This window comes from Citricoccus sp. K5 (assembly GCF_902506195.1).
Lineage (GTDB): Bacteria > Actinomycetota > Actinomycetes > Actinomycetales > Micrococcaceae > Citricoccus.
Window position 1 is genome coordinate 3060876 of sequence record NZ_LR732817.1, and the last position, 457505, is coordinate 3518380.

Annotated in this window: 405 protein-coding genes, 4 tRNA genes, 1 other RNA gene, 1 pseudogene and 6 riboswitches (1 of these 417 only partly in view); of the genes and pseudogenes, 220 read left to right on the forward strand and 191 right to left on the reverse strand. The window is 68.9% G+C overall.

Features of this window, described 5'->3' with window-relative positions; genetic code table 11:
- Positions 1 to 61 precede the first annotated feature (61 nt).
- Positions 62 to 1480, forward strand: coding sequence for an amidase (locus BOSE125_RS13775; RefSeq protein WP_159553405.1), 1419 nt, complete (start codon positions 62 to 64; stop codon positions 1478 to 1480).
- Between the two features lie 6 nt (positions 1481 to 1486).
- Here BOSE125_RS13775 and BOSE125_RS13780 read toward each other — a convergent pair whose 3' ends face one another.
- Entirely contained in the window at positions 1487 to 2122 is a 636-nt protein-coding gene (locus BOSE125_RS13780; RefSeq protein WP_159553407.1) for a DUF4190 domain-containing protein, read from the reverse strand.
- Between the two features lie 209 nt (positions 2123 to 2331).
- Between BOSE125_RS13780 and BOSE125_RS13785 the strand changes: the two genes are divergently transcribed.
- The 3 genes from BOSE125_RS13785 (at position 2332) to pgm (ending at position 5711) form a co-directional block, all read left to right on the forward strand.
- On the forward strand, positions 2332 to 3408 hold the full coding sequence (locus BOSE125_RS13785) for a M4 family metallopeptidase (protein ID WP_201301213.1): 1077 nt from the start codon (positions 2332 to 2334) through the stop codon (positions 3406 to 3408).
- Positions 3409 to 3452: 44 nt separating this feature from the next.
- Positions 3453 to 3848, forward strand: a complete 396-nt coding sequence (locus BOSE125_RS13790) for a hypothetical protein (protein WP_159553409.1) — start codon at positions 3453 to 3455, stop codon at positions 3846 to 3848.
- Positions 3849 to 3956: 108 nt separating this feature from the next.
- Positions 3957 to 5711 (forward strand): phosphoglucomutase (alpha-D-glucose-1,6-bisphosphate-dependent), encoded by a 1755-nt coding sequence (gene pgm / locus BOSE125_RS13795; protein ID WP_159553411.1) that lies wholly within the window; start codon positions 3957 to 3959, stop codon positions 5709 to 5711.
- A 15-nt stretch (positions 5712 to 5726) separates the two neighbouring features.
- Here the strand turns inward: pgm and BOSE125_RS13800 are convergent, their stop codons facing one another.
- The 4 genes from BOSE125_RS13800 to BOSE125_RS13815 all read right to left on the reverse strand — a co-directional run bounded on the left by BOSE125_RS13800 (position 5727) and on the right by BOSE125_RS13815 (position 10231).
- On the reverse strand, positions 5727 to 7319 hold the full coding sequence (locus BOSE125_RS13800) for an aldehyde dehydrogenase family protein (RefSeq protein ID WP_159553413.1): 1593 nt from the start codon (positions 7317 to 7319) through the stop codon (positions 5727 to 5729).
- A 59-nt stretch (positions 7320 to 7378) separates the two neighbouring features.
- Positions 7379 to 8290 carry a glycerophosphodiester phosphodiesterase gene (locus tag BOSE125_RS13805; RefSeq protein WP_159553415.1) on the reverse strand — a complete coding sequence of 304 codons (912 nt, stop codon included), beginning with the start codon at positions 8288 to 8290 and terminating at the stop codon, positions 7379 to 7381.
- A gap of 16 nt (positions 8291 to 8306) precedes the next feature.
- Complete coding sequence (locus BOSE125_RS13810) at positions 8307 to 9218, reverse strand: HAD family hydrolase (RefSeq protein ID WP_159553417.1); 912 nt, start codon at positions 9216 to 9218, stop codon at positions 8307 to 8309.
- Positions 9219 to 9280: 62 nt separating this feature from the next.
- A complete protein-coding gene (locus tag BOSE125_RS13815) occupies positions 9281 to 10231 on the reverse strand; it encodes a carbohydrate kinase (RefSeq protein ID WP_236558022.1) in 951 nt (316 codons plus the stop codon).
- Positions 10232 to 10438: 207 nt separating this feature from the next.
- Here BOSE125_RS13815 and BOSE125_RS13820 point away from each other — a divergent pair, with 207 nt between their 5' ends.
- Positions 10439 to 11749, forward strand: coding sequence for a uracil-xanthine permease family protein (locus BOSE125_RS13820; RefSeq protein WP_159555207.1), 1311 nt, complete (start codon positions 10439 to 10441; stop codon positions 11747 to 11749).
- A 71-nt stretch (positions 11750 to 11820) separates the two neighbouring features.
- On the opposite strand, the gene BOSE125_RS13825 is transcribed toward BOSE125_RS13820, so the two are convergent.
- Both BOSE125_RS13825 and BOSE125_RS13830 read right to left on the reverse strand, forming a co-directional pair.
- Complete coding sequence (locus BOSE125_RS13825) at positions 11821 to 12789, reverse strand: hypothetical protein (protein WP_201301214.1); 969 nt, start codon at positions 12787 to 12789, stop codon at positions 11821 to 11823.
- A gap of 6 nt (positions 12790 to 12795) precedes the next feature.
- On the reverse strand, positions 12796 to 13518 hold the full coding sequence (locus tag BOSE125_RS13830) for a dienelactone hydrolase family protein (protein ID WP_159553419.1): 723 nt from the start codon (positions 13516 to 13518) through the stop codon (positions 12796 to 12798).
- A gap of 165 nt (positions 13519 to 13683) precedes the next feature.
- On the opposite strand from BOSE125_RS13830, the gene aqpZ reads away from it, so the two are divergent.
- Positions 13684 to 14469 (forward strand): aquaporin Z, encoded by a 786-nt coding sequence (aqpZ, locus tag BOSE125_RS13835; protein ID WP_159553421.1) that lies wholly within the window; start codon positions 13684 to 13686, stop codon positions 14467 to 14469.
- Positions 14470 to 14586: 117 nt separating this feature from the next.
- Here the strand turns inward: aqpZ and BOSE125_RS13840 are convergent, their stop codons facing one another.
- Positions 14587 to 15156, reverse strand: a complete 570-nt coding sequence (locus tag BOSE125_RS13840) for a YceI family protein (protein WP_159553423.1) — start codon at positions 15154 to 15156, stop codon at positions 14587 to 14589.
- Between the two features lie 383 nt (positions 15157 to 15539).
- On the opposite strand from BOSE125_RS13840, the gene BOSE125_RS13845 reads away from it, so the two are divergent.
- Entirely contained in the window at positions 15540 to 16856 is a 1317-nt protein-coding gene (locus BOSE125_RS13845) for an NAD-dependent epimerase/dehydratase family protein (RefSeq protein ID WP_159553425.1), read from the forward strand.
- Positions 16857 to 16874: 18 nt separating this feature from the next.
- Positions 16875 to 18080, forward strand: a complete 1206-nt coding sequence (locus tag BOSE125_RS13850) for a glycosyltransferase family 1 protein (protein ID WP_159553427.1) — start codon at positions 16875 to 16877, stop codon at positions 18078 to 18080.
- Positions 18081 to 18145: 65 nt separating this feature from the next.
- Here the strand turns inward: BOSE125_RS13850 and BOSE125_RS13855 are convergent.
- Positions 18146 to 18229: transfer RNA gene (locus BOSE125_RS13855), tRNA-Leu, on the reverse strand.
- 268 nt (positions 18230 to 18497) lie between these two features.
- Here BOSE125_RS13855 and BOSE125_RS13860 point away from each other — a divergent pair.
- The 7 genes from BOSE125_RS13860 to pknB are packed head-to-tail and all read left to right on the forward strand — an operon-like array spanning position 18498 to position 28332.
- Positions 18498 to 19415: a DUF3662 and FHA domain-containing protein gene (locus BOSE125_RS13860; RefSeq protein WP_159553429.1), complete on the forward strand. Its 918-nt coding sequence runs from the start codon at positions 18498 to 18500 to the stop codon at positions 19413 to 19415.
- Positions 19412 to 19951 (forward strand): FHA domain-containing protein, encoded by a 540-nt coding sequence (locus BOSE125_RS13865; RefSeq protein WP_159553431.1) that lies wholly within the window; start codon positions 19412 to 19414, stop codon positions 19949 to 19951. The genes BOSE125_RS13860 and BOSE125_RS13865 overlap by 4 nt, the downstream gene beginning before the upstream one ends.
- A gap of 5 nt (positions 19952 to 19956) precedes the next feature.
- Positions 19957 to 21528, forward strand: coding sequence for a PP2C family serine/threonine-protein phosphatase (locus BOSE125_RS13870; RefSeq protein ID WP_159553433.1), 1572 nt, complete (start codon positions 19957 to 19959; stop codon positions 21526 to 21528).
- Complete coding sequence (locus BOSE125_RS13875) at positions 21528 to 22943, forward strand: FtsW/RodA/SpoVE family cell cycle protein (protein ID WP_159553435.1); 1416 nt, start codon at positions 21528 to 21530, stop codon at positions 22941 to 22943. The genes BOSE125_RS13870 and BOSE125_RS13875 overlap by 1 nt, the downstream gene beginning before the upstream one ends.
- The gene (locus BOSE125_RS13880; protein WP_159553437.1) at positions 22940 to 24388 is read left to right on the forward strand and encodes a penicillin-binding transpeptidase domain-containing protein; all 1449 of its coding nucleotides are present in this window, start codon (positions 22940 to 22942) and stop codon (positions 24386 to 24388) included. The genes BOSE125_RS13875 and BOSE125_RS13880 overlap by 4 nt, the downstream gene beginning before the upstream one ends.
- Positions 24385 to 26178: a protein kinase domain-containing protein gene (locus BOSE125_RS13885; RefSeq protein ID WP_159553439.1), complete on the forward strand. Its 1794-nt coding sequence runs from the start codon at positions 24385 to 24387 to the stop codon at positions 26176 to 26178. The genes BOSE125_RS13880 and BOSE125_RS13885 overlap by 4 nt, the downstream gene beginning before the upstream one ends.
- 54 nt (positions 26179 to 26232) lie before the next feature.
- Positions 26233 to 28332 (forward strand): Stk1 family PASTA domain-containing Ser/Thr kinase, encoded by a 2100-nt coding sequence (gene pknB, locus BOSE125_RS13890; protein WP_159553441.1) that lies wholly within the window; start codon positions 26233 to 26235, stop codon positions 28330 to 28332.
- A 36-nt stretch (positions 28333 to 28368) separates the two neighbouring features.
- Here pknB and BOSE125_RS13895 read toward each other — a convergent pair whose 3' ends face one another.
- Complete coding sequence (locus tag BOSE125_RS13895) at positions 28369 to 29061, reverse strand: aminodeoxychorismate/anthranilate synthase component II (RefSeq protein ID WP_159553443.1); 693 nt, start codon at positions 29059 to 29061, stop codon at positions 28369 to 28371.
- 217 nt (positions 29062 to 29278) lie between these two features.
- Here BOSE125_RS13895 and BOSE125_RS13900 point away from each other — a divergent pair, with 217 nt between their 5' ends.
- Positions 29279 to 29575, forward strand: a complete 297-nt coding sequence (locus tag BOSE125_RS13900; protein ID WP_159553445.1) for a cell division protein CrgA — start codon at positions 29279 to 29281, stop codon at positions 29573 to 29575.
- A gap of 29 nt (positions 29576 to 29604) precedes the next feature.
- On the opposite strand, the gene BOSE125_RS13905 is transcribed toward BOSE125_RS13900, so the two are convergent.
- The 3 genes from BOSE125_RS13905 to BOSE125_RS13915 form a co-directional block, all read right to left on the reverse strand.
- On the reverse strand, positions 29605 to 30144 hold the full coding sequence (locus tag BOSE125_RS13905) for a DinB family protein (protein WP_371300796.1): 540 nt from the start codon (positions 30142 to 30144) through the stop codon (positions 29605 to 29607).
- 477 nt (positions 30145 to 30621) lie between these two features.
- Entirely contained in the window at positions 30622 to 31311 is a 690-nt protein-coding gene (locus BOSE125_RS18265; protein WP_159553449.1) for a rhomboid family intramembrane serine protease, read from the reverse strand.
- Positions 31312 to 31689: 378 nt separating this feature from the next.
- Positions 31690 to 32235, reverse strand: a complete 546-nt coding sequence (locus BOSE125_RS13915) for a peptidylprolyl isomerase (RefSeq protein WP_159553451.1) — start codon at positions 32233 to 32235, stop codon at positions 31690 to 31692.
- A 199-nt stretch (positions 32236 to 32434) separates the two neighbouring features.
- On the opposite strand from BOSE125_RS13915, the gene BOSE125_RS13920 reads away from it, so the two are divergent.
- Positions 32435 to 33313, forward strand: a complete 879-nt coding sequence (locus tag BOSE125_RS13920) for a hypothetical protein (RefSeq protein WP_159553453.1) — start codon at positions 32435 to 32437, stop codon at positions 33311 to 33313.
- 76 nt (positions 33314 to 33389) lie between these two features.
- On the opposite strand, the gene BOSE125_RS13925 is transcribed toward BOSE125_RS13920, so the two are convergent.
- The 9 genes from BOSE125_RS13925 to dnaA form a co-directional block, all read right to left on the reverse strand.
- Positions 33390 to 33462 (reverse strand) — tRNA-Ala (locus BOSE125_RS13925).
- Positions 33463 to 33683: 221 nt separating this feature from the next.
- A tRNA-Ile gene (locus BOSE125_RS13930) sits at positions 33684 to 33757 on the reverse strand.
- 171 nt (positions 33758 to 33928) lie between these two features.
- Positions 33929 to 34522, reverse strand: a complete 594-nt coding sequence (locus BOSE125_RS13935) for a DUF3566 domain-containing protein (RefSeq protein ID WP_159553455.1) — start codon at positions 34520 to 34522, stop codon at positions 33929 to 33931.
- Positions 34522 to 37260, reverse strand: a complete 2739-nt coding sequence (gyrA, locus tag BOSE125_RS13940) for a DNA gyrase subunit A (RefSeq protein ID WP_159553457.1) — start codon at positions 37258 to 37260, stop codon at positions 34522 to 34524. The genes BOSE125_RS13935 and gyrA overlap by 1 nt, the downstream gene beginning before the upstream one ends.
- Before the next feature lie 130 nt (positions 37261 to 37390).
- On the reverse strand, positions 37391 to 39481 hold the full coding sequence (gene gyrB, locus BOSE125_RS13945) for a DNA topoisomerase (ATP-hydrolyzing) subunit B (RefSeq protein ID WP_236558191.1): 2091 nt from the start codon (positions 39479 to 39481) through the stop codon (positions 37391 to 37393).
- A 443-nt stretch (positions 39482 to 39924) separates the two neighbouring features.
- Positions 39925 to 40506: a DUF721 domain-containing protein gene (locus BOSE125_RS13950; protein WP_371300599.1), complete on the reverse strand. Its 582-nt coding sequence runs from the start codon at positions 40504 to 40506 to the stop codon at positions 39925 to 39927.
- Entirely contained in the window at positions 40503 to 41702 is a 1200-nt protein-coding gene (recF, locus tag BOSE125_RS13955; RefSeq protein ID WP_159553461.1) for a DNA replication/repair protein RecF, read from the reverse strand. The genes BOSE125_RS13950 and recF overlap by 4 nt, the downstream gene beginning before the upstream one ends.
- 38 nt (positions 41703 to 41740) lie before the next feature.
- A complete protein-coding gene (gene dnaN, locus BOSE125_RS13960; protein WP_159553463.1) occupies positions 41741 to 42871 on the reverse strand; it encodes a DNA polymerase III subunit beta in 1131 nt (376 codons plus the stop codon).
- A 690-nt stretch (positions 42872 to 43561) separates the two neighbouring features.
- Positions 43562 to 45010 (reverse strand): chromosomal replication initiator protein DnaA, encoded by a 1449-nt coding sequence (gene dnaA, locus BOSE125_RS13965; protein ID WP_159553484.1) that lies wholly within the window; start codon positions 45008 to 45010, stop codon positions 43562 to 43564.
- A gap of 365 nt (positions 45011 to 45375) precedes the next feature.
- Here dnaA and rpmH point away from each other — a divergent pair, with 365 nt between their 5' ends.
- The 8 genes from rpmH to BOSE125_RS14005 all read left to right on the forward strand — a co-directional run bounded on the left by rpmH (position 45376) and on the right by BOSE125_RS14005 (position 53106).
- Positions 45376 to 45513 (forward strand): 50S ribosomal protein L34, encoded by a 138-nt coding sequence (gene rpmH / locus BOSE125_RS13970; protein ID WP_159553486.1) that lies wholly within the window; start codon positions 45376 to 45378, stop codon positions 45511 to 45513.
- Between the two features lie 38 nt (positions 45514 to 45551).
- The gene (gene rnpA / locus BOSE125_RS13975; RefSeq protein ID WP_159553488.1) at positions 45552 to 46013 is read left to right on the forward strand and encodes a ribonuclease P protein component; all 462 of its coding nucleotides are present in this window, start codon (positions 45552 to 45554) and stop codon (positions 46011 to 46013) included.
- Complete coding sequence (yidD, locus tag BOSE125_RS13980; RefSeq protein ID WP_159553490.1) at positions 46010 to 46375, forward strand: membrane protein insertion efficiency factor YidD; 366 nt, start codon at positions 46010 to 46012, stop codon at positions 46373 to 46375. The genes rnpA and yidD overlap by 4 nt, the downstream gene beginning before the upstream one ends.
- A 6-nt stretch (positions 46376 to 46381) precedes the next feature.
- On the forward strand, positions 46382 to 47350 hold the full coding sequence (yidC, locus tag BOSE125_RS13985; protein ID WP_159553492.1) for a membrane protein insertase YidC: 969 nt from the start codon (positions 46382 to 46384) through the stop codon (positions 47348 to 47350).
- A 2-nt stretch (positions 47351 to 47352) separates the two neighbouring features.
- Positions 47353 to 48051, forward strand: coding sequence for a R3H domain-containing nucleic acid-binding protein (locus BOSE125_RS13990; RefSeq protein ID WP_159553494.1), 699 nt, complete (start codon positions 47353 to 47355; stop codon positions 48049 to 48051).
- 64 nt (positions 48052 to 48115) lie between these two features.
- Entirely contained in the window at positions 48116 to 48772 is a 657-nt protein-coding gene (gene rsmG / locus BOSE125_RS13995; protein ID WP_236558193.1) for a 16S rRNA (guanine(527)-N(7))-methyltransferase RsmG, read from the forward strand.
- A 118-nt stretch (positions 48773 to 48890) separates the two neighbouring features.
- Positions 48891 to 49802 carry a ParA family protein gene (locus BOSE125_RS14000; RefSeq protein WP_305764259.1) on the forward strand — a complete coding sequence of 304 codons (912 nt, stop codon included), beginning with the start codon at positions 48891 to 48893 and terminating at the stop codon, positions 49800 to 49802.
- 1777 nt (positions 49803 to 51579) lie between these two features.
- The gene (locus BOSE125_RS14005) at positions 51580 to 53106 is read left to right on the forward strand and encodes a ParB/RepB/Spo0J family partition protein (protein WP_236558024.1); all 1527 of its coding nucleotides are present in this window, start codon (positions 51580 to 51582) and stop codon (positions 53104 to 53106) included.
- Positions 53107 to 53214: 108 nt separating this feature from the next.
- Here BOSE125_RS14005 and trxA read toward each other — a convergent pair whose 3' ends face one another.
- The 5 genes from trxA to BOSE125_RS14030 all read right to left on the reverse strand — a co-directional run bounded on the left by trxA (position 53215) and on the right by BOSE125_RS14030 (position 59403).
- Positions 53215 to 53538: a thioredoxin gene (trxA, locus tag BOSE125_RS14010; protein ID WP_159553498.1), complete on the reverse strand. Its 324-nt coding sequence runs from the start codon at positions 53536 to 53538 to the stop codon at positions 53215 to 53217.
- A 70-nt stretch (positions 53539 to 53608) separates the two neighbouring features.
- Entirely contained in the window at positions 53609 to 54583 is a 975-nt protein-coding gene (gene trxB, locus BOSE125_RS14015; RefSeq protein WP_159553500.1) for a thioredoxin-disulfide reductase, read from the reverse strand.
- A 241-nt stretch (positions 54584 to 54824) separates the two neighbouring features.
- Positions 54825 to 56720, reverse strand: a complete 1896-nt coding sequence (locus BOSE125_RS14020) for a hypothetical protein (protein ID WP_159553502.1) — start codon at positions 56718 to 56720, stop codon at positions 54825 to 54827.
- Positions 56721 to 56902: 182 nt separating this feature from the next.
- Positions 56903 to 58813 carry a murein biosynthesis integral membrane protein MurJ gene (gene murJ, locus BOSE125_RS14025; RefSeq protein WP_236558025.1) on the reverse strand — a complete coding sequence of 637 codons (1911 nt, stop codon included), beginning with the start codon at positions 58811 to 58813 and terminating at the stop codon, positions 56903 to 56905.
- Entirely contained in the window at positions 58810 to 59403 is a 594-nt protein-coding gene (locus tag BOSE125_RS14030; RefSeq protein ID WP_159553504.1) for an NUDIX hydrolase, read from the reverse strand. Before BOSE125_RS14030 ends, murJ begins: the two co-directional genes overlap by 4 nt.
- 105 nt (positions 59404 to 59508) lie before the next feature.
- Here BOSE125_RS14030 and BOSE125_RS14035 point away from each other — a divergent pair, with 105 nt between their 5' ends.
- Positions 59509 to 61170, forward strand: a complete 1662-nt coding sequence (locus BOSE125_RS14035) for an HDIG domain-containing metalloprotein (protein WP_159553506.1) — start codon at positions 59509 to 59511, stop codon at positions 61168 to 61170.
- A gap of 74 nt (positions 61171 to 61244) precedes the next feature.
- Here the strand turns inward: BOSE125_RS14035 and BOSE125_RS14040 are convergent, their stop codons facing one another.
- From BOSE125_RS14040 to BOSE125_RS14050, 3 genes are all read right to left on the reverse strand, one after another.
- Positions 61245 to 63032 carry a formate--tetrahydrofolate ligase gene (locus BOSE125_RS14040; protein ID WP_159553508.1) on the reverse strand — a complete coding sequence of 596 codons (1788 nt, stop codon included), beginning with the start codon at positions 63030 to 63032 and terminating at the stop codon, positions 61245 to 61247.
- Between the two features lie 150 nt (positions 63033 to 63182).
- On the reverse strand, positions 63183 to 63344 hold the full coding sequence (locus BOSE125_RS14045; RefSeq protein ID WP_159553510.1) for a hypothetical protein: 162 nt from the start codon (positions 63342 to 63344) through the stop codon (positions 63183 to 63185).
- Positions 63345 to 63888: 544 nt separating this feature from the next.
- Entirely contained in the window at positions 63889 to 64974 is a 1086-nt protein-coding gene (locus BOSE125_RS14050) for an inositol-3-phosphate synthase (protein WP_159553512.1), read from the reverse strand.
- 235 nt (positions 64975 to 65209) lie between these two features.
- Here BOSE125_RS14050 and BOSE125_RS14055 point away from each other — a divergent pair, with 235 nt between their 5' ends.
- The 6 genes from BOSE125_RS14055 (at position 65210) to rplI (ending at position 70450) form a co-directional block, all read left to right on the forward strand.
- Positions 65210 to 66811, forward strand: a complete 1602-nt coding sequence (locus BOSE125_RS14055) for a glycosyltransferase family 87 protein (protein ID WP_236558026.1) — start codon at positions 65210 to 65212, stop codon at positions 66809 to 66811.
- A gap of 4 nt (positions 66812 to 66815) precedes the next feature.
- Positions 66816 to 68276, forward strand: coding sequence for a M18 family aminopeptidase (locus tag BOSE125_RS14060; RefSeq protein ID WP_159553514.1), 1461 nt, complete (start codon positions 66816 to 66818; stop codon positions 68274 to 68276).
- A gap of 255 nt (positions 68277 to 68531) precedes the next feature.
- A complete protein-coding gene (gene rpsF, locus BOSE125_RS14065; RefSeq protein WP_159553516.1) occupies positions 68532 to 68846 on the forward strand; it encodes a 30S ribosomal protein S6 in 315 nt (104 codons plus the stop codon).
- Between the two features lie 88 nt (positions 68847 to 68934).
- The gene (locus tag BOSE125_RS14070) at positions 68935 to 69513 is read left to right on the forward strand and encodes a single-stranded DNA-binding protein (protein ID WP_159553518.1); all 579 of its coding nucleotides are present in this window, start codon (positions 68935 to 68937) and stop codon (positions 69511 to 69513) included.
- Between the two features lie 201 nt (positions 69514 to 69714).
- Entirely contained in the window at positions 69715 to 69954 is a 240-nt protein-coding gene (rpsR, locus tag BOSE125_RS14075) for a 30S ribosomal protein S18 (RefSeq protein ID WP_010144869.1), read from the forward strand.
- A 31-nt stretch (positions 69955 to 69985) separates the two neighbouring features.
- Positions 69986 to 70450, forward strand: a complete 465-nt coding sequence (gene rplI, locus BOSE125_RS14080) for a 50S ribosomal protein L9 (protein WP_159553520.1) — start codon at positions 69986 to 69988, stop codon at positions 70448 to 70450.
- 172 nt (positions 70451 to 70622) lie between these two features.
- On the opposite strand, the gene BOSE125_RS14085 is transcribed toward rplI, so the two are convergent.
- Positions 70623 to 71063, reverse strand: a complete 441-nt coding sequence (locus BOSE125_RS14085; protein WP_159553522.1) for a DUF1801 domain-containing protein — start codon at positions 71061 to 71063, stop codon at positions 70623 to 70625.
- A 605-nt stretch (positions 71064 to 71668) separates the two neighbouring features.
- On the opposite strand from BOSE125_RS14085, the gene dnaB reads away from it, so the two are divergent.
- The 4 genes from dnaB (at position 71669) to BOSE125_RS14105 (ending at position 76742) form a co-directional block, all read left to right on the forward strand.
- Positions 71669 to 73066, forward strand: a complete 1398-nt coding sequence (gene dnaB / locus BOSE125_RS14090; protein ID WP_371300600.1) for a replicative DNA helicase — start codon at positions 71669 to 71671, stop codon at positions 73064 to 73066.
- Between the two features lie 49 nt (positions 73067 to 73115).
- On the forward strand, positions 73116 to 73862 hold the full coding sequence (locus tag BOSE125_RS14095; RefSeq protein ID WP_159553524.1) for a M50 family metallopeptidase: 747 nt from the start codon (positions 73116 to 73118) through the stop codon (positions 73860 to 73862).
- A gap of 66 nt (positions 73863 to 73928) precedes the next feature.
- Positions 73929 to 74630, forward strand: a complete 702-nt coding sequence (locus tag BOSE125_RS14100) for a hypothetical protein (RefSeq protein WP_159553526.1) — start codon at positions 73929 to 73931, stop codon at positions 74628 to 74630.
- An 87-nt stretch (positions 74631 to 74717) separates the two neighbouring features.
- Positions 74718 to 76742, forward strand: coding sequence for an FAD-dependent oxidoreductase (locus BOSE125_RS14105; protein ID WP_159553528.1), 2025 nt, complete (start codon positions 74718 to 74720; stop codon positions 76740 to 76742).
- Between the two features lie 70 nt (positions 76743 to 76812).
- Here the strand turns inward: BOSE125_RS14105 and BOSE125_RS14110 are convergent, their stop codons facing one another.
- Positions 76813 to 77964, reverse strand: a complete 1152-nt coding sequence (locus BOSE125_RS14110) for a ScyD/ScyE family protein (RefSeq protein ID WP_159553530.1) — start codon at positions 77962 to 77964, stop codon at positions 76813 to 76815.
- Positions 77965 to 78324: 360 nt separating this feature from the next.
- Here BOSE125_RS14110 and BOSE125_RS14115 point away from each other — a divergent pair, with 360 nt between their 5' ends.
- A complete protein-coding gene (locus tag BOSE125_RS14115; RefSeq protein ID WP_159553532.1) occupies positions 78325 to 79320 on the forward strand; it encodes an NADP-dependent oxidoreductase in 996 nt (331 codons plus the stop codon).
- 60 nt (positions 79321 to 79380) lie between these two features.
- On the opposite strand, the gene BOSE125_RS14120 is transcribed toward BOSE125_RS14115, so the two are convergent.
- Complete coding sequence (locus tag BOSE125_RS14120) at positions 79381 to 80214, reverse strand: hypothetical protein (protein ID WP_159553534.1); 834 nt, start codon at positions 80212 to 80214, stop codon at positions 79381 to 79383.
- Between the two features lie 213 nt (positions 80215 to 80427).
- Between BOSE125_RS14120 and BOSE125_RS14125 the strand changes: the two genes are divergently transcribed.
- Positions 80428 to 80862 (forward strand): OsmC family peroxiredoxin, encoded by a 435-nt coding sequence (locus BOSE125_RS14125; protein WP_159553536.1) that lies wholly within the window; start codon positions 80428 to 80430, stop codon positions 80860 to 80862.
- Positions 80863 to 80864: 2 nt separating this feature from the next.
- Here the strand turns inward: BOSE125_RS14125 and BOSE125_RS14130 are convergent, their stop codons facing one another.
- The gene (locus tag BOSE125_RS14130) at positions 80865 to 81926 is read right to left on the reverse strand and encodes an MsnO8 family LLM class oxidoreductase (protein WP_159553538.1); all 1062 of its coding nucleotides are present in this window, start codon (positions 81924 to 81926) and stop codon (positions 80865 to 80867) included.
- A gap of 106 nt (positions 81927 to 82032) precedes the next feature.
- On the opposite strand from BOSE125_RS14130, the gene BOSE125_RS14135 reads away from it, so the two are divergent.
- From BOSE125_RS14135 to BOSE125_RS14150, 4 genes are all read left to right on the forward strand, one after another.
- Positions 82033 to 82602 (forward strand): dihydrofolate reductase family protein, encoded by a 570-nt coding sequence (locus BOSE125_RS14135; protein ID WP_159553540.1) that lies wholly within the window; start codon positions 82033 to 82035, stop codon positions 82600 to 82602.
- A gap of 109 nt (positions 82603 to 82711) precedes the next feature.
- Complete coding sequence (locus BOSE125_RS14140; RefSeq protein ID WP_201301216.1) at positions 82712 to 83059, forward strand: PadR family transcriptional regulator; 348 nt, start codon at positions 82712 to 82714, stop codon at positions 83057 to 83059.
- Positions 83056 to 84048, forward strand: coding sequence for an HAAS signaling domain-containing protein (locus BOSE125_RS14145; RefSeq protein WP_159553542.1), 993 nt, complete (start codon positions 83056 to 83058; stop codon positions 84046 to 84048). Before BOSE125_RS14140 ends, BOSE125_RS14145 begins: the two co-directional genes overlap by 4 nt.
- 243 nt (positions 84049 to 84291) lie before the next feature.
- Positions 84292 to 84993: a C40 family peptidase gene (locus BOSE125_RS14150; RefSeq protein WP_159553544.1), complete on the forward strand. Its 702-nt coding sequence runs from the start codon at positions 84292 to 84294 to the stop codon at positions 84991 to 84993.
- Positions 84994 to 85102: 109 nt separating this feature from the next.
- On the opposite strand, the gene BOSE125_RS14155 is transcribed toward BOSE125_RS14150, so the two are convergent.
- On the reverse strand, positions 85103 to 87769 hold the full coding sequence (locus tag BOSE125_RS14155) for a hypothetical protein (RefSeq protein WP_159553546.1): 2667 nt from the start codon (positions 87767 to 87769) through the stop codon (positions 85103 to 85105).
- A 142-nt stretch (positions 87770 to 87911) separates the two neighbouring features.
- Between BOSE125_RS14155 and BOSE125_RS14160 the strand changes: the two genes are divergently transcribed.
- Positions 87912 to 88811, forward strand: coding sequence for an amidohydrolase family protein (locus BOSE125_RS14160; RefSeq protein ID WP_159553548.1), 900 nt, complete (start codon positions 87912 to 87914; stop codon positions 88809 to 88811).
- A gap of 165 nt (positions 88812 to 88976) precedes the next feature.
- Here the strand turns inward: BOSE125_RS14160 and BOSE125_RS14165 are convergent, their stop codons facing one another.
- A complete protein-coding gene (locus BOSE125_RS14165) occupies positions 88977 to 90482 on the reverse strand; it encodes an FAD-dependent oxidoreductase (protein WP_159553550.1) in 1506 nt (501 codons plus the stop codon).
- Between the two features lie 164 nt (positions 90483 to 90646).
- Here BOSE125_RS14165 and BOSE125_RS14170 point away from each other — a divergent pair, with 164 nt between their 5' ends.
- Entirely contained in the window at positions 90647 to 91291 is a 645-nt protein-coding gene (locus tag BOSE125_RS14170; protein ID WP_159553552.1) for a GyrI-like domain-containing protein, read from the forward strand.
- Here the strand turns inward: BOSE125_RS14170 and BOSE125_RS14175 are convergent.
- The 4 genes from BOSE125_RS14175 to BOSE125_RS14190 all read right to left on the reverse strand — a co-directional run bounded on the left by BOSE125_RS14175 (position 91280) and on the right by BOSE125_RS14190 (position 94016).
- Positions 91280 to 92428, reverse strand: a complete 1149-nt coding sequence (locus tag BOSE125_RS14175; RefSeq protein WP_159553554.1) for an LLM class flavin-dependent oxidoreductase — start codon at positions 92426 to 92428, stop codon at positions 91280 to 91282. The two genes, BOSE125_RS14170 and BOSE125_RS14175, sit on opposite strands and share 12 nt — an antisense overlap.
- 178 nt (positions 92429 to 92606) lie before the next feature.
- On the reverse strand, positions 92607 to 93041 hold the full coding sequence (locus tag BOSE125_RS14180; RefSeq protein WP_159555221.1) for an aminoacyl-tRNA deacylase: 435 nt from the start codon (positions 93039 to 93041) through the stop codon (positions 92607 to 92609).
- A gap of 74 nt (positions 93042 to 93115) precedes the next feature.
- A complete protein-coding gene (locus BOSE125_RS14185; RefSeq protein ID WP_159553556.1) occupies positions 93116 to 93574 on the reverse strand; it encodes a DoxX family protein in 459 nt (152 codons plus the stop codon).
- Positions 93575 to 93767: 193 nt separating this feature from the next.
- Positions 93768 to 94016, reverse strand: a complete 249-nt coding sequence (locus tag BOSE125_RS14190; protein WP_371300601.1) for a hypothetical protein — start codon at positions 94014 to 94016, stop codon at positions 93768 to 93770.
- A 251-nt stretch (positions 94017 to 94267) separates the two neighbouring features.
- Here BOSE125_RS14190 and BOSE125_RS14195 point away from each other — a divergent pair, with 251 nt between their 5' ends.
- Both BOSE125_RS14195 and BOSE125_RS14200 read left to right on the forward strand, forming a co-directional pair.
- Complete coding sequence (locus BOSE125_RS14195) at positions 94268 to 95644, forward strand: NAD-dependent succinate-semialdehyde dehydrogenase (protein WP_159553558.1); 1377 nt, start codon at positions 94268 to 94270, stop codon at positions 95642 to 95644.
- A gap of 556 nt (positions 95645 to 96200) precedes the next feature.
- Positions 96201 to 97655 (forward strand): benzaldehyde dehydrogenase, encoded by a 1455-nt coding sequence (locus BOSE125_RS14200; protein ID WP_159553560.1) that lies wholly within the window; start codon positions 96201 to 96203, stop codon positions 97653 to 97655.
- 22 nt (positions 97656 to 97677) lie between these two features.
- Here BOSE125_RS14200 and BOSE125_RS14205 read toward each other — a convergent pair whose 3' ends face one another.
- Positions 97678 to 98409, reverse strand: a complete 732-nt coding sequence (locus BOSE125_RS14205) for a GTP pyrophosphokinase family protein (protein WP_371300602.1) — start codon at positions 98407 to 98409, stop codon at positions 97678 to 97680.
- 196 nt (positions 98410 to 98605) lie between these two features.
- On the opposite strand from BOSE125_RS14205, the gene BOSE125_RS14210 reads away from it, so the two are divergent.
- On the forward strand, positions 98606 to 99325 hold the full coding sequence (locus BOSE125_RS14210) for a DUF899 family protein (RefSeq protein ID WP_159553562.1): 720 nt from the start codon (positions 98606 to 98608) through the stop codon (positions 99323 to 99325).
- Here BOSE125_RS14210 and BOSE125_RS14215 read toward each other — a convergent pair.
- Positions 99322 to 100032, reverse strand: a complete 711-nt coding sequence (locus tag BOSE125_RS14215; RefSeq protein ID WP_159553564.1) for a VOC family protein — start codon at positions 100030 to 100032, stop codon at positions 99322 to 99324. The genes BOSE125_RS14210 and BOSE125_RS14215 overlap by 4 nt on opposite strands.
- A 198-nt stretch (positions 100033 to 100230) precedes the next feature.
- On the opposite strand from BOSE125_RS14215, the gene BOSE125_RS14220 reads away from it, so the two are divergent.
- The gene (locus tag BOSE125_RS14220) at positions 100231 to 100674 is read left to right on the forward strand and encodes a YciI family protein (RefSeq protein WP_159553566.1); all 444 of its coding nucleotides are present in this window, start codon (positions 100231 to 100233) and stop codon (positions 100672 to 100674) included.
- 16 nt (positions 100675 to 100690) lie between these two features.
- Entirely contained in the window at positions 100691 to 101395 is a 705-nt protein-coding gene (locus BOSE125_RS14225; protein WP_159553568.1) for a phosphoribosyltransferase, read from the forward strand.
- Here BOSE125_RS14225 and BOSE125_RS14230 read toward each other — a convergent pair.
- Positions 101383 to 102501 (reverse strand): alpha/beta fold hydrolase, encoded by a 1119-nt coding sequence (locus BOSE125_RS14230; protein ID WP_159553570.1) that lies wholly within the window; start codon positions 102499 to 102501, stop codon positions 101383 to 101385. The genes BOSE125_RS14225 and BOSE125_RS14230 overlap by 13 nt on opposite strands.
- A 43-nt stretch (positions 102502 to 102544) precedes the next feature.
- On the opposite strand from BOSE125_RS14230, the gene BOSE125_RS14235 reads away from it, so the two are divergent.
- From BOSE125_RS14235 to BOSE125_RS14245, 3 genes are all read left to right on the forward strand, one after another.
- Complete coding sequence (locus BOSE125_RS14235) at positions 102545 to 103210, forward strand: TetR/AcrR family transcriptional regulator (protein WP_159553572.1); 666 nt, start codon at positions 102545 to 102547, stop codon at positions 103208 to 103210.
- Positions 103211 to 103300: 90 nt separating this feature from the next.
- Complete coding sequence (locus tag BOSE125_RS14240) at positions 103301 to 103873, forward strand: dihydrofolate reductase family protein (RefSeq protein ID WP_159553574.1); 573 nt, start codon at positions 103301 to 103303, stop codon at positions 103871 to 103873.
- A gap of 37 nt (positions 103874 to 103910) precedes the next feature.
- Positions 103911 to 104486: a dihydrofolate reductase family protein gene (locus tag BOSE125_RS14245; protein WP_159553576.1), complete on the forward strand. Its 576-nt coding sequence runs from the start codon at positions 103911 to 103913 to the stop codon at positions 104484 to 104486.
- Positions 104487 to 104548: 62 nt separating this feature from the next.
- Here the strand turns inward: BOSE125_RS14245 and BOSE125_RS14250 are convergent, their stop codons facing one another.
- Both BOSE125_RS14250 and BOSE125_RS14255 read right to left on the reverse strand, forming a co-directional pair.
- Entirely contained in the window at positions 104549 to 104887 is a 339-nt protein-coding gene (locus tag BOSE125_RS14250) for an AzlD domain-containing protein (RefSeq protein WP_159553578.1), read from the reverse strand.
- Entirely contained in the window at positions 104880 to 105611 is a 732-nt protein-coding gene (locus BOSE125_RS14255; RefSeq protein WP_159553580.1) for an AzlC family ABC transporter permease, read from the reverse strand. The genes BOSE125_RS14250 and BOSE125_RS14255 overlap by 8 nt, the downstream gene beginning before the upstream one ends.
- 211 nt (positions 105612 to 105822) lie before the next feature.
- On the opposite strand from BOSE125_RS14255, the gene BOSE125_RS14260 reads away from it, so the two are divergent.
- A complete protein-coding gene (locus BOSE125_RS14260; protein ID WP_159553582.1) occupies positions 105823 to 106578 on the forward strand; it encodes a ZIP family metal transporter in 756 nt (251 codons plus the stop codon).
- 95 nt (positions 106579 to 106673) lie between these two features.
- On the opposite strand, the gene BOSE125_RS14265 is transcribed toward BOSE125_RS14260, so the two are convergent.
- Positions 106674 to 107321, reverse strand: coding sequence for a flavodoxin family protein (locus BOSE125_RS14265; protein ID WP_159553584.1), 648 nt, complete (start codon positions 107319 to 107321; stop codon positions 106674 to 106676).
- Between the two features lie 159 nt (positions 107322 to 107480).
- Here BOSE125_RS14265 and BOSE125_RS14270 point away from each other — a divergent pair, with 159 nt between their 5' ends.
- Positions 107481 to 109430: an ABC-F family ATP-binding cassette domain-containing protein gene (locus BOSE125_RS14270; protein WP_236558027.1), complete on the forward strand. Its 1950-nt coding sequence runs from the start codon at positions 107481 to 107483 to the stop codon at positions 109428 to 109430.
- Positions 109431 to 109434: 4 nt separating this feature from the next.
- A complete protein-coding gene (locus BOSE125_RS14275; protein ID WP_159553586.1) occupies positions 109435 to 109968 on the forward strand; it encodes a maleylpyruvate isomerase N-terminal domain-containing protein in 534 nt (177 codons plus the stop codon).
- Between the two features lie 56 nt (positions 109969 to 110024).
- Here the strand turns inward: BOSE125_RS14275 and BOSE125_RS14280 are convergent, their stop codons facing one another.
- Positions 110025 to 110603 (reverse strand): NADPH-dependent FMN reductase, encoded by a 579-nt coding sequence (locus tag BOSE125_RS14280; protein WP_159553588.1) that lies wholly within the window; start codon positions 110601 to 110603, stop codon positions 110025 to 110027.
- A gap of 144 nt (positions 110604 to 110747) precedes the next feature.
- Between BOSE125_RS14280 and BOSE125_RS14285 the strand changes: the two genes are divergently transcribed.
- The 4 genes from BOSE125_RS14285 to BOSE125_RS14300 all read left to right on the forward strand — a co-directional run bounded on the left by BOSE125_RS14285 (position 110748) and on the right by BOSE125_RS14300 (position 114231).
- Positions 110748 to 111131 (forward strand): VOC family protein, encoded by a 384-nt coding sequence (locus tag BOSE125_RS14285; RefSeq protein WP_159553590.1) that lies wholly within the window; start codon positions 110748 to 110750, stop codon positions 111129 to 111131.
- Between the two features lie 5 nt (positions 111132 to 111136).
- Positions 111137 to 111874: a Pr6Pr family membrane protein gene (locus tag BOSE125_RS14290; RefSeq protein WP_236558028.1), complete on the forward strand. Its 738-nt coding sequence runs from the start codon at positions 111137 to 111139 to the stop codon at positions 111872 to 111874.
- A 78-nt stretch (positions 111875 to 111952) separates the two neighbouring features.
- Positions 111953 to 113149, forward strand: coding sequence for a glycosyltransferase (locus tag BOSE125_RS14295; protein WP_159553592.1), 1197 nt, complete (start codon positions 111953 to 111955; stop codon positions 113147 to 113149).
- On the forward strand, positions 113146 to 114231 hold the full coding sequence (locus BOSE125_RS14300) for a glycosyl transferase (RefSeq protein ID WP_159553594.1): 1086 nt from the start codon (positions 113146 to 113148) through the stop codon (positions 114229 to 114231). The genes BOSE125_RS14295 and BOSE125_RS14300 overlap by 4 nt, the downstream gene beginning before the upstream one ends.
- Here BOSE125_RS14300 and BOSE125_RS14305 read toward each other — a convergent pair.
- Positions 114225 to 115136, reverse strand: coding sequence for a glycosyltransferase family 2 protein (locus tag BOSE125_RS14305; RefSeq protein WP_236558029.1), 912 nt, complete (start codon positions 115134 to 115136; stop codon positions 114225 to 114227). The two genes, BOSE125_RS14300 and BOSE125_RS14305, sit on opposite strands and share 7 nt — an antisense overlap.
- Before the next feature lie 164 nt (positions 115137 to 115300).
- Positions 115301 to 115666, reverse strand: coding sequence for a YciI family protein (locus BOSE125_RS14310; protein WP_159553596.1), 366 nt, complete (start codon positions 115664 to 115666; stop codon positions 115301 to 115303).
- A 151-nt stretch (positions 115667 to 115817) separates the two neighbouring features.
- Here BOSE125_RS14310 and BOSE125_RS14315 point away from each other — a divergent pair, with 151 nt between their 5' ends.
- Positions 115818 to 117083 carry an aromatic amino acid transport family protein gene (locus tag BOSE125_RS14315; RefSeq protein ID WP_159553598.1) on the forward strand — a complete coding sequence of 422 codons (1266 nt, stop codon included), beginning with the start codon at positions 115818 to 115820 and terminating at the stop codon, positions 117081 to 117083.
- 131 nt (positions 117084 to 117214) lie between these two features.
- Here the strand turns inward: BOSE125_RS14315 and BOSE125_RS14320 are convergent, their stop codons facing one another.
- The 8 genes from BOSE125_RS14320 to BOSE125_RS14355 all read right to left on the reverse strand — a co-directional run bounded on the left by BOSE125_RS14320 (position 117215) and on the right by BOSE125_RS14355 (position 124734).
- A complete protein-coding gene (locus tag BOSE125_RS14320) occupies positions 117215 to 117874 on the reverse strand; it encodes an SDR family oxidoreductase (RefSeq protein WP_159553600.1) in 660 nt (219 codons plus the stop codon).
- Positions 117875 to 118051: 177 nt separating this feature from the next.
- Positions 118052 to 118423, reverse strand: a complete 372-nt coding sequence (locus BOSE125_RS14325) for a VOC family protein (protein WP_159553602.1) — start codon at positions 118421 to 118423, stop codon at positions 118052 to 118054.
- Positions 118424 to 118427: 4 nt separating this feature from the next.
- On the reverse strand, positions 118428 to 119102 hold the full coding sequence (locus tag BOSE125_RS14330) for a GNAT family N-acetyltransferase (RefSeq protein ID WP_159553604.1): 675 nt from the start codon (positions 119100 to 119102) through the stop codon (positions 118428 to 118430).
- Between the two features lie 78 nt (positions 119103 to 119180).
- The gene (locus tag BOSE125_RS14335; RefSeq protein ID WP_159553606.1) at positions 119181 to 120089 is read right to left on the reverse strand and encodes an ABC transporter ATP-binding protein; all 909 of its coding nucleotides are present in this window, start codon (positions 120087 to 120089) and stop codon (positions 119181 to 119183) included.
- 1 nt (position 120090) lies between these two features.
- Positions 120091 to 121215: an iron chelate uptake ABC transporter family permease subunit gene (locus tag BOSE125_RS14340; protein ID WP_236558030.1), complete on the reverse strand. Its 1125-nt coding sequence runs from the start codon at positions 121213 to 121215 to the stop codon at positions 120091 to 120093.
- Positions 121212 to 122360 (reverse strand): iron ABC transporter permease, encoded by a 1149-nt coding sequence (locus tag BOSE125_RS14345; protein ID WP_236558031.1) that lies wholly within the window; start codon positions 122358 to 122360, stop codon positions 121212 to 121214. The genes BOSE125_RS14340 and BOSE125_RS14345 overlap by 4 nt, the downstream gene beginning before the upstream one ends.
- Before the next feature lie 42 nt (positions 122361 to 122402).
- Positions 122403 to 123527, reverse strand: a complete 1125-nt coding sequence (locus BOSE125_RS14350; RefSeq protein ID WP_159553608.1) for an iron-siderophore ABC transporter substrate-binding protein — start codon at positions 123525 to 123527, stop codon at positions 122403 to 122405.
- Between the two features lie 214 nt (positions 123528 to 123741).
- Positions 123742 to 124734: a cation diffusion facilitator family transporter gene (locus BOSE125_RS14355; RefSeq protein WP_159553610.1), complete on the reverse strand. Its 993-nt coding sequence runs from the start codon at positions 124732 to 124734 to the stop codon at positions 123742 to 123744.
- 210 nt (positions 124735 to 124944) lie between these two features.
- Here BOSE125_RS14355 and BOSE125_RS14360 point away from each other — a divergent pair, with 210 nt between their 5' ends.
- From BOSE125_RS14360 to BOSE125_RS14370, 3 genes are all read left to right on the forward strand, one after another.
- On the forward strand, positions 124945 to 125640 hold the full coding sequence (locus tag BOSE125_RS14360) for a ubiquinone/menaquinone biosynthesis methyltransferase (RefSeq protein WP_256375994.1): 696 nt from the start codon (positions 124945 to 124947) through the stop codon (positions 125638 to 125640).
- A gap of 101 nt (positions 125641 to 125741) precedes the next feature.
- Entirely contained in the window at positions 125742 to 126143 is a 402-nt protein-coding gene (locus tag BOSE125_RS14365; protein WP_201301217.1) for a hypothetical protein, read from the forward strand.
- Between the two features lie 84 nt (positions 126144 to 126227).
- Positions 126228 to 126500, forward strand: a complete 273-nt coding sequence (locus tag BOSE125_RS14370; RefSeq protein ID WP_159553614.1) for a hypothetical protein — start codon at positions 126228 to 126230, stop codon at positions 126498 to 126500.
- 40 nt (positions 126501 to 126540) lie between these two features.
- Here the strand turns inward: BOSE125_RS14370 and BOSE125_RS14375 are convergent, their stop codons facing one another.
- Complete coding sequence (locus BOSE125_RS14375; protein ID WP_159553616.1) at positions 126541 to 126987, reverse strand: MarR family winged helix-turn-helix transcriptional regulator; 447 nt, start codon at positions 126985 to 126987, stop codon at positions 126541 to 126543.
- A gap of 84 nt (positions 126988 to 127071) precedes the next feature.
- On the opposite strand from BOSE125_RS14375, the gene BOSE125_RS14380 reads away from it, so the two are divergent.
- Positions 127072 to 128115, forward strand: coding sequence for an endonuclease/exonuclease/phosphatase family protein (locus BOSE125_RS14380; protein ID WP_159553618.1), 1044 nt, complete (start codon positions 127072 to 127074; stop codon positions 128113 to 128115).
- Here the strand turns inward: BOSE125_RS14380 and BOSE125_RS14385 are convergent.
- A complete protein-coding gene (locus BOSE125_RS14385; protein ID WP_201301218.1) occupies positions 128099 to 128614 on the reverse strand; it encodes a MarR family winged helix-turn-helix transcriptional regulator in 516 nt (171 codons plus the stop codon). The genes BOSE125_RS14380 and BOSE125_RS14385 overlap by 17 nt on opposite strands.
- 175 nt (positions 128615 to 128789) lie before the next feature.
- Between BOSE125_RS14385 and BOSE125_RS14390 the strand changes: the two genes are divergently transcribed.
- A complete protein-coding gene (locus tag BOSE125_RS14390) occupies positions 128790 to 130052 on the forward strand; it encodes an MFS transporter (RefSeq protein WP_236558196.1) in 1263 nt (420 codons plus the stop codon).
- Positions 130053 to 130130: 78 nt separating this feature from the next.
- Here BOSE125_RS14390 and BOSE125_RS14395 read toward each other — a convergent pair whose 3' ends face one another.
- Entirely contained in the window at positions 130131 to 130415 is a 285-nt protein-coding gene (locus BOSE125_RS14395; protein WP_159553624.1) for a hemerythrin domain-containing protein, read from the reverse strand.
- Positions 130416 to 130610: 195 nt separating this feature from the next.
- Between BOSE125_RS14395 and BOSE125_RS14400 the strand changes: the two genes are divergently transcribed.
- The 3 genes from BOSE125_RS14400 (at position 130611) to BOSE125_RS14410 (ending at position 133402) form a co-directional block, all read left to right on the forward strand.
- Positions 130611 to 131066: a hypothetical protein gene (locus BOSE125_RS14400; protein WP_159553626.1), complete on the forward strand. Its 456-nt coding sequence runs from the start codon at positions 130611 to 130613 to the stop codon at positions 131064 to 131066.
- Positions 131067 to 131168: 102 nt separating this feature from the next.
- Positions 131169 to 131939 carry an ABC transporter ATP-binding protein gene (locus tag BOSE125_RS14405; RefSeq protein WP_159553628.1) on the forward strand — a complete coding sequence of 257 codons (771 nt, stop codon included), beginning with the start codon at positions 131169 to 131171 and terminating at the stop codon, positions 131937 to 131939.
- The gene (locus tag BOSE125_RS14410) at positions 131936 to 133402 is read left to right on the forward strand and encodes a hypothetical protein (RefSeq protein WP_159553630.1); all 1467 of its coding nucleotides are present in this window, start codon (positions 131936 to 131938) and stop codon (positions 133400 to 133402) included. Before BOSE125_RS14405 ends, BOSE125_RS14410 begins: the two co-directional genes overlap by 4 nt.
- A gap of 87 nt (positions 133403 to 133489) precedes the next feature.
- On the opposite strand, the gene BOSE125_RS14415 is transcribed toward BOSE125_RS14410, so the two are convergent.
- The gene (locus BOSE125_RS14415; RefSeq protein WP_159553632.1) at positions 133490 to 135085 is read right to left on the reverse strand and encodes a S1C family serine protease; all 1596 of its coding nucleotides are present in this window, start codon (positions 135083 to 135085) and stop codon (positions 133490 to 133492) included.
- A gap of 266 nt (positions 135086 to 135351) precedes the next feature.
- Here BOSE125_RS14415 and BOSE125_RS14420 point away from each other — a divergent pair, with 266 nt between their 5' ends.
- From BOSE125_RS14420 to BOSE125_RS14445, 6 genes are all read left to right on the forward strand, one after another.
- The gene (locus tag BOSE125_RS14420; RefSeq protein WP_159555237.1) at positions 135352 to 136080 is read left to right on the forward strand and encodes a response regulator transcription factor; all 729 of its coding nucleotides are present in this window, start codon (positions 135352 to 135354) and stop codon (positions 136078 to 136080) included.
- Between the two features lie 6 nt (positions 136081 to 136086).
- Complete coding sequence (locus BOSE125_RS18205; protein ID WP_159553634.1) at positions 136087 to 137835, forward strand: cell wall metabolism sensor histidine kinase WalK; 1749 nt, start codon at positions 136087 to 136089, stop codon at positions 137833 to 137835.
- Between the two features lie 40 nt (positions 137836 to 137875).
- Positions 137876 to 138373, forward strand: a complete 498-nt coding sequence (locus BOSE125_RS14430) for a DUF2975 domain-containing protein (protein ID WP_201301219.1) — start codon at positions 137876 to 137878, stop codon at positions 138371 to 138373.
- Complete coding sequence (locus BOSE125_RS14435; RefSeq protein WP_159553636.1) at positions 138373 to 138666, forward strand: helix-turn-helix transcriptional regulator; 294 nt, start codon at positions 138373 to 138375, stop codon at positions 138664 to 138666. Before BOSE125_RS14430 ends, BOSE125_RS14435 begins: the two co-directional genes overlap by 1 nt.
- Positions 138653 to 139783: an NAD(P)/FAD-dependent oxidoreductase gene (locus BOSE125_RS14440; RefSeq protein ID WP_159553638.1), complete on the forward strand. Its 1131-nt coding sequence runs from the start codon at positions 138653 to 138655 to the stop codon at positions 139781 to 139783. Before BOSE125_RS14435 ends, BOSE125_RS14440 begins: the two co-directional genes overlap by 14 nt.
- A gap of 73 nt (positions 139784 to 139856) precedes the next feature.
- On the forward strand, positions 139857 to 140990 hold the full coding sequence (locus tag BOSE125_RS14445; RefSeq protein ID WP_371300603.1) for an LLM class flavin-dependent oxidoreductase: 1134 nt from the start codon (positions 139857 to 139859) through the stop codon (positions 140988 to 140990).
- Positions 140991 to 141079: 89 nt separating this feature from the next.
- Here the strand turns inward: BOSE125_RS14445 and BOSE125_RS14450 are convergent, their stop codons facing one another.
- The gene (locus tag BOSE125_RS14450; RefSeq protein ID WP_159553642.1) at positions 141080 to 144004 is read right to left on the reverse strand and encodes an FAD-binding and (Fe-S)-binding domain-containing protein; all 2925 of its coding nucleotides are present in this window, start codon (positions 144002 to 144004) and stop codon (positions 141080 to 141082) included.
- 124 nt (positions 144005 to 144128) lie between these two features.
- Between BOSE125_RS14450 and BOSE125_RS14455 the strand changes: the two genes are divergently transcribed.
- A complete protein-coding gene (locus tag BOSE125_RS14455) occupies positions 144129 to 144707 on the forward strand; it encodes a DUF2087 domain-containing protein (protein WP_159553644.1) in 579 nt (192 codons plus the stop codon).
- Between the two features lie 40 nt (positions 144708 to 144747).
- Here BOSE125_RS14455 and BOSE125_RS14460 read toward each other — a convergent pair whose 3' ends face one another.
- The 3 genes from BOSE125_RS14460 to BOSE125_RS14470 form a co-directional block, all read right to left on the reverse strand.
- A complete protein-coding gene (locus BOSE125_RS14460; protein ID WP_159553646.1) occupies positions 144748 to 145161 on the reverse strand; it encodes a phage holin family protein in 414 nt (137 codons plus the stop codon).
- A gap of 138 nt (positions 145162 to 145299) precedes the next feature.
- Entirely contained in the window at positions 145300 to 146193 is an 894-nt protein-coding gene (locus BOSE125_RS14465; RefSeq protein WP_159553648.1) for an aspartate dehydrogenase domain-containing protein, read from the reverse strand.
- 97 nt (positions 146194 to 146290) lie between these two features.
- A complete protein-coding gene (locus tag BOSE125_RS14470; protein ID WP_159553650.1) occupies positions 146291 to 147235 on the reverse strand; it encodes an ArgP/LysG family DNA-binding transcriptional regulator in 945 nt (314 codons plus the stop codon).
- A gap of 70 nt (positions 147236 to 147305) precedes the next feature.
- Between BOSE125_RS14470 and BOSE125_RS14475 the strand changes: the two genes are divergently transcribed.
- Together BOSE125_RS14475 and BOSE125_RS14480 are read left to right on the forward strand one after the other, a co-directional pair.
- Positions 147306 to 148136 carry a LysE/ArgO family amino acid transporter gene (locus BOSE125_RS14475; RefSeq protein ID WP_159553652.1) on the forward strand — a complete coding sequence of 277 codons (831 nt, stop codon included), beginning with the start codon at positions 147306 to 147308 and terminating at the stop codon, positions 148134 to 148136.
- An 89-nt stretch (positions 148137 to 148225) separates the two neighbouring features.
- On the forward strand, positions 148226 to 148876 hold the full coding sequence (locus BOSE125_RS14480) for an NAD(P)-dependent oxidoreductase (RefSeq protein WP_159553654.1): 651 nt from the start codon (positions 148226 to 148228) through the stop codon (positions 148874 to 148876).
- Between the two features lie 4 nt (positions 148877 to 148880).
- Here BOSE125_RS14480 and BOSE125_RS14485 read toward each other — a convergent pair whose 3' ends face one another.
- A complete protein-coding gene (locus BOSE125_RS14485; protein WP_159553656.1) occupies positions 148881 to 149522 on the reverse strand; it encodes a maleylpyruvate isomerase family mycothiol-dependent enzyme in 642 nt (213 codons plus the stop codon).
- A 57-nt stretch (positions 149523 to 149579) separates the two neighbouring features.
- Between BOSE125_RS14485 and BOSE125_RS14490 the strand changes: the two genes are divergently transcribed.
- From BOSE125_RS14490 to BOSE125_RS14500, 3 genes are all read left to right on the forward strand, one after another.
- On the forward strand, positions 149580 to 150476 hold the full coding sequence (locus BOSE125_RS14490; protein WP_159553658.1) for a PhzF family phenazine biosynthesis protein: 897 nt from the start codon (positions 149580 to 149582) through the stop codon (positions 150474 to 150476).
- Positions 150477 to 150562: 86 nt separating this feature from the next.
- A complete protein-coding gene (locus BOSE125_RS14495) occupies positions 150563 to 150895 on the forward strand; it encodes a carboxymuconolactone decarboxylase family protein (RefSeq protein ID WP_159553660.1) in 333 nt (110 codons plus the stop codon).
- A gap of 131 nt (positions 150896 to 151026) precedes the next feature.
- On the forward strand, positions 151027 to 151482 hold the full coding sequence (locus BOSE125_RS14500; RefSeq protein WP_159553662.1) for an NUDIX domain-containing protein: 456 nt from the start codon (positions 151027 to 151029) through the stop codon (positions 151480 to 151482).
- A 46-nt stretch (positions 151483 to 151528) separates the two neighbouring features.
- Here the strand turns inward: BOSE125_RS14500 and BOSE125_RS14505 are convergent, their stop codons facing one another.
- The 5 genes from BOSE125_RS14505 to BOSE125_RS14525 form a co-directional block, all read right to left on the reverse strand.
- Positions 151529 to 152644, reverse strand: coding sequence for a DUF368 domain-containing protein (locus BOSE125_RS14505; RefSeq protein ID WP_159553664.1), 1116 nt, complete (start codon positions 152642 to 152644; stop codon positions 151529 to 151531).
- An 84-nt stretch (positions 152645 to 152728) separates the two neighbouring features.
- The gene (locus tag BOSE125_RS14510; protein ID WP_159553666.1) at positions 152729 to 154330 is read right to left on the reverse strand and encodes an ABC transporter ATP-binding protein; all 1602 of its coding nucleotides are present in this window, start codon (positions 154328 to 154330) and stop codon (positions 152729 to 152731) included.
- Complete coding sequence (locus tag BOSE125_RS14515) at positions 154327 to 155223, reverse strand: ABC transporter permease (protein ID WP_371300605.1); 897 nt, start codon at positions 155221 to 155223, stop codon at positions 154327 to 154329. Before BOSE125_RS14515 ends, BOSE125_RS14510 begins: the two co-directional genes overlap by 4 nt.
- Positions 155220 to 156212, reverse strand: a complete 993-nt coding sequence (locus BOSE125_RS14520; protein ID WP_159553668.1) for an ABC transporter permease — start codon at positions 156210 to 156212, stop codon at positions 155220 to 155222. Before BOSE125_RS14520 ends, BOSE125_RS14515 begins: the two co-directional genes overlap by 4 nt.
- Positions 156213 to 156242: 30 nt before the next feature.
- Entirely contained in the window at positions 156243 to 157949 is a 1707-nt protein-coding gene (locus tag BOSE125_RS14525; RefSeq protein ID WP_159553670.1) for an ABC transporter substrate-binding protein, read from the reverse strand.
- A 150-nt stretch (positions 157950 to 158099) separates the two neighbouring features.
- Between BOSE125_RS14525 and BOSE125_RS14530 the strand changes: the two genes are divergently transcribed.
- On the forward strand, positions 158100 to 158786 hold the full coding sequence (locus BOSE125_RS14530) for a DinB family protein (RefSeq protein ID WP_159553672.1): 687 nt from the start codon (positions 158100 to 158102) through the stop codon (positions 158784 to 158786).
- Positions 158787 to 158791: 5 nt separating this feature from the next.
- On the opposite strand, the gene BOSE125_RS14535 is transcribed toward BOSE125_RS14530, so the two are convergent.
- The 6 genes from BOSE125_RS14535 to BOSE125_RS14560 all read right to left on the reverse strand — a co-directional run bounded on the left by BOSE125_RS14535 (position 158792) and on the right by BOSE125_RS14560 (position 164946).
- Positions 158792 to 159622 carry a VOC family protein gene (locus tag BOSE125_RS14535; RefSeq protein ID WP_159553674.1) on the reverse strand — a complete coding sequence of 277 codons (831 nt, stop codon included), beginning with the start codon at positions 159620 to 159622 and terminating at the stop codon, positions 158792 to 158794.
- Between the two features lie 62 nt (positions 159623 to 159684).
- Positions 159685 to 160500 (reverse strand): helix-turn-helix transcriptional regulator, encoded by an 816-nt coding sequence (locus tag BOSE125_RS14540; RefSeq protein ID WP_159553676.1) that lies wholly within the window; start codon positions 160498 to 160500, stop codon positions 159685 to 159687.
- 77 nt (positions 160501 to 160577) lie between these two features.
- Positions 160578 to 161030, reverse strand: a complete 453-nt coding sequence (locus tag BOSE125_RS14545) for a VOC family protein (RefSeq protein ID WP_159553678.1) — start codon at positions 161028 to 161030, stop codon at positions 160578 to 160580.
- A 180-nt stretch (positions 161031 to 161210) separates the two neighbouring features.
- A complete protein-coding gene (locus BOSE125_RS14550) occupies positions 161211 to 163964 on the reverse strand; it encodes an ABC transporter permease (protein ID WP_159553680.1) in 2754 nt (917 codons plus the stop codon).
- Positions 163965 to 163967: 3 nt separating this feature from the next.
- Positions 163968 to 164750, reverse strand: coding sequence for an ABC transporter ATP-binding protein (locus tag BOSE125_RS14555; RefSeq protein WP_159553682.1), 783 nt, complete (start codon positions 164748 to 164750; stop codon positions 163968 to 163970).
- Between the two features lie 19 nt (positions 164751 to 164769).
- Positions 164770 to 164946, reverse strand: a complete 177-nt coding sequence (locus tag BOSE125_RS14560) for a hypothetical protein (RefSeq protein WP_159553684.1) — start codon at positions 164944 to 164946, stop codon at positions 164770 to 164772.
- Here BOSE125_RS14560 and BOSE125_RS14565 point away from each other — a divergent pair.
- On the forward strand, positions 164945 to 166405 hold the full coding sequence (locus BOSE125_RS14565) for an L-lactate permease (protein WP_236558032.1): 1461 nt from the start codon (positions 164945 to 164947) through the stop codon (positions 166403 to 166405). The genes BOSE125_RS14560 and BOSE125_RS14565 overlap by 2 nt on opposite strands.
- A 6-nt stretch (positions 166406 to 166411) precedes the next feature.
- Here the strand turns inward: BOSE125_RS14565 and BOSE125_RS14570 are convergent, their stop codons facing one another.
- From BOSE125_RS14570 to BOSE125_RS14595, 6 genes are all read right to left on the reverse strand, one after another.
- A complete protein-coding gene (locus BOSE125_RS14570) occupies positions 166412 to 167212 on the reverse strand; it encodes a response regulator transcription factor (RefSeq protein ID WP_236558199.1) in 801 nt (266 codons plus the stop codon).
- A gap of 60 nt (positions 167213 to 167272) precedes the next feature.
- Positions 167273 to 168550 carry a sensor histidine kinase gene (locus BOSE125_RS14575; RefSeq protein ID WP_159553688.1) on the reverse strand — a complete coding sequence of 426 codons (1278 nt, stop codon included), beginning with the start codon at positions 168548 to 168550 and terminating at the stop codon, positions 167273 to 167275.
- On the reverse strand, positions 168547 to 169755 hold the full coding sequence (locus BOSE125_RS14580) for a nitronate monooxygenase (RefSeq protein ID WP_159553690.1): 1209 nt from the start codon (positions 169753 to 169755) through the stop codon (positions 168547 to 168549). Before BOSE125_RS14580 ends, BOSE125_RS14575 begins: the two co-directional genes overlap by 4 nt.
- Positions 169752 to 170147 (reverse strand): hypothetical protein, encoded by a 396-nt coding sequence (locus BOSE125_RS18135; protein WP_159553693.1) that lies wholly within the window; start codon positions 170145 to 170147, stop codon positions 169752 to 169754. The genes BOSE125_RS14580 and BOSE125_RS18135 overlap by 4 nt, the downstream gene beginning before the upstream one ends.
- 168 nt (positions 170148 to 170315) lie before the next feature.
- On the reverse strand, positions 170316 to 173801 hold the full coding sequence (locus tag BOSE125_RS14590; protein WP_159553695.1) for an HAD-IA family hydrolase: 3486 nt from the start codon (positions 173799 to 173801) through the stop codon (positions 170316 to 170318).
- A gap of 154 nt (positions 173802 to 173955) precedes the next feature.
- Entirely contained in the window at positions 173956 to 175242 is a 1287-nt protein-coding gene (locus BOSE125_RS14595) for a methyltransferase domain-containing protein (RefSeq protein WP_159553697.1), read from the reverse strand.
- Between the two features lie 160 nt (positions 175243 to 175402).
- Here BOSE125_RS14595 and BOSE125_RS14600 point away from each other — a divergent pair, with 160 nt between their 5' ends.
- Positions 175403 to 176107, forward strand: a complete 705-nt coding sequence (locus tag BOSE125_RS14600; RefSeq protein WP_159553699.1) for a fasciclin domain-containing protein — start codon at positions 175403 to 175405, stop codon at positions 176105 to 176107.
- 189 nt (positions 176108 to 176296) lie between these two features.
- Complete coding sequence (locus BOSE125_RS14605) at positions 176297 to 177889, forward strand: molybdopterin-dependent oxidoreductase (protein WP_159553701.1); 1593 nt, start codon at positions 176297 to 176299, stop codon at positions 177887 to 177889.
- A gap of 44 nt (positions 177890 to 177933) precedes the next feature.
- On the opposite strand, the gene BOSE125_RS14610 is transcribed toward BOSE125_RS14605, so the two are convergent.
- Both BOSE125_RS14610 and BOSE125_RS14615 read right to left on the reverse strand, forming a co-directional pair.
- Positions 177934 to 178533 carry a HEAT repeat domain-containing protein gene (locus tag BOSE125_RS14610; RefSeq protein WP_159553703.1) on the reverse strand — a complete coding sequence of 200 codons (600 nt, stop codon included), beginning with the start codon at positions 178531 to 178533 and terminating at the stop codon, positions 177934 to 177936.
- Positions 178533 to 179552 (reverse strand): acyl-CoA thioesterase, encoded by a 1020-nt coding sequence (locus BOSE125_RS14615; protein WP_159553705.1) that lies wholly within the window; start codon positions 179550 to 179552, stop codon positions 178533 to 178535. Before BOSE125_RS14615 ends, BOSE125_RS14610 begins: the two co-directional genes overlap by 1 nt.
- A gap of 115 nt (positions 179553 to 179667) precedes the next feature.
- On the opposite strand from BOSE125_RS14615, the gene BOSE125_RS14620 reads away from it, so the two are divergent.
- Positions 179668 to 180618: an acyl-CoA thioesterase gene (locus BOSE125_RS14620; protein WP_159553707.1), complete on the forward strand. Its 951-nt coding sequence runs from the start codon at positions 179668 to 179670 to the stop codon at positions 180616 to 180618.
- Between the two features lie 75 nt (positions 180619 to 180693).
- On the opposite strand, the gene BOSE125_RS14625 is transcribed toward BOSE125_RS14620, so the two are convergent.
- Entirely contained in the window at positions 180694 to 181185 is a 492-nt protein-coding gene (locus tag BOSE125_RS14625; RefSeq protein ID WP_159553709.1) for an SRPBCC domain-containing protein, read from the reverse strand.
- Between the two features lie 46 nt (positions 181186 to 181231).
- On the opposite strand from BOSE125_RS14625, the gene BOSE125_RS14630 reads away from it, so the two are divergent.
- The 9 genes from BOSE125_RS14630 to BOSE125_RS14670 all read left to right on the forward strand — a co-directional run bounded on the left by BOSE125_RS14630 (position 181232) and on the right by BOSE125_RS14670 (position 191881).
- The gene (locus BOSE125_RS14630) at positions 181232 to 182284 is read left to right on the forward strand and encodes a DNA-3-methyladenine glycosylase (RefSeq protein ID WP_159553711.1); all 1053 of its coding nucleotides are present in this window, start codon (positions 181232 to 181234) and stop codon (positions 182282 to 182284) included.
- A complete protein-coding gene (locus tag BOSE125_RS14635; protein WP_159553713.1) occupies positions 182281 to 183186 on the forward strand; it encodes a hydrolase in 906 nt (301 codons plus the stop codon). The genes BOSE125_RS14630 and BOSE125_RS14635 overlap by 4 nt, the downstream gene beginning before the upstream one ends.
- Positions 183187 to 183220: 34 nt before the next feature.
- The gene (locus BOSE125_RS14640; RefSeq protein WP_236558034.1) at positions 183221 to 184084 is read left to right on the forward strand and encodes a MerR family transcriptional regulator; all 864 of its coding nucleotides are present in this window, start codon (positions 183221 to 183223) and stop codon (positions 184082 to 184084) included.
- 249 nt (positions 184085 to 184333) lie between these two features.
- Positions 184334 to 186091 (forward strand): ABC transporter ATP-binding protein, encoded by a 1758-nt coding sequence (locus BOSE125_RS14645; protein WP_159553715.1) that lies wholly within the window; start codon positions 184334 to 184336, stop codon positions 186089 to 186091.
- Positions 186088 to 188304: an ABC transporter ATP-binding protein gene (locus BOSE125_RS14650; RefSeq protein WP_159553717.1), complete on the forward strand. Its 2217-nt coding sequence runs from the start codon at positions 186088 to 186090 to the stop codon at positions 188302 to 188304. The genes BOSE125_RS14645 and BOSE125_RS14650 overlap by 4 nt, the downstream gene beginning before the upstream one ends.
- Positions 188305 to 188364: 60 nt before the next feature.
- Positions 188365 to 189228 (forward strand): CPBP family intramembrane glutamic endopeptidase, encoded by an 864-nt coding sequence (locus tag BOSE125_RS14655; protein ID WP_159553719.1) that lies wholly within the window; start codon positions 188365 to 188367, stop codon positions 189226 to 189228.
- Entirely contained in the window at positions 189225 to 190583 is a 1359-nt protein-coding gene (locus BOSE125_RS14660; protein WP_159553721.1) for an MATE family efflux transporter, read from the forward strand. The genes BOSE125_RS14655 and BOSE125_RS14660 overlap by 4 nt, the downstream gene beginning before the upstream one ends.
- A 23-nt stretch (positions 190584 to 190606) precedes the next feature.
- Positions 190607 to 191206, forward strand: coding sequence for a hypothetical protein (locus BOSE125_RS14665; protein ID WP_236558036.1), 600 nt, complete (start codon positions 190607 to 190609; stop codon positions 191204 to 191206).
- A 168-nt stretch (positions 191207 to 191374) separates the two neighbouring features.
- Positions 191375 to 191881 carry a hypothetical protein gene (locus BOSE125_RS14670; protein ID WP_236558037.1) on the forward strand — a complete coding sequence of 169 codons (507 nt, stop codon included), beginning with the start codon at positions 191375 to 191377 and terminating at the stop codon, positions 191879 to 191881.
- Between the two features lie 4 nt (positions 191882 to 191885).
- Here BOSE125_RS14670 and BOSE125_RS14675 read toward each other — a convergent pair whose 3' ends face one another.
- The gene (locus tag BOSE125_RS14675; RefSeq protein WP_159553723.1) at positions 191886 to 192845 is read right to left on the reverse strand and encodes a CoA ester lyase; all 960 of its coding nucleotides are present in this window, start codon (positions 192843 to 192845) and stop codon (positions 191886 to 191888) included.
- A gap of 158 nt (positions 192846 to 193003) precedes the next feature.
- Entirely contained in the window at positions 193004 to 193732 is a 729-nt protein-coding gene (locus BOSE125_RS14680) for a CGNR zinc finger domain-containing protein (protein WP_159553725.1), read from the reverse strand.
- Positions 193733 to 194041: 309 nt separating this feature from the next.
- Between BOSE125_RS14680 and BOSE125_RS14685 the strand changes: the two genes are divergently transcribed.
- Positions 194042 to 195697, forward strand: coding sequence for a thiamine pyrophosphate-dependent enzyme (locus BOSE125_RS14685; protein ID WP_115932349.1), 1656 nt, complete (start codon positions 194042 to 194044; stop codon positions 195695 to 195697).
- A gap of 57 nt (positions 195698 to 195754) precedes the next feature.
- Here the strand turns inward: BOSE125_RS14685 and BOSE125_RS14690 are convergent, their stop codons facing one another.
- The 3 genes from BOSE125_RS14690 to BOSE125_RS14700 form a co-directional block, all read right to left on the reverse strand.
- Positions 195755 to 196354: a DUF664 domain-containing protein gene (locus BOSE125_RS14690; RefSeq protein WP_159553727.1), complete on the reverse strand. Its 600-nt coding sequence runs from the start codon at positions 196352 to 196354 to the stop codon at positions 195755 to 195757.
- Positions 196355 to 196421: 67 nt separating this feature from the next.
- Complete coding sequence (locus tag BOSE125_RS14695) at positions 196422 to 197945, reverse strand: amidohydrolase family protein (protein ID WP_159553729.1); 1524 nt, start codon at positions 197943 to 197945, stop codon at positions 196422 to 196424.
- Positions 197946 to 198021: 76 nt separating this feature from the next.
- The gene (locus BOSE125_RS14700) at positions 198022 to 199362 is read right to left on the reverse strand and encodes a cytosine permease (protein WP_159553731.1); all 1341 of its coding nucleotides are present in this window, start codon (positions 199360 to 199362) and stop codon (positions 198022 to 198024) included.
- Positions 199363 to 199542: 180 nt separating this feature from the next.
- Here BOSE125_RS14700 and BOSE125_RS14705 point away from each other — a divergent pair, with 180 nt between their 5' ends.
- The 5 genes from BOSE125_RS14705 (at position 199543) to adhP (ending at position 205339) form a co-directional block, all read left to right on the forward strand.
- Entirely contained in the window at positions 199543 to 200673 is a 1131-nt protein-coding gene (locus BOSE125_RS14705; protein ID WP_159553733.1) for a PucR family transcriptional regulator, read from the forward strand.
- Between the two features lie 172 nt (positions 200674 to 200845).
- The gene (locus BOSE125_RS14710) at positions 200846 to 201178 is read left to right on the forward strand and encodes a DUF779 domain-containing protein (protein ID WP_236558200.1); all 333 of its coding nucleotides are present in this window, start codon (positions 200846 to 200848) and stop codon (positions 201176 to 201178) included.
- On the forward strand, positions 201175 to 202452 hold the full coding sequence (locus tag BOSE125_RS14715; RefSeq protein ID WP_236558038.1) for a helix-turn-helix domain-containing protein: 1278 nt from the start codon (positions 201175 to 201177) through the stop codon (positions 202450 to 202452). The genes BOSE125_RS14710 and BOSE125_RS14715 overlap by 4 nt, the downstream gene beginning before the upstream one ends.
- Before the next feature lie 102 nt (positions 202453 to 202554).
- On the forward strand, positions 202555 to 204078 hold the full coding sequence (gene adh / locus BOSE125_RS14720) for an aldehyde dehydrogenase (RefSeq protein ID WP_159553735.1): 1524 nt from the start codon (positions 202555 to 202557) through the stop codon (positions 204076 to 204078).
- Positions 204079 to 204301: 223 nt separating this feature from the next.
- Complete coding sequence (gene adhP, locus BOSE125_RS14725; RefSeq protein ID WP_159553737.1) at positions 204302 to 205339, forward strand: alcohol dehydrogenase AdhP; 1038 nt, start codon at positions 204302 to 204304, stop codon at positions 205337 to 205339.
- A gap of 296 nt (positions 205340 to 205635) precedes the next feature.
- Here adhP and BOSE125_RS14730 read toward each other — a convergent pair whose 3' ends face one another.
- Complete coding sequence (locus BOSE125_RS14730; protein WP_159553739.1) at positions 205636 to 206202, reverse strand: SRPBCC family protein; 567 nt, start codon at positions 206200 to 206202, stop codon at positions 205636 to 205638.
- Between the two features lie 80 nt (positions 206203 to 206282).
- Here BOSE125_RS14730 and BOSE125_RS14735 point away from each other — a divergent pair, with 80 nt between their 5' ends.
- From BOSE125_RS14735 to BOSE125_RS14815, 17 genes are all read left to right on the forward strand, one after another.
- On the forward strand, positions 206283 to 207866 hold the full coding sequence (locus BOSE125_RS14735) for a SulP family inorganic anion transporter (protein ID WP_159553741.1): 1584 nt from the start codon (positions 206283 to 206285) through the stop codon (positions 207864 to 207866).
- Between the two features lie 34 nt (positions 207867 to 207900).
- Positions 207901 to 208380 (forward strand): Lrp/AsnC family transcriptional regulator, encoded by a 480-nt coding sequence (locus BOSE125_RS14740; RefSeq protein ID WP_159553743.1) that lies wholly within the window; start codon positions 207901 to 207903, stop codon positions 208378 to 208380.
- Positions 208381 to 208566: 186 nt separating this feature from the next.
- Positions 208567 to 210390: a thiamine pyrophosphate-binding protein gene (locus tag BOSE125_RS14745; protein WP_256375980.1), complete on the forward strand. Its 1824-nt coding sequence runs from the start codon at positions 208567 to 208569 to the stop codon at positions 210388 to 210390.
- A 75-nt stretch (positions 210391 to 210465) separates the two neighbouring features.
- A complete protein-coding gene (locus BOSE125_RS14750; protein ID WP_159553746.1) occupies positions 210466 to 211119 on the forward strand; it encodes an IclR family transcriptional regulator in 654 nt (217 codons plus the stop codon).
- A gap of 265 nt (positions 211120 to 211384) precedes the next feature.
- Positions 211385 to 212500, forward strand: coding sequence for an isocitrate/isopropylmalate dehydrogenase family protein (locus BOSE125_RS14755; RefSeq protein WP_159553748.1), 1116 nt, complete (start codon positions 211385 to 211387; stop codon positions 212498 to 212500).
- Between the two features lie 123 nt (positions 212501 to 212623).
- Positions 212624 to 213634: a D-isomer specific 2-hydroxyacid dehydrogenase family protein gene (locus BOSE125_RS14760; protein ID WP_159553750.1), complete on the forward strand. Its 1011-nt coding sequence runs from the start codon at positions 212624 to 212626 to the stop codon at positions 213632 to 213634.
- An 80-nt stretch (positions 213635 to 213714) separates the two neighbouring features.
- On the forward strand, positions 213715 to 214962 hold the full coding sequence (locus BOSE125_RS14765; protein WP_159553752.1) for a CaiB/BaiF CoA-transferase family protein: 1248 nt from the start codon (positions 213715 to 213717) through the stop codon (positions 214960 to 214962).
- Positions 214959 to 215852 carry a hydroxymethylglutaryl-CoA lyase gene (locus tag BOSE125_RS14770; RefSeq protein ID WP_159553754.1) on the forward strand — a complete coding sequence of 298 codons (894 nt, stop codon included), beginning with the start codon at positions 214959 to 214961 and terminating at the stop codon, positions 215850 to 215852. Before BOSE125_RS14765 ends, BOSE125_RS14770 begins: the two co-directional genes overlap by 4 nt.
- 81 nt (positions 215853 to 215933) lie before the next feature.
- On the forward strand, positions 215934 to 217406 hold the full coding sequence (locus BOSE125_RS14775; protein WP_236558040.1) for a 2-hydroxycarboxylate transporter family protein: 1473 nt from the start codon (positions 215934 to 215936) through the stop codon (positions 217404 to 217406).
- 289 nt (positions 217407 to 217695) lie between these two features.
- Positions 217696 to 219279, forward strand: a complete 1584-nt coding sequence (locus BOSE125_RS14780) for a fumarylacetoacetate hydrolase family protein (RefSeq protein WP_159553756.1) — start codon at positions 217696 to 217698, stop codon at positions 219277 to 219279.
- A gap of 41 nt (positions 219280 to 219320) precedes the next feature.
- The gene (locus tag BOSE125_RS14785; protein ID WP_236558042.1) at positions 219321 to 220028 is read left to right on the forward strand and encodes a GntR family transcriptional regulator; all 708 of its coding nucleotides are present in this window, start codon (positions 219321 to 219323) and stop codon (positions 220026 to 220028) included.
- Positions 220029 to 220045: 17 nt separating this feature from the next.
- The gene (hpaE, locus tag BOSE125_RS14790) at positions 220046 to 221584 is read left to right on the forward strand and encodes a 5-carboxymethyl-2-hydroxymuconate semialdehyde dehydrogenase (RefSeq protein WP_159553760.1); all 1539 of its coding nucleotides are present in this window, start codon (positions 220046 to 220048) and stop codon (positions 221582 to 221584) included.
- Positions 221585 to 221669: 85 nt separating this feature from the next.
- On the forward strand, positions 221670 to 222836 hold the full coding sequence (gene hpaD / locus BOSE125_RS14795; protein WP_159553762.1) for a 3,4-dihydroxyphenylacetate 2,3-dioxygenase: 1167 nt from the start codon (positions 221670 to 221672) through the stop codon (positions 222834 to 222836).
- 19 nt (positions 222837 to 222855) lie between these two features.
- Positions 222856 to 223641, forward strand: coding sequence for a 2-keto-4-pentenoate hydratase (locus tag BOSE125_RS14800; protein ID WP_159553764.1), 786 nt, complete (start codon positions 222856 to 222858; stop codon positions 223639 to 223641).
- Positions 223626 to 224438, forward strand: a complete 813-nt coding sequence (locus BOSE125_RS14805) for an HpcH/HpaI aldolase/citrate lyase family protein (protein WP_159553766.1) — start codon at positions 223626 to 223628, stop codon at positions 224436 to 224438. Before BOSE125_RS14800 ends, BOSE125_RS14805 begins: the two co-directional genes overlap by 16 nt.
- 29 nt (positions 224439 to 224467) lie before the next feature.
- Positions 224468 to 226363: an FAD-dependent monooxygenase gene (locus tag BOSE125_RS14810; protein ID WP_159553768.1), complete on the forward strand. Its 1896-nt coding sequence runs from the start codon at positions 224468 to 224470 to the stop codon at positions 226361 to 226363.
- 57 nt (positions 226364 to 226420) lie between these two features.
- Positions 226421 to 227803 carry an MFS transporter gene (locus BOSE125_RS14815; RefSeq protein WP_159553770.1) on the forward strand — a complete coding sequence of 461 codons (1383 nt, stop codon included), beginning with the start codon at positions 226421 to 226423 and terminating at the stop codon, positions 227801 to 227803.
- Between the two features lie 60 nt (positions 227804 to 227863).
- On the opposite strand, the gene BOSE125_RS14820 is transcribed toward BOSE125_RS14815, so the two are convergent.
- From BOSE125_RS14820 to BOSE125_RS14845, 6 genes are all read right to left on the reverse strand, one after another.
- Positions 227864 to 230239: a cation-translocating P-type ATPase gene (locus tag BOSE125_RS14820; protein WP_159553772.1), complete on the reverse strand. Its 2376-nt coding sequence runs from the start codon at positions 230237 to 230239 to the stop codon at positions 227864 to 227866.
- Positions 230240 to 230332: 93 nt separating this feature from the next.
- Positions 230333 to 230569: a heavy-metal-associated domain-containing protein gene (locus BOSE125_RS14825; RefSeq protein ID WP_159553774.1), complete on the reverse strand. Its 237-nt coding sequence runs from the start codon at positions 230567 to 230569 to the stop codon at positions 230333 to 230335.
- A 52-nt stretch (positions 230570 to 230621) separates the two neighbouring features.
- On the reverse strand, positions 230622 to 231005 hold the full coding sequence (locus tag BOSE125_RS14830; RefSeq protein WP_159553776.1) for a metal-sensitive transcriptional regulator: 384 nt from the start codon (positions 231003 to 231005) through the stop codon (positions 230622 to 230624).
- A gap of 135 nt (positions 231006 to 231140) precedes the next feature.
- A complete protein-coding gene (locus tag BOSE125_RS14835) occupies positions 231141 to 232067 on the reverse strand; it encodes a cation diffusion facilitator family transporter (protein WP_159553778.1) in 927 nt (308 codons plus the stop codon).
- Positions 232068 to 232171: 104 nt separating this feature from the next.
- A complete protein-coding gene (locus tag BOSE125_RS14840) occupies positions 232172 to 232945 on the reverse strand; it encodes a low molecular weight phosphatase family protein (RefSeq protein WP_159553780.1) in 774 nt (257 codons plus the stop codon).
- Between the two features lie 28 nt (positions 232946 to 232973).
- A complete protein-coding gene (locus tag BOSE125_RS14845; RefSeq protein ID WP_159553782.1) occupies positions 232974 to 233375 on the reverse strand; it encodes a three-helix bundle dimerization domain-containing protein in 402 nt (133 codons plus the stop codon).
- 193 nt (positions 233376 to 233568) lie between these two features.
- Here BOSE125_RS14845 and BOSE125_RS14850 point away from each other — a divergent pair, with 193 nt between their 5' ends.
- From BOSE125_RS14850 to rlmN, 6 genes are all read left to right on the forward strand, one after another.
- A complete protein-coding gene (locus tag BOSE125_RS14850; RefSeq protein ID WP_159553784.1) occupies positions 233569 to 234939 on the forward strand; it encodes a hypothetical protein in 1371 nt (456 codons plus the stop codon).
- Positions 234936 to 235742: an oxygenase MpaB family protein gene (locus BOSE125_RS14855; protein WP_236558044.1), complete on the forward strand. Its 807-nt coding sequence runs from the start codon at positions 234936 to 234938 to the stop codon at positions 235740 to 235742. The genes BOSE125_RS14850 and BOSE125_RS14855 overlap by 4 nt, the downstream gene beginning before the upstream one ends.
- Positions 235743 to 235802: 60 nt before the next feature.
- Positions 235803 to 237020 (forward strand): MFS transporter, encoded by a 1218-nt coding sequence (locus BOSE125_RS14860; RefSeq protein WP_236558046.1) that lies wholly within the window; start codon positions 235803 to 235805, stop codon positions 237018 to 237020.
- Between the two features lie 228 nt (positions 237021 to 237248).
- Positions 237249 to 237650, forward strand: coding sequence for a hypothetical protein (locus tag BOSE125_RS14865; protein ID WP_159553786.1), 402 nt, complete (start codon positions 237249 to 237251; stop codon positions 237648 to 237650).
- Positions 237651 to 237764: 114 nt separating this feature from the next.
- Positions 237765 to 239075 carry a hypothetical protein gene (locus BOSE125_RS14870; protein WP_159553788.1) on the forward strand — a complete coding sequence of 437 codons (1311 nt, stop codon included), beginning with the start codon at positions 237765 to 237767 and terminating at the stop codon, positions 239073 to 239075.
- Positions 239076 to 239121: 46 nt separating this feature from the next.
- Complete coding sequence (rlmN, locus tag BOSE125_RS14875) at positions 239122 to 240681, forward strand: 23S rRNA (adenine(2503)-C(2))-methyltransferase RlmN (RefSeq protein WP_159553790.1); 1560 nt, start codon at positions 239122 to 239124, stop codon at positions 240679 to 240681.
- A gap of 31 nt (positions 240682 to 240712) precedes the next feature.
- Here rlmN and BOSE125_RS14880 read toward each other — a convergent pair whose 3' ends face one another.
- The 3 genes from BOSE125_RS14880 to BOSE125_RS14890 form a co-directional block, all read right to left on the reverse strand.
- A complete protein-coding gene (locus tag BOSE125_RS14880) occupies positions 240713 to 241864 on the reverse strand; it encodes an MFS transporter (protein WP_159555261.1) in 1152 nt (383 codons plus the stop codon).
- A gap of 3 nt (positions 241865 to 241867) precedes the next feature.
- Positions 241868 to 242314 (reverse strand): type II 3-dehydroquinate dehydratase, encoded by a 447-nt coding sequence (gene aroQ, locus BOSE125_RS14885; RefSeq protein ID WP_159553792.1) that lies wholly within the window; start codon positions 242312 to 242314, stop codon positions 241868 to 241870.
- 121 nt (positions 242315 to 242435) lie between these two features.
- Positions 242436 to 243833: an MFS transporter gene (locus tag BOSE125_RS14890; RefSeq protein ID WP_159553794.1), complete on the reverse strand. Its 1398-nt coding sequence runs from the start codon at positions 243831 to 243833 to the stop codon at positions 242436 to 242438.
- Positions 243834 to 244105: 272 nt separating this feature from the next.
- On the opposite strand from BOSE125_RS14890, the gene BOSE125_RS14895 reads away from it, so the two are divergent.
- From BOSE125_RS14895 to BOSE125_RS14915, 5 genes are all read left to right on the forward strand, one after another.
- Complete coding sequence (locus BOSE125_RS14895; protein WP_159553796.1) at positions 244106 to 244873, forward strand: IclR family transcriptional regulator; 768 nt, start codon at positions 244106 to 244108, stop codon at positions 244871 to 244873.
- A gap of 230 nt (positions 244874 to 245103) precedes the next feature.
- Complete coding sequence (locus BOSE125_RS14900) at positions 245104 to 245952, forward strand: sugar phosphate isomerase/epimerase (protein ID WP_159553798.1); 849 nt, start codon at positions 245104 to 245106, stop codon at positions 245950 to 245952.
- Between the two features lie 69 nt (positions 245953 to 246021).
- Positions 246022 to 247821, forward strand: coding sequence for an FAD-dependent oxidoreductase (locus BOSE125_RS14905; protein WP_159553800.1), 1800 nt, complete (start codon positions 246022 to 246024; stop codon positions 247819 to 247821).
- Between the two features lie 53 nt (positions 247822 to 247874).
- Positions 247875 to 248762: a shikimate dehydrogenase gene (locus BOSE125_RS14910; protein WP_159553802.1), complete on the forward strand. Its 888-nt coding sequence runs from the start codon at positions 247875 to 247877 to the stop codon at positions 248760 to 248762.
- A 22-nt stretch (positions 248763 to 248784) separates the two neighbouring features.
- Entirely contained in the window at positions 248785 to 250758 is a 1974-nt protein-coding gene (locus BOSE125_RS14915) for a sugar phosphate isomerase/epimerase and 4-hydroxyphenylpyruvate domain-containing protein (RefSeq protein WP_371300623.1), read from the forward strand.
- Between the two features lie 13 nt (positions 250759 to 250771).
- Here the strand turns inward: BOSE125_RS14915 and BOSE125_RS14920 are convergent, their stop codons facing one another.
- Positions 250772 to 252250 (reverse strand): DHA2 family efflux MFS transporter permease subunit, encoded by a 1479-nt coding sequence (locus BOSE125_RS14920; protein WP_159553804.1) that lies wholly within the window; start codon positions 252248 to 252250, stop codon positions 250772 to 250774.
- A gap of 237 nt (positions 252251 to 252487) precedes the next feature.
- Here BOSE125_RS14920 and BOSE125_RS14925 point away from each other — a divergent pair, with 237 nt between their 5' ends.
- Positions 252488 to 252847: a hypothetical protein gene (locus tag BOSE125_RS14925; protein ID WP_159553806.1), complete on the forward strand. Its 360-nt coding sequence runs from the start codon at positions 252488 to 252490 to the stop codon at positions 252845 to 252847.
- 54 nt (positions 252848 to 252901) lie between these two features.
- On the opposite strand, the gene BOSE125_RS14930 is transcribed toward BOSE125_RS14925, so the two are convergent.
- Positions 252902 to 253693 (reverse strand): SDR family NAD(P)-dependent oxidoreductase, encoded by a 792-nt coding sequence (locus BOSE125_RS14930; RefSeq protein ID WP_159553808.1) that lies wholly within the window; start codon positions 253691 to 253693, stop codon positions 252902 to 252904.
- Between the two features lie 196 nt (positions 253694 to 253889).
- Here BOSE125_RS14930 and BOSE125_RS14935 point away from each other — a divergent pair, with 196 nt between their 5' ends.
- The 5 genes from BOSE125_RS14935 to BOSE125_RS14955 all read left to right on the forward strand — a co-directional run bounded on the left by BOSE125_RS14935 (position 253890) and on the right by BOSE125_RS14955 (position 261067).
- Positions 253890 to 255719: a BTAD domain-containing putative transcriptional regulator gene (locus BOSE125_RS14935; protein WP_256375997.1), complete on the forward strand. Its 1830-nt coding sequence runs from the start codon at positions 253890 to 253892 to the stop codon at positions 255717 to 255719.
- Between the two features lie 81 nt (positions 255720 to 255800).
- Positions 255801 to 255895: riboswitch (SAM riboswitch) on the forward strand.
- Positions 255896 to 255998: 103 nt separating this feature from the next.
- A complete protein-coding gene (locus BOSE125_RS14940; RefSeq protein WP_159553812.1) occupies positions 255999 to 257306 on the forward strand; it encodes an acyl-CoA dehydrogenase in 1308 nt (435 codons plus the stop codon).
- Positions 257306 to 258736 (forward strand): MFS transporter, encoded by a 1431-nt coding sequence (locus BOSE125_RS14945; RefSeq protein ID WP_236558049.1) that lies wholly within the window; start codon positions 257306 to 257308, stop codon positions 258734 to 258736. Before BOSE125_RS14940 ends, BOSE125_RS14945 begins: the two co-directional genes overlap by 1 nt.
- The gene (locus tag BOSE125_RS14950; RefSeq protein WP_159553814.1) at positions 258733 to 260106 is read left to right on the forward strand and encodes an LLM class flavin-dependent oxidoreductase; all 1374 of its coding nucleotides are present in this window, start codon (positions 258733 to 258735) and stop codon (positions 260104 to 260106) included. The genes BOSE125_RS14945 and BOSE125_RS14950 overlap by 4 nt, the downstream gene beginning before the upstream one ends.
- 100 nt (positions 260107 to 260206) lie before the next feature.
- Positions 260207 to 261067: a siderophore-interacting protein gene (locus BOSE125_RS14955; RefSeq protein ID WP_159553816.1), complete on the forward strand. Its 861-nt coding sequence runs from the start codon at positions 260207 to 260209 to the stop codon at positions 261065 to 261067.
- A 57-nt stretch (positions 261068 to 261124) separates the two neighbouring features.
- Here BOSE125_RS14955 and BOSE125_RS14960 read toward each other — a convergent pair whose 3' ends face one another.
- Positions 261125 to 261799: a heme oxygenase (biliverdin-producing) gene (locus tag BOSE125_RS14960; RefSeq protein WP_159553818.1), complete on the reverse strand. Its 675-nt coding sequence runs from the start codon at positions 261797 to 261799 to the stop codon at positions 261125 to 261127.
- Between the two features lie 212 nt (positions 261800 to 262011).
- Here BOSE125_RS14960 and BOSE125_RS14965 point away from each other — a divergent pair, with 212 nt between their 5' ends.
- From BOSE125_RS14965 to BOSE125_RS14985, 5 genes are all read left to right on the forward strand, one after another.
- Positions 262012 to 264276: an HtaA domain-containing protein gene (locus tag BOSE125_RS14965; RefSeq protein WP_159553820.1), complete on the forward strand. Its 2265-nt coding sequence runs from the start codon at positions 262012 to 262014 to the stop codon at positions 264274 to 264276.
- A 127-nt stretch (positions 264277 to 264403) separates the two neighbouring features.
- Positions 264404 to 265615 carry a hemin ABC transporter substrate-binding protein gene (locus tag BOSE125_RS14970; RefSeq protein WP_159553822.1) on the forward strand — a complete coding sequence of 404 codons (1212 nt, stop codon included), beginning with the start codon at positions 264404 to 264406 and terminating at the stop codon, positions 265613 to 265615.
- Positions 265612 to 266814, forward strand: coding sequence for an iron ABC transporter permease (locus tag BOSE125_RS14975; RefSeq protein ID WP_236558050.1), 1203 nt, complete (start codon positions 265612 to 265614; stop codon positions 266812 to 266814). The genes BOSE125_RS14970 and BOSE125_RS14975 overlap by 4 nt, the downstream gene beginning before the upstream one ends.
- Positions 266814 to 267626 (forward strand): heme ABC transporter ATP-binding protein, encoded by an 813-nt coding sequence (locus BOSE125_RS14980; RefSeq protein WP_159553824.1) that lies wholly within the window; start codon positions 266814 to 266816, stop codon positions 267624 to 267626. Before BOSE125_RS14975 ends, BOSE125_RS14980 begins: the two co-directional genes overlap by 1 nt.
- Positions 267627 to 267661: 35 nt before the next feature.
- Positions 267662 to 268915, forward strand: a complete 1254-nt coding sequence (locus tag BOSE125_RS14985; protein WP_159553826.1) for a siderophore-interacting protein — start codon at positions 267662 to 267664, stop codon at positions 268913 to 268915.
- A 137-nt stretch (positions 268916 to 269052) separates the two neighbouring features.
- Here BOSE125_RS14985 and BOSE125_RS14990 read toward each other — a convergent pair whose 3' ends face one another.
- Complete coding sequence (locus BOSE125_RS14990) at positions 269053 to 271236, reverse strand: AMP-binding protein (protein WP_159553828.1); 2184 nt, start codon at positions 271234 to 271236, stop codon at positions 269053 to 269055.
- 12 nt (positions 271237 to 271248) lie between these two features.
- Positions 271249 to 271368, reverse strand: a riboswitch (SAM riboswitch).
- Between the two features lie 115 nt (positions 271369 to 271483).
- On the opposite strand from BOSE125_RS14990, the gene BOSE125_RS14995 reads away from it, so the two are divergent.
- On the forward strand, positions 271484 to 273172 hold the full coding sequence (locus tag BOSE125_RS14995) for a sodium:proton antiporter (protein WP_159553830.1): 1689 nt from the start codon (positions 271484 to 271486) through the stop codon (positions 273170 to 273172).
- Positions 273173 to 273231: 59 nt separating this feature from the next.
- On the opposite strand, the gene BOSE125_RS15000 is transcribed toward BOSE125_RS14995, so the two are convergent.
- The 7 genes from BOSE125_RS15000 to map form a co-directional block, all read right to left on the reverse strand.
- The gene (locus tag BOSE125_RS15000) at positions 273232 to 273975 is read right to left on the reverse strand and encodes a GNAT family N-acetyltransferase (RefSeq protein ID WP_159553832.1); all 744 of its coding nucleotides are present in this window, start codon (positions 273973 to 273975) and stop codon (positions 273232 to 273234) included.
- 54 nt (positions 273976 to 274029) lie between these two features.
- Positions 274030 to 275685 (reverse strand): sodium:solute symporter, encoded by a 1656-nt coding sequence (locus tag BOSE125_RS15005; RefSeq protein WP_159553834.1) that lies wholly within the window; start codon positions 275683 to 275685, stop codon positions 274030 to 274032.
- A complete protein-coding gene (locus tag BOSE125_RS15010; RefSeq protein ID WP_159553836.1) occupies positions 275682 to 276398 on the reverse strand; it encodes an OsmC family protein in 717 nt (238 codons plus the stop codon). The genes BOSE125_RS15005 and BOSE125_RS15010 overlap by 4 nt, the downstream gene beginning before the upstream one ends.
- Before the next feature lie 96 nt (positions 276399 to 276494).
- Positions 276495 to 277412, reverse strand: a complete 918-nt coding sequence (locus tag BOSE125_RS15015; protein ID WP_236558052.1) for an ABC transporter permease — start codon at positions 277410 to 277412, stop codon at positions 276495 to 276497.
- Entirely contained in the window at positions 277409 to 278428 is a 1020-nt protein-coding gene (locus BOSE125_RS15020) for an aliphatic sulfonate ABC transporter substrate-binding protein (protein ID WP_159553838.1), read from the reverse strand. Before BOSE125_RS15020 ends, BOSE125_RS15015 begins: the two co-directional genes overlap by 4 nt.
- Positions 278429 to 278584: 156 nt before the next feature.
- Entirely contained in the window at positions 278585 to 279427 is an 843-nt protein-coding gene (locus BOSE125_RS15025; protein WP_201301220.1) for an ABC transporter ATP-binding protein, read from the reverse strand.
- Positions 279421 to 279532: riboswitch (SAM riboswitch) on the reverse strand. It overlaps the preceding gene by 7 nt.
- Before the next feature lie 233 nt (positions 279533 to 279765).
- Positions 279766 to 280548: a type I methionyl aminopeptidase gene (gene map / locus BOSE125_RS15030; RefSeq protein ID WP_159553840.1), complete on the reverse strand. Its 783-nt coding sequence runs from the start codon at positions 280546 to 280548 to the stop codon at positions 279766 to 279768.
- 103 nt (positions 280549 to 280651) lie between these two features.
- Between map and BOSE125_RS15035 the strand changes: the two genes are divergently transcribed.
- The 5 genes from BOSE125_RS15035 (at position 280652) to BOSE125_RS15055 (ending at position 285720) form a co-directional block, all read left to right on the forward strand.
- Positions 280652 to 280939, forward strand: a complete 288-nt coding sequence (locus BOSE125_RS15035) for a helix-turn-helix transcriptional regulator (protein ID WP_159553842.1) — start codon at positions 280652 to 280654, stop codon at positions 280937 to 280939.
- Between the two features lie 101 nt (positions 280940 to 281040).
- Positions 281041 to 281133, forward strand: a riboswitch (SAM riboswitch).
- Between the two features lie 7 nt (positions 281134 to 281140).
- Positions 281141 to 282472 (forward strand): acyl-CoA dehydrogenase family protein, encoded by a 1332-nt coding sequence (locus BOSE125_RS15040; protein WP_159553844.1) that lies wholly within the window; start codon positions 281141 to 281143, stop codon positions 282470 to 282472.
- Positions 282473 to 282670: 198 nt separating this feature from the next.
- Positions 282671 to 283267 (forward strand): ECF RNA polymerase sigma factor SigK, encoded by a 597-nt coding sequence (gene sigK, locus BOSE125_RS15045; RefSeq protein ID WP_159553846.1) that lies wholly within the window; start codon positions 282671 to 282673, stop codon positions 283265 to 283267.
- On the forward strand, positions 283264 to 284094 hold the full coding sequence (locus BOSE125_RS15050; RefSeq protein WP_159553848.1) for an anti-sigma factor domain-containing protein: 831 nt from the start codon (positions 283264 to 283266) through the stop codon (positions 284092 to 284094). Before sigK ends, BOSE125_RS15050 begins: the two co-directional genes overlap by 4 nt.
- A 66-nt stretch (positions 284095 to 284160) precedes the next feature.
- Positions 284161 to 284252, forward strand: a riboswitch (SAM riboswitch).
- A gap of 64 nt (positions 284253 to 284316) precedes the next feature.
- The gene (locus tag BOSE125_RS15055) at positions 284317 to 285720 is read left to right on the forward strand and encodes an LLM class flavin-dependent oxidoreductase (RefSeq protein WP_256375998.1); all 1404 of its coding nucleotides are present in this window, start codon (positions 284317 to 284319) and stop codon (positions 285718 to 285720) included.
- 89 nt (positions 285721 to 285809) lie between these two features.
- Here the strand turns inward: BOSE125_RS15055 and BOSE125_RS18035 are convergent, their stop codons facing one another.
- Complete coding sequence (locus BOSE125_RS18035) at positions 285810 to 286295, reverse strand: hypothetical protein (protein ID WP_236558053.1); 486 nt, start codon at positions 286293 to 286295, stop codon at positions 285810 to 285812.
- A 204-nt stretch (positions 286296 to 286499) separates the two neighbouring features.
- Between BOSE125_RS18035 and BOSE125_RS15065 the strand changes: the two genes are divergently transcribed.
- Positions 286500 to 287597, forward strand: coding sequence for a winged helix DNA-binding domain-containing protein (locus BOSE125_RS15065; protein WP_159553850.1), 1098 nt, complete (start codon positions 286500 to 286502; stop codon positions 287595 to 287597).
- A 101-nt stretch (positions 287598 to 287698) separates the two neighbouring features.
- On the opposite strand, the gene BOSE125_RS15070 is transcribed toward BOSE125_RS15065, so the two are convergent.
- Positions 287699 to 289087 (reverse strand): NADP-dependent malic enzyme, encoded by a 1389-nt coding sequence (locus tag BOSE125_RS15070; protein ID WP_159553852.1) that lies wholly within the window; start codon positions 289085 to 289087, stop codon positions 287699 to 287701.
- A gap of 159 nt (positions 289088 to 289246) precedes the next feature.
- Positions 289247 to 291907 (reverse strand): HAD-IC family P-type ATPase, encoded by a 2661-nt coding sequence (locus BOSE125_RS15075; protein ID WP_236558055.1) that lies wholly within the window; start codon positions 291905 to 291907, stop codon positions 289247 to 289249.
- Between the two features lie 340 nt (positions 291908 to 292247).
- On the opposite strand from BOSE125_RS15075, the gene BOSE125_RS15080 reads away from it, so the two are divergent.
- The 5 genes and pseudogenes from BOSE125_RS15080 to BOSE125_RS18045 all read left to right on the forward strand — a co-directional run bounded on the left by BOSE125_RS15080 (position 292248) and on the right by BOSE125_RS18045 (position 298552).
- Positions 292248 to 296555, forward strand: coding sequence for a LamG-like jellyroll fold domain-containing protein (locus BOSE125_RS15080; RefSeq protein ID WP_159553854.1), 4308 nt, complete (start codon positions 292248 to 292250; stop codon positions 296553 to 296555).
- 173 nt (positions 296556 to 296728) lie between these two features.
- Entirely contained in the window at positions 296729 to 297157 is a 429-nt protein-coding gene (locus BOSE125_RS15085; protein WP_159553856.1) for a CoA-binding protein, read from the forward strand.
- A gap of 38 nt (positions 297158 to 297195) precedes the next feature.
- Positions 297196 to 297516: a putative quinol monooxygenase gene (locus BOSE125_RS15090; RefSeq protein ID WP_115932295.1), complete on the forward strand. Its 321-nt coding sequence runs from the start codon at positions 297196 to 297198 to the stop codon at positions 297514 to 297516.
- A 100-nt stretch (positions 297517 to 297616) separates the two neighbouring features.
- Positions 297617 to 297925, forward strand: a pseudogene (locus BOSE125_RS18040) (DUF952 domain-containing protein); the annotation flags it as partial.
- A 141-nt stretch (positions 297926 to 298066) separates the two neighbouring features.
- Entirely contained in the window at positions 298067 to 298552 is a 486-nt protein-coding gene (locus tag BOSE125_RS18045; RefSeq protein ID WP_236558204.1) for a nucleoside deaminase, read from the forward strand.
- 114 nt (positions 298553 to 298666) lie between these two features.
- Here the strand turns inward: BOSE125_RS18045 and purL are convergent, their stop codons facing one another.
- From purL to purS, 3 genes are read right to left on the reverse strand one after another with little or no spacing between them, the layout of a single operon-like run.
- Positions 298667 to 301003: a phosphoribosylformylglycinamidine synthase subunit PurL gene (purL, locus tag BOSE125_RS15100; protein WP_159553860.1), complete on the reverse strand. Its 2337-nt coding sequence runs from the start codon at positions 301001 to 301003 to the stop codon at positions 298667 to 298669.
- A complete protein-coding gene (gene purQ, locus BOSE125_RS15105; protein ID WP_115932292.1) occupies positions 301000 to 301830 on the reverse strand; it encodes a phosphoribosylformylglycinamidine synthase subunit PurQ in 831 nt (276 codons plus the stop codon). The genes purL and purQ overlap by 4 nt, the downstream gene beginning before the upstream one ends.
- On the reverse strand, positions 301827 to 302108 hold the full coding sequence (gene purS / locus BOSE125_RS15110; RefSeq protein WP_159553862.1) for a phosphoribosylformylglycinamidine synthase subunit PurS: 282 nt from the start codon (positions 302106 to 302108) through the stop codon (positions 301827 to 301829). The genes purQ and purS overlap by 4 nt, the downstream gene beginning before the upstream one ends.
- Positions 302109 to 302188: 80 nt before the next feature.
- Here purS and BOSE125_RS15115 point away from each other — a divergent pair, with 80 nt between their 5' ends.
- Complete coding sequence (locus BOSE125_RS15115; RefSeq protein ID WP_159553864.1) at positions 302189 to 302689, forward strand: YchJ family protein; 501 nt, start codon at positions 302189 to 302191, stop codon at positions 302687 to 302689.
- A 91-nt stretch (positions 302690 to 302780) separates the two neighbouring features.
- Here the strand turns inward: BOSE125_RS15115 and BOSE125_RS15120 are convergent, their stop codons facing one another.
- The gene (locus BOSE125_RS15120; RefSeq protein ID WP_159553866.1) at positions 302781 to 304343 is read right to left on the reverse strand and encodes a CitMHS family transporter; all 1563 of its coding nucleotides are present in this window, start codon (positions 304341 to 304343) and stop codon (positions 302781 to 302783) included.
- A gap of 215 nt (positions 304344 to 304558) precedes the next feature.
- On the opposite strand from BOSE125_RS15120, the gene BOSE125_RS15125 reads away from it, so the two are divergent.
- Positions 304559 to 306310 carry an ATP-binding protein gene (locus BOSE125_RS15125; protein ID WP_159553868.1) on the forward strand — a complete coding sequence of 584 codons (1752 nt, stop codon included), beginning with the start codon at positions 304559 to 304561 and terminating at the stop codon, positions 306308 to 306310.
- Positions 306307 to 306978, forward strand: a complete 672-nt coding sequence (locus tag BOSE125_RS15130) for a response regulator (protein WP_159553870.1) — start codon at positions 306307 to 306309, stop codon at positions 306976 to 306978. Before BOSE125_RS15125 ends, BOSE125_RS15130 begins: the two co-directional genes overlap by 4 nt.
- Here BOSE125_RS15130 and BOSE125_RS15135 read toward each other — a convergent pair.
- Both BOSE125_RS15135 and BOSE125_RS15140 read right to left on the reverse strand, forming a co-directional pair.
- Entirely contained in the window at positions 306957 to 308051 is a 1095-nt protein-coding gene (locus BOSE125_RS15135) for a YdcF family protein (RefSeq protein WP_236558056.1), read from the reverse strand. The two genes, BOSE125_RS15130 and BOSE125_RS15135, sit on opposite strands and share 22 nt — an antisense overlap.
- Complete coding sequence (locus BOSE125_RS15140) at positions 308048 to 309046, reverse strand: 3-methyladenine DNA glycosylase (protein WP_159553872.1); 999 nt, start codon at positions 309044 to 309046, stop codon at positions 308048 to 308050. Before BOSE125_RS15140 ends, BOSE125_RS15135 begins: the two co-directional genes overlap by 4 nt.
- Positions 309047 to 309344: 298 nt before the next feature.
- Here BOSE125_RS15140 and BOSE125_RS15145 point away from each other — a divergent pair, with 298 nt between their 5' ends.
- Positions 309345 to 312902, forward strand: coding sequence for a S8 family serine peptidase (locus BOSE125_RS15145; protein ID WP_159553874.1), 3558 nt, complete (start codon positions 309345 to 309347; stop codon positions 312900 to 312902).
- Between the two features lie 191 nt (positions 312903 to 313093).
- On the opposite strand, the gene BOSE125_RS15150 is transcribed toward BOSE125_RS15145, so the two are convergent.
- A complete protein-coding gene (locus BOSE125_RS15150; RefSeq protein ID WP_159553876.1) occupies positions 313094 to 314380 on the reverse strand; it encodes an aspartate kinase in 1287 nt (428 codons plus the stop codon).
- Positions 314381 to 314599: 219 nt separating this feature from the next.
- Here BOSE125_RS15150 and BOSE125_RS15155 point away from each other — a divergent pair, with 219 nt between their 5' ends.
- Together BOSE125_RS15155 and BOSE125_RS15160 are read left to right on the forward strand one after the other, a co-directional pair.
- Positions 314600 to 315673, forward strand: a complete 1074-nt coding sequence (locus tag BOSE125_RS15155; protein WP_159553878.1) for an ABC transporter ATP-binding protein — start codon at positions 314600 to 314602, stop codon at positions 315671 to 315673.
- The gene (locus BOSE125_RS15160) at positions 315673 to 316821 is read left to right on the forward strand and encodes an ABC transporter permease (RefSeq protein ID WP_159553880.1); all 1149 of its coding nucleotides are present in this window, start codon (positions 315673 to 315675) and stop codon (positions 316819 to 316821) included. Before BOSE125_RS15155 ends, BOSE125_RS15160 begins: the two co-directional genes overlap by 1 nt.
- A gap of 13 nt (positions 316822 to 316834) precedes the next feature.
- Here the strand turns inward: BOSE125_RS15160 and BOSE125_RS15165 are convergent, their stop codons facing one another.
- Genes BOSE125_RS15165 through ehuB form a run of 4 tightly spaced genes read right to left on the reverse strand, consistent with a single transcriptional unit; the run spans position 316835 to position 320077 of the window.
- A complete protein-coding gene (locus BOSE125_RS15165) occupies positions 316835 to 317713 on the reverse strand; it encodes an amino acid ABC transporter ATP-binding protein (RefSeq protein ID WP_371300636.1) in 879 nt (292 codons plus the stop codon).
- Positions 317697 to 318359, reverse strand: a complete 663-nt coding sequence (gene ehuD, locus BOSE125_RS15170) for an ectoine/hydroxyectoine ABC transporter permease subunit EhuD (RefSeq protein ID WP_159553882.1) — start codon at positions 318357 to 318359, stop codon at positions 317697 to 317699. Before ehuD ends, BOSE125_RS15165 begins: the two co-directional genes overlap by 17 nt.
- A complete protein-coding gene (locus BOSE125_RS15175) occupies positions 318359 to 319096 on the reverse strand; it encodes an amino acid ABC transporter permease (protein ID WP_159553884.1) in 738 nt (245 codons plus the stop codon). The genes ehuD and BOSE125_RS15175 overlap by 1 nt, the downstream gene beginning before the upstream one ends.
- A 6-nt stretch (positions 319097 to 319102) precedes the next feature.
- Entirely contained in the window at positions 319103 to 320077 is a 975-nt protein-coding gene (gene ehuB / locus BOSE125_RS15180; protein WP_236558058.1) for an ectoine/hydroxyectoine ABC transporter substrate-binding protein EhuB, read from the reverse strand.
- A 315-nt stretch (positions 320078 to 320392) separates the two neighbouring features.
- On the opposite strand from ehuB, the gene BOSE125_RS15185 reads away from it, so the two are divergent.
- Complete coding sequence (locus tag BOSE125_RS15185; RefSeq protein WP_159553886.1) at positions 320393 to 321175, forward strand: GntR family transcriptional regulator; 783 nt, start codon at positions 320393 to 320395, stop codon at positions 321173 to 321175.
- Positions 321176 to 321201: 26 nt separating this feature from the next.
- Here BOSE125_RS15185 and recR read toward each other — a convergent pair whose 3' ends face one another.
- The 4 genes from recR to ffs all read right to left on the reverse strand — a co-directional run bounded on the left by recR (position 321202) and on the right by ffs (position 326354).
- Positions 321202 to 321801 (reverse strand): recombination mediator RecR, encoded by a 600-nt coding sequence (recR, locus tag BOSE125_RS15190; RefSeq protein ID WP_159553888.1) that lies wholly within the window; start codon positions 321799 to 321801, stop codon positions 321202 to 321204.
- An 87-nt stretch (positions 321802 to 321888) separates the two neighbouring features.
- Positions 321889 to 325032, reverse strand: coding sequence for a DNA polymerase III subunit gamma and tau (locus BOSE125_RS15195; RefSeq protein ID WP_159553890.1), 3144 nt, complete (start codon positions 325030 to 325032; stop codon positions 321889 to 321891).
- Complete coding sequence (locus BOSE125_RS15200) at positions 325029 to 326189, reverse strand: glutamate--tRNA ligase family protein (protein WP_159553892.1); 1161 nt, start codon at positions 326187 to 326189, stop codon at positions 325029 to 325031. Before BOSE125_RS15200 ends, BOSE125_RS15195 begins: the two co-directional genes overlap by 4 nt.
- A gap of 68 nt (positions 326190 to 326257) precedes the next feature.
- An RNA gene (gene ffs / locus BOSE125_RS15205) (signal recognition particle sRNA small type) lies at positions 326258 to 326354 on the reverse strand.
- A gap of 106 nt (positions 326355 to 326460) precedes the next feature.
- Here ffs and BOSE125_RS15210 point away from each other — a divergent pair.
- Complete coding sequence (locus tag BOSE125_RS15210) at positions 326461 to 327168, forward strand: O-methyltransferase (RefSeq protein WP_159553894.1); 708 nt, start codon at positions 326461 to 326463, stop codon at positions 327166 to 327168.
- An 88-nt stretch (positions 327169 to 327256) separates the two neighbouring features.
- Positions 327257 to 327341 (forward strand) — tRNA-Ser (locus BOSE125_RS15215).
- A gap of 190 nt (positions 327342 to 327531) precedes the next feature.
- On the opposite strand, the gene BOSE125_RS15220 is transcribed toward BOSE125_RS15215, so the two are convergent.
- On the reverse strand, positions 327532 to 327948 hold the full coding sequence (locus BOSE125_RS15220) for a VOC family protein (RefSeq protein WP_159553896.1): 417 nt from the start codon (positions 327946 to 327948) through the stop codon (positions 327532 to 327534).
- Positions 327949 to 328029: 81 nt separating this feature from the next.
- Complete coding sequence (locus BOSE125_RS15225) at positions 328030 to 329268, reverse strand: calcium:proton antiporter (protein ID WP_159553898.1); 1239 nt, start codon at positions 329266 to 329268, stop codon at positions 328030 to 328032.
- A 235-nt stretch (positions 329269 to 329503) separates the two neighbouring features.
- Here BOSE125_RS15225 and BOSE125_RS15230 point away from each other — a divergent pair, with 235 nt between their 5' ends.
- Entirely contained in the window at positions 329504 to 330661 is a 1158-nt protein-coding gene (locus tag BOSE125_RS15230) for an acetyl-CoA C-acetyltransferase (RefSeq protein WP_159553900.1), read from the forward strand.
- 2 nt (positions 330662 to 330663) lie between these two features.
- Positions 330664 to 332280 carry a fatty acyl-CoA synthetase gene (locus BOSE125_RS15235; RefSeq protein WP_159553902.1) on the forward strand — a complete coding sequence of 539 codons (1617 nt, stop codon included), beginning with the start codon at positions 330664 to 330666 and terminating at the stop codon, positions 332278 to 332280.
- A gap of 101 nt (positions 332281 to 332381) precedes the next feature.
- On the opposite strand, the gene catA is transcribed toward BOSE125_RS15235, so the two are convergent.
- The 6 genes from catA to BOSE125_RS18140 form a co-directional block, all read right to left on the reverse strand.
- Entirely contained in the window at positions 332382 to 333254 is an 873-nt protein-coding gene (gene catA, locus BOSE125_RS15240) for a catechol 1,2-dioxygenase (RefSeq protein ID WP_159553903.1), read from the reverse strand.
- Between the two features lie 53 nt (positions 333255 to 333307).
- A complete protein-coding gene (locus BOSE125_RS15245; RefSeq protein ID WP_159553905.1) occupies positions 333308 to 334885 on the reverse strand; it encodes an ATP-binding protein in 1578 nt (525 codons plus the stop codon).
- Positions 334886 to 335046: 161 nt separating this feature from the next.
- Positions 335047 to 335886, reverse strand: coding sequence for an alpha/beta fold hydrolase (locus tag BOSE125_RS15250; RefSeq protein ID WP_201301221.1), 840 nt, complete (start codon positions 335884 to 335886; stop codon positions 335047 to 335049).
- 82 nt (positions 335887 to 335968) lie between these two features.
- Positions 335969 to 336775: a TIGR03084 family metal-binding protein gene (locus tag BOSE125_RS15255; RefSeq protein WP_159553907.1), complete on the reverse strand. Its 807-nt coding sequence runs from the start codon at positions 336773 to 336775 to the stop codon at positions 335969 to 335971.
- Positions 336772 to 338427 carry an AMP-binding protein gene (locus BOSE125_RS15260; protein ID WP_159553909.1) on the reverse strand — a complete coding sequence of 552 codons (1656 nt, stop codon included), beginning with the start codon at positions 338425 to 338427 and terminating at the stop codon, positions 336772 to 336774. The genes BOSE125_RS15255 and BOSE125_RS15260 overlap by 4 nt, the downstream gene beginning before the upstream one ends.
- A gap of 163 nt (positions 338428 to 338590) precedes the next feature.
- Complete coding sequence (locus BOSE125_RS18140; protein WP_256376002.1) at positions 338591 to 338722, reverse strand: hypothetical protein; 132 nt, start codon at positions 338720 to 338722, stop codon at positions 338591 to 338593.
- Positions 338723 to 338752: 30 nt separating this feature from the next.
- Here BOSE125_RS18140 and BOSE125_RS15265 point away from each other — a divergent pair, with 30 nt between their 5' ends.
- The 3 genes from BOSE125_RS15265 (at position 338753) to BOSE125_RS15280 (ending at position 343936) form a co-directional block, all read left to right on the forward strand.
- On the forward strand, positions 338753 to 340762 hold the full coding sequence (locus tag BOSE125_RS15265) for a heavy metal translocating P-type ATPase (RefSeq protein ID WP_371300642.1): 2010 nt from the start codon (positions 338753 to 338755) through the stop codon (positions 340760 to 340762).
- A gap of 560 nt (positions 340763 to 341322) precedes the next feature.
- Positions 341323 to 342483 carry a CueP family metal-binding protein gene (locus tag BOSE125_RS18050; RefSeq protein ID WP_236558059.1) on the forward strand — a complete coding sequence of 387 codons (1161 nt, stop codon included), beginning with the start codon at positions 341323 to 341325 and terminating at the stop codon, positions 342481 to 342483.
- Positions 342484 to 342526: 43 nt separating this feature from the next.
- Positions 342527 to 343936, forward strand: a complete 1410-nt coding sequence (locus BOSE125_RS15280; protein ID WP_159553913.1) for a cytochrome P450 — start codon at positions 342527 to 342529, stop codon at positions 343934 to 343936.
- Between the two features lie 10 nt (positions 343937 to 343946).
- On the opposite strand, the gene BOSE125_RS15285 is transcribed toward BOSE125_RS15280, so the two are convergent.
- Positions 343947 to 344429, reverse strand: a complete 483-nt coding sequence (locus BOSE125_RS15285; protein WP_159553915.1) for a pyridoxamine 5'-phosphate oxidase family protein — start codon at positions 344427 to 344429, stop codon at positions 343947 to 343949.
- 174 nt (positions 344430 to 344603) lie between these two features.
- Here BOSE125_RS15285 and BOSE125_RS15290 point away from each other — a divergent pair, with 174 nt between their 5' ends.
- A complete protein-coding gene (locus BOSE125_RS15290) occupies positions 344604 to 346157 on the forward strand; it encodes an SDR family oxidoreductase (RefSeq protein ID WP_159553917.1) in 1554 nt (517 codons plus the stop codon).
- Positions 346158 to 346169: 12 nt separating this feature from the next.
- Here BOSE125_RS15290 and BOSE125_RS15295 read toward each other — a convergent pair whose 3' ends face one another.
- On the reverse strand, positions 346170 to 346685 hold the full coding sequence (locus BOSE125_RS15295) for a MarR family winged helix-turn-helix transcriptional regulator (protein WP_159553919.1): 516 nt from the start codon (positions 346683 to 346685) through the stop codon (positions 346170 to 346172).
- 80 nt (positions 346686 to 346765) lie between these two features.
- Here BOSE125_RS15295 and idi point away from each other — a divergent pair, with 80 nt between their 5' ends.
- Genes idi through BOSE125_RS15340 form a run of 9 tightly spaced genes read left to right on the forward strand, consistent with a single transcriptional unit; the run spans position 346766 to position 354229 of the window.
- A complete protein-coding gene (idi, locus tag BOSE125_RS15300) occupies positions 346766 to 347329 on the forward strand; it encodes an isopentenyl-diphosphate Delta-isomerase (RefSeq protein WP_159553921.1) in 564 nt (187 codons plus the stop codon).
- Positions 347326 to 348546 (forward strand): polyprenyl synthetase family protein, encoded by a 1221-nt coding sequence (locus BOSE125_RS15305; RefSeq protein WP_236558061.1) that lies wholly within the window; start codon positions 347326 to 347328, stop codon positions 348544 to 348546. The genes idi and BOSE125_RS15305 overlap by 4 nt, the downstream gene beginning before the upstream one ends.
- Entirely contained in the window at positions 348543 to 349397 is an 855-nt protein-coding gene (locus BOSE125_RS15310; RefSeq protein WP_159553923.1) for a phytoene/squalene synthase family protein, read from the forward strand. Before BOSE125_RS15305 ends, BOSE125_RS15310 begins: the two co-directional genes overlap by 4 nt.
- A complete protein-coding gene (gene crtI / locus BOSE125_RS15315; protein WP_159553925.1) occupies positions 349394 to 351217 on the forward strand; it encodes a phytoene desaturase family protein in 1824 nt (607 codons plus the stop codon). Before BOSE125_RS15310 ends, crtI begins: the two co-directional genes overlap by 4 nt.
- A complete protein-coding gene (locus BOSE125_RS15320) occupies positions 351214 to 351624 on the forward strand; it encodes a lycopene cyclase domain-containing protein (protein WP_159553927.1) in 411 nt (136 codons plus the stop codon). The genes crtI and BOSE125_RS15320 overlap by 4 nt, the downstream gene beginning before the upstream one ends.
- A complete protein-coding gene (locus tag BOSE125_RS15325; protein WP_159553929.1) occupies positions 351621 to 351938 on the forward strand; it encodes a lycopene cyclase domain-containing protein in 318 nt (105 codons plus the stop codon). The genes BOSE125_RS15320 and BOSE125_RS15325 overlap by 4 nt, the downstream gene beginning before the upstream one ends.
- Positions 351935 to 352819, forward strand: coding sequence for a prenyltransferase (locus BOSE125_RS15330; protein WP_159553931.1), 885 nt, complete (start codon positions 351935 to 351937; stop codon positions 352817 to 352819). Before BOSE125_RS15325 ends, BOSE125_RS15330 begins: the two co-directional genes overlap by 4 nt.
- Positions 352809 to 353429, forward strand: a complete 621-nt coding sequence (locus BOSE125_RS15335) for a hypothetical protein (RefSeq protein WP_159553933.1) — start codon at positions 352809 to 352811, stop codon at positions 353427 to 353429. The genes BOSE125_RS15330 and BOSE125_RS15335 overlap by 11 nt, the downstream gene beginning before the upstream one ends.
- Positions 353426 to 354229: a glycosyltransferase family 2 protein gene (locus BOSE125_RS15340; protein WP_236558064.1), complete on the forward strand. Its 804-nt coding sequence runs from the start codon at positions 353426 to 353428 to the stop codon at positions 354227 to 354229. Before BOSE125_RS15335 ends, BOSE125_RS15340 begins: the two co-directional genes overlap by 4 nt.
- Here the strand turns inward: BOSE125_RS15340 and BOSE125_RS15345 are convergent.
- Complete coding sequence (locus BOSE125_RS15345; protein ID WP_159553935.1) at positions 354226 to 354732, reverse strand: pyrimidine dimer DNA glycosylase/endonuclease V; 507 nt, start codon at positions 354730 to 354732, stop codon at positions 354226 to 354228. The two genes, BOSE125_RS15340 and BOSE125_RS15345, sit on opposite strands and share 4 nt — an antisense overlap.
- A 155-nt stretch (positions 354733 to 354887) precedes the next feature.
- On the opposite strand from BOSE125_RS15345, the gene BOSE125_RS15350 reads away from it, so the two are divergent.
- From BOSE125_RS15350 to BOSE125_RS15360, 3 genes are all read left to right on the forward strand, one after another.
- The gene (locus BOSE125_RS15350; RefSeq protein ID WP_201301222.1) at positions 354888 to 355703 is read left to right on the forward strand and encodes a tryptophan-rich sensory protein; all 816 of its coding nucleotides are present in this window, start codon (positions 354888 to 354890) and stop codon (positions 355701 to 355703) included.
- A gap of 185 nt (positions 355704 to 355888) precedes the next feature.
- Complete coding sequence (locus tag BOSE125_RS15355) at positions 355889 to 357289, forward strand: MFS transporter (protein ID WP_159553937.1); 1401 nt, start codon at positions 355889 to 355891, stop codon at positions 357287 to 357289.
- A 270-nt stretch (positions 357290 to 357559) separates the two neighbouring features.
- On the forward strand, positions 357560 to 358279 hold the full coding sequence (locus BOSE125_RS15360) for a hypothetical protein (RefSeq protein WP_159553939.1): 720 nt from the start codon (positions 357560 to 357562) through the stop codon (positions 358277 to 358279).
- A gap of 35 nt (positions 358280 to 358314) precedes the next feature.
- On the opposite strand, the gene BOSE125_RS15365 is transcribed toward BOSE125_RS15360, so the two are convergent.
- From BOSE125_RS15365 to BOSE125_RS15385, 5 genes are read right to left on the reverse strand one after another with little or no spacing between them, the layout of a single operon-like run.
- On the reverse strand, positions 358315 to 359208 hold the full coding sequence (locus BOSE125_RS15365) for a PaaX family transcriptional regulator C-terminal domain-containing protein (protein ID WP_159553941.1): 894 nt from the start codon (positions 359206 to 359208) through the stop codon (positions 358315 to 358317).
- Between the two features lie 47 nt (positions 359209 to 359255).
- Positions 359256 to 360536: a cytochrome P450 gene (locus BOSE125_RS15370; RefSeq protein ID WP_159553943.1), complete on the reverse strand. Its 1281-nt coding sequence runs from the start codon at positions 360534 to 360536 to the stop codon at positions 359256 to 359258.
- Position 360537: 1 nt separating this feature from the next.
- Positions 360538 to 362181, reverse strand: a complete 1644-nt coding sequence (gene phnE, locus BOSE125_RS15375; protein WP_159553945.1) for a phosphonate ABC transporter, permease protein PhnE — start codon at positions 362179 to 362181, stop codon at positions 360538 to 360540.
- Position 362182: 1 nt separating this feature from the next.
- Entirely contained in the window at positions 362183 to 362971 is a 789-nt protein-coding gene (gene phnC, locus BOSE125_RS15380; RefSeq protein WP_159553947.1) for a phosphonate ABC transporter ATP-binding protein, read from the reverse strand.
- The gene (locus BOSE125_RS15385) at positions 362961 to 363953 is read right to left on the reverse strand and encodes a phosphate/phosphite/phosphonate ABC transporter substrate-binding protein (RefSeq protein ID WP_159553949.1); all 993 of its coding nucleotides are present in this window, start codon (positions 363951 to 363953) and stop codon (positions 362961 to 362963) included. Before BOSE125_RS15385 ends, phnC begins: the two co-directional genes overlap by 11 nt.
- Positions 363954 to 364344: 391 nt before the next feature.
- On the opposite strand from BOSE125_RS15385, the gene BOSE125_RS15390 reads away from it, so the two are divergent.
- On the forward strand, positions 364345 to 367128 hold the full coding sequence (locus BOSE125_RS15390; protein ID WP_159553951.1) for a hypothetical protein: 2784 nt from the start codon (positions 364345 to 364347) through the stop codon (positions 367126 to 367128).
- Here BOSE125_RS15390 and BOSE125_RS15395 read toward each other — a convergent pair.
- Positions 367113 to 367883 carry an IclR family transcriptional regulator gene (locus BOSE125_RS15395; RefSeq protein WP_159553953.1) on the reverse strand — a complete coding sequence of 257 codons (771 nt, stop codon included), beginning with the start codon at positions 367881 to 367883 and terminating at the stop codon, positions 367113 to 367115. The two genes, BOSE125_RS15390 and BOSE125_RS15395, sit on opposite strands and share 16 nt — an antisense overlap.
- A gap of 194 nt (positions 367884 to 368077) precedes the next feature.
- Between BOSE125_RS15395 and BOSE125_RS15400 the strand changes: the two genes are divergently transcribed.
- Both BOSE125_RS15400 and BOSE125_RS15405 read left to right on the forward strand, forming a co-directional pair.
- Entirely contained in the window at positions 368078 to 369112 is a 1035-nt protein-coding gene (locus tag BOSE125_RS15400) for an ABC transporter substrate-binding protein (protein WP_159553955.1), read from the forward strand.
- 45 nt (positions 369113 to 369157) lie between these two features.
- Complete coding sequence (locus BOSE125_RS15405) at positions 369158 to 370333, forward strand: FAD-dependent monooxygenase (RefSeq protein ID WP_159553957.1); 1176 nt, start codon at positions 369158 to 369160, stop codon at positions 370331 to 370333.
- Here BOSE125_RS15405 and BOSE125_RS15410 read toward each other — a convergent pair.
- A complete protein-coding gene (locus tag BOSE125_RS15410; RefSeq protein ID WP_236558205.1) occupies positions 370325 to 371257 on the reverse strand; it encodes a PaaX family transcriptional regulator C-terminal domain-containing protein in 933 nt (310 codons plus the stop codon). The genes BOSE125_RS15405 and BOSE125_RS15410 overlap by 9 nt on opposite strands.
- 65 nt (positions 371258 to 371322) lie before the next feature.
- On the opposite strand from BOSE125_RS15410, the gene BOSE125_RS15415 reads away from it, so the two are divergent.
- The 6 genes from BOSE125_RS15415 to BOSE125_RS18270 all read left to right on the forward strand — a co-directional run bounded on the left by BOSE125_RS15415 (position 371323) and on the right by BOSE125_RS18270 (position 378442).
- Positions 371323 to 372498, forward strand: coding sequence for an ABC transporter ATP-binding protein (locus BOSE125_RS15415; RefSeq protein WP_159553961.1), 1176 nt, complete (start codon positions 371323 to 371325; stop codon positions 372496 to 372498).
- Entirely contained in the window at positions 372498 to 374297 is a 1800-nt protein-coding gene (locus BOSE125_RS15420; protein ID WP_159553963.1) for an iron ABC transporter permease, read from the forward strand. Before BOSE125_RS15415 ends, BOSE125_RS15420 begins: the two co-directional genes overlap by 1 nt.
- Positions 374298 to 374369: 72 nt before the next feature.
- The gene (locus BOSE125_RS15425; RefSeq protein WP_159553965.1) at positions 374370 to 375404 is read left to right on the forward strand and encodes an ABC transporter substrate-binding protein; all 1035 of its coding nucleotides are present in this window, start codon (positions 374370 to 374372) and stop codon (positions 375402 to 375404) included.
- Position 375405: 1 nt separating this feature from the next.
- The gene (locus tag BOSE125_RS15430; protein ID WP_159553967.1) at positions 375406 to 376614 is read left to right on the forward strand and encodes a cytochrome P450; all 1209 of its coding nucleotides are present in this window, start codon (positions 375406 to 375408) and stop codon (positions 376612 to 376614) included.
- Between the two features lie 83 nt (positions 376615 to 376697).
- Complete coding sequence (locus BOSE125_RS15435) at positions 376698 to 377858, forward strand: cytochrome P450 (RefSeq protein WP_159553969.1); 1161 nt, start codon at positions 376698 to 376700, stop codon at positions 377856 to 377858.
- Positions 377855 to 378442: an HtaA domain-containing protein gene (locus BOSE125_RS18270; protein WP_159553970.1), complete on the forward strand. Its 588-nt coding sequence runs from the start codon at positions 377855 to 377857 to the stop codon at positions 378440 to 378442. Before BOSE125_RS15435 ends, BOSE125_RS18270 begins: the two co-directional genes overlap by 4 nt.
- On the opposite strand, the gene BOSE125_RS18275 is transcribed toward BOSE125_RS18270, so the two are convergent.
- Positions 378443 to 379342, reverse strand: a complete 900-nt coding sequence (locus BOSE125_RS18275) for a PaaX family transcriptional regulator C-terminal domain-containing protein (protein WP_159553972.1) — start codon at positions 379340 to 379342, stop codon at positions 378443 to 378445. It lies immediately after the preceding gene.
- A 149-nt stretch (positions 379343 to 379491) separates the two neighbouring features.
- Between BOSE125_RS18275 and BOSE125_RS15450 the strand changes: the two genes are divergently transcribed.
- On the forward strand, positions 379492 to 379668 hold the full coding sequence (locus BOSE125_RS15450; protein WP_159553974.1) for a 2Fe-2S iron-sulfur cluster binding domain-containing protein: 177 nt from the start codon (positions 379492 to 379494) through the stop codon (positions 379666 to 379668).
- Between the two features lie 371 nt (positions 379669 to 380039).
- Here BOSE125_RS15450 and BOSE125_RS15455 read toward each other — a convergent pair whose 3' ends face one another.
- A complete protein-coding gene (locus tag BOSE125_RS15455) occupies positions 380040 to 380297 on the reverse strand; it encodes a DUF6480 family protein (protein ID WP_159553976.1) in 258 nt (85 codons plus the stop codon).
- 103 nt (positions 380298 to 380400) lie between these two features.
- On the reverse strand, positions 380401 to 381267 hold the full coding sequence (locus tag BOSE125_RS15460) for a metal-dependent hydrolase (protein WP_159553978.1): 867 nt from the start codon (positions 381265 to 381267) through the stop codon (positions 380401 to 380403).
- A gap of 318 nt (positions 381268 to 381585) precedes the next feature.
- Between BOSE125_RS15460 and BOSE125_RS15465 the strand changes: the two genes are divergently transcribed.
- Together BOSE125_RS15465 and BOSE125_RS15470 are read left to right on the forward strand one after the other, a co-directional pair.
- Complete coding sequence (locus BOSE125_RS15465) at positions 381586 to 382494, forward strand: excalibur calcium-binding domain-containing protein (RefSeq protein WP_201301223.1); 909 nt, start codon at positions 381586 to 381588, stop codon at positions 382492 to 382494.
- A gap of 269 nt (positions 382495 to 382763) precedes the next feature.
- Positions 382764 to 383336, forward strand: a complete 573-nt coding sequence (locus BOSE125_RS15470; RefSeq protein ID WP_371300653.1) for an HNH endonuclease family protein — start codon at positions 382764 to 382766, stop codon at positions 383334 to 383336.
- 12 nt (positions 383337 to 383348) lie between these two features.
- Here the strand turns inward: BOSE125_RS15470 and BOSE125_RS15475 are convergent, their stop codons facing one another.
- From BOSE125_RS15475 to BOSE125_RS15485, 3 genes are all read right to left on the reverse strand, one after another.
- Positions 383349 to 383606, reverse strand: coding sequence for a hypothetical protein (locus BOSE125_RS15475; RefSeq protein ID WP_159553982.1), 258 nt, complete (start codon positions 383604 to 383606; stop codon positions 383349 to 383351).
- Between the two features lie 88 nt (positions 383607 to 383694).
- Positions 383695 to 384480, reverse strand: a complete 786-nt coding sequence (locus BOSE125_RS15480) for an IclR family transcriptional regulator (RefSeq protein ID WP_159553984.1) — start codon at positions 384478 to 384480, stop codon at positions 383695 to 383697.
- Positions 384481 to 384555: 75 nt separating this feature from the next.
- Entirely contained in the window at positions 384556 to 385935 is a 1380-nt protein-coding gene (locus tag BOSE125_RS15485) for an FAD-binding protein (RefSeq protein ID WP_159553986.1), read from the reverse strand.
- Positions 385936 to 386180: 245 nt separating this feature from the next.
- On the opposite strand from BOSE125_RS15485, the gene BOSE125_RS15490 reads away from it, so the two are divergent.
- The 12 genes from BOSE125_RS15490 (at position 386181) to BOSE125_RS15545 (ending at position 399255) form a co-directional block, all read left to right on the forward strand.
- Positions 386181 to 387404 carry an ABC transporter substrate-binding protein gene (locus BOSE125_RS15490; protein ID WP_159553988.1) on the forward strand — a complete coding sequence of 408 codons (1224 nt, stop codon included), beginning with the start codon at positions 386181 to 386183 and terminating at the stop codon, positions 387402 to 387404.
- Between the two features lie 78 nt (positions 387405 to 387482).
- Positions 387483 to 388490: a branched-chain amino acid ABC transporter permease gene (locus tag BOSE125_RS15495; protein WP_201301224.1), complete on the forward strand. Its 1008-nt coding sequence runs from the start codon at positions 387483 to 387485 to the stop codon at positions 388488 to 388490.
- A complete protein-coding gene (locus BOSE125_RS15500) occupies positions 388487 to 389539 on the forward strand; it encodes a branched-chain amino acid ABC transporter permease (RefSeq protein ID WP_159553992.1) in 1053 nt (350 codons plus the stop codon). Before BOSE125_RS15495 ends, BOSE125_RS15500 begins: the two co-directional genes overlap by 4 nt.
- Complete coding sequence (locus BOSE125_RS15505; protein ID WP_159553994.1) at positions 389536 to 390252, forward strand: ABC transporter ATP-binding protein; 717 nt, start codon at positions 389536 to 389538, stop codon at positions 390250 to 390252. The genes BOSE125_RS15500 and BOSE125_RS15505 overlap by 4 nt, the downstream gene beginning before the upstream one ends.
- A complete protein-coding gene (locus BOSE125_RS15510) occupies positions 390252 to 390956 on the forward strand; it encodes an ABC transporter ATP-binding protein (RefSeq protein WP_159553996.1) in 705 nt (234 codons plus the stop codon). The genes BOSE125_RS15505 and BOSE125_RS15510 overlap by 1 nt, the downstream gene beginning before the upstream one ends.
- Before the next feature lie 149 nt (positions 390957 to 391105).
- Entirely contained in the window at positions 391106 to 391693 is a 588-nt protein-coding gene (locus tag BOSE125_RS15515; protein WP_201301225.1) for an aspartate/glutamate racemase family protein, read from the forward strand.
- 16 nt (positions 391694 to 391709) lie between these two features.
- Positions 391710 to 393089: an MmgE/PrpD family protein gene (locus BOSE125_RS15520; RefSeq protein WP_159554000.1), complete on the forward strand. Its 1380-nt coding sequence runs from the start codon at positions 391710 to 391712 to the stop codon at positions 393087 to 393089.
- 189 nt (positions 393090 to 393278) lie between these two features.
- On the forward strand, positions 393279 to 394253 hold the full coding sequence (locus tag BOSE125_RS15525) for a CoA ester lyase (RefSeq protein ID WP_159554002.1): 975 nt from the start codon (positions 393279 to 393281) through the stop codon (positions 394251 to 394253).
- On the forward strand, positions 394253 to 395440 hold the full coding sequence (locus BOSE125_RS15530) for a CaiB/BaiF CoA-transferase family protein (RefSeq protein WP_159554004.1): 1188 nt from the start codon (positions 394253 to 394255) through the stop codon (positions 395438 to 395440). Before BOSE125_RS15525 ends, BOSE125_RS15530 begins: the two co-directional genes overlap by 1 nt.
- Positions 395437 to 396249 (forward strand): cyclase family protein, encoded by an 813-nt coding sequence (locus tag BOSE125_RS15535; protein ID WP_159554006.1) that lies wholly within the window; start codon positions 395437 to 395439, stop codon positions 396247 to 396249. Before BOSE125_RS15530 ends, BOSE125_RS15535 begins: the two co-directional genes overlap by 4 nt.
- On the forward strand, positions 396246 to 397742 hold the full coding sequence (locus tag BOSE125_RS15540; protein WP_159554008.1) for an MmgE/PrpD family protein: 1497 nt from the start codon (positions 396246 to 396248) through the stop codon (positions 397740 to 397742). Before BOSE125_RS15535 ends, BOSE125_RS15540 begins: the two co-directional genes overlap by 4 nt.
- Positions 397743 to 397767: 25 nt before the next feature.
- The gene (locus BOSE125_RS15545) at positions 397768 to 399255 is read left to right on the forward strand and encodes a dihydroorotase family protein (RefSeq protein WP_159554010.1); all 1488 of its coding nucleotides are present in this window, start codon (positions 397768 to 397770) and stop codon (positions 399253 to 399255) included.
- A gap of 129 nt (positions 399256 to 399384) precedes the next feature.
- Here BOSE125_RS15545 and BOSE125_RS15550 read toward each other — a convergent pair whose 3' ends face one another.
- Positions 399385 to 400104: a GntR family transcriptional regulator gene (locus tag BOSE125_RS15550; protein WP_159554012.1), complete on the reverse strand. Its 720-nt coding sequence runs from the start codon at positions 400102 to 400104 to the stop codon at positions 399385 to 399387.
- 195 nt (positions 400105 to 400299) lie between these two features.
- On the opposite strand from BOSE125_RS15550, the gene BOSE125_RS15555 reads away from it, so the two are divergent.
- The 3 genes from BOSE125_RS15555 (at position 400300) to BOSE125_RS15565 (ending at position 403255) form a co-directional block, all read left to right on the forward strand.
- Positions 400300 to 401160: an oxaloacetate decarboxylase gene (locus BOSE125_RS15555; RefSeq protein ID WP_159554014.1), complete on the forward strand. Its 861-nt coding sequence runs from the start codon at positions 400300 to 400302 to the stop codon at positions 401158 to 401160.
- Positions 401161 to 401207: 47 nt separating this feature from the next.
- Positions 401208 to 402194: a C-terminal binding protein gene (locus tag BOSE125_RS15560; protein ID WP_159554016.1), complete on the forward strand. Its 987-nt coding sequence runs from the start codon at positions 401208 to 401210 to the stop codon at positions 402192 to 402194.
- 65 nt (positions 402195 to 402259) lie between these two features.
- Positions 402260 to 403255 (forward strand): tripartite tricarboxylate transporter substrate binding protein, encoded by a 996-nt coding sequence (locus BOSE125_RS15565; RefSeq protein ID WP_159554018.1) that lies wholly within the window; start codon positions 402260 to 402262, stop codon positions 403253 to 403255.
- A 71-nt stretch (positions 403256 to 403326) separates the two neighbouring features.
- Here the strand turns inward: BOSE125_RS15565 and BOSE125_RS15570 are convergent, their stop codons facing one another.
- The 3 genes from BOSE125_RS15570 to thiM all read right to left on the reverse strand — a co-directional run bounded on the left by BOSE125_RS15570 (position 403327) and on the right by thiM (position 405306).
- Entirely contained in the window at positions 403327 to 403617 is a 291-nt protein-coding gene (locus tag BOSE125_RS15570; RefSeq protein WP_159554020.1) for a DUF4287 domain-containing protein, read from the reverse strand.
- A gap of 46 nt (positions 403618 to 403663) precedes the next feature.
- Complete coding sequence (gene thiE / locus BOSE125_RS15575; RefSeq protein ID WP_201301226.1) at positions 403664 to 404371, reverse strand: thiamine phosphate synthase; 708 nt, start codon at positions 404369 to 404371, stop codon at positions 403664 to 403666.
- Positions 404368 to 405306 (reverse strand): hydroxyethylthiazole kinase, encoded by a 939-nt coding sequence (thiM, locus tag BOSE125_RS15580; protein WP_159554022.1) that lies wholly within the window; start codon positions 405304 to 405306, stop codon positions 404368 to 404370. Before thiM ends, thiE begins: the two co-directional genes overlap by 4 nt.
- A riboswitch (TPP riboswitch) is annotated at positions 405300 to 405393 on the reverse strand. (Overlaps the previous gene by 7 nt.)
- Positions 405394 to 405672: 279 nt before the next feature.
- Here thiM and BOSE125_RS15585 point away from each other — a divergent pair.
- A complete protein-coding gene (locus BOSE125_RS15585; RefSeq protein ID WP_159554024.1) occupies positions 405673 to 406812 on the forward strand; it encodes a Fic family protein in 1140 nt (379 codons plus the stop codon).
- Positions 406813 to 406939: 127 nt separating this feature from the next.
- Here the strand turns inward: BOSE125_RS15585 and BOSE125_RS15590 are convergent, their stop codons facing one another.
- The 9 genes from BOSE125_RS15590 to BOSE125_RS15630 form a co-directional block, all read right to left on the reverse strand.
- A complete protein-coding gene (locus BOSE125_RS15590; RefSeq protein ID WP_236558066.1) occupies positions 406940 to 408889 on the reverse strand; it encodes a DUF2075 domain-containing protein in 1950 nt (649 codons plus the stop codon).
- Positions 408876 to 409178: a nucleotide pyrophosphohydrolase gene (locus tag BOSE125_RS15595; protein WP_236558068.1), complete on the reverse strand. Its 303-nt coding sequence runs from the start codon at positions 409176 to 409178 to the stop codon at positions 408876 to 408878. The genes BOSE125_RS15590 and BOSE125_RS15595 overlap by 14 nt, the downstream gene beginning before the upstream one ends.
- A gap of 133 nt (positions 409179 to 409311) precedes the next feature.
- A complete protein-coding gene (locus BOSE125_RS15600; RefSeq protein WP_159554026.1) occupies positions 409312 to 412035 on the reverse strand; it encodes a DEAD/DEAH box helicase in 2724 nt (907 codons plus the stop codon).
- A gap of 77 nt (positions 412036 to 412112) precedes the next feature.
- Positions 412113 to 413120: a fumarylacetoacetate hydrolase family protein gene (locus BOSE125_RS15605; protein ID WP_159554028.1), complete on the reverse strand. Its 1008-nt coding sequence runs from the start codon at positions 413118 to 413120 to the stop codon at positions 412113 to 412115.
- Positions 413117 to 414142 carry an amidohydrolase family protein gene (locus tag BOSE125_RS15610; protein WP_159554030.1) on the reverse strand — a complete coding sequence of 342 codons (1026 nt, stop codon included), beginning with the start codon at positions 414140 to 414142 and terminating at the stop codon, positions 413117 to 413119. The genes BOSE125_RS15605 and BOSE125_RS15610 overlap by 4 nt, the downstream gene beginning before the upstream one ends.
- The gene (locus tag BOSE125_RS15615) at positions 414139 to 415278 is read right to left on the reverse strand and encodes an FAD-dependent monooxygenase (protein ID WP_159554032.1); all 1140 of its coding nucleotides are present in this window, start codon (positions 415276 to 415278) and stop codon (positions 414139 to 414141) included. The genes BOSE125_RS15610 and BOSE125_RS15615 overlap by 4 nt, the downstream gene beginning before the upstream one ends.
- A 50-nt stretch (positions 415279 to 415328) precedes the next feature.
- Positions 415329 to 416324, reverse strand: coding sequence for a cyclase family protein (locus tag BOSE125_RS15620; protein WP_159554034.1), 996 nt, complete (start codon positions 416322 to 416324; stop codon positions 415329 to 415331).
- Positions 416321 to 417328: a fumarylacetoacetate hydrolase family protein gene (locus tag BOSE125_RS15625; protein ID WP_159554036.1), complete on the reverse strand. Its 1008-nt coding sequence runs from the start codon at positions 417326 to 417328 to the stop codon at positions 416321 to 416323. The genes BOSE125_RS15620 and BOSE125_RS15625 overlap by 4 nt, the downstream gene beginning before the upstream one ends.
- A complete protein-coding gene (locus BOSE125_RS15630) occupies positions 417325 to 418341 on the reverse strand; it encodes a VOC family protein (protein WP_159554038.1) in 1017 nt (338 codons plus the stop codon). The genes BOSE125_RS15625 and BOSE125_RS15630 overlap by 4 nt, the downstream gene beginning before the upstream one ends.
- 170 nt (positions 418342 to 418511) lie before the next feature.
- On the opposite strand from BOSE125_RS15630, the gene BOSE125_RS15635 reads away from it, so the two are divergent.
- Positions 418512 to 419471: a LysR family transcriptional regulator gene (locus BOSE125_RS15635; protein ID WP_159554040.1), complete on the forward strand. Its 960-nt coding sequence runs from the start codon at positions 418512 to 418514 to the stop codon at positions 419469 to 419471.
- Here BOSE125_RS15635 and BOSE125_RS15640 read toward each other — a convergent pair.
- Genes BOSE125_RS15640 through BOSE125_RS15655 form a run of 4 tightly spaced genes read right to left on the reverse strand, consistent with a single transcriptional unit; the run spans position 419452 to position 422981 of the window.
- A complete protein-coding gene (locus BOSE125_RS15640; protein ID WP_159554042.1) occupies positions 419452 to 420261 on the reverse strand; it encodes an ABC transporter ATP-binding protein in 810 nt (269 codons plus the stop codon). The genes BOSE125_RS15635 and BOSE125_RS15640 overlap by 20 nt on opposite strands.
- A complete protein-coding gene (locus tag BOSE125_RS15645; RefSeq protein WP_159554044.1) occupies positions 420258 to 421067 on the reverse strand; it encodes an ABC transporter permease in 810 nt (269 codons plus the stop codon). Before BOSE125_RS15645 ends, BOSE125_RS15640 begins: the two co-directional genes overlap by 4 nt.
- A gap of 1 nt (position 421068) precedes the next feature.
- Complete coding sequence (locus tag BOSE125_RS15650; protein ID WP_159554046.1) at positions 421069 to 421911, reverse strand: ABC transporter permease; 843 nt, start codon at positions 421909 to 421911, stop codon at positions 421069 to 421071.
- A gap of 50 nt (positions 421912 to 421961) precedes the next feature.
- Positions 421962 to 422981 (reverse strand): ABC transporter substrate-binding protein, encoded by a 1020-nt coding sequence (locus tag BOSE125_RS15655; protein ID WP_159554048.1) that lies wholly within the window; start codon positions 422979 to 422981, stop codon positions 421962 to 421964.
- Positions 422982 to 423353: 372 nt separating this feature from the next.
- Between BOSE125_RS15655 and BOSE125_RS15660 the strand changes: the two genes are divergently transcribed.
- A complete protein-coding gene (locus BOSE125_RS15660; RefSeq protein ID WP_159554050.1) occupies positions 423354 to 424259 on the forward strand; it encodes an amidohydrolase family protein in 906 nt (301 codons plus the stop codon).
- A gap of 98 nt (positions 424260 to 424357) precedes the next feature.
- Here the strand turns inward: BOSE125_RS15660 and BOSE125_RS15665 are convergent, their stop codons facing one another.
- Together BOSE125_RS15665 and BOSE125_RS15670 are read right to left on the reverse strand one after the other, a co-directional pair.
- On the reverse strand, positions 424358 to 426943 hold the full coding sequence (locus BOSE125_RS15665; RefSeq protein ID WP_159554052.1) for an ATP-dependent Clp protease ATP-binding subunit: 2586 nt from the start codon (positions 426941 to 426943) through the stop codon (positions 424358 to 424360).
- A 139-nt stretch (positions 426944 to 427082) separates the two neighbouring features.
- The gene (locus BOSE125_RS15670) at positions 427083 to 427697 is read right to left on the reverse strand and encodes a DUF3592 domain-containing protein (RefSeq protein ID WP_159554054.1); all 615 of its coding nucleotides are present in this window, start codon (positions 427695 to 427697) and stop codon (positions 427083 to 427085) included.
- A 408-nt stretch (positions 427698 to 428105) separates the two neighbouring features.
- Here BOSE125_RS15670 and BOSE125_RS15675 point away from each other — a divergent pair, with 408 nt between their 5' ends.
- Together BOSE125_RS15675 and BOSE125_RS15680 are read left to right on the forward strand one after the other, a co-directional pair.
- Complete coding sequence (locus tag BOSE125_RS15675; RefSeq protein ID WP_115932196.1) at positions 428106 to 428309, forward strand: cold-shock protein; 204 nt, start codon at positions 428106 to 428108, stop codon at positions 428307 to 428309.
- Between the two features lie 139 nt (positions 428310 to 428448).
- Complete coding sequence (locus tag BOSE125_RS15680; protein ID WP_159554056.1) at positions 428449 to 429555, forward strand: endonuclease NucS domain-containing protein; 1107 nt, start codon at positions 428449 to 428451, stop codon at positions 429553 to 429555.
- A gap of 26 nt (positions 429556 to 429581) precedes the next feature.
- Here BOSE125_RS15680 and BOSE125_RS15685 read toward each other — a convergent pair whose 3' ends face one another.
- A complete protein-coding gene (locus tag BOSE125_RS15685; RefSeq protein ID WP_159554058.1) occupies positions 429582 to 430334 on the reverse strand; it encodes an OBAP family protein in 753 nt (250 codons plus the stop codon).
- A 242-nt stretch (positions 430335 to 430576) separates the two neighbouring features.
- Between BOSE125_RS15685 and BOSE125_RS15690 the strand changes: the two genes are divergently transcribed.
- Both BOSE125_RS15690 and BOSE125_RS15695 read left to right on the forward strand, forming a co-directional pair.
- Positions 430577 to 430894: a hypothetical protein gene (locus BOSE125_RS15690; RefSeq protein ID WP_115932194.1), complete on the forward strand. Its 318-nt coding sequence runs from the start codon at positions 430577 to 430579 to the stop codon at positions 430892 to 430894.
- A 75-nt stretch (positions 430895 to 430969) separates the two neighbouring features.
- Entirely contained in the window at positions 430970 to 432619 is a 1650-nt protein-coding gene (locus BOSE125_RS15695; protein ID WP_201301228.1) for a phosphodiester glycosidase family protein, read from the forward strand.
- 39 nt (positions 432620 to 432658) lie between these two features.
- On the opposite strand, the gene BOSE125_RS15700 is transcribed toward BOSE125_RS15695, so the two are convergent.
- The 3 genes from BOSE125_RS15700 to BOSE125_RS15710 all read right to left on the reverse strand — a co-directional run bounded on the left by BOSE125_RS15700 (position 432659) and on the right by BOSE125_RS15710 (position 435918).
- Complete coding sequence (locus BOSE125_RS15700; protein WP_159554062.1) at positions 432659 to 433537, reverse strand: NAD(P)-dependent oxidoreductase; 879 nt, start codon at positions 433535 to 433537, stop codon at positions 432659 to 432661.
- 44 nt (positions 433538 to 433581) lie between these two features.
- Positions 433582 to 434994, reverse strand: coding sequence for a GntP family permease (locus BOSE125_RS15705; RefSeq protein WP_159554064.1), 1413 nt, complete (start codon positions 434992 to 434994; stop codon positions 433582 to 433584).
- Between the two features lie 264 nt (positions 434995 to 435258).
- Positions 435259 to 435918: a GntR family transcriptional regulator gene (locus tag BOSE125_RS15710; RefSeq protein WP_159554066.1), complete on the reverse strand. Its 660-nt coding sequence runs from the start codon at positions 435916 to 435918 to the stop codon at positions 435259 to 435261.
- A 322-nt stretch (positions 435919 to 436240) separates the two neighbouring features.
- Between BOSE125_RS15710 and BOSE125_RS15715 the strand changes: the two genes are divergently transcribed.
- Positions 436241 to 437077 carry a transketolase gene (locus BOSE125_RS15715; protein WP_236558070.1) on the forward strand — a complete coding sequence of 279 codons (837 nt, stop codon included), beginning with the start codon at positions 436241 to 436243 and terminating at the stop codon, positions 437075 to 437077.
- Complete coding sequence (locus BOSE125_RS15720) at positions 437074 to 438111, forward strand: transketolase family protein (protein ID WP_159554070.1); 1038 nt, start codon at positions 437074 to 437076, stop codon at positions 438109 to 438111. The genes BOSE125_RS15715 and BOSE125_RS15720 overlap by 4 nt, the downstream gene beginning before the upstream one ends.
- A 159-nt stretch (positions 438112 to 438270) precedes the next feature.
- Here the strand turns inward: BOSE125_RS15720 and BOSE125_RS15725 are convergent, their stop codons facing one another.
- On the reverse strand, positions 438271 to 439044 hold the full coding sequence (locus BOSE125_RS15725; RefSeq protein WP_159554072.1) for an SDR family NAD(P)-dependent oxidoreductase: 774 nt from the start codon (positions 439042 to 439044) through the stop codon (positions 438271 to 438273).
- A gap of 264 nt (positions 439045 to 439308) precedes the next feature.
- Between BOSE125_RS15725 and BOSE125_RS15730 the strand changes: the two genes are divergently transcribed.
- Positions 439309 to 439956 (forward strand): alpha/beta hydrolase, encoded by a 648-nt coding sequence (locus BOSE125_RS15730; RefSeq protein ID WP_236558206.1) that lies wholly within the window; start codon positions 439309 to 439311, stop codon positions 439954 to 439956.
- A 23-nt stretch (positions 439957 to 439979) separates the two neighbouring features.
- Here the strand turns inward: BOSE125_RS15730 and BOSE125_RS15735 are convergent, their stop codons facing one another.
- Positions 439980 to 440519, reverse strand: coding sequence for a TetR/AcrR family transcriptional regulator (locus tag BOSE125_RS15735; protein ID WP_201301229.1), 540 nt, complete (start codon positions 440517 to 440519; stop codon positions 439980 to 439982).
- Between the two features lie 176 nt (positions 440520 to 440695).
- Between BOSE125_RS15735 and BOSE125_RS15740 the strand changes: the two genes are divergently transcribed.
- Positions 440696 to 441835, forward strand: coding sequence for an NADH:flavin oxidoreductase (locus BOSE125_RS15740; RefSeq protein WP_159554076.1), 1140 nt, complete (start codon positions 440696 to 440698; stop codon positions 441833 to 441835).
- 73 nt (positions 441836 to 441908) lie between these two features.
- On the opposite strand, the gene BOSE125_RS15745 is transcribed toward BOSE125_RS15740, so the two are convergent.
- The 6 genes from BOSE125_RS15745 to BOSE125_RS15770 all read right to left on the reverse strand — a co-directional run bounded on the left by BOSE125_RS15745 (position 441909) and on the right by BOSE125_RS15770 (position 447192).
- Positions 441909 to 442178 carry a hypothetical protein gene (locus BOSE125_RS15745; protein WP_236558072.1) on the reverse strand — a complete coding sequence of 90 codons (270 nt, stop codon included), beginning with the start codon at positions 442176 to 442178 and terminating at the stop codon, positions 441909 to 441911.
- A 39-nt stretch (positions 442179 to 442217) separates the two neighbouring features.
- Positions 442218 to 442967 carry an SDR family NAD(P)-dependent oxidoreductase gene (locus BOSE125_RS15750; RefSeq protein ID WP_159554080.1) on the reverse strand — a complete coding sequence of 250 codons (750 nt, stop codon included), beginning with the start codon at positions 442965 to 442967 and terminating at the stop codon, positions 442218 to 442220.
- Between the two features lie 50 nt (positions 442968 to 443017).
- On the reverse strand, positions 443018 to 443803 hold the full coding sequence (locus BOSE125_RS15755) for an SDR family NAD(P)-dependent oxidoreductase (RefSeq protein ID WP_159554082.1): 786 nt from the start codon (positions 443801 to 443803) through the stop codon (positions 443018 to 443020).
- Positions 443803 to 445191, reverse strand: coding sequence for an MFS transporter (locus tag BOSE125_RS15760; protein WP_159554084.1), 1389 nt, complete (start codon positions 445189 to 445191; stop codon positions 443803 to 443805). The genes BOSE125_RS15755 and BOSE125_RS15760 overlap by 1 nt, the downstream gene beginning before the upstream one ends.
- A gap of 81 nt (positions 445192 to 445272) precedes the next feature.
- On the reverse strand, positions 445273 to 446160 hold the full coding sequence (locus tag BOSE125_RS15765; protein ID WP_159554086.1) for a polysaccharide deacetylase: 888 nt from the start codon (positions 446158 to 446160) through the stop codon (positions 445273 to 445275).
- 18 nt (positions 446161 to 446178) lie between these two features.
- Complete coding sequence (locus tag BOSE125_RS15770) at positions 446179 to 447192, reverse strand: asparaginase (protein WP_159554088.1); 1014 nt, start codon at positions 447190 to 447192, stop codon at positions 446179 to 446181.
- A gap of 213 nt (positions 447193 to 447405) precedes the next feature.
- On the opposite strand from BOSE125_RS15770, the gene BOSE125_RS15775 reads away from it, so the two are divergent.
- Complete coding sequence (locus BOSE125_RS15775; RefSeq protein WP_159554090.1) at positions 447406 to 448407, forward strand: LacI family DNA-binding transcriptional regulator; 1002 nt, start codon at positions 447406 to 447408, stop codon at positions 448405 to 448407.
- A gap of 3 nt (positions 448408 to 448410) precedes the next feature.
- Here BOSE125_RS15775 and BOSE125_RS15780 read toward each other — a convergent pair whose 3' ends face one another.
- Complete coding sequence (locus BOSE125_RS15780; RefSeq protein ID WP_159554092.1) at positions 448411 to 450006, reverse strand: M20/M25/M40 family metallo-hydrolase; 1596 nt, start codon at positions 450004 to 450006, stop codon at positions 448411 to 448413.
- 204 nt (positions 450007 to 450210) lie between these two features.
- Here BOSE125_RS15780 and BOSE125_RS15785 point away from each other — a divergent pair, with 204 nt between their 5' ends.
- Positions 450211 to 450807: a YdeI family protein gene (locus BOSE125_RS15785; RefSeq protein WP_159554094.1), complete on the forward strand. Its 597-nt coding sequence runs from the start codon at positions 450211 to 450213 to the stop codon at positions 450805 to 450807.
- Positions 450808 to 450912: 105 nt separating this feature from the next.
- Here the strand turns inward: BOSE125_RS15785 and BOSE125_RS15790 are convergent, their stop codons facing one another.
- From BOSE125_RS15790 to BOSE125_RS15805, 4 genes are all read right to left on the reverse strand, one after another.
- On the reverse strand, positions 450913 to 451545 hold the full coding sequence (locus BOSE125_RS15790) for a hypothetical protein (RefSeq protein ID WP_159554096.1): 633 nt from the start codon (positions 451543 to 451545) through the stop codon (positions 450913 to 450915).
- Between the two features lie 68 nt (positions 451546 to 451613).
- Positions 451614 to 452099 (reverse strand): glutathione peroxidase, encoded by a 486-nt coding sequence (locus BOSE125_RS15795; protein ID WP_159554098.1) that lies wholly within the window; start codon positions 452097 to 452099, stop codon positions 451614 to 451616.
- Positions 452099 to 452521, reverse strand: a complete 423-nt coding sequence (locus BOSE125_RS15800; protein ID WP_159554100.1) for an organic hydroperoxide resistance protein — start codon at positions 452519 to 452521, stop codon at positions 452099 to 452101. Before BOSE125_RS15800 ends, BOSE125_RS15795 begins: the two co-directional genes overlap by 1 nt.
- Positions 452522 to 452558: 37 nt before the next feature.
- Positions 452559 to 452999, reverse strand: a complete 441-nt coding sequence (locus BOSE125_RS15805; protein ID WP_159554102.1) for a MarR family winged helix-turn-helix transcriptional regulator — start codon at positions 452997 to 452999, stop codon at positions 452559 to 452561.
- 179 nt (positions 453000 to 453178) lie between these two features.
- Between BOSE125_RS15805 and BOSE125_RS15810 the strand changes: the two genes are divergently transcribed.
- Complete coding sequence (locus BOSE125_RS15810) at positions 453179 to 454138, forward strand: zinc-binding dehydrogenase (RefSeq protein WP_159554104.1); 960 nt, start codon at positions 453179 to 453181, stop codon at positions 454136 to 454138.
- A 20-nt stretch (positions 454139 to 454158) separates the two neighbouring features.
- Here BOSE125_RS15810 and BOSE125_RS15815 read toward each other — a convergent pair whose 3' ends face one another.
- Positions 454159 to 457218 (reverse strand): LuxR family transcriptional regulator, encoded by a 3060-nt coding sequence (locus BOSE125_RS15815; RefSeq protein ID WP_159554106.1) that lies wholly within the window; start codon positions 457216 to 457218, stop codon positions 454159 to 454161.
- 196 nt (positions 457219 to 457414) lie between these two features.
- Here BOSE125_RS15815 and BOSE125_RS15820 point away from each other — a divergent pair, with 196 nt between their 5' ends.
- Positions 457415 to 457505 carry the 5' portion of a GNAT family N-acetyltransferase gene (locus BOSE125_RS15820; RefSeq protein WP_159554108.1) on the forward strand. The gene runs 368 nt beyond the window's last position, so only the first 91 of its 459 coding nucleotides appear in the window; the start codon lies at positions 457415 to 457417; the stop codon falls past the right edge of the window.

Consider the following 457505-nt stretch of genomic DNA (forward strand, 5'->3'; position numbering starts at 1 on the left):
AGGCGGACGGCTGGAACCATGCGTCCCGGCTTCCCCGGTGGACGCTCGTTACAGTGGGGGGATGAATCAACGGGATACCCCTGCCGGCGTGGCCGACCCGACCGGCCCCGGCCTGGATGGCCTCACCGCCCTGCAACTCCGCGACGCCCTCGCCGCGGGACAGGTCTCCGCCGTGGACGTCACGCGGCATTTCCTGGCCGTGGCCGAGCGGCGCAACCCCGAGCTGGGGGCATTCATCACCCTTGCCCCGGAAGCAGCCCTCCAGCGGGCCGAGGAGTTGGACCGGCGCTTCGCCGACGACGGTGCCACCGGTTCCCTGCACGGGATGCCGTTGGCGTTCAAGGACCTGGTGGACGTGGCCGGGATGCGCACCACGTTCGGCTCCCGCGTGATGGCGCAGGCCCCCGCGACCACGGAGGACGATCCGCTGGCGGCCGCCCTGCACGCCGCCGGCGCCCTCTCCACCGGGAAGACCACCGTTCCGGAGTTCGGCCTGCCCTGCCACTCGGAGAACCTCATCTCCGCCCCCGCCCGCAACCCGCTCGACCCCGAGCGCACCCCGGGCGGCTCCACGGGCGGCGGTGCCGCGGCGGTGGCGGCTGGCATGCTGCCTTTCGCCCCCGGCAACGACGGCGGCGGGTCCGTCCGCATCCCGGCGGCGGCCTGCGGGCTGGTGGGCCTGAAACCCGGACGGGGGACCGTTCCCACCGATCAGCAGGACGACTCGGTGCGCAATCTCTCTGTTTCGGGGCCCATCGCGCGCAACGCCGCGGACGCCGCCCTGTTGTACGACGCCATGCTGGGTGGCCCCGGCGGGGAGGGTCGGAGCCTGCCGCGGGCCCTCGAAGCCGCTCCGGGACAACTGCGCGTCGGGTACTCCACCGCCTCCCCGTTCTCCCCGGACCTGGACATCACGCTGGCCCGGCCGGCCGTGGACGCCCTCACCGCCGCCGCCGCGGCGCTGGGCCGGGACGGGCACGAGGTGGTGGAGGCCGATCTCTCCTACGCGCCCGGATACCACCGGGACTTCCGCACCGTCTGGACCTCGGCCCTGACCAGAGTGCCCCTGCCGGATGGCGCCGAGCCACTCCTCGGGCCCCTGTCCGCCTACTTCCTGGAGTTGGCCCGCGGCTACTCCGAGGACCACCTCGCCACCTCGGTGGGACGCCTGACCGAGTGGGCGGCCGATGCCCGCCGCCAGCTGTCTGCGCACGATGTGGTGCTGACGCCGGTCCTGGCCTTCGCCCCGCCGGCCGTCGGCACGTTCACCGCCCTGCCCCCGGCCGAGGACTACGAGCTGCAGTGCCGGTTCACTCCGTACACGTCCATGGTCAACGTCATGGGGCTGCCGGCCGTCTCCGTCCCCGTACTCCGGGACGCGGACGGGTTCAGTTGGTCCGTCCAGGCCATCGGCCGGCCCGGGACGGAGGGCACCCTGTTGGCCCTCGCCGCCCGGATAGAGCAGTTGCTGGCCGGTTAGTCCCGGTTAGACGAAGAGCAACGCCATGAATCCGAGGACGCCGAGGAGCGTGAGCCCGGTCATCAGGTAGCCCATGACGAGTCCGGCGATCGCGAAACCCCGGCCCTGACGGTCCCGGTTCAGGCTGATGTGACCGAGGATGACCGCCAGGATCTGGGGCACGAAGAGGAACCCGCCGGTCACCACGCCGACGATTCCCAGCACCATGGATGCCACAGCCAGGCCGCTGGGCTGAGCCGGATGGTCGGCCGTGGGGAACGGGCTGCCCGCCTGGCGACCGGACGCGTCCCACGGTCCGGTCTGGCCCGGGCGTGGGCCGTAGGGATTGCCGGCAGCGGCCTGGCCGTAGGACCCGTTCGGCCCAGGCGGAGTGCCCTGGCCTGGCTGATTGGCAATGACGGGATATTCACCGTGGATCGGGTACTGGCCCTGGCCGTTGCCGTAGGGACCGGCCAGGGGCTGATCGGCATAGGGATTGCGTGCGGCGGCCTGCTGTCCGGGCGACTGTTGCGGAGCGGCGGGCGCGGCCGGCGCGGAGGGGTCCGAGTACCAGGAGGGGTGATGCGGGTCGTTGAACGGCCGGTCGCCGCCCGACGACTCGGACGACTGGCCACCGTGCTGGCGTGGTTCCCGATCGGACATGGCTCCCCTTGACTCTTCGGCTGCTGCGGGCCGGACCGGAAACTGGACGAGCCAGTCGCCGGCAGGCGGAATGTTGAGCCCCAGTCTACGGAACAGATCCGGCACCGTCCCGGCCGAGGCCGATCCCTATCGTGTCCCCGGTCGCATGCAGGATGATCGAGACCGCAGGGGCCGGACCGTCCGACACTGGCGGCAACGGGAGGAATCTGATGACGATGTTCACGGCGACCACGCCTCGCGATATCGACGCTGCGCGAGGGTATCGACGCCACTGCGCCGTGCCCCCGTATCTGCTGGAGCACTTGTCCCGGCACCAGCCGCCGGCCGCCGTCGCGAGAACCCTGGAACTGGATGAACAGGTCCGCGAGCGGCGCCACCATGGGGCACTGCCGGAGCGCGCCCTGGTGGCCCCGGCGGGCACCCTGGATCGCACGATCTCCGATGCGGAGAACACCGAGGAGCTCCCCGGCAGGACCGTGCGGGAGGAGGGACAGCCACCGGTGGAGGACGTGTCCGTCAACGAGGCCTATGACGGGATCGGCTCCGTGCACGCGTTCCTCGAGGAGGTCTATCGGCGGTCCTCCCTGGACGGGACCGGACTGGGACTGCTCGCGACCGTCCACTACGGCCAGCGCTATGACAACGCGTTCTGGGACGGAACCCAGATGGTGTTCGGGGACGGCGACGGTGAAATCTTCACGGGGTTCACGCCCTCGGTGTCCGTGATCGCCCACGAGCTCGCGCACGGGCTGATGCAGTATTCCACGGACCTGCTCTACGAAGGCCAGTCCGGTGCCCTGAACGAGTCCTTCTCCGACGTGCTCGGCGCCCTGGTGGACCAGTACGCGCAGGGCCAGACGGCCGAGCAGGCCAGTTGGCTGATCGGTTCGGAGATCTTCGGCGAGGGCGTCCAGGCTGACGGGCTGCGGTCCATGGCCGCGCCGGGGACCGCCTATGACGACCCGCGGATGGGGCGGGATCCGCAGCCGGCACACATGGACGACTACGTGGAGACCCAGGCGGACTACGGCGGGGTGCACCTGAACTCCGGCATCCCCAACAAGGCCTTCCACCTCGCGGCGATGGCCCTCGGCGGGCACGCCTGGGAGCGGGCAGGGCAGGCCTGGTTCGACGTCATCACGGGCGAGTCACTGCCGCGTGATGCCGACTTCGCCGGTTTCGCGGAGGCCACCGAGCTGGCGGCCCAAGAACGATTCGACGAGGCCGTGGCCACGACGATCCGGGACGCCTGGGAGCAGGTCGGGGTTCTGGCCGCCCGATCCTGACTCGGAACAACCGGCACCGAACACCCCCTGCGTAGGCTTGCACCATGGATGGCACTGCTGATCGCCCCGCGGGGCCACTGGGCCCTCCCGGAGAACCTGGAGCACCTGGAGCACCTGGAGCACCTCAGCAAGGTTCGGACACCGCACTGTTCGAGGTCACGGTGGAGCGCTCCGGCGGGATCGCCGGGATGGTGCGCCGGTGGTCCGCCCCGGTTCCCGACGACGGCGGCCCGGCCGCGCGTGCGGCGCACCGGATCGCGGACCTGACCACAGCAGAGTGCAGCACACAGAGGCCGGGCACAGACGGTCCGGGCCGGGTGCGGGACGGCTTCGTCTGGGCCGTGACCTGTGGGGAAGGCTCTTTGCAGTGCGACGAGGAGGGCCGGCGTCGTGATCCCGAGGTGGATGCCCTCATCTCCGTGGTGACCGCGCCAGAGTAGTCCGGCGCCCCAGGAGTCCGGCTTGGACAGGAATGCTGAGAAGAACCGAGTGGTGTCACGGTAGGCACTTCTCTACCCGCCCCGGGCCGGGCGTGCCACAGTGGTGACATGAGCTCTGAGAACGCCTCACCCGATGCCGCCGCCACCCAGGTGAGGCCCGCCGCCGAACGAGCCGGGACACGCGCCCTCGCGCAGGACCTGGTGGACGTGCCGGCGTTGCTCGCCGCCTACTCCGAGCAGCATCCCGATCCCGCCAACCCGGCCCAGCAGGTCTCCTTCGGGACCTCAGGCCACCGTGGCTCCTCGCTCAAGGCCTCCTTCAACGAAGATCACATCGCCGCCATCACCCAGGCGATCATCGAGTACCGTGCCGCCCAGGGCGTGACTGGCCCCCTCCTGATGGGTCGGGACACCCACGCCCTCTCGGGCCCCGCACAGGACACCGCGCTCGAGGTGCTCATGGGCAACGGCGTGCACACCCTGATCGACTCCCGGGACGGGTTCACCCCCACCCCCGCCGTCTCCCACGCCATCCTGGCGCTGAACGCGGAGGTGCCAGCCGGCGACGGGCCCTCTGAGGCCGGACAGACGGGGCAGGCCGACGGCATCGTCATCACTCCGTCCCACAACCCGCCCACCGACGGCGGCATCAAGTACAACCCTCCGCACGGCGGCCCCGCGGACACGGACGCCACAAACTGGATCGCTGACCGCGCCAACGCCCTGCTCGCCGGCGGCCTCACGGACGTCCAGCGCATCCCGCTGGCCGAGGCCCGGCGGCACGAGGCCCTCGGGACCTACGACTTCCTGGATCGCTACGTCTCCGACCTGCCCAAGGTCATCGACCTGGATGCCATCCGCCAGGCCAGGGTACGCATCGGAGCGGACCCCATGGGCGGCGCTTCCGTGGGGTACTGGGGAGAGATCGGAGCCCGGCACGGCCTGGACCTGACCGTGGTGAACCCGGAGGTCGACCCGCAGTGGGGGTTCATGACCCTGGACTGGGACGGGAAGATCCGCATGGACTGCTCCTCCCCCAACGCGATGGCCTCGCTGATCGAGCGGATGCGGGCCGAGGGGACCGGTGAGAACGAGTCGGCCGGCGCTGCCCCGTTCGACATCGCCACGGGCAACGACGCCGACGCCGACCGCCATGGGATCGTCACTCCGGACGGCGGGCTGATGAATCCGAACCACTTCCTGTCCGTCGCCATTGACTACCTCTACCGGCACCGGCACGGCTGGCCGGCCGGCGCCGGCGTCGGGAAGACCTTGGTCTCCTCCTCGATGATCGACCGGGTGGCCGCGGGACTCGGACGACCGCTCGTGGAGGTGCCGGTCGGCTTCAAGTGGTTCGTGCCCGGACTGTTGGACGGCACCGGGGTGTTCGGCGGCGAGGAGTCCGCCGGCGCCTCCTTCGTGCGCTTCGACGGCGGCGCCTGGTCCACGGACAAGGACGGATTGCTGCTGTGCCTGCTCGCCGCTGAGATCCGTGCGGTGACGGGCAAGTCGCCCTCGGCGTACTACGCGGAGCTGGTGGAGCAGTACGGCGATCCCGTGTACGCCCGCATCGATGCGCCGGCCACCGCCGAGCAGAAGGCGAAGCTGAAGAAGATGTCCCCGTCCGACGTCACCGCGGACACCCTGGCCGGCGAACCGATCACCGCCAAGATGACTGAGGCCCCCGGCAACGGCGCGGCCATCGGCGGCCTCAAGGTCACCACCGAGAACGCCTGGTTCGCGGCCCGGCCCTCCGGCACCGAGGACGTGTACAAGATCTATGCCGAGTCGTTCGTCTCCGCCGAGCACCTGGCGCGGGTGCAGGCGGAGGCCAAGGCGATCGTGGACGCCGTCATCGCCTGACCGTAGGCACGCCGCCTACAGCAGGCGCTTGAGGGCCTGGCGCTTGGTCCAGGTGTAAGGCGGGTAGACCATCCTCAGGGTGTCCACCTGATCGGTCTTCGTCAGGGCCGGGCGCAGCTGGGAGAACGTCTCGAATCCGGCCCGTCCGTGATAGGCACCCAGGCCGGATGCACCCACCCCACCGAAGGGCAGCGTGGGCAGGCCCACCTGCAGCAGAGCCACGTCGAAGGCAATGCCGCCGGCCGTGACGCGCTCCTCGAAGGCCCGGTGGTAGCGGTGCTTGTCCGTGAACAGGTAGGCGGCCAGGGGGTGCGGCCGGGCTGTGATGAACTCCACGGCCTCCTCGAAGGTGTCGACGCGCACAATCGGCAACACGGGCCCGAAGATCTCCTCCGCCATCAGGGCGCTGTCCGGTGACACGTCCGCCACCACGGTCGGCTCCAGGAACCGGTCGGCGACGTCGGCCCGGCCGCCATGCACGAGCCGCGCGGGTGGGCGGCCCTCGCCTCCGGCCCGAGCGCCGGCACCGCCTTCAGCACCCGCACTGGCACTGGCACCCGACAGGGAGTCTTCCAGCAACGCCACCGTCCGTTCCAGGTGCTCGGCGCTGACCATACGGCCGTAATCCGGCGATTTCTGCGCGTCCTTGCCGTAGAACTCCTCGATGGCCTTCGGCAGGTGCTTCTCGAGCTGCCGCTGGGACTCCTCGCCCACGGCCAGCACGTAGTCCGGGGCCACGCAGGTCTGCCCCGCGTTGGTGAACTTGCCGAAGGCGATCCGGCGGGCGATCGCGGGCCAGTTGCGTCCGTCCGCCACCACGCACGGGGACTTGCCGCCCAGCTCGAGGGTCACCGGCGTGAGCTGCTTCGCGGCGGCCTCGTAGACGATCCGCCCCACGCGCTCCCCTCCGGTGTAGAAGATGTGGTCGAACTTCTCCGCCAGCAGGGCCTGCACGGCCTCGGCCCCGCCCTGCACCACGGCGACCGCACGCGGGTCCAGGTACTGCGGGATGAGCCGGCCGATGAGTTCGGACGTGGCGGGGGCCTTCTCGCTGGGCTTGAGCACCACGGCGTTGCCAGCCGCCACGGCCGCCACCAGCGGGCCGAGCAGGGTCTGGACCGGGTAGTTCCACGGGCCGATGATCAGCACGGTCCCCAGAGGCCGGGCCTCGACCTTGGCGCTGGCGGGGCGGAAGGCCAGCGGCACCTTCACCGATTCCGGTTCCATCCAGTCGGTCAGGTACAGCAGGGCGTGGTCCACCTCGGATCGGGTGGGCTGGACCTCGGTCAGCATCGCCTCGACGGTGGGTTTGCCGAGGTCGGCCGCCAAGGCCGCGCAGATCGCGTCAGCCTGTTCCTCCAGCATCCGCCGGATGCCCTTGAGCTGACCGGCACGGAAGCGCCGCGGGTGCGCCAACCTCAGCGCGGCGGCCTGGCGCATCCTCGCGACGGCGACCCCCGGCTCCTCGTTCCCGCTCGCCACGTCCGGTCCGGCCGGGACGTGCAGCATCGACGCCGGGTCGAGGGCGGTGTCATCCTGCCCCGGTCCCTCGCGGTGCTGGCCGGGGTTCAGGGTCTGGTCCGCGATGAAGTCCGGAATCTGAGGCATGACCCCACGGTAATGGCAAGGGCCCGATACCGCGCAGCCGCTCTGGTCACAGCGGGGGTTCAGCGCTGCGGCCAGTACCCGCGTGCCTCCATCACGGAGGCCAGGGCCTCGGCGTCGTCCGTCATCAGCCCGTCCACGCCGAGGGCCAGCAGGTGCTCCATCTCCGCGGGCTCGTCCACCACCCACACGTGGACCTGCAGGCCGGCGGCCTGGCACCGGGACACGAAGGTACGGGTCACCACGGGAACGGGGCCCTGCTTCACGGGGACCTGGACGCAGTCGACGTGGACCAGCCGGCGCGCCACGAATCGGGTCAGTCCCAAGGGAGCCGCCAGCACGAGGGCGGCGATGGCCCATCCGCCGCCGGACATCGCGATCCGGCGGCCGGCCGTCCGAGTGAAGCGCCGGCGTCGGGAATCATGGAAGGAGGCGATCAGCACCCGGTCCCAGGCATCATGGCGGGCCAGCAGGGGCACCATGGCCTCACCCGCGGCATCGTCCTTGAGGTCCACGTTGAGGTGCACGTCAGGCCACTCGGTCAGCAGGTCCTCAAAGCGCAGCAGGTGCTCACCCTCGAGCAGGTCGCTCCCGGCGAACCCCACCTCGGGGTCCAGCGCCTCACCGCCACCGGAGGCCACCCGCTCCCGCACCGGCCCGCGGTCGGACCCCTGCCCGGTGGCCGGATCCAGTACCCGGAGCGTGCTGAGCTCCTCCCAGGTGTGGTCGGAGATCCTCCCCGAGCCGGTGGTGACGCGGTCCAGGACCTCGTCGTGGAAGACCATGAGCACCCCGTCCTTCGAGGTGCGTACGTCCAACTCGAGGTAACCGTAGCCACGGTCCACGGCGCTGTGGAATGCGGTCAGCGTGTTCTCCCGGGTGGTGTCCGCCCCGCGGTGGGCGAAGGCCAGCGGCCAGCCTCGGCGGGCGGGGAGGGAGTCCGTCAGGTAGGGAGGCAGGAGGGGGCGTTTCACGCGTCCACCCTAACCGTCAGTCGAGGGTGAGCAGATGTTCGATGGCCTGGGCCACCCCATCGTCATCGCAGGCTCCGGTGGTCGCGTCCGCAGCGGCGAGCAGGGCAGGGTGCCCCGAGGCCACGGCGTACCCGGTGCCGGCCCAGTGGATCATCTCCAGGTCGTTAGGCATGTCCCCGAACGCCACCACCTCGCTGGCGGAGATGCCATGCTCGGCGGCGAAGCCGGCCAGGGTCGTGGCCTTGTTGACCTCCGGCCGGGACAACTCCAGCAGGGTCATCCCGGGTGCGGAATGCGTCACGGCAAGCAGGTCACCCAGCAGATCCCGGACCTCGGCCAGAAAGGCATCGGGCTCGTGGGAGCGGGTCTTGACCAGGAATTTCACCACGGCGGGATCCTCGGGCAGGACCTCATCCAGACGCGGTGCCACGTGGACGCCGGCGGCCAGTTCGCCAGAGACCAGGTCCCCGGTGGCCTCCGCGTCCCGGCGGTCGACGAAGGCGGCGTCGAGGTGGAAGCCCTCCAGGGTCTCCATCCCGAACGACGCCGACGGGTCCAGAGTGGCGATCATCTCTCGCGCCTGCAGGACGGTCTGGAAGTCCATGGGCTTGGAGTCGAGCACGGTCTCCCGCACGAGGTCATAGATGACGGCCCCGTTCGAGCAGATGATGGGCCCGGCATGACCCAGCGCCTCGGTCAGCGGCGTCAGCCAGCGGATGGGCCGGCCGGTCACGAACACCACCTGGATGCCGGCGTCATGCGCGGCCTGGAAGGCGTCCACAGTCCGCGGCGAGATCAGCCCGGTGCGGGTGTGGTCGTAACCGATGATGGTGCCGTCCAGGTCGCTGGCGATCATCCGGGGTCGGCGGAGGGCCGGACCGGCCGGAGCCGGCGGCGCCGGTTCGTAGGTCGGGTCTGGACGGGACATGGCCCCCATTCTAGGCCGCGGGCCCGCGGGGGTGACGGCGCGAGGCGAACCGGCGGGGCGCCTCAGCCGAGCTCGTCACGCCTGGGCGGATCGGCCCCCAGCCGGGACGAGGTGATGGCTGCGGCCCGCGCGGCGTAGGCGAGTACTGCCGCGGTGTCCTCCGGGCTGATGTTCCGCAGCTCCTTCCGGTTCTCGGCACCCAGGAGCCCGCGGTCCTTCAGGGCGACCAGCAGGGCGGCGGTGAAGGAGTCGCCCGCACCCACCGTGTCCGCAACCTCCACGGGCGTCACGGGGTGTTCGATCACACCGGCGGCGGTGGCGCACAGGATCGAGGTCTCCCCGCGGGTCACCACCACCATGGCCGGCTCGATCCGCTGCCACTCGACGATCACGTCCTCGAGCGCACGGTCCGGGTACAGCCAGGCCAGATCCTCGTCCGAGGCGTGCACGATGTCCGCGAACGCCACCGACTCCTCAGCTCGGCGGCGGGCGGTGGTCCGGTCGGGGACGATCGACGGCCGGCAGTTCGGGTCGTAGCTCAGGGTGACGTCCGGCTCGAGCGTGGTCAGCAACTCCATGACGGTGGAGGCGCCCGGCTCGAGCATCGTGGCGATGGATCCCGTGTGCAGGTGTTTGAGGGTCCGTGCCCGGCCGTCCCGGCCCAATACGGCGCGCACCAGCCGGGCGGTCTCCTGAGGATCGGGCAGCGACCAGTCCAGGTCGAACTCGTAGTGGGCCACGCCCGTGGGGTCCAGGCGGGCGGTGGCCACGGAGGTCGGCAGGCCGTCCGGGTCCAGCACCGTTGTCACGCCGTTGCGGTCGAGGTGCTCGCGGACCATGGTGCCGTAGTCGTCGTGGCCGTAGCGGCCGGCGAAGAACACGTTCTCCCCGAGCCTGGCCAGGCCAACGGCCACATTGAGGGGACTGCCGCCGACGTGGACCCGCGGCGTCGCGGTATCGGAAAGGACGACGTCGACGAGCGCCTCGCCGATCACACCCACGTAATCAGTCACAGATCAACGGTACCCTACCGCTCAGTTGCCTTCTCGGTTTTAGACCGGTCCTCCGGACATCCGCAGGGCAATCCCCGCACCCCCGAACCGACCGGAAAGATGCCCGTGACCTCGAAGGACCCCACAGAGCCCACCGACGGACCCGTCGCGGGAGCCACCACCGCGTCCGCCACCAGGGAGCAGCGGTCCCTGGCCCGCCGGCTCGGCATGGGCTGGCATCTGCATGGCGACGGCCGGCGCATCACCCCGGGCGAGGTCGTCGCCCCGGACGAGCGGCTCGCGTGGCCACAGACCATCGGCGTCGGCATCCAGCACGTGATGGCCATGTTCGGCGCCACCGTACTCGTGCCCACCATCACCGGCTTCCCCGTGACCGCATCCCTGTTCTTCTCAGGCGTGGGCACTCTGCTGTTCCTGATCATCACCGCCGGCAGGGTCCCCTCCTACCTCGGCAGTTCGTTCGCGTTCATCGCGCCCATCAGCGCGGCGATGAGCCAACACGGCATCGGCGGGGCCCTCGGCGGCGTCCTCGTCTCCGGAGTCGCCCTGTTCCTCGTCGGCCTAATCGTGCAGCGGGCCGGAACCGGGTGGATCCACGCGCTCATGCCCCCGGTCGTCATGGGAACGATCGTGGCCCTGATCGGCCTGAACCTCGCCGGTTCCACCACGGAGGCCATGGTCACGGTGCCCCTGACCACCTTCTCCACCGCCCTGGCCATCGTGGTGTGCGCCGTGCTGTTCAAGGGCCTGCTGGGCCGGCTGTCCATCCTGCTCGGCATCGTCGTCGGCTACCTCGTGGCCCTGGCCCAGGGCCAGATCGACTTCAGCCCCATCGGTGAGGCAGCCGTGGTCGGCCTGCCGCCCTTCCACGCACCGGAGTTCCACTGGGACGTGCTGTTCCTCTTCCTGCCCGTGGTGCTGGTGCTCGTGGCCGAGAACATCGGCCACGTGAAGACGGTCGGGCTCATGACGAACCGCAACCTGGACTCCTCCAACGGGCGGGCCCTGATGGCCGACGGCCTGGCGACCACCCTCTCCGGCCTCGGCGGCGGCGTGGGCACCACCACCTACGCGGAGAACATCGGCGTCATGGCCTCCTCCCGCGTCTACTCCACCGCCGCCTACTGGGTGGCCGGGATCGTGGCCCTCGCCCTCGCGTTCTTCCCCCAGTTCGGCGCCCTGATCAACACCATCCCCGCGGGCGTCGCCGGAGGGGCGGGCATCATCCTCTACGGCATGATCGGCGTGATGGGGGTGCGCATCTGGGTGCAGAACCGGGTGGACTTCTCGAACACGATCAACCTGATGTCCGCCGGCGCAGGCCTCATCGTCGCGATCGCCGATCCGACCCTGGACATCGCCGGCATGCAGTTCGGCGGCATCGCCCTCGGCACCGCGACCGTGCTCGTGGTCTTCCACCTCATGACCGCCCTCGCCCGCTGGCGCGGCACCGAACCCGTGTCCGCTGATCCGGACGAGAATCCCTACGAGTCCTCCGAGCCCGGCCGCCTGGGCTGACGCGAACGGCCACGGCCGCAACGGCGAACATGCACGACGCCGATCCTCCCCCTCCGCAGGTCAGGTCCTGTTCAGCGGCGCTTGCCGCCCCTGCCGCCCTTCGACCCCTGGGACCCCTTCGATCCGCTGGCCGCGCCCTTCGACCCGCGCTTGGAATTCTTGGAGCCAGCCCCGGAGGCACGCTTGGTGCCCTTCGTGGCCGTGCCGTCACGGCCCGCAGTAGTGGCCTTGCCGCTGCGGGACGCACCGGCGGACGAGGCGCCGCCTTGAGGCGCCGCGGTGGAGGCCTGGAGGTGGTCATTCCGGGACGAGCCGGGGCGGCGGCCCTTCGCCGCGCCGACGAAGTCCTGCACGAGTTGGGAGTCCACGGCCCTTAACCAGGCCAGGCCCACGCCCCATCCGGGGTGGCCGCCGGATGCCTCCGCGGCGTCACCGCGACGTTCCAGCGGCAGCACCACCACGTCCTTGCGGCCGAACATGCGGGCCACCGAGGCGGGCAGGACCACGTGGCCCGCGCCCGTGGCCACGATCTCCACGGCCATCCGCTCGCCCGCACCCGGGATCTCCGGGGCGTCCAGCCCGTCGATCGGCGGCTCGGGGGCGAACCTCGCCGGGTCCATCCGCTCGTCCGGATCCAGCTCGGAACACGGGACGGGGCCGTCTGCTGCGGCATCCCACGCCGCCAGCAGGTGATCCTGCCCCACGCAGACCACCGGGTCCTCCTCGTAGAACCGGACCACGTGCACGTCGGCGGGATCCACGCCGCCGGAGGCGAGGAGCGCCTCGGGGGTGGAATCGAGCCGCCAGCGCAGGTAGCCCAGCTGCGGGAGCCCGCGGGGGGCGGAGCCGTCCGGGCCGGGGGCCAGGAACGCGACCTGCCCGCCGACGTCGTGCTTCACCAACTGGACCCGGCGCTCACGGGAGGTGAAGCGGTCCACCCACTTGGACGGCGAGGCGCCGGGGATGGTGGAGAGGAACAGCGTCTCCGGGACGATCTCGTCTGCTGAAGACCGCCCGGACGGGGGCGAGGACGGAGGCACCGGCGGTTACTCGACCTTGTCCTTCAGGAACCGCACGGTGCGGGACCAAGCGAGCTCAGCCTCCTCCGGGCGGTAGTTGCCCTGGGGGTTCTCGTCATTGTGGAAGGCGTGCGGGGCGTCGTAGAAGAAGTACTCGACCTCGGCACCGGACTCGTCCCGGATCTGCTGCTCCTGGGCGCGTGCGTCCTCGGGCGGGAACATGGAGTCCTGTTCGGCGTAGTGGCCTTGAACAGCAGCCCTCACACCGGCGTAGGCCTGCGGGACGGCCTGGCCGACTCCATAGAAGGGCACCGCTGCAGAGACCTTGGCACCCTGGTCAGCGGCCAGTGCGAGTACGAACCCGCCACCCATGCAGAACCCGACAGTGCCGACGGTCTTCGAGGTGACCGAGTCCAGGGACAGCAGGTAGCCGACGGCCCCGGCCAGCTGGCGGGCCCCCTCCTCCGCGGGGAGGTTCTGCATCATCTCGCCGGCCTCCTCGCCATCATGGGCGACCCAACCGCCGAACAGGTCCGGGGCCAGGGCGGTGAAGCCCTCCGCAGCCAGCCGATCGCAGACGTCCCGCATGTGGTCCGTGAGGCCCCACCATTCCTGGATGACGATGACGCCGGGGCCGGACCCGGATTCGGGGGTGGCCAGGTAGCCGTGGCCTCGATGGTCGCCGCCCTCGGTACCCTCCTTCTCCGGCAGGGTGAAGGTGGTGTTCTGGTGCGGGGTCTTTCCGGCCATTGGTCCTCCTTGGATCCGCGGATGAAGCTGGTATCGGTCACGGTCAGTCTAGGCGTGCCTTCAGACCCGACAAGTAGAGATACTGGGGCTTCCAGCAGCCGCCCGTCTAGCCCTTACCCGGAGGGCCGGTGCCGGTCTGCCATGACAGCACTGGAGGATCGCACCATGCCTGCTTCATCTGCTCCCAGTACCCCAGCCCGCTTGGCGGCCGAGTTCCTCGGCACCTTCGTCCTCGTCTTCGGCGGTTGCGGTACCGCCGTCTTCGCCGCCCAGGTCATGGACGATGCCGCCGGCGTGAACATGGGCGTCGGCTTCCTCGGCGTCGCCCTCGCCTTCGGCCTGACCGTGGTGGTCATGGCCTACGCAGTGGGACACGTCTCCGGCGGCCACTTCAACCCCGCCGTCACGCTGGGCACCGCCCTGGCGGGCCGCACCAAGTGGTCCGACGTCGGCCCCTACATGCTGATCCAGGTCCTCGGCGCCACGGTGGCCGGCGGCGTCCTGCTGGCGATCGCCTCCGGGAAGGCCGGATTCGACGCCCAGGAGTCCGGATTCGCCACCAACGGCTACGGGGAGCGTTCACCGGACGGCTACACGATGCTGTCCGTGCTGCTGATCGAGGTCGTCCTGACCGCCGTGTTCCTCTACGTCATCCTCGGTGTCACGGACCGCCGTGCCCCGGCCGGCTTCGGTCCGCTGGCGATCGGCCTGTCCCTGACCCTGATCCACCTGATCTCCATCCCGGTGTCCAACACCTCCGTGAACCCGGCCCGCTCCCTCGGCGTGGCCTGGTTCGCCGGCGGTGAGGCACTGGGTCAGGTATGGCTGTTCATCCTGGCCCCGCTCGTGGGCGCTGCCATCGCCGGGCTGACCTACCACCTGCTGTTCCCCGACCGCGGAGACGTCAACGCTGACATCGCCGGGCGGGAAGCCAACGACGCCACCGCCTGAGCCGTTGCCTGCCGCGCCAGATCGCCTCCAGAGGTCAAAAGCGCCCCGTTGTCCCGGATGATCTCCGGGACGACGGGGCGCTCTGGCCTGCAGTCGCAGGCGGGGGTGTGCTCAGGCTCAGGCCTGGGCGCCCTCTTCGGCCGGCAGGACGAAGGAGGCGTCGATCTGGATCTTGACGGCGTCCGAGACGAGCACGCCACCGGCCGCGGCCTGCAGCGGGGCGTTCCAGGTGATGCCGAAGTCCTTGCGGGAGATCTCACCGGCGGCCTCGAAGCCGGCGCGGGTCATGCCGAAGGCGTCGACGGTCTGGCCGCCGAACTCCGCCTTGAGCTCGACCGGGTTGGTGACGCCCTTGATGGTCAGGTTGCCCACGAGGGTGAACTCCTGCGGATCATTGCCGGCGGCGCGGACCTCGGTGGAGACGAAGGTCATGTTCGGGTGGGCCTCGGTCTCGAAGAAGTCGGCGGCCTTGATGTGGGCATCGCGGTCCGGCTGGCCGGTGTCCACCGAGTTGGCGTCGATGGTGATGTTCACGTTCGAGGCGGTGGCGTCATCGGCCACGACCAGCGATCCCTCAACGGCGTTGAAGGTGCCGCGGACCTTGGAGATGCCGGCGTGGCGGACCGTGAAGTCCACATCGGTGTGGGTGGCGTCCAGGTTCCAGGTTCCGGGGGTCAATGCGGTCATGAGGGGTCTCCTTGCGTTGAAAGCGGTGGCGTCCGGACCGCAGCCCGTCCGTTCCACCAATATTGGTTGAACGTTCAATAGAACCACGGCCGGCCCGGAACTATTCCCCGCACCGGCATGAACTTCGGATGAACGGATCGAGGCGCCCCCGCGGACAGCGACCGACGGCGGCCATCCTGCCCCGCATGGCGCCGGGCCTCCCACCCCACCTGACGTCGAGTCTCCTGACATCCACGCGTCCAACTGGCCCCCGAGGGCCGGTCGTTTGGATAGGCTCAAGACGACCCTTCGACCAACACGGCAGCCAACCCCGGTGCCCGCCTGCGCATCCGGACCGCGGCTCGCCGTGTTCAATCCCTCGACAACCTGCATTGGGAGTACTTGTGAAGATTGCGATCCTCGGCGGCGACGGCTTCTGCGGCTGGCCCGCTTCCCTGCACCTCTCGGACCAGGGCCATGAGGTCACCATCGTGGACAACTTCTCCCGGCGCGTGATCGACGAGGAGCTAGAGGCCGAGTCCCTGACCCCGATCCGATCGCTCACTGAACGCCGAGCGGCCTGGAAGCAGGTCTCCGGCCGGGAGATCGGCTTCGCCTTCATCGACGTGGCGCAGGACTACGAGGGACTGCTGGAGTTCTTCCGCACCGAGCGCCCCGATGCCGTGGTTCACTTCGCCGAGCAGCGGGCAGCGCCCTATTCCATGAAGTCCTCGAAGAACAAGCGCTACACCGTGGACAACAATGTGAACGCCACGCACCATGTGCTGAGCGCGATCGTCGAGTCCGGAGTGGACATCCACCTGGTCCACCTCGGCACCATGGGCGTCTACGGCTACGGCACCGCCGGCATGAAGATCCCCGAGGGCTACCTGGACATCGAGGTCACCGCGGACGGCGAGGCGAACGGCCCGTCCGACCCGCCGGCCGAACCGCGGCGCATCGAACAGCAGATCCTGTATCCGAGCAATCCAGGCTCGATCTACCACCTGACCAAGGTCCTGGACCAGCACCTCTTCGCCTACTACGTGAAGAACGACTCGGTGCGGATCACCGACCTGCACCAGGGCATCATCTGGGGCACCCACACGGCCCAGACCCAGCTCGACGAGCGCCTGATCAACCGCTTCGACTATGACGGCGACTACGGCACCGTGCTGAACCGCTTCCTCATGCAGGCCGCCGTGGGCCATCCGCTCACAGTGCACGGCACGGGCGGCCAGACGCGCGCGTTCATCCACCTGCAGGACATGGTCCGCTGCGTGCAGATCGCCCTGGAGAACCCGCCGGCCGCGGGCGATCGCGTCAAGATCTTCAACCAGATGACCGAGACCCACCGCGTGCGGGACCTGGCCGAGATGATCGGCAAGATCACCGGCGCCGAGGTGGCTATGGTGCCGAACCCGCGCAAGGAGTCGGCCGAGAACGACCTGCACGTCGTCAACGACACCTTCCTGGACCTCGGACTCCACCCGACCACCCTGTCCGAGGGGCTGCTGCTCGAGGTCGAGCAGATCGCCGAGAAGTACCGGGACCGCGCGGACCTGTCCAAGATCCCCGCCACCTCGCTCTGGACCGCCGACCAGCAGGCCGGCGTCCCGGACGCGGCCCCGGCCGGGCCGGCGTCGCCCCCGGTTCCGGCTTCGGATCCCGTTCCCAGCGCTGTGCCGAACGCTGTTCCGGATCATGCCCCGGTGAAGTAGCGGGAGCGGACACTGCACATGCGCATCGCGATGTTCACCGAGGTCTTCCTGCCGAAGATCGATGGCGTGGTGACCCGCGTGGTGCGCACCCTGGAACAGCTGGAGGCGATGGGGCATGAGGTCCTGCTCTTCGCGCCCGGTGAGCCACCGGCCGAGTACGCCGGGCATGAGGTGGTCAAGGTGCGGAGCTTCTCGCTGCGCTACCTGTACCCGGAGTTGAAGGTGGGAGTCCCGACGCCGGCCATCGCCCGGCGGGTGGAGGCCTTCCGGCCGCACGTGGTCCACACCGTCAACCCGATCTGGCTGGCCGCCTACGGCGTACTCTCGGCCGGGCGGCGGGACCTGCCCCAGTTGGCGAGCTTCCACACTGACGTGCCCAAGTACACGGAATCACTGCGCGTGGGCTGGGCCCGGCACCCCCTCGAGTCCTGGATCCAACTCCTCCACAACAAGGCCGAGGTGAACCTGTGCACCTCCGGGCCCATGGTGGACCGGGCCCGTGAAGTCGGCATCCAGCGGGTGGACCTATGGCCGAAGGGCGTGGACACGGTCGGCTACCACCCCTCCAAGGCCACGGAACGGATGCGGGAGAAGCTGACCGCAGGCCACCCCGAGGCCCCCCTGGTGGTCTACGTGGGGCGCATGAGCCGGGAGAAGGACCTCGACCAGCTGGTGGAACCGATGCGCCGGGTCCGCGAGCAGGTCCCCGGTGCCCGGCTGGCCATGGTGGGCTCGGGGCCGCACGTGAACGAGCTGAAGAAGATGTTCGACCCGGCCTACACCGTGTTCACGGGCTACCTGTCCGGCGCGGACCTCGCCGCCGCGTATGCCAGCGCGGACATCTTCGCCTTCCCGTCCACCACGGAGACCCTGGGCCTGGTGGCCCTGGAGTCCATGGCCTCCGCGGTGCCCGTGGTCGGAGCCCGTGCCGGCGGCATCCCCTTCGTGATCGACGACGGCGGCACCGGCTTCCTGGTCGACCCCGGCGATGTGGACGGCTGGGTGGACCGCCTGGCGCGCCTGCTCGGGAACCGCGGGCTCCGGACCTCGATGGGTAAGGCGGCCCGCGCCGAAGCCGAGCGGCATTCCTGGCGTGCCGCCACCGAGGCCCTCGTGGGCTTCTACGAGCAGGCGATCGAAACGCACTGGAGCAGCACCCACCGGGAGCTCAACGGCCCCTTCCTGGACCGCTTCGCCAAGCCGATGCCGCGGGCGCTGGACTGAGAAACCCCGGGGAACAGTGAAGGCCCCGGATCCATGATCCGGGGCCTTCACTGTATTGACTCGCGTGCGCGAGGGGGGACTTGAACCCCCACGTCCTTTCGAACACTGGCACCTGAAGCCAGCGCGTCTGCCAATTCCGCCACTCGCGCGAGGTTTTGGTCTGTCTTCCCGGTCGAAAGGCCTGTATGGAATCCTTCGTACCGGTCAGAACAGCAGGATCTATCCTATCCCCACCGTGACGGATTCCCAAATCGAAGACCAAGCGAAGACCAATCGAGGGCACTTCGAGCGCCTGAGTCCGGCCTGGGAGACCGCATTGAAACCGCATTGAAACCCGCCCCCGGCCTGTTCCTCACGGTTTGCTCCTGCGTGCCGCGTACTATCGACACAGACATCTGCCGAAAGGAGTACCCCCGCGTGGGTCTTCTGGATAACCTCGAGCGCGGCCTGGAGAAGGCTGTGCAGTCAGCCTTCTCGGCCGGCGGCTCCCGAGCAGTCAAGCCGGTCGAGATCGCCAACGCCCTGAGACTGACCATGGACGACGAGGCCGTGGTCCTCTCCGAGGGCCGCACTTTCGTGCCCAACGTCTTCATCATCCGCTTCTCCACCCCGGACTTCGAGCTGGCCCGGAAATGGGGCTCCGCCCTCGCGGAGGAACTCTGCGACGAGGCCATCCGGCATGCCCGGGACCAGGGTTACACCCTGCATGGCCCGGTCCGCGTCACCTTCGTGGAGGAGGCGTCGCTGCGCGCCGGCAAACTGGACATCGAGTCCGCCTCGGACCGCTCCGGCGGTTCGGACCAGATGCACGACGCCGGCTCCTCGCCCACCGGGACCGGCTCGGCCGCCGTCGTGTCCCAGGCTCCGGTGGACCGGAACGCGCCCGTCCCGCCGGTGCCACCCGTGGCCTCACCCCCGGCACCCCGGCCCACGCCGGCCGCGTCGGCGGAGGCAGTCCGGCGGACACCGAGCCCGTCCCCCCAGCGCCCGGCCCAGCCGTCCCGACCGGCCACCCCACCACTGCAGCCCGTGCTCGAGATCGACGGCCGCAAGTACGGCATCAACGCCGATTCGATCGTGCTCGGCCGTTCCGCCGATGCGGACATCCTGGTGGAAGACACGGGCGTCTCCCGCCGCCACCTGGAGATCATCACCCGGGGCAGCACCGTCATGGCGGTGGACCTGGGATCCACGAACGGGATCTACGTCAACGACCGTAAAGTGGACGGCTCCACCGTGCTGCGGCACGGTGACCGAATCACGATGGGACGTGTTGCCATGGTCTTCAGGATGCTGCCCGCGCGGGACACGCCGGGCCAGGGAGGAGCCTCATGAGTGAACTTGCCGTGGCCGCCCTGCGGCTGGGCCTGCTGCTGGTCATGTGGATCCTTATCATCTCGATCGTCTCCTCCCAGGGACGGGATCTCATGGTCGGCGCCCGCAACAAGGTCCGTCCCCGCGGCAAGAACCCAGCGCCCGTCGCCGCCGGTGCGGCCGCCGGTACGGTCGGCAGCCCCAGTGGTGGTGCACCCGCCTCCGGGACCGGTGGTCAGAGCACCGGCCAGCAACAGGCCCGGCCGCTGCCGACGCGGCTCCAGGTCACCGAGGGCCCACTCCAGGGCTCCGTCGTCGAACTGCACGGATCACCGCTCCTGCTCGGGCGCGCCCAAGAGGCTGACCTGGTGCTGGACGACGACTACGTCTCGGGCCGTCATGCCCGCCTGTTCCCCCAGGGCTCGCGCTGGTTCCTTGAGGACCTCGGCTCCACCAACGGCACCTACGTGTCCGGCTCCCAGCTGACCCGCACCGTGGCCGTGGACCCGGGCACCCCGATCCGGATCGGCAAGACCGTCCTGGAACTGAGGTCCTGACGCCGATGCCTTTGGTCCTCCGCTTCGCTGCGCGATCCGATGTGGGCAGGGTCAGGTCGAAGAACGACGACTCTGCCTATGCCGGATTACACCTTGCCGTCGTGGCCGACGGCATGGGCGGGCACGTCGGGGGTGACGTGGCCAGCGCCTCCACGGTGCTGGACCTGGCCCCCCTGGACGCCACCGGCTATGCCAGTCCGGAGACCGTGCTGCCGGACGAGATCCAGAACGCGAACCTGATCCTCAACGACCTGGTCCATGCCAGTCCCAAACTCGCCGGCATGGGGACCACGTGCACGGCGATGTTACTCGCCGGGCGGACCATCCACGTGGCGCACATCGGAGACTCCCGGGCCTACCGGCTCAAGGACGACACCTTCGAGCAGATCAGCATCGACCACACCTTCGTGCAGCGACTCGTGGACGAGGGACGGCTGGACCCCGCCGAGGCCGAGTCGCATCCGCACAAGAACGTGCTCATGCGGGTGCTCGGCGACGTGGATGCCTCCCCGGAGCTCGATATCTCGGCTGTGGACGCCGCACCCGGCGAGCGCTGGCTGCTGTGCTCCGATGGGCTGACAGCCGTGGTGCCGTCCTCCGTGATCGAGCAGAAGCTGCGCCACCGGAGCGATCTTCAGGCCGTGGCCGATGAACTGGTCGAGCTGACCTTGGCCGGCGGTGCCCCGGACAACGTCACCGTCGTGGCCCTGGAGGTGGACGAGGCCACCGAGGCCGAGGCGGCCCTGCCCTCGCCCGCCCACCTCTCCGACCAGGCCCTCGCCGCCGCTACGCCCGGCGAGGCCGGCCCCGTCTCCGCCTCCCTGCTGCGGGAGGATCTGGAGTCACGGCCCCACGTCCTCGTCGGTGCCGCCGACCTGGCAACCCAGACCGGCAAGATCCCGATCGTCACCCGCCGCAGCACCCAGAAGCGAGCAGCCGCTCTGTTGACCGGCGCGGCCAGCCACGGTGCCCAGGCCGAGGGCGCCCTGCCCGACCCGCTGGCGGTCTCCGCCGCCTCGGAGCTCATCGAGGGCCACCGTGGCCCGGTCGATGGCTCGGATGACGGTCTCGGTGGCGACTCGGATTCCGGCGGGCACGAACCGGAGGAAACGCGGGACGGGACACGGGCAGAGGGGCGGCCGCGCCGGCGTCGTTCCGTCTTCATCCCGGTCTTCACCGCCCTCTTGGCGCTGATCTTCGCCGTGCTGTTGCTCTGGGGCTACCTGTGGACACAGACCCAGTACTACGTGGGTGCCCAGGACGGCCGGGTGGCCATCTACAACGGCGTCTCCCAGCGGCTGGGGCCGATCCAGCTGTCCCACCTCGACAGTGAGACGGACGTGGCGCTGGAGGATCTGCCGGCATATTCACGTCAACGCGTCGAATCGGGCCTGCCGGCCCGCGACCTCGAGCACGCCCAGCAGATCGTCGCCGATCTGGAGAACTCCGTGACTCCGGATCCACCGGCCACGCCGAGCCCGTCCCCGTCCGAGACGCCGAGCGATTCGCCGTCGGGGACTTCCTCGGGCAGTCCGACCTCCACGCCCCCGTCCACCCCTCCAGGAGGTGATCGCTGATGTCCCAGATCTCTTCCACCCCCCGTCCACGGCGCAACACCGAACTGGTGCTGTTGATCCTGGGCCTGTGCATCGGCACCGGAGCCAGCCTGCTCGCCGGCCTCGGCATGGACCGCGAGATCACCTCCGAATACTGGGTGCAGGCGGCCGTGCTGGCCATCATGGCCCTCGTCTTCCACCTGGTACTGCGGCTGCGCGCACGGTACGCGGATCCGTACATCCTGCCGATCGTGGTCACCCTCAACGGCCTCGGGATCGCCATGATCCACCGCATCGACGTGGCCGAGGGGGACGACGCCGCCTCCCGCCAGCTGATGTGGACCGTGGTGGCGATGGGCGTGGCGATAGCCCTGCTCTGGCTGCTCAAGGATCACCGGGTCCTGCGGCGCTGGCCCTACCTGTTCCTCGCCGCCTCCGGCATCTTGCTGCTGCTGCCGCTGATTCCGGGACTGGGCATGGAGATCAACGGCGCCCGGATCTGGATCAACCTCGGCGTGGGCTCCTTCCAGCCGGGAGAGATCGCCAAGATCACCCTGGCCATCTTCTTCGCGGGCTATCTCTCCGCCAACCGTGACCTCATCCTGCTGGCCGGCAAGAAGATCGGCCCCGTGACCTTCCCCCGCTTCCGGGACATGGGCCCGCTGGTGATCGCGTGGCTGATCTCCATGGGCGTGCTCGTGTTCCAGCGGGACCTCGGCTCCGCCATCCTGTTCTTCGGGCTGTTCATGGCCATGATCTACCTGGCCACCTCCCGGGTGTCCTGGATCATCCTCGGCCTGGTCCTGGTGGCCGTGGGCGGGCTGCTCGCCGTGAACACGATCTCCCACGTGGGGCTGCGCGTGGACGCCTGGCTCCATGCCTTCGACCCGGAGGTCTACAACCGCGGTGCCGGCAGTTACCAGATCGTGCAGGGCCTGTTCGGTCTCGCCTCCGGCGGACTCCTCGGCACCGGACTGGGCGGGGGCCGGCCAGACATCGTGGCCTACGCCAACTCGGACATGATCATCGCCTCGTTCGGCGAGGAGCTGGGCTTCATCGGCCTGTCCGCGATCCTCATGCTCTTCGTGCTGCTGGTGACCCGCATGCTCCGCGCCGCCTTGGGAACCCGTGACGCCTTCGGCAAACTCCTGGCCGCCGGGCTGGCCTTCACCATGGCCCTGCAGTGCTTCGTGGTCATCGGCGGAGTCACCATGGTGATCCCGCTGACCGGCCTCACCACTCCGTTCATGGCGGCCGGTGGCTCCTCACTGCTGGCCAACTGGATCGTGGTGGCGCTCGTGCTGATGGTGTCCCAGTCCGCGCGCAAGCCGGTAGCCGTCGGTCCCATGGTCAACGCGTCCGGCTCCGGATCAGGGCACCAGGACCGCACGTCCGGAGTTCCGGTCGAGACGCCGGCAGGAGGAGTCACCGCATGAACCAGGCCATCCGCAATTCCTGGGTCGTCATCGTCGCCATGTTCATGGTGCTCGTGGTGGCCATCTCGATCATCCAGGTCATCGCCGCCGATGCCCTGAAGAACAACGACTTCAACTCGCGGCAGCTCTACCAGGAGTTCGGCTCCGCCCGCGGACCGATCCTCGTGGACGGCAACCCGATCGCCGAATCCGTGGAGTCCAACGACGACTTCAACTACCAGCGCGTCTACCACGACACCGAGCTGTACTCGGGGCTGACCGGTTTCTATTCGCTGACCTACGGAGCCACCGGCCTCGAGGACAAGCTCAACCGCTACCTGGCCGGCTCAACTGACGGCCAGTTCGTGGATCGCATCGTCGAACTGTTCTCCGGCACCCAGATGGAGGGCGCCCAGGTGGAGCTGACGATCGACCCCGAGATGCAGGAACTGGCCTACTCGGTGATGCCGGACGGGGTGGAGGCCTCCGTGGTCATCACGGATCCGGAGAGCGGGGATATCTTGGCCATGGCCTCCAAGCCCAGCTATGACACGAACCTGCTCGCCACACACAACGGGGCCGAGGCCTCGGCGAACATGGAGGAGCTGCAGTCCGTGCCGGGCTTGAGCCCTTACCTCAACCGGCCCACCGCCTCCCTGCCGGCCCCGGGTTCCACGTTCAAGCTCATCGACACGGTGGCCATGCTCGAGTCCGGCGAGTACCAACCGGATCAGGTCCTCGACGTCCCGAATTCCATCACCCTGCCGAACACGAACACGCCCCTGGGCAACTTCGGCGGTGGCCTGTGCGGCAGGATGGACGAGGCCACCCTCGCCGAGATCTTCGCCCAGTCCTGCAACACGCCCTTCGCCCTCGCGGCCATGGAGCTGGGCCAGGACCGGATCCGCACTACGGCGGAGAACTTCGGGTTCAACGAGTCCTTCGACATCCCCCTGACGGTCGCCGCCTCGCAGTTCCCCGAGGACCTGGATGACGCAGCCCTGGCCCAGTCCTCGATCGGCCAGCGGGACGTCAAGGCCACCGCCCTCCAGATGAACATGGTGGCCGCCGCCATCGCCAACGACGGGACGATGATGAAACCGCAGCTGATCGACACGATCCGAGGGTCGGATCTGACGCTGCTGGAGGACGTGCAGCCGGAGGTCTTCAAGCGCTCCACCACCCCGGAGATCGCTGAACAGATGACGGAGCTGATGCGCGGTCCGCTCGACGGCGGTACGGCCTACCGGGCCCAGTCAGACCGCGTGGACATCGCCGCCAAGACCGGCACTGCCCAGTTGGGGGCGGACAATGACCTGGTCAATTCCTGGATCACCGGGTTTGCCCCGGCCGATGATCCACAGGTGGCCGTCACGATCGTGTACCAGAACATCGACTTCGACACCGGCAGTGAGCTGACGTCGACCAACCTGAAGGAAATCATGGAGGCGGTGGTCACACAGTGAGGCCGACATCGGGTATCACGCTGGGCGGCAGGTATCAGCTCACCGAGCGCATCGCCATCGGCGGCATGGGCGAGGTCTGGAAGGCCAAGGACAAGATCCTGGGCCGGCTGACGGCGGTGAAGATCCTCAAGGAGGAGTACACCGGTGACGCGAACTTCCTGCGCCGCTTCCGGGCGGAGGCCCAGCACACGGCGTTATTGAACCATCCCGGCGTCGCGAACGTCTTCGACTACGGCGAGGAGGACGGCTCCGGCTACCTTGTCATGGAGTTGGTCCCCGGACCGCCACTCTCGGCGATCCTGGACAAGGAGAAGGTCCTCTCCCCGGACCGGACCCTGAACATCATCGCGCAGACCGCCCGTGCCCTGTCCGCCGCCCACGCCCAGGGCCTGGTGCACCGCGACGTGAAGCCCGGGAACCTGCTGATCACTCCGCACGGCCGCGTCAAGGTCACCGACTTCGGGATCGCCCGGATCGCTGACCAGGTGCCATTGACCGCCACCGGCCAGGTCATGGGCACCGCCCAGTATCTGGCCCCGGAACAGGCCACGGGACAGCAGGCCACCGGCTCCTCGGACATCTACTCCCTCGGTGTCATCGGCTACGAGAGCCTCGTGGGACACCGTCCCTTCTCCGGCGAGTCCCAGATCGCGATCGCGCTGGCCCAGGTCAACGACCCGCCACCGCCCCTGCCGGACACCATCCCGGAACCGGTGCGGGCCCTGATCATGTCCATGCTGGCCAAGGAGGCCGACGAGCGTCCGGCCAACGCCACCGCCCTGGCCGAGGCTGCGGAGTCCCTGCGTCAACAGGACACGGCGTCCGCTGCCGCCGCCGTGCCCGGGATGATTCCGTTCCTGACGGGAGGAGCCGCAGCTGCGGCCGTTGCCGCCCAGGGCGCCCAGACCCAAGCGCTCACACAGGCCGTCGACTACTCGGGCATGTCAGACACCCATGCCACCGAGGTCATCAGTGGTGCTTCCGGTTCGGAGGGCACGGGCACCTCCGCACTGCCCGTGGCCGCCAGCGTCGGTGCCGGTAGCGGCGCTGGCGCAGCCGGTGCCATCTCCGCCACGGAGGACCCGGATGCCTACCGCGCCGGAGACTCCTCGGACCCGGACGCCGAGGGCTACAACGAGCAGCTCGACCGCACCGCCGGACGGAAGAAGCGCAGCCCGTGGACCTGGCCGATGATCGGGTTGATCGCGCTGATCGTCTTCGTCGTCCTCGGCATCTGGCTCGGACCCCAGTTGACCGGCGGCGGTGGCGAGGAATCCTCCTCGGCGCCGGTGACCTCCGCCAGCTCGTCGGTCGCCGACTCGGAGACGCAGTCGCCCTCACCGAGCACGTCCGAACCGACCACCGAGTCGCCGACGCCCACCGAGACCGGACCCGAGACCGTGTCGATCCAGGCCGCGTCGTATCAAGGCCGGGACTTCGAGACGGTCGCGAGTGAGCTACGCGCCCTGGGCATGGAGGTAGAGGGCGCCGAGATCCGTAACGACGCCCCCTCCGGTACGGTCATCAATCTCTCGCCGAGCAACACGGACGTCGAGGTCGGCTCGCTGATCATCGTCACCTACTCCGCCGGCCCGCAGCCGACGATGTCGGCCCCATCCACTCCCGAGGAACCCTCGACACCCCCGGAGTCGTCGCCGACCGAGGAATCGGAGACCTCGACGCCCCCGCCGACGACGGGAACGGCGACCACGGCCCCGCAGAGTGCGCCGAGCTCGACGCTCGATTCGACCGCTACCCCCACGGACACGGACGAGGACCCCGCCACCTAGACCGCCCGGACACCCCGCCGGCTAGCATCATCAGTGAGAACAGGACGAACGACAGTGCCACATCAACGCATCCTCAACGGCCGTTACGAGGTCGGTGACCTCATCGGCCGGGGTGGCATGGCCGATGTGTTCCAGGGTCGGGACCAGAAACTCGGTCGCAAGATCGCCATCAAGCTGATGCGCCCGGATTTGGCCCGCGATCCGCAGTTCCAGTCCCGGTTCCGCCGGGAGGCCCAGTCTTCCGCTGCGCTGAACCACCCGAACATCGTCTCGGTGTTCGACACGGGCGAGGAACGGTTCGAGGACGGCGCCTACCAGGGCGTCGCCTGTCCCTTCATGGTCATGGAGTTCGTGGATGGTCGCACGCTACGCGACCTGCTGCGCCATGACGAGATCACCGTGGACCAGGCCATCGAATGGACCTCCGGGGTGCTGGCCGCCCTGAACTACAGCCACGAGGAAGGCATCGTCCACCGGGACATCAAGCCGGCCAACATCATGGTCACCAAGTCCGGGGCCGTGAAGGTCATGGACTTCGGCATCGCCCGCGCACTGTCCGATTCGGCCGCCACGATGACGCAGACCCAGGCCGTGGTCGGAACCGCCCAGTACCTGTCACCGGAACAGGCCCGGGGTGAGTCCGTGGATTCGCGGTCGGACCTGTACTCGGCCGGCTGCCTGCTGTTCGAGCTGCTGACCGGGCGCCCGCCGTTCGTGGGGGATTCCGCCGTGGCCGTGGCCTACCAGCATGTCAGGGAGGAGCCTCCGGTTCCCTCCACGCTCAACCCGACCGTCTCGCCCGCCCTGGACGCCGTGGTCTCCCGCGCGCTCTCGAAGGACCGAGAGGACCGGTTCCAGTCTGGCCTGGAATTCCGTGCCAGCTTGTACCGGGCAGCTGAGCAGCCCGACGCCGGCCCTGCGCAGCACTCGTCCCCCTCGGCTGCCGCTGGGGACCGATCCGGTGGCATTGCCGGTGCCGCCGCCGTCGGGATGTATCCGGACGGCGCCACGGAGGCCATGACGGCCGTCTCTCCCCGGCCGGAGGGAGAGACCAGGGCGATGGCCGCCGTCGGGAATGATTCCGGTAGCGAGCCCAGGACCGAGAGGTACACGGGCCTCGCGGATGACCTGCATTCCGGCCGTCACGACGGGGAACTCTCTGCCCCCACCGCGGCCACGCCTCCCGCACCCCCGGAGGATACGGGCCACCCGCTGGACCTCGGCGAGGAGCCGCGCCCGGGTACACCGAAGAAGAAGCGCAAAGCGCACCGCGTCTGGGTGCCCATCCTCGTGGTCATCCTGGCCCTGGCCGCCGTGGCAGGTGGGTGGTTCCTGATGGAGGAACTGAACCGGCGCAATGTGGAGGCCAATCAGGTGACCGTTCCTGCCGTGGCCGAGATGACCCAGATCGAGGCCCAGAACACGCTGACCTCCGCGGAACTGCGGCCCATCCTGGAAGAGGTGCACGATGATGAGGTCCAGCGGGATCTGGCCGTCGGCACTGAACCCGACAGCGGAACCGTCGTCCAGAAGAACCAGGAGATCACCCTCTTCATCTCCATCGGCCCCGAACAGGTGGAGATCCCCGCGGACCTGGCCGGGCAGTCGGAGGCCACGGCGCGGGACACCCTGGAGGGTCTGGGCCTGTCCATCTCCTCGGTCCGCTATGTCCCCTCGGCCGACGTCCCGCGGGACCGGCTGGTCGGCACCTCCCCGGAGCTCGGAGCCACCGTGAAGTCAGGCTCTACTGTGGAGCTGCAGATGTCCTCCGGCAACGTCGTGGTCCCCAACCTCGTCGGCCTGACCCAGGAGGAGGCCCAAGCCGCCCTCCAGGAGTTGGGCCTGCAGATGACCGTCTCCGAGGTGGAACGCGAAGCGCCGGTGGAACCGGGCACTGTGGTCAGTCAGGAACAGCCCGAGGGAACCGAGGTGCCCCAGGACTCGTCCGTCACGGTCGAGGTGGCGAAGGTCCCCGAGGAGCCGACTGCCTCTCCGTCTCCGTCGAGTGAGTCGCCCAGCGGGTCCCCGAGTCCGAGCGACTCCGCATCCGGCTCACCCAGCGAGTCGCCCAGCCCGTCGGATTCATCTGCCGAGGCGTCCGGTCCCCAGCCCACTGGCCCGGGGAACAATCGGGGCAGCGGGCAGAGCGGCTGAGCCACAAGTTCGCCGGATGCAGCAGCGGTTGGAGTGTCAGTTCATCACCGGTGAGAGCGTATCGGCCCGGGCGGCCGCACCCGTCATGCCAAGGTACTCGAGCCAGTTGCCCAGCATCCGGTAGCCGCCCTCGGTCAACACGGACTCCGGGTGGAACTGCACGCCCCACAGCGGAGCACTGCGGTGGGCCACGCCCATGACGATCCCTCCGTCCGTCTCCGCGGTGATCTCCAGTTCCTCGGGGACGGTGGCGCGCACGGCCGCGAGGGAATGGTAGCGGGTGGCGACGAACGGGTCAGGGACTCCGGCGAACATCGGATGCCCCCCGTGGAGGACCCGCGAGGTCTTGCCGTGCATGAGTTCCTCGGCGTGCGTCACGGTGGCCCCGTGGGCTTCGGAGATCGCCTGATGTCCCAGACAGACCCCGTAGAGAGGCTTGCCGTGCTCGGCGGCCCACCGGACCATGTCCGTGCTGATCCCGGCGTCAGCGGGGGTCCCGGGGCCGGGAGACAACAGGATCCCGTCCCGCTCTGCCGCCAGTTCGGTCGCGTCCTCGAGGCTCACGGCATCATTGCGGACCACGAGGGTGTCTGCCCCGAGCTCCCGCAGATACCCCACCAGGGTGTAGACGAAGCTGTCATAGTTGTCGACCACGAGGATCCGGGCGGAGGATCCGGCCCCGGAGACGATGGCGTGGTCCGAGTCGGTGGATGCGGTCGGGGAGGTCATGAGCAGAGGTCCCATCGTATGTCGGGCGGGCAGGGCAGCGGAGGCGGGTCCGGAGGTACTCGACGCATCCTGGCGATCCCCGGATGGTCTCACGGGCGGGCCCATGTCCTCCACCAGTTCGCCGCTAGACTGGGCCGAGTACTTCATCTGAAGCAGACTACGCCGTGACCGGTTCCGGTGCGGCGACGTGACCGAACCATCGTGGACAGGAATCGAAGTGCCCGAGTCGAAGTCCCGCAAGACCGACCAGATCGGCCAGAAGAGCAAGAGTGCTGCGCAGGCCGAGCGAGGCCAGCGCCGGGCCGATCTCCGCGCGGAGAAGCCCGAGCCGGGCCCGCTGCCCACTTGGTACAAGGCCATCATGTTCGGTCTGATGATCATCGGCCTGCTGTGGATCGTCGTCTACTACCTCACCATGGGGGTGGCCCCCATTCCACAGGCCGGTGGCTGGAACATCGGCATCGGCTTCGGCATCGCCTGCGTGGGTTTCCTCATGACCACGCGTTGGCGCTAGACGTTCCTGACCCTACGATCGCGTCGGCGCTAGACGTTCCTGTCCGCGCGATAGAGGTCCCTCAGTAGACACATCTCTGCCCCGTGGTGGATGGCCTCGCGGTTGATGTGCAGGACCAGCTCAAGCATTGAGTGCTCCTTCCACGGTCCTTCGGCTTCTCCGGCGGCTGCGCCGAGCGCACCCGCATCGAGCCTGTCCACCGCATCACACCATGCCGTCACAGCGGCGTCGAGCCTCTCATAGGCCTCCCGTGCCGTCCCCGGGTAGTCATAGGTGAAGTAGTCCATCTCCGGGCCGTCGAAGTGCCCCGCCATCCGGGTACCGAATACGCCCACGAGCACGTGGGCCATCCTCCACGCGATCGTCGTCAGCGGTGCGGGTTCCGGCTCGGGAAAGGCGAAGTCGATCACCCAGTCGCCACCACCGGCCTGCACGGCGCCCGGATAGTCCGGTGGAGTGGCGCCCCGTGGACGCAGACCCCACGCCCCGCGAGCCGGTTCCCAGTGGTACTCCTCGTCACTCATCCCCGCCAGACGGGCGGACAGATGGTGGTCCCAATGCCAGCGCAATTGCTGTGACAGCTGTCCAAGCGGCAGGCCAACAGGCCTGTGGTTATCTTTTGACGGGCCTGTGGATTCAGCGGCGTCCTCTGTCATGATCCGATGTTCCCGCCTCCGTCGCAATTGTGGAAGACCTGCCGGATGAGCTCATCGAAACGCCCGAGTTTTCCACAGTTGCAACATTCTCCCTTAAAGCGGATCTGACATGGGGTCTTACTATCCACAGGGGTATCCACAGTGTGAACAACATGCCTGTGATTCATCCACACTGTGGATAACCCCTGTGGATAACTTGGGCCTTGAATCACAACCATGTCATTCCATCCACATCAGTGGATAACTCTGTGGATAAACAAAGGACCCGTGGAGCGCCGATCCTCAGGGATCGATGCTCCACGGGTCCGTGCTGCCTCACCGCCTCAGCGTGACTCGGACGGCGTCAACCGCTGCGGGTCAGAGGCCCGGCCACAGCGACCAGCGGTCTGTTCACGTATCCAGCCAGTATTCGACCAGGGTGGCGTCCGTGAGCCGCAGGATGCCCACGATCGTCAGGACCGCCAACACCACGAGGATCCCCGCCAAGAGGATCCACTGGACGGTGACCGACCGCTGGTCCAATCGCGCCGGAAATCCGGGTCCGCGCTGACCACGGGGCAGATAGGCCACCACCGCGGCGCAGGCGGCCCCCGTGACCAGGCCGCCTATGTGGCCCTGCCAGGAGATGTTGGCCCCCGGCAGGAAGGAGATCACCAGGTTCACACCGATCAGGGCGGCGATCCCGGTGACGTTCCCCCCGGTCCGGCGCATCACGATGAACAGGGCCGCGAAGAGCCCGTACACGGCGCCGGAGGCCCCCACCACCGGAACATACGGGTTGGAGAGCAACAACACCGCCACGGAGCCGCCAAAGGCGGACAGGAGGTAGAGCGCGAGGAACCGAGGCCATCCGAGAACAGGTTCCAGCATGCGTCCCATGAGCCACAGGGTGTACAGGTTAAGGACGATGTGCAGCGGGTTGCCCAGCGAGTGCAGGAAGGCCGAGGTCAGCATGCGCCACGGTTCCATGGCCTCTGAAGAGGTGTGCAGTCCGGCATAGAAGAACTGCTCAGTGATCCCGATGCGCTGGCCCGAGGTGACCCACTGCAGGGCATACATGGCCACACAGAGCCCGATCATGATCCAGGTGACCCAAGGTTGCCCGGGCCGGCGGCGCACGACTGTCCGCCCGGGACGGCCTGTGCCCGTCGGAAGGATCAGGCGGCCTTCGCCGTAGGGTGGCCTCGCCGCCTCGGCCGATCCGGAGGACGGAACCCCCCACGGATCGGTGGACTGCTGTCCGGGACCGGTAGTGCCTGTTCCGGCCGGGGTCCGGCCAGCGGCACAGTCAACACAGTGGATGCCGACGGCGGCCGGCCGCTGGCATTCCGGGCACGCCGGACGTCCGCAGCGTTGGCAGTGGATGAACGAAGGGCGGTCCGGGTGGCGGGGGCAGACCGGCAGTTGCCGGCCCGCCCCTCCGTCCGGACCGCCCGCGGTCTGGTGGGACAAGGAGACTCAGGCTTCCTTGATCTCGATGGACTCGATCGAGACGCCCTCGAGCGGCTTGTCACGACCATCGGTGGCCACGGCGTTCAGGGCATCGACGACCTTCTGGGAGGCCTCGTCCTTCACCTCACCGAAGATGGTGTGCTTGCCCTGCAACCAGGTGGTCGGCACGGTGGTGATGAAGAACTGGGAGCCGTTGGTCCCGCGTCCGTTCTGGATGCCCGCGTTGGCCATGGCCAGCTTGTAGGGGGCGTTGAAGTCCAGGTCCGGGCTGATCTCGTCGTCGAACTGGTAGCCGGGGCCGCCGAAACCCTGGCCGAGCGGGTCTCCGCCCTGGATCATGAAATCCTTGATGATGCGGTGGAAGACGGTCCCGTTGTACAGCGGGGTGCCGTTGTGGGTCTCCCCGGTCTGCGGGTGGGTCCATTCCCGCTCACCCGTGGACAGCCCGACGAAGTTCTGGACGGTCTTCGGGGCGTGGTTCCCGTAGAGCTCGACGAGGATGTCGCCGGCGGTGGTCTTGATGGTGGCGGTATGCGTTGCAATGGCAGTCATGGTCGCCATTGTTCCATCACCCCGCCAGTCAGAACCCGCCGCGGCTCAACGGTGGTGGCAACTTCGCCCACAGCCGAATCACCGCGCTCCGGGCTCGCCGTGCCGTCACGGCCCGGACCCCGTAGGCTATCTCCAGGACCGGCGGACCGGTGGGTTGCCGGCACACCACAGTGCACAACCGCACGTCATGGAGGTTCAGATGAGCAAGAAGACGACTGTCCCGAGCATCGAAGACCGGATCAACTCCGGCGTGGACCATGCGGCACATTGGGCTGCACCGAAGGTGGAGGCCGCATTGGCTTGGGCCGAACGAGGCCTCGGTGAGGGCAAGGTCCAGGGAAAGGCCGCAGGGGAGAAGACCTCCCAGCAGGTGTCCGAGGCCGTGGAGAAGCTCAGCCCGCAGGTCAGGGCCGGCCTGGCTCAGGCGAGTTCAGTCCTGTCTGGGGCCGTTGACAAGGTCTCACCGCAGGTCCAGGCCCAGCTCGACCGGCTGGCCCCGGCTTTCGAGGGCGCTCGGAGCAAGGTGGAGGGCGAGTACGTCCCCGCCGCGTCGGCACGCCTCGCCACGGTGGCCGGCCAGGCCTCGAAGGCGGCTCATGGCGTCAAGGTCTCCCCGGCTGTCGAGAGGGCCCTGGTGAACATCACCGGTGACAAGAAGACCGTGAAGAAGCTGAAGAAGGCCGCCGAGGAGTACGCCAAGACGGCGGAGAAGCAGCTGAGGAAGCAGGCCAAGAAGCAGCACAAGGGCGGCAAGGGCTGGCTCGTGGCCGGCATCGTGGTGGCCGCTGGCGTCGCGGCCGTCGCCGTCTGGCAGTTGACCAAGCCGGTCGAGGATCCGTGGAAGACCCCGGCACCCTCACCGCTGCCGAAGCAGGACGCACCGTCCGCACCGGCATCGGCCGGTGCCGATCCGGACCTGGCCACCAAGGCCCCGTCCGTTCCGGGTCCGACTCCGGCCGCCAGCTCCGCTGCAGCCACCCCGGCTCCCAGCGTCGCCGCGGGCACCGCCACCGTGGACTCCGTGGATGGCCCCGAGGAGAAGGTCGAGGGGATTCCCGCCCCAAAGTCCGCAGAGTGATGCGGACCCGGCTAACGGCTTCCGGTTGAAACAGAAGGGCCCGGGACACCACTGGTGTCCCGGGCCCTTCTCTCGGTGGAGGCAAGGGGACTCGAACCCCTAACCCCCTGCTTGCAAAGCAGGTGCGCTACCAATTGCGCCATGCCCCCGAGGGGTGTTCAGTTATGTGCATCCGGTTGATTCTCACGCGGATCTCCGGGGCTGTTCAGAGAATCCGTGGCCGAACTCCAGACCTGCTTGCCGCGTTCGTTCTCCCGCCAGAAGCGGATCCCGAGCACTGCGGCCACGCCAGCTGCCAGGGCAGCCAGTCGAACTACCGGCTTCATGGTGCCGCCTTCCCCGGCCTACGGCCGGATGGGGACTGCGTGGGTGGGCGTACCAAGACTTGAACTTGGGACCTCTTCGTTATCAGCGAAGCGCTCTAACCGCCTGAGCTATACGCCCTCACGTTTCGAAAGACCGAACCAAATCGTGTCTCCGGAACGAGAATCAACATTACCCCAGCGGGGCTGACCGTCAAAATCGATGAATGATCCCGTCGAGCCTCTCGCTGTGCGGGCGGAGATCAGAGGTGCTTACCCCTCATCTCGGCCCGCGCAGCGAACGCTGTGGTGTTCAGTCATCGGTCAGGGTGACCCCGATCCCGCCGACGAGGGTCGCGGAGATGTTGTACAGCACGGCCGCGAGCATGCTCAAGGCCGTCAGCAGCACCACATTGACCACCGCGATGATCGTCGCGAAGGAGGCGACCTGGCCCAGCGAGATCAGTTGCTGCACCGTGAACGATCCTCCCTCTGAGCCCAGGACCTGGGCCAGCAGGTCGTTGACCTGGTCGAAGATGCCGGTTAGGTCCATGACGGTCCACAGCACCACGGCTCCGACAACGGTGACGATGCCCAAGGCCACCGACAGGAGGAAGGCCATCTTCAGCACCGACCAGGGATCGACCTTGGAGACGAGCAGCCGGGCTTTGCGGACCTTGGCCTTGGGCGCCGGACGCACCAAGCCCTGGGCGGCGGGCCGCTGCGCGGGGCGCTTCTGTCCGGATCCCGCGGATCCTGTGGGACGGGCATTCTGCGGACGCTGGCCGGGCTGACGGGAACCTTGCGCCGAGGGTCGCTGCTGCGTCCCTCGAGGTGTGACTCCCCTGTCCGACGAACCGCCGGCCGGGCGTTGGCCTGCAGGCCGGGGCGTTCCGGATGTGCTCACTACTGTCCTCCGTCAATCTCCGCGTCCGGGTCAGGATCGACCGCTGCGGATTCGGTGGCTGTCACGGTCGTGTCGGTCCCCTCCGCACTGGCGGGGGCGGCCGTCTCAGAGTCCAAGGGTACTTCACCCTCGGTAACATCCCCTGCGACCTCTCCCTCGGGATTCTCGTCCGTCACACCGTTGAGCTGCTTCTCGTTGTTGAGCGTGACGGCGATGATCCGATCGTTCTTGTCCGGCTTGGCGAAGATGACGCCCATGGTGTTGCGGCCCTTGGCCGGGACACCGGTGACGGCGGATCGGACCACCTTGCCGGAGTTCATCACCACCAGCACTTCGTCGTGTTCCTCCACCACCAGGCCGCCGGTCAACTCTCCGCGATCCTCGACGATGTTGCCGACCTTGATGCCCAGTCCGCCGCGATTCTGCACGCGGTACTCATCCACCGTGGAACGCTTGGCGTAGCCACCGTCCGTGACGATGAACACGAAGGCGTCCTCGCGGACCACATCCGCGGTGAGGAGCTCGTCCCCCTGACGGAACTTCATGCCGGTGACGCCGGAGGTGGCACGTCCCATGGGGCGCAGTGCCTCGTTGGTGGCATTGAAGCGCAACGACTGGCCGTTCTTGGAGATCAGGATCAGGTCATCCTCCTCCGAGACCAGCTTGGCCGAGACGACCTCGTCGTCATCGCGCAGTTTGATGGCGATGACGCCGGCGGTGCGGTTGGTGTCGTAGTCCGCCAACAGGGTCTTCTTGACCAGGCCCTGCCGGGTGGCGAGCACCAGGTAGGGAGCCCTTCCGTAGTCGGCGAGCGGCAGTGCCTGGGCAATCCGCTCCTCGGGCTGGAAGGCCATCAGGTTGGCCACGTGCTGGCCCTTGGCATCCCGTCCCGCTTCCTGCAGCTCGTAGGTCTTGATGCGGTAGACCCGGCCCAGATTGGTGAAGAACAGGATCCAATGGTGCGTGGACGTGGTGAAGAAGTGCTCCACCACATCGTCGTTGCGCAGGGAGGCACCACGCACGCCCTTGCCGCCACGGTTCTGAGCCCGGTAGTTGTCGATCCGCGTGCGCTTGATGTAGCCACCGCGGGTGATGGTGACCACCATCTCCTCTTCGGGGATCAGGTCCTCCATCGACATGTCGCCGTCATAGCCGTACATGATCTCCGTGCGGCGGTCATCACCGTACTTCGCCACGATCTCCGCCAACTCGGTGGAGACCACCTCGCGCTGACGCTCCGGGGAGGCCAGGATCGCGTTGTACTCGGCGATCTTCGCCTGCAACTCGTCGTACTCGTCCTGGATCCCCTGGCGTTCCAGTGCGGCCAGCTGCCGCAACTGCATGTTGAGGATGGCCTTGGCCTGATCGTCGTCGATCTCCAACAGCGTCTTGAGGGACTCCCGTGCGGCATCGGCGCTGGCGGAGGCCCGGATGGTGGCAATGACCTCGTCCAGCATGTCCAGGGCCTTGAGCAGCCCCAGCAGGATGTGGGCACGTTCCTCGGCCTTGCGCTTGCGGAACTCCGTGCGCCGGACGATCACCTCGATCTGGTGCATCACCCAGTGGTGCACGAATCCGTCCAGGGAGAGGGTCCGCGGGACTCCGTCCACGAGGGCCAACATGTTGGCGGAGAAGTTCTCCTGCAGCTGGGTGTGCTTGTAGAGGTTGTTGAGCACCACCTTGGCCACAGCATCCCGCTTGAGGACGATCACCAGGCGCTGACCCGTGCGGCCGGAAGTCTCGTCGCGCATGTCCGCGATCCCCGAGAGCTTGCCGTCGCGGACCATCTCGGCGATCTTGGCGGCCAGATTGTCCGGGTTGGCCATGTACGGCAGCTCGGTGACCACCAGGCAGGTCCGGCCCTGGATCTCCTCGACATTGACCACGGCCCGCATGGCGATGGAGCCGCGGCCGGTGCGGTACGCGTCCTCGATGCCCTTGCGGCCGAGGATCTGCGCGCCGGAGGGGAAGTCCGGCCCCTTGATGCGCTGCATCAGTGCTGCCAGGAGCTCCTCGCGGGAGGCCTCCGGGTTCTCCAGGTACCACTGCACGCCGTCCACGACCTCGCGGAGGTTGTGCGGCGGGATGTTGGTGGCCATGCCCACGGCGATGCCGGAGGAACCGTTGACCAGCAGGTTCGGGAACCGGGCCGGCATGACGGTCGGCTCCTGCTGCTTGCCGTCGTAGTTGTCCTGGAAATCGACCGTGTCTTCCTGGATGTCCCGGACCATCTCCATGGCCAGCGGCGCCATCTTGGTCTCGGTGTAACGCTGGGCGGCGGCGCCGTCGTTGCCGGGGGATCCGAAGTTGCCCTGGCCCAGGGCCAGCGGGTAGCGCATGACCCAGTCCTGGATGAGCCGGACCAGGGCGTCGTAGATGGCCGAGTCACCGTGCGGGTGATAGTTGCCCATCACCTCACCGACCACGCGGGCCGACTTGTTGAACGAACGATCCGGACGGTAGCCGCCGTCGAACATGCCGTACAACACCCGGCGATGCACGGGCTTCAGCCCGTCCCGCACGTCCGGCAGTGCGCGGCCCACGATGACCGCCATGGCGTAGTCCAGGTAGGACCGCTTCATCTCGGTCTGCAGGTCGACCTGCTCGACCTTGTCATGCTCGGTCAGTGCCGGGGCGATGACCGGGACCTCTCCCTCGCCAGCCGGCAGGCCGGCGTCGGGATTACCGTTGTTGTCCGGGTTCACGTTCTCGTTCTCAGGGTTCTGCTCGTCAGTCACGCGCGGTGTCCTCGGGTCTCAAAGTGTGGGGGCCGGCACCACGGCCCGGGCGCCGATCACTCGGTGCCGCCGGGCCGTGGCCGTTTCCGGCCGGGGTGGATAGCGGAGGGGATCAGAAGCCTCAGAAGGCTCAGATATCCAAGAAGCGGACGTCCTTGGCGTTCTGCTGGATGAAGGAACGGCGTGATTCGACGTCCTCTCCCATCAGCATGGAGAAGATCTCGTCCGCCGCGGCCGCGTCGTCCATGGTGACCTGCAGCAGGGTGCGGTGCTCCGGGTCCATGGTGGTGTCCCACAGCTCCTTGAAGTCCATCTCACCCAGGCCCTTGTAGCGCTGGATGCCGTTGTCCTTCGGGTAGCGCCAGCCCCTGGCCAGACCCGCGGCCACCGCCTGGTCCCGCTCCTCGTCGGAGAAGACGTAGTCGTGCGGCGCGTTGGACCACTTCACCCGGTACAGCGGGGGTTGCGCCAGGAACACGAATCCGTGCTCGATCAGCGGCCGCATGTAGCGGAACAGCACCGTCAGCAGCAGCGTGGTGATGTGCTGGCCGTCCACATCGGCATCCGCCATCAGCACGATCTTGTGGTACCGCAGCTTCGTGATGTCGAATTCCTCACCGATACCGGTGCCGAAGGCGGTGATCATCGACTGGATCTCGGCATTGGACAGCGCCCGGTCCAGGCGGGCCCGCTCCACGTTCAGGATCTTGCCACGGAGCGGGAGGATGGCCTGGGTGCCGGGGTTGCGGCCCTGCTTGGCCGAGCCGCCGGCGGAGTCACCCTCCACGATGTAGACCTCGCACTCGACCGGGTTCTTCGAGGAGCAGTCGGCGAGTTTACCGGGCATGCCGAAGGACTCCAGCGGTGACTTGCGGCGAGCGTTGTCCCTGGCCTTGCGCGCGGCCATCCGCGCCTGAGAGGCCAGCTGGGCCTTGCGGATGATGTCCTTGGCCGGGCCGGGGTTGCGTTCCAGCCAGTCACCGAGCTGGTCGGAGACGATCTTCTGGATGAAGCCCTTGGCCTCGGAGTTGCCGAGCTTGGTCTTGGTCTGGCCCTCGAACTGCGGTTCGGAGAGCTTGATGGACAGCACGGCGGTCAGCCCCTCGCGGACGTCATCACCCGAGAGGTTCTCGTCCTTGGCCCTCAGGATCTCCTTCTCCCGCGCATAGCGGTTGACCAGGGAGGTCAGAGCCGCACGGAACCCTTCTTCGTGACTACCCCCCTCGTGCGTGTTGATGGTGTTGGCGTAGGTGTGCACGGACTCGGAGTAGGCCGTGGTCCACTGCATGGCCACCTCGGCGGCCATCTTGCGGTCGGTGTCCTCCGTCTCGAAGGCGATGACGTCCTCGTGGACCATCTCGACCTTCTTGTTCGAGTTCAGGTGCTGGACGTAGTCCAGCAGCCCGTTGTCGTACTTGTAGTCGACCATCCGCTTCTTCGCGCTGGCCAGATCCTCGCCGATGGTGTCCGGCTGGGCTTCGCTCTCGGTCTGGCGGTCCGCTTCGGTGCCCGGAATGCCGTCGCCGTCGGTGTCTCCGGCGATCTCGTCCTGCTGGATCTCGTTCGTCTCGATCAACCGCTCATCCGTGAGGGTGATGCGCAGACCCTTGTTGAGGAACGCCATCTGCTGGAACCGGGCGCGCAGGGTCTCGAAGTCGAAATCGACCGTGTCGAAGATCTCGGGGTCCGGGTAGAACGTCTGGGTGGTGCCCGTCTCGTCCGTCTCCCCGGCCTTGACGAGTTCGCCCTGCGGCACACCGCCATCGGCGAAGCTCATCTTCCAGAGGCTTCCCTGGCGGCGGATCTCAGTGTCCACGCGGGTGGACAACGCGTTCACCACGGAGATGCCCACACCGTGCAGACCACCGGAGACCGCGTAGCCGCCGCCGCCGAACTTGCCGCCGGCATGCAGGATCGTCATGACGACCTCCACGGTGGGCCTGCCCTCGGTGGGGTGCATGTCCACGGGGATGCCGCGGCCATTGTCCTCCACGCGCACGCCGCCGTCCGCCTGCAGGGTCACATGGATGGTGTCGCAGTACCCGGCCAGCGCCTCGTCCACGGAGTTGTCCACGACCTCGGACACCAAGTGGTGCAGACCGCGCGGACCCGTGGAACCGATGTACATGCCGGGGCGTTTGCGGACGGCCTCCAACCCCTCGAGGACCGTGATGTCCCCTGCGCCATACTCGTGCTCCACCTTGCGGGTCGCCTCGGTGATCTGCGTCGACTGGGTGGATGCCTCCGAGGCCGCCGCGTCGGTCTCCGCCGGGGCGGTGGTCTCGACGGTGGGATCCTGCGGGGCGCCGCTCTGATCTGTGCCGTTGTTCTCTTCGGCCACGGGCGTCTACGGCTCCTCTGTTGGGGTACTGGGCTTCATATCGCATGTACCAAGGGGTTCTGGCGCCGGGGCGCACGGAAGGTGTCCCTTTCGGCACGATTCCGTCTCATTCTACCCCCGACACGCCGATTCGTGCGTCTTCAGGGGGGTGTTCCAGGGATAAAACATGGCCTCTGCGGAACAGAATCGGCGATTCCGACCACCCGGGGTACCCCCTCCCGGTCCCGGTCCGCCCGACGGGGTTCCAGTTCGCCAAATCGCCGTTGGCGGGTTCCTCGGCGAATGCCGCGCGACCTCTGGAACCCGTGCCGGCACCGATCCGGTCAGCCGTAGGTGTCCCGGGGGCCGCGTCCTTTGACCACCCGTGGACCCTTGCGCCACGAGGGAGCGGCTGGGCCTGCCACCCGCAGGCTCGTCACGATCCCAGGACCCAGTTCGACCTCGAACCGCTGGAGCAGGGCCGGTGTCAGCAGCTTGAGCTGGGTGGCCCAAGCGGTGGAATCGCAGCGGACGGTCACCACGGCGTTCTCGAAGCTCTCAGGCCGGCAGTGCAGCCCGATGTCCGCGCCGACGAGTTCGTCCCACCGGGACAGGACGGATCCCACGGCCACGGGCGAGGACCAACCGCGTTCGGTGACCAACCGGCCGAAGACATCGCCCACCATCCTCGGGTCCCGGGCATCTGGACCCCGACGTCGGCCTGGAACCGTCCCGCTCGCGGCCCCCGATGCAGGGGTGGTCCCGCGGCCTTTGGCTGCCGGGCGCCGACGTCGGACCTCACCCCGGGATTCCGCGGCCTGACGCACTCGGTTGAGGGCCACGATCGCCGCATCAGGATCATCCTCGATCCCGTCCGGGGAGGTTTCCCGCTCCGGTGGGGGCACCGGTTCGTCAGGGCTGCTCACGGGGCTTCCTCCGGCTCGGGTGCGACCGATCCGGAGGATTCGGCCTGGTGGACCACGCTCCCATCGTCCCCCAGAGTGACGTTGATCCTCGGCCCGGCCAGCTCGTCCGGGATGTCTGCGGCGACGGCGGCCGTGACCAGCAGTTGTTCCGCGCCGGCGGCCAATTCGGCGAGCCGGCTGCGGCGGGCGGCATCGAGTTCGGCGAAGACATCGTCGAGGATGAGCACGGGCCGGGCTTGAGGATCCGGATCGTCCGCCACCAGGATGCGGTAACTGGCCAACTTCAGTGACAGTGCCATGGACCAGGTCTCGCCGTGGGAGGCGAAGCCCTTCACCGGTGCCGGGCCGAGGGTCAGGGCCAGGTCATCCCGGTGCGGACCGGCCAGGGTGACGCCGCGGTCTCGTTCCTGCCGGTGCCGGGACTCGAGTTCTGCGAGCAGTGCTTCGTGGAGGGCCTGTTCCTCCGGAATCTCCTGGTGTTGGCCTCCCGCCAGCGGGACCGTGGATTCATAGCTGAACCCGGCCGTCTTCACGCTCTCGGCAAGAGCGGTGTAGGACTCGGTGAGGGGATGGGCGAGCATCTGCAGCACATGGAGCCGGCCGTTGAGCACGCGGGCACCGGCACGGGCGAGGTGTTCGTCCCACACCCCGAGGGTATGCGCGTGTTCCTCAGTCCATCGTCCGGAGTGCTTGGCGTTCTTCAACAGCGCGTTGCGTTGCTTCAGCACCCGGTCGTAATCGCTGCGGGCATCCCCGAGGGCCGGGCGCAGCTGAACCACGAGATCGTCCAGGAACCGACGCCGAACGGACGGGTCGCCGTTGATCAGGGCCAGATCCTCCGGAGCGAACAGCACCGACCGCAGCAGTCCGAGGCCCTCCCGGGCCCGTTGTGGGGCACCCCGGTTGACGGCGGCCCGGTTGGATTTCCCGGGATTGATCTCCAGTTCGAGGGAGATGGCCCGGTCCCCTCGGTGGATGCGACCGCGGATGATCGCTTGCGAGGCGCCGAAGTGCACCAAGGGGGAATCAGTGGACACGCGGTGGGAGACCTGGGTGGCCAGGTAGCCCACGGCCTCGACGATATTCGTCTTTCCGGCCCCGTTGGATCCGACCAGCACATTGGGCCCTGGCACCAGGGAGACATCGGCCTGGTGGTAGGAGCGGTATTGAGTGAGGGAGAGGTGGGAGAGAAACACGTTTCGGTGTCGGTGACCTGACTGGGCCGGCAGTCGGGTCAGTTGGCCAGACGGACCGGCATGACCAGGTACCGGTAGTCGTCCTGTTCGGGTGAGTCCTGTTCCTGCTGGGCGGTCATCAGGGCAGGCTTCGGCGCCGTGGTGAAGGAGAAGCGAACGTACGGGGCGTTGATGACGTTGAGTCCCTCGCCCAGGTAGGACGGGTTGAACGCCACGGTGATCTCGTCGCCGTCGAGGACGGCGTCCAGGGATTCGTTCGCGGAGGCGTCGTCGCCGGCACCGGCGTCCAGGGTGACGTGGCCGTCATTGAACATCATGCGCACGGCGGTGTTGCGTTCGGCGACGAGGGCTACGCGCCGGACGGCCTCGACGAGCGGACCGGTCGGGACCACGGCGTGGATGGGGCTGGACTCTGGGAAGAGTGCCCGGATCTTCGGGTACTCCCCGTCCACCAGCAGGCTTGTGGTGCGTCGTCCTCCGGAGGCGAAGCCCACCAGGTCCGAGGTGGATGACTCCTTCGGCAACCGAAGCTGCAGATCCCCGCCGCCAGCCAACGATTTGGCGACTTCCGTGAGGGTCTTGGCCTTGACCAACAGTGACGTTGAGATCGAAGGATCGGCAGGGGACCAGTTGAGTTCCTTCATGGCCAGCCGGTACCGGTCCGTGGCGAGGAAGGTGATGCGGTCCCCCTCGATCTCCAACTTCACGGCGGTGAGGATGGGCAGGGTGTCGTCCTTGGAAGCCGCCACAGTCACCTGGGCGACCGCGTGGGCGAAGGCGTCCCCATCCACAGTGCCAGCCGACTCGGGCATCTCTGGAAGGGCCGGATAGTCCTCGACGGGCATGGTGGCCAAGGCGAAGCGGGAGTTCCGGCAGGTCAGGACCACTTTGGAGCCATCGGTCTCCAGAGTGACGGGCGCCGCCGGAAGGGAGCGGACGATGTCGTTGAGCAGCCGGCCGGAGACCAGGATCTTGCCGGGCGTCTCGATGTCTGCCTCGATCTCGAGTTGAGCTGAGGTCTCGTAGTCGAAGCTGGCGATGGAGACCAGGTTGTCTTCGGCGGTGATCAGCAGCCCGGACAGAACCGGTACCGGCGGGCGAGGGGACAGGGAACGTGCGGTCCAGGAGACGGCGTCCGTCAGGATGTCTCGCTCAACGGTGAACTTCACAGAAGTTTCCGCCTTTCTCGTAGACGGCAGGTGATGTTGGTCTTCCTCCGGATACCCCCGCCGGGCATCCTTTGAATCACACGTCTGAGCCGTGTGCTGTGTCAGCTTACCGTGACTCGCCGAGGGCGCGAATGTTGGCATTTGTGCCGCGGATGTGGTTGGGCGATGCGGCTCAGGGATGAGGGCCGTCCTCGAAGCGTCCGACGTTTCGACGGATTCGTCAGATCCGGTGAGCGGCGTTCGGCAGGGAGGAGTGGATGTTCTTGGGATTCATTCTTAACAGGGATTAGTAGTGTTAATAAGTCCTGTGGATACTGTGGATAACCCGATCCGTCGGTGTGGTTCCGGCGTTCCTCCTGTGGACCCCGCGGTGGACTTCTCTCGTCTGCCCTGTGCACCGTCGGTGCACAACTTTCGAGCGGGGATCTGCGAATTCACAGGGAAGCGTGTAGTTATCCAGAGACTCGCCCGAACACTCCACTTAAGCATCCACAGGTTTGTCCACAGCTGTGGGTTGTGCTCGGTGAGGGCCTCTATCAACCTGTGGATATCTGTGGACCACTGTGGATAAGACGAGGTCTCGAGCGCTCGATCCGGGGTTCTGCCTGTGGAACGACCTTGTCGTTAAGGATCAAGGTTGCCTGGATGAGGGAGGCCAAGGGCTGGGTCCGGCCGCGACGACCGTTGAGGTCAGCGGGCGCGCTGCTGCTGCTTGATCCGGTTCGTCAGCTCGGTGACCTGGTTGTAGATCGTCCGGCGTTCAGCCATCAGCTCTCGGATCTTGCGGTCAGCGTGGATCACCGTGGTGTGGTCCCGCCCGCCAAGCTCCTGACCGATCTTCGGCAGGGACATCTCTGTCAGCTCACGCAGCAGGTACATGGCGATCTGCCGGGCGGTGACGAGGGTCCTGGTCCGTGACTTGGAGGTCAACTCCTCCATGGTCAGGTTGAAGTACGCGGCCGTCTCGTTGAGGATCGTCGGCGCGGTGATCTCGTGTGCGTCCTCATGGGTGATGAGATCACGCAGTACCTGCTCTGCCAGCTGGATCCCGACCGGCTGCTTGTTCAGCGACGCGAAGGCCGTGACGCGAATGAGAGCGCCTTCCAGCTCCCGGATATTGGTGGAGATGTTGGAGCCGATGTACTCGAGGACCTCGGGCGGGGCCGTCAAACCCTCGGCTTCTGCCTTCTTGCGGAGGATGGCGATGCGCGTCTCCAGGTCCGGCGGCTGGATGTCCGTGATCAGCCCCCACTCGAAGCGAGAGCGCAGACGTTCTTCGAAGCCGGACAGTTGCTTGGGGGGCAGGTCGGAGGTGATCACGACCTGCTTGTTGTTGTTGTAGAGGGTGTTGAAGGTGTGGAAGAACTCCTCGATGGTCGCTTCCTTGTCCGCGAGGAACTGGATGTCGTCGATGAGCAGGATGTCCACATTGCGGTACACCTGTTTGAAGCTCGCACCCTCGTCGTGGCGGATCGAGTTGATGAAGTCGTTGGTGAACTCCTCGGAGTTCACGTACCGGACGCGCAGCCCCGGGTACAGGTGACGGGCATAGTGACCGATCGCGTGCAACAGGTGCGTCTTCCCCAGCCCGGACTCGCCGTAGATGAACAGCGGGTTGTAGGCCTTCGCGGGCGCTTCGGCCACGGCGTTCGCGGCGGCATGGGCGAAGCGGTTCGAGGAACCGATGACGAAGGTCTCGAAGTGATATCGCGGGTTCAGACGGCTGGTCTCATCCGAGGTCGACGGCGGCGCTGGCGCTGGCGCCGCTGACCGGACCGGGGCATGGGGGGAGGGGGCCGAGCGGGTGTGCTGGACGTCGCGGACCGGGGGGACCGCGGCTGTCGGGAGCTGGTAGTCCTCCCCTGTCTGGGCCATCAGGGTCGAGTCAATCGAATACGCGCACAGGATCTCGGTCCTGAACACGTTCCCGAGCGCTTCAGCAAGGGCGTCCTTGAGCTGGGACTGCAGGACCTCACGGGTCAGTTCATTCGGAACGGCGAGCAACAGGGTCGTACCGATCAGCCCCTGGGGCTGCGCGAGGCCGACATGGCCGAGTTGGCGAGGTGAGACGCGGTCGTCTTCCTCAAGGGTGCGTACCACCTTGCGCCACGAGCTGCTGACAGCCTCATCTGCAACCATGGGGGCTGGGGTCCTTCCGTCGGCGTCGAACCGAGTCTAACGGGAATCCACAGAGTTATTCACAGGCAGTGGATAACTTCGGCGAGGGTACAGGTCCGGTGCGCGGGTGACCACCGGAGAGTGCAATTTGACGCTGTAGCCGACCATCCCTAAACTTGATTGGTCCCCGCGGGGTTGTTTAGCCGTGCTCTGAACCGACTGGAATTGTCCGGATCGACCTCAGGGTGCAGCCGACCAGCGGACACCCGAAGGCCCAGGCCTGTTGGATTGGTGTCTTCAGCGGGGAAGTCCTAGTCAGAGCGTCTACCGGTTCTTCCCCCAGGTACAACGGGTCCGGGCGCATACACACGTTGTGGAGATATCAAGTGAGCAAGCGGACTTTTCAGCCGAATACCCGCCGCCGGGCCAAGAAGCACGGTTTCCGCGCCCGGATGCGTACCCGCGCCGGCCGCGCCATCCTGGCAACCCGCCGTACCAAGGGCCGCACGGAACTGTCCGCCTGATCTGGCCTGAGGCCGATCAGCAGAGCGGACGACACGGCGTGCTGCCCCGCGAGAAACGGGTACGCACCCCCGCGGATTTTTCCCAGACACTGCGTTCCGGCGCCCGAACAGGGCGCCGGAACGTTGTCGTGTCCGCACACCTTCTCGATCCCACGCTCCCCAGCGAGGCCGATAGCTCGGCCGGACCGGTGCGCGTGGGTTTCGTCGTCTCCAAGGCCGTCGGCAATGCGGTGGTGCGAAATCGCGTCAAGCGCAGGCTTCGGGCCGCCGTGGCTGATCAACTCAGCGGACCACTGGCGCGACATCCGGGTGCGACGGTCGTGGTCCGTGCCCTGCCGCCGTCGGGAACGGCCGATTGGGATGAGCTCAAGAAGGACCTGGATTCGGCCCTGGCGGGTGCTCTGCGGAAGGAAACCGGCCGGCGTCGTCCCGGCGGTCCCGTGTCTCACAGCCGGTCCGCATCACAGGTGCGGAGCCCGGGGACGGAGATGGACGCATGATCACGCAGTCCCCGTTCACCACCCGGCCCGGCGCCGCCGAATGGAACTGGCTTCGCGCCCTACCGTCCACCCTGCTGGCCTGGCTGCTGATGGCCTACCGCGCGGTGATCTCGCCCCTCTACGGCCAGGTATGCCGCTACTTTCCCTCGTGCTCGGCCTACGCGCTCGAGGCGGTCCACGTCCACGGGGCCGTGAAGGGCTCGTGGCTCTCGGCACGCCGTCTCGGCAGCTGCCACCCCTGGTCGAAAGGCGGTGTCGACGCGGTCCCACCCGGCAAGAGGATTTGGCCACCGGGCCGCCGACCCAAGATCATTGACCTAAACCATCCCGTCATCCCCCCGGATCCTCCGGCGGAACAGTAGGAGATCATGGACTTCTTCCAAATCATTCTCTGGCCCTTCAAGTGGGTGATGTCCTGGATCCTCGGTGCCTTCCACACGGTCCTGGAACTGGTCGGCATGGACCCGGACAGCGGGTTCACCTGGACCCTGTCGATCATCCTGCTCGTGGTGTTGGTGCGGACCCTGCTGATTCCGCTGTTCGTCAAGCAGATCAAGTCGCAGCGCGCCATGCAGGCGCTCCAGCCGGACATCAAGAAGCTGCAGGCCAAGTACAAGGGCAAGACGGACCAATTGTCCCGTCAGGCCATGGCCATGGAACAGCAGGCCCTGTTCAAGGAACACGGCACCAGCCCCTTCGCGGCCTGTCTGCCGATGCTCGTGCAGATGCCCTTCTTCTTCGCGCTGTTCCAGATCCTGACCGGAGCCGGGGCCGCCGCCGAGCGAGGTGAGGGGGAAGCCGCGCTGACTGCGGACCAGATCCGTTCCTTCGGAGACGCGATCTTCCTCGGCGCGCCCATGCAGGCCACGTTCCTGGGTTCCGTGGGCGAGAACCTCAACATCGCCGTCATCATGGTCTCCGTCGTCATGATCATCCTCATGTCGGGCTCGCAGTTCTTCATGCAGAAGATGCTGATGAGCAAGAACATGTCCGAGGCTGCCATGACCGGGCCCTTCGCCCAGTCGCAGAAGTTCATGCTGTACATCCTTCCGTTGGTGTTCGGCATCGGTGGCATCAACTTCCCGATCGGCGTGCTGATCTACTGGACCGCCACGAACTTCTGGGCCGTGGCACAGCAGATGTGGATCATCCGCAACAACCCGACCCCGGGTTCCCTGGCTGAGCAGGAACTGAACGAACGCCGCGCCGTCAAAGGCCTTCCCCCCGTCGGCAAAGCCGCCCAGGAGGCGGCTGCCAAGGCGGAGATCGAAGCTGCCAAGCCCCAGCAGACCGGTCAGCGCCAGCAGCCGAAGCGCAAGACCAAGAAGAGGAGATGACCATGAGTGACGCGTCCAACACGCCGTCCGGGGAGGCCGCGGAGTCGGCCGTGACCGCCGAGCAGGGCATCGAGCAAGCCACGGTGGCACCCTCTGTGACACCCACCGGCTCGACTCCACCCGCAGACTCCTCTGCAGCCGAGGACGTGTCGGGAGAGCAAGAGTCCACAGAGGCCGGCCAGGACGCCGCTGCGTCGGCGGATGCGTCTGAGGACTCCTCCGCCCCGTCCGCCAGCCGCCTCGAGGAAGAGGGGGACATCGCTGCCGACTACGTCGAGGAACTGCTGGACATCTCCGACCTCGACGGTGACATCGACATCGAGATCCGCAATGGCCGCACCTACGTCTCTGTGATCGCGGAGGAGGGAGACGACCGCCTGCGCGGCCTCGTGGGCAAGGACGGCAAGGGACTGGAAGCCCTGCAGGAGCTAGTGCGCCTGGCCGTGCTGTCAGCCACCGGCAGCCGCTCCCGGCTCGTCCTGGACGTCGCAGGGCACCGCACCGAACGGGCACAGGAGCTGGAGCAGCTCGCCCAAGAGGCCATCGTCAAGGTTCGGGAGACCGGCGAACCGCTGCACCTGAGGCCGATGGGCGCCTACGAACGCAAGATCGTTCACGATGTCATCGCCGAGGGTGGACTCGTGAGCGAATCCGAGGGCGAGGGCCCGCGTCGGCATGTGGTGGTCTCCGCCGGTGTCTGATCAGCCCCAACCAGAGAACGACCAGACCTCTCCGCAGCCCACTCGGGACGGTGAGAAGCCCCCCATCGAAGCGCAAGACCCACCGGAACTGACCGGTGACCTGTTGACCGCAGCCGAGGAACTCTTCGGCGACCGGATCGATCTCGCCGTTCGCTTCGTGGAACACCTGTCCTCCACCGGGATCGAGTGGGGGCTGCTGGGTCCGCGCGAGGTACCGCGGCTGTGGGAACGCCACGTCTTGAACTGCGCCGTGGTCGGGGATCTGCTGCCGGAAGGTGCCCTGGTGGCCGACGTCGGCTCGGGCGCCGGATTGCCGGGCCTCGCCCTCGCGTTGGCCCGGCCAGACTGCCAGTTCATCCTCATCGAACCGCTGGAACGGCGGGTGGCCTGGTTGGACATGGTGATCGATGATCTTGGGTTGGACAACGTCGACGTGGTCCGGGCCCGGTCGGAACAGGTGGTGGGCAACGTGGTCGTGGACATCGTGACCGCCCGCGCCGTGTCTGCCCTCAAGACCTTGATTCCGTTGACCCTTCCACTGCTCCAGGGGTCCGGACAACTGTTGGCCATCAAGGGCCGGAGCGCGGCCGAAGAGGTCAAGTCGGCCGCCAAGGTCCTGAAGAAGCACAAGGGGTCCACCCCGGTCATAGAGACCGTGGGCGAGGATCTGCTGGCCGAGCCCACCACGGTGGTACGGGTGCGTGTGGGCTCCTCACGCTGACCAGTAGGCTGGAGTGGCTGGATGCCACGGCCGAAGGTTCGTTTCGCCGTCTATCAACCTCGGGAGGTTGTTCTCATTGACCAATGAGTCGGAAGTTTCACGGGAAACCGTCAGCACCGTGGACTCGTCCGTGGCGGATGACATCGAGACGCCCTTGGCGCGTGAGCTGGCCCAGGAGAACCGTCGACGGGACAAGCTGAAGGGCCGGAGATTGCCCACCCCGACTGAGACGCGCATCGTCACCGTGTCGAACCAGAAGGGCGGGGTCGGCAAGACCACGACGACGGTCAACCTCTCGGCAGCCCTGGCGCGTGCTGGCATGCAGGTCCTGGTCGTGGACATCGATCCCCAGGGGAACGCCTCCACCGCGCTGGCCATCCCCCACAACTCGGACGTGGACAGTGTCTACGACGTCCTCATCGACGAACTGCCCATGGCCGATGTGGTCAAGCCCTGCCCTGACGTGGATGGGCTGGTGGTGGCTCCGGCAACGATCGACCTGGCCGGAGCGGAGATCGAACTGGTCTCCCTCGTCGCCCGTGAACAACGCCTGTCTCGTGCGCTGAACGAGTACTTCACCTACCGGGAGAAGCAGGGTCTCCCTCGGATCGACTATGTCTTCATCGATTGTCCTCCGAGCCTCGGCCTCCTCACCGTCAACGCCTTCGTGGCCGCGAGCGAAGTTCTCATCCCCATTCAGACCGAGTACTACGCACTCGAGGGGCTCTCCCAGCTGCTGAACAACATTCAGATGATCCAGAAGCACCTGAATTCGTCGCTCAAGGTGTCCACGATTATCTTGACCATGTACGACGGGCGCACCAACTTGGCGACCCAGGTGGCTGACGAGGTGCGTGAGCATTTTCCGGCCGAGGTGTTGAATACCGTGATCCCGCGCAATGTGCGGATCTCCGAGGCTCCGAGCTTCCAGCAGACAGTGCTCACCTATGATCCTCAGTCCACCGGTGCCCTGTCCTACCGGGAGGCGGCTGTGGAGATCGCTGATCGTGGTCACGCGGCCGGCATCTGATCCAGTCATCCAGGCGCGCTCTGTTAACTAAATCAACCGCTTCTGGTTGTAACCGACGCCTTGGGCGCAGGTGGGCGCTTTCGCGGGGAGTTCCTCCCGCTGACCATGTCTGGAGCGGACGTGTTCGGTCGTGTTTCACGTGAAACTGGGCAATCCCGACGTTGATTGAACACCACCATTGGACGGTGCAACTGGGGTTCTACCGCGGCTCCTCCTTCGTATTGCCCCTTAGAGACGCTGCGGCCCGGCATAGGCAAGGCCGCCGGTTGCCTTCGGTGGTTGCTCGAGTACTCCGCATGCCCCAATGAGGCCCATCTCGCGGGTGGTGGTGGCGTCGGCGGACAACTGTACGTTCAGTGGCTTCGCTGTTTTGGCCCCGGTGCAGCGTTTCACGTGAAACAGGATGGCTCTCCACGGACGAAATGGTGCTAATTCACCCCGCGAAGCCGCCCAGAAGGCTTCCGAGGCGTATTCGCGGAGGAGGCGACATGGATTTGACCTCTGAAAGTCGGTGGATTGTCCCTTCGCTCCATGGAGTCACAACGAGGTCGGGAGGCTGTCCTGAAGGCAGCTCGTTTTCACAGCCTGTGGTTCCGAGAGCATCAGATACAGGTTCTCGTTCCACGTGAAACATGCTCCTCTCTGACTGAGGTGCTACTCATGGTCGTTCGGCCGAGTGGTGAGGCCTGATTGACGGAGTCGTACCCGTTGTTTGAGGATAATTCCTACTTGGGAGAACTGCCCTCCCTTCACGCTTGAACGCTGTCTGACGGCGGTATTGATCGGCCCCAGGCCAAGCGTTGGGAGCGTGTGCGCATCAACCAGCCGGGAAGGCGCAGACGCTGGGACCGGACTGTGGGATCGAGGTTTCACGTGAAACGAATCAGGGGAACGGCGGTGTGTGAAGGTATCGACATGTTTCACGTGCACCCTGGACGCAGACAAGACTGGCCTGTCTTGTATCGTTTCACGTGGAACGTACTACCTCAGTCATTCGACAGACCCACAGGAGGCCTAAGACTGTGACGGATGGGGTAAGGCACCCATCACGAAGGTCTTCCCTTCAGTTCGAGCGACTACCCGCCGCCTGTGGGACCAAACTGAATTGTCGCCGGCGATGCATGAGCTGGACGTGTGTACCGCATGTCGTTGTTATGAGATGGTGCAGTGGTTGTCATCGATCGGCGCCTCGGCGTCTCGGTGGCGCGGTGTCTCTGTCTCTTCGCTTCTCTTCGCCTCCATGGTTCCTCCATGTGGCGTCTGCTCGCTGTCATAACGGCCGGCACACGCCTAGTTGACTGGGCTCGACCGCGCCTCGACATGGTCAGCGAGCTGCCACAGCGGAGTCGCAGGCTGATATACGCAACGGCGGGATCCATTGTTCCACGTAAAACCACATGGCCTAAGGTGTTCACAGACGCCGGGAGCCCTCGTGAGCCTCTGTTTCACGTGAAACGGGTACGCCTGATCGTTCTGGTTCAACACGAATCCCCTCGTCTTCCGAGTACCCCCTCGTTCTTTCTCTTGTCCTCATGTGCGTTGGCCTCCCCTGCGCCTCAGGGTGTAGGTACCAGGAAATGGTCATGTGAGTCCTGTAGTCAGCGATGATGTCAACTGGAAAACAATGACCTCAGTTGGTGAGTCCTCCTCGAGAACACGCAAGGACGTCCTAGGGGTCGGAAAGGTAGGACGCGGGATAGTCACCTCACGGAATCTGGTTTCACGTGAAACGGCAGTAGACTGGACTCCGACGCTGGGCACGATCTAAGGAGTATGCGTGAAGAAGAACCGACGCGGTCTTGGCAGAGGACTTGAGGCACTGATTCAGAACACGAGCTCCGAAGAAGAAGACGTCCTCGCCCCGGTCGTGACTTCAGAGCCTGCCCAAATTGACCCCGACACGCTCGAATCAAACGAGTCGGAATCAACTGCAGGCGGTAGTGCAACGGTGTTTGTGCCTCACAGCGGCGAACCACGGGGCTCACGGCTCGACTCGTTGGAACCGGAAGTCTCCTCTGAGGAAGCGGAAGCTGTGGACACGGCACGCGCCTCGACAAGTTCTGATCAACCTTCTTCTGACCGGGAGACCAATGGTGGTGCCGATCGCATGGACCTCACGAGCAGATACCTTGGGGGTCGTGGCCCTGACACGGCTCGCACAACTGTTCCACGTGAAACACGACGTCCCGTCGACGTCTTCTTCCCTGATCGGCGGAGCCCTGACGGCACTGATACGACTGATTCGGCTCAGGTGTCTGATGAGTCCGACGCGGCAGCAGCAAGTCGCAAGGCGAAGGCGCGCCCCACGATGCCGCCCGTCAAGCCCGTCAGCATAGGGGGCAAGTCAACTCATGCTGCTCCGAATGAACGCTATGCCTCAGACGGTCAACCGCAATCGGTTGAGATCAAGGGGACTGCAACGGCGCCCGCTTCAGTGGGGGGGGACCCGGCACCGGCCCAGGTCCGGCACCATGGGAGTGTCGGCGATGCGGAGCTGAGAACGATCCCGACCGGGGACATCCATCCCAATCCACGCCAGCCTCGCGAGGTGTTCGATGAGGACGACATGGACGAGCTGGTGGCATCCATCGCCGAGGTGGGGGTCCTCCAGCCCATCGTGGTGCGCCCTGTCGAGGGGCCCTCTCCCTTTGAACTCGTCATGGGTGAACGCCGGTGGCGCGCCTCGCAGCGTGCCGGGCTGACCGAGATTCCCGCCATCGTGCGGCATACTGCGGATACTGACCTCCTCAGAGACGCACTCCTGGAAAACCTGCACCGGAGTCAACTCAATCCCCTCGAAGAGGCTGCTGCCTATGAGCAGCTCCTTGAGGACTTCAACTGCACCCAGGAGGAACTGTCCTCCCGCATCGGCCGGTCGCGGCCGCAGATCACGAACACCCTGCGGCTGCTGAGGCTGCCGCCGCTGGTGCAGCGCAGGGTGGCGTCCGGTGTCCTCTCCGCAGGCCATGCTCGTGCACTTTTGGCCCTGGTGGATCCGGCCGAGATGGAACGCCTGGCGCAGAAGGTGGTCTCGGAAGGCCTGTCGGTCCGAGCGACGGAGGAGCTGGTCTCATTGCAGGACGGCGTCCGTCAGGTGAAGCCGAAGAGCCGTGCTCCGAGGAGTGATCGGCACGAACGGTTGGACTACCTGGCGAACTCCCTGACGGATCGTCTGGACACCACGGTGAAGATCACCCTGGGAGCCCGCAAAGGCAAGATCGCCATTGACTTCGCGTCGGTGGACGATCTCAATAGGATTATGGACCTGATCGGTCAGTCCGGGGAGAACGAAGTCAGTCATTAAATCTCGTTAGACACTGAGGAAGCTTCCTCAGCACAGGTCTTAATCGCAGAAGGGCCCCGCTCCAGCAGGAACGGGGCCCTTCTCGTACATCACGTCAGTGGCTAATGCTCACTTGAGGTACTCGGCGAACTCCGTCTCCAGGACCTGCTTGGGCTTGGCGCCGATGGACGTGGCGACCTTTTCGCCCCCCTGGAACACCATCACCGCGGGAATGCTGGTGATGCCGTAGTTGGATGCTGCCTGGGGGTTGTCGTCTACGTTGAGCTTGGCCACAGTGATCTTGTCAGCATGCTCGGTGGCCATCTCCTCGAGGATGGGGCTCAGCATGCGGCAGGGACCGCACCATTCTGCCCAGAAATCGACGATGACCGGCTTGTCCGAGTTCAGGACCTTCTCCTGGAAGTCCTGGTCGGTGACGTCAATGGTGCTCATGGTTCCTCCTGATGGGTTTGGTCTGGAATGCCGGCAGGGGGCCGGTATTCAGGTCTGTGGGGTGCGGTGCCTAGACGGCGGCCGCAACCAGTTCCTTGACGTCCGCAAGGTAATGCTCGACGTCCTGGGCGGCGATGCATCCGCTGCCGGCGGCGGTGATGGCCTGACGATAGGTCGGGTCGGTGACATCCCCGGCAGCGAAGACGCCGGGAAGCGAGGTGCGCGTGCTGGGGTGGTCGATCCGGACCGTGCCGTCGGCATTGAGCTCGACCTGGTCCTTGACGAGATCGGTCCGGGGATCCGATCCGATGGCCACGAACAGGCCGGTGACGTCCAGGGTGGACTCCTCGCCGGACTTCAGGTTGCGCAGGTGCAGGGTCTTGAGCTTCTCCTCGCCGTCGAGGCCAGAGACCTCGGTGTCCCAGATGAACTCGATCTTCTCGTGGGCCAAGGCCCGATCGGCCATGGTCTTCGAGGCACGCAGGTCATCACGGCGGTGGATCACCGTGACCTTGGACGCGAACTTGGTGAGGAACAGGGCCTCCTCCATGGCGGAGTCGCCCCCGCCCACCACGGCGATGTTCTGATCGCGGAAGAAGAAGCCGTCACACGTGGCGCACCAGCTCACGCCGTGGCCGGAGAACCGCTTCTCACCCTCCACGCCGAGCTCTCGGTAGGCCGACCCCGTGGACAGGACCACCGCATGGGCACGGTATTCGGAACCGTTGCCGAGGGTGACGACCTTCGGAGAGGCCTTCAGGTCCACCGCCACGACGTCCTCATACTGGACTTCAGCGCCGAATCGGGTGGCCTGCTGTTCCAGGTGGGCCATCAGTTCCGGACCGAGGATGCCCTCAGGGAAGCCGGGGAAGTTCTCCACGTCGGTGGTGTTCATCAACTCACCGCCGGCGGTCACGGACCCTGCGACCACGAGGGGATTCAGGTTCGCGCGTGCAGCGTAGATGGCGGCGGTGTAGCCCGCCGGGCCCGATCCGATGATGACGACGTCCCGGACGGCGTCGATGGACTCTGGAGCCTCGGTCACGGTGATTCCTTCAGGGGTAGGCAACTGGAACTGTTAACGGTGGAACATCCCCCGGCAGAAACCTATTCCAAGCCTGTTCCCGTCCAACAGATGTCCTGGCATGACCTCGACGGCCCCTCGTCACCTGGACGGCATGGGGACAGCCGGGCTATCACTCCCACCATCCTAGGCCGGGTCCGGTGGACGCAGAGGCGCGTCTTCCGCCCAGCGGAGGCTGCGGACCCCGCCCGCAGGGCGCCGGTCAGTTGACCTCGACCTCGGCAATTCTCAGTCCGTAGGGACGGTTGGAGGTGGCATTGGAGAGCTCGGGCAGTTCGGTGAAGTTGATGATCACGTATTGTGCCTCCGCCGGAGCGCCACCCTCGTCTGGGATCGGCACGCTGACCTCAGGCCCGGTCAGGGAGCCCTCGGCGATCTGCCGGGCGTCGTCGATCTCCGGGGTGTCGCTGAGCAACACCGAGAACGAGCCGCCGCTGCCGTTGTTCTGGATGATGTCCACCTGGGAGACGGCGCTGAGTTCCTCCAGCTCGATCACCAGGGCCATGCTGGAGGCATAGCCGCCGAAGGCCGGCTGGGCGAAGGTGTACGTCTGCCAGGCCGTGGCGGGATTGCCGTCGATGGCATTGGGAAGGGTGGAGTCCGTCTCCGCACTGAGGCCGTCGTCGTCCGGCACCACGCGGGTGGCCGAGACGATGGCCGGTTCCGGCAGTTGTGACTCCCGGGTCTGACCCTGCGAGGACTCGGTTGGCGACGACCCCGGTGTGGTGGATTCGCCCCCTCCCGCCTCCGGATTGCGATTGTTGTCCAGGATGTTGAACGCGAACACCGCTCCGAGGATGAGGAGCAGGACCAGGATTCCGCCGACCAGCCAGCGGGCGCCCCGCGGCTTGTCGTCCTCGTCGTGCTCCTCGTAGTCCTCGAACCCGGGATAGTCATCATCGCCGCCGTGGTCGGCGTCCGGATGACGGCTCGATCCTCCTGCCGACCCACCGCGGGGGCCCCCAGCCCCGGCAGAACCAGACCCAGCCCCGGCAGCCAAGCCGGCGCCAACGACGCCGGCCCCGAGGGCACCGGCACTGCGGCGGTCTTCGGTGTGGCTCTCACCGGCGGCACCGGCGTGATCATCGCGGGTGGACTCGTAGGGGGTGTCGTCCCAGAGCGTGACCTTGGGACGCTCAGCGGCGCGCTGGTCCGGTTCCCGTCCCGGCTTGGGGCTGTGCCGGCCGATGGCCGGGGAGGCGACGGCGGCCGTGGGGGTCTCGCCCGTCTCCTCACCGGTGTCCTCGGATCTGCCGTGATCGGAGGCATCCCGGGTTGATCCCTCTCGCCCATCATCGGACGGGATGCCCACCACGGGCGACGCGGAGGTCGCAGCAGCGTTCCGGTCGGCGGGAGAGGACGTCGCGGTGACCTCGTCCTGAGCACCGGTCCAGTCGGCGTCGCTGACCGTCTCCGGCAAGGGTGTGTCATCGGTGCGGAGCACCGCGGAACGGTACGGATCGTGCTCGTCCCGAGCGCCGTCGTCGTGCCGCCGGGGGTTCCTCGCCGCCGTGGCGCCAGCGGCACCGGCACCCGCTGCACCGGCAGCAGCCCTGCCGTCCACGGCGTCCTTGGCGGCGTCATCCGAGCCGAGCCGCTGGCTCAGGCGGTCGGAGATGCCGCGCAGGAACTTGGGACGGCGTGTCTCCGTCTCCGGCCCGGCATAGCCGTCGTCCAACTCCTCGTAGTACTCCTCGTCGTCCTCGTAGACCTGCGGCTCGTAGGTGCGGGCCTCACCGAAGATCTCCGAGCCGAGGGTGTCCGTATAGAAGGGCTCCACATAGACCTGCTGCTCGCGGGTCATGTCCAGCAGGTCCTCGGGCGCCGGGTTGCCGCCGGCGATCAGGTAGGTGCGGCCCTCGCTCAGGCCGAGATCGAGGACCTGGATGGTGCCCTGCCGCTCCCCGGTGGCGAGTTCGCGGGCCGAGGCGGCCACCTGGGAGGCATGATCGGAGGAGGCGACCAGGATGGAGACATCGCGGTTCAGGACTTGGTCGCGGCCGTCCAGCACCATGTCCTGGTCGGCTGACGTCAGCACATGTCCGGTGACGAGGTATCGGCCTCCGAGGACCATTCCCTCTTCAATGGGCTGCGGCACGGTGTTCCTCCAGGTCGGTGGCCCGGGCCAACGGTTGGGTATGGCCGTCCAGGTGGACGGGGGTGCCTCTGGCGCCACTGCGGGCAGTGGCCGGCCACGGGCGGTCCCGGGTGCGGTCGGGTCCATGCTACGGCCGACGGCGGGTTGGTGCGCGGTGAACCGCCGGACGGCAGGTCAGGAAATTACCGGGCCAACCCGGGGATTCTCCGGGCCAGCGGCCCCAGGAACTCGGTCAGCTCGGGCAGCCGCATGGCTCGGAGCATCACGAAGTACACCACTATCATGACCAGCCCGACGACGGCGCAGCTCACCAGGGCGGTGATGATCGTGGACCAGGGGAACCCGCCGGAGTAGCCGCCGATCAGCCACAGCACCAGGGCGCCGGCCACACCGGAGACGACGGCGGCCACACCGGTGCGCAGGTAAGCGTCCAGGACCTGGCCGGCGCCGTAGTCCCCGTAGTGGCGGCGTACCAGCACATGGGCGGCGACGAACTGGGCCACGTGCAGGAGGGTGAACACGGAGACCATGAGGTAGGCCATGGCCCAGCTGGGCATGAAGATCGAGGCGACGTAGGCGATGACCAGCGTGAACGCTGCGGTCCCGACCTGCACCAGCATGGGGATCCGCGCGTTCTCAGCCGCATAGAACAGGCGCATGAGGTAGATGTGCGCCGAGCGGAACGGCATCCCCAGCGCCAGCAGGATGAGCAGCTGTCCGATGGCCACAGCGGACGCAGCAGCGGTTTCCGAGGAACCGGCGAAGACGCGTCCCAGCGGCCCGGCGAGGACGAGCACCACGACCGTGGAGAACATCATCGGTACCGCGAAGTTCCGCAGGCCCCTGCTGATGGTGGCCAGGGCCCCCGGCACATCGTCCTGATGCAGCGACCGCGCGAGCTGGTTGAACAGCACGGTGGCCAGGGACAGGACGAACACCGAATGCGGAAGCACCGTGATCAGCTGGGCGATGTTCAGTGCCATGAGCCCGGGAATCGAGGCCTCGACGACGGAGGGGTCCAGCCCTTCGAACGGCCCGCCGGACCCGCTGGCCTCACCCAGGGAGGCACGTGCCTCCGTGGCCCCGGAGACGAGGCGGGCTACCAGCAGGTTGACGACGTTGCCGGCCATCATGGTCACGAGGGTGTACCCGGCGAGCTTGCCCGTGGACCGCAGCCCCATGCCCTTCCAACCGAACTTCGGCTTCAGCCCCAGCCCGAGCCGGCTCAGCGGGACGAAGAGCACGAGGGCCTGGACCACGATCCCGAAGGTGTGTCCGCCGGCGAGCAGGACGGTCTGGCCGGTGGTCCACTCCGCCAGTTGATCGCCGCCGGCCTGGTAGGAGCCGAACATCGCGAGGTAGAGGCCGATCACACCGATCGCCACCACGTTGTTGGTCACCGGGGCCCACATGTACGCGCCGAAGCGGCCGTTGGCGTTGAGGACCTGCCCCAGCACCGCGTATACGCCGTAGAAGAAGATCTGCGGGAAGGTCCAGAGCGCGAACGCCGTGCCCAGGGTCAGCATCGCCGGGGACCAGTTGCTGGTCAGCGCCACCATGATGGGGGCGGCCGCGAGCGTGATGACCAGGGTGGCCGCGGCCATGACCAGGACCGCGAGGGTGATCAGCCTCGAGGTGTAGTCAGAGCCCTTGTCCGGCTTCTTCGCCGCCTTGATGAGCTGTGGGACCAGCACCACGTTGAACACGCCGCCGGCCAGAAGCATGTAGATGATGTTCGGGATCGTGTTCGCGGACTCGAAGATGTCCGCGGCCATGGCGGTCGAACCGATGGCCACCGTGAGCAGGGCCGTGCGGACGAAACCGAGGATGCGGGACACCAGGGTGCCCGCGGCCATGATGGCACTGGACTTCGCCGTGCTGTCCGCCTCAGAGGACGCGGCGGAGGCCGTGACGGAGGCCGAGGCGGAACCCGGATCAGACGCTGAGACAGGAGCGGGATCAGGGGCGGGGACCGGATCAGGAGGACGGACGGTACTCCCGGGGCGGCGCGGGGGCACGGTGCCGGGGCGCCGCGGACCGGGGGAATCGCCGCGGTCCGGGGTGTCCGGCGTCGTGGTGGGGGTGTTCTTCACCGCTCGGAGTCCGACAGATCCGGGAACCTGCCCTCATGCTCGGGGAGTACGTCCCGCGCGAGGTCCACGATCCGGCGTTCGTTCGGGAAGGAGAGCTTGGCGTTGAGCACGTCCAGGCCGACCCAGGCCACGTCCACGGCCTCATGGTCCGGGTCGTTCTCCGTGGTCAGCTCGCCACCGGTGGCCTGCAGCAGGTAGTGGTGCACGGTCTTGTGCACGCGGTGGCTGGAGACGGTGAACCAGTAGTCGATGGATCCCAGCGACGCCAGGATGTCCCCGGCGATCCCGGTCTCCTCTTCGACCTCGCGGATGGCCGCCTCGCCGTGGGTCTCCGCGCCCTCCGGATGGCCCTTGGGCAGGCACCACTCCAGGCGGCCGCCGCGGTTGTAGCGGGCGATGATGGCGACCTCGAGCCGCCCGCCGTACCGGCGCACCACCAGTCCACCGGCGGAGATCTCCTCCACGGTGGGCAGGGACCCCTGCGCGGACTCGCCGGGCGTGCCCGGTTGCCCCGGGCGCCGGGGCACACGCCGGCCCACCGATGCGGTGAGCGGAGTGCGCTTGGGGGCGCTCGGAACGGGATGAGCCATGCATTCCACTGTAGCGGGCTGAACCGGAACCGCATCCGGCAACACCGGACTCCGCACGCCGGCTGTCCTCACCGGGCCCCCGGATCTGGCACCCTTAAGCACACGATGAATCCCACCGCCTCCTCCTCTCCTTCGTCCGGCACGCCCGCAGGTGCCGGCGTCCAGCCCTCGGACACTGGCCTCGCCGACCCGGTTGACCACACCGACCTCGTTGACCTGCCCGTGGGGTTCCCGACCGGTGCCGGCCTGCCCCCCGTGGTGCTGGAACTGGGCGGGCTGTTCGAGACAGCTGGACATGAGCTGTCCCTGGTGGGCGGCCCGGTCCGGGACCTGTTCCTCGGCCGGGTGTCCCCGGACCTGGACTTCACCACCGACGCGGATCCTGACACCACCCTGAGGATCGCCCGGACATGGGCGGATGCGCACTGGGACATCGGCCGGAAGTTCGGCACCATCGGCTTCTCGAAGGGTGGATGGCAACTCGAGGTCACCACCTACCGCGCCGAGAAGTACGACCGGGACTCCCGCAAGCCGCAGGTCGCCTTCGGGGACTCTCTCGACGAGGATCTGCTGCGCCGCGATTTCACCGTCAACGCGATGGCCATCCGGCTGCCCTCCCTGGAACTCGTGGACCTGTTCGGCGGGGTCAAGGACCTGGCCGCCGGGCGGCTGCGCACGCCCGGCACGCCCGAGGACTCCTTCTCGGATGATCCGCTGCGGATGATGCGGGCCGCGCGCTTCGCCTCCCAGCTGGGCATCGGGGTAGACCGCTCCGTGGTGGAGGCCATGACGGCCATGGCCGAACGGATCACGATCATCTCCGCCGAACGCGTCCGGGACGAGCTGGTCAAGCTGGTCAACGGATCCCACCCGCGGACCGGCCTCAACCTGCTCGTGGACACCGGCCTCGCCGAACACGTGCTGCCCGAACTGCCGGCTCTGAAGCTGGAGACCGACGAGCACCACCGCCACAAGGACGTCTACGAGCACTCGCTGACGGTCCTGGAACAGGCGATGGGCCATGAGTACCCTGCCGAGCTCGAGAAGCAGTGGGCGGCGGAGCACCCGGAGGCTCCGAGTGGCGGGCCGGCTGGGACAGGTGAGGCAGGCGAGGACAGCGAGGGCGAGGCGGATGCGGAACGGTTCGTGCCGCCGTCGGGCACCTATGTTCCCGCACCGGACTTCGTCCTGCGCTTCGCGGCCTTGATGCACGACGTCGGCAAGCCGGCGACCCGCCGCTTCGAACCGAACGGGGCGGTCACCTTCCGCCACCACGATGTGGTGGGGGCCAAACTGGTCAAGCAGCGGATGCGGGCGCTGAAGTTCGACAACGACACGATCAAGGCCGTGGCCCGGCTGGTCGAGCTGCACATGAGGTTCTACGGCTACGGGGACGCCGACTGGACCGATTCGGCTGTCCGTCGGTATGTCAACGACGCCGGCCCGGTGCTGCCGCGACTGCATGCCCTGACCCGCTCGGACGTCACCACGCGCAATCGCCGGAAGGCCGAGCGGCTGGCGTTCGCGTACGACGACCTGGAGCGGCGCATGGTGGAGATCGCCGAGAAGGAGGAGCTCCAGGCGGTGCGCCCGGACCTGGACGGATCCCAGGTGATGCAGATCCTCGGCATCAAGCCCGGGCCCGTGGTGGGGCGTGCCTACAAGCACCTGCTGGAGTATCGCCTGGACGAAGGTCCGCACGACGTTCAGACGGCCACGGCCGAGCTGCTGCGCTGGTGGGCCGAGCAGCCAGAGTCCGCCGCCTGATCACGGCATCGACAGCTGTCGGATTCATCGGCGTGTCTCGACGTGCATCGCGCACGTGATTCCGGGGCCTGGGATCAGAAGAGTCCCGTGACGTTTCCGTTGGCGTCCACGTCCATGGAGTCGGCCGCAGGCTCCTTCGGGAGCCCGGGCATGGTCATGACGGCCCCGGTCAGCGCGACCACGAAGCCGGCACCGGGCCGCAGCAGGAGCTCGCGCACCAGCACGGTGAAGTCGCTGGGCGCCCCCAGCACCGCCGGGTCGTCGGTGAAGGAGTACTGGGTCTTGGCCATGCACACGGGCAGGTGGTCCCAGCCCTCCTCGGCCAATTGAACCAGCTGCCGGGCGGCGGTGGGCGCGTACTCCACGGCGGATCCACCGTAGATCTGGGTCACCACGGCCTCGATCCGGTCCGCGACCGTCATGTCCTCCGTCCAGAGGGAATGCCAGCCGGAGTCGATGCCCACGGCCGGCAGAACCTCGAGGAGCCGGCGGCCCACGTCCAGGGCGCCCGCCCCGCCGCGGGCCCAGACCTCGGCCACCGCGGCGGGCACGCCCCGGCGCGCGCACCAGCCGGTGAGCCAGTCCAGTTCGGCCTGGGAGTCCTGGGGGAAGCGATTGATCGCGACGACCACGGGCACCCCGTAGGCGGCCATGTTCTCGATGTGCCGGGCCAGGTTCGCGACGCCGGCCTCCAGGGCCTCGAGGTGGTGCTGTTCCGTGTTCCCTGCGTCCCCGGTGTTCCGGTCGAGTTCCTGCAGGGCCATCCCGCCGTTGAGCTTCAGGGCGCGCACCGTGGCGACGATGACGCTGGCCGCCGGCGGGAAGCCTCCGGCCACGGAGGTGATGTCCATGAATTTCTGACCGCCCAGGTCCGCGCCGAAGCCGGCCTCGGTGACCACCACGTCGGCCAACCTCCGGGCGGTGTTGGTGGCGGTGATGGAGTTGGCTCCGTGCGCGATGTTCGCGAAGGGTCCGCCGTGGACGAAGGCGGCCGAACCACCCAGGGTCTGCACGAGGTTGGGGTGGAGTGCATCCTTGAGCAATACCGCCATGGCCCCCTGCGCGCCGTTCGGCCCCAGGTCCCCGACCGTGACCGGCCGCTGGTCACGGGTCCGGCCGATGATCATGCGGGACAAGCGGTCCTTGAGGTCCTCGAGGTCGGTGGCCAGGCAGAACACCGCCATGGTCTCGGTGGCCACCGTGATCTCGAAGCCGTTCTCCCGGGGGACGCCCTCGGTGCGGCCGCCGAGACCGATGATGGTCTCGCGCAGTGCGCGGTCGTTTGTGTCCAGGGCCCGCTTGATCGAGATCGTCCGGGGATCGAGGCCGAGGGCATTGCCCCGGTGGAGGTGGTTGTCCACGAGGGCGCAGAGCAGGTTGTGGGCCGCGGTGATGGCGTGGAAGTCGCCTGTGAAGTGCAGGTTGATGTTCTCCATGGGTACCACCTGCGCGTACCCGCCGCCGGTGGCACCGCCCTTCATGCCGAACACGGGGCCCAGGGAGGGCTCACGGAGTGCGGCGATCGCGGTTCTGCCGGCCCAGTCTGCGGGGGCGTCCTCGGCCTGTGCCAAGAGGTTCAGGCCGTCCGTGAGGCCGACGGTGACGGTCGATTTTCCCTCACCGGCCGGCGTCGGGCTGATGCCGGTCACCAGAACGACCCTGCCGAGCTGGTCGGGACCGCCGGCCGGGTCGGGACCGCCGGGTGGGGCACCGTTGCCGGGGCCGCCCGGGAGGTGGCGGGTGTCCACCTTGGCCATGTAGTGCCCGTAGGGGATGAGCGCGTCGGCGGGGATCCCGGCCCGGCGGGCGACGTCGGCCACCGGTTCGAGCGTCGCGGCCGCGGAGATCTCGGCGTCGTTCATGGGGGTGATCCTCGCATAGCGGCGGTGGAACGGGAACGGGTTCATCCGCGCCCCGGCAACGAAACTGGCGGCCGATGGATGACCTCACACCGGCCGGGGGGCCGATCCGAGGTATCCGTCGACCGCCAGATGCGGGTCTCTGGATGCTGGTCACCGGGGAAAGATGATGAAGTCCGGCGGCAAGGGGATGTCGTCCCGGCTCGGGGACCGTTCCTGGTCAGGCAGGAAGGGCGCCGGGCGGAAGATGGTCCCGAAGCGCTGTTTGCCGGAGCGCCGGCGTTTGCTGCGGTGGTCATCGAAGTGCTCACTCACGTGCTGTCACCCCCTTCCCGTGCCTGAAGGGGGCCGGTCAGGATGGCGATGTGCTGTGTGGAGAGCTGTGTGGAGAGAGGGGCGGACATGGCTGGGGTTCCCTTGGTCGGGGGCCTCAGCGATGGGCAAGCGGCTCAGTGGACTTCCACCAGACGGGTCTGGAGGCGGCCCTGCTGTGGGATTCCTCCAGGACGGGAAGGGCCCTGGAAGGGGAAGCTCAGCTGGTTGCGGTCAACGCGGAGGCGGGGTTGGGCAGATGAATGGCGGCGACTCCTGGCCACGCCAGAAGGACGCCGGACGCGGTGTAGCCACCGTTTTCAGAGTCATTTCCATAGATCATCAATTTCCCCACCTCCTTCAGATGAGTCCGTCCGCCGATGAAGAGCGGAAAAGCCGACAAGGAAGCGCGCCGAATCCTGACGGATCAGGGCACTCCTGGAGATTAGCACCCGACCTGTGGTGTACGACACCCCTACCGGTGAGTAGTCTCAGAAGCAATAAAAAACTGGCGGTCGAGAAGAGGGTGGTGCAGAGGCGCGCGGGCTCAGCGCTCGATCTCGCCGCGGATGAAGGCTTCCACGAGTTCGTGGGCCTCATCGTCATGGTGCTGGACCGGCGGGGACTTCATGAAGTAGGAGGAGGCCGAGAGGATCGGCCCGCCGATGCCGCGGTCCTGGGCGATCTTGGCAGCACGGACGGCGTCGATGATGACGCCGGCGGAGTTCGGGGAGTCCCAGACCTCGAGCTTGTACTCGAGGGACACGGGTGCGTCACCGAAGTTGCGGCCCTCGAGGCGGACGAAGGCCCACTTGCGGTCGTCCAGCCAGGACACGTAGTCCGAGGGACCGATGTGCACGTCATCCTCCCCGAGCTTCGCGGACGTGTTGGAGGTCACGGCCTGCGTCTTCGAGATCTTCTTGGACTCCAGGCGCTCCCGCTCGAGCATGTTCTTGAAGTCCATGTTGCCGCCGACGTTCAACTGGTAGGTGCGGTCCAGGGTGACGCCTCGGTCCTCGAAGAGCTTCGCCATCACGCGGTGGGTGATGGTGGCGCCGATCTGGGACTTGATGTCATCGCCCACGATCGGCACGCCGGCGGCGGTGAACTTCTCGGCCCAGGCGGGGGTGCCCGCAATGAAGACGGGGAGCGCGTTGACGAAGGCGACCTTCGCGTCGATGGCGGCCTGTGCGTAGAACTTGGCCGCCTCCTCCGAGCCGACCGGGAGGTAGCAGACGATGACGTCGGCCTGGGTGTCCTTGAGGACCTGCACCACGTCGACCGGCTCGGCGTCCGACTCCTCGATCGTCTCGCGGTAGTACTTGCCGAGACCGTCCATGGTGGGGCCGCGCTGCACGGTCACCTGGGTGGCGGGGACATCGGCGATCTTGATGGTGTTGTTCTCGGAGGCGGTCAGGGCCTCGGAGAGCTCCACGCCGACCTTCTTGGCGTCCACGTCGAAGGCGGCCACGAACTCGAGGTCATCCACGTGATAGTCGCCGAACTTCACGTGCATGAGTCCGGGGACCTTCTCATCCACGGAGGCATTGCGGTAGTACTCCACCCCCTGGATCAGCGAGGTGGCGCAGTTTCCCACGCCCGCAATGGCCACACGAATCGGGTTCTTAGACACCGGTACTCCTTGTTGTCCTGATGGTCCTGGGGCCGCACGCCGGGCGCGGCGGACCGGGCCCCGCATGACGGGACTCAACGCTGGTGGGTGCCGCCGACCCGAATGGGCGCGGCACAACCCCATCCACTTTACGCCGGATGACGCCTGCGGACGGCATCGTGTCCAACCGCGCCGGGATCCTCGCTATTCCCGTCCTCGGCTCCCGGCCGTTCCTGCTCTCCGTAGGATGGAGCCCATGAGCCTGCGCACCCCGGCCCCCGGCCCGCGGAAGGCCGGGGCCTCCTCGTCCACCTTTCCCGGAGGTCACGACGCCGGCCGCCCGCTTCCGGCCTCCGTCCCGTCCCGCACGGACGGGCTGGTGCGCAGGATGCGCGAGCTGCTCGGTGGACCGGCCGGCAGGCACACCGTCCCCGGGCGGATGACGGGCACGTTCTTCACCCCCATGCGGGTCATGATCCTGCTGACCACCCTCTCGGCGATCGTCGCCGTGCTGCTGAAGTCCCCCTGCCGCCTGAACGGGTGGGGTCAGCCCACCGTGTACTACGCCGGCTGCTACTCGGACTGGTCCGCCCTCTACGGCGGCCGCGGCTTCGCCGAGGACCCCTTCGCCCCCTTTGCCGCGGGGGCGAGCTTCGAGTACCCGGTGCTGATGTCCGTGGTGGCCTCGATCGCGGCGGTGGTCTCCCAGATGCTGCCGTTCTCGGAGCTCAACCCCTCGTTGGCCTACTGGGACGTGAACTTCGTGTTCACCGCGGTGCTGTGGATCGTCACGGTGGTGGTCACGGCCAAATCCGCCGGACGGCGGCCCTGGGACGCGCTCATGGTGGCCGTGGCCCCGGGAATCATCCTGGCGGGCTCCGTGAACTGGGATCTCTGGGCGGTCGCGCTGCTGGCGGTGGGGATGTGGCTGTTCGGCGGCCGGAGGCCCCTGCTGGCCGGGATCTTCTTCGGCCTGGGCGCCGCCATGAAGCTCTACCCGTTGCTGATCCTGGGGGCGTTGCTCATCCTGGCGGTCCGCTCGCTGAAGTGGGCGCCGTTCCTCTGGGCCGCACTGGGAACCGTGGGGGCCTGGCTGGTGGTCAACCTGCCGATGATGATCGGCAACGCCCAGGCGTGGAGCGTGTTCTTCACCTTCTCCGGGGAGCGTGGCCCGGGGCTGAGCTCGATCTGGCATGCGTGGGACGTCACCATGGGCAAGATCGGCGGACCGACCATCAACGCCGAGCAGCTGTCCCTGCTGGCCTACGGGGCCTTCTTCGCCTGCTGCTGTGCCATCTTCGCCCTGGGCGTGCGGTGCCGCTACCGGCCCCGGGTGGCCCACCTGGTCTTCCTGATCGTGGCCGGGTTCGTGCTGTGCAACAAGGTGTACTCCCCTCAGTTCGTCATCTGGCTCATTCCCCTGGCGGCGCTCGCCGCCCCGCGCTGGCGCGACTTCCTGATCTGGCAGTTCCTCGAGGTCCTGCACTTCTGGGCCATCTGGATGTACCTGGCGAAGGGCGCCTCCGGTTCCGAGGTCCAGCACTCCTTGGACGACACCTTCTACGTGCTGGCGATCCTCGGCCACATGGCCGCCACCGTCTACCTGATGTTCCGGGTGGTGGAGCAGATGCTGAATCCCTGGGAGGATCCGGTGCGCGCGTCCCTGCCCGGCGGGCGGATCTGGCGCACCGGCAATGCGGGCCAGGGACACGTGGCGTCCGCCGCCCGGCTGGAATCGCTCGGCTTCGACCCCTCCGAGGCCCGCAGGCTTCCCGTGGACGATCCCTTGGGAGGGCTGTACGACGATGCTCCCGACCGGGCCCCCTGGCTGCTCAAGGCCCACGCCGAAGTACGGTAGGGCCATGACCGCACCGGACACCGACTCACCCCGACCGACCCTGGACCTGGCGGAGTACCTGCAGGACCTGTCCGACTTCGTGATGGCCAGCCCCTCGAGCTACCACGCCGCCGCCGAGGTGGCCCGGCGGCTGGAGGCCGCCGGATACGTCCGCGTGGACGAGGCAGTGGACTTCCCGGCGGAGCCCGGCGGGTACGTGCTGGTCCGGGACGGTGCGGTGATGGCCTGGAGGATTCCCGACGCCGGCCACATCCCCGCCACCCCGGTGTTCCGGATCCTCGGCGCGCACACCGATTCGCCGACCTTCAAGCTCAAGCCGAAGCCGTCCATGTCTCGAGAGGGCTGGCTGCAGGCCGGAGTCGAGGTCTACGGCGGCCCCCTGCTGAACTCCTGGCTGGACCGTGAACTGTGCTTCGCCGGCCGCATGGTGACCGTGGACGGACGGGAACACCTGGTCCGCACCGGTCCGATCGCCCGGTTCCCGCAACTGGCCATCCACCTGGACCGCGAGGTCAACAGCGGCTTGAAGCTGGACCGGCAGCAGCACCTGAATCCGGTCTGGGGTGCCGTGCCGGTGGGAGACGCCGGTGGACGGACCGCGGACCTGCCGACCGACATCCTGGCCGTCCTGGCGGGCACCGCCGGACTGGACGCTGACGAGGTGGCCGGCTTCGACGTCGTGATGGCCGATACCCAGGCGCCCGGAGTGTTCGGGGCCTCGGGCGAGCTCTTCGCCTCCGGACGACTGGACAACCTGTCCTCCGTCCACGCCGGGCTGGTGGCGATGGAGTCCCTGAGCACCTCCAATGCGCTCCCCGGCTCACTCTCAGTCGACTCGGGGTGGGTGCCGGACGGAGACACTCACACCAAGTCGAGTGAAAACACGGGGGGTGTGGTGGCTGACGGCGTGGCCGGTGAATCCGCCGGGGCACCCGTGATCCCGGTGCTGGCCGCCTTCGACCACGAGGAGCTCGGCTCCGCGTCCCGCTCCGGGGCTGCCGGTCCCGTGCTGGAGGACGTGCTGCGCCGGGTGCTGGACGCCCTCGGCGTCTCTGGCCAGGGGACCGCACGATCGTTCGCGGGCTCCTGGCTGCTCTCTGCAGATGCCGGGCACCTGGTCCACCCGAACTATGCCGAACGGCATGACCCGGTGAACCATCCCCGGGCCAACGGCGGTCCACTGCTGAAGATCAACGCCAACCAGCGCTATTCCACCGATGCCGCCGGGGCTGCCGCCTTCGCCCGCTGGTGCGGGGTGGCCGGGGTGCCGTTCCAGGAGTTCGTGTCCAACAACGGCGTGCCGTGCGGTTCCACGATCGGTCCGATCTCCGCGACCCGGCTGGGCATCCGCACCGTGGACGTGGGCATCGGGCTGTTGTCCATGCACTCGGCCCGTGAGATGTGCGGCACTGAGGACCCGGCGAGACTCGCCGCGGCCGTCACCGCCTTCTACGAGGGTGTCTGATCCGCACCACTGCACCGTGGGCGGGTGTGCGGTGCGTTGTCCACAGCACAGCGTCCGGGAGTGGTGCGCGCGGGCCGAAGCGGGTGAGACTGGGATGGATCCGCTTCGATTCCGGTTCGCGGCCAGCGCGGGCACAGGGTAGGATAGCCAAGGTTTTCTGCGTGCCGTCCCATGACGGACTCCGCGCAGATCCATCGCACAGAACCTCCTGTTACGGAAGTACCGTGACCGTCAGCCCAAAGGAGGTGGGTTCGCATGCGTGCATATGAACTGATGGTGCTGGTTGATCCCGAAGTGGATGAGCGCACCGTTGAACCGACCCTGCAGAAGTACCTGGAGGTCGTCACCAAGGACGGCGGCTCCGTGGACAAGTTCGATCTCTGGGGCCGGCGTCGCCTGTCCTACGAGATCCAGAAGAAGGCTGAGGCCATCTACGCGGTCATCAACTTCACCAGCTCCCCGGAGACCTCCAAGGAGCTGGACCGACTGCTGGGTCTGAATGAGACCATCCTCCGCACGAAGATCACTCGCCCTGAAGAGCAGAAGATCTCCACGGAGACCGCAGAGTAATTTCCGTGTTGGCATCCCTCGGGAAGCCGCACACCCACGCCGATATCACCGCCGAACGGCTCGGACGTAAGGCACTACAGGAGGCATCATGGCCGGAGAAACCGTCATCACCGTTGTTGGAAACCTGACGTCCGACCCGGAACTGCGGTTCACCCCCTCGGGTGCTGCCGTGGCGAACTTCACCATCGCCTCCACCCCCCGGACGTTCGACCGCCAGTCCAACGAGTGGAAGGACGGGGAGACCCTGTTCCTCCGCGCGTCGATCTGGCGCGAGGCGGCGGAGAACGTGGCCGAATCGCTGACCAAGGGCACCCGCGTGGTCGCCCAGGGCCGGCTGAAGGCCCGGAGCTACGAAACCCGTGAGGGCGAGAAGCGTACGTCGTACGAGCTGGACGTTGATGAGGTCGGTCCCTCGCTGCGCTACGCCACAGCCAAGGTCACCAAGTCCAACCGCTCCGGCGGTGGCGGCTTCGGTGGCAACTCCGGTGGTGGCTTCGGCGGCGCCCAGGGTGGCGGCGGCTTCAACCAGGGGGGCAACCCCGGTGGCCAGGGCGGCGGCAACGCCGGCTGGGGCGCCGGAGCCGGCCAGCAGAGCGATCCGTGGGGTGGTTCCTCCACCTCTGCCGGATCCTGGGAGACGCCGGGCAACGACGAACCTCCGTTCTGATCCCGGGTCCTCCACCCCACACCGCATCATCCAGGGACTGGTGTCCACCAGACCCGCCACCGGCCTCCGGTGCCCTCGGGCGCTGACAGGCCGGACGCCGTCGGGAACCGTTTCCCGCTCGGCACTGCAGGTGGCGAGCCACCTGCGATCCCATCCCGCAGAACCGTTCTGCGGGCTCCCGAATATCGAAGGAGCACCACGATGGCGAAGGCTGAAATCCGTAAGCCCAAACCAAAGTCCAACCCCCTGAAGGCCGCTGACATCACCGTCATCGACTACAAGGACGTTGCACTGCTGCGCAAGTTCATCTCCGACCGCGGCAAGATCCGCGCGCGTCGCGTGACCGGCGTGACCGTGCAGGAGCAGCGCAAGATCGCCCAGGCCATCAAGAACGCCCGTGAGGTTGCCCTGCTTCCTTACTCCGGCGCTGGCCGCGGCTGATCGACCGAGTCGAGGAAGGAACAGATACCAGATGGCAAAGCTCATTCTGACCCAGGAAGTGACTGGCCTGGGCTCCGCCGGTGACGTCGTCGACGTCAAGAACGGCTACGCCCGCAATTACCTGCTGCCGCGCGGTTTCGCGACCCTGTGGACCAAGGGCGGGGCGAAGCAGGTCGAGTCGATCAAGACGGCCCGCCAGATCCGCGCCGTGAAGTCCCTCGAGGAGGCCCAGGCCCTGGCTGCACAGCTCCAGGCGTCCGCGGTCAAGCTCGAGGTCACTGCCGGTGAGGGCGGCCGCCTGTTCGGCGCCGTCAAGGCCGCCGACGTGGCTGACGCCGTCGAGGCCGCAGGCCGCGGCAGCATCGACAAGCGCGTCGTGACCCTGCCGTCCGCCATCAAGGCGACCGGCCGGTTCCAGGCTCACGCACGTCTGCACGAGGATGTCCTGGCCGTGATCGACCTGGACGTCGTCGGAGCCAAGACAAAGAAGAAGTAACTGAAGAAGTAACTGCAGGAGTAACTGCAGAAACAACTCCAGAAGTGACTGAAGGACTGACTCTCTAGTCGACCTTGGTCCTCAGGGCCGTGGCCGGTCGGATCCCCCGGGAACCGACCGGCCGCGGCCTTTAAGCAACGTTGCCGCTTCTCGCGCGGCGTCCGGCTTGACGTCAGCCCTCGGTACGGGGCTGGTCGACGATCTCCGTCATGTGGCGGTAGCCCGTCTGGATGAGTTCCTCCAGGACCTCAAGGTCCACGTCCGCCAGTGTGTTGACGTAGAGGCACCCCTTACCGACCTTGTGCTTGCCGAGCTTGGACAGCAGCTCGGGAGCCTCCGGTTGCACGAGGAGTCCGTACAGGGACTGGCTGGCCTTCCGCGGGGCGAAGCCGACGGCGAGGGCATCTCCGCGGTGCCCCGACTCGTACTCGTAGTGGTAGCTGCCGTATCCGACCATGGTCGGACCCCACATGACGGGATCCTCTCCGGTGACGCGTCGGAACATCTCGTCCAAGACCTCGGCATCGGCACGGCGGACGGGGTGCTCCACCTGCGCGATGAACTCCTCGACGGGAGTCCGCGTGGGTTTCGTCTTGTTCTCGTAGCGGGCCATGCGCCTATCATTCCAGTCCCTACAGCGGGAGGGAATGTGAAAGCACCGGGAGACCGATAGGGGCTGAGTGCGAACCAGGCGTGACGGATGTGACAACGCGGACGGCCACAGCTTCCCCGGGTGGCCGGAACGAGCGGTGTCGGAGCATACAACCACGGGTACAAACCATGTGGACAAGCTGTGGATAACTCTGAAGAGCACGGTCTCCAGGTTGCAACGATGCGGCCTATGGTGCTAGATCACCACACGTAATCCCCAAGCAAATTCTTTTCTATCCACAGCCTTCAGTACATAAACGCCCTTGTCAGACCGCTAATAGCGTGGAATGCACAGGCTAATCCCCGGAGTTGTCCCCACGCTGTGCACACAACACGCCGCTGAATCCACACGTTATCCACAGGACGTGTGGATTACCTGGTTGAGGGAGGGACGACCGACGAGTAGTGTCACGTGGTATCCCCTTCAGGCGGAGCCGGGTATTGGCTGGGGTTCACGGCGCACATCCGGCACGACATCGTCTGCGGAATCCGCCGCTTCGGGGTAACCGATGCGGCGGATTCCTCTGGGGAAATTCGCACCGCGAGGAGTTTGCCGGGCCGTCCGGTATGGGAAAGGGAATCGAGTACTTGGCATCAGAGGATTTTGATTCCACCGACGGCGCCGGCGGCTCGCGGGCCCATCTTCTTCCACCGCAGGATCTGGTGGCCGAGCAGTCCGTGCTCGGGGGCATGATGCTCTCCAAGGACGCCATCGCGGACGTCGTCGAACTGTTGCGGGGCAACGACTTCTACAAGCCGGCCCACGAGATGATCTATGAGGCGGTCATCGACCTCTACGGCCGCGGTGAGCCCGCAGATGCCGTCACGGTGGCAGACCTGCTCAACAAGCGGCAGGAACTCTCCCGCATCGGCGGCCCGGCTGTCCTCCACGAACTCATCCAGTCGGTCCCCACCGCCGCCAACGCCGGCTTCTACGCCGAGATCGTCCGCGAGAAGGGCGTACTCCGCCGCCTGGTCCAGGCCGGCACCAAGATCGTCCAGATGGGTTACGGCCAGGACGGCGAGGTCGAGGAGATCGTCAACGAGGCTCAGGCGGAGATCTACAAGGTCGCCGAGACCCGTCAGTCCGAGGACTACGTGGCACTGTCCGGGATCCTCGAGCACACGGTGGACGAGATCGAGGCCGCAGGGTCCCAAGGCGAGGGGATGACCGGTGTCCCCACCGGCTTCTATGAGTTCGACGAATTGACCCAGGGTCTGCACGGCGGCCAGATGATCGTCATCGCAGCCCGCCCCGCCGTCGGTAAGTCCACGCTCGCCCTGGACTTCGCGCGTGCCGCCGCCATCAAGAACAACATGACCTCCGTGTTCTTCTCGCTCGAGATGGGTAAGAACGAGATCGCGATGCGCCTGCTCTCGGCCGAGGCCACCATCGCGTTGCAGGATCTGCGCAAGGGCACCATCCGGGACGAGCAGTGGTCCAAGATCGCCGCCACCGTCGGACGGCTCAATGACTCCCCCTTCTTCATCGACGACTCCCCGAACATGTCCATGATGGAGATCCGTGCCAAATGCCGCCGCCTGAAGCAGAAGCACGACCTGAAGCTCGTGATCCTGGACTACCTGCAGCTGATGAGCTCCGGCAAGAAGGTCGAGTCACGCCAGCAGGAGGTCGCCGAGTTCTCCCGTGCCCTGAAGCTGCTGGCGAAGGAGCTCGACGTCCCGGTGATCGCCCTGTCCCAGCTGAACCGTGGTTCCGAGCAGCGCACGGACAAGAAGCCGCAGGTGTCCGATCTGCGTGAATCGGGCTCGATCGAGCAGGACGCGGACATGGTCATCCTGCTGCACCGCGAGGACATCTATGACAAGGAGTCGCCCCGTGCGGGCGAGGCGGACCTGATCGTGGCCAAGCACCGTAACGGCCCCACCAAGACCATCGTGCTCGGCTTCCAGGGCCACTACTCACGGTTCTCCAACATGGCGCCCGACGCCGGCGGGTTCTGACGGTGCCCACGGCGCCTCCGAGCCACTCGCGCGGCTGAGGGACCTGCTGATGGAACTCATGGCGGATCTCTGGGCGCGGGCCACCGCTACCCACGCACCCCTGGACTGGCCGATCGCGCTGGCGATGGCCGGCGTCGCGCTGGTGTTGGCCTGGACCCCGCCCGGCTACCGCGTGGTGCGGCACGTGGTGACCCTGGTGCACGAGGCCGGGCACGCGTTGGTGGCCGTGCTCGCCGGCCGCCGACTCAGTGGCATCCGGCTGCATTCCGACACGTCCGGCGTGACCCTGTCCCGCGGCAGGCCGCGTGGGCCCGGGATGGTGCTGACCCTGGCGGCCGGCTATCCGGCCCCCGCGCTCGTGGGGCTGGCGGGCGCCTGGCTCGTGGGTGCCGGCTATGCCGCCGGATGGTTGTGGCTGCTGGTCCTGACCTGCGCGCTGATGCTGCTGATGATCCGCAACCTCTACGGGCTGTGGGTGGTGCTGGCGACCGGCGTGGCCGTGGGGGCGTTGTCCTGGCTGGCCTCGACAGTCGTCTTGGTGGCCGCCGCGCATCTGGTGGTCTTCTCCCTGCTCCTGGCAGCCCCCCGATCCGTCGTGGAGCTGCAGCGGCAGCGGCGCCGGGTGCGCCGAGTGACCGGTGGCCGCAGCGGTGCCACGGCCGCTCTGGCCAGCGACGTCGACCAGCTGTCCCGCCTGACCCGCGTCCCGGCCGCCGTGTGGATCGGTGTGTTCTGGATCGTCTGCGTGGGATGCCTGGTGGCCGGCGGATGGATGCTGTGGCCCGTCCCGTCGTAGCGGCGTCTGGCCTCACCGCCTGTGGATAGAGCCATCGGTGGCACGGATGGCCGTTAATGTGGACTCATGGGGACCTACGCACCGGGAGAGCCCTGGACTGCCCGGGATCAGATGCTGCTGAGGACGGCCCAGGTGATGCACGCCTATGCCCACGGGGAGTTCGACCAGATCCACCCCGTCCCGGTGGACTTCGCCGTCGCCGGAACCTTCCCGGAGAACCGGATCATCGCCAGTGCCCCGTTTCGCCGCGCCGTCTATGGATCGGGAGGGGACGGCAGCTACGTCCACAACAGCGGCGTCTTCCTGGCCACCGGCCGGTTCGGCCTGGCCCTGACCGCCGGGGCTGCCCTCGGACGGGCCATCGGCAACTCACGGCGCCGCGCGGACGCCCAACGGATGGCCCAGGCGGACTGGCGTCCGTTCGACCAGGGAGCCGTGTTCGTGAATCAATACGGGTTCTACCTGAGGACCGCTGCGGGGCTCCTGTGGTGGGGCTGGGATGACCTGCTCGAATGCCAGATGGTCGAGCCCGGCCGGCTGGTGATGCTGGGGGTCACGCCCGAGGGTCAGCGCAATTTCATGCTGGATTCGGACCTGGCCGAGCTGCTGTTCGCGACCTGGGCACTGGTCCGCCAGCCCCAGCACTGGCAATTCCTGCAGCGGGTGTGGCTGATCCCGGCGTGGCTGGAACACTACCGGAGCGTCTACGGTCCCTCGGCGTTCGACTTCGCCCGGGAGTTCCCGGACCACTTCGGCCAGCTCTCCTGACGGACGCGCCCGGTCGGACGCCAGGGTGAGCCCGGCACGTCGACGGAACCTGACATCCGAGGGGCCCACCCACCTACCATGCGGACCATGAAGGTCGTCGTGCTCGGGGCCACCGGAACCATCGGAACACTCATCACCGCGCGCCTGCGCGAGTTCGGCCATGAGGTCATGGCCGCCAGCCGCAGTTCCGGGGTGGACGCGGTGACGGGCGAGGGACTCGAGGCGGCACTCGCCGGCGCGGACGCCGTGGTGGATGCGCTGAACCGGGAGACCCTGAGCGCCGCCACGGCCATCGAATACTTCACGACGACGGCCGGGAACGTCTGCGCGGCGGCCCGCCGGGCCGGCGTCGGGCGGCTGGTCTGCGTCTCGATCGCGGGGGCGGCCGATCCGGCCGTGAACAAGGCGTACGGGTACTACCGGGGCAAGGCAGCGCAGGAGCACGCCTACCGTTCCTCGGGGCTGCCCGTGACCATCATCCATTCGACGCAGTGGTTCGAGCTGGTCCCCACCATCCTCCAGCGGACCACTCTGGGCCCGGTCGCCGTCCTCCCGACGATGCGCATGGCGCCCGTCGCCGCAGCCTCCGTGGCCCGGCTGGTGGCGGACGAGGTAGCCCGGAAGCCAGACGGACGGACAGGGTACGAGGTGCGGGAGGTGGCCATCCGCGGACCGGAGGTCTCCACGGCGGCCGAGGTGGCCCGGAGGATGCTGACAGCGCGGGGTTCCCTCGGCGGCAAGAGTCCGAAGAGGATCCTGGAGGCGCCCCTGTTCGGCCGGGCCATCGCCTCGGGCGGTCTCATCCCGGAGGACGGGCTGGTGGATGAGGTCACGCTGGAGCAGTGGCTGGCCGGCACCCGGCCGCACGCCGTCCGGGAGGCCTACGACTACGTGATCGTCGGTGCCGGGATGGCGGCCGCCAAGGCCATCGTCGGCATCCGGGCCGAGGACCAGGCCGGGAGCATCGGTGTGTTCGGCGAGGACCCCTCCGCCCCGGTCTACCGGCCGGACCTCTCCAAGACGTTGTGGCTGAAGGAGGACGCCAGCCTTGAGGAATCGCTCATGCTCTCGGAGGCGCCCGGTGCGGCGAAGGCCCCGGACGGGAACACCGAGCTACACCTCGGCACCACGGTGGCGTCCCTGATCCCGGATGACCGCTCCCTCACCCTCGGCGGCGGGCAGCGTGTCCGCTACGGCAAGCTGCTGCTGGCCACCGGGGCCGCACCCCGCCTGACCGGGCTCGAACCCGGCGCGCGGATCCTCTACTACCGGACCGTGGACGACTACCGGCGGCTGCGGGAGCTCGCCCGGGCCGGGGCGCACGTGGTCGTGGTGGGCGGCGGGTACATCGGCACCGAACTCGCGGCCGTGCTGACCCAGAACGGGGTCCGGGTGACCTTCGTGGTCACCTCCGTTCCGCTGCTGGCCCACCTGTTCCCCGAGTCATTGGCCCACACGGTCACCCGGGAGTTCAGCGACCGCGGTGTCGAACTGGTGGTCGGCCGGCTCGCCGGCGGCACCACCCGGCGCAAGGGCGTGACCGTCCGCCTCGAGGACGGGACCGAGATCGCGGCGGACGCGGCCGTCGTCGGGGTGGGGGTGTCCCCGCGCACCGAACTGGCCCGGGCCGCCGGCCTCGCGGTGGACGACGGGATCCTGGTGGACGATCACCTGCGGACCGGGGCGCACAGCATCTACGCGGCGGGAGATGTGGCGCGCTACCCGGACCGGCTGCTGGGAGTCCGCCGCGTGGAGCATGCCGCCGCGGCCGAGACCATGGGCACGGTGGCCGGACGGAACATGGCCGGAGCGCACCGGCCCTACCGCACCACCCCGTTCTTCTGGTCCGACCTGTTCGACTTCGGCTATGAGGCCGTCGGCGAGGTCGACACCCGCCACCGGACGGTCGAGGACTGGGCCGTGGGAGAGGGCGGCCAACCGGACCACTCCACCGGTGTGGTCTACTACGTCGACCAGATCGGCGCGGTGCGCGGCGTGCTGCTGTGGAACGTCTGGGACTCGGTGAAACCGGCCCGGAAGCTCATCGAGAGGACGGGGCTCGAACCGGTCAGGGACCTGGATTCGCTGCGCGGTGAAATCCCGTTCGGGTGACGGCCAGGAAAGGATCCCCGGTGCCGGCCCTGCGGTCTCGTGTCCGCAGGGCCAGTCCCGACGAGGACGGTCAACCGCGGCCCCCCTTCCGTTCGTACGTCACCAGGGAACCATTGCCGAACGTTCCCGTGGTGGCGTAGAGCGTGGAGCCGCCGAAGGCCACATCGGCGGGTGACTCTGCTGTGAAGAGGGTCTTGGCCGACGAACTGCCCCTCTTGATGACGGAGACCTCCCCGCCGAACATCTCGGCCACCACGATGTCCCCGTTCCGGTCCACGTCCAGACCGGTGGTGCCATGCATGCCGGTGGCCACGGCCCGGGCCTTCCCTGACCACGGATTGACCCGGTACACCGTGCTGATCGGCATCATCTCACCGGCACTGCCCTGGAGTGTGGAGACGTAGAGGTTCCCGTCCCGTCCGACCCGCACGTCCGTGGGCACCGGTTCGACGGTGTAGTCCGCCCCGACGACGCAGTCCGGCAGGGCCAAGCCCGAATCCGGAGCACCCAGCTGAGCATCGAAGCCGGCCTTCAGCTCCGCTGTCATCGTGATGGTGGTGGCGGGAAGCACGGCCACCGTGGAGATGCGCCGACTCTTCAGGTCCACCTTGAGGATCGCGTTCGCCGCGGCGTCCGCCACATAGGCGGTGTTCCCGTGGACATCGAGTTGGTAGGCGTGGGACTCCACGATGCCCCGGTACCGATTGAGGGGCAGACCGGTGGCCTCCTCGAGCACCGCCACCTCGGCGGCACAAGTGGCGTCCAGTCCGCGCAGCCCGTACGTCTTCCGACGATCGGGGTTGTTGCGGTTCTCGTAGGCCATGAAGTCTCCACTGACCACCGTTCGCTTTCCGCGCTCGGAGGTCTTGACGAGATGGCTGGTGGGACCACGGCCGTAGTCGGACTCGATATGGAAGGTGGAGCCCTTCGACACGTCGATGCCGACCAGCTCGTTGCCCAGCTCTTCGCTGACGGGAGGCCGCATCTGGTGGACGGTGGTGACGGTCCCCCGCCTGCTGACCTTGGACAGGGTTCCCGCGAAGCTCTGGGTGACGTAGGCCGATCCGTGGTGGCCGGCTGCAACGGACAGGGGGCCGACAAGTCCTTGCGCCACGGTCTCCGGGGCGGATGGGGTGGTCGAATGAGCCTGGGCGGGTGCTGCGATGAGGGTGACGGCAAGGGCCAGACAACTGGCCGCGGCTGCCGCACGGGGCGTGCGCATGGAGATCCTCCGAAGGGTGAAACGGCTGCCAGTGGACCGTCCCGGGCGGGACGGGCCAGTACCCGGGCGCGGAGCCGGGGGAGGCCTTCGGCGCGCGGGAACAGCAGGAGAGTATGGCCGGGACGGCAGGCCGGTCCATCCCCGGCCACCGCTCAAAAGACTGCCGCCGGACCGAGATGCTGCGGCGGCAGCGACGGCCCATGTCAGGTGATGTCAAGCTCTCGAAAGCCCGCATTCTGTGGAGGTTCGAGCCCGGTCCGTCCGAGGCTGCACACCCGGCGGCCGCGCCACTGTGGGATCGGGGACCGGCGCCGTGCGGACCGGCCTCCGTCCACGGGCGGGACCTGGTTAGATGACCGCATGCGAGCTTTCGGATACACGGAGTACGGCGGTCCCGAGGTCATGCACCACCTCGAGATGGAGGACCCGATGCCCGGTGAGGGGCAGGTGCTGATCCGCCTGGCCGCGGCCGGCGTGAACCCGGCGGACATCAAGGTCCGGTCGGGGTTGCGCCGGGATCGGATCGAGGTCCGGTTCCCCATGCCCATGGGCCGTGAGGCGGCCGGGGAGGTGCTCGACGTCGGCCCCGGGGTCACCGGGTTCCGTCCCGGAGACGCGGTGTTCGGCTCGACGGCGGCCGGGACGGGCGCGTTCGCCGAACAGGTCCTGCTCAGTGCGGCCGGCTCGGCGCTGCGGCCCGACGCGGTCTCCGCGGAACAGGCGGCCTCCCTGCCGGTGTCTGTGTGCACCGCCTTCGACGCCTTGGACGAGCTCGATCTTCCCGATGGTGCCACGCTCCTGGTGCTCGGCGCCGGGGGCGGCGTGGGAACGGCTGCCTGCGGCTTGGCTCGGGACCGCGGATTGACCGTGCTGGGCGTGGCCTCGGAATCCAAGCGGCGGATCGTCGAGGAACTCGGCGCGTGCCATGTGGTCAAGGGAGACGGCTGGAGCGAGCGGGTGCGGGCCGAGGCCCCGGATGGGGTGGACGGCGTGATCGACACCGTGGGTGGTGAGACCCTCCGAGAAGCCGCAGGACTCCTCCGGGTCGGCGGCGAGGAAGGAGAGTCCGGGCAGGGAGCCGGACGGCGGAGGGGAGAGCGGGGACAGTCCGGGCCGAACCGTTCGCGCGTGCTGCCGCTGCGCAGTGTGGCCGACTACGAACTGGCCCGCGAGCTCGGCGGGGCGCCTGTCTCCCGTCGCCGCACCACTGCGGTCTACTCGCAGGTCGCCGAACTGGTGGCCGCGGGGCACTTCACCCCGGTGGTCTCCACCGCCTATCCGTTCTCGGAGGCGGCGGAGGCGGTGGCCGCCGTCGAGTCCGGCTGCCCCGTGGGCAATGTGGTGGTGGCCGGCTGAGACGTGGTGGTGACTGGCTGAGGATTGCGGGTGGCTCAGATGGCGGTCGACCGCGCGAGGTCAAACGGCGGTAACCCAGGGGCGCAGGAGATCACCGATCTGCTCCTCGGAGCGGTAGGGCAACACGTCGAAACCCCCCAGGCCGGCACCGGGCTCGGCAGATCGGCCCCAGTCCTGACGGAACTCGAGCACCGCGATGTCATGGTCCACGATCGTCACCACCACGCTACGGCGGCCCGGCGGAGAGGCCTCGATGACCAGTGTGGCGGCGGACTCCCAGTAGAGCCGTGCAGCCATCAGGGATCCGGCCGGGGTGGGATGGAGCCTGCCGTCCAGCAGGTTCAGCCGCTGCAGCAGTTCGAGTTGCGCCGGGTCCTTCTGCAAGGAGCGGGCTCCGCCCCACGCGGCGTTGACGACGGCTTGCACCGAACGCTGGGGGATCGGTCCGAGCGGTGGGGCGTAGCCGGTCGGCACGGGGGCCAATTCCGTGCTGATGGCCACCGTGGACCAGCTCGGCGCCACGTCTCCTGGTACGGGTACGGGCCCCCCGGGCCTGGGGGCTAGGCCCTCCAGGGCCCGGACCCAGCGGGGCCGCCATCGGGCGGGCATGCCGGAGGTGCCCATGAAGTGTCCGACGACCACGAGGGTCAGCCCACCGAAGAAGCCCACGGACCAGGCGATGCCGCTGGCCGTCGACGGGCCTCCGGCGGCGAAGAGATCGGCCACGGGAGTGGAGAGCCCCATCAGGATGAGGCCGGCGCCGATGGGGACCATGGCCGGTCCGAGGTAGCCGGCGTAGATGAGGGGGCGGGAGAGCCACCGGCGGTTCCACCCGGCGTAGGCACCCCGGCCCAAGACCAGGAATGCCGCGCCAATCAGGAAAAAGAACCACACGATGCCGCTCCCTCTTCGGACGGTCACTGACGCGTGCCTCCTCCGCAGGGCACCGCCGCCGAGTGTACCGACGATAGACCTCTGAGCACTGACAATCCGGAGGCATTCTGGTTACGGTGGCCTCAGTGGTGTGGAAGATACGGCTACGAGCGCTTCGTGTTCGTTGCGGACCTCTCACACCGACCTATGACCAGACTTAACAGGAGGAACTCCATGCCCCGTCCGATCGTCAGCAAGGCCAGCACCCAGTGGAACGGTGACCTGTTCACCGGTTCCGGGACCACCGCCCTCGAGACGTCCAAGGCCGCCACCTTTGACGTGAATTGGAAGGCCCGGGCCGAGGAGGCGGGAGCCACCACGAATCCTGAGGAACTGCTCGCCGCCGCCCACTCCACCTGTTACACCATGCAGTTCTCCAACATGCTCAAGGAGAACGGCACCGCCCCCACCCGCCTGGAGACCACCGCGGACGTCACCTTCGAGGCCGGCGTCGGTATCACCGGCATCACGCTGGTCGTCAAGGGCCAGGTCGAGGGGATCTCCACCGAGGACTTCGTGAAGATCGCGGACCAGGCCAAGGACCAGTGCCCGGTGTCCCAGGCGCTCGCCGGCGTCAAGGACATCACCGTGGACGCCACCCTGGCCTGAGGTCAGGCGCCGTGGCCTGAGGACGGATGGCCGCCCTCTCCGGCGAACAGCCCCGCCACGAGTTCGTCCGAGCGGCGCTGGCCGGCCGGATCGCTCATGCCTCCGGTCACCAGCAGCTCATCGGCACCGGTGAAGTCCACCAAGGACGACACTGCCGCGTGCATCTCCTCCGGAGAGCCGTGGATGCCGGAGGCGAGGTTCTCCTCCACGCGCCGTCGGTCGCGGTCGGTGACCGGGCCGGCGTCGGCCTCGCCGCGAAGCCTCGCCCGGATGTCCGTGATGGGTTCCAGAGCGCGGAACTCGCCCTTCACCCTCGACTGGGCCAGCGCCCAGGCCTCCGGTAGGACCAGGTCCCGCGCCGCCTCGCGGGTGTCCCCCACGGCGAGGTTCACCGAGACGATGACGTAGGGCTCCGCGAACCATGGCGAGGGGCGGAAGTCGCGGCGATAACGGGCAAGGCCTTCATGTCCCGCTTGGCCGCTGCGCTGAAACAGGGAGGGCCCGCCCACGACGACGGCCAGCCCGGCCTCCGCGGCCCAGCGCAGTCCCTGCCCGGTCGCCAGGACGAACACCGGGGTGACGGCATGATCCTGCGGGCGTGCGGTGAACGGCCCGGTGCCGCCGAGGAACCCCAGCAGTTCGGCGAGGTCCTCTGGGAACTGCTGCGCGGCCTCCTTGTCCCGGCGCAGCGCCGCCCGGACGGCCGGGGTGAAGCCCACGGAACGGCCCAGACCCAAATCGATGCGTCCCGGGTGCAGGGCTTGGAGCGTGGCGGTCTGCTCTGCCACGATCAGGGGCTGGTGGTTCGGCAGCATGACCCCGCCGGAGCCCACCCGGATCCGATCCGTGGCCCCGGCGATGGCGGACATGAGCAGTGTCGGGGCGGAGCCGGCAATGCCGGGCACGCCGTGGTGCTCGGCCACCCAGAATCGGGAGTATCCCAGCTCCTCCGACCGTCGGGCCCGGGCGATGACCTTCTTCAGCACCTCGGCCTCGGTGAACCCCTCGATCGTGTTGGCGCGGTCGAGGAGGGACAGGGGCAGGCTGGCGTGGCGCGAGGTCATGTCCGGCATAACGGGATCGTCGCACGGAATATTGCCGAGACCGGCGGGACCGGTGGCCGGCTGTGGGACCTGCCGGCCGGCGTCGGGCGTTTGTTACCGTGCGCGCATGGCCGTCATCTACGAAACCGCCGCCACCCTCAACGGATTCCTCGCGACCGAGGACGACTCCCTGGACTGGCTCTTCCAGATCCCCGGTGAGCAGCCGGACATCACCGACTTCATGGGCTCCGCTGCCGCCATGGTGATGGGCTCCACCACCTATGAATGGGTGCTTGCGGTCGAGGACCTCGTGGCCCATCCGGAGAAGTGGGCCTCGTCCATGGGGCGGAAGCCGGTGTTCGTGTTCTCCACCCGGGACCTGCCCGTCCCGGCGGGAGCTGACGTGCGGATCCTCGACGGCGACGTCGGACGGCACCTTTCCGAGATCCGGGCGGCAGCCGGAGGCGGGGACATCTGGATGATGGGCGGGGGAGGATTGGCCGCCCAGTTCCTGGCGGCTGACGCGTTGGACCGGATCGCCATCACCATGGCACCGGTGACATTGGCCCGGGGGAAACCGTTGTTCTCGGGTGACGTGTTCTGGGACCGGCTGCGGCTGCGGTCCGCCGAGAAGGTCGGGGAATGGGCCCGCCTCGTCTATGACATCACCCCCGCGGAGCGCGGCACGAACCGCTGACCGCGGTGTCCCCCTGATGTAGCCCACGGGACCGGTCCGGCATCACATGAAGAGCCGAAAACATCCTTCTCTGTTGTAATAGTGTGTGACACACAGTAAAGTGTGAGGCGTGAACGAAGAACTGGCTTCCGCCCTCGCCACCCACCGGCAGGAATTGCGGCGCGGCACCCTCGTGGTCTCCTGTCTGTTGGCCTGCCGAACCCCTCGCTACGGGTACGCCCTGCTGGAGTACCTGGCGTCCGCAGGGATGGACGCGGAGGCCAACACGCTCTATCCGTTGCTGCGCCGACTGGAAGGGCAGGGTCTCCTGAAGGCGGAGTGGAACACGGAGGAGCCCCGCCCACGGAAGTACTACAGCCTCACTGATGACGGAGCCGGGATGGCGGACGAGCTCCGGGACGAATGGACACGACTGACGGCCAGCATGGCCACCCTCTGGAAGGAATCACCACGATGACCGCATTGACCCGTCGCTACATTGACCAGGTCGTCGCGCATCTGCCCGAAGGACAGCGCGGGGACATCTCCCGTGAGTTGGCCGCCCTGATCTCGGACATGCAGGAGGAACGGCTCGCCACCGGTGCCGGCGAGGCCGCCGCCGAGCGTGACGCCCTGGAGGAGCTCGGTGACCCGGCACGGCTGGCCGCCCGGTATCGCAGCGCCCCGAACTACCTGATCGGTCCCGAGCTGTACCCGGTCTACGTCCGCTCACTGCAGTGGCTGGTGCCGGTGGTCCTGGTGGTTTCCCTGATCGTCAACATCGTGGTGTATTCCACCACGGAGCCCGAGGGTCATGTCGGGGCGATGATCGGGCAGATCGTGGGGCCGCTGATCAGTGCGATGTTCTGGCTCCTGGGATCCGTGACCCTGTTCTTCTGGGTCTTCGAACGCGTTGCCCAGCCTCGGGACCGGGCCGCCGTTGCACGGGACGGAGTCCGGAACTGGAGTGTCGACGACCTGGAGATCGAGGTGGTCCACGCACGGGAGGCCCGCTCGGAGGCCATCGGTGGTCTGGTCATGCTGGTACTCCTGGCTCTGGTGCCGCTGATCCCGACCTCGTTCTTCTATGTGGGGCACTTGAACGATGGCGGACCGTTCGTCAACCAGGACCTGTGGACCTTCTGGCTCCCGGCCTACTACGTACTCCTCGCCGTGGAGGCGATGCTGGGCATCTGGACGATTGTCCAGGGCCGCACCACTCGGCCTCGACTGGCGGCCCGGGCTGCTCTCGATGTGGTGGCCGGCGTGTTCTTCACCGTGCTGGTCCTGACGCAGCAGGTCATCGACCCCGCGATCGACTCCGGCATCATCCAGACCTCCAGGGCCACGGACTGGGTGGACGTGCTCTATCTCGTGGTCATCTGGGGAGTCGTCCTCTGGGACCTGTATGTCTGCGTGAAGATCTGGCGGACCCTGGGAGTGCCGGAGCGCCTGGTCACGGCGTGATAACGGTGGGAGTCGCGCGCTGCGGGCATATCCGGGCTGGCAGGACCCGGATGACGTTCAGGTGCCGTTCAGGCGGCCGCAAGGTTGCGATTTAATAACGAGTGTGTACCTTTAAGTAACGGTCCGATAACCCCAGCGGATGCCGGACGGTGACCCATTCCAGCCTGTGAAGGCCGCGGGGTGGGCGCTGCCCGGATCCGGGGACCGCCGTGCGTACACCGTCGTCAATCAAGGTATGAATCCATGAACTACCCCACCCGCCGTGACCGCCTCGCCGCCGAGCTGCAGGCCCGCCGGTCCCGCCGTCGCCGCTCCCTGACCGTCGGCGCCCTCGGCGTGACCACCGCTGCCGGCGCCCTGCTGGCCGGGGTGGCACCCGCCTCCGCCAACGATGGCTCGCAGCAGGCCTCGTCCTACCAGGACTGGAGCTATCAGGGTGAGTCGACCGGCTCGGCCTCCTCCACCTACTCATCGTCCAGCTCTGCCTCGGACTACTCCAGCGCCTCGGCCGGATCCTCGAGCGAGGGTGCCACCTACCAGCTGGCCTCCTACTCCTCGACATCCGGCTCTTACGGAGCAGCGGCGGACTGGGCCGTATCCACCGCCAATGACTCCTCTGTGGGCTACACCTACGGCGGCAACGGGCCGTCCGCCTATGACTGCTCCGGATTCACCCAGAGCGCCTTCGCTCAGGCCGGCGTGGACATCCCGCGGACCTCCGGCGCGCAGTACTCCGGGGCTAACCAATATGTGGGGTTGGACGAGCTGCAGGTCGGTGACCTGGTGTTCTGGTCCAACAACGGGTCGGCCTCCGGCATCTACCACGTGGCTGTGTACGTGGGTGACGGAAAGATCGCCCACGCCCGCAACTACACCGAGGGTGTCTCCGTCACCGACGTGGACTACAGCCCCTGGAACATGATGGGCACGGCCGCCCGGTACTGATCCGGTTCCGTAGCCACTCTCATCGTGCCGGGCCACAGTGATCATCACTGTGGCCCGGCACGATTGGTGTGGTTGTCCTGACCTTGCCCGGAAATTGCCCGGAAAGTGGTCAGCCGAACCGCTGGCTGCGCAGCAACTCGTCGGCGCGGCGGGCCACATCGGCCTGTTGGGTGGTCAGGGTCGTCACCAGGTGGCGTACGTGGCGGACGCGGGCCTCCCATGCCTCGCCGCGCTGTTCCCGGCGCGGCAGCCGTTCCAGGACATCCACCTCGCGCCAGGCGGTGACCAGTGCGGACTCGTAGAGCCGCTGGTCGGCCTGCTCGGCTCGGCCACCGGTCGCCGAGTCCAGGCCGAACACCGCGACCATGTCCAACCGGGACAGGTCCAGGCCCAGGGCGAGCTGCTCGAGGTCGGTCCGCAGCCCGGCCAGTTGACGGCGGACCGCTGCGGTGCCCACGCGGCGCCGGCCGGCTTCAACCACGGCCAGGCCGAGCATGATGACGGTCAGGATCCCGGTCCACGCACTGAGGAAGACCGCCCAGAACACCGCTGCCGGGCTCACGTTGTCCACGGTGAGGCGGTTGTACTCCATGGCCCGTCCGAGGTCCTCCAGCTCGTAGGCGACCCACCAACCGAGGGAGACATCGGCCATGTCACCGGTGCCGCGCACCGTGGGTTCCGTTCCGGTGAAGTGGTAGGCACCCATGCGGCTGCTGACGCCCACGCTGAACTCGCCGGTGAGGAAATTGTCGAACGCGTACGTGCCGTCGTCGAGGATCCACACGGGCAGGATGGCCTGGCCCAGGGCAACGTCACCCGTCCGTGGATCCAGCACCTCCGGGAACTCTGCGGCCACGTCCTGCTTCACCCGTTGCTGCGCCTCGAGCAGGTCCCAGTAGTCGATGGCGATGCGATGGTCATACTCCGGGTCCGGTGCATAGTCGATGTACCGCTCCGATGGGAGGAGGGCAACCGTGAGCTCGACGTCGGCCGGCAGCAGTGCGCCCTCGTCGCTGTATTCGAGGGACTTCGCCATGCGTTCGCGAACGTACTCCAGGTCCAGGCTGTCCGCCTGGGTCTGCGGCTCGGACTCCCGGGGCGCCACCGGTCCGGCCAACGCCGCCGGATCGCCGTAGACCTGCAGACCCGCCAGGGGCCGGTCACCGGTGAGGGTCCGACCGTACTGGATGTGGCTGTCCTCGATCTGCGCTGAGACCACGAATCCGGCCCCGAGGGAGAACAACAACGGCAGTACGAGGACGAGCAGGCCGTAGGGGATCCTGGCTGCGGCTGCCGACGCCGGAGGGGGCGGCGCCGGCTGGCCGTGCTCCGCATGGCGATCGATCAGCTCCAGCACCCGCTCGGTCGCCTGCAGGGGGCCGAGGTCAACCCCATGGCCCAGGCCAAGGCTTGCCCGCAGGCCAGCGAAGGAGTCGGTGGCCCCGGCCGTGGCGGCGGAGACCCTGGCGCGCGAACGCTCGTCCACCGCCTCGTTCAGGGTCCGCACGTGGGTGGCGTTCGGGATGGTCTTCGGTGAGGCCACGTGCCGGGACATCCGCAGGGCGGTGGCGCGGATTTCCTGTTCCACGGCGTTCCACCGTTGCAGGAGGTCGCTGTGGCGGGAGACCAGCCCCGCAGCCTGTTCGTCCGCGTGCTGGTCCGCGACCTCCTGGGCGATGGCCAACAGGCGCGCTCGGTGTGCCTCCAGGGCGCGCGCCTCGGACGGGTAGCGGTCATGATGCGCGAGCACCTCGTCGATGGACTGGAGCAGCGGCAGCGCAAGCCGATCCAGGACGGACCGGGTCCCGGCATGGCCGGAGCGGACCTCGGCGGCCTGGGCCAGGACGTCGGCCCGGCGCTGCAGGTCCAGGGTGTCCGCCGCGAACTGTTGGAGATCGGCCTCGAGCTGCTCCGGGGTCCGCGCCTTCAGAGGCGGAGAGGTGCGGTCGAGGTCCGCCACCAGGGACTGCTCCGTGCGGGCCAGGTCACGGGTGAGATCGCGGACCCGCTTCCAGTCATTCTGCAGCGTCGCGTGCAGGTTCGGATCGTGCTGGGAGCCGGCCACCTCCACCCGCAGCTGCAGGGTCTCCAGCTCCAGGACGGCCCGCGCCAGCCGTAGTTGGGCCTCGCCGAAGGCCCGGTACCTCGCGCGCTCGTCACGGCGCCGGCCGATCCAGCGGTACATGACCAGGATGGCGATGAACATCGGCAGCGCGGCCAGGGGGGCCCACAGCAGAGGGGTGCGGATGCCGGGGTCGAACTTCAGGTCTGCGGCCGTCAGGGCGGCGCCGATGATCGAGTGGGGTCCGTGGCCGAGGGTCCGGTTGTTGACGAAGGTCTCACGGATGGTGGCAGCGGTCGAGTAGTCGTCGCCATAGTCTTCCCCAGCGAAGGCCACGCGGGTGGCGTCATGCAGCGAGAGGTCCGGGTCCTCGGGATCGTCCCCGATGGAGAGCATGATGTCCGCATCACCGGTCTCGCCGTTGCTGTACTCGTCCCACTCCAGTTCGCGCTCGACCACGTGCAGGGTGAACGGCTCATGGCCCAGCGCGATCCCCTCGGCGGCGGCCTCCACCGATTCCTGGGTGATGCCATGGGGCAGCCCCTCGTCCACCACGAAGGTGATCGGTTCCGTGGGCTGGGCGGTGACCTGCTGGAGGCCGATGGCACCAAGCACCACGGACACTCCGGCCAGGGACACGGCCAGGAAGGGGAAACGTGAAGGGGGCCGCCGGCGCAGCGGACGGCCGGGGGGTCGCTGCGAGGGGCCGGGCACGGGTGACATTCTATGGGCTCGGATGGCCTGGGCGCGGATGGCCTCAGGACCGTGACCCGTAGGATGCCAGCAGGTGAGAGCCGGTTCGGCGGACCCGATCCACTCACCCCACCCCGTCGTCCCCTCCCGGAGGAGCCATCCCGTGACCCAGACCCCGCCACCCCGCACGGACGAGGAGGTCCGTCCCTACCTGCAGTCGCTGGGATTGCCTGGCCTGGTGGACCTGCACGTGCACTTCATGCCGGACACCGTCCAGGAGAAGGTTTGGGCGTTCTTCGATCGGCAGGGGGAGGACGGTGGACTGCCGTGGCCCATCGCCTACCGCGAGGGGATCGAGGAGCGTGTCCGCCGCCTGGACGCGCTGGGCGTCACCGCCTACACCACCCTCAACTACGCGCACCGGCCCGGCATGGCGTCCTGGCTCAACGAGTTCTCCACCGCCTTCGCGGCATCCCATCCGCGCGCCATCCACTCGGCCACGTTCTACCCGGAGCCGGAGGGTGCGTCCGCGGGACAGCAGGTCGCGGACGCCCTGGAGGCCGGAGCGCGGGCCTTCAAGGTGCACGTCCAGGTCGGCGGGTTCTCCCCACTGGACCCCGCGCTGGTGGAGGGCTGGGCGCTCCTGGAGCAGGCGGGGACACCGGTGGTCATCCACTGCGGCGACGGCCCGCACCGGGGCGAATTCACCGGGATAGGCCCCGTCCAGGCGCTCGCCGACCGCCATCCCGGCCTCGTGCTGGTGATCGCGCACGCCGGCCTGCCCGACTACCGGGCCTTCGCCGAGCTGGCCGCCGAGCATCCGAACGTCTACCTCGACACCACTATGGTAGGTACCACTGCGATGGAGCTGCGCGCCCCGATCCCGGCGGACTACCCGGAGAGCATGGCCGCACTGGACGGCAAGGTGGTCTTCGGCACGGACTTCCCCTCGATCCCCTACCCCTACAGCCACCAGATCGAGGCCCTCGTGGGCTGGGGACTCGGGGACGAGTGGATGCGCAACGTCCTGTGGAACACCCCGCGCCGTCTGCTCGGCCACTGACCACCCCGGTATGTGCGTGGCCTCCGCCCCAGCACCGTGCGGAGGCGACCGTGCGTGAGCCGCTGAGAGAGCGGACGGCGGGTCGCCGCGCGGGCGGCCGCGCAGGGCTGACGCCGGAACGCTCGGGACGGGATCCCGGCTCCGGGTCCGGAGCCGGGCAATGGGTCAGTCGGAGCGGGGAACGGTGGGCAGGTCCCGGACGGCCGGACCCTCCAGCAGGGCCCCGTCGGCACTGAACCGGGATCCGTGCAGCGGGCAGTCCCAGGAACACTCCGCATCGTTCCACCGCAGGACTCCGCCCAGGTGTGGGCACACCGCCGAGACCTTTCGGGTGGTGCCGTCCACGGTGGACACCCCCACGGGAGTGGTGCCCTGACGGCCGACGATCGCCTCACCCTCGGCCGGGGGGCTCTCCGGCAGCGGGTGCAGTTCGGCCGAGGCCCAGCCGGTGGTCGCCTCCCTGCCGACGCCGAGGGTGTCCTTCAGCCCGGTCAGCAGGTCGGACGGGGTGGTGAGCCGCCGGCCGAGGGTGGTGGCCCAGGGGATCTGGCCGCCCAGCAACTCGGCGGTGATGGCCAGCGCCGCCGCCACGGCGTTGGTCATGCCCCACTTGTTGTAGCCGGTGGCCAGGTAGATCCCGCCGCCTCCGCGCGGCAGCGTGCCGACGAAGGGGATGAGGTTGGCCGAGCGGTAGTCCTGTGCGGCCCAGGAGTGGGTGCGCTGAGCACCGGGGAAGTGCTCCGCGGTCCACGCCTCGAGGTCCTCCACTGCGGCCCGAGGCGAATCCTGCCGGCCGACCACGTGACCGTTGCCGCCTACCAGCAGCAACTCCTCGTCGCCGAGGGGTGCGGTGCGCAGGGATCGGGAGGGGGCGTCCGCGCTGAGGTACATCCCCTGTGGCATGCCTTTCGGTGATCCGGGGAGGCGGTAGGCCTGGGCATAGGACCGCTGGGGCAGGAGCTTGGCGAAGTAACCGCCGCGGTCCAGGACTGGTGTCCCTGTGGCGAGCACGAGGTGGTCGGCCTGCACCTCTCCGTGGGTGGTCTCCACGGTGAGGGGGGAGCCGATCCCGGCCCCGGTGACGCGGACACCCTGGATCAGGGTCCCGCCGCGCTCGCGCAACTCGGTGGCCAGGGCGCCCAGGACCTCCATCGGATGGAACTGGGCCTGGTCCTCGAGGACGATCGCTCCGGCCACGGGGAACGGCAGCTCGGTCTCGTCCGTCCACGTGATCGGAAGGCCGGCGGTCTCGGCAGCCTGCTGTTCGCGCCGCAGGGCCTCCGTGCCCTGGGGGCTGGTGGCGTAGGTGTAGGCCCGGCGCCTCTGAAACGGGACGCCGCGCTCCTCGAGGTACCGCAACAGCCATGACTGGCCCTCGCGGTTGCCCTCCACGTAGGCCCGCAGGACCCGGTCCGACTGGTGCCGGCTGATCTTGGAGAGGGTGGTGCCCTGCAACAGGGACAGCTTGGCCGTGGTGTTGCCGGTCGTCGCCGCCCCCACCGTGCGGGCCTCCAGCACGGCAACCCGCTGGCCCGCACGTGCCAGGAGCACCGCCGTGGTCAGGCCGGTCAGGCCGGCGCCGGCCACCACCGTGTCATAGTCGGTCCCCGGGACGAACTCGTCCGCCCCGGCGGCGGGGACGGGGTGGGTGTCCAGCCATAGTGAATGCACGCTGCTCGCCTCTCTGCTCCGGTTCTCGGTACGCTACGGCGACGAGTCCGGGAAGTCGCGGACGGCCGGCGCCACCGTGCCAGCATGACACCATGGCATCCTCGGGCACCACAGCGGCTTTGCCGCCTGAGGCCGAGCGTTCCAGTGGCACGGAAAGGCGAGGCATGACTGAGAAGACTGACTTCAAGAGGACCCTCGACTCGTACCGGGCCACGCGCGGCCGCTTCCGAGTCGTCGAGGTGCTTCCGCTGCGTTACCTCATGGTGGACGGCCACGGGGATCCCAACACCGCACCGGACTACGCCGAGGCCTTACAGGCCCTGTACCCGATGGCGTACACGCTGAAGTTCGCGTCCAAGCGGGAACTCGACCGGGACTATGTGGTGCCCCCACTGGAGGGTCTGTGGTGGTCTGAGGACATGGACGCTTTCACCACGGCGAGGGACAAGTCCCGGTGGGACTGGACCATGATGATCCTGGTCCCGGAATGGATCGCCACCGAGATGGTGGAGACGGCGAGCGAGGCGGTGCGGTCCAAGGGCGCCAAGTCCGCCGCCGGCCCGCCGGTGCGTCTCGACGACGTCCGTCTGGCCACCCTTGAGGAGGGCCTCTGCGTGCAGACCCTGCACGTGGGCTCCTTCGACGACGAGGCGCCGGTCCTGGAGGAGATGCACCACGGCTTCATCCCCGACAACAGGCTGCGCATGACGGGCACCCACCACGAGGTCTATTTCAGCGATCCCCGCAAAACCGCACCGGAGAAGCTGCGCACCCTCCTGCGGCAACCCGTTCTTCGGTCAGCCGTCTGATCCCACCAGGGCCGCGGCCGGCGTCGTGCCTTGGAATGCCGGAGTGGTGACCTGTCCGCTGAGACCGGCGCCCTTCAGGGCGAAGCGCTCACGGAGCAATGGCATGACGAGGCGGCCGAAACGTTCGGCCTCCTCGGCGTGCGGGTAGCCGGAGAGGCAGAAGCTGGAGCAACCGGCATCCACGAACTCGGCGATGGTGTCCGCCACCTGTTCCGGGGTGCCGACGATCGCGATGCCCGCGCCGTGGCGCACGGTGGCGATGCCGCTCCACAGGTGCTCGTCCACCAGGTGGCCGTCAGCCTGGGCGAGCTCCTTCATGCGGTCGTTGGCCTTCGATTCACTCCAACGCCCCTGGACCGATTCCCGGTGCTCCGCGCTGGCCGCCGAGATCAGATCCTCGGCGGCGGTCCAGGCCTGTTCCTCGGTCTCGCGGACGATCACCTGCAGGCGCATGCCGAAGTCCAGGGTGCGGCCCTTCTCCGCGGCACGGGACGTCATGTCCTCCACGTTCTTCGCGATGTTCGCGGGGGTGTCCCCCCAGAACAGGTGCACGTCGGCATGGCTGGCGCACAGCTCACGGGCCGCCTCGGACATCCCGCCGAGGTAGAGCGGCGGATGAGGTGCCTGGACCGGCCGGGGCTGGACGTGGACGCCGCGGGCGGTGAAGTACCGTCCTTCCACGTCGAAGGGCTCGTCCCGGGTCCAGGCGTCCTTGAGGATCTCGACCGTCTCCGTCAGCACGTCGTAGCGCTCGTCATGGTCATAGAACAGTCCGTCCGCGGCCATCTCGGCGGAGTCGCCACCGGTGATGAGGTTGACGCGCAACCGGCCACCGGAGAGCTGGTCGAAGGTGGACAGCATCTTGGCCATGACGGGAGGGGCGATGAACCCGGCCCGGGCTGCCACGAGCATGTCGATCTTCTGCGTCCGCGCCGAGACCATGGCACAGGAGATGTACGCCTCGTAGCACTCAGGCATCACGGGCACGAGGAGATAGGTGAAGCCGGCGTCCTCTGCGGTCTGCGCGATGTGGGTGAAGAGATCCAAACTGGGCGGCGTGGAGGCGGTGGGGTCCCCGATCCGCGCGGTGTCTCCCATCGTGGGGATGAACCAGCCGAGGTCGATCTCTGTGTCCATGCTTCATGCACCCTTCTGTCTGCCATCTGCGGCCCGGCACGCGACGGCGGTGATCTCGGGGCCGTCCTCCGTGACATCCACGATGGTGGCCCGGCCCGGCGAAGACAAGGGACATCCGAGTGTCATCGGCGTGAACATCTGCTGGGGAGTTCCGGGAAGACGCCGGCTTCTCCGGGTCCTACTCCGGGTCGGTCACGTCCGCGAGCCTCGCGCCGAGCGCCGCGACGAGCCGGTCGGCGTCGACCGTCACGGCCGCGCCCGGAGCTCCCGCGCCGATGGAGACCTGCACCCCCGAGAGTGCGACGTCGGCGATGACCGGCCAGGCCGTCGTCGCGCCGAAGGGCGTGATGGAACCGCGCGGGTACCCGGTGACCTCCAGGGCCTCAGCAGCGGAGGGCATGGACAGACGGTTCACCCCCAAGAGTGCCCGCAGCTTGGGCCAGGAGATGCTGCGGCCGCCCGGCACGAGGACGAAGAGGAAGTCGTTCTCGCCGCGGCGCACCACCAGTGACTTGATCAGCCGGCCCGGATCGACCCCGCGCGCCGCAGCCGCCTCGTCCAGAGAGGAGACCGGGCCGTGCTGCGTCAGGGTGTACTCAAGCCCGGAATCCATGATGGCCGGGAGGCCCGCAGGTTGGTCGGATCCAGGTTGGTTGGATGCTGGCTGGCTGGAGTGAGGCGGGTTGTTCACGGCGTCAGCGTAGCGGTCCGTCGGCCGGCGATGACGGTGTCGAGGCTGAGGCGGCCCGGGCCCACGAGCGCGAAGACCAGGGACGCCAGGCCGATGACGGCCACGAGCTCCCAGCCGTTGCCTGCCACGAAGACCCCGTGTGGAGCGTGCACGAACAGCACGGCGCCGAGCATGGTGAGAGCTGCCAGGATGCCGGCCACGGTGGTGAACAGCCCGAGGATCAGCAGGATGCCGCCGCCGAGTTCCACGATGGAGGCGATGAGTGCGGAGACCGGTGGGGCGGGAACCCCCATCTCCTGGAAGCTCGCCGTGGTGCCTGCGATGCCCCATTCGGTGAACTTCTGCCAGCCGTGAGCCACCAGGACGACGCCGAGGACCACGCGGGTGACGAGAAGCCCCCAGTCGCGGACCGGGGTGGGCAGGGGCAGCAGGCGGGAATCGGTGGCTGTCGTCATGGACGGCGTCCTCTCAACATTGGATCGGTGCGCGCCGGTTGGCGGCACTGATCCACCCTGACGGATTAATAGTTGAGACGTCAACTAAAACGGCGTGCACGTGAGAAGACGCATAGTGGGAATACGGCCGCGGTCAGCGCCGGCCATCCCCGGTGAGCTCCGGTCAACCGCGGTCAGCCCCGACCGCGCCCGCTCAGGCGCGGTCGGTGATCTCGGTGGCTCCGGAGTGCTCGGCGCAGTGCGCACAGCAGTACATGGTGCCGGAGACCTCGGCGCCGTGGCCGAGGATGCGGCAGCCGCAGTGGGCGCATGCCGGTGCCATGGTGTGGATGGCGCATTCGAAGCTGTCGAAGGTGCCCTGCCGTTCGCCCATGGTGATGGTGAACGCCTTGTCGTAGTCGTTGCCGCAGGTGTCGCAGACGGCCATGATGACCCCTTTCATCGGGTGGAGTCGGGTGCGCGGTCCGTCCAGCGTAGGAGCGCCCGACGCCGGCCGTACAGGTCTCCAGACCGGTGCGGTCCGGTTGCGGTCCGGCGTGGTCCGGCGCGGTGTTCGGGGCCGGTTCGTCCCACTGAAGCCCACCGACTCAAGCCACCCGCCTGACGCTCAGCCGGATTCGCCAAGCGCGAAGGAATGCTCGGATGTGCTCGGTATGGGTTGGCAGCACTCCACCAGTCCGACAGGGTGGGGGTATGGCTACTTACAGCACAACGAATCCGACCACCGGAGCGATCGAACGAGAGTTCCCGAAACTGGACGAGGCCGGGGTGCAGGACGTGCTGCACCGCTCCGACGCCGCCTTCCCCGGCTGGCGCTCGACAGCGGTCCGGGAGCGTGCCGAGATCCTGACCAGGGTGGCCGACGCCTACGAGGACCGCAAGGAGGAGCTGGGCCGGCTCATCGCCACGGAGATGGGCAAGCCCCTGAGCGAGGCCATCGGCGAAGCGCAGCTCGCGGGGGAGATCTACCGCTGGTACGCGGAGCACGGGCCGGACCTGCTGGAGCCGGAGGCGCTGGACCCGCAGGGTGCCGAGGAGTCGCTGGTCACCACGGAGCCGGTCGGGCCGCTCGTGGGCGTGATGCCGTGGAACTATCCCTACTACCAGGTGGCCCGGTTCGCCGCGCCGAACCTGATGGCGGGCAACACGGTCATCCTGAAGCATGCCGAGATCTGTGCCGCCTCCGCCCAGGTCATGGAGGAGATCCTCCATGCCGCCGGGGTGCCCGAGGATGTGTACATCAACGTCTTCGCCGGTCACGAGCAGATCGCCACCATGATCGCCGACCCCCGCGTCCACGGGGTGTCCCTGACGGGCAGCGAGCGTGCCGGCGCCGCCGTGGCGGAGACGGCCGGGAAGAACCTCAAGAAGGCCGTGTTGGAGCTCGGCGGATCGGACGCCTTCATCCTGCTGGAGGATGCCGACGTCGGCCGGGTGGCCCGCACTGCCGCCAAGGCCCGGCTCTCCAATGCCGGGCAGGCGTGCAACTCTCCCAAGCGGATGATCGTGCTGAACTCCCAGCTCGAGGACTTCGTGGCCACCGTGACCTCGGTCTTCTCCGAGGCGACCATCGGCGACCCCCTGGAGAAGGGGGTCCGGGTGGGCCCGCTGTCCTCGGTGAAGGCGCGGGACACCGTGGTGGACCAGGTCAAGCGGGCCGTGGAGCAGGGCGCCACCCTGCACACCGGCGGTGACGCCCTCGAGGGTGACGGTGCCTTCATGCGCCCGGCGGTGTTGACCGGGATCACCCCGGAGATGGACGCCTACTCCGAGGAGATCTTCGGCCCGGTGGCCATGGTCTACGGCGTCGACTCCGAGGAGGAGGCCGTCCAGTTGGCCAATGACGTGGGCTTCGGCCTCAGCGGGTCGGTGTGGGGCAACGACGTCGGCCGGGCTCAGGAGGTCGCCGATCGGCTGGCTGTGGGCATGGCCTACGTCAACGAGCACGGCACCACCCTGCCCGGGCTGCCCTTCGGTGGCGTGAAGCGCTCCGGCTTCGGCCGCGAGCTCGGGCGCTGGGGCATGGGCGAGTTCGTCAACACCCGGTTGCGCCGGACCGCACGGTCGTGACGCCGGGCTGAACCCACGTCACGGCCACGGCACTCCGCGGCGGACGCGGGGGCTGCCGGACGAGCTCCCCGGCGCCGATGGCGCACGGCGCGCGCGGACATGACGCCCGCCCCCAGGGCGCGGACCCGGTCCTGCAGTCCCCGGTCCGCGGTGGCCACCACCACCGTGTGGCCGGGGTCGGCGGCGAACAGACGCCCGACGACGGCCACCACCTCGTCGTCGCCCTCGCCCGGGGCGTCGATCACCTGGACCCCCTCCACCGACTCGAGGCCGCGGGCCTTGCCCTCGGCGACCAGGACGATCCCGGGACGGGGCCGCGGTGTCCCGGGGCCGGCGTCGGGCACCTCGAGGCCGTCCCGGGCCAGGATGGCGAGGTGGTCCCGGAGCCGGGAGGTGGCGCCCAACCGGTCTCTCCACCAGCCGTCCGGGACGGAACCGACCACGTTGGCGGCGTCCACGACGAGCGTCAGGGAGGTCTCCATGCGGCCATTCTTCCCTGCCGGAGCCGGGCGGCATGGGTAGGCTCGGAGCTATCCCCACCAACGTCAGGAGCGTCATGAGTTTTCTCGATCCATCCGTCTGGGACGGCAAGATCTACACCGACGGCTGGACCGAGGGTTCGGCCGATCCCGTGGACATCGTCGAACCGGCCACGGGCACGGTCCTGGGCCGGGCCGGGATGGCCTCGGGCGAGGACGTGTTCGCCGCCGCCACCCGCGCCGCGAAGGTCCAGAAGGCCTGGGCCGCCACCAAGCCCGAGGAGCGGGCCGCCGTGCTGCGCCGGGCCGGCCAGGTCTTCGAGGACCACGTCCAGGAGCTCAACACCTGGATCCAGCGCGAGACCGGAGCGATCGGGGGCAAGGCCGCGATGGAGACCCACGTGGCCGCCAACGAGTGCTTCGACTCAGCCGGATTGCCGCACCACCCGGCCGGTGAGGTGCTCACCTCGGACGAGGCGCACTGGTCCTTCGCCCGCCGGGTGCCGGCCGGCGTGGTGGGCGTGATCTCCCCGTTCAACTTCCCGCTGATCCTCTCCATCCGCTCGGTGGCTCCCGCGCTCGCGCTGGGCAACGCCGTGATCCTCAAGCCGGATCCGCGCACCCCCGTGAGCGGCGGCGTGATGATCATGCGCGCCTTCGAGGAGGCCGGCCTGCCAGCCGGGGTGCTGCAGCTGGTGACCGGAGGAGCCGATGCCGGCGCAGCCCTGTCCGAGGCCCCGGAGATCCGCGTGGTGTCCTTCACGGGGTCCACCGCGGCCGGGCGGAAGGTCGGGGAGGCCTGTGGCCGCAACCTGAAGCGTGCCCACCTGGAACTGGGCGGGAACAACGCCCTCGTGGTGCTGCCCGGCGCCGATGTGGCTGCCGCGGCCAGCGCCGGCGCGTTCGGCGCGTTCATGCACCAGGGCCAGGTCTGCATGACCAGCGGACGCCACCTGGTGCACGAGTCCCTCCGGGAGGAGTACGTGGCGGCACTCAAGGAGAAGGCCGAGAACCTGCCCGTGGGCGACCCCACGGGCCAGGTCGCCTTGGGCCCGATCATCGACGAGCGGCAGCGGGACAACATCGACCGGATCGTGCGCGGTGCCAAGGATGCCGGGGCGAACATCGAGGCCGGCGGCACCTACGAGAACCTGTTCTACGCGCCCACGGTGCTCTCCGGGGTGGATGCGGCGAATCCGGCCTGGACCGAGGAGATCTTCGGGCCAGTGGCCCCGGTGATGTCCTTCTCCAGCATCGAGGAAGCCGCCGAGATCATCAATGCCAACGAGTACGGGCTCTCCCTGGGCATCCTCGGGGACGTGGGCCAGGCCATGAAGCTGGCCGACCTGGTGGATGCCGGCAAGGTGCACATCAACGAGCAGACCGTGGCGGACGAGTCCAACGCTCCGATGGGCGGGATGAAGGCCTCCGGAAACGGGGCACGGTTCGGCGGTTACACCGCGAACATCGAGGCCTTCACCGAGGTCCAGTGGCTGACGATGCGCCCGGAGATCGCGCCCTACCCGTTCTAAAGCCCGCTCTGGCGCAGCGGCCCTACACGAACAGTGTGGGGCCGCTGCCGTGGACGCGGTCGTGCAGGTTCTCCATCCGGCGGTCCAGGTCGTCGGCGGCCTGCGCCGCCTCCTGCAGTTCATCCGCGACGTCGGCCGGCACCTCGCCGTCGTACTTGTACTTGATCTTGTGGTCCAGTGAGGCCCAGAAGTCCATGGCGATGGTGCGGAACTGGATCTCCACCGGGATCAGGATGACCCCGGTGGAGAGGTAGACGGGCACGCGGACGGTGGCGTGCAACGAGGAGTAACCGTTGGCCTTGGGCTGGGCGATGTAGTCCTTCACCGAGATCACCTCCACGTCCTGGCGCTCGGTGAACAGGTCGAAGACGCGGTACACGTCCCGGCGGAAGCTGCAGGTCACCCGGGTCCCGGCGATGTCCAGGATCTCTCGCCGCCAGATGTCCAGGTCCATGGGCAACTCGCGCCGATTGGCCTTGGCCACCAGGGAGTCCAGGGTCTTCAGGCGGGTTGAGACGTGTTCGATGGGGTTGTAGTCGTGCAGGTGCAGGAACTCGTCCTGCAGGATGTGCATCTTCGTCTCCACCTCGCGCAACGCGAACTCGTACTCGAGACTGAGTTGCCGGAAGTCGGCGCCGATGGTGGCCAGTCGCTGGGCGAGGCCCGGCGGCATGGTGCTCAGGTCCATCCCGGTCCCGGCGCCCAGCCGTTCCAGGTCGGTGGAGGGCGCCGACGGTTTGGGGGAGTCATCCATGTTCTCCAGTCTCGCGGATCCGCCTGTCACGAATCCGTGCCTTAGCTGGGTGCCGGCTGGATACCCGCTGGTTCTGCCGAGGGTCGGGGGCGAGCACCGCAGATCTGGAGGGGACGCGGCGGAATGGGGCGGCCTACCGTGGGGGCACGCGCGCAGATCCCCTGCATGCCCGGTCTGCCCCTCCCGAAGGATTGCCATGACCATCACCGACCTCTCCCACTACGATTCGGCCCCGGTCACTCCGCCCGTCGTCGACCAAGCGACGTGGCAGGCCGAGCTCGACGCCCTCCGCCGCCGCGAGAAGGCCGCCACCCGCGAACTGGACGCCATCGCCGCGCAGCGGCGACAGCTGCCGATGGTGAAGATGCCCGACTACACGTTGGAGGGGGCCTTCGGGCCGGTCCGGCTCGTGGACCTCTTCGGAGGAAAGCACCAGCTGATCGTCTACAGCCACATGTGGCACGACGGCGCCGAGTACCAGTGCGGCGGCTGCACCTTCTTCTCCTCACAGTTCCCCCGCCTGGAGTTCCTGGAAAGCTACGACGCGCGCTTCGTGGTTGTCACGCAGGGGCCGATCGGCGAGGCCCTGGCCTACCGCAGTCGGGTGGGAAACCGGATGAGCTGGTACTCGACGGCGAACAGCACTTTCGGGGCCGACGTCGGCGCCCCACCACATGCCGGATACGCCTTCAACGTGTTCCTGCGGGATGGCGAGGACGTCTACCGGACCTGGCACACCGACGGTCGTGGCCTCGAGACGGTGTCCCATGTCTTCGGGCTGATGGACGTGTTGCCCTACGGCCGCCAGGAGTCCTGGCAGCAGTCTCCGGAGGGATGGCCGGGCGGGGAGGCGTGCCACGGCTGGCCCGAGCCCCAGGACGTGGCCGGTTGGTACGGAAAATCCGCAGGCGCCTAAGACGCGTCGAGGACGCAGAACTCGTTTCCGGACGGGTCAGCCCACGTTGACCACGGCCACTCCGGGTTGTCGACGAGCAGCCGCGCTCCCGCCGCCTGGAGCTGGTCGGTCACGGCGCCGTCGTCGGGCCCGGGACGGACATCCACGTGGAGCCGGTTCTTCCCGCGCTTCGGACCCGATTCACGGAGGAACTCCAGGACGGGGCCGGTGCCGGAGGGGTGGCGCAGGGAGGCCGGTGCCTCACCCTCCACCCGAACCCATTCAGTGGCCACCGCCCAGAAATCCGCATCCCGCTCGGGATCGGCACTCTCCAGGGCCAGGGCGGAGATCGGGCCGCTGCCACGGTATGCCGGCCGCTCATCCATGACGCAGAAGGAATTGCCCTCTGGGTCCGCCAAGACGACCCAGGGGACGTCTCCCTGCCCGATGTCCGTGTGCGTGGCGCCCAGGCCGAGCAGTCGTTCGACGAGATCCTGTTGCCGCTGTTCGTTCCCACCGGTCAGGTCCGCGTGCAGCCGGGACTTCGCCGGCGAGGGGTCGGTGACGCGCTCGAAGCACAGGTCGAGGAAGCGGCCGCCTGCCAGAGGCAGCCGGACCTCCACGCCGGCCTCGTTGTCCGTGAGGGGCTCCGCTCCCAGGGCGGCCGCCCAGAAGTCCGCCAGCCGGCGCGGATCACGGGCATCGAAGTTCAGGTTCTCCAGGCGCATCCCTCCGGTCTACCAAGGCGCTCGTCGGCACGGCAAGGGCCTGACACCAGGACGGAGGCCAGCTCGCGGTATCGTGGCGGGCGCCGGGCAGCGAACTCTGGAACCGGGCCCGCGTGGGGCTTAACCTCGGCTCGGGCGCGCACGTCCGAAGTGCATCATCACGTGCACCATGCGGCCCGGATCAGAGGATTGAGCACGATGAAATACATGCTGATCATGCGGGCCACCGACGCCGCGGTGGAGGCCTCCAAGAGTATGCCGATGGAGGAGATGCTCAACCAGATGGGCGCCTACAACGAGGAACTGATGGCTGCCGGAGTGATGACGGGCGGCGAGGGGCTGGCCTATCCGGAGGACCGGGCCAACTTCGTGCTCGACTTCGCCCAGGACCCGCCGACCGTCTCGGACGCCCCCTACGGCGAGACCGAGGCCCTCTTCAACGGGTTCTGGATGATCGAGGTCCCCACCCGGGAGGACGCGGTGAACTGGGCCAGCAAGTGCCCACTGGGGCCGGGGTCCAAGCTGGAGGTCCGGCGCGTGCAGACGGAGGAGGACTTCGCCGACTTCGCGGACAATGAGTACATCCAGAAGGAGGCAGGCTGGCGCGAAGAATTGAACCGACCCGCAGGCGGGAACCCGTAGGCACCTGAGGAGACCCATGGCGGAATTCACAGACCGGTACGACGCCGGCCGGCAGCTCGCCGCCCACCTCACCTCCCGCGGGTGGATGCCGAACCCCAGCGTCGGGGGAACCGGGGCGCCCGGGGTGAGCGCCGGCGTCGGGCCCTCCTTCGGAACCACCGTGGTGCTTGGCCTGCCGCGCGGCGGCGTACCGGTGGCCGAGGTGGTCGCGCGGGAACTGGGTGCGCCCCTGGACGTCATCATGGTGCGCAAGCTCGGGGTGCCCGCCCACCCAGAACTCGCGATGGGGGCGATCGGCGAGCAGGGCGCCCGGGAGCTGGATGCCTCGATCGTGCGGCACTTCGCCGTCACGGAGGATCAGATCGCCGAGGTGGAGCAGTGCGAGCAGGAGACTCTGCAGCGCCGCGGGGCGTTGTTCCGGGCGGGCAGGGCGCCACTGGACCTCCATGGCGCCTCGGCCGTGATCGTGGATGACGGCATGGCCACGGGCGCCACGGCCCGGGTGGCCTGCTCCGTGGCCCGCCACCTCGGTGCCGCCCACGTGGTGCTGGCCGTGCCGGTGGCCGCCCGGGACACTGTCAGCGCGATCAAGGAGAGCGGTGAGGCCGATGAGGTGGTCGTGGTGGCCACGCCCCGGTTCTTCCGGTCGGTCGGCGAGCATTACGCGGACTTCACCGCCGTGGAGGATGAGCACGTGGTGACGATCCTTCAGCGGTCCTGATCCGTGAAGAACCTCAACAGCTCCGGTTCGAGTTCACCCGCGGCCTGCATGGGCAGCGAATGGGTGGTGTCCGGCCAGACCTTCACCGTGGAATCGGGCAGTGACTCTGCCCGCTCCACCGCGCCCGGGCCACCGGCCAGGGAGTCGCGTGAGGCCAGGGCCACGTAGACCGGCATGTCGAGCCGTTCCAGCTCGTCCTCGGTCAGGGGCGAGGGCTGCGGGAGGGCTGCCTGATAGTGGGCGGTGGCTGCCGTGATCATGCGGGTCATCGGCTCGTCGCGATCCTCCTCCGAGTCGATCTCCGCGCCGCCGATGCGCTCCAGGGCTGTCTCCCGCCAGGCCCCCGGCAGGCCCGGCAGTGAGGCGACCACGCTCCACCACAGCATCTCCGGGGAGGGGTTGGCCAGCGTGAAGACCGGGTCCAGGAGCGTGAGCGTGACGGTGCGGTCCGGGTACTGGTGCGCATAGGCCGAGGCCACGGCGCCGCCGAACGAATGGCCCATCAGGTGGACGCCCTCCGGGGCGAGTGCGGACACCACGTCGTCGACCGGGCCAGCCTGGTCCGCGAAATCCGCGAAGGGGACCGCCTGCTCGGACAGGCCGGAGTCACCGAGGGCATCGAAGGCCAGCACCCGGCGTTCCTCGGTGAGGTTCTCGAGGTTGTCCATCCACATGGGCACGCCGGAGGCCCGTCCGGGAACCAGCAGGATCGGGGTCTCGCCGCGGTTCTGGTCCGTGGCCCACTCGTAGACGCGGATCGTGCCGTGGCTGGTGTGGAGGTCATGGGTGTCCGTGGGCTCCGGCAACCGATTCATGGAGTCCTCGTAGGCCGACAGGTAGTCGCTGCGACCCTCGGCACTGCGGAAGTGGCCGACGCCGGGAGGGCCGGCAAAGAAGTTCCAGGTGGCGACCAGCCCGATCCCCGCCAGGACCACGAGCAGGCCGGTGCCCAGCCACCGGAGGATCCGGCGCCCGCGACCGGGGTGCCGGGGCCGGCGTCGTGCGGTTGAGGGGGTGGCGGCGCTGCTGGCGGAGTCGCCGGAACGGGCGGGTGGAGCGGAATCGCTGCTCGACGGTGCGCGTTTGCGTTTTACCAATATGTCCATACTGCAATGGTGATGCAAGTCGTCCGTACTGTAAAGTGGCGTCATGCCGAAGATCGTCGACCATGAGCAACGCCGAGGGGAGATCGTCCTGGCCTTGTGGCAGGTCATTCACGAACGCGGGATCGACGGGGTGTCCTTCCGTGCGGTGGCGGAGGCCGCTGGTGTGTCCATCGGCCGGGTGCAGCACTACTTCACGAGCAAGGACGAGCTGGTGGTGTTCGGTTGCCGTGCGATGGTGTCCGCGGCCGAGCAGGACCACGGCCCGGATCCATCCCCCCGGGAGCCCGCGCTGGTCCGCGACGCGTTGGCGGACTTCCTCTGCGCCCCCCTCCCGATCACCGAGGGATTGCGGGTCGGCTCCTCGGTGTGGGCGACCTATCTCGCCAAGTCTGTGTCCCATCCGGGCATCGCCGCGGTGGTGGTGGAGGCCATGCAGGGCCGCGTAGAGGTCACGGCCACACTGCTTGCTGCAGCCCGAGGAACGCGGGAGGCGCAGGGAGCGCGGGGGGCGCAGGGAGCGCGGGGTGCTGGACAACCGGCCCCTGAGGTGGAGGTGGCACCGGAGACAGCGAGGGTGCAGTCCACCGCCCTGGCATTGGTGTCACTGTCCGAGGGACTGAACACCCGGGTGCTGGCCGGTGCCCTGGGGGCGGAGGAGGCTGGTGCCCTGATTCGGGACGCGGTGGACCGCGCGGTCCACACGGACTGATCTGGCGAGGGGGGGAATCCGGCAGGATCGGAGACGCGCGGTGAGGGTTGCGCCCCTAGCGTGGGAGGACCAACCAAACCGGGAGGGCTCATGCGGATCGTGATCACCCAGAACACCACCCTGGACGGCCGGGTCGAGATGCTCGATCCCTGGTTCGATCCCTCGGACCAGGACGAGGAGCTGGCCGCCGAGATGATGCGGCAGACCGAGCAGGAAGACGTGCTGCTGCTCGGGCGGCAGACGTTCGAGGACTTCCGCGGCTACTGGCCGCAGCAGACCGAGGACACCACCGGCATGGCCGCGAGCCTGGACGCGGCGGACAAGCGCGTGGTCTCCTCCACCCTCACCGAGCCCGGCTGGGCCAACACCACCGTCATCTCCGGTGACCCGTTGGAGGCGGTGCGTGCCCTGCGGGAGGAGCCGGGGAAGGACGTGATCGTCACCGGCAGCATCACCCTGTGCCACGCCCTGATCGGGGCCGGACTGGTGGATCTGTACCGGATATTCGTCTATCCGTACTGGCAGGGCCGGGGCCGGTCCTTCTTCCCGGAGGGACACCCCGGGACGGGCCTGCACAGGGTGGAGGCCCGGGTCTTCTCCGGCGGGGTGACCTACGCGGCCTACGCGCCGCTCGCGGGACTCGGCTCCGAGCAGGACGACTGAGCCGACTGAGACGATCGACACGAGCGAAGGACCTGAGATGGGACAGCTGATCTACTCCGCCATCGGATCCCTGGATGGCTACATCGCCGACCCGGACGGTGACTTCTCCTGGGCCGAACCGGACGAGGAGGTCCACCAGTACGCCAACGACATGCTGCTCGGCGTGGACCTGCACCTCTACGGCCGGACCACCTATGACCTGATGACCGTGTGGGAGACGGACCCGGACTTCGCCGCGGCCTCGCGCGTCTACGCGGAGTTCGCCCAGCGGTGGATGGACGCGGACAAGGTGGTCTACTCCACCACGCTCGGCGAGGTGTCCACCCGGCGGACCCGGCTGGAGCGTGCCTTCGATCCGGACGCCGTGCGTGAGTTGAAGGATTCCACTGGCGGCGGGATCATGATCGGCGGACCCACCCTGGCCGCCCACGCCCTGCGCGCCGGCCTCGTTGACGTGGTGGACCAGGTCCTGCTGCCCATCGTCATCGGCGGCGGGCTCCCCGTCTTTCCCGACGGCGTCCGGCTGGGTCTCGAACTCGAGGCTGAGCGCCGCTTCGCCTGCGGTGCGGTGGCGGTGCGGCATCGGGTGACGGGCGTGACCCCTCCGAACTGAGTCGCGGAAATTGCCCCTGATGCTATGGAATCAGGGGCAATTCCTGCGACTCGGATGTGGGGTCAGAGTAGGTTGACGAGGAGAACGAAGGTCAGGGTGCCTAGCCCGATGCTCAGCAGGGTCCGCCGGCCGCAGAGCAGGTGCACCGCCACGGTGACCGCGGCCGCGAGGGCCGCGTGGGCCGCCGTCGCCCACTGGATCCCGGCGTCACCGGTGAAGGTGCCGACCCAGGTCGACGCGGCCAGGATGGCCAGGATCCCCACCGGCATCCACAGCCCGAGGGCCAGCACCAGCCGGGACTCTCGCAGGGGTTTGAGGACGGCGAAGGGCACGGCCCGCAGCGCCACGGTGATGGCGCCGGCGATCACGAGGGCGGCGATGACGTAGCCGAGGTCAGGCAACGGTGGTCTCCTTCTCCGGCTGGCCGCGCTGCCGGGAGAGCGCGTACCGCACGGCCAAGGCGACGACGAACAGCATCATCGCCACGAACAGTGACTGGCTCGGCAGGATGAGGTGGGCGGCCGCGAAGCACGCCAGCGCCATGACGAGGGAGGGCACCTGATTCCGTGTCCGGCAGGCGTCCAGGGTCAGGGTGATGAACAAGGCCACGAGGGCGAATTCGAGGCCGTCGATCGGACCGGGCAGGGCGGAGGCAAACAGCACCCCGGCCAGCCCGCCGAAGACCCAATAGCACTGGAAGGCGAGCTGGGTCGCGAGCAGCCGCGGGGCCGTCCACCCGCGCGGATTGGCCGCTGTGATGGCATAGGACTCGTCCGTGAGCGCGTAGACGGAATACGCCCGTGCCAGCGGGTTCCGCACCACGTGCAGCGGGAAGGTGAAGGCGTAGAAGACGTGCCGGAAGTTCACCAGCAGGGTGGTCACGGCGATCGTGGCCAGCGGGGTGGCCGCGGCGATCAGCCCCACCAGCAGCAGCTCCACCGAACCGGCGTAGACCGCGATGGACAGGGCGGGGGCCATCCACCACGGCAGCCCGTACTGGATCACCAGGATGCCGAAGGCCACACCCAGCGGGAACATGCCCAGACCGGCCGGCAGGGACAACCGGATGCCGAAGGCGATCTCGGCGCGGCGGCCGCGCGGTTGATCGATCGCCTGGGTGGTCATGGATCCATGATCCCCCGTTGCCGGTGCACTCTGGTGGTACGTGACATCTTGGTTCAAGGATCCGACAGCATGTAAACAGTTATACCCGGCCCGCCCTGGTGGTAATAGCTCCTGGGCCAACACGGAGGCGTCTGCCGGCTCACGGACTGGAGGAACTGATGGGGCAGCAGACCAAGGACTTTGGCGTCATCGCGAACCTGCGGGACGTCCGGTGACCAGCGCGCTGGCCGCTGCCGGGTGGGGACTGTTCGCCGGGGCCGCCCTGGTCATCGGCGCCGCGATCGCCTGGTTCGTCGACGTTCCTGCCAAGGTCGTGGGTTCCGTGATGGCGTTCGGTTCGGGCGTGTTGATTTCCGCCGTGGCCTTCGAACTGTTCGACGAAGCAGCGCACACTGGTGGGCTGTGGCCAGCCGTGGTCGGCTTCGCCTTCGGTGCGGTGGTGTACATGCTCGCCAACCTGGCCCTGGCCCACTTCGGCGCCCGGCACCGCAAGCGCTCCCAGCGTCAACAGCCCTCGAACGAGGATCAGGGCGGTAGCGGGCTGGCCATAGCGATCGGAGCCCTTCTGGACGGAGTACCCGAATCCGTGGTCCTGGGCGTCAGCCTGCTCAGCGGTAATGGGGTCAGCGCCGCGGTCGTAGCAGCCGTGTTCATCTCCAACCTCCCCGAAGGTCTCTCCAGCGCTGCGGGGATGAAAAAGGCCGGCCGCGGCCCTGCCTACGTGTTCGGAGTCTGGGGCGGCATCGCGATCATCAGCGCCCTGTCCGCAGCCGCTGGCTACCTACTACTCGGCGCGGCCCCGCCCGCGGTGATCGCCGCCATCACGGCCATCGCGGGCGGTGCGATCCTCACCATGATCGCCGACACCATGATCCCCGAGGCCTTCGAGATCACCCACGCCTGGACCGGACTGATCACCTCTGCCGGCTTCCTCCTGGCCGCCGCCATCAGCTGGCTCGGTGGCTGAGCCGCGGCGGGCCCGTGTCCATCACGCTGCCCACCGCAGCCGTGGTGATGGTGGCCTGGTTCGCGCTGAACGGCCGCGAATCGTGCGGCTCCGGGTCACGAACCCGCCGGGTACGGATCCGCCCGCAGCAGCCGCGCCAGGTGCGCCGCGTTGCGTGCTGCCCCGGCGGTCGTGGAGGCCACGTTCTCCGGGACCTCGTCCAAGTCCTGGTAGTCCACCGTCTGCATGGCCTCGCCCACCCAGTACGTGCCGGCCTGCGCCGGAACAGAGAATCCGATGTCGCTGAGGGCCTGGGTCATGTCCGCGATGGTCTTGTGGGCGCCGTCCTCGTTGCCGACCACGGCCACGATCGCCGTCTTGTCGTACATGATCGGCCGGCCCTGCTCGTCGGTCTCGGACAGGTCCGCGTCGAGCCGCTCGATCACCCGCTGGGCGATGCTGCACGGGTGACCCATCCAGATGGGGGTGGCGAGCACGAGGATGTCCGCGTCCAGGACCTGTTGGTGCAGCGCGGGCCACTCGTCCCCGCCACCCATGTCCACCTGCACGCCCGGTTTCACGTCATGGTCGACCACCCGGACGGAGGAGGTGGCCACTCCGTTCTTCTCCAACTCGCCCAGCACGTGCCGGGCCATCAGCTCGCTGCTGGAAGGCTTCGGGGACGGAGTCAGCGTGCAGACCAGAGCGAGGGCCTTCAGGTCCCGGGTGGAGGCGGACGCGGTGTCAGCAGTGGAATCAGTCATAGGTCCAGCATGGTGACCGCCGCCGGGACCTGGCCAGTGCCCAGTGACAGCCAGACGGCGCGTCGGCTACGCTTCAATCCATGAAGCGTTGAGTCCAGCCCCTCCCGCGCCCGAGGCACCGCCCGGCGGGACCCTGCCGGTGCATACCAGGACTCCCTCATGACCCATCCCCACTCCATGCCCTCCGCTGATCTGCGCTCCTCCGGTCAGTCATTAGACCGGCGCCGAGCCCTCACCCCCGTCGCCTCCGCCCTCGGCGGCGTGGACCACCTCACCCTCGACGGTGTCTCCAAGTCCTTCCCGGACCGTCGCGTGCTGACCGATGTCTCCTGCACGGTGGCCTCCGGCGAACGCGCCTGCCTCATCGGCGAGAACGGCACCGGCAAGTCCACCCTGCTGCGCATCATCGCCGGCCTGGACGATGATCACGGCGGCCGCGTCACCGTCCCTGGAAGCGTCGGGCTGTTCCACCAGCAGCCGCCCTTCGCCCTGGACCTCACCGTGCAGGAGGTGCTGGATGAGGCCACGGCCCCGGTCCGCGCGGTCGCGGAGCAGGTGGCTCGGCTCGCGGAGGCGCTCGCCGACAGCGCCAGCCCGGGCACGACGCCGGCCCGCGCCCCGGGTGCCCACGGCACCACCGCTGTGCGGTCGGACGCGGCCCCGACCGACACTGCCAGCCCCTCCGAGGTCGCCACCGCCTACGACCGCGCCCTCGCCGAGGCCGCCCGTACCCAGGCGTGGGATGTGGACCAGCAGGTGGACCGCCTCGTAGACGGACTCGACCTGGCACGCATCCCGCGCACCCGGCCGGCCTCGTCCCTCTCCGGTGGTCAGCTGTCCCGGCTCGCCCTGGCCTGGCTGCTGCTGCGCCGCCCGGACACCCTGCTGCTGGACGAGCCCACCAACCACCTCGACGCCCGCGGCACCGCGCTGCTCGTGGACCTGCTCGCCGGCTGGTCCGGCCCCGTGCTGATCGCCAGCCATGACCGCGCGTTCCTCGACGACGTGGCCACCACCCTGCTCGATCTTGACCCTGCCCCGCAGCTCCACCGGGACGTTCCCGGCGCCGCGGACGCCGGCGGTACGGGCTCCGGCTTCGGGCTCACCCGTTACGGCGGGCGCTACACGGACTACCTGCTGCATCGGATCGGCGAGCGGGAGCGGTGGGAGCGTCGGTACCGGGACGAGCAGGCCGAGCTGAAGCGGCTGCGCCAGCAGGTCAAGGACAACCACACCGTGGGCAACGCTGACCGCCCGCCTCCCACGGAGGGCAAGATGGCCCAGAAGTTCTATGCGGACCGCAATGCCAAAGTGGTCTCCCGGCGCGTCAACGAGGCGGCCACGGCGCTGGCCCGGCTGGAGGAATCCCAGGTCCGCCGGCCGCCCGCCGTCGTGAGCTTCGGTGGGCTGGCCGCAGCTGCCCCGTCCAGTGATGCTGTCAGCGGCGAATCCAGCGGTGACCACCTCCCCACGGCACGTGGGCAGGGAGCCGGACGGCCGGCGTCGGACGCGGGGCCGGTCCTAGCGGCCACCGAGGTGGCCCTGGACGGCCGGTTGGCCCCCGTCTCGGTGCACCTCGGCGCGCGCTCGCGGTTGCTCATCACCGGGCCCAACGGCGCCGGAAAGTCCACGCTGCTGCGCATCCTGGCCGGAGACCTGACGCCCGACGCCGGCTCGGTCACCACCACCGGCCGGCTCACCATCGGTCTGTTGGGCCAGGACGCAGAGCATCTCACCGAGGCTGAGCGGAGGGCAGAGGATGCGACCGTCGCGGAGTCGTATCGACAGGCGGTGGGTGACGCCACCGCGCAGCGGGTGCCGTTGGGAACCTTCGGCCTGATCGCCGGGCGGGACGAACACCGCCGTGTCCGGGACCTCTCGGTGGGGCAGCGGCGTCGGCTGGACCTGGCCGTGCTGCTGACTGACCCGCCGGACGTGCTGCTGCTGGACGAACCGACCAACCACTTCTCGCTGCTGCTCTCCACGCAGCTGGAGGCGTCCATCCCGGGGTACCCAGGTGCCGTCGTCGTGGCCAGCCATGACCGCTGGCTCCGCGCCGGATGGAAGGGGCAGACCCTGGACCTCGCCCCGGCCGACCCGGCACGATGATCGCATGAATGAATTCGCCGGAACCTGGGATCGCCACGCCGCACCGCTGGCCGAGGTGGTCCATGCCGTCACCGACTGGGATGCGGCCAGTCCCTGTGAGGGCTGGAGCGCCGCCGACGTGCTTGACCACCTCATGCAGACCCACCGGGACTTCGTGATCCGCCACGGACGGGAGATCCCCCTCGTGCCCGGCTCGCCGGCCGAACAGTGGGACCATCACGCCGCGGCCATGGCGGCACTGGTCCGGGATGAGGCGTTCGTGCACACCCCCGTGGACACGCCATTCGGGGAATCCACCGTCGGCCAGGTGCTCCTGGACTTCTACGGCATGGATCTCCTCGTGCACCGCTGGGACCTGGCGACCTCGCAGGGCGCCGACCACCGGCTCGGCGAGGATGAGCTGGCCGAGGTCGATGCCGCCGTCGACGGCTACGGCGAGGCCGCCTACGGTCCGGGCGTCTTCAACCGCCCGGCCGAGGTGCCGGCGGGCGCCAGCCGGCAGCAGCAGGTCCTGGCCCGGACGGGACGGCGGGCCTGACCGCCCGCGGGCACGGACGAACTACCAATGTCTCCCAGCACGGACCGGGAGTCCGCTCAGGATGCGTTGCCCGCGGTCCCGGCACGCTCGGTGGTGACCGCGCGGGTGAGGGACACCAGGCGGGCCAGGACCTTGGTCAGGGAGGCGTCATGATGGTCGGTCAGTGCCAGCTTCCCGCCGGGGAAATCGACGCGGCGGATCAGGTTCACCGAGTCTCCGACCACGTGCATGTTGTAGGCGGCCACCGTCACCCGCCAGGCCTCGTTCGCCCGCACGCCGCCGAGTCCGCCGTAGGCCACGATGGCCAGGGTCTTGTCCCTCCACTGCCGGCTGAGCAGATCGTAGGCATTCTTGAAGGCCCCGGGGATGTTGCGGTTGTACTCAGGGGTGACGAAGACGAAGCCATCGCACTCGGCCACGGCGTCCCGCCAGCGGTGTACCTCGGCCGGCCCGTTCTCGTCCTGGGCCCAGTTCTCGTCGGCCATGACCGGCAGGTTGAACGCCTTGACGTCCAGGAGCTCCCACTCCACGTCCGCGGTATCGACCTGCGTCCGGGCCCGTTCGGCCACCCAGGCGCCGATGGACTCGCCGAGGCGGCCCTCGCGAACTGATCCGATGACGATGCCGATCTTCATGCGGTGCCCTCCAGTGGTGCTCGCTCGTGGCAGGTGCGGCCAGGTGGCCGCGGCCCTCCCCAGCGTAGGCGGACCACGCCATACTGGGCAGGGGGTCGGTCATACGCCGTCCCACACCTCACCGTCTCCCGAAAGGCAGCCGCCATGAAGATCGATCAGGCCCATGTGCTCGTCAACGACCAGGATGCCGCCAAGGCGTTCTACACCGAGGTGCTCGGCTTCGAGGTGGAGACGGACTTCGCCAGCGGGGACTTCCGCTGGCTTGCCCTGCGCGCGCCGGGTCCGGACGCCGGCGCCGCCCTGGTACTCGGCCGTGCCGAGGGTGCGGCGGTGGCCTTCCAGAACGAGACGCGCCTGGCGGGCATGCCCGCCTTCGTTCTGACCCTGACCGGCGGCCGTGAGGAGTTCGAGCAGATCCGCGCCCGGGGAGCCGAGGTGATCTCCGAGCCGCAGCAGCAGGAATACGGCGGCACGGACGCGCTGATCAATGACACCGTGGGCAACATCATCTGCCTGCACCAGGACTGACGGCCGTGGCGCTCCGCACCGTTCCGCCCGTGCCGCCCGTGCCGCCCGGGAAGGCGGCCGGGGCAGCCGGCCGTTGGACCGGCGTCGGGCGGGTGGTGTTCGCCCTCGCGGCGCTGCTGTCCTTCACGGGCAACGCGCTCTCGTTCCACATCGGCTCCTGGAAGGATTCGGACCTGCCCGCGGGCGCGGGTTTCTCGGGCGGCTTCGCCGGTGGTTGGGAGCACCTGGTCAACCAGCCGACCTACTTCACCTTCCTGGCCAACTTCCTGGTGGGACTGACGTCCCTGCTGCTGGCCCTCCGCCCGCACCGCACCTCCACCCTGTTCCACGCGCTGCGGATCGCCGGGGTCGTCTGCATCGTCATCACCGGCGTGGTGTTCAACGTCCTGCTGCGGGACGCGCCGCCGGGAACACCGGTGGAGCATCTGAACGACACGATCCAGCACATCATCACGCCGATCCTGACACCACTGGTGTGGCTGGTGTTCGACCCCCGTGGCCACGTCACGTGGAAGCGGATCGGCCTGGCGGCCATCATCCCGCTCGCCTGGCTGGCGTTCACGCTGGCGCGGGGGCCGGCGCTCGACTGGTACCCCTACAGCATCCTGGACGTGCCGCGCATGGGCTATGACGGGGTGTCGGTCTACGTGCTGGCGATCCTGGCCTTCTTCTTCGTGGTGGCCGCACTGATGTGGGCAGCGGACCGAATGCTGGCAGGAACGTCCGGCAGGACCTCCGGCTGATGCATACTGGCGGAAGGGCTCCTGCCGACCTGACAGGACGATAGACCGGCGGCAGCGCCCACCGGGAGAGGGGTGCCCATGCGGATCGCAGTCCTGGCACACATGCACCACGCGATTCGTTCCCCCTATCTGGGCGGCTTGGAAATGCACACGGACCTGTTGGTGGACCACCTGGTCCGTCGCGGCCACCAGGTGACTGTCTTCGCCAAGGAGGGAACGCGCACCGCAGGAACGGTGGTTCCACTGGTCCCGGATCATTTCGATCCCACGGTCCGCTGCCCTCAGGATGCCGTCCGGCTCCGGGAGGTCCTCTATGCGGCCATGTCCGCTGCGGCCCTGCGGGTCCTCGCCGGCGACTTTGACGTGGTCCTGAACAACTCCCTGTCCCCTGTGCCGCTGCAACAACTCCGGGCCGTCCCCATGGTCACCGTGCTGCACACACCCGCCACCCTCACCGAGGTGCTGAAGGTGGTGGACGACCCGGCGTGGGTCCCGCCGCCCCATCACCGGTGGGTGTCCGTGTCTGCGGCCAACGCGCTTGCCTGGCAGCACCGGCTTCCGAGGATCGCCGTGGTGCACAACGGGCTGGACTTGGACCGGTGGAGCAGCACCACACGGCCCGTCCCGGGGCGGGCCGTATGGACCGGACGAATCATCGGGGAAAAGGGCCTGCACGTGGCCATCGACGCTGCTCGTAAGGCGGGGATGGACCTGCACTTCGCGGGACCGGTGTCCGACCATGACTACTTCCGTAGGACGGTGGAGCCGCTGTTGGGTGAGGACACCGTCTACCGCGGGCACCTGGACCACCACCAGCTTCCGGATCTGCTCGCCTCCGGCGAGGTGTACCTCGCCACGCCGCTGTGGGCCGAGCCGTTCGGTCTGGCCACGGTGGAGGCGATGTCCATGGGGACCCCGGTGGCGGCCCTGCTCAGCGGAGCCATGGGGGAGATCGTGGGACCCTCGGCCGGGCATCTGGCAGAACACCACTCGGCGGACGCATTGGCCGAGTCCATTGAACAGGCGCGTCACAAGCCCCGGCCCGGGGTGATCGCCTGGTCGCGCCGGTTCAGTGCGGATCTGATGGTGGATTCCTACCTCGGATTGCTGCGGGACGTGGCCGAACGCGCTGGCACCCTGACCGGGGCCGGCGCCGGATGGACGCCTCTCGGTGATGTCCTGGCCGCGAAGAACCGCGACGGGATCGACGCACCGCGCCGAGGACCGGATGAGGGCAGACACCCGGTCATCCGGACCGTGGAGACAGTCACGTGAGTTCCCCGCCGAAGCTCCTGTACTACGCCCACGATCATGGCTCTGGCCACCTGCACCACGCCGCCCGGGTTGCGGCTACCGGGGCCTTCGACCTGACCGTCGTCACGGCATCCGCGGCTGCGGACAGGATTCTGCCCCCGGGGACGGCGATCGCCCGGTTGCCTTCCGACGTTGTCCCCGGTCATCGCCAGCCGCCCGCATCCCGGTTGCACTACACCCCTACCGGCCGCGTGATCCGGGACCGTTTTGCGGCCTTGCTCCAGGCGGTACAGCGCGTGGGACCAGAGGCCGTGGTGGTGGATGTCTCCGTGGAGGCCGCACTGTTCCTGCGTCTGGCCGGATACCCGGTGATCTACCGGCGCATGCACGGAGAACGTGCGGATCCGGCCCATGAACTCGCCTATGCCGAGTCCGACCACCTCATCGCCTACTACGGACCGGACCTGGAGGAACCGGACTGGCGGGACCGGTTCGCCGCGAACACCACGTTCCTCGGAGTTCCGGACCGGTCAGGCCGGTTGGGCATCGCGGCCCGGCGGTCGGCCCGGCGACCCTCGGGACCGACCGTGACGCCACAGGTCGCCGTGGTGACCGGGACCGGTGGTGGCGGCGTGGACCTCGCAGACCTGGCCCGCGCGGCCTCCCGGGTGCCGTGGGCCCGGTGGAACGTCTATGGCGCCACCCGGGGATCCGGCCGGGTGCCGACCAACCTCGTCCTGCACGGGTGGGCTGAGGACGCCGTCGCACGAATGCGGGAAGCGGACGTGGTGGTGGTGTCATCGGGTTTCTCCGCCGTGACCGATGCCATCGGCGCCGCGCGTCCACTGGTCCTGGTCGCAGAGCCGAGGCCTTTCAGCGAACAGGGCCGTTTCGCCGAGGCCGCGCACGCGGCGGCGGGGATCCCCTGGTGCCGTTGGGCGGACCCGGACGCCGACTGGTCGGGCGCTGTCACGGCCGCACTCGACGAACCGTCCTCCGCCGATCGGCTGGCCGCCGCCATCCTGACCGATCCTGGTGAACATCGCCGGGCCTGGGAATCAGTGGTGGCAACCGCGGCGAGTCCCGGCTCGGCTCCTCAGTAGGCCGAGCCCTCGTCCAGAGCGGCGGCGATCTCCGCGGCGGTCGGCTCCCGGAGGACCTCCAGCTGTGCACCGGCGGGATCCCACAGCACCAGCCCGAGGTCCCGGAACCGGCCCAACCATCCCCCCATGGGCCATGAACCGTGGATCTGCTTGAAGTGCCGGGCGTTGACCAGGATGTCCTGGAAGTGGTGCAAGGGCGGCCTGTAGACCCCGTGGGGCTGGTGGAAGACCGTGGCCGCGCTGAACACCAGCGCCAACCCGGCATCCCGGGCGCGGAACGCGAAGTCCGTGTCCTCGGCGCCGTAACCTCGGAACCCCTCGTCGAAGCCCCCCAGTGCTGAGAAGTCAGACGCGGAGAGAGCCAGCACCAGGGTCCACACCATGGACCATTCCGCCGAGGGCCCCTCCCCGAGATACTGCCGGGCGGCATGCTCCACGGACACCGCACGGAGGCCGTCGTCTCGGGACTCGGTCACAGGGACCACCTCCTGCCACCCGGGTGGCAGATAGCGAGGCGTCCCCATCACGAGGGATCCGGGATGCCTCCGAACCTCATGCGACAGTTCACCCACCGTCCCCGAGGCGGGAATACAGTCGACGTCGAGAAAGACCAGGACCTCGCCCTGGGCGAGGGCGGCGGCCCGGTTCCGCGCCGCCGCCAGTGGCAGCCCGTCGGGATCGGACACGTGCCCGGTCACCACCTCGAGCGTGGATTCCGGGACGGCCCCTGTGGGTTGGTTCATGAACACGACGACGACGTCGTTCGGTGCCGGGACCGAGATCTCCAATCCGGCCAGGACCCGCGCCAGGTGCTGGTCCCGGCCGCCGGTGATGATCAGGACCGACGTTGACGGCGGGATGTCCCCTTCTTCCCGGGACACCGTGGCGCCTCCGAGTGGAGTCACGCTTCCACCATTTGGTGGGACCGGGCGGGTTGACCCGTGCCGTCGGTGATGTCTCGCGTCAACAGATCCCCTCCAGACCGGACCGAACTCGGATCCACAGCATACGTGGCGGATGTTCGATCCCGGGCCCCGCACCGGTGACGGCGACTCCGGCGGATGCGATCTCACGGCTGAAAGGGGCGGACCTCCACCTTGTTCCCGCAGGCCTTCGACGCGCGGGCGGCCAGGTCCTCGGCCTGCTCCGGTCCGACGGCGTCCACCACCCAGAACCCGCCCATGTGCTGCTGGGCCTGGGTGAACGGGCCGTCGGTGATGACCGGTTCGGCACCCCGGGTGCCGTCCACCACCACGGACTCATCCGGGGCAACGAGGCCACCGGCGTACACCCACGCGCCCTCGGCCCGGAGTGCCTCATTGAACTCGCCGACGGCCTGGAACGCCGCCTGCATCTCCTCTTCGGACGCGTAGGGTCCCGTCTCCCGGTGCTGGACACCGGGGGAGTGCCACACGGAAATCAGATACTCGGGCATCGCAGCCTCCTGGGGTGAGCGGGGTTACACTCTACGGGGCACTTTCCGCCATGGCACCCCGTGGCGGCCGGGCCCGGCCAGAGAAACGCCAGACCCCCGGGCGTCCACCACGCGGAACCGATCGTTCCACGTCCATCGAGGAGCATTCCCCGTGCAGTCCACCGAAACCCCCGTCGAGACCAGCGCCGCACCCCGGTGGAACCGGTTCGACACGAGCTGGACGATCGGCCTCTTCGGCACGGCCGTGGGCGCCGGCATCCTCTTCCTGCCGATCAACGCCGGACTGGGCGGACTGTGGCCGCTGCTCATCGCCACCGTGCTGATCTGGCCGATGACCTACTACTCCCACCGGGCGCTGTCCCGCATGGTGTGTGCCTCGCCGAACCCGAACCAGGACATCACCGGCGTGGTCCGCGAGTACTTCGGGGAGACCGCCGGCCGCGTGGTCACCGTCCTGTACTTCCTGGCGATCTACCCGATCGTGCTGATCTACGGGGTGGGCATCACCAACACGGTGGAGAGCCTCATGGTGAACCAGCTCGGCCTGGACCCCTGGCCGCGGTGGCTGCTGTCCGGGGTGCTGGTCCTGGCGATGTCGGCCGTCATGGTGGCCGGCAAAAAGGTCATGCTCGTGGTCACCCAGTGGCTGGTCTATCCGTTGATCGCGGTGTTGTTCGCGGTCACGCTCCTGCTGATCCCCCAGTGGTCCTTCGACGGCTTCGGTGCGCTGCCGGCTCCCGGCGACTTCGCGATGTCCCTCTGGTTGATGATCCCGGTGCTGGTCTTCGCGTTCAACCACTCCCCGGCGATCTCCCAGTTCTCCGTGTCCCTCCGCGAACGCTACGGTGCCGGATCCGTGCAGAAGGCGTCCTCCATCCTCCGGATCACCGCTGTCCTGCTGGTCGTCTTCACCATGGGCTTCGTCTGGTCCTGCGTGCTGGCCCTCGGCCCCGAGGGGCTGCAGGAGGCCAAGGAGGCCAACCTGCCGGTGCTCTCCCACCTGGCCAACGTGATGGGCCTGCCGCTGATTGCCTGGCTCGGCCCGGCCGTGGCCATCACGGCGATCGCCTCGTCCTTCTTCGGCCACTGGCTCGGTGCCGCAGAGGGGGCCACGGCGATCGTGCGCACCATGGTGGACCCGCGGCGGAAGCGCCTGAGCGACCGCGGCATCACGATCGGCGTGAGCGTCTTCCTGATCGTCACCACGTGGCTGGCGGGCGTGCTCAATCCCAGCATCCTGGCCCTGATCGAGTCGCTGGCCGGCCCCGTGATCGCCGCTGTGCTCTACCTCATGCCGATGTACGCCATCCACAAGGTTCCGGCGCTGGCCCGGTTCCGCGGCACAGCCTCGAATGTCTTCGTGGTCATCGCCGGCGTGGTGGCCGTGGGCGGCATCCTCATCAGCCTGTTCCGCTAGTCGAGCGGTCCCGGCGTCCGGCCGTCCGGTTTAACCAGCACGACGCGCGGGCCGGACCTGCGCTGGCAGGTGCCGGCCCGCGCGTCGTGCCCGGGTTCGGGACGGATTCCCCAGAGGGGAGGGTCACGTGCTCAGAGCTGGGAGAAGGCGGCGTTGATGGGCTCCTCGCCGTCCACGAAGTCGATCTGCTGGCCGATGGAGACCTGAGTGGCCAGGGCGACGCGGATCGCCTGGGCCACGTTGCCGCGCGAGGTGTCCCGATTGGCGCCTTCCGCGGTGCCTCCGCCGACGGCGATCATGCCGGAGGGCTCGTCCAGGGTGAGCTTTCCCGGGCCGAGGATGGTCCAGTCGAGCCCGGAGTTGCGCAGGTACTCGTCCGCGGCGGCCTTGGACTCTGCGTAGGGGAAGAACGGGTTGTCCTCGGCGATGCCGTGCTGGGTGGTGGCGCCCATGTAGGACACCATGACGTAGCGCTTCACGCCGGCCTGGAGGGCGGCGTCCATGGAGCGGATCGCGGCGTCCCGGTCCACGGCATAGGTGCGCTTCGGACTGCCGCCCCCGGCGCCGGCGGTCCAGACGATGGCGTCCTGGCCCTCGAAGGCCCGGGCGAGTTCGTCCTGTGAGGCGGTCTCGATGTCCAGCACCAAGGCCTTCGCGCCGGCGGCCTCGATCTCCGCCGTCTGCTCCGGGGTGCGGATGACCGAGGTGACCGTGTGCCCCTCCTGCGCCAGCAGCGGTGCGGTCCGCAGGGCTACCTTGCCGTGGCCGCCGATGATCAGGTAGTTCGCCATGGATCTGGTCCTTCCGTTCGGGTCAGTGCTTCCGTGCCCACTGTTGCACTGGATCCGGAGGGCGCGCCAGCGCGTTCGGCTGGCGGCGCAATCGTTCCGCCGGTGAACCCGGTGAACCCGGTGATCCCGGCGTCCCCGTGACTCTGCGTCTCAGCTATCTCAGCTATCTCAGCTATCTCAGCCGGCGGAGGTGTCCGTGACGCCCTCGTAGAGCCCGATCTCGTTGCCGTCGAGGTCCCGGAACACGGCCCACCAGCTGGTCTCGGTGATCGGGGACCTCGGGGCGATCACGGTGCCGCCCAGAGCCGTGACGGTGGCCAGGGTCTCGTCGATCGAGTCGACCTCCACGGTGGAGCGGGGCTGGGTGAAGCCCTCGCTGCGCGGGGCCAGGCCGCCGCCGCTGACCTCGTTGGGGGCCCGCCACATGGGGTAGTCCTCGAAGCCGGGGTAGGTCTCGATCTTCCAGCCGAACACCGAGCCGTAGAACTCGGTGGCGCGCTGATGGTCGGTGACCGGGATGTCGACGTGGGTGATGTCTCCGTGTGCCATGGACCTATGGTCCGGCAGGAGGCGGGTCCGTGGGAATCCCTCCCGGCCGGTCTCTCGTGCGAGACCGCCACTCCTCAGCCAGGATCCCCATCACGTGGGCGTCCACCCAGGTACCGTCGAAGAGCAGCGCCTCGCGCAGGGTGCCCTCCAGGCTGAAGCCGGCCTTCTCGTAGACATGGCGGGCCCGCGGATTGAAGGCGTAGACCTCCAGCGACACCCGGTGCAGCCCCTGGTCCTCGAAGGCATGCCGCAGGGTCATGTCCACCGCCTCGCTGCCGAGGCCGCGGTCCCGGGAGCCGGAGATCCAGATCCGGAAGCCGCAGGAGAGGTTGCCCCCGTCCAGATCGTTGAGCACCGATTCACCCACGACCCGTCCGGTGGCGATCTCCTCGATGACCCACACGATCCGGTCCTCCGCCCGGGACCAGCGCTCGTAGATCTCGGCGAGCTCGTCCACCGACCAGGGCACCTGGCTTCCGGGGTCCGCCGCAGGCCCGTCACCTTCTGACCCCGGGTGCGCCGGACCGGTGGAGGAGTGCACCGTCCCGGTCAGCCGGGACACCTCGGCATCCGCCAACAGCGGGTGGAGCACCGTGGCATGCTCCCGCCCGGCCGGAACCAGCCGCACCAGTTGGCCGGCCTGTGCCTGCTTGCGGGAGAAGTCGGGTGCCGGAGTCACGGCACCATCATGCCAGCGCTGACGGGACTCCGGTCATGGTGGTCGCCCGGAACCTGCGGTCCGCTGCCGCGCGGCCCGTCAGGGGAGCAGCGCGGTCCCGGTTCCCAGCTTCTCGGCCGCGGCCCGGTTCGCCGCCGTCCGCGGCAGCACCACCGGGTGGCCCAACAGTGGATCCTTCACGACGTCGGCATCCAGCCCGTAGATGCCCTCCAGGTTCGCCGGGGTCAGGACCTCCTCCGGAGTCCCCTCGGCCACGACCTGACCGTGGGCCATGGCGATGATGTGGTCCGAGGACCGGGCGGCGAGGTTCAACTCGTGCAGCACGGCGACGACGGTGGCGCGGGGCCGCTCGCCCGCACCGGCCGCACCACCTGTACCGGCTGCACTGGCTGTACTGGCCGACCTGGGGTCCGGCAGGTCACGCACCAGATCCAGCAACTCCACCTGGTGGGACAGGTCCAGGTAGGAGGTGGGCTCATCGAGGAGCACCACGGGGGTCTGCTGGGCCAGCACCAGGGCCAGCCACGCTCGCTGGCGCTGACCGCCGGAGAGCTCGGCCACGTCCCGGCCGGCCAGCCCCACCAGGTCGGCCAGCTCGAGGGCCTGGGCGATCGCCTCGGTGTCCTGGGCCGTCCTGGCCCCGAACCAGCCGCGGTGCGGGTGGCGCCCGCGGTCCACGAGTTGCTCCACCGTCATGCCCTCCGGCACCACGGGGGACTGGGGCAGCAACGCGACGGTGCGGGCGTAGCTGCGGGGATTCCACCCCTCCACGTCCCGGCCGAGGACCTCGAGGGATCCGCTCACCAGGGGCAGCTGCCGGGTCAACCCCTTCAGGAGGGTCGACTTGCCGCAGCCGTTGGCACCGATGATGGCCGTGGTCTGGCCGGCCGGCACGTCCAGGTCCACGGGCCGTTCCGGCCCCACGACGGTGTGCGGGCCGTAGGCCAGGCTCGCGCCGCGCAGGCGGATCGCCGGTTCTGGTGTCATCTCATGCCTTCCGTCCGCTTCGAATCAACAGCCACAGCATCAGCGGTGCCCCGGCCGCCCCGGTGAGCACACCGGTGGGCAGCCGGACCCCGCCGAAGGCCTCGGCGGCCGCGAAGTCCGCGACCACCACGATCACCGCACCGCACAGGGCCGCTGCCGGCAGCGAGGGCCGCCCCCCGGTGAGCCCCCGGGCCAGGGGGGTGGAGAGCAGGGCGACGAACGCGAGTGGGCCGGTGGCCGCCGTCGCCGCCGCCGCCAGCAGGGCGCCGATCACGAGGGACCAGAGGCCCGTCCGGCCGGGCCGGGAGCCCACGCCGTGGGCCAGCTCGCCGCCCAGGTCGGCCGGGGCCAGCCGTGCGTGCAGGATCCCGGCGAGGGGCACCAGCACGATCATGATGACGGCCAGCAGGGTGATCCGCTCCCACGTGACCGCGTTGAGGGAGCCCGCGGTCCACACTGCGGCGGCCTGCAGGTCGTGCTGGGACAGGGCCAGCATCGCCCCGGACAGGATGGCCTGGCACAGGGACGCCACGGCGATCCCGGCCACGATGAAGGTGGCCCCGCCCAAGGAGCCGGCCAACCCGCCGGAACCGGCGCCGGCCGAGGAACGACCGGCCATCGAGAACCCGAGGACGATCCCGATCGCCGCCAGGCCACCGATCAGGGCGGCGGCGGCCATGCCCGTCCCGCGCACCCCGCCGAACGCGAGCACGGTCACGGCGGCGACGGCGGCACCCTGGGTCACGCCGATGATGTCCGGGCTGGCCAGGGGGTTGCGCAGCGTGCGCCGGAAGAGCGCGCCGGCGGCGCCGAACGCCGCCCCGGCCAGGGCTCCGGCCACGGCCCGGGGCAGCTTCTCCTGCATCACGATGAACGAGGCGCCGGGTATGGTCTCCCCGCCGAGGATGGCGAAGAAGTCGGGAATGGTGACGGTGTAGTGGCCCAGCAGGACCCGGACCCCCATGGCCAGCACCAGGCCCGCGGCGAGGCAGAGCGTGGCGGTGAGCAGCCGGCGTCGTGCCCGGGAGTGCAGGGACCGCACGGCGGCCACTGCAGCCGGGGAGGGTCCGACCGCCGCTTCAGGGACGGGGGCGGCAGCCGTGGTCTCGAGGGACGGCGCGCTCACAGGGACACCGCCTTGCGGCGCAGCAACAGCAGCAGCACGGGCACGCCGATGACCACCGTGGTCACGCCCACGTGGATCTCCTGGGGAGCCACCACGAGCCGCCCGGCGAGGTCCGCGAGCACGAGCAGGACGGCTCCCCACAGGGCGCACCCGAGCACGAGCACGCGCGTGGAGGCCGGGCGGAACCGGCGCAGGGCATGGGGGACCAGCAGGCCCACGAACACCACGGGCCCGGCCAGGGCCGTCGCGGCGGCCGTCAGCAGCACGGTGGCACCGAGCAGGACCATGCGCAGGCGTTCGGGGCGGGAGCCGAGTCCGTGGGCCAGCTCGTCACCGAGGGCCAGCGCATCCAGCCCGGGGGCGGCCACGAAGACCATCAGGATGCCCACGGCGATCACCGGCGCCAGCCAGGCGGCGTCTTCCAGTGAGGACCTGGCCACGGAGCCGACGGTCCAGAACCGGAAGCGCTCCAGCACCGCGGGGGAGAGGATCAACAGGGCGCTGGTGACGGCGGTGCAGCCCGCCGTCACGGCGGCCCCGGCCAGCACGAGGGACAGGGGTCCGGGGGCGCCGCCCGTGCCGCCCCCCAGCCGGGAGGCGGCCGAGGCCACGGTGTAGACCACCGCGGCGGCCACGAGCGTCCCGAGGATCGCCAGCACCATCACGCCCGCCAGGCCGGCCGAGATGCCGATGCCCAGGCCGAGCGCCACCGCCAGGGAGGCCCCGGCGGTCAGGCCCAGCAAGCCAGCATCACCCAGCGGATTGCGGGTGGCCCCCTGCAGGGCCACGCCGGAGACCGCGAGGGCCGCGCCCACGAGGACCGCGGTGATCGTGCGCGGGATGCGGGACAGGGCCGCCGCCGCGTCGATGTCCGCCGCCGCCGCGTCACCCCCGCCGGTGAGGAACGCGCCGAGGGCCTCCAGGGTGGTGCCCGGGTCCACGTGGCGCGCCCCGAAGGCCAGCGCCGCCAGGCATGCGAACATCAGCACCAGCCCCGGGAGGGCGAGGAACGGCAGGGTGCGGATACGCGCAGCGGCGACCGGCCGGCGTCGTGCCGGGGGCGCGGACCGCCGCTCCGGCGGGCCAGGGGTACTGGTGCCGGGCGGCGGGTGCTCCGTGGAGGGGCGCTGGAGGGAGGGGCTCATGCGCTTTCTGTCATCAGACGGTGTTCAGTGGCTTGGTCCAGGCTATTCAGTGCTGTCGGCCTGCTCGGCCGCGGCGGCGATGTCCGGGACCACGTTCTCCAGGGCCCACGGGATGGACAGCGGCGAGGCGGCCGAGGTGGAGAGGACCTCCTGCTCGTCGGTCTGCACCACGAGCGTCTCGTCCTGGACGGCCGGGATCTTGGACAGCAGCGGGTCGGCGGCGATGGCCTCGGCCACCGACTCATCGGTGGCGGAGGTGATCAGGATGTCCGAGTCCAGCTCGTCCGCGCGTTCGGGGGACCACGTGAGGTAGAAGGCGTCCTGGGCCTCCTCGTTGTCCGCGAGCACGGGGGCCAGCTCCATGCCGAGGGAGGTGAGGAACTTCGGCCGGTTGTCCGCGGCCGTGAACAGGTAGATCTGGTCGGCGGCGGCCGGGTCCACGGTGCCCGTCAGGAAGGTGGTGCCCTCCAGGGCTGGGAACTCCTCCGCGGCCTGGGCCACTTGGCCCTCCACGTCCGAGATGACCTCCTCGGCCTTCTCCTCCTTGCCGAGGGCCTCACCGATCAGCCGGGTGGAGTCCTGCCAGGCCGTGGTGAATGCCGCGGTGTCCTCCGGGTAGGCCACCACGGGCGCGATCTCGGAGAGCTTGTCATACTCCTCCTGCGTGATACCCGAGTAGGCGGCCAGGATGATGTCCGGCTCCGTGGCGGCCAGGGCCTCGAAGTTGATTCCGTCTGCCTCGGAGTACTGTTCCGGGGCCTCGCCGCCGGCTTCCTCCAGGGCCGCATCGAACCAGTCGGTGGACTGCTGGGCGTTGCCGCCGTACTCGGTGGCCGCCACGCCCACGGGCACCGCGCCCAGGGCCAGTGCGACGTCCTGGTTCACCCAGGACACGGTGGCCACGCGCTCGGGCTGGGCCGGGATCTCGGTCTCGCCGTAGACGTGCTCCACTGTCCGGGGGAAGGTGGCGTCCGAGGCCGCGGATGCATCGGTGGAGCCGGAGGCCTCGGAGTCCGAACCGCCGGCCGGGCCCGTGGAGCAGCCGGCGAGCAGGGCGGCACTCAGTGCCAGGGAACCCAGGGACAGAGCCCGACGGCGGGTGGTCCGGTGGGTGGCCCGGCGGAGGGTCGGAGCACTGGCGGTGGGGGAGAGAGGTGCTGAGGACACGAGGCGGCCTTTCGAGTCATTGGCAAACGAGGGTGTTGCCTAATTGCTGGAGGTTAGCCTAGCCTAACAACATGTGCAGCCGCCGTGCGGGGTGGCAGCACACTGCAGTTGGGTCAACGGTGGACGTGCCCAGCGACCGTACCGGATGTGCGAACCCTCCCAGGTTTCCGGTGCAGTCGCTGGGCACGCGTCGTTGCGGCGGTGCGGGGGAGGGTCAGCCGGCGTTCGGCTGGACGAAGTCCGGAAGTTGCGGCACGGGCATCACGACCACGTCCCAGACCATCCAGTCCACTGACTGGCAGGCCTTCTCCGCCTCCTCGATCTGGTTCAGGCTGACCTGACCAGAGCGGGGGACCACGAAGACCTCGAGGTGCAGCCTCCGGCCGAGGTCCCGCGGGCGGCAGCCGGCCTGGTCCACCCACGGCAAGGCCTGCATGGCCTGGACGGCGTCGGCGATGGCCGGATGCGGAGCCTTGTTGTCCGGGGTGGTGGCTCGCCTGTCGATCAGGTCCAGGACCGCGGCCCGCAGGTGCTGGACGCCATCCTTGAGGATGTCCACCGAGATGACGAAGGCGGCTGCGTAGTCCATCCACCACAGCCCGAGGCCGATGCCTGCCACGCCCACGATGGACGCGGCGTTGGTGAGCCAGTCGGCCTTGTTCATGTTGGCGTCGGCGAAGAGCACCTTGTCATTGAGGATGGGTGCGACCTTCAGCTTGGCGCGAGCCAGGAAGATGGGTGGAATGGCGATGACCGCCATCACGCCCATCATGATCCAGCCGAGCCAGACGGTGTTGCCGAACAGCTGCACCGTGCCGACCGTGGGGTGCTCTGCGGTCACCAGGCCGCTGACGGCCTCATAGGCCAGGAATCCGCCGACGAGGGTCAATGCCACGGAGGAGATCAGGTGGCCGATGCCGGCGGCGCGGTGGACCCCGTAGGGACGCCGGGCGTTCTGGCGGAACCGGCGGATGGCCAGCAGGGAGACCAGGAAGGAGATCTGCGGGATCGTGGAGAGCATGTCCTCGATCCAGGCCGTCTTCATGGCCTGGGAGCTGCCCAGCACGAAGGCGACCAGGGTGATCGTGCATGCCGTGATACCCAGGCTCAGCCACTCGAGTCGCACCGCCTTGCGCAACGCCTCCTGCTGCTCACGAGGCAGGTCCCAGCCGATTTTCCGGGGGTTGCTGGCTGGCTTGCTCGTCACGGCATCACCTTAAGCCTCCATGAACGCCGCCCGCCATGGGCCGACCGCCATTGACGTCCAGCGGCCGGCTGTCGTCCAAGTGGAGCGGTTTGCCGATCAGGGTTCGCGCCGGGAGCGACTACCGTGGAGCGGGTGAGCACACGCCAGCCAGCCTCAGAGAACCCACGGCCCGAACCTGCGTCGCCGGACCATGTGACGGAGACGGCCGGGGTGCCAGCGGACCACGGGACGAAGGTGGCTTCGATGTTCGATGGCATCGCCGGCCGGTATGACCTGATGAACCTCGTGATGACGTGGGGACAGGAGCCTCGGTTCGTGCGCCGGACCGTGGAGAGGGCCGAGCTGCCGGACCGCCCGGTGGTCCTGGACCTGGCCACCGGTACCGGTGACATCGCCTTGGAGGTCCTCCGTTCACGCTATGGCGCCCAGGTCACCGGCGCCGACTTCGCACCCGAGATGATGGAGGTCGGCAGGAATCGGCCGGGTGGCAGGCAGATCGACTGGGTCGAGGCCGATGCCATGGACCTGCCGTTCGAGGACAACACGTTCGACGCCGTCACCCACGGCTACCTGCTGCGCAATGTGGCGGACATCCCCACCACGCTGGCCGAACAGTTCCGCGTGCTCAAGCCCGGCGGCCGCATGGTCGCCCTGGAGACCTCCCCCGCGCCGGACAACATCATCAAGCCGTTCTCCACGGCGTACATCAAGTACGTGGTGCCGCAGATCTCCCGGCTGATCACCCGCACGCCGGACGCCTATGAATACCTCTCCGCCACCAGCCGGGGGTTCAAGACGCCTGCCCAGATCCAGGCACTCCTGGAGGACGCCGGCTTCGAGAGGGTGGGGCACGAGACGCACCTCTTCGGCACGCTCGCGATCCATTGGGCCACCAAGCCCCTCTGAGTAGCTCCGCTCGGCACGCCAGCCGTTCACCTTCCGCAGGGGCGGTCCTAGGCTGGGAGTACGCCGGTGTTGCGGCATCGGCAGTCCCTTGGAGGAACGCCATGCGAGACGAAGAGATCCACGAGAACCAGAAGATCCACCTGCTGGAGAAGGACAAGACCGGGTTGTCCCTCGGATACCGCCTACTGTGGCGGATCCGCTATGCGGCCAATGACGTCTATGGCCCTGCGAGCCGCCAGGCGGGACTGAACCCACGGGAGGCGCTGCGGGTGGAGCGGGCCCAGCGCGTGGCTGCGGCCTACCGGGCCCAGGACGAGGAGCCGCCGCCGGCGATCCGCCGAGCCGCTGGCGAAGACGGGGTGACGGAGTCCTGGGACGCCGCCGGCCACGGCCACCACGGTCAGCCGCCGAAGCCCTTCCAGGAGGGTTATCGGTACTTCATGCTGAAGGAGGGCGAGGAGCCTCCGGTCATGCGGCCGAACGAGACCGGGGACAAGACCTGATCCAGATTTCAGTTAGTGCGCTAACTAAAATAGACTGTCCCCGACCGCCGTAGCCGTGGTGGATTCCGACCCTAGGGGAACCTGATGACCGAGCAGAGCCCACAGCACCAGCCGAACAGGCCCGCCCGCCAGAAGGCCTACTCCGTGGTGAAGGACAAGACCGGCCTGGGATCCTGGTTCCGCTTCCAGTGGCGGTTCATCTACATCGCCTCCTGCACGTTCGGCCCGGCCAGCCGCCAGGGCACGCTGGACCCCCGCAAGCAGCTCCAGAAGGAGCGCGCCGTGAAACTCCTGGAGGGTTACCGGAACACCGGTCAGCAGCCCCCGGCAGAGTTGCTGGCGTTCACCGGCCTCTGACCTGCTGCTCGACCGGGCCGTGAGTCCCGGCCGCGCATGATCACGGGTGGACGCGCTCCATCAGGGTCGTCATGAGCCGGTGCAGGTCCTTCAACTCGTCCTCGTCCATCTGCAGCCGCTGCATCATTTCCACCGGCACCTGTTCGGCCTGCTGGCGCAACGCCCGGCCCTCCTCGGTGAGGGACAGGGCGAGGCCGCGGCCGTCGTCGGGGTTCTTGGCCCGCTGGACGTAGCCCAACGCCTCCAAGCGCTTGGTCAGCGGGGACAGGGTGGCCGGCTCCATATGCAGCAACCCCGCCAGGTCTTTGAGGGACAGGGGCGCGTGCTGCCAGAGTGCAAGCATCACCAGATACTGCGGATGAGTCAGCTTCAACGGTTCGAGCACGGGCCGGTAGGCGGCGATCACGCCTCGGGATGCCACGGACAGTGCGAAACAGATCTGGCTCTCCAGAGCCAGGGGGTCCGTGACGGGAAGCGGTTCATCCATACCTCTAGGATGCCTGATGTGTCCGGACGTGGGCGCCCGGTGCCCATGTGAGTGCGGATCCGGCAGGTGAGAGGAGTTCCCCTCGTGGTAGGACCGCATGGTTCCCGACGGCGGCGCCTCCGCCGGGCGGTCCTGGTCACCTGCGTGGTGCTGGCAGCCCTCCTGGCGGTCTTGCCCCATCCGCCGATCATCTGGCCGTGGGTCATGCCGGCCCTGCAGTCGCTCGTGCCGGTTCTCTGCGCGGTGGCCGGGGTGATTGCCCTCCTGGTGCTGGTGTTCCGTCAGTGGTGGGCGGCCGGCGTGCTGGCCACCGGTGCAGTGCTGGGGCTGTTGCCGACGCTGGTGCCTTTCGGTGCACTCGGGGCCGGCTTCGGGGCTGGCATGGAGCGTGGCGCGGAGGCCGGCGTCGAGGCAGGCGAGTTGACCGTGCTGAGCCTCAATGCCGAGTACGGCGGCGTGGACCCCGCCGCACTGGCCGCGGCGCTCGGGGCCAGCGGGGTTGACGTACTGGTCCTCGTGGAGGCCGACGAGGACCTGCTCAATGCCCTGCAGGAGCAAGGGGCGCTGGACGGTCTGCCATACCGTACCGAGACGATCCCGGACGAACCCCAGGGAGGTGCCGCGGGCGGTGCGGTGATTCTGTCCGCTCACCCACTGCGGTCCGAGGGCGTCCTGCCGCGCTTCGCCACCCACCGCCACTTCGAACAGCCCGTGGCGGTGGTCGAGAATCCCGGGCTGGGTGCCGTGCGGGTGGTGGGCGTCCATCCCGTCCCGCCGATCGGAGACGACTTCGTCCCCTCGTGGGACGCCACGCTCCGCGGGCTGGACGGCTGGCAGGCCGCGCACGCAGACCTGCCCCTGATCCTCGCCGGGGACTTCAATGCGAGCCATGCCCACCCGCAGTTCCGGGCCCTGGCTGGCGGGTTCACGCCCGCCGCGGCGGCTGCCGGTCCGTTCCCAGGGCCCACCTGGCCGGTGGGGTCGTGGGTGCCGCCCTTCACGGCCATCGACCATGTCCTACTGAGGGGGCTGGTGCCGCTGGACTACACACGGCTGGACTTTCCCGGAACGGACCACCGGGGCATCCTCACCACGGTGGTAGGAGAACCTGTCACCGGGGGAGAGTGACGGCGGAACCCTGGTCATCAGGTGGCGTGTTGGCGCGGACCAGTTCGGACATGGCCTCCGCCATGACCTCGGCCGTGTCCTGGCCGAGGACGTCGATGAAGGCCTCACGGGTGAGTCGGGCAGCCAGCCCTGTCAGTTCGTCGGCCAGCCTGCGCCCCTCGGGGGTGAACTCCAGGAACGTCACTCGGCGGTCGTCGGGGCAGGCGGCGCGGGAGACGAATCCGCGCTGGGTCAGCTTGTCCGCCAGCTTGGTGAAACCACCGGTCGAGAAGGATGCCGCCCTGGCCAGCTGGGCCATGGGGGCCCGGAAGTCGGGCTGACGGTGCAGGTTCAGCAAGACCTGGACCTCGGCTTCTGACAGGGAGAACCGTTCGTTGATCGCCCCGTGGATCCTGCGGTTGGTGACCTCGAAACCATTGATCACGCGGCCCCAGAGCTCGACGGCATGTTCGTCGGCCGCTCGCCCGGCGTCGGCCTGCTGCTTGCCCGTGGATTTCATGGACCATCCCATCCTCGTATGCCTTTCCCCACAATACCTTTCCAGAAAGTGAAGATCCAGCAGAGTGAACGGCACCGAGACATGCGGACAACATTCCCATGCGGGCGCCTAGTCTGGATTGATCGAGGGCGAGAGGGTAGGTCATGGGTGTATCAGGTGGGCCGCTGTGACCGCGATGAGGGCCCAGCCGGTACCGCGGATCACCGCCTTCGCCACCGCCGTCCTCGTCTTCGGCGCCGTCAATGCCCCCACGGTCCTCTACGCCGGATGGCGTGCTGATCTCGGCTTCTCCGCCACCGTCCAGACGCTCATCTACGCCATGTACGTGGGCGGCCTGATCCCCGGACTGCTGCTCACCGGACGGTGGCTGCAGCGACGCGGCCCGCGGACGCTGATGGTCCTGGCGGCGGCGGCCTCCGTGGTGGCCGCACTGGCGCTGGCGCTGGCGGACGGGGTCGGCACGCTGCTGGGGGCCAGATTCATCCAGGGGCTGGCGCTCGGCGTGGTGATGACCGCGTCCAGCGCCGCCCTCTATGGCGCGGTTCCGCCGAGGGCCCGATCCTTCACCGCGCTGCTGGTCACCCTGACCGCGCTGATCGGGGCCTGCCTCGGCCCCGTGCTGGCCGGTTTCCTGGCGGACCTCTCCGGCGGCACCACCATGCCGATGCTGGTGGCGGCCGCCACCGTGGCCGCTGTGATGATCCTGCTGCTCGTGCACGGGCGTTCCCCGGCCCCACAGGCGACGCCGGCCCCCAATGGTCCGTCCACCGGCCCCCTGATCCTGGGGGAGACGGTAGCCAGTGGCGGCATCCCCGACGCGTCCCCGGTGCCGCCTCCGGCGCTGGAGCCGGCTCCGGCGCCGGCTCTCGTGCCCCGATCCCACATGATGATCAGCCTCACCGCCGGCACCAGCTGGTCCATGGTGGGCCTCTATCAGTCGGTGGGACCCGGGCTCATCGGCTCGGCTCTCGGTGTGGACGGTCTGACGGTGCTGGGTGGGATCGTGGCAGCGATGCTGGCGGTGGCCGGCATGGTCCAGGTGTCCGCTCGCAACGTGGCCGTCCAGCGGGGCCGCCGGCTGGGCCTGTCGTCTCTGCTCGTCGGGATCTGCGGCTTTGCCGCCATGCTGCTGACGGGGCAGGTGTGGTGGGCACTGATCGCGGTGGCGGGGGCCGGCGTCGGGCACGGGTTCACGTTCCTCAGCGCCACGCAGGAGATCGGCGAGTCCCATCGCCGCCACCCCTTGAAGGCTGCCGCGTCCATGAGCCGCTACTTCACGATCGCCTACCTCTGCCTGGCGGCATTCACGCTGCTGCTCGGGATCGTCGGGGACCTGTGGGCCATGGTGCCCGCCGCGGTGACCCTCCTCGGGGTCCTGGCCGCCGGTTGCGTGGCCATGCTCTTCTCCCGCAACGCCACCGCCTTCCCCCGATCATGAGAGCGGTAACTGCTGACCGCCTCGGCGAGTCTCGACGTCGACTGCGGCCGTGATCGCCCGGGCGCCACAGGCCTCGAATCAGATCGGCCCGAGGACGTCGCCGGGAGCGGAGTCCAGGGCCAGGGTCTCCAGGACAGCCAACAGTTGGCGCTCCTCATACCGGAAGTGTGACTCCATGATGGCCCCGATCCCGTCCAGATGCCGCTCCAGCACGGCGGGGGACTCGCTCCGGTCCAACGCCGCCTGCTCCAGGGCCGCCCGCAGGCGGTGGTGGACCTCCCGCAGCTCACGGCTCCAGGCCACGAGTCGGTGCGTCTCGGCTGCTTCGGTGGTGGCCGTCTCGGCCGGGCCGCCCTCAGTCACATGAGGGCGAAGGGGTGGGCGTGTGCATGGCCTCGCTCCTTCGGGTTCGGCGCCTCCATGCCTGACACGGTCTGCCACCGGCACGCGACGCTGAGTCGAGTATAGGTCTCCACAGGGGCCACCGTCCTGGCGTGTTATCCACAAGCCGGGAGGCAGACACACCGTGCGCGGTTCGCCTCCGGCAGTCTGGTGCCCATGACGATGTGGATCACCGAACTCGCCGTGGCCCTGGCACTGGTGACGGAGAGGGAGCCGAGGTGCTGCGGTACATGGCGGAAGCCGCACCCGAACCGGCGCCGACCGCCAGCGCCCTCAAGGGGATCCTGGAAGACGGTCGGGACGCCATGGCTGGCCCCCCCGGAGGATCTCCAGTACTTCGTCGAGGACAAGGGGCATGGCTGCCTGGATGGCTTCGAGGTGCTGCGAGGCCCGGAGACCATGATGATGTCTGGAGCGCCGGGGGTGCACTGTGGCTACGACTATGAATATGCGAGCTTCAACGATGGTGGTCCCGTTCGCGGCTGGGCCTGGGTCGCCTACTCCCCGGACGGTCGAAAGCACCACATCTTCATGACCGCCTACGAAGAGGTGTGGACCAGGGATCACCAGATCCTGCAGGCCGTCGCCGCCAGCGTCGCTGTCCCGCAGTAGCGCCAGCCACTCGTCGGGTCATCCCACAGGTGGACCCGCCGCGGCCTAGGTTCGGAGCCTGGTCCGATGCCGGCAGGGGGTGTTCGGCGGGACAGTGGAGGCATGATGAATCAACCCTCGCCCCTGCTCGCCGCCCGCAGCCTGACCAAGGCCTACGGTCCCACCCGTGCCCTCGACGGCGTGGAGCTGACCGTGCACGCCGGGGAGTCCGTGGCCATCATGGGCCCCTCCGGCTCCGGCAAGACCACCCTGATGCACGTGCTTTCGGGAATTCTGTTGCCCGACGCCGGCTCGGTGCTGTTCACCGCGTCCGGCGCCGAACCGACCGAGATCACCACCCTGAACGAGGAGGCCCGCGCCCGTCTGCGCCGCGAGCGGCTCGGGTTCGTGTTCCAGGACGGGCTGCTGCTGCCCGAGCTGACCGCCCAGGAGAACGTCGCCCTGCCGCTGCTGCTCTCCGGGGTGCCCCGCCCCGCCGCCGAGGCCCACGCGGCCCAGTGGCTGGCCGCCCTCGGCCTGGACGGCATGCAGACCCGGCGTCTCGGTGAACTCTCCGGCGGCCAGGCCCAGCGGGTGGCCATCGCCCGCGCCCAGGTGGCTGATCCCCAGGTCGTCTTCGCAGATGAGCCCACCGGCGCGCTCGACTCCGCCACCTCGGCCTCCGTCCTCGGAGCCCTGCTGGACTCCACCGTCGGCCGCGGCCGCACCCTCGTCATGGTCACGCACGACCAGGCCACCGCCGACCGCTGCTCCCGCCTCGTGCGAGTGCAGGACGGTCAGATCGTGGCCGACTCAGCGGCCGGTGCCCCCGCCCCCGACGCTCCGGTTGGTTCGGCCGGCTCGGAGGCCCAACGGACGGAGGCCACCCGATGACCACCACCCCGCACACCCCTTCCGGGCCCCAGGTGAGTTCCACGCCGCTGGGCGGCCAGGATCAGCCGGGCACGACGCCGGCCGGTTGCCTCACCGCGGTCCCTGGCCGGCCGCCGTCGTCCCCGGGCCGCGGGGCGTCCCATGGAACTGCCGCTGTGCTCAAGCTGTTCCTGGGCAAACTGTTCTCTGATCGTCAGGTCTGGGGGCTGCCGGTCACCGCGTTCGCGATCGTCGGCACGCTGGCCCTGCTCGTGGCCGGAGGCGCCGCCTCGTTCTGGACCATCGAGGGGGACCTGGCCGGCTTCTACCTGATGCTCTCCGTCTTCGCGCTGATGCTGCTCGTGTTCCCGATGGCCGGCCTGGCCGGGTCCGCGGCCAAACTCCTCGCCCGGCGTCGGGACGAACGCCTGTCCTCCCTGCGTCTGCTGGGCGCCGGAACGGGCACGGTACGCACGCTGGCCGTCGTCGAGTCCGTGGTGCTGGCCGCAGCCGGACTGCTGCTCGGAGTGGTCGGCTACCTCGTGTTCATGCCGCTCGTGGGGCTGATCCCGTTCGCGGGGCGGCCGATCGGGCTGGACGGCATGTGGCTCGGTACCGGCTGGCTCTTCGCCGTGCTCGGCGCCCTGCTGGTGATGGCCGCCGCGAGCTCGATGGCCGGGCTGCGGCGCATTGAGATCACCCCACTCGGGGTGCGCACCCGCCAGGAGGCAGCCAAGGTCCACTGGGTCCGCGTGGTGCTGGCCGTGGCGGGCCTGGCCCTGGCGCAGGTGGTGCTCAACGCCTTCGGTGCGGCGAACATGATGGTGCTGCTGATCATCATGCTGGTCGGCTTCAGCCTGCCGATGATCGCCCTGCACTTCATCGGCCCCTGGCTGGTGGGCGTGGTGACGCGCCGGACCTGGCGCCGCGCGGACACCGCCGAGAAGCTCGTGGCCGCCCGCAACGTGCTCGAGTCCCCGCAGCAGGCCTGGCGGCAGATCGGTGGGCTGGCCGTGACCGTGTACATCGGCGTGGTCGGGGGAGCGGGCATGGGGCTGGCCAACTCCGTCTCAGCTGAGGGGATGCGGACTGAGGACCTGATGTTGGTGGCTGACCTGCGCACCGGGGTGCTGTTGACCATGCTCATCGCCTTCGTGCTGACCGCCTGCTCCGTGGGCATCACCCAGGCTGCCCAGGTGCTCGACCGCGCGGACATGTACCGAGGGCTGGGCCGGCTCGGCATGACGGAGTCGAGCATGGAGGCCATCCGCCGGCGTTCCGTGATGGGGCCCCTGTGGATCGTGCTGGTGTTCACCCTGGTGGCCGCCGTGGCGACGACCCTGCCCGTGATCGGAGCCGCCGTGATATTCAGCCCCCTGTCCATGGGCCTCGTGGCTGCCGTGCTGGTGCTCGGCGTGGTGCTCGTCCGGCTGGGCGTCACCGCCTCCCGGCCCACGTTGCGCGGGGTGTTGGCGGAGGGCTGATCATCCGGCATTGCGTCTGGAGGGATTCACTCCGGGGAGGCGGGTTTTCGGTGGAATCCCTCCAGACTCAACGTGGCGGTGCCGGTCTCAGTTGACGGTGCTCTCGCCCAGGTCCAGGGTGGCGGTGTGCTCGGCGCCGTCGGCGTCCGTCCAGACCAGGCTCACGGAGTCGCCCGGGTCCAGCGCGCTGACCTGATCGGAGAGCTCGGAGGAATCGGCCACCTCCGTGCCGTCCAGGGCCGTCACGGTGTCACCGGCCACCAGGCCCGCCGACTCGGCCGCAGATCCCGGGGCGACCTCCACCACGAGCGCGCCGGAGGTTGCGGAGTCGGTGCCGCCCTCCCGCGATCCCCGCGAGCGCGGATCCGCGTACTCCTGCTGTGCCGCGGCGGCGGCATCCGTCACGGTGACCCCGAGTGCCCCGGAGGCGCCGACCTGCACGCTGTCCGACTCGGTGCCGGCCACGATCTGGTCTGCGATGTCGAGGGCCTCGATGATGTCGATCGCGTAGCCGTTGACCTGTTCGGACGTCTGTCCGGTGGAGGCGGCGGTGCTCATGCCGACCACCTGGCCGTCAGCATCCACGAGGGGGCCGCCCGAGTAGCCGGGCACCACGTCCGCGTCCGTCTCGATCAGCCCGGTCAGGTCCTCGGTGTCCCCGAGGCTCGCGGCGGAGATCGACTGGTCCACGGCAGTGACGCCGCCGGACACGGCGGTCAGGTAGCCCTGGCCGGAGCCGTTGCCGATGGCGGCCACCGATTCCCCGGTCTCCACCCCCGAGGCATCGACGCTGATGGTCTCCAGGTCGGTGGCATCCTGCAGTTGCAGGACGGCAACGTCTTGGGTGGCGTCCCGGCCGACCACCGTGGCCAGGTAGGTTTCGCCCGTGTCCGCCACAGTCACCTCCACCTCGGAGGAACCGTCCACCACGTGGTAATTCGTCAGGGCGAGCCCGTCGGAACTGAGCACCATGCCGGTGCCGGCACCCTCCCCGAGGGAGGAGGCGGTGTTGACCTCCAGGATGCCGTCCGCGTCGGGAACCTCGACGCCGGCATCCACGTCGGTGCCGGCGGCACCCCACTCGCCGGCTGATCCGGCACCACCGGTCCCCGCGCCGTAGCGCTCGGGCCCGCCGAAGGAGTATCCGCCGCTCGCCCCGTTGGGGATCTCCGCGCCGCTCCCCGCGGTGCCCTCCGGACTGACGTCCGTGCTGTCCCCGGTGCTGTCCTCGGTGTTGTCATCCGCCGGGACGGAGATGCCGTCGTGGACATGGTCCAAGGCCTCTGCCAACGTGGCCGGGTCGGAGATGGTCTGGGCGGAGGCGCCGGAGGTCGGGTCCGCCCCGCCGGCGGACACCGATGACGAAGCGGCATCCGGGGTGCCCTCGCCGACGGACTCGGCCACCACACCGCCGATCCCACCGGCCACCATGAGTCCGGCCACGGCCAGTGCCGCCACTGACCACCGGATCCGGCGTGTCCGGTCACCCATGGCGGTGTCCGGGTGGCTTGTCACCGCGTCGCCGGCCGAGGCCCCGGACCCAGCATCTGGCGTAGCGTCGGCAGACAGGGTGGGCAACGCGGCGGTCTCGGGGTAGGGCCGGTCGGTGGGCCGTGCGTCCGCGGGCTGTCCGCCGGAAGGCTGTCCGGCGCGGTCGGGGGTGGTGGGGTCGGTGCCGGTCATGGCGTGCTCCTGGGGATGGGGTCGTCGGTGATTCGTCCATACATCACCACCGCCAACTCGGTGCCACGTGTGCCCTTGCTGTGCATGCCCTGTGCACCTCTGTCAGACGGATGCCCGCCTGGTGCCGGCGTCCGCGGCACAGTCTTCACAGCTGTAACACAGCTTCGGCTGGTGCCTCTGACAGGATCGCGGACTGAACTGGGACCATGGCAACCATGAACGCTGAATCCCCCGTCGGCTCCCGGTCTTCCGCGACGGCCACCTCGATGGCCGCGCTGCGCGAGGTGTTGCCCCAGCTGGTCCACCCGGACGGATCGCCGGTCCGGGCCCTCGTGGTGGATGACGAGCCGATGCTCGCGGACCTGGTCTCCATGGGCCTCTCCCTGTGTGGATGGGAGGTCCGAGTGGCTCATGCCGGCCGCGCCGCCGTCGAGACCGCTCGGGAGTTCGGCCCGGACGTGCTGGTGCTGGACTGGATGCTGCCCGAACTCGACGGAATCGAGGTGCTGGCCAAGGTGCGTTCCTTCCGTCCAGGGATTCCCGCCCTGATGCTCACGGCCCGGGACTCCGTGGATGACCGGGTCCACGGGCTGGCGGCGGGTGGCGACGATTACGTCACCAAGCCGTTTTCGCTCGAAGAGGTCCTGATCCGACTGCACCGGCTCGTCCAGCGCAGTGGTGTCATGGCACTGGACGCCGACGAACTCGTGGTCGGGGATCTGAGCCTCAATGTCCGCACTCGCGAGGTCAGCCGGGGTGGTGAGGCGATCGAACTCACCACAACCCAGTTCAACCTGTTGCAGTACCTCATGGAGAACCCGCGAGCCGTGTTGTCCAAGGCTCAGATCCTGGACCACGTGTGGGACTACGACTTCGGCGGACAGGGGAACATCGTGGAACTGTACATCTCCTACCTGCGCAAGCGGATCGACGCCGGCCGCGTCCCCATGATCCACACCGTGCGCGGTGCCGGCTACGTGATCCGGCCGGCCTGAATGACCGTGACTCCCCACCCCATGCCCGTCCCCTCACCCGTCCCGCCACCCGAGTCCGACGCCGGCCGTCCCGCTCCTGCGGAGGCCTCGCCTCGGACCGCCGGCACTGGCGCTGGCCGCCGGGCCAGCCTGGCGCTGCCGACCATGCTCGGGGTCGTGGTGCTGCTGGCCATCGTGCTGGCCGCCTTCACGGTGACCTCCTTGGTGCTGAGCGGGCGGGCGGTGGATGCCCAACTGGAGCAACGGGTGGACCAGGCCTGGGAGCGGTCCTTGACGTTCCTGGGCGGCCCCGAGGGACGCCTGGGACCAACGGATGGACAGCCGAACGAGGGGGACGCTCCCCGTGGTGAGTTCGACCGCAGCCCGCTGGAAGCCCCAGGCCAACCCGCGGGCATGCTGGCCCTCGTGGCTGTCGGTGACACCGTGTTGAGCGCCGACAGGCTGGATGCGGACGGTCAGGCGGTGGAGCTGTCCGGCGCCGATGTGCAGGTCCTGTCGGCCGTCGTCGAGGAGGCGGTGGCTGCAGATCCCACTACCGCAGATCCCACTGTGGAGGGCGTGACCCGGACCGTGGACCTGGAAGCCGGCCGCTACCTGGTGAGGGCCCAGGCGGTGGACGCCGTCTCTGGTATCGGACAGGTCTCGCCAGCCGTGGCGGTCGCGGGCTTGCCCACCTCCGAGGTGGACGGCACCAAGGCGACCCTCGCCTGGGTCCAGGTCCTCGGTTCCCTGGCCGCCTTGGCGGTGGCCGGCGTCGCCGGATGGTGGTGGATCCGAAGGTCGCTGCGCCCCCTTTCGGACGTCTCCCATGCGGCGGCCCGCATGGCGGAAGTGCCCATGGGCACCGGAGACGTCACCCTGGCGCAGTACCGGGTCCGAGCTGACCTGGCTCAACCGGGGGATGAGATCGGAGACGTCGGGCATGCGCTGAACCGGCTGGTGGACTCCGTGGACGGGGCCTTCGAACAGCGCAACCGCTCCGAGCGGCGGCTGCGGACCTTCGTGGCGGACGCCTCCCACGAACTGCGCACTCCGCTGGCCGCCATGCGTGGCTATACCGAGATGGTTAGCCTGACCGAGCCGCTGACCGAGCGGGGAAGGGAGTCGGTGGGGCGGGTGCTGACCCAGGCTGACCGGATGGGCTCGCTGGTGGAGGACCTGTTGCTGCTGGCGCGGCTGGACGCGGCGGAGGCCGAAGGGGGCACCGGTGCCGGCGCTGCCGGGGAACGACAGGCCGTGGACTTCGGAGAGGTCGTGGTGGACGCCGTCATGGACGCCACCGCCGCCGGCCGGGACCACCACTGGGAGGTGGACGTGCCGGAGGCGGCGGTGGTCGTGGCAGGAGACGGTCGCCAGCTGGCACAACTGGTGGCCAACCTCCTCTCGAACGCGCGCAAGCACACCCCCGCCGGGGCCACGGTGTCCGTGCGGCTGGACGTGGAGCGGCCGACCGGCGTCGGGACCGGTCCGAACGCGACTGGTGCCGACACCGGGAGGTGCGTGGCCAGCGGCGGGGCCGCGGTGCTGACCATCAAGGACGATGGACCCGGCATCGAACCGGAGCTGCAGAACGGACTGTTCGACCGCTTCGTCCGCGGCGATGCGGCCCGAACCGGGATAGAGGGGTCCACGGGGCTGGGGCTGTCCATCGTCCGGTCCGTGGCGCGCGCCCATGGGGGCGAGGTCCGCGTGGAGTCCGAGCCGGGGCGGACGGTGTTCACCGTTGAGTTGCCGATTGCTTCATCTATCGTTTAGCGATAGATTGCTGTCGAAACGCAATCGATGGAGGCTCGTCATGCCCACTCCCGTTCCCCGGTCACTCGTGGTCATCCTGCGGACCATGCTGGTCCTGGTTGCCACCGACTCGCTGGTCGTCCTGGCGGTGATCCTGCCGTTGCTGTGGATCGACCTCGAGGGCGTCTCCATGGCCTACGCCATCCCTTTGATCGCCGCCCTGGCCCTGGGCGTGGCCTGCCTCCAGGTGGTGGGGGTCTGCATCTGGCGCCTGTTGACGCTGGTGCTCCGCGGCCAAATCTTCTCCCGCTCGGCGTTCCGTTATGTGGACGTCATCACCGGAGCCGTGGCGGCCGGCGGTGTCCTCCTGGTGGTGATCGGTGTGGTCCTGAGCGGAGGAACGGCCGCCCCGGGTCTCGTCCTGCTGATCGGCGGGGCGGCACTGCTGGCATTCGCGGCGGCCCTGACGGTGAACGTCGCCCGGCGGCTGCTGGCCCAGGCCGTGGAGCGTGACACCCAGGCCAGGCGGCTTGAGGACGAGCTCTCGGACGTGATCTGATGCCGATCATCGTGGATGTGGACGTGATGATGGCCCGCCGGAAGATGTCGGCCGGCGAGCTGGCGGAGGCCGTCGGGATCACCCCGGCGAATCTGGCCGTGTTGAAGAACGGCCGTGCCAAGGCCGTCCGGTTCACCACGCTGGCTGCCTTGTGCCGCGTGCTGGACTGCCAGCCCGGTGACCTCCTGCGCTGGGAGGCTGCTGGGCAGGAGGCTCCGGAAGGCGACCGCGGGGAGGACGGGGACCGCAGGGTGGCAGGGGGCCGCGTGGAGGACGGCCATGGCGGTGAGTGAGCGGAGCGCTGAAGTAGACGTCTTGGTGGTCGGGGCGGGCCTGGCCGGGCTGCACTGCGCCACCCAGTTGGCACGCGCCGGTCATCAGGTGCTGTTGGCGGAGCGCCGCGCCACGCTGACGGGCACCGTCCGGACCACCGGCATCTTCGTGCGCCGGACCCTCGAGGACTTCGCGCTGCCCGGTGAGCATCTGGGGCCGGCCATCCGCCGCATGGTGCTCTACCCGCCCGGGCTGACGGGTCCGGTGGACCTGACCAGTGATCGGGACGAGTACCGGGTCGGGGATATGGGGCCGCTCTATGTGGCGGCCGCCCGCGATGCCGTGGGAGCCGGCGTCGAGCTGCGGCTGGCCACGCGCTTCACCGGCCAGCGGGAGGGCACGTACCTCCTCGAGGACGCGGCGGGCACCCTCCTGGTCCGAGCCCGCTTCGTGGTCGGTGCCGATGGCGCTCGGTCCAGGGTGGCGCGGGACCTGGGGCTGAGCCGCAACCGCCACCTGCTGGTCGGGGCCGAGGAGGTCTTCGCCGACCACCCCGACGGCTCCGACCCCGCCTTCCACTGCGTGATCGATCCGAGGCTGGCCCCCGGTTATCTTGCGTGGGTACTGCGGGACGGCGAACATGTCCACGTGGGCACGGCCGGCCATGCCCACCGGTTCCCGCGAGGCCTGTACAGCGCCCTGCGCTCGTTCCGCGAGCGGGCGCCGGGACTGGAGGGCGTCGAGAGGCCGGAGCAGGTGGAGAAGCGCGCCGGGCCGATCCCCGTGGGCGGCGTGCTGCCCCGGATCGCCTCCCCGGCCGGACTGCTCGTGGGAGACGCCGCCGGTGCGGTGTCCCCGCTCACCGCCGGAGGGCTCGACCCCTGCCTGCGGCTGTCCGGGCATGCCGCCGAGATCCTGGACGCCGCCCTCCGAGCCGGCCGGCGCGCGGAGCTGGAGGCCTATGACGGCCACGCCTTGCGGGCCCGATTCCGTAAGCGGCTGCTGCTGCGCAAGGGCCTGGACGGGTTACGCACGCCGGCTCTCGCCACGGGCGCCTTCGCCGCGTTGAGGACCCCTCCGGGCCAGGCGCTGGCGAAGCGGATCCTCTTCGGCCACGGATCGTTCCCCCTGCCGTGACCGGTGCCTGGAGAGCTGACCGTCCTGCAGGAAGTTGAAATTTCAAGGAATGAAGTGGCCCGGGCCGGACGTTGTGCCTGACGTGACCGAGAACCTCGTGCCCCAGAGCCCCGCCGCGCTCGCGGCCCCGCACCCCAACCCGTCCTCTGAACGCGCCGACTCCGTGCCCGCCGGCACCCTCGAGTTCGGCCTGCACACCTTCGGGGACGTGACTCACACGGCCGAGGGGCGGCCCCTGAGCCACCCCGAGGTGCTGCGCAACGTGGTGGCCGAGGGCGTACTGGCGGACCGGGCCGGAGTGGACGTGATCGGCATCGGCGAGCACCACCGCCCCGATTACACCGTCTCCTCGCCCGAGATGGTGCTCTCCGCCATCGCCGGACAGACCGAGCACATCAAGCTGATCTCCGCCGTCACGGTGCTCTCCTCGGACGACCCGGTCCGCGTCTACCAGCGCTTCGCCACCCTGGACGCCGTCTCGAACGGCCGCGCCGAGGTCTCCCTGGGCCGCGGCTCCTTCATCGAGTCCTTCCCGCTCTTCGGCTATGACCTGCAGGACTACGAGATGCTCTACGAGGAGAAGCTGGACCTCTTCTCCCACCTGCGCACCGAGCAGCCGGTGACCTGGCAGGGCAACACTCGGGCCGCGCTGCAGCGCCAGTCCGTGTTCCCGACGACGGCCCACGAGTTCGGCCTGCCCACCTGGGTGGCCGTCGGGGGCACCCCGACCTCGGTGGTGCGGGCAGCCACCTATGGCATGGGGCTCGAGTTGGCGATCATCGGCGGGGCTCCCGAGCGGTTCCGGCCCTTCGCCGAGCTCTACCGCCGCGAGATCGCCGCCCGCGGCTTCGAGCCCCGCCGCGTGGCGCTGCACTCGCACGGCTTCGTGGCCGCCACGGACGAGGAGGCCGCCGAGCGGTACTACCCGCACTGGGAGTTCAACATGCGCAAGATGGCGGCCGAGCGCGGCTGGCCCGCCCCCTCGGCCGCCCAGTTCCGCCAGGAGGTCACCCACGGCGCCCTGCACCTGGGCTCCCCGGAGACGGTGGCCCGCAAGGTGGCCGCCAGCGTCCGGGCGCTCGATGCCGGCCGCTTCGGAATGAAGTACGGCAACGGCTCCCTGCCGCACGAGTTCATGATGGACTCGATCGAGCTCTACGGCTCGAAGGTCAAGCCCCTCGTCCTGGACATGCTCTCCGGCTCCTGACCAGCCGCATCAATCACCGGCATCACGATAACGGCAACTGCCGATTCGCCCGGCGTGTCTCGACCACTGGCGCGGCCGTGATCCCTGGGTCAGGAGTCCCGCAGCGCCGCCGCGATGACCTGCACCAGATGGCGGCCGTCGAGGCCCGCCAGGTCCTTCACCTGGGTGCGGCAGGAGAAGCCGTCGGCCAGGATCGGCGTGTCGGGGGAAGCCTCCGCCTTGGCCAGGATGCCCTGACGGGCGATCGTCTCCGAGATCTCGTAGTGCCCCTGCTCCATGCCGAAGTTCCCGGCCAGGCCACAGCAGCCGTTGGAGGTCTCCACGTCGCAGCCCATGGCGTCCAGGATCGCCTCGTCGGCGGAATAGCCCATGACCGCGTGATGGTGGCAGTGCGGCTGGACCAGCATCCGACGGTCAGCATCAGAGACCCGCGGCGGTGTCCAGTCGAGTTCCGTCAGCAGTTCGGCCACGGTCCGCACGGCCGCCGCGACCTCGCGCGCGCCAGGGTGCTCGGGCAGCAGTTCCACGAGGTCCGAGCGCAGCGCGGCGATGCAGCTGGGCTCCAGCCCGACGACGGCCCGCCCGGCCCGCACGTGCGGCAACAGGATCTCCACGGTCCGGCGCAGCTTCTCCTTGGCCGCCGTGAGCTGTCCCGTCGAGATCAGCGTCAGCCCGCAGCAGGCCTGCTCACCGGTCGACTGCCCGACCACCTGCACATCGCACCCGGCGGCGTCCAGCACCGTCAGGGCATCGGCCGGAATCTCCGGGGAGAGAGCGTCCGAGAAGGAATCCACCCACAGCACCACCCGGCGCCGGCCGTCGTCGTGCCCCGGAGCCGACCGCGCCGCCTCCGACCACCGGAACGGAGCCCTCGGCAACAGCGGCAGAGAACGCCGGGTGTCCGCCCCCATCAGCGTCATCATCGCCCGGCGCAACACCGGCACCCGGCCGGCGGCGTTGACCAGCGGGGTCATCGGTGCCGCGAGCCGCAGCCAGAAGGGCAGTCGGCCCAGGGTGTAGTGGGCCAGCGGCCGCACCTTGCCCCGGTAGGTCCGGTGCAGGGTCTCGGACTTGTAGGTGGCCATGTCCACGCCGGTGGGACAGTCGCTGGCGCAGGCCTTGCAGGACAGGCACAGGTCCAGGGCCTCGTGGACCTCGGGGGACTCCCACCCGAGCGTGACGACCCCGCCGTTGAGCATCTCCTGCAGCACCCTGGCCCGCCCGCGCGTCGAGTCCTTGTCGTCCCCGGTCGCCAGGTAGGACGGGCACATGAAGGTGCCCTGCTCGCGCAGGTCCGCCCGGCACTTGCCGATGCCCACGCAGCGGTGCACGGCATCGGCGACCGAGCCGTCGTCGTCGGCGAAGGCGAAGCCGTCCGCGGCCCGTTGCTCGGAGGAGGCCGGACGGCGCAGGGCGGCGTCGATCGGGTCCGGGTCCACCAGCACCCCCGGGTTCATCAGCCCGGCCGGGTCGAACAGAGCCTTGAACTCGGCGAACGCGGCCAGCGCCTCCGGCGAGTACATGACCGGCAGCAACTCGCTGCGCGCCCGCCCGTCCCCGTGCTCACCGGCCAGGGATCCCCCGTACCGGGCCACCAGCGTCGCAGCCGCCTCCATGAACTCCCGGAACTCCGAGGAGCCGGACGCGAAGGGGAAGTCAATGCGCATGTGGATGCAGCCGTCCCCGAAGTGCCCGTAGGCCAGACCGGATAGGCCGCGGCCATCCATGAGCTCCTTCAGGTCCCGTAGGTAGGACCCGAGGTGCTCCGGGGGCACGGCGGCATCCTCCCAGCCGGGCCAGGCGTGGGCCCCCGCGGCCGTCCGCACCGCCAGCCCGGAGCCGTCCGCGCGGATCTGCCACAGCCGGGCGGCCTCCGGGCCGGAGGGCAGCACCACCGCTTCCAGCCCGTGGGCGGCCCGGACCATCGCCTCCGCGGCGGCCACCGCCTCGGCCGTGTCCGCCCCGCCGACCTCCACCATCAGCCAGCCGCCGCCGGCCGGCAATTCCGGCACGTCGTCACCGCCGGGGGACCGCCGCACCACCTCGACCATCTCGCCGGACAGGCCCTCCAGCGCCAGCGGCCGATGGGGCAGCAGCGAGGGGACGTCATCGGCCGCCGCGGGCATGTCCGGGTAGCCGATCACCGCCAGTGCGGGCGCCGGCGCCCGGGGCACCAGATCGACCTCGGCCTCGAGCAGCACCCCGCACGTCCCCTCGGTCCCCACGAGTGCTGCGGCCAGGTTGCGCCCGTTCTCGGGCAGCAGGTGCTCCAGGCTGTAGCCGGAGATCTGCCGGTCGAACCGCCCCAGCTCGGTGCGCAGCACCTCGAGGTGACGCTGGACGAAGGATTCCAGCCCGGGCACCTGGTCCAGCGCGTCGCGCCCCGGCACCACGTCCAGGATCCGCCCGTTCGGCAGCATCCAGCGCAGGCGGCGGACGTTGTCCGCGGTCCGTCCGTAGGCCAGCCCATGGGGGCCGCACGCGTTGTTGCCGATCATCCCGCCCAGGGTGCAGCGGCTCGCCGAGGACGGATCCGGCCCGAAGCGCAGTCCGTGCGGCGCCGCGGCGGCCTGCAGGTCCGTCAGGACCACGCCCGGCTGCACGACGGCGGAGCGCGCCTGGGCGTCGATCGAGACGATGCGGTTCAGGTGCTTCCCCACATCCAGCACCAGCCCGGGCCCCACAGCATTGCCCGCGATGGAGGTGCCTCCGCCCCGCACGGTCACGGGCAGCCCGTGCCGGGCCGCGATCCGGACGGCGGTCACGACGTCGGCCTCGTCCAGCGGGCAGACCACCACCCGTGGCGCGATCCGGTAGTTGGAGGCGTCCGAGCTGTACAGGGCGCGGCGGAGCGTGGAGGTGTGCACCTCGCCGCGCAGTTGCTGCTCGAGTTCCCGGACCGCGGCATCGGCGCCGGGGCCGGCCTTGGATTCGGTGGCCGGGCCGGTGGCCGGGCTGTCGTTCTGGAGTGTGGTCGGCTGGGTGTCTGGATCCAGGTCCGTCTCAAGGTCCATGGGTGGGGTTCCTTCGGGGTGCGGGCGGCATCGGGTCCTGTCCCTGCACTGTGCCGGACCATGAGGACACGGGCAAGCATGGAAGACCCTGTCTGTTGTCCGGGGCTTGGGCAATACTGGGGTCATGAGTGATCCAGCCAACACTCCCGCCGCCCCGTCACCGCACCCATCCGACGCCGCCCCAGACTGGAAGCCGATCCTCGCCGCCCTCGGCAACGAGGCCGCCCGCACGGTCTTCGCCCGTGCCGCCCTCGGCACCCTCGACCCCGTGGCCCGCGGGGACCTGACCACCAAGGAGCAGAAGTCCGTGGAGGGTTGGCTGAAGCTCGGCATCCTGACGGAGGATGACATCGGCTCCGTCACCGTGGATGGCAACGCCCTGCGGGCGCCCCTCATCGTGCCCGCCCGTGGTGGTCAGCGGGAGGCGAGGGCCGGCGTCGGGAAGTTCCTGGTGGAAGGGCGCGGGCCGCGGATCGACACGATGCCCGCCTCGCCGGCCGAGCGCACCGAAGTGCTGCGGTGGGTGCGCGACCATGCACTCGAGCCCGACGAGGTCCTCACTGAGGTGCAATTGAACCAGCGGCTGCACGTGTTCCATCCGGACGTGGCGATGCTGCGCCGCTACCTGGTGGATGCGTCCCTGCTGGAGCGCACCGCGACGGGCACCGAGTACGCGATCCCGGCGGACTCCCGCATCCCTTAGACCCCTGCCGATCTGGAGGTCCATGGATGCGGGGATGGGGTCAGGCGACGGCCTTGCGGATAGCGGCGCGGTCGGTGCGCCGGTCCCACCACCGGGTGACGAGGAAGTAGCCCGCCACCCAGGTGCCCAGGGCGGTGACAAGCCAGACCACCAGCGGGGCCAGCACCCAGGCGCTCACCCCGTCCATGGTGAGCCCGTTCGGCATCAGGGTGGCGATCCACAGGGCCAGGAGCGTCGAGACCAGTCCGACGCCTCCGAGGACGGCCGAGGCGTACTGGCGGGCAAGGTTGAACACGAACGGCGCCAGTAGGGCCTGGGCCAGGACGAAGACGAGGACGGCGGTGATGAACCCGGAGGGCTGCATCGAGACTCCGTCGATGAGGGCACCGGCCAGCAGGAGGCCGACGGCGGCCATCACCAGGTTGATGACGGCATGGATCAGGAAGCGGATCATGGCGCGTACTCCTCGGGGATGAGGTGGGAGCGGCCCGCAGGCCGCCCGGGCGCACGGCGCGTGTGCTCGGTGACTCCATCCCAGACCTCCCGGTGCCGCCGGTCAATGACGCGCCGGCGGTGGTCCGAATCGTGACGCTCAGGGCCGCGATGAGAACGCGGCCAGCGCCTCGCGGACGGTCCGGGCCACCGAGAGCGCGGTGAGCCCGGACGTCTTGGGGTTCTCCGGGCTCGGCGCTGACTCGAAGGCCAGCTCGAACCGGCCGGCCGTCCCGGTAGCCAGAATCTCGTGGCGGCTACGCGCCGCGCCCGGGTCGGCCATGAGCTCCACCCGCACCCGCTCCAGGGATCGCCGCAAGAGCTCGGCCTCGCCGGAGCCGCGGCCCCGAGTGGCCCAGCCCAGCCCGACCGCGACATTGACGTTGGCCGGGAATCGCTCGATGGCCTTGGCCGGCCCGCCGGAGAACACGGTCACCGGTGCGTCCCCGGGGCGCAGCGCCCGCAGTGCAGCCTCCTCGGACTCCGTCATCCACGGCCGGATCAGGGAGGTGGGGAGCTTGGTGGTACGGATGCGGACCGAGTCCAGGCCGTCGGCATCGGCCGCCGCGGACAGGACGTCGAAGCCGCCGATGGCGCCGTTGGTGACCCAGAGCCGCCCGGGGCCGGCCAGCAGCGTCCGTGCCAGGTCCGGATCGGCGAGGGCTCCGACGCTGGTCAGGATCAGGTCGGTCCCCGCCGTGATGACCCCGGGGCCGTACTCACCGGCTGCGGCGACGCCGGCGCACTCCACCACCAGGTCGGCCACCGCCAGCGCCTCGGGCCATGTGGGGCAGTCGGTGTCCTCGCCGGTGGTGACCAGTTCGACGCCCGGGATGGTCCGGTGACCGTGCGAGGCCACGTTGCGCTCGGCCGCCCGCAGTCGCAGCAGGCCGGCGTCCCGCTCCGGAGCCAGCAGTGTGGAGACGTGGCGGCCGATGGCGCCGAAGCCCAGCAGGAGCACGCGGACGGGGGAGTGCCGAACGGTCTGGGACATGTGGGTCCTTCACGGAAGATGTCTGAAATCAGAGAGGAAGACCTGGGCCGGCTGGAGGCCGTCCGGGGCTCCCAGTCCACACCATCGCCGCGACTGATCAGGTCATGTTGCGTGCCGCCTGCTGCACGGCGGCGGTGAGCCGGTCCAGGGCCTCGGTTCCGGCGGACCAGCGCTGCCAGTGCAGGGTCACGCGGGACTGTCCCAGTTCGGGGATGGCCACGAGGTCTGGGTGGGTGCCCTCCAGGACGCCCTCGGGCAACTGGCCGGCCGGGATCATGCCCCAGCCCAGTCCAGCGGCCACGGCGGCGTTGAACCCGCCGACGGTGGGGACCTGGTGGAGCGGGGGCCCGGCGGCGCCCGTCCCGTCGCCGCCCGTGCCCACGCCGCTTGCGCCGGAACCGGACGGTTGGCCGCGCTGGCCGGCGCGCCACGCGGCCAGCCGGCTGCGCTGCAGGCTGTCCCGGGTGCCGAACTCCTGCACGGGAACGGCCCCGAAATCCACGGACCCGTCCTCGCGGCGGTATCGGTCCAGCAGGGCGGACGCCGCCACCGCGTGGTAGTCCATGGCGCCCAGCTCCATCGAGAGGCAGCCCGAGACCGGAGCCGGGTCCTCGGTGATGGCCGCGATGACCGTGCCGGAGCGCAGCAGCTCATGCGTGTGCTCCTGGTCCTCCAGATGCAATTGCAGGACTGCATCGTCCCAGGTGGCGGCCTGCCGCAGTACCTCGACGAACCAGGTCGCCATCGAGTCGGCGTTGACCGCCACGGACAGCACCGTGCGCCCGCCGGTGCCCTGGCCGAGTGAGCGCCTCGTCTCATCCTCCAGCACCGCCACCTGCCGGGCGAGGCGCAGCATCCGGTCCCCGGCGGAGGTGGTGCCCACCGGAACGGTGCGCGTCAGCAGGACCTGGCCGGCGTCCTTCTCGAGCGCTTTGATGCGCTGGGAGAAGGCGGAGCCGGAGATCCTCAGGGCTGCGGCGGCGGCGTCGAAGGTTCCCTCGTCCACGGCGGCGGCCAGAGCTCGTAGGTGGTCAGTGTTCATGAAGCAAAGCTTAATACCCTGAAGGATATGTAGGTGGAGCGGATGGTCTGCCCCGTCCTACCGTGGCTTCGTGACGATCTTCCTAACCGGTCTGTTGACCTGCCTCGCCCTCATCGTGGCCATCGGCGCCCAGAGCCTGTTCATCATGCGCCAGGCCATCCGACGCGACCGGCTCCTGCTGGCCCTCGCCGTCTGCCTGGTGGGAGACATCGTGCTGATCACGGCCGGGACGGCCGGGGTCGGTGTGATCACCGAGAACGCCCCGTGGCTGCTGGAGGTCCTCAAGTGGGGCGGCGTGGCCTACCTGCTCTGGTTCGCGTACTCATCCTTCCGCTCCGCCTTCAGCGCGCGGCAGTCCATGGCCGTGGCTGCGGATGAGGGGGATGAGGCAGACGCCGAGCACGACGGCGCGCGGCCGGGTGCCGACGGCGCCGACGACGCGGGCGAGGGTCGCGCACCCGGGGGCGAGCCCGCGCTGGTGGGTGCCGGAGCCGGCGTCGGGCGCGGGACAGGGACCGCAGGAGGGCCGGCGACCGGCACCCTGGCCGTGGTCTCGGACCGGCAGCGGCTGTCCGTGCGGATGGACCGCTCCGGCGAGCGGCAGCGGGCCCTGAGCCCTGTGTGGACCGTGGTGCTGACCGCGCTGTCCGTGTCCCTGCTGAACCCGCACGCGATCCTGGACACGGTGGTCATGCTGGGCACCCTGGCCAACTCTTACGGGGCCGAGAAGTGGGTCTTCGCCGGCGGCGCCCTGACCGGTTCGGCCCTCTGGTTCCTGACCCTGGGCTTCGGCGTCCGCGCCTTGGCCCCACTGTTGGACACCCCGCGCACGTGGAAGATCGTGGACCTCGTGGTCGGCTCGATCATGGTCTTCATTGCCGGTTCACTGGCCTTCGGGTGATCCCGGTCCGTTTTCCGCGTGCCGGGAAGAGATCCCGCTGCCGCGCTGTTCCGCTTGATGATTGACGGATCAACCACGAGGAGCACAACATGAAGATCGGCATCATCGGAGCCACCGGCATGGCCGGCCAGGAGATCTACCGCGAGGCCGTGCGCCGCGGCGAGGAGGTCGTGGCGCTCGTCCGCAACGCCGCGAAGGCGAGGGAGCTGCTGGGGTCCGGGGCCGCCGTCGTGGAGAAGGACGCCTTCGACCTGACCGCCGCGGACCTGGCCGGCTTTGACGCGGTGGTGGATGCCCTCGGCACCTCGCCGGGCCAGGCCCACACCCACAACGACCTGACGCGCCAGCTGGTGCAGGCGGCACCGGCCTCCGATCAGGCGTCCCCGCGGCTGCTGTTCATACTGGGTGCAGGCTCCCTGACCAACCCGGAGACCGGTCGGCTCGCGATCGAGGACATCCGGCGGGCCCCCGGCTCCGAGGCCTGGATCAGCATCCCGGAGGCGGCCCTGGAGCAGCTGGAATACCTGCGCACCGTGGACTCGGTGGACTGGGTGGGGGTCTCCCCGCAGATGATGTTCACCCCCGGCGAGGCCACCACGCCGCAGGTGGGCCAGGACGAGTTGCTGACCGCCGCGGACGGGGGATCCCACACCACCGCGGGCACCATGGCCGTGGGCATCCTCGACGAGCTGCAGGACCCGGCCTACCGCAACACCCGGTTCACTGTCTCGGACGCCTGATCCCTCAGCGGCGCTGGGAGGGCTCGTGGCCGCGGGCGTCGAAGTCGAGCGCTCCCGCCCCGCGGAACCGCTCGGCGGGAACGGGCCGCCCGGCCATGGCCATGATGAGGTCCAGGGCGGTGCCCTCCACCTCCGGGCCGGCACCCACCCAGTGGCCCACGTCCCGGGCCACGAGGGTCAGGCCGCGGGCCCGTGCCTTGGAGGGCACCGTGAAGTTCGACTTCTCGAAGAACTCGAGCAGCGTCACCAGGACCTCGTCCGGGTAGGTCCGGCGCAGGCCCAGTGGCACGCGGATGTCCTCGCCGTGGATGACCACCTCGCCCAGCCAGGCCGGCAAGGTCCCGGTGGGGGAGACGGTGGAGTCGATCGTGGCGCGGAACTGCTCCAGTGTTCCCGCCGGGGTGGGACCCAGCCGCTCCTCGAGCCGCCGCTGGTTGTGCCTGTCCGCATTGAACCCCGCCCCCACGATGCTGCGGATCCACGCCCAGAAGCCGGTCGAGGCCCCGGCCGTCAGGTGCGCCACGGCCTGCTCCACCGTCCACGCCGTGGACAGGGTGTGCAACTGCCACTGCTCCTCGTCCAGGCCCGCCAGATCGTCTGCGAGTGCCGCGCGTTCGGTGTGGATGAGTTCCCAGAGGTGGTTCACGGTCCCACCCTAGGCCACGAGGCGCGGCGTCGTCCGAGCCGAAGCTACACTCGGCGCATGGACCAGCCCGCGGCCCCCGCGCCACACCTCACCACGCGCCCCTTCTCCCAGGTCAACGTCTTCTCCGCGGAGCCGCTGGCGGGCAACCCGGTGGCCGTGGTGCACGCGGCGGACGAGGTCTCCGAGGGGCAGATGGCTGCCTTCGCCCGGTGGACCAACCTCTCCGAGACCACGTTCCTGCTGACCCCCACGGACCCCGCCGCCGACTACCGGCTGCGCATCTTCACCCCGGGCGGCGAGCTGCCCTTCGCCGGGCATCCCACGCTCGGCTCGGCGCACGCCTGGCTGGCCGCCGGCGGCCGCCCGGCTGCCGAGGGCCGGGTGGTCCAGGAGTGCGCGGCGGGCCTGATCACGCTCCGCCGGGGGCATCAGGACTCACCGGCGCACGACGCCGGCCGCCTCGCCTTCGCCGCCCCGCCCCTGGTGCGCTCCGGTCCGGTGGACCCCGCAGACGTGGAGCGCGCCCTGACCGAGGCCGGGCTGGAACCGGACGACCTGGTGGACGCGTCCTGGGTGGACAACGGCCCCGGCTGGATGGGCCTGCTGCTGACCGATGCCGAAGCCGTGCTCCGGGCCGCCCCGCAGGCCGGGTCGGAACTGAAGATCGGCCTCGTGGGACCGCACCGGTCCGGGGCGGCCCCGGCCGACGTCGAGGTCCGTGCCTTCGTCCCCGGCCTGGGCATCCCGGAGGACCCGGTGACGGGCAGCCTCAACGCGGGGCTGGCCCAGTGGCTGATCGGCGCGGGGCGACTGCCGGCCCGGTATGTGGCCGCGCAGGGCACCGCCCTGCAACGCGCCGGGCGGGTCCATGTGGAGCAGGACGCCACGGACCCGGGGACCATCTGGGTGGGCGGGGACTGCGTCACGGTGCTCGAGGGCACTGTCCGGATGTAGACCGGCCGGTAGACCGCGCTTCCTGCCCCGTGAGAGCATGACGCCCACCGGGACCTACCCCTCGACCGATCGGAAGGACCATCCCCATGACGACCCATTACCACTCCCCAGAAGACCTCGACCGGCTGGGCGAGTACAAGGAACTGGCCGGCCCCGAGTTCGCCGCCTATGCCAAGTTCGACGGGAGCATCGGCCGGGAGGGCGGGGCGATCGACCTCCTGCACCGCGAGCTCATCGCCGTGGGTGTCGCGATCTCCTCCCAGTGCCCGTACTGCATCCAGGTCCACGTGACCCAGGCGAAGAAGGCCGGTGCCACCAAGGCCCAGATCGCCGAGGCGAGCATGATCGCCGCCGCCCTGGGAGCGGGCGCGGCGGTCACCCACGGGACCCTGGCGTTCCGCCTCTACGACGAGGCCTGACACTCCGCGGCCCTCGGCGGCAGGGCTCGTCCCGCCCTGTCCGCGCCACTGTCCCGGCGGCTACCGCCGGGTACAACACGCCCTCGCTGACATCTTCAACCTTTTCGCAGTGGCCGCGAGAAGATGGGGGGATGCAGAACTCAGTTCCGGACGGATCCAGCGCCACCCAGCCGATCGAGGTGGCCGCGGTGGTTCTGTACCGTCCGGACGGCAAGGTGCTGACGGTACGCAAGGTCGGCACCTCCATGTTCATGTTCCCGGGGGGCAAGCACCAGGCGGACGAGGCACCGCTGGACACCGCCCTCCGCGAACTGGCTGAGGAGACCGGCCTGGCGGTGCCCCCGGAGGACCTGGAGTACCTCGGCGCATGGGACACCCCGGCGGCGAACGAAAACGGCCAGCAGCTGCACTCGGAGGTCTTCGCCCTGCTACGCCCGCTGGCCCGCAATGAGGTCCCCACGCCAGACGCCGAGATCGAGGAACTGGTCTGGATGGACCCGGCCGCGCCCCAGGCCCCTGCCGGGCACGGGATAGCCCCGCTCCTGGTGGCCGTCTTCGAACACCTCAAGGACCGCCGGCCGTTCTGACCGCGACCGCCGGCCGCGACGGTCCGCGGCTGGCGGTCGCCCCGGCTCAGCCCCTCACGGCGCCGGCGTGCGCGTCGTGCTCGCGCAGGAACCGCCGCTGCACCCGGGCGTCCACCACCAGCAGGAGGGCGACCACCGCGAAACCGGCCAGGGCCAGCAGGGCGGCCGGGCCGGCGTCGTCCCCGGGGGTGAAGAGCGCCCGCGCCTCATCCTGCCAGGGCCAGAGGGTCCGCAGCCCACCGATCATGACGCCGGTCAGCAGGGCCAGGGTGATGGTGTGGTGGTGGTCCAGCAGCCACTTGAGCAGCTTCACCACCACCACCATGCCCAGTGCCATGCCGAGGGCGAAGACGCCCAGGTAGGCGAGGTCGAGCTCGTCCACGGCGCGCAGCGTGGGCTCGTAGAGGCCGAACGTCAGCAGCAGGAACGAGCCGGAGAGTCCCGGCAGCACGAGGGCGGAGACGGCAACCATGGCCGCGGGCACCAGCACCAGCGGATGGGCCTCGACCGAGGCCGGCGGCAGGGAGACCAGCAGGAAGGTGGCCGCTGCGGCGGCCAGCCCGCCGATCAGGTGGATCGGCCGCAGACGGACCTCCGCGGGGTCCCGGCCCACGGCGACGCGCCGGAACCGCTCGGTGGCCAGGCCCTGCAGCATCATCCGGAACGGCACGGCCACGGAGGCCAGCACCATGCCGAAGAACAGCGCGCGCATCATCACGGGGTGGTTCTCCATGGCGTCGGCCATGGGCCCGGCCACCGTGAACACGGCCAGCACCATGGCGAGCCCCACGGGGACGACCACCCGCCAGTGGACCAGGCGCAGGTGCTCGGCGGCGCCGGCCCGCCGGTCCGGGCCGGTGATGAGCCGGCGGACCGCGGAGATCACGTGCGCCGCGGAGTCGATGATGTGGTGATAGATCCCCACCACGAGCGCCACCGTGCCGCCGGAGACGCCCGGGACCGTCTCCACCGCGCCGATCAGCGCCCCGCGGACCAGGTTGCCCAGCAACGACGTCGGCCGCTCGGCCGGGACTGCCGGTCCGCCGGAGTCTGGGGCCGAGTCTGGAGTCGGGTGGTCGGCTGGGTCGCCGGGTCGGTTCAGCGCGGTCGGGCCGGCGGTGGGACCGGCGGTCGGGCCGGCGGAGTCATCGGCACGGGACATGGGGTGGTGGACCTCCGGGGTGGCTGTAGGCCGCACGACGGCCGGACGGCCCCTGAGTCTACCGACTCGGGGCGCCAGCCCGATTCACGGCAGGGGTGGCCGTGCCTCCAGCAGTGCGCGGGTGAACGGGGCGTTCGGGTGGGCCCAGACCTGTTCCACGGGTCCCTGCTCCACGATCAGTCCGCGGTGCATGACGGCGACCGTGTCACAGACCTGGCGGATGACCGCGAGATCGTGGGAAATCAGCACCAGGGCCGTGCCGGTGCGCTCCTGCAGGTCGGCCAGGGTCTCCAGGATTGAGGCCTGCACCGTGACGTCCAGAGCGGAGACCGGCTCATCCAGCACGAGCACGGCGGGCGCGGCGGCCAGGGCCCGGGCGATCGCCAGCCGCTGCCGCTGGCCGCCGGAGAGCGAGCGGGGACTTCGGTGCAGGGCGGAGGCGGGCAGCCGGACGAGCTCCAGCAGCTCCGTGGGCGTGCGGGCGCTGCCGGACAGGCGCAGCGCCGTGCGGAGGATCCTTCCGCCGTCCCAGCGCGGGTCGAAGGAGCCCAGCGGGTCCTGGGGGACCAGCCGGACCAGGTGCCGCCGTGACCGGCGGTGCCGTTCGGGCAGTTCGCTCCACGGCTCGCCGGCCAGCTCCACGCGGCCGGCGTCCGCCCGCTCGGCGGCCACGAGAATCCGCGCCAGCGTGGACTTCCCGCTGCCGGACTCCCCGACCACCCCGAGCGCCTGGCCGCGGCGCACGGTCAGGTCCACGCCGTCGAGGGCGTCCACCGTTCCGCCGCCGGGCAGCCGGTAGCGCCGACGCAGCCCCGAGGCGCGCAGCACCTCCGGCACGTCCTCCGGCGGTGGGCCCGGTGCCTGCGTCCGCCGTCCCGGACCCCGCGGGACGGCGGCCACGAGCGCCCGGGTGACGGGGTGGGCCGGCTGGCCCAGCACCTCGTCCGCGCTGCCGGATTCGACCACGCGGCCGCCGTCCAGCACCACCACGTCGTCGGCCAGCCGCGCCACCGCGCCGAGGTCGTGGGTCACGAGCAGCACGGCCGTCCCCTCGTCCCGCAGACGCCCGAGCAGTTCGAGCACGCCCCGGGCCACCGTGGCGTCCAGGGCGGTGGTCGGCTCGTCCGTGATCAGCAGCCGCGGCTCGGAGACGATCGCCGAGGCGATGAGCGCGCGCTGCCGCATCCCGCCGGACAGCTCCCCGGAACGCTGGGCGGCCCGCGTCTCCGGCTCGTCCAGTCCGGCGTGGGCCAGGGCCTGCAGCACCCGGCGGCTGCGTTCCGGCCGGCGGGTCCCGCGCAGTTGCAGGGACTCGCCCACCTCGGCGCCCACGGTGCGCAGCGGGTCGAGCGACTGCAGGGCGTCCTGCAGCACGAATCCCACCTCGGCGCCTCGCAGCCGCCGCCACCGCCGGGCGTCCGCCCTCGCCAGGTCCTGCCCGGCCACCGTGAACCGCTCGGCGGCCACCGCGGCCGGTGCGCCGCCCTCCCCGGCCAGCCCGACCAGGCTGCGCGCCAGCACGGACTTGCCGGCCCCGGACCCGCCGACCACGGCCAGGCAGCGCCCCGGCTCCAGGTGCAGGTCCACTCCCCGCAGCACCTCGCCGACACCCGGGAAGGCGACGGTGAGCCCGGCGACGTCCAGGATCGGGCCCGTGTCCCCGCTCGTCTTCTCGCCCGCGCTCATGCCGGCGCCACCGCGCTGAGCCGCCGGCCGAGCATCGTCAGTGCGGCGGCGGCCGCCGTGATCGCCAGCCCCGGTGCCACGGTGAGCCACCAGGAGCTGGTGATGTGCAGCCGGCCGGCGTTGAGCATGGCCCCCCACTCGGGGGAGGGTGGCAGCGCGCCGAGGCCCAGGTAGCTCAGGGCGGAGACCCATACGATCGCCTGCCCGATCCCCAGGGTCCCCACGGCGATCAGCGGCCACAGGGTGTTGGGCACCACGTGGCGCAGGAACGCCACCGGAGCGGACACCCCCTCCAGCCGGGCGGCGGTGACGTAGGGACTGTGCACCACCGACCGGGCGCGGGCGCGCAGGATGCGGGCGTAGCCGGGGGCGGTGGCCAGGCCCACGGCGAGCACCGAGGGCCCCACGCCCGCGCCGAGCACCGAGACCAGCAGCAGGGCGAGCACGAGGCTGGGCAGCGCGAAGAGCACCTCGATGACCCGGCTGAGCGCACCGTCGAGCCAGCGCGGACCGAGGGCTGCGCTGAAACCGAGCAGCAGCCCGAGGCCCAGCCCGATCGCCGTGGCGGCTGCCCCGACCCCCAGCGACTGGCCCGCTCCATGCACCACACGCGTGTAGACGTCCCGCCCGGAGGCGTCCGTGCCGAAGACCGCGCCCGGCCCCGGCGGCTGATAGGCCTGCGCCGGAGCGACCGCCGCGGGGTCACCGGGGGCGAGCAGCCCCGGGAGCAGCGCGGCCAGCACCACCAGGAGCACGACGCCGGCGCTCACCATCCCGCCCAGTCCCAGGTTCGCGGCCCAGTGCCTCATCCAGTGATTCATCCGGTACCTCAGCCTCCCGCCGACGGCGCCGTCCCGGCCCGCCGTCTGGCCGGCAGCCTGCGGCCCGCTCACGAGACCACCTCGCCCGCGGGTGCCGTCCGCACGGCCTCGACGCGGCCGCGCAGCCGGGGGTCGACCACCCGCTCGAGCAGGTCCGCCACGGACATGACCACCACGTAGCCCAGGGCGATGACGAGCACCACGCCGATCACGAGCGGCACGTCCCGGGCATGAGTGGCGTCGATCAGCAGGCGGCCCAGGCCCGGCCGGCCGAAGAGGGTCTCCACCACGACGGCCCCGGAGAGCAGCGAGCCGAAGGCCCACCCGGACAGCGCGATCGCCGGCAGTGCGGCATGGCGCAGCGAGTGGACCCACAGCACCCGCCGCTCCGAGGCACCCCGGGTGCGGGCCGTCGTCGCGAAGGGCGCGGCGTGCGCCTCCTCCAGACCATCCCGCATCACCTGCCCGAGGAATCCGGCCACCGGGACGGCCAGCGTCACGGCGGGCAGGAGGAGGGAACGCAGGGAGTTGTCGCTGCTCGTGGCCGGCAGCCAGCCCAGCCCGCCGGCGAAGACCGCGATCAGCACGGCGCCCAGCCAGAAGTGCGGCATCACGGAGGCGACCACCTCGCCGCCGCGCAGCAGGCCCACCGCCCGGCGGGCCAACGGGCCGCGGGCGCGCACCGCCAGGGTGGCGACCGCCAGCGCGAGCGCCCAGGCGAGCACGAGACCGAGGCCGGCCAGGGCGAGGGTCCCGGGCAGCTGGTCCCCGATGAGCTCGGAGACGGGCAGGCGCCGCGCGTAGGAGTCGCCGAGCTGGAATGTGACGGTCCGGGCCAGCTGCAGCAGGTACTGCACCAGGAGCGGCTCGTCGAGGGAGTACTCCTGCCGCACCCGGGCCATCGACTCCTCACTCGCCTGGGAGCCGGGGCCTCCGAGGATCGCCTCGGAGGGGTCCCCGCCTGCGGCCCGCAGGGCGAAGAACACCACGGTGGCGACCACCCAGGCCACCAGGGCCGCCGCGGCGAGGCGGCCGAGCAGCCAGCGCAGCACGGCCCTCATGCCGTGTCCGTCCGGCCCCGACTCACGGGATCACGGCTGCGTGAGATGGGCGTTGATGAAGGTGGGCGTGGCCACCGTGCCGAGGGTCGTCACGCCGCTCACCCCACGGGTGAGGAAGTGGTTCTGCTGGTCGTACAGCGGCAGGATGTAGTAGCCCTCCAGCACCGTCCGCTGCGCCTGCTCGTACAGCGCGGCCCGCTGGTCCGGGTCGGTGATCCGGGCGGCCTCCTCCAGCGTGGCGTCCAGCTCCTCATCCGTGACCTGGGAGAGGTTGGCGAAGTAGCCGGACGGCGCGGGTTCGGTGCCGGCGGAGTGGTAGAGGGTCCGCAACACGTCCGGACCGACCTTGGTGTACGGGGCGCTGACCGCCTCATACCGGTTCTCGCCGCCGTCCTCCGGCGCGGCCAGGGCGCCGTACCAGGCGGACAGGTCCAGCGGCGTGAGGATGACCTCGAAACCCACCTCGCGGGTGTTGGCCTGGATCTGCTCGAAGAGCGCCTGCTCGGCGGCCACGGACTGATTGGTGCTCACCGGGAAGCGCACGGTCAGGCGCTCGCCGTCCTTGACGCGGTATCCCTCGGCGTCGGTCTCGTCCCAGCCGGCCTCGTCCAGGAGCCGCTCCGCGGCCTGGCGGTCGGTGCCGAAGAGGGAGGGATCGCTGTAGGCCATCGGCTCGGCGCTGGACAGCGGCGAGTGGGAGCGGGTGGCCACGCCCTGGTAGAGCGCCTCGATCCCCGGGTCCACGTCCGTGGAGCGGATGAACGCCTCGCGCACCCGCTCGTCGTCGAACGGTGCCTGCCCGGAGTTGAGCTCGATCCGGTTCACGGAGCCGGGCCGGGGCGCGTCCAGGTGGCTGACCTGGTCGCCGGCCGCGCCGTTCTCGGCGGCCACGATCGCCTCCGGCTCCGGGTTGTCGATGACGTGGACCTCACCGGACTGCAGGGCTGCCCAGCGGGTGGCCGGGTCCGGAAGGAACCGCCACTCGATGCGCTCGAGGTGCGCGGCGCCGTCGTGCTCCGCCTCCGGCCCGTGGGAGGTGTACTCCTCGTTGCGCTCGAGGATCACGTGCTGCTGGGGGATCCACTCGCTCACGGTGAAGGGGCCGGTGCCGATCGGGGCTGCGCAGTTCTCCTCCATGCCCCGATCGATCCCGGCGGGGGACTGCATGGCGGTCCACTGCATGCTCAGTGACTCCAGCAGCGCGGAGTCGGGTTCGCTGAGGTGGAAGCGCACGTGGGTGGCGTCCACGGGTTCGACCTCGGCGATCTTCTGGACGGCGAGGAAACCGGTGGAGGAGGCGGTGTCCGGGTCCTGCAGGTGCTCGATGTTCGCCTGCACGGCCTCGGCGTCCAGTGGCGTGCCGTCGGTGAAGGTGATGTCCTCGGCCAGGGTCAGGTCCCAGGTGAGGCCGTCCTCGCTGACCGCCCAGTCCGTGGCCAGCCAGGGCTGGATCTTCCCCTCCGCGTCCCGCCCGACGAGGGGCTCGAGGTACTGGGTGCTCAGCAGCGCCTGCGGGTAGTTGCCGCCCACGTGCGGGTCCAGGCAGGTCGGTTCGGCGTCCCCGGTGGCGTAGACGAGGGTGCCGCCCTCCACGGGCTCTCCCGCACCGGCATCACCGTTCCCGGAGCCGCTCTCACCGCCGCCGCAGGCCGCGAGCAGGAGCGTGAGCACCGCCGCACCGGTGGCCAGGCGGACTCCGCGACGGCGGGAAACGGGGGACAGCCGGGCATCGGCCATAGGGATATGCACCTTCACTCGAGATTGACACGTCAATCGTAGGCGAGTCGCCCCCGGCGGATTCATCCGGCGTCATGCCATCCTGGCGCACCCCACGCACCACCCACCGGGGATGGCGGCCGGCCCGGTGGGGATGCCACCATGGCCGGCATGCCCAGCGAACCTCCCGCCCCACCCGCCGGCCCCCGCTCAGCACCCGCCCGGCCGCCCAGCGGCTCCGCGGAGGACGGCGGCGTGAAGGCCGTCCTGCACTGGTACCTGAAGACCGCCCGGCGTGACCTGCGCTGGAAGCTCGAGGGGCTCACCGAGCGCCAGCTCCGCACGCCCATGACCCCCACCGGCACGAACCTGCTGGGGGTCCTCAAGCACGTCGCCTCGGTGGAGGTCGACTACTTCACCGGCTGCTTCGGCCGGCCCTCGGGGATCGAGATGCCGTGGTTCGATGACGACTCGGAGCCCAACGCGGACATGTACGCCACGGCCGAGGAATCGGCGGAGTGGGTCTTCGGGCTCGCGGACCGCTGCGCCACCGCGTCGGACGCGGCGATCGCGGAACTGGACCTGGCCGCCGTCGGGCACGTGCCGTGGTGGACGAACGGGACGGTGACGCTCGGCCGGCTGCTGGTGCACATGGTGGCCGAGTACCAGCGGCACCTGGGGCACGCGGACATCGTGCGGGAACTGCTCGACGGTGCCGCCGGCCTGGCCCCCGGCAACTCCAACCTCCCCGGCGAGGGAGACGGTGCCCCGGAGGACTGGTGGGCCGGCTACACCGATCGGCTGAGGCAGATCGCCGCAGGTGCGCCGGACACTCTGCCGAACACCCCCACCACGTGAGCCCGCTATCCGGCTGGCAGCTCCGAGATCTGGAAGGTGGCCCCGGCCGGGTCGGCCACGGTGGCCAGGCGGCCGAAGGGCGTGTCCATCGGGCCGTCCAGCACGCTTCCGCCCTGCGCCCGGACCAGGTCCGCGGCGGCGTCCGCGTTCTCGACGATGAAGTACGGGCGCCAGAAGGAGTCGGTGCCCTCGGGGAACCAGTCGCGCGGGGCATCGCACAGTCCGGCCGTTGCGGCCCCACCGGGGTGGTTGTTGGCGTAGCGCCCGCCCCCGGCCCCATCCCCGGCATTCCCGTCGTCGCCCAACAGGGTCGGTTCCCATCCCCAGACGGTGCGGTAGTACTCGGCATCGGCGTCAAAGTCGAAGCTCATGACCTCGAACCAGACCGGGGCGCCGACGGTGCCGTCCAGGACGAACCCCTCGAACCCATCCGCCTGCCAGATGCCCATACCCTCACCACCGGGCGTGATCACGACCCCCATCGAGCCGAGGCCGGGCATCGGCATGGCAGGGACGATCACGCTGCCGCCCGCGGCGGCGGTATCCGTCAGGGACTGCTCAATGTCATCGCTCTTGAGGTAGATGGTCCACGCGGCGGGCTGATCGGCGTCTGACTCCATCTGGGACATGGCACCGCCCACGGACGCGCCGTGGTGGGTGATCATGTGATAGTTCGCGAAGTCCGGTCCCATGTCCTCGAACTCCCAGCCGAACAGGGCCTGATAGAAACCCTGGACGGCAGCGAGGTCCGGGACACCGAGGTCCACCCAGACGGGTGACCCGGCGGCGAAGGCGGTGTGAGCGGAACTGGCGGCGGTGTTGGTGTTCTCGGTCATGGCGGACTCCTGGTGACGGCGGAGGGTGGCGGGGCCGGTTGGCCTCACCGGGATCGGATGGTTCAGTCCCGTGAGCGGTGCGGGGGCATCAGCGACGGCAGCGCGCTGAGCATGGGGAACTGCCACGGGGCCGCGAAGTGCAGGCCCAGGGTGACCGTTGCGGAGGCCGTGAGCGGCTGTGGATGGATGCCGACGGCGGGGCGAGGGTTGGCCAGGTGCTCCACCGGTTCCGCGGTGGCCGGCACGGCCGTGGCCAGCAGCCACGGTGCGGAGGCCACCAGGGGCAACCGGAACGAGCCCTCGCCGAGGCGGAGGACGCCGGTCACCGGCAGGCCGGCAGGGGACGGGGCCGGGTAGAAGCCGATCCAGACCAGCGCTTCCAGGCCTGGGCCGCCGCGTAGGTGCGGCGGCAGGTGGACGGTGCCGTGAACGGTCCCGAGCTGGCCAGTGGCGGGATTCGGGACTCCGTCGGTCAGGTCGGCCTCCGAGACGCCGGGCGGTAGCACGGCGAACGGGGCCAATGTGGTGGTGGTGAGGGTGTCCGCGAGGCGGCGCAGCTCCGAGGGGGCCACGCCCACCGCGTCACGGAAGCGGCGGGTGAACGTGCCGGGGGAGGAGAACCCCACTTCATGGCAGATGTCCACCACGGAGTGGTCCCCCGTCAGGAGCAGTTCCTTGGCCCGGTGGAACCGGACTCCGGCGAGAAAGCGGTTGGGGGTGACGCGCAGCTGCTGGGCGAACATCCGGGTGAAATGGAACTGGCTGTAGCCAGCGGCATCGGCCATGTCCGCGACCGTGATGGGTTCGGTGGCATGGGTGGCAATGAACCGGGCGGCCCGCTGTGCCGCGGCCACGTGCTCTCCGCGCTGGTCTTTCACGGACCTAGTGTGGTGGCGGGCCACGGTTGTTGTCAGCATGTCATGTGCTCCGAATCCGGCCTCGCCCGGGCGGCCGTTCAGCCGGCGGGCATCTCCGAGGACATCCAGAGGATCTCCCATTGGTGGCCGTCCGGATCCGTGAAGGTGCGCCCGTACATCAGGCCGGCCTCCACCATCTCCTGCGCGGGGTTCGGGTCACTCGGCGGAACCTCGGTGGCACCGGCGGCCAGGGCGGCGTCCACGAAGGGGTCCACGTTCTCCTGAGCCGCTGCGTCCAGGGCAATGATCGCGCCGTTGGCGGCCTGGGTGTCCGCCACCGGCTTGCCATTGAGGAAGCTGGCGTAGAAGTCCCGGGTCAGCAGCATCACGGTGACATGGGGGCTGAAGGAGAGCGAGAGCGCGTTCTCATCGGAGTAGTCCTCCGAGATGCGCACCCCCACCGCGGTCCAGAACGTCCTCGCGGCCGCCACGTCCTGGATGGGCAGGTTGACGTAGATGTTCGAGCCGATGCCCGTGCTGGTCTGGTTCATGGAAATGACCCTAGGACTGCGTGGTCCCCGGGCCGACTCCAATCCTGCGCAGCCCGGCCCTTCATCTGAGGAACCGCCTGAGGAGGCGCACTGAGTAGGCAGGACACGCCGATAACGCGGAAACGTTATCGGCGTGTCCTGCCTACTCAACGGATGGGGTGGGCGCCGAGGCGGGGCGGATCAGGCCAGGGCGAGCCCCTGCACCGGGGCCAGCTTGGCCGCCCGCTGCGAGGGGGCCACCGAGGCGAGCAGCCCGGCCAGCACGGACACCCCCACGATCACGGCCAACTCCCACCAGGGGACGACCGGCCAGACGATCGACTGTCCGATCCCGGCGGCCATCGGTCCGAAGACCGTGTGGGCACCCAGGCCGCCGTAGACGGTGCCCAGGGCGCAGCCGATCAGTGCCGCCACCCCCGAGATCAGCACGGCCTCCAGGGCCAGCATGCCGCGGAGCCCGCGCCGGGTCAGGCCCAGGGCCCGCATCAGCGAGTTCTCCCGTGAGCGCTCGATGGCGGACAGGGACAGGGTGTTGGCCACGCCGATCAGGGCGATCAGCACCGAGACGGCGAGCAGGGCCGTGACCACCATGAGCATGCCGTCGATCACCACGGAGTACAGCAACCGGAAGGTGAGATCCCCGGAGATCTTGTCCTGGGAGACCCCGGACGCCTGCGCGATGCCGGTGTTCAGCTCCTGCAGGCCGTCCATGGTGACCGCGTCCGAGGCGTTGAGCCAGAGTTGCGGTGCCACGCCGGCGTTCTCCGCCAGACCGATCGACCGCGCATCCTCGAGGGTGATCACGGGCCGGACGGCGGAGGAGGCGCTCTGAATGACCTCGAGTTCGAGGGAACCGCTGGCGCCGGTGACGGTCACGGTGTCCGTCTCGACGGTGTTGGGCATCAGGATGGTTCCGGGTTCGCCGAGCCGGTCGGCGCCCTCGCCCTCCGGCATGCCGGAGACGACGGACCGCAGATCCGCAGGGTCGGCGGCATAGACGGGCGTGCCAGCGTCGGCGCCCTCGCCCGAGGCTGAACCCTCGCCTGCCGCAGGCTCGGTCACACCGGCCGGCAGCAGCAGGGCTGCGGCGTCGATCCCGTCCACCTGCGCCACGTTGTCCCGGGCCGTCTGGGCTTCGGTGGCATTCAGGCCCGCAGCCGGCGATCCGTCACCGGTCTGCGGGGCGGCGTCCACGGCGGACTCGTTGCCGTTGCCGGGCACGAGTTCCACCTGCAGGTCCACGGGGAACTCCGCGGCGAAGATGGTGTCCATCTGCTGCTGAGCGGTGCGCCCGCCCGTGAGCATCATGGCCACCAGGGTGGTGCCGATCAGCAGGGCCGCAGCCGTGGAGGCGGTCCGGCCCGGATTGCGGGTGGCGTTGAGGCGGGCCATCCGTCCGGGAACTCCGGCCGGGCGGGCTGCCAGTCCAGCCACGGAGACGACCGCGGGCACGAACAGCACGGCGAGCATGAGCACGCCCACGAAGGACAGTGCGCCACCGGCCACGGCGATCGCGAGATTGGCCTCGCCGGCGCCCCAGACCAGTCCGGCCACGCCGGCTGCGAGGAACAGCGAGCCGAAGATCAGGCGCAGCGCACCGGCCCGGTTGCCGACGGCGGCTTCCTCGCGGGGGCGCATGGCCTCCAGCGGGGAGACGCGCGTCGCCGCCAGAGCGGCGGACATCGAGGCGATGATCGTCATGACCATGCCCACGGCCACGCACGCGAGGATGTCGCGGGGGTTGGCCTCGAAGGTCAGGAACGCGAAGCCCTCGTTGGTCGAGCCCCAGAGGACGAGGGCCGCCACGATGCCGCTGGCCAGGGCCGAACCGATGATCGCGCCGAGGATGCCGATGACACCGGCCTCGACCAGCACGGATCCGCGTACCTGCCGTCGGGAGGCGCCCAGGGCACGTTGCAGGGCCAGGTCGCGGGACCGCTGGGCCACGAGCACGGAGAAGGTGTTGGAGATGACCATCGCGGTGACGAGCAGTGCGATCACGGCGAAGGCACCGAGCACCCAGACGAAGACGTTGGAACCGGCCATCTGGGCGACCTGCTCCTGGGCCTGCACGTCCGGCGTGGCCACCGTGACCGCCATCCCCTCGGTCTCGGCGAACTCCTGCAGGGCGGCCTGGACGGCGGCCTGATCGGCCCCCTCCTCGAGGCTGATCAGGACGTACTCGGCGTAGTCCTGGCCGAGGAGCTCCTCCGGGTCGACCGCCTCCTCGCCGGCGGCACCGGCGTCGGAGGCCATCGCCTGGACGGCGTCGAGCTTCAGGGCCTCGGCCAGGGCGTTGTCGATCTTCAGCTGGATCGCGCCGATCGCACTGGGGTCCTGGGAGGCCTCGGTCAGCCCGGACACGGTGACCTTGCGGCCGGCCGCGTCGGCGGACGTGCCGGACATCAGGAAGGTGGAGGAGCCGACGTCGAGCCCGAAGTTCTCGGCGGTGCGCTCATCCACAGTGATCTCCGTGGTGGAGCCTGCGGCCGGGTACTCACCGGCCGTGAGCCGCTCAGGCACCAGAGAGGTGTCCTCGGGGACGGTGGAGGCCTGGGCGAAGTCGGAGTCGGGGCTCCAGGTGCCCTCGCCCTCCGCATCGGAGGGACGCTGGACGCCGACCGAGCTGACCACGTGGGCGTAGGCGTCCTTCACTCCTTCGACGTCCTGCAGGGGGCCGGGCTCGGAGGAGGTGCCGGCCACCTCGGCCATGGAGGTCATGGCATCGAACGTGTCGCCGGAGCCGGAGGCCGGGCCGACCACCAGGTCGGCCTGGGAGTAGGTGGCGCCGATGGAATTGCGCAGGCTGGCCGTGGAGGACGAGCCCACGAGCAGCGCGGAGGCCAGGAACGTCACGCCGATGGTGATGGCCAGCAGCACCGAGATGTAGCGGCGCGGCTGGTCCCTCAGTTGGGACAGGGCGAGCTTCAGCATGGCTCAGGCCACCCCCAGCTTCGCGAGGGAGGCCAGCACGTTGTCCGGGGTGGGGTCCGTGATCTCGCCGGCGAGCTGACCGTCAGCCAGCAGGACCACGCGGTCGGCGTAAGCGGCGGCCTTCGGATCGTGGGTGACCATGATGACGGTCTGGCCCATCTCCCGAGAGGAGCGGCGCAGTAGGGAGAGCACCTCGGCACCGGTGGCGGAGTCGAGGTTGCCGGTCGGCTCGTCGCCGAACACCACGTCCGGGCGGGTCAGCAGGGCGCGGGCCACGGCCACGCGCTGCTGCTGGCCGCCGGAGAGCTGGTGGGGCTTGTGCTTGAGGCGGTCCGTCAGGCCGAGGATCCCCACGACGTCGGCCATCCAGGCCTGGTCCACCGGCTTGCCGGCCAGGTCCAGGGGCAGCACGATGTTCTGCTCCGCCGTCAGGGTGGGGACGAGGTTGAAGGCCTGGAAGACGAAGCCGATCCGGTCGCGGCGCAGTCGGGTCAGCTCGGTGTCGTTCAGGCCGGTGATCTCCTGGCCGCCGAGGACGATGGAGCCGGAGTCCGCGGTGTCCAGGCCGGCGAGGCAGTGCATGAGGGTGGACTTGCCGGAGCCGGAGGGGCCCATGATGGCGGTGAAGCGGCCTTCGGCGAAGTCCACGTCCACGCCGGCGAGGGCGTGGACCACAGCCTCGCCCTTGCCGTAGGTCTTGACGAGGCCGCGGGCCGAGATGGCGGTCGAGGGCGTGCCGGGGGAAGAGGGGGTGGTGGAGGCGATGACGTCCGTACTGGTATCCATGCCACCCACTCAACCGGTTTCACTGCCGCAATGAATCCACCGACGGGCCTGTTCCGTGGCCGATCAGGGTCATCCTCAGGGATGACTCGGGGTCCTCCCGGACTCGGGGGTAGCATTCGACGGTGCGGGGGCCGAGTCCGGTTCCCGCGAACAGGATGTCCAGCAGAAGGTGGAGGCCGTCAGTGGATGTGGTCATGGCGGCTCTGCCGATCGTGCTGACCCTTGGACTACTCCCGACGAAACTCCCCTCCTGGGTGGCGCCCGGTGCAGGTCTGACGGCCGCGCTGGTGATCGCCGTGGCCTGGTTCGCCACCCCGTGGTCTGATGTGGGGGCGGCCTTCGGCGGTGGCGCCGGGACAGTCGTGGAGGTGCTGGCCATCATCGGCGGCGGCATCCTGCTGTCCCGGGTCATGGACCGCACCGGCGGCCAGCAGCGGATCGCGATCTGGCTCTCTGCCGGCGGCGGGCCCACCGTCTCCACGGCGCTGCTGATGGTGACGGGCGTGGTGCCGTTCCTGGAGTCCGTGACGGGTTTCGGGGTGTCCGTGATCATCGGGCTGCCGCTGCTGCTGGCCCTGGGATTCACGCCCCTGCGTGCAGCGCTGCTCTCGCTGCTCGGCCTGACCGTGGCGCCCTGGGGGTCCATGGCACCGGGCACCCTGCTCGGCGCCGAGATCGCCGGCGTCCCGCTGATGGACATGGGCCTGGCCTCCGGGGCCTTCAACATCGTGGCCTTCGTGGGCGGCGGGACCCTGGCCGCCATCGTGGCGGGCCGCGGCTCCCACGAGGTGGGAGCCCACCGGGGGGCGCTGACGTGGAAGGCCTACTCCGTGTGGGCCGCCACCGGGTTCACCGCCGGGCTCGTGCAGGGTTCGGTCGTCGTGCTGGCCAACCTGCTTCTCGGCACGGCCGTGGCCGGCGCCGTCGGTTCCCTGGTCATGGCCGCGCTGTGGGCCGTGATCATCAGCCGGGGCAAGCTCCAGCCCACCCCCTGGCGGTACCTCTCCCCGTACCTGATCCTGCTCATCGGGACGATCGCCGGTCAGGTCATCGAGCGGACCCTGCTGCCCAACGGCGTGGGGGCCGTGCTGGGCTCCCCGGCCCTGTGGTCCATCAGCGGTGCCCTTGCGGGTGTGTGGATCCTGGCCATGGAACGGCACCACCGCTGGCTGCTGCCGCGTGAGACCGGGCGGATGTGGCTCGGCACGGCCATCCCGACCGGTCTCTACCTGCTGCTGGGCTACGCCATCTCCGGTGGTGGGCTGGCGGACAGCCTGGCCGCCGCCCTCACCTCCCTCGGGGGTGGATTCCTGTTCCTGGTGCCGTTCATCGGTGGACTCGGCGGCTACATCACCGCCTCCAACACGGGGGCGAACTCGATGTTCGGTGGCACCCAGACCGCCGCTGCCCACGCCCTCGGGGTGGAGCCGCTCTGGGTCATGGGCGGGCAGAACGCCGCCGCCGGCCTCGGCTGCCTGACGAGCCCCGCCCGGATCGAGCTGGCCTACCGGCTGGCGCAGCCTCACGTGCGCGAGGACACCCCCGGGCGGACGCTCAGCCGGGGCGCCCTGCTGCGGGTCACCATGCCCTTCTTCCTTGCCTGCCTGGTGATCTGGGGCTTCGCCTGCCTGTTGTTCCTGCCCGCCGCTGGGTGATTCCGGTTACGGCGTGACCAGGCCCGCCCGGTAGGCCGTCACGACGGCCTGGACGCGGTCCCGGGCCCCGAGCTTGGCGAGCACCCGGCCCACGTGGGTCTTCACGGTGGCCTCAGACAGGAACAACCCGGCGGCGATCTCCTGGTTGGAGTCACCGCGCGCCATCAGCACGAGCACCTCACGCTCCCGCGGCGTCAGCGAATCCACGGAGGCCGTCTCCTGCTGGCGCCGATCGTCGGCAGCCTGGTCGCGGCGCAGGGTCGGCGCCATGTGGTCCAGGAGGCGGCGCGTGGTGGAGGGGGCGATCACGGCATCCCCGCGGTGCACCGTGCGGATCGCCGCGAGCAGCTCTTCCGGCGGCGCATCCTTCAGCAGGAACCCGGACGCCCCCGCCTCGATCGCCTCCAACGCGTATTCGTCCAGATCAAAAGTTGTCAGCACCACGACGCGCGGTCCCACCGGTTCCCCGGCGGCACCACCCGGCGAACTCGGGTGGGCGGCGCGGCCGCTCCCCGGGCGGCCTGAGGCGGCGCGATCAGCCGCGGCCGGTGCGGGGCCGGCATCGGGCGATTGGGGCAGCAGGGCACGCGTGGCGGAGATGCCGTCCATCTGCGGCATGCGGATGTCCATCAGCACCACGTCGGCACTGCGGACGGCGGGGGAGGCCACGGCGTCCCGGCCGTTGGAGGCCTCGGCCACGACCTCGAGGTCCGGCTGGGAGTTGATGAGCATGGCCAGGCCGGAGCGGACGAGTTGCTGGTCGTCCACCAGGGCCACGCGAATGGCTGCGGGTTGCTGGGTCTCGATCACGTTTCCATCATCTCCTGTCAGGTGCTCCCAGCGCTGCGGATGTGCACGGCCGGCGCCTCAGATCTCCTGGTAGGGCACGGCGGCGCGGACGGAGAATCCACCGCCCTGCCGGGGACCGGCCTGGACGGTGCCGCCGAACAGGGCGATGCGTTCGCGCAGGCCGAGGAGGCCCTGCTGGGAGCCCTTGGTGGACTCCGAGGCGGCGGCTCCGCGGCCGTTGTCCGTGACCTCGATCTCGAGGCCGGTGTTGGTCCAGCTCAGCAACACGGTGGCCCGGGCGTTCGGGCCACCGTGGCGGACGGTGTTGGTCAGGGACTCCTGCACGGCGCGGTAGGCCGCCAGCTCGCCGCCGGTCGGCAGGGCCCGGCGGGGATTGCCCTGCGCCGTGTAGTCCACGTCCAGGCCGGTCAGGCGGATGGTGTTGATGAGGTCCTCGAGGTCCACCAGACCGGGCTGCGGGTGGAACTCGGTGGCCTCCGGTCCGCGGAGCACGCCCAGCAGGCGGCGCATCTCGCCGAGGGCCTTGCGGCCGGTCTCGGAGATGGTTCCCAGGGTGTTGACGGCGACCTGCGGGTCGTGCGCGCCGGCGTACCGGCCGCCGTCGGCCTGGGTGATGATGACCTGCAGCGAGTGGGCGACGATGTCATGCATCTCCCGCGCGATGTGGTTGCGTTCGTCTGCGGCCGCCAGTTCGCGTTCCTGCGCCGCCTCCACCTCGAGCTGCCGGGCCCGGTCCCGCAGTTGCTCCATGGCCAGGCGGCGGGTGCGGGCGAGGTCGCCGAAGGCCCACGCTGCCAGCACGATCGCGGCGGCCCCCACGGCGAAGGACACGGCGATCACGGCCTGTTGGGTTACATCGCCGGCCATCGCCGCATTGTTGTTGGAGATCAGATCAGCACCCGGATCCAGGAAGGAGGGCGGGGCATAGGCGATCTTGAGCCCGTTGAGCACGGCCCCCGCGAGGGCGGTGCCCAGGCCGGCGAACGAGGCCCACCGGGGCCCGTTCACTGCGAGGCTGTGCACCATCATCGGCACGATGACAATCGAGGGCAACAGATCTGGACCGATCAGCAGCTGCACGAGGCAGAAGAACACCGTGATGCCGGCCGCCAGCACGGGCCGCCACCGGCGGATGGCCCAGGGGGCGAGCTGGCCGACCGAGATGGCGAAGGCCAGCAGCTGCCACGGCAGTGCCGAGGTCTCCGGATTACCCACCGGCGCCGCGGCTCCGATGGAGATGAAGGAGAAGGTGCACACCAACAGGCAGGCCACCAGTACGTCTGTGACGACGGGATGGCCACGGAAAAAGGAGTCGATCCGGCGCAGCGGGTTCACGGAGCGAGGTCCCCCAGGATCTCCGCGGCCGGGGCCATGCGCGTCCGGGCGGACCCGACGCCGGCCCACAGGCTCACGGCCTCCGCGTCACCGGCCGCGGTGGCCGCTGCCCGCAGGGGCTGGGTCAGGACGTTGACCTCCGGGTAGGCGGCCGGGGCGTCGGCATGGTCGCGCATGAACCGGTTCTCCAGGCCGCGCGCCCAACGCCCGGAGTAGGCGCGGGTCAGCGCGGTGCGGGCGGAGCCGTCGTCGTGAGTGAAGTGGGTGCCGGCGGCGGCCTGCTCCAGGGCCGCGCGCTGCAGGGCGGAGGTGCCGGCCTCCTCGGCCCGCAGGAACACGGTGCCGCACTGGGCGGCGGTGGCACCGGCGGCCAGCACGGCACGCACCCCGTCCGTGTCCATGATCCCGCCGGCGGCGAACAGGGGGACCTCGGGCCCGACGCCGGCCCGCACCTCGGCGAGCAGCTCGGCTAGGGCGGTGGTGCCGGGGGCGGCCTGGGGATCGTGGACGGAGCGGTGGCCGCCGGATTCGGGCCCCTGGACGCTGAGCACGTCGGCGCCGTGGGCCAGGGCGGCGATGGCCTCCTCGACGGTGGTCACGGTGACCCCGAGGACGCAGCCGGCGGCGTGCAGGCGGTCGAAGACCTCGGCGGCGGGGAGCCCGAAGGTGAAGGTGACCAGCGGCCAGGCGCCGGCCTCGGCGGCCTCGAGCTTGGCGTCCCAGCCGTCCATCGCGTCCGGGTCCACGGTCAGGCCCTGGGTGGAAGGGACGTCGGCGCCGGGCAGGTCCACACCGAGGGCCGCCGCCTCGGCGAGCAGCGCGGAACGGTAGGCGGCCACCTCGGCCGCGCGCCGGCGTCGTGCCTCGGAGCCCGGTGCCCTGCGGGCGGCAGGGACGGCGGTGTTGGCCGGCTCGGGGACGAAGAGGTTGACCCCGACGGCCCGGTCCGTGAACCGGCGGGCTGCCTCGACGTCAGCGACGAGCCGGTCCACCTGTCGCATACCGCCGGCCAGGAAGCCCAGGCCGCCGGCCGCCGAGACCGCTGCGGCGAGCTGCCAGGTGGAGGGTCCTCCGGCCATCGGCGCGGCGACCACGGGGACCGCGGGAGGGGTGAACTGCGGGGCGGTGTGCGGGGTGGCGTCGGGCGCGGCCGGAGAGGCGAACGGAGAGCCGGTGAGCGGGGTGCCGGGTGAATCAGAGCTCATGGGTGGATTCTGGCACGGAGGGCGAGCACGTGCGTGATGCCGGCCGTGGCGAGCCCCGAGACGAGCATCGCGGCCAGGACGATCTCCTGGCCGGCGTCCGTGAACTGGGTGAGGAACGTACCCACGGCGACCATGGCGAGCAGCATGCCCAGCAGGGCCGGGCCGCGGCCGGTGGAGTCGGGGCGAGCGGGGCGGGTCTCGGCGACGGGATCGGTGATGTCCGCGGCGTAGCTGGAGGCCGAGATGACGTGGTGGACGGGCTCGGAGTCGGCCATTCCGTCCGTGGCCGGGATCGTGATGACGCGGAGGTCCTCGGCGGGGGTGTCAGTGGGGGTGGAATCAGGGTTGGCGGCGGTGGGGGCGGAGGTGGCGGTGAGGGTCGGCGTGCTCATGTTCTCCAGAGTGCCCGCCGGGGCCGGTGCCGCAGAAGACACCGGAGGGTGAACCTGTGGCCCGCGGTGTACAACCAGGGGATGACCCCGACCCTGTCGTTCTCCGTCGAGTCGGGGTGGGTATCTCGCCGAAACACCCACCCCAACTCGACACACAACGCAGGTGGATCAGAGGATGCCGAGCCGGTTGGCGTCCGGGGAGACACACGCCATGGGGTCCACAGACGCGGTCAGGGACGGGTGGCGGTTCAACAGCGGCACGGTCCACTTCTCGCCGGGATTCATGGTCTTGTCCCGGCCCTCCACATTGAGGTGGATGGGATGGGCGGAGCCGTCGAGCAACTCCAGGGTGATGCAGTACTGGGTGATGCGCACGCTCAACGGTTGGCGCCGGAACCGGATGGTGAACTGCAGGCCGGGCAGTTCCACCGGGAGCAGCGGGTGCAGCCACAGGGTGTCCGCCCGGGTCTCCACGCCGGCGTAACAACGGATGATCATGTCCACGGTGCCGGCCATGGCCCCCAGGTGGATGCCCTCGCGGGTGGTGCCGCCCTGGGTGTCGGACAGGTCCGCCTCGAGGGCCTCCTGGAAGAGTTCCCAGGAACTGGAGCGGTCCGTGCGGGCCGCGACCCAGCCGTGGACCAGGCGGGACAGGGTGGATCCGTGGGAGGTGCGGGCCAGGTAGTAATCCACGGTGGCCGCGAAGTCCTCCGAGGTGAAGTGGTACCCCATCCGGTTGAGGATGCCCTGGAGTTCCTCGGAGGAGAACAGGTAGGTGAGCATCAGCACGTCCGCCTGCTTGGAGAGCTTGTAGCGGTTCGTGGTGTCACCCTCGGCCTGCAGGATGAGGTCGAGCCGCCCGATGTTGCCGTACTTCGCCCGGTAGGCGTCCCAATCGAACTCCAGCAGCTCCTCGTAGCCGTCGAACTGGCTCATGACGCCGCCGTCCTGGAACGGCACCCGCAGCCGCAGGCTCAGATCCGCCCAGTGGTCAAGCTCGTCCTCGAAGACGTCCAGCCACTCGGTCAGTGGGTCGTCCAGTCCGTCCAGCCAGTGCACCAGCCGCACGGTCTCGGAGAGCACCCAGGACAGCAGCACGTTGGTGTAGGCGTTGTTCCGCACGCCGGAGCCGGAGGCTTCCGGGTAGCCGTCGTGGTACTCGTCCGGACCCATCACGCCGTGCAGCTCGTACCGGCCGCGCTCGGGGTTGAAATGGGTCATGGACACGAAGAACCGGCAGATCTCGACGAGCATCTCGGCGCCGTAATCCGAGACGAAGGTCTGGTCCTGCGTGGCCTCCACGTAACGCAGCACGGAGTATGCCACGGCCAGGGAGACGTGCCGCTGGCGGTGCGAGTTGTCCGGCATCCACTGCTGGGAGCGTTCGTTCCACAGCTCGGTGGGGGTCTCCTCGCGACCGTCGGACCCGGACTGCCAGGGGAACATGGCGCCCTGGTATCCCTCGGCGCGGGCGTTGGCACGGGCCTCACCGAGCCGGCGGTAGCGGTACATCAGCAGGCCGCGAGTCAGTTCCGGCCGGCGCAGTGTCAGCATGGGATAGATGAAGATCTCATCCCAGAAGATGTGCCCGCGGTAGCCCTCGCCGTGCAGGCCACGGGCGCCCAGGCCGGCGTCCAGGTCCCGGCGGGAGCCGAAGCTGGTCTGCAGCACGTGGAAGGTGTGCAGGTTCAGGGCCAGCTGGTGGCGCTGATTGGCCCCCTTCCGGACCAGGGCCTCGGTGGCGTCGAGCCGGGTGGCCGGGGGAAGCAGGTGGCCGTGCTGCTCCGGGGCCTGGTCCAGTTTCACGGCGAAGCGGGACCAATTGATGCCCCACATCTCCTCGTGGTAGGTCAGCAGCTGGCGGAACGAGCCGGTCCGCTCGATGCGCTTGGCCGCGTTGTGCCAGACCGAGGAGATGGCGTGATCGTGGGTGTTGGCCGCCGCCGCGATCTTGTCGAACATCACCGGCACGCCCTCGGCGAGCTCGATCGCGATGTCATGGCCGATCACCGTGGAACCCAGTTCCACCGGGGTGCGGACCGGTTCGGGTGCATCGGCGGGGGACTGGAAGCGGGTCCGGGCGGCGGTGGCCACGTGCACCCGTGACTGGCTGGTCACGGTCTCCAGCAGGACGGTCTCCCCGTCGACCTCCCGGGCCTGGACCGGCTCCCAGTGGTCCGAGGCGAGCTCCCGGTCATCGGCCACGTTCTGGTTGGACACGCGGCCGTCGATCATGGACCGCACCGAGGCCGTGCCGGTCCAGTCCTCGGCCTCCACCGTCAGTTCCATTGCGGCCAGGTGGTGGCCGGCGAAGGACTGGAACTGGCGGGTGCTGACCCGGGTGGTGCGGCCACGATCGTCCCGGAACCGCATGGTGCGGCTCAGCAGACCCCGGCGCAGGTCCAGCTCCTGGCGGTAGGAGACCATGTTCGGGTTGCCCGGCACCAGTTCCTCGCCGTTGTCCAGGGTGACCAACACGAAGGTCCAGTCCGGGGCGTTGACCATGTGCTCGGTCTCCACCGTCCTGCCCTGGACCGTGGACGTCAGCCGGTTGAAGACGCCGGCCACGTACGTCCCGGGGTAGTGGGTGGGGCCGGCGGTGGTGCCGGGGACGGAGCCACGCGTGCCCCAGTAGCCGTTGGCCAGGGTGCAGAGGGCCTCCCGGGTGCCCTCCTCTGCCGGGTCGAAATGGTCATAGGCCAGCACCCAGTTCGGGTCGAAGGGCCGTGTGGTGCGCTGCTCCAGGTGCAGCATGGTGATGTCCTCCACCACCACGTCAGCGCCGGCGATCTTGAGCCGGTCCGGGTCACGCGCCCGGTCCACGCCGACCACCAGGCCGAAGCCGCCGTCGTGCGCCGCCTGCACTCCGGAGGCCGCGTCCTCAAGGACGATCGCATCCACCGGTTCCACGCCCAGCTGCTGGGCGGCCAGCCGGAACATCGCCGGGTCGGGTTTGCCGGGCAGGCCCCGTTCCAGGGCGGTGTTGCCGTCCACCACCACGTCGAAGAGCTTGTCCACGTGTCCGGCTCCCAGCACTGCCGCGGAGTTGCGGGAGGAGGTGACGAGGGCGGTGGGCACGGAATCGTGCCGCAGCTGCGTCAGCAGGGCGAGGGCCTCCGGGAAGACCGCGACGCCTTCGCGTGCCAGGACCTCCTCGAAGAACCCCTGCTTGCGGGCCGCCAGGGCCTGCACGGTCAGTGCGCCGTCAGCGCCGACGTCGGCCCCCTCCGCGGCCGGCGTGCTCGCCATCCCCACGGCGAGCACCGGATCCGCAGTAGCCTCCAGGCCCGCGGGAGCCCCCGGGCGCGACAATTCAGTGAGAGCGTCCGTGGCTTCAGACACCCTCAGGCCACGGGAGGCGAAGAAGGCCCGGACGCCGTCCTCACGGGGCCGGCCGTCCACGAACTGCAGGTAGTCCGTGACGTGGTCGAAGGGGCGCAGCGCTCGAGGGTCCGCGGTCACCGTCGCCAGGTTTTGGGGCAGGGTGCCGACCGCCGCGAGTGAGGCGTCGAAGAGTTCTTTCCACGCCCGGGCGTGGACGCCGGCGGTGTCCGTGACCACCCCGTCCATGTCAAAGATGACCGCACGGAAATGGCGGAGGGTGTGGCGGCGGGCGGGGCCCGTCAGCTGGACGGGGCGAGTCAGTGGATGCATGAAGCCTTCCTGTTCCTCGGGCGGTTACCTCGGGACTTCGCGGTCAGTCCCCTGCATGGACCCGGCCACAGGTCTTGGACCAGCCTAACGAGGGGGACGTGGAGGGGATCAACCCGAGGCCACCCGGGCACGGCGATCGTAGGAGACGGGGCGGTCAGCGCCGTTCGAGGAGCATCAGGACCTCGTAGTGCTCGGTCTGCGGGAACATGTCCAGCAGCCGCGCCCGCACCGGACGGTATCCGGGCAGATGCTCCAGGTCCCGCGCCAACGTGGCGGCATGGCAGCTCGAGTACAGCACGTGCGGAATCCCTGTGGCCTCGATCCAGCCGGCCAGCTCGGAGCCGATGCCGCGCCGCGGCGGATTGACCACGATGGCGTCCGGCAGCTCCGCGGGCACCTCGCCGGCACCGGTGTCCGCGGCCGGCGGCCCCTTAGGGGCGAGGACGGGTGCGCGGTCCGGTGTCCGTCCCGTGGGGATCGCGGTGGCATCCCCGACGGCGAAGCGCACGCGGTCCTGCACGCCGAGCTCCCGCGCCGTCACCTGTGCGGCGGCGACGGCGTCCGCGGACGTCTCGAGACCCCAGACCGTGCGCTCGGTGCCGGCCGGGAGAAGGACGGGCCGGCCGTCGTCGGGAGGGCGGACCTCGGCGAGCTGGAAGCCGAATCCGCCCACGCCGCAGTACAGGTCCCAGACGCTGACGGCATCGGTGGTGTCCAGCCACTCGGAGGCCAGGGAATAGAGGGTGGCCGCCATGGCGGTGTTGGTCTGGAAGAAGCCCTGGGGGCGCAGGTTCAGGGGGATGCCGTTGAGGCGCATCGTCAGCGTCTGTGCCCCGGCCAGGTGGATCTCATCCGGGCCCTCGAGCAGGGCACGGTGCTCCGGCAGGAGGTTCGCGGTGACCACCTCGGTGTTCGGCAGGGCCGCCAGCAGGGTGGGGACCGCAGCACGGAGGGCGGGCAGCTGGTCCGTGGAACGCAGCACGAAACGGATCATCAGACCGCCCGAGGGGGAGAGGGTCATGATGACGTGCTTGAGCTCACCGGTGCGCGTGCCGACGTTGTACGGGGTGAGCGCAGCCGTGGTGATGACCTCCGCGACCACGGGGAAGGCCGCCCCGAGGGCCGGCTCATAGAGGTCGCAGTCGCGCAGGTCCACGCCGGTGCCGTCATGGTGCTTGGGGTGCTGGCGGGGATCGAGGATGCCGAGTCGGGGGTTCTCGGCCGTGCCCGTGACCACCATCTTGGCCTTGTTGCGGAAGCCGGATTCCCGCGAGGGGACGGGGCCCAGCCACAGCTCCGAGCCGTCCGGCGCCCGGGTGCCGGCCACCGGATCCAGGAGGCGGCGGACGCCGGCCTGTTTCCGGTCCAATTGCTCCGCGTAGGGCACGCCCATCAGGGGGCAGGAACGGCACTCGCCGGCGTCGAAATGGGGGCATTGCATGGTGTCTCCAGGTTAGTGGCTGAAAAAAATTCTGCCGATTCACCACCGGGACCCATCCGCAGGACGGGTGGCTCCGAATACTCCATGACAGCCCGCCCGGAAGACCGGGGGGAGGCACCCGTGGGACAGCACGTTCCACACACTTCAAGGAGAAGTCATCATGAAGACCACGATGCGCAACACCATGCTGGGACTGTTCGCTGTGACGGCGCTCGGACTGACCGCCTGTGGCGGCGCCGCAGACGAGCCGGCCTCCTCCTCGGCGGCCCCCTCGTCCGAATCCTCCATGTCCGCCTCGTCCTCCATGGAGGAGTCCATGGAGTCCGGCTCTGGATCTGCCAGCGCCTCGGAGTCCATGATGGATCCGGCCGCCAACCTGGTCGGCCCGGGCTGCGCCGCGTATGCCGAGGAGGTCCCTGACGGTGCCGGCTCGGTGGAGGGCATGGCCATGGACCCCGTGGCCGTGGCCGCCTCGAACAACCCCATGCTGACCACCCTCACCTCGGCGGTGTCCGGCGAACTGAACCCGGACGTCGACCTGGTGGACACCCTGAACGGTGACGAGTTCACCGTGTTCGCCCCGGTGGATGACGCCTTCGCCGCCATCCCCGAGGCAGACCTGAACGCCGTGGTGGAGGATGCCGACATGCTCTCCTCGGTGCTCACCTACCACGTGGTCCCCGGCCAGATCTCCCCGGATGAGATCGCCGGCACCCACACCACCGTGCAGGGCGAGGACCTCGAGGTGGCCGGCAGCGGCGACGAGCTGACCGTCAATGACGCCAACGTCATCTGCGGTGGGGTCCAGACCGCCAACGCGACCGTCTACCTGGTCGATTCCGTCCTGATGCCGGCCATGGACTGATCCCCCACCGGCTGAGCCGGTCCCTTGACGGCGCGGAGGTGGCCGGTCCAGTACCGAAGGCGGTACGGGGCCGGCCACTTCCCGCATCCGCCACCTCCGCATCCGATACTGTCCATAACCGCCGCCGGACGCATCCGCCACCACTGGCAAGCGTCGCCCGGCGCCACCGACGAGAGAAGAACGATGGCCATGAAGAGGCACGCTGAACCAGGCTCCGCCCGCGGCTGGCCCTTCGCCGCCTCCGGCGCCCTTGCCGCCGCCCTCCTGCTGGGCATCGCCGAGATCGCCTCTGCGCTGTTCTCCCCGGTGTCCTCACCCCTGGTGGCCGTGGGGGCGGCCTTCATCGACATAACGCCCTCGTGGCTGAAGGACTTCGCGATCGACGTCTTCGGCACCGCGGACAAACTCGTGCTGATGGTGTCCATGGGCGTGGTGGCCCTGGCCCTGGCCGCCGTCCTGGGTCTCATCGCCCGCCGCCGGCTGACCCTCGCCTCGGTGCTCTGTGCCGCCATCGCCGTACTCCTGGGCGCCGCCGTCCTGAGCCGGCCGGCGACCGGATGGCTTGACCTGCTGCCCACTGTTCTCGGTGGCGTGGCTGGCATCGCGGCGCTGAACTGGCTCGTGCGGCTGGCGCACCGACGCACCGTCCCGGTGGGCGACAGCCCCGGACCGGAGCCCACGGAGGGTGGCGCTGCACGTCCCGCTCGGCCGGAGGCGGCACGGCGCACCTTCCTGATCGGCGCCGGCCTGACGGCGGTGGTGGCTGTGGCGACCATGGCCGGGGGCCGCGCCCTCTCCGCCGTCAGCACGGCCGCGGCGGCCACCCGTGATGCCCTGCGCCTGCCGGGGGCGCGCCGCACGGCGGCGCCCCTGCCCCAGGGAGTGGGCGCACCGGCCCCGGGGATGCCACCGTTCGTCACCCCGAACGGCGACTTCTACCGTATCGACACGGCCTTGGCCGTGCCCCGGATCGACCCCTCCACCTGGGAACTGCGGGTCCACGGCATGGTGGAGGAGGAGTTCACCCTGAGCTTCACCGAACTGCTGGAACTGGACCTCCAGGAGAGCTGGGTGACCCTGACGTGCGTGTCCAACCCCGTGGGCGGAGAGCTGGCCGGCAACGCCAAATGGCTGGGCTATCCGCTCCAGGACCTGTTGGCCCGGGCCCGGCCGCAGGAGGGCGCGGACATGGTGCTCTCGACCTCGGTCGACGGCTTCAGTGCCTCAACGCCCCTGGACGTCCTCACTGACGGGCGGGATGCGTTGCTCGCGGTCGGCATGAACGGGGAGCCGCTCCCGCTGGAGCATGGCTTCCCGGTGCGGATGGTGGTGCCCGGACTGTACGGCTACGTCTCGGCGACCAAGTGGGTGGTGGACCTGGAGGTCACCCGCTTCGCGGACAAGACCGCCTACTGGACGGACCGTGGCTGGGCGGAACGCGGCCCGATCAAGCTGGCCTCGAGAATCGATGTCCCGCGGGGATTCGAGGCGGTGCCCACCGGAGCCACCGTCCTGGGCGGCACGGCCTGGTCCCAGACCATCGGCATCGACCGGGTCCAGGTGCAGGTGGATGACGGGGCATGGCAGGACGCCACCCTGGCGGCCGAGGCCACCGTGGACACCTGGCGGCAGTGGTCCTTGGAATGGGAGGGCGAGCCCGGCAACCACAAGGCCCGGGTCCGCGCCGTGAACCGAGACGGCGAGGTACAGACCTCGGACCGCGCGGACACCGTGCCGGACGGCGCGAGCGGCTGGCACGAGGTCCAGTTCCGCGTCGAGTAGCCGACCACCCGGCAGACAGTCCGGCGGTCAGCGCGGATGCCGGCTCAGTACTCGGGTTCGGAGCGCAGGTCCGGCCGGGCGAATCGCTCGGCCAGGCGGTCCAGGGCGTCCTCGGCAGCTGAGGCCAGCACCGAATCGGGATCCATGAGCAGGCCCTGCAGGGTGGATGCGGTCGACTCCCGTCCGACTTCACCGAGGGCCTGCGCGGCGGCGCTGCGGACCCGCGGATCCTGGTCGGACAACAGCGCTTCGACGGTGCTGGAGGCGGACGCCAGGCCCTCCGCCGCGTGGGCCGTGACGATTCGGCAGCACGTTCGCCGCACTGCAGCGCTTTCGTCCGTGAGGCCGGCCATCACGGCATCGGCGGCCCGCGGGTGCCAGTGGTGCACCAGCACGCGGGCCCCCAGCAGCCGGGGCAGATGCGGGTCCAGGGCCAGTTCCGGGTCCAGGGTGTCCGCCTCGCCGCGGATCATCGCGATGTCCGGATCCCCGGCGTCCCCGGGGCGTGCTCGGCCAGTGAGCAGCCGCACGGCCCAGTCGGCGAGCTGGCGCCCTCCCACTTGCTCGACGGCGGCCGTCACCATCGCAGCCTCCTCGCCCTCGGCGGGGCCCGGCAGGTTCACCTCCCAGTAGCGGTCGGTCATCAGTGCTGCTCTCCTTCGTTCAGCAGGTGGTTGGGCAGCCGGTTCCCCGGGGCCCGGCCGCGGATCTCCAGCAGGGTGCGGGCGTGCTGCCACAGCCTCCGGTCCTCGTCATTGCTCGGCTTCCACACGGGGACCGGTACGGACGTCCCGGAGCTGTCCCGGGCCACCATGACCGTGATGCAGTTCGTGGTCTGGGCCGGCTCTCCGCCCTTCGGGTCCCCGGAGCGGACCTCGACGGCGATGTGCATGCCCTTGTTCCCCGTGTAGATCAGGCGTGCCTCCACTTCCACGAGGTCTCCGATGTGCAGAGGGCGCAGGAAACGGATGCCGCCGGAGAACACCGCCACGGTGTCCCGGCCGCAGTAGCGGGAGGAGCAGAGGTAGGCCGCGGAGTCGATCCATTCCATGACGATCCCGCCGTGCACCTTGCCTCCCCAGTTCACGTCCGTGGGTTCGGCGAGGAAGCGCAGCACCACCTTCTCGGCGGTGCCGGCCTCGGTGTACCGCTGCTCCTGGAGCTCGGCCGAGATCTCGTCCCGGACCGGGATGCGGGACATGGCGTAGTCGCGGGCCAGCTGCTGCTCCAGGGTGCGGGGAACGAACTCCGGCACGGGCGTGGAGTGGCCCTCGGCGTCGACGGCCACGAAGATCACGAGGCAGCGGGCGCGTTCGGCGAGGTGACCCGTCTTCGGGTCCCCCGAGCGCACCATGGTGCTGATGTGCATGGAGGACCGGCCTGTGTAGAGGACCGTGGCCGTGATCTCGACCATCTCGCCGATCTCGACGGGGTATTCGAAGTGGACGTTGCCCACGTAGGCGGTCACGCAATAACTGCCGCTCCAGCCCGTGGCGGCAGCGAAGGCCGCCTTGTCCACCCACTCCAGCACCCGGCCGGCATCCACCGTCCCGGCCTTGCCACGATCGGTGGGGGCCGCGAGGAAGCGCAGCGTGACCTCGTGGCGACGGTCCGCCGATGGCATCAGCGGGGCGGGGGCAGCCGGGGTCGGGGAAATCTCCATCCCACCATTGTGACCTGCGGCCGGGGCTGGGCGTTGGCTGTGGACTTGCCGAAAGTTTCCGCTGGGCGAGAATCCGGTGAACGTGGCGTCCGTCACGGGTGCTAGTTTCGGTGGTATGCCCACCCACAGTTCCGTAGCCCTGCAGTTCAGGGCCGAAGCCTATGACCATCCTGATGGCTCCGTGGATGCCGGCACTGTCATGACCTGGATCGACAAGACTGCTTACGCCTCCGCCGCCTCCTGGTCCGGCACCAACGTGGTCTCCTCCTATGTGGGCAACATGCACTTCGGCAACCCGGTGCCGGTGGAGACCCGCGTGGTGGTGCAGTCACGCGTGGTGCACACCGGCCGGACCTCGGTGCACGTGCAGACCAGGGTGGTGCTGCCGGAGATCAAGGGTGCCGACGGCAAGTCCACGGTGTGCACCGAGTGCGTCATGGTCTATGTGGCAGTGGATGCGCAGGGCAACTCCATCCCCGTCCGCCCCTGGGAGCCGGACACCCCGGAGGAACTGGAGCGGGAGCGCCTGGCCAAGCTGCGCGGCACGGTTCGCCGCGAGGTGGAGGAGGCCATGATCGAGGCCCCGCCGCCCGCCGGTGAACTGACCAGCGAATCCGTGATCATGAGGTTCCTGGCCCACACCCGTGAGGTGTATCCCGGGGAGAAGGTCCAGGGCGGCACCGTCATGCGGTGGATCGACGAGGCGGCCAACGTCTGCGCCTCCCGTTGGTCGGGGGTGCCGGTGGTCGCCGTCTTCGCCGGCGGCGTGCGCTTCTACCAGCCCGTGCGCGTGGGCGACCTCGTGGAACTGGAGGCCCGGCTCGTGCACACCGGCCCGCGGTCCATGCACCTGTCCGTCCGCGCCCGCGCCGGTGACCGGCGTGAACGCGAACCGATGCTGATCGCGCACGGCCTGACGGTGATGGTGTCCGCGGGAGCGGACGGGAAGGCCCTGCCCGTGAAGCAGTGGACCGCCGTGAGCGAGCAGGACCAGGTCCTGGAGCGGCGTGCCCTCGAGCTCGTGGGCCTGCGGAACAAGGCCGCCCACGAATGGGCCGGCGGCTGACGGGGAGGCCTTCTCCCTGATTGAGGCCGTGCGAAGACCGGGCAGCTCGCAGATGAGGCATTACGCGATGGGGACTCAGGCGTAGAACCCGTCCCGCAGATTGATCCCGTGCTCCACCCAGGCCTTCATGGCTGCCAGCATCCCGGTCCAGCCCATGCAATTGCCGAACGCGTTGCGCGCCCCGTCCTGAGTGGGATGCCAGGAGGACTCCGTGATCGAGACCAGCGTCCGCGTGTCCCCGTCCAGCGGGGAGAACGTGAACGTCACCGTGGTCATCCCGGACTCGTCCACGGCCGACTCGCCGTCCCACCGCAGCACGATCCGCTGCGGCGCGGCAGCCTCGACCACCTCGACCGGGAACGCCCCGGGGAAGTCGGCGAAGTCCCACGTCACCTCGGCGCCGGTCTCCAGCCGGCCCCGCGCGCCGCCGGTGGTGAAGTACTGCGAGAGCCGGTCCGGGGTTGCCACCGCCTCATAGGTCTCCGCCACCGGCCTGGCGATCCGCCCGGTCACGGTGAAGGACAGCTCGGTGAGGTCGGTGGGGGAAGAGCCCGCTGACTCAGTCATGCGGTGAAGATACCGCCTCGGCCCGGCCCGGCGATAGGGTCCACCCATGGACGTCTCCCCGGTCGAACGCGAGGCCGAGGTGCCCGTCACCGCGCCGTACGACGCCCCGGGCATCTTCCGCTTCCTGGCGGCCCGCGCCGTCGCGGGTGTCGAGGCCGCGGACCTGACGCGGCCCGAGGAGCTCCGGTACGCCCGCACCCTGACACTGCCAGGTGGTCCGGCCGCGGTCCTGGTCTCCGCCACCCGGAACCGGAGCTGGACCCTGCGGGCGAGGCTGCACCTGGCCGCAGCCGCTGACCAGGGCCCGGCGCTCGCCGCCCTCCGGACCTTGTTTGACGTGGACACCGACCCAGCCGCTGCAGATGGCAGGTTGGCCACCGATCCCGCCCTGGCTCCCCTCGTGCGGGCCACCCCGGGCATCAGGATCCCGGGCACCGTAGACCCTCACGAACTCGTGGTCCGGGCGCTCGTGGGCCAGCAGATCTCGGTGGCCGCCGCCCGCACCCACCTCGGGCGATTGGCCGGGGCCCTGGGCACCCCTTACTCCCCTCCCGGCCCGCCGCAAGGGCATCCGCCACGGGATCGTCCGGATGAGGACTCGCTCTTGACTCAACTGCACCGGCACTTCCCGACGGCGGCCCAGATCGCCTCCGGCGTGCCCGAACCGGTCTCCGGTGAAAGGCCCGACCCCGAGCGCCCCCTGAGGCTGCCGGGCCAAGGCGTGCGGGCCGTCGTCGGGACGTGCCGTGCCCTGGCCGACGGTGAACTGACCGTGCACGCGGCTGCTGAACCGGATGCGCTGCGCCGGGAGCTGCTGGCCCGGCCGCGCATCGGACCCAGGACCGCGGCCTACGTGGCCATGCGTGTGTTGAGGGATCCCGATGCCTGGCTCGACGGGGATGTGGCGCTCGTGGCCGGAGCCAAGGCCGCGGGTCTGCTGGACCCGGATCTCGCCCCGGGAGCCGCCCACCGCGCCCTGGCCGTGCGGGCCGCCGACTGGTCACCCTGGCGGTCCTATGCCGCCATGCACCTCTGGCAGCTGGCGGGAGGACGCGCCACCATGGGACGGGACGCCCGACCACGAAGGAGTGCCCCATGACGACGGAGCCCAACCCCGCCGCGATCGAGCATGCGGCCTGGGACGGTCTCGTCCTGTGCGCCACCTGCGGGGTCGAGCAGGACGACGCCCGGTCTGATCCCCTGACTGACGGCCTGCCGGCGGCCTGCGCCATCTGCGCGGACGATCGGCAGTGGGTTCCGGCTGACGGTCAGCGCTGGACCACGGTGGGCGGGCTCCGCGCCTCGGGCGCGAGCACCGAGGTGACCGAGCTGGAACCGAACCTGTGGGCCGTGCGGGTGAGCGGCGGCGTCGGGATCGGCCAGCACGCCAAGATCGTCGTCACCGAGGCCGGAAACCTCATGGTGGACGTGCCCGCGTACATCGACCGCGCCGCCGTGGACGCCGTGATGGGGCTGGGTGGGCTTGCGGGGATCATCGCCTCCCATCCGCACATGTACGGCGCCCAATCCGCCTGGGCGGAGGCCTGTGGCGGGGCGAACGGCCCGGCGCCCGTCTACATCTCCGAGCCCGACGCCGGCTGGCTGGCCCGGCGCCCGGCGAACACCATCGTGTGGTCCGATTCCCTGACGCTGCTGCCCGGATTGCCCGCCGTGACCGCCTCCCAGCCCGGCGGCCATTTCCCCGGGAGTGTGGTGGTGCACTTCACCGGCCAGGACGGGGCGGGCGTGCTGCTGGCCGGGGACACCGTGGGCGTGTCCCGGGACCGGAAGTGGGCCACCTTCATGCGCTCGTTCCCGAACTACCTGCCGCTGTCCGGGGCCGTGGCCCGGCGGATCGCCGCGCACCTGGACCAATACGACTACGAGCGGCTCTATGACAACTTCTCCGGGATCCTCTCCTCTGATGCCTCCGCGGTGGTGCACCGGTCCGCACGGCGGCATGCGGACTGGGCCGAGGGCCGGATGGACCACCTGACTTGACCCTGACGCCACGTGAGGCTGTTCAGTAGGAGCCATGAAGAACGAGAAGCAGCGGACGCGGCCCGGAGCCCATCCGGAGGTCGCCCTGATGACGGTGGGGGAGACCGCCTCCGTCACCGGCGTCACCGTGCGCACTCTGCACCACTATGACGAGATCGGGCTGGTCTCCCCGGCCGCCCGCTCCTCGGCGGGCTACCGGCTCTACACCCCCGCCGACCTCGAGCGCCTGCAGCAGGTGGTCGCCTACCGGCGGCTGGGACTGGGGCTGGAGGACATCGCCGCCGCGATCGAGGAGGGGCCCGTGCGCGACGGCGGCGCGCACCCGGGTGCGCGGGGCGCCCGACCCGCCGGCCGGCGTCGTGTCCTGGAACGCCAGCGCGAGCTGGTGGAGGAGAAGATCACCGAACTCACGCGGCTGCTGGCCGCGTTGGACACTGCATTGGAGAAGGACATGAAGGACATCGACCTGAACGAGACCGAGATGCGCGAGCTCTTCGGGGACTCCTACACGGAGCATTTCGAGGAGTACCAGGCCGAGGCCGAGGACCGCTGGGGCCAGACCGAGGCCTGGAAGGAGTCGCAACGCCGGACGGCGGCGTATTCGCAGGAGGACTGGGCCAGGATCAGCGCTGAGACGGAGGAGAACAACCAGCTGATCCTGGACGCGATGGACGCTGGTCTGCCGTCCGACTCTGAGCGGGCCATGGCCGCGGCCGAGGCCATGCGCGTGCACATGGACCACTGGTTCTTCCCGATCGACGGGGAGTTCCATCGGAACCTCGGGGACATGTACGTTCAGGATCCTCGGTTCATGAAGACCTATGAGGACCTGCGGCCCGGACTCGCGCAGTATCTCCGGGACGCCATCCACGCCAATGCGGACCGGATGACGCGGTAGTCTGCCGCCCGCCACCGGGATCTGCGGGCGGGTTCTCCGATCCTGCTCAGAAGGGTTCACTGTCAGCGGAGAAGCGCCCATTCCCCGCGGAAATCGGGCATGATAACGGTGGACCATTTTCGGCCCCCTGCTCCCGCAGCCCACACTCTCTCGGTCACAGCGGCATTCCTGCGCCCGGAAGTGGTCCCCATCATCAACATCCCTCCTGCCTGATCGGCAGGTGGGCGGAACGATCCGGAAGCGAACCCCATGCTGTGGAAACTCGTCCGGCATTACGGCAAGCCCTACTGGGCCCTTGTCGTGGCCGTCCTGGTGCTCCAGTTGGCCGCCACCCTGGCCACGCTGTACCTGCCCAGTCTCAACGCTGACATCATCGACAACGGCATTGCCACCGGTGACACCGAGTACATCTGGCGCGTGGGCGCCGTCATGCTGGCCGTCGCCCTGGTCCAGGTCATCACCGCCATCGCGGCGGTCTGGTTCGGCGCGCGCATGTCCATGTCGATCGGCCGGGACATCCGCCAGGCCATCTACACCCGGGTGGACCACTTCTCCGCCGAGGAGATGGGCCGCTTCGGCGCGCCCACCCTGATCACCCGCGGCACCAATGACGTGCAACAGGTGCAGATGGTCGTGCTGATGGCCCTGAATTTCATGGTGATGGTCCCGATCATGTCCATCGGCGGCATCGTGATGGCCATCCAGGAGGACCCGGGCCTGTCCTGGCTCGTGTGGGTGTCCGTCCCCGTGCTGTTGCTGATCGTGGGCCTGCTGGTGCAGCGCCTGATGCCCCTGTTCGAGCGGATGCAGACCAACATCGACGACGTCAACGGCGTGATGCGTGAGCAGATCATGGGTATCCGCGTGGTGCGGGCCTTCGTGCGGGAGCGCCACGAGACCGGACGCTTCACGGACGCCAACGCGACGCTGACCAAGACCTCCGTGAACATCGGCCGGCTGTTCATCCTGATGGGACCGCTCATCACCATGGTCCTGCACCTGGCCACCGCCGCCGTGTTGTGGTTCGGCGGACACCGCGTGGACGACGGCCTCGTGGAGGTCGGCGCCCTGACCGCGTTCATGCAGTACCTGTTGCAGATCCTCATGGCCGTCATGATGGGCACGTTCATGTTCATGATGTTCCCGCGCGCCATCATCACCGCCCGGCGCATCGGCGAGGTGCTCACCACCACCGGTTCCGTCCAGGAGCCGGAGCACTCCATCGAGCCGCAGCGCAAGGACGGCACGGTCGAGTTCCGCAACGTGACGTTCGCCTACCCGGGTGCCGAGGCGCCCATCGTGGACGGCGTCTCCTTCACCGCCGAGGCCGGACAGACCACCGCGATCATCGGCTCCACCGGCTCCGGCAAGACCACCCTGATCAACCTCGTCCCCCGGCTCTACGACTCCACCGGGGGCACCGTACTGATCGACGGCGTGCCCGTGGCGGACATGACCCGGGCCTCCCTCACCGAAGCCGTGGGGTTCGTTCCCCAGAAGCCGTTCCTGTTCTCCGGTTCCGTGGCGGACAACCTCCGCTTCGGCAAGCCGGATGCCTCCGAGTCCGATCTCTGGGCGGCCCTGGACACCGCCCAGGCCACCGAGTTCGTCCGGGACCGGACCACCGGCGAGGGTGAGAGCGCCGCGACCGGATTGGACTCGTCCATCTCGCAGGGCGGAACCAACGTCTCCGGCGGCCAGCGCCAGCGCCTGTGCATCGCCCGGGCCCTGGTGGCCAAGCCCCGCGTCTATTTGTTCGACGACTCGTTCTCCGCCCTGGACGTCACCACCGACGCCCGGCTGCGCTCGGCCCTGACCGGCTACACCGAGGGCGCCACCACGATCATGGTGGCCCAGCGCGTCTCCAGCATCACGGAGGCTGACCAGATCATCGTGCTCGAGGAAGGCCGGGTCGTCGGCCGCGGCACCCATCAGGAACTCCTCGACACCTCGGATACCTACCGGGAGATCGTGGATTCCCAGATCAGCGCGGAGGAAGTGGCATGAGCACGGGCAAGAGCAACCACAGCACCCAGTCCAGCCAGTCAGCCGGCCGTCCGGAGGATCTCTTCCCGAAGGTCCAGCGTCCCGCGTACCGGTCCACCGCCTTCCGGTCCACCGCTTCAGGTGCCGCGAAGGACGGCGGTGCCGCGGCCGGCGTCGTGTCCGAGCAGGAGATCGCCGAGTTGCAGGACAGTGTGGGCACCGGCGAGTGGGGCGAAGGCTCCGCGCCGCGCAAGGCCAAGACCTTCTGGCCGTCCCTCGGGCGGCTCTTCAGCACCCTGAAGGACCACAAGTTCGGGGTGGTGATGGTGTTCGTCTTCGGCGCCATCTCGACCATCCTGACGGTCTGGGCCCCGGCCATCCTCGGCCAGGCCATGGACGTGATCTTCGACGGCTGGTTGGGCGACGGCATCGACTTCACCACGCTCTCGCGGATGCTGGCGATCGTGCTGGGCATGTACGTGGTGGCGTCCCTGTTCGACTGGCTCCAGGGCTTCGTGCTCAACGAGATCGTGATGCGCGTGGTCTACCGGATCCGCCAGCAGATCGAGGCCAAGGTCAACCGCCTGCCCCTGAGCTACTTCGACACGCGCCAACGCGGGGACCTGCTGTCCCGGACCACCAATGACGTGGACAACGTGCAGACCGCCATGCAGCAGGCGTTCGCATCCCTGTTCTACGCGGTCATGACCATCATCGGCATCACCATCATGATGTTCGTGCTCTCCTGGCAGCTCGCGCTGATCGCGCTGATCGCCCTGCCGATCGCCGGGATCGTGGTGGGCCTCATCGGTTCGAAGTCGCAGAAGCTGTTCACCGCCCAGTGGAAGAACACCGGGCGGCTCAACGGGCACATCGAGGAGTCCTTCACCGGGCACGAGCTGGTGACCGTGTTCGGCCGCCAGGAGTCCATGCGCGAGCGCTTCGACGAGCGGAACGAGGACCTCTACGAGGCCTCCTTCCGGGCCCAGTTCTACTCCGGCATGATCATGCCGATCATGCAGTGGGTGACGTACCTGGGCTATGTGGGCATCGCCGTGGTCGGCGGCCTGCGGGTGGCCACCGGGCAGATGTCCCTGGGCCAGGTCACCGCGTTCATCCAGTACTCCCGCGAGTTCAACGCCCCGCTGGGTGAGATGGCCGGTATGGCGAACATGCTCATCTCCGGCGTGGCCTCGGCCGAGCGGATCTTCGAGCTGCTGGACGCCGATGAGCAGGAGGAGGACCTCTCCGTCCAGCGCCAGCGGACAGACGGCGGCACCCTGGATCCGGACGGCAAGCAGCCCGGCCAGCTGGCCCAGCCGGTGCACGGCCGGGTGGAGTTCGACCACGTGCAGTTCTCCTACACGCCGGAGAAACCGCTCATCACGGACCTGTCCCTGGACGCGCATCCCGGGGAGACCGTCGCCATCGTCGGCCCCACCGGGGCGGGCAAGACCACCCTGGTCAACCTCATCATGCGGTTCTACGAGATCGACGGCGGCCAGATCCGGCTCGACGGCGTGGACATCGCCACCCTGGACCGCGGGGTGCTGCGCGGCCAGATCGGCATGGTGCTGCAGGACGCCGTGCTCTTCGGCGGAACCATCCGGGAGAACATCCGCTATGGCCGGCTCGACGCCACGGACGAGGAGGTGGTGGCGGCGGCGAAGGCGACCTTCGTGGACCGCTTCGTCCACACCCTGCCGGACGGCTATGACACCGTGATCGAGGCGGAGGGAGCCAACATCTCCGCCGGTGAGCGCCAGCTCATCACGATCGCCCGCGCCTTCCTCGCCGATCCCGCGCTGCTGATCCTGGACGAGGCCACCTCCTCCGTGGACACCCGCACCGAGGTGCTCGTCCAGGAGGCCATGGCGGCCCTGCGCTCGGACCGGACGTCCTTCGTGATCGCGCACCGGCTCTCCACCATCCGCGATGCGGACGTGATCCTGGTGATGGAGCACGGGGACATCGTGGAACAGGGCTCGCACGAGCAGCTGCTCGACGCCGAGGGTGCCTACTACCGGCTGTACATGTCCCAGTTCACCCAGGGCGTGGACCTGGACGCGGAGGAGGCGGCAGTGTCCGTGGGCACCGGCGCCATTCCGGTGGTGGGGGAGGACCCCGCGACCGGTGGCGTGCCCGCGGTGAGTGGGACCGTCCCCGTGGTGGAACCGGGGCAGCACCGTCCCGAGTCCTCCGGGGGCGTGACAGGTCCCCACGCCGGCCGGTAGCCGGCTGCGCCAGCAGAAGGCCATGTTGGGGGCACCGGTCCGCGTCGATAACATGGGCGCATGACCGATGAGCCGCGGCAGGCACCGCAACACGAGCCACACCGCCCCGCCGACGGTCACGGGTCCTCACCGCAGGGCCAGCTGATCATCCCGCCGGGGTGGCCGGGCCGCCGCCCGCAGGACCGGATCGTCCTCGACCCGGGCAAGCCCACGTGGATGGATCTGGTCACGGTGCTGGCCTACCTGCTCATCTTCATCCTGGGCGCGGCCGTCCTGGTGACGCTCATCCCGGGCTTCCAGGAGCAGTTCACGGAGACGGACGGCACGCTCAACGAGGGCTCGTTCACCTTCAGCATCAATCTGATCTCGTACTCGGTCCTCACCGTCCTGGCATTGATCGCGTGCTGGAAGCCGTTCATCGCCTCGTTCCGCACCTTCAAGCAGTACGGGTGGCTCAAGATCGGGCTCATCCCGGTGATCTGGTTCGTGTGCATCATGGTCAACGCCCTCGTGGTGATGGCTGCGGGCCAGCCCATCAAGAGTGCCAACCAGCTGGCCATCGAGGAGATGACCACCCAGGTCGCGTTCCTGCCCATGCTGCTGGTGACCGTGTTCATGGCGCCGTTCGTGGAGGAGTACATCTTCCGGCACCTGATGATCGGCAAGCTCTCCCGGTGGATCAACGTGTGGGTCTGCGTGGTGATCTCGATGGTGCTGTTCGCCCTGATCCACTTCCTCAGCACCGGCTTCAACTTCGACCCCGTCCAGGTCATCCCGTACCTGACGCTCGCCGCCGCCATCACGGTGGCCTACGTCCTGACCGGCAAGTCACTGGCCTACGCCACGATCCTGCACGTGTTCAACAACCTGGTCTCCATCGTCGTGGCCTACACGCTCCTGCCCCTGCTGCCCGAGGGCATGTGACTGCAGCACCCCGGGATGCTCGCCCGATCTCCCGGCAGATCCTGACCCTCGCCGTCCCCGCGTTCGGGGCCCTGCTGGCCGAGCCGATGTTCCTGCTCGCGGACACCGCGATCATCGGCCACCTGGGCGTCGCGGAGCTGGCCGGCGTCGGGGTCGGCACCACGGTGCTGCACACCGTCACCGGGCTGATGGTCTTCCTGGCCTACTCCACGACGCCGGCCGTGTCCCGGTTCCTGGGCGCCGGCAACCTGGGGGCGGCGATGGACCGCGGACGGGACGGCGTGTGGCTGGCCCTGCTGCTCGGCGGCGTCCTGGCCGTGGCGGGCTGGCTCGCCGCCCCGGCGCTGGCCGGGCTGATCGGTGCCGACGGTGCGGTGCAGGACCATGCGGTGGCCTACCTGCAGTGGTCCATGCCGGGGATCCCCGCGATGCTCGGCGTGCTGGCCGCCACCGGCATCCTGCGGGGGCTGCTGGACACCAAGACCCCGCTGATCGTGGCCGGGGTGGGCTTCGCCGCGAACATCGGGCTGAACTTCGTGCTCGTCTACGGCGCGGGCCTCGGCGTGGCCGGCTCGGCCATGGGCACCTCATTGGTGCAGTGGGCCATGTTCGTGGTCTACCTCGCCGTGCTGTACCCGCGGTTCCGCACCGCCGGCACCCATCTGGCCCCGTCCGGTCCCGGCATGCTCGCCACCGCCCAGGTGGGCTCCTGGCTGCTGTTGCGCACCGCCACCCTCCGCGCCGCCATCCTCTTCACGGTGGTGGCGGCCACCGGCCTCGGCACGGCCACGCTTGCCGCACACCAGCTCGTCTTCACGGTCTACTCGACCATGGCCTTCGCCCTGGACGCCCTCGCCATCGCGGCTCAGGCCCTGATCGGCCGGGAGCTCGGCGCCGGCCGGAAAGAGGAGGCGCGTGCCCTGACCAGCACCATGATCAGGTGGTCGCTGTGGTTCGGGGTCATCACCGGTGCGGTCCTCGCGGTCCTCGCCTGGGTGCTCCCGCCGTTGTTCACCCCGGAGCCCGCCGTCCAGGCCGCCGCGACCGCCGGGCTCCTCGTCCTGGCCGCCTCCCAGCCGTTGAGCGGCTACGTCTTCGTCCTGGACGGCGTGCTCATCGGAGCCGGCGATGCCCGCTATCTGGCGCTGGCCGGCGTCGTGAACCTGGCGGTGTACCTGCCGGCACTCGCGGGGCTCGGGTGGCTCGCCACCGGCGCCGGAACCGGTCAGGCGCCCGATGCCGGCACCCAGCTGGCGCTGTTGTGGGCCGGTTTCGCGGGGGTCTTCATGGGGGCCCGCGCGCTCACCCTCGGGCTGCGGACCCGCTCGGATGCGTGGATGCGGACGGGCGGTTGACGGCATCCACCTAGAATGGTCGGGTGCCTGCAGCAAAAGCCCCCGCCGAGACCGCCGCGATCATGTGGAAGCCGATCCTGATCCGCGCGTTGATCGCCGCGATCTTCGGTCTGACCACCGTCTTCCTCCAGGAGCCCGGCCTGCCCGTCTTGAAGTACGGCCTGGCGGCCTACTTCGTGTTCTCCGGGTCCGGGCTGTGGGAGTACCTGCGCCGGGATCCGGTGCCGGAGAAGATGCGCGGACCGCTCTCGATCGCCGCGGCCCTCTTCATGGCCGGTGCCATCGCCCTGCTGTTCGCCGGGACTGAGTTCGTGGCGGGGATCATCGCCGCAGTCGCCCTCATCGGCTCGGGACTGGCGGAGTTCGTGGCATGGCTGCAGTACCGCACGGCCTTCGTGCCGGCCCGCGACCAGCTGTACACGGGCGCGGTGGGCATCCTGTCCGGCGTCGGACTGCTGTTGTTCCTCCACCTGGACGCGCATGGCCTGCTAGGCATCGTGGGCGGCGGCGCCATCATCATCGCGGTGCTGCTCGCCATCTCCGGCTTCGGCTTCCGGCACGACGCCGGCCCGGCCGCGCTGGCGGCCCAGAAGGACGAGGGCCCGCGCGCCCCGCGCAGCTGACCGGACGTGCTCCCCGGAGCAGTCATTAGGGGCGGTCGGCCCCGTTCTCTACAACGCGTAGAATGAGGGGTGCGTCCCGGCCCGAGGCCGACGCGCCACCACACTTTGAGCAGGTCAGGCCCGTTCTATCGAATCCGGCCCGACCACCCGCAGTACAGGAGATGGTCAGTGAGCACGCCCAGCGCCGGTCAGCAGCCCGAGACGTCCCGTCCCGGTGACGCCCGGCCGGGCCGTGCCCCGGGGCAGGCCACGGGGAAGCCGGAGACGTCGGCTGCCCAGCCTGCCGTGCCGGCGCAGCAGAAGGCCGGGTTCCTGCAGTCCATCAAGGGGCCACTGTGGTTCTCCTTCGTCCTGGCCCTGGTGGGCGGGGCGGTGGCCACGATGACCGCTTCCGGAGGCTCGGACAACCCGCTGCGTCTCGATCTCGGGTTGATCGCCTTCGGGATCTTCTTCATCGTCTCCCTCGTGGTCGTGGCGATGCTCCAGTTGGCCGCCAAGGACAACCCCAAGCACCTCTCCCAGGGCTCCGGCGTGCACCGCTCCTCCGAGGAACTGCACCGGCAGTCCGTCGCCCGGCGCAAGGCCGAGGCCCAGCGCAAGCGGGATGCGGCACGCCAGGCCGACCAGCCCGAGGGCCGTGACCAGGCCGGCACAGGCGAACCACAGGGGTCCTGAACCCTCAGTAGTGGAAGGTGTCCGAGGGCGCGGGGGCGTGATCGTCCTCGTCCTCGCGGATCCACTGCACCCCGAAAGCCTCGGCCAGTTCCAGGATCCGGTCCGCCCGGGCCTTGCGCGGCAGATCAGAACCGTTGCGGATGATCCCGCCGTCCGTGGCGAAGTCGTCCAGGAACTCGTGTGCCCAGGTGATCTCGTCCTGGGACGGGCTCAGCCCCTCGTTGACCACGGCGCACTGCTCGGGCAGCAGGCAGATCTTCCCCGTCATGCCGAACTCCGCCGTGGTGGCGGCAGCCTCGGCCAGCTTCACGCCCGTGGTGCCGACGGTCGGGCCATCGATCGGGCCAGGTAGGCCGGTGGCCTTGGCGGCGATGGTGAACTGGCTGCGCGCGTAGGCCAGCGCCAGCGGAGACTCTCCGAATCCGGTGTCCCGCCGGAAGTCGCCGATCCCGAAGGCCAGCCGGTAGGTGCCCTTCGCCGCGGCGATCGAGTTGATGCGCTGCAGCCCTCGGGCCGTCTCCACCAGTGCGACCACCGGGATGCCCGGCAACCGGGCCGCAGTCTCGTTCACGTGGTCGGTGGACTCCACCATCGCCAGCACGACGCCGGCCAGGCCCCCCTCGGGGACCGGCCCGCCCGAGGCGCGGGGCAGGGTGGCGGCCAGCGCCGCGACGTCCTGCTCCCACCACGAGGAGCCGTAGCCGTTGAGGCGCACCCAGGCCGAGTGCCCGCCGGACAGCCACTCCACGGCGTTCGCCCGCGCGGTGTCCTTGTCCTGGGGCGCCACCGCGTCCTCGATGTCCAGTACCACGATGTCCGCCGGGGAGTCCTCGGCGGCCGGGAACTTCTCAGGGTGGACGGCGTTGACCAGTAGCCAGGAGCGCGCCAGGACCGGATCGATCCTCTGGCCGGGGGTGGGGGTGAAGTGGTGCGGGATGGCAGGGATCAGGGGCGTGGAGCTCACGGTGTAATCCTCACGTGGACGGCGATCAGGGACCAGCGCCACGGGCCAGGTCGGGGGACCGGCCGGCGGCGGGCAACAACGGTCGACGTGTGCGTCGGGCCTTGACGGCACCGTCCGGGTGAGACGGGAACGGTGTCCCGGGTGGGGACGTGTCGAGCCTACTTCTTCTTCTTGCCCTTCTTGGACTTCTTCTTCCCGGGCTTGTCCTTCTTCTCCGGCGCATCCTCCAGCGAACCGTGCTCCGAGGCAATCTCGTCCGATGCGGCATCGTACTCCGCATGGTCTCCGTGGTCTGAGAGCTCACCATGGTCCGGGGACTCCGCAGCTCGCCGGGCCCGGTAGGCCTTGACGTGGGCGCGGTTGGCGCAGTTGGCCTCATCGCAGAACTGCTTGGAACGGTTGCGAGTCAGGTCCACGAAGGCGTTGGTGCAGTCCTCTCCGGAGCAGGTCCGCAGCCGTGTCAGCTCGCCGGCCAGGGCCACCTCGGCCAGCGCCAGGGCCAGAGAGGTGGAGAGGGTCTTCTCCGGGACGTCACTGTCCTGCCCGGCAGCCAGGACCGCGGGCGTGCGGGCCGTGGCCGGTTCGGGTGCGAACACGTGCACGGGCCCCGCCGAGGCCAAAAGAAGGTTGACGCCCTCGAGGGCGGCACCGATGTCCAGGGCATGGGCGTCCTGCCAGATGCCCGCGACGGCGGCGCGCAGCTTGCGGACGGAGCGCAGGGTGGCGCTGGAGGGGTCGTCGTCGAAGTTCCAGCCGGGCAGGGCTGCGGGAAGCTCGGCCGGCTGGTCGAGCCGCTCGGGGAGGAGGCGACCGCCGCGGGGACCGGGGGCCGTGTTGGCAAGCGTCGCGGCCTGGGCCAGACGACTGGTGGTGGTTGCTGAGAACATAGTGCGTTTCGTCCTTTTGAGGCTGTCCGGAATTCGGGGATGAATACTTCGGACGGTGACAGCACTGTACGTCCGCTTGGGGGTGCTGATCAGGCGACTGGCCCTGAAACGGGTAGTGGACAGGAACTCAACAGATCGCATTCAGGGAAGACCACGTGCTCGGTGCGGACGACACATCCGGCCACAGCGCGCGGTGGGGCCTTGGAGCTGGGGTACTTTGTACAAAGTTTGACCTGCGCGCCGCCCGAGGACCATCTCGGGCCGCGGAGTCGGCATGTCCGGCACCGCCCACAGTCCAAGGAGTACTGCATGAGCACTGAACAGACCACGGCCACCACGAAGTCGGCCGGACACGTCATCGTCGACACCCTCGAGGCGCACGGCGTCAAGCGGATCTATTCCATCCCGGGTGAGAGCTACCTCGATGTGCTGGACGGTCTGCACCACTCCACCATCGAGAACGTCATCTGCCGCCACGAGGGCGGTGCCGCGTACATGGCCGAGGCCGACGGCAAGATGAACTCCGTTCCGGGCATTGCCATGGTGACACGCGGTCCCGGTGCCGCCAACGCGCATGTCGGCCTGCACACCGCCTGGCAGGACTCGACCGCGATGGTCCTGTTCGTGGGCCTGATCCCGTTCGAGCACCGCGGCAAGGAGGCCTTCCAGGAGTTCGACCCGCAGATGTGGTTCGAATCCGGCGCCAAGCGCGTGATGACCCTGGACCACGCCAGCCGTGCCTCCGAGATCGTGGCCGAGGCCATGTTCGCCGCCACGTCCGGCCGTCCCGGGCCGGTGATCGTGGGCCTGCATGAGGACATCATCAAGGAGCAGATCAGCCCCGAGCTGCACCCGAACATCCCGGTGGCCACCGGCGGTATGACCGTGGAGGACTGGAAGGCCCTGAACGAGGCACTGCAGGAGTCCGACAAGCCGCTGTTCATCACCGGCGGCAACGACTGGACCACCGAGGGGGCCGAGGCCCTGACGACCTGGCTCGAGGAGCACAACATCCCCGCTGCGGCCGAATGGCGCACCGAGGGCACCGTGCCGTTCACCTCCCCGTCCTATGTGGGCCCGATCGGCTACGGCCGTCCCAAGCCGACCTATGATCTGCTCGAGGAGACCGACCTCATCGTCTTCGTGGGCACCGTCCCCGGTGACGTGGTCACGGACGGCTTCACCATCCGTCAGAACTGGGACAGGAAGAATTTCCTCGTCACCATCGACCCCTCGCTGCGCGGCCGCTCCGGTCCCGTGTCCCACCAGATCGTGGCCAAGCCGGACGTGTTCGTGCGGGACCTCGTCCGCATGGACCTGGCCGTCAAGGACTCGTGGAAGGAATGGACCTCCCGGATGCGCGGCGAGCAGGAGAAGTTCGCCGCCCTGCCGTCCGCCGAGCCGGCCGAGGGCCAGGCCCGCATGGACACGCTCATGGCCAACCTGGTGCAGTCGCTGCCCGAGGACGCCATGATCACCCTGGGTGCCGGTGAGCACACCAACTGGGCCCACCGCTACTTCCCCACCAACTCCTATGCCGCCATGGTCTCGGCCCGCAACGGCTCCATGGGCTACTCGGTGCCGTCCGCCGTGGCCGCGTCCCTGAACTACCCGGGCCGCCGCGTGGTGACCATCGCCGGTGACGGCGAGTTCCTCATGAACGGTCAGGAACTGGCCACCGCCGCCCAGTACGGCGCCACCCCGCTGGTGGTCGTGATGGACAACCAGGAGTACGGCACGATCCGCACCCACCAGGAGCGGGACTACCCCAACCGGGTCTCCGGCACGCAGCTGAAGAACCCGGACTTCGCCAAGATGGCCGAGGCCTTCGGCGGCTTCGGCGTGCGCGTGGAGCAGGACGCCGACGTCCCGGCCGCCGTCGAGGCCGCCATCAAGGCGATCGACGAGGATGGCACGTTCGCGCTCATCCACCTGATCGTGGACCAGCGGGTCAAGGCCTACTGACCCGCTGCGCTGGACCCATCACGGAGGCCGCCCCCGAGGGGGCGGCCTTCAGTGCGTTCAGCTGGCTTCCGGGTACGGCGGATCCAGGCCAACCTGCCCGTCCACGGCCTCACGGATCAGGTCCGCATGGCCGAGATGCCTGGAGTACTCCTCGATGAGGTCGAAGAGGTTCCGGCGCAGCGAGACCTCAAGATCGACCTGATCGGACAGGGCGATCCGCTGATCCAGGCCGCCCCGGTCGAGGGCTGCCTCCAGCCGGCTCTGGGCCTGCGCCACCGCGGCGTCGTAGAGCGCATACAGCTGCTCGGGGGAGTCCTGCCCGGCGGAGGTGAAATCCCAGTCCTGCACCTCGTCCCACGGAGCGGAGGCCCAGGGCTCGCCGGGGCTGGAGCCGTCGATCTCCGGCCCGGCCTTCATCACCTCGACCCCCGCCAGATGCTTGATCAGACCACCCATGGTCAGGCGTGATGCGCCGATGGTCGTGGCGAGCCCCGCCACATCCAGGCCTCCGGTCTTCCATCGGAAAGTGACGCGCAGGCGCTCCAGGGAGCCGAGCACGTGTTCGATTTCGGTGCCGGCCAGCGGCGGATCCCACGGGGGCGGCACCCACGGCTGATCGTTGGTGGTCCCGTCCGGGGAATCGTCGCTGGAGGTCATGGAGCCAGGCTAGGAACTCCCGACGTCGGCCGGTAGCCTTCAGTGCTCCGGCAGGTCTTGAGGGGAGTCAGGGAGTCAGGACCGAGTCCGCCGTGCCGGCCCAGCGGTTGATGTCCAGGGGCGCCTGGCGGCATGTCTCGTACATCGCCGAGAAGGCCGGGTGGAAGACGGCATTGAGCTCATCAGTCCGGTCCTGCCAGGCCTGGATCTCCGGCAGGTAGCCGTTGAACTCGTCGACGATCTCCTGCTCGTCCAGGGTGGTGAGGGCACCATGGTCCACCACGATCCGGCCGTCCACCATGACGTATTCGAGGGAACTGCCGTTCTCGGAGTAGACCAGCTGGTGATCCAGCTTCTGGCGTGGCGTGAAGTTCAGGGTGTTGAGGTCCCACACCAGGAGGTCGGCACGCTTGCCGACCTCGAGGGATCCGACGGTGCGGTCCAGCATGGCCGACTTTGCGCCATCGAGGGTGCCGGCCCGCAGGGTCTCGTCGACGGAGGGCCACGCCGCCGGATCGGAGTCGCCGATCTTGTGCAGCAGAGACGCCATCTTGATGACCTCGAGCAGCCGCGGGGTGTCCGAGGAGGAGCAGCCGTCCGTGCCCAGCCCCAGGTTCACCCCGGCGTCCCGGTATTTGCGCCAGGGGAGGATCCCGGAGCCGAGCTTCAGGTTGGAGATCGGGTTGTGGGAGACGGATGCGGAGTGGTTGGCCAAGATCTCGATGTCCTGGTCAGTCACCCAGATGCCATGGGCGAAGGTGGTGTTCCGGGAGAGCGCCTGGATGCTCTCGAGGTACTGCGGCAGGGTCATGCCGTAGAACTCCTGGCCGGTGATCGCCTGCGTCTTGGTCTCCAGCATGTGGATGTGGCACTCGATCCCGTGGCGGCCGGCCAGGGCCACGGCACCGGATAGGAGGTCCGGGGTGCAGCGCTGTGGCGCGGACGGGGCGAGCATGTAGTGGAGGCGTCCCTCCCCCCGGCCGTGGTAGCGCCGGATGGCCTGCTCGCTGTAGTCCAGGTACTCCCCGGCGCTGAGCAGGGACTCGTTCCGGACCGCGTGGAGCACTTCGGCCGGCAGGTGGTCTGCGGCGAAGGGGACGGTGTCCACGAAGGGCACATTGATGACGTGACCGGACACATTGGCCCGGATCCCGATCCGCTCGTAGGCATCCACCACGGCCTCGAGCTGGCCGAAGTCCTGTGAGGGGGTCTCCAGGACGTCGTCCACGATGGTCGTGACGCCGGACTTCAGGCTCTCCAGCGCGAACAGCTGGGATCGGACGCGGACGAAGTCAGGCGACCGCGGCGGAGCACCGAGCAGCGGGTAGGTGTAGAGCATCCACAATTCCAGCGGCATGTTGTCATATCGACCCTTGTACACGGTCTCCCACGAGTGGGTGTGGGCGTTGACGAAGCCGGGCGTGACGAGCCGGTCTCGGCCGTCCAGGATCTCGTCACGGGGCTCGGGCTGCAGGTCCGAGCCGATGGCCACGATGTCCTGACCCTCGATCCGCAGGTCGAGGACCTGCGGGCTGCTACTGGTGCCCTCCGCCATGGTGATGACGTGGGCGCTGCGGATGAACAGGGACATTCGGGATCGCTCCTGAGGAAGTGGGAAGTGGGAAGTGGGATGTGGGTTGGGCGCTGGGGGATGAACCCGAGGCGCCTCAGGCGTGTGAGGCGAGGTCCCGGGTCCGGCCGGTCCAGCCCAGGGCGGCGGCGCAGGCCGTGGCGACGATGATGCCCACGATGGCGGGGCTGCCCCAGGACAGCAGGTTGCAGAGTACGGCGACGGCCGCTCCGGCCAGGTAGGACGCCACGCCGGGGACCTTCAGGCGCGGCTGATCCTCCAGGTCGAGGCCTGGGTCGCGCCCCCGCCATGCGGTGAGGAAGGTGCCGATGAGGACTCCGCCCAGTGGCGGGATGACCACTCCGACGAGCACGAGGAAGCCCGTCATGGCGTCTGCCACACCGGTCAGGGCCAGGACGATGCCGATGGCCACGCCGGCGATGATGAACGGGCTCTTGGACTTGCGCTCGAACAGCTCGGCCCCGGCGACGCCGAAGGCATAGGCGGCGTTGTCATTGGTGGTCCAGAGATTGGCCACCAGGAGAAGGACGGCGGCGCCGGCCAGGCCCATGGACATCAGCAGGTTCACGAAGTCCGGCTCGCCGTAGGCGGCCGCGCCGACGCCGCCGAAGAACAGCATGCCGAACTGGACCACGATCACGGCCAGGGCGGTCAGGGTGAACACGCGGGCCGGGGTGCCGCGGTCGAAGCGGCTCCAGTTGCCGATCTGGGTGCCTCCGGAGACGAACGTGCCCACCATGAGCGTGATGGCCAGTCCGGCGCTCATCTCCCCGCTGCCCTCGACGGCCAGGAGCCCGTCCCAGCCTCCGATGTGGTCCAGGGACTGGGCCAGCACGATGCCGCAGAGGAGGAGCATCAGCGGAATGGAGATCCAGGAGATGACCTCGATTCCCTTGAAGCCCAAGTACGCCGTGGTGGCCATCAGGATGCCGCCGACGATGACGACCGGCCAGGCCACCGACCAGCCGAAGGCAGCGGAGACCAGATTGCCGAGGATGCCGACGGTGATGGCGTACCAGCCGATCTGGGTCCCGCCCAGGATGATGGACGCCCATTTGCCGCCCCAGCGGCCCAGGACCAAGCGGGAGAGCAGGACAGTGGTCAACCCGGTTCGGGAGCTCGCGACGGCCAGCAACCCGATATAGACGGCCAGGATCGCGGCGGCGGTGACGGCCAGGCCGAGGTAGGGACCGAAGGCGAAGCTCGCGGCCACGCCGCCGCCGGTCACCATGGTCGGGGTGTAGAAGAAGAATCCGGCGATGACGATGACCAGGGAGAGGGTCGGCCGGCGGGCCGACCGTGGAACGCGCGTGGCCGGATAGTCCCGGTCGACTGGTGGGGACCCGTCCGCCCGGGACGCGCCCGTTTCCTGGGCCTGCCGAACGGGCTGGGATGGGGGTGGTGCAAGCGTGGTCATGGCTGCTCCTGAGGGGCGGGTGATGGCGGAGGGGACACCGCCAGACAGTACGGAGCAGGAGGTGGCCCGGGGCGCTGCGGAAACAATCCGGGTGGAAGCCCACACGGTGTGGGGCGAAGAGTGTGCGGATCTACACGTCCCGGCAACGGGAGCGAAATATCGCGGTCCTAGGGTCGAAACATGTCCTCAGGAACCACCGGAAGCCGTTTCGAGCAGGAGGAGGCCTTCTGGCCGACCGTTCATCAGGTGCTCTCCTGGGGTGAACTGAAGCTGAGGTTGCGGGTGGGTGAGGGCCGCCTGGACCGGCCGGTGCGGGTGGCGATGACCACGGAACTGGTGGACAACACCCCGTTCCTGCGCGGCGGCGAACTGCTGTTGACCACCGGCACGGCCTGGCGGCGGACCGAGGATGCTGCCGCCTTTGTCCGCGGGGCATCCAGGACCGGTGCCGCCGCCATCGGGTTCGGGACCGGGCCCTGGAGCGAGGCTGTGCCGGATGCGCTGCTGGCCGCCGCGCGTCGGGCCTCGATGCCGGTGTTGGAGGTGCCGCGGTCCACGCCGTTCGTGGCCGTGACCGAGCGGGTGGGGACCGAGCAGGCCGAGCGGCGAGCCCACCACACGGAAAGGGCGATGGTCGGTGCGCTCATGGACCACGTCCGGCGGGGGCAGGCCGACCCGGTCGTCCTGGAGGATCATGCGCCGTTCCTGTACTCCCGCCATGACTCCGGCACCACGCTGCTGGCGGCCGTCTGTCATGCCGACGGCGGTGTGTTCCCCGAGCCGGCCCGGGGGCGGATCCTGATCGGCCACCGGGAACGCCGGGTTCTGGTGGTGGGGGAGGAGCCGGCGGTGCGCTGGTATGTCCAATCACGGGCGATTCCCCTCTACGGCTGGGGCGAGGCGGCCACGGGGCGTGACCTGCGCCGAATCCTCGGCGAGTCCTGGAGCGCCTTCGATGTGGCGCTCCAGCGCGGCCGGCCGGCCTCGACCCGGGACCTGGCCAGCATCGGCGGGCTGGTGGCCCGGCTGACCTCGGAGCAGCTGGCACCCTTCGCCGATCACGTCCTCGAGCCGATCCGGCGCTACGACGCCATCCACGGGACGGACCTGCTGACCACCGTCGAGGCCTTCGTCCGCGTGCGCGGATCCCTGGCCGAGACGAGTCGGGAGCTGTACCTGCACGTCAACACGGTGCGCAAGCGGATGGCCCGGCTGGCGGCCGTGCTGGGGTTGGACCCGCTGGACCCGGAGGGGTACCTGGTGCTTCACCTGGCCATCCATTCCGCCGGTAGTGACGTGGGCCACGACTAGGGATACCGTGGATGCACCGCCACAGCCAGGAGGTTGCGCCATGACGTCCCCGTCCACGGAATCCACCCGCACTGCAGTAGATGCCACGGATCGTTCCACCGGCACGGTCGATTTCAGCTCGGTGCTGGACGCCCGCCCTGAGATCGACGGGGAGGCCGTGTCCCGCGTCGGCATGACCCAGGCCGCACTGGACCTGATCGGCTCACTCCAGCAGGTCCACGGCCCGCTGATGTTCCACCAGTCCGGCGGCTGCTGTGATGGATCCTCGCCGATGTGCTTCCCCGCCGGTGACTTCAAGACCGGGGGAGCGGACATCCTGCTGGGGACGTTCGTCCTGCCCGAAGGTACGGAGCTGCCGTTCTGGATGAGCCGCGAGCAGTTCGACTACTGGAAGCACACCCACCTGACCCTGGACGTGGTCGACGGCCGTGGCTCGGGCTTCTCGGTGGAGGCACCAGAAGGCAAGCGCTTCCTCATCCGGTCCCGCCTGATGGACGCGCGGTGACCCTGTCCCTGTCCGGGCACTTGTCCGGTGCGGCCTATCAGCGCGTCGTCGAGCGGGCGCGGGGCGAGCTGGCGGGACCGGATCACCGCGGGATGCTCGGCCAGATCCGTGCCGAGGTCGCCGAGTCCTGGCGTCGCTCGCTGATGGTGCACGGTGGCGTCGGAAAGCCCCTGGAGCCTCGTCTGGTCACGGACTCGGACCTGCGGGAGGTGCGCCAGGGCCACCCGTTGGCCCCGGTGCTGCCCATCATCCGCCGGCTCCTCGTGGAGCCCGCCGCGGATGCCAGTCTGATCGTCGCGGTGGGGAACGCGGAGGGGCACCTGCTGTGGGTCGAGGGCGATGACCAGGCCCGCCGGCGCGCCGACGCCATGGGTTTCGTCCCGGGCGCTGATTGGTCTGAGGCCTCCATGGGCACCTCTGCCCCCGGGACGGCGCTCTACTCCGGCCGGCCCGTGCAGGTGAGCCGGGCCGAGCACTTCAATCCCGTGGTGCATCCCTGGAGCTGCTCGGCGGTTCCCCTGCGCGACCCGGCTGACGGCCGCATCGTCGGGGTGATCGACCTGACCGGTGGGGACGAGGCCATCTCCCCGCTGGCCCTGCCCCTGCTGAAGGCCGCCGCCGAGGCGGTGCATTCGGCCTGGCGGGAACACCTTCTCCCGTCGCCCGTGCCGGCCCCGGTCCACGGGAGCATCCTGCACGTCACCGGTGGCCTTCCGCCGCGGTTGGCGGGCGCGGACGGTGCGTGGCGGGAGATCCCCGGCAAGCACGCCGAGATCCTGACGCTGCTCACCTGGCATGGCGCCGGCCTGGACGGCGCAGAGCTGGAAGAACTCGTCTACGGTTACGACGCCGGCACCACCCTCCGTGCCGAGGTGCACCGGCTCCGGCGAGCCCTCGAGGCCGGTGTGCCCGGGGTGGCGCTCCGGGCTCGGCCCTATCGGTTGGAGGGCGCGCTGGCCACGGACGCCGTGCTGGCGCGGGAGGCCCTGCGCCGGGGTGAGGTGAGCGTCGCGTTGGGCCACGCCGCAGGGTCGGTGCTGCCCCGGTCCGAGGCGCCCGGCATCGTCGAGATCCGCCACCACTTGGGGCTCGCCCTGCGCGAGGCGGTGCTGGAGGACGCCGGAATCGAGGACCTGTGGACGTACCTCGCGCGCCCCGAGGCGGTCGGCGACCTCGAGTTGTGGATGACGGCCCTGAAGATGCTGCCGGCGGACTCCCCGCGCCGGGCACTGGCGGTCTCCACCGTGGAACGCCTCGAGGCCGAGGCGCGCTGAGAGCCAGGGTGTTGGCCCGCGCGGAGGTGCAACGTGGATGCAACATGTCTGTGACTACGATCACAGCATCAGTCCATCCAACCCCGCATTCCAGGAGCTGACATGACCATCTACGCCAACCCGGGAACCGACGGTTCCGCGGTGACCTTCAAGCCCCGCTATGAGCACTACATCGGCGGTGAGTGGGTGGCCCCCGTCAGGGGCCAGTACTTCGAGAACCCCAGCCCGGTCACCGGCAAGTCCTTCACCGAGGTCGGGCGCGGCACCCCGGAGGACATCGAGGCCGCCCTGGACGCCGCCCATGCGGCAGCCCCGGCCTGGGGCAGGACGTCCCCGGCCGAGCGGGCGGTGATCCTCAACAAGATCGCTGACCGCATGGAGCAGAACCTCGAGATGCTCGCCGTCGCCGAGACGTGGGACAACGGCAAGGCCGTGCGTGAGACCCTGAACGCGGACATCCCGCTCGCGATCGACCACTTCCGCTACTTCGCGGGCACCATCCGGGCGCAGGAGGGCTCTCTGTCCCAGCTCGACGAGGACACGGTGGCGTACCACTACCACGAGCCCCTCGGTGTGGTCGGCCAGATCATCCCGTGGAACTTCCCGATCCTCATGGCCACGTGGAAGCTCGCGCCGGCCCTGGCGGCCGGCAACGCCGTGGTGCTCAAGCCCGCGGAGCAGACCCCGGCCTCGATCCTGGTGCTGGCCGAACTGATCGGCGACCTGCTGCCGGCCGGCGTGCTGAACATCGTCAACGGCTTCGGGCTCGAGGCCGGCAAGCCGCTGGCGTCCAACAAGCGGATCCGCAAGATCGCCTTCACCGGTGAGACCACCACGGGCCGGCTGATCATGCAGTACGCCTCCGAGAACCTCATCCCGGTGACGCTCGAGCTGGGAGGGAAGTCCCCGAACATCTTCTTCGAGGACGTGATGGCCGCGGATGACGCGTTCTGGGACAAGGCGCAGGAGGGATTCACCATGTTCGCCCTGAACCAGGGAGAGGTCTGCACGTGCCCGTCCCGTGCCCTGGTCCAGGAGTCCATCGCGGATGGCTTCCTGGAGGCCGCGGTGGAGCGCACCCGCCTCATCAAGCAGGGGAACCCGCTGGACACCGAGACCATGATGGGAGCCCAGGCCTCGAACGACCAGCTGGAGAAGATCAAGTCCTACCTGGACATCGGGCGCCAGGAGGGGGCCGAGGTGCTGCTCGGCGGAGAACGGGCCCACCTCGACGGCGACCTGGCCGGCGGCTACTACGTGCAGCCGACGATCTTCCGCGGCCACAACTCCATGCGGGTCTTCCAGGAGGAGATCTTCGGTCCGGTGGTCTCCGTGGCCACGTTCTCCGATTTCGACGACGCGATGACGATCGCCAATGACACTCTCTACGGTCTGGGAGCAGGGGTCTGGTCCCGCAACGGCAACACCGCCTACCGTGCCGGCCGCACCATCCAGGCGGGCCGGGTGTGGGTCAACCAGTACCACGCCTACCCGGCGCACTCGGCGTTCGGCGGCTACAAGTCCTCCGGGATCGGGCGGGAGAACCACAAGATGATGCTGGACCACTACCAGCAGACCAAGAACCTGTTGGTCTCCTACACAGAGGACAAGCAGGGCTTCTTCTAGGCCGTTTCCAGGCACCGGCCCGGGACATGCGGCTCGCGTCCCGGGCCGGTGACAACCACCGCGACTCCGGATCCGCGCGCCCAGACGCGTGACGGCTCTCCGGAGCGGTCGAGCGCGCCGTCAATCCCATGAACGCGGCCATCCCGAGCAACATCACGATGGCCGCATCAACACCCCATGACCACTTCAACACACCCATGACCAACATGACCAAGGAGTACCCATGTCAACCATGAAGGCAGCAGTTGTTGAGAGCTTCAACCAGGATCTCGCGATCAAGCAGGTCGACATCCCGGAGCCAGGGCCCGGCCAAGCCCTGGTGAAACTGACGTCCTCAGGGGTCTGCCATACGGACCTCCACGCCGCCACCGGGGACTGGCCGGTGAAGCCGTCCCCTCCGTTCATTCCCGGCCACGAGGGCGTGGGCATCGTTGAGAAGATCGGGGAGGGAGTCACCGAACTCTCCGAAGGACAGATGGTGGGCAACGCGTGGCTGTGGAGCGCCTGCGGGAGCTGCGAGTACTGCCGCACCGGCTGGGAGACCCTGTGTGAATCACAGCAGAATGGCGGCTACGCGGTGGACGGCTCCTTCGGTGAGTACATGATCGTGGATGCCAAGTACGCCCCGGTGCTGCCCGAGGGCTCTGACCCGTACGAGGTCGGCCCGGTGCTGTGCGCCGGCGTGACGGTCTACAAGGGCCTGAAGCAGACGGAGGTCCGGCCCGGGCAATGGGTCGTCATCTCCGGCATCGGCGGCCTGGGTCATATCGCCGTGCAGTACGCGGTGGCCATGGGCATGCGGGTGGTGGCCGTGGATGTGGCCGATGACAAGCTGGCTCTGGCACAGAAGCACGGGGCCGAGATCGTGGTGAATGCCAATGTGGCGGAGCCGTCAGTGGAGATCCAGGAGAAGATCGGCGGTGCCCATGGCGTGCTGGTCACAGCAGTCCACCCGAAGGCCTTCGGCCAGGCGATCTCGATGACCCGCCGTGGGGGAACCATCGTGTTCAACGGCCTGCCCCCGGGAGACTTCCCCGCTCCCATCTTCGACATCGTGTTGAAGGGCCTGACGATTCGCGGGTCGATCGTCGGTACGCGGCAGGACATGGTGGAGGCCTTGGAGTTCTACGCTGCCGGCAAGATCCACCCGACCTACTCCAAGCGTCCGATCGAGGACATCAACGCGATCTTCGACGAGATGCACCACGGCAAGATCGACGGCCGCGTGGTCCTGGACTACTCGGCCAGCCCGGAACGCTGATCTGCACCGTGCCCACCGCTGGTGGGTTCGGGAAGGGACCGCCACAGCGGGCATGACGAGACCCCGGGTGATCCGGCTGCGTGAGGGGGACGCAAACTGCCGGGCCCGGGGCCTCTTCCTGTCATCACTCGCACCTTGATGAGGTGCTTCCCACTGTAGGGAGTCGACCTGTTCATGGACTTGGCCGCCGCTGTGAAGGGGCTGGCAATCCGGCCCGGCACACAGGTGACCCCCGCGGGATGGCTGCCGGCCGGCGTCGGGCGTGGGCCGGACAGCCAGCCCCAGCGCAATTGGCGCTAGAGGTACTGGCCGGCCAGGCGGGTGAGGGAGGCGCGGATGCTGTTGGCGTTGTCCTGTGGGCGCCGCGTCAGCTCGTAACCGCGGGCCACCACGTGCCGGGTCCAGGAATAGTCGAAGGTCTCGGTGACCACGGTGCTCCCGTCCCCCTGGTCCTCGAAGCGCCACCGCCACCGGTGCCCGCCCGGGTGCTTCCACTCCACGAGTTCGTTCTCGTCCGCCGCCGTGACCACGAGCTTCATGGTGTACGGAAGGCCCAACATCTTCATGGCCACCGAGAACTGGTCGCCCACGGACAGCTGAGAGGGGCCGGTCTTGGCGTACTGCACCGTGGCCGAGCCGTCCACCTCGTGGTGGCGGTGCGGGTTGGCCAGGATCGGATACAGCTCCGAGGCGGGGGCGTTGACCAAAATCCGGTAGCTGACCTGCAGCGGACCCGTGTCCACCGGCTGGGGCCAGCCGGCCTGCGGGGCCGACGTCGGCAAGCCGGTCTCCGCGTTGACGGCGGCTTCGGCGTCTGGCCGGCTCGGGTTCGGCGGCGGGGTGTTCTGCGGCTGGTTGCTCATGTACCCAGTGTAGGAACACCTCTGGGCCGGCGCCGCGGCTACTGTGGAGGCGTCACCCTCGAACACCCGGAGTCCTTGCCATGCCCGACGACGTCCCTGCGCCTCCGCTGTTGCCGCACCATCCCGAGGTGGCCCAGAACCTGGCCCTGGGACACGGCGGGGCAACCCCGGAGCAGCGCCAGTCGGTGTGGCTGACCCTGCGCCGGCCCGGGTGGCTCAAGACCGAGGTGCTCTCCGGGCTCGTGGTGGGACTGGCGCTCATCCCCGAGGCCATCGCCTTCTCGCTCATCGCGGGCGTGGATCCGGCGGTCGGGCTGTTTGCCGCCGCCATCATGGCCATCTCCATCTCCTTCCTCGGGGGCCGGCCGGCCATGATCTCGGCCGCCACTGCCGCCACGGCGCTGGTCATCGCCCCCGTGGTGGCCAGCCACGGGGTGGAGTACCTCTTCGCCACCGTCATCCTGGCGGGCTTCCTGCAGGTGGCGATGGGTCTGCTCGGCATCGCCAAGCTGATGCGGTTCATCCCCCGCAGCGTGATGACCGGGTTCGTCAACGCGCTCGCGATCCTCATGTTCACGTCCCAGTTGCCGGACCTGATGGACGTCCCCTGGCTGGTCTACGTCCTGGTGGCACTCGGCCTGGCCCTCATCTTCCTGTTCCCGCTGCTGACCAAGGCGGTGCCGGCCTCGCTGGTCTCGATCGTGGTGGTGACCGGCCTGGTGATCGCCACCCAGATGGCCGTGCCGACCGTGGGGGACAAGGGCGAGCTGCCGCAGGCGCTGCCGGTACTGGTGCTGCCGGACGTGCCGTTCACCCTGGAGACGCTCCAGGTGATCGCCCCCTATGCGTTCGCCATGGCTGTCGTCGGGCTGATGGAGTCCCTCATGACCGCCAAGCTCGTGGACGATGTCACGGACACCGGCTCCTCCAAGACGCGGGAGTCCCTGGGCCAGGGCGGGGCGAACATCATCTCCGGGTTCTTCGGCACCATGGGCGGTTGCGCCATGATCGGCCAGACCATGATCAACACCAAGGCCAACGGCGCCCGCACCCGGCTGTCCACCCTGACAGCCGGCGTCATGCTGCTGGTGCTCTCCGTGCTGCTGGGCGAGCTGGTCGGCATGGTCCCGATGGCCGCCCTGGTGGCCGTGATGGTCTATGTCTCCTGGGCCACCTTCGACTGGCACTCGATCCGTCCCGCCACGCTACGGGCCATGCCCTTGTCCGAGACGCTGGTCATGCTGGTGACCGTGGCCGGCACCGTGGTCACCGGGAACCTCGCCGTGGGCGTGGGGCTCGGCGTGCTCGCCGCCATGGTGCTCTTCGCCCGGCGGGTGGCGCACTTCGTGACCGTCCGGCGGGCCGTCGGCTCCGGGGACAACGGGCATGACGACGGCGGGACCGTCACGTACACCGTGGACGGTGAGTTGTTCTGGGCCTCCTCGAACGACCTCTACACCCAGTTCGACTACCTCGCGGACCCCGATCGCGTGGTCATCGACCTGACCCGGTCCCACCTGTGGGATGCGTCCACCGTGGCCAGCCTCGATGCCATTACGGAGAAGTACGAGCGCTACGGCAAGACGGTCGAGGTGGTGGGCCTGAACGCGGCCAGCGCTGCCATGCGCGCGCGCCTGCGGGGCAAGCTCACCCCGGGGGAGTGAGCCGACCGGGCGAGCCGGTGCCAGAATGGGCGCCATGCAACCCGACGATCTCGATGCCCGCCTCGTCCAGCTGCTCACGGACGAACCGCAGCTGCCCGTCCTGGAATGCGCCCGGCGGTTGGGAGTGGCTCGCGGCACGGTGACGAGCCGGCTGGCCCGCCTCCACGCGAACGGCGTGGTCTCGGCGATCGTCCCGCAGGTCGACCCTGCCGGCTTCGGCTATGACCTGGTGGCCTTCTGCTTTGTGGACATCATCCAGAACGTCGGGCACGGGCCGGTGACCGAGGCGATCCTCACGGCCATCCCGGAGGTCACGGACCTCTACACGGTCACCGGGGACCACGATCTGCATCTGCGTGTGGTCGCCCGAAACGGCCAGGACCTGCAGGACGTGCTGGACCGGATCTCCCAGTTGGCCGGGGTGGCCCGCACCTCGTCCTCCCTGGCCCTGCGCACCCACATCCAGGGGCGCACGCTGCCCCTGCTCCATGCGGTGGCCGACTCGACTTCCTGAGTCTCCTCGGCTGGCCAAGACTGGACGTAGTTGGTCAACACTGGTCAGGCTGCATGTTCGAATGCCGGTAGATGCGGTCAAAATGTACAGGGTGTTCAGTTGATCCGTGCTCGATTGCGCAGCGAGGAAGAGCCGGACACACTTCTCGGAAAGGCCCCGAAGTCCATCTCGCCGAGGAGTTCCACCGTGACCGCTGCACCCGCCCTGACCGCCTCGAGCACCGAGCTCACCGCGACGGCCGAACCTGCCGACCTCCCCGGGACCTCCCCCGTCGCCGGTGACTCCTCCGTGCGGCCCACCGTTCCCCAGGCGGTGGCCCGCGTGATCCGCGAGAACACCGAGGTCCTCTTCGGACTCATGGGCAACGGCAACGCCCACCTGATCAGCGAGCTGACCAGCACCGGGTTCCCGCTCGTCACCGTCCGCCATGAGGCCGGGGCCGTGGCCGCCGCAGACGCCTACCACCGGGCCTCGGGCCGGGTCGGGGTCGCCACCGTCACCTACGGGGCCGGATTCACCAACACCCTCACCGCCCTCTCGGAGGCCGCGCTGGCCCGCATCCCCCTGGTGCTCGTGGTCGGCGACGCCCCCACGACCGGACCGCGGTACTTCGATGTCGACCAGGCCGGAATGGCGGCGGCCGCCGGGGTCGAGACCGTGCGTCTGGGCGCCGACGACCCCACGGCGCAGGTCCGCCGAGCCTTCGCGGACGCCGCCTCCGGGAGGCGCCCGGTCGTCGTCGCGATCCCCTATGACCTTGTGGAGACGCCGGTGCATCAGCCCGCCGCACCCGTTGGCGCCCCCTCCCCAGCCCTGCCGGCCGTGCCTGCCGCGACTGCCGTGCCCGGGTCCCCCTCCGCCGAGGAGCTGGAACCGCTGCTCTCCGCCCTGCGCGGAGCCGAGCGTCCGCTGCTCGTCGCGGGACGGGGTGTCGTGGACTCGCCGGGCGCCCCCGCCTCCTTACGCCGGCTGGCCGACTCGCTGGGGGCCCTCGTGGCGACCTCGGTCATGGCACGCAACGTCGCCGGCCCCGCGGGGGACCTGGGTATCGCCGGGGGCTTCGCGCGGACGGAACGCGTCGAGATCATGCGGCAGGCCGACGTCGTGCTCGTGGTCGGCGCCGGCATGAACCCCTTCCAGATGCGCTACGGCACCCTTCTCGCCGCCGAGGCCACCGTGCTGCAGGTGGACCACCGCGCCGAGGCGCGCCATGAGCGGACGGGGCACTTCCTGGTGTCCGACGCCGGCGCCGCCCTGGGCGCGCTCGCCGCCGCCTTCCAGCCCTCCCCGGAGGGCAACGGACGCCCTGACGGCGGCTGGCGCGCACACCAGCCGATCCCGGCCGCCCCGGCGCTGGACCCCGTTCGCGCCGACGGCACCGCCGAGGACGGGCTGGCTGCCGACGGCCGTCTCGACCCGCGTGCCATGGCACTGGCCCTGGACGGGATCCTGCCCCCAGAGCGGACCTTCGTGCAGGACGGCGGCCACTTCATCGGCTGGGTGCCCCTCATGTGCTCGGTCCCGGACCCGCGCTCCCACCTGTTCGTCGGCACCGCATTCCAGTCCATCGGATTGGGCTTCCCCTCCGCCGTCGGCGCCGCCGCGGCCCGGCCGGACCGCACCACGGTGCTGGTCACGGGCGACGGGGGCGGCCTGATGGCCCTGGCCGACCTGGAGAGCTTCGTGCGCCAGACCCGGTCCGGCGTCGTGGTGGTCTTCAACGACGCCGCCTACGGGGCCGAGCTGCACCAGTACGCAGCCCGCGGCCTGGACGATCAGGCCATGCTCATCGACGAGGTCGACTTCGCCGCCGTGGGCCGAGCCTTCGGCGCCGACGGGATCAAGGCGCGGAGCCTGCAGGACCTGGACGCCCTGACTGACTGGGTAGCCCGGGGCGCCGAGGGTGTCTTCGTGCTGGACCTGCCGATTTCCCAGGGCGTCGTGGCCGAGTACATGGCCGAGTCAATGGCGGGTGCCCAGCCCGCACCGCGGCCGCTGTCCTTGGACTGATCGACTGGCTCTCCCCGGCGAGGGGCCGGGGTGACGGTTGCCCGCCGGGTCCACGTGGTTCCCTAGGATGTGGGGATGAGCGATCGTGAGGGCGGGAACCGCATGCTGGAACGCGTGGCGGCCATCCTGGACGCCGTGGAGACCGGACCGGCTTCGGCGAGTGAGATCGCCCGCCGGACCGAGCTGTCAGTCTCCACCGTGCACCGGCTCGCCCTCTCCATGGTCGACTTCGAGTTCCTCCGCCGTGACTCCGACGGCCGGTTCCGGCGGGGTTCGCGCTTTGTCCGCTCCGCCTTGGAGAACGCCGCCCTGCCCATCCTGACCCTGCTTCGGGACAGCACCGAGGAGACCGCCCAGCTCTGGGTACGCCGCGGTGACGACCGTGTGTGCCTGGCCACCGTGGACAGCATGCAGGTCTTGCGCGCTGCGCTGCCCGCCGGCACCCGTCAGCCGCTCCCTGCAGGTTCGGCCGGCCGACTGCTGGCCCGTGAGGAGGAGGCCTGGGCCTCGATCGAACGGCATGGCTGGGTCGAGTCGGTCGGCGTGCGCACCCCGGGTCTCGGCTCGGTCAGCGCTCCGGTCTGGCTGGGCGGCGAGCTCGTCGGCGCGATCTGCGTGGCCGTGCCCCTCGCCCGCGTGGAGGACGGCCCCGGCGCGGACTTCGGTGCCCAGGCCGTTGAGGCCGCCACCACGCTGGCCGGCGTCATGATGACGCTCCGCCTGCCCTGAGTCACCTGCCCTGAGCCGCCGGGCCGGCACATGCAGGCAGCGCCCGGTCTCCGATGGTCCCTGACCTCCGTCTGCTCTGCGCGGCGCGCCATTCTCTCAACCCCCTTGTGAGCAGCGTCACGCCTTGCTATGGTCTTCCCGCTAAGCAGTAAAGAGTTCCCAGACAGTGGGAATATCTTGGTGAGACCATCGTGTGGCCGCCTCCCGCGACGCCGCGGCGGGCGCCCCGCGCGAAGGCGCTCGAAGCCGTCAAGGCAGGAGAGACATGACTGAATACGACATCGCCGTCATACCCGGAGACGGCATCGGTCCCGAGGTCGTCGAGGCCGCGCAGGCGGTCCTGGCGGAGTGCGAGGCGCGCTACGGACTGGCGCTGAACTACACCACGTATGACTTCAGCGCTGACCTGTACCGCCGAACCGGACGGAAGATCACCGCCGGTGATATGGACGAGATCGGCACGCGGGACGCCGTGCTGTTCGGTGCCATGGGCCTTCCTGACGTGCGGGGTCCGGAAGGTCTCGAACTGGGCGCCCAGGTGGAGATGAGAGCCCACTACGGCCTCTTCTCAAGCCTTCGTCCGGTCCGGCTCTTCCCGGGCGTCGACGGCCCGCTCAAGGCGGAGGAGGTTGACATGCTGGTGATCCGGGAGACCTCGGAGGGGATGTTCGCGGGCCTGGCCGATGAACACGAGCCCAGTGACGAGAGCGCGAGTGATCGCATGACAATCACGCGGGCCACCAGCGAGAAGCTCTTCGACGTGGCGTTCTCGCAGGCGCGGGCACGCCGCAAGCGAGGGACCCCGGGCCACGTGACGCTTCTGCACAAGTCCAACGCCCTGCGCAGCAACGTCCTGATGGAGAGGGTGTTCGACGAGGTCGCCGCGCGGAATGCCGATATCGGGAGCGCCAAGTACTACATCGACGCGGGATCGATGTACATGGTGACCGATCCGGGCCGCTACGACGTCATCGTCTCGGAGAACATCTTCGGCGACATCGTCTCGGAGGTCGCGGCCGGCCTCGTGGGCGGCCTCGGCGTCGCCCCGTCTGCGGATGTCAGCCTGACGCACGGCGTCTTCCAGCCGTCTCATGGCAGCGCCCCCGACATCGCGGGACAGGGAATCGCCAATCCCACGGCGATGATCCTCTCGGCCGCGATGATGCTGGAGTGGCTGGGGGAGCGCCGCGGCGACGACCTCGCCACGCGCATCGCCCACGCCATCCAGGGCGCCGTTGAAGCGACTCTGGCGACCGGCCCCCGGGCGCGGGACCTGGGTGGCTCCGCTGGCACCCGGGAGGTGACGGACGCCGTCATCCGCGCCCTTCCGCCGCAGGTGGACTCCGGACGGCGGGACCACGTCGCCGCAGCTGGCCGCTGACCCGGTGCCGTCAGGCCGTCACCCCCACTTCCTTCTCTTCTTCCCTCTCTTCTTACCCGTCTCCCATCCTCACCAGGTCCCTACGCCGCCGGCCGGGGCCGCCCCTGCGAAAGGCGCACACCCGTGACGTACAAGGTCCTGTTCATCAATCCCCTCAGGGACTACATCGACCGCCTGGTGGCGGCCGCACCGGACGGTTTCAGGGTGACTGTCATGCCGCCGGGGACGGACGTCGAGGACCTCTGCCGCGAGGCCGCGGACGCTGATTTCCTGATCTCGGGCGTCGAGGTCCCGGAAGCGGTCTTCCGGGCCGCCTCGAAGGCGAAGTTCATCCAGTACATGAGCTCCGGCTATGGCCAGCTTCCCCTCGGGGTCCTGGATGACCTGGGCGTTCCGGTGGCTCAGATGAAGACACACTCCATCTCCGTCGCGGAGCATGCGGTCACCCTGGTCCTGACACTGCTGCGGCGGATCCCTGCTTCGGTGCAGCTGATGCGGGACGGGAAGTGGCGCGAGGACCTGGATGAGACGTCCTACTCCGAGCTGTACGGCAAGACGGTCGGCATCGTCGGGCTGGGCAATATCGGCCGGTGGATCGGCAAGGTGGTCCATCACGGTTTCGGTGCCGAGGTGGTCTTCTATGACAACGCGGAGATACCGCTGACCGTCTCCGAGCTCGTGCCGGCCCGACCCGTCTCCCTGGACGAACTCATGCGGACCTCAGACATCGTCTGCGTGTGTGTCCCGATGAACGCCGGGTCCGAGGGACTGATCGGCCGAGGCGAACTCGCCCTCATGAAACAGACCGGCGTGCTCGTGAACGTCGGGCGCGGTGAGGTCGTGGACGAGCGTGCGCTCATCGAGTCCCTGCGGGAGGGGCGCATCGCCGGGGCTGGGCTCGATGTCTATGACCGGGAGCCCCTGGATGCTGCGAGCGAGCTGCTGGAGATGGATCAGGTGGTGTGCACGCCGCACATGGCGGGAGTCGGCTGGGAGAACGTCCAGCGCCGGATCGCCACCGTGTGGCAGAACATCGAGGCCGTGCTGCGGGGCGACGTCCCGACCGGGGTCGTCACCCAGGCCAAGCGACCGGCGAGCCTCGAGCCCGCCGCCTCGCAGGACATCCTCTTGTGATACGTATCACATCCTGCTACCGTCCTACCGCTAAATAAGAACTACTTCCCATTCTATGAGAAGCATTGAGGAGAATCCCCGTGACCGAGAGCATTGACACCGGAGAGAACACCCTCCCGCTTCAGGGCATCCGCGTCCTCGAGCTGGGCAGCTTCATCGCCGCCCCCTTCGCCGCCCGCATCTTCGGCGACTTCGGCGCCGAGGTCATCAAGGTGGAGCGGCCCATCGGCGGCGACGAGCTGCGCGACTGGCGCAAGACCCGTGGGGACACGTCCATGCTGTTCCGCACCATGGGCCGCAACAAGAAGTCCGTCGCCCTGGACCTGCGCAGCGAGCTCGGCCGAGAGGCCGTGCTGAAGATGGCGGCGGGCACCGACGTCGTGATCGAGAACTTCCGCCCGGGCACCCTGGAGAAGTGGGGGCTGGGGCCGGACGAGCTGATGGCCCAGAACCCCGACCTCGTCATGGTCCGCATCTCCGGCTACGGGCAGACCGGGCCATACAAGGACCGTGCCGGGTTCGGCAGCTCGGCGGAGTCCTTCGCCGGGCTGCGCTACATCACCGGGGAGCCGGACCGGCCAGCAGGCCGCGCCGCCGCCTCCCTGGGAGACACCGTCGCCGGTCTCTACGGTGTCATCGGCGCCCTGATGCTCATGGTGCAGAAGGCCTGTGGTGGAGGCACCCGCGGCCAGCAGGTCGTGGACGTGGCGCTGTACGAGGGGGTCTTCAGCTTGCTGGAGTCACTCGTCCCGGACTATGACGCCTACGGCATGATCCGCCAGCGCACCGGCGGCCGCCTGCCGGGTGTGGTGCCGACCGGTTCGTACTCCACCGGGGACGGCCTCGAGGTGGTCATCGGCGGCAACTCCAACTCGGTGTTCAAGCGCCTGATGCGCGCCGTGGGCCGGCCGGACCTGGCCGAGGACGAGTCCCTGACCACCACCGAGGCCCGAGGCGCCCGCGAGGAGGAGCTCAACGCCGTCATCTCCGAGTGGACGGGAGCACGCCCGCTCAAGGAGGTGCTGGACGTGCTCAGCGAGGAGGGGGTCCCGGCCGGTCCGGTCTACGATGCTCCGTCGATCGCCCAGGACGAGCACTACATCGCCCGCGGCATGATCGAGACCCACGAGGTCATCATCGAGGACGAGCCGGAGCTGGTGCGCTTCCCGGGCGTGGTCCCCAAGATCCCCGGCCACGAGGGCCGCGTGGCCTGGATCGGCCCGGACCTGGGCGAACATACCGAGCAGGTACTGCGCGATGTCGCCGGCTTCGACGACGACCAAATCGCGGCTGCCTCCGCTGCCGGTGCCGAGGCGGTGCGCTCATGACTCCGGCTGTACCGGGGGCAGACATCCAGGTCACGGAAGTCTTCCTGCGGGACGGCCTTCAAGACGAACCCGTGACCCTCACTCCCGCCCAGCGCGTGCAGATCGGCGAGGCCATCGCCGCCGCCGGTGTGCGGCGTATGGAGGTCGCCTCCTTCGTTCATCCCCGAAGGGTGCCACAGATGGCCGGAGCCGAGGAAGTGGTCCGGTCCCTGCAGGTCAGCACGACGGCGGAGTTCACCGTCCTGGCGCTCAACGGCCGGGGAGTGGAGCGGGCCGTGGCGGCCGGAGCCGGCCATATTCAGATCGTCACCTCCGCCAGCCAGGCGCACTCGAGTGCCAACGCCGGGCGAACCGTCGAGGAGGCCCTGCAGGACCTGGGCGACCAGGTGGCGGCGCACCCGGGCGTGGACTTCTTCGCGGGGATCTCCACAGCGTTCACCTGCCCGTACGAGGGGCGCATCGATCCGGAGCGCCTGCTGTGGATGGTCCGGTCCTTCCAGGCCATGGGCGTGACGGACATCGGCCTGGCCGACACGCTTGGCACCACGCCCACCGAGGAGCTGGTCGCCAGTCTGGACCACGTGCTCGCCGGCGAGCCGGACCTGACCTACTACCTGCATCTGCACAACGCCCACGGCCAGGCGCTGACCAGCGTGGACGCGGCCATTGAACGCGGCATCACCCGCTTCGACGCCGCCCTCGGCGGCTACGGGGGTTGCCCGTTCGCCCCCGGGGCAGCCGGCAACCTCTCCACGGGCGACCTGGTTCGGCACCTCCACGAGCAGGGTCACCGGACCGGTATCGACGAAGACCTCATCGCCGAGGCCACGTCCTTGGCGCGGAACCTGGTCAGCACTGCCCCGCGCCTGCCTGAGGCTTCGAACGCCTGAGCCTCCCCATCGACCACGAACGTTGCCCGGCACTCCATCTCGACCCGGGCTGAACGACCCCTCTCCAGGAAAGAGACCACCATGTCCACCATGTCCACCAACGACACCCAGGGCGGCCACCGCGCGGCCACCACGTCCCGGTCGGAGGATGACGACCTCCGCGGGGCGCTCGAGCAGGAGATCACGGCCGGCACACAGTCGGTCTTGGCCCGACCCGTTGAGAAGTCCGTCGACGGACGCGGCGGCGTGCACCATCCCGGGGCCGGATGGAAGCGGATTGCGAGCGTGCCGATCCCGCTGTACCTGATCATGGTGGCCGTCGTGGTGGTGGCCGCGGTGACCGAGACGCTTCCGGCGTCGATGCTGTCCGGTTTCGCGGTGACCATCCTGCTGGGCGGGCTGTTCATCTGGATCGGCAATCGGGTGCCCGTGGTCCGCGACTACGGCCTGCCGACCATCCTCTGCACGTTCGCGCCGGCCACGTTGGTGTACTTCGGCCTGGTTCCGGAGCCACTGGTGACCGTGGCCAGCACCTTCATCGACGAGCAGGGCTTCCTGGACTTCTTTGTCATGGCGATCATCGCCGGATCCATCCTCGGCATGCCCCGCGCCCTGCTGGTCAAGGCCGGGCCGCGCTTCGCAGTACCGGTGCTGGGCACCATCATCGTGACTTTCCTGGTCGTCGGCCTCGTGTCGATGATGTTCGGCAACGGCTTCATCGAGGGCATGCTGCTGGTCGCGGCCCCCATCATGGCCGGCGGTCTGGGGCTGGGTGCCCTGCCGATGTCCGAGATGTACGCCGCCCGCACCGGACAGGACGCCTCGGCGTTCATGGGCGACCTCATGTCCGCTGTGGTGCTGGCCAACGTCTTCTGCATCATCTTCGCCGGCCTGTTGAACGGCCTGGGCAAGAACAAACCGACCCTGTTCGCCGGCTTCTCCGGCAACGGTGACCTGATCCGGGTCAAGGGTGATCGTCGTGACCTCTCGATGCCGAAGAAGGGTGGACAGTCCACCTACATCACGCTCGGCAAGGGACTGCTGTTCGCCGCCGTCATCTTCGTGGTCGGCGAACTGATGGGTGCCTACCTGACCTTCCTCCACCCCTACGCCTGGGCCATCATCATCATGGTGGTCCTCAAGCTGACCGGCTGGCTGCCCAAGGACCTGGAGGAGTCCGCCACCGACTGGGGTGATCTCATCAACGCGGTGCTGGTCCCGGCGCTGCTCGTGGGCGTCTCCCTGACGTATATCAAGATCGACGAGGTGCTGGTCTCGCTGGCTGACCCGAGTTTCATCGCGCTGACGTTCCTCTGCGTGCTGGTGGCGGGCCTGTCGGCGGGGATCATCGGGTGGCTGGTGAAGTTCAACTTCGTGGAGGTCGCCATCGTTCCGGGACTCGTCATGGCGGACACGGGTGGCTCCGGCGATGTCTCGGTGCTCAGCGCCTCCGAGCGGATGCACCTGATGCCGTTCGCGGCCATCACCAACCGCATCGGCGGCACTCTGGTGCTCTTCGTGACCTCACTGATGGTGCCGCTGTTGGTCGTCTGATGAGGCCGTGAGTGCGGGTCGGAAGGCGCCACTCCGGGGCTCGCACATCGTAGGAGACAGGGCTGGGGCCGGGACTGGATGTCCCGGTCCCAGCCCTGTCTGTCGGCACGTCACGACCCTTCGGAGTGGCGTCCGCCACGCCCGGAAAAAATCCAGGGTGTTCAAGGTCACGGTGAATCGTATACGATCAAGGCGAAACGAGACGGGCGCCACAGCGGGCCCGGAGTCAGAAGGCCGGCGAGGTGCCGGCGGAATGACTGGACTCGGACGCCGACAGGAGCAGGAGACCATGACCGAGACACCCGCAGCGGACCATCAGGGCAGCCGGGCCCCGAGCCCGGTGGATTTCTCCGACCGGGCGAACCGCCCCGGCAAGATCATCGCCCTGCACCTGAACTACCCCTCGCGGATCGCCCAGCGCGGCCGGTCCCCGAAGTTCCCGGGTTACTTCCTCAAGGCCGGCTCCTCCGTGGCCCGCAGCGGCGATGCGATCGAGCGTCCCGAGGGCACCGAACTGCTGGCCTATGAGGGCGAGATCGCGCTGGTCCTCGGCGAGACCTGCCGCCGGGTGTCCCCGGAGGAGGGCTGGTCCAAGGTCTCCGGGATCACCGCGGCCAACGACTGGGGCCTCTACGACCTGCGCCACGCGGACAAGGGCTCCAACCTCAAGAACAAGTCCGGTGACGGGTACACTCCGCTCGGTCCGGACGTCATCGCGGCCGCCGGCCTGGACCCGGCGCAACTCCGCGTGCGCACCTGGGTCAACGGCGAGTTGACCCAGGATGACACCACCGAGGGACTCGTCTTCCCCTTCGGCCAGCTGATCGCCGACCTCTCCCAGTTGATGACCCTGGAGGCGGGGGACGTCATCCTGACCGGCACCCCGGCCGGCTCCTCCGTGGCCCAGCCCGGCGACGTCGTCGAGGTCGAGGTGGATGCCCCGCAGGCGCCCGGCGCCCCCAGCACCGGCCGCCTCGTCACCCCCGTGCGCTCTTCCGGCCAGGCCCTGCCCGACTTCGGCGCCCAGCCGCAGGTGGACGACACCCAGCGCGCGGAGGCCTGGGGGTCCCGCGAGGCCGCCGGGCTGCCGGCCGAGCCGGCTGGCGTCGAGCCCTATCGGTACGTGCCGGACACCCCCGCCGCGGACCGGACCCTGCTCACGGCCGAGCTGCGGACCAGGATCGCGGAGACCGCGGTCGCCACCATCACCGCGCAGCTGCGCAAGCGCGGCATCGACAACGCCACCATCGACGGCGTGCGGCCCACCCACTCCGGCCAGCGCATCCTCGGCTACGCCAAGACCCTGCGCTACGTGCCCAACCGCGAGGACCTGTTCAAGCGCTTCGGCGGCGGCTTCAACGCCCAGAAGCGCGCCATGGACACCGTGGAGCCGGACGACGTGGTGGTCATGGAGGCCCGCGGCGAGACGGGCACCGGCACGCTCGGGGACGTCCTGGCGCTGCGCGCCCAGGTCCGCGGCGCCACGGCCGTGGTGACCGACGGCGGCGTGCGGGATTCCGCGGCCGTCGCCGAGGTCGGTCTGCAGGTCTACTCCAACGGCGCGCACCCGGCCGTGCTCGGCCGGCGCCACATCCCCTGGGAGGTGGGCGGGACGATCGCCTGCGGCGGCACCACCGTCCAGCCCGGGGACATCATCATCGGCGACGACGACGGTGTGGTGGTGGTTCCGCCCGCCTTGCTGGAGGAAGTCGTCAATGACGCCTATGAGCAGGAACAGCAGGACGCGTGGGTCTACGAGCAGGTCCAGGCCGGCCACCCGGTGGACGGGCTGTTCCCGCCGAACGCCGAGTGGAAGTCCAAGTATGCGGACTACCGGGCGTCCCGCGGGTCCCGCGCGAACCGGGGCGAGTGATGACCACGATCACGGACAGCACTGCCGGAGGACGAGACCCGGTGAACCGGGGGGCAGGCGAGCAGGACACCGGGACGGGTTCGTCCAAGGCGGACCTGGCGTACCAGCGGATCCTGTCCGGCATCAACGCCGGCCGCTATGCCCCCGGGGCTCGGCTGGTGCTCGCCCAGCTCGCCGCCGAACTCGAGATGTCCGTGGTCCCCGTGCGGGAGGCCATCCGGCGCCTGCAGTCGGAGTCAGTGGTGGCCTACACCCGCAACGTCGGGGCGACCGTGATCGGGATCGACCCGGAGATCTACCACGACACCATGGAGACGCTGGCGCTGGTGGAGGGATACTCCACGGCACTGTGCGCTCCTCTGGTCACCGCGGAGGAGATCGAGAGGGCCCGGGCGATCAACGAGCGGATGCGCGGGCTCCTGGCGGACTTCAACCCCGTGGAGTTCACCCGGCTCAACAAGGAATTCCACTCCGTGCTGTTCGAGCACCACCAGAACAGCCACATCCTGGACCTCGTCCACCGGGGCTGGGCCCGCCTGGCGGCACTGCGTTCCTCGACCTTCGCCTACGTCCCCCACCGTGCCGACCGCTCGGTGGCCGAACATGACCACCTGCTGGACCTGATCGCCGCCGGTGCCGAGTTCGGCGCGGTGGAGCAGGCCGCCCGCCATCACAGGCTCAACACCCTGAACGCCTACCTGGACCATGTCGCCGCCAGCAACGGCGACGCCGACTCACCATCTGTCTGACGACCGAGAGGACCATCATGACTGCCCAGAGCACCGAATTCGTTCCCGCGAACCTTCCGGAGAAAATCCAGCACTATATCGGCGGACAGCACGTCGATTCGATCGACGGCGCCACGTTCGACGTGCTGAACCCGGTCACCAACCGGCCCTATGTGCAGGCCGCCTCCGGCAAGGTCGCGGACATCGACGCCGCCGTGGCCGCCGCGAAGGACGCCTTCGAGAACGGCCCCTGGCCGACCATGCTCCCGCGTGAGCGTTCCCGCGTGCTGCACAAGATCGCGGACATCGTGGAGACCCGCGGTCAGGAACTGGCCGAGATGGAGTGCTACGACACCGGGCTGCCGATCTCCCAGGCCCTGGGCCAGGCCCGCCGTGCCGCCGAGAACTTCCGCTTCTTCGCGGACCTGATCGTGGCCCAGCACGATGACGCGTTCAAGGTCCCCGGCCGCCAGGCGAACTACGTCAACCGCAAGCCGATCGGCGTGGCCGGGCTCATCACCCCGTGGAACACCCCGTTCATGCTCGAGTCCTGGAAGCTCGGTCCGGCCATCGCCACCGGCAACACCGTGGTGCTCAAGCCGGCGGAGTTCACCCCGCTGTCCGCCTCCCTCTGGCCGGGCATCTTCGAGGAGGCCGGTCTGCCGGCCGGTGTGTTCAACATGGTCCACGGCTATGGCGAGGAGGGCTTCGCCGGGGACTCCCTGGTCAAGCACCCGGACGTGCCGCTGATCTCCTTCACCGGCGAATCCCGCACCGGGCAGATCATCTTCGCCAACGCAGCCCCCTACCTGAAGGGCCTGTCCATGGAACTGGGCGGCAAGTCCCCGGCCGTGGTCTTCGAGGACGCGGACCTGGACGCTGCCATCGACGCCACCGTCTTCGGCGTCTTCTCCCTCAACGGCGAGCGCTGTACGGCCGGCTCGCGCATCCTGGTCCAGCGCGGCATCTACGACGAGTTCGTGGAGCGCTATTCGGCCCAGGCGAAGCGCGTGAAGGTCGGCCTGCCGCACGAGGAGGCCACCGAGGTCGGAGCCCTGGTCCACCCCGAGCACTTCGAGAAGGTCATGTCCTATGTGGAGATCGGCAAGTCCGAGGCCCGGCTGACCGCCGGTGGCGGTCGCCCGGAGGAGTTCCCTGAAGGCAACTTCATCCAGCCGACCGTGTTCGCCGATGTGTCCCCCGAGGCCCGGATCTTCCAGGAGGAGATCTTCGGCCCGGTGGTGGCCATCACCCCGTTCGACACGGACGAGGAGGCCCTCGAACTGGCCAACAACACCAAGTACGGCCTGGCCGCGTACATCTGGACGAACGACCTCAAGCGCTCTCACAACTTCGCCCAGAACGTGGAGGCCGGCATGGTGTGGCTGAACTCCAACAACGTCCGCGACCTGCGCACCCCCTTCGGCGGCGTGAAGGCCTCCGGCCTGGGGCACGAGGGCGGCTACCGCTCGATCGACTTCTACACCGACCAGCAGGCCGTGCACATCAACCTCGGCGAGGTCCACAATCCCGTCTTCGGCCGGCAGGAGCAGGCCGCCGAGGAGTTCCAGGCGTGACCGGACCCAGCTGCTCCGCGCCCGACGGGCTGCCTACCCAGGCTGCCCCGTCCGCCCCGACTTCCCCGACAGAGCAAGGACCATCATGACCCACCTCGACGACCGGACGATGACGTCCTCGGGTTTCTACGTCTCCCAGGAAGCCCCCATCGTCTCCGACAATCCCGTCCCGACCCCGCAGGCCCCGGCCCCGGACATCCTGCGCTGCGCCTACATGGAGCTCATCGTGACCGACCTGGCGGCGTCCCGCCAGTTCTACGTCGACATCCTCGGGCTGTACGTCACCGAGGAGGACGATGAGGTCATCTACCTCCGCTCCACAGAGGAGTTCATCCACCACAACCTCATCCTGCGCAAGGGAGAGCTGGCTGCGGTGCGTGCGTTCTCGTACCGGGTGCGCGCACCCGAGGACCTGGACAAGGCGGTCGCGTTCTACGAAGAGCTCGGCTGCCGCGTGGAGCGCCGCCAAGAGGGCTTCACCAAGGGCATCGGCGACTCTGTGCGCGTGGAGGACCCGCTGGGCTTCCCGTACGAGTTCTTCCACCAGAGCGAGCACGTCGAGCGCATGTCGTGGCGCTACGACCTGCACATCCCGGGTGAGCTCGTGCGTCTGGACCACTTCAACCAGATCACACCCGACGTGCCGCGCGCGGTGAAGTACATGCAGGACCTCGGCTTCCGCGTCACGGAGGACATCCAGGACGACGAGGGCACGGTGTACGCCGCGTGGATGCGTCGCAAGCCCACTGTGCACGACACCGCCATGACCGGCGGCGACGGCCCGCGCATGCACCACGTGTGCTTCGCGACGCACGAGAAGCACAACATCCTCGCGATCTGCGACAAGCTCGGCGCACTCCGCCGTTCCGACTCGATCGAGCGCGGTCCCGGCCGCCACGGTGTCAGCAACGCGTTCTACCTGTACCTGCGCGACCCGGACGGGCACCGCGTCGAGGTCTACACGCAGGACTACTACACCGGCGACCCGGACAATCCCGTCGTCACGTGGGACGTGCACGACAACCAGCGTCGTGACTGGTGGGGCAACCCCGTGGTCCCCTCCTGGTACACCGACGGCTCGCTCGTGCTCGACCTGGACGGCAACCCGCAGCCGGTCATCGAGCGCACCGACAGCAGCGAGATGGCGGTGACGATCGGCGCCGACGGGTTCTCCTACACCCGTGAGGGCGACGCCGCCGGGACCTACACGGGCGAGGCCGCCAAGGGCTTCAAACTCGGACACCAGCTGTAGAGGCAGGGGAGACACGGACATGCTCGACCACTCAACGCACACGGCGATCGCCGACGAGTTGCACCAGGCCGGTGAGGACCGGACGCCGGTTCCGCTGCTCACGGCGCGGTACCCGGACATGGGGATCGAGGACTCCTACGCGGTCCAGGGGATCTGGGCCCGGCGGCAGATCGACGCCGGCCGGAAGAAGGCAGGTCACAAGATCGGCCTGACCTCCAAGGCCATGCAGGACGCCACCGGGATCGACGAACCGGACTACGGGGTGATCTTCGACGACATGGTGATGGAGTCCGGCCACGTCTTCGAGTGGTCGCGCTACACGCATCCGAGGGTCGAGATGGAGCTGGCCTTCGTGCTGAAGGACACCCTGGCGGGCCCGGGGGTGACGCTGTTCGACGTCCTGCGCGCCACCGAGTATGTGGTGCCGGCGCTGGAGGTGCTGGACTCCCGGATCGAGATGGAGGGGCGCACGATCACGGACACGATCAGTGACAACGCCGCGATGGGCGCCATGGTGTTCGGCGGCCGACCGGTCGCTCCCGATGCCGTGGACCTGCGCTGGGTGGCAGGGATGCTGTCCCGGAACCAGGAGATCATCGAGACGGGCGTGGCCGCCGGGGTGCTCAACCACCCGGCCAACGGGGTGCACTGGCTGGCGAACCGGATCGCCGGGCACGGGGACGTGCTGGAGGCCGGGGAGATCATCCTGGCCGGCTCCTTCACCCGGCCCATGTGGGTCTATGCCGGGGACACCGTCTACGCCGACTACGGGAACCTGGGGACCGTGACATGCCAATTCGCCTAGAACCGCAGCCCAGTTTCAAGGACCTGTTCAGCGCGCAGGCGCGCGCCGACCGGGACGGCCGGGCCCCGGCCGGGATGTTCATCAACTCGGCCGACCCGTCCGTCACCGAGATCTGTGCCTCTGCCGGCATGGACTTCCTCCTGGTCGACGGCGAGCACGCCCCGCTGGGCCTGGAGACCATCCAGTCCCAGCTGCGGGCCATGGCCGGGTACCCGGTCATCCCCATGGTCCGCGTGCCCGTCCTGGACCCCGTGCTGGTCAAGCAGTACCTGGACCTGGGGGCGCAGTCCCTCGTCATCCCGATGGTGGACAGCGTCGAGGATGCCGAGCGGGCCGTCCGGGCGATGCACTACCCGCCGCGCGGGATGCGCGGGGTCGGGTCCGCCCTGGCGCGCTCGGCGCGCTGGAACCGGGTCCCGGACTACCTGGCCCGTGCCGGGGACCTGGTGACCCTGGTGGTGCAGATCGAGTCCGCGGCCGCCGTCGCCGCCGCCGGGCAGATCGCGGCCGTGGACGGAGTGGACGGGATCTTCATCGGCCCCTCCGACCTGGCCGCCTCCATGGGACTGATCGGGCAGCAGAACCACCCGGACGTCGTCGCCGCGGTGAAGACCGTGATCGGGCAGGCCCGGGAGGCCGGCCGGTTCGTCGGCGTCAACGCGTTCGCCCCGGACCAGGCCCGGGACTACCTGGCCGCCGGCGCCGATTTCGTCAACGTGGCGGCCGACGTCGCCCTGCTGGCCCGCGCCACCGAGGCCCTCGCCGACACCTGGTGTGCCACCGGCACCGCCGAATAGAACGCTAGAACACCTGTAGAGGAGACCACATGCTGTTTCACCACAACGGGTACGTGTCCGGGGACCCGCGGGTCCAGCCCGCCGCCGGCGTGGGCGTGGACCGTTCCCCCGAGCTGCCCGAGACCATGGACGTCCTGGTGGTCGGCGCAGGACCGGCCGGCATGACCGCCACCGCCCAGCTGGCCAGCTTCCCCGAGGTCATGACGTGCCTCGTCGACCGCCGTCCGGAGCGGCTGGGGATCGGCCAGGCCGACGGCATCCAGGCCCGGAGCGTCGAGACGTTCCAGGCCTTCGGGTTCGCCGAGGAGATCGTCGCGGAGGCGTACCACCTGACCGAGATGAACTTCTGGAAGCCGGATCCCCAGGAGAGCGGCCACATCATCCGCACCGCACGGGCCGTGGACGACCCGGCCGGGGTCAGCGAGTTCCCGCACCTGATCGTCAACCAGGCCCGGGTGCTGGACTACTTCGCCCGCTTCGCCCGTCACGCGCCGTCCCGCACGGAGCCCTACTGGGGGTGGGAGTTCGTGTCCCTCGAGGTGGGCGAGGGCGAGTACCCGGTGACCGTCACCCTGAAGCGCACCGGTGAGACGGCTCAGTCCGGGGTGAACCCGGGCGAGACCCGGACCATCCGCACCAAGTACGTCGTCGGCGGGGACGGTGCCCACTCGAAGGTCCGCCGGGACATCGGCGCGCAGCACGTCGGTGCCGTGTCCTACCACGCCTGGGGCGTCATGGACGTCATCGCGGAGACCGACTTCCCGGACATCCGCACCAAGTGCGCCATCCAGTCCGAACACGGCTCGATCCTGCACATCCCGCGCGAGGGCGGCTTCCTATTCCGGATGTACGTGGACCTGGGTGAGGTGGACCAGCACGACGCGGGCGCCGTGCGCAAGACCCCGATCGAGTCGATCATCGCCCAGGCCAACCAGATCGTCTCGCCCTACACGGTGGACGTGAAGGACGTGGCGTGGTGGAGCGTCTACGAGGTGGGCCACCGGGTGACGGACCGGTTCGACGATGTCCAGGCCGAGGACGTCGGCCAGCGTCACCCCCACGTGTTCATCGCCGGGGACGCCTGTCACACCCACTCGGCGAAGGCCGGTCAGGGCATGAACGTCTCCATTCAGGACGCGTTCAACCTCGGCTGGAAGCTGGGCCACGTGCTGACCGGGCTCAGCCCGGAGTCGCTGCTGTCCACCTACTCGGCCGAGCGGCAGCCGGTGGCCCAGAAGCTGATCGACTTCGACCGCGAGTGGTCCTCGATGATGGCCGCCAAGCCGGAGGAGCTGGAGAGCGCCACCGCGCTGGAGGACTTCTACCAGAAGACCGCGGAGTTCCCGGCCGGCTTCATGACGGAGTACCCGGCCGGGCTGCTCGTGGCCGACGCCACCCACCAGGCGCTAGCCAGCGGGTTCCCTCTCGGCAAGCGCTTCAAGGCGCATCCGGCCAAGCGTGTCTCCGACACCACTCCGCACCGCTTCGGTCATCAGCACACGGCGGACGGGCGCTGGCGGATCTACGCCTTCGCCGATGCCGCCGTGTCCTCCGCCCAGGACTCGGCCCTGCGGACCTGGGCCGAATGGCTGGACTCCGAGGACTCCCCGGTCCGTCGCTTCACCCCCGCGGGCCGGGACCTGGACGCGCTGTTCGACGTCCAGGTGGTCTACCAGCAGCCCCACGAGGAGGTGGAGCTGATGAAGACGCCCTCGATCTTCCGTCCGCAGGTCGGCCGGTTCCAGGTCTCCAACCTCAACAAGGTCTGGGGCGTGGGTCCGGAGGACGACTTCTTCGAGGCACGCGGCCTGAGCCGCGACGGCGTGATCGTGGTGGTCCGGCCGGACCAGTACGTGGCCGCCGTGCTGCCGCTGACCGCCACGGACGAGCTCACGGACTTCTTCGAGCCGATCTTCACCCCGTGACCCCGACCTGCCCCGGCAGCCCCGCACATCTTCTCAGCACCACCCAACGAGGTACCCATGACTGAAACCCGACACTCCGACCGGGCCAACCAACGCCGCGTCGCTGCCGCCACCCTGGTCGGCACCACCGTGGAGTGGTATGACTTCTTCATCTACGCCACCATGGCCGGCCTGGTCTTCTCCCAGCTGTTCTTCGAGCCGGCGGGGGAGTCAATCGGCCTGCTGCTGTCCTTCGCGTCAGTGGGCATCTCCTTCCTGTTCCGCCCGCTCGGGGCGTTCCTGGCAGGCCACTACGGGGACAAGCTGGGCCGCCGCGTCATCCTGGTGGTCACGCTCATCATGATGGGCGGGGCCACCACCCTGATCGGCCTGTTGCCGACCTATGCGTCTGCCGGGGTCATCGCTCCGATCATGCTGATCCTGCTTCGCGTGCTCCAGGGCGTCTCCGCCGGGGGCGAGTGGGGTGGCGCGGCGCTGATGGCCGTGGAACACGCTCCGGCGAAGCGCCGCGGACTGGCCGGCTCCATGCCCCAGCTGGGGGTGCCCCTGGGCCTGCTGCTGGCCACCGGGGTGACCGCACTGATGACCGGCGTGATCTCTCCCGGGGAGCAGTTCCTCGAGTGGGGCTGGCGGATTCCCTTCATCGCCTCCGTGGTGCTGATCGGCGTCGGGTACTTCGTCCGGATGGCCGTGGACGAGTCCCCGGTGTTCAAGGAGATGGCCGAGAAGAAGGAGCAGACGAGTGTCCCGATCGTGGAACTGTTCCGCAAGTACTGGCACCTGGTGCTCCTGGCCTCGCTGATCTTCGTGGGCAACAACTCGGTGGGCTACATGTCCACGGGCGGTTTCATCCCTTCCTACGCCACCTCGGACGACATCGGGTTGGACAACACCGACGTGCTGATCGCCATGACGTTCGCCGCCGCGGTGTGGTTGCTCTCCACCCTCGGAGCCGGAATCCTCTCGGACTACATCGGGCGGAAACGGACGTATCAGCTCGGTTATGTCTGGCTGATCCTGGCGGTCTGGCCCCTGTTCCTGCTCATCGACACCGGCAGCCTGGCCAACCTCTACCTCGGCCTCGGTATCATCTGCATCGGCACCGGGCTGACCTATGGGCCGCAGGCCGCCCTCTACTCAGAGCTGTTCCCCGCCTCCATCCGGTTCTCCGGGGTGTCCATCTCCTATGCGATCGGGGCCATCCTGGGCGGGGCGTTCGCGCCCATGATCGCCCAGGCCCTCCTGGACGCCACAGGATCCTCCGGGGCCATCGCCGTCTACCTCATCGGGATGTGCGTGGTGGCGCTGATCGCCGTGAGCCTGGTCCGGGACCGCTCCGGGATCGACCTCTCCATCCACAACCAGGCCGAGCAGGAGGTCGGGAGCACGGTGTTCGATCAGCGTCCCGTGCCGGCGGCCCGAGAGATGTCCTCGCACTAGGGTTGCCCGGGAGGCGGGTGGTCAGCGCCGGTCAACGGGTGGTGAGCGCGGTCAGTGCGGTCAGCGCCCGAACCGCGTCAGCCGCAGCGAGTTGGCCACCACCAGCACCGAGCTCAGGGCCATGGCCGCGCCGGCCAGCATCGGGTTGAGCAGTCCGGCGGCTGCCACCGGGATGCCGATCGTGTTGTAGGCGAAGGCCCAGAACAGGTTCGACTTGATGATGCCCAGCGTCTTCCGGCTGAGCTGCACGGACTGGACCACCTGGCCCAGGGACGAACCCATCACGGTGATGTCGGCGGCCTCCCGGGCCACATCCGTGCCGGAGCCCATGGCGATCCCGAGGTCGGCCTGGGCCAGGGCGGGAGCGTCGTTCACGCCGTCGCCCACCATGGCCACCACGCGGCCGGCCTCCTGCAGCTCGATCACCTTGGCCACCTTGTCCTCGGGGCGCACCCCGGCGAACACATCCCCCGCGGAGATCCCGACGGCGGCCGCCACCTGAGCGGCGACCTGCGCGTTGTCCCCGGTCAGGAGGATGGGACGCAGGTCCAGGCGCTTGAACTCGGCGATCGCCGGCGCCGAGGACTCCTTGATGGTGTCCTGCAGGGAGATGATCCCGGCGACCTGACCGTCCACGGAGACCCAGATCGCGGTGGCGCCGGCGGCCTCGGCGTCAGCGAGCTGCTGCTCCTCAGCGGCGGTCAGGGCGCCGGAGTCCAACTCGGTGGAGATGTAGCTGGACCGCCCGGCGGCCACGGTGTGGGCCTGGACCGTTCCGCGCACGCCGCCGCCGGGGGCCGACTCGAAGCCGTCCACCTCGGGGACCGTGCCGCCGTCCGCCTCCCGGGCGGCCGCCGTGATCGCGGCGGCGATGGGGTGCTCGGAGTGCGACTCGACGGCCCCGGCCAAGCGCAGGACCTGATCGGCGTCGTGGCGGTTGAGGGGCGTGACGGAGCTGACGGCGAGGTCGCCGGCCGTCACGGTACCGGTCTTGTCCAGCACGATCGTGTCCACGGTGCGGGTGTCCTCAAGGACCCCCGGGCCGCGGATGAGGATGCCCAGCTGGGAGGCCCGGCCGGTGCCGGCCAGCAGACCGACGGGAGTGGCCAGGCCCAGCGCGCAGGGGCAGGCGATGACCAGGACGGCGACGGCGGCGCGGAAGGCCGCGTGCAGGTCACCCGAGAAGACGAGCCAGAGGGCGAAGGTGATCACGGCGATCACGAGCACGATCGGCACGAAGACCGCGGAGATGCGGTCCGCCAGCCGGGCGATCGGTGCCTTTCCCGTCTGGGCATCGGAGACGAGCCGGCCCATCTGGGCGAGGGTGGTGTCCGAGCCGGTCCGGGTGGCGCGGACCAGCAGCCGTCCCGAGGTGTTGACGGTGGCCCCGGTGACGGTGTCCTCCGGGCCGACCTCCTCGGGGACCGATTCACCGGTGATCAGCGAGGTGTCCACGGCGGAATGGCCGGAGACCACGTAGCCGTCCGTGGCGACCTTCTCGCCCGGGCGGACCACGAACTCGTCACCGGGCACCAGCTGGGCCGCCGGAACGGTGACCTCCACGCCGTCGCGCAGCACCGTGGCGGTCTTGGCGCCGAGATCCAGCAGCGACTTCAGGGCATGGCCGGCCCGCTTCTTGGCGCGCGCCTCCAACCAACGGCCGAGGAGCAGGAACGTGGTGACCACGCCGGCGGTCTCGAAGTACAGCTGGTGATCAGCCATGCTGGCCATGCCACCACCGGCCATGGCCGCGCCAGCGTGGGCGGTCATGGCCGGGTCCAGCAGGAGTTCGGCCGTGGAGAAGCCCCAGGCGGCGAGCACGCCGATCGAGACGAGGGTGTCCATGGTGGAGGATCCGTGGCGGGCGGCCTTGAAGGCGGCGGTGTGGAACGGCCAGGCCGCCCAGAAGGTCACCGGTGTGGCCAGGGCGAGGGCCACCCAGCCCCAGTGGGGGAACTGCAGGGCAGGCACCATGGAGATCAGGAAGAGCGGGATGGTGAGCACGGCGGCCCCGATGAGCCGGGGCTTGATCACGTCGCCCGAGGGGCCGTGGTTCAGATGGTCTTCGTGTCCCTCGTGCCCGTCAGGTCCGTGGTTGCCGTGGTCGCCGTCGCTCGGCTCCGCGCCGTGGCCGGGCACAGGGTGACCAGAGCCCGTGACGGTGGTGGAGGTGTGGTCATGTGGTGCGCGGTGGATCGAGGCCGAGTAGCCGGCCCGATCAACGGCGGCGATGATCTCCTCGTCGGTGACGGACGGAGGAACAGCGACGGCGGCGGACTCGAGCGGCAGGTTGACCGTGGCGGTGACGCCGTCGAGCTTGCCGAGCTTGCGCTCCACCCGTCCGACGCACGAGGCGCACGTCATGCCGGTGATATCCAGATCCACCCGGCGAGTTCCGCTGCCCTCGGCGGCTGCGCTCTTCACTGTCTCGCTCATGGCAATCTCTCCTGTCCATCTGGTGTTTCCGACGGGCCGTTGCCGGCCATCGCTGGCTGCTGCCGGCCGACGCTCGGGCCGGATCAGGACCGATCAGGCCAGGTCGAGCCCGGGGGTGGCCACGGCGTAGCCGGCCTCTTCGACGGCGGCCTTTAGGTCCTCAGGGGCCGGGGCGCGTCCCTCGGTGGCGACGGTGGCGATGGACGTTCCTCCGGCCACGAGGGTGACGTCGACGCCGGTGACACCCGGCAGTTCCTGGAGTTCCTCGGTGACGCTCGCAACGCAGTGGTTGCAGGTCATGCCGTTGATCTTGATGTCGGTGGTGGTCATGGTGATCCTCCGTGGGTGGTGATGTCGTGTGGTGGGGCCGGCGGCGAGCCGGTCAGCGCATGAGCCGGGCGATGGCGGCGGTGGCCTCGGCGACCTTGGCCTGCACGGCCTCGTCATTGCCGGTGTCCCGGGCCTCGCGGGCGGCATCGGCCACGCAGTGACCCATGTGGTCCTCGAGCAGGCCGAGGCTGACGGCATGCAGGGCCTTGGTGGCGGCGGCGACCTGGGTCAGGATGTCGATGCAGTACTTGTCCTCGTCCACCATCTTGGAGATGCCACGGACCTGTCCCTCGATACGGCGCAGCCGCTTGAGGTAGGCGTCCTTGCTGGGGCTGTATCCGTGGTGCGCCCCGTCTGCAGCGTCCGTGCCTGTGTCGACTGACGACTGGGCGTCCGGGCCAGAGGCGCTGTGAGGGTCCGTGATGTCAGTGCTCATGACTCGAAGATATACCCCATAGGGGTATCGGCGCAAGTACCCCCACGGGGTATCAAGTGCGGTTCGTCCACAGTCGCGGCGGCTCGTGACGACTGGCGCCGCGGCCGGTGTGATCGCTGGCCTTTCTGGCGCGGGTCAGGAGTGCAGGTGCCCTTCCTGGTCTCGGTGGCCCGGTGGCTCCAGTTGGAACGTGCTGTGGTCCACGGGGAGGGCGAAGTGTTCGGCCACGCAGTCCTGCAGTGACCTCAGGATCTCCATGGTGTGGCCGTCCCCGAAACAGCCGTGCTCCACCACCACGTGGGCCGTGAGCACGGGGGTCCCGGTATCGATCCGGGAGACGTGCAGGTCGTGGACCTCGAGCACGTGGGGTTGTCCGAGCAGGTGCGTCCGGATCTCCGTGAGGTCCAACTCCCGTGGAACGGACTCGAGCAGGACGCTGCCGGCCTCCCGCAGGATCACCAACGCGCGCGGAAGGATGAGCGCGGCGATGACCATTCCGGCCAGGGCGTCCGCACGGGTCCAGCCGGTCGTCGCGACGACCACGGCACTGACGATGACAGCGACCGAGCCGAGGGCATCATTGACGACCTCCAGGAAGGCAGCCCTCAGGTTCAGCGACCCATCTCGCCCGCCGGCCAGGACGGCGAGGGCCACCAGGTTGCCGGCCAGGCCAATGATGCCGAAGGCCAATAGCCCGTCGGCGTCAACCTCGGCCGGCTCGGCGAGGCGCCGGAGGCCCTCGAAGAGCGCATAGATGCCGACGGCGAGCAGCACCGTTGCCTGGGCGCCGGCGGCCAGCACCTCGGTGCGGAGCAGCCCCCAGGTGCGGCGGTCGGTGGGCGGACGCAGCATCAGGTTGGCCGCGATGAGCGCGACCAGGAGGCCGCCGGCGTCGGTGAGCATGTGGCCGGCATCCACGAGCAGGGCCAGGCTCCCGGTCAGCCAGGCGCCGATCACCTCGGCGACGAGGATGCTGGCGGTGATGCCGAAGGCGATCGCGAGTCGGCTCCGAGAGGACCCGGCACCGTGCTGGTGGCCGGGTCCGTGCGTCGAGTCAGTCATGCCGTGATGATAGGCCGCCGGATCTCCGGCCCGGGCCACAGGCCGGTGTGGGGCCTGTGCCGTCCTGTGGGCGCAGGCGCCGGCGCGAGTGTGGGCCGGGGGTGTCAGGCGCTCATCTGCAGGGGCGGATGGTCGCGACGATCGGACCCAGCCGCTGTGCCGGCACCAGTGCCGGCCCCAGCCCGGGCGGCAGTATCGACGCCGACCTCACGCATCAGATCCAGCACCCGCGTGTCGAGGTCGTCTCGCATGGCCCGGATGTCCTCGAGGGACCGTCCCACGAAATTGGGGATGTCCCACTCGCGGTAGTCCTTGCCGGGCAGCTGCTCCACCTGCTCGCCGCAGGACAGGGTGACCACGTGCTGGGCGGCGGCGTGGACATCCCCGGACAGCGGCTTGGGGTAGGCCTGGTCCAAAGGGATGCCGATCTCGGCCATGACGGCCACGGCGTCCTCATAGAGGTGGCCCACCGGCGTCAGGCCGGCGGAGCGGGCCGTGACCCGCCCCTCCGAATGCTTGAGCATCAGGGAGGCGGCCATCTGGGACCGACCGGCGTTGGCGTCATCAATGAACAGCACGCGGGGCAGGGGTGATTCGATGATCCCCCGGGCGATCCCGATGGCGCGCAGCTGGCTGTCCGCGAAGTTGCCGGCCAGCAGGGGCAAGAAAGTCTTCACGGCCGCCCGGCGGTCCATCTCCCGGTAGGTCTCGTCCAGGATCCGGTCGACCGTGGCGCGATCGGCCACCTTGGCGTATCGCTCGTGCAGGTGGGCCGCCGTCCGTTCCAGGACGTGGCGGTCCAACTCGGGGACGGCGCCGGCGGCATCGAGTCCACGGTCATCCGGAGCCGTGTCCAAGGGGTTCTGGTGGGTGGTCATGGCTGCTCCTGGGTGGGAGTGTGGGGGATCAGGCGGCTACTGTCATCCCGCCTGGGGTCTCGACGGTCTTGACCTCGGGAGTGCCGGCCGCGGCGGTGCGGTCAGCGATCCCGCGCAGGCGGGTCTCGGCCTGGTTCAGGGCGAGGGTGGGCAGGTAGGTCTTCAGCCGGGCCGTGCGGTCCAGTTCGCGATAGGCGGCGTGGACGGTGCGGTGGATGACGCCGCCGTCCAGGACCTGGGCAAACTTCGCCTGCAGGTCAGCGACTCCACGGGACAGCACGTGGGCATGGACGATCTGATTGGCCCCGGTGGGCAATGCGCCGCCCATGCCGTTGCCGGTGGAGGGGGTCATCGCGCGGCGGCCGGCCGTCCGGCGAGAGCGGTTCTCGGCCTCCGTGGCCTGGTTCTCGGTCATGACATCGGTGGTCATGGGCACCTCCTTCTGTGGTCCCGCCAACCCTTGTTGGCGAGCCCGTCTCCTTCGCTAAGTGAACAAAAGGTAAACGGAGTATGAATCAGCATAGTCCAGTCGGCGTCAAAACGGTAGAAGGTCATTCCTCGCATCCGCCCACGACACGTCAGACATTGGGCCCGGGTGAGCACCGCGTGCCACCATCGTCAACGTGACGGACTTCAGCGCAACCCCAGCAACCGCCACCGGTCGACCGTCGGTGACCAGGGTCCCGGAGGGCCATCCCCGCCCGCTCGAGAGGCTCCTGTCGGTCCGCCGGCTCACCAGCCCGGTGGCCCGTGAGTCTCTGGCCATCTGGGTGGCCATCGCCGCCGGAGCCGCGGGAGCCGCCGTCGGGCTGGTGGTGTTCTTCGGGCGCCGTGCGCCCCTGTCCGGCGACTGGTCGGTGGGTACCGCGGCGGCCATCCTGACCGCCGTGGCCGCCGGACTCGCCTGCCTGGTGGGACTGGCTCGCTCCACGCGCACCACCCACCAGTGGATGACGCAACGGCACTGGGGCTGGATGGTGGCGGACGCCGTCGGGCTCGTGGTGGTCCACGGAGCGATCGCGGTGATGGCCTGCCTGGCCTTGTTCCGCCTGTTCCAGGAGGCCTTCACCGGTCTGACCGTGGACGGCATCGCCTCCACGGTCATGCTGACGCTCACCGGCACCGTGGCGGGTTACCTCGGGTTCAACTCCTCGGCGCGGATCTCCACCCGGTCCCTGTCCACCCTGCTCGCGCTGTTCATGGCCTCCGGGATGATCGTCTCGATGCTCCTGGCGGAGAACCCGTTCTGGTGGCATGCCTTCTTCTCCGAGCTCGGCACCGGCCAGGCCGGCATCCTCTCCTTCTGGACCTTCAACACCACCCTCACGGTCTCCGGGCTGGTGCTGACCACGCTGTCCTCCTTCATCACCCAGGACCTGTTCACCTGGGCCCGGGACCGTGCCCGGCGCGGCGTGCGCAAGGCCCGGATCGGGGTGCTTCGCTGGTCCCTGTTCGTCATCGGGCTGTGCATGATGGGAGCCGGCGTGGTCCCCATCAACTTCTCCGACCCCGTGCACTCGACCTTCATCCGCGTCCTCGGCGTCGTCTTCATCGTGCTGCTGGCCAGTATCCAGCTCTGGCTCCCCGGATTCCCGCCCGCCGTCTATGTGGGCACGTACCTCATGCTCGGCCTGGGAATCATCGCCACCCTGCTGTGGTTCCCGCTGCGCTACTACAACCTGACCGGCTTCGAACTCGCCATGGGCGGGGTGATCTACGCCTGGCTCGTGGTCTTCATCCGCAACCTCGATGCCGTGCTCACCGAGGCCGGCATGGGTGACCGGGCCCGGGACGCGGCCGTCCAGGAGGCGGTGGATGCTGTGGATGCGGCGCAGGAGACTGACGAGGCTGTCGCGCCAGTGCCGCAGCGGCCCGCCACCACTGCGTTCCCGGCCTCCACCGCACCCTTCACGACGCCGGCGCGGCAGCCGGACGGACGGCCCGCCTACCGCGGGTGGACGATTGGTCCAGTCGGGCCCGGGGACCGGCGATGACCGCACCGTCCGGCACGGAGGACCTGGCCCGGGAGGCGGTGGTGCTGGCCGGCGCCGGGGCGGCGATCCTGCTCCAGGTATCCCACCCGTCCGTGGGCGCCGGGGTGGCACAACACTCCGATTTCGCGTCCGACCCTCTCAAGCGTCTGCGCCACACCCTGCAGTTCGTCTATGCGGCTGTGCTCCCAGAGGCGGGGGCCGCGCGGGAGCGGGTCGCCGGCTGGGTGGGCGCCGCGCACGCTCCGGTCCAGGGCACGGATGCCACCGGACGTTCGTACTCCGCCGCCGATCCGCAGGCCCAGCTCTGGGTCACAGCCACCCTCTATTGGGCGGCTGAGCAGGCGCGGTGGCGGATCTGGGGTGAGTGGCCGGCCGCTGTTGCGGGAGACTCCGCAGAGGCTGCAGGCGAGGCCGAGGCTGCCTACCGCGACTACGCCGTCCTGGGGACCCTGCTGGGCATGCCCGCTGACCTCTGGCCCGAGGACCGGGCGGCCTTCGCGCGGTACTGGGACGCCGCCGTCGTGAGCCTGGAGGTGACGGACGAGGCCCGGGAGATCTGCCGGGAGCTGTTCGCCGCTGCGGCGGCGCCGTGGTGGCTCCGGCGGCTGATGCCGTTGGTGCGGTTCGTCTCGGCAGGGATGCTGCCCGCGAGGGTCCGCAGCCAGCTCGGCCTCGACTGGGACGGGGCCGACTCCCGGCGGGAGGATGCACTGTGGGGCGTGCTCCGGGCGGTGTACCCGCGGCTTCCCCTGCGATGGCGTCAGCTGCCCGCGCGGCTGGTGGTGCGCAGCCTCCAGGCCTGAACCCGTGGTCGGCTCGCGAGGTTGCGCCGTGGGCGGGCACCGCGCTGGCACAATGCTGGGATGACCACTTCATCGGCGTCCGGGCGGTCGAACCGACCCGCGGCGGTCTCGTGGGTCTACCTGGCGCTCTGCGTGGTCTTCGTGTCCCTCAACCTGCGGACCCTGTTCTCGAGCTTCTCGGCCATCCTCCCGGAGATCGTCGCCGCCACTGGCCTGCCGGCGTGGGGCGCCACCCTGCTGACGACCGTTCCGACCACCCTGCTCGGGCTCTTCGCACCGCTCGCACCGGCCCTCGCCCGCCGCTTCGGCACATGGCAGGTCCTGACGGGGGCGCTGGTGCTGCTGACGATCGGCCTGGTACTGCGCTCGGTCCCCGTTCCCGACGGCGGCGCCGTGCTCACCCTCCTGGCCGGCACCGTGGTCTCCGGGGCGGCGATCGCCCTGGCCAACGTGGTGCTGCCCAGCATCGTCAAACAGGACTTCGCCGAGCATCAGGGCCTGATGAGCGGGCTGTACACCACCGCGATCTGTGGTTCCGCGGCCTTCGGCGCCGGGCTGACCTTCCCGTTCTACGAGGCGGTGGGGGACTGGAACCTGGCCTTGGGCATCTGGGCCGTGCCCGTGGCGGTGGCCGCGGCACTGCTCATCCCCGTGCTCCTGCGGCACCGTTCCTCCGCCCGGGTCTCCACCTCGACCACGGGGCGTAGTCCGTTGACCTCACCGATCGCGTGGCACATCACCGCCCTCATGGTCTGCCAGGCCATGACCTCCTTCACCTGTTTCGCCTGGCTCGCCCCGATCCTGCGGGAACGCGGGATCGACGGCGGCCCGGCCGGGGGGATCGTGGCCTTCTCCATCGTCTTGCAGATGGCCGGCTCGCTCCTGGGCCCGGTCTGGGCGACGCGGCTGCGCTCGCAGTCATGGCTGAACGTGGCCGCCGCCGTGCTCACGGGCGGCGGGTTCATCCTGGCCATCCACGGCCCGTTGTCCGGGATCTGGTGGTGGACCGGCATCCTCGGTGTGGGGCAGGGTGCGCTGACCGCGTTGGCCCTGACCATGATCACGCTGCGCAGCACCACGCCCCACATGGCGATCCGGGTCTCCGGCATGATGCAAGGTCTGGGGTATGGACTGGGCTCGGCCGGGACCTTCATCACCGGCCAGATCTTCGCCACCACGGGGTCCTTCGGGCCGGCGGCCTGGCTGTTCGCCGCGTCCGGCCTCGGGGCGGCCGCCTTCGGCTGGCTGGCGGGCCGGGACCGGACGATAGCGGACTGAGCAGCGGCCTTGCTGCCTGGCCGACTGTGGCTGACCGGAGCTGACCGGTGAGAAGACTGGCCGTCTGGGCCTGGACCCGTGTTGCGCGCCCCGCCAGGCGGGTCAGACTCGATACCCTGATGGACGATCCGCAGGCGAATCCAGCCTGCGGTCCCTGGGCAGGGGTTGGCCTGCCGTGTTCCCGGACCCGTGCTGAAGCGGGCGCCGGATGAAGGGAAGCCACACCACGTGACCGTCCTCCTGAGCATCGTGCCGCGCGGCAAAGCGGACAGGGCCGGTCTCCAGGCCGTCTGCGCCGCCGCCGTCGAGTCCTACACACCCTTCCTCGGGCCCCGCTACGGACAGGAGCCAGTGGTCCACCGGGCGCTGACCTCCGGCGCAGCGCTGATCGAATGGCCGGCCACCGCGGCGCGCCACACGCGCCACAAGGGCATGCGGTGGGCTTCCGCGACGTTCCCGGGCATCGGCGATGAGCTGCTGCGTTCATCCGGGATCTTCGGCCGCCCGATGGAGATGCGTACCCCCGTAGGGGGCACGTACATGGCGATCGCCGGGAATCGGCGGGAGATCTTCGCCTGGAACACGGTTCCGGCCCTCGAAGCGGTCCACTATGGCGAAGACGCCGGGTAACTCTACCTCTCCAACCGCCCCCTGGCCATCGCCCTCGCCAAGGTCCGGGGTGACGTCGATGCGGTCGAGACCAGCGACGACTACCTGGCCGAGGCCCTCAACTTCGGCTACTCCATGTCCGGCCAGACCCCCTTCGCGGGTGTGCGGACCATCCCCACGCGGAGTGCGGTGAAGATCTCCGCGGGACGGCTGGAGGTGGTGGAGGGGCCCGCGCGGCCCCCAGCCGCGATCGTCCAGACGGAGGACGTGTTCCAGCAGGGAGTGTCCGAACTCGAAGCGGCGCTGTACAGCTCCACCGACCGGCTCCTGGCCGCCTTGCCCGAGAAGCCCATCCAGTTGCGCCTGAGCGGCGGCAAGGACAGCCGCCTGCTGCTGGGGCTCTTGCGGAACCGGGGCGTGAAGGACCTCCACGCGGTGACCCAGGGTGACGAGAACAGCCAGGAGGTGATGGTCGCGGCGCAGCTGGCCGAGTTGGCCGGCATCCAGCACTCCGTGGTCCGGGCGGCCATGAGCGTTCCGAGCAGCGTCATCGATTCCTTCACCCAGTCCCTCCGGGACGGCCAGGGATATTTCCTGTCCGAGGCCATCGGCGCCCCCTACGCCTTCGCCGCCCCCTTCGTGGTCGGGGAGGGCTACGCCGCCGGGCAGTGGCCCACATTCAAAGGGCTCTATCAGCGCAAGAGGACCATCGTCCAGGAGGACCTGGACCGCGAGTGGGCGGCGCACAATGCACAGATCCTGACACCGGAACTCAACGAGAGGACAGCGCAGGCCTTGCTGGACTGGGCGGAGTCCATGCCCGGCAGTACCCCGGCGGACATCCTCTACGCCTACGGCAGGGACATCCGCGCCAGCCGGTACATCATGCAGGCCAGCACCGTGGTGGTGGATGCGTACTCGCAGGTGTTCTGCCCCTTCGCGGACTCCGAGGTCACCGCAGTCTCGGATGCCCTGTCTCCGTACCTGCGCTTCTTCCACGTGGCGATGTTCATGGTGATGCGCCGGGTGTGGAGTGAGTCGCTGGCCGTCCCCCTCGCCCGCGGCGGCCGCTTCCGGTTCGAGCGGGACGGGCCCTTGGAGAAGCTCAGCGGCCCGGATTACGCCCAGCGCGCGGCCACCCCCGAACCCCGGCCGGTCACCGTGCTGGGCGCCGAGCAGATGGCGGACGTCCCGGACCGGATGCTTGTCGATGAGCCCCTGACGGCCAGTGCCCGCTATCTACTGGACAGCGCCGCCTGGCCGCGCCTGGAACAGATCCTGAGTCCGGGCTTCGTGGCCCTGATCCACAGGCTGGCCGCCATGGAGACAGAACACGAGGCCCTGATGGCCCTGCGGACGAAGGTCCGCAGGATCCATACCCAGGTCAACCTCTCGCGCGCGATCCTGGCCGACCGCTGGTTGTCCCGGGAGTGGCTGCGTCCCTAGGATCTCTGTGGAGTCTCCCGTCCACCGATTGGACACTCATGGGAGAATGGCAGGGATGGCTGAGACTTCTCGTCCCCGCGGAGGGGACCACGGTACGGACCGCACTGACCGGACCTCGGCACGCCGGAAGGCACCCGAGGCCCGGCGTACGGCTGTCCCCGCGGACGCCCACCTGGAGCATGCCCGGGACGGCAAGCTCAAGCTGAACCGCCCCAAGCGCGGCCTGATCGACGAGACCGAGGCACAGCAGATCGCCGAGGACCGCGCCCGGCTGCAGCAGCAGGGAATCGGCGGGCCGCTGGACGGGCGGATGCTCTCCAACCCGGCCGCCACGGATGGAGACCGGCCCCAGGTCCGTCCCCAGGCCGAGGGCTGGCAGCAGCAGACCACCGACGACGGCCGGCCGCTGCTGCAGTTCAAGCAGCCTCGCGTGGCGCAGCCCAAGACCCACCTGGCGGACCTGACGCTCGCCGAACGCCAGGCCAAGGTGGCCGAACTCGGGTTCCCGGCGTTCCGCGCCAAGCAGCTCTCCAACCACTATTTCAATCACTTCACCTCGGACCCGGACCGGATGACAGACCTGCCGAAGGGCGCTCGGGAGAAGCTGGTGACGGAGATGATGCCGCCCCTGCTGACCGAGGTCCGCCGGCTCACCACGGACAACGGGGACACCATCAAGTTCCTCTGGCGGCTGTTCGACGGCGCCCTCGTGGAGTCGGTGCTCATGCGCTACCCGGGACGGGTGACCCTGTGCGTGTCCAGCCAGGCTGGCTGCGGCATGAACTGCCCCTTCTGTGCCACGGGCCAGAACGGGCTGACCCGCAACATGTCCACGGCCGAGATCGTGGAGCAGGTGGTCCGCGCCAACGAGGTCATCGCCGAGGGCGCACTGGGCGGCCTGCGCAAGGACGGCGGCCACAACGCCGAGCGCGTCACCAACATCGTGTTCATGGGCATGGGAGAGCCGCTGGCCAACTACAAGCGGGTCATCGCCTCGGTGCGCCGCATGGTGGACCCGGCTCCTGCCGGCCTGGGCATGTCCGCCCGCCACATCACCGTCTCCACGGTGGGCCTGGTGCCGGCCATCAACAGGCTGGCCGAGGAGGGCATCCCCGTCACCTTCGCCCTGTCCCTGCACGCCCCGGACGACGAGCTGCGGGACGAGCTCATCCCGGTGAACTCGCGGTGGAAGGCGGACGAGGCGATCGACGCGGCGTACAACTACTTCGTCAAGACCGGCCGGCGGGTGTCCATCGAGTACGCGCTGATCAAGGACATGAACGACCACGCCTGGCGCGCTGACCTGCTGGGCAAGAAGCTCAACGCCCGCGGCCGCGGCTGGGTGCACGTGAACCCGATCCCGCTGAACCCGACGCCGGGCTCGATCTGGACCTCGTCCGAACCGGACGTCACGGACGAGTTCATCAACCGCCTCGAGGCCGCCGGCATCCCCACCACGCTGCGGGACACCCGTGGCAAGGAGATCGACGGCGCCTGCGGCCAGCTGGCTGCCGAGGGGGACGAGGACGAAGGTGCGGAGGGTGCCGTCACGCCGTCGGGCCGGCGCCCCGGCGGGACCTCCGCCTCGATCGACCTGCGCGCCTGAGCCAGGCCGTCACCCATCGACCTGCGGTAGCTCAGCGGCCGGCCGTGACCTCTGCCGCGGTGGCCACGGGGGCACTGAAGACGGCCCGGTGGCGGAACCGGACGAGTAGCCCCAGGAGCGCGGAGGCCACGGAGACGACGATGCCGAGCCAGACCACGGTCTGGTAGGGGCCGCGGAGAGCCTCTCCAGTGGCATCGCCGAGGATGACACTGGTCAGGAACGGCAACACGAACGCCGCCAGGCCGGACGCGAAGCCGATGGCAGAAGTCACCACGCCCTTGTTGGCCGGGAAGAACTCGGCGAGGACCACCACGGTCAACTGGAAGAGCCCGCCGGCGGCGAAGTAGCCGACCATGAACGCGCTGATGCTGTAGAGGACGGGATTCTCCGAGGTCAGCAGGAGCACGTAGGCGATCGTGGTCATGATCGGGTTGATGATCAGCAGGGTGGTGGGCCTGACCCAACGGGCCACGAGGGCGGCGTTGACGAAGACGCCGAGCAGGGAGCCGATCGCGTAGACGGAGACCAGGCGGGAAGCCTCTGAGGAGGACATTCCGGCCAGGTTCTGACCCATGCCGGGCAGCGACTGCTGGGCCAACCAGAACGCGCCGGTGGAGGTGAATCCGAAGATCACCAGGGCCACGCCCTCCACGGACAGCTTGGCACCGGGGACGGAGCCGGCCGGTGCGGGGCTCTGGCCCTCACTCTTCTGCGGTGCCTGCTCACGGTCCGGGAACTTCACGAAGAACATGGCGACGAGGATCAGGGCCAGGAGGGCGGCCGCGCCATAGAAGGACGTCTGCCAGAAGAGCCCGCCCGCCACGAGGATCGGCAGCAGGAGTTGTCCGATGGCGATGGCCGCCTTGACCAGGAGATTGGCTGAACCCGCCTTCCGCGGGAACGATTCCATGAGGGCCGGATAGGCGCCGGAGTCCAGGAAGGCGTTGGCGATGCCGAACCACAGGGACAGGATGAAGCCGATCACGTAGTTCGTGCTGAAGGCCATGCCCACGAAGAACACGACGTTCATCGCCAGAGAGGTCATGATCATCGGCCGCCGGCCCAGCCGGTCGGACAGGAAGCCGGCGACGACCGGGCCGATGAGCTTGCCGATGCCGATGCCCGAGATGGCGAGGGCGATCTGGGCCTCCGTGGCGCGGGACCCAGGGCGAGGGGCAGGCAGGGTCTAGAGCAGGCGGGCCAGGTGCTCCAGTGCCAGCCGGTAGCCGTGCACGCCGGCGCCGGCGATGACCGCCTCGGCCACCTTGGAGACGTAGGAGTGGTGGCGGAACTCCTCGCGCCGGTGGATGTTGGTGATGTGGACCTCGATCACCGGTAGTTCGGCGGCCAGCAGGGCGTCCATGATGGCAATGGACGTGGTGGTGTAGCCGGCCGGGTTCAGGATGATGCCGCTGCCGGAGGCACGGGCCTCCTGGATCCAGTCGATGAGGACCCCCTCATGATTCGACTGCCGGAACTCCACGGCCAGACCGAGGCCCGAGGCGGTCTCCTCGCACAGCTCACGCACGTCGTCCAGCGTCGACGTGCCGTACTTCTCCGGCTCGCGCTGGCCCAGGAGGTTCAGGTTGGGGCCGTTGAGCACGAAGACGGTCTTGATGGTGGGCGGGGTCATGATCACTCCTGGGTGGCTGGGCCGCTGCGCGACCGGTGGTGATTCTGCAGAGGACGGGGCCGGATGGTCCGGCCCCGCCCTCGGTCTCATGTGGTGCGGCCAGTATCCCAGGCCGGTGAGGTCAGTGCTTGGAGCCGTGGTGCAGCCCGGCCTCGATCTCCGCGTCGGACACCGGGTTGCCGAGCTCGCGCAGCGGCGTCTTGTAGGTCTCCCGGGTGGTCAGTGCCACGAGGGTCGCCAGGATGGTGGCGCCGGTGACGATCCAGGCGGCCGGGCCCCAGTTCGCATAGTTGTCCCCCACCAGCGCGGTGGCGATCATCGGGGTGAAGCCGGAGACCAGGATGCCCACCTGGAGACCCACGGCTACTCCGGAGTAGCGCACCTTGACGTTGAACAGCTCGGAGAACCAGGCCGGGTAGACCGCGTTGGACATGGCATAGGTGACGCCCAGGATGATGGTGGAGGTGACGAAGATCAGCGCGATGTTCGCGGTGGCGATCGCGTTGAAGTACACCCAGATCATCACGGCGGTGGTGGCCGTACCGGCGATGAAGGTCGGCTTGCGGCCGATCTTGTCCGAGAGGTAGGCGGCCGCCGGAGTGGTGAAGATGGCCACGATGTTGCCGACGATGGTCACCCACAGCATGGTCGAGGAGTCGATGCCCACGGACGTCGCGTAGGAGAGGCCGAAGGCCTGCATCAGGGTGTTGGTCACGACCTGGAGGGACAGGATGGAGATCTGCACGAACTGCACCGGGTGGGTCTTCAGCATGACCAGGAAGGGGGCCTTCTCCTGTTCGCCGGCGTCCTTGGTCTCCTGGAAGTCCTCGGGTTCGGCGAGCTGCCGGCGCACGAACCAGGCGACGGCGAGCACGAGGATGGACGCCAGGAACGGCAGGCGCCAGCCCCAGCTGAGGCGGTCGGCCTCGTCCATGGCGGTGATCGGCAGGAAGGCCAGAGAGGCCAGGACGATGCCGGCGGCGATGCCGGAGATGGAGAAGGACGGGAAGAACCCGCGCAGGCCGACGGGGGCCTCCTCGGTGCTCAGCGCGGACGCTCCGGCGATCTCAGCGCCGGCGGACAGGCCCTGGGCCAGTCGCAGCACCACGAGCAGGATCGGGGCCCAGAGGCCGACCTGCTGGTAGGTGGGCAGCACGCCGATGAGGAAGGTCGCCACGCCCATCAGCAGCAATGTGGCCAGCAGGATGGACTTCCGGCCGACCCGGTCGCCGAGGTGGCCGAAGACGATGGCGCCGAACGGGCGGGCCACGTAGGCCACGCCCAGGGTGCCGAACGAGGCCACCATGGTCAGGGCATCACTGCCGGTGTCCGGGAAGAAGATGTGGGGGAAGACCAGCGAGGCGGCCGTGGCGTAGACGAAGAAGTCGTAGTACTCCAGGGCGCCGCCGAGGAAGGCGGACCAGCCGGCCCGCTTGGCCCGGGTCATCCGGTATTGCTGCTGTTCCGGTGTCAGGGTCTCCAGCGCGCCGCTGGTGTCCTGCTGGATGGTGGTGCTCATGTGTTCTCCCAGGGGGACGTGGTCGTGGCCAACCTCGGGTCCGGGGCTACCTCCGCGCTTTCTGTCCGCGGGGCGGTCGGATCACCGACAGGGGGTCGGGTGGCCGGTGACACTCGTTGCTGTGAACGGGGTCACGGTGCTTCAGAGAAGCCTTCCCGTCCCACCCGGATGCCGCCAAAATCCAGCCCATTCAATGGGTTATGATCGCCACGGTGCCCAAGGCGCCGAGGTGGTTCCCGGTGTGTGCCCGGGCCTGATGAGAGGACGTGACGGTGGCGAATTCCAGGTCCGGTGAATCGGTCGTGTCCCGGGTGGCGCGCCTGCTGCAGTGCTTCGACGCCGACCACGGTGAGCTCTCGGCCGCCGAGCTGGCCGAACGGGCCGGGCTGTCCACGTCGACCACCCACCGCCTGGCCTCGGCCATGGCAGACGACGGCCTGCTCTTCCGCACGGGCCGCGGCCGTTTCCGCATCGGCCTGGCCCTGTGGGAGGCGGGCCAGCGTGGCACCCGGTTCCAGGCCTTCTCCCAACTGGCGCTGCCGTTCATGGAGGCCATCCACGTCACGCTGAAGCAGAACGTCAGCCTCTCCATCCTGGATGAGTCGACGGCGGAGATCGTCTACCTGGAGCGGCTCACCCATCGCGGAGCCCAGGAGGACCTGACCAAGGTGGCGCTGCGTCAGCCGGCTCTGTCCGTCTCAGCCGGACTGGCCATGCTGGCCTTCTCGCCGGCATCGGTGCAGGAGCGGATCCTGTCCATGCCCTGGGACCGCAGCGCGCTGCAGTCGGGTGTCACCGAGGGGCACATGAGACGCCGGCTCGCCCAGGCCCGGGTGGACGGGTATGTCCATCTGCCCGGGGTGCTGGTGGGATCGCTGGCCGGCCTCGCGGCGCCGATCCTCGATACGCACCGGCGGGTACTGGGTGCGCTCGCCATCGTGCAGACCATGGCGGACGTCAACCTCAAGGTGCAGGTTCCCGTGCTGCTCTCGGCCACGCGCGGGCTCTCGGGGATGGTCGGGAATCTGCCTCGCGACTGAGGTGGCGGATGGGCTCGACGGCGGGAGGGCGGCTCCCGCTCGTGCGTGCGTCCTGAGCGCGTGTGAACCCTGAGCGCGCGTCGCGGTCTTTGTGACCCGCTTCACCGGAAATCCTGTTCAATGGGACGCGTGGTGGCCTGCCGCGTGTGAAGCGGGTTACATAAGGGGCGACGCGGCTCGCCTGCGTTCCGCCACACCAATCTCGCCCTTCAGAAAGTGGGTCATCCCTGATGCCAGCAGCCAACGGACGCCTGATCGGCCTGGCACCCCTGTCACTGCTCTCGGTAGCGCCGCCGAACCTCGTGCACCACGCGGCCGAGGCCGGTTTCGATTTCGTGGGCGTCCGGGTACGCCCGGTGACCACGGCAGAGAAGCCCTACGACATGCAACCGGGATCCCCGTTGCTGGCCGAGACACTGGCGCGGATGGCGGACACGGGCGTAGGGATCAAGGACATCGAGTTCCTGTTGCTGGACGGCACGGACCAGCGGGACGCCTGGTTGCGGATGTTCGAGGCCGGTCAGGCGCTCGGTGCCGAGTCGCTGACCGTGGCGTGCGGAGATCCGGACCTCTCACGTGCCCGGGACACCCTGGCGCAGATGGCGGAGGACGGGCGCGCCTTCGGGATCAGCCCCGCGCTGGAGCCCATCAGCTACCAGACGGTCGCCTCGATACCGTTGGCGGACGAACTCGCCGTGTACGCCGGATGCGACATCCTGGTGGACACCCTGCACGTGGGACGGTTCGGGGGAACGGCGGAGGAACTCTCCGCGGCCGCCTGCCGTGCACCGCTCGTGCAGCTCTGTGACGCCCCCGCCGAGCGCCCTGCAGACCGCGAGGGCCTCGTGGAGGAGTCCCGGTCCGCTCGCCTGGTCCCCGGCGAGGGTGGCCTGGAGCTGGCCGGAGTCCTGGCAGCACTGGAATCCGGGCTGGCAGATACGCCGCGAGCCGGCACCCAGCTGCCCGTCTCGTTGGAGGTCCCGAACGACGCCGCCGTCGCGCGCCTGGGAGCCCAGGGCTGGGTGGATCACCTGAAATCCGCCGCCCTCGCCCTCCTCGGTGAGGGCGCGATGCGCTGACAGCGCCGCCGCCACCTCCCGGCACTACCCTCCTCAGAAATCCCCAGCAAGAGAAGTGAGATCGCTCCCATGCCCCAGACCGCAACCCCCTACCTCCTGTCCGAGGAAGAGGCCCTCACGCTTGACGTTCCGGTGGAGGACGTCGACGTCCTGGTCGCCGGGTCCGGAGCCGGAGGACTGGCCGCGGCCGTGACGGCGGCGTATCACGGCCTGTCCGTGATGGTCGCCGAGAAGGCACCGGTCTGCGGTGGGGCCACGAGCTGGTCCGGCGGCTGGGCCTGGACCCCGGGGACGGCTCTGGCCCGGGCGGAAGGGGTGGACGAGGACCGCGAGCAGTTCCGCGCCTATCTGCGAGCGGTGCTCGGCGAGCGCTACACCGAGGCCGCGGGGGAGAAGATCGACGCGTTCCTCGAGGCCGTTCCCCACATGGTCGGCTTCTTCCACACCAAGACCTTCATGCGCTTCGTCACCGGTGCCAAGATCAATGACATCTATGGAGACCTCCCCGGTGCGGGCACCGGCAACCGCTCCGTGGGCCCGGCGCCCGTGAACGCCAAGGAGTTCGCGCCGGCGCTGCTGAAGAAGATGCGCCGGCAGTACTACCCCACCTCCTTCTTCGGCATGGGCATCATGGCCGGCCAGGACCTCTCCACCTTCCTCAAGGCCTCCAAGCTCAAGCCCGAGGGCTGGGTCCACTCGGTCAAGCGGGTGGTCCCGCACATGCTGGACATGGTCACCCGGGGCCGGTCCATGCACCTCGTCAACGGCACGGCCCTGACCGGCCGCCTGATGAAGTCCGCTGACGATCTCGGAGTGGACATCCGCGTCAACACCCCGGTCCAAGGCCTCGTCCGTTCTGCGGACGGCCGCATCACCGGCGCCATCGTCGGCGCTCCCGACGGCGGCCGGTACGTCCGCGCGCAGCGCGGCGTGGTCCTGGCGACCGGAGGATTCCCTCAGGACGTGGACCGGCGGCGAGAGGTGTTCCCCCGGACCCCGACGGGCAACGAGCACTGGACGCTGGCCCCCGAGGAGACCACCGGGGACGGACTCGACCTGGCGCTGGCCGCCGGCGGCGTGTTCGACGCGGACATGAAGGCCCCGGCCGCCTGGTGCCCCGTCTCCCTGGTGCCCTACCCGGGCAACCGGCACGGGGTGTTCCCGCACATCATGGACCGTGCCAAGCCCGGATCCATCGGCGTGCGCCGGGACGGCCGGCGCTTCGTCAACGAGGCCAACGGCTACTACGACTATGTGGACGGGATGCTCGCGGCCACGCCGGAGGGCGAACCGGTGGAGTCCTGGCAGATCGCCGATTCCACCGCCATCCGCCGTTACTCGCTGGGCTTCGCCAAGCCGATCCCGATGCCGCTGACCCCGTACCTGAAGACCGGATACCTCGTGAAGGGGGACACGCTCCAGGAACTGGCCGAGAAGTGCGGGATCGATCCGGAGGGCCTGGCCCGGACGGTGGCCGAGTTCAACGCCAACGCCCGGCGCGGCGAGGACCCGGAGTTCTCCCGCGGTGCCACCGCGTTCAACCGGTACGGCGGAGACCCGGAGGTGGGCCCCAACCCGTCCCTGGCACCGCTCGAGAAGGGTCCGTTCTACGCGGTCCACGTCCGCCCCGGATCCTTCGGCACCTTCGCCGGGATCGCGGCGGACACCAAGGCGCGGGTGGTGGATGCCGGCGGGGCGCCCATCGAGGGGCTGTACACGGCGGGCAACGACCACGCCTCGATCATGCGTGGCTTCTACCCTGCCGGCGGCATCAACCTCGGCCCCGCCCTGACCTTCGGGTACCTGGCCGGGCGTGACCTGGCCGGCGCCACGGTGTACGAGGACGACGGTGCGCAGGCCCCGGCCTGACGGGACTACCGTTAAGGGCGGCCACCGGGAATGAACACGAAGAAGGAGTACGCATGAGCACCGTCGGGGAATCGTATCTGGTCGGACTGATCGGGGACGGGATCACGGCGTCGCTGAGCCCGCCCATGCATGAGAAGGAGGGCCGCGAGCACGGGCTTCTCTACCTCTACCGTCCGGTGGACGTGGCGGCGCTGGGCTTCGAGGGCCAGGCGGCCCAGGACGAGGCGCCGCGGCTGTTGGAGTACGGCCGCCGCCTGGGCTTCAACGCGTTCAACATCACCCACCCGTTCAAGCAGACCATCATGGATCACCTGGACGAGGTGGACGAGGATGCCCGCAACCTCGGCGCGGTGAACACCGTGGTGTTCGAGGACGGCCGTTCCGTGGGCCACAACACTGACTACTCCGGCTACATCACCGGACTGCGGAACACCCTGACGGATCCCGACCTGGGCTCCGTGGTCCAGCTCGGCGCCGGCGGGGCCGGCTCGGCCGTGGCCTACGCCCTCCTGCGCGCCGGGGCGGGCAAGCTCACCCTGATCGACCTGGACCTCGAGCGGGCCACCGCCCGCGCCGCCGACCTGCAGGGGCAGTTCCCGGACCAGCAGGTCACGGCCCGCCCGCATGTCGAGCTGCAGGACGCCCTGGCCACCGCCACCGGCTTCGCCCACTGCACCCCCGTGGGGATGCACACCCATCCCGGCATCCCGGTGGACGCGGCGTGGCTGCGCTCCGAGCTGTGGGTCTCCGACGTGGTGTACCTGCCGGTGGAGACCGAACTGGTGGTGGCGGCCCGCGCGGCCGGCTGCCAGGTGGTGGACGGCGGGACGATGGCCGTGGGCCAGGCCCTGGACGCGTTCGGTCTGATGACCGGGCTCAGCGCCGATCCCGAACGGGTGCGTGCCCACTTCCTCGAGCTCGTCGCCGCGAAGCAGGGCTGAGAACCGACGTAGGGTTAATGGCATGAGCCAGAGTGTCCCTGCCGTCAATGCCGCCAACGCCGTGAACGCAGGCCCCACCCGTATGTCCCGGACGTCAATCGCCACCGTCTGCCTGGCGGGCACGTTCGAGGAGAAGATGCGCGCCGCCGCGGAGGCCGGCTTCGATGGGATCGAGGTGTTCGAGCCGGACCTGGTGGCCTCGCCGCTGTCCCCGGAGCAGGTCCGCGACCTCGCTGAGGAACTCGGGCTGACTCTGGACCTCTACCAGCCGTTCCGGGACCTGGAGGGGGTGGAGGAGAGCGCCTTCCAGGACAACCTGCGCCGGCTCGAGGGCAAGTTCCAGCTCATGCGGCGCCTCGGCGTGGACCTGATCCTGCTGTGCTCCAACGTCGGCACCGCCACGAGCTGGGAGGATGAGGTCGCGGTGGACCAGCTCCGCCGAGCTGCTGATCTCGCCGCCCGCTACGAGATCCGCATCGCCTACGAGGCGCTGGCCTGGGGTCGGTTCGTGAACACCTACGAGCACGCCTGGTCGCTGGTGGAACAGGCCGACCGGCCCAACCTCGGCGTCTGCCTGGACTCGTTCCACATCCTCTCCCGCCGCGGCGACGTCAGCGGCTTCCGGGCGATCCCGGGGGAGAAGGTGTTCTTCGTGCAGATGGCGGATGCCCCGATCATGCTCATGGACGTGCTGTCCTGGTCCCGCCACCACCGCAACTTCCCCGGTGAGGGCGGTTTCGACCTGGTCACCTTCATGCGGGAGCTCTACGCCACCGGCTACACGGGGCCGATCTCCCTGGAGGTCTTCTCGGACGTCTACCGGCAGACGGAGTCCGTGCGCACCGCCCGGGAGGCCATGCGCTCCCTGCAATGGCTGGACGACGCCCAGGCGGGGGAGGCGCCCGCTCACCCCACCGGCTGGGACTTCGCCGAGGTCCGCGCCGCGGAACCAGCGGACCTGGCCGAGGTGCTGACGCAGCTGGGTTTCGCGGACCACGGACGCCACCGCACCAAGGACGTCCACCTCTTCTCCGCCGGCCACGCCCGCGTGGTCACCAACGACCGCACCGAGGCGCCGCTGGAACACGCCGGCGGCTCCGTCATCGCCTCGATCGGCCTGCAGGTGCCGGACCCCCGGTCCACCGCGGACCACGCCCGTGCCCTCCACTACCCCAAGGCCTGGCGGGCCAACCGGGCGGATGAGATGGTGCTGCGCGGGGTGCAGGCCCCGGACGGCACCGAGGTCTTCCTCGCGCCCACCTCGGCCGCCGCACCCCAGTGGGTGGCCGAATATGGCCGGAACGACGGCGGCCGGGTCACGGGTGCCGAAGCGCCCCGTGACGCTGGGGCTGGGGCGGAATCGGCCGGCGTCGTGGCCGGGGACGGGCTGATCCTCGGAATCGACCACGTCAACCTGGCCCAGCCCTGGCAGTGGTTCGAGGAGGGCGTCCTGTTCTACCGGTCGCTGTTCGGGCTCGAGGCGCAGGTCAGCAACGATGTCCCCTCACCGCAGGGACTGGTGCGCTCCGAGGTGATGCGCACTCCGGACGGCGCCGTCCGGGTACCGCTGAACCTGATCCCACACGGCCTGGACCCGGGACGGTCCTCCACCACCCGCACGGTCACCGGCCAGATCGACCACGACGAACTCCGGCTGAAGGCCGCCTACCCGCAGCACGTGGCGTTCCTGGCCTCGGATGCCGTCGAGGTGGCGCGCCGTGCCCGTGCCCGGGGACTGCGCATGCTGCCCGTCCCCTCGAACTACTACGAGGACCTGGCCGCACGCTTCGCCCTGGACGAGGCCTTCCTGGCCGAGCTGCGGGAGAACGACGTGATGTACGACCGGGACGAGGGCGGGGAGTTCCTGCACTTCTACACCCGCACCGTGGGCACCGTGTTCTTCGAGGTGGTTGAGCGCCGCGACGGCTACGAAGGCTACGGGGCAGGCTCAGCACCGGTCCGGCTGGCCGCCCAGTACGACCTGGACCGCCAGTAACCCCTCCCACCCGTCAGTGGACGGGAGTGCCCTCCGGGGCAGGCGCCGGGGAGTGGGCCACGGCGTCAGGCTCCTCATCGGCCGGAACCGACTTCACGAAGAACGAGCCCGCGAACGCCACCAGGGCGATGACGGCGCCCCAGATCATGGCGTTGTGGATGCCGGTCATCAAGGCCCCCATCGGTTCCGCGCCGCTCTGCGCCCCGGCGAGCGTCGCCGTCGTCATGACGGTGATGAACACCGCGGTGCCGGCCGCTCCGGCGACCTGCTGGACGGTGGACAGGATGGCCGAGCCGTGCGAGTACAGGCGGCGCGGCAGGGAGCCGAGGGCCGCCGTCATCAGCGGGGAGAACATGAAGGACAGGCCGGCATTGAGCAGCATGTGCCAGGCGATGATGTTGCCCTGGGTGCTCTCCGCGCTCAGCGTCGTCATGCCCCACAGGGCCACGGCCAGCACGGCGGACCCGGGGACCACCAGGGGGCGGGCGCCGAAGCGGTCGAACAGCCGACCGACGATCAGGCCCATCACGCCCATCAGCAGGCCGCCCGGCAGCAGCATCAGGCCGGTGTCCTTGGCGGAGAGGCCCAGGATCTGCTGCAGGTAGATCGGCAGCACGATCAGGGTGCCGAACATGCCCATCATGCCGATCGCCATCATGGCCAGGGACAGGGTGAAGGTCGGGGTCTTGAACACGCGCACGTCCAGCAGGGCGTGGTCCCGCAGGGACAGCTGGCGCCACGTGAACACGGCCAGGGACAGGATGCCGATACCCAGGGGGATCCACGGCGCGATGAGGGCGTTGCCCTCCGCGGCGGAACCGATGCTGCTCAGGCCGAACACGAGGCCGGCGAAGCCCAGGGCAGACAGGACCACGGAGAGCACGTCCAGGGGCAGCCGCCGGGTCTCGGTGACATTGCGGATCATGGTGGCGCCGAGGATCAGGGCCAGCGCGGCGATCGGCAGCATGATCCAGAACATCCACCGCCAGTTGAGGGCGTCGAGGATGACGCCGCCGATGGTCGGACCGGTGGCCGGGGCCACCGCGATGACGATCGAGATCACGCCCATGGTCCGGCCGCGGCGGTGGGCGGGCACCACGTTGAGCACCGTGGTGAACAACAGCGGCATCATGATGGCGGTGCCGACGGCCTGGATGACGCGGCCGAGGACGAGCACCAGGAACGTCGGCGCCAGTCCGGCCACCAGCGTGCCCAGCAGGAAGCTGGCCATGGCGATCAGGAACACGGTGCGCAGCGGCAGCCGGGTCAGCAGGAAGCCGGTGATCGGGATGACCACGGCCATCGTGAGCATGAACGCGGTGGTGATCCACTGGGCGATCGAGGCGCTGATGGCGAACTCGCCCATCAGCTCCGGCAGGGCCACGGACATGACGGTCTCATTGAGGATCACCACGAAGGCGGCGACCACGAGCAGCCAGATGACCCGCGACGCCCCGGCGGGAACGGTCGGTTCAGCGGATTTCTGGGTCATCACGTCGGGCGTGGCATCGGGCGTTCTGGCAGCCGAAGTCGACACGGCGTTCCTCTCTTGACAAGCACTTGGAGCCAGTGGGCTCCGGGAGTGCAACACTCGTCCAGTGTGCCGTTATTCCCGCGGAACCGTCGCATCCAAAGCTGCTCGATGGCAGAGGTCTTCATCACGGTCCACCTGTCCGCGGTAGTTCCTGGGCAATGTCAGGCAGCCGTGCGGGGTGCTACCGTCTGCCGCATGGCGCTTCCCGAGGACTGGATCGAGCACCGTCGCGAGGACGGTGAGCCCGTCGGCTGGATCGTGCCCGACGGCGGCGGGTTCCGTCCCATGGACATCCTCGGCCGCCCGCTGAGCGAGGAGCCGATCGAGTGGCTGGACGCGGAGGAGAGGCTCGACGCGCGGGGCCTCGGCTTCCTCGCGGACCGTCACCGACTGCGGTCGGCCGATGGGACCGAGCGCCCCGTGCGCATCAGCCAGGCCAGCCCCGACGGGATCGTGGTGGTCGCCGACGAGTTCGGGGCAGCTTCCGCGGTGGGTGCCGGCGCTGAGGAGTTCCACCTGCCGTTTCCTGCGCCAGAAGGGTTACGCACAGCCTGACGATGGGCGGGGAGCCCCGTTCGAAGGGGGCAGGTCAGGGTGGTCAGTGCGCGGTCAGAACAGCGTCGTCAGGACACCTCCATCGACCCGTACCGCTGATCCGTTCGTTGCGGAGGCCAAGGGACTTGCCAAGAAGGCCACCATGTTCCCGATCTCGGCTGGCTCGATGAACCGTTCCAGTAGGGACGTCTGGTTCGTGGCGATGATGTCGCCTTTCATCTCGCTTGCCGAGACGTCCCGCAGGGCGGCCAGCGCCTCGATCGTCTGAGCGACGCCGTCCGAGTACGTCGGGCCGCCCAGGACTGAATTCACGGTCACACCGGTGCCCCGGGTGAGTTTCGCCAGCCCGTTCCCCACCGCAGCCATGGCCGATTTCGACGTGCCGTAGTGGATCATGTCGGCCGGAATGTTCACGCCCGATTCGCTGGTCACGAAGATGATCCGGCCCCATCCCCGCGCGAGCATCGCCGGCATCACCCGCCTGGCGAGTCTCACCCCGCTGAGCACGTTGACTTCGAAGTACAGCCGCCAGTCTTCGTCCGAGATGCCGTCGAACGGTTTCACCTCGAAGAGTCCGACGTTGTTGATGAGGATGTCGATGTCCGTCAACCCGGAGCAGAGTCGATCCACCTGACGCGGATCGGAAAAATCGGCAGCCACGCCTTCGACGGCGACCTCGGGCAACTCGGTCCGCAACGACTCAACCGCATCGGAGAGTTTCAAGGGATCCCGGCCGTTGAGTGTCACGTCAGCGCCTTCTCTGGCCAACGCTCTCGCAATCGCCAAGCCGATCCCCTGGGAGGAACCACTGATGAACGCCTTCTTCCCGCTGAGCTGCAGATTCATTCTTCTCCTTCAAGCCTCTTGGCCACGTTTCACGGCGGCGATCGCCGGCGGTGCCCACACCGTCAGCACCGTTGAACGCCACGGTGCCGCACCTGGATCAGCCCTGAATCAGTGGACGAGGGCGGATAAGTAACATGAGCGGGTGAGCGAGCTTCGGATCTGTGTCCTCGGTCAGGTCCGTGCCGAGATCGAGGGCGTGCCCCTACGCCTCTCCCGGGCCCGGCATCGCGAGATCCTCGGGATCCTGATAACCGCGCAGGGGCGGGCAGTGTCCACGGGCGGGCTGGTCGAGGATTTGTGGGAAGATCCCCCTGACGGCGCGGTGGGGGCCGTGCGAACGTTCGTCGGTGAGATCAGGAAAGTGCTCGAGCCACAGCGTCCTCCGCGAGTCCCTTCGGAGATTCTCGTGACCGAGGGTGACGGCTATGCCCTGAGGCCCGTGCCCGCGGCGGTCGATCTCTGGCGCGCCGAGCAGGCCATTCGGGCCGCAGACGGCAGGAGCCCCGAAGTCAGCGAACCGTTGTTGTCTGCCGCGTTGGACGAGTGGCGCGGAACTGCCTTCGAGGAGTTCAGACGGCAACCGTGGGCCAAGAGTGAGAGGGCTCGGGTCGAGAGACTGCGGGCGGGAGCCGTGGAGCAACTGGCAGAAATTCGCCTCACGCTGGGTCGGCCACACGACGTCGTGGCGCTGCTCGAGGCTCAGATCGAAGAGTTCCCGTGGCGGGAAGAGGGCTGGAGGTTGCTCGCCCTTGCCCTGTACCGGTCTGCACGCCCGGGAGAAGCTCTGGACATCATCGCCCGTGCCCGCACCACTCTCATCGGGAGCCCCGGGGCCGATCCACGTGAGCGGTTGACCGAACTCGAACGCGGCATCCTGCGTCAGGATCCGGCACTGGAGGTCCAGGACGGCGGGTCAATTCTGATGCGGACCGCCGCAGTCCAGGCACGGACCAGTCAGCGGACCCAACTCGAAAGCGCCACTGCGCTCCTGCCCCTCCTCGCGGTCTCCGGCGCCGTTGAGGTGGCGGCGGAACAGCGCACCGCCGTGATCGCCGCCGCCGAGCATGTCGGCGATCCGGAAGTGGCGGCCCGAGTCATCGGCGGTTTCGACGTGCCGGGAAGCTGGACCAGGTCGGACGATCCCGCGCGTTCGACGGCGATCGTCGAGGTGGCCCTCCGAACGCTGACGGCCCTGCCGCTTGGCGCATCTGACCGGTTGCGGGCGCGACTCCTCGCCACCATCGCCATGGAGTCCCGTGGCACCGCGAACCGACTCGCCGAGGCTGCCGAGGCAGAGCGAATCGCACGGCGGCTTGGCGACGCCGCCCTGTTGTGTTTTGCCCTCAGCTCACGCTATCTGCAGAGCTTCGAGACGGCAGGCCAGGCAGGGACTCGCGACATGCTCGGTGCTGAGATCGTTGCTGCCGCCGTCGGCGCGGAATTGCCGACTTTCGAGATCGAGGGACGACTGATCAGGATGCAGGCGCTCTGTGCCCTCGACGACGTAGCGGCGGCTTCTCGGCAGGCCGACCTCATCGACGCACTCGCAGAACGCTTCGATCGTCCGCTGGCTTCTGTCTTCACCGCGTGGTTCCGGTGGTCCTTCATGGGCCGCCCTCCACCACCGGAAGGAACGGAGATGCCTGGATTCAGGGACGGGTTGTCCGGACTGGCAGAACTTACCCGGGCTGTTCGAACCGGGACGGAGCTCCCTGACAGCCGGTTCGGACCCTACGAACCGTGGGCCAGGCCGTTGCTCCTGGCCAGGCAGGGGCGGCGCGAGGAGGCCGCCGCCGCTCTCGATGCGGTTCCAGATCCCCCGGACGACCTGATGCTCGAGGTGGCATGGTTCCTGACGGGCCTCGCGGCGGTCGAGAGCGGACACGACCTCGCCGCTCGTCGTGCGTACGACGCCCTTCTGCCAGCGGCAGGCGAGCGAGCGGGCGGCAGCGGGGCCATCGACCTCGGCCCGATCGCACCGCTGCTTGACCGGCTCAGGGCGGCTGCGTTCGACGGCCGGAGCTGAGTACTTCCCTCGACACACTGTGTGAAGCGACGTGACGCCAGACACAGCACTGGAGCGCCGATGTCCGTTAACGTGGGCGGGTAACCATCCAGAGCGGCCGAGAGACCTGGCTCGTCGACGCCGCAGCAACCCGTGGGGATTCCCCAGCCGGGTGCTACCGCCAGGACCGATGGAGATCCCACGGCTGAAGCGGTTCCCTGAACGTTGTCGCTTCGAATGACCCAGCACGGTCTGGACCCCGCCACGGGAATCCTTCGGTGAGACCGAGAGGACCACCGAATGACCGCGACACCCCGCACCATCGCCGCCGTCCAGCCCGGCGCGAACCTCAGCGGCGGCCTGCCCACGGACTACGCCGGTCTCAAGAGGCACTTCCAGCCGCTCTTCGAGGACATCGCGGCGGGGTCCCTGGCCCGGGAGTTGAACCGCGAGCTGCCCTTCGACGCCGTCCGGAGCCTCGACGAAGCCGGGTTCGGGACCCTGAGGGTCCCCGTGGCCCACGGTGGTCCGGAGGTCAGCCTCCAGGACTTCTTCCACCTGCTGATCGACCTGGCCGAGGCCGATTCCAACGTGGCCCACATCTACCGCTCGCACTACGGTTTCCTCGAGGCCCTCCGCTTCCAGCCGCGGGAGGTCCAGGACGTCTGGTATCCGCTGGTCCTGGCGGGCGCCACGGTGGGCAACGCCTCCACGGAGAAGGGCGGCAATGCGCTGGGCGGTCTGAACACCACGCTGACCCCGACCGCCGGCGGCATGGAGCTCAACGGACAGAAGTTCTACGCCACCGCCTCCATCTTCTCCGACTACACCCGCGTCTCGGCCGCCCGTGCCGACGCCGACGGCGGGCCGCTCGACGGCCGTCAGTTCGCCGTGGTGGCCACCGACGCCGAGGGAGTGGTCCTGGAGGACGACTGGGACGGCTTCGGGCAGAAGCTCACGGGCACCGGAACCGCGACCTTCACGAAGGTCACGGTCCCCGCCCACGGGGTGCTCGACCGCGTGCCGGGCTCCGCCGAGGCCGTTCACGAGGCCGCCTTCTTCCAACTCGTGCTGCTGGCGGTCCTGGCCGGGATCGCCCGCGCCTCCCGCCGGGATGCCGTGGCGACCATCGCCTCCCGCAAACGCACCTTCAACACCGGTTCCGGCCTGCCGTTCCGCGAGGATCCGCTGATCCAGGAGGCCGCCGGACGCATTGCCGCGAAGGCCTTCACCGCCGAGGCCACGGTGCTCCACGCCGCCCGCGCCCTGGACGCCGGCATCACGGCCGCCGAGGCCGTCGGGGCCGACCGCCCGGACTTCACCGGAGACGTCCCCGCCGAGCTCTACGGTTCCGAGCTGGCCATCGAACACGCCACCATCACGGTGCCCGAACTGGGCATCGGAGCCGCCCAGGACCTGTTCCTCACCGTGGGCGCCTCCGCCACGTCCACGAAGAAGGCCATGGACCGCCACTGGCGCAACGCCCAGACCGTGGCCACGCACAACCCCATCGCCTTCCGTGCCCGGTCCCTGGGGGACTACTGGATCAACGGGACCCTGCCCGAGGGCCTCAATGCGATCGGCGATGCGAAGGGCGGCCAGGGCTGATGGGCGCCACGAACATCCTCTCCGGCAAGAAGCGGATCCTGGCCTCCGCCTTCGCCGGCACCACCATCGAGTGGTACGACTTCTACCTCTACGGCACGGCTGCGGCGCTGATCTTCAACGTCCAGTTCTTCCCGATGGCCACCGAACTCGGCGGCATCGTCGCCTCCTTCGCGACCCTCGCCGTCGGGGTGATCGCCCGGCCGCTCGGCGGGATCATCGCAGGCCACCTGGGGGACCGGATCGGCCGCAAGGCGCTGCTCGTGGCGTCCCTGGTGCTGATGGGGGTGGCCTCCACCCTGATCGGGCTGATGCCCACCTTCGAGGTCATCGGCTGGTGGGCCGTCGTCGGGCTAGTGTTCCTGCGGATCCTCCAGGGCCTGTCCGCCGGGGCCGAATGGGGCGGTTCGGCGCTGCTGAGCGTGGAGCACGCTCCCGCACGGCACCGCGGCTTCTTCGGATCCTTCACCCAGATCGGCTCCTCCGCCGGCATGCTGCTGGCCACCGGCGCGTTCTTCATCATGCAGAACATCATGAGCGCCGAGCAGTTCGCCGCCTTCGGCTGGCGCATCCCGTTCCTGCTCTCCGCCCTCCTGGTGGCCGTGGGCCTGTGGATCCGGCTCGGCGTGGCCGATGCCCCGGAGTTCCTGGAGCACCAGGCCTCGGGCAACGTGGCCAAGGCACCCCTGAAGGAGCTGCTGGTCCATCACCGGCGGCCACTGCTGGTCACCATCGGCCTGCGCCTGGCCCAGAACGCCATCTACTACCTCGTCACCGTGTACATGCTGACCTACCTGAGAGATGTCCGCGGGGACAGTGCCTCGGGCGTGACGGCGGTGATGGTGGCCTCGGCCATCGGCCTGTTCTCCACGCCGTTCTGGGGCTGGCTGTCCGACCGGATCGGCCGCCGAATCATGTCCGCGGCCGCCTACGCCGCCATCGGGGTCTTCGGCTGGGTCCTCTTCGCCTTCCTCGACGCCGGCCCGCTCGCCTTCCTGCCCCTCGTGGTGATCCTGGGCATCAACGTCATCCATGACGCGATCTACGGGCCGCAGGCGGCCTGGTTCGCCGAGCAGTTCCCCGTCCACGTCCGGTACTCGGGCGTGAGCCTGGGCTACCAGGTCGGCACCGTCCTGGGCGGCGGGCTGATGCCGATGATCGCCGCCCTGCTGTTCGCCGCCGGCGGGGAGGCCCCGTGGCTGATCGCCGGGTACCTGACGGTGCTGTCCGTCATCTCCGTCGCCGCCGCGCTCGCGGCGAAGGATCCGGCCAGCCAGCAGCGCGGCACGGAGCTGACGGACCTGCACGCCGTCCCGGTGGCGGGCGATCCCGCGCTGTCCCCCGAGCACCAGGCCTCAGTCGGCACCACAGCCGGTACCGCAACTGACCCCGATCGCCCCACCGAGAGAACGTCTGAAAGGACGACTGTATGACCCGCCCCCTCCTCCTGAACGCCTTCGACATGATGGTCCCGGTGCACCAGTCCCCGGGCCTGTGGAGGCATCCGGAGTCCGGGGCTTCCGGGTTCGACACCCTGGAGTACTGGACCGGGCTGGCCCGCACCCTGGAACGGGGCGGATTCGCCTCACTCTTCCTGGCGGACATCCCCGGCGTGTATGACGTCTACCGGGACTCCACCGACGCCACGCTGCGCGGCGGCGTGCAGGTTCCGCTGCTGGATCCGCTCGTGGTGGTGCCCGCCATGGCTGCCGTGACCGAGCGCCTCGGCTTCGGGATCACGGCCTCCGTCACCTATGAGGCGCCATACCTGCTGGCCCGTACCTTCGCCACCCTGGACCACCTGACCCGCGGCCGCATTGCCTGGAACGTGGTGACCTCCTACCAGGACTCAGCGGCCCGGAACTTCGGTATGGACCAGCAGATCCCGCATGACGAGCGCTATGACCGTGCGGACGAGTACCTGGAGGTGATGTACAAGCTGTTCGAGGGGTCCTTCGAGGAGGGTGCCGTGGTGGCCGACCGGGACCGCGGCGTCTTCGTGGACCCGGAGAAGGTCCACCCCGTGGGGCACCGTGGCAGGTTCTTCTCCGTGCCGGACCAGGCCCTCACCCACCCCGGACCCCAGGGCACTCCGTTTCTGTTCCAGGCGGGGGCCTCGAAGCGCGGCCAGGACTTCGCCCTGGACCACGCCGAGGCCATCTTCCTGATCGGCAACACCACCTCCCTCGTCCGCCAGTGGGTGGACGGCATCCGCGCCGGACTGGCCGAGCGCGGGCGCACCCGGGACGCCATCCGGATCTTCACCATGGTCACCGTGGTGGTCGCGGACACGGACGAGGAGGCCCAGGCCCGGCTCGAGGGCTACCGGGAGTTTGTGGACATCGACGGCGCTCTGGCCCTGTTCGGCGGATGGACCGGGGTGGACCTGGACGGCTCAGACCCGGACGCCCCGCTGGAGTACATCAAGACCGAGGCGAACCAGTCGGCGCTCGCAGCTTTCACCAAGCTGTCCCCGGACCGGACCTGGACCGTGCGGGACCTCGCCGAGTTCATCGCCATCGGTGGCCGCGGACCGGTGATCGCCGGGTCGCCGCAGACGGTGGTGGACGAGCTGATCCGCTGGCAGGAGGCCACGGACGTGGACGGTTTCAACATCTCGGCGGCCGTCCGCCCAGCGGACCTCGAGCGGTTCTCAGACCTGGTGTCTCCCGAGCTGCGGCGGCGCGGGCTGCTGCCGGACGAGCCGGCCGAGGGGGCCGGCGTCGGGACCCTCCGTGAGGTGATCCTGGGCAACGGCCCACGTCTGGCGGATGACCACCGAGGGGCCGCCTTCCGGCGCTGAGAACCGCCCGGATTCCGCCCGTCGGGTAACCGCAGGGGGTGCCGGCGCGAAATGACGTACGGTCGAACTGAATACGTCATCGACTCCGAAAGAGGACTCCATGTCTACGTCCCCCTCCGTGCGCAGTGGTGCCCGTCCTCCGCGCCAGCCCAAGCCGCCAGTCTTGCTCGAGGTGGTCGCCACCGAGCGGATCAGCGCGCACCTGGTGCGCCTGACGCTGGGTGGGCCGGGGTTCTCGGAGTATCAGGACAAGGACGCCACGGACAAGTACATCAAGCTGATGTTCGCGGACCCGGCGCTGGGCCTCACGATGCCCTATGACATGGAGAAACTCCGCGAGACCCTGCCCCCGGAGAAGATGCCCGTGCGCCGCACCTACACGGTGCGGTCCGTGGACCACGACGCCGGCACCCTCACCGTCGATTTCGTGGTGCACGGGGACGAAGGCCTTGCCGGCCCCTGGGCGGCCCACGCGAAGGTCGGTGACCCCGTCACCTTCGGCGGCCCCGGCGGGATGTACCTCCCCGACCCGGCGGCCGACTGGCACTTGCTGGCCGGAGACGAGTCAGCCGTCCCCGCGATCGCCTCCGCCCTGGAGGCCATGCCCGCGGATGCCGTCGGCCTCGCGATCATCGAGGTCGCCGGGCCGGAGGACGAGGTCGCCTTGACCGCCCCGGGCGGCATCGAGGTCATCTGGCTGCACCGCGGCGGTAGCTTCACGCCTGAGTCCACCACGCTGGCCCATGCGGTCATCGAGGCGCCGTGGCGCGAGGGTGATGTCCAGGTGTTCGCCCACGGGGAGCGGGAGATGGTGAAGGACCTGCGCCGGTACCTCTCGGATGTCCGCGGGGTGGACCGGCGGCGGATGTCCCTGTCCGCCTACTGGGCCTACGGCCGCGCCGAAGAGGCCTTCCAGGCCGAGAAGAGTGAGCCGATCGGCCAGATCTTCCCCGACGCGTAACGGTTCTCGTCGTTCCGAAGCGTTGCGGGCCTCACTGTGGCCCTGGGCGCCAGCTGCTCAGGCGGCGACGCCGGCCAGCCTCCGGGACAGCCCGTCCAGGTCACGGAACATGTCCTTGTTGAACTGGAAACCCCGGGACGCCTCCTCGATGAAGGCCTCCTCCTGCTCCGGCGTCAGGCCGAGTGAGTCCAGCTTCAGCCGGTAGCCGTCCTTGTAGACCTTGGGCTTCTCGATCTCCTCGAACCGGTACATGGCCAACTGGTCCGGGTTCAGCCCGTAGTGGCGGGAGACCATCTTGCCGATGGCCAGACCGCCGGAGAGATCGCCCAGGTACCGCAAATAGTGGTGGGCGGCGAGCCGCGCGTGATCATGCTCCACTTCGGCGATGCGCCGCACGTAGGCCCGCGTGGACGGCAACTCGGTGGGGGCCTCGTCCAGGCCTGCGGCGGGCAACAGGTTCGCCAGGTCCTGCCGGATGAAAGGGGCCCGCTCGAGCGCGGGATCGAACAGATCCGCCACGGGGCCCGGTGAGGTGACGCGGGCCAGGGCCACGGAGTCCTCCAGCTGGTGATAGATGTGCTCGTACTGGGACAGCAGGAGGGCATAGTCCCGGGCCGAGCGGCGTCCGCCCATGAGATCGGTGATGAACGCAGAGGTCTCGGCCTCGTGGTGGTCGGCCTGGGTCAGCTCGCGGACGCGAGCCGAGAGGGTCGGTGCGGGGGAGGTGGTCATGGGGAGCCCTTTCGGAAGGTGACGGTGCGGGGATGCATGGCGTGACTCACGTCATCTTCGCAGACAACTTGTGATTTGTTTAGGTAAGGCTTACCTTAACGTTAGCTGAATGCGCCACACAATCGTTTCGTAATGCGCTCGGCAAGCATCTCACTAGCACCTTTGGATGGTCCGCGACTTCCGCGCCGGACCGTTCTCTCCGAGAGGACTCCATGAAGACCCCCATTCACCGACGCGTCCTGCGCTGGGTGGCCATGGCCACCGCAGTGCTGCTCGCCTCTTTCGGGCTCACGGCTCTGCCCGCCAGCGCCGCCCCCACCGTCTCCATCACCGAGGTTCCCGACGGCGGCGGCCAGGTCACCGTCTCGGGTTCCGGTTTCTCGTCCGAGGCCCCCGGCATCTACCTCGGCATCGGCCCCAGCGGCCTGCCCGGCTTCTACCAGGGCAGCGGCAGCCTTCTGGAGGACCAGACCGTCTACGTCAGCCCCACCGCTGAGGTGGGCGACTCCGAGATGGGCCGTACTGAGCGGATGCAGGCCGACGGCACCTTCACCTTCACGACCACGCTGCCCACCGAGCCCGAAGGTGGTCTGGCCGCCTACACCTCGAAGGCCCATGGTCAGGGCTTCGCCGATCCCTCACAGAACTCCATCACCTCGCTCACGTACGCAGAGCCGGCCCCGGCCGTCCCGCCGACGCTGACCGCCACGGAGGTGCCCGCGGCCGGCGGTGAGGTCGCGGTGACCGGCACCAATTTCTCCACGGAGGGCCCCGGCGTCTACCTGGGCGTGGCCCCGACCTCCGCCGGCGGTTTCTACGCCGCCTCGAACTCAGGGGCCATCAGCCAGGCTGACACGGTGTTCGTCCCCGCTGCGCGGATCTCCGCCGAGGGTTCCTTCACGGTCACCCTCACGGCCCCCGCAGGCGACGGCACCTCGTACTCCGTGTTCTCTTCCAAGGCCCATGGCCAAGGCGTCGGCGACCCGTCCCAGGACGCCGGCGTCGTGTTGGAGTTCGCCCCCGCTCCGACTCCGGAGCCGACGCCGGAACCCACGCCGACCCCGACGGATGAGCCGTCCACTCCGACCCCGACGCCGACGCCGACCCCGAGTGATGAGCCGTCCACCCCGGCTCCGACGCCGACGCCGACGGAGCCGTCCACCCCGGCTCCGACGCCGACGCCGACGGAGCCGTCCACCCCGGCTCCGGACAACGGCGCCCCCCGGGTCACCGCCTCCGCACCGGACAACGGCACGGTCACCGTCAATGGCGCGGGCTTCTCCACCGCGGCGCCCGGCATCTACGTGGGACTCGGCGAGGCCGGACAGGCCGGCTTCTACCAGGCCTCCTCCGCTGGCGTCCTCGTGGAGGGGCAGACCGTGGCCGTTGCCACGGAATACGAGAACGGGTCGATCGACATGGGCCGCACCGCCAAGCTCAACGCGGACGGCTCGTTCTCCCTGTCGGTGACCCTGCCCTCCGGCGCTGATGCCTCCGACTATGCGATCTACACGTCGAAGGCCCACGGCCAGGGGCGCACGGACACCTCCCAGGACGTGATCGTGCGGCTGTCCAACAGCGCGCCCTCGGAAGGCTCCGGCACCCCCGGTGCCGGTGAGGACAACAGCGGCGCCACCCCGGCACCGGTCCCGACGTCCCCGAATGCCTCCGGCGGCCAGGGGGCCGGCAGCGGGACCGGCAACTCGACCGACAACGGCGGCGACGACCAGCTTGCGGCGGCTGACACCAAGCCGGTCTACAAGACCGTCTGCGCGGCCAACGAGGTATCCGGTGCCACCCTGAACTGGGGGCTCAAGTCCTCCTTCCGCAACTACATCCGCGGCGGCATCGCCCAGGGCGGCTGGACCCTCGGCGGCGGCGCGTCCTACGCGGGCAGCTCCTTCACCTTCGGTGGCGGCAATGGCTCCTATGCCAAGGACTCCCGCACCGGCACCGTGACCTTCGGCGGTTCCGTGCACTTCACCGGGCATGACGGCGTGCTGGACATGAACCTGTCCAACCTCCGGTTCCGTCAAACGAGCCCCTCGTCCGCGGAGATCGTCGCGGACGTGAAGTCCTCGTCCATGGAGGGCGACGGCTTCAGCCGCAGCAACGTCACCTTCGCCACCGTGAACACCTCGAACCTGTCCGTCGGTCAGAACAGCATCTCGCTCAACGGTGCCAGTGCCACCCTGACGGCTTCCGGGGCGGAGGCCTTCGCGGGCTTCTACGAGGCCGGTACCGCGCTGGATCCGATCAGTGTGACCTTGCCGTTGGGCGAGGGCACGGACTGCCAGCAGGTCCTGGTCAAGGACGGAACCGGCCAGTACGCCACCGGTCAGGAGCCCGGCTCGGTGCAGCTGGCCTCCACCGGCGCTGAGACCACCGGGCTGATCGCAGCGGGCGGCGGGCTTCTTGCCCTCGGCGCTCTGGCCCTGGTCCTGGCCCGCCGTCAGCAGGGCAGCCACGCCGCCTGAATCGGCGACGTGGTGGAGTTGACCACCACCCCATTCGGTCCGCCTGCCGCGCGCGGCAGGCGGACCGGAACCACACCTGACACGGTCGGGCCCCAGATCCTCTGGGGCTCGGCTTAGGACTTCCACCATGACTTCCATCAATTCCTCCCGGCAGACCCGGCCCACCGGCCGGCGTCGCGCCCTGGCCGGAACGATGACCGCCACCCTGCTGGCCACCACCCTGGTCCTGACCGGCTGTGGCGCCGCCGGCGCCCCCACGGACGCTGCCACCTCCGGCTCCGCCACGGCGGTGTCGAGTCCCGCCGGCAATAGTGGGACCAGCGCCACCAGCGGACCCTCCGCTTCCTCTGCCGCAGACGCCTCTGCCGACGAAGAGCCCGCGCTCGACCTGCCGGATCCCGCCAGCATCGAGGGCCCCTCCTCGGCCGAGACCGTCGCCGAGATCCAGCCGATCGGGAACCCCCAGGCACCCGAGCTGCCCGTCACCGTCACGGACCACGACGGCCAGGACGTCACGATCGAGAGCACGGACCGGATCCTCGCGCTCGACCTCTACGGCACCTTCTCGGACATCGTGACCGGCCTCGGCCTCGGCGACCGGCTGGTGGGGCGGACCTCCTCGGACACCTCGTCCGCCATGGCGGAGCTGCCCCTGGTCACCTCCGGCGGACACGACCTCAACGCCGAGGCCATCCTGTCCCTGCGTCCGACCGTCGTGCTGGCTGATACCACCCTCGGCCCGCCCGAGGTGTACGACCAGCTCCGCTCCGCCGGCATCACCCTGGTGATGTTCGACCCGGACCGCAGTCTGGAGACCAACGAGGACATGATGGCCCGCATCGCCCAGGCCCTCGGCGTCCCGGCGGCCGGCGAGGCCCTGATCGAGCGCTATGACGCCGAGATGGAGACAGCCCAGGCCCGGATCGACGCCCTGGTGCCGGACGACGAGGCGGACCTGGTCAGCGCCGCGATCCTCTACGTGCGGGGGACCGCCGGCATCTTCTTCGTCATGGGCAGCGACTCCGGCGGCGACGTGGTGGAGAGCGTGGGTGCGCTCAATTCCGCCGAACAGGCCGGCATCACCGGCACCAAGCCGGCCAACGCCGAGGCGCTGGCCGCGCTGAACCCGGACGTCATCCTCGTCATGGCCGACGGCCTGGAGTCGACCGGTGGACTCGCCGGCCTGCTGGAGCGTCCCGGAGTCGCCCAGACCGCCGCCGGGCAGAAGCAGCGCGTCGTGGACGTCCCGGACGGACAGCTGATGTCCTACGGACCCCAGACACCCCAGGCGCTCGTGGCCCTGGCCGAGGCCGTATACAACCCCGAGGGCGCCCAGTGACCATCTCGGAGACCCGCCGGGACGCCGCCGCGGAGAGTGCGTCGCCAGGACGGTCCCTGTCCACGGTGAACGCCACGGCGCCCGACGGCGGCGCACCCACCGGGGGCGGCCGCGGAACCCTGCCCGGTGCGGACGGCTCCCGCGCGGCCAGGGGCACCCGGCCGCACTCCGCGGCGCGGACCGCGGTGACCGGCGTCGTGCTGCTGGTGCTGCTGCTGGCCGTGCTGGTGCTCTCCGCCGGGGCCGGACAGTTCCCCACCGCCCCGGCCGAGGTGATCGGCTCGGTCTGGCGTGCGGTGACCGGCTCCTCGTCGGCCACCCCGGACGAGACGCTGCTGGACTCCACCCTGTGGAACATCCGCTTCCCGCGGCTGCTGCTCGGGGTGATTGTGGGTGCCGCCCTCGGGGTGGCCGGGGCCCTGATGCAGGGCGTGTTCAGCAACCCGCTGGCCGAGCCCGGGATCATCGGCGTGAGCTCCGGTGCCGCCGTGGGCGCCTGCGTGGTCATCGTGTTCGGGCTGACCGCCGCCGGCGGATGGGTGCTGCCGCTGGCTGCCTTCCTCGGCGGGATGCTGGTCACCTGGCTCGTCTACCTGCTGGCCACGTCCGGCAACCGGGCCATGGTGCTGACGCTGGTGCTGACCGGCATCGCCGTCAACGCCGTGGCCGGCGCCATCATGTCCTTCCTCGTCTTCCTCGGGGACACCGCCAGCCGCGAGCAGATCGTGTTCTGGCAGATGGGCTCCCTGAACGGTGCCACCTGGACCGCGGTGGGCACGGCCGGGATCGTGTTCCTGCTGGGCGTCGTCGTGGCCATGACCCTCCGCAGCCAGCTGGACCTGCTCTCCCTCGGCGAGAGGCCCGCCCAGCATGCCGGTGTGAACGTGGGGCGGCTGCGCGTGGTGTCCATCGTCGCCGTGGCCGTGCTGACCTCCGCCGCCGTGGCCTACGCCGGGCACATCAGCTTCGTGGGGTTGGTGGTCCCGCACGCCCTGCGGCTCGTCATCGGCCCCTCCCACCGGGGACTCATCCCGCTCTCCGCCCTGGGCGGGGCCATGTTGCTCTCCCTCGCGGACGTGGCCGCGCGCACCGTCATCCCCTTCGCGGACATGCCGATCGGCATCTTCACCGCCGTGGTCGGAGGACCAGTGTTCTTCATCCTGTTGCGTCAGTCCCTCAAGAAGCAGGGGACTCTTTGATGCTCGAGGCACAGGACGTCCACGTGGAGATCAACGGACGCCAGATCCTGCACGGGGTCGGCGTGGATATGCGTCCCGGCGAGGTCACCGTGGTGATCGGACCCAACGGCGCCGGCAAGTCCACCCTGTTCTCCGTGCTCTCCGGGGACATCCAGCCCAGCCGGGGTGCCGTCAGCTTGGATGGGACCCCGGTGGCCCGGTGGAAGCCCCAGGACTCGGCCCAGCGCCGGGCCGTGATGGTTCAGGACTCCGCGGTGTCCTTCCCGTTCACCGTCCGTGAGGTCGTGGAGATGGGACGCAACGCCTGGCGGCGCACCGAACGGGCGGACCAGGACCAGGACGTGGTGGACGGAGCGATCGCCTCCGTGGGGATCGACCACCTGCAGGGGCGGACCGTCACCGTGGTGTCCGGTGGCGAACGCCAGCGCACGGCCCTGGCGAGGGTGCTGGCCCAGGAGGGCCGGACCGTGCTGCTGGACGAGCCCGTCTCCGCCATGGACATCGCCCACCAGGAACGCACCCTGATGCTCTGCCGTGAGCTGGCAGCGCAGGGTGCCGCGGTCGCCGTCGTGCTCCATGACCTGGACTCCGCCGCCGTGTACGGGGACCGGATCGTGGTGCTGGACCAGGGACGCGTGGTGGCGGACGGGCCCGCTGCCGAGGTCTGCACCGCGGAGCTGCTCAGTGAGGTCTACGGGACACCGATCCAGGTGCTCGAGCTGGACGGTGTGACCCGCGTGCTGCCGGACCGGTCCGGGGCGCGGCGGCTGGCGGACGCGCCTATCGGCTCCTCGGCGCAGACCCTAGGCTGAACTGGAGGCACGATGACGTGCCACAGGAAGGACCCATGGGCAGCACAGACGAGAATGTCCCGACGGCAGAGAGCCCGGAGACGGCGAGCGCGGCGGCAGGGAATCCAGCGGCACCGAGCGCGGCGACGGGACCGGCGGCAGGGAGTGGCCGGCCGGCGGGCGGGAGTTCCGAGCCGAATGCCGCAGAAGCGTACGAGCGGTACCGTGCGGCCCGGGAACGCTATGCCGTGGCCAAGTATGAGTACAAGGCGGCGCAGTACGCCCTGAAGGCAGCCCGATTGCGCGAGCAGGTGGCGGCCGGCGGCACCGTGAGCAAGCGCGGGAAGCGGGACAAGTATGGCAAGCACGGCAAGGACGACCACCACCACCGCAGGAGCCACCGGCATGGCGTGCGCCAGGAGCGCAGCGACGACGGCCAGTACGGCCAGTACGGCCACGCGGATGGCGATGTCCGGGACGGCGTGACGGGGCACGGGGCGCTGGGGCCCGTGGAGACCCGTGATTCGTCGGACCGCCGCAAGGGCAGGCAGGTGGTCCTGGACGTGGTCTCCACCGAGCGGCTGGGGGAGCACTTCCAGAGGCTGACCCTCGGGGGACGGGGGTTCGCCGACTTCCGGGACAACCACTTCACGGACAAGTACGTGAAGATCCTCTTCGTTGACCCGGCCCTGGGTCTGACCCCGCCCTACGACGTGCAGGCGCTGCGCAAGTCACTGCCGAAGCACCAGCGCCCTGTCCGCCGCACCTACACGGTGCACTCGGTGGACGACGAGGCCGGGACCGTGGTGATCGACTTCGTGCTGCACGGGGATTCCGGGGTGGCCGGGCCGTGGGCCGCGGCGGCGCAGGTGGGAGATCCGGTGGCCTTCGCCGGCCCGGGCGGCAAGTACGCCCCGGACCCGACCGCCGACGCTCACCTGCTCGTGGGGGATGAATCGGCCCTGCCCGCGATCTCCGCCGCGCTCGCCGCGTTGCCGGATGGTGCCGTGGGGCAGGCCTTCATCGAGGTGGGCGGACCCGCCGACGAATGGGAACTGACGGTGCCCTCAGGTGTCGAGGTGACGTGGCTGCACCGGGGCGGTGAGTACCGGCTCGGGCGCTCGCAGCTGGCGGCCACCGTGGAGGGGATCGGCAGGTCCGAGTGGCCCGCCGGCCGGGTGCACGCCTTCGTCCACGGGGAGAAGTCCATGGTCAAGCGCCTGCGCCGGCATCTGACCGAGGAGCGCGGCGTGGACCGCAGGATGCTGTCCCTGTCCTCGTACTGGACCTACGGCCAGGCCGACGACTGACAGCTGCGGGCCGCGTGCAGGGCGACGGCGCCCCGCACCCTGGGTGGTCAATTCCGGTGGCGATCCGGCGCGGATCCGCGACGGGATCTGACCACCCAGCGGAGGGGTTGCAGGGTCACCGGGAGGTCACCGCGGAGTCACCGGGCTGGAGTCTGCCCTGACGGTGATCGACCGGCCATGACGTCGGCGATCTGCCCGACGCACGGCTCGTTCTGTAGGGACGTGGTGTCCCCCAGGGCGGTGCCCTCGTAGAGCTGGGTCAGCAGTCGCCGCATGATCTTGCCGGATCGCGTCTTCGGCACGTCCGGCACGAAGACCACCTCCCGCGGCTTGGCCACCGGGCCGATCACCGTGCCCACGTGGCGGCGCAATGCCTCCGCCGGGGTGCAGTCCTCCGGCACGGCAGCCCCGCCCCCCTCGGCGTAGCCCGCGTGGGCCACCACGAAGGCGACGGCGGCGTGCCCGGTCTTGGCATCCGGCACGGGGCAGACGCCGGCCTCCACCACGCCGGGGTGGGAGACCAGTGCCGACTCGATCTCGATGGTGGACAGGCGGTGGCCGGAGATGTTGATGACGTCGTCGATGCGGCCCAGGATCCAGATGTCCCCGTCCTCGTCATACTTCGCGCCGTCCCCGGCCAGGAACCAGCCCTGCTCGGCGTAGTCCTTCCAATAGGAGGAGAAGTAGCGCCGTGGATTGCCCCAGACGGTGCGGGCCATGGACGGCCCGGTGCGGGTGATCACGGCCTTGCCCTGCAGGCCGGCGGCCACGGGCGCGCCGGAGTCGTCCACCACGGCCACGTCCACGCCCGGCAGCGGACGGGAACCGCAGCCGGGCTTGAACCGCTCATCGTCCTGCCGGGGGGAGAGGATGGTCGCACCGGTCTCGGACTGCCACCAGGTGTCCACCATGGGCACGCCCACGGAACCATCGCGCGGGACCTGCGCGCCGGCGTCGTTGGTCTGTTCCTGGAGTTCCCCGTCCAACGTGGACAGCCGGTCCCGGCCGATCTGCGTGCGCGCCCAGGTCCAGGCCTCCGGGTTCACGGCCTCGCCGACGGTGCCGACAAGGCGGATGGAGGACAGGTCGTAGTCCGTGGGGATGCCCTCCGGGAACCAGCCCATGAGGGAGCGCACGAGCGTCGGCGCCGTGTAGTACGAGGTCACGCCGTAACGCTCGATGACCTCGAAGTGCCGGCCCGGGTGCGGTGCGTTCGGCACCCCCTCGTAGATGACCTGGGTGACGCCGTTGGAGAGCGGCCCGTAGATCTCGTAGGTGTGGGCGGTGACCCAGGCCAGGTCCGCCGTGCACCAGTGGACGTCCTGATCCCGCGCGGTGACATCCGGGTTGGAGAACAGGTAGTCGTAGGACCAGGAGGTCTGGACCAGGTACCCGCCGGAGGTGTGCACCAGCCCCTTGGGCTGACCCGTGGTGCCGGAGGTGTACATGATGAACAGCGGCGTCTCGGCATCGAAGAACTCGGGGGTGTGGGTCTCCGGCTGGCGGTCCACGATCTCGTGCCACCAGACGTCCCGGCCCTCGACCCAGTCCACATCTGTGTGTCCGGTGCGGTTGAGCACCAGCACGTGCTCGATGTTGTTCTCACCGGAGACGGCCTCGTCCGCGTTGGCCTTGACCGGGACGGCCTTCCCACGGCGGAACTGGCCCTCGGAGGTCACCAGCAGCTTGGCGCCGGTGTCCTCCACGCGGAACTTCAGCGCCTCGGCGGAGAAGCCGCCGAACACGAGCGAGTGCACTGCGCCGATCCGGGCGCAGGCCAGGGTGATGACGATGGTCTCCACCAGCACGGGCAGGTAGACGACCACGCGGTCGCCCTTCCCGATGCCCAATTCGGTCAGCGCGTTCGCCGCCTGGCTGACCTCCTTCTGCAACTGCGCGTAGGTCACGGCGCGGCGGTCGCCGGGCTCACCCTCGAAGTACAGCGCGACCTTGTCACCGCGGCCGGCTGTCACGTGCCGGTCCACGCAGTTCACCGCGACGTTGAGGGTGCCGCCCTCGAACCATCGGATCTCCGGACCGCGCTCGGCCACCGGGTCCGGGGCCGTCCAGGAGTGGGTGTTGTTCCACGGCGTCTGCCAGTCGAGGCGGCGCGCGGCCTGGTCCCAGAAGGCGAGGCGGTCGGCCTCGTCCACCGGTTGGCCGTCGCCCAGGCCGCCGTGGAGCAGGTTCCCGGGGCGGCCTGGGTGGGCGGTGGTGTCGGCGGCGTTCAGGACAGAGCCCGGCAGGGGGCCCGGCAGCGGAGCGGGGGAGGCGCCGGTTTCGGCGGTGGTGGTGGTCGTGGTGTTCGGGGCAACAGACAAGACAGAACCTTCTTTCCATCGAATCTGGCGGTAGCACCTGGTGGCCGATGCCGAGCCCGGAAAGGGGCCGGCGTCGACCACGGGTTGCTGCGGCGTCACAGAGCCAGATCTCTCGGCCGCTCGGGATGGTCGATTCCACTGTACGTCCGGGTCCCGGGCCCGTACCAAACCGGTGAAGCCGTGCTACGGCGCCGGGATTAGTCTGGACGGGCAGTGGTGACGCCAGCCACCGGAACGGGGAGGCCCCTTGGAAGAATTCGCACTGCTGGCCGTGGCCGGCGTCCTGATCATCGTCCTCGTGTCACTCTTCGCCCCGAAGCTGGGCGTGGCCGCACCCATCCTGCTGGTCATCGTCGGCATCGGCTGCAGCCTGATCCCCGGGGCACCCAGGATCCTGCTGGAGCCGGAGTGGATCCTCATGATCGCGCTGCCGCCGATCCTCTACTCGGCCGCGGTCAACGTCCCCATCACGGATTTCCGCCGGGACCTCGAGACGATCAGCGCCTTGTCCGTCCTGCTAGTGATCGCCTCCGCCTTCGCCACCGGTTGGCTGATCTGGTGGGTGCTGCCGGACATCGGCTTCGCCGCGGCGGTGGCACTGGGGGCCGTGATCAGCCCGCCGGACGCCGTGGCTGCGACCTCCATCGGCAAGAAGCTGGGGCTGCCGCCGCGGCTGGTGATGATCCTCGAGGGGGAGGGGCTGGTCAACGACGCCACGGCGCTCGTCATGCTCCGCACCGCCATTGCCGCCACCGCCGGCAGCATCACGTTCTGGGGCGCCATCGGTGACTTCGCCTACGCGGTCATCGCGGGGGTGGCAGTCGGGCTGCTGGTCGGCGGCCTCACGGTGTGGGCCCGGTCCCGGATCCGCCAGCAGCCGGTGCTCACCACCGCGATCTCCCTGACCGTGCCGTTCCTGGCCTACATGCCGGCGGAGAACCTGCACGCCTCGGGCGTCATCGCTGTGGTGGCGGCCGGGCTGGTCACCGGCCATCAGGCGCCCAAACGCTTCAGTGCCGTGGACCGCATCACCGACCGCACCAATTGGCGGACCATCCAGTTGCTGCTGGAGAACGGCGTGTTCCTGCTGATGGGCTTCGAGATCACCTCGATCGTCGCGGATGCCGAGTCCTCCGGCCGGGGGCTGTGGATGGCCGTTGCCCTCGCGGCCGCCTGCACCGTGATCCTCTTCGGGGTCCGCATCCTGTTCGTGGTCCCGCTGATCGCGCACCTGCGGGCCCGTCAGCGCCGGATACCCGAGGTCGCCGAGCAACTGGACGCCGCCCTGGAAGCCGTCGCCGAGGGTGAGCAGGACGCCAATCCACGGCGCGCGTCGAGGCTGCAGCGGTGGCGTGCGGATGCGCAGTTCCAGGCCACCCACAGCCTCGGGTGGCGCGGTGGTGCCGTACTGGCCTGGTCCGGGATGCGCGGGGCCGTCACCCTGGCGGCGGCCCAGTCGCTGCCCTCGGACATCCCCTACCGGGCCGAGTTGATCCTGATCGCCTTCACCGTCGCCATCATCACCCTGGTGGTCCAGGGCGGCACGCTGCCCCTGCTGATCCGTGTCTTGGGCATCAAGGGCACCAGCGAGGTGGCCGAGGGCCGCGAGGTCACCCGCCTGGCCGAGGAGATCATCGCCGCCCGCCAGGCCTTCCTGGACAATCAGGCGCTGCTGCGGGAGAACGGCAAGCCCTTCGCCCCTGAGGTGCTGGAGCGGACGCGGAGCAGGGGCCTGGCCGCCACGGAGGCGCTGGCGGCCATGGTCAATGACGACGATCCGGACGGTCACGCCCAGCAGCACCGCGAATTGCGCCGCCAGCTCGTGGACGTGGAACAGTCCGTCCTGCTCGACGCGCGGGCCGGCGGCACCTACTCCTCGCACACCTTGCAACGGGCGCAGCATTTCATCGACGCGGAGTCCACGCGGATGCAGTAGCCGCGGGACGGTCCGAGCCTGGGGCGGGGGACCCCGTCCCGGCAGCGGCCGCCCTCGGCTCACGGGCGGTGGGACACCGGGGCGCGGCCCAGCTCCTCGACGGCCAGCATCCGGACGCCCTCGGGATGGCCGGCGGCCTCCAGCACGGAGCCGACGGGATACCGCTCTGGATCGGTCCCGGCCATGAACTCCTCCAGGGCTGCGGCCAGTCCGGCCTCCGGCAGCAGCCGTTGCCCGCGGACGAAGCGCTCCGGCGGGGCCAGAACGAGCAGGAGCATGCCGTAGACGGCGTCCTGCGTCTCGTCGACCGGCGGCTGGAAGTAGGGCACGTCCAGGATCTGCCCACCGAGGCGGGCGTAGAAGCGCAACCGCGCGGCCGGGTCCCCGTGGACGGGGTGGGCCTGATGATGGGTGGGGTGCTCCACCTCGGCGAGCACCACGGAGACCTCAGGGTCCGCGGTGATGCCGGCCAGCAGCCCGGCCAGCAGCGCCGTGCCCACGCCTCGTCCCCGCTGGTCGGCGCGAATGGCGACGTAGCTCAGCAGCACGGCCGGGGAGCCGGTGAAGGTGGCGGTGATGGCCACGGCCACGGGGTCGGAGGGGCCGCCGACCACGTGCACCGTGGCCGAGCCCCGGGCGACGTCCGCGAGCAGCTCCTCCACCGAGACCAACTCCCGGGGTGGGAAGTTCGGGACCAGCAGTCGCTCGTGCACCCGCGCCACGGCGGCCGGGTCCCTGACGATGTTGGTGGGCGTATCGGTGACCGGAGCCCCCATGGGCTCAGTCGGGATCAGGTCGTTCACGGGGTCCTCCTGGCGTGCGGTGGTGATGACCACGGTAGGCGAGGATTCCGCCGGTCAAGAAGCCGGCTGCGAGCGGGACGGGACGGCCTCGTCCGCGGGGTCCGGGCCGGCGTCGGGCGCTGGGGTGCCCTCGGTCAGCAGGACCGCCGCCACGAAGACCGTGATCATGGCCGCGAGCATGACCAGGCCCACCAGTCCGAACTGCACGAGCCAGGGCCACAGCGCCGCACCGGCCACCACGAGCAGCCCGGCGGCGATGATCGCGGTGACCCCGCGCTGGCGCTCCCGGCCTGGCGCCACCAGCCGCCACCGCGACTGCGCCAGGGTGACGAGCACCATGCCCAGCAGGTTGGCGGTCATGCCCACCCAGACCGGGTGCACACCCAGGAAGAAGTCGGTGGCGTGGAAGCCGGAGGCGGCGTACCAGGCCATGCCCACGCCGAATCCGGCCAGCATGGCCGTCAGCGCGGCGGACCGGGTGGCCAGCGGCCAGAAGAAGGCGGCGAGAACCGGCGCCAGAGTGGCCCCGTTGCGCAGGGTCCAGGCCATCACGTTCCACCACGCCGACTCCTCGGTGCGCAGCAGGGCGAAGACCACCATGACCACGGTCAGCCCGACCAGGGCCACGCGGGTGTAGCGGACCAGCTGACGTTCCGTGGCCGCGGGGATCAGGGCCGATCCGAGGTCCCTGCCCAGCGAGGTGGCTCCGGAGAACTGGCAGGGACCGGCCCAGCCGAGCGCGCAGGCCCACAGTCCCACGAAGAAGATCCCCGCGGCCCAGGGCGGCACCACGTCCGCGATGTACTCGGGGATGGCCACGAGCGGCAGGGCCTCGACCGGCTGCACCAGGGCGGCGGCCACACCGATGACCACGCCCAGCAGGATCAGCGGGATGCCGAGGACGGCGGCACGGTACAGGCCCCGTTGGCCGTCCTCCGGGGTGCGTGCGGACATGGACATCTGGAAGGCCGCCTGGGCCAGGGGCACGTTGATGATGAAGGTGCCGAACCAGGCCACGATCAGGGACACGCCGGCGTTGGAGAGGTCGAGCATCTCGGGTGCCTCGGCCGCGCGGGCCACGAGCCCGTCCGCCCCGCCGAAGCCCGGGTTCACGAGCAGCACCCAGATGCCGACGAGGAACATCAGCCCGATCATGATGACGTTCATGGTCTGGCTGAAGCCGACCGAGCGCATCCCGCCGCCGGAGAGGAACGCCAGCAGGACCACGGCGGTCGCGGCCACGGACAGCGGCAGGGACAGGTCCGTCACCACGTGCAGGGCAGAGGCGAACGCGATGGTGGTGGCCACGGAGTACATGGGGAACGTCAGCCCGGTGATGACCGAGCTGATGGCCTTCGCGGCCCGGCCGAAGCGATCCCCGATGATGCCGGTCACCGTCACCACGAGCTTCTCCCGCAGCGGCTTGACCAGCAGCAGCGCGATCAACAGGATCTGCACGGTCTCCGCCACGCCGTACCAGACGGCGGAGATCCCGGTCCGGTAGCTCAGTTCCACGATCGCGATGTAGGAGGAGCCGGAGAACAGCCCGGTGATGCAGAACGCCACGGTCCACGGACCGAAGGAGCGCCCGCCCACGAAGAATCCGCCCTTGCCGGTCTCCTGGCGGCGGACCATGATCCGCCCGCCGACCACGAGCCAGGCGGTGTAGACGAGGGCGAGCGCCACGGTCCAGAGTCCGGCGGCGGTCATGCGCGGGGTTCTCTGCCGGCACCGGGCACGACGTCGGCGCCCGGCTCGGGTGCACCGGGCTCGGCCGCGCTGGAGGCCTCGTGTCCGGCGTCGGCGTTCTCGCAGGTGAACACGGGCTCCGGGGCGTCCACGGGGCCGATCCGCGGCTGGTAGCCGAGGGCCCGATTGCAGGCGGCCTCGGCGTCATGGTCCACGGTCCGCCCGGCGAAGGTCCAGGCCACGGTCAGGCCCGCGCCCGCGTCCCGCAGCAGGTTCACGGCGGGACAGGAGTGCTCGACGGCGGCCGCGAAGTCCCGCAGGGCCGTGGCGTCCGTCTCGGGGGTGCCGATGGCCAGCTGCAGCCGGTAGCGGTGGAAGTAGGGCTGGACGTCCGCGGTACCGGCCAGGCCGCGGCGGTCCTGCCGGGCGAGCGAATAGGTGTTGATCCCGGTCAGCTCCAGGCCGCGCCGGGCGGCCACCTGCTCCGCGGTCACGGTGATGCAGGCATCCACCGCACCGGCGAGGTACTCCATGGGGGTGGGCCCCTGGTTGCGGCCGCCCACCGACTCGGGCTCGTCCACGGTGAACTCGAACTCGCAGACGCTCACCCGCGTCTGTTGCCGACCGGTCCACGTTCCGGCGGCGCGGAGGGTCTTCGACTCGGCGTCGAGGGGTTCTTCGCTGAAACGGGAGGGTGTTCGGGACGGTTCTCGGAAGGGCTCAGAGGAGGACACGGCCGTCATTGTAGGACCCCCAGGCGAACACCACTTTGCGGGCAGGGAACCGTACTGTTCTCTGCCCGCAAGTGATGGATCCGAACCTCGCCGGCGTCACGCCCAGCGCTTATTGGCCTTCTGCTCCACGAAACCGAGGATCGAGTCGGTGATCTTGCCGATCACGGCGAGCAGGATGATGGCGAGGACCAATCGATCCGTACGGCCATTGTTCTGCGAGTCGGTGAGCAGGAACCCCAGGCCCATGGAGGAGGCGATGAGTTCCGCGGCCACCAGGAACAGCCACGCCTGGGCGAGCGCCAGCCGCAGGCCGGAGAACACGGAGGGCACCACGGCGGGCAACTGGACGGTCCGCAGCAGGCGCAGGCCGTGATAGCCGAAGGCGCGGCCAGCCTCCACGAGGTGCGGGTCCACATGCTTGAGCGCCGCATATACGTTCGTGAAGATCGGGAAGAACGCGCCGATCACGATCAATGTCACCTTCGAGTCCTCACCGATGCCCATCCACAGGATCAGCAGAGGCACCCACGCCAGCGACGGCACCGCGCGAATCGCTCCGATCAGGGGCGCAAGCAGGGCATCGGCCCAGGTGGAGAGTCCGAGGATGGAGCCGATGAGCAGGCCGAGGACCCCGCCCATCACGAAGCCGAGCAGCACCCGCTGCACTGAGATGGCGATGTGGTGCCACAGGGATCCGTCGGCGGCCAGATCGATCCCCGCACTGACCACCGAGGCCGGCGAGGGAAGCTGCACCGGCGAGAACAAGCCGGCAGCCGTCGCAGCCCACCAGGCGACGACCAGCACCACGGGCAGCAGAAGCCCGACGACGGCCCGGCCGGCCGGGGTGCCCAAGATCCCGCGGGTGCCCCGGCCGGTGGCGGGACCACCGCCGTTCCGGGAGCTCGAGCCGTAACCCCGGCCGGCCGGCGTCGAGCCCCGGTTGCGGCGCCCCGCCACCTCGTCAGCCCTATGCGATGCCGGGGTCAGGTGTTCGGGGGAGACGAGGGAGCTCACTGCGTGGCTTCTTCGGCGAACGAGGGCTCGAGGAGTTCGGCGAGGGCCTTGTCCACGTTCTCCTGGCTGGCCACGTCACCGGTTTCCACCAGGATCGGGCCGACGACCTCAAGGACGTCCAGTTGTTCCTGGCCGGGGACCGGGTCCACGTCCAGGTTGGAACGCTCCTCGATGACGATGGTGGCCACGTCTTGCTCGAGGCCGGCCACCTCGGCGAGGATCGACGCGGTCTCCTCTGGGTTCTCGAGGGCCCACTCACGGGCCTGCTCGTAGACGTCCACCACCGTTTGAGCCAGCTCGGGGGATTCCTCGAGGAAGGACTCCGTGGCGTTGAGGAAGCCGTAGGTGTTGAAGTCGACGTTGCGGTAGAACAGCTCGGCACCCTCGGCCTCGGCCCCGGCCATGATCGGGTCCAGCCCGGACCAGGCGTCCACGGATCCGTTGTTCAGGGCGGCGTTGCCGTCGGCATGCTGGAGGTTCTGCACGGTGACGTCGGATTCGTCCACGCCGGCCTCGCCGAGGGCCTGGATGAGGAAGAAGTAGGGGTCGGTGCCCTTGGTGGCCGCCACGTTCTTGCCGACCAGGTCCGTGACCTCGGTGATGTCCGAATCGGCGGAGGTGACCAGGGCGGCCCACTCCGGCTGGGAGTAGAGGCTGATGGTCTTGATCGGGGTGCCGTTGGCGCGGTTGAGCAGGGCGGCGGAGCCGGCCGTTGAGCCCACGTCGATGGCCTCGGCACGCAGGGCCTCGTTGGCCTTGTTGGAACCCGCGGACTGGATCCAGTTGACGCTGACGCCTTCGTCGGAGAGCTCCTCCTCCAGCCAGCCCTTCTCCTTGATGACCAGGGAGAGCGGATTGTAGGTGGCGTAGTCGATGTTCAGCTCGCCACCCTCGGCACCACCGCCGGCACCGGCTTCGGCGGCCTCACCACCAGATCCCTCGCCGGCCACGCAACCGGTGAGGGCGAGAGCCGCGATGGCGAGGGTGGCGGCGGACAGGGTGATTCGTGAGCGCATGGGGTGCCTTTCGAAGGGTGCGGTGCTTCCCGGGCCGGCAGGGGTTGTGGCGCGGGGCAATTGGTCGGGTACAGCGGGTACAGAGGGGGGCGTGCAGAAAGGGCCGTGCGACGTGGAGGCGGGGGATGCTCGCAGCGGTGCCCTGGCCGGGTCCGGCTAGTGGCGGTGGGCGTCCACGCCCAGTCCGGCCAACAATTCGGATCGGAGCCGGGCCAGTTCGGCCGAACCCCGATCCCGAGGCCGTTGACCGGGGACGGTGACCATCGTGCGGGTGGTGGCACCGGGGGCCGCGCCCGGGGCGGGGTCCTGGCCGAGCAGCAGGATCCGGTCGGCCAGCTGGAGCGCCTCGTCCACGTCATGGGTGACGAGCAGGACCGTGGTGGCGGTCTTGGCATGGATGTCCAGCAACAGGTCCTGCATCCGCAATCGCGTCAAAGCATCGAGCGCGCCGAAGGGCTCGTCCAATAGCAGGACGCCAGGACGCCGGGCCAGGGCACGAGCCAGCGAGGTTCGCTGGGCCATGCCGCCGGAGACCTCCCGGGGCCGAAGGGTGGCGTGTTCGGCCAGGCCCACCAGTTCCAACAATCGGTCGACGCTCTCGCGGCCCTCCGCGCGGCCCGTGTTCGGGGGCAAGCCCAGGGCCACGTTCTGGTGGATGGTGCGCCAGGGCATGAGGCGGGGCTCCTGGAACCCGACTGCGGTGCGGGAGTCGTAGGGCCGGACGGCGGACCCGCCGACCAGGATCTGCCCCGTGTTGCCGGTGTCCAGGCCGCCCACGGCCCGCAACAGGGTGGACTTGCCGCAGCCGGAGGCACCGATGATGGCCAGGACCTCGCCCGGCTCCACGGTGAGGTTGATGTCTCGCAAGACGGTGCGTGCGCCGGCGGCGGCCGGAAAGGACCGGCCGACATCGCGGAACTCCACCGCCAGGCTGGTGGTCGAGGCCGGCGGCGCCGTCAGGACGCTGGAACCGGGCAGGGACTCGGCAAGGGCAGTCACCGTGAATCACGCTCCATCGGCTCTGGCATGAGCACCTTCCCGGAGAAACGCGGGAGGTTGCTGCGGCGTCACGGAGCCAGATCTCTCGGCCGCTCTGGATGGTTGATTCATCCAGTGAAGCAGAACACGCGGTATCCATGTCAAGCGCGGAACAGCCCACGAATCCCGAGTTCACCGGCGTCGAGGGGCTGTACGGCGGTGTTTTCCCCGTCCCTGTTGCCTACTCTGCCGCAGATCGCTTGACGTCATGGTGCGTCATATGGGGGCACTTTCGAAGCCGATGTCGGCCCAGCGGCTGCGAGCAGGGGCTGCAGGACGAAATGTGACGTCAGAGGGATTCAATCCCGCACGGGAGAAGGCACCGTGATGATCTCGGCACCGTCCTCGGTGATGGCGATCGTGTGTTCGCTGTGCGCCGTGCGGCAGCCGGTCGCGCTGCGGAGCGTCCATCCGTCGGCATCCGTGACGAGTCGATCGGTGTCCACCATGGCCCACGGCTCCAGGGCGAGGAGCAGTCCGGGGCGAAGGACGTAGCCGCGCCCGGGCCGCCCGGTGTTGGGGACGTGAGGGTCCTGGTGCATCGTGGAGCCGATGCCGTGGCCGCCGAACTCGGTGTTGACCGCGAACCCGGCCTCGCTGAGGACAGAGCCGATGGCGTGGGAGAGGTCGCCGATGCGTGCTCCGGGCCCGGCCGCGGCGATCCCTGCGGCCAGGGCGCGCTCCGTGGTCTCGATCAAGGTGACGCTCTCGGCGGGGCGGGCATCGCCGACGATGAAGCTGATGGCGGCATCGGCGGCGATGCCGCGCAGGGTGACCGCGAGGTCGAGGGTCAGCAGGTCGCCGTCGGCCAGTGTGTAGTCATGTGGTTTGCCGTGCAGCACGGCGTCGTTGACAGCCGTGCAGATGTAGTGCCCGAAGGGCCCCCGCCCGAAGGAGGGCTCGTAGTCGACGTAGCAGGAGGTTGCCCCGGCCTCGATGATCAGGACGCGGGCCCATTCGTTGATTTCCAGGAGATTCGTGCCGATGGCGGCCCTGCTCCTCAGGGCTTGGAGAATCTCGGCGACGAGGGCGCCGGAGTCACGGGCCCGATCCAGCTCGGCGGGGGTCAGGATTTCAATCATGCGCTGCCTTTTCACGGGACTTCTCTGGGATGCCGACAACTATCTCCGGTTCCAATAACTATACCGGCCATATTATCCCGGACCTGGAACTAGAATGGAGTCCATGGTGAGGTTGCCGCTGAGTGCTGCAGAAATCGAGCGTGGGGAGCGCCTGGGCGCCCTCCTGCGGCGTGCTCGGGCGGAGCGCACGATGCTCGAGGTCGCGCTCGATGCCGGGGTGTCGCCCGAGACGCTGCGGAAGATCGAATCAGGCCGGGTCGCCACGCCGGCCTTCCCGACCATTGCGGCCATCGCCGAGGTCCTCGGCCTCTCACTCGACGCGGTGTGGGCCGAGATCACCCTCACCGAGACGCTGGAACTCCGGCGATGGGGCCAGCTGCGACCACTCTGACCTCCGATGACTGTCCGGGGCCGCCCCGAGTCACCCGTATCCGGCCGGTACCGGTGAGCGCATTTGACACGGAGCACCATAGACCGGCTTGATGGAGGGGACCACCATCCAGAGCGGCTGAGAGATCTGGCTCGTCGACGCCGCAGCAACCCGCCCGTCAGGGGCCAGGGTGCTACCGCCAGGACCGATGGAGCCCTTCTCATGACGAGTACGTTGCCGTCCCGCTACACCACCCTGTCCGACCGCTTCGCCCCGGCCTTCGCCGAGGTGGCGCAGGGGGAACTGCCCCGGGAGGCCGGCCGCCATTTGCCCTTCGCGGCCTTCGAGCAGCTCCGCGAGCAGGGCCTGGGCGCCCTCAGCGTCCCAGAGTCCGCCGGGGGAGCGGGGGCTGGCCAGGAGGACGCCTTCCGGCTGCTGATGGATCTTGCCGCCGTGGACGCCAACACCGCGCACCTGTTGCGCAGCCACCTCAGCTTCGTCCAGCATGTGCTGGCCCAGCCCGACCGCACGGTCCAGGACCGCTGGCTGCGGCGCGTGGTCGAGGGAGAGGTGGCCGGCAGCGCCCTGTCCGAGGGACGCGATGCACCGCTCGGCGGGCTCGGGACCACCGTCTCCCAGGACGAGGCGGGGCAGTTGCTGATCAGCGGCAGCAAGTACTACACGACCGGCAGCATCTTCTCCACGTGGGCCCTGGCCACCGTCCAGCTGGACCGGAGCGTGTCCCGTTCCTTCCGGCGCAAAGTCCTGCCCCGCGCCACCACCTCCCGGAGTGCCACGCCCCAGGGCACGACGCCGGCCGCCGGCCCGGGCGGCCGGGGCGGCTCCCAGCGGGCCGACGTCGCGCTCGCCGTGGTGCGGGTGCGGCAACCGCGGATCACTGTGAAGGACGACTGGGACGGCTTCGGCCAGCGACTCACCGGGACGGGCACCATGGAGTTCCACGGGGCCGGCGTCGAGGAGCTGCTGGCATTGCCGCCCGCCGACGGGCCGGTCCCACTGCACCACGAGTCCACGCTGATGGCGTTGCTGGCGGGCATCGGACGGGCCGCGCTGCGCGACGGCGTGGAGCAGACCCGGCGGCGGAGACGCTCGCCGAACACCGGGGGCGGGCTGAGCCCGCGCGAGGATGATCAGCTGCTGGGGATCATCGGCGAGCTCTCCGCCCAGCAGGCCACTGCCGAGGAGCTCGTGCGCGCCGCCGGGCGGGACCTGGATGCGGCACTGGCCCTCGCCGGCGTCGGGATGGACGGCGGCGGCGCCACGGCCGAGGCGATGCACCGCGCCGCCCTGACGGCGCACCGGGCACACGTGATGGTGCCGAAGCTGGTGCTGGACACCTGCACGCGGATCTTCGACACGCTCGGCGCCTCTGCCACCAGCACGGACCTGCAGCTGGACCGGCACTGGCGCAATGCCCGGACCATCGCCAGCCACGATCCGGCCGTGTTCATGGCCCGGATGGTGGGCGATTGGGAGGTCAACGGCACCCAGACGGTGCCCTACCTCCAGACCGGGGTCGCCGACGAGGTCTGAGCCAGACCCATCCGCGGGGGCGTCGGCTCCGAACACCAGACAGCACCCGGCGGCCAAGCAGGCCACCGGACCGACACCCCACCGGGCCACCACCGGACCGACACCCAAGGAGCCAAGCGGATGAGAACACCACCCATATTGAGCGACGCCCCTGACAGGTAAGCCGTTCCTGGCCCCTTGCCCGGATAGGGTGGAGCCATGACGAGCACTGCAGGCACCGGACCCGGCCGCAGTGCTGCGCGCGAGCGGGACGCCCACCTGGTGGGCCTGCTCCAGCGCAGTGCCACCGGAGACCAGGAGGCCTTCGCCGCCTTCTATGACGCCGTGGCCCCCTCGGCCTACGGCCTGGCACGGAAGATCGTGCGTGACGCCGACCTCGCGGCCGACGTCACCCAGGAGGCCCTCGTGGATGTGTGGCGCTCCGCCGAGCGCTTCAACCCTGACCGCGGATCCGTGGTCGGCTGGGTCTGCTCGATCACCCACCGCCGGGCCGTCGATCTGATCCGTTCCACCCAATCCGGCCGGGACCGGGAGGAACGGGCCGGTGTCTCCGGGTTCGAGCGGGACCGGGATGACGTCGCCGAGGCCGTGGAATCGGCGGAGGACCGGGAGCGCGTGACGAAATGCCTCGGCACGCTGACCGGCCTGGAATATGAGGCCGTGACACAGGCCTACTACGGCGGACTGACCTACCGGCAGGTCGCTGAACGACTCGGTGCCAAACTGGCCACCGTGAAATCCCGGATGCGCAGTGCGCTCCAACGACTACAGGACTGTTTGGGGGTGGGAGCATGACGAACGGAAACGAGCACGAGATCAAGAACGAGTTCGACGCGGAGTTGCTCGCCGCCTGGGCCCTGGACGCCGTGGACGAGGACGAGCGCCGTGCCATCGAGCAGCGGCTCGGCTCAGACCCCGAGCTCCGGGCCCGGGCTGATGCCCTCAGCAGCACCGTCTCCCGCCTGGCGGTGAGCACACCGGCCGAGCCTCCCGCCGACCTGCGGGACCGTGTCCTCTCAGCCGTCGCCGTGACCGGCTCGGCCGCCCGGCCTGCCGCGGATAGCGACGCCTCGCCCCTGACGGGGCACGGTGCGGACAGCCGCCCCGGCACCGAGCGAGCCGGCGTCGCCGATCTGGACGGCCACCGTGCCCGACGCCGGCCGACCGCGCGCCGCTGGTGGGTGGGGGCGGTTTCGGCCGCCGCGGCCGCCGCCGTCGCTGTGGCCGTGGTGGTGAGCCAGCCGTGGGCACCCACGGGTGGCGTGACCGAGGGCGATCAGCTCACGGCGATCGAGCAGATCCTGCAGGTCGACGGTGCCGAACGGCTGGAGTCCCCGGTGACCGGCGGCGGTGAGGTCGAGGTGGCCCGCGCTCCGTCCGGCGAGACCGTGCTGGCGGCGCGAGGCCTGCCGGTCCCCGCTGAGGGCCGCGCCTACCAGATGTGGACCATCCAGGGTGAGGCGGCCCCCGAGTCGGCCGGGCTGCTGGAAGTCCAGGACGGCCTCGCCCTCGTGCGGATGCAGGATGTCCCGGCGGATGCGGCGCTCGCCGTCACCGTGGAGCCGGCCGGAGGGTCCGAGGCGCCGACCACGGATCCGATCGTGGTCCTCGCCTCGAGCTGACTCGCCGGGTGACTCCGCGTGAACCTCGGTTGGGGTCGCGCCCGGAGGTGTGGTGGAATCGATGGGTACCCATCCAGAGCGGCCGAGAGATCTGGCTCGTCGACGCCGCAGCAACCACCGGGGAACCGGACAGGTGCTACCGCCAGGACCGATGGAAGGAGCACCACCGTGTCTGTCCCCAGCAACGAGAACGCCCATGGATCGAACGATCTCCCCGAGGGCGTGCCCACCACCCCCGCCGGGAAGCGGGAGATCCTCTTCAACGCCTTCGACATGAACTGTGTGGCCCACCAGTCTCCGGGCCTGTGGCGCCACCCGGAGGACCACGCCCGCGACTACAACACGCTGGGCTACTGGACCGGGCTGGCCCAGACCCTGGAGAAGGGCCTCTTCGACGGCCTGTTCATCGCCGATGTGCTGGGCCCCTACGACGTCTACGGGGCCTCCGACGAGGCCACGCTCAAGGCCGGCACCCAGGTCCCGGTCAACGACCCGATGCTCGTGGTCCCGCCGATGGCCGCCGTCACCAAGAACCTGACCTTCGGGGTCACCGCCGGCACCGCGTACGAGCACCCGTACCCCTTCGCCCGCCGCCTGGCCACCCTGGACCACCTGACCGAGGGCCGCGTGGGCTGGAACGTCGTGACCGGATACCTGCCCTCCGCCGCCATCAACATGGGCCAGGAAGACCAGATGGAGCACGACGAACGGTACAACCACGCCGACGAGTACCTGGACGTGGTCTACAAGCTGCTCGAGGGCTCGTGGGAAGACGACGCCGTGCAGTACAACAAGGAGACCGGCGTCTTCGTCGACCCGTCCAAGGTGCACCGGATCGAGCACGAGGGCAAGTACTTCAAGACCCCGGGCATCGCCTTCACCGAGCCCAGCCCGCAGCGCACCCCGGTGGTCTACCAGGCCGGCGCCTCCACCCGCGGGCGGGCCTTCGCCGGCAAGCATGCCGAGGCTGTGTTCATCAACTCACCCACGGATGACCTGATCAAGGGCACCACCGCGAAGATCCGCCAGGCGTTGGTCGAGTCCGGCCGTGATCCCTACGACGTCCGCGTGATGTCCATGCAGACCGTCGTCACCGGCGCCACCGATGAGGAGGCCCAGGCCAAGTACCAGGACCTGCTGCAGTACATCGACGTGGAGGGCGGCCTCGTGCTGATGTCCGGCTGGATGGGCATCAACCTGGCCGACTTCGAGCTGGACGAGCCGATCGGGGACGTGAAGTCTAACGCCATCCAGTCCGCCGTGGAGACCTTCAAGAAGGCCTCCGGCGACGACTCGATCGAGTGGACCGTGCGTAAGCTCGCCGAGTGGTGCGGCGTGGGCGGCTTCGGCCCGGTCATCATCGGCTCCGGTGCGACCGTGGCCCGGGAACTGGCCCGGATCCAGGACGAGACGGACGTGGACGGCTTCAACCTCGCCTACCACATCACCCCCGGCACCTTCGAGGACGTCGTCGAGTACGTGGTCCCGGAGCTGCAGCAGCTCGGCCGCTACAAGACCGAGTACACCGAGGGCACCATGCGCCACAAGCTCTTCGGCCAGGGCGACCACCTGCCGCAGAACCACTACGGTTCATCCTTCGCCCTGCGGAACCGCGCCGCCGTCTGAGAGGTGCGGGGCCGGCGTCGGGGTATGCAGGAACCCCGGTCCCCTGAAGCGGGGACCGGGGTTCCGGTGCGTGGTGGGACGGTGCCGGATCAGTAGCGGTCCGGTCCGCCGCCCTCGGTCTCGAGGGACTGGGACGGATCCGAGAGCGTGTCGCCTTTCGCGGACTTCGCCGTGCTCTGGCCACTCGAGGCGTTGGCGTCACCCGTGGCGTGCTTGCCGGTGGACTTCTCTGCGGCATCAGAGGCCTTGTCCGCCAGCCCCTGGGCGGCGTTGGCCCCCTTCTCGGTGGCCGAGTGGGCGGCGGCGTTGGCCTTGTCCGCCTTCTCCGCCAGGTTCGGCGCCTTGTCCTTCAGGGCGTCCGTGGCCTTGTCCGCCAGGCCCGCCGCCTTGTCCGCCACAACCGGAGCCTGGTCCTTCACAGCCGAGGTGGCCTTCTGCACCTGGTCCTGGGTCTTCGGGTCATTCCAGAAGCTCTGCGCGTTCTTGGCGAACTTGTCGAGGTTCTTTCGTCCTTCGCGGCTACCCAGGAGATATCCGAGGGCCGCGCCGATGCCGAGGGTGATCAATCGTTTCATGTCGTCTCCTTTGTGGCGTCTGCCCGTGGCGGGGTGACCGCTCGGGTATGTCCCGAGTCTTCACCGCGGGCGGAGTCAGGTCAATCGGTGCACAGCCGGGCACCGGGGGATTCACAGCCTTTCCTCAGGCATGGTGCCGACTACAGCGGCAGTCGGCGCAGTCCTACGGCTCCGTGGCACACTGTCCCCAGCGAAGGAGGGGGCATGCTGATTCTCAGCTCCGAACAGGTGGCACGGATGCGGTTGATCTCCCAGGGGCTGATCGATCCGCTGCCCACGGCCGCCGAGGCGGCGCGATGGCTGACGTGCACCCAGGGCCAGGACTACCCGGGGTCCACCGTGTCCCTGGCCCTGCGCAGCTCGAGCCGGTCCACCGCAGCGGTCCGCGAGGCCTACGATGCGGGAACCATCGTCCGGTCCTGGCCGATGCGCGGCACCCTGTTCGCCGTGGCGGCCGAGGACCTCAACTGGATCCTGGACCTCACTGCGGGCCAGACGTTGAAGGCGAGCGAACGGCGCCGCCGAGAGCTCGGCCTGGACTCGGGCGTACTCGAACGGGCCGAGACGGTCGCACTCCGAGCGCTGGCCGGCCCGGGACTGACCCGTTCCCGGCTGCTGGCCCAGTTCGCCCAGGAGGGACTGCCCGTGGACGAGGGCCGCGGGTACCACCTGATCTTCTTCCTCGCACTGCGCGGCGTGTTGTGCTTCGGCCCCACCGAGGGGCGGGAACAACGCATCGTGCTGGCCACCGAGTGGATCGGCTCTGCACGGGCATCGGGAGTCGCGCCAGGTCGGCTGCCCGGTCGGGAACGAGACCGCGAGGACGGAGTCCGCGAACTGCTGCTGCGCTACCTGCGCTCCCACGGCCCGGCCACGGTGGAGGACTTCTGCTGGTGGTCCAAGATCGGCAAGACCCCGGCGCGCGCGGCACTGGCGGACCTTCAACCGGACCTGCTGTCCGCGGACGTGGACGGGCGGGAGCACTGGATGGTCCCGGACCTGCCGGACCGGCACGCAGAGCGGGCCCGAACCACCGCTGCACCGATCCTGCTGCCCGGGTTCGACGAGATCGTCCTCGGCTACCAGGACCGTTCCGCGGTGCTGACGAGGGACGAGGAGGCGCTCGTGGTCCCCGGACGCAATGGGGTGTTCAAGGGCACGGTGCTGCATCGCGGCCACGCAGTGGGGACCTGGAAGAGGCCCACGCGGCGTGGCCAGCCGGTCGAGGTCACGGCGTTCGGAGAGCTGCCCGGCCCGGTGGCCAGGGCGGTCCCCCGTCTCAGCGCCGCGCTACCGGTCTGACGCCGTCGGGCACCGGTCGGCACAGGTCACGGGGACCGGTCTGACACCGCGGGCCCCGACCGGAAGAACCGGCCGGGGCCCGCGCGTCGGGAAACGGGTGCTCAGCCCCGCGGGGTGGCGACCTCGGCCACGGCCGCGGCCACCCGAAGGGAGACCTCCGGGTCGAAGACCGAGGGGATGATGAAGCTCGGGTTCAGTTCCTCGTCCGTGATGGTCCCGGCGATGGCCTCGGCGGCCACCACGAGCATCTCGTCAGTGATGTCCGAGGCCCCGGCGTCCAGCAGTCCGCGGAAGAAGCCGGGGAAGGCCAGCACGTTGTTGATCTGGTTCGGGAAGTCCGAGCGGCCGGTGGCCACGATCGCGGCGTGCTTCGACGCGATGGCAGGGTGCACCTCCGGGTCCGGGTTGGACATGGCGAACACGATCGAGTTCTCGTTCATGGCCGCCACATCGGCCTCATCCAGCAGGTTCGGGGCGGAGACGCCGATGAACACGTCGCGACCGATCACAGCCTCCTTGAGTGAGCCGGAGAAGCCCTCCTCGTTCGTGTTGTCCGCGAGCCACTGGCGGTTGGCATCGGCATGCTGGGAGCCGCGCTCGATGATCCCGGCCCGGCCGGCGGCCACGATGTGGCGGGCCCCGGAGGCCTTCAGGAGCTTGATGATGGCGGTGCCGGCCGCGCCGACGCCGGCCACGGCGATCGAGACGTCCTCGATCTTCTTGCCGGTGAGCTTCAGGGCGTTGGTGAGGGCTGCCTGGACCACGATCGCGGTGCCGTGCTGGTCATCATGGAACACGGGGATGTCCAGTTCCTCGCGCAGCCGGGCTTCGATCTCGAAGCAGCGGGGGGCGGAGATGTCCTCGAGGTTGATGCCGCCATAGGCCGGGGCGATGGCCTTGACGATGCTGATGATCTCCTCGGTGTCCTTGGTGTCCAGGGCCACCGGCCAGGCATCCACGCCGGCGAACTGCTTGAACAGGGCGGCCTTGCCCTCCATGACGGGCATGGCGGCCTCGGGGCCGATGTCCCCCAGGCCGAGCACGGCGGTCCCGTCCGTCACCACGGCCACCGTGTTCTTCTTGATGGTGTACAGGCGGGCCAGCTCCTTGTCCTCGGCGATGGCCTTGCAGACGCGGGCCACCCCCGGGGTGTAGGCGCGGGAGAGATCGTCCCGGGTGCGCAGCGGCACGCGCAGGGTGGTCTCGATCTTGCCGCCCTCGTGCAGCTGGAAGGTCTGGTCCGTGACCTCATGGACCGTGATGCCCTCGAGGGCGTCCACGGCCTCGCGGACGCGTTCGGCATGGGCCGCGTCCACCGTGTCACAGCCGACGGCCACGGTCATGAACCGGTGGTGCGACTCGATCACGTCCAGGCCGGTCACGGCGGCACCGGTGCCGGCCACGGCGGTGGCGATGTCAGAGGTCGCGGTGAAGGACACGGGGGTCTCCACGCGCAGGGAAATGGAATAGCCGGGGCTGGGTGCTGCCATGGGGATGCTCCTTGGAATCGGGATCCGAACGGTTGCTGGACGGGTCGCCATCATCGCCGCCGCTGCGGCACGGCCGGCAAGATACCGAGTGTAGCGGCGGAGGGCTTCTACCCGGCAGTACGCGGCGTAATGTTCGCCCTCGTCAGCGGGTTCGTGACGTCACGGTGAGGTGGCCGACGCGTGGCGCCGACGGTGGAACTGGTGGATTCCCTCGAGCAGGACGCAGGCGACCGCACCGATTGTCACGGCGGCGAGGGTCAGGTCCACGGGCGGGATCTCGAACTGGTGGAACTCCCGGGACGCGGGGATCAGGAGCACGAGCAGCAGCAGGGCGTACATGGCGGCCACGAGGGTTAGCTTCCACTTCGTCAGGGGCCGGGAGATGAGGTTCAGCACCCACAGTCCCATGAGCGTCAGGGTGATCACGGAGGCGGTCTGCACCTGCTGCAGGGACACCGCGCCCACGGCACCGGCCAGCCCCGTGGCCTCATCCGAGTAGCCGGCGAACCAACGGGCATACCCATTGACGGCCAGCAGCCCGGCGAGGATGACGAGGCCGGAGGGGATCGCGAACCGCAGGGCGCGTCCGAGGAATCCGGGGACGTAACGGCGCTGGTTCGGCACCAGCGCCAGGAAGAAGGTCGGCAGGCCGATCATGAGGAAATCGACGGTGGAGGCCTGGCGCGGCAGCAGCGGGTACTGCCACGCCAGCAGGGAGAAGACCACGCCGAACAGCACGGCATAGGCCGTCTTCGTCAGGTACATGTGCGCCAGCTGCTCCATGTTGGCGATGACCTGCCGGCCCTCCGCCAGCACCGAGGGCAGGCGGGAGAACCTGCTGTCCAGCAGCACCATGCGGGAGACCGCCTTGGTGGCCGGTGCCCCGTTGCCCATCGCGATCCCCAAGTCCGCCGTCTTCAGGGCCAGGGCATCGTTGATGCCGTCCCCGGTCATGGCCACCACGTGGCCGTCCTGTTGGAGGGCGCTGACCATGCCCTTCTTCTGCTCGGGAGAGACCCGGCCGAACACGGAGTGCTCTTGCAGCACCATCCGGCGCTCCTCCGGATCGGAGGGCAGATTGCGGGCGTCATAACCGTCCCCCTGGACGTCCATGCCGACCTCGCGGGCCACCGCAGCGACGGTCCGGGGATGGTCACCGGAGATGACCTTCAGCTCGACGTCCTGCTCGCGGAAGTACTCGAGGGTCTCACGGGCGTCGTCGCGCACCTTCTCGCGGAAGGTCAGCAGGGCCACGGCATCCAGCGCGGGCGGCAGACCCCGGCCCCCGCCGAACCAGGTCCCGACGCCGGCCGGTTCCGTGGAGCGGCACAGCACCATGGTGCGCAGCCCATGGCTGGTGGTCTCGTCGCACAGCGCCTCGATGTGCTCGCGCCGGTCGGCATCGAGGCCGCTGCCGGACGCCGGGAGCAGGACCTCCGGGGCACCCAGGACCCAGGCCCCGTGCACCGCATCGCCGGACGGGATATCCCCGCCGGTGCCGGCGTCGTGCAGGGGTGCGGGGCCGAAGGCCACGGCGGACCACCGCCGCTCCGAGGCGAAGGCGACCTGGTCCGTGGGTGCCACGGTGGGCCGCGTGGGGTAGGCGTCCGCGAGGGCCAGGGCGGTGGGGTTGGCGTTCGCGTCGGTGCCGAACCAGCCCAGTACCAATGCCCCGGCGGAACGGAGACCGGTCGAGCTGGCTGGGCCGGAGGTGAGGTCCGTGGAGCCGTCGAAGACGATCCGCCCCTCGGTCAGGGTGCCCGTCTTGTCCAGGCACACCGTGTCCACCCGGGCCAGGATCTCGACGGCCGGCTGCTCCTGGATGAGCACCTCCTGACGGGCCAGCTTGAGGGCGGCCACCGCGAACGAGATGGTGGTCATCAGGGCCAGGCCCTGCGGGATCATCGAGGTGATCGCGGCGACGGAGGCGACCACGGCTGGTTCGATCGCGTCCTGTTCCAGGGCACGTGTCCAGCCACCCACGGCCTGGACCTGTCCGTTGACGATCAGTGCGGCGATGGGCACCAGCGCGATCGTCAGCCAGGTGGCCACCGTGTCCAGCGCGCCACGGAGCTCGGAGGGGATCTTGGAGAAGCGGCGGGCCTCGGTGGCCAGGCGCGAGGCATGGGAGTCCGGCCCGACGGCCGTGACCCGGATCAGGCCCGTCCCGGAGCGGACGGCGGAGCCGGAGAGGACGGCATCACCGGGGCGTTTGCCGACCGCGTCGGCCTCGCCGGTCAGCAGGGACTCGTCGATGTCCAGGCCGTCGGCGGACAGCACCACCCCGTCGGCGGGGACCTGGTCGCCGCGGCGCAGCACCACGGCGTCGTCCAGCACGATCTCCTCGAGCCGAACGGGGTGCTCGGTACCGTCGCGGAGCACGTGGGCGGCGTCCTGGTGGAGCAGGGCGATGGCATCGAGCTTGCGCTTGGCCGAGTACTCCTGGGTCACGCCGATGACCACATTGGCCACGGCGGCCAGGCAGAACACGAGGTCGAACCAGCGGCCCAGCACGATGATGGCCACGGCACAGGTGGCGATCGCCAGGTTGAACAGTGTCAGGATGTGGACGCGCAGGATCGTCCAGATGGACCGGGAGGTGTCCCGCGGCTGGCGGTTGACGAGCCCCTTCTCCTCGCGTTCGGCGACGGCGGCCGGGGCCAGGCCGCGCACGGTGAGCACAGCGTCCTGGGGGCGGGGGAGCGGAGCATGGCCCCGCCGGTGCAGGTGCAGGTGGCGCTGGTGGTCCGGATGCTCCGGATCGTCCGGGAGCCCAGCTCCGAGGCTCACCTGTTCAGTGGTGGTCTCCACCATGCTCATGATTCTCCCCTGGGCAACACAGGGCAACGGACGCCGATATCCGCGTCCGGCCCTGCCGATGTGATCCGGCGTGATTTCCCGGAACCCGTTCAACCTACTGCGCCGCCCGAGACCGAACATCCCACCTGGGGACTATTCCGGGCCGGTTCCGGGTCCATCTCAGGGGTGGCTCCGGGTGGACCCGGGTGGCTCGGGGCCTCTTCGGTGGGCGTTCGGGTTCACGGTCCTGATTTCCATCGTTCACGCAGGAAGAGGCTGGCGTTCAACACAGCTCCTTACCGTCTGAGGGTCATCACCGCTCTGCTGCCTTCGGGCGGCCCCCTCAACAGAAGAATGGATCATGACCGCCAAGCGCTTGCCTCTTGCCGTCCTCGCCCTGTCCGTCGGCCTGACCTCCACCGGTGCGCTCATGCCGGTCGCGGCTGCCTCCGCTGCTCCCCTCGCACCGGCGGTGAACAATGCCACCGCAGCCGTGGCCGCCCCAGACGCCGACCTCCTCGACGTGACATTCGAGGACGGCACCCCCGCGGACGCCGCCCAGGACCGCACTGTCGAGACGTTCGGTGCCCCACAGATCTCCATTGACGGCAGCCTGGCCCGCTCGGTGGCCGGCTTTGACGGGGAGTCCGCCTACTCCTACGCGCTGACCGAGTCCGACTACGGACAGCTGACCGACGGCTTCACCGTCGAGTGCAGCTTCAAGCGCGATGCCGCGGACACCACCGGGGAGGACACCCTCTGCGGCAACAAGGAGGCCGGCGGCTTCGCCATGGTCGTCAAGGGCGACCAGGCCGGATTCATGGTCCATGCCGAGGGCGGGTACACCTTCGCCTGGGCCGACATCGAGGCCGAGCACTGGTACCACGCCGCCGGTGTCTACGACGGCGACTCCGTGAAGCTCTACCTCGACGGTGAACTGGCCGCCGAAGCCCAGGCCGGCGGTCCGATGACCGTCCCGCCGAACGAGACCGCCCACAACATGGTGGTCGGCGCGGACAGCGGACCCGGACAGCCCGGCCAGCACGCCATCGCCACCATCGACTCCGCCCGGCTGTTCAGCGCTCCCGCCACCGCCGATCAGATCGCGGCACTCAACGAGGCCAACTCCGTGGTGATCGAGGCGCCCGAGGCCGACGTCGTCAATGTGGACTTCGCCGACGGCACCGCCGCCGAGACCGTGCAGGGGCTGCCCGTCACCACCCACGGCCAGCCCGTGATCGAGCAGGACGCCGCACTGGGCCGCAACACGGCCACCTTCGACGGCGATGACGCGTTGCTCTACCCCCTCGGTGAGCAGTACGCCACGCTCGGCGACTCGATGACGGTGGAATGCACCTTCCGCTACAACGGTGCGCTGCCGACCTCCGGCGAGACCAACCTCTGCGCCAACAAGGAAGCCGGCGGCTTCTCCATGACCATGTATGCCAACAAGCTGACCTTCGCGGTCAACACCGGCAGCTATCACAACGCCGGCGTCGAGATCGAGCCGAACGAGTGGTACCACGCCGTGGGCGTCTTCGACGGGGAGTCCAAGACCGCGAAGCTCTACGTCAACGGGGAGCTGGCAGCCGAGGTCAATACGGCCAACAGCGAGATCAAGTGGCCCCCGAACGCCAAGGCCCACAACCTGGCGATCGGTGCCGACTCCTCCAACGGTGGTTCACAGTTCCACTCCACCTCCACCATCGCCTCCGCCCGCATCTTCAGCGACGCCCTGGACGCCCAGCAGGTGGCGGCCATGAACGTGGCCTCCTTCGACGGGCTGCGCGGACAGGAGGCCGTGCTGGAGTCCACCACCCCGGACGAGGGCTCTGAGCTGACCCGGGCCACCGAGTTCGGGGCCGAGTGGGCCAACCCCGGCCTCGTCGCCGCCGGCACCTCCTACACGCTCGATGGCGAGCCGATCGAGCCGGGCCAGGTCATCGGTTCCGGTATGGCCGCCGGTGAACACACCATCTCAATCGAGGGCAAGACCGTCTTCGGCCTGCCGATCTCCGAGTCGGTCACCTTCACGTCCGGCTCCATCCCGGTGGGCGGCGGCACCGAGACCGGGCAGGGCAACGGCAAGGTCTCGCTGTCCGCCCGGGCCGTGAATCCCGACGGCGGTGACGTCACCACCACCTTCTACCGCGGCCGCGCGGACGTCGCCCAGGGCGGTTTCCAGGGGCTCGTGGACGGGACCCCGACCACGCTCGAGTTCGACTACACGGAGGACACGGAGCTCGAGGGGGCCGGGGACAGCCTGAGCGCCACCGCCGGACAGATGCCGTTCCAGCGCTTCGACGTCGAGGTCGGCGAAGCCGCGGAGGACCAGTCGGTGCGCTGGGCCGGAACCGTGGACCCGAGCCGCCAGGTCAACCTGCTGTTGTGGAACACGGAGGACGAGTCCTGGGACGAGCTGGCCACCGGACGCGGGCTCAACGAGAGCGAACTCGTGCTGTCCGGTGCACTGGGCGCAGAGCACCTGGACGAAGCAGGCCAGGCCTCGGTCCTGGTCCTCGGTGAGGACCCCTTCGCCGACGACCTGCAGAACGAGGTCGCCGACTCCTTCGAGGACCCGGCCGACTACGACTTCTCGCTCGCGCACTTCACCGACACGCAGTACCTCGCCGAGGGTGCTGCTGAGGACGCCTACTCCGAGGAGCAGCAGGCGGTCTGGGCTGACGCCTACACCTCCGTGGCCGAGTGGATCGTTGCCAACGCCGAGGAGATGAAGATTGAATATGTCGCCCACACCGGCGACATCATGGAGAACTGGCACACCGGTACCCCGCGCGCGGACGAGGAGGAATACCGGCAGATCGCGGTCGAGGAATTTGAGTTCGTCTCCGAGGCCCAGAAGATCCTGGACGACGCCGAGATCCCGAACGGCGTGACCGCGGGCAACCATGACAACCGCTCCGGCATGGACGTAGGCCCGGACAACCTCTACAACCAGTACTTCGGCCCCGAGCGCTACGAGGCGCTGGAGCAGACGCAGGGCTGGAAGGACGCCGACGCCACCTACACGCCGTGGCAGGAGGGGGACAACGAGAACCACTATGACCTGTTCACCGCCGGCGGCCTGGACTTCGTCGCCGTGTACCTCGCCTATGACGTGACGGATGAGGAGATCGAGTGGGCCAGCAGCGTTCTGGACCAGTACTCGGACCGCAACGCCATGATCATGACCCATGCCCAGCGCAAGCCGAGCACCAATCCGGATGGCCGTGGCGCGACCTTCTCCCACGACGGGGCGAAGATCGACGAGGGGCTGCTCCAGAAGCACAGCAACGTCTTCCTCGCGCTCTCCGGGCACGAGCACGGCGTGGACATCGAGGTGCGCAAGGACGTCGGCACCGAGGGCAACAACGTGGTCGAGCTGCTGGCCGACTACCAGTTCTATACGGTCTCGGCCGAGGAACTGGGCCTGACCGGCGTTGACGGCCGCTCCGCCACGGACATGCTCCAGTTCGGTTCCAGCTTCTTCCGGTTGCTGCAGATCGACGTGGACAACGCGGAGATGGCCGTGGACACCTACTCGCCGCTGCTGGATGACTTCGGGGCGACCGAGTATGACGACCGCAACCGCTACAACGGCACCGAGGATGACACCCGTCTGCCGATCCAGCTGGAGACCCGCAAGACCTCCTTCGCCACCAACCAGGTCATGGTCACGACGCCGACCGATGAGGAGATCGGCGAGGCCACGGCCAAGTCCGGTTGGCCGGCGACGGTCGAGTGGGCCGGCCTGACGGAGGGTGAGACCTACGCCTGGTACGCCACCAGCCGCGATGCCGTGACCGGCGAGGACCTGGCCGCAGGTGAGACCGAGCAGATGGGCGTCTTCACCGCCGTGGCGGCCGGTACCGACACCGTTGCCCCGGAGCTGACCGTTCCGGAGGCAGCCACCCTCACGGTGGGCGACGAGTTCGATCCTCTGGCCGGGGTGTCGGCGACCGACAACACCGATGGGGACGTGACCGCGTCGGTGCAGGTCATCGGCTCGGTGGACACGTCCACCGCCGGGGCGTACACCCTGACCTACGTGGCTGAGGACGCCAACGGGAACCAGGCCATCGCCTCCCGCTCCGTCGTGGTGGAGGCGGCTCCGGAGCCCCCTGTGAGCGAGGACTTCACCGACAATCCCGAGGGCTCGCGTTTCTACGAGGCGGTCCGCTGGATGCAGGAATCCGGCCTCACCGAAGGCTATGCGGACAAAACCTACCGGAAGGATCGGGACATCTCCCGTGGCGAGTCGCTGGCGTTCATCTTCCGCCACCTGGGCCCGGAGTACACCGCGGACAGAGCACCGTTCTCGGACGTCGACGCCAACCACACGTTCTTTGAGGCGATCGGCTGGGCCGCAGCCAACGGGATCACCAGCGGCTATGTCGACGGGGAGTTCAAGTCTGACCGGGACGTGACCCGCGGCGAGTTCGCCTCGTTCCTGTACCGGGCGGCGGATCCGGACGGCACCTTCACCGAGACCGGCTTCAAAGACGTCCCGTTGTCGGACTCGCACTTCGAGGCAGTGAACTGGATGGCGGAGGCCGGCCTGGCCAAAGGCTATGCGGACGGGACCTACCGCACGGACCGTCCGATCACGCGCGGCGAGGTCGCGGTCATCCTGCACAGCTACGCGAGCCAGGTCAGCGCGCAGGACTGAACCGATCGCACGGGTCCCGCACTGGCCAGGCCGCGAGACCCGGTGATGCCGGCCGATGAACGGCAAGCCTCCTGATCATGCCCCGTCTCCTCCGAGTGGAGGGGACGGGGCCGGTTCTTCAGGCCGTGGAACCAGGATCTGACGAACCGAGTCCGTCCGCGTACCGTAGGCCCATGGCACACACCAATGATCCGGCGACCGTCCGCAGGCTGTTGACGAATCGTGGGGCCCGCTGGGCCGTCGTCGGGCTCACGCCCAATCCGCGCCGCGCCGCCGTCGGGGTGGCGAAGTTCCTGCGGGACGAGCAGGGCATGGAGATCATCCCGGTCAACCTCGGTGCACAGGAGGTCCACGGCGAACGCGGCTACCGGGCGCTGGCGGACATCCCCGGCACGGTCGACGTGGTCGACTGCTTCGTGAACTCGCAGAAGGTCGGGGCGATCGTGGACCAGGCCATCGAGACCGGGGCGAAGGCCGTCTGGCTCCAACTCGGGGTGATCGACGAGGAGGCGGCCCAGCGTGCGGTGGACGCCGGGCTGGACGTGGTCATGGACACCTGCCCGGTGATCGAGGTCCGGAAGGACCCGTCCCTGCATAGTTGAGTACTGACGGCGTCCACCGGACTGGATAGGCTGGACCCATGATCTTCATTGTCGTCAAGTACCAGGTCAAGCCCGAATACACCGACACCTTCCTGGACTCGGTCGCCGAGTTCACGTCCGCTACCCGCGCCGAGGAGGGCAACCTCTGGTTCGAGTGGTCCCGCAGCGTGGAGGACCCGAACGAGTTCGTCCTGGTCGAGGCCTTCAAGGATGGTGCTGGAGAAGCCCACGTCACCTCCGACCATTTCGCCGCTGGGCTGGAGTCCATGCGTCCGCTCTTGGCCGCCACCCCCCAGATCGTCAGCCGTCAGATCGAGGGCGAGGGCTGGGACGAGATGGGCGAGCTGCAGGTCGGCTGACTCGCCCCGGTGAGGGCGCCTGGTAGTTCTCCCCTGCCAGCACCGATGCGAGGGCTGGGGACCGGAGACGGATAACAGCGTTTCTGCCACACTGGGCCCCATGCCCATTCAGCACATTGCCGCAGCCGCCGACTGGGAACGGGCGGTGGACATCGGCTTCTATGACCGGTCCACCCGCGATGCGTCTATCGAGAAGGTCGGTTTCCTCCACGCCAGTGCCGGTCCGCGCCAGGTCGCCCTGGTCCTGGATGCCGTCTATGCCGACGTCACCGAGCCGCTGGTCCTGTTGACCATGAACGAGGAGACCCTGCACGGGGCCGGTCTGCGGGTGGTTCTCGAGCCCGGAGTACCCGCGGACCCCGGCGGGGAGTGGTTCCCCCACGTCTATGGTGGGCCGATCCCGGTGGGTGCGGTGGCCGGCGTCGAGCAGATCGACCGGCCCCGGCCGCGAGCCGAGCAGGCCCGCGTGGTCACGGGCAGCACCACAGGCGTTCACACGAAGGTGTCCGCAAGCGTGCCTGCGGGGGCGGACTCCCGGCCGGACTCCGGGATGGATGCCGCCGCCAACTCCCTCATCGAGGCGCACGTGTCCCGGGCCATCGATCTGGCCGCGTCCAATGCCGCAACGAACGGCGGTCCCTTCGGCGCGCTCGTGGTGTCCGCGGACGGCCAGGTCTTTCAGGGGACCAACCGGGTCACCGTCACCAACGACCCGACGGCCCATGCCGAGGTGGAGGCCATCCGGTCTGCCGGGCTCGGACTGGGGACCTTCGACCTGAGTGGGGCCGTGCTCTATGCGAGCTGCGAGCCGTGCCCCATGTGCCTGGGCGCCGCCCTGTGGTCCCGCATCACCCGGGTGGTGTTCGCGGCGGACCGTCATGACGCTGCGGCTGCCGGCTTTGACGACGCCGCGTTCTACGAGTACTTCGAGGCACCGGGACGCCGGGACGCCATGCCCGTGGTCCACCATCCCACGGACCGCGCCGCCGCGCCTTTCGAGGCGTGGCGGGCCAACGAGTCCCGCTCCGCATACTGATCTTCCCCGCGGACACCGCGCGGAGTGCTGCCGGGCAACCGGCACCACAGAAAAGCCCGACGCCGGCACCCAGGGTGGGTGCCGGCGTCGGGCGGGTGTCCTGGCGGGGTCAGATCAGCCGAAGTACTTCGGCATGGTGCCGGCCCAGGCGGCGCGCAGCTCCTCGATCGGCAGGGTGAACTGGTCCTGCACCTCGAGGGAGCCGGAGGCCGCGTCCACCACGCCGATGCGGGCCACCGGGAAGCGGCGGGCCGTGGTCATGTCCTTGAACCGGACCTCCTCGGTGCGCGGCACGGCCACGAGGGCGCGGGCCTGCGACTCGGAGAACAGCGCGGTGAAGGCGTCCACGCCGTCGCGGTGCTGGACTTCGTCCAGTGAGACCCGCGCGCCCACGCCGAAGCGCAGCACCATCTCGGACAGCGCGGCGGCGAGCCCACCCTCGGAGAGGTCGTGGGCGGCGTCGATCATGCCGTCACGGGAGGCGTTGATGAGCAGGTCGCCGAGCAGCTTCTCCGCGACCAGGTCCACCTGCGGCGGCACACCGCCCAGGTGCCCGCGCAGGTTCGCGAACTCGGAGCCGTCCAGCTCGTCCCGGGTCACGCCCATGAGGTACACGGCCTGGCCGTCCGCCTCCGCGTGGAAGCCGGAGGGGGTGCGCCGGCCCACGTCGTCGAACTTGCCGAGCGTGGCCACCACGGGGGTCGGATGGATCGGGTTGGCGCCGGTCTGGTTGTACAGGGAGACATTGCCACCGGTCACGGGGATGCCGAGCTCGAGGCAGGCGTCCGAGAGTCCCCGGATGCCCTCCGCGAGCTGCCACATGACCTCCGGGTCCTCGGGGGAGCCGTAGTTCAGGCAGTCGGAGACGGCCATCGGGATGGCGCCGGAGGTGGCGACGTTGCGGTAGGACTCCGCCAGGGCGAGCTGCGCGCCGGCGTAGGGGTCCAGGAAGGCGTAGCGTCCGTTGGCGTCGGTGGCCACGGCCACCCCGAGGCCGGTCTCCTCGTCCACGCGGATCACGCCGGCGTCATCCGGGGCCGCCAGGGCGGTGTTGCCGCCCACGTAGCGGTCGTACTGGCTGGTGATCCAGGACTTGTCACACATGTTCGGGCTGGCCATCAGTTCCAGGACCGTGGCGCGGAGCGCATCGCCCGACGCCGGCAGGTCGGCTCCCGCTGCCGAGTCGCGGAAGCGGTCGGCCTCCAGGGCGTCCTGCCCGGCGGGGCGGTGGTACGGGCGGTCGTAGACCGGGCCGTCATGGGCCACGGTCTTCGGGTCCACGTCCACGATGGTCTCGCCGTCCCACGTGATGATGAGGCGGTTGGTGTCCGTGACCTCGCCGAGCCAGGAGTACTCGACTCCCCACTTGGCCATGACGGCCTCGAAGGCCTCCACGTTGGCCGGGTTCACCACGGCCATCATGCGTTCCTGGGACTCGGACATGAGGATCTCACCCGGGGTCAGGGTGGGGTCCCGCAGCAGCACATCGGTCAGCTCGACCTGCATGCCGCCCTCGCCGTTGGAGGCCAGCTCGGAGGTGGCGCAGGAGATCCCGGCGGCGCCGAGGTCCTGGATGCCCTCCACCAGGGAGGACTTGAACAGCTCGAGGCAGCACTCGATGAGCACCTTCTCGGCGAACGGGTCGCCCACCTGGACGGCGGGGCGCTTGGAGGGCTTGGTGTCGTCGAAGGATTCGGAGGCCAGCACGGAGGCGCCGCCGATCCCGTCACCCCCGGTGCGGGCGCCGAACAGCACGATCTTGTTGCCCACGCCGGAGGCGTTGGCCAGACGCAGGTCCTCGTGGCGGAGCACGCCCACCGCGAGGGCGTTGACGAGCGGGTTGCCCTGGTAGATCGGATCGAACACGGTCTCGCCGCCGATGTTCGGCAGGCCCAGGGAGTTGCCGTAGCCGCCGATTCCGGCGACCACGCCGTGCACCACGCGCTGGGAGTCCTCGTGGTCGATGGCCCCGAAGCGCAGCGGATCCATGACGGCCACCGGGCGGGCGCCCATGGAGATGATGTCCCGGACGATGCCGCCGATGCCGGTGGCCGCACCCTGGTAGGGCTCCACGAAGGAGGGGGAGTTGTGGGACTCGATCTTGAAGGTCACCGCCCAGCCGTCACCCAGGTTGGTCACGCCGGCGTTCTCGCCGATGCCGACCATCAGGTCCTTCTTCATGTCCTCGGTGAGCTTGTCCCCGAACTGGCGCAGGTGCACCTTGGTGGACTTGTAGGAGCAGTGCTCGGACCACATGACGGAGTACATGGCCAGCTCGGCGGCGGTGGGCCGGCGGCCGAGGATCTTCACGACCTCGTCGAACTCGTTCTGCTTCAGGCCCAACTCAGCCCAGGGCAGCTCGGTGTCCGGGGTGGTGGCGGCGTGTTCCACCGTGTCGATGTTGAACTGCCGTGCGTCTGCCGGCGGGGTGTTCTGGGTACCAGTGGTCACTGGGCGCCTCCTGCGATCGATGCCACCACGGACGTGAAGATGCCGAGCCCGTCCGTGCCCAGGCGCATGCCTGCGGCGGAGTCCGGGCCGAAGCCGGGCTCCACGGCATGCTCCGGGTGCGGCATGAGGCCCACCACGTTGCCGGCGGCATTGGTGATGCCGGCGATGTCCCGGCGGGAGCCGTTGGGGTTGCCGCCGACGTAGCGGAAGGTCACCAGGCCTTCGCCCTCGAGGCGGTCCAGGGTCTTCTCGTCGGCCACGTACTGGCCGTCCTGGTTCTTCAGCGGCACGGTGATCTCCTCACCGGCGGTGAACTCCCGGGTCCAGGCGGTCGCGTTGTTCTCCACGCGCAGCACCTGGTCCTGGCAGAGGAACTTGAGGTTCTCGTTCTTGATCATCGAGCCGGGCAGCAGGTGCGACTCGGTGAGGATCTGGAAGCCGTTGCAGATGCCGAGGACCGGCAGGCCGGCGGCCGAACCTCCCGGGGTGCCCGAGCCGGCGTCGTTCCCGGCCCTGCCTCCGGCCGCGGCGATGATGGCGTCCATCAGCGGGGCGAAGCGGGCGATGGCCCCGGCGCGCAGGTAGTCGCCGTAGGAGAAGCCGCCGGGGATGATCACGGCGTCCAGGGAGGACAGGGCCGCTGCACCCTCGGGTTCGGCGTGCCACAGGGGCACGGCCTCGCCGCCGGCCAGGCGCACGGCGCGGGCGGCATCCCGGTCATCCAGGGTGCCGGGGAAGGTCACCACGCCGATGCGCGCGCCGGTCAGGACGGGCCCGGCGGTGGAGTAGTCACCGATGAGCGGCAGTTCGGTATTCTGCGCGGTCATCGGGCGCTCGGGCTCTCATTCTGGGCCGACTCGGTCAGCACGGCGACGTTGACCACGTCCTCGATGACCGGGTTGGAGAGCAGCTCTTCGGCGGCCTTCCGGGCCTGGGCGAGGACGTCTTCGGTGACCTCGCCGTCCACGGTCAGTTCGAAGCGGCGGCCTTGGCGGACCGACGCGAATCCGGTGAAACCGAGGCGGGGCAGGGCCCCGGCGATGGCCTTGCCCTGCGGGTCAAGGATCTCGGGCTTGGGCATGACGTCGACGACGATCGTGGGCATGGAGGACTCCCGGTGGTATGCGTGAGGGCTTGACTCAGTCTAGCCGTGACCGGCCGGCCCGATCCGCCTACGCTGAAACGATGAACACGTCCGAGAACCCGCCCGTGGATCACGCCGCCGGCCGAGCCTCCGCAGAGCGCAGGTGCCCCTGCGGTGGTGGTGATGTCTACGGCTCCTGTTGCGGTCGCCTGCACGGGAGGTTCGCCGCGGAGGGCACCCTGGCCGCCCCCACCGCCGAGGCCCTGATGCGCTCGCGGTACGCGGCGTTCGCGCTCGCTGCCACGGGGGAGTTGGCGGAGGCCGAGGCCTATCTGTTGGCGACGTGGGCACCTGAGACCCGGCCGGCGCAACTGGCCCTGGACGGGCCGGCGGATGAGTCGGGTGACCAGGTCCGCTGGTTGCGCCTGGACGTCGAGTCCACCGCCGGCGGCGGCCCCTTCGACGACGACGGCTCGGTCACCTTCACCGCCCACTACCGCACCCCGGCGGGCCGGCACACCCAGCACGAGACATCCCGCTTCGTGCGCCGCCAGGGCACCTGGTTCTACCGCGACGGTGAGGTCTCCGCAGCTCCACGTTGAGCCTGGTGGGATTCACCGATTTCACCCGTCTGGGCGTGAATCCCTCCAGGCTCAACGGTTGGGTTGGGTTGGGTTCGGGTGGGCCGGGCGGTCAGTTGTAGATGCCGATGACCCCGAAGAGCACACCCGAGGCCAGCATGACCAGCGAGACGATGCAGGCCCGCCAGAGCACCTTCTTGTGGTGGTCGCCCAGATCCACCTTGGCCATGGAGACCAGCAGCAGGATCGCCGGCACGAGCGGGGACTGCATGTGCACCGGCTGGCCGGTGATGGAGGCCCGCGCCATGTCCACGGCCGGGATCCCGTAGTGCGCGCCGGTCTCGGCCAGCACGGGCAGGATGCCGAAGTAGAAGGCGTCGTTGCTCATGAAGAACGTGGCCGGGATGGAGATGAGGCCGGTCAGCACCGCGAGGATCGGGCCCATCGAGTCCGGGATCACGTCCACGAGCCAGGTGGACATCGCGTCCACCATGCCGGTTCCGGTGAGCACGCCGGTCAGCACGGCGGCGGCGAACACCATGGAGACCACGGCGACGATGGACGAGGAGTGGTTGCCCAGCACCTCGGCCTGCTTCTTGACGTTCGGGAAGTTCACCAGCAGGGCGATCGCGGTGCCGATCATGAACAGGTAGGCCAGCGGCAGGATGTCCGCCACGAGCAGCACCATGATGACCGCGGTCAGCACGAGGTTGAACACGAACAGCTTCGGACGCAGGGTCTCCCGGTTCGGGTCCAACGCGGTATCCGACATATCCGGCCCCGCAGGGGAATCGGCGGTCTCGGTGCGTTCCATCAGCGCGACGCCGGCACCCTCACCGGAGGTGCCCACGGTCCCGGTGGGCGCGGGCTCACCGGAGCGGCGCCCGCGACGACCGGCGCCGCCTGAACCCTCACCGGCAGCGCCTGAACCCTGACCCGCAGCGCCTGAACCCTGACCCGCAGCGTCATCGGTACCACTGCCGGTGGTGCCCTGACCGCCGAAGGTGACGGAATCGGCGTCGAACCTCTGCTCCGCACGGCCCCAACGGGCCGGGTCCTCACGGCGCAGGCGGCGGCGCTCGGCGACGCCGAGGAACCAGGCGAAGACGAAGACCACGGCGAGGCCCACGATCATCGAGGGGATCATCGGGACGAAGATGTCCGCGGCGTCCACGTTCAGGGCGGCGGCGGCGCGCACGGTGGGGCCGCCCCAGGGGACGATGTTCAGGGTGCCGTTGGTCAGCCCGGCCACGCAGGTCAGCACCACGGGGCTCAGGCCCAGGCGGTGGTAGACCGGCAACAGGGCCGCGGTGACCACGATGAAGGTGGTGGACCCATCCCCGTCGAGCGAGATGACGGCGGTCAGCAGGGCGGTGCCCATGACCACCTTGGCCGGGTCGTGGCCGACCACCCGGACGATCCAGTTGACCAGCTTGTCGAAGAGGCCGACGTCGATCATGATGCCGAAATAGGCGATGGCGAACATCAGCAGCGCGGCGGTGGGGGCCATCTGGCCGACGGCCTCGAGGATCATGTCCCCCAGGCCGAGCCCGGCGCCGGTGAACAGGCCGAAGATCGTGGGGACGAGGATCAGTGCCAACAAGGGCGTCATCCGCTTCGTCATGATGAGGGCCATGAAGGTGGCCACCATCGCGAAGCCCAGCAGGACGAGCATGGGTACTCCTGGTTCGAGAGGTGTGCCGGCTTTCACCGGGGCGTGTGACGGGGACCACGAAGGTCCGCAGATTGCAGTCACCCTACGGTGACCCGGACCACGGAAAGTGGTTGTGCTCGCAAGTGGGCGAAGAACCCGTTCGGCGCATTGTGTGCATTGTGCTCACAGCGATCCGCCGCGTCTTCCGCGAGCCGCCGGACCCTAGACTGACGGGCATGGATGCGCAGCGGCCCGTTCGGGGAACCTTCTCCGAGCGCATGACGGCCCTGGTGCTCGCCGCCGTGGCCGGCACGCTGGTGATCTGCCTGCTGGCCATCGTGTGGTTGACGGCCCAGCGCATCCACGACCAGGCCGAACAGCAGGCCCTCGGCATCGCCAGGTCGGTCGCCTCCATCCCGGACGTCCGTGAGCTGGTCGCCGCTCAGGCGGAGCTCGAGACCCTGGACCCGGTGCAGCTCGCCGATGGCCCCCTGCAGGCCACCCTCGAGGGGGTGCGCGAGAGGACCGGAGCCCTGTTCGTCATCGCCACCGAGGACCGCGGGCTGCGGCTGGTCCACCCCAATCCTGACCTCATCGGCCAGCGGGTCAGCACCGATCCGGTGGCGCTGCGCGGGGTGGAGGACACCTCGACCGAACGCGGCACCCTGGGTGAATCGGTGCGGGCCAAGGTGCCCGTCTGGTCCGGCGACGGAGAGCGCGTGGTGGGGGAGATCAGCGTAGGCGTGGGGGTGGCCGCCGTCGCCGCAGACGTGCGCCAGGCCGCGGTGTCCGTGGCCGTCGTCGGGGTGGTGGGCCTCGGCCTCGCCCTGCTGTCCGCCGTGTACCTCAAGCGCCGGCTCCGGCGCCTGACCCTGGGGCTGGAACCGGACGAGATCGCCGCCTCCGCGCGGGATCAGGCGGCCGTGCTCTACGGGGTGCAGGACGGGGTGATCGGCGTCAGTCCGGAGGGGATCATCACGGTGCGCAACAAGGCGGCCCGCATGCTGTTGGGCCTGCCGCACCGGGATGATCCGGGCGACGTGGTGGGCCGCCGCTATGACGAGTCCGGCCTGCCGGGGACGCTGACGGAGGCGGTGGCCGGAGCCCTGCAGTCCGGGGCATCAGCCACCGGCCTGCGGCTGGCCGTGGGCGAATCCTCGATGATCGCCTCCGTGGTGCCCGTGCACCGGGACGGCGTGGACCTGGGAGGGGTGGTCATGCTGAAGGACACCACGGCGGTGGAGGCGCTCGGCAGCCGGTTGGACGCCGTGGAGACCATGGCCTCGGCCCTGCGCGCCCAGCGGCACGAGTTCGCCAATCGACTGCACGCCCTGTCCGGCCTGTTGGCGGCTGGCCAGCTGGAGGCGGCCCGGGAGTTCCTGCACCAGGTCATCGAGTCCGGCCCCGTGAAGGATCCGGTGCCCCGGATCGACGCCGTGCAGGACACGTTCCTACGGGCCTTCGTGGGCGCCAAGGGCGTGCAGGCCCACGAGCTCGGCGTGGAACTGCGGGTGGGGCCGGAGACGTCCTTCTGGCAGACCGTGGTGGATCCCCAGGATGCGACGGCGGTGCTCGGCAACCTCGTGGACAACGCCGTGCGCGCGGCCCTGGAAGGGCACGGGACGGAGGGCCACGACGCGGTCCCGGCCGGCGCTGATGACCGGGGTGACGCCGTCCCGTGGGTCGAGGTCGACCTGCTGGGGGAGGGGGACACCCTGCACCTGGCGGTGGCCGACTCCGGCGACGGTGTGCCGGCGGGCCTGGACGTCTTCGCCCCGGGCGCCACCACCCGAGAGGGCGGGGAGCACGAGGCGCACGGGCACGGCGTCGGTCTGTCCCTGGCCCGTCGGCTGGCGCGCCAGCGGGGCGGGGACGTGTGGCTGGCGGACCCTGGGGGCCTGGACGAGGCGGGAACAGAGCACTCAGGAGCGGTGTTCTGCGCGCGCATCCCCGGGGTCCTGAGCACATCGATGGAGGGTGAGAGATGACGGAGAACTCCACGGACCTGACGGTCCTGGTGGTGGACGACGACTTCCGGGTGGCGTCCATGCATGCCGCCTACGTGGACGCGGTGCCTGGCTTCACGGCGCTGCCGCCCGTGAATGACGCTCGCGTGGTGGCCCGCACCGTGGCGGAGGCACGGCCGGACCTGGTGCTGCTGGACCTGTACCTGCCGCACGTGTCCGGGCTGGACCTGCTGAGCGTCCTGGACGTGGACGCCTTCGTGCTCAGCGCCTCCGGGGAGGGCGAGTCGGTGCGGACGGCCCTGCGGCGCGGGGCCCTGGCCTACCTGGTGAAGCCCTTCGCCGAGAAGGCGCTCGCGGACCGTCTGCGGGCCTATGCGCGGTACCGCCGATTGCTGGCGGGCGGCACCCATGACCAGGTGGCGATCGACCGTGCCCGCCGGGTGCTGCTGGTGGAGTCCGAGCAGGCTCCGGCCTCAGCCGCCTCCACCACCGAGCAGTCCGTGCTGGAGGCCGTCGCCGCGGCTACGGAGGATCTCACTGTGATGGAGGTGGCGGAGGCCGTGGGGATCTCTCGGGCCACCGCCCAGCGGTACCTCTCCCACCTGGCCCAGACGGGCCAGATCAACCTCGGGCTGCGCTACGGGGCCCGAGGGAGGCCGGAACACCGCTACGGCCCGGCGTTGAGTTGATACATCACCAACAGTGCGGTGAGTCCCGCCGAGAGCAGAAGCCCCGGGATGGCCAGCAGGATCTGGGTGCGCTTGTTCATCACCATGACGGCCAGGAACTCGCGCAGGTAGGCGCTGGGGACGTAGTAGCCGGCCGTGCTGCCGCCCACCACGTCCGCGTCCACGCCGATCCGCCGGGAGAGCAGGGCCGCCCGCGGCGCGTGATACTCGTTCGTGGCCACCAGCAGGTGTCCGGGGCTGGCGCCCTGGGGTAACGCGCCGTCGGCGATCTCCCTCGAGAGTCGCAGGTTCTCCTCCGTGGTGCTTGAGCGCTCCTCCGGCAGGACCAGCTCCGGCGGCACACCGTGGTCCACGAGATAGGCGGCCATGGCGACCGCCTCCGGGCGCGGCTCGTCCGGACCCTGGCCGCCGGACGGGATGAGGGGCACCCCACGGCCGGGTGCTGCCATGGACAATTCCGGTGCCGTCCCGGCGGCCGGTGTGCTCGAGGGGGACGGTGCCAGCTGGGCCTGCCAGGCCTGCCGTCCCCGGTCCAGGCGGGAGGCGAGCAGTGGGGTCACGTTCCCGTCGATGAGGCCGGATCCCAACACCACCACGGCGTCCGCCCCCGGGCGCGGCTCCCGCCGGGCGTACACGACCGTGAACACCAGGAATGTCACGAAGGACAGCCCAACCTGGGCGGAGGCGAAGAAGGCAAACGCCGCCGCCCCGATGCCCACGGGATGCAGCGTCGCGACCAAGAGGAACGCTGCCACGGGCAGCGCCAGCAGGGCGAATCCGGCCAGCAGCGAGAGCAGGTTGCCCAGACTCCGGCCCTCTCGCCCTACCATCTGGAAACCGTTGCGGATGAGGAATCCGGCCAGCACCAGAACGGAGAACGGCAACGCCAGGAGCACCAGGCCGATCAGCGCCTGCACCTGGGGGGAGAAGTATCCGATGACCTCCACCACGGCACCCCATGCGAACCATGCCCCCACCAACAGCACGACGGCGGTGCGCAGCCGGCGTGGCTCGGTCCGCCACATTTTCCGGTACAGCAGCCAGCATCCGAGGGCGAGCAGGGCGCCGATCATGGTGTCCTCGTCTCCGCGGCCAGGACCCTCACGGTGTCCAGTTCCGCCAGCAGCCGGCCGCGCAGCACATTGGCCTCCGCGGCGAACCCCCGCTGCAGGCGCACATACTCGGCACGGCCCTCGGCGGTCTCGATCCGGATCGGCTCCAGCCCCCAGTCGGTCAGTTCGTAGGGGGATGCCCGCATGTCCATGGTCCGGATGCGCCAGGCGAGCTCGAAGCAGTCCGCCACCAGGTCCGAGCTGACCGCCGGCATCAGCTTGTAGGCCCACTTGTAGACATCCATGTTGGCGTGCAGACACCCGGGCTGTTCCAGGTCCGCCTGCGTCTCGCGCGTGGGCTGCAGCTCATTCAGTTCCACCGCCTCGGGAGCGTAGAAGCGGAAGGCGTCGAAGTGCGAGCAGGCGATCCGGTTGTCCTCGACCACCCGGTTCGTGCCATCCGGGCCCAGTCGCAGCGGCACGGTGGAGTGGCGGATTCCGTGGACCTCGGATCGGTAGGCCATGGCCCATTCGTGCAGGCCGAAGCAGGCCAGCCGGGCCGGCCTTTGCGCCGTCAGGCCGAGGATGCGCCCGGCGAACTCGATCATCGCGGCCCGGCGTGCGGCGAACGCGGGCACATCCACGGTCCAACCGCCGTCGGGAAGCCCGGGGCAGGGCTCCACCCACCGGTAGAACTTCCCTCCGCCCCCGGATCCTGGCCCGCCCGTGGGTGCCGCGTGGCCGTCGTCGTGAGGCCGGGCCGGCGCAGCCAGCACAACGCCGGCCCCCGGGTGCCAGCGTTCGAGGGCGCCCGGGGTGAGCGAATAGTAGGAGAACAGGAAGTCGTGGACCGGGTGCCGTACACCGCGGGAATGCAGGTCCTTCAGGGGCGCCGTGTAGGCCGCGATGCGCTGGCGGTGGGCCGTGGCGGTGGCCTGCCACTGCTCCACGGACAGCACCCGGAGCCCACCAGCGGTCAACGGGTCGGCGGAGCGGGCGGGGAGGGAAGCTGGCACCCCACCAGCGTACGGTTCCCGGCGGATCCGCGCAGGTGAGGCGGCTGGCCGGGCAAGAGGTGAGGCATCCGCGTGTAAAAGGTCTGTTTCAGGACTTCCGTTGGTCGTGCCGCTCGGGTAAGTTGCCGTCATCCCACCTCTGTGGTTCGCATCACTCGCGCCGCTCTCACAATGGCTTCCGCACCGACTCGTGCTCGTCTCGGCCGAACATCGCGGTAGCCTCATGCAGCAACCACGGAGATCACTCGCCGGGCACACCCGTGCCCGGCTCGCACCTTGGTGAGGAAAGGCGAGGTTCATGTCCAGGAACCCCAAAACAGCTCGGCGACGCCGGGCGCTGACCGCCACATTGGCGGGGATCGGCCTGCTGGCCACGCCGCTCGCGGCCATGCCGGCCGTCGCGGCTCCGTCCGGCGGCGGCTCGTATCCCTCGATCGACCAGGCGCTGCAGGCTGGCGCGGAGTACAAGGACGGCCGCTACTTCGTGATCCTCAAGGAGGATCCGGTGGCCACCTACCAGGGCGGCACGGACGGGTTCCCGGCCACTGCCGCCACGGACGGCACTTTCGAGGTGGAATCCGCAGCAGTCCAGAAGTACGATCGGCACCTCACTGCGGGCCAGTTGGAGGTCGCCTCGTCGGCTTCGCTGTCCGTCGACAAGCACTTCACCACGGCACTCAACGCCTTCGTCTCCGATCTCACCGCCGAGCAGGCGCGCGAACTGTCCAAGGACGACCGCGTCCTGGCCGTCTCCGAGGTGGAGGAATACGCCCCGGACTACTCGTCCACCGAGTTCCTGGGCCTGCCCGGGCCACAAGGTGCCTGGAACAACCAGTACGGCGGGCTGGACGTCGCCGGCAAGGGCGTCGTGGTCGGTGTCATCGACACCGGCTACTACCCCGAGCAGGAGATGCTCGCCGGGGAACCCGTCCCGGCACTCTCCGGTGAACCCCAGGTCGGTGAACCGTACCTTGACTCCGCTGGCCGGATTGCCATGCTCAAGGCCGACGGCACCACCTTCCGCGGAGACTGCGAGGCGGGGGAGGACTTCTCCGGCGAGGAGTGCAACTCCAAGGTGCTCTCCGCCCGCTACTTCTCCGAGGACTTCGAAGCCTTCGTCCCCGCGGATCAGCGCGATCCCCGGGAGCGGCTGTCCCCTCTCGACATCTCCTCGCACGGCACCCACACCGCCACCACGGCGGCGGGCAACAACGGTGTTGACCAGGTCTTCAATGGCGGCAACTCCTACGGTGAGGGCTCCGGCGTGGCGCCGCAGGCAGCCGTCTCCGTCTACAAGGTCTGCTGGGAGGACACGGACCCGGCGACGGGCGGGTGCTATGGCACCGCCTCGGTGGCGGCCATCGAGCAGGCCATCATCGACGGCGTCGACGTGCTGAACTATTCGATCTCCGGATCGAACAACTCCGTGGTGGATCCCGTCTCTCTGGCCTTCAAGTCAGCCGCCGAGGCCGGGATCTTCGTCTCGGCCTCCGCCGGCAACTCCGGGCCCATCGCTCAGACCGTCAACCATTCAGCTCCCTGGCTGACCTCCGTGGCCGCCTCGACGTTCTCCAATGAACTGTCCGGCACCGTGGAGTTCCCGGACGGTGCAAAGTTCCGCGGGGTCTCCTCCATGCCCGAGGGTGTGGGGCCGGCGGAGATCGTCCTGGCCAGCGAGGTCGAACTCGCCGGCCAGTCGACCGGTGACGTCCAGCTGTGCGCACCCGGATCCCTGGACCCGGCCACTGCTGCCGGCAAGATCGTGGTCTGTGACCGTGGCGTGGTTGACCGTGCGGCCAAATCGGTCGCCGTCGCCCAGGCCGGCGGTGTCGGCATGGTCCTGGTGAACATCGGCGGCGGCTCCGAGGATGCTGACCTCCATGCGGTGCCCACCGTGCACACCTCGGACGAGTCCATCAAGGAGCTGGTGGCCGCCACTGACCAGACGGCGACCCTCGTGGTCGGTGACACCACAGGCCTGGCCCCGGTCCCTGTGCCCCAGATCGCCGGGTTCTCCTCGCGCGGCCCGTCCACCGCGGTGGACTCCGAGCTGCTCAAGCCGGACATCGCCGCCCCGGGCGTCAACGTCCTGGCCGGCGTCTCTCCGTTGGACCCGGCGTACAACGGCGACTCCTACGGGCTGATGTCCGGAACCTCCATGGCCGCCCCGAACCTGGCCGGCATGGCCGCACTCATGAGCGCGGAGAAGCCGGACTGGTCCCCTATGGCCATCAAGTCGGCCATGATGACCACTGCCGGTGACGTCCTCAATGCCGATGGCTCGGCCAGCGCGGACAACTTCGCCACCGGTGCCGGCTCCGCCGACCCGGTCGCGATGGTGGAGCCGGGGTTGGTCTACGAGGCCGACGCCCGCCAGTGGGACGCCCTCATCCTGGGTGAGACCACTGGCCGGGACATCAACGTGGCATCGATCGCGGTGAACGACCTGCTGGGTTCGGCCACCGTGACCCGCACCGTTACGGCCACCGAGACCGGGACCTGGGCCGCCAGCGGCTCCGTGCCCGGCTACGAGGTGACGGCCGAGCCGTCCACCCTGTCTCTGGAGGCCGGCGAGTCTCAGCCGGTGGAGATCACGTTGACCCGCACGGACGCCGCCGCGGACGAGTGGGCCCACGGGTCCTTCACCTGGACCCGTCCGGGGGCCGCCGCCGTCACCTCCCCGGTGACCGTGCGTGCAGTGGACGTCCTGGCGGAGGATGCCATCGCCGGTGAAGGCGCGTCCGGCGCTGCCGAGACCGAGCTCGAGTCCGGCATCACCGGTGCCCTCGAGCCAGAGATCGAAGGCCTGGGCCTGGCCAAGGTAGAGGAGTTCTCCAAGGTTCCTGGAGCGTTGCTCGGTCAGGACAACGCCTCCAACCATGTCACGGAGACCGTGGTCCCCGAAGGGGCCACCTCGGTGACATGGTCGCTCAACGCGGGAGACGAACAGTCCGATTGGGACTTGTTCGTCATCACTCCGGAGGGCGAAGTCATCCAGGAGGCCACCGCCTCCGGTTCCGAGGAACTGGTCCTGACGGATCCGGTCCCGGGCGAGTACCACGCAGTCTCGAACCTGTACTCTTCACCGGGCGGTGCCTCGGTCCCCGGCACCATGGAGACCGTGGTCCTTGAGGGCGATTCCGGCAACCTGACCATCACCCCGGACCCGCTGGCCGTGGAGAACGGTCAGACCGAGCCGGTCGCCGTCGAGTGGCAGGGTCTGACTCCGGGCACCTGGAAGGGTGCCGTCGAGTGGGCGCCCGGCACCCGGACCTCGGTCACCGTGACCGTGGGAGGGGGCCCGGCCGACTGCGAGGCCGAGAACTTCACGGACAACGCTCCGGAATCTCGCTTCTACGACTCCGTGCGATGGATGCAGTGCGCGGCGATCACCGAGGGGTACAGCGACGGCAGCTACGGCAAGGACCGAGACATCAACCGCGGTGAATCGGTGGCGTTCGTGTACCGCTATGCAGACCAGGACTTCACCCCCGACGGGGAGACCTTCCCGGATGTTCCGGTGGACCACACGTTCTACGAGCCCATCTCCTGGGCCCAGGTCAACGAGATCTCCGTGGGCTACCAGGACGGGACGTTCAAGCCGGACCGCCAGGTGAGCCGCGCCGAGTTCGCCTCGTTCGTGTACCGGTCACTGGAGGAGAAGGAGTTAGGCGGTGAGGATGCCGGCTTCACCGACGTGCCGGAGTCTGATGCCGCTTACGATGCGATCACCTGGATGGCCTCCCACGGTATCTCCCGGGGCTACCTAGACGGCTCGTTCCGCCCCGACCAGCCCATCACCCGCGGTGAGGTCGCAGAGTTGATGTTCCGCACCGATGGGGTGATCGGCGACTGACCCAGTCGCCGTCCCACACCCGCTCTGCGGGCCATCCCCGCTGGTGGGGTTGGCCCGCAGAGCTCCCTAAAAGCACCAGCACGACAACAGGCACGAAGCCCGACGCCGGCCGCGCGAGATGCGCGGCCGGCGTCGGGCTTGGTGTGTGGTGGGTTCCAGGGGCCGACTCGGCGGCCGCCTCTACCGCCGGCTCAGCGGCCGGTGCCGCCGTAGACGGTGGCTTCCTCGTCTGCATCAAGGCCGAAGGCCTGGTGGACGGCGCGCACGGCGGTGTCCAGCATGTCCTCGCGGGTGATGATGGAGATCCGGATCTCCGAGGTGGTGATCATCTCGATGTTCACGCCGGCCTGCTTCAGGGCGTCGAAGAACGTGGCGGAGACGCCCGGGTTGGAGCGCATGCCGCCGCCGATCACGGAGAGCTTGCCGACGTGCGGGTTGAGGATGGCGTCCTCGAAGCCGATCTCCTCCCGGGCGGCGTCCAGGGCCTCCATGGCCGTCTTGCCGTCGGTGATCGGCAGGGTGAAGGAGATGTCCGTGCGTCCGGTCTCCACGCGGGGGACGTTCTGCACGATCATGTCGATGTTCACGCCGGCCGTGGCGACCACGTTGAACACCTCAGCGGCCTTGCCCGGGAAGTCCGGGACGCCGTAGACGGTGACCTTGGCCTCGGAGCGGTCGTGGGCCACGCCGGCAACGATCGGCTGTTCCATGGGTTCGCCTTCCTCAAGTTTGATGGTGTCGTCAGGATTGGGACGCACCCAGGTGCCTTCGTTGTGGGAGAAGGAGGAGCGCACGTGCAGCAGCACGCCGAAGCGGCGGGCGTACTCCACGCAGCGCAGGTGCAGGATCTTGGAGCCGGCCGCGGCCATCTCCAGCATGTCTTCGGACGAGATCTCGTCGATCTTCCGCGCCGAGGGGACCACGCGCGGGTCAGCGGTGTAGACGCCGTCCACGTCCGAGTAGATCTCGCAGACGTCCGCGTTCAGGGCGGCGGCCAGCGCCACGGCCGTGGTGTCCGAGCCGCCGCGGCCCATGGTGGTGATGTCCCGGGACTCGCGGCTCATGCCCTGGAATCCGGCCACGATCGCGATGTCGCCGGCATCCACGGCGTCCTTCACGCGGTCGGGGGAGACGTCGATGATCCGGGCGTCCCCGTGCAGGTTGTCCGTGAACATCCCAGCCTGTGAGCCCGTGAAGGACTGGGCGGTGGCGCCCTGGGAGTGGATGCCCATGGCCAGCAGGGACATGGAGATGCGCTCGCCGGCGGAGAGCAGTATGTCCATCTCGCGGGCTGGTGGCTCCCCGTTGATCTGCTCGGAGAGGTCCAGCAGCTCATCGGTGGTGTCACCCATCGCGGAAACCACTACCACCACCTGGTGGCCGGCCTGTTGGGTCTCCACCACGCGTCTGGCAACGCGGAGGATCCCTTCGGCATCGGCGACGGAGGATCCGCCGTACTTCTGGACGATCAGACTCATGCAAGGACCTCAGAGTGGGTTGACGTACCGCTGTCAGCGGACTGGCAAAGGGACTGGTGTTCAGTCTAGGTGGAGGCGGCGTTCGGGCCCCACCTGTGACCGCTGACGTCACGGAATGGTAACGCCGTGGTGGCGGCCGGCTGCTCTGCGCGCGTGCTCCGGAATCCATCCCGCCTGCCCGTCCTTGCCGTGGGATGGGCCGTGCCGCACGATGGGCCCATGACTACCGACACCCGAACCGACGACTCCGGCGAGGCCTCGGTCCCTGCGTCCCCGGACGCGGCGCCGGGCATCACCGTGGACTCGGTGACGCGCAGCTTCGGCTCCGTCAAGGCCCTGCAGGGCGTGGACCTCACGGCGCCGGCCGGGGCCATCACGGCGCTGGTGGGTCCCAACGGCTCGGGAAAGACCACCCTCTTGCTGGTGCTGGCCTCCCTGCTGAAGCCCGACGCCGGCTCCGTCACGATCGCCGGCTTCGACCCCTTGGTCCACCCGGCCGCGGTCCGACGGAACACCGGCTGGATGCCGGACACGCTCGGGGTGTGGGAATCGCTGACGGCCCGCGAGATCCTCGTGACCATGGGCCGGTTCTACGGGATGGACCGGGACCGGGTGCGGTCCCGCGCGGCGGAGCTGCTGGAGTGGCAGGAGCTGTCCACGCTGGCGGACCAGCCGGCCCGGGTGCTCTCCCGCGGACAGCAGCAACGGCTGTCCCTGGCCCGCGCCACCCTCCACGATCCCCAGGTGCTGCTGCTGGACGAGCCCGCCTCCGGCCTGGACCCGGGCTCCCGGATCCGGCTCCGGGACGACCTCAAGCAGATGGCTGCCGCCGGCAAGACCATCCTGGTCTCCTCCCACGTGCTCTCCGAGCTCGACGAGATGGCGGACCTGGCCGTCTTCATCCAGGCCGGAGCCACCGTCCGGGTCGAGGACCTCAGCCAGGAGGGCGCCGCCGGAGGCCGCTACCTCATCACCGCTCTCGACCCGGCGCCCCTGCACGCGGCCCTGGAGCACTACTCCATCGCCTACCGCACCGAGGGCAAGCGCCGCGACTCGGTCAGCGTGGAGGTGGCCTCGGCCAGCGAGGCCGCTGACATGCTCGCCACCCTCGTGGGTGACGGCGTCCGGGTCCTGTCCTTCACCCCCGGCACCTCGCGCCTGGAGGCCGCCTACCTCGAACTGGACCGCCGCCGCCCGGCGGAGGGGCCGGTGCCGCTCCCCGAGCCCGACGCAGGCCGGGCCGGTGCCGCACCACGGCCGGGCCTGCGCCCGGACGGAAGGGGGATCCAGTGATGACGATGGACACCAAGCCGCAGGAGCCGACCGTCCGATCGGAGGGTCGGCTCGGCTGGGGCGCGGCCCTCGGCAACGTCATCCAGATGGAGCTGCGCCAGCGGCTGCGCACCCGGAGCTGGTACGTCATGCTGGCCGTCTGGTTCGTGGTCATCGGCCTGGTCACCTGGGGTTCGGTGGCCAGCTACAACACGCTGGCCGGCGATGACCTGTTCTTCGGCCCGGGCCGCTTCGTGTTCGAGGCCGTGGTCGGCTTCGTGCTGTTCTTCGGGCTGCTGGTGGCCCCGGCCATGTCCGCGAGCACCGTCAGCGGGGACCGGGCCGGTGGCACCCTGGCGATCGTCCAGGTCACCCTGGCCACCCCGGGCCAGCTGCTCACCGGCAAATGGCTGGCCTCCTGGATCGCCGCGCTCGGCTTCCTCGTGGCCGCCCTGCCGTATATCGTCCTGGCCGTGGTGCTGGGCGGGCTGGACGTCCCGGGGCTCGTGGTCTTCGTCCTGATGGTGGCCGTGGAGCTCGGGGTGATCTGCGCCCTCGGCACCGCGGTCTCCGCCATCGTCACCAGGACCCTGTTCGCGGTGGTGGCCACCTACCTGCTGGTGGCCCTGTTCTCCCTCGGCACGCTGATCGGCTTCGCCCTGACGGCCCCGTTGACCATGACCACCGTGCCGGCCAACCAGGCCGTGTACCCGGACGAGCAGCCGCTCGTCGACGAGGAGACCGAGTACGACGCTGCGGAGTGGGGACCACTGCGGTGCGCCGGGCCGATGGTCCCCCAGGAGACCCTGGACACCCGGTCCACCTATTGGATGCTGGCCGCCAACCCGTTCGTGGTGGTGGCGGACGCCGTGCCGCATCCGGAGAAGCCGCCGTATGATCCTGACGACCCCGAGACCTGGGCTCCCGATGGCATCATGACCTCGATCTCCACCGGGGTGCGCTACCTGCAGCAGCCGCCGGAGACGAACGTGGAGTGTGCCAACGGCCAGCTGATGGACCAAGGCCCGGGAGAGGACTCCGAGGGCACCCCGGTCTGGCCGCTCGGACTGGGCATCCAGGTCGCCGTGGCCGCTGCCCTGTTCGCGTGGGGCCGCCAGCGGCTGGTGGCCCCGGCCGCCCGCCTGCCGCGCGGGACCCGCGTGGCGTGACCGGCCGGCGTCGTCAGCGGGTGCCGATCTGCCCCTCGCCGAGGACTGCACGAAGGAACTTCTTCGTGCGGTCATGGGTCGGCGCTGTGAACATGGTGTTCGGTTCGGCGTCCTCCACGATCGCGCCGCCGTCGAACATCAGCACCCGGTCCGAGACGTCCCGGGCGAACTGCATCTCGTGGGTGACGATCAGCATGGTGATGTCCGTGGTGTCCGCGATGTTCCGCAGGATGCCGAGCACCTCGTCCACGATCTCCGGATCCAGCGCGGAGGTCACCTCGTCCAGCAACAGGATCTCCGGGTCCATCGCCAGTGCGCGGGCGATGGCCACGCGCTGCTGCTGACCGCCGGACAGGGACGATGGGTGGGCGTCCGCCTTGTCATCCAACCCGACCTTGTGCAGCAGGTCCTTGGCCTTGGCCCGGGCCTCGTCCTTGGACTGGCCCAGCACGTGGATGGGGGACTCGGTGATGTTCTCCAGCACGGTCATGTTCGGGAACAGGTTGAACTGCTGGAACACCATGCCGATCCGAGTGCGGGTCTTCTTGATCTCCTTGTTGGACAGCCGGACCCGCTTGCCACCGTCGATGCGGTGGGTCAGGGGGTGCCCGTCGATGAGGATCATCCCGTCCGTGGCCTCCTCCAGGGTCATGACCAGCCGCAGGATGGTGGTCTTGCCGGAGCCGGACGGACCGATCAGGGTTACCCGCTCACCCTTGTTGACGTGGAAGTTCAGGTCCTTGAGCACCACGTTGTCACCGAAGCGCTTCTCCACGTCCCGGAACTCGATGATGGGGGCGGCGCCCCTTGTGGCGTGGTCGGCGGCAGCCGCAGTGGCACCACCGGCGCGGTCACCGGGGGCGGTGGCACCGGGGTCAGTAGGCGTAGGCAAGTCGCTTCTCCAATCGGCGGACGAGGACGGATGTGGGGTAGCTGGCCAGCAGGAAGATGATGCCGGCCAGCGTGATGGCCTCCACGTAGCGGAAGTTGTTGCCACCGAAGATCTGGGCGGCGTTGACCATCTCCACCACACCGATCACCAGCAGGAACGGCGTGTCCTTGAACATGGAGATGGCGTAGTTGCCCAGGGCCGGCACGGTGGCGCGCAGGGCCTGGGGGATCACGACGGCGGTCCAGGTGCGTCGCGTGGACATGGACAGTGCCGTGGTGGCCTCCCACTGGCCCTTCGGCACGGCATCGATGCCGGCGCGGTACACCTCGGACATGTACGTCGAGTAGTGGATGCCGAACACCACGATCCCGATGGTGATCGCATCGAACATCAGGAACGTGTAGTAGGCGAACAGCAGCTGCACGACGATCGGGGTCATCCGGATGAAACTGACGATCCACTTGACGATCCCGGAGATCGGCTGCGGAGCCAGTCGGATGATCATGGCCCAGACCAGGCCGAGGACGGCCGCGATCAGGGTGGAGACCACCGTGACCAACAGAGTGACGGTCAGGAATCCCTCGAGGATGTCCGGCAGGGCGCGGAAGGCGATGTCCCAGTCCCATGCGGAGTTCTGGTTCTGCATCAGACTCCACCTCCCGCCGTGGACAGTGAGTTCTTGTTGGTGGGCGTGGGTGAGAGGACCTCACGCAGGGACGGGCCCCGGCCCAGCCGATGCTTGGCGCGGGCCTCCAACGCATTCATGAAGAGCGTCAGGATCAGGGCGAGGAGGAAGTACCCCACCAGCCCGACGGCGGCGTAGGCCCAGAACGTGTCAGTCTGCCGGGTGAGCTGGTCCAGGTAGAACGTGAAGTCCCGCAGGAGGATGACGCTGACGATGGCCGTGCCCTTGAGCAGGTGGACCATCAGGCTGGCCAGGGACGGGATCATCAGGGCCCAGGCCTGCGGGAAGATCACCCGCCGCATCCGGTGGACCGGAGACATGGACAAGGCGGTGGTGGCTTCCCACTGTCCGCGCGGCACCGAGGCGATGGAGCCGCGCACCACCTCGGCGGAGTAGGCCCCGTAGTTCAGTCCCAAGGCGAGTACGCCCACGACCATGCCGGGCAGCTCCACCCCGAGCTGGGGCAGCACGAAGAAGATGAAGAACAGCTGGACCACCAAAGAGGTTCCGCGGAAGAACTCGATGATGATCCGGCCGGGGATGGCCAGGGCCTTGTTGGAGGCCCCGGCCATCAATCCCAGGACAACTGCGAGGACGAGGGACAGTGCCGAGCCCATGACGGTGAGCTGGATGGTCACCCACAGTCCCTGTGCCAGGAGCGGCCAGGCCTCCGCTGTGGCGTGGAGGTTGTCAAGCACCGACTATCAGCCCAGTTCGCCTGCGCACAGCTGTTCGGTGGTCAGGTCCTCCGGGGGGAGGTTCTCGGCGGTGAAGCCGTAGTCACCCACCACCTCGAGGTAGGTCTCCTCGGACTCGGTGACGGAGCCCAGCGCCTCGTTGTACGCCTCCAGCAACTCGGTGTCATCCTGGCGGAACACGGTGCCGCCGGCGCCGATCTGCTCCACGTCGTCGATCACCTGGACGAAGGCGTCGGTGGTCTCCACACCGGCATCCGGGTTCTCCTCAGCGAGGGTGTTCAGCGAGATCGCGGTCATGGCGAAGGCGTCCGCGCGGCCGTTGGCCACGGTGTCCATGCCGGTCTGGGCGTCCGGGACGGACTGGACGTCCAGACCGAGGGACTCGGCGTAGCCGGCCTCGATGCCGCCGGCCAGCACGGCCAGGTTCACGCGCTCGCCGGCGTCCATCTTCTCCTTGACCGAGTCCAGGTCGGTCAGGCCCAGCGGATTGCCCTCGGCCACCATCAGGGTGGTGGTGTACATGATCTCCGGATCGGAGAAGGCGGCCTGCGCGCAACGGTCCGGGAGGATGGACATGCCCGCTGAGACGGCATCGAAGCGGCCGGCGTTCAGGCCCGGAATCAGGGAGTTCCACTCCACCAGTTCGGCCTCGACGTTCTCGATGCCCATGTCCGCGAAGATCTTCTCGTGCATGGCCACGGTGGCCCCGGCGGGTTCGCCGCCATCGAGGTAGGAGTAGGGGACCTCGCCGGCGATGCCGACGGTGATGGTGCCTTCTTCCTGGAGTCGCTCGAGGGTGTTGCCCGCGGCTGCGGTGGTGCCCTCGCCGCCCTCTGAGCCGCCCTCAGCACCGCCGTCACCCCCGCCGCAGGCCGTGAGCATCAAAGCCGAGGCGGCAACCAGGCCGGCGCCCTGCAGGATCCGGCGCCTGCGGGACGTGCCGGTGGGAGAGGTCATGGTGGTCAGGTGCTGGATGGTCATGGCGTGCTCCTCAGCTGTCCGGACCTCCCGGGCTGCCGGCGGGAGGGCCGGTGGTGCGAATCGTGACGGTGCTTGGGTGCGGTGCGTCGTGGTCTGGGCGATGCGCGGAAGCGGTCACAGGAGGGTCGGGGATCGCCCCGCACTGTGGCCGGCGCCACGGAAATCGCTGGCAACCTGGGGCCGACGTTAGCAGAATGTGAACGGGGCCACCATTGGATCGTCGACCTGAAGAATGTCGACAATGTAACGATTCGCGTGGAATGATCAGGGTTCGTCGCATGGAATGATCGTGGTTGCGTCGAAAGGAACCGCCACATGAACCAGACCCAGGACCGGGGTTCGGCCCGCCGGAACGGACCGGTCACCAGGCCCTTGGTCAACACGGTGCGCCGTCCCTCGACGGTCGACCTGATCGCCGTGGAACTGCGCAACGCGATCTATGGGGGCACCCTGATGCCGGGGTCCTCCGTCCGCGAGGCCGAGGTGGCCTCCCAACTCGGGGTCAGCCGCGGACCCCTGCGGGAATCGGCCCAGCGACTGGTCCAGGAGGGCTTGCTCGTGGCCCGTCCGGGGGCAGGCCTGCGCGTGGTGACCGTCGGCGCGGACCAGGTCGAGGATCTCTACCAGGCCCGGCTCGCGATCGAGAGCGCGGCCGTGCGTCAGATCGCCGCACTGGATCCCGAAGAGCGGCGTCGGCACATCGCCTCGGCCGAGGACCTGCTGGCCGCACTGGCCTCTGCGCTCGAGGACGGCTCTGATGCCCGCCGGATCGGGGATGCGGACCTGGATCTGCACTACGGTCTGGTCGAGGCCACCGGCAACCTGCGGCTGATGTCCTTCGCCTCCACGCTGATCATCCAGACGCGCGTCGCAGCGCTCTCGCATGCCGACGGCTATGTGGTGCGCACGGACATCCTCGACGTCCACCGCACGCTGCTGCGCCAGCTCTCTGGCGGCGACGGTCAGGCCGCGTCGGAGACCCTGGAGGGCCACTTCCAGCAGACGGTGGACCGCCTGCTCGGACGTCTGCAGGAGCCCTTCAGCACCGTCTCCGGCGAGGCCGACGGCTCACATTTCTCCTTCAATCGCCTGCCCTGATCCCTGCGCTGTCCAGGGGTACGGAGTCAGCCGGCGACGTTGCGCCGGCCCTCGAAGGCCCGCCCGAGGGTGACCTCGTCGGCGTATTCGAGGTCTCCGCCCACCGGTAGTCCGGAGGCCAGGCGCGTGACCTTCAGACCCGTCGAGCCGAGCATCCGGGCCAGGTAGGTGGCGGTCGCCTCGCCCTCGAGGTTCGGATCGGTCGCGAGGATGACCTCCTCGATCTCGGCATCCTGTAACCGGGTCAACAGCTCGCGGATGTGAAGCTGGTCCGGGCCGATGCCCGCGATCGGATTGATGGAGCCGCCGAGCACGTGGTACCGGCCGCGGAAGGTGCGGGTCCGCTCGATCGCCATGACGTCCTTGGACTCCTCCACCACGCAGATCTGGGCACGGTCCCGCCGTTCGTCACGGCAGATGGAGCACGTCTCCTGTTCAGAGACGTTGAAGCAGATGCTGCAGTGCTTGACCTTGTCCTTGACCGTGCGGATCGCGTCGGCCAGCCGCATCATGTCCTCCGCATCGGCCTCCAGGACGTGGAAGGCGATGCGTTGGGCAGACTTCGGCCCGATGCCGGGCAGCCGTCCGAGCTCGTCGATCAGGTCCTGGACCGCACCTTCGTACACGCTACCGACCACTTTCTGCGTTGCTGGACCGGCCGATGAGCCGGAAGGGAGGGTTCCTGCGGGGCCAGGAGCGTCGGTTCAGACGCGTCAGGACAGGGGACTCCCGTCCAGCATGCGCTCCTCGATGAAGCGGCCGCCCAGCAGTCGCTCGACCACCTTGCGTCCGGCGATGCCGGATTCCTCAATGGTGATGTCGTCCTCGCTGGGAACCTCGTCGCTCCAGTTTACGGACCCCGGTGCTCCGTTCCCGGTCGCACCGCCGCCGCCGTCAGAAGTTTCCGACGCCGGCCCCGCCACCCCGGGGGCTCCGGGCCCGCCAGCGCCTCCCCCTGCGGTTCCCGCGGCGGATGCACCGCCCTGGGACTGGTTGTACTCCTCCATCATCTGCTGGAAGCGGCTGGACCGCCGGTGGTGGGGAGTCTCCGCAGCAGGCGCCGGTGCGCTGACCGGCGTGGCCTCACGCGCGGCCATCATCTCGGCCTCCGGCTTGGCGAACGACGGGATGCCGCCGAAGCCGGGCTCCGGACGAGGGATCGGAGCAGCGGTGGGCGTGGGACGGGGGATCGGAGCCGCAGTGGGTTCGGGCCGCGGGATGCCACTCGCAACGGGCGCCGGAGTCGGAGCCTGCAACGGAGCCGGAGCCGGAGCTGGCATAGGAGCCGGAACTGGGGCCGGGGTGGGATCCTCGCCCCACTGGCGTGCATAGCCGCCGTCGTCCTCTGGCTCGGGCTCGTCGTCATAAGGGGGCGGCGGGACATCGTCGGACGGGTAGGGTCCGCCGGAACCATCCCAGTCGGAGACCGGAACGTCGTCGGCGGCCAAGTCCTCCGGCTCGGAGGGGTTCCCGGGTCCGGTGGCGGCTTCCTCGACGGGATCGAGGGAGCTCTCATCGTCGGCGTTGGCCTCGCTGCCGGCGTCCACATCCGCTTCAACAGGGGCATCGACATGGGCATCGCTACTCGCGCCGACCTGCGCATCAACCACGGCGTCAGGGACATTGCCGGGCTCATCCTTGGCATGAGCCGCCTGGGCCTGAGCGGTCGAGGTCTCGGCCGTCACCTGAGCGTCGGGCGGGGTCGGCGCCACGACGCCGCCCTGTGGTCCAGGATCCGCAGCGGGTTCGGCGGAGGGCTCGCCGCCGATCACCGCGGCAGATGCTGGTTCTTCAGGTGCGGGTGCGGAATCGGGCCGCGGTGCGTCCGGTTGCGGGGCCGCCAGTGCGGGGCGGCCCTCAGCTTTTGGGCTGGAACCACCCGCTGGCGCGGATCCTCCGGTGATGAGATCCAGCTGCGGCTGGATCCCGAGGACCGAGTGGACCGCCTCGGAGATGACCTGGTCGCCACCGCGCCGCTGGACGGTGTCCCGGGGGCCGTCGCCGGAGAAGCCGATGGTCAGCAGCTGACCGTCGAAACCCGCCACCGAGGCGTTCTGGGAGACCAGCATCCAGACGAGCCGTGAGTGCTCCTCCAGGTAACCGAGGATCTCGGGCCACGCCCGGCGGATCATCTCCACCTGCGAGGCGGAACCGCCTTGCGTGGTAGGAGTGGCCGGCGGTGCTGCCGGAGTGGACCCTGCTGCCGGCGGCGCTGCCGAGCGGTCCGGAGTCTCGGCGGCAGGCATGGACGGCGGGCCGGCGTGGGTCCCTGCGGACTCATCGGCGGCCGGGGCGTTGCGCTGCTCGACGTCCTGCTCACCCTGCTGCCCACCCCGCTGCTCGACCTGCTGCCCACCCCGCTGATCGACGTGCTGCTCAGCACGCCGCTCATCTTGTTGCTCGGCGCACGGCGCATGGACGTCCTGGGCCGCGGGGGCCGACTGATCGGAGGTCTCGCCACGTTTCATCGCGGCCCGGGCCAGGGCCGCACCGGACAGGCCCGACGCGCCAGCTCCACCGGCCGGAGCACCCTGCGAAGCCTGCTGGTGACTGTCGGTGGAGTAGCCGGCGTTCGCTCCCGCGGACGCAGTCCGGGCTGCACCAGAGGTGACCGGCGCGGAAGGTGCGGGGCGACCGGGAGCGGCGGGGCCGGCGTCGTGCGCTGCGGGGTTCTCACCGGAATCCGGGGCACCGCCATAGGCGAGCCGCCGTTCGATCCGGTCCAGGCGGGCGGCCAGGCCGCGCTCGGTGGCATCCGTGGTGGGCAGCATCAGCCGGGCCATGAGCAGCTCGAGGTGCAACCGCGGGCTCGTGGCGCCGACCATCTCGGTGAGCGCCTGGTTGGTGATGTCCGCGGCGCGGGAGATCTCGCCATGTCCGAGCTGTGCCGACTGCGACTCGAGGCGGCGGACCTGGTCCTCGGGCATGCCGTGCAGCACGGCCGAGGCCGAGTCCGGCATGGCCTTGACGATGATCAGGTCCCGGAAGCGCTCCAGCAGGTCCTCCACGAAGCGGCGGGGATCCTGGCCGGACTGCACCACGCGGTCGACCACGCGGAAGACGGTCTGGGAGTCGGCGGCGGCCACGGCATCGACCACGTCGTCCAGCAGGGCGTCCGGGGTGTAGCCGAGCAGGTTCACGGCCAGGTCATAGCCGATGGCACCCTGGGCGGCCCCGGCCATGAGCTGATCGAGCACGGACAGGGTGTCACGCACGGAGCCGCCGCCGGAGCGGACCACCAGGGACAGCACGCCCGGCTCCACCTCCATGTTCTCCTGCACGCACAGCCGCTCGAGGTACTCCATGAGCGGTTCCGGCGGCACCAGGCGGAACGGGTAGTGGTGCGTGCGGGAGCGGACGGTGCCGATCACCTTGTCCGGCTCCGTGGTGGCGAAGATGAACTTGATGTGGGGCGGTGGCTCCTCCACGATCTTCAGCAGGGCGTTGAAGCCCGCCGAGGTGACCATGTGGGCCTCATCGATGATGAAGATCTTGTAGCGGTCCCGAACGGGGGCGAAGGTGGCGCGTTCGCGCAGGTCACGGGCATCGTCCACGCCGCCGTGCGAAGCAGCGTCGATCTCGATGACGTCCAGGGAGCCGGGGCCGCCGGTGGACAGCTCGCGGCAGGAATCGCAGACCCCGCACGGACGACCGGTGGGACCCTCGGCACAGTTCAGGCAGCGTGCGAGGACGCGGGCCGAGGTCGTCTTGCCGCAGCCGCGCGGCCCGGAGAAGAGATAGGCATGGTTGACCCGGTCCTTGGACAGGGCGGTCATCAGCGGCACGGTGACGTGCTCCTGGCCAATGATGTCCTCGAAGGAGTCGGGACGGTAGCGGCGGTACAGGGCGGTAGTCACCTATGGAACCTTATCTTCTCTTCGGGGGTCCCCGCAGGGCCGGCGGGGGTCTGTGGAGGAGGCAGCGGCGGAGTCCAGGGCGAGCCCGGTACCGCGTCCGGATCGAAGTGCGTCAGGGCCCGGTCCAGGGAGCCGGCCGGCAGGCCAAGTGAGTCCAGCAACAGGTCCCTGACGCGTCCAGGCGACCAGCCGCCGTCGGACACTTGGCCTCCGTGTGCGGAGCTGGCCGGCAGGGCCGCCAGGTCCGCCAGCGTCACGGCGCCGTCCCGTTTCGCCAGGCGCTGACCGGCGGCATTCAGCACCAGGGGGACGTGCACGTACTCGGTCTCCGGCGCGGGGCGGTCCGTGCGCCCGGCCAGCAGCCGGGCCAGCCAGTCCTGCCGCGGCGTGGAGGAGAGCAGGTCGTCCCCCCGCACCACTTGGTCGACCCCTTGGGCCAGGTCATCGACGACGACCGCCAGGTTGTAGGCATACGCCCCGTCATTGCGGCGCAGCACGAAATCGTCGACGGCGGCCTCCACCGTCCCGTTCAGCCGGTCCGTGATGCGGTGGACCGGGGCCTGGCCGTCCGGCAGCCCGGCGGCGCGGGCGGCGTTGATCCTCAAAGCCGCGGGCCGTTCGGCGCGGCGGCGCTTGCGTTCCGATTCGGTGAGGTTCCGGCAGGTCCCGGGATAGGAGCCGGGTGGCAGGAGGAGGGCCGCAACGCCGCCGGGGCCTGTTCCGACGGAGGCCTTCGCGGGCGGCTGCGGGGCGGGGCCGGGGGTGGAATGCTGCTCGGGATGTGAGGTGTCAGGTGCTCGCCGGGGCGCGAGGTGCGGGGCGCTCGTGGCCTCGGCGATGTCCTTGCGCGAGCAGTAGCACTCGTAGACGAGGCCGTTTTCGAGGGCATCCGCCCCGCCCAGTGCGGTGAGAGCGTTCTCGTAGAGGTGGATGCGCTCGGACTGACGGACTGGTTCGGCGTCCCAGGTGATGCCGATGGCCGCCAGATCGGCGATCTGCTGGGCCTCTGCGCCGGAGCGGACCCGGTCCAGATCCTCGATGCGGAGGAGGAACGTCCGGTCCGAATGACGGGCATACAGCCAGGCCAGGATCGCGGTGCGGAGGTTGCCCAGATGCAGCGCGCCGGACGGGCTGGGGGCGTAGCGGCCTGCGGGCACGGTACCTCCGGGAAGGTGGCGCGGCTGGTGGTCACACAGCGGCGGGAAAGGTGGGGAACTGGAGGGAAATTAAAGACCCCCCACGCACCTGCCAGAGCCCACTTACCCTTGCTACCTTCCGGTCCTGGGGGAGTTCAGCGAGATGACACCACGTGAGGGGCCGTCGTCCATGATACCAGCGTCCGCCGCCTGATGTGATCTCGCTGAGCGAGTAGGTCCGAGCGTGAAGCCCGCCCTGTCTCCCCGTTGAATCGGCCCCTAGTCTGGGCGCATGACCTCACGTGAGCAGTGGAGCGCCGTTGACGACTACCTCGTGGAGACCGCGATCCGCCCGGATGCGGCGTCCGAACGGACCCGTGCCGTCACCCACGAGGCCGGGCTGCCGGCGATCGAGGTGCCCGCCGGTCAGGGCAAGTTGATGGGCCTGATCGCCGAACTGGCCGGGGCTCGGTCCGTGCTGGAGTTCGGCACCCTTGGCGGGTATTCGACGCAATGGTTCGCGGGCGCCGTCGGGCCCGGGGGCACGGTCATCACGCTGGAATTCGAACCGCGGCATGCCGAGGTGGCCCGGGCGAATCTGGACGCCGCGGGACTGGGAGACCGGGTTCAGATCCGCGTCGGGGCGGCGCTCGGCACCGTGCAGGAGCTCATCGACTCCGGTGCGGGCCCCTTTGACGTGGTCTTCATTGACGCGGACAAGACCAACAACGCCAACTACCTCGATGCTGCCCTGAAACTCTCCCGACCCGGCACCGTGATCATCGGGGACAACGTGGTCCGCGGCGGCCGGGTGCTGGATGCCTCCGGTGCCGGCGCCGATGCCGAAGACGTGGCCGGGATCCGCGCCTACCTGCAGCGGCAGGGGGATGACCCGCGGTTGGACGGCACGGCCCTGCAGACCGTCAGCGGCAAGGGCTGGGACGGCTTCGCGCTGGCCATCGTGCGGGACGTGGAACCCGGTGTGGCCGGGGAGGAATGAGCCGATTGGTCCTCGAGGCCTTCGGTCAGGTACGATGAATCCTGCTCTTGAGTCGGTTGCCACGCGCATCCGGAACTTGGGCACCTCAGGAGGATTCGCCTAGCGGCCTATGGCGCACGCCTGGAACGCGTGTTGGGTTAACGCCCTCGGGGGTTCAAATCCCCCATCCTCCGCAGTTGACCCCCGGAAATCTCACGGTTTCCGGGGGTCTTTGCGTTGGGGCTGATCTTTACCCCGCCCCAATGGAACTTTCCCGATGATCGTGAAAAATCACGGTCATGATGACGGGGAATTCTCACGATGACCGGGACATCTCACAGGTGTCTCCCGGGCAGGGGTCGCGGGGCCACGGGACTTGGGAGCTCAGAGCTGTTCGATGAAGTGCGGGCTGTGGATCAGCCCGAGGACATTGCCGAAGGGGTCCAGCACGGAGGCCGTCACGAAGCCCTCGTCCCCGCGCGGGGTGATGGGTTCGTGCTCGGTGGCCCCGATCTCCTTCAGATGCGCGACCATTCCCTCAAGGTCATCCACGTGCCAGCGGGCGATGACCCCGCCACCGGCGGCGGCCTCGGACGGGGGCAGGTAGCGGCGGTCGATGATCCCGAGTTCGTCCTGGTGGTCGCCGAGCCTGAACTCCACATAGGCGGGATTCGCGGCGTCGGGCTGCTGAAAGTACGGCTGGACGCCGAGGGCCTGGGCGTACCAGTCACGGGCCGCGGCGACGTCGTCAGCCGGGATGTTGACCTGGGCCAGGCCGCGCAGGGCAGGGGTGGTGGGCATGGGGGACAGGGTATCCAGGACGGTGCCCACTGGAAACTGTTCGCACGCGCCCGCCCCCTGCAGCAACGACAGCGGTCAGCCTCAGGAGAAGAGCGCGATGCCGTAGACCGCGAACACCACGAGATGGGCGGCGCCGTGCAGGGCGGTCACTTTCCTCGCCGCCAAGGTGGTCACGGACAGCAGCAGCGTCACCCCCAGCAGGAGCAGGTTGGCCGGCGACTCGGCCAGGACGACCTCTTGGCCGGTGAGCAGGCCGATGACCAGCACCGCGGGGATGGTCAGTCCGACCGTGGAGACCAGGGCGCCGTGGCAGAGGTTGCTGACCCGCTGGATCTCACCCCCCAGGGCGGCGCGCACCGAGGTGATGGCCTCGGGCAGGAAAACGATCATGGCGATCAGCACGCCGCTCAGGGCCACGGGGGCGCCCAGGCGTCCCAGGCCGTCGTCCAGCAGGGCGGCCATGTCATGGGAGAGCAGCACGATGGGCAGCACGGTAGCCACCAGCAGGGCCACCCGGGCGATGAGCTCGCCGCGGTGGCGCGTCAGGGTGTCCCGGATGCTGGTGGCGTCCGTGGACGCGGTGTTGGGCCCGGCCATGGCGGTGGGTCCGGCCGCGGTGCCAGCCTCGGCGGCCGGCGCCGAGACCGTGAGGGTGCCCGGGCCGGGGTCGACCTCGCGGAAGTCCGCGGCCTGCGGCCCCATCTGCCGGACCAGGAAGAACACGTACAGGGCCAGGGTGAGGACGATGATCGGGATCTCCTGACCCGGGGTGTACGCGCCGTCGCGGCCGATCACCGCGGGCAGCGCCAGCGCCATCGCTGCCAGCGGGACCAGGAGGGCGAGGTAGGCGGAGGCGCCGGTGCGGTTGTGCGCGAGGCCGCCGTGGCGCAGCCCGCCGACGAGGAGGGACAGTCCGATCACCGCGTTGAGGATGATCATGGAGACGGCCATGACCGAGTCTCGGGCGATCGTGGCGTGCTCGCCGGGGCCCAGCATGACGGCGGCGATCAGCACGACCTCGATCAGCACGATCGAGAGGGTCAGCACCAGGGTCCCGTAGGGGTCGCCGAGGCGGCGGGCGAGGTGCTCGGCCTCGTGCACCACCCCGAAGGAGCACAGCAGGATGACCCCGACGATCACCGCCAGGGCGGTGACCAGTAGTGGCCCGGGGAGGGGCGGCTCCAGCAGCGGGCCGGACAGGGCCAGGGCCAGGAAGGTCCCCCAGCCCACGCCGAGGCGGACGAGGGCGGCGGGGGTGAGGATGGAGCGCACGGGGGAGGGCGCCCGGGAGGTGGTGGAAGATGCCGGTGTACTGGCCATGACGGTTCGGGTCCTGTTCTGGAGGGGTCGTCCCCGTCGCAACAAGCCGGAATGGGCCGTCCCATCCGCGGGTCCGCCGTGGTCTCCGGCGTCCCGAGTAGCCATCCTAGCGCCGCCGGCGTCACCGTGGAGTGACCTGGACAACAGGTTGGTGGCTGGGGAATGCTACTAGTGAGTATGGCAATCTCCTCATCGTGCCCCTGGCATCGATGCCGCTTCTTCCGAGAGGACCCCCATGACCGAGGCCTACATCGTCGATGCCGTCCGCACCCCAGTGGGGCGCCGCGGCAAGGGGCTGGCGCACGTCCACCCGCTGGACCTGGCCGCGGCTCCGATCCGCGAGATCATCAGCCGGGCCGGGGTGGACACGGAGCTCTATGACGAGGTGATCCTGGGCTGCATCGACCAGCTGGGTCCGCAGGCCATGGACATCGCCCGCAACGCCTGGCTGGCCGCCGGCGGTTCTGAGTCCGTCCCGGGTACCACCGTGGAGCGGCAGTGCGGTTCCGGTCAGCAGGCCATCCACTACGCGGCGCAGGCCGTGATGTCCGGTACGAGTGACCTGGTGGTGGCCGGGGGCGTGCAGTCGATGTCCGCCATCCCGCTGTCCTACTCGAACAAGGCCGCTCGCGAGTTCGGCTTCGCGGACCCCTTCACCGGTTCCGCCTCCTGGGCTGAGCGCTATGGCGACCAGGAGATCTCCCAGTTCCGCGGGGTGGAGATGATGGTGGAGCGGTGGGGCTTCGCCCGGGACCAGCTCGAGGAGTTCGCCGTGACCTCGCAGCAGCGAGCCCTGGCCGCCCGGGCCGCCGGCCACTTCGAGCGCGAGATCATCCCCGTACCCGGCGCCGAGTCCGTGACCCAGGACGAGGGCCCGCGCGAGCCAGACCTGGACAAGATCCGCTCTCTGGACCCGATCCTTCCCGGTGGCGCGCACACGGCCGCCTCGGCGTCCCAGATGTCCGACGGCGCCGCCGCCCTCCTGATCGCCTCGCCGGCCGCGGTGGAACGGCATGGTCTGAAACCGCGGGCCCGGATCCACCATCTCTCCGCGCGGGGCGCGGACCCGGTGATGATGCTCTCCGCGCCGATCCCCGCCACGAAGTATGCCCTGGAGAAGTCGGGGCTCACCCTGGATGAGATCGACCTGGTGGAGATCAACGAGGCGTTCGCCGCCGTCGTGCTGGCGTGGTTGCAGGAGACCGGCGCGGATCCGGGGAAGGTGAACGTCAACGGTGGGGCGATCGCGCTGGGTCACCCGATCGGGGCCACCGGCGCCCGCCTGATGACCTCCCTGCTGCACGAGCTCGAGCGCACCGGTGGCCGTTACGGCCTGCAGACCATGTGCGAGGGCGGCGGCCAGGCCAACGTGACCATCATCGAAAGGCTCTGACCATGACGACGGAGACCGAAGCACCGGACCAGGCCATCGCCCAGGCCGGGGCCAACACCCTCGGCACCCTGCTCGCAAGGACCGCCGCCCGCAATGGGAAAAACACGGCGCTGCGGTTCGAGGACCGGGAGTGGACCTACGCCGAACTGGAGCAGGGCGTGCACCGCGTGGCCCACCGGCTGCGGGACACCGGGCTGCCGGAGGGCGCGCGTGTGGCCGCCTACGGACTGAACTCGGACGCCTACGCGATCCTGTTCCTCGCCTGCGCCACCGCCGGATACGTGCACGTGCCGGTCAACTTCGCGCTCAAGGGCGAGGAACTGGCCTACATCCTCGAGGACTCCGGCGCCGCACTGCTCGTAGCGGATCCCGCGCTGATGCCGCGCATCGGCGAGGTCCGGGACCAGGGGCGCGCGGCCGGCGTCGGGAAGCTCTGGCCCTTCTTTGCCGACCGAGACCTTCCCGACGGCGGCACGGACGGCTCCGAGGCCAGTGCACCGGACGCGGCGCTGCTGACCACGGCCTTGGACGAGTCGGCGCCGGACACCCCGCTGAACCTGCCCATCGGCGATGCCGACCTGGCCCAGCTGCTGTACACCTCCGGCACGACGTCGGCCCCCAAGGGCGCCATGATGTCCCACCAGGCGCTGATCTCCGAGTACGTGTCCACCATCATCGCCCTCGACCTGACGGAGGAGGACCGGCCGCTGGTGTGCATGCCCCTCTACCACTCGGCGGCGATGCACGTGTTCCTCATGCCGTACCTGACCCTCGGTGCGACCGTCCGGCTGCTGCCGAAGCCCGACGTGCCGGAGGTCCTGCGGTTCGTGGAGGCCGAGCACATCGGTTCGCTCTTCCTCGCCCCCACCGTGTGGGTGCCGCTGAGCAACCACCCGGACCTGGACGCCCGAGACCTGTCCTCGCTGACCAAGGCACAGTACGGCGCCTCGATCATGCCGGTGACCGTGCTGCAGCGGCTGCGCGAACGGTTCCCGAAACTCGGCTTCTACAACTGCTTCGGCCAGTCCGAGATGGCCCCGCTGTGCACGGTGCTCCGTCCGGAGGAGCATCACGCGCGGCCCGCCTCCTGCGGCCGGACCGTACTGTTCGTGGAGGCGCGGCTGGTCACGGCGGAGGGGGGGCTGGCCGATCCGGGTGAGCCTGGGGAGGTGCAGTACCGGTCCCCGCAGCTGATGAGCGGGTACTGGAACAAGCCCGAGGCCACCGCCGAGGCGTTTGTGGATGGCTGGTTCAAGTCCGGCGACCAGGCCACCCGGGACGAGCAGGGCTACCTGCAGATCGTGGACCGCATCAAGGACGTCATCAACACCGGTGGCGTGCTGGTGGCCCCGCGGGAAGTGGAGGACTGCATCTACGAGCTGGAGGAAGTCGCCGAGGTCGCCGTGGTGGGGCTGCCGGACGAGCGCTGGATCGAGGCGGTGACGGCCGTTGTCGTGCTCAAGGAAGGCGCGGAACTGACCGCCGAGACCGTCCGTGCCCACGTGAAGTCGAAGATCGCGGACTTCAAGGTGCCCAAGCGCGTGGACTTCGTGGCCGAGCTGCCGCGCAATCAGTCCGGCAAGCTGCTCAAGCGGGAGCTACGGGCGGAGCGGAGCTAGCCAGCCAGGCGAATGCGCTGTGGGGCAGAGAGAAGGGGCACGCGTACGCGTACGCGTGCTCCTTCTCTCTGCCCCACAACAACGGCGGGGTCAGTGACGGATCACTGCTCCGGGTCGAGGACGAAGTCGTAGTGGGTGATCTCCCCTTCGCCGTCCGGGTTCGGCTGCGGGTCCAGCATCAGTTCGGGCTTCACGGCCGAGGCGATGTCGTCCTCGTTGTGCGGGTCGCCGGGGAAGTAGAGCTGGGCGGTCAGCTTGTGGTGTCCCGGAGCATGCACCTTAAAGTGCAGGTGCGCCGGGCGCCAGGCGTGCCAGCCGGCGGCCTCGATGAGCTGGCCGCAGGCGCCGTCCGTGGGGATCTGGTACGGCGCGGGGCGGACAGTGTGGATCTCGAAGCGGCCGTCCTCGTTGGCGGTCCAGGTGGCACGCAGGTTCCATTCGGGGAGGCCGGGGGCAAACTGGGAGTAGAAGCCCAAGTCGTCCGCGTGCCACAGCTCCAGCTTGGCCCCGGGCAGCGGGGAGCCGTCCACGGCGCGGACCTGGCCGGTGAAGGTGAACGGGGTGCCCGGCTCGTCCTCACGCATCGGGATGGTGCCGTTCCACGGGACCTCGGGGGAGTCCTCGAGGTAGTAGGGGCCTTCGATGGTGCCCTTGGAGCCCTCGCGGTGCTCGTTGGCGACCTCCTCGACGGAGTGCTCCAGCCAGACGTCCAGGAACAGCGGCCACTCGCCGTCCTCGCCCACACGGATCAGCCAGGCCTTGAAGGCGTTGTACTCCTCGTAGCTGACCCTCTCCTCGAGCACGATGTCATTGAGGGCCTTCACAGCGCGGGAGGCCAGGTGGTTGACGCGCTCGGTGTCCACCACGCCGCCGGCAGACTGGGCCGCCATGCGCTCGCGGAACCGTGCCGAAGCGTTGGCTCCGGAATCGGCGGCGCGGGCGACGGTCTCCTCGTTGTAGCTGTCCTGGGTCATGATTCCTGCTCACTTTCGTCCTGTGCGGATGTGCGGATGTGCGGTGGTGTCGTCTATGGACTGGTCGGGATGTACTGCAGCCCCCGGAAGCGGGCCGCGGCGGCAAAGACGTCGAGGTCTGGTGCGGTGTCTCGGTGGGCGGCCATGCGCAGGCCGAGCCGCAGCAGCATCTTGATGTCCCGGGGGGTGATGTCCGGGAAGCCGTCCACGAGTTGGTCCAGCAGTTCAGCCGGCAGCTCGATCTTGTGCCCGGCGGCAAAGGTCTGCCAGATCTGGCGTGCGGCGGCGGGCTCAGGTGGCAGGTAGTCGATCACGGCGGCGCAGCGGGCGAGGATGGCCCCGTCCACCTCGTCGATGCGGTTCGTGGTGAGGAACAGCAGCCCGTCGTAGTACTCGAGGGTGCGCAGGAACTCGGCCACGATCGCGTTCTGGTGCAGTTCGAACCCGCGCTCGAGCACGAAGACGTCGGCCTCGTCCAGCAGCAGCACGGCGTCCCAGCGCTTGGCCTGAACGAAGATCTCCTCGAGGTTCTTGCGCACCAGCTCCGCAGTGATGCCCAGGGAGCCGGTGTGGATGGAGTAGAGCGGGCGGCCGATGACCTCGGCGTACACCTCGGCGGTCAGCGTCTTGCCGACGCCGGGCCGGCCGCGGGCCAGGATCACGTTGCCGGCGGACTTGCCCTCGATGATGTCCCCGGTGAACACGGAGATGTCCGAGGTGAGGATGTCCAGCAACTCGCGTTGGTCGTCCGGCAGGACCAGCTTGTCCCGCAGTCCCGGGTTGTACTCGTAGCGGGTGAGGTCGGCGGTGTTGACATCCAGGTAGTCCTGGGCGGCGAGGTCGAACACGCGCACGGCGGTGACCACGGGAACCGCGCCGGTCTCCTGCTCGTCGAAGAGGACGGAGGAGGCCACCATCCGAAGGGGTGCCCGTTCGTCCGGGGCCACGTCGTGGACGACCTTGCGGTGGGTGCGGTCATGGGCCGAGCGGTAGTCCTCGGTGCGCATGGCACGGCCGGTGAAGACGAACTGCTGGCCGAAGTCGTGGTCGATGATGTCCTGGAACGCATCCCGGCGTTCCTGGTACTCCGCCCGCAGCCGCTCCGTCTCCTTGAACGCCCGATGCGCGGTCAGCACGTCCGCAGGTGTCTTGCCCACCAGCTCGGTCTCGTCGAACTGCAGCAGCCGCGGTGCCCGGGAGGGGCGCTTGACCGTGGGGTTGTCGGCTTCCATCGTGATCTTGATGCGCGGCGGACGGGTGCGGTCACCGTGGTCCAGCCCGATGTCCATCACCAGGTAGGGGTGCAGGTAGCCGTCGGGCTCCTGGACGTAGAGCCAGCCGTCGATCAGCCCGTCCTTGAGGAACTCGCGGAAGAGTTCCACCGCGGAGTTGATGTTCGGGATCGGGGCGAAATCGCCGGCACGGGCGGACTGGACGGCCATCACGGCGCGGGCGAAGCCGCTGTCCTGAACGGACTCCGCGGCCGCCGCCAGGTCCGCCAGGGCGGCGTCGGAGAGGTACCGGTCCGGGATGCCCATCTCCTTGGAGCGCCACGAAGAGGCCTGGGTCCGCGCCTGCTGCAGGTCCGCAGACCCGGTGGCGAGGACCACCTCCGTGGGGGCGATGAACATCCGCAGGACTCCTTCACTGTGCCGACCGCCCGCCGAGTATGCCGTGGATCACGGCGGGATTGGGGTCAGCCTAGCCCCGCGTTCTTGAACGCAAAAATACTCAAAGCCTCTGGATTCAGAGGGTTGGGATATGAGCTCTGGTCCGCCGTGCTGCGGCGGTCTCAGGAACCGGAGGGCACGACGTCGGCCAGGAACCCCAGGACCTCCGGCGTCACCTGGTCCTCCAGCTCCTCGAAGAACCCGTGGCGCCCTCCCGGGAAGAGGCGCATCCGCGCGTCGGGAATGCGGTCCGTGATCAGGGCCGCGTTCTCGGTGGGGACCATCGCGTCCTCGGTCCCGTGCAGCACCAGGGCGGGCGCGGTGATCGACGGCAGGGCGTCCCAGGCGTCGTGGCGGTCGCTGGCCCGGCGGTGGCCCACCTGCTCGCGCGGGCTCATGGTGGGATCGCCCAGCAACGTGCTCTGCGCGGGAGTTCCCGGCCAGTCCGGGGTGTAGAAGAGCTCGTGCAGCTTGGCCTGCTGCTCCTCGCGGGTGCCCCGGGCCAGCCACCGCCGGGTCTCGGCCTTGCGCTCCAGGGCGTGCTCGCCGCCGGGAGAGGTGCAGCCCAGCACCAGCGCCCAGACGCGCTCGGGGTGGTGCGCGGCGAGCATCTGGGCCACCCGGCCACCCATCGAGGTGCCGAACACGGCCGCGGAGCGGATGCCGAGGTGGTCAAGGACGTCTACGGCGTCCTGCGCGAACAGCCCCGTGGTCCAGTCGCCCGGCGCGCCGGAGTCGTCGCGGCTGCCGCCGGTGCCGCGGTAGTCGAACGTGACGGTGCGGTGGGCCGCCGCGTAACCGGGACGCACCCGGTCCCACCAGTGGTGGCTGTTCGCCTGGCCGGGCAGCAGCAACAGGGCGGGAGAGCCGGAGTCGGACACGGTGTTGGAGACGTCGGGGCCGGAGACCTGGGCAGCAAGCGGGAACCCATCCCGGGCGCAGAGGGTGAAAGCCTCGGCCACGTGCACTCTCCTCCCCACTGATCATCACTCACAACGGCAGGTCGATGGACGACCCGGACACCCCCAATCTACGGGTTCCCGGTCATCCCTCTGCCTCGTGGGCGGACGGGACTGCGGGTGGGTCCGCGGGGCGCTGGCCGCGTGGCGGTCCGGCGTAAACCTGGGCGATCGGCATCCAGTGGGCGGCCGCGGATCCTTCGGCACGCAGGGAGGTGTCCGCCAGGTCCCGGCGCTGGGTGACGACGAGGCAGAAGTCCTCGGCGCTGCCGGTGATGCGGTCCGGGGCGTCCTCGGGGCCCCACGTCCAGGTCTCATCGGAGGGGGACAGCAGCTCCAGACGGAACTCGTGGGCGGGCGGTTGGTGGCCGTTGATGCGGTGGGCGAAGTCACGGGTGCGCACCCCCAGATGGCAGATGTCCCGAAGCCGGTCGGTCGGTGTGCGCGGCACCCCGAGGGCATCGGCAACATCCTGGCCGTGGGCCCACGTCTCCATCAGGCGGGCGGTGGCCATGGAGCGGGGGCGCATGGGCGGGCCGAACCAGGGCACCCCGGCTTCCGGGTCGGCCGCGTCCAGCGCATCGGCCAAGCGCGTGCGTCCCTCTCGCCAGCTGGCCAGCAGCTCGTCCCGGGGCAGGGCGGCACGATGGCCTGCGGTGAGGTCGATATGGCGGAAGGACCGGCGGACGGCCTCGGTCTGCTCCGCGAAGGCCTCGGGATCGGTCAGGGCCTGCAGCGAGACCTCGTCGGTCCAGGCCAGGTGCCCGATCTGATGGGCGATGGTCCAGCCCGGTGCCGGGGTGCCCCGGCGCCAGCTGTCCTCGCCGAGGCCGGCAACCAGCCGGTCCAGGTCCTCGGCCTCCACGCGGAACGCGGCGGAGATGAGCGTCATGGCTGGCTCGTGCCTGCGGCAGGACTCGCCAGCAGGTCCATCGCCTGGGCGCGCAGGTCCACCTTGCGGACTTTGCCGGTGACCGTCATGGGGAACTCCTCGATGACCCGCACGTAGCGGGGCACCTTGTAGTGAGCGATCTTCCCGGCGCAGAACTCACGAAGCGAGGAGGCTGTCGGTTCCGGGGCGCCCTCGCGGATCCGGATCCAGGCCATGAGCTCCTCGCCGTACTTCTCGTCCGGCACGCCGACCACCTGGGCATCCACGATGTCCGGGTGGGTGTAGAGGAACTCCTCGATCTCGCGTGGGTAGATGTTCTCCCCGCCGCGGATCACCATGTCCTTGATGCGGCCGGTGATCTGCACATAGCCGTCCGCGTCCATCAGGCCGATGTCCCCGGTGTGCATCCAGCCCTCGGCGTCGATGGCCTCGGCGGTCTTGTCGGGATCGTTCCAGTAGCCCTTCATCACGGAGTAGCCCAGGGTCTGCAGCTCGCCGGCCTCGCCGCGGGGCAGCACCTCGCCGGAGACCGGGTCCACCACGCGGACCTCGAGGTGGGGCCCCACGCGCCCCACGGTGCCGACGCGCTGGTCCAGGCTGTCCGACGTCGTGGTCTGGACAGAGACCGGGGAGGTCTCCGTCATGCCGTAACAGATGGAGACGTCCCGCATGTTCATCTGCTCGATCACCTGGCGCATCACGTGCTCTGGGCAGGGCGAGCCGGCCATGATGCCGGTGCGCAAGGTGGAGAGGTCGTAGGAGGCGAAGTCCTCCAGGCCGAGCTCGGCGATGAACATGGTCGGCACCCCGTACAGGGAGGTGCAGCGCTCGGTGGCCACGGCATGCAGGCTGGCGGTGGGGTCGAATCCCGGCGCGGGGATGACCATGGCCGCTCCGTGGGTGGTGCACGCCAGGTTGCCCATCACCATGCCGAAGCAGTGGTAGAAGGGCACCGGGATGCAGACCCGATCGGCCTCGGTGTACTGCACGCGCTCGCCGACGAAGAAGCCGTTGTTGAGGATGTTCCGGTGGGACAGGGTGGCGCCCTTGGGGAAGCCCGTGGTGCCGGAGGTGTACTGGATGTTGATCGGGTCGTCCGGGGTCAGGTGCGCGGCGATCCGCTCCAGGCGGACCGGGTCCGCATCCGTGGCGGCCAGCCGGTTCCAGTCCTCGCCGCCGATGATCACCACGTCCTGCAGCTCCGGGCAGTCGGGGCTGACCTGGGCCAGCATCGCCTCGTAGTCAGAGGTCTTGAACGAGCTCGCCGCCACCACGGTGCGGATCCCGGACTGGTTGAGCACGTACTGCAGCTCCTCCGTCCGGTAGGCCGGATTGATGTTCACCAGGATCGCGCCCATCCGCGCGGTGGCGAACTGGGTCAGCGTCCATTCGGGCAGATTCGGCGCCCAGATCCCCACCCGGTCACCCGTCTCGATGCCCATTCCCAAGAGTCCGGTGGCCAGGCGGTCGACGTCGGCCGCGAACTCCGCGTACGTCCAGCGCCGTCCGCTCGGCACGTCCACCAGCGCTTCGCGCTCGCCGAAGGCGGCGACGGTTCCGGCCAGGTTCGCGCCGATGGTCTCCTCCAAGAGGGGCGTAGTGGTCTCCCCGCGGTCGTGGGAGAGCGTGGTGCCGGTCGGCTGGTTGGTCATGGGACTCCTGTCAGCGGGTGTGATCGGGATCACGAAGATCGGTCGATGCCGACTCTAGTTACTGATCGCTAACTGGTCCAGTGGCGGGGCGTACGGTGCTGGTCTTGATTCATATACCCCCTGGGGGTATGGTTGCCGCGATGGGGCCCCCAGGGGTGTGGCATCAGGACTGGAAGGAACAATGTTGAGCGGACACGACGCCCTCGATCAGCACGCTGGTCACGATCGCCGTCAGCAGGTGCAAGGCGAGCATGGCGATCACCCCGGCCACGGCGGCCACGATCACTCGCACCATGTCGTTCAGTTCCGTCGCCTGTTCTGGATCATGCTCGCGATGGGTGTCCCGGTGGTGGCCACCTCGCCCATGTTCGGCATGATCCTCGGCTACGGGGTCCCCGGTTGGGCCGCCTGGATCGCGCCGGCCCTCGGCACGGTCATGTACGCCTGGGGCGGCAAGCCGTTCTTGACGGCGGCCGTGGGAGAGATCCGCCAGCGACGGCCGGGGATGATGCTGCTCATAGGCCTGGCCATCACCGTAGCCTTCCTGGCCTCCTGGGGCGCCACGCTCGGTCTGCTGGACCACCAGCTCGAGTTCTGGTGGGAGCTGGCCCTGCTGATCGTCATCATGCTGCTGGGCCACTGGGTGGAGATGCGCTCGCTGGCCCAGACCACCTCCGCCCTCGACTCCCTGGCCGCCCTGCTGCCGGATGAGGCGGAACGCGTCGATGGACCCGACGGCGGCACCATCACCACTATCGCTCCGGCCGAACTGCGCCACGGGGACGTGGTCATCGTCCGGCCGGGTGGCCGGGTGCCGGCCGACGGAACTGTTGTGGACGGCTCGGCGTCCATGGACGAGTCGATGATCACCGGTGAGTCTGCCAGCGTGCGCCGGTCCGAGGGCGACCCCGTGGTGGCCGGCACCGTCGCCACGGACTCCGGGATTCGCGTGGAGGTGACCGCCGTCGGCGAGGACACCGCCCTGGCCGGCATCCAGCGGCTCGTCACGCAGGCCCAGTCCTCGTCCTCGCGTGCGCAGCGACTGGCGGACCGGGCGGCCGCCTGGCTGTTCTGGTTCGCCCTCGGGGCCGCCGTCATCACCGCGATCGTCTGGACCGCCCTCGGAATGCCGGACGAGTCGGTGGTCCGCACGATCACGGTGCTGGTCATCGCCTGCCCGCACGCCCTCGGCCTCGCCATCCCGCTCGTCGTCTCGATCGCCACCGAGCGGGCGGCCCGCGGCGGAGTGCTCGTCAAGGACCGGCTCGCGCTGGAGGCCATGCGCACCGTGGACACAGTGCTGTTCGACAAGACCGGCACCCTGACCAAGGGTGCCCCGGCTGTCACCGGGGTGGAGCCGGCCACCGGATACGACGCCGGCCGCCTCCTGACGCTCGCGGCCGCGGCCGAGGCGGATTCCGAGCACCCGCTGGCGCGGGCCATCGTCGCCGCGGCGGTCGAGTGGGCCCTCGAGGTGCCTGCCGCGAGCGGTTTCTCCTCCTCCCCGGCGGTCGGGGTGCGGGCCGACGTCGTCCTGGGTGCGGACGGGGCCACGGACGGGCACGGGAGCCGAGCCGGGGAAAGGGCTGAGGCCGGGGTCCACACGGTGATGGTGGGTGGACCGTATCTGCTGGAGCAGGAGGGAATGGCCGAACTGCCGATCGCCGACGACTGGCGTGAGGAGGGGGCAATTATTCTGCACGTGATCGTGGACGGCAAGCTCGCCGGCGCCCTGAGACTGGCCGATGAGATCCGGCCCGAGTCCCGGGACGCCGTGGCCGGGCTGCAGGGCCGCGGCGTCCAGGTCGTCATGATCACCGGCGACGCCGAGGCCGTGGCGGCCGCCGTGGCAGGAGAGTTGGGCATCGAGCGCTACTTTGCCGGGGTGCGGCCGGAGGACAAGTCCGCCAAGGTCAAACAGCTGCAGGATGAAGGCGGCAAGGTGGCCATGGTGGGAGACGGTGTCAACGATGCCCCGGCGCTGGCCCAGGCCGACGTCGGGATCGCGATCGGAGCCGGCACGGATGTGGCGATCGCCTCGGCCGGCGTGATCCTGGCTTCCGACGACCCCCGGGCGGTACTGTCCGTGGCGGAGCTGTCCCGGGCGAGCTACCGGAAGATGAAGCAGAACCTGTGGTGGGCCGCCGGATACAACCTGTTCTCCGTCCCCCTGGCCGCCGGCGTCCTCGCGCCGATCGGATTCGTGCTGCCCATGAGCGTCGGGGCGATCCTGATGTCCCTGTCCACCGTGGTGGTGGCGCTGAACGCCCAGCTGCTGCGGAAGGTGGACCTGCGGCCGGCCACGGTGGCCGGTGGTGTGGGCGCAGGATCCTAGACTGGACGCCGTGTTCACCCTGTCCAATGCATCGAGCGGGAGCCGCCTGCGAGCGGGTTCCCGCCCTGTCCTGCGGGCTGGGCTTTTGGCCCTCCTCGTGGCCCTCGGGTTCTTGGCCATGCACACCATGCATGGGCAGGAACCAGTGGCGGGTTCGGACGTGGTCCAGGGCGCCTCAGTCCATGCCGACCACGCCGCGGGCAGCACGACCGCGGCCGACACGGCTGGCGGCGGCGCAACCGGAGGCCTCGACTGCGAGGGCTGCCCCGCCGCACACCTCGGTCTGGCGGTGACATGCCTGGTGGCGTTGCTGCTGGTGCTCTTCGTTCTGACACCGCCCCGCCTGCTGCGGGTCTCGTTCGGCCAGAGGCTGCGCGCGGGACCGAGGCCGGGGCTGGCGCACTCTGTCGTGCCACGGCCACCTTCCCTTCAGGTTCTCTGCATCAGTCGGACGTGAGCGGCGGGCATCCACGCTTTTTGAGGATGCCGCAGCCGCCTGCGCCCGGATGACCGATCAGCCGGGCATATCCCGAACGACAACAGCAGAGACGAGAACCATCATGAACACGACCCTGACGAAGAACACCCTGATCCTGGGCGCGGCCATCGTCGCGGCGCTGACCCTGGGCAGTTGTGCCGGAGAAACCGGGACCGGACCGAGCCACAGTGCTGGCACGTCATCGGCCGAGTCGCCGGCGGCCGCCAGTGGCGAGGTGGACCAAGCCGACGTCATGTTCGCGCAGATGATGATCCCCCACCACGAACAGGCCGTCGAGATGTCCGACATCCTGCTGGCCAAAGAAGGTTTGACGCCGGAGGTCGTCACCCTGGCTGAGGAGATCAGAGCCGCGCAGGCTCCGGAGATCGAACAGATGAACGACTGGCTTGAGGACTGGGGCGTCGATCCGCGGGCGACGGACCACGGCTCGATGGACCACGGGGGCATGGATGGCATGCTGGCGCCCGCCGAGCTCGAGAGGCTGGAACAAGCCGATGCCGCGGAGGCGACCCGCCTGTACCTCGAGGGGATGATCGAACACCACGAGGGGGCCGTGCAGATGGCCGAGGATGAGATCGCCGAGGGACAGCATCCAGAAGCCGTCGCGCTGGCCGAGGCCATCATCGAGACCCAGAACGCCGAGATCCGCGAGATGCGGGATCTGCTTGATGCCGGACCGGAGGCGGCCGGCCCGGAGGGCACTCCAGGCTCGAGTTCGCCCGCGGTGGGCGATCGAGATCTGCTGGCCGATCACGACCTGGCCGGTCTGGACGCCCGGACCATCATCGAACGTCTGGATACCCAGATCGTGGCCGAGCGGCCCGCCGGCTTGGTGGCATCGGTCCAGTCGGAGCAACTGGTCGTGGCCGACGACCGTGGTCGGCAGGCAGCGGTGCCGATGCCGGCCGACGAGGTCTATGTCTCCGCGGCGCCGTACGAGTCGCAGACGCACGAGTGCCACTTTCACAGCTTGACCACGTGCCTCGGTGAACTCCGGAACCAGGACGTGCGCGTCACCGTCCTGAACCAGGCGACCGGTGAGGTCATCATCGAGGGGCGGCTGCAGACTTACGACAACGGTTTCGTGGGATTGTGGCTCCCGCGGGGAATCGACGCGGAGCTGACGGTGGAGCATGACGGCAAGACTGCGACGTCGTTGGTTTCCACCCGCAACGCCGACGACGCGACGTGCCTGACAGATCTTCGATTGATCAGCATCTGACCGGTCTTGTCCAGGGGCTGAGCCCCGTGGAAGTCTGGTGAGCATGCCCCGTGAAACGGAACCCCGCAGCTCACCGGACATCCCCACCCTCGGACCCGTCGACCATGCGCGCGTTCTCGCCCGTGTGCTCCTCAGCCCGGTGGTCAAGGGGCCGATTGTGCGCCGACCGAGGGTTGTCGGTCTGGCCGAACGCATCGACCTCGACTCAGCCGGGGTGGCCGAGATGCAGCGGCTGCGCAGCCGCTACGGAGCCGGCCCGGTGCAGTTGCGGATCCCCGGCCGCCGGATCGCCCTGCTGTTGGCCCCGGAGGACGTGCACCGGGTGCTGAACGAAGGCCCCGAGCCGTTCTCGCCGGCCACACTGGAGAAGCGCGGAGCGCTGAACCATTTCGAGCCGGGCAGCTCGCTGGTCTCCTCGGCGCAGCAGCGGCTGTCTCGCCGCCCGTTCAACGAGCAGGTCCTGGAGACGGATCGTCCCGTCCACAGTCACGCCGAGCAGATGACGGACATCATCACCGAGGAGGTCGGGGCCCTGCTCGGCCACGCGGACTTCACCGGCACGCTGGACTGGGACGGTTTCGCGGTGATGTGGGGCCGGATGGTCCGGCGCATCGTGCTGGGGGAGAGCGCCCGCGACGATGAGCAGGTCACCGACGACCTCCGCCGGCTGCGGGAGCGCGGCAATCTCTCCTACCTGATGCCGCAGAACCACCGGCTGCGGAAGAGGTTCTTGGATCGATTGCAGGAGTACGTCGTCCGCGCGGAGCCGGGCAGCCTGGCGGCGATGGTCGCGCAGACCCCGGCACCGGCGGATGCCAAGCCGGTCCAGCAGATGCCGCAGTGGCTGTTCGCCTTCGACGCCGAGGCGTGGGCGACGTTCCGGGCGCTTGCGCTACTGGTGTCCCATCCGGGCGCGGCCGAAGCCGCCCGGCTGGAGATGGCGGGCACGGTGCCTGCTTCGCCCGGCGCCGAATCAACGCCTGGCTCCGAGGGGCGTGCGGAAGCGGGGCCAGCGAGGCCGTGCGGTCCCCGAGACCAACCCTTGCTGCGTGCCGCCGTCCTGGAATCCCTGCGCCTGTGGCCCACCACCCCGCTGATCCTGCGGGACAGCACCGCTGGCACCCGCTGGCGCAACGGCACCCTCCCGGCGGGCGCCGGGTTGGTCATCTTCGCACCGTTCTTCCACCGCGATGACCAGACCGTGCCGGAGGCCCACCGCTTCAGTCCGGAACTGTGGTCGGGGGACCGGGGTGACAGGGACTGGCCTCTCGTGCCGTTCAGTGGTGGACCAGGCATGTGCCCGGGACGCAACGTCGTGCTGCTGACCGCCAGCCTGGTGCTCGGGGAGCTGCTGCGTCAGAGGGAGATCACGGCAGCTGAAACCCTGGACACGAGCCAGCTCCCCGGCACCTTGAGCCCATTCCACCTGCGGTTCGACATCCGGCGGGGCTGAACGCGGCGGATCAGAGCTCGACGGTGTTGCTCTCTCCGGGGCGGGCGGGTTCATCGCTGACCATGCCCTTGATGACCTCCACCACGGTGGCCGGCATGCCCGGAGAATCCCAGTACTCACCCGTGTCCGGGTCCACCTTGAGCAGGACGATGTCCGAGTCCTCCGGCTGGGACTCGCCGAAGAAGGCCTCGGTAGTCTTGGACCAGTAGCGCTTCTTGCGCTCCACGTCCCCCTCCACAGTGGCGGTGCCGGTGATGGAGGCCCAGAAGCCCTTCTCGGCCACGGTCACGTTGACCGGCTGGCTCCCGGTCACCTCGCCGATCTTCGTCGTGCTGACCCGGGTGATGAACCAGATGGTGTGGTCCGGCTCGATCTCCTGGATGGCCATCGGGCGGCTGACGATGCGACCGCCGGAATCAGTGGTGGCCAGCATGGCCACGCCCGCCTTCTCGGTCTTCTCCAGCAGGGTCTTCACGGGATCGTGCTCAGCCATGGTTCCTCCTCAGTTGCGGGGATCCGACTGGTCAGGAGACCGTCGGGTCGGTAGCGCCAGTCCAACATAAAGGGCACCAACGGCAACAGGGCTGCGGAGGGACAGGATCACTTGCACGGGGAATTCCCAGCGGGAACCGTGCACGACCTCCCTGCTGGCCCGTACGGTGGGCCCATGAGCTCCGAGCCTCTATCTCCTTTGCAGCTGTCCCTCCCCGCCGGAGAGGGGCGCCGTGTGCTGGTCACCGGAGCCACCGGCTATGTCGGTGGCCGGCTGATCCCGGAGCTGCTGGCCGCCGGATTCGCGGTGCGGGCCACGGCCCGGAATCTGGAGGACCTGTCCCAACGGCCGTGGGCCGGGTCGGTGGAGACGGCCCAGGCGGACCTTCAGGAGGATGAGCAGGTGCGGGCTGCGATGCAGGACGTGCACACGGTGCTGTACCTGGTGCACTCCATGGGATCCGGCAAAGACTTCATGGAGCGAGAGGCGGCGATGGCGCGCACCGTGGCACAGGCCGCCGCCGAGGCCGGCGTCCACCAGATCGTCTTCCTGGGAGGGCTGCATCCGGACAAGCCGCTGGAGGAGCTCTCAGACCACATGCGCTCCCGCGAGCAGGTCTCTCGGATCCTGCTGGCCGGCGAGGTCCCCACGCTGGTGTTCGAGGCGGGGGTGATCATCGGCTCAGGATCGGTGTCCTTCGAGATGATCCGCCACCTGGCCGAACGGCTGCCGGTGATGCCCGGACCCAGCTGGCTGGCCAACAGCATCGAGCCGATCGCCATCCGGGACGTGCTGTACTACCTGGCCCACGCCTGCGCACTGCAGGAACCGGTCAACCGCACGTTCGACATCGGCTGCGGGCGGCCGCAGTCCTTCGCCACCATGCTGACGGAGTATGCCGAGATCGCCGGACTCTCGCCCCGCAAGGTCTACGCCCTCCCCATCCCGGCCCAGCGACTCTCCGGGTTCTGGATCGGCGTCGTCACCCCGATCCCGCGGGGCATCGCCATGCCGCTGTCCGCCTCGATGGCTGAAGACGCCGTGAGCGAGGAGCATGACATCGCCGCACTGGTCCCCGATCCTCCGGAGGGACTGACGGGCTTCCGTGAGGCCTGCCGGCGGGCGATCGAGCGTCAGCGCACGGGGACCGTGGACCAGACCTGGGATGACGATGTCCTGGCCGCGATGGCGCTCGATCCGGCCGAACCGCTGCCCTCGGATCCGGAGTGGGCGGGGAACACGGTCTTCACGGATGTCCGCGAGCGCGACGGCGATGCCTCGCCCGAAGCCGTGTGGGAGGTGGTGGAGTCCATCGGCGGCAAGAACGGCTGGTACTCCGCACCGATGCTGTGGCGGATCCGCGGGCTGATGGACCAGGTGATGGGCGGCTACGGGCTGGCGCGTGGGCGGCGGGATGCCCGCCGGCTGCGCGTCAATGACCATGTCGACTGGTGGCGCGTGGAGAAGGTCGAGCCCGGACGCTCGGTCACGCTGCGGGCAGAGATGCGGGCCGGCGGCCGTGCCTGGCTGCAGTTCAGCGTGGAGGGGCGCGACGGCGGCGGGTCACGTCTGCGCCAGCGTGCGGTGTTCTTCCCCTCCGGACTGGCTGGCCGGGCCTACTGGCGGGCCATCCAACCGTTCCATGCCCTCGTCTTCCCGACGATGGCCAAGAACATCATGGCCGCGGCCGCTCCCCATCCCAGCGGGGAGCTGCCCGACGCCCGGTGACGGCTGGACCTGTCAGCGGTCTGAGACGTCGCCTCTGGATTCCGGGTCCAGGCAGTCGGCCATCGATGTCAGGAGGTCCACCACGCCCTGCCGGGACTCCTCGGGGACGCCGTGCGCGACCTCGAGCATCCGTTGGTGCATGTCCGTCAGCCACTCACGGATCTCTGCATGGGCATGGTCGGTGGCCGTCACGATCACCGAACGCCGGTCCTCGGGGTGGGGGTGGCGTTGGACGTGACCGGACTCGCTGAGGCGGTTGAGGAGCTTGGCCGTGGAAGCCGTCGAGATGTCCAAGTGGGTCGCGAGCTCCCGGGCCGTCACCGATGACCCTGCTGCGTTGCGGGCGATGATGTGGCGCAACGCCTCGACGTCCGTGCCATTCAGGTCCATGTCCGAGCCCATGCGCCGTCGCATCCGCTGGTCTGCCCGCCGGAAGCGGCGAAGTGCATGGAGTAGATCGACCGTGGGGTCGGAGCCCTCGTACCAATAGGGTGACGAGGAGGAGCCGGGCTCCGGTGGATTGTCCATGGAGGTCAATGCTAATGTCGATGTCACTAGACAGGCTAGCTAGATTGTCTAGTTATTCTCAGATCACAGGGGAGGCGGGTATGAGCACCGTTCCGGAAGACCACGTAGTGCTGGTGGACGAACATCGCAATGCCCAGGGACTCGCCCCGAGGGCCACAGTCCACACCACGGACACCCCGCTGCATCTGGCGTTCTCCTGCTATGTCTTCCGACCGAACGGGGACCTGCTCCTGACGCGCCGTTCCCTGGCGAAGGTGGCCTGGCCCGGGGTCTGGACCAACTCATTCTGCGGTCACCCGAGGCTCAACGAGTCATATGAGCAGACCATCGAGCGGTATGCCGATCACGAACTCGGCCTGCAGGTCAAGTGGCTCCACTGTGCACTCCCGGACTTCCGCTACCGTGCCGTCGATGCCTCCGGAATCGTCGAGAACGAGATCTGTCCCGTCTACGTGGCCACGGCCCTCGGGGAACCCGTGCCGAACCCGGACGAGGTCATGGAGTATCGCTGGGTCCCGGCCAGCGAGGTCGCGGCTCTCGTTGGGGCCGCCCCCTGGGCCGTGAGCCCCTGGATGGCCGAACAACTCCCCGGCGTGCTCGCCCACCGGACTCGTCCGGCCGCGACCGAGGGGGAGAAGGCGTGAAGGACACCCCCGACGGTGTCACGGAGGAGCTGGACCGGTTGTTGGCGTCCGGCGTGGACCGCTCCGCCCGGCTGGGACAGGACCACCGCGATCTCTGGGAGGCCCTGTCCCTGGCCGCGGGCGGCGGCAAGAGGTTCCGTCCCGGTCTGGCTGTTGCCACACATGACGCACTCGGCGGGACCTCGGCCGAGTCCGTGGCTCGCGTCGGCGCAGCCCTGGAACTGCTGCACACGGCCTTCGTGGTGCATGACGACGTGATCGATGGCGACGACGTGCGCCGGGGCCGGCCCAATGTCTCGGGGACCTTCGCTGCCGCCGCCCGGGCCGAGGGGGCGGACCAGCCCACGGCCCGTCATTACGGTGAGGCCGCCGGGATCCTGGCCGGCGATCTGGCCCTGGTCTCCGCGGTCCGGCTGGTCGCCCGTTGCCAGGCGCCGGCCGCCCTCGTGGACGAGCTGCTGGACCTGATCGAGGACACCGTGCACGCCACCGCCACGGGCGAGCTGGCGGACGTGCGGCTCGGTCTGCACCTGACAGGGCTCCCGGTCACACTGGACGAGGCCCTGCGGGTGGCCGAACAGAAGACCGCCGTCTACTCCTTCCAGCTCCCGCTCCAGGCTGGGGCCATCCTCGCCGGCGCCCCCGCGGACGTGACCGCGGCCCTGGCACGCCTGGGCCGCCTGGTCGGCATCGGCTTTCAGCTGCTGGACGATCTCCTGGGGGTGTTCGGCAATGAGTCCCGCACCGGCAAGAGTGCCCTGACGGACCTGCGCGAGGGCAAGCACACCGCGTTGCTGGCCCACGCCCGGACCACCTCGGCCTGGCCTGACCTGCAGGGCCTGGTGGGGGACCCGAACCTGGATCACCACGACGCCGGCCGCGCGCGGGACCTGCTCGAAGGCTGCGGAGCCCGGGTCAGCGTCGAGGAGCTGGCCGACCGCCACCTCGAGGAGGCGCTCGCGGCTGCGGCTCGGGAGCCGATCCCCGCCGCCCTGACCCGGGTCCTCACCGACCTGGTCGGAGACATCCGGGACACCGCTGTGCTGGCCCTCCATGATCCACGGACCGTCAGGCGCGTGGACGCCTCGACTCCGTCACCCGCGGCGGCCCCGCCGGACGCAGCGGCTGAACCGGTTGAAACGGCTGAACCGGTTGAAACGACTGAGTCAGCAGAACCGGCACAGTTCGCTGACGCCTCCCGGGCGGGGGCCCGATGACCGCGCCGGCCGCCGCCAACCGCTACGACCGGGTGGCCCAGGCCAGTGCCGCCAAGGTGATCAGCGGGTACTCGACATCCTTCGGCTGGGCCTCCCGGCTGCTCGCCGAACCCGTCCGCTCGGATGTGCGCAGCATCTACGCCCTCGTACGGGTGGCCGATGAGATCGTGGACGATCCGGACCCGGTCCTCACGCCGGCCCTACGCGCCGTGCAATTGGACGGACTGGAGGCCGAGACGATGAAGGCCCTAGAATGCGCTCGCAGCACGAATCTGGTGGTCCATGCGTTCGCGGGCGTCGCTCGGCGGTGCGGCATCGGCACCGGGCTCGTGCAACCGTTCTTCGCCTCCATGCGGGCGGACCTGAGCCAGAGTTCACATGACAGCCAGAGCCTGTCCGAGTACGTCTACGGTTCGGCGGAGGTGGTGGGGCTGATGTGCCTGAAGGTCTTCACCGCCGGCGACCCCGGGTCCTTCGAACGCCTCGCCCCGGCCGCCCGCAGCCTCGGCGCGGCCTTCCAGAAGGTGAACTTCCTCCGGGACCTCGCTGATGATCATGACCTGTTGGGCCGCACCTACTTTCCGGGACTCGACCCGGCGACCTTCAGCGACGCCCAACGCGACGGGCTGCTGGATGACATCGACGCGGATCTGGCCGTGGCCGCCACGGCGATCCCCCGTCTGCCGTCCAGCAGCCGGCGCGCGGTCCAGGCCGCCCACGGCCTGTTCGCCGCCCTGTCCCGGCGCCTGCGGCAGACGCCGGCCGCGCAGATCCGCCAGGCGCGGGTGCGCGTCCCGGACACCGAGAAGGCCATCATCATGCTCCGGGCGTTGACGGGACGGGCTGCATGAGCGCCGGACATCGCCCCAGAACGACGGCGGCGCAGGACACAGGCGCCGGGGCTCCCCGTCCGGACGGCGATGAGGCGTTCCGCCCGGACGGCGAGGAAGCGTCCGGCCCGAACGGCGAGAACGTCGTGGTCATCGGCGGCGGCATCGCCGGGCTCGCCTCCGCCGCGCTGCTGGCCCGCGAGGGGTACACCGTGGACCTCGTCGAAGCGCGGGAGTCCTTCGGCGGCCGCGCCGGCAGTTGGGAGCACGAGGGCTTCCGCTTCGACACGGGGCCGTCCTGGTACCTGATGCCGGACGTCTTCGACCACTTCTTCCGGCTCCTCGGCACCACCGCCGAGGCGGAACTCGACCTGCAGCAGCTCGACCCCGCCTACCGGGTCTTCTTCGAGGGATCCGAGGGAGATCAGGGTGACCGGCCCGAACCCCTGGACATCGCCGCGGACCAGGACACCAACATCGCCCGCTTCGAGGCGGTCCAACCGGGGGCCGGCAGAGCCCTGGCGCGCTACCTCGACTCGGCGCAGCGCACGTACGACATGGCCATCGAGCGCTTCCTCTACACCTCATTCACGTCCATCCGGCCGTTCCTGTCCCGCAGTGTGGCCGGCCAGGCCCACCGGCTCGGCCCGCTGCTGCTGCAGTCCTTGGAGAGGTTCGTGGCCCGCCGCTTCACGGACCCGCGGATCCGTCAGGTGCTGGGCTACCCGGCCGTCTTCCTGGGGTCCTCCCCGGACCGCACCCCCGGGATGTACCACCTGATGAGCGCCCTGGACCTGACCGGCGGGGTGCTGTACCCGCAGGGCGGCTTCGGCCGTCTCATGGACGTCATGGTCCGGCTGGCCCGTGAGTCCGGCGTGCGCCTGCATGCCGGCACTGCCGCCACCGCCATCCTGACGGAACCTGTTCACGGCGCACATCCAGCGCCTCGCGATCACCGTGCCCGCCGTGCCCGAGGCCGCCGGCTGCCGGCCCGCGCCATCGGCGTCCGCGTCCGGGGACGGGACGGGGAGGAGCGGGAGCTGCCGGCCGGCGTCGTGGTCTCCGCCGCGGACTTACACCACACGGAGACTGCCCTGCTGCCGCGCCCGCTGCAGACATTCCCGGAGGAATGGTGGCGCCGGCGCACCAGCGGGCCGGGTGGCGTCCTGGTGATGCTGGGGGTGCGGGGGGCGTTGCCGGAGATGCCGCACCACAGCCTGTTCTTCACGCGGGACTGGAAGGCCAATTTCTCCGCGATCGCCGCCGGGACCGTGCCGGAACCGGCCTCGGTCTACGTGTGCAAGCCCTCGGCCACGGATCCGGGGGTGGCCCCGGAGGGGCACGAGAACCTCTTCGTGCTGGTGCCCATGCCGGCCGATCCAGGCCTGGGCCGGGGCGGTCTGGACGGCAGCGGTGATCCGGTGATCGAATCGATCGCGGACGCCGCCCTCGAGCAGGTGGCCCGCTGGGCCGGCATCCCGGACCTGGCCGAGCGGATTGTGGTCCGCCGCACCGTGGGACCCACGGACTTCGCCGAGGACCTGGGCACCTGGCGCGGAGGCATCCTGGGGCCGGCCCACACGCTGGCCCAGAGCGCCTTCTTCCGGGCCGGCAATGTCTCCCGGCGTGTGGAGGGGCTGTACTACGCCGGTTCCAGCACCATCCCCGGTATCGGCCTGCCGATGTGCCTGATCAGCGCCGAGATCCTGCTCAAGCGACTGCGGGGGGACCACTCAGCCGCCCCGCTGCCGGAACCGGAATCGTCTCCGGCGAAGCTTCCTGCGCCGTGGTCTGCCTCCGAGCGATCCGCCGCCCCGCTGACCACCCCGGGGCGGCCATGACGGAGTTCCTCTACCTCGCCACCCTGCTCGTCTCGACCGGCTGCATGGCACTGCTGGACCACCGCTTCCGGCTCGTGCTCTGGCGTGCGCCTAGGGCCGGGGTGATCACCGTGGCCATCGGCATTGCCTTCTTCCTCGCCTGGGACCTGGCGGCGATCGCCTCCCAGCACTATGCCGCCGGCCAGAGCGAGGGCATGACGGGCATCATGCTCGCCCCCGAGCTGCCGCTGGAGGAGATCGTCTTCATCACCTTCCTCTCCTACCTCACCCTGGTGCTGCGGGGGCTGATCGTCCTCGTCCTGCGCCGCGCCGGTGGTGGTGGGCTGACGGGCTCCACCGGAACCACCCGGCCCGACGCCGGCCGGCCGGCACCGCGCCCGGCCGGCGGTCAGGAGGTGGCGCAGTGAGCTACCTTGCGCTCGCCGGGCTCTTCCTGCTGCTCCCGGTGGCCGTGGCCGCCTACGCCACCTGGCGCTGCCGACTGGGGTGGCAATGGTGGGCCGCCACCGCGCTGACCATCGCCGCGCTCGTGGTGCTGACCGTGGTGTTCGACAATCTCATGATCGCCGCCGACCTGTTCCGGTACAACGAGGAACTGCTCACCGGGTGGCGGGTGGGCCTGGCCCCGGTCGAGGACCTGGCGTGGCCGGTCGCCGCGGGGCTTCTGCTGCCGGCGGTCAGCGCCCTGCTGTCCAGGTCAAGACGGGAGGTGGAGGCATGACGGCCACGGCCACCGCCCCGGAGGCGGCCCGCCAGCTGTTCGGGTCCTCCCGCCCGATCAGCTGGGTCAACACCGCCTATCCGTTCGCCGCGGCGTACCTGATGGCCGGCGGCGGCTCCACGCTGGAGCTGATCGTCGGCACCCTGTTCTTCCTGTTCCCGTACAACCTGTTGATGTACGGGATCAACGACGTGTTCGACTACGAGTCCGACCTGCGCAACCCGCGCAAGGGCGGGGTGGAGGGCATCGTCCTCTCCGACCGGTGGCACCGGCTGACCCTGTGGTCCGCCGGGCTGCTCTCGCTGCCCTTCGTGGTGTACCTGCTCATGGCCGGCAGCCTCGTGTCCGGCGTGGTGCTCGCGGTGGCGCTGGCCGCCGTCGTGGGATATTCGGCCCCACGGATCCGGCTGAAGGAACGTCCGCTGCTGGACTCCATGACCTCGTCCACGCACTTCGTGGGCCCCGCGGTCTTCGGGCTGGCGCTGGCCGAGGCCCCGCCGACCCTGACCGTGGTGGCCTCGATGGTCGCGTTCTTCTTCTGGGGCATGGCCTCGCAGGCCTTCGGTGCGGCACAGGATGTCACCGCGGACCGGGAGGCCGGCATCGGCTCCATCGCCACGGCGCTGGGGGCCCGCGGAGCCGTCCGCACCGCCGTGGTCCTCTACGCTGCCGCCGGACTCGGCATGCTGCTGACCGGGTGGCCCGGTGCATTGGCGGGGGTCCTGGTGCTGCCATACATCGCCAGTATCCTGCCGTTCCGGTCCCTGCCGGATGAGCGCTGTGAGGAGGCGAACCGGGGCTGGCGGCGGTTCCTCTGGCTCAACATGGTGACGGGATTCCTGGTGACCCTGCTGCTGATCTGGATCGCCCGTGGCGGCTGAGGCGAGTGCCAGCCGCGCGGCACGCCTGTGGCAGGAGGCCGTGCGGATGCTGCGGGTGGACGGACCGCTGCCCGCCCGCCTGGTGGCCGACGCCGCCGCCCTGCTCACGCTCTTCAGCCTGATCCTCGGGCTGTGGGACAGCGGGGTGGCCGTGGCCCTGTACTCCCTGGTGCTCCTGGGCCAGACCGTGGTCCGCTTGGCACCGCTACGCGCGACTGTCCAGGCTGGAACCGCCATCATCCTGCTGGCCGCCGCCTGGGCGGCCCTGCTGGACGCGTACCAGCTGATCCCCTGGCTCGACCTCGCCATGCACGTGGTGGCCACCGGCCTCCTGGCCGCCATCGGCGCCGCCGCACTGTTGGGCGGCGGCTGGCTGCAGACGGGGCCCGCAGCCACCCGAGCCGTCCGCGCCGGCCAGACGCTGCTCACCGCCGGATTGGGCGCCCTGCTGGCGGTGCTCTGGGAGCTGGGCGAGTGGTTCGGCCACACCCTGCTCGATCCCGCCATCCAGGTCGGCTATGAGGACACGGTGGGTGACCTGGCCGCCGGGGTGCTCGGTGCGCTGCTGGCCGGGTTGCTGCTGGACCGGCTCGTGAAGGACGGGCCGTGACCTTGAGCCCGGAGACGCACGGTTCAGTACCGGTGCCAGTACCGGCGCCGGCGCGGGAGCCGGTGAGTGTGGTGATCCCGGCCCGGGACGATGCGATCCTGTTGGACCGGTGCCTGCGCGCCCTGGCCCAGCAGACCGTGGCTCCGGCCGAGGTGATCGTGGTGGACAACGCCTCCGTGGACGCCACGGCGGCCGTGGCCGCAGCCCATGGGGCGCGCGTGCTGATGGAACCGATGGTCGGCATCTGGGCCGCGGCCGCCACCGGTTACGATGCCGCCGAAGCCCCGGTCATCGCCCGTCTTGACGCCGACTCATTGCCCCGGCACGACTGGGTCGAGCAGATTACCGAGGCCATGGCGCAGCGTCCGGAGGCAGCCGCGATCACCGGTTGGGGCCGGTTCGTGGACCTGCCCCGGCCGATCGGGATCCCTGCGGCGGCGGTGTATCTGGGCGCCTATTACGCCCTCGGCTACGCGGCGACCGCCCGCGCGCCGTTGTGGGGTTCGAACATGGCCATCCGCCGGTCGGTCTGGTGGGAGGTGCGGGAGCGGGTGCACCGTACGGAGCGGGAGGTGCATGACGACATGGACCTGGCCCTCGCGTTGGGTCCCCACCACATCGTGGCCACCGTGCCCCGCATCGTGGTGGGGGTCTCGGCCCGCTCACTGCACGGGATGGCCCAGCTCGGCCGCCGCTTCCAGCGTGCCCTGCGGACCCTGTCCCTCAATTGGTCGCGGATGCCCCCGTGGGAGCGGTGGGCAGCCCGGCTCAGGCCCCACTCCACGAAGGCGGCGCGTTAACCCGGCCGCTCCCACGACTCAATGGCGCCCGGAACCACCTCGAACAACGGGTGGACCTGCGGCGCGCTGATACCGAGCAGGCCCTCCAACCGTTCCGGGGTGCGCTGGCCGATCTTGGCCAGGAGATGCTGCCACTCGTAGGCGACCTGGCCGTCCGTCACCGGGATCCGGGCCACCGGCGGCCGGGGGAGAGCGGCGGAGGATTCGTCTGCAGCAAGGTCCCGGCCGGCGTCGGGATGGTCCGACGCCGGCCTGCCGGGTCGGTCGATCCGGGTCACGTCGAAGTTGTAGCCGCGTTCGGTGGCCTCCTCCGCCGTGATGTGGAGGAAGGCGCCGATCGCGGCGGCGGGGTCCGGGTGCGCACGGAACCTCACCAGCTGCGGGTGCGAACGATAGCCCTTGGTACGCCCGGCCAGCACGGCCTGGGCGAGCAGCGCCTCACGCCACGCGCCGGTGAGCCCCTGGCGGTCCAGGTATCGGGGTTGGAGACTCCACAGGCGCATAGGTCCATCATCGCGCACCCAGCTGACCGCACGCACGTGCACCGATTCGTGATGTCCCGCCATGTCACCCGGCCGATCCAGCCTTTTATCTCGATGATCAACATGGTTACGCTCGAAGTACTTGCACGAGGATCACCCCACCCGAGGAGAGACCCATGGATGCCACTGCCCCACGGACCACCGGCCTCGCGATGCCGTTGCTGGTGCTCGTCAGCGGGATCGTCGCCACCGCCGGGGCGTTCCTCGGCAGCGGGGTACTCGGCGGCACGCCGATCGCCGAGGCGGCGGGTGGGTGGCTGAATGAGGACTCCACGCCGTTGGCGCCGGCCTCCGGGGCCTTCCGCATCTGGTCCGTGATCTACCTGGGGTTGCTCGCCTACTCTGTGTGGCAGCTGCTGCCCGCCCAGCGCCGGTCAGATCGGCAACGACTGCTGCGGCCGTGGGCCGTGGTGGCGATGCTGCTCAACGCCGCGTGGATCTGGGTGGTGCAGTTCGGCTGGCTGAACCTGAGCTTGATCGTCATCGTGGCGCTGCTCGCGGTGCTCGGCCGCATCCTGATGCTGCTGGTCCGCACCGCATCGGAGGGCCGGACAGATGCCCTGATCACGGACGGGACCTTCGGGCTGTACCTCGGCTGGGTCACCATCGCCACCGTGGCGAACACCTCTGCCGTGCTGGGCGCTGCCGGCTTCGACGGTCTCGGGATTCCGGTCACGGTGCTGTCCTCGGTGGTGCTGGCCGTCGCCGCGATCATCGGGGTGGCCACGGCCTGGCGCAGTGGCGGGAAGATCGCGCCCGCCCTGGCCCTGACCTGGGGCCTGGTCTGGATCACGGTGGGCCGTCTGGACGGCGGGCTGGAATCGACCGGCACCGCGGTGGCTGCGGGAATCGCGGCGGCCGCGGTGCTGGTGGCGGCAGTGGTGTTCCGGAGTCTGACGGCGCGAGTAGACCCGGAGTCTGGGCGGCAATGAGGCGGAGGTCAGCCCCCTGTCTGCGGTGCTGTTGAGGACCGAGTCGGCTTCCTCGTCGCAGATAGAACAGATCACCGCCGCCGGCATCATCGACGTGCTGGCCCCGGAACCCACCGCACGGCTGCGCGGTACACCCGGCCAGGTCCGGACCTACGATGGAGGACCATCATCGGAGGGAGCTCGTCATGTCCGAACAGTCCGCATCAGCCGGAACGGCCGGTGCACCGGTCGCCACCCACGGCAAGACCCCGAAGAAGGCGGCACTGGCCGCGTGGATCGGCTCCGCTCTGGAGTACTACGACTTCGCCGTCTACGGCACGGCCGCGGCCCTGGTGCTGAACCACCTGTTCTTCCCGGAGGACGCCTCCCCGGGCGTCGCGATTCTGCTGTCCATGGGCACCGTGGGGGTGGCCTACGTGGTGCGGCCTCTGGGCGCGCTCATCATGGGACCGCTCGGGGACCGGATGGGCCGGAAGTTCGTATTGATGCTGACCCTGTTCATGATGGGCGGGGCCACCTTCCTCGTCGGCTGCCTGCCGACCTATGAGCAGGCCGGACTGTGGGCTCCGGCCCTGCTGGTGCTCTGCCGGATCATCCAGGGGATCTCCGCCTCCGGGGAACAGGCCAGCGCCATCTCCGTGTCCCTGGAGCATTCGGAGGAGCACCGCCGGGCCTTCACCACCAGTTGGACGCTGCAGGGCACCCAGTTCGGCACGCTGCTCGCGACCGCCGTCTTCATCCCCTTCACCACCCTGCTCACCGAGGAGCAGTTGTTCTCCTGGGGGTGGCGTGTCCCCTTCTGGCTCTCGGCTGTGGTGGTGGTCGTCGCCTGGGTGATCCGCCGCCGGCTGGAGGAACCGCCGGCGTTCGAGGAGTCCAAGTCCCATCTGCCGGAGGAGAAGCCGGCGACCCCGCTGAGCCTGATGGTGAAGTTCCACAAAGCCGCCGTGGCCCGCATCGCCTGCGCGGCCATGATCAACACCGTCAACGTGGTGTTCCTCGTCTGGTCGCTCTCCTTCGCCACCTCGGTGGTGGGCCTGGACCGCTCCACCATGCTGACCGTGGCGGTGGTGGCGAATGCCGTGGCCCTGGTGGCCATCCCGCTGGGCGCACTGCTGGCGGACAGGATCGGACGCAAGCCGGTCTTCATCGCCGGCGTGGTGGGGCCCGCCGTGATGATGTACCCCTATCTGGGGGCCGTCGCAGCGGGGGACTGGGCCTTGATCTTCGTCTACGGCGCCATCCTCTCCGGCTGCCTCTACTCGCTCTCGAACGGCATCTGGCCCTCGTTCTACGCCGAGATGTTCCCCACCCGGGTCCGCGTCACCGGCCTGGCCATGGGCACCCAGATCGGCTTCGCGGTCTCCGGCGGCCTCACCCCGATCGTCGCCTCGGCCGTGGCCGGCGCCCAGGGCACCAACTGGCTGGCCGTGTCCCTGGTGGTCAGCCTCGCCTGCCTGATCTCCGTGGTGGCGGCATTGACGGCCAAGGAGACCAAGGACAAGACGCTGGCGGGCATCGACGAGTTGCACACCACGCGCACCGAGGCCGCGGAGCTGGCCAAGCTGGACCGCACTGCCCCGTAGTCCGGGCCGGGGTCCTCCGTCACATGTGACGTGCTCCAGGTCACTTCCTTGGTACACTAAACGTCACCCATTCGTGTTAACGGTCAAGCAGCGGCCGCGAACTCTTCGGACGACTCTCGAGGAGGCCTTCGTGCCCATCGCTGTTCCACTGACCACCACCCTGAGCGTCCCCTGCCGTGGGGCGGCTACGCTCTCCGAGTCCGCCCGGACCCCGTGGCTACGCGGACTGCCAGTGCTCAGGGCCTCATCCATCCTGCGGAGGATGTGACGGTGGGCATTGCCGGCGAGGTCTCTGTCCGCGGGGCGTGGGCCGATACTGCCAGTGTGGACCGGATGATCCAGGCCATGGACGCGTCGGGGGACGCGGGCGGGCCAGCGGATCCGGGCATCTGTGACTGGGGTTGGGTGGCGGTGGGCCATCGTCCGACCGAGACCGGCGAGCAGTCCGGAGTCACGGCCCAGTCGATGCTCGACGAGCGGTTGGGCTGGTGCCTGATGTTCGACGGTCGGCTGGACAACGGCACGAACCTGCATGCGGAGCTGAGCGAGTGCTTCCCGTTCCGGTCGGGCTCGGACGCCGAGGTGGTGCTCGCGGCCTACCACCGGTGGGGCGAACACTTCGTGGACCACCTGCAGGGGGTCTTCGCCCTGGCCCTGGTGGATGCCCCTCGCGAGAAGGTGCTGCTGGCCCGGGACCGGCAGGGGACCCGGCTGCTGTACCTGGGCACCGCGGCCGGACGGCTGCGTTTCGCCTCCACCCTGCCTGGCCTGCTGGCGGCGGACGGTACCGAAACCTCGGCCGACCGGACCGCACTCGAACATGAGTTGGACCACCGCCGCATGGTTCCGGCCCCGCCGTCGAATCTCGGCGGTGTCACGTTGCTGCCGCCTGCCACCCTCCGTGTGCTCGAGGCCCGCGGCCGTGCCCGGGACCGGGGCTTCCACGACGGTGAGGCCGTGCCGCGGCTCGGAGGCGTCGGAAGGAGTTGAGCTGCAGCTATCACAGCTCCCGGGGTGGCTGGGGGCTACGAGGGCGAGCCGCCCGGTGAGGTCAGCCGGTCCGAGGCCGCGAAGGTGTGGTGGGCCACCAGGGGGGCCAGCTCGGGCTGGTGACGTTCGATGATCCTCCGGACGGCGTTCTCCGCGGAGGGCCCCAGGCCGTCATAGAACAGGGCGGTGGCCGCGGCCGCGCGCCGCAGCGGCGGCTCCTCCGGCAGCAGGGCATTGGGAAGCCGGGGGTCCTGGTGGACGAGCGGCCGCCATTCGGAGAGGACCTCCGTGCGCAGGCGCAGGGCCTCCACGCCCGTGGGCCACTGGTCCCCGAGGTCCCGGGCCCGGGCCTCCCACCGCAGGGCGAAGGACAGGTACTCCTCGTCCAGGGCGTCCGCATCGAAGGCCCGCCGCAGCTCCAGGGGCGAGACGAAGTCCGGCAGCCGGGCCCCCTCGAACAAGGAGACGAGTGTCAGCACGGGTTCGTCGCCCTGCTTCAGGTGGGCGAACGCCTCTTCGGCGTGGCTGCCCGGTTTGATCCACACCCCGTCATTGAGGTGCCCGAACCGGAGTTGGCGCAGGGTGTCCCGCACGGCCCGGCGCAGGGGGGCCGCGGTCTCCGGCACCCGGTAGGTGATGATCGTCCACGTCCCGTCCCAGGGGCGCTCGCGGTGCGCTTGGAAGATCCGCTCGACGCGCTGCGCCTGCGTCTTCCGGCTGCCGGCGTGGACGGCGTAGGAGGTGCGCCGACCGTCCTTATGGGCCGCGAGGAACCCCCGCTGAGCCAGCCGCTGGATGGCGGCCCGGGCGCTGGAGGGCGTGATCTCGAGGGCCCCGAGCAGTTCCACCAAGGCGCTGGAGGGCAACGGTTCGCCGCGGCCGAACCAGTAGTCGCCGAGCAGCACCGTGAGCATGCGCTGCGGTGCCACGCCGGATTGGTAGCGGGGGAGGTTCCCGCGGCTCGGATCCCTGGGGCTCACGGCATCCTGTCCGCGGGGCGCAGGGTCAGCGGGACGGAGCGGGGGCCGTATTCGAGCCAGTTCATCATCACGATGTCCCCTGCCAATGAGAAGGTCTCCGTCCGGGCGAGCAGCTCCTCGAGGGCGATGAGCAACTCGAGTCGTCCCATCGTAGCGGCCGGGCACTTGTGGGAACCGCGGCCGAAGGACAGGTGGGAGTTCTGCTTGCGCCGCAGGACGAAGGTGTCCGGGTCCTCGAATCGGGTCTCGTCCCGGTTGGCGGAGGGGAAAAGCAAGGCGATGGGCTCGTCCTGGGCCACCGCCCGCCCGTGGATCACTGTGTCCCGCTTGGCGGTCCGCGCGAACACCCGGTACGGGGCGTGCAGGCGGAGCATCTCCTCGATCGCCGAGGGCAGGTCCTCCGGGTGGGCCCGCAGGTGCGCCTGGAGGTCGAGGTCTGTGGCCAGGTGGGCGATGCAGCTGCCCAGGACGGCCTGGGGTGCCCCCATCCCGGCGACGATCAGCTGCCGGATGGTGGCAACGGCACGGGTCTCCGTGATGGCGGTGTCCGGGTCCAGGGCAGCGCGGTGCAGGCTGGCCACCAGGTCCCGGGACGGGTCCGGGTCCTCCGCCAGCCGCCGGTCGTAGATCTCGCGGGCGATCTCATACAGCCGCTTGCTGCACTCCTCGATCACCGGGTTGTCCATGTCCTGGATGGCGAAGCCGTAGCGGACGCCGATCTCGCGGATCTCCCGGGTCTGGTCCCGGGCCAGCCCGAGCAGGGAGGCGAAGCAGTCCATGGCGAACGGCGCCGCCAGGTGCCGGACCCCATCTGGGGAGGACTCCATCAGCATCCCGTCCACCAGGCGGCGGGCGCTGTCCCGGAAGGCGCCGGCGTGCTCGGTGACCACCGAGCGGCGGAACACCGGATCGATCGCCGTGCGGTAGTCAGTGTGCTCCGGCGGGTCGAAGTGCAGCGGAGGCCGGCGAGAGGCCCGGGGCACGTGCGGCACCACGTTCTGCTTGGCGGTGCTGAACAGCTCGTCGTCCTGGGTGATGGCCAGGATGTCCTCATAGGTGGTGGCCGCCCAGAATCCGCCGTAGTCCGCACTCCAGGGGAACGGGTTCTGCTCGCGCAGGGCCGCATAGTCGGCGTGGGCGGATCCGAACGTCTCGTTGCGGTCCGGGGACCACTCGGAGACGCGCGCTCCGTCGGGATGCTCGGCGGCCGCCGGACCGGTGAACGGGCAGCGGCCGGTGCCGGCCGCCGTCATGCTCGGGGGGTGTGGGGTTGCCATCTCAGATGACCTTCCTGCGCGCCCAGCGCGCCATTTGCTCCACCGCGACCACCACGACGATGAGGCCGATGAGGATGCCGGCGGTGGTCTGGTAGTCGATCGAGGTGACGGATTCGTGGAGCAGGAATCCGATGCCTCCGGCGCCGACGATCCCGAGGACCGCCGATTCGCGCAGGGCCAGGTCCGCGGTGAACAGGCTGTTGCCGATGAAGGAGGGGACGAACTGGGGCCAGGCCCCGGCCACGAAGGCCTGGAGCCGGCCAGCACCCACGGCCTCGAGGGCGCGGATGGGCCCCGGATCGATGTTCTGCAGCGCATCCGTGAAGAATTTGGACGCCAGCGCCGTGCAGGAGATGGCCAGCGCCAGGAACCCGGCGAACGGGCCCAGCCCCAGGGCGGCCACGAACACGATCGCGTAGACGATGTCCGGCACGCCGCGGACGACCACGATGACACCGCGCAGTGCCCAGCCGAGCACCGGCACCCGCACGAGGTGGTCCGTGGAGAACACGGCGATGACCAGGCCGATCAGCACGCCGAAGGTGGTGGCGGTGAAGGCCATCACGAGGCTCTCGAACAGGCCCAGCGCGATCTCCGCGGTGAACACGGGCGGCACGAACCCGGTGAGCATGGCCACCGCGTTCTCCCAGCCCCGGGCCAGCCGGTCCGGGGAGATGTTCAGCGCGGACAGGGACAGGAGGAAGAGCACGACGCCGGCCAGCAGCCCGGCGCTGCGGCCCACCCGGGGTGCGTTCCAGCCGGGGGTGGAGAGCTCCTTCCCCGGAGGGAAGGCCATCGAGTGCTGGGTGTCCCCGGCGTGCTCGGACACGGCGCGCTGCACCAGGTTCGAGATGAGCTCGAGGACGAGCAGCAGCACGATGATCCCGGCGATGATCCCGGCGGCGCGGGGGTAGTCCAGGCTGCCGATGGAGCGCTGCAGGGCCACGCCGATGCCGCCGGCGCCCACGAGGCCGAGCACGGAGGACGCGCGGATGTTGATGTCCAGGCGGTAGAGGACGAACGAGGTCATCTGCGGCAGGGCCTGGGTGAACGTGGTGGCGACGAAGACCTGGAAGCGGTTCGCTCCGGTGGCGTTCACCGCCTCGCGGGGAGAGGCGGAGATCTCCTCGAAGACATCCGTCATCATCTTGCCGATCATGCCCACGGAGTGGAACGCGATGGCCAGGGCGCCGGCCGCCGGGCCGAGCCCGAAGATGCGCACGAAGATGATGGCGAACACGAGGGAGGGCACGGCGCGGCTGACCACGATCAGCGTGCGGCAGAGCCACTGGACCCAGCGCGGCCCGGTGAAGGTGTTGGCTGCGCCGGCCGCCAGCGGGATGGAGACCAGGGCGGCGATGCCGGTGCCGGCGATCGCGATCTGCAGGGTCTCGAGGACGAGCGCGGCCAGCTCCGGCACGGGGCCGGTGGTGGCGGGGAACATCCGGCCCAGCAGGCGGGTGATGTCCTCGAAGCCGGCGGCGATGGCCGCGGGGCGGACGTCGATCCACCACAGGCCGAAGACCGTGATGGCGCCCAGGATCAGTGGGATCACCCAGGTGGCTGCGGGAGCCCGAGGCGGCCGGGGCGGCGCGGGAGCCGGTGTCCGGCCCCGGGTGCCCGGTGGGGTCAGGGTAGCGGGCATGTCAGGCACCCCGGTGGGCTTGATAGATGGCACGGATCTCCGGCTCGTCCGTGGCCTGCGTGGGCTTGTCCAGGATGAACTGTCCGTCCCGCACGGCCACGATCCGGTCCGAGACCTCCAGGGCGAGGTCCACCTGGTGCAGGGAGCAGACCACGGTGAAGCCGTCCTCGGCACTGAGCTTCTTCAGGGTCTCCAGCACGGAGATGCTGGCCGCCGGGTCCAGGGAGGCCACGGGCTCGTCCGCCAGGACCAGCCGGGCGTCCTGCATCAGCATGCGGGCGATGGCCACGCGCTGCTGCTGGCCGCCGGAGAGGGTGTCACACCGCTGGAAGCGCTGGTCCACCAGCCCCACCCGCTCCAGGTTCTCCACCGCGCGCTCACGCAGCTGCTTCGGGTAGGTCGTGATCCCGTAGCGGGGCATGGACAGGGAGCCCAGGGCGCCCATCAGCACGTTCTCCAGCGCCGTGAGCCGGCCGACCAGGCCGAACTGCTGGAACACGAAGCCGATCTCGGTGCGCAGGCGCCGCAGCTCGCGCCGGCTGCAGCGGGCCGGCTCCCGGCCGAGGACCTGCACGCGGCCCTCGGTGGGGGAGTGGCTGCCGTTCAGCAGGCGCAGCAGGGTCGACTTGCCGGCGCCGGAGGGGCCCACGAGGGCGATGAACTCGCCGGGGTGGATCTGCAGGTCCACCCCGTGCAGCACCGTGTTGTCCCCGAACCGCTTGACGACCCCGTCGAGGGTGATGCTGGGGGAGTGCTGCGCGGTCTCGGCCGCGGGCTTCTCAAGCGTCATCACGGCAAACCTCCGCCTGGGTGGTCTCGCAGATCTCGCGGATCGGATCGTAGTCGGCGTCCGTGGCCGGCTCGAACGCGAAGGCGCCCGTGCCGCCCCACTCGCAGGCGGGGCTGCCGGCCAGGTCCTCACCCCAGGGTGCCGGGGCCTCGCGCTGGGCGTCCTCCTCGCAGAAGCCGGCCTCCACGGCCGAGACGGCGTCGTACTTCTCCATGGCACGGACCACGCCGTCCTTGATGTCCTGGGAGAGCCAGGAGCCCACCACCATGGGCGTACCCGGGATGGGGTCGGAGGTGAAGAAGGTCTCCGTGTCCCCGTCCTCGATGATGCCGCGGGCCGGCAGCAGCTCCGTCACGAAGGTCTCGGCTACGAAGGCGGCATCACAGTCACCGGCGATCATCTGCGTCACCGCCACGTCATGGGAGCCGGCGAAGACTGGATTCAGGTCCTCCTCAGGATCGATGTCCGCCTCCATCAGCGCTGCCGCCGCGGCCAGGTACCCCGTGGTGGAGGCCGGGTCCGTGAAGCAGACGTCCTTGCCCTTGAGGTCCTCCAGCGAGCTGATGCCGCTGCCCGGGGCCGTGACGCCGAGGGAGCTGATCGAGCCGGAGCCGGGCTCGGGGGAGAGCTGGTCCTTCGCCACCGGTTCCACCTCCGCCACGTCCGAGGCCAGGTAGTAGGAGAACGCTCCGTAGACCGCGATGTCCACGCGCTCGGAGACCTGGGCCTCGATCACGCCGGCGTTGTTGCTGACGGCTTGGATCTCCACCGGTAGGCCGGTCTCCTCCTCGATGGCCGCGACCACCGGTTCAAAGGAGGCCAGCAGTTCCTCGCTGTTGTCCGTGGGGACCACGGCGAAGACGAGCTCGGCGGGGGCATCACTGGTGGTGTCCGCCGGACGGGCGTTGGGGCTCTCGCCGCACGCCGTGAGGGCGATCGCGGCTGCGGCCAGGAGGCCCAGGGTCTTGAGATGGGTGCGCATGGTCTCTCCTCGGGAAAGTCCAGATGGGGGTCGGGGTGGTTCAGGTGGGGAGCAGATGGAGGCCAGGTGAGTGTCTGGAAGATGGAATAAGTGTGGCCAATTGAACTGCGTGAGTGGATGTGCAGAGTGAACGTGCCTCATATCACACCAGAATCAGTTGTAGATGTCAACGAAAATCTTCGAGAGCCGAGCATTGACACGGGTGCAGAGGCGTGCCACGGTATGAGCCATCCCACGCACGACCTGGAGGACGATGGCGGTTATCAGCCGCAGTTAGTCTTTGAAGCAGTACAAAATATGCAGTCTGTGTATGCGCTGTATGTCCTGTATGCCGTGCGCGTCTCGTGGTCCTCATTCCTCGTATCTCCCGCATCGAAGGCGAGCCCGAAACATGTCCACCACCCCTCCCCAGAACTCATCCGACCGGAACGACGACCACAGCCGTCGCCGGTCCCACGCCCGCACCGTCCTGACCCGCCCGGCCCAGGTGCCGGAGAAGCGGCGTGGACGCGTCCTCGCCGGCGCCACCTTGGCCACCGCACTCACCGCGGCACTGTTGGTTCCCGCACCCGCGCTGGCCGGACCGGTGGGCACGGGGGGATCCGGGCCGGCGTCGTCCACGGCCGGTGGGCCGGGCGCCTCCGGAACCGTCCGCGGAGACCTCCCGAACGGAGGTCGCTACGTGCTGGTGACCCCGGAACGGTGGAACGGCACGGTGCTGGTCTGGAACCCCGGTTATGGCGGCAGTGGTTCCAGCCCCTCGGCCGGACCCAGCGCAGGACTCACCGATTGGCTTGTGGAACGCGGATACGCCCTCGCGGGGACCTCCGCGGCCGAGGGCGGATGGGCCGTGGAGGGGCTGCTGGAGAACCAGCCGCTGGTGATGGACGCCGTCCGTGACCGGCTGGGAGAGCCGGAGGACGTCATCGCCTGGGGCTCGTCCATGGGCGGGCTGACCTCGGTGGCAGCCCTGGAGCAGCATGCGGGCTTCATCGACGCGGCCTTGCCCCTGTGCGGGTCCGTGGCCGGGGCCATTCCCATGCTCAACGGCAGCCTGGACGGCACCTTCGCCCTGCGGACCCTGCTGGCTCCCGGGGATGAGCGACTCCAACTGGTCAACATCAGTGATGAGGCCGAACGCCAGGCAGCCTTCCGCGAGGTGCTGGACGCAGCCCAGTCGACTCCGGAGGGCCGCGCCCGCATCGCACTCGCTGCGAGCCTGGCACAGATCCCGCCGTGGACGCAGGCGGAGGACGAGAAGCCCGCGGCGCGCGACTGGGCCGCCCAGCAGGACCAGCTCTACCGGGCGTTCATGTTCGGCGTGGTCTCGCCGCGGCAGCCCCTGGAGGACCGCGCCGGCGGCAACTTCTCCTGGAACACCGGAGTCGACTACACGAAGGCCCTGCATGGCTCGGACCAGCAGCAGTTGGTGCGGAACCTCTACCGCCAGGCTGGGCTCTCCCTGGACCGCGACCTGGAGACCCTTGCGGGCGCCGAACGGATCTCCGCCGATCCGGAGGCAGTCGCCTACATGCAGCGGAACGCGACGCCGACCGGCGAGATCGACGGCCCCGTCCTGTCCCTGCATGAGACGGGTGACACCGCGCCCACCGTCACCCAGGCCCGCACCTACGCGGACCGCGTGCGGGAGAACGGGGACGAGTCCCTGCTCCGGCAGACCTTCGTGGACCGACCCGGTCACTGCGACTATGCCGATGCGGAGATGGCCGCCCTCGTGGAGGCGCTGCAACAGCGGTTGGACACCGGGCGCTGGGGCTCCACCACGAAGCCGTCACACCTGAACCGGGCCGCCGACCGCATCGCGCGCCGCGACGGACTGGACCGGGGTGGCTCGTTCTCCGCCGCCCGCCCGGACCCCATGAACCGCCCGGAGCGGGGCCCGGCGCCCGGGGCGGTGTCCCACCAGGGGCAACTGGAGGGGGACCGGGCGTACTCTCTGCACAAACCTGCCGACTGGAACGGTGACCTGGTGGTGATGCCGGGGCGGGAGGACCTCACGGGGACGACCGCTCAATGGCTGGCCGAACAGGGATACGGGTCCATCGGCTATGAGCTGAGCGACGGGTGGGACCTGGTGCTGGACGAGTCCAACGCCGGTGCCGCCGTGGAGACCTTCAAGCGGCTGGCCGGTGACGCCGATGACGTGGTGGTGGCCGGCCGGTCCCAGGGTGGGCTGACCACCAGGATCGTCGCGGATGCCGCCCCGGAGTGGCTGGCCGGCTCCCTGCCGATGTGCGGTGGTGGTGCGGGGGCCATCAGCACGTGGAACTACAAGCTGGACACGGCCTTCGCCCTGCGGGAACTCGTGGATCCCGACTCAGCCATGCAGATCCAGGGCATCGAGGACCGTGCGGCCGAGCTGGACGCCATGAACGAGTTGGTGGCACTGGCCGATTCCACCGAGCAGGGCAGGGCCCGTGCCGTGCTGGCCGCTGCCCTCAGCAAGATTCCCGCCGTGGACCCGGAGACCGGCGGGGAGATTGATCGTCGGCGTCTGGACGAGAGAATCGACCGGTACATCGAGCACCTGCCGTTTGCGATGGGCAGCCACGTGCGTGCCGGTTATGAACAGACCGTGGGCGGCACCTTCTCCTGGAACACGGGAGTGGACTACCGGCGCGAGCTCCAGCGCTCCGGCCGCTGGGCCGAGGTGAAACAGGCCTACCGGGAAGCCGGGCTGTCCCTGACTGAGGACCTGCGCACCCTGGATGAGACCGAACGGCTCTCGGCCGATCCGGAGACGGTCCGGCTGGTGGAGCAGACCGCCACCTTCACCGGACGGCTGCAGGCCCCGGTGCTGTCCCTGCACACCACCGGGGACGGGGCCGGGACCATCGCCGATGAAGCCGCCTACCGGTCCACCGTGACCGCCGCCGGGTCCGCGCGCCAGCTGCGCCAGACCTTCGTGGCCTCCGAGGGGCACTGCACCTTCACCTCCGCGGAGGAGGCAGCGGCCCTGACTGCCCTGTTCGACCGGATCGAGACCGGCACCTGGCCGTCCACCACACCGCGGCAGCTCGACCGCCTCGCCGCCCGCGTGGACGCCGATTCAGGCCTGGACCTGGGAGCAGCGCGGTTCACCTCGGGCGAGGTACCGGGCCAGCCGGCACGGATGTGGGACGTGCGGAACTGGGGTGACTACCGGGGCGAATGAGTCGACGTGGCGGACAACCGCCGTTCCATCTGATCGGCGTACGGCCTCAGGCGGTGAGCCAGGGAGCGGGCGTCATCCGACCGGCTGAGCCGCAGGTACGGAACCATGACCGTCACCGCGGCCACCGTCTGGCCGAAGCCGTCCCGCAGTGGCATGGCCAGCGCGGCCACCCCCGGCTGAGCCTCACCGACCTGGATGGCCCATCCCCGGTTCCGCACCTTCTTGATCTCCGCCTTGAGCTGGGCCCAGTCCTGGATCGTTCCCGGCTGGACCGTCTCCAGGGCGGCCCCCTGGTACCGCGCCGCCAGGTCGTCGTCGGTCAGTCCCGCCAGTAGCGCCCGCCCTGCCGCCGTGGCGTGAGCCGGGGTCACGGTCCGGACCGGACGGGCAATCCGCACCAGGTGGGTGCCTTCCTCCGTCAGGATGAACCGGATGTTCCGGCCCTCCAGGACGGCGAGGCTGGTGGTTTCCAGCATTCCTTCGGCGACCTGCCGCAGCACTCCTCCGAGCAGGCCGGGCAAGGTTGAGCCACGGGCCACATCGGCGTTGATCTGCCGGAGCGCCGGGCCGATCGTGTAAGGGCCGTGGCGCAGTTCTTGATCGAGATAGCCGGCCTCGGCGCACGTGCGCAAGAGCCGGTGCGCCATGGAGACGCTGATCTGGAGGGCGCCGGCCGCTTCAGTGAGGGTCATCTCGCCCCGAGAGGCAACGAGCCGGACGAGCCGGAGGGCGCGGTCAACGGTCTGGAGCATCATTGCCGCGTTTCCTCATAGTGGAAAGAGTGTCACGCGACTGTGGCGCCATACAAGGGGAGATGTGGATCCATTCAAAGGCCCCGATTCGACCTCTTTCCTCAAGGAGGAAAAGCCCTCGGATTCCATTGTCGATTCCCCGGTTCCGGTCTTTACTTCAGAAATCAGCCGCTCCCGTCCCTGACTAAGGAAGCATCATGACCTCCCACGCTGCATCCATCACCCCCACGATCCGCCGGGGCCTGGTCGCCGCCCTCGCCGCGGGCACCCTGGTACTGGCGGGGTGCGGTTCCGGATCGCCGACGGGCACCGAGGAGTCCGCCTCAGAGGCAGGCTCGAGCCCCTCGTCCGCGAGTTCCGGTGAGCTGACCAGCATCTCCGTGGGCACCATCGCCATCGCCTCCTCCACTGAACTCCGGTACGGCGTGGCCGAGGGGATCTTCGAGGACCACGGACTGGACGTCGAGCTCATCGAGGGACAGGGCGGCGCGGCGTTGTTGCCGGCGGTCCAGAACGGGTCCATGCAGTTCGCGGTGGGCAATCCGATGTCAGTGCTGACCGCTGCAGACCAGGGCCTGCCGATGAAGGTCGTCTCCGGATACTCCTGGTCCTCTGCCGAGGGCGATGACATCAATGCCGTCGTCGCCCGCAAGGATTCCGGCATCACCGGCTTCGAGGACTTGGAGGATCAGACCGTGTCCGTCAATGCCGTCCACACCCTGGGTGACCTCTCGATCATGGAATCCACTGAGATGGCCGGGGGAGACCCGCAGAAGATCAACTTCAATGAGATGCCCTTCCCGGACATGCTGGCCCAGCTCGAGCAGGGGAACGTGGACGCCGTGTGGTTGCCCGAACCCTTCATGGGCAGGGCCCTGGCCGATCCCGAGAACGTGGCCGTCGGGTACCCGAACCAGGAGGTCATGGACGGCATGCCCTTGACCATCGCCTTCACCAGCGAATCCATAGCGGAGGAGAAGCCAGAGCTCGTGACGGCCTTCCAGGAGGCGCTGACGGAATCGGCCGAGCGCGCTGCCCAGGACGAGGAGGGCGTCCGGGCCATGCTGCCCGAGTTCCTGAAGATGGACGAGGAGACCGCCCAGTCGATCCGCCTGGAGCCGGCGCACACGGATCTGCCGGTCGAGAAGATGCAGACCATCTATGACCTGATGCTCAAGTACGGCATGGCCGAGAACCCGCTGGATGTCGAATCCCTCTACGTCCAGCCTTAAGGCTCTTGCCGTCCGGACCACCGTTGTCACCTTGGAGGAGTAGGAATGAAAGTTGCTGTGATCGGAGCAGGCATCGGGGGGTTGGCTGCGGTGGCCGCCTTGCGGCGGCGCGGCATCGACGCCGAGGTGTTCGAACAGGCCCGGGCGCTCGGAGAGATCGGGGCGGGCATCTCGCTCGCGTCCAACGGCTGGCGATTGCTGGAACGCCTCGGTCTGCTGGAGCAGATCGAGCAGGTTGGCTCGCACCTGGACCAGGGGTATTTCCAGCTGCGTGAGGACGGCTCCTTCATCTCCACGCTCCGGGAGCCCGGTGCTGCATGGGACCGTCGGGTCTTCGGGGTGCACCGTGCCGACCTGATCGAGGTGCTCGCCTCCGCGTTGCCGGACTCGGTGATCCGTACCGGCCACCGGCTGCTCGATCTTGAGCAGGATGACTCGGGGGTGCACCTGATTTTCGAGAATGGTGAGACCGCCCGAGCCGATGTGGTGATCGGCGCAGACGGCATCCACTCCGTCGTGCGCCGCCACGTCGTCGGGCAGATTGCCGCCCCGCGGTCCTCCGGGACCGCGGCCTACCGGGCCCTAGTGCCCGTCACGGGGGCGGAGGACTGGGAATGGGGTACCTCGAAGATGTGGATCGGCCCGGGAAAGCACTTCCTGGTGTATCCCATCCGGGCGGACCGCCTGATCAACATCGTCGCGGTGGTCCCCGCCCATGGGGGCGAGCGGGACTCGTGGACGGCTCCGGGCGATCCGGCGCAGCTCGCCGCGGAGTTCACCGGCTGGGATCCCGTGGTCACCGGGCTGATCGAACGGGTCACGGACACGTTCCAGTGGGGGCTGTTCGATAGGCCCCCACTGACCAGCTGGACCAGCGGACGGCTCGCCCTGCTCGGCGACGCAGCCCACGCCATGCTGCCCCACCTCGGTCAGGGCGGCAGCCAGACCATCGAGGACGCCTTCGCCCTGGCCGCCGCGCTCGAAGGGTCCTCCATTGCGGACGCCCCCGCGGCCCTGGCGCAGTATCAGGCCTTGCGCCTGGAGCGGGCGAATGCCGTGCAGCTGGCGTCCCTGGATGCGGGACATCTCTACGATTCGGTGGGCGAGGAAGAGTACGACGCGCGGGACGAGAGGATCCGGAAGATGGCACCGTTCTACGGGTGGCTGGGCAGCCATGACGCCGATTCGCTCGTGGCACCGCCCCTGGCGCCCTCACGCTGAGGAGGTCAAGTCCTCAGCTGGTGTCAGGCGGCGCACGGACACGTCCTGGACGTGCGCAGGGGAGTGCTGTTCCACGACCGAGCGGACGAAGTCCAGCGATGCCTCGGTGGCCCCCTCATACAGTTCGGCAAAGGCCTCGCGGGCCGTTTGACGGGGCCAGTCGGGAGTCAGGAGCCCCAGGGGCAGGTCCGGGTCGAAGCGTGGGAAGCCGCGGAAGGTGTTGATCGTTTCGGTGCGGGCCCGCATCGACTCAGCCGGTGTGAGCTGCCCAGAGTGGAGCCGTTCCAGGGGTGCCCTGAGGATCGCGGTGAAGGATGTGTAGAGCTGGCGGGCCAGATCGAGGTCCCAGGCGTCCACCGGGTTGCCGAATCCCGTTCCGGCCGCGTCGATCCGTCCACGGAGCAGGGATGCCGATTCCACGCCGAGTTTGTGGCAGAGGGCTATGGCCTGCTCTCCCTGCGGCCGGGGGGACACCCAGGCACCGTCGTACAGCGGGGCGAACCACATCCATGAGAGTCCCTTGCGTAATTGCTGCCGCACGCCCCGCTGCTCCTCCGGGACGGAGTACAGCAGGGTGGTCCATTCGGGATCGGCGGGGCCGTGATCGGTGCCGAAGGTGCGGATCACGTCGAAGCCCTCGGTGAGCCGGTGCCGTGCCTTCGGCGAGAGCGCATAGAACGTGCGGCGACCCTCTTTGATGGTGGTCAGTCGCCCCTCCTTGGCGAGCCGGCTCAGCAGGGTCCGGGTGCCGGACGGACTGACCTCGAGGGCGGCCATCAGGTCCACCAGGGCTCCGGAAGGAGCCGCCGACCCCTCATCCAGCCAGTACTCGGCCATCAGGGTGACGAGCGCGCGGCGGCCGCGCGGGCCCTCGGCCACCACGGACCTCAGGTCCTCGAGATTGCTCCACACATGCTCCATCATTCCACTCACGTATCAAACGTATCGCGAACTCTTGACGATCGACTCATTTATGCCATACTTCCTGTGTGACCCAGATAACATCAGTTCCTTCCCAGGACGCCAAGAGAAACGCTCAGGACACGGATGCGGGACAGCCAGCGGTCCAGATCCGTCAGCTGAACAAGCACTTCCGCCGCCGAGACGGCTCCACCGTGCCCGCCATCGACGGAGCGAGCCTCGATATCCAGGACGGGGAGTTCATCGTGCTGCTGGGTCCCAGCGGCTGCGGGAAGACGACTCTGCTCCGCTCCGTCGCCGGGCTCGAGACCCCGGATTCCGGGTCCATCACTGTACGTGGCACGGCGGTCTTCGACAGCGGCACAGGCGCCAACCTCAGCGCGGACCGGCGCGGGCTCAGCATGGTCTTCCAGTCCTACGCCCTCTGGCCCCACATGACGGCAGCCCAGAACGTGCGGTATCCCCTGGAGAATCAGAAGGCCCCCCGGCAGAGCCGAGCCGTGATGAACCAGCGGGTAGCCGAGGCGCTGGAGGCCGTGGGAATCGGTGACCTGGGCGGTCAGTATCCGAATCAGCTCAGCGGCGGGCAGCAGCAGCGGGTGGCCCTGGCCCGGGCCCTTGTGAACAACTCCAAGGTCGTGCTGTTCGACGAACCCCTGTCCAATGTCGACGCCAAGGTCAGGGAAACCCTGCGTATCGAGCTGCTGGCCATGCAGCGCAGGTTCGGGTTCACCGCCTTGTTCGTCACGCACGATCAGGCCGAGGCGATGGAACTGGCGACCCGCATCGCCGTCCTGGACCGAGGCCGAGTCCAGCAGTTTGGCACCCCGGATGAGATCTATGCCCGGCCGGCCACCGAGTACGTGGCCAAGTTCATCGGCAACACCAACGAGTTGTCCGGCCGGCGGGTCGAGGGCGGCTATGAGACCCCGCTCGGACTCGTCCGCACCCCGCAGGATGCCGGCGAACGGGCCACTGTGCTGTTCCGCCCCGAACACGCCCAGTTGTCCGGCGAACGCCCAGAGACCCCAAGCGCCTTCGCCGGCCAGGTGGTGGCCGTCCTGTTCATGGGCACCCACACGGAGTTCCTCGTCCGTTCCGGCGAGACCAGGATGCGGATCTGGGTCAGCGGACGGTCCGCCGACTTCGCGGAGGGGGACGAGGTCTGGGTCGGTCTCCAGGAACCCGACGTCATGGTGTTTCCCCGGCAAGACCACGAGGCCCACCCCGAGGGTGACGCCTGATGAGGCCGACCTCCACCCTCGAGGAACCGACTCAGACTCCGGCCGAGTCCGGGTCCGGCGGCCCCGAGCAGCCCCTGCCCCGCTACCGGCCTGGCCTGGTCACCAGGCTGCGCCGAATGAGCAGTTTCGAACTCTTCTCCCTGACGCTGGCCGGCATCCTCGTGGCGCTGGTGTGCCTCCCGCTGGTGCGGGTGGTCATCAACATGTTCTACAAGGACGGCCGCTTCACCTTCGAGGCCATCCAGCGCACCCTGGCGATCGAGGACCTGGGCAAGATGGTCGTGGACACCGTGGTGGTGGTCCTGGCCAGCTCGATCCTCGCCGTGGTGATCGGCTTCCTGCTGGCTTGGGCCAATACCCGCACCGATGCGCGCTTCGGGGTGATCAACGAGATCTTCCCCTACCTGCCATTCCTGCTGCCGCCCATCGCCGGTGCCGTCGGCTGGACCATGCTGCTCTCACCTCAGGCGGGGTTGCTCAACGCCTGGGTCCGGGACGTCCTCGGGTTGGTGGGAGTTCACCTCGAGTCCGGTCCGTTCGACATCAACTCCTGGTACGGGCTGATCCTCGTCTACACGTTCTACGCGGTGCCCTACGTCTACATGAACGTCTCGGCTGCCATGCAGAGCCTGGACGCCAGCCTGGAGGAGGCTTCCCGCATCACGGGTGCCAGCGCATTGAAGACGCTGCGTCGCGTCACCCTGCCGGCCCTGGCCCCTTCGATCGGCGCGGGTTTCCTGCTGTGCACGTGGTTCGGCTTCGGCATGTTCTCGATCGCCCAGATCATCGGCACCCCGGCGGGTATCGACATGATCCCAGTGCGCATCGTCAAGCTCCTGACCTTCACCTACCCGCCGGACGAGGACCTGGCGATTGGCCTCTCGGCCATCGTGGTGGTGTTCGTCGGGCTGTCCTACCTGGTGCAGTACCGCATCCTGAAGAACTCCCGCTTCGGCAGCATCGGTGGCAAGGCGACCCACCACACGGTGACCAGGCTGGGCGTGTGGCGGCCAGTGGTCCGGGCCGGTGTCCTGCTGTACATCGGCGTCTCCACCATCCTGCCGATGTACGCGCTGTTCATCGTGTCCCTGAACGGATACTGGACCCCCAACATCCAATGGGGCTCCCTGAGTCTGGACGCCTTCCGGGTGGCTCTGTTCGAGGATCCGAAGACCCAGGAAGCCTTCGGGAATTCCCTAACCCTGGGCCTGGTCGGTGGTGTCATCGGCATCCTGGTGGCCGCCGTGGTGTCCCTCTACATCGCCCAACACCGCAGCCGCGCCACCCTGGGGCTGGATGCGGCCATCAAGCTGCCGTCCTCCGTCTCCAACATGGTGATCGCCGTCGGTATCCTGCTGCTGCTGGCCCGCCCACCCTTCGATCTGGGCGGCACGTGGCTGATCCTGCTGCTGGGCTATCTGGCCCTGTACCTGCCGCAGGCCTCCATCGCGGCCGATGCCGCGGTGGCGACCATCGGCAAGGAGCTGGGCGAGGCCTCCGGGGTCGCCGGCGCCCGGCAGTGGAAGACCTTCCGCCGGGTCTACCTGCCCCTGATGATCCCCGGCCTGGTGGGCGGCTTCGCGCTGCTCTTCGTCCGCATCATCGGCGACCTCACGGCCTCGGCCATTCTCTCCGGTACGAACAATGTGGTGGTCGGCTTCCGCATCCTGGAGGTCTTCAACGGCGGCTCCTACGCCACCCTGGCCGCCCTGTCCTCCGTCCTGGTAGTGGTCTCCGCCATCATCCTCTGCGTCGTCCTGTGGCTGTCCAAGCGCACCGGCGTCGCGCGCAGCCACTGATCCGCCCGCAGCTACTGATCACCCGCAGCGCTTCCGACATCACCGAACACCTCTTGAAAGGATCCCCTCCTCATGAAGAAGAAACTCTCTGTCCTGGCCACCCTGGCCGCTGCGTCCCTGGCCCTGTCCGCCTGTTCCGGAGGCTCAGGCTCCGAGCCAGGCGCCTCCGAGGCCACCGATCTGGATGCGGCCACCCAGTCCCTCGTCGACGAGGCCCGGGCCGCCGGCCCCGTCACCCTCTACAGCATGGTGGACGAAGCCGTGCTGCGTGAGGTCGCGGCGGACTTCGAATCGGCCTACGGCATCACCGTGGAACCGGTCCGCCTGGTGTCCGCCGACCTGGCCCAGCGGTTCTCCAGCGAGGCGTCCACCGGCAGTAGCCCGGCGGACCTCATCATGCTGACGGACTCCCCGTTCTATGATGAGGCCCTCGAGCAGGGATGGATCTCCTCGTTCGCAGACGCCGAGCTGCCCGAGTCCCTGGTCGGGGAGTTCCCGGAGGACCTGTACACCCATGAGGGCAGCACGCCGATGATGTCTTTCGTCCCCACCGAGACCGTCTACAACACCGATCTGGTCGAGTCCGCCCCCACCTCCTGGGAGGACTACGCCGATCCGGCCTATGCCGGGAAGATCCAGATCGCGGAGGTCGATTCCTCGCCCGCCAACGTGGCGTTCTGGTCCCTGATGCGCAACGAGTTCGGTGATGAGCTGTTGGAGGGCATCGCCGCCAACCAGCCCACCGTCTCCGGCGGCGCGGTGCCCGGTACCCAGGCCGTGGCGGCCGGGGAAGGCGCGCTGGGCCACCCCGGTGTCCTGCCGGTGATCAAGAACCTCCAGGACAGCGGCGCACCCGTGGACGTGGCCTCGATGTCCCCGACCACGGGCCCGGAGGTGGGCCTCGGCCTGGCGGAGAACTCTCCCAACCCGGCCGGAGCCAAGCTGCTGGCGGCCTACCTGATGAGCGAGGAGGGCAACCTGAGCTTCAATGAGGCGGCCTCCCAGATCTCGCCCTTCGACACGGAGGGAATGGAGCGGTTCACCCGGACTTCCGAGATCGAGCTGTCCGATGCGGCAGAACTCAAGTCCCTGATGGGGATGAACTGATATGACGGAGGTCATTGTGGATTCTCGCCGTTCCGCGCACGACTTCGATGCGCAGTCTCCCGAAGGCTTCGACGACGCTCACCGCGAGTTCGCCCGGCTGCGGGCCGAGCATCCGGTGGCACGCAGTCAGGACTTCGGTGGCTTCTGGGCCATGCTTGGCTACGAGGAGCTCGCAGAGGTCATCACGGACATCGACCGCTTCACCACCACCAAGCAGAACGCGATCCCGAAGTTCGCGTTCACGGGGGTCCGGCCGCCCCTGCACCTGGACCCGCCGCAGCACACCAGCTACCGGAGGGTGATCAATCACTTCTTCACGCCCCCCAAGATGCGGGCCCTGGAGCCGGCCGTGCGACGGTGCGTGCAGGAGCTGATCGAGCCCCTCATCCAGGAGGGCACTACGGATGTGGCACGCCAGTACGCGCAGAAGCTGCCGGCCCATGTCTTTGCCGAGTTCTTCAACCTCTCCCCGGAGACCAGCCTGGAGATCAAGACCGTCAGTGGCACGTACGTGGACGCCATCCAGGTGCTGGACCATGAGACGGTCAAGTCCCTGAGCGGCCGTCTCTACGAGATCGCCCAGGCGATCATCGACGAGCGCCTGGCCGGTACCTTCTCCGCGGAGGAGGACCTCACGCAAGCCCTCCTGGAGGCGGAGTACGACGGCGGCCCGTTGCCTGCTGCGATGGTGCTCGGCTGTGTGCGCCAGCTGATCGTGACGGGCATGGTGGCTCCGAGCGTGTTCATCGGCAACATGTTCGTCCATCTGAGCAGGGATCCGCAGCTGCAGCAGCACCTGCGCGAGCATCCGGAGGACATCCCGGGCGCGGTGGAGGAGTTCGTGCGCCTGTACAACCCCTACCGGGGCATGGCTAGGACCGCGAGGCATGACACCGTGGTGGGCGGCCAGCAGATCCAGGAGGGTGACCCCATCGCCCTGGTGTACACGGCCGCCAACCGGGACCCGCGGATGTTCGAGGAGCCGGACACCTTCCAGCTGCACCGGGAGAACATCACCAAGCACATCAGCTTCGGCCGTGGGACGCACTCCTGCCCGGGGGCACCCCTGGCTCGCATGATGTTCCGAATCACCCTGGAAGAGGCGCTGTCCCGCAGCAGCTTCGACCTGACGGGGGACCCGGGCATGGCCAAGTGGGCGGAATGGGGCACCAATCACGTACCGCTCGAGTTCATCGCGCTGGGAGCCTGATGTCCGTGGACCGCACCGAACGACCTGATCCTGCTGCAAGGACGGCGGGGATTTACAGGCCGGACGGGGACCGGCCCGCCGGCATGTTCACCCTCTCGGCCGATGACCCGGAGTCGACCTTCTCCACCTACGCGGAGTTGAGGGCCACCCGCCCGGCGGCCTACACGGAGGACTTGGGTGGCTACTGGGCGCTGACCCGGTACGAGGACGTCCGGGCCGCGGCCTCCGACGCGGAGACCTTCATCTCCTCCGTCAAAGCCGTGGTCCCCAGCGATCCCCGGGGGATCCGCCGGCCGCCGCTGAACTTCGATGCGCCCCGGCACACCCCGTTCCGCCGGGCCCTGAACCGGACGCTGGCGCCGGGGCGGGTGGCGGCGTTGGCCGAACGCATCAGCGAGCGCGCCGGCACGCTCTTCGAGGAGTTCGTGGCCAGCGAGGATGACGAGCTCACCCGCTCGTTCGGGACACTGCTGCCCGCCTACGCCGAGGCCATATGGCTGAACCTCGATCCGGAGCGGGTCACTTGGCTCGCCCAGACCGCTACCGCCTGGGTGGAGGCCTGGCGCCGCCAGGATGGGGAGGCGGTCACCCTCCACAGCGATCGGATGTACGAGGTCGCCCGGTGGTTGGTGGCGGATCGGCGTGAGAATCCCCGGGATCCCCGTGAAGACCCGGCCTCCTCCCTGCTCTCCGAACGCGTGGACGGGCAAGAACTGGACGAGGAGCACATGGTGGGGGCCCTGCGCCAGTCCCTGGTCGTCGGCATGGTGGCTCCGCCGCTGCTGATCGGTGGGGTGGCGCGGCACCTGGCGCTGGACCCGGAGCTGCATGAGGGGCTGCGCTCGGGACGGGTGCCGCTCGGCCCCGCCCTGGAGGAGTTCCTGCGGCTGTACACCCCGTACCGGGGATTCGCGCGCACTGTTAGCCGCACCACCGAGGTGGCCGGCGAACAGCTGGAGCCCGGCGAACCCGTCACCCTGGTCTACGCGGCGGCCAACCGTGACCCGGCGGAGTTCCCGGACCCGGACCGTTTCGACGCCTCCCGCTCCAACCTGGACCGGCACCTGGGCTTCGGGCGCGGGCAGCACCAGTGTGTGGGCCAGCACCTGGCCCGCGGCATCATCCGGGCGGCACTGGAGGTGATGGTCCACCGGGCCGAGCGGCTGGAGCTCTTAGGCGAGCCGGAGCCGACGCGCATGCCGGAACTGGGGTACCAGTCTGTCCGAGTCCGGGTGCACCGGTGAGCCAGCGGGAGCCGGGGGAGGGGGCTGACGCCGCCGGCGCGTCACCTCGGTCGGGGGACAGTCATGAGGAGATTATCCGGCAGGACACTGGCCTGGTTTGGGGGGTCAAGGAGAGTTTCCTGGCCTACGTCAGTCGGTGGCCGGGATCATCGGTATCACTCGCCCCAGGGTCTGGACAGTTACTTGACGGTAGATTCTACTTTGCGCCAGATCCCTTAACCCCACCCGGTGGCTTCTGGTTTCGCGGGGGATTCCGCCTCCAGGCCCACGGGGGGCTGCTGGACCTTAGTATGGCTGATCCACGTGTGGAGGCATCGGGCGTCCACCTTCACCTCACCGGGGAAACCTGGAACGAGGGAACGTGGGAACGTCTACGGTTTGCGGATCTGGACTGGCCGGCGGACCAGAGAGACAAGGCGGCCGGTCTCGTTGACACCGGAGACAGTGCCGTTCGAACCATCACAGTGGCAGCTAGGCTCCACCCGGACGCAACTGCTCTCTTCGATGAAACGTACTCGGCAGGGGAGGGGCTGGCTCCCCTCATCATTCGATCCCATCAAGGCTCCGGGCCGCGCTCGACCTGATCATCGCTCTGTGTCACCTACAGGTCGAGTTTCTCCGTCACCGCTTCCAGCTAAGGAGCTGGGCGCGATCGATTCTCCGCGCGTCTCCGATGAAGAGGCCAGTGTCCTGGCAACCGATTGGTTGGTGACGCGGAGGATGGTCCTCAACTCCTCGAGGGCATCGGGCTCCAAGCCATCCCAGATACTGCGGAACAGGCGGTAGGCGGAGGCTCGAGGCCAGTCATCAGGGAGTACGTCCAAGGGCAGGTGAGGGTCCGCGGCGGCGATCCGACGCCAGTCCCTGAGTGCCCGTGTGCGGACGGTCAGCGCGGAGTCCGAGCCTGGGCCTCCGGTGGAGTCGGCTGTCTGTCTTGGTCCGTAGGCTTGGAGGAATTCGTTGTAGAGGCTTCGTAGCTCATCGAGAGGGAATCCCGCGAGGGGGTCAAGCGTTCCCCCGAGATCGACAGGACCTCGTAACAAGAGCAGATCGATCGAATGTAATTCGCCAAGCCGGCGGGTTTCTGCATGGCGATCCCACGGAGCAAGCCAGACTCCGTCCACTATCTGGCCGTAACCGAGTTCCGTCAGGCCGGTGCGGAACCGCTGCCGGGCATCTCGACGAGTCTCAGGGACGGTGAACATGCACGCACTCCACATGCCGTCCCAGGCCTTGGCCTCCGCACCGAACATCACTACCGAGTGGAGCTTCGGGGCCTGTGTTTTCCGAGCTTCTTCCGTGAGCCCGTAGGTGATATCGCCGTCACGACGGTGCAGGGCGAGTGTTCCCCGCTTGACCGTTCGGCTCAGTGCGGAACGGGCTGCTGACTCCGATACCCCGAAATGTCGCATCACCGCAACGATATCGGTCGAAGTCAGAGCCGGAAGGCTGCCGAAGTCGTACTCCACAAGCAGCGCCCCCATCAGTCCCTGTGAACTGCCAGCGGCCTACCGGTCAAGGTGAACCAATGGTGGTGCCTTGCCAGAGTCCACGTTAGCCGTCATGTCAGCCTCCGCTTGTCACTGCCGTTGCGTCCTGAGCCTATCGAGCTCCCACGTAGGGCCTTCGAGGGGTGTCCATCTCCGGCTCCTGCTTCCAAGGCACCTGTGGATCCTGCGAAACCGGCGTACTCAGCGGGACGCCTGCCCACCGTGACTCCTTGCTGACTAAGAAGCAACGTGCAGCCGGTGATGTCATGATGCCCTGTGTCTCCCGTTCGCACACCGAGACGCTGTCGATTGATGTTTGAGGCGACCAGCAGTGCGGATGACCCATCTCGCCCAGGCACCTGCCGGAGCATCGTCCAAGCGCTCACGAAACATCACAAACGACTCGATATTCTCAGTGCAGGAGCTTGAGCGAGACCCGGGTGGCGAACCGGCCGCAGACCGCCTGAACTACACGGCCTACCGACTCGGCGCCACGGCATCACACTCTCCAACCCTCAGTTGGGCCGACGGACCTTCGTCAGCGCCTCACGCGGGATCCGGTGGAGTGCTCCGGGAACTTCTTCCTGGATGACGAGGTGCTCGCCGAGGCAGGGATCACCCGACCTCTCGGTATACGGCGGCCCGGCGGAGACCCTGGAGCGCGACCTGTTCCTGGACGGCTGAGTGCGCCTCAGAACAGTCCGGCGATCGAGCCAATGATCCAGAAGACCACGAAGACCAGGACCAGCACCAGCAGGACCACCAGCCAGGCCTTGTTCATGACGCCCGCACCGCGCCGATCCACGTCGAGCTCGTTGTTGGTGGGCTCGGCGCTGGCGCCCTCGGCTGGCGGGGTATCGCCATCGATACTGTGACCCGATGTCTCACGGGTGGCTTCGGCTGCGTTCTGGGGGTTGCCCTGCGTCTCTTCGGGATCGGTGTTGGCCACGGCTACCTGCCTCCTGCGGTCGGTTATTCCGGGCGTGCGTAGGCACAGGCTAACAAGCCCTCCGGTCCGCAGAGAGGGTGGATCTGCGGCGCCTTGAGGATGGTCACCATCGGGCGAGCAACCGCGCGCCGTCCGTGAGCACTCCCATGAGCGCCGCCACCATGCCGGCCACGGCCACCAGCGAGACCACCACGGCCACGGCCCACTCGCGCCGCGACCCGGTAGGGCCCAACACCGGGAGCTTCATCCGCCCCCCGGAACTCCACAGCGCGCGGGTCAATGGCGTCCTCGGCAGGGTGCTCGGCGGCCGCAACTTTAGGGGCCAGAACGGGTTGCAACCCCCGTCAGTCAGCATGTCTCCGGCAATGTGGACCGCGACCCCCAGTGCCACCGCGAGGACGAACCAGAAACCCTGGTCCCCAGACCCGAACGCCGCCAGCGCGCCCAGCGGCACGGCGACCAGCCAGGGCACCTTCCGTGCCCGGTCCGGCATGAACTTCAGTGCCTTCACCGCGAAGGAGGCCAGTAGTACGGTCCCGAGGCCGGCGCCAACCTGCACGGTGCCAGTGGTGGTGGGCATGGCCAATAGGGACAGCAGCCAGGCGATCAGGGTGAAGGCGGCCAGGCCGAGCAGTGAGTGTGTGCCGTTGCGGTGCCCGCCGGCGACCCTGCCAACGGCTGCGCAGATCCACTCGGACACGGGTGGCAGCGAATGGGCTATTGAGGCGCTGCGATGGTCAGCGTCCGGCAGGAGGGCGGCCCCGGCTGCCACGATCGCGCCGGTCAGGATGCCGAGGTCCGTGATTCCCGGGAGCAGGCCGAAGCCCAGCGGGATCGCCTCGGGCAGCACCACCGCGGAGCTGGTGCCCAACAGCCCGACGCCGGCCAGCGGGCCCAGCGGCACTGCATAGTCTGCGGCGATCAGCACCCAGCCTGCGGCTCCACAGGCGGCATGGTGCGGTCCCATCATGGGCGGTGTTCCTTCCTGGCGGGCCTCCGCGAAGGCGGCGAGGGAGGGCCAGCGGTCGATTCGCCAGCGACTCAGTTAACCATGACGGGTCCAGGTGTCGGGTTGCTCGCTGATCTCGCTGATCTCGCTGATCTCGCTGAGATGGAGAAGAGGAGGATTGATGGTTCCCGGTCACCAAAGGGACAGGGATTAACCGGTTATTTTCGTGTGGTATACGCGCAAATATTCAATGGTAAAGATGCGACAGGCACTTACTTGTAGCTCTAAGTGCTTGTATGATTTGACTATCACTCGTCTTTTTCTCATGGGGACTTCAAAATGAATACTCTGCCTGGGGCGGACTCCGCCCAGAATGCATCCGCCAACCGAAGGCGATGGCTGATCATCGGTCTGATCGCTCTTGCGGTTCTGATTCTGCTGCTCGTTTTCGCACCCGTGGTTCTGATGCTGTTGTGCATCCCCGCGTTCATCGTCGCTCTCATCGCGCTGATCACCGGTGGTCTCCGCTGGGCCCGCATCCGGAACCGACGCGTTGCCGGTGGACTGGTGGGGGGCACCTTCGTCCTCTTCATCATCGCTGCAGTGGTCTTCAGCACGAGCCTGCCTGCCTCGACAACCGACTCGATCACCGTTTCTGAAGAGTCGACTCCGACCATCAGCGCGGAGCCGGAACTGGCCAGCTTCGTCGGGGAAGCCTGCGATGCCGATCACCTCATCATGACCCAAGGCGCAGACACGCTCTATTGCGATGACGACGGCCAGGGAGAGTTCGTGTGGTTCACCGCCGCAGACCATGATGCAGCTGAGGCCGAAGCCCAGAAGGTTGCAGCTGAACAGGCTGCTGCAGAAAAGGAGGCTGCGGAGAAGGCCGCTGCCGAAAAGGAAGCAGCCGACAAGGCGGCCGCGGAGGAAGCGGCACAGAAAGCCGCCGCTGAGAAGGCCGCGGCTGACAAGGCAGCGGAGGAGAAGGCCGCTGCCGACCAGGCTGCTCAGGCCGAGTCTGAGCGGAGGGCCGAGGCTGAAGCTGAAAGGCAGGCCGCGCGGGAACGCGAAGCGGCACCGGCACCGGTACCAGCGCGAGCACCGGAACCAGCGCAAGCGCCGGCGTCGGCCAATTATGCCAACTGCTCCGAGGCTCGCGCCGCGGGTGCGGCACCCGTCTACCGCGGCGACCCGGGCTATAGCAAGAAGCTGGACCGCGACGGCGATGGTGTCGGCTGCGAGTGATGCCTCGTAGCGCCCCACGAGGACTGATCGTCCTCGGACTCCTGCTGGGGGCTGGTGTGACAGGCTGCGGCGTCCAAGACGTTGGAGCACCGTCGCCCGCCGCCCCACTGATGATCGGTTCCGAGGCGCCCACCCCGGAGCCGATCATCGTGGGGTCAGAAGCCCCCGGCCTTCCTCTCGCCTCGTCGTCCGGTCCCTCGCTCGCGCCGATCGAGGAGAGTCTCGCGGCTGGAGTGACCGTAGGGAAGCCACGTGTTCAGGTGGGCACTGTGCTCGCCCAATTGGAGACCATCCCCGTCAAGGGGCGTGCACCCCAGACTGGATATGACCGCGACTTGTTCGGCAGCGGCTGGCAAGATCCTGACGCCAACGGCTGCGATGCTCGCAATGACATCCTTGGCCGTGACCTGACGGAGACGATTGCGAAACCGGGCACCCACGGTTGCGTCATCACCTCGGGTGTTCTTCAAGACCCCTTTACGGGGGAAAAGATCGACTTCGTCCGTGGACAAGACACCAGCACGCTCGTGCAGATCGACCACGTGGTGGCGCTGTCGGATGCGTGGCAGAAGGGTGCCCAGCTTTTGGAGCCGGAGGAACGCGCCGAATTCGCCAATGACCCGTTGAACCTGCTCGCCGTGGATGGCCCCACTAATGCGGCCAAGGGCGATGGCGACGCCGCGACGTGGCTGCCTCCGAATCATGGTTATAGGTGCAACTATGTCGCCCGGCAGTCAGCGGTCAAGGCCAAGTACGACCTGTGGATGACTCAGGCGGAACACGATGCCATCCGGAGGATTGTCAGCACACAGTGTCCTGCCCAGAAAGTCGCGACGGAGTAGCGTCCGCGCTGGTCAGAACATCCCGCCAATCCGGCCGATGATCGCCAGGATGACGAAGACGAAGACCAGCGCGAGGATGACCACGAGCCAGGTCTTGTTCTTGGCACCCACACCGGGCCGGTCGACGTCGAGCTCGTTGTTGGTGGGCCCTACTCCGAGGCCTTCGGCGGGGGGAGTGTCACCGTCAATGCTGTAGCCCGAGTCCTCATGGGTGGCGTCGACCGCCTTCTCGCGCTCGCTGCGTGTGTCGTCGGGGTTGGTGTCTGTCACGGATGCCTGCCTTCGGCGTTGGTCGTGCGGGGCGTGCGTAGGGTCAGGCTAGCAAGGCTGGCGCCGGGCAGGAGCGTCTGGGATCCGATCAGTGCGCGGGCGAAGGACCGCCCAGTTGCTCGGTGAGGTGCGCGGCGGCATCCATCACCCGCCGGCCCAATTCTGCTTCCCTGTCGTCGTCGACCCGGGTGGCCAGCGCGGCAATGCTGAGGCTGCCGGTGACCTCACCGATGGCATCGAACACGGGGGCGGCGAAACTGACTGATTCGGCAACGCGCTCGCTGTCAGTGCGGGCATAGCCGTGTTCCCGCACGAGGCACAGTCGTTCCCGAATCCGTTCGGGACGGGTCTCAGTGCGCTCGTTCAGGGCCGGTACCGGCCGGTTGAGGACGTTCTCGATGTCCGCCTGCGGCAGGAAGGCGAGCATGGCGTGACCGGATGCGCCGACAGTGAGTGGGAGGCTCAACCCCACCTGCACCGAGATGCGGATGAGCTGTGAGCTCTCCACCTGCCCGATATAGGTTCTGCGGTAGCCCATCCTGGCGGAGAGGGTGGTGGTCTCCCCGGTGTCCTCGGATAGAGCGGCGAGCATGGCCATGCCCTCTTTGCGAAGACTCGACTGTGCCGAGGCTGCGTTGGACAGGGCGAAGGCGCCGTTGCCGAGGGTGTACTTGCGGCTGGATGGATCCTGGACCACCAAGTGGTTGGTGCCCAGTTCCTGCAGGATGCGGTGGGCCACCGCCTTGCTCAGTCCGGTGGAACGCGCGATGTCGCTGACCCCCAGCAGGGACTTGCCCTGAGAGAACGCCAGGAGGACCTGCACTACCCGGCCGGTCGTGGAGTCCGGTGGGCGGTGGACGGATGGTTCTGTCATGATCCTCATTATTCGACGGGTCCCCAGGGGAACGAGGGCGATGCTGTGGTGGTGGTGCCGGCCAGTCCGAAAAGCCTATGACCCCGTGTCCCAGGCGGCTACATGTTCTGCTGCGAGCAGGGACAGCCCGAGGGCGGGGAGGAGTCCGTTGCCCGCGAGGTATCCGGAGGGTCCGTGACCTGAGATTCCCGTGGCGGCCCCTCCGGAAGCATAAAGCCCAGTGATCGGGGTGGAACTCTCGCTGAGGACCCGTGCATGGCCGTCCACGGCGAGGCCGCCCTGGGTGTGGAAGAGTGCCGGTTCCACGAAGACCGCACCCAGTCTTCCCTCAAGGGGTGCCTCCCATGCGGTGCGTCCCCAGGGATCGACGCCGGCAGCGCTGGCGATCGACTGTGCCTGCCGGACGGTCTCGACGAGCCCGATGGGCTCGATGCCGCAGGACTCGGCCAGGCTGGCAGCATCTTCGGCCCAGTGGATCCCGCCGGACTCGACGACGTCCACGAAATCCTGGAAGACCAGGCAGGCGTCGTATATGCGCTGGTCGAGGATGATCCAGGACCGCCCCGCGGCGTGCTCGACTGATTCTCGGGCGTACTCCGAGTAGCCCATGGTCTCGTCTCCATAGCGCTGCCCGTCCTCATTGACCAGGAACCCTCCGTGCATGACGGTGGCCCACGTGGTGAGCATGGCGGACGGGGAGGCCAGTGCTGCATGGCCTTGGTAGGAGTCCAGGAATGCGGTGGCCGCACCCAGTTCACGGCCGATCCGCAGGGCATCGCCCGTGGATTCCTCACTGCCGTAATAGGTGGCCCCGGCGATCTCGGGCAGATGCTCGTGCACCAGTTCTCGGTTGGCGCCGTAGCCGTTGGTGGCCAGCAGGACGGCGCGGGTGGGGATCTCCTCTGTTCCGTCCGGACTGGAGACAGTCACACCGCGGACCGAACCGTCCTCAGCGAGCAGAACATGTTCAAGGCGTGCGGGCACGAGGACGTCGATCAACTCAGAATCACCGACCTTGGCCAGCAGCATGTCCAGCATCGCGCTGCCGGACCGTCCCGGCACGGTGTGGCAGCGGAACTGGCTGTGACCGGGGTACGGGAAGTCAGTCACCAGGGACAGGGGCATCTGCAGGTGATCGGCCATCCACTCCACGAGCCGCGCGCTCACGCCGACCAGTGCTTGGGCCAGTTCCTCGTCTACGGTCCCGCCGGTCTTCTTCAGCACATCGGCGAGGAAGTTCTCGGGAGAGTCGGCGACTCCGGCCTCTCTCTGCCACCGAGACCCGGCGCCGGGAATCATGGCGGTGGACATCGAGGTGTTGTTTCCGCGCTTGAAGCGCGGGTTCGCCTCCACGACGAGAACCGAGCGGCCCAGTTCGGCGGCGCGGAGGGCAGCGGTCAGGCCTCCGCCGGCACCGGCCACGACGAGATCGGGACCTTCGAAATCTGCGTTCATCAGCATCTCCTCGGGGAACTGTTCGAGCCTCTGTGACAGAGAATACGCTACCAGCGTTCGGGTCAGTGGAACTCGAATTTTCATGGAATTTACACAAAAGGCTAGATAATCCGTGGAAACAGCGGCAGACTATCCGCATGCCGAACCTGTGATCCCTTTCACGTGGTCCGGCGGGTGGAACACTTCAGGGATTCTCCCGGCTGATGCCCAGCACCGTTTCAATGCCGACGAAGGGTTAGAGATCAATGCGTAGAAAGTGCCTTGCCGCCGCTGCCGTGGCGATGATGATGGGACTGACGGCCTGCTCCGGTGGCGGGGCCTCCGCCGGTGCTGGGGACACGATTGCGATCGGGGCCGTCCACCCGCTCTCCGGTGGACTGGCCGGCGTCGGCGGGATGATGAATGACGGGGCCGCCCTGGCGGTGGAGGACATCAATGAGTCCGGTGGCATCCAGGCGCTGGATGGTGCCCAGCTCGAACTGCGTGACGGGGACAGCCAGGGCTCGGCCCAGACCGGTCAGAGCGAAGCGCAGCGTCTCATCAGCGAGGGCGCTGTGGCCCTGGTGGGCACCTACCAGAGTGACGTCACCGAGAACGTCGCCTCTGCGGCGGAGCGAGCCGACGTCCCCATGGTCATCGATGTCGCCGTCGACGACAAGATCATGGAGCAGGGCTACGAGAACATCTTCCGGATCCAGCCGAACGCCAGCAGCATGGGCCAGGCCGGTGCAGAGACCCTGGCGGCGATGGGCGAGACCGCAGGCGTGGACGTGGAGAAGGTGGCCTACCTCCACATCGAGGGGGCCTTCGGTACCAGCGTGTCCGAAGCCTTCACGGAGGAGGCGGAAGCCCAGGGCATTGAGGTGGTCTCCACGGTCAGTTACCCGGCCACGAATTTCTCGGACGCCACCACCCAGGTGAAGCAGGCGTTGAGTGCGGACCCGGACGTCGTCGTGGTCACGGGGTACTACCCGGACAACGTGCTGGTCGCGGAGGCCGTCCAGGCCCTCAACCCGGACATTCTCGGGGTCTTCGGCATCGCCAGTGGTGCCTTCGACGATTCCTCGTTCCCCACCGATGCCGGGGCCGCAGCCACCAACGTCCTCAGCGCCAATTACCACTACGCGGCCACCAGTGAGCGGAGCCAGGACATCCGGGAGCGCTTCGAGGAGAAGTATGGCCGTCCCATGGAGACCGCAGCCATGCTCTCCTACCAGGCCGTCGAGGTCATCGCCGCCGGCCTGGAGGAGTCCGGGTCAGCTGATCCGGAGGCGCTCCGGGATGCCATCGCCAACACCAGCATCGAGGATCCACTGCTGGCCTTCGACGGACCTATCGAGTTCGACGAGACCGGGGAGAACAAGAACGCGACGGTGATCGTCATGCAGTCCCAGGACGGGGAGATCGAACAGGTCTTCCCCGAGGAGTTCGCCACGGCGGAACTCATCTTCCCGGCACGGGACCAGTAGGTCCACGCGCCCCGGCCCTTGGCGGGCCGGCGCAACGCCAGCATCAGCAGCATGCCAGTAACGAACAGGGGTGTCAGAGTGACACAAACGAGTACAGAGACGAAGGTAGTTCCGCCGGCTCCGCCGCGGCTCCTTGACAACCGACAACTCAGGATCACCGCCGGGCTCGTCGTGGTGGTCGGCGCGGCCGTGGTCCTCATGTACCTCTTCGGAGGCCAGCCGTCGGGACTGCTGACCCAGTCCTTGATCACCGGGGTCCTGTTGGGCGGGGTCTACGCCCTCGTGTCCCTCGGGCTGACGCTGATCTTCGGGGTGCTGGGCATCGTGAACTTCGCGCAGGGCGCCATGCTGACGATGTCCATGTACATCGTCTTCTTCCTGGCCACGGAGTGGGGGCTGAACCTCTACCTCGCCGCCGCCCTGACCGTTCCGGTGATGTTCGGATTCGGTTGGCTCGTCCAGTCGACCGTGCTGAACCGCGTGATGGGGGACAGCACCCATGAGCGCCCCTTGCTGGTGACCCTGGGCCTGTCCCTGCTCATCATCAACGTGCTGTTGATGATCTTCGGCGGACGGCCGGTGAGCGTGGCCTCGCCGGTCGAGGGATCGATCAACGTGATCGGTGCCCTCGTGGATGTCCCCCGGCTGATCGCCTTCGGGGGCGCGCTGGCCGTGGCCGTGGCGCTGACGCTCATCCTGCGCAAGACCACGCTGGGACTGGCCATCAGAGCGGTGGCCGCGAACGACGTCGGCGCCTCCTTGGTGGGTGTCAACGTCAAACGCATCTACGCCATGACCTTCGGGGTGGGCGCGACCTGCGTGGCCGTGGCCGGCGGCCTGATGGTCTCCTTCACCTCCCTGGTGCCGTCAGCCGGCGAGCAGTTCACCACCCTGGCCTTCGTGATCGTGGTGCTGGGAGGCCTGGGCAGTATCCCCGGTGCCCTGGTAGGCGGTCTGTTCATCGGCCTGGTCCAGACGGTGGGGTCGCTGTACCTCCCCGGTAGCGGTTCGCTGCTGCTCGTCTTCGGCATCTTCCTCCTCGTCCTCTTCCTCCGGCCCCAGGGTCTGTTTGGAGCCAAGTCATGAGCGCCACCACCGAGTCACCGCGAGGCACCAAGCTGCCCTCCGCACTGCCCCAGCGGACCCACGACGGCGCCCGGCGCCAGTACATCTACCTGGCGGTCGGGCTGGTCGTGCTGTTCTTCCTGCCCTTCGTCCTGCCGGAGTCCAGCCAGCCGGTCCTCGTCCGAACCCTGATCTACGGCATCATGGCCGTCGGCTGGAACCTGATGAGCGGCTATGGCGGCATGTTCAGCTTCGGGCACGCGGCGTTCTTCGGCGTCGGCGCCTATACGGACGCGGTCCTGCTGACCAATTTCGGCATCTCCCCGTGGATCGCCATGATCATCGGTGCGGTGTTCTCCGCAGGGGTGGGCGTGCTCATCGCCTACCTGTGCCTGCGATACAAGTTGGCCGGCTCCTACTTCGCGCTGGCGACGTTCGCCTTCGCCCAGATGTTCCTGCTCCTGGCCCAGAACCTGGAACTGGTCAACCGCACGGAGGGCATCAACATCCCCCTGCTCCCAGAGGACTCCTGGGCCATGCTCCAGTTCGGGCAGGACAGCTTCAACTACTACTGGATCCCTTTGCTGCTCCTGGCGGCTGCCGTGGCAGTCACCATTGCCTTCGTCTACTCCCGGCCGGGCCGGTACACGCAGGCCATCAGGGACGACCCCGTGGCGGCAGAATCCCTGGGCATTCCCATCATGAAGTACCGGCTGATCACGGTGGCGCTGAGCTGTGCCATCACCTCCATCGCCGGGTCCTATTACACCCAGTACTACCTCTTCGTCGGTCCGGAGCAGGCGTTCAGCATGCATGTCTCCACGGATGCGATCGTTCCCGCCGTGATCGGCGGGGTGGGGACCATCTGGGGCCCGCTGATCGGGGCCGCCGTCGTGGGCCCCCTGTCCGAGCTGGTGGCCGCGGTGGTCCGCAACCCGCCGCCGTTCCTGGAGTTCCTCCAGGGCGTCAGCGGCCTTGACGTGGCCATCTACGCGGTGCTGCTGATCGTCATCGTCGTGTTCCTGCCCAAGGGCATCTACGGAACCATCCGGGAAAGGCTTCGCAAATGAGCATCCTGAAACTCGAGGGGCTGTCCAAGTCCTTCGGCGGCCTGCGCGCACTGCGGGACGTCACCGTGGAGATCCCGGAACGGGAGTTCTTCGGCATCATCGGCCCCAACGGCGCCGGTAAGACCACCCTGTTCTCCGTCATCGCAGGGCAGCTCGGGCCGACGTCCGGCCGCGTCGTCTTCGATGGTCAGGACATCACGGGCTGGTCGGCGGACAAGATCGCCGGCGCCGGCCTGGTCCGGACCTTCCAGCTGATGCGGCCGTTCGAGTCCATGTCCGTCCTGGACAACGTCTCCATCGCCTCTCACCGCCGGTTCCGCTCCACCGCGAAGGCCCGCGACCATGCGGCCGAGGTCATCGAGCGGGTGGGGTTGAGCCAGTATCTCAACAAGATGTCCGGGACGCTGCCCACCGCGGGGCTCAAACGCCTCGAGCTGGCCCGCGCCCTGGCCCTGGAGCCGAAGGTCCTGCTGCTGGACGAGGTTCTGGCCGGACTGGTCCCCACGGAGCGGGCGCCGATCATCGACCTGTTGCGGGACATCCACCGAGACGGGGTCACCGTCATGTTCGTGGAACACATCATGGCAGCCGTGATGGCGCTGTCGGAACGTCTCCTGGTCATGCACGAGGGGGCCGAACTGACCCTCGGCGTGCCCAAGGATGTCGTCCAGGACCCACGGGTCATCGAAGCTTATCTCGGAGAGGATTTCTGATGTTCCTCCAACTCGATTCCGTCACTGCCGGATACCGCCGCCTGGACATCGTCCACGATCTCAACTTCCACGTCGAGCGCGGGGAGATCGTCTCCATCATCGGGGCCAACGGGGCCGGCAAGACCACGACTCTGCGCGCCATCGCCGGGCTGATCAACACCCGCAGCGGGCGGATCCGACTGGATGGTGAAGAGGTCCAGAACCAGCGCCCCGATCAGATCGTCAAGAACGGGATGGTCCACGTGGCACAGGACCGAGCCCTGTTCGGTGACCTGGCCGTGCACGAGAACCTCACCATGGGCGCCTTCACCCAGCCCAAGTCCACCATCCGGGAGTCGTTGGAGCAGGTGTTCGAGCTCTTTCCGATCCTGCGGGAGCGTCGCATGCAGCGGGCCAACACCATGTCCGGCGGTCAGCAGCAGATGCTGGCGATCGGGCGGGCGTTGATGGCCCGGCCCACGTGCCTCACCCTGGATGAACCCTCCATCGGCCTGGCCCCCAACCTGGTGGCCCAAGTGCTGGAGGCCATCAAGCGCATCCGGGACGCCGGGGTGACCGTGCTGATCGTGGAGCAGAACGCCGCCCAGGCCCTGGCGATCTCGGACCGCGCCTACGTCATGGAGAGCGGATCCATCGTCCTGGAAGGGACGGGCCAGGAACTGAATGACAGCGCCGAGGTCCGCAAGGCCTACCTGGGCATGTGACCCGGTTGCCGAACCTGACGCACGACCTGCTCGGTGCTACACCCTGAGATGAGGAAGACATGAAACTGCTGGCCATCACGCCGATCGCTGTATCGTCCGAAGAACTGTCACGGAGGCAAGCCCGCTATGCGAGGCTGTGTCCGCCGGGCGTGACGATCCGCCTGGAAGCTCTGGGCGTCGGCTCGGACATCCCGGGGGCCTTGGACACCCCAGAAGACATCGAGGCGTCCGAACAGGCGTTGCTGCACCGGTTCCGCGACGCAGATCCCACGGGCGTGGACGCATTCCTGCCCGACTGCGTCCTGGACCCGACGGTGGACGCGGCGGATGCCGGCTTCTCCCGGCCGGTGCTGGGGCTGCTCAAGTTGACCGGCCACGTTCTGGCCGGCCAGGGATTGCGGGTGGGCGCCCTGGCCCGCAACGAGGCCATCGCCTCGGAACTGGACCGGAAGTATGCATCGTACGGTCTAGCCCCGATCGTGGGCGGAACCCGCGTGCTGGGACTGTCGGTGGAGGACATCGCGGACGACCAGGCCTGGCAGTCCGCCGTCGAGAGGCGGCTGGGTGACACCGACGCGGACGTGGCCATCAACGGCTGCTCCGCGGTGGAGGTCAGCCCCAGCGGCCGCCGGCCTGTGGTGGTCGATCCGACAGCGGTGGCCCTGCAGCTGCTGGAACTGCACCAGCGGACCCTGGGGGGCGCCCTCGCCGTCCCAGCCGGCCAGCACCGTGGATAGTGGTTCCACAGCTCCGATGTCCGATGAGACCAGGCATGCCTGCATCAAGGCGGTGGATGGGTTGGCCGCCTTCGCCGAAGGCCTGTCCCCTGAGGACGTGCCAGCCCGGGTCCGTGAACGGCTGCAGACCATGCTGATCGATCTGTTTGGGGTCACGGCAGCCGGACACCGCATCCCGGAGATGCGTGCCTTGATCGAAGCGTGGAAACCCGCCTCCGGCACTGTCCCGCTGATCGGCACCGATGCGCGTGCTGACCCGGACGCGGCAACGCTGCTCAACGCGACGGCGGCCTGCGCGCTGGAGTTGGATGAGGGGAACAAGCATGCCCGGGGGCACCCTGCCGTGCACGTCGTCTTCGCTGCCATGGCTGCAGCGCAGACGGCCGAATCGGCCGTCACCGGGCGACGTTTCCTGACAGCGGTGGCTGCCGGCTACGAGGTGGCTGCACGCTTCGGAGCCGCTGTGGAACGGGACCCCCGGTGGCACACCCACGGACACTGGGGTGCCACTGGCGCGGCCTGTGCAGCAGCGCTGATCCAGGGTGCCTCGACGGCCGAGGTCGCCGCGGCCATCGACTCCGCCGCCGGATTGGTCCATGCAACACCGTGGGAGATGGTTCTGGACGGAAACTTCACCCGGAACCTGTGGGCGGGAGGCGCCAATATCGCCGGCCTGAACGCTGTCCGGCTGGCGCGGTCCGGTCTCGTCAGCAACAGGGGCGCCGCAGCGTCAACACTGGGTGGACTCATCGGGACCCTGGACCCGTCAGGGCTGACCGAAGGACTCGGGCAGGTCTGGTTGCTGGAGCAGGGTTACAGCAAGAGGCATGCCTCCTGCTCCTACACGCATGCCGCCGTCGACCTCGTCCAAGAACTGAGGCGCGAGCATTCCTTCACGGCGGCCGAGGTGACCGCCGTGGCGGTGGCAACGCATTCGCTGGCCAAGCCGCTCCTCGGGCGGGATGTCCGCAACCGTCTCTCGGCCATGTTCTCCCTGCCCTTCGTGGTGGCCACGGCGATGCTGCACGAGGTGGTGGACCCGGACACGATGGACCCGGAGTCTCCGGGTTTCGAAGCCACGCGACCATTCATGGACAAGGTCTCTGTGCACGTGGAACCGGAGTTCGACGAGCGGCTGCCCGGCGAGCGGTGGGCCCGGGTGCGGATTGAGTTGGCCGATGGAACGGTCCTGGAAGGATCCCAGCCCAACCCCATCGGGGACACCGATTTCGAGCCTTTGGACCGAGCGCAGACGGTCGCCAAGATCAAGTCACTGATCGGCGCTGAGGCGACCGGGCGGGTCATCGACGCGGTCCACCATCTGGCATCGGACGCTGAGGCTCGTTCTGCCCTGGGCTCACTGCATCGAGATGTTCCAGTGAACGAAACGCATTAGGTGGACGTCAAGAGTGAGGGTGGCGGCGGGGTGGGGAGCGAAGCCGCAGTGTTACCGCAATCCCTTGACTTGGCAGGCGACAACGATCTAGCGTGATCACTATCGCAAAGGCCTTCGTCGTTCCACTTATAGGAACGAAGGCGACGACTATTGACTGGAGTCTTTGTGACTCCGGACCTGACGACGGGTATGGCAGTGAACGATGATGTGAGGAGTCAGGGGCTGACGGACACCGCCGCCGTGGCGTGGCCGGCGTCGTGGCTCTACGTCCCGGCCAGCAAACCGTCACTCTTCACCAAAGGGGCAGGATCAGACGCCGAAGCCCTGATCCTAGATCTCGAGGACTCGGTGCCTCAACCGGAGAAGGGACAGGCCCGCAGGGAACTGAAAGAGTGGCTGACGGCCAACGCGTTGGACGCTGATGGTGGGCCCCGTGGTTCAGCCCACGGCAAACCGGTCTGGGTCCGCGTCAACGCCGAACAGATCTCCGAGGACGCAGCCGCCGTGATGGGCCCGGAGGGCGTGGCCCTCTGCGCCGGCATCATCCTGGCCAAGGCTGAACCCACCGTCGTGACAGAGCTGGAGGACATCACCGGCGGCCGGCTTCCGGTGATCGGCCTCGTGGAGAGTGCCGCCGGACTGAAGGGACTCGATCAGATGGCTGCCTCACCGTCCGTGGAGACGTTCGGGCTCGGTGAAGTGGATCTGCTGGCCGACCTCCGGATGCGGCGGAGCCCTGCGGCGGAGGCCGCCGTGGACGCCATCCGCCTTCAGGTGGTCGTGACCTGTGCGGCGGCCGGTATCCGGGCCCCTCTGGCCCCGACCTCCACCGACTTCCGGGACCTGGGCGCCTTCGCGGAGACCACGCGGAAGTTCCAGGACCTGGGGTTCCGGGCCCGTACAGCCATCCACCCCGGACAGTGCCCGGTCATCAACTCCGTCTTCACACCCACGGCGGAGGACGTCACGGCGGCCCGGCGCATCCTGGACCACTCGGCACAGGCCTCCGGGGGAGTCACCCTGGACGACTCGGGCCGCCTCATCGATGCCGCCGTCGTCCGCGGTGCACTCGAAACCCTTGAGAGAGCCACCGCGGACCGAGAGCACCCGGACACCTCCGCCCTGCTCGCGCAGGGCCCATCCTCGTCACGAAGGAGAAACTGATGCTGCCGCTCGAGGACCTGAAGGTCATTGACGCGTCGTCCATTCTGGCGGGCCCCCTGTGCTGCCAGATCCTCGGAGACTACGGTGCCGACGTCATCAAGATCGAGCATCCGGTGCTCGGCGACAGCATGCGCGGACACGGGGAGAGTAAGGACGGCATACCGCTGTGGTGGAAGGAGGTCTCGCGCAACAAGCGCACCCTGGCCCTGAACCTCGGCAAGCCCGAGGGGGGCGAGGTCTTCCGCAAGCTGGCCGCGACGGCCGACGTCGTGGTGGAGAATTTCCGGCCGGGCACCTTCGAACGGTGGGGGATCGGCCCCGAGGTCCTGCATCAGATCAATCCCGGCCTGGTCCTCGTCCGGATGACCGGGTTCGGGCAGACCGGACCGTACTCGTCCCGGGCGGGCTTCGGCACCCTGGCGGAGGCCATGAGCGGCTTCGCCCACCTGACCGGACCCGAGGACGGGCCCCCCACCCTGCCGGCGTTCGGCCTGGCGGACAGCATCGCCGGCATCGCCGCGTCCTCGGCGGTCCTGACAGCCCTGCGGCATCGGGACCGGACCGGGGAGGGACAGGTAGTGGATATGTCCATTCTGGAGCCGATCATGACCGCTGTCGGTCCCGGCCCCACGGTCTACGAGCAGTTGGGCATCATCGGCCAACGCCATGGCAACCGGTCCACCAACAACGCCCCGCGGAACACCTACCTGACGAAGGACGGCAAGTGGGTGGCGGTGTCCACCAGCGCCCAGTCGATCGCCGAACGGGTCATGCAGCTGGTGGGCCACCCGGAGGTCATCGACGAGCCGTGGTTCGCGTCTGGGCACACCAGGGTCCAGCACGTCGACGAGCTCGACGAGTACGTGGGCTCCTGGATCCGTGAGCGCAACCAGGCGGAGGTCATGGACGCCTTCACCGAGGCCGGGGCCGCCGTCGCCGCCGTCTATGACGCCAAGGACATCGTGGAGGACGAACACATCCGGGAGACCGAGATGCTCATCGATGTGCCGGACGAGGACCTCGGTTCGGTGCTGCAGCACAACGTGATGTGGCGCATGAGCAAGACGCCGGGGGAGATCCGCTTCACCGGACGGCCCCTGGGGCAGGACACAGACAACATCCTGGGCGAGGTCGGATACACCGACTCAGAGATCGCCCAGCTGAGGGAAGGTGAGTTCATCAAGTGAACAGTGCATTGTTGGACGTCGTGCAGTCAGGGCTGCATACGGTGGATCTGGGCCGGCAGCTGAGGGTCGGCATGCCGCAGTCCCCGAACCATCCCCAGTTCTGGCACACGCTGCCCCGTCGCCACGGTGACATGGTCCGTGCCGATGGCGGCAGCGCCGCGAATGACATGATCTCGACCGGCACCCATGTGGGCACCCACATCGATGCCTTGGCCCATGTGAGCCAGGACGGCAAGCTCCACGGCGGTGCGAACGCCGGCGACTCCTGCCTCGGCGGCAAGTACGTGGAACACGGCGTGCACACCATCGAGCCGATGCTCAAGCGCGGCCTCCTGTTGGACATTCCCGCCTACAAGGGCCTGCCGGATCTCGAGGGCGGCTACGAGATCACCGTGGAGGACCTGCAGGGATGCCTCGCGGCGCAGGGCGTGGACGTGCTGGCCGGAGACGTCGTCCTGATCCGCTCCGGCTGGGGCAAGAAATTCGCGGAGGGATCGGCATATGTCGGCGGACCGTCCGGGGTGCCCGGCATCAGTGAGGCCGGGGCGACGTTCCTGGCCGGCCTGGGTGTCCACGCCCTCGGTGCGGACACCATCGCCTTCGAGATGCTCCCGCCGGGCGGCGGCCACGCCCAGCTGCCGGCCCACCGGATCCTCCTGGTGGAAAGCGGCATCTACATCATCGAGGCGCTGGACCTGGAAGGCCTGGCCGAGCAAGGACTTCACGAGTTCCTCTTCGTCCTCGTGCCGTTGAACATCTTCGGCGCCACCGGTTCACCGGTCCGGCCGCTGGCGGTGGTGCCGGCATGAGCGCCAGCTCCAACACCACACGGAAATCCACATCGGGCGCGACGCCGCCCCCCGCCTCAGACGCCCCGCTCGCCGAGATCGTGGCGACCTGGGCCGAGGGCGTGACCTTCGAGGACCTCTCTCCGGCCCTGATCGAGAACATCAACTCCCGCGTTCTGGACATCCTGGGCATCTGTGCCGCGGCGGCTCCGCTGGACACCAGTCGCGCGGTGCGCCGCTTTACTACATCACAGGGCGGGGCCGGCCAGGCCAGTGCCGTCGGGGTGGCCGAGCAATTGCCGGCCGCCCAGGCGGCCTTCGTCAACGGCGTCCTCGCGCATTCCCTGGACTATGACGACACCCACCTGCCTTCGGTGCTGCACCCCAGTGCCAGTGTCATCCCGGCGGTGCTGGCCGCCGCACAGGCCCACGGGTCCGCGGGTCAGGACGTGGTCCGGGCCATTGCGATCGGCCTGGAGGTCAGTGTCCGCCTCGGCATGGCCGGTTATGACAGCGCGGCGCAGAACTCGGTGTTCTTCGAACATGGCCAACATGCCACGTCCATCTGCGGCGCCATGGGATCCGCCGCGGCCGTGGCCGCCCTGCACGGGGGTGCGGAGTTGATTCGCAACTCCCTGGGCGTGGCTGCCTCGATGGCTGCCGGGATCATCGAGTCGAACCGGACCGGTGGAACCGTCAAGCGCATCCACTGTGGTTGGGCCGCGCACTCCGCAGTCACCGCCGTCGAGCTGGTTCGCCATGGCCTGACCGGCCCGCCCACGGTGTTGGAGGGCCGCTTCGGGTTCTTCCAGGCCTGGCTCCACGGCGCCTTCGATGCCTCGGCCATCACCGATGACCTGGGGGAACGGTGGTCCATCGAGGACATCTTCTTCAAGCCGTACCCCGCCAATCACTTCACCCACGCTGCCGTGGATGCGGCAGCCGCACTGCGGCGAGCCGGCATCACACCCGGGGACATCAACTCCCTGGTGCTCGGAGTGCCGGCACCGAACCTGCGCACGATCGGCGAGCCGATCGACGTGAAGCGCACCCCCACCACCGCCTACATGGCCCAGTTCTCCGGACCCTATGCCGTCGCCGCCGGGCTGCTCGGAGGTGGGGGCCTGGAGGTCGGCCTGGACGACTACACCGACGAGCTGGCGCAGGATCCGGTCCGGCGGGCCATCATGGCCAAGGTGGACGTGGTCCCGGACCCGGAGTGCACGGCGATCTTCCCGATGCAGTTCCCCGCGGTCCTGACCGCGCACCTCACGGACGGCCGGACCATCGTGGAGAAGGTCCTGGCCAACCGCGGCGGCAACGAGAATCCCCTCAGCTTCGAGGAGCTCACCCGCAAGTTCCGGGACAACGCCCGCCGCACCATGTCCACCGGGGACATGGCAGCACTCGAAGAGGGCTGTCGCACCCTGGAAACAGCTACGTCCGTCCATGACCTGTTCACCGGTCTCGCCTTGGTGGATCCAGACCGCCTCCAGAATGAAGTCCAGAAGTAGGACCAGAAGCAAGAAAGGGACCCTCATGTCCAACTACGATCTGCTGATCAAGAACGCCACCGTGGTGCGCCCGGGCGAGCTCGCCCCCGAGCTGCTGGATGTCGCCGTCAAGGACGGCAAGTTCGCCGCCATCGCCGCTGACATCGACGCCTCCGAGGCCACCAAGGTGGTGGATGGCACCGGCAAGCACCTCTTCCCGGGCGTCGTGGACGTCCATCAGCACTGGGGCATCTACAACCCGCTCGAGGAGGATGCCGAGACCGAGAGCCGCGCCAGCGCCCAGGGCGGGGTGACCAGCGGCATCACCTACGTGCGCACCGGTGCCTACTACCTGAACAAGTCCGGCCCCTACAAGGACATCTATCCCGAGGTCCTGGAGGCCACCCGGGGCCGGGCCTACATCGACTACGGCTATCACGTGGCACCGATCCTCAAGGACCACATCAACGAGATCCCCGACCTGCTGGACATGGGCGTGGCCTCGTTCAAGATCTTCATGTTCTACGGCATCCACGGACTGCACGGCCGCTCCACGGACCAGAGCAAGTTCCTGATGATCCCGGAGGACGAGTCCTACGACTACGCCCACTTCGAGTTCGTGATGCGCGGTATCGAGAAGGCCCGCCAGGACCCGCGCTACGCGGACATCAAGGACCAGATCTCCCTGTCCCTGCACTGTGAGACCGCCGAGATCATGCGCGCCTACACCAAGTTGGTGGAGGAGGACGGCACCCTGACCGGGCTGGAGGCCTACAGCGCCTCGCGCCCGCCGCACTCGGAGGGCCTGGCCATCACCATCGCCTCCTACCTGGCGCATGAGACGGAGCTGCCCAACATCAACCTGTTGCACCTGACGAGCCGTAAGGCCATTGAAGCGGCCATGATGATGCAGCAGACCTTCCCGCACATCAACTTCCGCCGCGAGGTGACCGTGGGCCACCTGCTCGCGGACTGCCACACCGCGAACATGGGCGGCAAGGTCAACCCGCCGCTGCGCCCCCGCGAGGACGTGGAGGCCCTCTGGGACCACCTGCTGGCCGGGAACTTCTCCTGGGTCACCTCGGACCATGCCTGCTGCAAGGACGAGACCAAGTTCGGTGACCCGCGCGAGGACGTCTTCGTGGCCAAGTCCGGCTTCGGCGGCGCCGAGTACCTGCTGGCCGGGATGATCTCCGAGGGTCGCAAGCGCGGTCTGTCATACAACAAGATCGCGGAACTGGTCTCCAAGAACCCCGCCGAGCGTTACGGCCTCAACAGCAAGGGCGATCTGCAGGTCGGCTTCGACGCGGACTTCTGCCTGGTCGACGATCAGACGAACTACGTGGTCCGGGCGGAAGACTCCCTGTCCACGCAGGAGTACACGCCCTTCGAAGGGTTCGAGCTGACCGCCAAGATCACGGACACCTACCTGCGGGGGAACACGGTGTTCCAGGACGGTGCCGTGGTCGGGACTCCGCAGGGGCAGTACCTGGACCGGACCGGCCGCACATCGGAGGTGCTGACCGAGGCGTAGGAGCAGGGAGCGCCCTGCAGGAAGCCGCCTGGGCCTGTCTCGTCGAGACGGGCCCAGGCGGCTTCTCGCTTCGGAGAGGCCATGACAGCGGACCTCTGTCCCGACCCTTGGTGCAGACGGCACGTGAACTTAAGCGGTACTGGTGAGGTACCCGCCGAGCTTCTCGCGCAGACGGGTCCGCTTGCTGAGGTTGCGCTGCTTTTCACGGTCGGCCAGGGCGCGGACGTAGGTCTGCCCCGCCTGATCGATGTGCTGGGTCAGGACCTGGGCCACCCCCGGAGCATCGGCGGCTCGGACGAGGTCCACGATCTGCGCGTGTTCGCGCATGGACACGGCCACGGCGTCGCTTTTCCACGTGGAGAGATGGGCCCGGAGTGCTGAGACCTGGGTGGAGATCGCACCGTACGCCTCGGCCAGGTAGCGGTTCCCGCCGACCTCGAAGGCCACGGCATGGAACCGGGCATCGAGCCGGTTGTACGCCGCACGGTCCTCCCGGGAGATGGCCGATTCCATCTCAGCCATGACTTCCGTCAGGGCGGCCCCTGCGTGTGGTGCCGACGTTCGCAGGGCGTCTTCCATGGCCCATGATTCCAGCCGGAAGCGAAAGCCGCATAATTCAAGCACCTGTTCGGGCGAGGGATCGAAGACGAAGGTGCCGGACTTGGGGACGATCTCTACGATTCCCTCGTTCTGCAACGCTTTCAGGGCTTCGCGCACGGGTGTCCTGCTGACGGAGAAGACCTCTGCCAGGGCATCCTCGGACAACGGTTCACCGAGTTCGAAGGCACCGTCCGTGATGGATGCGCGGAGCGATGCAACGATCCCGTAGGCCATGGATGAGGTTCTCACTGAACGGGGCCTCCTCTGTCGCCATCATGCTATCCGGCCCAACACTTGTATCCAAGTTGACGTTCATCTAGTATCCAAGTTCAACGTGAGGTGCATCACGTCGGCGACTCTCTCGATCCGCCGGGCCACAACCCTGCAGACCGTCGAAGTCCCGCGCGCCCCGCAACCGTCAGAGAACCAAGGACACGGAGAATCATGAACGCGGCTGCATCATTGAGAACACTGCTCGAGCCGGGTCGGCCCCTCGTGCACGCCCCAGGGGCCTTCGATTCGCTCACCGCCCGACTGGTCGAACAGGCGGGATTCCCGGCCGTGTATCTCACCGGCTTCGGGGCCACGGCGTCGAGACTCGGTCAGCCGGACATCGGCTTGCTCACCGCGACCGAGATGACGGAGCATGCCAGGAACATGGTCCGGGCCGTCTCCATTCCCGTCATCGCCGATGCTGACAACGGGTACGGTGGCCCGTCCAACATTCACCGCACGGTTCTCGAATACCAGCAAGCGGGCGTCGCCGCGATCCACCTCGAGGACCAGGTCTCTCCCAAGCGCTGCGGGCAGATGGCCGGCATCAGCCTGGTGGACGCGGAGGACTCGGCTCGTCGGGTCAAAGCTGCCGTGGCGGCCCGCGGCTCTGACGACCTCGTGGTGATTGCCCGGACCGACGCTCTGGCCGCCACCTCCCGGGAGGATGCCGTCGAGCGGATCCACCGCTACCGCGATGCTGGGGCAGACCTGCTCTTCGTGGACGGGGTCAAGACCATCCGCGACGTGGAGTTCATCGCCCGATCCGTGGACGGACCGACCGTGGTCTCCATTGTGGACGGCACCGAGGCGGCGAGCCTGGCTGGCAGTGACCTGGAAGAGCTGGGATTCCGGATGGTCCTGTACCCCTTGACCGCCCTGTTCTCCGCCACCTCCGCAGTGCAGCAGAGCCTGCACTCCCTCCGCGAGAACCAGACCGTACCGGCCAGCGCGATGGACTACGCCCAGTACTCGGAGATCGTCGGCCTGCCGTTCCATCAGCATCTCGATGAGACCTTCGGCCAGCTCTGACTCCGCGGCCACGGCACTCCCCCCAACTCCCACGACCTGAGGTATCCATGTACAAGATCGTCATCACCGACTACGAGTTCACAGACCTGTCCCCGGAACGGTCCGTCTTCGACGGACAGGACGTCATGGTCGACGCCGGCCCCTTCGCTGACGAGGCCGCGTTGCGGAAGGCCTGCCGTGACGCGGACGCCATCGTCAACCAGTACGTCCAGCTGGATGCCGCCTTTATCACCACCCTGGAACGCTGCCGCGTGATTGCCCGGTACGGAATCGGCGTCAACACCATCGACATCGAGGCCGCCACCGCCGCCGGCATCATGGTCGCCAACGTCCCCGACGGTTCCCTGGATGATGTGTCCGACCACGCGGCAGCCATGATCCTCTCCCTCTCCCGCGGACTGGGTATCTACGATCGCGCGCTGCGGCGAGGTCAGTGGGACTATGCCCAGGCCAAGCCGCTGCACCGGCTCCGCGGGGCCACCTTGGGGCTGCTGGGCTTCGGCAACATCCCCCGGCGTCTGGCTGCGAAGATGCAGATCTTCGGCATGAGGGTGATCGCACACGATCCGTTCGTGGACCCGGACGTCGCGTTGCGGGAGCATGACACCACGCTGGTGACGCCCGAAGAGCTCTTCGCGGCAGCGGACGTGGTCTCGATCCACCTCCCGCTCACCACCGAGACGGTCAACCTGGTGGATTCCCGGTTGCTGGGCCTGATGAAGACCACGGCGCTGTTGCTCAACACTTCCCGCGGCGGAATCGTCCAGGAAGAGGACCTGGCGGCGGCCCTGGCAGGAGGCCGGCTGGGAGGGGCCGGACTGGACGTCTTCAGCGCGGAACCGCTCGGTCATCAGTCCCCGTTCACCGAACTCGAGAACACGGTCCTGACGCCCCACGCGGCGTGGTACTCGGAAGAGTCCGAACAGGAGATCCGCACCAAGACCGCCCAGAACGTCCTCGACGCCCTGTTCCAGGGCCAACCCACGTATTTGGTGAACCGCACCGTGGTCCCGCGCGCCGCCGTCGGGACCTGAACCACTCATTGGTAGACCCGCCCACCCCCCCTTATTCGCTGCACCCCTCAGAACCAAGGAGAATCATGTCTCTGCACCTGAAGACCAGAACCCTGTCCCTGGCGGCTCTCGCCCTTGCCGGCACCATGGTGCTGAGCGCCTGTGCCGACAACGCCGGGAGCAAGACCGCTGACGCGGAGGACTTTCCCACTACGGACATCCGCCTCGTGGTGCCGTGGCAGCCAGGCGGCCAGGGAGACCTCACCGCCCGCACCCTGGCCCCGCTGCTGGAGGATGAGCTGGGGGTGTCCGTGATCGTGGAGAACCGGCCCGGGGCCAACGGGTCGATCGGCTACACCTGGCTGGCCGAGCAGGAGCCGAACGGCTACAACCTGTCCATGATGGGCGTGGAGGTGGCGACGCTCCAGTTCATGGACTACGACGTCAGCCCGGATGACTTCGTCCCGATCGGTCAGGCCATCGAGGGCCCGGGTGCCATCGCCGTACCGGCGGGCAGTCCCTACGAGTCCCTCTCAGAGCTCATCGAGGATGCCAAGGCCAACCCAGGGAAGCTGACCTATTCCTCCCCCGGGGTCGGATCCGTGTGGGATTCCCCGGCACGGGGCCTGCAGGACCTGGCGGGAATCGAGTTGACCAGCGTGCCGTATGACGGGTCCGCCCCCTCCATCGCCGCGGCTGCCGCTGGTGACGTGACTTTCTCGATCGATGCGATGGGCAGCCAGAAGGCCCAGGTGGACGGCGGGGAGATGCGCTACTTGGCCATGCTCTCCGAGGAACGCCACCCGGACTACCCGGACGTGCCGACCGCCCAGGAGGAGGGCGTTGACCTGCAGAACGCCTCATGGGCCGGCATCATGGCGCCGGCCGGCACCCCGGACGAGGTGGTCAAGGCCCTCTCCGACGCGATGGGTACGGCCGTCGAGGATCCCGGCTACATCAAGGTCATCGAGGACGGCAACCAGATTCCGACCTTCCGTGACTACGAGGAGACCGCCGCCCTGATTCAGAGCGAGGCCGACCGGTACGGGCCGTGGATCGAGATGGCCCAGCAGGGCCAGTGACCTCTCGCCCCCGCCCCGGGCCTCGGGGTGGGGGCTTCGGACGCTGAGACGCAGCTGAAAGCGACCGCCGGTCAGGCGGGCTTGGTGGCCTTGCCGTCGAGCCAGAGCACGTCCGACTCGTCGCTGTGGCTGCCCGTGGTCCCCACGTGCTTGGCGTCGATCTGGGGGCCCCTCTTGATGACGTGGACCAGGGCCATGCCGTGTCCGCGGCCGAGTCCGTAGTCGGCCTTGAGCCAGTCGAGGATGACGCCGGCCTTGACCGAGGCGTCGTCATAGCCGCGGCTCTGCGCGATCTCGATCAGTTGGCGCGGGGTGAGACCGGTCTTCTCCTCGATGGTGTCGAGGTAGGCCTGGAAGGACATGGAAGCTCCTGGGGTCGGGTGTCCGCTGTGTGGTCGTCACCAGTGTCTACCGCGCCGGAGCCGACCGCCAGGCCTGGGCCAACTCGGCCGCAGCTCGCTGCGGGTCCTCCGCGGCACAGACCCAAGACACGACGGCGGCCCCCGCCAGTCCCGCGTTCCGCAGGCCTGGGAGATCGTCTGGGACCACCCCGCCAATCGCGACGGCGGGCAGTGCGGTGGTGGCGGCGAGATGCTCGATGCGCTCCGCGCCGATGGGAGCAGGCGCGTCCGCTTTGGAGAAGGTGGTGCGCAGGGCGCCGATGCCCACGTAGGTGACGTCGGCGATGCTGGCCTCGGTGGCCGCGAGCTGGTCCGGGGTGGCGGCGCTGATGCCGAGGATCGCCTCCGGGCCGATGAGCCGGCGAACGTCCGCCACGTCCAGGTCCGACTGGCCCACGTGCACCCCGTGGACGCGGGCCCCGCGGTGGCGGGCGGCGAGGTAGACGTCCACGCGGTCGTTGACCAGCAGGGTCACGTGTACGGGGAGCGCTGCGGACAGGGTCTCGAGCAGTTCGATCTGCTGCCGGGCCGGGGTGGTCTTCTCCCTCAGTTGAACGGTGGTGACACCACCGCCGACGGCGGCCACGACCGTCTCGACGAGTGTGCGGCCCGCGCCCTGGGCTTGTGCCGAGTCGGTGACGAGGTAGACGGAGAGATCGGGGGGCGGGGTGATTGGTGTCGTGGTGCTGGCGTTCGCGGTGGTGGTCAGGCTCATGCGGTCCTCCCTGTGGTCGAGTTGAGGGCTGGGGTTGCTGCTGCAGCAGGCTCAACGGTGATTCGTGCCCGGGCGGTGACGTCCTCGGGGGTGAGGGCGTCGAGTTCGTCGAGGAAGGCGGGGATGAAGGATCCCGGCCGGTGGGTCTGTTCGGCGGCCAGTTCGGCGGCGATGGCGTAGATCGTGCAGGCCGTGACAGTGGTGGCGAGTGGATCGGTGCTGGTCTCAGCCGCTGAATCGGGTGAGATGGTGCGTGCGGTGGAGCCTGTGGCGACGAAGGCCGCAACCACCGCCCCGAGGAGGCAGCCGGCTCCGGTGATGCGCGTCAGCAGGGGGTGGCCGTTGGCGATGCGGACGATGCTGTGGCCGTTGGTGATGAGGTCGGTCTCCCCGGAGACAGCGACGACCGCGCCGGTGGTGCGGGCCAGCTGCAGGGCGCTGTCCCGGGCGGCCTCGGTGGTGTCGGAGGAGTCAACACCGCGACCGCCGGTGCCTTCTCCGGCGAGGGCCCGGATCTCGGAGGCATTGCCGCGGATTACAGTGGGGGAGAGGTCTAGCAGACGATGTGCGAGGGCGGTGCGGACAGGCAGGGCACCCACGGCGACGGGGTCGAGCACCCAGGGGGTGCCGGCGTCGTGCGCTGTTTCTGCTGCCTCGAGCATGGCCTCTCGTTGCTCGGAGTGTGGGGTGCCGAGGTTGATGAGCACGGCAGAGGCGGCGCGGGCGAACGAGCCGGCCTCGCCGGGGATGTCCGTCATGGCGGGCGTCGCGCCGAGGGCGAGCAGGCCATTGGCGACGAAGTTGACGGTGACCGGATTGGTCAGGCACTGGACCAACGGCTGGGTCTCCCGGAGCCGGGGGAGTAGCTGGTGGGTGTGTTTGACCAGGTCAGTGGGGTCAGGAAGAGCGGGTGCAGAAAAATGAGTGCGCGGCATAGGCGCGACATCCCTTCGCTAGTACGAACTAGATCAGGTTCGACGGGTGTTCTCTCAGCCCCTCGCGGGGCACCCCGTGTCACGTGGTGTGTGGCCACAGTAACGCACAGCCCCCAGGCGCCGGACGATATGTCGTGTCGTCGGGCACCCGGGGGCTGCGGTTGATCGAGCGGGCGATGTTGCGTGGGCCGGCCGATGTAGGTCGACTCGGGTCTCGTGGACTTCTCTTCGCAGTCGCGGGTTAATTTCTCGACGAACCGTGATTAATTACTGGGTAGCCCCGTGTAACTCGAAAACCCCGAAAGTAAGAGACATTGTGGTAGTTGACCTTAAATACGGCGACCCATCGCGGTAAAGTCTGAGCACATGTCGCTACACATTCCTGAGTTTCCTTTCGACTCTTCGCTGACGATGGCCGTCTTCGATCTCGAACGATTGCGTGGTGACTTGGCCATGACGGATACGGACCCGGAGCTTCTAGGACAGATACACCAGGTGCTGCAACTGGTCACCAGCATGACGAGCGCCCGCATCGAAGGAAACCGCACCACGGTTCTGGATGTCGTGACCGAGAAGGAGCAATCGGACGGCTTCCAGTATTCGGACTCCGTGCAGGAGATCATCAATTTGGAGAAGGCCTCGGAGTTCATCGACGAGCACGTCGAGCCGGGAGTGCCACTGACCCAGATGTTCATACGCGAGCTGCACCGAATCGCCGTCGAGGGGCTCGAAACCGAGGGGGATCGCACCCCCGGTTCCTACCGCACCATGCCGGTGGCCATCTCGGGTGCTAAGCACGTTCCTCCCGGCCCGGACCTGATCCCCCTGCTGATGGGCGAGCTCGCCGACTTCATCAACGCCGAACGGCCTGGAAACCTGGACCTAGTGGCGACGGCCGTCTCCCATCATCGGTTCCTGTGGATCCACCCGTTCGGGAATGGTAATGGTCGGGTGGCACGGTTGCTCACCTATGCAGTGCTGGTCCAGCAGGGATTCACCCAGACAACCAGCTTCCGCGCTTTGAACCCGACTGCGGTTTTCGGTGCCGACCGAGAGCGGTACTACGAGCACCTTGCCGATGCGGACACCTATCAGGACATTGGCCTTGTGCGCTGGTGTGAGTATGTGTTGCTCGGACTCCGCGATGACCTGACGCGAGTGAAGTCACTGGGCGAGGCGAGCTTCGTCCGTGCACGTGTGCTATTACCGGCGATTGACCGTCTGCTGCGGTCGGCACAGATTAGCGTGCCAGAGGCAGCGGCCCTGAGTACCGTGGCGGAGCGCGGCATAGTGAAGGCGAGTCACCTTGCGGAGGTGTTTCCCGGCTCTTCATCGACGCGCAGCCAACTGATCCGTGGACTCGTGGACCGAAGACTCCTCGGACGATTGCCGGAATCACCGCGGTCATATCGTTTGAGACTGGATGCCGGTCCGTTGGTGTTGACCGTGATCGGACAACTGGAGGAGTTGGGCTTCGTCCCCGCCATTATGCGCGGGGCCATCTGACTCAGTCGTGGCGACGGGGCGACGGCCAATCGAGGTCGCGAACACGTCAGCCACCAGGATATGTATGCGGGCTCGCTACTGGAGCGCCAAGATGCGTCCGAAGCAGTCCGCGATAGTTTCGAAGTTGTCACGTGTCTCGCAGGGGAACGGTGTCTACCGTCTTGAGCACCACCTTTTCGATCGCCCCGCGGTGTGCTCGGGGCCGATAGGTAATCCGAGGATCAGGGTTCACGAGGTAGTCGGCCCCATGGATAAGCGATGTTCCCATGAACGTCGCTTCGCTAGCTCCGGACAAGATGTCGGGGAAGTAATGCTGAGCCAAGTACTTCCGCAGTGGCTCATCACAGACGTAGAGAAACGTGCCGAGGATGCCTCGGGTCAACAAGACGTTGTAGATGTTGATCACGTACTCCCGGATCTGATCGTCCGTGTACGTGATATCCAACTTCCTGTTGCTCTCCATACCCTTCGTGTCGAAGTAGGACTGCCGGTTGAAGGTGACCCGGCCCGTGGACTCGTCCAATCTCAGGTCGGGGCCGATGATCACCCCCGCGTAATTCAGGTCGTAGCCCTGGATGGTGTGGATAGAACCGACTTCGAGCGGCGACTTTGGCGAACTGACCCAGTCTGTTGCTGTGGAATTCCATCGCAACTCCAGTCCATCGAGCTCGATGTCGAAGGCAGCTTTGTTCTTTTTGCTACGCCACTTCCAGGCAAACCCTGCGAGGAGGCGGGCCAAACCGTTTCGGCTATCCAGCCGCAGAATCTCCTGTCTCATCCGCTTGAGGTCGGTAAACATGCGCAGGTCATACTTCATGATGTCGGGAGCCGAAGGCGCCATGCCGTTGCCGGCCGAGCGCAGCACCTTGCCGAAGAAACCCACATAGTCGTCGCCCGCCCGCACTCGAAGTTGGGACTGGAGCGTGAAAAGTCGAGCAGCTGACGAGGCTTCCTGGATCACCGCCTCGACGCTGTCACGGGGAAGGTCCGCGGGTCTGACAGTTTGATTGGGGTCAAGGATCAGAACCTGGTGTCGGCTCTTTGCGCGGATCCAGTCCAGTTGGGTCTTGGAATGATCATCCCCGCCAAACAGGTCTTCGGTGATCGTCTGGAACTGGATGTTGAGCATGCCGGCGGACTGGTTGGCACGCTGGCTTAGGCGGTGTGCTTCGTCCACCACCAGCAGGTCGTACTCAATACCCGACCCCCCAACCTTGAATGGGTCCACCACTTGCGATGGCTTCAGTCCCGGTGCCCTCTTGAAGACATTCTGGATGGACTTCCGGAGCGATTGCTGGGGGATCACCAACCCGATGGTTAGCCCCCGAAGCCGGTCTCTGTTTTCTTGGGTGAAGAGGTCGCTGAAGGGTCGACCTTCTTGAATCAGGTCTTCCAGTTCCTCATCTGTTGACTCGCCGATATCGGCGAGAAGCTTCATCAGCACGACGGCAAGCACGGTCTTGCCGGTTCCGGGGCCCCCTTGAACCACCATCGTCTCGACGGAGGAGGGTTGAACTGCGGCGCCACCGACGTCGGCGAGAACTGCCTCCGCCATGCGGCGCACTGACTCGTCCTGTTCGGGCGAAAGCTCCTTGAACGGGGAGAGTTTGTATAGGTCCTGATTGATGATGTCCAGCTGGGTTTGGACGAAGAGCCCATCCGCATACAGTTGCTGAAAGATCTGCTTGAAGGTCTCCTGGTAGTACTCGCGAGCGAAGTACTGCCCGGCAACGATCCCCTCATTGCGGTTCTGAATTTCGTGGCCGTCACCGGAAAACATCCGGATGAGGAAAGCCTCCAGATCGAGGGTGGCGGACTTGTTGTACATATCGTGTAGCACCACACGTGTTTCCGTGAGATCCTTCTTGGCATCGCTCTGCATATGCTGCGTGAGTCGGCGGTCCGCTTTGAGCGTTTCGCCCACGTAAATTTTCTGAGCCACCCGATGGGACTCGGTGGACCGGCCCTCATGCAGGATGTAGACCGCTGGCCAGTTCTTCAGTCGCGGCTCCTTCGAAGCGGCTGCGCTGACACCCTCGCTGTTCAGAGGAAAGCTCTGGATCTCAAAGTCGGTCATACTTCGTGCTCCTGCCTTTGGCGAGGTCCACGGGGTACTTCTCGTGGGTCTTGCCCAATTTGGTCTGGACGATCTCGTCCACGTCTAGGCCAAGGGCATCCGCAAGAAGGAAGCAGTACGTCAGGACGTCGGCGAGCTCCGACTGAACCGCTTCGATTTCTGCCTCGCCGCCCCATTGGAAACATTCCAGAAGTTCACCGGACTCGATGGAGATGCTCTTCGCAAGGTTCTCCGGGGTGTGGAACTGACTCCACTCTCTTTCGGAGACCATCTGACGGATCAGGTCCATGGTGCGCTCATGACTCATACATTGAAGTTATCGGATGATGGAGGCGGCTCGCCTCTGCGCTTGTTGAACCCCAGTGAAGCAGTCCAGTACGGCGGCAGAACCTTTGCCCAGCTGCCTGGCACTTCAGCCCTTCTTACGTCGCGCAGGGACTGTCGGAAGCTTGGTAGGTGCCTCGGTCGCCGAGCAACCGCTCCCGCTCCGCAGCAACAACCTCCCTGGCCAGCTCCGCCTCGGACACGTCCACGGCCTCAGGTGCCGCCTCGGCCACGTCGGACTCCCGGGCGAACTGCTCGAACAGTTCCGCCTTGACCGCCAGCATCTCGGTCAGTCGCTGGTCCACGCCGTCCTCGCTGAGCAGCCGGTGCACCTGCACGGTCTCCAGCTGCCCCATCCGCCGGGCCCGGGCGATGGCCTGCCACTCGATGGCCGGGTTCAGCTGCGGCTCGCAGAGCACCACCACGGAGGCGGCCTGGATGTTCAGCCCCACCCCGCCGGCCGTCACTTGCGCCACCAGAGCGGCACCTCCGGGCGCAGCAGAAAAAGCGTCCACCATCGCCTGCCGCTGTGCCGCCGCCACCGAGCCGGTCAGCGGCCCGAACACCGGACCGTCCAGGGTCTCCGCCACGGCGTCCAACACGTCCCGGAAGAACGAGAACACGATCACCCGCCGACCGTTCTCCTCGGCCTCGGACACGATCTCCACCAGCCGCTGCATCTTCTCGGACGCACCCCCAGAAGAAAACGCGGCCGTCCGCATCGCCATGAAGTTCCCCTCACTCACGGCCTCCCGGTAGGCCTGCGCATCCGCCGCGATCATCGGCAGCAGCTCCTGAACCTCCACCAGCTCCGGCAACTCGGTGAGCACGTCCTCCTGGTTGCGCCGCAGATACGCCGGGGCCACCTGCTGCCGGAACCGCGCCGGCGCCAGCGCATGCGAATCCAGCACCAGATCCGGGCGGAGATAGCCAATGAGCACCCGGAACTCCTCGAGCCGGTTCATCAGCGGCGTGCCGGTCAGCAGGATCGCCCGCTCCGTCCGTCCGATCACCTCCGCCACCGCCTGGGACCGCAGCGCCTCCGGGTTCTTGATGTACTGCGCCTCATCGACCACCACGCAGCCCAGCGGCACCGGCTCGGTACCCTCATCGCCGAAGGCCGCACTGCGCAGGGTGGCGAAGGTCGTCACAGCCACACCACCGGTGCGCCGCCAGGCACTCGCCGCGGCTTCCCGGTTGGGCCCGTGCAGCCGATGCGCAGGCAGCGTGGTCATCTTCTCGATCTCCCGCATCCAGTTCGTCACCACGGCCGCCGGGCACACCACCAGGAAGTGCACCGGCCGCTCCGTCCCGCCGGTCGCGGCCAGATGCGTCAGCACTGCCAGCGCTTCCACGGTCTTGCCCAGGCCCATCTCGTCGCCGATCACCACCTTGCCCTGCACCAGCGCGAACTTCGCCCCGAAGCTCTGATAGCCGCGCAGTGACGCGGTCAGGTACGTGGTGTCCAGGCGGAAGGCCCGGACCGCCTCCACGATCTCCGCCGGCAGGTCGCCCTGCGTCTTCTCCGGATCCTCCGTGGTGAACCCGAGCTCGGCGAACAGCGCGTAGTAGTCCGCCGGCCTCGCCAGAAAATCGACCCAGACCTCGTCCCCGGACCCACCGGCACCTGGGTAAGCGCCAGCGTCGGGCCCGGTGTGCCTTTCGGAAGGAACCGTTCCGGCCAACTGAAGTACGGAAGCCACCGCCTCCCGGAACTGCGCGGCGGTCCGCGCCCGCGGCGCCAGCAGCACGGGATGCCCCGGTGCCTGCGTGTGGGCCAGCGGGGCGAGGGCCTCGGCCAGCGCGACCCCGGCCGTGGCACGCCGCAGCGGCAGCAGATGCTTCCATGCCCGGGTCCGGCGCAACAGCTCGGTGGCGGCCTCGGTGCGGTCGGCCGGGTCCAGCCGCAGGCCCGTGCCGTCCACGGCGAGGTCCCACAGCGTGCGGGCGGCGCCGCGCAGACGGGTGGCGGTGGTCTTCCCGACGCCGTCCAGCGCCTCGAGCTCGGCGCCGCGGTCCCAGACCTGCAGCACCGTGGTGATGCCCGCCTCGAGCAGCGGGCTCGTGGACAGCCGGTCGGCGGTGGCATCCTTGAGCCGCTCCACATCCATGGTGTCCAGCAGGGCGCGGGCCTCGCCGTCCCGGACCACGACGCCGGCCCGGTGGGCTGCCGCGCGACGCTCGACCTCGCGGCGGAGCGCCTCTTCGAGGGTCGCGATGGCCCGGGGGAGCGGGGCGATGTCCTCCGCCGGCATCAGCTCGGGAGCGATCCCGAGCTCGGGCAGGCGGCGGAGCAGGCCGATGCTCGGATGGAGGGCGTCCTCGGTGGGGATGGAGGCGGCGATGGTGGGGTGCTGCTCGAGCCGGTCGAGCAGTTGGGGCAGGCCCTGGGTATGGGCCCAGAGTCGGTAGTCGTTCAGCCGCCGGGCTGCCTGCTCGGCCTGGTGGCGGGCCTGGCCGAAGGTGATGAGGCGACGCAGGCCGAGGAGCTTCTGAGCTTGGATGATCTCCTGCTCTCGGCCGCCGGCCAGGCTGGCCAGGGCCTCCTCCTCGTGCGCCGCGATGGGCTGGAGGGCCCGTAGGCGAGCGAGGGCAGCGAGGTGCGCGCCGTCGTCGGGCCCCAGGGGCAGGGCACGCCAGTACTCGGTGGGCTGGTGCTGGGGGTCTCGAGGGCCGAGGTCGAGAACGGCGGAACTGAGCCGGCGGTTCGCCTCAGTGCTGACCATCATGATCTGGGTGCGCCGCCCGAGCAGGGCCGCGGCGCGCCGCATCCAGGACGCGACCTCGATGATGGTGCGCTGGAGGGTGGCGCGATCATTCATGGCTCATCATCTGCCGCCCGGGCCGGCGTGGCGGTGTCCTCCTCTTGTTGTCATTGTGGCAGGGCTGGGAGACAGAGCTACCAACGGTCGAGGTGGGCCTGCCGCTGGGCCCGCCGGGCGCGCGGTGCCGGACGGGCGCGGGCGGCCGGGAGCGGGTGCGGTTCGCGGGAAGGCCCCACGGTCCCGGTCAGCACGCCGAGCCCCTCGACCGCCATGCGGACCGCGTCCCCCTCCTGCAGTGGTGGCGGCACCAGCTCGCCGCCGGCCTTGCCCCAGAGCTCGCCCAGGCAACCGCCGTTGCCCACGGTCCCGGACCCGATGACGTCCCCGGGAACAATCCGGGATGCTCGGGAGGAGTAGACGAGCAGCTCGGGGAAGGTCCACGCCATATTGGAGACCAGGTCCGCACCGATGAGCTCGTCGTTGACATACACCTCGGCCCGGACGTCCAGGAACCCCTCAGCGTCCAAGAAGGGTGCCATCTCGTCTGCGGTGACGATCCAGGGTCCGAGCGAGGTGGCGAAGTCTTTGCCCTTGGCCGGGCCCAGATGCCCGCGCATCTCGGCGGTCTGGATGTCCCGGGCGGACCAGTCGTTCATGATCAGGTAGCCGAATACGTGCTCGGCGGCCTCGTCAACGCTGAGGTCGGTGCCAGGGTGCCCGTCCACCCCGCCGACCACCACGGCGATCTCCAACTCGAAGTCGAGCTGCTCGGTGGCCGGCGGAGTGATCCGGTGGCCGGTGCCGAAGATCTGGTGTGGGTTGGTGAAGTAGAAGGTGGGGGACTCGTACCAGGCCTCTCCCACGTGGGGATCGCCGTTGGAGTCGGCGCTCATGCCTTCCACGTGCTCCTCGAAGACGGCGAAGTCGCGCACCGCGGCTGGCACCAGCGGCGCCAGCGGGGTGACCTCGAACAGGGGGACGCCTTCGGCGGGGTCGGCCCGGCCGTAGAGGTCGGCGGCGGCCGGAAGCCCAGCCGCGAGTACCTCCCGCACCGTGGCCTCTCGAGGGAACGGCACCACCGCGTCCTCGATCACGAAGCCCTCACCGTGGGTGTCACCATGCGTCCAGCGTGCGATCCTCATCGCGACCCTCCTTGATGCAGTGTTGCGGCCGTCAGGGTTTCCAGCTCGGCGGCATTGCCCCCGAGGACGCCGTGTTCCACGTCCGGGGCGAGCCCTGCCGTGCGGATGAACCCGACCGGGTCCTCGCTGCCCATGTCGAAGGGGTAGTCACTGCCCAGCAACACTTGGGACGGTCCGGCTACCTCGATCAGCTGCTGCAGGGCACGGGGATCGTGCACCACGGTGTCGAACCATATCCGCGTCAGGTAGTGCGAGGGAGGGTGCTTGCAGCCCTGCGCATCCGGCCGCACTCTCCACGCGTGATCCGATCTCCCGATCGCCGTGGGCAGGTACCCACCGCCGTGGGCGGCCACCACCCGCAGGCCGGGGTGGCGGTCCAGCACGCCCCCGAAGATGAGGTGGGAAAGGGCGACCGCATTCTCGACCGGCTGGCCGACCGTGTTGACCAGGTAGAACCGGTCCAGGCGCTCATCGAGCGTGCATCCGAACGGGTGCACGAACACCGGGCAGCCGAGTTCGGCGGCCCGCGCCCAGAACGGTTCCAGGCGCGGGTCCGAGAGCTCCACATCCCCGGCGGCGGAGGAGATCTCCACCCCGAGCAGCCCGAAGCCGAGTACGGCATTCTCCAGCAGTTCCCGGGCGTGCTCAGGCCACTGCAGTGGTACCAGACCGAGCCCGGTGAGCCGCTCCGGTGCCTGGGCTACGTGCTCGGCAATGAGCCGGTTCGCCTCCGCGCAGGCCCACGCGGCGAGGCCCTCCTCGGCCCAGGGGTAGTAGTGATTCGGGGAGGCGCTCACCCACTGGCGGTCCACCCCCTGTTCGTCCATGATCCGCAGCCGCTCGGCCACGTCGAGGAGCCGGGGGATCCGGGCGGCCACCATGGGGCCGGACACCTGCTGGCTGGCCGCCCCATTGCGACGGTGGTCCAGCTCGGCGGCCGCGGCTACGCCCTCGGGGGCCCGGCGGACAACCTCCTTATGCAGCGAGGGCAGCAGCATGTGGGCGTGCACATCGACGATCATGCCCGCACCGCCACTCGCTGGGCCACGCCGCCGAGCAGACCCGGCACCTCGGCGGAATGGTCCTGGCCGTCCCGCTGCCATTCGGCCAGCTGCGCGGAGGCGTTCACGATGGCGGTGGCCCGCTCCACCCGGCGTGCGTGGAACGCGTCCCACAGGTCCTCGTCCAGGGACTCGCGTTCCACGAGGAGTTCAGTGAGCACCAGGGCGTCCTCCAACCCCTGCGCGGCCCCCTGGGCGATGGTGGGCGGGCAAGAGTGCGCGGCATCCCCGATGATCACGGCGCGGCCGCGGTTCCACCGACCGGGGACCACATGCTGGGTGAACCACGTGTAGTTCACCTGCGCATTCCCGGCGGTCAGATCGGTCCGCACCTGATTCCACGGCCCGCCGTAGGCCTGGCTCTGCTCGAGCATGGCGGTGGCACCCTCCTGGGCGGTGGCGCGGAAGTGGTCCCCGGCATCGGACACCAGGAACGCGTACATCGAGTCCTGGCCGGTGGGGGTGTAACCGGCGATGTAGCAGGGGCCGCCGTAGTACAGCTCCGTGTACTTCACCTCCTCCGGCCGGGAGACGAAGGCCCGCCAAATCCCCATGCCGGTGTGTTCGGGAGCCACGGTGATGCCCAGGGCAGTGCGCACGGTCGAGTGCAGGCCATCGGCACCGATCACCAGGTCATAGCGGCCCGCCGGCCCCGACGCCAGGATCGGCTCTGCGTAGTCCGCGGTGGAGTCCACGGCGGTCACCCGCTGCCCGAACCGGACGGTGGCACCGGCCCGGACGGCATGATCATGCAGGATGCGGGTGAGGTCAGCCCGCGGCATGCCCATGGCGGAGGGCAGCCCCGTCCCCGGATCGTCGCCTTCCTCCTGTCGGGCGATCACCGGGGCCTGCGGGCCGGGGGCACGCATCCCCATCCCGTCGAAGGGAAACCCGGCCGCGCTGGCCTCCTCCCACACGCCCAGCTCGGCGAACGCGCGCAGGGCGTTGCCCTGCAGCGAGATCCCCGAACCCAGGGCGCTCAGTTCGGCGTTCGCCTCGAAGACGTCCACCTCGACGCCGGCCCTGGCCAGCTGGATGGCCGCGGCCAGTCCGCTCACTCCGGTGCCGACGACGGCAACCCTCTTCACTGCGGTCATGATCAGTACCTCTCTCTGCCTCAATATGCTTGGTGTTGCCGGGGTGCGTCTCAGAGCAGGGCGATGGGATTGATGGGCGAACCGACGGCACCGGTGATGGGCAGCGGCTGTGCGGAGAGCAGGAAGTCATACCGTCCGCGCTCGGCGCAGGCCTTCCCGATTCCCTCCAGATCCCACATCTCGCCGACCGTCAGCCCCATGTTGGGGATGACGATCTGGTGCAGGGGCTGGAAGGAATCGTGGAACTCGTTCGGACGCACCTCGAAACCCCAGGTGTCCGTGGCGATCGCGGCGATCTCGCTGCGATGCAGCCACCCCGCGGTCGTGATGGACAGGCCGGGGGCCGGCCCGCCGGCGTAGCCGCCCCACCCCTGACGGCGGACACGGGCGAGCTGACCGGTGCGGACCAGCAGGATGTCCCCGCGGCCGACCCCCGAGGACGGTCCCTGGGCGGCGATGCAGGCATCCAGGTCCTCGGTAGTGATCGCATAGCCGTCCTCCAACTCACCGGTCTCCGGGCGCACGTGCCGGCCCAGATCGAGCAGCACACCCCGGGAGACGATGACGGAGGCGGCGTGCTCGATCCCGGTGACCTGGTCGCCCTGGGTGGTGACGACGTCGCCCGCGCGGCGGCCGTTCCACGCGTAACCGTGGTCGAAGATGTGGCCGAGACCGTCCCACTGGGTGGAGCACTGCAGCGGCATCACGATCAGGTCGTCCGCCCCGCCGATCCCGTGGGGGTGGGCTCCGGGATTGCGCTCGGCGTCCAGGCCGGTGCCGGTCATGGTGTGGACCGGGTTGTTGCGTTTCTTCCACCCCTTCTGCGGGCCGTCCTCATTGAACTCCTGGCCCAGCGAGACGGCCAGTCCCTCCGTCACCAGACGGGCAGCCTCCAGGCGCTTGGCGGCGTCGATGAAGTTCAGGGTCCCCAAGGCATCGTCCTCGCCCCAGCGTCCCCAATTGCGGTACGCCTCGGCCCGCACGCCGACCTCTCCGGTCGGATCGGCCGGATCCAGGTCCGCCGGGTTCTCAGACAGCGAGCTCATCTGCTTCCTCCTGCACTCTCAGCGATACAGCGGACCCTCTGGGTGCCCAGGCCCTGGACCGAGCCCTCCATGACATCGCCGTCCCGCAACAGCCGGCCCCAGTGCGCGCCGTTGCCGGCAGGGCTGCCGGTCAGCAGCAGGTCCCCGGGCAGCAAGGGCATGTTCAGCGAGGCCGCGGAGACCAGGGCGGGCAGGCCGAACAGCAGATCCGAGGTGGTGGCATCCTGCATGCGCTCGCCGTTCAGGTCCAGGGTGATGCCCAGGTCGTGGGGTTCCACGAAGCCTGCCGGGACCAGGAAGGGGCCGGTGGGCAGGAACCCGGGGGCGTTCTTGGAGCGGTACCAGTCCGCGCCGATGCCCTTCGAGTCCTCGCGGAACACGCGGTCCCGCGTGGTGATGTCGTTGCAGATCGTGTACCCCGCCACATGATCCATCGCCTTCTCGGCGCTGATCCGGAACCCCTCCATGCCGATCACCACGGCCAGCTCGAGTTCCCAGTCGTGCTGCTCGCTGTATGACGGCAGGACCAGCGGGACGTCGTCGCCGACGACCGCCGCCGGCAGTCCGATGAAGAAATACGGCTCCCCGGTGGCGGCACGCTCATCCATCATCCGGGCCGCATCCTCGCGGATCTCGGCTTCGGGACGGGTGTCGCTCTTCGGGGCGTGAGCCACCACAAGATCGATGACGTGGGTGCGGTAGTTCGCCCCGGCCTGGACGACCTGGCGCGGCTGGACCGGCGCGGTCAGCGTGACCTCGGCCAGGGGCCGCCAGAGGTTTTCCGTCCCCGTGTCCGTGTCTACGAGACGGCCGAGCCGGTCCCAGTCGGGAGCGGCCAGGAAGGCATTGAGGTCCGGGGCGCCGAGGTCGGTTTCGTCGAGGGCGCGGATGCGCTCACCGGCCACGAGACCGAGGCGCACGGAGCCTCCGTCGCCGTCGCGAAAGCGGGCCACCGCGAAAGGTGCGGTCAATCCGGTGCCGGGCGCCGGCGTCGTGCTGGTCATTCGGTGACCCCGGCCGACTTCGCGACCAGTTGGTCGCGGACTTCCTCGGTGATGCCCTCCTCCGAGGCGCTGGGTCCGTTCGCCGGCGGGAAGGACTCGCTCAGGGACGCGTGCATGGGGCTGTTCTGGTAGATGTCGTAGGAGCCCTGGGACGTCTTCCAGGTGTTCGCCTGCCAGTCGGGCACGTAGTTGCGGTAGCCGCCGCTGTTGAGCTCGATCCGCATGGAGGACGGCTCGCGGTAGTACAGGAACGACTGCTCGCCGATGCCGTGGATGGTGGGGCCGTATTCGATGCGCACCCCGTCCTCCAGCAGCGAGTCAGCCGCGATGAGCATCTCTTCGCGGGTATCGACCCAGAACGCGAAGTGGTTGATGCGTCCGGCGCGGTCCGAGCCGTCCAGCACGATGCCGAGATCGTGGGACTTCTCGTTGGTGGTGATCACCGAGAACACCGAGAGGGGGACGTCCTCCAGTTCCGTGCGTGCCATGATCCGGTATCCCAGCACCTCGCTGTACCAGGCGGCGAAGGCATCCACATCGCTAGCGCAGATGGTGACGTGGTCGAGCTGGCGGGGGGCGCCGGCCACCCGGCTGCGCCGCTGGGGGCGGTCCGGGAAGACCGAGGCGAGCTCACCCTTCTCGTAGCGGAAATGCCGGGCGTCCCAATGCAGGGTCATGGAGTGGCCCCAGGGTCCCACGAAGCGGTAGGCGCGGCCGATGTCCAGGCCATCGAACCACTCACCGGTGACGCCGGCGGCCTCGATGCGCTGCACCGCCTCGTCCAGGGCCTCGTGGCTGGTGGTGCGCCAGGCCATGGTGGCCAAGGAGGGTTCGTCAGCGTGCTGGATCACCAGGCTGTAGGTGTAGTAGTCGCCCCAGCAACGCAGGTAGACCTTGCCGTCCTCACGGGCCACCTCGGTGAGGCCGACCTTGTTGACGTAGAAGTCCACCGATGCCTCGACATCGGGGGTGGTCAACGCGATGTACGACAGGTGGGAGAGAAGCGTGGTCATCCTCGGTCCTTTCAGTGCCCGGAGCGGGCGACGGCCCGGATGGGCCTCGTGACATCCATAGTGGTCGGCGTCACATCATCAGTGAAGCCCCGAATGAATATCCCCACTATCGGTATGGCTGATAGCCTGAGCGCATCATCGACCGACATTCTCTAAAGGAGGGCGCGGCCATGCCGGACGAACGACTGCTCTCACGACTCGACCTGAATCTGCTCGTGGCCCTGGACGCCCTGCTCACCGAGCGAAACGTCACGCGGGCGGCCACCCGGCTGCAACTGAGCCAGCCCTCGCTGAGCGCCTCACTGGGCAAGCTCCGCCGGCACTTCGACGATCCGCTGCTGGCCCGGCGGGGCAACACGTATGAGCTCACGCCGCTGGCGGTGCGGTTGGCCGAGCACACGACCGTGGCGCTGGATGCCACGCGCCGGGTGTTCGAGAGCCAGTCCCGGTGGGATCCCACGGAGTCCGAGCGCGAGTTCATCATCCACTGCTCCGACTACTCGCTGGCCACGATCGCGCCGCGGGTGACCCAGATCGCCCATCAGCAGGCGCCGAACGTCCGGATGCACTTCGTGCCCTCCTCTCCGGAGACGATGGACGAGGTGCTGCTGCGCCTGCCCTCGATTGACGCGCTCGTGCTACCCCACGGGGTGGTGTCCGAACTGCCGCACCAAGACGTGATCCGGGACGACTGGGTGGCCATCGCCTCCACCGACAATGAACGGGTCGCTGACGGGCTCACCATGGAGGTGCTGTCCGAGTCCCCCTGGGTCTTCACCTACCGCACCCGCTTCGCGTTCACTTCCGTGGGGCGCCAGCTCGAGCAGCTGGGGGTGAATCCCTGGATCGACGCAGTCGCCGAGAGCTTCGTGATGCTGCCCCTGTTCGTGGAGCACACCGAGCGCCTGGCGATCATCCAACGCCATCTCTCCCCGCTCGCCCAACGCATGGGTGAAGTACAGGTCCTGGAGCTGCCGTTCAACGCCGTGCCGCTGCTGAACGCGCTCTGGTGGCACCCGGTGCATCAACCCGATCCGGAGCACCGGTGGCTCCGTGAGGTGTTCGCCGCGGCACGCATTGGCTTCGAGGACGACTGCGGCGTGGGTCCTGCTAGCGGGGGGAGGTCTTGAGACCGGTGCGCTGGATCTCGTCCAGCACGCGGGTCCGCAGCTCGATGAACACGGGCTCGGCCCGCGTGGTCAGCTGACTGCGGTCCCGGCCCAGGGGCACGGCGATGTCGTCGACGATCTGTGACGGCCGCCCACCGAAGACGACGACGCGGTCACCCAGGTACACCGCCTCATCGATATCGTGGGTGACCAGCACGATGGTGATGCCCAGGTCCCGCCTCAGCCGCAGGACCAGGTCCTCCAGTTCGAACCGGGTCTGCGCGTCCAGGGACCCGAAGGGCTCGTCCATCAGCAGGATCGGTGACTCGTAGGCCAGCGCCCGGGCGATCGCGACCCGCTGTTGCATGCCGCCGGAGAGCTGCCACGGGTAGCGGTTGGCGCTGTCCGCCAGGCCGACCACCTCAAGGGCCGCGGCCGCACGTGCCAGCCGTTCGGCCTTGGCCACGCCCTGCCCTTCGAGGGGGAAGGCGACGTTCTGCAGCACGCGCATCCAGGGCATCAGTGAACCGCGGTAGTCCTGGAACACCACGGCGATCTCCTCGACCGCCCCGCTGATCGGCGTGCCTCCCAGGGACACCTGGCCCGAAGAAGGAGCGGCCAGTCCGGCCAGCAGCCGCAGCAGGGTCGTCTTGCCGACCCCGGAGGGCCCGACGAGGCAGGTCACGCCACCGGGTTGGATCTCGAGGTGGAGGTCCTCGATGACCACCACCCTCTCGGCCCCGGTGCCGAAGGCCTTGCTGACGTGCTGGGCGGAAAGTGCGAGGTCGGTGGCAAGGGTCTGGGAGGTCATGCTCGTGCTCCTTTTCGAGGGCGGGTGGTGGGTCCGGCATCCTGCTCGCGGTTCCACTGCAGCAGTCGGTGCTCGGCGATGGCGTAGAGCGAAGTGAACACCCAGCCAATGACCCCGACCAGCAGGGTTCCGGCCCAAGCGGCGGCGAGCTGGAAGCGCTGGCCGCTCTGCAGGATGAAGTACCCGACCCCCTCGGTGGCCCCGTACATCTCGCTGACGACCAGCATGACGATCCCGATGGTGATCGCCAGCCGGACGCCCACCGCGATCTGCGGCAGTGCTCCGGCGAGTACGACCTTGGGGATCTGCAGGTGCAGTGGGATCCGGTAAGCCCGAGACGCCTCGAAGATGGCGGGCTGGATGGAGCGGACGCCCACGATGCAGTTGAGCAGGATGGGCCAGACGCAGGCGATGAAGATAAGGAACACCTTCGGCTCCCGCCCAATCCCGAGCGTGAGGATGATGATCGGGACGAAGACCACGTTGGGCAGGGACCGGAAGAAGTCCAGATAGGGGTCCAGGATGAGGCCGACCCGGGGCATCAGCCCGATCGCCGTGCCCAGGGCGAGCCCGACCAGCAGGGATACGAGCAGTGCCAGGAAGTAGTTGCCGAAGCTGAACAGCGCGTCACGCCAGAGCCCGCCGCTGCTGGCCCACTCGCCCATGGTGCCGAGGATTTCGGTCAGGGGCGGCCAGAACACCGAGGTGGAGTTCGCGGACACGGCGAACCACAGCAGGATCAACGTCACAGGCAGCCAGGCCTGCAGCAACACCGACATCAGCGGGGAGTATGTCTTGGTACCCATATCAGTCTCCCGATCCGTTGGGCTGCCATCGCAGGAGCCGAGCCTGAACCCAGCCGAGCCCCACGTTCACGGCGTAGCCCAGGAGGCCGGCATAGACGATGTAGGCGTAGGCGAGCGCAGAGTTGCCCCCGACCTGGGCCTCGGCGATGCTTGCCCCGAGGCCGGGTGCGCCGGTCAGGACCTCCGTGGAGATCGTGACGAGGACGGCCACGGAGGCCGCCAGGCGCAGCCCGGCCAGGATGGAGGGAGCGGCGCTCGGCAGCAGCACCTTGCGCATGAAGAGCCCCCCGCGGATCCGGAACGCCTGGGTGGTGTCCACGATCGAGGCACTCACGCTGCGGACACCGTGCTGGGTCTGCAGGATGATGATGAACACCACAGCGACGAAGACCAGCACCACCTTCACCTCGATGCCGCGCCCGAGGACCAGCAGGAGCACGGCAACGAGTGCGACGGCCGGGAACGCGCGGCCGAAGTCAACGAGGAACCGCACCGACAGCTCGGCGGCCACGAAGCGCCCCGTCAGGATTCCCAGGGGGATTCCCGCCACGATCCCGAAGGCCAGGCCAACGAGGGCGCCGGCGATAGTGTCTCCCAGGATCGACCAGAAGCTGGCCGACACCAGCGCCTGAGCCCATTCCGTGAGCACGGCGATCGGGCCGGGAAGGAGTGCGGCGGGGAGGATCCCCGTCAGGTGGATCAGGTACCAGAGGGCGATTCCTGCCACGAAGACCAGGATCCTCCAGGCGGTGATCCCGATCCCGCCCAGCCGCGGTTCCCTCGGCGTGCGAGTGCGAGTGCGAGCCGGGGCTCGGGCGGCGCGCTGGATGTCAGTCACGGTCACGTCGAAGACCTCTCATGATGTCGGGGCGGAGCGGTGGGCCAGCGGGCGGCTCAACGGGCTCCCTCCCAGACGATCTCCTCGTAGGTGAGATCCTCACGGAGGTCGCCCTCGTCCTTCATCACCTGGAGCAGGGTGTTCCACCCCTCCTCGTCGAACTCGACGTTGAGGGGCTCGAGCACCATGCGCTCATCGATGAAGGGAGCCGGGAGCTGGGTGTGATCGTGGTAGGCCTGCCGCACGGCCTCCTCGTTCTCATTGCCGTACTCGGTGCCCTTCTCGATCGCGTTGTGGAACCGCTCGAGGGCCTCCGGGTTCTTCTCGGCGAACTCCTTCGAGGCAACCCACAGCACCTGCGGGGCGTGGGGCAGGTACTCGCGCACTCCCGTGCCGACGCGAGTGAAGCCGCTGTCCACGGCGGAGAGGAGGAAGATGCTGAACGTGAAGACCGCATCCACCTGGCCCTTCGCCGCGGCCTCCACCAGGGCGTCGGTCGGCAGCGGCACGAACTCGACCGAGTCCGGGTCGACTCCGTTCTCCAGCAGGCCGGTCATGGTAGCCATGTGCGGCAGGCCGCCGAGCTCAGGGACGCCGATCTTCTTGCCCTCCAGATCGGTCCATTCCTTGATGTCGCTACCCGGCGGGACGACGACGCCGTCGGAGACCTCGCCCTCGTAGTCCGGGTCGGCTGACTTGGTGCCGGCCACCGCGACGACGGGCATGCCCTCGGCCACGGCCCGGATAACGGTGACGGCGTCGGTGGCCGCCACATCGAACTCGCCGGAGATCACGGAGGAGTTCGCGGCGGCTCCGCCCATGCCGGTGAGCTGCATTTCGCCGATGTCGAGTCCTTCTTCCTCGAAGAAGCCCTGCTCATCAGCGAGGACGGCGTTCTCGATGTTCACGCCGCCGCGGGCCACGGTCAGCGGGAGGACCTCCTCGGCAGCGCCACGGCTGCTCGCGGAATCACTGACGGGCTCTGATTCGGCGGATCCGCCGCAAGCGGTCAATCCGAACATGAGGGCGAGGGTGGTGATGGCGACAGCGGGTCGCAGGGTGCGTCGAAGTTCCATGTCATCTCCTGTGATGAACCTGGCCGAGAGGGCCGGGGAGGCGGGGGTGCCGATTCTCCTGGCCTCGGTGCACGCTGCAAATGAGATCCAGGTCACATCAGCATCTCCACTGCAGGACAATAGGGGAACGCGCTCTTGCTTATCGGTGACATCAGGCTCATCTATAGTGCTGGGGCCCAGGGGCCCGACGGGGGCACGGTCTGCCAGCAATCTTTCAGGCTCATTCGCGGAGATGTCAGGCTCGCTCGAAATGGTTGTCAACCATCCCGAGGGCGGCTACCGTCGGGTGACTCGGATCATATTCTGGTCACGGTCCCGCCACGGTTAGCGGTGGGGCACCAGACTGCACCAATCCGTTCAGGAGGATCACGGGTGACCGAATCTGAGAAGACCGCCGGCTGGCTGGACTGGGTGAAAGATCGGGGCGAGCCCGCTTTCACCCTCCCGGAGGGGGCAGTGGACGCCCATTGCCATGTGTTCGGCCCGGCCGCGGAGTTTCCCTTCTCGCCAGCGCGGAAGTATACGCCGTGCGATGCGAGTAAGGCCGACCTGCGGCACCTGAGGGAGCACCTGGGCGTCGCCCGGAACGTCATCGTCCAGGCGACCTGCCACGGACATGACAACGCCGCACTGCTGGATGCCCTGGACGACTTCGGGGACACCGCGCGCGGTGTGGTCTCCGTGGGTGCAGACGTGACGCTCGAAGAGCTGGCCGCCATGCACGAACGCGGAGTCCGCGGGGTGCGCTTCAACTTCGTCAAGCGACTGGTCCAGAGCCAGCCGTTCGAGGAACTCGCGCAGGTGGCGGACAAGATCCGTGACTTCGGCTGGCACATCGTCCTCTACTTCGAATCCGAGGACCTTCCCGGCCTCGAGGACACGTTCGCGGGCCTTGGCGTCCCGCTCGTCATCGACCACATGGGCCGCCCGGACGTCCGGAAGGGCGCGGACTCGGACGAGTTCTCCTCCTTCGTCCGTTTCGTCGAGCGGACCGACGCCTGGGTCAAGGTCAGCTGCCCCGAACGCCTCTCGGAAGCCGGTCCCTACGCGGTGGATGGGCAACGCGAGGTGTATGCCGACGTCGTCCCCTTCGCCCGCCGGGTGATGGCCGAGTTCCCGGAGCGGATCCTGTGGGGCACGGACTGGCCGCATCCGAACCTGCGTTCGCACATGCCGGACGACGCGCTGCTGCTGGGGTACATCCCACAGATCGCGCCGACCGAGTCGGAAAAGCAGGCCCTGCTGGTGACCAACCCGATGTCCCTGTATTGGGCCTAAAGAATCCGCCCGCATCGCTCCGTCATGAAAACAGGCCGGGGCGTTCGCTGACGAAGGTCAACGAACGCCCCGACCTCGTAACGCATGCCTGCAACCACTCAGGCCGCCAGTGCCTCCGGCACCTGAGCCCTCACCGGCTGCACCACCAACTGCCCGTCGGTCACGGTCACCCGCACCGCATCACCGTCGGTCACCGCCTCGGAGACCAGCAGATCGGCCACCCGGTCGTCGAGTTCACGCTGAATGACTCGGCGCAGCGGGCGGGCGCCGTAGGCCGGCTCGTAGCCGGCCTCGGCGATCCAGTCCCGGGCCGCGTCGTCCACCTCCAGGGCGATGCCCTGGGCAGCGAGCCGCTGCTCGGAATCGGCCAATTGCAAGCCCACGATCTGACGCAGTTCCGCAGCGGACAGCGGCGAGAACAGCACGGTGTCGTCGATCCGGTTGAGGAACTCCGGCCGCATGAACTCCTTGACCCGTCCCATCACCTTCTGACGGAGGTCCCGCTGCGCGGCCTCGGCATCCGCCGAGACGAAGCCCAGCGGGGCGCCGCCGGAGGACATGAACTCGGAGCCGAGGTTCGAGGTCATGATCAGCACCGTGTTGCGGAAGTCCACGGTGCGGCCCTGGCCGTCGGTGAGGCGGCCGTCGTCGAGCACCTGCAGCAGCAGATTGAACACGTCCGGGTGGGCCTTCTCGATCTCGTCGAGCAGGATCACCGAGTACGGGCGGCGGCGCACCCGCTCGGTCAGCTGCCCGGCCTCGTCATAGCCCACGTAGCCCGGAGGGGCGCCGACCAGACGGGAGACCGTGTGGCGCTCGCCGAACTCGGACATGTCGAACCGGACCATTGCGTCCTCGTCGTCGAACAGCGAGCCCGCCAGGGCCTTGGCCAGCTCGGTCTTGCCGACGCCGGTGGGGCCCAGGAACAGGAAGCTGCCGACCGGGCGGGACGGATCGGCCATCCCGGTCCGGGAGCGGCGGATGGACTTCGCGATCGCGGCGACCGCATCGTCCTGGCCGACCAGCCGGGCATGGAGTTCGTCCTCCAGCCGCGCCAGGCGGGACTTCTCGGCCTCCGTCATCCGGGCGGCCGGGATGCCGGTGGCACGGGAGACCATCTCGGCGATCGCGTCCTCATCCACCACGGCCTCCGCGCGGGAAGCCGCGCCTTGCTCCTGCATGGCAGAGGCCTCGGCCAGCTGCTCGCTGATGCGGGCGACCTCGTCCCGCAGCTCGGTGGCACGCTCGTAGTCCTCCGCGTTGACCGCCGAGTTCTTCTCGGCCTCCAACTCTGCGAGCTGGGACCGCAGTGCGTCCGTGTCCACGGCCGGGCCGGCGTCGTGCTTCGGGCCGCGCTTCAGGGACAGCCGCGCCCCAGCCTGGTCGATGAGATCAATGGCCTTGTCCGGCAGGAACCGGTCGGTGATGTACCGGTCAGAGAGCACGACGGCGGCGCGCAGCGCCTCGTCCGTGTACGTCACCTGGTGGTGGTCCGCGTAGCGATCGGCCAGGCCGGTCAGGATCTGCACGGCGTCCTCCACGGAGGGCTCGCCGACGTTGACTGGCTGGAAGCGACGCTCCAGGGCGGCGTCCTTCTCGATGGTGCGGTACTCCTTCAGCGTGGTGGCGCCGACCATGTGCAGGTCGCCGCGGGCCAGGCGGGGCTTGAGGATGTTGCCGGCGTCCATGCCGCCGGACTCCCCGGAGCCGCCGGTGCCGACGATGGTGTGCAGCTCGTCGATGAAGACGATGGTGCTGCTGTCCTCGGCGAGCTCGTCCATGGCACCGGTGAGCCGTTCCTCGAAGTCACCGCGGTAACGGGTGCCCGCGACCATGCCGGCCAGGTCCAGGGCGATGACGCGGCGGTCCTGCAGTTGGGCGGGCACCTCGCCGTCGGCGATGGCCTGGGCCAAGCCCTCCACGATGGCGGTCTTGCCGACGCCGGCCTCGCCGATCAGCACCGGGTTGTTCTTGGTGCGGCGGGCCAGCACCTCGATGGTCTGCTCGACCTCGTCGGTCCGCCCGATCACCGGATCCAGCCGGCCGGCCTTCGCCTCAGCGGTCAGGTCCCGGCCGAACTTCTCCAGGACGGAGGCCTCGGAATCCTGACCCGACGGCTGCTGGCCGGCCTGGCCCTGCAGCTGTTGCTGCTGCTGTTGCTGGGCGGCGGACTGCAGGGACTGTGGGGTGACGCCCGCCTGGGTCAGGAGCTGTCCGGCGGGGGAGTCGTGGTTCAGCACGAACGCGAAGAACACGTGCTCCGGGTCGATGTAGGTGGAACCGAATCCGCGGGCCACCTGGTAGCCGTCCAACAGCACCTTCTGGGCGGAAGCGTTCAGGGACGCGGTGGAGCTGGCGTCCTTCCGCTCGCTCGGGGCCGGCAGGCGGTCGTCGACGGCGGCGATGAGGGCCTGCGGGTCGGCGCCGGACTGGCGCACCGCGGCGGCGGCTGGGTCCTCGCCCAGCATGGTGCGCAGGATGTGCAGCGCGTCGACGTCGGACTGGCCGCGTTCGGCGGCGAAGGTCGCGGCGGTGGCCAGTGCGTCATGGGTCCGCTTGCTCAGAAGGCGGGTGAGGTCGACGGGGCGTCCCTGCCGACCGACCCGCTGACCCTGGAGGTAGCGGGTGACAAAGTCGTCAAAGGAGTCGCCGTTGGAACCGGCGGGGCCGAAGAATGCGGGCAAAGTGTCCTCCCTGAGGGGTGTTTCCAGCGATAGTTGAGTGTGTTCAACTCAAGTAACGACGAGTGACGTCAGAATGTTCCCGAATCCCGCCTCGGGATGCAAGAAACATGAGCGCACCTGGCTCAAGAAGGTCGAATGCTCAGAGTTTGCGGGCCTCACGCACGTTGCGCGCGCCGGCGAGGAACAGCACCAGGGGCAGGATCAGGAGGACGCCGGTGATGATCATGATGATGATGACTCCCCGTGGCAGGGAATCGGCATCCGCCTCTTTGTACTCATGGACGAGGACGAATCGCTCGGGCTCCTCGGGGTCGGCATAGACCATCAGTTCCTGCCCTTGAGTCCAGGCCGGCTCCGGATACCTGTCCGGGGAGCGGCGGATCTTCGTGCTCGAGGATGCGGTGATCTCCTCGCGCATCTCCTGACCGCCCACGGTGTAATCCAGCACCGAGGTTGAACGGGTGGTGTAGGCCCGCCCGGACCTGCGCACCTGTTCCGACGTGTGCTCCACCGTCACGGGGCCAACCACGCCGGTCGTCTGCACCCCCGTCGATTTCAGCTGGTTGTACTCGATCTGTTCTCCGTACTGCGCCGACGCGAGGATGGCCCCGCCGGCGATCATGATCATGGCCAGGGCTACAGCGATCCAGCGAAAGACTCCCGTCCTGCGGGCGATGCGCTCGCTGTCCCAGCCGGGGGCGAAGTACCCGTTCCCCTGACCGTCATTGGTGTACCAACGCGTGGTGTTGCTCATCTCTAAGGCGAAGCGGCTCGTCGAGACGTTGGGCGATCTCGTCCATCCCTCGGGAGGAACGAAGGGGGCCGAGGTGTCTCCAGTCGGAGCCGGCTCGGGCCCCTGATTCTTGGTTCGTGCGATCACGGATTTGAGTGTAAATCCCAGGTGGGGCGATGAATTCCCGGAGTGCCAGAGGGGCTCGTTCTGTGTGGCCGAGGCAGTCGACGGACCCCGTGGTTCCCAGAAGTGCTTTGATGCCGTACAGTTGCTTGCAGAAGTAGTTGTAGTAGATGCAGTAAGTCCGTCACCACTGCGGACCGGACGGCCTTCGGGTCGGATGGGGCGCTGGGGAAGCGGTATGTACACACCGCTTCGCCCCCGCTGGAAAAACTGGCGGGTTTAGCACCCTAAAGAAAAGAGGCCACCATGGCCACCGGTACAGTCAAGTGGTTCAACGCTGAAAAGGGCTTTGGTTTCATTGCCCCGGACGACAACTCCGCTGACATCTTCGTGCACTTCTCCGCCATCGACGGCGGCGGCTTCCGCGAACTTCAGGAGAACCAGAAGGTCGAGTTCGAGGCGACTCAGGGCGACAAGGGCATGCAGGCCTCGTCGGTCCGCCCCCTCTGATCTGATCAGACTCTAAAACGGCCGCTCACCCTCCGGGGTGGGCGGCCGTTTTGCTGTCCGCAGTGTGTTGGGCAAATACTGCCCGCAGCTCGGCTCTTGAAATCTACCGACGTCGAGCGAATGTGGTGAAGCCAAGCAGATGGCTGTCGAAATGGGAATCTGGCGCATCAACGGCGGCAAGCCGAGGAAGCTCAATAGCACTGTCATGCCATCGGAACGGCAGCTCGAGGAACTGCTCGAGCACGACTCAACGCTTTTGGGGGAGCCCCTCCTCATCATCGGACGGCAAGTGAAGACTCCCTATGGAAAGTTCATCGATCTGCTGGCGATTGACGCCGACGGCCACCTCCACGTTCTGGAGTTAAAGCGCGACCGGACGCCCCGGGACGTCGTGGCTCAGGCGCTGGACTACGGCTCGTGGTGTGCGACTCTCTCGACCGACGAAGTCGTGGTGATCGCCAATGACTACTTGAACGTCCCCTTCGAGGAGGCTTTCGAGGATGTCTTCCAGGCGACTCGCCCCGACGTGCTCAATGAGGATCTCCAGTTGACCATCGTGGCCAGCGAACTGGACGCATCCTCTGAGCGAATCGTCACTTACCTGCGCGACTTCGGGGTGCCGATCAACGCAGTCTTTTTCGCCTATCTGGAAGAGGATGACCGCTCCTACTTAGCACGAACATGGCTGGCTGCATCGGAGGAAACGACGGTGGCTCCTGTGGGCGCTCGTGCGCGCAAGGCACGACGTGCCTCCTGGAACGGCGTGGACTGGTTCGTCTCGTTCGGCGAAGGCGACTATCAGCCTGGACGCAGTTGGGAGGATGGCCGCAGGTACGGATTCGTCAGTGCGGGTGGAGGGGCATGGTACTCACGTACCTTGCGGAACGTCCCTGTGGGCGCCCGGGTCAACGCGTATATCCCCAAACAGGGGTATGTGGGTGTCGGAACCGTTGTGGGCGAGGCCGTCCGATTCGACGAAGCCACCGTGATGATGAACGGGCAGAGCATGAAACTCGCCGACCACAAGCTGGTCGGCAACTACCACTACGCGGTAAACGGCATGTCCGAGTCCGACGACGAGGCCGAATGGATCCTGCCGGTCGAGTGGATTGACACGCGCCCTAAGGAGGGTGCCTTCTGGCGCAAGGGAATGTTCGCGAACCAAAACAGTGCCGGTCGTTTGAGGCAGGAGTACACCCTGGATCTCATCGCCCAGGAGTTCAGAATCTCCGCCGATGACTACTGACCATCCTGGTCTGCGCGACGATTCGGCTACCGCTTGAAGTCCATCTCCTCCAGCCGGGTCTGCACGGTTCGGCCGCTCTCCCAGAGGTTGGCGCCCGGGGCGACCTCCGGCATCGGGATGTCAGCGCGGCTGGCTCGCTTGTGCGAGGTGGAGATGCCGAGGCGGCGGTCCCTCTTGCGGATGAGCTCCTCATCGGCCTGCCCGTCCTCGGTCAGCCCCATCATCAGCTGCGGGATGCCGTAGGGGAATTCATCGCGATCGTACTGCCACGTGTGGAACGTCTTGCCGTAGGTGGTGACGAGGTCGGTGAAGTAGGCGTGCTCGGCCAGCTCCGGGACGCCGGGGGCGGCGAGTACGCCGGATTTCACCTCGTAGTGGTGGCTGTGCCAGAGCCGCTTCTCGTCCTCCGGCAGGCTGAGGAAGCGCTCCTCGGTGGTGATGTACTCGATGCCGATCAGCCGGGCATCGGGCGCGTTTCTATCGAAGATCACGCACTGGTGCAGGTCGTGGCGCAGGTGGATGCAGAAGTGTGAGGCCTCCACCTGCCGACCCATCTCGTCGGCGTACATGTGGAGGCCGTTGAGGTAGGTGCTCATGGCCTCCAGCGGGTATTTCGGCTGGATCAGGCCGGAGGCCAGATCCAGCGCACGGTGTTTCAGGGGGTGGCCTTGGCCGACCTTGGCGGCGGTGACCACCTTGCGGCCGACGGCGGCACTGACGGCAACTCCGAGTCCGGCGGCGAAGCCGAGACCCATTGATTTCACAGGTGTAGGTCCCATGGTGCCACCGTAGTGACCAGGACGCTGGAGCACACGGGTTCACTGCGCATTCGCCGTGGCCGTGACCGGACGGCGTCGGATGTCCGGAGGCCAGGGCGGCGATCTCGTGCGAGTCACGCCGCAGGCTGACTCAGTTGTGACGGGCAGCTCGATCCGTCCTCCGTGGACGCCACCGCGGCCCTGCTCTCGGGTGCCCTGAACGAGGACGTGCAAACCCGCGGCCGACGGGACATGATGGAGCTATGGCTGACCACGACTTCATCATTCCCGCAGACCTGGCACGCGCCGCCCGTGCCCTGACCCAGGTGTCCTACTCCGTGGTGGCCAAGGCTGCTGGCCTGGAACCCGGCGATCTGCGGGCCTACGAGCGGGGCCACGGCACGCTCAATGCGGACGAGAGCCACCGGCTGCGCATGGCCCTGGAAGGGTTCGGCGCCCAGTTCATCGCTGAGGACGATCACGCAGGTTACGGCGTCCGCCAGAAGTTCAACAGCGTGAAGGCCAAGCGCCTGGAGACGTGGGAGGGCGAAGGCGGGCCCGCCTACGAGGACGACATCTGAACACTCGGCGACAGCTCGGCGAATTGACCCCAGTCACGGCCCGCGGCCGCTGCTGGGCAGGTCAGCATGGACACCGTGACTACCTCAACTCGCCGCACCGCCACCCGTACCCTGACCATCACCGCGCTCTCCTGCGCCCTGCTGACCGGCGGCACCGTGGCCGGGCCCGTCGCCGCCACCTCTGAGTCTTCCGCGGTCACCGCCGTCACCGCGGACGTCTCGGCCGCCGAGCGGGAGCCGACGGCCGGCGTCGGGACCTTCCGATCTGCGGGCACCGAGCAGCGCTTGGCCCGCGGTGTCACCCACGAGTCCTTCACGCTCGGGAATCCTGATGCGAAATACACCTGGACCGTGCAGGTGACGCTGCCATCTGGCCAGGAGCGTGTGCGGGATTCGCAGGTCTCCAGCCGGAGCGCGGCCCGCCGCGTGGCCGCCGAACTACGGGAGGCGGGCCTGGATGCCCGCGCAGAGGCCGTGGTGGCCGACCAGCTGGCCGACTCCGGCGGCTACCTAGGCCACCGTGTCCGAGTGGGGGCATTCCCCACCGAGGCTGAGGCTGAGGCGGCCCGATCCGAACTGACGGCCCTCGGGTATTCCGGCGGTACCTGGTACGAGGGCTGGGACGGCGATCAGCCGTCAAGCGGCCACCGCAGCGGTCCCGTCAACGTGGACGTCGTGACCGTCGACCCGCGCCGCTTCCAGGGGGAGGTGACCGGCACCTTCGGCGAGGACATCGAGCGGACCGAAACTACCTCGGAGTTGGCCGACGGTGCCCTGGCCGACGTCAATGCCGGGTTCTTCGTCTACGGGGAGCAGCACGGCGCCCCCGGAGACCCCGCCGGCGCAGCGGCGTACAACGGGGAGATTCTCAGTGAGGCCGTGGGGGACCGTCCCAACCTGGTGATCGATCACCGCAGCGGCCGCGCCTCCATCCAGCGCCTCACCTGGGAGGGCCGCGTCTCCTCAGGCCGAGAGGGGCTGGACCTGGACGGCATCAATCGCGTGCCCGGCAAGATCCGCAACTGCGGCGGCACCGATGACCTGCCCACGGAGGCCCCGAAACATGATGTCACCTGCACTGATGCCGATGAGATCGTCGTGTTCACCGAGGAGTACGGGACGACCACGCCGGAAGGGGACGGTATGGAGGTCGTCGTCGATCACCGCGGCCGGGTCCAGGAGGTCAACCAGGAGCGGGGCACCGAACTGACTGACGGGCAGTACTCCATCCAGGCCATCGGCGAGGACACCGCGGATCTGGACGAGTTTGCCACCGAGGCTCGGCGGATCAAGCTCACCAACGAATACCTCGACGAGCGCGGCGAGAAACTGCGTATGACCCCGCACACCCAGGTGCTCAACGGGGGCCCGAACCTACTGACGGACGGTGAGCGGAACATCACGGCAGCCCGTGACGGCATGGTCCATGCCGACAACCCGGGCCAGTTCTACGGCTGGACGCACCAGCGCAATCCGCGCACCATCGCCGGGGTCGACGGCCGGGGCCAGCTCGTGCTCATCACTGCCGACGGCCGGCAGGCCGACTCCGTGGGATTGAGCATCTCCGAGGCGGCGGACCTCTCCGAGCGGCTGGGGCTGGTGGACGCCATCAATCTCGACGGCGGCGGGTCCACCGCCATGGTCGTGGACGGCGAGCTGGAGAACTCGCCTTCTGGCGGTGCGGAGCGTGCCGTGGGCGATGCCATCGTGATCCGGAAGCGGTGACCTGGAGACCTGCTGGGAAGGAGTCTTCCGGCCTAGCGTCTATCCCCGGCGGTAGGTCTGGATGACCTGCGAGTCATCTTTTCGGTCCCAACCGGACTTCTGAGCGGCCCGGTACTTCGCCTGTGCTGCCGTGATCATCGGTGCATCGAATCCCAGATCGTCAGCGATCTCCTTCACCAAGGTCGAGTCCTTGACGAAGATGCCGATCGTGCTGGTCACCTCTGCCTCGAGGCCCTGGAGCATGCGCGGGCCACGTTCGGAGAGCATCCACGATGCGCCTGCGCCGCCGGCCACGGCGGAGAAGACCTTCTCCGGGTCCAACCCCAGCTCCTCTGCCAGGGCCAGGGCCTCGGCTGCCGCGACGATGTGCACGGAACAGAGCAGTTGGTTGACCGCCTTGTAGGACTGCCCCTGGCCGATCTCTGCACCGCAGTCGATCACTGTTCCCAGGGCGTCGAGAACCGGCCGGATCTCCTCGACCACTGATCGTGGGCCGGAGGCGAACAAGCGCAGGTCCCCGGTGATGGCCCGAGCGACGCCGCCGGTGACGGGGACATCCACCACGCGCACGGACGGCGGCGCCTCGTCCGCCACGTCCTGCACGGCGCGGGGCCCCACGGTGCTCATCACCAGCAGGACCGCACCATCTCGCATGCGCCCGAGGACGCCGTCGTCGCCCAACGCCGCTGTCCGCAGTTGATCGGGCGTGGCAACCATGCACACCACGACGTCGGCCTCGGCCGCAGAGTCCGGCGCCGGTTCCACGCTCAGACCCTGGACGGCCGCCTCCTCACGTCGGGCGGCGGACGGATCGACTCCGGTGACCTCGAACCCCGCGGCGAGAAGTTGCCGGGCCATGGGCAATCCGATGGCGCCAATGCCGATGAACGTGATGCGGAGCGGGGAAGCGGAGGGCATGGGGACTCCTGGGGAATGGTGTGGATTGGGGGGCGGAGGAGCGATCAGAGGAAGAGCTCGAGCAGCAGGCAGACGGCCAGGCCGATGACAGCGAAGATGGACTGCGCCAGGGTGTAGATCTTGAAGGTTCCCTTGGTGGTGAAACCGAGCATCTGCTTGAAGATCCAGAACGTGTTGTCGGTGACGTGTGCGCCGAAGGCCGCGCCGGTTCCGGCGGCCAACAGGATCAAGATGGCCGGTGCATCGATGGATCCCATGATGGGCGCGAGCAGGGCTGCCGCGGTGATGGCAGCTACTGATGCCGATCCCTGAGCCATCCGCAGGATGGCGGCCACGGTCCACGTCAACAGGACCGGAATCGCCGCATTGGCCTGGAACAGGGTCGCCAGCATGTCGCCGATGCCTACCTCCGTGATCACCTGTCCGAGAGATCCGGCCACGCCCGTGAAGAGCAGGATCGAGCCAGAGGTCTGGGCTCCCTTGGTGATCAGCTCGTCGATGCCGTCACGCTTGACGGTGGGGATTGCCAGGATGATGCCGATGAGCAATCCCACGAGCAGGGCGACCACGGGACTTCCGAGGAATCCGAGGAGGGGGATGTCCTGACCGAGGATGCCAGTGACGGTATCCAGGACGATGAGCAGGATGGGCACGATGACCGGAAGCATGGCGATGAGCAGGGGAATCTGCCGTGTCCGGGTCTCCACGGCTACGGAGCCGGCCTGAATGTCCGTGGCTTCGGCGACGTCGCCCGCGTCATGGCTCATGAGGCGGGTGCGCTCCTCTTCGAGGGACTCGCCGAAGATGGAGTCGTCGAAATGGGGATCCAGATCCGTGGCCGGATTGAAGATCTTCCGCATCAGCAGGTCGTGAAGGAAGATGCTGGAAATGATGAAGAAGATCCCCAGGGGAATGCCCCAGATCAGCATGGTGCCGAAGTCCACGCCCAGAGGGCCGGCAACGGCGACCGCGGCGACGCCGGGGACCACGATCAGCAGGCCGACCTCGAGCCCGATGGCCAAGGATCCGGCCAGGGTCGCGAGACTCTTGCCGGTCCGCTTGGCGATCGTGCCGGCCATGGGCGCCAGGATCACCAGGGCCACATCGAAGTAGATCGACGGGAAGACGATGCCCGACGTCAAACCCAACACATAGGGCGACTTCTTGGGACCGACGAGTTTGAGCAGACCGTCCACCACTCGTTGCATCGTGCCGGTGGCAGACAACGTGGTGCCGATCATGACGCCGAAGCCGATGATCAGTCCCACTTCAGCCATGAGATTGCCGAAGCCGACATTGACGGCCTCGACGGATTCAGTGAAACCGAGGCCGGCCGCGACACCGAGGTACAGCGCCCCAGCCACGATCGACACGACAGGGTTGATCTTCGCCCAGACGATCATCAGAACGATGCCGATGACAGCGATGGCGAGATGGACGAGGACGGCAATGTCCATGTCTTCTCCGTAACGGTAACGCCGGTGAGGGCCGGCAAGCGGACGCTGGTCGAGTGGTTGACGGTTAACCGTCAACGGAACTAGTCGTGAAGTGTGTCACAGCGAATACCGGGTGCGCAAGGGCGCGGCGGAAGAAGGACGGAGCGTCGGGATGCGCGGCACAAGACGGCCTGCGGAGGTGCGCGTGGGGGATGGCGCAACGGGTGGGGAGGCCGGAGCGGGGAGGGGAGAGGCCAGGCGGCCGGCGTCATCGCCCCGGGTGGATCAGGAGACGAGGTTGGCGGCAGCCTCGTCCATGTGGGCAAGGATGTGGTCCGCCGCCGCCGCTGCATCCCCGGCGGCGATGACATCCGCAATGGCGGCGTGCCGGTCGACCCGCATGTTCCCTACGGCGCGATCCGTGCCGGCCCACATGAAGGACATGCGTATCGACCCCTCCAAGGCTGTCCACGAGTGCAGCAGCACGGCGTTGTCGGTGAGCTGGCACAGGATGCGGTGGAAGTTCAGGTCGGCCTCGATGCGCTCCTCGAGTGTGGAGCCCACTGCACTCTCCATTGCCTGGACGGCGGCACGGAGGGCGTCGACGGCCGCCTCTCGATGGCTGGCCTGGCTCAGGATCCTGACCGCCAGGGATTCCAGGGCGGCTCGGACGGCGAAGATGTCCAGGATCTCCTTGGTGTCCAGGCTTCGGACGGACAGTCGGCCGCGCTCGCCGGCGGTGATCAGCCCTTCCTGCTGCAGTTGTCGCATGGCCTCCCTCAGGGTGCCGCGGCTGATCTGCAGCTGTTCGGAGATGTCCTTCTCGACCAAGTGGGTCCCCGGCTGCAGTTGCCCGGTGGTGATGGCCTTGCGCAGTGCGGACAAAGCCTGCTGTCGCAGGTTCGTCTTGGCCAGGCCGGTCAGGGCCGCGGTCGGGATGCTCATCGGGAGGTCCTTAGCAGAATCGTGGACACGGGTGCAGGGTGGAACGTCCTGGCCGGCATGGTGCTGGCCAGGCGCGCGACCTGTTGGTCCCCGATCATACGTGGCGGTTAACCGTCGACGCGGTGCCTGCGCGCTGTGTGCCGGAAGCGGCAAGACCCTGTCTTGTGGCGAACGGAGTGACGTGATTCACTGTTAACCGTCAACATTGAACTTGGCGTGGCGGCTGCGTGGTCCAGCATCGGCCGCCTCTCCGTCCAGCGTCCGTGTCAGGACCACAGCATTCGAGGTGAAGCTCTTGCCATCAACCACAGAACCGGAGCCGGTGGAGATTGAACGACTTCAACGGATCAAGGAGGCTGCCTTCCGGATCCGCACCAACGCCCTGATCCAGGGCGAAGTCCAGGGCCAGGGGTATATCGGCCAGGCCCTGGACATCGCCGACGTACTCGCCGTGCTCTACGCCGATCAGCTCCACCTGCGTCCAGAAGAGCCGGAGTGGGAGGGGCGGGACCGCTGCCTGCTGTCCATCGGTCACTATGCGATCGCGCTGTATGCCGCCCTGGCCGAGGCCAAGTTCTTCCCGGTGGAGGAACTGGAGACCTATGCCACGGACGATTCCCGCCTGCCGATGTCCGCCATGGCCTCGTATACCCCAGGGGTGGAGATCTCCGGTGGATCTCTCGGTCACGGTCTGGTGATCGCCAACGGCGTGGCCCTGGGGCTGAAGCGCAAGGACAATCCTGCTTTCGTCTACAACATCCTCTCCGACGGGGAGCTCAACGAGGGTTCAACCTGGGAGGCTGCCGCTGTGGCTGCCCACCACGAGCTGGACAACCTGATTGCGATCGTCGACTTCAATGACCAGCAGGCTGACGGAAAGAGCCAGTCCATGCTGGGTATGGAGCCCATCGAGGACAAGTTTCAGGCATTTGGGTGGGAGACCCGCCGCGTGGATGGCAACGACGTCGCGGCCGTCCTTGCCGCCTTGGAAGAACTCCGCGGCTGGGAGGGGACCCAGCCCCGGTGCCTGGTGGTCAACACCAAGCTCGGCAAGGGTGTCGACTTCCTGGAGGAGCGGGAGAAGCTGCACTTCATGACGGTCGCCGCAGACGAATGGAAGACCGCCCACGAACGACTGAAGGAGTCATCCCAGGCATGAATACCCTCTCGAATTCTCCCGCGGCGGCCCCGAAGAAGCGGCTGACGTCCGATGCCATGAGCGCTTCCCTCGCCAAGGAGGGGCAGCGGGTCACCGCCGCCCCTCTCGGCCACGCCCTGGTGGCCTTGGCTGAGCAGGATGAGCGGATCCTGGGCCTGTCGGCCGATCTGGCCAAGTACACCGACCTGCATATCCTGCGTGATGCCATGCCTGATCGCTTCTATCAGATCGGCATGGCTGAGCAGGCCCTCTTGGGGGCGGCGGCAGGCCTGGCCATGGAGGGGTTCGTCCCATTCGCCTCGACCTACTCGGTGTTCGCGACCCGGCGAGCCTATGACTTCCTCTGCCTGGACATCGCCGAGGCCAACCTCAACGTGAACATGGTGTGTGCCCTGCCCGGTCTGACCACCGGCTACGGCCCATCCCATCAGGCCACGGAAGACGTGGCGATGCTGCGCGGAATGCCGAACCTGACCATCGTGGATCCCTGTGATGCGGTGGACATCGAACAGGCGGTGCCGCAGTTGGCCGCCCATGACGGTCCCACATACACGCGCATCCTGCGCGGCAAGGTGCCCCGGGTGTTGGACGAATACGACTACACCTTCGAACTGGGCAAGGCCAAGATGATCCGCGGCGGTTCCGAGGTGCTGCTGATCTCCACCGGCCTGATGACGGAGCGTGCCCTGGAGGCGGCCCGCGAGCTGGAAGCAGACAACGTCGATGTGGCCGTGTTGCACGTGCCGACTCTGAAGCCGCTGGACGAGGCCACCATCCTGCGGGAGCTGGCCCAGGACCGCCTCGTGCTGACCTGTGAGAACCACACCATCATCGGAGGGCTATTCGACGCGGTTGCCCACGCGGCTGTTCGCGAGGGGATCTTCCGTCAGATCACCCCGATCGGTCTGCCCGACGAGTTCCTCGACGCCGGAGCCCTGCCCACGCTGAACGACCGGTATGGCGTGTCGACGGCCAAGATCTCCGAGAGGATCAAATCCCTGCTGAGTCCACGGCACACCCAACGCGTGGACTGACGCGTCAAAGGAACGCGAGAGGGGCTGGACGGAGGAGTCTCCGTCCAGCCCCTCGTCTCGTTCTCACGCACTTGACACCCGCTTCGATCCGTACAGCACTACGGCGCCCGAACGCTGGGATTCCCCAGTGTTCGGGCGCCGTTGTGCCACTGACACACGTCAGTGCATGTGGCTGCCACCGTTGACGTCCAGGGTGACGCCGGTCAGGTAGGCGGACTCCTCCGAGGCCAGGAACGTGATGGCTGCAGCGACCTCCTCGGTCGTCGACGTGCGGCCCACGGGGATGTCCCGGGCGATGGCCGCTTCCTGCTCCGGAGTGCTGCCGACGCGGATGTTGGTGTCCACTGCACCCGGGGTCACGGCGTTGACGGTGACTCCAGTCGTGCCCAGCTCCCGGGCCAGCGCCTTGGTGAAGCCGAGGATCGCAGCCTTGGCCGCGGAGTAGGGGACCTTGCCGAAGACGCCGCCGCCACGTTGGGCTGAGACGGAGGACATGTTCACGATCCGGCCCCAGCCGTTCTCGATCATCGCTGGGAGGAAGGCCTTGGAGACGAGGTAGGTGCCGGTGGCGTTGACGTCCATGACCTGGTGCCACAGTTCCACGGTGGTCTCCAGGAAGGGAACCGGGGAGGTGATGCCGGCGATGTTGACCACCGCGCCAACCGGGGGCAGGCTGCCGGCGGCCACGGCTGATGCCACGGCATCGTGCGCCCTGCCCACGGCGGATTCGTCGGCCACGTTGATCTCATGCCCGAAGGCGGGCGCCCCATACTTGTCGGCGATGTTCTGGGCGACTTTCGCGGACTTCTCGCCATCGAGGTCCAGGATCACGACTCCCCACCCCTCGCGGGCAAAGCGTTCGGCGGTGGCCACTCCGATGCCCTTCTCCGAGGTGGCGCCGGTGATGACAGCGGTGCGTTGGATACTCGACATGATGCTCCTCAAATGGTCAGTTGCCAGGAGGCGGCTGATGCTCCATGGCGGGCAATGGCGGCGCCCAAGGGGGCGCTGCTGAAACGTTGTGCGACACATCACGTTACGGCAGTTGACTGTTAACCGTCAACGTAAACGCGGAAGGCGGACACGGTGCATCCCTGAGAAGATGTGCTCGTGAATCCGCAACAGACTTCCGTGGCCGCTGACCCGTCTTCCCTCTCGAACGAGCTTCCTGTCCCCGCGCCTGTGGACCATGTCATCGTGTGCCCCGGAGGTGGCTATGTCGGCTACGCAGAGAACGAAGCCGACCCCGTCGTCGCGTGGCTTCGTCAGCTGGGTCTGTCCGCGAGCGCCTTCCGGTATCCCGTACACAGCCGGCACCCCGCTCCCCTGGACGCGGTCAGGGCCGAGGTTGCCCGGATCCGGGGCCGCGGGACCCGACGCGTCGCTCTGATGGGGTTCTCTGCGGGTGGCCATGTCGCTGGCCATGCCGCTCTCACGGGAACGGGGCACGAGCGCGTCGACGCTGCCGTACTTTGCTATCCGGTGGTGTCGATGGAGGTCGATGCCCATGAGGGTTCTCGGCGAGAGCTGTTGGGGGATCCCTCCGATGCAGAGCAGAGGTCAGGAACATCTCTGGAGCAGTTGGTGGCCGCGGGTGCGCCTCCATTCTTCCTCTGGCACACCGCTGATGATTCATCGGTGTCCGTGCGGCACTCGTACCTGTTGGCCGAGGCGCTGTCGCGGCACGGAGTTCCCCACGCGCTGCACGTCTTTCCCAAGGGGGAGCATGGTCTAGGACTGGCGGTCGGAAGCGGAGAACCTGAAGCCTGGACCGCTCTCTGCGCCGCGTGGTTGGCGGCGCAAGGATGGCTGAAGACGGGAAGGGCCGGCTCTCTGGACGACTGATGTGTCCAGAGGCCCGGCCCTTGCTAGCTCCAGAGCGTGGCCAGGGCGTCGGCTGCGGCGTGCAGATCCTGGGGAGGCGTCTCATCATGGGTCTGCGTGGCCAGGGCAAGGATGAAGCCGTGGATCAGGCGGGCCAGGGAGTCGCTCGTGACGGCCGTGGCCGGAACGCCCTCGTCGAAGGCACGTCTCGTGAGGGCCGCGATGGCTTCGTAGTCCCGTTCGCGTTGGTCCGCCACGATGCGGCCGGACTCGGTCCCGTGGTCCTGGGGGCCGACGGTGGCGGCGAGGGCCACCAGGCATCCCCGGGGGTGGGAGTCATCGAACTGCTCGTCGATCGAACGGTGCAGAAGCTGTGTGAGGGCCTCGCCGGCAGGGACAGCATGGCTGGCGGAGATGATGCTGACCACGCTCCCGGGCCGCGAGACATAGTGCTCGATCACGCGCCCGAACAGCCGGTCCTTGGAGCCGAATGCGTGGTAGAGGCTCGCAGAGGACAGGCCCATGGCCTCCCGGAGCTGGCTCATCGAGGTGCCCTCGTACCCCTGGCGCCAGAAGAGCTGCATGGCCTCTTCCAATGCCGCCTGTTCCTCAAAGAGTCTCGGACGCCCCGCCACTCGCATCAGCTCCCGCCTGCTTTATCAACCAGGACAGTTTGACACGGCGGGCCGCCACGGTGAAACTGGATCAATCGATCCACTATTGCGAACCGGGTGGATCTGGTCGAACCGAGAGGACTGCCATGACTGCGACGCCTGCGAGCGAAGCCACGCTGAACGCGCCCTATGGACTGCGGGGGCTTGACCTGCCCAACCGGGCGGTCCTGGCCCCGATGACGCGGATCAGCGCGCACGGTGACGGCCGGGCGACGGAGAGGATGCGGGACTACTACCGGTCCTTCGCCGAGGGCGGTTTCGGCCTGCTCGTGACGGAGGGGATCTACCCGGACACCGCCTACAGCCAGGGGTACCTGGACCAGCCGGGTCTGGCGACGCCCGAGCACGTGGAGTCCTGGGTCCCCGTCACGGCGGCCGTCCACGAGCACGGCGCCTCGATCATCGCGCAGCTGATGCACGCCGGCCCCCAGGGCCAGGGCAATCCCCATGTCTCGGGATTGCGCTCCGCCTCGGCGGTCCGTGCCCGCGGGCAGCAGGCCGGCATGTACCGGGGCAGCGGACCGTACGAGCAGCCGGAGGCGCTGAGTGTGGAGGAGATCGGCGAGGTGATCTCATCCTTCGCCGCAGCCGCCGTGCGGGCCCGAGATGCCGGCTTCGACGGTGTGGAGATCCACGGTGCCAACGGCTACCTCGTGGACGCGTTCCTGACGGACTACCTCAACGAGCGGACGGACGGCTATGGCGGTTCGCCGATGGCGCGGACCCGCGTGGCGCGGGAGATCATCGAGGCCGTCCGCGCCGCCGTCGGGAACGACTTCGTGGTGGGGATCCGCATCTCGCAGGGCAAGGTCAGCGACGCCACCCACCGGTGGTCTGGGGGAGTGGCGGAGGCCGAGACGGTCTTCGGTGCCCTCGCCGGTGCCCCCGTGGATTACCTCCACACCACCGAGTGGAAGGCCAATGCGCCCGCGTTCCCGGACGAGGACGCCCGCTCACTGGCCCAACTGGCCCGCGAGTTCGCCCCGGGGCTGACCGTCATCGCCAACGGTCACCTGGACACCGGCGCCGAGGCGGCACAGGGCCTCGTCGAGGGAGGTGCTGACCTCGTCGCGATCGGCAAGGCGGCCCTGGCCCAGCACGATTGGCCGCGGCGAGTGCAGCAGGGTCGCCAGCTGCTCGACCCCCTGGCGCCGAGCGCCTTCGGGGAACTGGCGACCATCCAGGACTGGGAATTGCGGGTGGCCGAGCCGGTTCCAACGAGCTGATAGACCGCAGGCCGGCCGGTGGACGATGTTCATCATCCACCGGCCGGCCAGCGGCGGTTGGGGAAAAACGGGCTCACCTGGCCCGGGTGAGCAGGCGCCGGACAAGGGCCCGCGGCGTCTCGGCCCCGGTCCAGTCCGCGCTGGTGCCCGCCTCCGGCGAGTCCAAGGAATCGAGCAGCTGCTCCACGTCCGCGAAGACATCCTGGCGCCCGGTCCGGCGCCGCAGGGTCCAGCCGTCACCCATCAGGGTGAGCGAACAGCCAGGAGCCAGCCCGCGGCGCAACTCTGCCAGCGCCTGGCGCTTGCGCCCGAGCCGGTTGAGGGTAGCCGTGGTGTGAGACACCGTGGTGCCACCGGGGCATGCTCCGCACATGGTGACCCCCTACGGCATCACGTCGCCGCTGTTGGGCCCGAGCGTCTGGCCCACGTAGATGTCCCCGCCCGGAGAGGACGCCAGCAGCAGGGCCGTCGGCGCGATCTCCTCGGCCGTGCCGAAGCGGCCCAGCGGCAGTTCGGCACGCTTGGCCGCCTTCCATTCCTCGGTCACGCCGTTCAGCAGGGGCGTGTCGATGGGGCCGGGGGCGATGGCGTTCACCAGGATCCCCTCGGGGGCCAGCTCCAGGGCCATCGCCTTGGTCATGCCAATCACGCCGGCCTTCGCCGCCACATAGTGCACCAGCCCGGTGCCGCCCTTGATGCCCAGCTGGGATGCGATGTTGATGATGCGGCCGCCCCCTCGTGACTGCAGGTGCGGCAGGGCCCACCGGCCGGCGAGGAACACTCCCTTGAGGTCGATGTCCACCGTCCGGTCGAAGTCCTGCTCCGTCATCTCGGCCATCGGCTTCTCGTCCAGGATGCCGGCGGCGGTCACCAGGATGTCGATCCCGCCCAGCTGCTCGGCCACGGAGTCCATGGCCTGCCGGACCGAATCCGAGCTGGTCACGTCGACTTCCGCGAACAGCGCCGTGGCGCCGGTCTCGGTCAGATGCCCGACGACGGCCGCGCCGGCCGCCGCGTCACGGTCCAGCACGGCGATGGCCGCGCCGTTCTCTGCGTACAGCCCGGCGATGGCCGCCCCGATCCCGCTGGCGCCGCCGGTGATGACGGCGACCTTGTCCTTCAGCGCTTCCATGCGCCTGCTCCTTCTCTCATGTGGTGACTGTCGATTCTGAAGTGGGTGGCTCAGCTGGGCCAGCGGATGGTCAGTCCGCCGTCCACGATGAGTTCTTGACCGGTGACGTAGGCGGAATCATCACTGGTGAGGAAGCGGATGGTGCGGGCGGTCTCGTCCACGGTGCCCACGCGGCCGGCGGGGATGATCTTCCCGGCGGCCTTCAGCCCCTCATCACCCAGGGAGTTCTTCTCATCCTCGGACTGCGGGCTGCGGATCAGCCCCGGGATCACCGCGTTCACGCGGATCCCGCGCGGGGCCAGTTCCACGGCCAAGGAGCGGCACAGGCCCAGCACGCCGGACTTCGCCGCGGCATAGTGCGCGTGCTCCTCCCAGCCGTACACCCCTCCGGCGATCGATGACGTCGCGACCATCGCGCCGCCGTCGGTCATTGTGGCGGCGGCCGAGCGGAAGATGCGCATCACACCGGTGAGGTCCACGTCCAGCATGTCCTCCCACGCCTGGTCCGTCATCTCGCCCAGCGGGTTGCGCCGGAGGATGCCGGCAGCGGCCACAGCGATGTCCAACCGGCCGAACTCGGCCATGGCGGCCTCGGCCATCGCGTCACAGTCCTCGGTCCTACGGACGTCGGCGGCCACGGCGATGCACCGTCCGCCGGCGGCCTCCACGGCCCGCACCGTCTCCTGGGAGTCGTGCGGATCACCGGGGAAATAGTTGACCACGCTGTGCGCACCGGCCCGGGCGTAGGCCACCGCCAATGCCTGGCCGATCCCGCTGGCGCCGCCGGAGATCAGCGCGACCTTGCCGGCCAGTCCGTCGTCTCGTTGAGTGCTCATCAGAGGACCACCTCGTCCTTCTCCGCGCCGGGGTGGTTGCCATGTCCCAGCATGTCAGCCGGGGTGTCAGGGGCACCGGGGCCCTCGATCTTTCGGGTGCCCATCATGCACAGCCCAGCCAGGGCCAACCCGAGGGTCCCGGAGAGGATGGCGGCGGCGGTCATGGACAGCCCGGCGAAGAGCAGCGCGCTGAGCAGGCCGGAGCCCACGATCCCGCCCACCGGCGCCATCACGTGGGCCACGTTGGTGCCCATGCCGCGGGCATGCGCCGGGAAGGACTCGCCCATGTAGTACAGCAGTGCTGCGAAGGGCCCGGTCAGGAAGAACAGGGTCAGGCCGTACATGGCGATGATGAACCAGGTTGCCCCCGGGATGAGCAGCATGCCCAGACTGGAGACGGCACCGGCCAACCAGCCGAGGATCACGGTGCGCTGACGGCCGATCCGATCCCCGAGCCAGCCGTGGAACAGGTAGCCGACGAAGCCCACGGCATTGGCGCCGATGAGGATGACCAGGGCGTTCTCGAAGGAGACGCCCTTGGCCTCCACCAGCACCGTGGTGCCCAGCACGGAGAAGACCTGGATGCCGATCCAGCTGAACAGCCAGGCCAGGGAGAGCAGGATGGTGTGCCGGCGCAGCGCCGGGGAGAAGACCTCTTTGAGGCCACCCTGGGTCTCGCTGTCCATCTCGAGGCGGTGCTGGTCGATCAGGACCTGGGCGCCGGCGTCGTCCCCCACGGACTGGCGACGGCGCGCCTCACGGATGGCGGCGAAGGTGGGCGATTCGGGAAGGCGGGTGGCCACCAGGGCCACCGCGATGGCCAGCACGCCGGCGATCACGAAGGACCAGCGCCACCCGATGACCGGCAGCAGCAGGGCGGACATGCCGGCGGCCACCAGCGCGCCGATCGGGTAGCCGGCCTGCACCACGGAATAGAAGAAGCCCTTGTTCTTGACGTCCTTGTAGATCTCGGAGAGGTAGACCGCGTTGACGACCTCCTCGGAGAGGGACAGTCCGGTGAAGGACCGCACCAGGATGATCGAGACGGCGCCGATCGCCATGCCGGTGAAGCCGGCGGCCAGGCCGCCGCCGATCATGAGGATCACCAGGGCGTTGCGCCGGCCCAGGCGGTCGATGATCGGCCCGACGATCAGCGAGACGATGAACACGCCCACGTGGGCCAGCGTGTTGATCATCGTGGACTGGGCGGTGCTCCACCCGAAGTCCTCGGCGATCACCGGCAGCAGCGTGCCGAAGAGGGTGAAGTCGTAGACGGAGATGACCCAGGCCAGGAAGCAGACGATCGAGACCTTGCGGATCATGCCCGGCGTGACGGGGACGTCCCAGGGGGCTATGGGCCCGGTCGAGGCGGTGCGAGGAGAGGACATGGTGGACTTTCGTGTGAGGGGACCGCCCGGCCCGGTGGGCCGGGCGATCCGTCCAAAGGGGGATGGTGGCCGGTGAGCCGATCAGGCCTGCGGGCGGGGGTGGCGCTGGGCGAAGTCCCGGGCGACGTCCTCCATGAAGGCGAACTCGACGCCGTCGTGGCCCTGGATGTGGTCGAACAGCCGCTCGAGCATGAGCAGGTTCTGCGGACGGCCGGAGACGTCCGGGTGGATGGTGATGGGGAAGACGGCGTAGTCCATCTCGCGGTAGACCCAGTCGAACTGGTCCTTCCAGAGCTGCTCCACGTCCCGCGGGGAGACGAAGCCGTGGCTGTTGGGGCTGGACTTGATGAACATCATCGGGGGCAGGTCGTCCAGGTACCAGGACGCCGGGATCTCGATGAGGTCGGTCTCCTCGCCGCGCACCAGCGGCTTCATCCAGTCATGGGCCGAGTTGGCGGAGTAGTCGATCTTGGTCCAGGTGTCCCCCACGCGCACGTAGTACGGGGTGTGGTCGTCATGCATCAGGGAGTGGTCGTAGAGGAAGCCACGCTCGAGCAGGATCTCGTTGGTGACCTTGGAGAACTCCCACCACGGGGCCACGTAGCCCACCGGCTTCTTGCCGGAGCGCCGCTCGATCAGATCGGTGCAATAGTCCAGGATCTCGGTCTCCTGGGTGCGAGTCATGGCAATCGGGTTCTCGTGCGAGTAGCCGTGCACGCCGATCTCGTGGCCGGCGGCGACGACCTCGTCGAACTGCTGCGGGAAGGTCTCCACAGAGTGGCCCGGCCAGAACCAGGTCACGGGGATCTCCCGGCGCTGGGCCAGCTGCAGCAGGCGCGGCACGCCCACCTCGCCGGCGAACAGCCCACGGGAGATGTCACCGGGGGAGTCCTCACCACCGTAGGAGCCGAGCCAGCCGCCCACGGCGTCGACGTCGATTCCCACGGACACGTAGATCTTCTTGGTCATGTTCGTTCCTTTCAGTGGTCAGCGCAGTTCGCTGAACAGGGTGGTGAATTCGGTGATGGAGGGATTCCCGGACAGCAGCGCCGCCGCGAGGATCCGTGCTTGGAAGGGGTTCAGGTGTCCGGCGCTGACGGCGCCGGCCGCGATCAGGTCCACGCCGCCGCCGTTGCCGTAGATCGGCACCATGGGACCGCCCGGCACGCGGGTGCTCAGCACCACGGGGATCCCTGAGGAGACCAGATCCGCCACGGCGTCGGCATGCCCCGGCCCCGCGTTCCCGACGCCGGTGCCCGCCAGGACCGCGCCCGCAGCGCCGCTCTGCGCTGCGTATCGCAGCGCGTCAGGTGAGGAGCCTGGGTAGGCCGTGATGACATCCACCCGGGTCGTGCCGAACTCGGGGCTGGGAAGGGGGAGGGTACGGGGACGGGCTGGCCGGGCGACGAGGTCGAGCTCGTCATTGCGGAACAGGCCCACGGTGGCGCCGCCGTCGAAGGGCTGGCTGGCGGTGGTGTGTGCCTTTCGGGCGCCCCGGGCAGTCTGGACCCGGCCGTCGAACGCGATCAGGGAGCCCATGCCGCGGAATCGCGGATCAGCTGCCACCGTCAAGGCCTGGCGGAGGTTGCGGGGGCCGTCTGAGTCCGGCTGGTCGGCCGCACGCTGGGCGCCGGTGAACACCACCGTGGTGTCCGTGCCGTTCACCAGGTCCACCAGGAACGCAGTCTCCTCGAGGGTGTCGGTGCCATGGGTGACGATCACGCCGTCCACCGCCGCCTCGGCAGCGCGGGCGAGCGCGGCCGCGGTGATCTCCAGGATCTCCGGCAGGCCCAGGCGGTAGCTGCCCAGGGTCATGACGTCCTCGGTGGTGATCTGGAGGGCCCCATTGGCCGCGGCCGCCGGAGACGAGGTGACGAGGTCGTCGATCGTGTCCGAGGCGACCGAGCCGTCAACGTGGTCCGTGCCCTCCCCACCCGCTCCCGTCTGCCCGGAGCGGGACGCGATGGTCCCGCCGGTGCCGATGATGTGGACTCTGGCCAATCCGTACCGCCTCAGATGCAAGTCGGGAAATGATCGGAAGCGTTGCCCCAATCGATTGCCACAAACGTTTGTGTAAAGTGATGTGATGCATATTAGAGTAGGAATCGACGTGATGCAAGACTCCATGTTCGGCCCGTAGACTGACGGCGCTCCCTCCCGCCCTGCGGGGCGAGTCAGGCGTCCGTCAGCACCCGACCACCATCGAAGGCCACCGTGAGCAAGAGATCATCCGTCACCCTGAAGGGGCTGGCCCAGGAGCTCGGCCTCAGTCCGTCCACGGTGTCGCGCGTGCTGAATGATGCGGCGGGCGAGGAATCGCGCTGGGCCTCCCCGGAAACCAGCCGGCGCATCCTGGCCCTGGCCCACGAGGTCGGCTACGCCAAGAACCCCTACGCCGCTTCCCTGCGCACGGCCCGGTCGCGGTTGATCGGGGTGGTGGTGCCGCGGTTGCAGGACTACGTGCTCGCCACCATCTACGAGGGCATCGACGAGGCCGCGGCCGAACGCGGCTACGTGGCGGTGGTGGCGAACTCCCTGGACAATCCGGCGTCCCATGCGGCCCGCGTCCGGAAGCTGATGGACCGGCGCATCGACGGCCTGATCCTCGGGGACACCCCGTTCGACGGCTCCACCCTGACCGCGATCGAACAGGAGGACGTCCCCTTCGTGCTGGTCAACCGCCGGTCTCCGGGATACCCCTCCGTAACCTGTAACGACTACCTGGGTGGGCAGCTCGCCGGGGAGCATCTGGCCGGACTGGGAATGGAGAAGATCTTCCTACTGGCCGGTAAGGACCGCATGTCCACCTCGATCGACCGCACGGCCGGATTCACCGAACGGCTGGCCGAGCACGGCATCCACGTGCCCGCCGAGCACATCGCCACCGGCGGATTCGACGCCGAGGCCGGCGAGGAGGCCACCCGGCACCTGCTGGACACCGTCGGTGTGCCGGACGCCCTGTTCGCCGTCAACGACTTCGCGGCCATCGGCGCCCTGGGCGTCCTGGCAGAGCGGGGGCTGTCCGTCCCTGAGGACGTCAGGATCGTCGGGTATAACGACACCCCCTTGGCTAGCGGGGTGGGGTTGACCACGGTGCGCTCGCCGATGCACCAGATCGGGCGCCAGGGGCTGGAACTGCTCTTGGAGCGGATGGACGGCAAGGATGTGGAGAGCCGGCAGCTTGATCCAGAGCTGGTGGTCCGGGCCTCGGCGTAGGGGTCACCCCACCCGGAACCTCTCGAACACCGTGTACATGTAGTCCGTCCCGGTCTTCAGTGCCTCCACGAAGATCCGTTCGTCGTCGCCATGCATCCCGATCAGTTGCTCGTTGGACAGCACGTAGGGGTAGACGCCATATCCGGGGATGCCCTGGGCGCGCCAGGGGGCCAGGGAGGTTCCGGCCTCGAACAGGGCCGGAGCGAAGGCAGCATCCGGGTAGGTCTCCTCAGCCGCTCCGGACAGCGCGTGGAACAGATCGGTGTCGATGTCCGCCGGGGGAGCACCCCACGTCTGGTCCAACTCGTTGAGGTAGTCCTCCTCGCCCGTCCCCTCCGGGGCGGCGATGCTGACCTCCACGTCCCGCCGGGCCAACAGGGCTCGCACCTGTTTCAGGAATTCCCGGGGTTTCTGCCCTCCGGGAACCGCGCGGCAGTTCAGCCGGGCCGTGGCACTGGAGGGGATCACGTTCTCCTTGTACCCGGCCTCCTGGATCACGAAGGCATGCGTGGTCCGCAGCAGGGCGCGGTGCAGGTAGGGGTAGTCGGAGCGGGAGACCACGAGCTTCTCGGCTCGTTCCCGCATCTTGGCGGACCGTGCCGAGAGCAGCATCCGGATGGCCTGGGCGAAACGTCGGTCATCGGTGGATGCGGCCAGGGCCTTGAAGTACTCGCGGGTCACATCGGTCAGGTGGACGGGTGCCTCCCAGTCGCCCAGGTCGGCCAGCGCCCGGGACAGCGTGACCATGGCCGCGTCCGGCATCGGCTTGGACGAATGTGTGGCGGTGCCGTCCGCGGTGATGTCCAGGTTGAAGTAGACCTTGTCCTGGCGGGTGGCCGTGATGAGCATCGGGGTGGTCGCGTCTCCCTGGGCCAGGAACCAGCCGCCCTCGGTCAGGACCGAACCGGCGTTGATCTTGTCCCAGTGGTTCTCGGCCAGCCACCGGGAGCCGAAGGATCCGGCCTCCTCATCGCAGTCCGTGAGGACGATGATGTCCCGATCGAATCGGGCTCCTTCCTGGAGGTGGCGCAGCAGGGCGCTGATGCTCGCGGCGTTCGCGCCCTTCATGTCCAGGGCGCCACGGCCGTACACCTCTCCGTCCCTCACCTCGCCGGAGAAGGGGTCCGCTGACCAGTTCTCCAGCTCCACGGGCACCACGTCCGAGTGTCCGAGCAGCAGCAGGGGCTCCGCGGCGCCGGTGCCGGCGATCCGCGCGATCAGGTGCACGTTGTCCGGTTGGGGCGTCTCGATGATCTCCGCATCCACGCCCGCCCGGTCCCAGACCGCTTTGAGCATCTCGGCATGCGGCCGGGTCTTGCCGCCCTGCCCGGAGTTCTGGGTGTCGAACGAGAGCATGCGTTGCAGCAGGTTCAGCGGATCTCTGTCCTCGGCCGGAATGGTCACGGCGGCGTTGGCGCGGGAGCTGGAGGTCAGCCCCGTGAGTGCTCCGGTGCCGATGGCCGTCGCCCCGAAAGCGGCGGCGCCCACCCCCAAGAACGTACGACGCCGGATGGCCGGCTTGGGCGCGACGGTCGCCGTTGCGGTCGAGTCACCGCCGGAGGTGGGAGTCGGGTCGGAGGATGCGGGTGATGGGCTCATGGTGTCTCCTCAGGGTGGTGCAGAGGTGAGACGGCGAGGGATCAACACATGAGACGGATGTGGGATGAGTCACATCTTTGCATGACCTGCGGGGGGACTCAACGGGTACTTCTGCGGCCTCGCGGGGATCACCGTGACCTCGGTGCTCGTACGGTGGTGCCTGAGTAGGATGGCGAAGAATCAGACCGGCCACTAAGGACCTACATGAAGAACACGTCTGCAGTCGAGGAACCCGAGGTCCTGATCGTGGAGGACGTTGCGGCCTGGCGGGAGTGGCTGGATGCGCACGAGGAGAGTTCGGACGGCATCTGGCTGATGCTGGCCAAGAAGGGGGCGACCTCCCCGACGTCGCTGACCTACCAGCAGGCCCTGCGGGAAGCGTTGTGCAGCGGCTGGATCGACGGCCAGTCCAAGTCCATCGACGCCACCACCTACCGTCAGCGGTACACGCCGCGCCGCAAGGCCTCGATGTGGTCCCAGCGCAATGTCACGCTCGTGGCCGAGCTGATCGAGCAGGGGCGGATGCGGCCCCGGGGCCAGGCCGAGATTGACCGGGCGAAGACCGATGGCCGGTGGGACCGCGCCTACGCGGGCCCAGCCACGGCTGAGGTCCCGGAGGATCTGGCCGCCATGCTTGCCGCGTCACCGGCGGCTGCCGCCACCTTCGCCACCCTCAACGGCCAGAACCGGTACGCCATCCTGCATCGGGTCCTCACCGCGCCGAGCCCGACGAGCCGGACCAATCGGCTGGCCAAGCTGGTCGGCATGCTCGAACGCGGCGAGACGCCGTACCCGCAATAACGACACGTCCTCGGCAAACGTTGCGAGAAGGGGCCGCGCGGCGTCTCCGGAGTGACGGGCCGGCCGTCAGGGTGGTGATCAGGACTTGAGGCGCCAGCGCCCGCGTCAGCGGGGCAGGCGGACGGTGCTCGTCAGGGTCGTCAGGCTCGGCTGGGGCGGAGTGGAGCTGAAGCCGAACTCCGCCGGCGGATCCAGATCTGCCAGCCTGCCCAAGTCCTTTCCCGCCCAGGCGGCGGTGGAAGCCGTGATCCGGTGCAGGTCGCGAGCGGCGTACCACTCGAGGCGGTCGTTCCCCGCGCTGCCCAGAGTCCGGACGCCGGGCATAGTCCATCGGGCCACCCGGTCGGTGATCCGCGCCATGGCCAGGCTGCGTCCCACCGGTCCGGGAACGGCACGCAGCATGTGGCCCAGCGGCGTCCGGCCACCCACCTGGAAGGCCCACTCCAGGGGGCCGGCGGTGATGTGCCAGCGGGAGCCGGCGGCAGCGCCGGCGTCGGGCACCTGGACCTGGACCGGCACCTGACGTACCTCGTCGAAGGTGTAGGTGGCCGCCACGAACTCGGCCACCCAGGCGTCCGGAGCGAGCAGGATCCGGTGGCCGTCCGGGCGCTGGACCATCACGTCCGCGAACGGCCCGTGCGGGGAACTCTCCCAGCGTCCGAGGACCAGCCGGGTCCCGCCCGTGGTGCCGGCGCCGGCGATGTGGCCGGTGAAGCGCAGCCGCGCCTGCCCCTTCATGGGAGTCCTCTCATGGTCCGCTCTCGGTGGCTCCGCATGCTCCTCTGTGGGCCCACCTTCTCACCTGATCACTGCTCAGCGAGTGCCTTCTCGATCGCGCCGCGCATCTTCTCGGGGGCGGTGGTCGGAGCGAAGCGCTCGAGGACGGTCCCGTCCCGGCCGATCAGGAACTTGGTGAAGTTCCACTTGACCGCGCCGCCGAGCAGCCCCGAGGTCTCCTGCCGCAACCAGGCGAACAGCGGGTGCGCGCCGGAGCCGTTGACCTCCACCTTGGCGAACATGGGGAAGTCGACGCCGTAGTTCAGCTGGCAGAACTCACTGGCCTCGGCGTCCGTGCCCGGCTCCTGGTGGGCGAATTGATTGCAGGGGAAGCCGAGTGTCACCAGCCCGCGGTCCCGGTAGTCGGAGTAGAGCTCCTGCAGACCCTCGAACTGCGGGGTCAGACCGCACTGGCTGGCCGTGTTGACCACGAGCACCACCTGCCCCGCGTAGTCGGACAGCGGCCGATCCTCGCCGGTAGCCGTGCGGGCCGTGAAGTCGGAGAGCGAGGGCATCAGTCCTGCACCACGTTCACGGTGACATCAATGTTCCCGCGGGTGGCATTGGAATAGGGGCAGACCTGGTGGGCCTTGTCCGCCAAGGTTTGCGCCTCGTCCCGAGGAAGGTCCGGGATGACCACCTCGAGGGTGACCTCCAGGCTGTAGCCGCCGTCGTCATTCGACCCGATGCCCACGCGGGCACCGACGCTGGACTCGCCGAGGTCCTTCTTCGCCTGGCGGGCCACTCCCTGCAAGGCCGAATGGAAACAGGCAGCGTAGCCGGCGGCGAAGAGTTGTTCCGGGTTGGCGCCGTCACCGGTGCCGCCCATCTCCTTCGGGGTGGCGAGGTCCAGGCTGATCGTGCCGTCGGCGGTCTGGGTGTGGCCGTTGCGGCCACTTCCGGTGGAGAGGGCTTCTGCGGTGTACACGGTCTTCATGGGGTCTCCTTGGGGTGAGGTTGGGTTGAGGTCGAGGTCAGGCGTCCGAGCCGGCGAACCGGCGGGAGAGATCCCGGAGGGTCATCAGGTCCTTCGGGGACAGCGCCACGGCGTCCTGTAGGCAGCCCTGGATCTCGGCGGCGCGCGAGCGGAGGGCTTGGCCTGCGGCGGTCAGGTGCACGGCGACCCGGCGGGCATCCGTCGACTGGCGCTCGCGGGTGATGAGGCCGTGCTCGTCCAGGCGCCGCAACAGTGGGGACAGCGTGCCGCTGTCCAGGTGCAGCCGATCACCGAGGGCGGAGACGGTCTGCCCGTCCTGCTCCCAGAGCACCAACAGCACGAGGTACTGCGGGTAGGTCAGGCCAAGCTCATCCAACAGGGGGCGGTAGGCCTGCTGAGCCGCCCGGGCGGCCGCATACAGGGCGAAGCACACCTGGTCCTCCAGGCGGACGGTGTCTTCCGGGGATGTGATGCTCATGGCGAAAGCATTGCGCACTATTCAATTGTGCGCAATAGGCTGGGTGCGGCAGCACTGCCCACCGGCCAGCGATGTGCTTAGGGTTGGACGTGCGCCAGCCACCATCGTGGCGCCGGGGCGGTCCCCGCCTCGTCACTCACCACCGATGCACCACAAACGCATCACAGAGAGGTTGATTCATGAAGGCCTGGCAGTTCGTTGGTACAGACAAGCCCCTGGAACTCAATGATGTCGCGGAGCCGAAGGCGGGTCCCGGGCAGGTCGTCGTGGACGTCAAGGCGTCCGGCGTCTGCCACTCCGATGTCACCACGATCGATGACCCGGGTTGGATGGCCCTCTTCCGGCACGGCCTGCCCCGCACCATGGGCCACGAATCCGCCGGCGTGATCAGCGAGGTCGGCGAGGGCATGGACCACTGGAAGGTCGGGGACCGCGTGGGCCTGGCCCCGGTGATGTCCGACGGCGACGCCCTGGGCTACGGCAAGTGGGACGGTGGCTTCGCCCCCCGAATGCTCGCCACGGACGACAACCTGGTCGCTCTCCCGGACGAGGTCGCCTTCGACCTCGGGGCCATGGCCACCGACGCCGGCCTGACCTCCTACCACGCGATGATGGCCGTCGGCGGCGCGAAGAAGGGTATGAAGGTCGGCGTCATCGGCCTGGGCGGACTGGGGTACATCGGGGCGCGCGCGGCGGCGCTGGTGGGCGCGGAGGTCTACGGGGCGGAGATCAACCCGGAGACCCGGAAGCTCGCCGACGAGATCGGTCTGGCCGGCGTGGCCGACTCGATCGACACCTTCAAGGACCTGGGCCTCGACCTCATCGTCGACTACGCCGGTTTCGGCACCACCACCTCGGCGGCCATCGAGACGCTGGCGGAGTTCGGCACCCTGGTCCAGGTCGGCATGGGCCGGCTCGAATCGACCATCAACACCTACCCGCTGATCGTCAATCAGCTGTCCATCAAGGGCTCCAAGTCCGGAACCAAGGAGGACCTGGCGGGCATCTACGAGCTGATGCGCTCCGGCCAGCTCAACCCGCCGATCAACCACATCACCCACGCCGACATCCCCGAAGCGATCGACAAGCTCCGCGTGGGCGGTGTGGTCGGCCGCTTCATCGCCATGTACGAGGACTGAGGCGCGGCCGGGCGCGATCCTCAGGGTGCGCTCGGACGGTTCTGGTCTGCCGGGACGCCGTCCTCGGGGCCGGCCCCGGACAGTGCCGGGACCAGCAGGGTCAGGGTGGCCGGCTGCAGAGCCTTTCGCAGTTCCACGCGACTGGTCATCCCGAGCTTCTCGAGGCAATTGCCGACGTGGTACTCCACCGTGCGCACGCTGAGGAACAGCTCGGTGGCGATCTCGCGATCGGCCTTGCCTTCAGCGACCGCGACGGCGATCTGCCGCTCGCGGGTGGAGAGCTCGGCCATCAACCGGAATGCAGCCTGTGCCGGAGCCGAGACCGGTTCATGGGCGCGTTCTGCCCCTTGGCCCGCCGCCGGCCCGGTGGCTGTGTCCTCCTGCCGCTTCCGCAGGCCGGTGACGACTTCCTCCGCCGCACCCTGGAGTGGCATCGCGCCGCACCGCAGGAAGAAGTCGGCGGCCTGGCGGGCCCACCGGCCGGCGTCGCGCATTCCTTCCTCGGGGCGCTCGCCGGTGCCCGTGCCGTCCATGGCGAGCCGGGACAGGTCCAGGGCCAGGAAGGCCCGGACCAGGGCATGGCCCCCACCGGGCGGGACATCCGGACCGATGCCGGCCACGTACGCAACCGGCTCGGCGTCCAGGGCGGCCAGGGCCTCCACCAACTGCTCCCGTGCCTCGTCCGGTTGAGCCCGCGCCCGGTACAGGGCGCCGAGCGTGGCCGCCTCCACAGCACGCAGGACGCCCTCCGGGGCGGAGTCCATGCCCTCCGTGGCGTGGACGGCGAGGGCCTGCAGGCGGTCCATCTGGCCGGTCTCCGCCAGGGCCCGCGCGTACAGGCAGACCGTGGTGAACCCGGCAGTGGCCCACCCCACCCGGGTGGACTCGATGAGCTGGAACTGACGCGCGGCCTCCGGGTGGTCACTGGCGAAGGTGGCGCCCATGGCGCGGGCGAAGGCCACGGCGCAGTCCACCACCTCACTGGTGGTGCCGGCGTCGGCCACCGCTCGCTGGAGCAATTGGCGGCCGGCCTGCTGTTCGCCACGGGCCAACGGCACCAGCGCTGCCGTGGCATAGGCGGAGCGGACCCCGGAATCGAGCGGTTGCATCAGGCAGCTGTCCACGGCCTGCGTGGCATGCTCCAGCGCACGGTCCCAGGCTCCCTGGTGGAAGGCCAACTGACTCAGGGTGGTCTCCAGGAACACCCGCTGCTCGCGGGGAACCTGGGCGTCCTGGGCTGTGGCATCGAGGATCCGGGAGGCGGCGGCCACCTCCCCTTGGGCGCGGAGGCGCGAGCCGATCACCGCCGAGATCACGCTCCGCACAGGTTTGGTTCCCGGGACGGGACGCAGGTCCTCCAGCAGGGATGTCATCTGTTCGGTGAACTCTCCCACGCGGCTGCGGTCGCCATGCCGCAGGCCGGACCAGAGGGCGAGCAGGGCCTCCACGGAGCGCGCCTCACTCACCTGGCGCAGAGCCTGGGGGTCCTGCCGGGCAGCGTGCTCGAACTCGCGGCGCACCGGCACCAGCTCCGCCAACAGGGCATCGATGGTGCTGCCCACGGCGCCGAACCGCGCGGTGGCATAAGCGGTACGTCCGGCAGCGGCCAGGGCATGGCCGAGCAGGAGCAGGCCGGCCCGCCCGGGATCGTCCTCCGGCAGGTGGAGGCCCTGCCGAATCTGGTCCACCGCCCCCTCCAGGTCCTCCGAGGCGAGCAGATCCCAGGCACGTGCCGCGCACCCTGAGCGGCTCTGGGGCAACCCGGCCAGGACATCCCGCAACTCGAGCACCAGGTCCGGCCTGCGGGCCAGAATGGTGGCGCGCAGCGCCAGAGTCAGGGCGACCGGATCCCCGGTCAACCGCAGGGCCTGATGGAAGTGGCCGAAGGCCGCCACCCCGTCTCCGCGGCCCAGTGCCTCTCCTCCGTACTGCATCAGCGTCCGGACGAGCAGCGGCGTCTCCGCCGGCTCCGGGTCAAGCCGCTGTGCCTGGACCCGGTGCCCGAGGGCCACCGGCCCGTTCAGGATCGGGGCGAGGATCCGGTGCAGTTCCGCACGACGCCTGGTCGGAAGCTGGGCCGCCACGAGCGTGGCCAGGTGCGGGTGGGACAGGGACACCGTGCCCGCGGTGTGCGTGATGCGTACCTGGTCGGAGTCCAGCAGACCATGATCCGGCAGGCCCGGGTACCCCAGCTCCACCAACGCGCCGCTCAGGTGCACGATGTGGAGTGGCTCGCCGGCCACCGCCAGCAGGCTGAGCGTGTCCCGCAGATGGTGTGAGACCGCCTCCAACGAGGACTGCAGGGCACGGCCGAACAGGCGCTGGGACGCATTCTGGCCCGTGCTCAGAGCCGCCATGGCATCCTGCAGGCGGCGGTGTCCCGGCGGGGCCTGGTCCAGCCACGCTGCCACCGCGCCCACCAGCAGGGGGACCCCGCCCGTGCCGCCGTGGACCTTGCGGGCGAAGTCCTCGGACACGGGGATACCCAGCCGCTCCCGCAGGACCTGCCGGCAGTCCGTGGCTCCCAACGGGTCCAGCTGAAGGTGGGTACCGCGGCGCCCTGAGGCCAGGAAGTGCTCGATGCCGACGGTGAGCTCGGAGGCCTGCGGGCGGAAGGTCAGGATGATCATGAAGGGCGCCGAGATCATGGCCTGGGCGCACCGCAACAGCACCTCGGCGGAGAACCGGTCCGCCCATTGGAGGTCCTCCACCACGGTGATCACCGACCCATCGGCCGTCTCCCCGAGCGTCTGGATGGTGTCGAGGACCACCTGCACGTAGTCCTCCACCGCAGTGGGCCACTGGGCCCGGTACTGGCCGGTGATGGTGGACAACAGACGCTGGATCAGCGCCCCGGGGACGTCCGCATCGGTGGGATACACCTCCACCGCCGGCAGCACATTGCGCTTGCCGTTGAGGAAGGTCTCCACCAGGGTGGTCTTGCCCATGCCGGCGGGGCCTTCGACGGCGACGAACTGGGGGACGCCGGTCTGCACCCGTTCCCACACGGCGTTCAAGCGCTGCAGGTCCGCCGTGCGGCCCGGCAACGTCTTGGACTGACCGTGTGGGTGCTGCGTCATGGCGTATCCCCTGCTGGTTGATCGGACCACCCAGGACCCGGGCGCGCGTGAGCCACGGCGTGGGTTCGTCTGCGGCCATGATAGGTGCATCGCCGGGCGGCGTCCGGCCACGTCAGGTTGATGACGTGGCCGGCTCTGGGCAATCCGACCGCGGGCACGCTGGCCGAGGGTGCGTGACCCGGGAGACTATAGACCCATGGTGACGATGCGAGCGGGACCCGCCCAGGCCGGCGTCGTGGGCCGGCTGTTGCACGATTTCAACACGGAGTTCGGCTCGCCCACGCCCT

Excerpts from the sequence above, each read along its gene's own strand:
- BOSE125_RS15765 (WP_159554086.1), bottom strand. The coding sequence starts at position 446,160 with ATGACCAAGAAGATCTACGTGTCCGTGGGAATCGACGTCGACGCCGTG.
- BOSE125_RS13820 (WP_159555207.1), top strand. The coding sequence starts at position 10,439 with ATGGGCTGGCATCTGCATGGCGACGGCCGGCGCATCACCCCGGGCGAG.
- BOSE125_RS14110 (WP_159553530.1), bottom strand. The coding sequence starts at position 77,964 with ATGCGCACGCCCCGTGCGGCAGCCGCGGCCAGTTGTCTGGCCCTTGCC.
- BOSE125_RS14705 (WP_159553733.1), top strand. The coding sequence starts at position 199,543 with ATGTCCTCAGGAACCACCGGAAGCCGTTTCGAGCAGGAGGAGGCCTTC.
- BOSE125_RS15235 (WP_159553902.1), top strand. The coding sequence starts at position 330,664 with ATGACGACGGAGACCGAAGCACCGGACCAGGCCATCGCCCAGGCCGGG.
- BOSE125_RS15635 (WP_159554040.1), top strand. The coding sequence starts at position 418,512 with ATGCCGGACGAACGACTGCTCTCACGACTCGACCTGAATCTGCTCGTG.
- BOSE125_RS14650 (WP_159553717.1), top strand. The coding sequence starts at position 186,088 with ATGAGCACGGGCAAGAGCAACCACAGCACCCAGTCCAGCCAGTCAGCC.
- BOSE125_RS14125 (WP_159553536.1), top strand. The coding sequence starts at position 80,428 with ATGCCCCGTCCGATCGTCAGCAAGGCCAGCACCCAGTGGAACGGTGAC.
- BOSE125_RS14130 (WP_159553538.1), bottom strand. The coding sequence starts at position 81,926 with ATGACCTCGCGCCACGCCAGCCTGCCCCTGTCCCTCCTCGACCGCGCC.
- BOSE125_RS14175 (WP_159553554.1), bottom strand. The coding sequence starts at position 92,428 with ATGGACACAGAGATCGACCTCGGCTGGTTCATCCCCACGATGGGAGAC.
- BOSE125_RS14780 (WP_159553756.1), top strand. The coding sequence starts at position 217,696 with ATGACCGAGACACCCGCAGCGGACCATCAGGGCAGCCGGGCCCCGAGC.
- BOSE125_RS15760 (WP_159554084.1), bottom strand. The coding sequence starts at position 445,191 with ATGTCCTCTCCTCGCACCGCCTCGACCGGGCCCATAGCCCCCTGGGAC.
- BOSE125_RS15085 (WP_159553856.1), top strand. The coding sequence starts at position 296,729 with ATGGCACACACCAATGATCCGGCGACCGTCCGCAGGCTGTTGACGAAT.
- BOSE125_RS14460 (WP_159553646.1), bottom strand. The coding sequence starts at position 145,161 with ATGATCCGCTTCCTGATCCATGCCGTCATCAACCTGGTGATGGCCGCC.
- BOSE125_RS15625 (WP_159554036.1), bottom strand. The coding sequence starts at position 417,328 with ATGACCAGCACGACGCCGGCGCCCGGCACCGGATTGACCGCACCTTTC.
- BOSE125_RS15615 (WP_159554032.1), bottom strand. The coding sequence starts at position 415,278 with ATGACCGCAGTGAAGAGGGTTGCCGTCGTCGGCACCGGAGTGAGCGGA.
- BOSE125_RS14435 (WP_159553636.1), top strand. The coding sequence starts at position 138,373 with ATGCCGATCATCGTGGATGTGGACGTGATGATGGCCCGCCGGAAGATG.
- BOSE125_RS15460 (WP_159553978.1), bottom strand. The coding sequence starts at position 381,267 with ATGATGGGACCGCACCATGCCGCCTGTGGAGCCGCAGGCTGGGTGCTG.
- BOSE125_RS14385 (WP_201301218.1), bottom strand. The coding sequence starts at position 128,614 with ATGAAATCCACGGGCAAGCAGCAGGCCGACGCCGGGCGAGCGGCCGAC.
- idi (WP_159553921.1), top strand. The coding sequence starts at position 346,766 with ATGAGCACCGTTCCGGAAGACCACGTAGTGCTGGTGGACGAACATCGC.
- BOSE125_RS14070 (WP_159553518.1), top strand. The coding sequence starts at position 68,935 with ATGGCCGGAGAAACCGTCATCACCGTTGTTGGAAACCTGACGTCCGAC.
- BOSE125_RS13840 (WP_159553423.1), bottom strand. The coding sequence starts at position 15,156 with ATGACCGCATTGACCCCCGGAACCTGGAACCTGGACGCCACCCACACC.
- dnaB (WP_371300600.1), top strand. The coding sequence starts at position 71,669 with ATGGGAAAGGGAATCGAGTACTTGGCATCAGAGGATTTTGATTCCACC.
- BOSE125_RS15530 (WP_159554004.1), top strand. The coding sequence starts at position 394,253 with ATGCTGCCGCTCGAGGACCTGAAGGTCATTGACGCGTCGTCCATTCTG.
- BOSE125_RS15555 (WP_159554014.1), top strand. The coding sequence starts at position 400,300 with ATGAACGCGGCTGCATCATTGAGAACACTGCTCGAGCCGGGTCGGCCC.
- BOSE125_RS14310 (WP_159553596.1), bottom strand. The coding sequence starts at position 115,666 with ATGCCCGAGTATCTGATTTCCGTGTGGCACTCCCCCGGTGTCCAGCAC.
- adhP (WP_159553737.1), top strand. The coding sequence starts at position 204,302 with ATGTCAACCATGAAGGCAGCAGTTGTTGAGAGCTTCAACCAGGATCTC.
- BOSE125_RS15080 (WP_159553854.1), top strand. The coding sequence starts at position 292,248 with ATGACCGCCAAGCGCTTGCCTCTTGCCGTCCTCGCCCTGTCCGTCGGC.
- BOSE125_RS15425 (WP_159553965.1), top strand. The coding sequence starts at position 374,370 with ATGAAGAAGAAACTCTCTGTCCTGGCCACCCTGGCCGCTGCGTCCCTG.
- BOSE125_RS15810 (WP_159554104.1), top strand. The coding sequence starts at position 453,179 with ATGAAGGCCTGGCAGTTCGTTGGTACAGACAAGCCCCTGGAACTCAAT.
- BOSE125_RS14710 (WP_236558200.1), top strand. The coding sequence starts at position 200,846 with ATGACCCAGGCCGCACTGGACCTGATCGGCTCACTCCAGCAGGTCCAC.
- BOSE125_RS14215 (WP_159553564.1), bottom strand. The coding sequence starts at position 100,032 with ATGCGCCTGGAGAACCTGAACTTCGATGCCCGTGATCCGCGCCGGCTG.
- BOSE125_RS15525 (WP_159554002.1), top strand. The coding sequence starts at position 393,279 with ATGGCAGTGAACGATGATGTGAGGAGTCAGGGGCTGACGGACACCGCC.
- BOSE125_RS14370 (WP_159553614.1), top strand. The coding sequence starts at position 126,228 with ATGACCGAGCAGAGCCCACAGCACCAGCCGAACAGGCCCGCCCGCCAG.
- BOSE125_RS15700 (WP_159554062.1), bottom strand. The coding sequence starts at position 433,537 with ATGCCCTCCGCTTCCCCGCTCCGCATCACGTTCATCGGCATTGGCGCC.
- BOSE125_RS15720 (WP_159554070.1), top strand. The coding sequence starts at position 437,074 with ATGAATACCCTCTCGAATTCTCCCGCGGCGGCCCCGAAGAAGCGGCTG.
- BOSE125_RS14600 (WP_159553699.1), top strand. The coding sequence starts at position 175,403 with ATGAAGACCACGATGCGCAACACCATGCTGGGACTGTTCGCTGTGACG.
- BOSE125_RS14200 (WP_159553560.1), top strand. The coding sequence starts at position 96,201 with ATGAGTTTTCTCGATCCATCCGTCTGGGACGGCAAGATCTACACCGAC.
- catA (WP_159553903.1), bottom strand. The coding sequence starts at position 333,254 with ATGACCCAGGACAGCTACAACGAGGAGACCGTCGCCCGCGCCGCCGAT.
- BOSE125_RS14190 (WP_371300601.1), bottom strand. The coding sequence starts at position 94,016 with ATGAAAGGGGTCATCATGGCCGTCTGCGACACCTGCGGCAACGACTAC.
- crtI (WP_159553925.1), top strand. The coding sequence starts at position 349,394 with ATGAGCGCCGGACATCGCCCCAGAACGACGGCGGCGCAGGACACAGGC.
- BOSE125_RS13865 (WP_159553431.1), top strand. The coding sequence starts at position 19,412 with ATGAGTGAACTTGCCGTGGCCGCCCTGCGGCTGGGCCTGCTGCTGGTC.
- BOSE125_RS14840 (WP_159553780.1), bottom strand. The coding sequence starts at position 232,945 with ATGACCACCCACCAGAACCCCTTGGACACGGCTCCGGATGACCGTGGA.
- BOSE125_RS14230 (WP_159553570.1), bottom strand. The coding sequence starts at position 102,501 with ATGGACATATTGGTAAAACGCAAACGCGCACCGTCGAGCAGCGATTCC.
- BOSE125_RS14035 (WP_159553506.1), top strand. The coding sequence starts at position 59,509 with ATGAATCCCACCGCCTCCTCCTCTCCTTCGTCCGGCACGCCCGCAGGT.
- BOSE125_RS15345 (WP_159553935.1), bottom strand. The coding sequence starts at position 354,732 with ATGCGCCTGTGGAGTCTCCAACCCCGATACCTGGACCGCCAGGGGCTC.
- BOSE125_RS15685 (WP_159554058.1), bottom strand. The coding sequence starts at position 430,334 with ATGGGACCTACACCTGTGAAATCAATGGGTCTCGGCTTCGCCGCCGGA.
- BOSE125_RS15785 (WP_159554094.1), top strand. The coding sequence starts at position 450,211 with ATGAAGAACACGTCTGCAGTCGAGGAACCCGAGGTCCTGATCGTGGAG.
- yidC (WP_159553492.1), top strand. The coding sequence starts at position 46,382 with ATGGACTTCTTCCAAATCATTCTCTGGCCCTTCAAGTGGGTGATGTCC.
- BOSE125_RS14925 (WP_159553806.1), top strand. The coding sequence starts at position 252,488 with ATGGCGCTTCCCGAGGACTGGATCGAGCACCGTCGCGAGGACGGTGAG.
- BOSE125_RS15755 (WP_159554082.1), bottom strand. The coding sequence starts at position 443,803 with ATGAGCACTCAACGAGACGACGGACTGGCCGGCAAGGTCGCGCTGATC.
- BOSE125_RS14405 (WP_159553628.1), top strand. The coding sequence starts at position 131,169 with ATGATGAATCAACCCTCGCCCCTGCTCGCCGCCCGCAGCCTGACCAAG.
- BOSE125_RS15750 (WP_159554080.1), bottom strand. The coding sequence starts at position 442,967 with ATGGAAGCGCTGAAGGACAAGGTCGCCGTCATCACCGGCGGCGCCAGC.
- BOSE125_RS14950 (WP_159553814.1), top strand. The coding sequence starts at position 258,733 with ATGACCCGCCCCCTCCTCCTGAACGCCTTCGACATGATGGTCCCGGTG.
- BOSE125_RS15330 (WP_159553931.1), top strand. The coding sequence starts at position 351,935 with ATGACGGCCACGGCCACCGCCCCGGAGGCGGCCCGCCAGCTGTTCGGG.
- BOSE125_RS14690 (WP_159553727.1), bottom strand. The coding sequence starts at position 196,354 with ATGACCTCCAGCGACGATTCCCCGGACGGGACCACCAACGATCAGCCG.
- BOSE125_RS14920 (WP_159553804.1), bottom strand. The coding sequence starts at position 252,250 with ATGACCCAGAAATCCGCTGAACCGACCGTTCCCGCCGGGGCGTCGCGG.
- rpsR (WP_010144869.1), top strand. The coding sequence starts at position 69,715 with ATGGCGAAGGCTGAAATCCGTAAGCCCAAACCAAAGTCCAACCCCCTG.
- BOSE125_RS15225 (WP_159553898.1), bottom strand. The coding sequence starts at position 329,268 with ATGGCCAGTACACCGGCATCTTCCACCACCTCCCGGGCGCCCTCCCCC.
- BOSE125_RS14520 (WP_159553668.1), bottom strand. The coding sequence starts at position 156,212 with ATGAGGGCCGTGCTGCGCTGGCTGCTCGGCCGCCTCGCCGCGGCGGCC.
- BOSE125_RS14940 (WP_159553812.1), top strand. The coding sequence starts at position 255,999 with ATGACCGCGACACCCCGCACCATCGCCGCCGTCCAGCCCGGCGCGAAC.
- BOSE125_RS14695 (WP_159553729.1), bottom strand. The coding sequence starts at position 197,945 with ATGTCCCTGTTCATCCGCAGCGCCCACGTCATCACCATGGCGGAGGGC.
- BOSE125_RS15050 (WP_159553848.1), top strand. The coding sequence starts at position 283,264 with ATGACGAACGGAAACGAGCACGAGATCAAGAACGAGTTCGACGCGGAG.
- BOSE125_RS15150 (WP_159553876.1), bottom strand. The coding sequence starts at position 314,380 with ATGAGTCTGATCGTCCAGAAGTACGGCGGATCCTCCGTCGCCGATGCC.
- BOSE125_RS14205 (WP_371300602.1), bottom strand. The coding sequence starts at position 98,409 with ATGGATGACTCCCCCAAACCGTCGGCGCCCTCCACCGACCTGGAACGG.
- BOSE125_RS15160 (WP_159553880.1), top strand. The coding sequence starts at position 315,673 with ATGACGATGGACACCAAGCCGCAGGAGCCGACCGTCCGATCGGAGGGT.
- BOSE125_RS15260 (WP_159553909.1), bottom strand. The coding sequence starts at position 338,427 with ATGACCAACCAGCCGACCGGCACCACGCTCTCCCACGACCGCGGGGAG.
- BOSE125_RS15540 (WP_159554008.1), top strand. The coding sequence starts at position 396,246 with ATGAGCGCCAGCTCCAACACCACACGGAAATCCACATCGGGCGCGACG.
- BOSE125_RS15620 (WP_159554034.1), bottom strand. The coding sequence starts at position 416,324 with ATGAGCTCGCTGTCTGAGAACCCGGCGGACCTGGATCCGGCCGATCCG.
- BOSE125_RS14240 (WP_159553574.1), top strand. The coding sequence starts at position 103,301 with ATGCGGATCGTGATCACCCAGAACACCACCCTGGACGGCCGGGTCGAG.
- BOSE125_RS14595 (WP_159553697.1), bottom strand. The coding sequence starts at position 175,242 with ATGCAATGCCCCCATTTCGACGCCGGCGAGTGCCGTTCCTGCCCCCTG.
- BOSE125_RS14450 (WP_159553642.1), bottom strand. The coding sequence starts at position 144,004 with ATGGACCTTGAGACGGACCTGGATCCAGACACCCAGCCGACCACACTC.
- BOSE125_RS15735 (WP_201301229.1), bottom strand. The coding sequence starts at position 440,519 with ATGCAGCTCTTCTGGCGCCAGGGGTACGAGGGCACCTCGATGAGCCAG.
- BOSE125_RS15120 (WP_159553866.1), bottom strand. The coding sequence starts at position 304,343 with ATGCTCGTCCTGCTGGGCTTCGCGATGGTGGCCACCTTCATGGCCCTC.
- BOSE125_RS15285 (WP_159553915.1), bottom strand. The coding sequence starts at position 344,429 with ATGGCTGAGCACGATCCCGTGAAGACCCTGCTGGAGAAGACCGAGAAG.
- BOSE125_RS15505 (WP_159553994.1), top strand. The coding sequence starts at position 389,536 with ATGAGCATCCTGAAACTCGAGGGGCTGTCCAAGTCCTTCGGCGGCCTG.
- BOSE125_RS14115 (WP_159553532.1), top strand. The coding sequence starts at position 78,325 with ATGCGAGCTTTCGGATACACGGAGTACGGCGGTCCCGAGGTCATGCAC.
- BOSE125_RS15020 (WP_159553838.1), bottom strand. The coding sequence starts at position 278,428 with ATGCGCTCACGAATCACCCTGTCCGCCGCCACCCTCGCCATCGCGGCT.
- BOSE125_RS15545 (WP_159554010.1), top strand. The coding sequence starts at position 397,768 with ATGTCCAACTACGATCTGCTGATCAAGAACGCCACCGTGGTGCGCCCG.
- BOSE125_RS14280 (WP_159553588.1), bottom strand. The coding sequence starts at position 110,603 with ATGAAGATCGGCATCGTCATCGGATCAGTTCGCGAGGGCCGCCTCGGC.
- BOSE125_RS14835 (WP_159553778.1), bottom strand. The coding sequence starts at position 232,067 with ATGACTGACTCGACGCACGGACCCGGCCACCAGCACGGTGCCGGGTCC.
- BOSE125_RS14980 (WP_159553824.1), top strand. The coding sequence starts at position 266,814 with ATGCTCGAGGCACAGGACGTCCACGTGGAGATCAACGGACGCCAGATC.
- BOSE125_RS15350 (WP_201301222.1), top strand. The coding sequence starts at position 354,888 with ATGGATGCCACTGCCCCACGGACCACCGGCCTCGCGATGCCGTTGCTG.
- BOSE125_RS14105 (WP_159553528.1), top strand. The coding sequence starts at position 74,718 with ATGAAGGTCGTCGTGCTCGGGGCCACCGGAACCATCGGAACACTCATC.
- BOSE125_RS14750 (WP_159553746.1), top strand. The coding sequence starts at position 210,466 with ATGAGCGATCGTGAGGGCGGGAACCGCATGCTGGAACGCGTGGCGGCC.
- BOSE125_RS15490 (WP_159553988.1), top strand. The coding sequence starts at position 386,181 with ATGCGTAGAAAGTGCCTTGCCGCCGCTGCCGTGGCGATGATGATGGGA.
- BOSE125_RS15710 (WP_159554066.1), bottom strand. The coding sequence starts at position 435,918 with ATGAGCATCCCGACCGCGGCCCTGACCGGCCTGGCCAAGACGAACCTG.
- BOSE125_RS14915 (WP_371300623.1), top strand. The coding sequence starts at position 248,785 with ATGAGCCAGAGTGTCCCTGCCGTCAATGCCGCCAACGCCGTGAACGCA.
- BOSE125_RS15690 (WP_115932194.1), top strand. The coding sequence starts at position 430,577 with ATGGCTGACCACGACTTCATCATTCCCGCAGACCTGGCACGCGCCGCC.
- BOSE125_RS13895 (WP_159553443.1), bottom strand. The coding sequence starts at position 29,061 with ATGACCTCCCCGACCGCATCCACCGACTCGGACCACGCCATCGTCTCC.
- BOSE125_RS13830 (WP_159553419.1), bottom strand. The coding sequence starts at position 13,518 with ATGGCCGGAAAGACCCCGCACCAGAACACCACCTTCACCCTGCCGGAG.
- BOSE125_RS14055 (WP_236558026.1), top strand. The coding sequence starts at position 65,210 with ATGAGCCTGCGCACCCCGGCCCCCGGCCCGCGGAAGGCCGGGGCCTCC.
- BOSE125_RS14270 (WP_236558027.1), top strand. The coding sequence starts at position 107,481 with ATGACCCATCCCCACTCCATGCCCTCCGCTGATCTGCGCTCCTCCGGT.
- BOSE125_RS14845 (WP_159553782.1), bottom strand. The coding sequence starts at position 233,375 with ATGACCACCGATGTCATGACCGAGAACCAGGCCACGGAGGCCGAGAAC.
- BOSE125_RS15815 (WP_159554106.1), bottom strand. The coding sequence starts at position 457,218 with ATGACGCAGCACCCACACGGTCAGTCCAAGACGTTGCCGGGCCGCACG.
- BOSE125_RS15005 (WP_159553834.1), bottom strand. The coding sequence starts at position 275,685 with ATGACCGCCGCCGGACTCTGGACCGTGGCGCTCGCCCTCGTCTACACC.
- BOSE125_RS14255 (WP_159553580.1), bottom strand. The coding sequence starts at position 105,611 with ATGACCACCCAGGCGATCGATCAACCGCGCGGCCGCCGCGCCGAGATC.
- BOSE125_RS13870 (WP_159553433.1), top strand. The coding sequence starts at position 19,957 with ATGCCTTTGGTCCTCCGCTTCGCTGCGCGATCCGATGTGGGCAGGGTC.
- BOSE125_RS15670 (WP_159554054.1), bottom strand. The coding sequence starts at position 427,697 with ATGAGCAACACCACGCGTTGGTACACCAATGACGGTCAGGGGAACGGG.
- BOSE125_RS14500 (WP_159553662.1), top strand. The coding sequence starts at position 151,027 with ATGCAGAACTCAGTTCCGGACGGATCCAGCGCCACCCAGCCGATCGAG.
- BOSE125_RS14860 (WP_236558046.1), top strand. The coding sequence starts at position 235,803 with ATGACCACTTCATCGGCGTCCGGGCGGTCGAACCGACCCGCGGCGGTC.
- BOSE125_RS14890 (WP_159553794.1), bottom strand. The coding sequence starts at position 243,833 with ATGAGCACCACCATCCAGCAGGACACCAGCGGCGCGCTGGAGACCCTG.
- BOSE125_RS14870 (WP_159553788.1), top strand. The coding sequence starts at position 237,765 with ATGTCCGGCCAGACCCCCTTCGCGGGTGTGCGGACCATCCCCACGCGG.
- BOSE125_RS15800 (WP_159554100.1), bottom strand. The coding sequence starts at position 452,521 with ATGAAGACCGTGTACACCGCAGAAGCCCTCTCCACCGGAAGTGGCCGC.
- BOSE125_RS14815 (WP_159553770.1), top strand. The coding sequence starts at position 226,421 with ATGACTGAAACCCGACACTCCGACCGGGCCAACCAACGCCGCGTCGCT.
- BOSE125_RS14580 (WP_159553690.1), bottom strand. The coding sequence starts at position 169,755 with ATGAGCTCTGATTCACCCGGCACCCCGCTCACCGGCTCTCCGTTCGCC.
- BOSE125_RS15570 (WP_159554020.1), bottom strand. The coding sequence starts at position 403,617 with ATGTCCTTCCAGGCCTACCTCGACACCATCGAGGAGAAGACCGGTCTC.
- BOSE125_RS14545 (WP_159553678.1), bottom strand. The coding sequence starts at position 161,030 with ATGAACCAGACCAGCACGGGCATCGGCTCGAACATCTACGTCAACCTG.
- BOSE125_RS14640 (WP_236558034.1), top strand. The coding sequence starts at position 183,221 with ATGAAGAACGAGAAGCAGCGGACGCGGCCCGGAGCCCATCCGGAGGTC.
- BOSE125_RS14910 (WP_159553802.1), top strand. The coding sequence starts at position 247,875 with ATGAGCACCGTCGGGGAATCGTATCTGGTCGGACTGATCGGGGACGGG.
- BOSE125_RS14295 (WP_159553592.1), top strand. The coding sequence starts at position 111,953 with ATGCGGATCGCAGTCCTGGCACACATGCACCACGCGATTCGTTCCCCC.
- BOSE125_RS14185 (WP_159553556.1), bottom strand. The coding sequence starts at position 93,574 with ATGACGACAGCCACCGATTCCCGCCTGCTGCCCCTGCCCACCCCGGTC.
- BOSE125_RS15155 (WP_159553878.1), top strand. The coding sequence starts at position 314,600 with ATGACTACCGACACCCGAACCGACGACTCCGGCGAGGCCTCGGTCCCT.
- BOSE125_RS14235 (WP_159553572.1), top strand. The coding sequence starts at position 102,545 with ATGCCGAAGATCGTCGACCATGAGCAACGCCGAGGGGAGATCGTCCTG.
- BOSE125_RS15230 (WP_159553900.1), top strand. The coding sequence starts at position 329,504 with ATGACCGAGGCCTACATCGTCGATGCCGTCCGCACCCCAGTGGGGCGC.
- BOSE125_RS14510 (WP_159553666.1), bottom strand. The coding sequence starts at position 154,330 with ATGAGCGCGGGCGAGAAGACGAGCGGGGACACGGGCCCGATCCTGGAC.
- BOSE125_RS14335 (WP_159553606.1), bottom strand. The coding sequence starts at position 120,089 with ATGACACCAGAACCGGCGATCCGCCTGCGCGGCGCGAGCCTGGCCTAC.
- BOSE125_RS15655 (WP_159554048.1), bottom strand. The coding sequence starts at position 422,981 with ATGGAACTTCGACGCACCCTGCGACCCGCTGTCGCCATCACCACCCTC.
- BOSE125_RS14170 (WP_159553552.1), top strand. The coding sequence starts at position 90,647 with ATGACTGAGAAGACTGACTTCAAGAGGACCCTCGACTCGTACCGGGCC.
- BOSE125_RS15805 (WP_159554102.1), bottom strand. The coding sequence starts at position 452,999 with ATGAGCATCACATCCCCGGAAGACACCGTCCGCCTGGAGGACCAGGTG.
- BOSE125_RS14615 (WP_159553705.1), bottom strand. The coding sequence starts at position 179,552 with ATGGAGATTTCCCCGACCCCGGCTGCCCCCGCCCCGCTGATGCCATCG.
- hpaD (WP_159553762.1), top strand. The coding sequence starts at position 221,670 with ATGACCCACCTCGACGACCGGACGATGACGTCCTCGGGTTTCTACGTC.
- BOSE125_RS13785 (WP_201301213.1), top strand. The coding sequence starts at position 2,332 with ATGACGATGTTCACGGCGACCACGCCTCGCGATATCGACGCTGCGCGA.
- BOSE125_RS18050 (WP_236558059.1), top strand. The coding sequence starts at position 341,323 with ATGAACACGACCCTGACGAAGAACACCCTGATCCTGGGCGCGGCCATC.
- BOSE125_RS14740 (WP_159553743.1), top strand. The coding sequence starts at position 207,901 with ATGCAACCCGACGATCTCGATGCCCGCCTCGTCCAGCTGCTCACGGAC.
- BOSE125_RS15740 (WP_159554076.1), top strand. The coding sequence starts at position 440,696 with ATGACTGCGACGCCTGCGAGCGAAGCCACGCTGAACGCGCCCTATGGA.
- BOSE125_RS14420 (WP_159555237.1), top strand. The coding sequence starts at position 135,352 with ATGGCCGCGCTGCGCGAGGTGTTGCCCCAGCTGGTCCACCCGGACGGA.
- BOSE125_RS15395 (WP_159553953.1), bottom strand. The coding sequence starts at position 367,883 with ATGATGCTCCAGACCGTTGACCGCGCCCTCCGGCTCGTCCGGCTCGTT.
- BOSE125_RS14195 (WP_159553558.1), top strand. The coding sequence starts at position 94,268 with ATGGCTACTTACAGCACAACGAATCCGACCACCGGAGCGATCGAACGA.
- BOSE125_RS15705 (WP_159554064.1), bottom strand. The coding sequence starts at position 434,994 with ATGGACATTGCCGTCCTCGTCCATCTCGCCATCGCTGTCATCGGCATC.
- BOSE125_RS13775 (WP_159553405.1), top strand. The coding sequence starts at position 62 with ATGAATCAACGGGATACCCCTGCCGGCGTGGCCGACCCGACCGGCCCC.
- BOSE125_RS15390 (WP_159553951.1), top strand. The coding sequence starts at position 364,345 with ATGTCCACCACCCCTCCCCAGAACTCATCCGACCGGAACGACGACCAC.
- BOSE125_RS14040 (WP_159553508.1), bottom strand. The coding sequence starts at position 63,032 with ATGAACGACGCCGAGATCTCCGCGGCCGCGACGCTCGAACCGGTGGCC.
- BOSE125_RS14645 (WP_159553715.1), top strand. The coding sequence starts at position 184,334 with ATGCTGTGGAAACTCGTCCGGCATTACGGCAAGCCCTACTGGGCCCTT.
- rlmN (WP_159553790.1), top strand. The coding sequence starts at position 239,122 with ATGGCAGGGATGGCTGAGACTTCTCGTCCCCGCGGAGGGGACCACGGT.
- BOSE125_RS18035 (WP_236558053.1), bottom strand. The coding sequence starts at position 286,295 with ATGAAACGATTGATCACCCTCGGCATCGGCGCGGCCCTCGGATATCTC.
- BOSE125_RS15130 (WP_159553870.1), top strand. The coding sequence starts at position 306,307 with ATGACGGAGAACTCCACGGACCTGACGGTCCTGGTGGTGGACGACGAC.
- BOSE125_RS14030 (WP_159553504.1), bottom strand. The coding sequence starts at position 59,403 with ATGGCTCATCCCGTTCCGAGCGCCCCCAAGCGCACTCCGCTCACCGCA.
- BOSE125_RS13810 (WP_159553417.1), bottom strand. The coding sequence starts at position 9,218 with ATGTCCCGTCCAGACCCGACCTACGAACCGGCGCCGCCGGCTCCGGCC.
- BOSE125_RS15035 (WP_159553842.1), top strand. The coding sequence starts at position 280,652 with ATGGTGAGGTTGCCGCTGAGTGCTGCAGAAATCGAGCGTGGGGAGCGC.
- BOSE125_RS14415 (WP_159553632.1), bottom strand. The coding sequence starts at position 135,085 with ATGACCGGCACCGACCCCACCACCCCCGACCGCGCCGGACAGCCTTCC.
- BOSE125_RS14275 (WP_159553586.1), top strand. The coding sequence starts at position 109,435 with ATGAATGAATTCGCCGGAACCTGGGATCGCCACGCCGCACCGCTGGCC.
- BOSE125_RS14900 (WP_159553798.1), top strand. The coding sequence starts at position 245,104 with ATGCCAGCAGCCAACGGACGCCTGATCGGCCTGGCACCCCTGTCACTG.
- BOSE125_RS15115 (WP_159553864.1), top strand. The coding sequence starts at position 302,189 with ATGAACACGTCCGAGAACCCGCCCGTGGATCACGCCGCCGGCCGAGCC.
- BOSE125_RS15065 (WP_159553850.1), top strand. The coding sequence starts at position 286,500 with ATGCTGATTCTCAGCTCCGAACAGGTGGCACGGATGCGGTTGATCTCC.
- BOSE125_RS14455 (WP_159553644.1), top strand. The coding sequence starts at position 144,129 with ATGAGTGATCCAGCCAACACTCCCGCCGCCCCGTCACCGCACCCATCC.
- BOSE125_RS14700 (WP_159553731.1), bottom strand. The coding sequence starts at position 199,362 with ATGACCACGCTTGCACCACCCCCATCCCAGCCCGTTCGGCAGGCCCAG.
- map (WP_159553840.1), bottom strand. The coding sequence starts at position 280,548 with ATGATTGAAATCCTGACCCCCGCCGAGCTGGATCGGGCCCGTGACTCC.
- BOSE125_RS14830 (WP_159553776.1), bottom strand. The coding sequence starts at position 231,005 with ATGAGCACTGACATCACGGACCCTCACAGCGCCTCTGGCCCGGACGCC.
- BOSE125_RS15465 (WP_201301223.1), top strand. The coding sequence starts at position 381,586 with ATGAATACTCTGCCTGGGGCGGACTCCGCCCAGAATGCATCCGCCAAC.
- BOSE125_RS14735 (WP_159553741.1), top strand. The coding sequence starts at position 206,283 with ATGCCCGACGACGTCCCTGCGCCTCCGCTGTTGCCGCACCATCCCGAG.
- BOSE125_RS15220 (WP_159553896.1), bottom strand. The coding sequence starts at position 327,948 with ATGCCCACCACCCCTGCCCTGCGCGGCCTGGCCCAGGTCAACATCCCG.
- BOSE125_RS14905 (WP_159553800.1), top strand. The coding sequence starts at position 246,022 with ATGCCCCAGACCGCAACCCCCTACCTCCTGTCCGAGGAAGAGGCCCTC.
- BOSE125_RS14470 (WP_159553650.1), bottom strand. The coding sequence starts at position 147,235 with ATGAACACTGACCACCTACGAGCTCTGGCCGCCGCCGTGGACGAGGGA.
- BOSE125_RS14550 (WP_159553680.1), bottom strand. The coding sequence starts at position 163,964 with ATGCTGAAGCTCGCCCTGTCCCAACTGAGGGACCAGCCGCGCCGCTAC.
- BOSE125_RS14755 (WP_159553748.1), top strand. The coding sequence starts at position 211,385 with ATGACTGAATACGACATCGCCGTCATACCCGGAGACGGCATCGGTCCC.
- thiE (WP_201301226.1), bottom strand. The coding sequence starts at position 404,371 with ATGAGCCTGACCACCACCGCGAACGCCAGCACCACGACACCAATCACC.
- BOSE125_RS14805 (WP_159553766.1), top strand. The coding sequence starts at position 223,626 with ATGCCAATTCGCCTAGAACCGCAGCCCAGTTTCAAGGACCTGTTCAGC.
- BOSE125_RS15420 (WP_159553963.1), top strand. The coding sequence starts at position 372,498 with ATGAGGCCGACCTCCACCCTCGAGGAACCGACTCAGACTCCGGCCGAG.
- BOSE125_RS15370 (WP_159553943.1), bottom strand. The coding sequence starts at position 360,536 with ATGGCAACCCCACACCCCCCGAGCATGACGGCGGCCGGCACCGGCCGC.
- BOSE125_RS14610 (WP_159553703.1), bottom strand. The coding sequence starts at position 178,533 with ATGACCGACCGCTACTGGGAGGTGAACCTGCCGGGCCCCGCCGAGGGC.
- BOSE125_RS15795 (WP_159554098.1), bottom strand. The coding sequence starts at position 452,099 with ATGCCCTCGCTCTCCGACTTCACGGCCCGCACGGCTACCGGCGAGGAT.
- BOSE125_RS14775 (WP_236558040.1), top strand. The coding sequence starts at position 215,934 with ATGTCCACCATGTCCACCAACGACACCCAGGGCGGCCACCGCGCGGCC.
- BOSE125_RS15075 (WP_236558055.1), bottom strand. The coding sequence starts at position 291,907 with ATGAGCATGGTGGAGACCACCACTGAACAGGTGAGCCTCGGAGCTGGG.
- BOSE125_RS15385 (WP_159553949.1), bottom strand. The coding sequence starts at position 363,953 with ATGCGCACCCATCTCAAGACCCTGGGCCTCCTGGCCGCAGCCGCGATC.
- pgm (WP_159553411.1), top strand. The coding sequence starts at position 3,957 with ATGAGCTCTGAGAACGCCTCACCCGATGCCGCCGCCACCCAGGTGAGG.
- BOSE125_RS14655 (WP_159553719.1), top strand. The coding sequence starts at position 188,365 with ATGACCGATGAGCCGCGGCAGGCACCGCAACACGAGCCACACCGCCCC.
- BOSE125_RS18140 (WP_256376002.1), bottom strand. The coding sequence starts at position 338,722 with ATGGTGCGAGTGATCGTGGCCGCCGTGGCCGGGGTGATCGCCATGCTC.
- BOSE125_RS15560 (WP_159554016.1), top strand. The coding sequence starts at position 401,208 with ATGTACAAGATCGTCATCACCGACTACGAGTTCACAGACCTGTCCCCG.
- BOSE125_RS15585 (WP_159554024.1), top strand. The coding sequence starts at position 405,673 with ATGTCGCTACACATTCCTGAGTTTCCTTTCGACTCTTCGCTGACGATG.
- BOSE125_RS14625 (WP_159553709.1), bottom strand. The coding sequence starts at position 181,185 with ATGACTGAGTCAGCGGGCTCTTCCCCCACCGACCTCACCGAGCTGTCC.
- BOSE125_RS14505 (WP_159553664.1), bottom strand. The coding sequence starts at position 152,644 with ATGTCCCGTGCCGATGACTCCGCCGGCCCGACCGCCGGTCCCACCGCC.
- BOSE125_RS14325 (WP_159553602.1), bottom strand. The coding sequence starts at position 118,423 with ATGGCACACGGAGACATCACCCACGTCGACATCCCGGTCACCGACCAT.
- BOSE125_RS15565 (WP_159554018.1), top strand. The coding sequence starts at position 402,260 with ATGTCTCTGCACCTGAAGACCAGAACCCTGTCCCTGGCGGCTCTCGCC.
- BOSE125_RS15595 (WP_236558068.1), bottom strand. The coding sequence starts at position 409,178 with ATGGACCTGATCCGTCAGATGGTCTCCGAAAGAGAGTGGAGTCAGTTC.
- BOSE125_RS14590 (WP_159553695.1), bottom strand. The coding sequence starts at position 173,801 with ATGCATCCACTGACTCGCCCCGTCCAGCTGACGGGCCCCGCCCGCCGC.
- BOSE125_RS15590 (WP_236558066.1), bottom strand. The coding sequence starts at position 408,889 with ATGACCGACTTTGAGATCCAGAGCTTTCCTCTGAACAGCGAGGGTGTC.
- BOSE125_RS18135 (WP_159553693.1), bottom strand. The coding sequence starts at position 170,147 with ATGAGCACGCCGACCCTCACCGCCACCTCCGCCCCCACCGCCGCCAAC.
- BOSE125_RS15400 (WP_159553955.1), top strand. The coding sequence starts at position 368,078 with ATGACCTCCCACGCTGCATCCATCACCCCCACGATCCGCCGGGGCCTG.
- BOSE125_RS14495 (WP_159553660.1), top strand. The coding sequence starts at position 150,563 with ATGACGACCCATTACCACTCCCCAGAAGACCTCGACCGGCTGGGCGAG.
- BOSE125_RS15070 (WP_159553852.1), bottom strand. The coding sequence starts at position 289,087 with ATGGCAGCACCCAGCCCCGGCTATTCCATTTCCCTGCGCGTGGAGACC.
- BOSE125_RS14605 (WP_159553701.1), top strand. The coding sequence starts at position 176,297 with ATGAAGAGGCACGCTGAACCAGGCTCCGCCCGCGGCTGGCCCTTCGCC.
- BOSE125_RS14320 (WP_159553600.1), bottom strand. The coding sequence starts at position 117,874 with ATGGCGAACTACCTGATCATCGGCGGCCACGGCAAGGTAGCCCTGCGG.
- phnE (WP_159553945.1), bottom strand. The coding sequence starts at position 362,181 with ATGCCCGCTACCCTGACCCCACCGGGCACCCGGGGCCGGACACCGGCT.
- BOSE125_RS14620 (WP_159553707.1), top strand. The coding sequence starts at position 179,668 with ATGCCCACCCACAGTTCCGTAGCCCTGCAGTTCAGGGCCGAAGCCTAT.
- BOSE125_RS14225 (WP_159553568.1), top strand. The coding sequence starts at position 100,691 with ATGGCGGAATTCACAGACCGGTACGACGCCGGCCGGCAGCTCGCCGCC.
- trxA (WP_159553498.1), bottom strand. The coding sequence starts at position 53,538 with ATGAGCACCATTGACGTCACCGACCAGGACTTCCAGGAGAAGGTCCTG.
- BOSE125_RS18265 (WP_159553449.1), bottom strand. The coding sequence starts at position 31,311 with ATGATCGGGCTCTGTGTGGCCATGTATGCCCTGCAGTGGGTCACCTCG.
- BOSE125_RS14810 (WP_159553768.1), top strand. The coding sequence starts at position 224,468 with ATGCTGTTTCACCACAACGGGTACGTGTCCGGGGACCCGCGGGTCCAG.
- sigK (WP_159553846.1), top strand. The coding sequence starts at position 282,671 with ATGACGAGCACTGCAGGCACCGGACCCGGCCGCAGTGCTGCGCGCGAG.
- BOSE125_RS14095 (WP_159553524.1), top strand. The coding sequence starts at position 73,116 with ATGGAACTCATGGCGGATCTCTGGGCGCGGGCCACCGCTACCCACGCA.
- BOSE125_RS15500 (WP_159553992.1), top strand. The coding sequence starts at position 388,487 with ATGAGCGCCACCACCGAGTCACCGCGAGGCACCAAGCTGCCCTCCGCA.
- BOSE125_RS13790 (WP_159553409.1), top strand. The coding sequence starts at position 3,453 with ATGGATGGCACTGCTGATCGCCCCGCGGGGCCACTGGGCCCTCCCGGA.
- BOSE125_RS14945 (WP_236558049.1), top strand. The coding sequence starts at position 257,306 with ATGGGCGCCACGAACATCCTCTCCGGCAAGAAGCGGATCCTGGCCTCC.
- ehuB (WP_236558058.1), bottom strand. The coding sequence starts at position 320,077 with ATGACCATCCAGCACCTGACCACCATGACCTCTCCCACCGGCACGTCC.
- BOSE125_RS14490 (WP_159553658.1), top strand. The coding sequence starts at position 149,580 with ATGGACCAGCCCGCGGCCCCCGCGCCACACCTCACCACGCGCCCCTTC.
- BOSE125_RS15510 (WP_159553996.1), top strand. The coding sequence starts at position 390,252 with ATGTTCCTCCAACTCGATTCCGTCACTGCCGGATACCGCCGCCTGGAC.
- BOSE125_RS15675 (WP_115932196.1), top strand. The coding sequence starts at position 428,106 with ATGGCCACCGGTACAGTCAAGTGGTTCAACGCTGAAAAGGGCTTTGGT.
- BOSE125_RS15780 (WP_159554092.1), bottom strand. The coding sequence starts at position 450,006 with ATGAGCCCATCACCCGCATCCTCCGACCCGACTCCCACCTCCGGCGGT.
- BOSE125_RS14635 (WP_159553713.1), top strand. The coding sequence starts at position 182,281 with ATGACGACGGAGCCCAACCCCGCCGCGATCGAGCATGCGGCCTGGGAC.
- BOSE125_RS13990 (WP_159553494.1), top strand. The coding sequence starts at position 47,353 with ATGAGTGACGCGTCCAACACGCCGTCCGGGGAGGCCGCGGAGTCGGCC.
- adh (WP_159553735.1), top strand. The coding sequence starts at position 202,555 with ATGACCATCTACGCCAACCCGGGAACCGACGGTTCCGCGGTGACCTTC.
- BOSE125_RS14730 (WP_159553739.1), bottom strand. The coding sequence starts at position 206,202 with ATGAGCAACCAGCCGCAGAACACCCCGCCGCCGAACCCGAGCCGGCCA.
- BOSE125_RS14375 (WP_159553616.1), bottom strand. The coding sequence starts at position 126,987 with ATGGATGAACCGCTTCCCGTCACGGACCCCCTGGCTCTGGAGAGCCAG.
- BOSE125_RS15210 (WP_159553894.1), top strand. The coding sequence starts at position 326,461 with ATGACCTCACGTGAGCAGTGGAGCGCCGTTGACGACTACCTCGTGGAG.
- BOSE125_RS15290 (WP_159553917.1), top strand. The coding sequence starts at position 344,604 with ATGAGCTCCGAGCCTCTATCTCCTTTGCAGCTGTCCCTCCCCGCCGGA.
- BOSE125_RS15430 (WP_159553967.1), top strand. The coding sequence starts at position 375,406 with ATGACGGAGGTCATTGTGGATTCTCGCCGTTCCGCGCACGACTTCGAT.
- purS (WP_159553862.1), bottom strand. The coding sequence starts at position 302,108 with ATGCCCACGATCGTCGTCGACGTCATGCCCAAGCCCGAGATCCTTGAC.
- BOSE125_RS15630 (WP_159554038.1), bottom strand. The coding sequence starts at position 418,341 with ATGACCACGCTTCTCTCCCACCTGTCGTACATCGCGTTGACCACCCCC.
- BOSE125_RS14430 (WP_201301219.1), top strand. The coding sequence starts at position 137,876 with ATGCCCACTCCCGTTCCCCGGTCACTCGTGGTCATCCTGCGGACCATG.
- BOSE125_RS15090 (WP_115932295.1), top strand. The coding sequence starts at position 297,196 with ATGATCTTCATTGTCGTCAAGTACCAGGTCAAGCCCGAATACACCGAC.
- BOSE125_RS14100 (WP_159553526.1), top strand. The coding sequence starts at position 73,929 with ATGGGGACCTACGCACCGGGAGAGCCCTGGACTGCCCGGGATCAGATG.
- BOSE125_RS13875 (WP_159553435.1), top strand. The coding sequence starts at position 21,528 with ATGTCCCAGATCTCTTCCACCCCCCGTCCACGGCGCAACACCGAACTG.
- BOSE125_RS14480 (WP_159553654.1), top strand. The coding sequence starts at position 148,226 with ATGAAGATCGGCATCATCGGAGCCACCGGCATGGCCGGCCAGGAGATC.
- yidD (WP_159553490.1), top strand. The coding sequence starts at position 46,010 with ATGATCACGCAGTCCCCGTTCACCACCCGGCCCGGCGCCGCCGAATGG.
- BOSE125_RS15295 (WP_159553919.1), bottom strand. The coding sequence starts at position 346,685 with ATGGACAATCCACCGGAGCCCGGCTCCTCCTCGTCACCCTATTGGTAC.
- aqpZ (WP_159553421.1), top strand. The coding sequence starts at position 13,684 with ATGCCTGCTTCATCTGCTCCCAGTACCCCAGCCCGCTTGGCGGCCGAG.
- BOSE125_RS15265 (WP_371300642.1), top strand. The coding sequence starts at position 338,753 with ATGCTCGCGATGGGTGTCCCGGTGGTGGCCACCTCGCCCATGTTCGGC.
- BOSE125_RS14150 (WP_159553544.1), top strand. The coding sequence starts at position 84,292 with ATGAACTACCCCACCCGCCGTGACCGCCTCGCCGCCGAGCTGCAGGCC.
- rpsF (WP_159553516.1), top strand. The coding sequence starts at position 68,532 with ATGCGTGCATATGAACTGATGGTGCTGGTTGATCCCGAAGTGGATGAG.
- BOSE125_RS14680 (WP_159553725.1), bottom strand. The coding sequence starts at position 193,732 with ATGTTCTCAGCAACCACCACCAGTCGTCTGGCCCAGGCCGCGACGCTT.
- BOSE125_RS14135 (WP_159553540.1), top strand. The coding sequence starts at position 82,033 with ATGGCCGTCATCTACGAAACCGCCGCCACCCTCAACGGATTCCTCGCG.
- BOSE125_RS14560 (WP_159553684.1), bottom strand. The coding sequence starts at position 164,946 with ATGACCACATCCACTGACGGCCTCCACCTTCTGCTGGACATCCTGTTC.
- BOSE125_RS14985 (WP_159553826.1), top strand. The coding sequence starts at position 267,662 with ATGGGCAGCACAGACGAGAATGTCCCGACGGCAGAGAGCCCGGAGACG.
- BOSE125_RS14210 (WP_159553562.1), top strand. The coding sequence starts at position 98,606 with ATGACCATCACCGACCTCTCCCACTACGATTCGGCCCCGGTCACTCCG.
- BOSE125_RS15645 (WP_159554044.1), bottom strand. The coding sequence starts at position 421,067 with ATGGGTACCAAGACATACTCCCCGCTGATGTCGGTGTTGCTGCAGGCC.
- aroQ (WP_159553792.1), bottom strand. The coding sequence starts at position 242,314 with ATGACCCCGCCCACCATCAAGACCGTCTTCGTGCTCAACGGCCCCAAC.
- BOSE125_RS14965 (WP_159553820.1), top strand. The coding sequence starts at position 262,012 with ATGAAGACCCCCATTCACCGACGCGTCCTGCGCTGGGTGGCCATGGCC.
- BOSE125_RS14955 (WP_159553816.1), top strand. The coding sequence starts at position 260,207 with ATGTCTACGTCCCCCTCCGTGCGCAGTGGTGCCCGTCCTCCGCGCCAG.
- BOSE125_RS15600 (WP_159554026.1), bottom strand. The coding sequence starts at position 412,035 with ATGAATGATCGCGCCACCCTCCAGCGCACCATCATCGAGGTCGCGTCC.
- BOSE125_RS14285 (WP_159553590.1), top strand. The coding sequence starts at position 110,748 with ATGAAGATCGATCAGGCCCATGTGCTCGTCAACGACCAGGATGCCGCC.
- BOSE125_RS15605 (WP_159554028.1), bottom strand. The coding sequence starts at position 413,120 with ATGAGGATCGCACGCTGGACGCATGGTGACACCCACGGTGAGGGCTTC.
- BOSE125_RS13780 (WP_159553407.1), bottom strand. The coding sequence starts at position 2,122 with ATGTCCGATCGGGAACCACGCCAGCACGGTGGCCAGTCGTCCGAGTCG.
- BOSE125_RS14960 (WP_159553818.1), bottom strand. The coding sequence starts at position 261,799 with ATGACCACCTCCCCCGCACCGACCCTCTCGGCTCGCGTCCGCGAGCTG.
- BOSE125_RS14555 (WP_159553682.1), bottom strand. The coding sequence starts at position 164,750 with ATGGATACCAGTACGGACGTCATCGCCTCCACCACCCCCTCTTCCCCC.
- BOSE125_RS14465 (WP_159553648.1), bottom strand. The coding sequence starts at position 146,193 with ATGTCCCAGACCGTTCGGCACTCCCCCGTCCGCGTGCTCCTGCTGGGC.
- BOSE125_RS14535 (WP_159553674.1), bottom strand. The coding sequence starts at position 159,622 with ATGACCGAGAACACCAACACCGCCGCCAGTTCCGCTCACACCGCCTTC.
- BOSE125_RS15320 (WP_159553927.1), top strand. The coding sequence starts at position 351,214 with ATGACGGAGTTCCTCTACCTCGCCACCCTGCTCGTCTCGACCGGCTGC.
- BOSE125_RS15410 (WP_236558205.1), bottom strand. The coding sequence starts at position 371,257 with ATGATGGAGCATGTGTGGAGCAATCTCGAGGACCTGAGGTCCGTGGTG.
- BOSE125_RS14390 (WP_236558196.1), top strand. The coding sequence starts at position 128,790 with ATGAGGGCCCAGCCGGTACCGCGGATCACCGCCTTCGCCACCGCCGTC.
- BOSE125_RS14220 (WP_159553566.1), top strand. The coding sequence starts at position 100,231 with ATGAAATACATGCTGATCATGCGGGCCACCGACGCCGCGGTGGAGGCC.
- BOSE125_RS13880 (WP_159553437.1), top strand. The coding sequence starts at position 22,940 with ATGAACCAGGCCATCCGCAATTCCTGGGTCGTCATCGTCGCCATGTTC.
- BOSE125_RS13800 (WP_159553413.1), bottom strand. The coding sequence starts at position 7,319 with ATGCCTCAGATTCCGGACTTCATCGCGGACCAGACCCTGAACCCCGGC.
- BOSE125_RS14245 (WP_159553576.1), top strand. The coding sequence starts at position 103,911 with ATGGGACAGCTGATCTACTCCGCCATCGGATCCCTGGATGGCTACATC.
- BOSE125_RS14970 (WP_159553822.1), top strand. The coding sequence starts at position 264,404 with ATGACTTCCATCAATTCCTCCCGGCAGACCCGGCCCACCGGCCGGCGT.
- BOSE125_RS14530 (WP_159553672.1), top strand. The coding sequence starts at position 158,100 with ATGCCCAGCGAACCTCCCGCCCCACCCGCCGGCCCCCGCTCAGCACCC.
- BOSE125_RS14825 (WP_159553774.1), bottom strand. The coding sequence starts at position 230,569 with ATGACCACCACCGACATCAAGATCAACGGCATGACCTGCAACCACTGC.
- rplI (WP_159553520.1), top strand. The coding sequence starts at position 69,986 with ATGGCAAAGCTCATTCTGACCCAGGAAGTGACTGGCCTGGGCTCCGCC.
- BOSE125_RS15255 (WP_159553907.1), bottom strand. The coding sequence starts at position 336,775 with ATGACGCTCATCTCCGCCGCGTTCCGCGTGGAGGCCGAGGACCTGGAC.
- BOSE125_RS15485 (WP_159553986.1), bottom strand. The coding sequence starts at position 385,935 with ATGAACGCAGATTTCGAAGGTCCCGATCTCGTCGTGGCCGGTGCCGGC.
- phnC (WP_159553947.1), bottom strand. The coding sequence starts at position 362,971 with ATGACGCTTGAGAAGCCCGCGGCCGAGACCGCGCAGCACTCCCCCAGC.
- BOSE125_RS15610 (WP_159554030.1), bottom strand. The coding sequence starts at position 414,142 with ATGATCGTCGATGTGCACGCCCACATGCTGCTGCCCTCGCTGCATAAG.
- BOSE125_RS14800 (WP_159553764.1), top strand. The coding sequence starts at position 222,856 with ATGCTCGACCACTCAACGCACACGGCGATCGCCGACGAGTTGCACCAG.
- BOSE125_RS14060 (WP_159553514.1), top strand. The coding sequence starts at position 66,816 with ATGACCGCACCGGACACCGACTCACCCCGACCGACCCTGGACCTGGCG.
- BOSE125_RS14630 (WP_159553711.1), top strand. The coding sequence starts at position 181,232 with ATGGACGTCTCCCCGGTCGAACGCGAGGCCGAGGTGCCCGTCACCGCG.
- thiM (WP_159554022.1), bottom strand. The coding sequence starts at position 405,306 with ATGCCGCGCACTCATTTTTCTGCACCCGCTCTTCCTGACCCCACTGAC.
- BOSE125_RS15145 (WP_159553874.1), top strand. The coding sequence starts at position 309,345 with ATGTCCAGGAACCCCAAAACAGCTCGGCGACGCCGGGCGCTGACCGCC.
- BOSE125_RS14400 (WP_159553626.1), top strand. The coding sequence starts at position 130,611 with ATGACGATGTGGATCACCGAACTCGCCGTGGCCCTGGCACTGGTGACG.
- BOSE125_RS14525 (WP_159553670.1), bottom strand. The coding sequence starts at position 157,949 with ATGGCCGATGCCCGGCTGTCCCCCGTTTCCCGCCGTCGCGGAGTCCGC.
- BOSE125_RS18275 (WP_159553972.1), bottom strand. The coding sequence starts at position 379,342 with ATGGGGGCGCTGCTTGTGGAGTACGACTTCGGCAGCCTTCCGGCTCTG.
- BOSE125_RS15680 (WP_159554056.1), top strand. The coding sequence starts at position 428,449 with ATGGCTGTCGAAATGGGAATCTGGCGCATCAACGGCGGCAAGCCGAGG.
- BOSE125_RS14770 (WP_159553754.1), top strand. The coding sequence starts at position 214,959 with ATGACTCCGGCTGTACCGGGGGCAGACATCCAGGTCACGGAAGTCTTC.
- BOSE125_RS15725 (WP_159554072.1), bottom strand. The coding sequence starts at position 439,044 with ATGTCGAGTATCCAACGCACCGCTGTCATCACCGGCGCCACCTCGGAG.
- BOSE125_RS15405 (WP_159553957.1), top strand. The coding sequence starts at position 369,158 with ATGAAAGTTGCTGTGATCGGAGCAGGCATCGGGGGGTTGGCTGCGGTG.
- BOSE125_RS15310 (WP_159553923.1), top strand. The coding sequence starts at position 348,543 with ATGACCGCGCCGGCCGCCGCCAACCGCTACGACCGGGTGGCCCAGGCC.
- BOSE125_RS15185 (WP_159553886.1), top strand. The coding sequence starts at position 320,393 with ATGAACCAGACCCAGGACCGGGGTTCGGCCCGCCGGAACGGACCGGTC.
- BOSE125_RS14265 (WP_159553584.1), bottom strand. The coding sequence starts at position 107,321 with ATGACTGATTCCACTGCTGACACCGCGTCCGCCTCCACCCGGGACCTG.
- BOSE125_RS13915 (WP_159553451.1), bottom strand. The coding sequence starts at position 32,235 with ATGACTGCCATTGCAACGCATACCGCCACCATCAAGACCACCGCCGGC.
- BOSE125_RS15135 (WP_236558056.1), bottom strand. The coding sequence starts at position 308,051 with ATGATCGGCGCCCTGCTCGCCCTCGGATGCTGGCTGCTGTACCGGAAA.
- BOSE125_RS15520 (WP_159554000.1), top strand. The coding sequence starts at position 391,710 with ATGTCCGATGAGACCAGGCATGCCTGCATCAAGGCGGTGGATGGGTTG.
- BOSE125_RS14145 (WP_159553542.1), top strand. The coding sequence starts at position 83,056 with ATGACCGCATTGACCCGTCGCTACATTGACCAGGTCGTCGCGCATCTG.
- BOSE125_RS14085 (WP_159553522.1), bottom strand. The coding sequence starts at position 71,063 with ATGGCCCGCTACGAGAACAAGACGAAACCCACGCGGACTCCCGTCGAG.
- BOSE125_RS14180 (WP_159555221.1), bottom strand. The coding sequence starts at position 93,041 with ATGGATTCCGGGCTTGAGTACACCCTGACGCAGCACGGCCCGGTCTCC.
- dnaA (WP_159553484.1), bottom strand. The coding sequence starts at position 45,010 with ATGGTTGCAGATGAGGCTGTCAGCAGCTCGTGGCGCAAGGTGGTACGC.
- BOSE125_RS14685 (WP_115932349.1), top strand. The coding sequence starts at position 194,042 with ATGAGCACTGAACAGACCACGGCCACCACGAAGTCGGCCGGACACGTC.
- BOSE125_RS14345 (WP_236558031.1), bottom strand. The coding sequence starts at position 122,360 with ATGAGCCCCTCCCTCCAGCGCCCCTCCACGGAGCACCCGCCGCCCGGC.
- BOSE125_RS18045 (WP_236558204.1), top strand. The coding sequence starts at position 298,067 with ATGGATGCCGCCGCCAACTCCCTCATCGAGGCGCACGTGTCCCGGGCC.
- BOSE125_RS15280 (WP_159553913.1), top strand. The coding sequence starts at position 342,527 with ATGCCCCGTGAAACGGAACCCCGCAGCTCACCGGACATCCCCACCCTC.
- BOSE125_RS14820 (WP_159553772.1), bottom strand. The coding sequence starts at position 230,239 with ATGAGCGAGACAGTGAAGAGCGCAGCCGCCGAGGGCAGCGGAACTCGC.
- BOSE125_RS15480 (WP_159553984.1), bottom strand. The coding sequence starts at position 384,480 with ATGACAGAACCATCCGTCCACCGCCCACCGGACTCCACGACCGGCCGG.
- BOSE125_RS15040 (WP_159553844.1), top strand. The coding sequence starts at position 281,141 with ATGACGAGTACGTTGCCGTCCCGCTACACCACCCTGTCCGACCGCTTC.
- ehuD (WP_159553882.1), bottom strand. The coding sequence starts at position 318,359 with ATGCAGAACCAGAACTCCGCATGGGACTGGGACATCGCCTTCCGCGCC.
- BOSE125_RS13850 (WP_159553427.1), top strand. The coding sequence starts at position 16,875 with ATGCGCATCGCGATGTTCACCGAGGTCTTCCTGCCGAAGATCGATGGC.
- BOSE125_RS14440 (WP_159553638.1), top strand. The coding sequence starts at position 138,653 with ATGGCGGTGAGTGAGCGGAGCGCTGAAGTAGACGTCTTGGTGGTCGGG.
- BOSE125_RS14930 (WP_159553808.1), bottom strand. The coding sequence starts at position 253,693 with ATGAATCTGCAGCTCAGCGGGAAGAAGGCGTTCATCAGTGGTTCCTCC.
- BOSE125_RS14365 (WP_201301217.1), top strand. The coding sequence starts at position 125,742 with ATGCGAGACGAAGAGATCCACGAGAACCAGAAGATCCACCTGCTGGAG.
- BOSE125_RS13920 (WP_159553453.1), top strand. The coding sequence starts at position 32,435 with ATGAGCAAGAAGACGACTGTCCCGAGCATCGAAGACCGGATCAACTCC.
- BOSE125_RS14565 (WP_236558032.1), top strand. The coding sequence starts at position 164,945 with ATGGCGGCTCTGCCGATCGTGCTGACCCTTGGACTACTCCCGACGAAA.
- BOSE125_RS15245 (WP_159553905.1), bottom strand. The coding sequence starts at position 334,885 with ATGTTCATCGCCCCCACGGAGGTGGTCCTCGCCACCGGGTCTGCGGAC.
- BOSE125_RS15355 (WP_159553937.1), top strand. The coding sequence starts at position 355,889 with ATGTCCGAACAGTCCGCATCAGCCGGAACGGCCGGTGCACCGGTCGCC.
- BOSE125_RS14855 (WP_236558044.1), top strand. The coding sequence starts at position 234,936 with ATGACCGCACCGTCCGGCACGGAGGACCTGGCCCGGGAGGCGGTGGTG.
- BOSE125_RS15125 (WP_159553868.1), top strand. The coding sequence starts at position 304,559 with ATGGATGCGCAGCGGCCCGTTCGGGGAACCTTCTCCGAGCGCATGACG.
- BOSE125_RS15435 (WP_159553969.1), top strand. The coding sequence starts at position 376,698 with ATGTTCACCCTCTCGGCCGATGACCCGGAGTCGACCTTCTCCACCTAC.
- BOSE125_RS14410 (WP_159553630.1), top strand. The coding sequence starts at position 131,936 with ATGACCACCACCCCGCACACCCCTTCCGGGCCCCAGGTGAGTTCCACG.
- BOSE125_RS15790 (WP_159554096.1), bottom strand. The coding sequence starts at position 451,545 with ATGAAGGGGCAGGCGCGGCTGCGCTTCACCGGCCACATCGCCGGCGCC.
- purQ (WP_115932292.1), bottom strand. The coding sequence starts at position 301,830 with ATGACCGCGCAGAATACCGAACTGCCGCTCATCGGTGACTACTCCACC.
- hpaE (WP_159553760.1), top strand. The coding sequence starts at position 220,046 with ATGACTGCCCAGAGCACCGAATTCGTTCCCGCGAACCTTCCGGAGAAA.
- BOSE125_RS15640 (WP_159554042.1), bottom strand. The coding sequence starts at position 420,261 with ATGACCTCCCAGACCCTTGCCACCGACCTCGCACTTTCCGCCCAGCAC.